Source organism: Ruminococcus sp. 8Y-12, from assembly GCF_058119865.1.
Genome location: NZ_CM176623.1, coordinates 1,260,376 through 1,682,500 on the forward strand (window position 1 = coordinate 1,260,376; position 422,125 = coordinate 1,682,500).

Annotated in this window: 346 protein-coding genes, 1 tRNA gene, 1 other RNA gene and 1 other annotated feature (2 of these 349 running past the window's edge); of the genes, 299 read left to right on the forward strand and 49 right to left on the reverse strand. The window is 48.5% G+C overall.

Going from position 1 to position 422,125, the window contains the following annotated elements; translation table 11 throughout:
* The 4 genes from AC0THY_RS04540 to AC0THY_RS04555 all read right to left on the reverse strand — a co-directional run.
* Positions 1–20: the beginning of a DNA cytosine methyltransferase gene (locus AC0THY_RS04540; RefSeq protein WP_489993271.1), read on the reverse strand. The gene continues 1,057 nt to the left of window position 1, outside the view; the window shows 20 of its 1,077 coding nt (coding positions 1–20); the start codon lies at positions 18–20; its stop codon lies off the left edge, out of view.
* Positions 14–370: a DUF7768 domain-containing protein gene (locus tag AC0THY_RS04545; RefSeq protein WP_489993272.1), complete on the reverse strand. Its 357-nt coding sequence runs from the start codon at positions 368–370 to the stop codon at positions 14–16. The genes AC0THY_RS04540 and AC0THY_RS04545 overlap by 7 nt, the downstream gene beginning before the upstream one ends.
* Entirely contained in the window at positions 367–1,338 is a 972-nt protein-coding gene (locus AC0THY_RS04550; RefSeq protein ID WP_489993273.1) for a DUF3991 and toprim domain-containing protein, read from the reverse strand. The genes AC0THY_RS04545 and AC0THY_RS04550 overlap by 4 nt, the downstream gene beginning before the upstream one ends.
* Positions 1,339–1,585: 247 nt before the next feature.
* Positions 1,586–1,948: a hypothetical protein gene (locus AC0THY_RS04555; RefSeq protein ID WP_489993274.1), complete on the reverse strand. Its 363-nt coding sequence runs from the start codon at positions 1,946–1,948 to the stop codon at positions 1,586–1,588.
* A 368-nt stretch (positions 1,949–2,316) separates the two neighbouring features.
* Between AC0THY_RS04555 and AC0THY_RS04560 the strand changes: the two genes are divergently transcribed.
* The 9 genes from AC0THY_RS04560 to AC0THY_RS04600 all read left to right on the forward strand — a co-directional run bounded on the left by AC0THY_RS04560 (position 2,317) and on the right by AC0THY_RS04600 (position 14,760).
* Complete coding sequence (locus AC0THY_RS04560) at positions 2,317–2,889, forward strand: DUF6434 domain-containing protein (RefSeq protein ID WP_489993275.1); 573 nt, start codon at positions 2,317–2,319, stop codon at positions 2,887–2,889.
* Positions 2,890–3,193: 304 nt separating this feature from the next.
* Positions 3,194–5,497: a leucine-rich repeat domain-containing protein gene (locus AC0THY_RS04565; protein ID WP_489993276.1), complete on the forward strand. Its 2,304-nt coding sequence runs from the start codon at positions 3,194–3,196 to the stop codon at positions 5,495–5,497.
* 407 nt (positions 5,498–5,904) lie between these two features.
* Positions 5,905–6,108 carry a cold-shock protein gene (locus AC0THY_RS04570; protein ID WP_489993277.1) on the forward strand — a complete coding sequence of 68 codons (204 nt, stop codon included), beginning with the start codon at positions 5,905–5,907 and terminating at the stop codon, positions 6,106–6,108.
* Between the two features lie 196 nt (positions 6,109–6,304).
* Positions 6,305–6,787, forward strand: a complete 483-nt coding sequence (locus tag AC0THY_RS04575) for a CarD family transcriptional regulator (RefSeq protein WP_489993278.1) — start codon at positions 6,305–6,307, stop codon at positions 6,785–6,787.
* Between the two features lie 169 nt (positions 6,788–6,956).
* Positions 6,957–8,381, forward strand: a complete 1,425-nt coding sequence (locus AC0THY_RS04580; RefSeq protein WP_489993279.1) for a Wadjet anti-phage system protein JetA family protein — start codon at positions 6,957–6,959, stop codon at positions 8,379–8,381.
* On the forward strand, positions 8,378–9,022 hold the full coding sequence (locus AC0THY_RS04585; RefSeq protein ID WP_489993280.1) for a DUF4194 domain-containing protein: 645 nt from the start codon (positions 8,378–8,380) through the stop codon (positions 9,020–9,022). The genes AC0THY_RS04580 and AC0THY_RS04585 overlap by 4 nt, the downstream gene beginning before the upstream one ends.
* Positions 8,976–12,341, forward strand: coding sequence for an ATP-binding protein (locus tag AC0THY_RS04590; RefSeq protein ID WP_489993281.1), 3,366 nt, complete (start codon positions 8,976–8,978; stop codon positions 12,339–12,341). The genes AC0THY_RS04585 and AC0THY_RS04590 overlap by 47 nt, the downstream gene beginning before the upstream one ends.
* Entirely contained in the window at positions 12,328–13,500 is a 1,173-nt protein-coding gene (locus tag AC0THY_RS04595) for a Wadjet anti-phage system protein JetD domain-containing protein (RefSeq protein WP_489993282.1), read from the forward strand. Before AC0THY_RS04590 ends, AC0THY_RS04595 begins: the two co-directional genes overlap by 14 nt.
* 84 nt (positions 13,501–13,584) lie before the next feature.
* Positions 13,585–14,760, forward strand: a complete 1,176-nt coding sequence (locus tag AC0THY_RS04600) for a cation:proton antiporter (protein WP_489993283.1) — start codon at positions 13,585–13,587, stop codon at positions 14,758–14,760.
* A gap of 32 nt (positions 14,761–14,792) precedes the next feature.
* Here AC0THY_RS04600 and AC0THY_RS04605 read toward each other — a convergent pair whose 3' ends face one another.
* Positions 14,793–15,077: a hypothetical protein gene (locus AC0THY_RS04605; protein ID WP_489993284.1), complete on the reverse strand. Its 285-nt coding sequence runs from the start codon at positions 15,075–15,077 to the stop codon at positions 14,793–14,795.
* Entirely contained in the window at positions 15,074–16,141 is a 1,068-nt protein-coding gene (locus AC0THY_RS04610) for an AraC family transcriptional regulator (protein ID WP_489993285.1), read from the reverse strand. Before AC0THY_RS04610 ends, AC0THY_RS04605 begins: the two co-directional genes overlap by 4 nt.
* A gap of 300 nt (positions 16,142–16,441) precedes the next feature.
* Here AC0THY_RS04610 and AC0THY_RS04615 point away from each other — a divergent pair, with 300 nt between their 5' ends.
* The 5 genes from AC0THY_RS04615 (at position 16,442) to AC0THY_RS04635 (ending at position 22,881) form a co-directional block, all read left to right on the forward strand.
* The gene (locus tag AC0THY_RS04615; protein WP_489993286.1) at positions 16,442–20,305 is read left to right on the forward strand and encodes a glycosyl hydrolase; all 3,864 of its coding nucleotides are present in this window, start codon (positions 16,442–16,444) and stop codon (positions 20,303–20,305) included.
* A 113-nt stretch (positions 20,306–20,418) separates the two neighbouring features.
* Positions 20,419–21,606 (forward strand): amidohydrolase, encoded by a 1,188-nt coding sequence (locus tag AC0THY_RS04620; protein ID WP_489994145.1) that lies wholly within the window; start codon positions 20,419–20,421, stop codon positions 21,604–21,606.
* Positions 21,607–21,789: 183 nt separating this feature from the next.
* Positions 21,790–21,981, forward strand: coding sequence for a spore coat associated protein CotJA (locus tag AC0THY_RS04625; protein WP_489993287.1), 192 nt, complete (start codon positions 21,790–21,792; stop codon positions 21,979–21,981).
* Entirely contained in the window at positions 21,974–22,270 is a 297-nt protein-coding gene (locus AC0THY_RS04630; RefSeq protein ID WP_489993288.1) for a spore coat protein CotJB, read from the forward strand. Before AC0THY_RS04625 ends, AC0THY_RS04630 begins: the two co-directional genes overlap by 8 nt.
* Positions 22,270–22,881, forward strand: coding sequence for a manganese catalase family protein (locus AC0THY_RS04635; protein WP_489993289.1), 612 nt, complete (start codon positions 22,270–22,272; stop codon positions 22,879–22,881). The genes AC0THY_RS04630 and AC0THY_RS04635 overlap by 1 nt, the downstream gene beginning before the upstream one ends.
* A 94-nt stretch (positions 22,882–22,975) precedes the next feature.
* On the opposite strand, the gene AC0THY_RS04640 is transcribed toward AC0THY_RS04635, so the two are convergent.
* On the reverse strand, positions 22,976–23,566 hold the full coding sequence (locus tag AC0THY_RS04640) for a chromate transporter (protein WP_489993290.1): 591 nt from the start codon (positions 23,564–23,566) through the stop codon (positions 22,976–22,978).
* Positions 23,563–24,147, reverse strand: coding sequence for a chromate transporter (locus AC0THY_RS04645; RefSeq protein WP_489993291.1), 585 nt, complete (start codon positions 24,145–24,147; stop codon positions 23,563–23,565). Before AC0THY_RS04645 ends, AC0THY_RS04640 begins: the two co-directional genes overlap by 4 nt.
* Positions 24,148–24,279: 132 nt before the next feature.
* On the opposite strand from AC0THY_RS04645, the gene AC0THY_RS04650 reads away from it, so the two are divergent.
* From AC0THY_RS04650 to AC0THY_RS04660, 3 genes are all read left to right on the forward strand, one after another.
* Positions 24,280–25,167, forward strand: coding sequence for a LysR substrate-binding domain-containing protein (locus AC0THY_RS04650; protein WP_489993292.1), 888 nt, complete (start codon positions 24,280–24,282; stop codon positions 25,165–25,167).
* Between the two features lie 120 nt (positions 25,168–25,287).
* Positions 25,288–26,403, forward strand: a complete 1,116-nt coding sequence (locus tag AC0THY_RS04655; protein WP_489993293.1) for a DUF3810 domain-containing protein — start codon at positions 25,288–25,290, stop codon at positions 26,401–26,403.
* Positions 26,404–26,427: 24 nt separating this feature from the next.
* On the forward strand, positions 26,428–26,952 hold the full coding sequence (locus AC0THY_RS04660; RefSeq protein WP_489993294.1) for a spore maturation protein: 525 nt from the start codon (positions 26,428–26,430) through the stop codon (positions 26,950–26,952).
* Here the strand turns inward: AC0THY_RS04660 and AC0THY_RS04665 are convergent.
* Both AC0THY_RS04665 and AC0THY_RS04670 read right to left on the reverse strand, forming a co-directional pair.
* On the reverse strand, positions 26,949–28,517 hold the full coding sequence (locus AC0THY_RS04665; RefSeq protein ID WP_489993295.1) for a response regulator transcription factor: 1,569 nt from the start codon (positions 28,515–28,517) through the stop codon (positions 26,949–26,951). The two genes, AC0THY_RS04660 and AC0THY_RS04665, sit on opposite strands and share 4 nt — an antisense overlap.
* A 53-nt stretch (positions 28,518–28,570) precedes the next feature.
* Positions 28,571–30,310 carry a cache domain-containing sensor histidine kinase gene (locus AC0THY_RS04670; RefSeq protein WP_489993296.1) on the reverse strand — a complete coding sequence of 580 codons (1,740 nt, stop codon included), beginning with the start codon at positions 30,308–30,310 and terminating at the stop codon, positions 28,571–28,573.
* A gap of 162 nt (positions 30,311–30,472) precedes the next feature.
* Between AC0THY_RS04670 and AC0THY_RS04675 the strand changes: the two genes are divergently transcribed.
* The gene (locus AC0THY_RS04675) at positions 30,473–31,702 is read left to right on the forward strand and encodes an ABC transporter substrate-binding protein (protein WP_489993297.1); all 1,230 of its coding nucleotides are present in this window, start codon (positions 30,473–30,475) and stop codon (positions 31,700–31,702) included.
* A 144-nt stretch (positions 31,703–31,846) separates the two neighbouring features.
* Positions 31,847–35,431, forward strand: coding sequence for a hypothetical protein (locus AC0THY_RS04680; protein ID WP_489993298.1), 3,585 nt, complete (start codon positions 31,847–31,849; stop codon positions 35,429–35,431).
* Between the two features lie 80 nt (positions 35,432–35,511).
* On the opposite strand, the gene AC0THY_RS04685 is transcribed toward AC0THY_RS04680, so the two are convergent.
* A complete protein-coding gene (locus tag AC0THY_RS04685) occupies positions 35,512–36,171 on the reverse strand; it encodes a GntR family transcriptional regulator (protein ID WP_489993299.1) in 660 nt (219 codons plus the stop codon).
* Positions 36,172–36,460: 289 nt separating this feature from the next.
* On the opposite strand from AC0THY_RS04685, the gene AC0THY_RS04690 reads away from it, so the two are divergent.
* The 22 genes from AC0THY_RS04690 (at position 36,461) to AC0THY_RS04795 (ending at position 62,355) form a co-directional block, all read left to right on the forward strand.
* Positions 36,461–37,576 carry a substrate-binding domain-containing protein gene (locus tag AC0THY_RS04690; protein WP_489993300.1) on the forward strand — a complete coding sequence of 372 codons (1,116 nt, stop codon included), beginning with the start codon at positions 36,461–36,463 and terminating at the stop codon, positions 37,574–37,576.
* A 106-nt stretch (positions 37,577–37,682) separates the two neighbouring features.
* Complete coding sequence (locus AC0THY_RS04695) at positions 37,683–39,227, forward strand: sugar ABC transporter ATP-binding protein (protein ID WP_489993301.1); 1,545 nt, start codon at positions 37,683–37,685, stop codon at positions 39,225–39,227.
* Complete coding sequence (locus tag AC0THY_RS04700) at positions 39,193–40,182, forward strand: ABC transporter permease (RefSeq protein WP_489993302.1); 990 nt, start codon at positions 39,193–39,195, stop codon at positions 40,180–40,182. Before AC0THY_RS04695 ends, AC0THY_RS04700 begins: the two co-directional genes overlap by 35 nt.
* 44 nt (positions 40,183–40,226) lie before the next feature.
* A complete protein-coding gene (locus tag AC0THY_RS04705; RefSeq protein WP_489993303.1) occupies positions 40,227–41,222 on the forward strand; it encodes a uroporphyrinogen decarboxylase family protein in 996 nt (331 codons plus the stop codon).
* A gap of 4 nt (positions 41,223–41,226) precedes the next feature.
* Positions 41,227–42,324: an MBL fold metallo-hydrolase gene (locus tag AC0THY_RS04710; protein WP_489993304.1), complete on the forward strand. Its 1,098-nt coding sequence runs from the start codon at positions 41,227–41,229 to the stop codon at positions 42,322–42,324.
* Positions 42,325–42,454: 130 nt separating this feature from the next.
* Positions 42,455–46,312, forward strand: a complete 3,858-nt coding sequence (locus AC0THY_RS04715; RefSeq protein WP_489993305.1) for a family 78 glycoside hydrolase catalytic domain — start codon at positions 42,455–42,457, stop codon at positions 46,310–46,312.
* Between the two features lie 262 nt (positions 46,313–46,574).
* Positions 46,575–47,639: a mannonate dehydratase gene (uxuA, locus tag AC0THY_RS04720; protein ID WP_489993306.1), complete on the forward strand. Its 1,065-nt coding sequence runs from the start codon at positions 46,575–46,577 to the stop codon at positions 47,637–47,639.
* Between the two features lie 699 nt (positions 47,640–48,338).
* Positions 48,339–48,539, forward strand: a complete 201-nt coding sequence (locus AC0THY_RS04725; RefSeq protein ID WP_489993307.1) for a hypothetical protein — start codon at positions 48,339–48,341, stop codon at positions 48,537–48,539.
* Between the two features lie 18 nt (positions 48,540–48,557).
* Complete coding sequence (locus tag AC0THY_RS04730) at positions 48,558–49,103, forward strand: hypothetical protein (protein WP_489993308.1); 546 nt, start codon at positions 48,558–48,560, stop codon at positions 49,101–49,103.
* A 119-nt stretch (positions 49,104–49,222) separates the two neighbouring features.
* On the forward strand, positions 49,223–49,666 hold the full coding sequence (locus tag AC0THY_RS04735; RefSeq protein WP_489993309.1) for an ATP-binding cassette domain-containing protein: 444 nt from the start codon (positions 49,223–49,225) through the stop codon (positions 49,664–49,666).
* A 303-nt stretch (positions 49,667–49,969) separates the two neighbouring features.
* Positions 49,970–50,401, forward strand: a complete 432-nt coding sequence (locus AC0THY_RS04740) for a MarR family winged helix-turn-helix transcriptional regulator (RefSeq protein ID WP_489993310.1) — start codon at positions 49,970–49,972, stop codon at positions 50,399–50,401.
* A 44-nt stretch (positions 50,402–50,445) separates the two neighbouring features.
* On the forward strand, positions 50,446–52,197 hold the full coding sequence (locus AC0THY_RS04745; RefSeq protein ID WP_489993311.1) for an ABC transporter ATP-binding protein: 1,752 nt from the start codon (positions 50,446–50,448) through the stop codon (positions 52,195–52,197).
* Positions 52,190–54,088: an ABC transporter ATP-binding protein gene (locus AC0THY_RS04750; RefSeq protein WP_489993312.1), complete on the forward strand. Its 1,899-nt coding sequence runs from the start codon at positions 52,190–52,192 to the stop codon at positions 54,086–54,088. Before AC0THY_RS04745 ends, AC0THY_RS04750 begins: the two co-directional genes overlap by 8 nt.
* A gap of 276 nt (positions 54,089–54,364) precedes the next feature.
* Positions 54,365–55,423 carry an L-ascorbate 6-phosphate lactonase gene (gene ulaG / locus AC0THY_RS04755; protein ID WP_489993313.1) on the forward strand — a complete coding sequence of 353 codons (1,059 nt, stop codon included), beginning with the start codon at positions 54,365–54,367 and terminating at the stop codon, positions 55,421–55,423.
* A gap of 19 nt (positions 55,424–55,442) precedes the next feature.
* Complete coding sequence (locus tag AC0THY_RS04760; RefSeq protein ID WP_489993314.1) at positions 55,443–55,901, forward strand: PTS sugar transporter subunit IIA; 459 nt, start codon at positions 55,443–55,445, stop codon at positions 55,899–55,901.
* Entirely contained in the window at positions 55,882–56,643 is a 762-nt protein-coding gene (locus AC0THY_RS04765; protein WP_489994146.1) for a creatininase family protein, read from the forward strand. The genes AC0THY_RS04760 and AC0THY_RS04765 overlap by 20 nt, the downstream gene beginning before the upstream one ends.
* Entirely contained in the window at positions 56,636–57,475 is an 840-nt protein-coding gene (locus AC0THY_RS04770; RefSeq protein WP_489993315.1) for an HAD family hydrolase, read from the forward strand. The genes AC0THY_RS04765 and AC0THY_RS04770 overlap by 8 nt, the downstream gene beginning before the upstream one ends.
* Before the next feature lie 233 nt (positions 57,476–57,708).
* Positions 57,709–59,061: a PTS transporter subunit IIC gene (locus tag AC0THY_RS04775; protein WP_489993316.1), complete on the forward strand. Its 1,353-nt coding sequence runs from the start codon at positions 57,709–57,711 to the stop codon at positions 59,059–59,061.
* Between the two features lie 178 nt (positions 59,062–59,239).
* Entirely contained in the window at positions 59,240–59,539 is a 300-nt protein-coding gene (locus AC0THY_RS04780) for a PTS sugar transporter subunit IIB (RefSeq protein ID WP_489993317.1), read from the forward strand.
* A gap of 24 nt (positions 59,540–59,563) precedes the next feature.
* Positions 59,564–60,592, forward strand: coding sequence for a uroporphyrinogen decarboxylase family protein (locus AC0THY_RS04785; protein ID WP_489993318.1), 1,029 nt, complete (start codon positions 59,564–59,566; stop codon positions 60,590–60,592).
* Between the two features lie 257 nt (positions 60,593–60,849).
* Positions 60,850–61,632, forward strand: coding sequence for a DeoR/GlpR family DNA-binding transcription regulator (locus AC0THY_RS04790; RefSeq protein ID WP_489993319.1), 783 nt, complete (start codon positions 60,850–60,852; stop codon positions 61,630–61,632).
* Positions 61,633–61,662: 30 nt separating this feature from the next.
* The gene (locus AC0THY_RS04795; protein ID WP_489993320.1) at positions 61,663–62,355 is read left to right on the forward strand and encodes an L-ribulose-5-phosphate 4-epimerase; all 693 of its coding nucleotides are present in this window, start codon (positions 61,663–61,665) and stop codon (positions 62,353–62,355) included.
* 482 nt (positions 62,356–62,837) lie between these two features.
* Here AC0THY_RS04795 and AC0THY_RS04800 read toward each other — a convergent pair whose 3' ends face one another.
* From AC0THY_RS04800 to AC0THY_RS04825, 6 genes are all read right to left on the reverse strand, one after another.
* Positions 62,838–63,140: a hypothetical protein gene (locus AC0THY_RS04800; RefSeq protein ID WP_489993321.1), complete on the reverse strand. Its 303-nt coding sequence runs from the start codon at positions 63,138–63,140 to the stop codon at positions 62,838–62,840.
* A gap of 138 nt (positions 63,141–63,278) precedes the next feature.
* Entirely contained in the window at positions 63,279–63,335 is a 57-nt protein-coding gene (locus AC0THY_RS04805; protein ID WP_489994147.1) for a hypothetical protein, read from the reverse strand.
* A 4-nt stretch (positions 63,336–63,339) separates the two neighbouring features.
* The gene (locus AC0THY_RS04810; protein WP_489993322.1) at positions 63,340–64,038 is read right to left on the reverse strand and encodes an aspartate/glutamate racemase family protein; all 699 of its coding nucleotides are present in this window, start codon (positions 64,036–64,038) and stop codon (positions 63,340–63,342) included.
* Positions 64,039–64,469: 431 nt separating this feature from the next.
* Positions 64,470–64,622 (reverse strand): hypothetical protein, encoded by a 153-nt coding sequence (locus tag AC0THY_RS04815; protein ID WP_489993323.1) that lies wholly within the window; start codon positions 64,620–64,622, stop codon positions 64,470–64,472.
* Between the two features lie 257 nt (positions 64,623–64,879).
* Positions 64,880–65,788 (reverse strand): CPBP family intramembrane glutamic endopeptidase, encoded by a 909-nt coding sequence (locus tag AC0THY_RS04820; protein ID WP_489993324.1) that lies wholly within the window; start codon positions 65,786–65,788, stop codon positions 64,880–64,882.
* 663 nt (positions 65,789–66,451) lie between these two features.
* Entirely contained in the window at positions 66,452–67,069 is a 618-nt protein-coding gene (locus AC0THY_RS04825) for a CatA-like O-acetyltransferase, family 2 (RefSeq protein ID WP_489993325.1), read from the reverse strand.
* Between the two features lie 814 nt (positions 67,070–67,883).
* On the opposite strand from AC0THY_RS04825, the gene AC0THY_RS04830 reads away from it, so the two are divergent.
* From AC0THY_RS04830 to AC0THY_RS04855, 6 genes are all read left to right on the forward strand, one after another.
* Positions 67,884–68,369, forward strand: coding sequence for a hypothetical protein (locus AC0THY_RS04830; protein WP_489993326.1), 486 nt, complete (start codon positions 67,884–67,886; stop codon positions 68,367–68,369).
* Between the two features lie 60 nt (positions 68,370–68,429).
* Entirely contained in the window at positions 68,430–68,696 is a 267-nt protein-coding gene (locus AC0THY_RS04835) for an HPr family phosphocarrier protein (RefSeq protein ID WP_489993327.1), read from the forward strand.
* Positions 68,697–68,708: 12 nt separating this feature from the next.
* Complete coding sequence (ptsP, locus tag AC0THY_RS04840) at positions 68,709–70,388, forward strand: phosphoenolpyruvate--protein phosphotransferase (RefSeq protein WP_489993328.1); 1,680 nt, start codon at positions 68,709–68,711, stop codon at positions 70,386–70,388.
* A 21-nt stretch (positions 70,389–70,409) separates the two neighbouring features.
* Positions 70,410–71,255 (forward strand): L-ribulose-5-phosphate 3-epimerase, encoded by an 846-nt coding sequence (locus AC0THY_RS04845; RefSeq protein WP_489993329.1) that lies wholly within the window; start codon positions 70,410–70,412, stop codon positions 71,253–71,255.
* Positions 71,256–71,280: 25 nt separating this feature from the next.
* Entirely contained in the window at positions 71,281–72,324 is a 1,044-nt protein-coding gene (locus tag AC0THY_RS04850; RefSeq protein ID WP_489993330.1) for a hypothetical protein, read from the forward strand.
* Between the two features lie 291 nt (positions 72,325–72,615).
* Positions 72,616–74,817: a sensor domain-containing phosphodiesterase gene (locus tag AC0THY_RS04855; protein WP_489993331.1), complete on the forward strand. Its 2,202-nt coding sequence runs from the start codon at positions 72,616–72,618 to the stop codon at positions 74,815–74,817.
* Here AC0THY_RS04855 and AC0THY_RS04860 read toward each other — a convergent pair.
* Positions 74,814–75,476 carry a Crp/Fnr family transcriptional regulator gene (locus tag AC0THY_RS04860; protein WP_489993332.1) on the reverse strand — a complete coding sequence of 221 codons (663 nt, stop codon included), beginning with the start codon at positions 75,474–75,476 and terminating at the stop codon, positions 74,814–74,816. The genes AC0THY_RS04855 and AC0THY_RS04860 overlap by 4 nt on opposite strands.
* 161 nt (positions 75,477–75,637) lie before the next feature.
* On the opposite strand from AC0THY_RS04860, the gene rd reads away from it, so the two are divergent.
* Positions 75,638–75,796: a rubredoxin gene (gene rd / locus AC0THY_RS04865; RefSeq protein ID WP_489993333.1), complete on the forward strand. Its 159-nt coding sequence runs from the start codon at positions 75,638–75,640 to the stop codon at positions 75,794–75,796.
* Positions 75,797–75,807: 11 nt separating this feature from the next.
* Positions 75,808–76,209 carry a bacteriohemerythrin gene (locus tag AC0THY_RS04870; RefSeq protein ID WP_489993334.1) on the forward strand — a complete coding sequence of 134 codons (402 nt, stop codon included), beginning with the start codon at positions 75,808–75,810 and terminating at the stop codon, positions 76,207–76,209.
* 97 nt (positions 76,210–76,306) lie between these two features.
* Here AC0THY_RS04870 and AC0THY_RS04875 read toward each other — a convergent pair whose 3' ends face one another.
* The 3 genes from AC0THY_RS04875 to AC0THY_RS04885 are packed head-to-tail and all read right to left on the reverse strand — an operon-like array spanning position 76,307 to position 78,633.
* Positions 76,307–77,023, reverse strand: a complete 717-nt coding sequence (locus tag AC0THY_RS04875) for an ABC transporter permease (RefSeq protein ID WP_489993335.1) — start codon at positions 77,021–77,023, stop codon at positions 76,307–76,309.
* Between the two features lie 3 nt (positions 77,024–77,026).
* Entirely contained in the window at positions 77,027–77,836 is an 810-nt protein-coding gene (locus tag AC0THY_RS04880) for an ABC transporter ATP-binding protein (RefSeq protein ID WP_489993336.1), read from the reverse strand.
* The gene (locus AC0THY_RS04885; protein WP_489993337.1) at positions 77,833–78,633 is read right to left on the reverse strand and encodes a MerR family transcriptional regulator; all 801 of its coding nucleotides are present in this window, start codon (positions 78,631–78,633) and stop codon (positions 77,833–77,835) included. The genes AC0THY_RS04880 and AC0THY_RS04885 overlap by 4 nt, the downstream gene beginning before the upstream one ends.
* A 184-nt stretch (positions 78,634–78,817) precedes the next feature.
* Between AC0THY_RS04885 and AC0THY_RS04890 the strand changes: the two genes are divergently transcribed.
* The 3 genes from AC0THY_RS04890 (at position 78,818) to AC0THY_RS04900 (ending at position 82,430) form a co-directional block, all read left to right on the forward strand.
* Positions 78,818–79,837 carry an NAD(P)-dependent oxidoreductase gene (locus AC0THY_RS04890; RefSeq protein ID WP_489993338.1) on the forward strand — a complete coding sequence of 340 codons (1,020 nt, stop codon included), beginning with the start codon at positions 78,818–78,820 and terminating at the stop codon, positions 79,835–79,837.
* A gap of 160 nt (positions 79,838–79,997) precedes the next feature.
* A complete protein-coding gene (locus tag AC0THY_RS04895; protein WP_489993339.1) occupies positions 79,998–80,435 on the forward strand; it encodes a MarR family winged helix-turn-helix transcriptional regulator in 438 nt (145 codons plus the stop codon).
* A 141-nt stretch (positions 80,436–80,576) separates the two neighbouring features.
* The gene (locus AC0THY_RS04900; RefSeq protein WP_489993340.1) at positions 80,577–82,430 is read left to right on the forward strand and encodes a putative bifunctional diguanylate cyclase/phosphodiesterase; all 1,854 of its coding nucleotides are present in this window, start codon (positions 80,577–80,579) and stop codon (positions 82,428–82,430) included.
* 156 nt (positions 82,431–82,586) lie between these two features.
* Here AC0THY_RS04900 and AC0THY_RS04905 read toward each other — a convergent pair whose 3' ends face one another.
* Complete coding sequence (locus AC0THY_RS04905) at positions 82,587–84,323, reverse strand: DUF885 domain-containing protein (RefSeq protein WP_489993341.1); 1,737 nt, start codon at positions 84,321–84,323, stop codon at positions 82,587–82,589.
* 102 nt (positions 84,324–84,425) lie between these two features.
* On the opposite strand from AC0THY_RS04905, the gene AC0THY_RS04910 reads away from it, so the two are divergent.
* From AC0THY_RS04910 to AC0THY_RS04925, 4 genes are all read left to right on the forward strand, one after another.
* Positions 84,426–84,947, forward strand: coding sequence for a shikimate kinase (locus tag AC0THY_RS04910; protein WP_489993342.1), 522 nt, complete (start codon positions 84,426–84,428; stop codon positions 84,945–84,947).
* Positions 84,948–85,299: 352 nt separating this feature from the next.
* Entirely contained in the window at positions 85,300–86,592 is a 1,293-nt protein-coding gene (gene murA / locus AC0THY_RS04915; protein WP_489993343.1) for a UDP-N-acetylglucosamine 1-carboxyvinyltransferase, read from the forward strand.
* Between the two features lie 148 nt (positions 86,593–86,740).
* Complete coding sequence (locus AC0THY_RS04920) at positions 86,741–87,073, forward strand: PadR family transcriptional regulator (protein WP_489993344.1); 333 nt, start codon at positions 86,741–86,743, stop codon at positions 87,071–87,073.
* Positions 87,070–87,768, forward strand: a complete 699-nt coding sequence (locus AC0THY_RS04925; RefSeq protein WP_489993345.1) for a hypothetical protein — start codon at positions 87,070–87,072, stop codon at positions 87,766–87,768. The genes AC0THY_RS04920 and AC0THY_RS04925 overlap by 4 nt, the downstream gene beginning before the upstream one ends.
* Positions 87,769–87,780: 12 nt before the next feature.
* On the opposite strand, the gene pduB is transcribed toward AC0THY_RS04925, so the two are convergent.
* Entirely contained in the window at positions 87,781–88,494 is a 714-nt protein-coding gene (gene pduB / locus AC0THY_RS04930; protein ID WP_489993346.1) for a microcompartment protein PduB, read from the reverse strand.
* Positions 88,495–88,649: 155 nt separating this feature from the next.
* Positions 88,650–88,856 (forward strand) — a binding site (T-box leader).
* Positions 88,857–88,995: 139 nt separating this feature from the next.
* Between pduB and proS the strand changes: the two genes are divergently transcribed.
* From proS to AC0THY_RS04975, 9 genes are all read left to right on the forward strand, one after another.
* Positions 88,996–90,435 carry a proline--tRNA ligase gene (gene proS, locus AC0THY_RS04935; RefSeq protein WP_489993347.1) on the forward strand — a complete coding sequence of 480 codons (1,440 nt, stop codon included), beginning with the start codon at positions 88,996–88,998 and terminating at the stop codon, positions 90,433–90,435.
* 4 nt (positions 90,436–90,439) lie between these two features.
* Positions 90,440–90,985, forward strand: a complete 546-nt coding sequence (locus tag AC0THY_RS04940) for a prolyl-tRNA synthetase associated domain-containing protein (RefSeq protein ID WP_489993348.1) — start codon at positions 90,440–90,442, stop codon at positions 90,983–90,985.
* Between the two features lie 134 nt (positions 90,986–91,119).
* Positions 91,120–92,322 (forward strand): ABC transporter substrate-binding protein, encoded by a 1,203-nt coding sequence (locus tag AC0THY_RS04945; protein ID WP_489993349.1) that lies wholly within the window; start codon positions 91,120–91,122, stop codon positions 92,320–92,322.
* Between the two features lie 190 nt (positions 92,323–92,512).
* Entirely contained in the window at positions 92,513–93,397 is an 885-nt protein-coding gene (locus tag AC0THY_RS04950) for a branched-chain amino acid ABC transporter permease (RefSeq protein WP_489993350.1), read from the forward strand.
* A 9-nt stretch (positions 93,398–93,406) separates the two neighbouring features.
* The gene (locus tag AC0THY_RS04955; RefSeq protein ID WP_489993351.1) at positions 93,407–94,483 is read left to right on the forward strand and encodes a branched-chain amino acid ABC transporter permease; all 1,077 of its coding nucleotides are present in this window, start codon (positions 93,407–93,409) and stop codon (positions 94,481–94,483) included.
* A gap of 2 nt (positions 94,484–94,485) precedes the next feature.
* Positions 94,486–95,244, forward strand: a complete 759-nt coding sequence (locus AC0THY_RS04960; RefSeq protein WP_489993352.1) for an ABC transporter ATP-binding protein — start codon at positions 94,486–94,488, stop codon at positions 95,242–95,244.
* 12 nt (positions 95,245–95,256) lie between these two features.
* Positions 95,257–95,967: an ABC transporter ATP-binding protein gene (locus tag AC0THY_RS04965; RefSeq protein WP_489993353.1), complete on the forward strand. Its 711-nt coding sequence runs from the start codon at positions 95,257–95,259 to the stop codon at positions 95,965–95,967.
* Between the two features lie 13 nt (positions 95,968–95,980).
* Positions 95,981–96,604, forward strand: a complete 624-nt coding sequence (locus AC0THY_RS04970) for a cytidylate kinase-like family protein (protein WP_489993354.1) — start codon at positions 95,981–95,983, stop codon at positions 96,602–96,604.
* Positions 96,605–96,823: 219 nt separating this feature from the next.
* Complete coding sequence (locus AC0THY_RS04975; RefSeq protein ID WP_489993355.1) at positions 96,824–97,651, forward strand: DUF6612 family protein; 828 nt, start codon at positions 96,824–96,826, stop codon at positions 97,649–97,651.
* An 11-nt stretch (positions 97,652–97,662) separates the two neighbouring features.
* Here AC0THY_RS04975 and AC0THY_RS04980 read toward each other — a convergent pair whose 3' ends face one another.
* A complete protein-coding gene (locus AC0THY_RS04980; protein ID WP_489993356.1) occupies positions 97,663–98,982 on the reverse strand; it encodes a CHAD domain-containing protein in 1,320 nt (439 codons plus the stop codon).
* A 217-nt stretch (positions 98,983–99,199) separates the two neighbouring features.
* Here AC0THY_RS04980 and AC0THY_RS04985 point away from each other — a divergent pair, with 217 nt between their 5' ends.
* The 7 genes from AC0THY_RS04985 to AC0THY_RS05015 all read left to right on the forward strand — a co-directional run bounded on the left by AC0THY_RS04985 (position 99,200) and on the right by AC0THY_RS05015 (position 109,436).
* Positions 99,200–100,831 (forward strand): FAD-dependent oxidoreductase, encoded by a 1,632-nt coding sequence (locus AC0THY_RS04985; protein WP_489993357.1) that lies wholly within the window; start codon positions 99,200–99,202, stop codon positions 100,829–100,831.
* Positions 100,832–100,857: 26 nt separating this feature from the next.
* Complete coding sequence (locus AC0THY_RS04990) at positions 100,858–101,811, forward strand: 4Fe-4S binding protein (RefSeq protein ID WP_489993358.1); 954 nt, start codon at positions 100,858–100,860, stop codon at positions 101,809–101,811.
* Between the two features lie 13 nt (positions 101,812–101,824).
* Positions 101,825–102,808, forward strand: a complete 984-nt coding sequence (locus AC0THY_RS04995) for a LysR family transcriptional regulator (RefSeq protein ID WP_489993359.1) — start codon at positions 101,825–101,827, stop codon at positions 102,806–102,808.
* A gap of 41 nt (positions 102,809–102,849) precedes the next feature.
* Positions 102,850–104,583, forward strand: coding sequence for a S8 family peptidase (locus AC0THY_RS05000; protein WP_489993360.1), 1,734 nt, complete (start codon positions 102,850–102,852; stop codon positions 104,581–104,583).
* A 153-nt stretch (positions 104,584–104,736) separates the two neighbouring features.
* The gene (locus tag AC0THY_RS05005; protein WP_489993361.1) at positions 104,737–107,274 is read left to right on the forward strand and encodes a transporter substrate-binding domain-containing diguanylate cyclase; all 2,538 of its coding nucleotides are present in this window, start codon (positions 104,737–104,739) and stop codon (positions 107,272–107,274) included.
* The gene (locus AC0THY_RS05010) at positions 107,258–108,094 is read left to right on the forward strand and encodes a purine-nucleoside phosphorylase (protein WP_489993362.1); all 837 of its coding nucleotides are present in this window, start codon (positions 107,258–107,260) and stop codon (positions 108,092–108,094) included. Before AC0THY_RS05005 ends, AC0THY_RS05010 begins: the two co-directional genes overlap by 17 nt.
* Before the next feature lie 10 nt (positions 108,095–108,104).
* A complete protein-coding gene (locus tag AC0THY_RS05015; RefSeq protein ID WP_489993363.1) occupies positions 108,105–109,436 on the forward strand; it encodes an amidohydrolase in 1,332 nt (443 codons plus the stop codon).
* Here the strand turns inward: AC0THY_RS05015 and AC0THY_RS05020 are convergent.
* Complete coding sequence (locus tag AC0THY_RS05020; RefSeq protein WP_489993364.1) at positions 109,428–110,720, reverse strand: sensor histidine kinase; 1,293 nt, start codon at positions 110,718–110,720, stop codon at positions 109,428–109,430. The two genes, AC0THY_RS05015 and AC0THY_RS05020, sit on opposite strands and share 9 nt — an antisense overlap.
* Positions 110,713–111,393, reverse strand: coding sequence for a response regulator transcription factor (locus AC0THY_RS05025; RefSeq protein WP_489993365.1), 681 nt, complete (start codon positions 111,391–111,393; stop codon positions 110,713–110,715). Before AC0THY_RS05025 ends, AC0THY_RS05020 begins: the two co-directional genes overlap by 8 nt.
* Before the next feature lie 202 nt (positions 111,394–111,595).
* Here AC0THY_RS05025 and AC0THY_RS05030 point away from each other — a divergent pair, with 202 nt between their 5' ends.
* From AC0THY_RS05030 to AC0THY_RS05085, 12 genes are all read left to right on the forward strand, one after another.
* Entirely contained in the window at positions 111,596–114,067 is a 2,472-nt protein-coding gene (locus tag AC0THY_RS05030) for an ABC transporter substrate-binding protein (RefSeq protein WP_489993366.1), read from the forward strand.
* Positions 114,068–114,107: 40 nt separating this feature from the next.
* Entirely contained in the window at positions 114,108–114,929 is an 822-nt protein-coding gene (locus tag AC0THY_RS05035; RefSeq protein ID WP_489993367.1) for a carbohydrate ABC transporter permease, read from the forward strand.
* 32 nt (positions 114,930–114,961) lie between these two features.
* The gene (locus tag AC0THY_RS05040) at positions 114,962–115,819 is read left to right on the forward strand and encodes a carbohydrate ABC transporter permease (RefSeq protein WP_489993368.1); all 858 of its coding nucleotides are present in this window, start codon (positions 114,962–114,964) and stop codon (positions 115,817–115,819) included.
* A 6-nt stretch (positions 115,820–115,825) separates the two neighbouring features.
* Positions 115,826–117,547 carry a hypothetical protein gene (locus AC0THY_RS05045; protein WP_489993369.1) on the forward strand — a complete coding sequence of 574 codons (1,722 nt, stop codon included), beginning with the start codon at positions 115,826–115,828 and terminating at the stop codon, positions 117,545–117,547.
* Entirely contained in the window at positions 117,544–118,605 is a 1,062-nt protein-coding gene (locus AC0THY_RS05050; protein WP_489993370.1) for an ABC transporter permease, read from the forward strand. Before AC0THY_RS05045 ends, AC0THY_RS05050 begins: the two co-directional genes overlap by 4 nt.
* A complete protein-coding gene (locus AC0THY_RS05055) occupies positions 118,592–118,735 on the forward strand; it encodes a hypothetical protein (RefSeq protein ID WP_489993371.1) in 144 nt (47 codons plus the stop codon). Before AC0THY_RS05050 ends, AC0THY_RS05055 begins: the two co-directional genes overlap by 14 nt.
* A gap of 452 nt (positions 118,736–119,187) precedes the next feature.
* The gene (locus tag AC0THY_RS05060; protein ID WP_489993372.1) at positions 119,188–120,231 is read left to right on the forward strand and encodes a tetratricopeptide repeat protein; all 1,044 of its coding nucleotides are present in this window, start codon (positions 119,188–119,190) and stop codon (positions 120,229–120,231) included.
* A 59-nt stretch (positions 120,232–120,290) separates the two neighbouring features.
* Positions 120,291–120,674, forward strand: coding sequence for a VOC family protein (locus AC0THY_RS05065; RefSeq protein WP_489993373.1), 384 nt, complete (start codon positions 120,291–120,293; stop codon positions 120,672–120,674).
* 82 nt (positions 120,675–120,756) lie between these two features.
* Complete coding sequence (locus AC0THY_RS05070; RefSeq protein ID WP_489993374.1) at positions 120,757–123,462, forward strand: NYN domain-containing protein; 2,706 nt, start codon at positions 120,757–120,759, stop codon at positions 123,460–123,462.
* A gap of 156 nt (positions 123,463–123,618) precedes the next feature.
* On the forward strand, positions 123,619–124,866 hold the full coding sequence (gene hflX / locus AC0THY_RS05075; protein WP_489993375.1) for a GTPase HflX: 1,248 nt from the start codon (positions 123,619–123,621) through the stop codon (positions 124,864–124,866).
* A 396-nt stretch (positions 124,867–125,262) separates the two neighbouring features.
* On the forward strand, positions 125,263–127,632 hold the full coding sequence (locus AC0THY_RS05080) for a ribonucleoside triphosphate reductase (protein ID WP_489993376.1): 2,370 nt from the start codon (positions 125,263–125,265) through the stop codon (positions 127,630–127,632).
* A gap of 726 nt (positions 127,633–128,358) precedes the next feature.
* Positions 128,359–137,235 carry an InlB B-repeat-containing protein gene (locus AC0THY_RS05085; RefSeq protein ID WP_489993377.1) on the forward strand — a complete coding sequence of 2,959 codons (8,877 nt, stop codon included), beginning with the start codon at positions 128,359–128,361 and terminating at the stop codon, positions 137,233–137,235.
* A 179-nt stretch (positions 137,236–137,414) separates the two neighbouring features.
* Here AC0THY_RS05085 and AC0THY_RS05090 read toward each other — a convergent pair whose 3' ends face one another.
* Entirely contained in the window at positions 137,415–137,615 is a 201-nt protein-coding gene (locus tag AC0THY_RS05090; RefSeq protein ID WP_489993378.1) for a cold-shock protein, read from the reverse strand.
* A 319-nt stretch (positions 137,616–137,934) separates the two neighbouring features.
* Here AC0THY_RS05090 and AC0THY_RS05095 point away from each other — a divergent pair, with 319 nt between their 5' ends.
* The 20 genes from AC0THY_RS05095 to AC0THY_RS05190 all read left to right on the forward strand — a co-directional run bounded on the left by AC0THY_RS05095 (position 137,935) and on the right by AC0THY_RS05190 (position 159,695).
* Positions 137,935–138,759: an undecaprenyl-diphosphate phosphatase gene (locus tag AC0THY_RS05095; RefSeq protein WP_489993379.1), complete on the forward strand. Its 825-nt coding sequence runs from the start codon at positions 137,935–137,937 to the stop codon at positions 138,757–138,759.
* A 117-nt stretch (positions 138,760–138,876) separates the two neighbouring features.
* Positions 138,877–140,211 (forward strand): CCA tRNA nucleotidyltransferase, encoded by a 1,335-nt coding sequence (locus tag AC0THY_RS05100; protein WP_489993380.1) that lies wholly within the window; start codon positions 138,877–138,879, stop codon positions 140,209–140,211.
* A gap of 146 nt (positions 140,212–140,357) precedes the next feature.
* Positions 140,358–141,341, forward strand: coding sequence for a CotS family spore coat protein (locus tag AC0THY_RS05105; protein WP_489993381.1), 984 nt, complete (start codon positions 140,358–140,360; stop codon positions 141,339–141,341).
* Positions 141,342–141,392: 51 nt separating this feature from the next.
* Positions 141,393–143,126, forward strand: coding sequence for a phospho-sugar mutase (locus tag AC0THY_RS05110; protein WP_489993382.1), 1,734 nt, complete (start codon positions 141,393–141,395; stop codon positions 143,124–143,126).
* Position 143,127: 1 nt separating this feature from the next.
* Positions 143,128–143,643 carry a MazG nucleotide pyrophosphohydrolase domain-containing protein gene (locus AC0THY_RS05115; protein WP_489993383.1) on the forward strand — a complete coding sequence of 172 codons (516 nt, stop codon included), beginning with the start codon at positions 143,128–143,130 and terminating at the stop codon, positions 143,641–143,643.
* A 154-nt stretch (positions 143,644–143,797) separates the two neighbouring features.
* Positions 143,798–144,076 (forward strand): HU family DNA-binding protein, encoded by a 279-nt coding sequence (locus AC0THY_RS05120; RefSeq protein WP_489993384.1) that lies wholly within the window; start codon positions 143,798–143,800, stop codon positions 144,074–144,076.
* Positions 144,077–144,297: 221 nt separating this feature from the next.
* Positions 144,298–144,537: an RNA-binding S4 domain-containing protein gene (locus AC0THY_RS05125; RefSeq protein WP_489993385.1), complete on the forward strand. Its 240-nt coding sequence runs from the start codon at positions 144,298–144,300 to the stop codon at positions 144,535–144,537.
* Positions 144,538–144,606: 69 nt separating this feature from the next.
* Entirely contained in the window at positions 144,607–144,888 is a 282-nt protein-coding gene (yabP, locus tag AC0THY_RS05130; RefSeq protein ID WP_489993386.1) for a sporulation protein YabP, read from the forward strand.
* Positions 144,889–144,891: 3 nt separating this feature from the next.
* Positions 144,892–145,341 (forward strand): spore cortex biosynthesis protein YabQ, encoded by a 450-nt coding sequence (gene yabQ, locus AC0THY_RS05135; protein WP_489993387.1) that lies wholly within the window; start codon positions 144,892–144,894, stop codon positions 145,339–145,341.
* A 30-nt stretch (positions 145,342–145,371) separates the two neighbouring features.
* Entirely contained in the window at positions 145,372–145,674 is a 303-nt protein-coding gene (locus AC0THY_RS05140) for an FtsB family cell division protein (protein WP_489993388.1), read from the forward strand.
* Between the two features lie 208 nt (positions 145,675–145,882).
* Positions 145,883–147,370 carry a SpoIIE family protein phosphatase gene (locus AC0THY_RS05145; protein ID WP_489993389.1) on the forward strand — a complete coding sequence of 496 codons (1,488 nt, stop codon included), beginning with the start codon at positions 145,883–145,885 and terminating at the stop codon, positions 147,368–147,370.
* Positions 147,371–147,436: 66 nt separating this feature from the next.
* The gene (gene tilS, locus AC0THY_RS05150) at positions 147,437–148,798 is read left to right on the forward strand and encodes a tRNA lysidine(34) synthetase TilS (RefSeq protein WP_489993390.1); all 1,362 of its coding nucleotides are present in this window, start codon (positions 147,437–147,439) and stop codon (positions 148,796–148,798) included.
* A gap of 1 nt (position 148,799) precedes the next feature.
* The gene (hpt, locus tag AC0THY_RS05155) at positions 148,800–149,327 is read left to right on the forward strand and encodes a hypoxanthine phosphoribosyltransferase (RefSeq protein WP_489993391.1); all 528 of its coding nucleotides are present in this window, start codon (positions 148,800–148,802) and stop codon (positions 149,325–149,327) included.
* A 16-nt stretch (positions 149,328–149,343) separates the two neighbouring features.
* Positions 149,344–151,161, forward strand: a complete 1,818-nt coding sequence (gene ftsH / locus AC0THY_RS05160) for an ATP-dependent zinc metalloprotease FtsH (protein WP_489993392.1) — start codon at positions 149,344–149,346, stop codon at positions 151,159–151,161.
* A 433-nt stretch (positions 151,162–151,594) separates the two neighbouring features.
* Positions 151,595–153,715: a glycoside hydrolase family 13 protein gene (locus tag AC0THY_RS05165; protein ID WP_489993393.1), complete on the forward strand. Its 2,121-nt coding sequence runs from the start codon at positions 151,595–151,597 to the stop codon at positions 153,713–153,715.
* A gap of 362 nt (positions 153,716–154,077) precedes the next feature.
* Positions 154,078–156,453: an ABC transporter permease gene (locus AC0THY_RS05170; RefSeq protein WP_489993394.1), complete on the forward strand. Its 2,376-nt coding sequence runs from the start codon at positions 154,078–154,080 to the stop codon at positions 156,451–156,453.
* An 11-nt stretch (positions 156,454–156,464) separates the two neighbouring features.
* Positions 156,465–157,235, forward strand: a complete 771-nt coding sequence (locus tag AC0THY_RS05175; protein WP_489993395.1) for an ABC transporter ATP-binding protein — start codon at positions 156,465–156,467, stop codon at positions 157,233–157,235.
* A gap of 3 nt (positions 157,236–157,238) precedes the next feature.
* Positions 157,239–157,919 carry a response regulator transcription factor gene (locus AC0THY_RS05180; protein WP_489993396.1) on the forward strand — a complete coding sequence of 227 codons (681 nt, stop codon included), beginning with the start codon at positions 157,239–157,241 and terminating at the stop codon, positions 157,917–157,919.
* A complete protein-coding gene (locus tag AC0THY_RS05185; protein ID WP_489993397.1) occupies positions 157,906–159,180 on the forward strand; it encodes a sensor histidine kinase in 1,275 nt (424 codons plus the stop codon). The genes AC0THY_RS05180 and AC0THY_RS05185 overlap by 14 nt, the downstream gene beginning before the upstream one ends.
* A gap of 164 nt (positions 159,181–159,344) precedes the next feature.
* Positions 159,345–159,695 carry a transporter gene (locus AC0THY_RS05190; RefSeq protein WP_489993398.1) on the forward strand — a complete coding sequence of 117 codons (351 nt, stop codon included), beginning with the start codon at positions 159,345–159,347 and terminating at the stop codon, positions 159,693–159,695.
* 21 nt (positions 159,696–159,716) lie between these two features.
* Here the strand turns inward: AC0THY_RS05190 and AC0THY_RS05195 are convergent, their stop codons facing one another.
* Positions 159,717–161,015 (reverse strand): sensor histidine kinase, encoded by a 1,299-nt coding sequence (locus AC0THY_RS05195; RefSeq protein WP_489993399.1) that lies wholly within the window; start codon positions 161,013–161,015, stop codon positions 159,717–159,719.
* Positions 161,012–161,728 carry a LytR/AlgR family response regulator transcription factor gene (locus AC0THY_RS05200; RefSeq protein WP_489993400.1) on the reverse strand — a complete coding sequence of 239 codons (717 nt, stop codon included), beginning with the start codon at positions 161,726–161,728 and terminating at the stop codon, positions 161,012–161,014. Before AC0THY_RS05200 ends, AC0THY_RS05195 begins: the two co-directional genes overlap by 4 nt.
* A gap of 236 nt (positions 161,729–161,964) precedes the next feature.
* On the opposite strand from AC0THY_RS05200, the gene AC0THY_RS05205 reads away from it, so the two are divergent.
* Positions 161,965–165,780, forward strand: a complete 3,816-nt coding sequence (locus AC0THY_RS05205; RefSeq protein WP_489993401.1) for a glycoside hydrolase family 3 C-terminal domain-containing protein — start codon at positions 161,965–161,967, stop codon at positions 165,778–165,780.
* A 90-nt stretch (positions 165,781–165,870) separates the two neighbouring features.
* Here AC0THY_RS05205 and AC0THY_RS05210 read toward each other — a convergent pair whose 3' ends face one another.
* Positions 165,871–166,479: a TetR/AcrR family transcriptional regulator gene (locus AC0THY_RS05210; RefSeq protein WP_489993402.1), complete on the reverse strand. Its 609-nt coding sequence runs from the start codon at positions 166,477–166,479 to the stop codon at positions 165,871–165,873.
* Between the two features lie 182 nt (positions 166,480–166,661).
* Here AC0THY_RS05210 and AC0THY_RS05215 point away from each other — a divergent pair, with 182 nt between their 5' ends.
* The 21 genes from AC0THY_RS05215 (at position 166,662) to AC0THY_RS05315 (ending at position 188,763) form a co-directional block, all read left to right on the forward strand.
* The gene (locus AC0THY_RS05215) at positions 166,662–168,767 is read left to right on the forward strand and encodes an efflux RND transporter permease subunit (RefSeq protein ID WP_489993403.1); all 2,106 of its coding nucleotides are present in this window, start codon (positions 166,662–166,664) and stop codon (positions 168,765–168,767) included.
* Between the two features lie 46 nt (positions 168,768–168,813).
* On the forward strand, positions 168,814–171,333 hold the full coding sequence (locus AC0THY_RS05220; protein WP_489993404.1) for a coiled-coil domain-containing protein: 2,520 nt from the start codon (positions 168,814–168,816) through the stop codon (positions 171,331–171,333).
* 237 nt (positions 171,334–171,570) lie between these two features.
* Positions 171,571–172,011, forward strand: a complete 441-nt coding sequence (locus tag AC0THY_RS05225; RefSeq protein ID WP_489993405.1) for a GatB/YqeY domain-containing protein — start codon at positions 171,571–171,573, stop codon at positions 172,009–172,011.
* Between the two features lie 193 nt (positions 172,012–172,204).
* Positions 172,205–173,209 (forward strand): substrate-binding domain-containing protein, encoded by a 1,005-nt coding sequence (locus AC0THY_RS05230; RefSeq protein WP_489993406.1) that lies wholly within the window; start codon positions 172,205–172,207, stop codon positions 173,207–173,209.
* 112 nt (positions 173,210–173,321) lie between these two features.
* Positions 173,322–174,293 carry a helix-turn-helix domain-containing protein gene (locus AC0THY_RS05235; RefSeq protein WP_489993407.1) on the forward strand — a complete coding sequence of 324 codons (972 nt, stop codon included), beginning with the start codon at positions 173,322–173,324 and terminating at the stop codon, positions 174,291–174,293.
* A gap of 148 nt (positions 174,294–174,441) precedes the next feature.
* Positions 174,442–175,473 (forward strand): ArsR/SmtB family transcription factor, encoded by a 1,032-nt coding sequence (locus tag AC0THY_RS05240; RefSeq protein ID WP_489993408.1) that lies wholly within the window; start codon positions 174,442–174,444, stop codon positions 175,471–175,473.
* A 201-nt stretch (positions 175,474–175,674) separates the two neighbouring features.
* Positions 175,675–177,330 carry an ABC transporter ATP-binding protein gene (locus tag AC0THY_RS05245; protein ID WP_489993409.1) on the forward strand — a complete coding sequence of 552 codons (1,656 nt, stop codon included), beginning with the start codon at positions 175,675–175,677 and terminating at the stop codon, positions 177,328–177,330.
* Positions 177,331–177,426: 96 nt separating this feature from the next.
* Positions 177,427–177,921 (forward strand): MarR family winged helix-turn-helix transcriptional regulator, encoded by a 495-nt coding sequence (locus AC0THY_RS05250; RefSeq protein WP_489993410.1) that lies wholly within the window; start codon positions 177,427–177,429, stop codon positions 177,919–177,921.
* Positions 177,922–178,007: 86 nt separating this feature from the next.
* Positions 178,008–179,183 (forward strand): ArsA family ATPase, encoded by a 1,176-nt coding sequence (locus AC0THY_RS05255; protein ID WP_489993411.1) that lies wholly within the window; start codon positions 178,008–178,010, stop codon positions 179,181–179,183.
* A gap of 4 nt (positions 179,184–179,187) precedes the next feature.
* Positions 179,188–179,403, forward strand: coding sequence for a hypothetical protein (locus AC0THY_RS05260; protein WP_489993412.1), 216 nt, complete (start codon positions 179,188–179,190; stop codon positions 179,401–179,403).
* Between the two features lie 19 nt (positions 179,404–179,422).
* The gene (locus tag AC0THY_RS05265) at positions 179,423–180,583 is read left to right on the forward strand and encodes an ArsA family ATPase (protein ID WP_489993413.1); all 1,161 of its coding nucleotides are present in this window, start codon (positions 179,423–179,425) and stop codon (positions 180,581–180,583) included.
* A gap of 149 nt (positions 180,584–180,732) precedes the next feature.
* A complete protein-coding gene (gene rlmD, locus AC0THY_RS05270) occupies positions 180,733–181,890 on the forward strand; it encodes a 23S rRNA (uracil(1939)-C(5))-methyltransferase RlmD (RefSeq protein WP_489993414.1) in 1,158 nt (385 codons plus the stop codon).
* Between the two features lie 336 nt (positions 181,891–182,226).
* Complete coding sequence (locus tag AC0THY_RS05275; protein ID WP_489993415.1) at positions 182,227–182,781, forward strand: hypothetical protein; 555 nt, start codon at positions 182,227–182,229, stop codon at positions 182,779–182,781.
* Between the two features lie 290 nt (positions 182,782–183,071).
* Entirely contained in the window at positions 183,072–183,548 is a 477-nt protein-coding gene (locus tag AC0THY_RS05280) for a GNAT family N-acetyltransferase (RefSeq protein ID WP_489993416.1), read from the forward strand.
* A 23-nt stretch (positions 183,549–183,571) separates the two neighbouring features.
* The gene (locus AC0THY_RS05285; protein WP_489993417.1) at positions 183,572–183,790 is read left to right on the forward strand and encodes a hypothetical protein; all 219 of its coding nucleotides are present in this window, start codon (positions 183,572–183,574) and stop codon (positions 183,788–183,790) included.
* A gap of 105 nt (positions 183,791–183,895) precedes the next feature.
* Entirely contained in the window at positions 183,896–184,354 is a 459-nt protein-coding gene (locus AC0THY_RS05290; protein WP_489993418.1) for a hypothetical protein, read from the forward strand.
* A gap of 340 nt (positions 184,355–184,694) precedes the next feature.
* Positions 184,695–184,961 carry a leucine-rich repeat protein gene (locus AC0THY_RS05295; protein WP_489994148.1) on the forward strand — a complete coding sequence of 89 codons (267 nt, stop codon included), beginning with the start codon at positions 184,695–184,697 and terminating at the stop codon, positions 184,959–184,961.
* Between the two features lie 618 nt (positions 184,962–185,579).
* On the forward strand, positions 185,580–185,996 hold the full coding sequence (locus tag AC0THY_RS05300; protein ID WP_489993419.1) for a YjdF family protein: 417 nt from the start codon (positions 185,580–185,582) through the stop codon (positions 185,994–185,996).
* A 334-nt stretch (positions 185,997–186,330) separates the two neighbouring features.
* On the forward strand, positions 186,331–186,576 hold the full coding sequence (locus AC0THY_RS05305) for a DUF3781 domain-containing protein (RefSeq protein WP_489993420.1): 246 nt from the start codon (positions 186,331–186,333) through the stop codon (positions 186,574–186,576).
* A gap of 224 nt (positions 186,577–186,800) precedes the next feature.
* Positions 186,801–187,223, forward strand: a complete 423-nt coding sequence (locus AC0THY_RS05310; protein WP_489993421.1) for a DUF3788 domain-containing protein — start codon at positions 186,801–186,803, stop codon at positions 187,221–187,223.
* Positions 187,224–187,356: 133 nt separating this feature from the next.
* Positions 187,357–188,763 carry an MATE family efflux transporter gene (locus AC0THY_RS05315; protein WP_489993422.1) on the forward strand — a complete coding sequence of 469 codons (1,407 nt, stop codon included), beginning with the start codon at positions 187,357–187,359 and terminating at the stop codon, positions 188,761–188,763.
* 6 nt (positions 188,764–188,769) lie between these two features.
* On the opposite strand, the gene AC0THY_RS05320 is transcribed toward AC0THY_RS05315, so the two are convergent.
* Entirely contained in the window at positions 188,770–190,380 is a 1,611-nt protein-coding gene (locus AC0THY_RS05320; protein WP_489993423.1) for a sensor domain-containing diguanylate cyclase, read from the reverse strand.
* 229 nt (positions 190,381–190,609) lie between these two features.
* Here AC0THY_RS05320 and AC0THY_RS05325 point away from each other — a divergent pair, with 229 nt between their 5' ends.
* The 6 genes from AC0THY_RS05325 to AC0THY_RS05350 all read left to right on the forward strand — a co-directional run bounded on the left by AC0THY_RS05325 (position 190,610) and on the right by AC0THY_RS05350 (position 196,227).
* Positions 190,610–191,344: a class I SAM-dependent methyltransferase gene (locus tag AC0THY_RS05325; protein WP_489993424.1), complete on the forward strand. Its 735-nt coding sequence runs from the start codon at positions 190,610–190,612 to the stop codon at positions 191,342–191,344.
* Positions 191,345–191,370: 26 nt separating this feature from the next.
* Positions 191,371–192,045 carry a FadR/GntR family transcriptional regulator gene (locus AC0THY_RS05330; RefSeq protein WP_489993425.1) on the forward strand — a complete coding sequence of 225 codons (675 nt, stop codon included), beginning with the start codon at positions 191,371–191,373 and terminating at the stop codon, positions 192,043–192,045.
* Positions 192,046–192,255: 210 nt separating this feature from the next.
* Complete coding sequence (gene ilvD, locus AC0THY_RS05335; protein ID WP_489993426.1) at positions 192,256–193,914, forward strand: dihydroxy-acid dehydratase; 1,659 nt, start codon at positions 192,256–192,258, stop codon at positions 193,912–193,914.
* Positions 193,915–194,181: 267 nt separating this feature from the next.
* Positions 194,182–194,631 (forward strand): GNAT family N-acetyltransferase, encoded by a 450-nt coding sequence (locus AC0THY_RS05340; RefSeq protein WP_489993427.1) that lies wholly within the window; start codon positions 194,182–194,184, stop codon positions 194,629–194,631.
* Between the two features lie 20 nt (positions 194,632–194,651).
* On the forward strand, positions 194,652–195,413 hold the full coding sequence (locus AC0THY_RS05345; RefSeq protein WP_489993428.1) for a C39 family peptidase: 762 nt from the start codon (positions 194,652–194,654) through the stop codon (positions 195,411–195,413).
* 301 nt (positions 195,414–195,714) lie between these two features.
* Complete coding sequence (locus AC0THY_RS05350; RefSeq protein ID WP_489993429.1) at positions 195,715–196,227, forward strand: CarD family transcriptional regulator; 513 nt, start codon at positions 195,715–195,717, stop codon at positions 196,225–196,227.
* Positions 196,228–196,412: 185 nt separating this feature from the next.
* Here AC0THY_RS05350 and AC0THY_RS05355 read toward each other — a convergent pair whose 3' ends face one another.
* A complete protein-coding gene (locus tag AC0THY_RS05355; protein ID WP_489993113.1) occupies positions 196,413–198,020 on the reverse strand; it encodes a transposase in 1,608 nt (535 codons plus the stop codon).
* 376 nt (positions 198,021–198,396) lie between these two features.
* Between AC0THY_RS05355 and AC0THY_RS05360 the strand changes: the two genes are divergently transcribed.
* From AC0THY_RS05360 to AC0THY_RS05475, 24 genes are all read left to right on the forward strand, one after another.
* Positions 198,397–199,983, forward strand: a complete 1,587-nt coding sequence (locus tag AC0THY_RS05360) for a response regulator transcription factor (protein WP_489993430.1) — start codon at positions 198,397–198,399, stop codon at positions 199,981–199,983.
* The gene (locus tag AC0THY_RS05365) at positions 199,980–201,668 is read left to right on the forward strand and encodes a sensor histidine kinase (protein WP_489993431.1); all 1,689 of its coding nucleotides are present in this window, start codon (positions 199,980–199,982) and stop codon (positions 201,666–201,668) included. Before AC0THY_RS05360 ends, AC0THY_RS05365 begins: the two co-directional genes overlap by 4 nt.
* 4 nt (positions 201,669–201,672) lie before the next feature.
* Positions 201,673–203,148 (forward strand): ABC transporter substrate-binding protein, encoded by a 1,476-nt coding sequence (locus AC0THY_RS05370; RefSeq protein WP_489993432.1) that lies wholly within the window; start codon positions 201,673–201,675, stop codon positions 203,146–203,148.
* A gap of 292 nt (positions 203,149–203,440) precedes the next feature.
* Positions 203,441–204,544 (forward strand): D-ribose ABC transporter substrate-binding protein, encoded by a 1,104-nt coding sequence (locus tag AC0THY_RS05375; RefSeq protein WP_489993433.1) that lies wholly within the window; start codon positions 203,441–203,443, stop codon positions 204,542–204,544.
* Between the two features lie 189 nt (positions 204,545–204,733).
* The gene (locus tag AC0THY_RS05380; protein ID WP_489993434.1) at positions 204,734–211,009 is read left to right on the forward strand and encodes a nucleoside hydrolase-like domain-containing protein; all 6,276 of its coding nucleotides are present in this window, start codon (positions 204,734–204,736) and stop codon (positions 211,007–211,009) included.
* 150 nt (positions 211,010–211,159) lie between these two features.
* Complete coding sequence (locus AC0THY_RS05385) at positions 211,160–212,275, forward strand: LacI family DNA-binding transcriptional regulator (RefSeq protein WP_489993435.1); 1,116 nt, start codon at positions 211,160–211,162, stop codon at positions 212,273–212,275.
* Complete coding sequence (locus tag AC0THY_RS05390; protein ID WP_489993436.1) at positions 212,187–212,828, forward strand: DUF2291 domain-containing protein; 642 nt, start codon at positions 212,187–212,189, stop codon at positions 212,826–212,828. Before AC0THY_RS05385 ends, AC0THY_RS05390 begins: the two co-directional genes overlap by 89 nt.
* 18 nt (positions 212,829–212,846) lie before the next feature.
* Positions 212,847–214,391, forward strand: coding sequence for a sugar ABC transporter ATP-binding protein (locus AC0THY_RS05395; RefSeq protein WP_489993437.1), 1,545 nt, complete (start codon positions 212,847–212,849; stop codon positions 214,389–214,391).
* Positions 214,391–215,446, forward strand: coding sequence for an ABC transporter permease (locus AC0THY_RS05400; protein ID WP_489993438.1), 1,056 nt, complete (start codon positions 214,391–214,393; stop codon positions 215,444–215,446). Before AC0THY_RS05395 ends, AC0THY_RS05400 begins: the two co-directional genes overlap by 1 nt.
* 15 nt (positions 215,447–215,461) lie before the next feature.
* Positions 215,462–216,865, forward strand: a complete 1,404-nt coding sequence (locus AC0THY_RS05405; protein WP_489993439.1) for an L-fucose/L-arabinose isomerase family protein — start codon at positions 215,462–215,464, stop codon at positions 216,863–216,865.
* Between the two features lie 11 nt (positions 216,866–216,876).
* Positions 216,877–217,701 (forward strand): transketolase, encoded by an 825-nt coding sequence (locus AC0THY_RS05410; protein ID WP_489993440.1) that lies wholly within the window; start codon positions 216,877–216,879, stop codon positions 217,699–217,701.
* A gap of 1 nt (position 217,702) precedes the next feature.
* On the forward strand, positions 217,703–218,638 hold the full coding sequence (locus AC0THY_RS05415; protein WP_489993441.1) for a transketolase family protein: 936 nt from the start codon (positions 217,703–217,705) through the stop codon (positions 218,636–218,638).
* Between the two features lie 11 nt (positions 218,639–218,649).
* Complete coding sequence (locus AC0THY_RS05420; RefSeq protein WP_489993442.1) at positions 218,650–220,155, forward strand: FGGY-family carbohydrate kinase; 1,506 nt, start codon at positions 218,650–218,652, stop codon at positions 220,153–220,155.
* 806 nt (positions 220,156–220,961) lie between these two features.
* A complete protein-coding gene (gene thiC / locus AC0THY_RS05425; protein ID WP_489993443.1) occupies positions 220,962–222,269 on the forward strand; it encodes a phosphomethylpyrimidine synthase ThiC in 1,308 nt (435 codons plus the stop codon).
* On the forward strand, positions 222,259–223,065 hold the full coding sequence (thiD, locus tag AC0THY_RS05430; protein ID WP_489993444.1) for a bifunctional hydroxymethylpyrimidine kinase/phosphomethylpyrimidine kinase: 807 nt from the start codon (positions 222,259–222,261) through the stop codon (positions 223,063–223,065). The genes thiC and thiD overlap by 11 nt, the downstream gene beginning before the upstream one ends.
* Positions 223,062–223,676 carry a thiamine phosphate synthase gene (gene thiE, locus AC0THY_RS05435; protein WP_489993445.1) on the forward strand — a complete coding sequence of 205 codons (615 nt, stop codon included), beginning with the start codon at positions 223,062–223,064 and terminating at the stop codon, positions 223,674–223,676. Before thiD ends, thiE begins: the two co-directional genes overlap by 4 nt.
* A 47-nt stretch (positions 223,677–223,723) precedes the next feature.
* On the forward strand, positions 223,724–223,921 hold the full coding sequence (thiS, locus tag AC0THY_RS05440; protein WP_489993446.1) for a sulfur carrier protein ThiS: 198 nt from the start codon (positions 223,724–223,726) through the stop codon (positions 223,919–223,921).
* Between the two features lies 1 nt (position 223,922).
* Positions 223,923–224,573, forward strand: coding sequence for a sulfur carrier protein ThiS adenylyltransferase ThiF (gene thiF / locus AC0THY_RS05445; protein ID WP_489993447.1), 651 nt, complete (start codon positions 223,923–223,925; stop codon positions 224,571–224,573).
* Between the two features lie 50 nt (positions 224,574–224,623).
* Complete coding sequence (locus AC0THY_RS05450; protein ID WP_489993448.1) at positions 224,624–225,394, forward strand: thiazole synthase; 771 nt, start codon at positions 224,624–224,626, stop codon at positions 225,392–225,394.
* An 11-nt stretch (positions 225,395–225,405) separates the two neighbouring features.
* The gene (gene thiH, locus AC0THY_RS05455) at positions 225,406–226,566 is read left to right on the forward strand and encodes a 2-iminoacetate synthase ThiH (protein WP_489993449.1); all 1,161 of its coding nucleotides are present in this window, start codon (positions 225,406–225,408) and stop codon (positions 226,564–226,566) included.
* A complete protein-coding gene (locus tag AC0THY_RS05460; RefSeq protein WP_489993450.1) occupies positions 226,547–227,113 on the forward strand; it encodes a thiamine phosphate synthase in 567 nt (188 codons plus the stop codon). The genes thiH and AC0THY_RS05460 overlap by 20 nt, the downstream gene beginning before the upstream one ends.
* A 247-nt stretch (positions 227,114–227,360) precedes the next feature.
* Positions 227,361–233,177 carry a leucine-rich repeat protein gene (locus AC0THY_RS05465; protein ID WP_489993451.1) on the forward strand — a complete coding sequence of 1,939 codons (5,817 nt, stop codon included), beginning with the start codon at positions 227,361–227,363 and terminating at the stop codon, positions 233,175–233,177.
* A 464-nt stretch (positions 233,178–233,641) separates the two neighbouring features.
* Entirely contained in the window at positions 233,642–237,070 is a 3,429-nt protein-coding gene (locus tag AC0THY_RS05470; protein WP_489993452.1) for a LamG-like jellyroll fold domain-containing protein, read from the forward strand.
* A 278-nt stretch (positions 237,071–237,348) separates the two neighbouring features.
* On the forward strand, positions 237,349–237,918 hold the full coding sequence (locus AC0THY_RS05475) for a TetR/AcrR family transcriptional regulator (protein WP_489993453.1): 570 nt from the start codon (positions 237,349–237,351) through the stop codon (positions 237,916–237,918).
* A 293-nt stretch (positions 237,919–238,211) separates the two neighbouring features.
* Here AC0THY_RS05475 and AC0THY_RS05480 read toward each other — a convergent pair whose 3' ends face one another.
* Positions 238,212–239,249, reverse strand: coding sequence for an aldo/keto reductase (locus AC0THY_RS05480; protein ID WP_489993454.1), 1,038 nt, complete (start codon positions 239,247–239,249; stop codon positions 238,212–238,214).
* A 31-nt stretch (positions 239,250–239,280) separates the two neighbouring features.
* Positions 239,281–239,832 (reverse strand): hypothetical protein, encoded by a 552-nt coding sequence (locus AC0THY_RS05485; protein WP_489993455.1) that lies wholly within the window; start codon positions 239,830–239,832, stop codon positions 239,281–239,283.
* A 234-nt stretch (positions 239,833–240,066) separates the two neighbouring features.
* Between AC0THY_RS05485 and AC0THY_RS05490 the strand changes: the two genes are divergently transcribed.
* The 7 genes from AC0THY_RS05490 to AC0THY_RS05520 all read left to right on the forward strand — a co-directional run bounded on the left by AC0THY_RS05490 (position 240,067) and on the right by AC0THY_RS05520 (position 246,179).
* Entirely contained in the window at positions 240,067–240,537 is a 471-nt protein-coding gene (locus AC0THY_RS05490; RefSeq protein ID WP_489993456.1) for a YbaK/EbsC family protein, read from the forward strand.
* A 71-nt stretch (positions 240,538–240,608) separates the two neighbouring features.
* The gene (locus tag AC0THY_RS05495) at positions 240,609–240,986 is read left to right on the forward strand and encodes a RidA family protein (RefSeq protein WP_489993457.1); all 378 of its coding nucleotides are present in this window, start codon (positions 240,609–240,611) and stop codon (positions 240,984–240,986) included.
* A 175-nt stretch (positions 240,987–241,161) separates the two neighbouring features.
* On the forward strand, positions 241,162–242,610 hold the full coding sequence (locus AC0THY_RS05500; RefSeq protein WP_489993458.1) for an aminoacyl-histidine dipeptidase: 1,449 nt from the start codon (positions 241,162–241,164) through the stop codon (positions 242,608–242,610).
* Between the two features lie 38 nt (positions 242,611–242,648).
* Entirely contained in the window at positions 242,649–243,356 is a 708-nt protein-coding gene (locus AC0THY_RS05505) for an MBL fold metallo-hydrolase (RefSeq protein WP_489993459.1), read from the forward strand.
* Between the two features lie 22 nt (positions 243,357–243,378).
* Complete coding sequence (locus AC0THY_RS05510; protein WP_489993460.1) at positions 243,379–244,140, forward strand: glycoside hydrolase N-terminal domain-containing protein; 762 nt, start codon at positions 243,379–243,381, stop codon at positions 244,138–244,140.
* A 52-nt stretch (positions 244,141–244,192) separates the two neighbouring features.
* Positions 244,193–245,650: a hypothetical protein gene (locus tag AC0THY_RS05515; RefSeq protein ID WP_489993461.1), complete on the forward strand. Its 1,458-nt coding sequence runs from the start codon at positions 244,193–244,195 to the stop codon at positions 245,648–245,650.
* Between the two features lie 16 nt (positions 245,651–245,666).
* Positions 245,667–246,179, forward strand: coding sequence for a GNAT family N-acetyltransferase (locus AC0THY_RS05520; RefSeq protein WP_489993462.1), 513 nt, complete (start codon positions 245,667–245,669; stop codon positions 246,177–246,179).
* Between the two features lie 10 nt (positions 246,180–246,189).
* Here the strand turns inward: AC0THY_RS05520 and AC0THY_RS05525 are convergent, their stop codons facing one another.
* Positions 246,190–247,368: a thiolase family protein gene (locus AC0THY_RS05525; RefSeq protein ID WP_489994149.1), complete on the reverse strand. Its 1,179-nt coding sequence runs from the start codon at positions 247,366–247,368 to the stop codon at positions 246,190–246,192.
* Between the two features lie 279 nt (positions 247,369–247,647).
* Here AC0THY_RS05525 and AC0THY_RS05530 point away from each other — a divergent pair, with 279 nt between their 5' ends.
* On the forward strand, positions 247,648–249,231 hold the full coding sequence (locus AC0THY_RS05530; RefSeq protein WP_489993463.1) for an acyl CoA:acetate/3-ketoacid CoA transferase: 1,584 nt from the start codon (positions 247,648–247,650) through the stop codon (positions 249,229–249,231).
* Here AC0THY_RS05530 and AC0THY_RS05535 read toward each other — a convergent pair.
* Positions 249,226–249,927, reverse strand: a complete 702-nt coding sequence (locus tag AC0THY_RS05535) for a FadR/GntR family transcriptional regulator (RefSeq protein WP_489993464.1) — start codon at positions 249,925–249,927, stop codon at positions 249,226–249,228. The two genes, AC0THY_RS05530 and AC0THY_RS05535, sit on opposite strands and share 6 nt — an antisense overlap.
* A 226-nt stretch (positions 249,928–250,153) precedes the next feature.
* Here AC0THY_RS05535 and AC0THY_RS05540 point away from each other — a divergent pair, with 226 nt between their 5' ends.
* From AC0THY_RS05540 to AC0THY_RS05630, 19 genes are all read left to right on the forward strand, one after another.
* On the forward strand, positions 250,154–250,837 hold the full coding sequence (locus tag AC0THY_RS05540; protein ID WP_489993465.1) for a GntR family transcriptional regulator: 684 nt from the start codon (positions 250,154–250,156) through the stop codon (positions 250,835–250,837).
* Positions 250,838–251,085: 248 nt separating this feature from the next.
* Complete coding sequence (locus AC0THY_RS05545) at positions 251,086–252,111, forward strand: SMP-30/gluconolactonase/LRE family protein (RefSeq protein WP_489993466.1); 1,026 nt, start codon at positions 251,086–251,088, stop codon at positions 252,109–252,111.
* A 34-nt stretch (positions 252,112–252,145) separates the two neighbouring features.
* Entirely contained in the window at positions 252,146–253,036 is an 891-nt protein-coding gene (locus tag AC0THY_RS05550; protein WP_489993467.1) for a hypothetical protein, read from the forward strand.
* Between the two features lie 18 nt (positions 253,037–253,054).
* Positions 253,055–254,119 (forward strand): zinc-dependent alcohol dehydrogenase, encoded by a 1,065-nt coding sequence (locus AC0THY_RS05555; RefSeq protein WP_489993468.1) that lies wholly within the window; start codon positions 253,055–253,057, stop codon positions 254,117–254,119.
* Positions 254,120–254,137: 18 nt separating this feature from the next.
* A complete protein-coding gene (locus AC0THY_RS05560) occupies positions 254,138–256,471 on the forward strand; it encodes a xanthine dehydrogenase family protein molybdopterin-binding subunit (protein ID WP_489993469.1) in 2,334 nt (777 codons plus the stop codon).
* On the forward strand, positions 256,471–257,334 hold the full coding sequence (locus AC0THY_RS05565; RefSeq protein ID WP_489993470.1) for an FAD binding domain-containing protein: 864 nt from the start codon (positions 256,471–256,473) through the stop codon (positions 257,332–257,334). Before AC0THY_RS05560 ends, AC0THY_RS05565 begins: the two co-directional genes overlap by 1 nt.
* Before the next feature lies 1 nt (position 257,335).
* On the forward strand, positions 257,336–257,815 hold the full coding sequence (locus AC0THY_RS05570) for a (2Fe-2S)-binding protein (RefSeq protein WP_489993471.1): 480 nt from the start codon (positions 257,336–257,338) through the stop codon (positions 257,813–257,815).
* An 18-nt stretch (positions 257,816–257,833) separates the two neighbouring features.
* Entirely contained in the window at positions 257,834–259,081 is a 1,248-nt protein-coding gene (locus AC0THY_RS05575) for a Tm-1-like ATP-binding domain-containing protein (protein WP_489993472.1), read from the forward strand.
* 9 nt (positions 259,082–259,090) lie between these two features.
* A complete protein-coding gene (locus AC0THY_RS05580; RefSeq protein WP_489993473.1) occupies positions 259,091–259,603 on the forward strand; it encodes a DUF1097 domain-containing protein in 513 nt (170 codons plus the stop codon).
* 122 nt (positions 259,604–259,725) lie between these two features.
* A complete protein-coding gene (locus AC0THY_RS05585) occupies positions 259,726–260,808 on the forward strand; it encodes a DVU_1551 family NTP transferase (RefSeq protein ID WP_489993474.1) in 1,083 nt (360 codons plus the stop codon).
* A complete protein-coding gene (locus AC0THY_RS05590; protein ID WP_489993475.1) occupies positions 260,805–261,203 on the forward strand; it encodes a winged helix-turn-helix domain-containing protein in 399 nt (132 codons plus the stop codon). The genes AC0THY_RS05585 and AC0THY_RS05590 overlap by 4 nt, the downstream gene beginning before the upstream one ends.
* Before the next feature lie 56 nt (positions 261,204–261,259).
* Entirely contained in the window at positions 261,260–262,216 is a 957-nt protein-coding gene (locus tag AC0THY_RS05595) for an XdhC family protein (protein ID WP_489993476.1), read from the forward strand.
* A complete protein-coding gene (locus AC0THY_RS05600) occupies positions 262,213–263,247 on the forward strand; it encodes a molybdopterin-binding protein (RefSeq protein WP_489993477.1) in 1,035 nt (344 codons plus the stop codon). The genes AC0THY_RS05595 and AC0THY_RS05600 overlap by 4 nt, the downstream gene beginning before the upstream one ends.
* A 1-nt stretch (position 263,248) precedes the next feature.
* Positions 263,249–263,734 carry a cyclic pyranopterin monophosphate synthase MoaC gene (moaC, locus tag AC0THY_RS05605; RefSeq protein WP_489993478.1) on the forward strand — a complete coding sequence of 162 codons (486 nt, stop codon included), beginning with the start codon at positions 263,249–263,251 and terminating at the stop codon, positions 263,732–263,734.
* Entirely contained in the window at positions 263,731–264,699 is a 969-nt protein-coding gene (moaA, locus tag AC0THY_RS05610; protein WP_489993479.1) for a GTP 3',8-cyclase MoaA, read from the forward strand. The genes moaC and moaA overlap by 4 nt, the downstream gene beginning before the upstream one ends.
* Positions 264,700–264,701: 2 nt before the next feature.
* On the forward strand, positions 264,702–265,643 hold the full coding sequence (locus AC0THY_RS05615; protein WP_489993480.1) for a molybdopterin-binding protein: 942 nt from the start codon (positions 264,702–264,704) through the stop codon (positions 265,641–265,643).
* A gap of 18 nt (positions 265,644–265,661) precedes the next feature.
* Positions 265,662–266,576: a molybdate ABC transporter substrate-binding protein gene (gene modA / locus AC0THY_RS05620; RefSeq protein WP_489993481.1), complete on the forward strand. Its 915-nt coding sequence runs from the start codon at positions 265,662–265,664 to the stop codon at positions 266,574–266,576.
* A 12-nt stretch (positions 266,577–266,588) separates the two neighbouring features.
* Positions 266,589–267,293: a molybdate ABC transporter permease subunit gene (gene modB / locus AC0THY_RS05625; RefSeq protein WP_489993482.1), complete on the forward strand. Its 705-nt coding sequence runs from the start codon at positions 266,589–266,591 to the stop codon at positions 267,291–267,293.
* Position 267,294: 1 nt separating this feature from the next.
* Positions 267,295–268,344: a sulfate/molybdate ABC transporter ATP-binding protein gene (locus AC0THY_RS05630; protein WP_489993483.1), complete on the forward strand. Its 1,050-nt coding sequence runs from the start codon at positions 267,295–267,297 to the stop codon at positions 268,342–268,344.
* Between the two features lie 43 nt (positions 268,345–268,387).
* On the opposite strand, the gene AC0THY_RS05635 is transcribed toward AC0THY_RS05630, so the two are convergent.
* A complete protein-coding gene (locus AC0THY_RS05635; protein ID WP_489993484.1) occupies positions 268,388–269,083 on the reverse strand; it encodes an anaerobic ribonucleoside-triphosphate reductase activating protein in 696 nt (231 codons plus the stop codon).
* A 332-nt stretch (positions 269,084–269,415) separates the two neighbouring features.
* Here AC0THY_RS05635 and tadA point away from each other — a divergent pair, with 332 nt between their 5' ends.
* The 5 genes from tadA to AC0THY_RS05660 all read left to right on the forward strand — a co-directional run bounded on the left by tadA (position 269,416) and on the right by AC0THY_RS05660 (position 274,019).
* Positions 269,416–269,898: a tRNA adenosine(34) deaminase TadA gene (gene tadA, locus AC0THY_RS05640; RefSeq protein WP_489993485.1), complete on the forward strand. Its 483-nt coding sequence runs from the start codon at positions 269,416–269,418 to the stop codon at positions 269,896–269,898.
* Between the two features lie 20 nt (positions 269,899–269,918).
* Complete coding sequence (locus AC0THY_RS05645; RefSeq protein WP_489993486.1) at positions 269,919–270,791, forward strand: transglutaminase domain-containing protein; 873 nt, start codon at positions 269,919–269,921, stop codon at positions 270,789–270,791.
* A gap of 49 nt (positions 270,792–270,840) precedes the next feature.
* Positions 270,841–272,004 carry an Ig-like domain-containing protein gene (locus tag AC0THY_RS05650; RefSeq protein ID WP_489993487.1) on the forward strand — a complete coding sequence of 388 codons (1,164 nt, stop codon included), beginning with the start codon at positions 270,841–270,843 and terminating at the stop codon, positions 272,002–272,004.
* Positions 272,005–272,163: 159 nt separating this feature from the next.
* An RNA gene (ffs, locus tag AC0THY_RS05655) (signal recognition particle sRNA large type) lies at positions 272,164–272,425 on the forward strand.
* Positions 272,426–272,714: 289 nt separating this feature from the next.
* Entirely contained in the window at positions 272,715–274,019 is a 1,305-nt protein-coding gene (locus tag AC0THY_RS05660; RefSeq protein WP_489993488.1) for an FxLYD domain-containing protein, read from the forward strand.
* Between the two features lie 419 nt (positions 274,020–274,438).
* Here AC0THY_RS05660 and AC0THY_RS05665 read toward each other — a convergent pair whose 3' ends face one another.
* Both AC0THY_RS05665 and AC0THY_RS05670 read right to left on the reverse strand, forming a co-directional pair.
* A complete protein-coding gene (locus AC0THY_RS05665) occupies positions 274,439–275,296 on the reverse strand; it encodes a homocysteine S-methyltransferase family protein (RefSeq protein ID WP_489993489.1) in 858 nt (285 codons plus the stop codon).
* A 2-nt stretch (positions 275,297–275,298) separates the two neighbouring features.
* A complete protein-coding gene (locus AC0THY_RS05670; protein ID WP_489993490.1) occupies positions 275,299–275,841 on the reverse strand; it encodes a cysteine hydrolase family protein in 543 nt (180 codons plus the stop codon).
* Between the two features lie 432 nt (positions 275,842–276,273).
* On the opposite strand from AC0THY_RS05670, the gene AC0THY_RS05675 reads away from it, so the two are divergent.
* The 21 genes from AC0THY_RS05675 (at position 276,274) to AC0THY_RS05775 (ending at position 295,037) form a co-directional block, all read left to right on the forward strand.
* A complete protein-coding gene (locus tag AC0THY_RS05675; RefSeq protein WP_489993491.1) occupies positions 276,274–276,657 on the forward strand; it encodes a GntR family transcriptional regulator in 384 nt (127 codons plus the stop codon).
* The gene (locus AC0THY_RS05680; protein WP_489993492.1) at positions 276,650–277,531 is read left to right on the forward strand and encodes an ABC transporter ATP-binding protein; all 882 of its coding nucleotides are present in this window, start codon (positions 276,650–276,652) and stop codon (positions 277,529–277,531) included. Before AC0THY_RS05675 ends, AC0THY_RS05680 begins: the two co-directional genes overlap by 8 nt.
* On the forward strand, positions 277,524–278,204 hold the full coding sequence (locus tag AC0THY_RS05685; RefSeq protein WP_489993493.1) for a hypothetical protein: 681 nt from the start codon (positions 277,524–277,526) through the stop codon (positions 278,202–278,204). Before AC0THY_RS05680 ends, AC0THY_RS05685 begins: the two co-directional genes overlap by 8 nt.
* A 12-nt stretch (positions 278,205–278,216) precedes the next feature.
* A complete protein-coding gene (locus AC0THY_RS05690; protein ID WP_489993494.1) occupies positions 278,217–278,936 on the forward strand; it encodes a hypothetical protein in 720 nt (239 codons plus the stop codon).
* Between the two features lie 209 nt (positions 278,937–279,145).
* Complete coding sequence (locus AC0THY_RS05695) at positions 279,146–279,691, forward strand: adaptor protein MecA (RefSeq protein WP_489993495.1); 546 nt, start codon at positions 279,146–279,148, stop codon at positions 279,689–279,691.
* Between the two features lie 197 nt (positions 279,692–279,888).
* On the forward strand, positions 279,889–280,023 hold the full coding sequence (locus tag AC0THY_RS05700) for a hypothetical protein (RefSeq protein WP_489993496.1): 135 nt from the start codon (positions 279,889–279,891) through the stop codon (positions 280,021–280,023).
* 9 nt (positions 280,024–280,032) lie between these two features.
* Positions 280,033–280,296: a hypothetical protein gene (locus AC0THY_RS05705; RefSeq protein WP_489993497.1), complete on the forward strand. Its 264-nt coding sequence runs from the start codon at positions 280,033–280,035 to the stop codon at positions 280,294–280,296.
* 237 nt (positions 280,297–280,533) lie between these two features.
* The gene (locus AC0THY_RS05710) at positions 280,534–281,049 is read left to right on the forward strand and encodes an RNA polymerase sigma factor (RefSeq protein WP_489993498.1); all 516 of its coding nucleotides are present in this window, start codon (positions 280,534–280,536) and stop codon (positions 281,047–281,049) included.
* Positions 281,046–281,810, forward strand: a complete 765-nt coding sequence (locus AC0THY_RS05715; RefSeq protein ID WP_489993499.1) for a hypothetical protein — start codon at positions 281,046–281,048, stop codon at positions 281,808–281,810. Before AC0THY_RS05710 ends, AC0THY_RS05715 begins: the two co-directional genes overlap by 4 nt.
* Positions 281,794–282,687: an ABC transporter ATP-binding protein gene (locus tag AC0THY_RS05720; protein ID WP_489993500.1), complete on the forward strand. Its 894-nt coding sequence runs from the start codon at positions 281,794–281,796 to the stop codon at positions 282,685–282,687. Before AC0THY_RS05715 ends, AC0THY_RS05720 begins: the two co-directional genes overlap by 17 nt.
* The gene (locus AC0THY_RS05725) at positions 282,675–283,436 is read left to right on the forward strand and encodes a hypothetical protein (protein ID WP_489993501.1); all 762 of its coding nucleotides are present in this window, start codon (positions 282,675–282,677) and stop codon (positions 283,434–283,436) included. The genes AC0THY_RS05720 and AC0THY_RS05725 overlap by 13 nt, the downstream gene beginning before the upstream one ends.
* The gene (locus tag AC0THY_RS05730; RefSeq protein WP_489993502.1) at positions 283,384–283,803 is read left to right on the forward strand and encodes a hypothetical protein; all 420 of its coding nucleotides are present in this window, start codon (positions 283,384–283,386) and stop codon (positions 283,801–283,803) included. Before AC0THY_RS05725 ends, AC0THY_RS05730 begins: the two co-directional genes overlap by 53 nt.
* Positions 283,804–283,868: 65 nt before the next feature.
* Complete coding sequence (locus AC0THY_RS05735; protein WP_489993503.1) at positions 283,869–284,981, forward strand: GntR family transcriptional regulator; 1,113 nt, start codon at positions 283,869–283,871, stop codon at positions 284,979–284,981.
* Positions 284,982–285,230: 249 nt separating this feature from the next.
* Positions 285,231–286,868: a response regulator gene (locus AC0THY_RS05740; protein ID WP_489993504.1), complete on the forward strand. Its 1,638-nt coding sequence runs from the start codon at positions 285,231–285,233 to the stop codon at positions 286,866–286,868.
* 153 nt (positions 286,869–287,021) lie between these two features.
* The gene (locus AC0THY_RS05745) at positions 287,022–288,383 is read left to right on the forward strand and encodes a sensor histidine kinase (RefSeq protein WP_489993505.1); all 1,362 of its coding nucleotides are present in this window, start codon (positions 287,022–287,024) and stop codon (positions 288,381–288,383) included.
* Positions 288,384–289,388, forward strand: a complete 1,005-nt coding sequence (locus AC0THY_RS05750; RefSeq protein WP_489993506.1) for an ABC transporter substrate-binding protein — start codon at positions 288,384–288,386, stop codon at positions 289,386–289,388.
* 121 nt (positions 289,389–289,509) lie between these two features.
* Complete coding sequence (gene araA, locus AC0THY_RS05755; protein WP_489993507.1) at positions 289,510–291,006, forward strand: L-arabinose isomerase; 1,497 nt, start codon at positions 289,510–289,512, stop codon at positions 291,004–291,006.
* Positions 291,007–291,037: 31 nt separating this feature from the next.
* The gene (locus AC0THY_RS05760; RefSeq protein WP_489993508.1) at positions 291,038–292,648 is read left to right on the forward strand and encodes a xylulokinase; all 1,611 of its coding nucleotides are present in this window, start codon (positions 291,038–291,040) and stop codon (positions 292,646–292,648) included.
* Between the two features lie 70 nt (positions 292,649–292,718).
* Entirely contained in the window at positions 292,719–293,408 is a 690-nt protein-coding gene (gene araD / locus AC0THY_RS05765; protein ID WP_489993509.1) for an L-ribulose-5-phosphate 4-epimerase, read from the forward strand.
* A 259-nt stretch (positions 293,409–293,667) separates the two neighbouring features.
* Positions 293,668–294,252: a TetR/AcrR family transcriptional regulator gene (locus tag AC0THY_RS05770; protein WP_489993510.1), complete on the forward strand. Its 585-nt coding sequence runs from the start codon at positions 293,668–293,670 to the stop codon at positions 294,250–294,252.
* Between the two features lie 23 nt (positions 294,253–294,275).
* Complete coding sequence (locus AC0THY_RS05775; protein ID WP_489993511.1) at positions 294,276–295,037, forward strand: M23 family metallopeptidase; 762 nt, start codon at positions 294,276–294,278, stop codon at positions 295,035–295,037.
* 103 nt (positions 295,038–295,140) lie between these two features.
* On the opposite strand, the gene AC0THY_RS05780 is transcribed toward AC0THY_RS05775, so the two are convergent.
* A complete protein-coding gene (locus tag AC0THY_RS05780; RefSeq protein ID WP_489994150.1) occupies positions 295,141–295,281 on the reverse strand; it encodes a TraX family protein in 141 nt (46 codons plus the stop codon).
* A gap of 127 nt (positions 295,282–295,408) precedes the next feature.
* Positions 295,409–295,497: transfer RNA gene (locus tag AC0THY_RS05785), tRNA-Ser, on the reverse strand.
* A gap of 214 nt (positions 295,498–295,711) precedes the next feature.
* Here AC0THY_RS05785 and AC0THY_RS05790 point away from each other — a divergent pair.
* The 9 genes from AC0THY_RS05790 to AC0THY_RS05830 all read left to right on the forward strand — a co-directional run bounded on the left by AC0THY_RS05790 (position 295,712) and on the right by AC0THY_RS05830 (position 309,872).
* The gene (locus AC0THY_RS05790; RefSeq protein WP_489993512.1) at positions 295,712–296,785 is read left to right on the forward strand and encodes a 6-phosphofructokinase; all 1,074 of its coding nucleotides are present in this window, start codon (positions 295,712–295,714) and stop codon (positions 296,783–296,785) included.
* A gap of 4 nt (positions 296,786–296,789) precedes the next feature.
* A complete protein-coding gene (dnaX, locus tag AC0THY_RS05795) occupies positions 296,790–298,421 on the forward strand; it encodes a DNA polymerase III subunit gamma/tau (RefSeq protein WP_489993513.1) in 1,632 nt (543 codons plus the stop codon).
* A gap of 13 nt (positions 298,422–298,434) precedes the next feature.
* Positions 298,435–298,791 (forward strand): YbaB/EbfC family nucleoid-associated protein, encoded by a 357-nt coding sequence (locus tag AC0THY_RS05800; protein ID WP_489993514.1) that lies wholly within the window; start codon positions 298,435–298,437, stop codon positions 298,789–298,791.
* The gene (gene recR, locus AC0THY_RS05805; protein ID WP_489993515.1) at positions 298,791–299,387 is read left to right on the forward strand and encodes a recombination mediator RecR; all 597 of its coding nucleotides are present in this window, start codon (positions 298,791–298,793) and stop codon (positions 299,385–299,387) included. Before AC0THY_RS05800 ends, recR begins: the two co-directional genes overlap by 1 nt.
* A 355-nt stretch (positions 299,388–299,742) precedes the next feature.
* Positions 299,743–304,380, forward strand: a complete 4,638-nt coding sequence (locus tag AC0THY_RS05810; protein ID WP_489993516.1) for a LamG-like jellyroll fold domain-containing protein — start codon at positions 299,743–299,745, stop codon at positions 304,378–304,380.
* 197 nt (positions 304,381–304,577) lie between these two features.
* Entirely contained in the window at positions 304,578–305,669 is a 1,092-nt protein-coding gene (locus AC0THY_RS05815; protein ID WP_489993517.1) for a LacI family DNA-binding transcriptional regulator, read from the forward strand.
* 49 nt (positions 305,670–305,718) lie between these two features.
* Positions 305,719–307,209, forward strand: coding sequence for a sensor histidine kinase (locus AC0THY_RS05820; protein ID WP_489993518.1), 1,491 nt, complete (start codon positions 305,719–305,721; stop codon positions 307,207–307,209).
* Between the two features lie 5 nt (positions 307,210–307,214).
* Entirely contained in the window at positions 307,215–308,240 is a 1,026-nt protein-coding gene (locus AC0THY_RS05825; protein ID WP_489993519.1) for an ABC transporter substrate-binding protein, read from the forward strand.
* Positions 308,241–308,258: 18 nt separating this feature from the next.
* Positions 308,259–309,872, forward strand: a complete 1,614-nt coding sequence (locus AC0THY_RS05830; RefSeq protein WP_489993520.1) for a response regulator transcription factor — start codon at positions 308,259–308,261, stop codon at positions 309,870–309,872.
* Here the strand turns inward: AC0THY_RS05830 and AC0THY_RS05835 are convergent.
* A complete protein-coding gene (locus AC0THY_RS05835; protein ID WP_489993521.1) occupies positions 309,869–310,954 on the reverse strand; it encodes a GntR family transcriptional regulator in 1,086 nt (361 codons plus the stop codon). The genes AC0THY_RS05830 and AC0THY_RS05835 overlap by 4 nt on opposite strands.
* A 406-nt stretch (positions 310,955–311,360) precedes the next feature.
* Between AC0THY_RS05835 and AC0THY_RS05840 the strand changes: the two genes are divergently transcribed.
* The 4 genes from AC0THY_RS05840 to AC0THY_RS05855 all read left to right on the forward strand — a co-directional run bounded on the left by AC0THY_RS05840 (position 311,361) and on the right by AC0THY_RS05855 (position 316,236).
* Entirely contained in the window at positions 311,361–312,464 is a 1,104-nt protein-coding gene (locus tag AC0THY_RS05840; RefSeq protein ID WP_489993522.1) for an ABC transporter substrate-binding protein, read from the forward strand.
* Between the two features lie 124 nt (positions 312,465–312,588).
* Positions 312,589–314,103, forward strand: a complete 1,515-nt coding sequence (locus tag AC0THY_RS05845; RefSeq protein WP_489993523.1) for a sugar ABC transporter ATP-binding protein — start codon at positions 312,589–312,591, stop codon at positions 314,101–314,103.
* Positions 314,103–315,185 carry an ABC transporter permease gene (locus AC0THY_RS05850; protein WP_489993524.1) on the forward strand — a complete coding sequence of 361 codons (1,083 nt, stop codon included), beginning with the start codon at positions 314,103–314,105 and terminating at the stop codon, positions 315,183–315,185. Before AC0THY_RS05845 ends, AC0THY_RS05850 begins: the two co-directional genes overlap by 1 nt.
* A 1-nt stretch (position 315,186) precedes the next feature.
* A complete protein-coding gene (locus AC0THY_RS05855; protein WP_489993525.1) occupies positions 315,187–316,236 on the forward strand; it encodes an ABC transporter permease in 1,050 nt (349 codons plus the stop codon).
* Positions 316,237–317,019: 783 nt separating this feature from the next.
* Here AC0THY_RS05855 and AC0THY_RS05860 read toward each other — a convergent pair.
* Complete coding sequence (locus AC0THY_RS05860) at positions 317,020–317,448, reverse strand: helix-turn-helix domain-containing protein (protein ID WP_489993526.1); 429 nt, start codon at positions 317,446–317,448, stop codon at positions 317,020–317,022.
* A gap of 330 nt (positions 317,449–317,778) precedes the next feature.
* Here AC0THY_RS05860 and AC0THY_RS05865 point away from each other — a divergent pair, with 330 nt between their 5' ends.
* The 56 genes from AC0THY_RS05865 (at position 317,779) to AC0THY_RS06140 (ending at position 382,326) form a co-directional block, all read left to right on the forward strand.
* Entirely contained in the window at positions 317,779–318,090 is a 312-nt protein-coding gene (locus AC0THY_RS05865; RefSeq protein ID WP_199877079.1) for a hypothetical protein, read from the forward strand.
* Positions 318,091–318,114: 24 nt separating this feature from the next.
* A complete protein-coding gene (locus AC0THY_RS05870) occupies positions 318,115–318,294 on the forward strand; it encodes a hypothetical protein (protein ID WP_118561275.1) in 180 nt (59 codons plus the stop codon).
* The gene (locus AC0THY_RS05875) at positions 318,294–318,473 is read left to right on the forward strand and encodes a DUF6906 family protein (RefSeq protein WP_215715747.1); all 180 of its coding nucleotides are present in this window, start codon (positions 318,294–318,296) and stop codon (positions 318,471–318,473) included. The genes AC0THY_RS05870 and AC0THY_RS05875 overlap by 1 nt, the downstream gene beginning before the upstream one ends.
* Before the next feature lie 19 nt (positions 318,474–318,492).
* On the forward strand, positions 318,493–318,717 hold the full coding sequence (locus tag AC0THY_RS05880) for a hypothetical protein (protein WP_178787600.1): 225 nt from the start codon (positions 318,493–318,495) through the stop codon (positions 318,715–318,717).
* A gap of 12 nt (positions 318,718–318,729) precedes the next feature.
* Positions 318,730–318,933: a helix-turn-helix domain-containing protein gene (locus AC0THY_RS05885; protein ID WP_215715749.1), complete on the forward strand. Its 204-nt coding sequence runs from the start codon at positions 318,730–318,732 to the stop codon at positions 318,931–318,933.
* Positions 318,934–318,938: 5 nt separating this feature from the next.
* A complete protein-coding gene (locus AC0THY_RS05890) occupies positions 318,939–321,029 on the forward strand; it encodes a Mu transposase C-terminal domain-containing protein (RefSeq protein WP_489993527.1) in 2,091 nt (696 codons plus the stop codon).
* A 1-nt stretch (position 321,030) separates the two neighbouring features.
* Positions 321,031–321,189: a hypothetical protein gene (locus AC0THY_RS05895; RefSeq protein ID WP_489993528.1), complete on the forward strand. Its 159-nt coding sequence runs from the start codon at positions 321,031–321,033 to the stop codon at positions 321,187–321,189.
* A gap of 18 nt (positions 321,190–321,207) precedes the next feature.
* Positions 321,208–322,188: an AAA family ATPase gene (locus AC0THY_RS05900; protein ID WP_489993529.1), complete on the forward strand. Its 981-nt coding sequence runs from the start codon at positions 321,208–321,210 to the stop codon at positions 322,186–322,188.
* A 16-nt stretch (positions 322,189–322,204) separates the two neighbouring features.
* Entirely contained in the window at positions 322,205–322,429 is a 225-nt protein-coding gene (locus tag AC0THY_RS05905; protein WP_489993530.1) for a hypothetical protein, read from the forward strand.
* Position 322,430: 1 nt separating this feature from the next.
* Positions 322,431–322,895 (forward strand): regulatory protein GemA, encoded by a 465-nt coding sequence (locus AC0THY_RS05910; protein ID WP_438411520.1) that lies wholly within the window; start codon positions 322,431–322,433, stop codon positions 322,893–322,895.
* Entirely contained in the window at positions 322,858–323,136 is a 279-nt protein-coding gene (locus AC0THY_RS05915) for a hypothetical protein (RefSeq protein ID WP_489993531.1), read from the forward strand. Before AC0THY_RS05910 ends, AC0THY_RS05915 begins: the two co-directional genes overlap by 38 nt.
* Positions 323,111–323,491 carry an addiction module toxin RelE gene (locus AC0THY_RS05920; RefSeq protein ID WP_489993532.1) on the forward strand — a complete coding sequence of 127 codons (381 nt, stop codon included), beginning with the start codon at positions 323,111–323,113 and terminating at the stop codon, positions 323,489–323,491. Before AC0THY_RS05915 ends, AC0THY_RS05920 begins: the two co-directional genes overlap by 26 nt.
* A gap of 13 nt (positions 323,492–323,504) precedes the next feature.
* Positions 323,505–323,762: an AbrB/MazE/SpoVT family DNA-binding domain-containing protein gene (locus AC0THY_RS05925; RefSeq protein ID WP_215715756.1), complete on the forward strand. Its 258-nt coding sequence runs from the start codon at positions 323,505–323,507 to the stop codon at positions 323,760–323,762.
* A 2-nt stretch (positions 323,763–323,764) separates the two neighbouring features.
* Positions 323,765–324,442 carry a hypothetical protein gene (locus AC0THY_RS05930; protein WP_489993533.1) on the forward strand — a complete coding sequence of 226 codons (678 nt, stop codon included), beginning with the start codon at positions 323,765–323,767 and terminating at the stop codon, positions 324,440–324,442.
* Between the two features lie 2 nt (positions 324,443–324,444).
* Positions 324,445–324,636 carry a hypothetical protein gene (locus tag AC0THY_RS05935; RefSeq protein WP_489993534.1) on the forward strand — a complete coding sequence of 64 codons (192 nt, stop codon included), beginning with the start codon at positions 324,445–324,447 and terminating at the stop codon, positions 324,634–324,636.
* Entirely contained in the window at positions 324,617–326,149 is a 1,533-nt protein-coding gene (locus AC0THY_RS05940) for an N-acetylmuramoyl-L-alanine amidase (RefSeq protein ID WP_489993535.1), read from the forward strand. The genes AC0THY_RS05935 and AC0THY_RS05940 overlap by 20 nt, the downstream gene beginning before the upstream one ends.
* An 18-nt stretch (positions 326,150–326,167) precedes the next feature.
* Positions 326,168–326,494 carry a Mor transcription activator family protein gene (locus AC0THY_RS05945; protein WP_489993536.1) on the forward strand — a complete coding sequence of 109 codons (327 nt, stop codon included), beginning with the start codon at positions 326,168–326,170 and terminating at the stop codon, positions 326,492–326,494.
* Between the two features lie 149 nt (positions 326,495–326,643).
* On the forward strand, positions 326,644–326,961 hold the full coding sequence (locus AC0THY_RS05950) for a hypothetical protein (RefSeq protein WP_215715759.1): 318 nt from the start codon (positions 326,644–326,646) through the stop codon (positions 326,959–326,961).
* A 3-nt stretch (positions 326,962–326,964) separates the two neighbouring features.
* Positions 326,965–327,324: a hypothetical protein gene (locus AC0THY_RS05955; protein WP_118561301.1), complete on the forward strand. Its 360-nt coding sequence runs from the start codon at positions 326,965–326,967 to the stop codon at positions 327,322–327,324.
* A gap of 10 nt (positions 327,325–327,334) precedes the next feature.
* A complete protein-coding gene (locus tag AC0THY_RS05960; protein WP_118561361.1) occupies positions 327,335–327,649 on the forward strand; it encodes a hypothetical protein in 315 nt (104 codons plus the stop codon).
* Positions 327,649–328,212 (forward strand): phage protein Gp27 family protein, encoded by a 564-nt coding sequence (locus AC0THY_RS05965; protein ID WP_215715760.1) that lies wholly within the window; start codon positions 327,649–327,651, stop codon positions 328,210–328,212. Before AC0THY_RS05960 ends, AC0THY_RS05965 begins: the two co-directional genes overlap by 1 nt.
* Complete coding sequence (gene terL, locus AC0THY_RS05970; RefSeq protein ID WP_489993537.1) at positions 328,205–329,971, forward strand: phage terminase large subunit; 1,767 nt, start codon at positions 328,205–328,207, stop codon at positions 329,969–329,971. The genes AC0THY_RS05965 and terL overlap by 8 nt, the downstream gene beginning before the upstream one ends.
* 13 nt (positions 329,972–329,984) lie before the next feature.
* Positions 329,985–331,592 (forward strand): DUF935 domain-containing protein, encoded by a 1,608-nt coding sequence (locus AC0THY_RS05975; protein WP_489993538.1) that lies wholly within the window; start codon positions 329,985–329,987, stop codon positions 331,590–331,592.
* Positions 331,592–332,323, forward strand: a complete 732-nt coding sequence (locus AC0THY_RS05980) for a phage head morphogenesis protein (protein ID WP_489993539.1) — start codon at positions 331,592–331,594, stop codon at positions 332,321–332,323. The genes AC0THY_RS05975 and AC0THY_RS05980 overlap by 1 nt, the downstream gene beginning before the upstream one ends.
* A 122-nt stretch (positions 332,324–332,445) precedes the next feature.
* Entirely contained in the window at positions 332,446–333,501 is a 1,056-nt protein-coding gene (locus AC0THY_RS05985; RefSeq protein WP_489993540.1) for a phage protease, read from the forward strand.
* 2 nt (positions 333,502–333,503) lie between these two features.
* Positions 333,504–333,893: a hypothetical protein gene (locus tag AC0THY_RS05990; protein WP_489993541.1), complete on the forward strand. Its 390-nt coding sequence runs from the start codon at positions 333,504–333,506 to the stop codon at positions 333,891–333,893.
* Between the two features lie 37 nt (positions 333,894–333,930).
* Positions 333,931–334,827 (forward strand): Mu-like prophage major head subunit gpT family protein, encoded by an 897-nt coding sequence (locus tag AC0THY_RS05995; protein WP_489993542.1) that lies wholly within the window; start codon positions 333,931–333,933, stop codon positions 334,825–334,827.
* An 11-nt stretch (positions 334,828–334,838) separates the two neighbouring features.
* Positions 334,839–335,297: a gp436 family protein gene (locus tag AC0THY_RS06000; protein WP_118561309.1), complete on the forward strand. Its 459-nt coding sequence runs from the start codon at positions 334,839–334,841 to the stop codon at positions 335,295–335,297.
* A gap of 4 nt (positions 335,298–335,301) precedes the next feature.
* A complete protein-coding gene (locus AC0THY_RS06005; RefSeq protein ID WP_118561311.1) occupies positions 335,302–335,790 on the forward strand; it encodes a phage virion morphogenesis protein in 489 nt (162 codons plus the stop codon).
* 3 nt (positions 335,791–335,793) lie between these two features.
* The gene (locus AC0THY_RS06010) at positions 335,794–336,276 is read left to right on the forward strand and encodes an SON protein (RefSeq protein WP_489993543.1); all 483 of its coding nucleotides are present in this window, start codon (positions 335,794–335,796) and stop codon (positions 336,274–336,276) included.
* Between the two features lie 3 nt (positions 336,277–336,279).
* Positions 336,280–336,480, forward strand: coding sequence for a hypothetical protein (locus AC0THY_RS06015; RefSeq protein WP_215715767.1), 201 nt, complete (start codon positions 336,280–336,282; stop codon positions 336,478–336,480).
* Complete coding sequence (locus AC0THY_RS06020) at positions 336,480–337,898, forward strand: DUF2586 domain-containing protein (protein WP_489993544.1); 1,419 nt, start codon at positions 336,480–336,482, stop codon at positions 337,896–337,898. The genes AC0THY_RS06015 and AC0THY_RS06020 overlap by 1 nt, the downstream gene beginning before the upstream one ends.
* A 17-nt stretch (positions 337,899–337,915) precedes the next feature.
* Positions 337,916–338,362 carry a hypothetical protein gene (locus tag AC0THY_RS06025; RefSeq protein ID WP_215715769.1) on the forward strand — a complete coding sequence of 149 codons (447 nt, stop codon included), beginning with the start codon at positions 337,916–337,918 and terminating at the stop codon, positions 338,360–338,362.
* A 40-nt stretch (positions 338,363–338,402) separates the two neighbouring features.
* Entirely contained in the window at positions 338,403–338,825 is a 423-nt protein-coding gene (locus tag AC0THY_RS06030) for a DUF6848 family protein (RefSeq protein ID WP_489993545.1), read from the forward strand.
* Between the two features lie 47 nt (positions 338,826–338,872).
* Positions 338,873–339,046: a hypothetical protein gene (locus AC0THY_RS06035; RefSeq protein ID WP_199877081.1), complete on the forward strand. Its 174-nt coding sequence runs from the start codon at positions 338,873–338,875 to the stop codon at positions 339,044–339,046.
* Between the two features lie 105 nt (positions 339,047–339,151).
* Positions 339,152–342,427, forward strand: a complete 3,276-nt coding sequence (locus tag AC0THY_RS06040) for a phage tail tape measure protein (protein WP_489993546.1) — start codon at positions 339,152–339,154, stop codon at positions 342,425–342,427.
* 13 nt (positions 342,428–342,440) lie between these two features.
* Positions 342,441–343,001, forward strand: coding sequence for a hypothetical protein (locus AC0THY_RS06045; RefSeq protein WP_489993547.1), 561 nt, complete (start codon positions 342,441–342,443; stop codon positions 342,999–343,001).
* A gap of 12 nt (positions 343,002–343,013) precedes the next feature.
* Complete coding sequence (locus AC0THY_RS06050) at positions 343,014–343,766, forward strand: hypothetical protein (protein ID WP_489993548.1); 753 nt, start codon at positions 343,014–343,016, stop codon at positions 343,764–343,766.
* A 5-nt stretch (positions 343,767–343,771) separates the two neighbouring features.
* Entirely contained in the window at positions 343,772–344,065 is a 294-nt protein-coding gene (locus AC0THY_RS06055) for a hypothetical protein (protein ID WP_118561365.1), read from the forward strand.
* On the forward strand, positions 344,065–344,490 hold the full coding sequence (locus tag AC0THY_RS06060) for a DUF2634 domain-containing protein (RefSeq protein ID WP_178787602.1): 426 nt from the start codon (positions 344,065–344,067) through the stop codon (positions 344,488–344,490). Before AC0THY_RS06055 ends, AC0THY_RS06060 begins: the two co-directional genes overlap by 1 nt.
* Entirely contained in the window at positions 344,487–345,620 is a 1,134-nt protein-coding gene (locus AC0THY_RS06065; protein ID WP_178787605.1) for a baseplate J/gp47 family protein, read from the forward strand. The genes AC0THY_RS06060 and AC0THY_RS06065 overlap by 4 nt, the downstream gene beginning before the upstream one ends.
* Positions 345,621–345,624: 4 nt before the next feature.
* A complete protein-coding gene (locus tag AC0THY_RS06070) occupies positions 345,625–346,863 on the forward strand; it encodes a hypothetical protein (protein ID WP_489993549.1) in 1,239 nt (412 codons plus the stop codon).
* 2 nt (positions 346,864–346,865) lie between these two features.
* Entirely contained in the window at positions 346,866–347,246 is a 381-nt protein-coding gene (locus AC0THY_RS06075) for a phage tail-collar fiber domain-containing protein (RefSeq protein ID WP_489993550.1), read from the forward strand.
* Positions 347,247–347,258: 12 nt separating this feature from the next.
* The gene (locus AC0THY_RS06080) at positions 347,259–347,465 is read left to right on the forward strand and encodes a hypothetical protein (protein WP_489993551.1); all 207 of its coding nucleotides are present in this window, start codon (positions 347,259–347,261) and stop codon (positions 347,463–347,465) included.
* A gap of 4 nt (positions 347,466–347,469) precedes the next feature.
* Complete coding sequence (locus tag AC0THY_RS06085; RefSeq protein ID WP_489993552.1) at positions 347,470–348,687, forward strand: DUF6273 domain-containing protein; 1,218 nt, start codon at positions 347,470–347,472, stop codon at positions 348,685–348,687.
* A gap of 72 nt (positions 348,688–348,759) precedes the next feature.
* Positions 348,760–349,167: a four helix bundle protein gene (locus AC0THY_RS06090; protein ID WP_118561335.1), complete on the forward strand. Its 408-nt coding sequence runs from the start codon at positions 348,760–348,762 to the stop codon at positions 349,165–349,167.
* A 309-nt stretch (positions 349,168–349,476) separates the two neighbouring features.
* Positions 349,477–350,544 (forward strand): RNA-directed DNA polymerase, encoded by a 1,068-nt coding sequence (locus AC0THY_RS06095; protein WP_489993553.1) that lies wholly within the window; start codon positions 349,477–349,479, stop codon positions 350,542–350,544.
* Positions 350,510–350,674 (forward strand): hypothetical protein, encoded by a 165-nt coding sequence (locus tag AC0THY_RS06100; protein WP_489993554.1) that lies wholly within the window; start codon positions 350,510–350,512, stop codon positions 350,672–350,674. Before AC0THY_RS06095 ends, AC0THY_RS06100 begins: the two co-directional genes overlap by 35 nt.
* A gap of 1 nt (position 350,675) precedes the next feature.
* A complete protein-coding gene (locus tag AC0THY_RS06105) occupies positions 350,676–350,849 on the forward strand; it encodes an XkdX family protein (protein ID WP_178529815.1) in 174 nt (57 codons plus the stop codon).
* Between the two features lie 72 nt (positions 350,850–350,921).
* On the forward strand, positions 350,922–351,074 hold the full coding sequence (locus AC0THY_RS06110) for a hypothetical protein (RefSeq protein WP_215715779.1): 153 nt from the start codon (positions 350,922–350,924) through the stop codon (positions 351,072–351,074).
* Positions 351,075–351,242: 168 nt separating this feature from the next.
* Complete coding sequence (locus AC0THY_RS06115) at positions 351,243–357,617, forward strand: beta-L-arabinofuranosidase domain-containing protein (protein WP_489993555.1); 6,375 nt, start codon at positions 351,243–351,245, stop codon at positions 357,615–357,617.
* Between the two features lie 124 nt (positions 357,618–357,741).
* A complete protein-coding gene (locus AC0THY_RS06120) occupies positions 357,742–362,952 on the forward strand; it encodes a beta-L-arabinofuranosidase domain-containing protein (RefSeq protein ID WP_489993556.1) in 5,211 nt (1,736 codons plus the stop codon).
* Positions 362,953–363,049: 97 nt separating this feature from the next.
* A complete protein-coding gene (locus tag AC0THY_RS06125) occupies positions 363,050–368,791 on the forward strand; it encodes an InlB B-repeat-containing protein (protein ID WP_489993557.1) in 5,742 nt (1,913 codons plus the stop codon).
* Positions 368,792–368,908: 117 nt separating this feature from the next.
* Complete coding sequence (locus AC0THY_RS06130; protein ID WP_489993558.1) at positions 368,909–372,952, forward strand: family 43 glycosylhydrolase; 4,044 nt, start codon at positions 368,909–368,911, stop codon at positions 372,950–372,952.
* Between the two features lie 17 nt (positions 372,953–372,969).
* The gene (locus AC0THY_RS06135; RefSeq protein WP_489993559.1) at positions 372,970–376,449 is read left to right on the forward strand and encodes a family 43 glycosylhydrolase; all 3,480 of its coding nucleotides are present in this window, start codon (positions 372,970–372,972) and stop codon (positions 376,447–376,449) included.
* Between the two features lie 96 nt (positions 376,450–376,545).
* Positions 376,546–382,326, forward strand: a complete 5,781-nt coding sequence (locus tag AC0THY_RS06140) for a family 43 glycosylhydrolase (protein ID WP_489993560.1) — start codon at positions 376,546–376,548, stop codon at positions 382,324–382,326.
* A 69-nt stretch (positions 382,327–382,395) separates the two neighbouring features.
* Here AC0THY_RS06140 and AC0THY_RS06145 read toward each other — a convergent pair whose 3' ends face one another.
* From AC0THY_RS06145 to alsK, 4 genes are all read right to left on the reverse strand, one after another.
* Positions 382,396–383,472, reverse strand: a complete 1,077-nt coding sequence (locus tag AC0THY_RS06145; protein ID WP_489993561.1) for a substrate-binding domain-containing protein — start codon at positions 383,470–383,472, stop codon at positions 382,396–382,398.
* Positions 383,473–383,600: 128 nt separating this feature from the next.
* On the reverse strand, positions 383,601–384,419 hold the full coding sequence (locus AC0THY_RS06150; RefSeq protein WP_489993562.1) for a glucose-6-phosphate isomerase family protein: 819 nt from the start codon (positions 384,417–384,419) through the stop codon (positions 383,601–383,603).
* Between the two features lie 15 nt (positions 384,420–384,434).
* Positions 384,435–385,091 carry a ribulose-phosphate 3-epimerase gene (rpe, locus tag AC0THY_RS06155; RefSeq protein WP_489993563.1) on the reverse strand — a complete coding sequence of 219 codons (657 nt, stop codon included), beginning with the start codon at positions 385,089–385,091 and terminating at the stop codon, positions 384,435–384,437.
* Between the two features lie 142 nt (positions 385,092–385,233).
* A complete protein-coding gene (gene alsK / locus AC0THY_RS06160) occupies positions 385,234–386,154 on the reverse strand; it encodes an allose kinase (RefSeq protein WP_489993564.1) in 921 nt (306 codons plus the stop codon).
* 284 nt (positions 386,155–386,438) lie between these two features.
* On the opposite strand from alsK, the gene AC0THY_RS06165 reads away from it, so the two are divergent.
* The 16 genes from AC0THY_RS06165 to AC0THY_RS06240 all read left to right on the forward strand — a co-directional run bounded on the left by AC0THY_RS06165 (position 386,439) and on the right by AC0THY_RS06240 (position 402,841).
* Entirely contained in the window at positions 386,439–387,377 is a 939-nt protein-coding gene (locus AC0THY_RS06165; protein ID WP_489993565.1) for a 1-phosphofructokinase family hexose kinase, read from the forward strand.
* Positions 387,378–387,440: 63 nt separating this feature from the next.
* The gene (locus AC0THY_RS06170; RefSeq protein ID WP_489993566.1) at positions 387,441–388,532 is read left to right on the forward strand and encodes a sugar ABC transporter substrate-binding protein; all 1,092 of its coding nucleotides are present in this window, start codon (positions 387,441–387,443) and stop codon (positions 388,530–388,532) included.
* Positions 388,533–388,642: 110 nt separating this feature from the next.
* A complete protein-coding gene (locus AC0THY_RS06175; RefSeq protein WP_489993567.1) occupies positions 388,643–389,611 on the forward strand; it encodes an ABC transporter permease in 969 nt (322 codons plus the stop codon).
* 30 nt (positions 389,612–389,641) lie between these two features.
* Positions 389,642–391,153, forward strand: a complete 1,512-nt coding sequence (locus tag AC0THY_RS06180; protein WP_489993568.1) for a sugar ABC transporter ATP-binding protein — start codon at positions 389,642–389,644, stop codon at positions 391,151–391,153.
* The gene (locus tag AC0THY_RS06185; protein ID WP_489993569.1) at positions 391,153–392,136 is read left to right on the forward strand and encodes an ABC transporter permease; all 984 of its coding nucleotides are present in this window, start codon (positions 391,153–391,155) and stop codon (positions 392,134–392,136) included. The genes AC0THY_RS06180 and AC0THY_RS06185 overlap by 1 nt, the downstream gene beginning before the upstream one ends.
* A gap of 60 nt (positions 392,137–392,196) precedes the next feature.
* Positions 392,197–392,991, forward strand: a complete 795-nt coding sequence (locus AC0THY_RS06190; protein WP_489993570.1) for a DeoR/GlpR family DNA-binding transcription regulator — start codon at positions 392,197–392,199, stop codon at positions 392,989–392,991.
* A gap of 13 nt (positions 392,992–393,004) precedes the next feature.
* Positions 393,005–394,489, forward strand: a complete 1,485-nt coding sequence (locus AC0THY_RS06195) for a rhamnulokinase (RefSeq protein WP_489993571.1) — start codon at positions 393,005–393,007, stop codon at positions 394,487–394,489.
* A 13-nt stretch (positions 394,490–394,502) separates the two neighbouring features.
* Entirely contained in the window at positions 394,503–395,477 is a 975-nt protein-coding gene (locus AC0THY_RS06200; protein WP_489993572.1) for a sugar phosphate isomerase/epimerase family protein, read from the forward strand.
* Between the two features lie 15 nt (positions 395,478–395,492).
* Positions 395,493–396,596 carry a M24 family metallopeptidase gene (locus tag AC0THY_RS06205; RefSeq protein ID WP_489993573.1) on the forward strand — a complete coding sequence of 368 codons (1,104 nt, stop codon included), beginning with the start codon at positions 395,493–395,495 and terminating at the stop codon, positions 396,594–396,596.
* A 2-nt stretch (positions 396,597–396,598) separates the two neighbouring features.
* Complete coding sequence (gene aroE, locus AC0THY_RS06210) at positions 396,599–397,456, forward strand: shikimate dehydrogenase (protein WP_489993574.1); 858 nt, start codon at positions 396,599–396,601, stop codon at positions 397,454–397,456.
* A gap of 43 nt (positions 397,457–397,499) precedes the next feature.
* Complete coding sequence (locus AC0THY_RS06215; RefSeq protein ID WP_489993575.1) at positions 397,500–398,105, forward strand: class II aldolase/adducin family protein; 606 nt, start codon at positions 397,500–397,502, stop codon at positions 398,103–398,105.
* A gap of 103 nt (positions 398,106–398,208) precedes the next feature.
* Positions 398,209–399,462 carry an L-rhamnose isomerase gene (locus tag AC0THY_RS06220; RefSeq protein ID WP_489993576.1) on the forward strand — a complete coding sequence of 418 codons (1,254 nt, stop codon included), beginning with the start codon at positions 398,209–398,211 and terminating at the stop codon, positions 399,460–399,462.
* Positions 399,463–399,470: 8 nt separating this feature from the next.
* Positions 399,471–399,986 (forward strand): heme-degrading domain-containing protein, encoded by a 516-nt coding sequence (locus AC0THY_RS06225; RefSeq protein ID WP_489993577.1) that lies wholly within the window; start codon positions 399,471–399,473, stop codon positions 399,984–399,986.
* Positions 399,987–400,274: 288 nt separating this feature from the next.
* The gene (locus AC0THY_RS06230; RefSeq protein ID WP_489993578.1) at positions 400,275–401,114 is read left to right on the forward strand and encodes a transketolase; all 840 of its coding nucleotides are present in this window, start codon (positions 400,275–400,277) and stop codon (positions 401,112–401,114) included.
* Positions 401,102–402,040: a transketolase family protein gene (locus tag AC0THY_RS06235; RefSeq protein ID WP_489993579.1), complete on the forward strand. Its 939-nt coding sequence runs from the start codon at positions 401,102–401,104 to the stop codon at positions 402,038–402,040. Before AC0THY_RS06230 ends, AC0THY_RS06235 begins: the two co-directional genes overlap by 13 nt.
* 174 nt (positions 402,041–402,214) lie before the next feature.
* Positions 402,215–402,841 (forward strand): HDIG domain-containing metalloprotein, encoded by a 627-nt coding sequence (locus tag AC0THY_RS06240; protein WP_489993580.1) that lies wholly within the window; start codon positions 402,215–402,217, stop codon positions 402,839–402,841.
* Here AC0THY_RS06240 and yyaC read toward each other — a convergent pair.
* Entirely contained in the window at positions 402,739–403,389 is a 651-nt protein-coding gene (gene yyaC / locus AC0THY_RS06245; protein WP_489993581.1) for a spore protease YyaC, read from the reverse strand. The genes AC0THY_RS06240 and yyaC overlap by 103 nt on opposite strands.
* Before the next feature lie 301 nt (positions 403,390–403,690).
* On the opposite strand from yyaC, the gene AC0THY_RS06250 reads away from it, so the two are divergent.
* The 4 genes from AC0THY_RS06250 to AC0THY_RS06265 all read left to right on the forward strand — a co-directional run bounded on the left by AC0THY_RS06250 (position 403,691) and on the right by AC0THY_RS06265 (position 408,010).
* The gene (locus AC0THY_RS06250) at positions 403,691–405,136 is read left to right on the forward strand and encodes a LysM peptidoglycan-binding domain-containing protein (protein ID WP_489993582.1); all 1,446 of its coding nucleotides are present in this window, start codon (positions 403,691–403,693) and stop codon (positions 405,134–405,136) included.
* A gap of 75 nt (positions 405,137–405,211) precedes the next feature.
* Entirely contained in the window at positions 405,212–406,489 is a 1,278-nt protein-coding gene (locus tag AC0THY_RS06255; protein WP_489993583.1) for a DUF5711 family protein, read from the forward strand.
* Positions 406,490–406,500: 11 nt separating this feature from the next.
* Positions 406,501–407,226, forward strand: a complete 726-nt coding sequence (locus AC0THY_RS06260; RefSeq protein ID WP_489993584.1) for a CvpA family protein — start codon at positions 406,501–406,503, stop codon at positions 407,224–407,226.
* Positions 407,227–407,290: 64 nt separating this feature from the next.
* Positions 407,291–408,010, forward strand: a complete 720-nt coding sequence (locus AC0THY_RS06265; RefSeq protein WP_489993585.1) for a LytR/AlgR family response regulator transcription factor — start codon at positions 407,291–407,293, stop codon at positions 408,008–408,010.
* Here AC0THY_RS06265 and AC0THY_RS06270 read toward each other — a convergent pair.
* On the reverse strand, positions 407,995–409,971 hold the full coding sequence (locus tag AC0THY_RS06270) for a GHKL domain-containing protein (protein WP_489993586.1): 1,977 nt from the start codon (positions 409,969–409,971) through the stop codon (positions 407,995–407,997). The two genes, AC0THY_RS06265 and AC0THY_RS06270, sit on opposite strands and share 16 nt — an antisense overlap.
* 361 nt (positions 409,972–410,332) lie before the next feature.
* Here AC0THY_RS06270 and AC0THY_RS06275 point away from each other — a divergent pair, with 361 nt between their 5' ends.
* Positions 410,333–422,125, forward strand: the 5' portion of a protein-coding gene (locus tag AC0THY_RS06275; protein WP_489993587.1) for a Calx-beta domain-containing protein. Its footprint extends 936 nt past the window's final position; the window shows 11,793 of its 12,729 coding nt (coding positions 1–11,793); its start codon is at positions 410,333–410,335; its stop codon lies beyond the right edge, outside the window.

Here is a 422,125-nt window from a genome sequence, read left to right on the forward strand (position 1 = left end):
AGACTTCCCAGCGTCAGCAAGCGCCGTCCTCCTTTTCCCCCTGTCCTTTGACGGTCAGAATCCCGGCAAGCGTTGTCGCCGTGATGTTAAGGCGCTGGGCGGTGGCGATCTCGTTTTTCACGCCCTCGTCCACCACGCCGCCGCAGACAATCAGGACATGGGAGCGCCGCAGCATATCGCGGGCCATATCCACGCCGTCCTTGTGCTCGCGGGGGATTGCGTCGTCAATGTATAGGGGAAGATACAGGCGCGGGCAGATGGGGGAGAAGCCCGCCTCATACACGGCCCGGCAGTAAGAACGGGCCGTCTCGGTGATCTCGGTTTCCGTGCCGCTCCATGCGGCGCTGATATATGCTAATGGTCGTTTCATCGTTCAAAACTCCTTTCCTTGGGGCCACGGGCCGGGGCCGTCCGTCCGGCCAGCTTTGCCCGCAGCAGTTCGTTGTAGTCCTTGCCATGCTCCACAGGGGGCGGCTTGCGCTCCACATTCAGGGGGCGGCCTTGCAGCTCCTTGTCGTCCTTTATGGCCGCCTCAATCCGGGCCATTCCGTCCAGACCGGCCTTGTCGTTATCCAGACACAAATACACCTGCTTTATCTCCGGGTGGTCTTTCAGGAATTGCAGCAGCGCCAGCGGAGCCGTACCGCCCAACGACAGGTAATTGCATTTATCCCATGCCGTGCGCTTCACTTTCCGCAGCGTTGCCAGCGATAGGGCGTCAATGGGGCTTTCAAACACGGTCAGCAGGACGCTTGACGGGTCAGCGGACGGGAGGCAGAAGTTAAACCGCTTATCGCTTCCCGGCGCGTCGGCCTTAAAGTCGCCCATCGTTCCGCGCATACAGGCAAACCGGGCTTTTCCGGCCCTGTCCCTGCCCACAAACACGCAGTTGTGATAGTTCCTGCTTTCGTAGAAGATACCGGCTTTCATGCACCGGCTGATGATTTCCGAATCAATCCCCCGGCGCTGCAAGTACGACACGGCGGCGGTGGCGCAGCGGTTCGCTTCCGGCAGTACAAAGGCCCTCGGCTGTTCCGGGGGCCTTGTTACCGGCTGGGAAAGAACGGGGGCGCTTTCTCCGCACAATGTCCGCACGGCGTCCACAAACTCCATGCCCTGCACCTTGATTAGATAATCAAGCGCCGTCTTACCGCCAAAGCCCCGCGTCGTCCAGTTCCATCTTCCGTTACTGATAACAAGGCTGTCATGGGTCTTTGTCCGGTATTCCTTGTCCGTGGGCCGCTTCTTTGTCAGCTCTCCCGGTTCGTAGGCTTGCAGATATGAAAGCAAATCCCACTGTTTCGCCCGGTCTATCTGTTCCCTTGTCACTCCGGGCATAGGTAAAACCTCCTTTTACCGGCTGGAAGAAAGAAGCGGGGCGCTCCTGTCCAGCCGTTGATAGGCACAAAAAAAGGACGGCCTTTTTATCGGTCGTCCCATAAGTACAGCGTATTTAATTAACCTTTTTCCAGCAGGTAAGCTCTTTACCAGCTGGTAGAAAGAGGGGGTGCAGGGGGAGAAAACACAAACTTTCCCCGTCTGCTTGCAAATGGGCGCACTTCCCCCTATAATGAAACTATCGGTTTTATGCGCCGTCCTGCTCGGCCTTGTAGTCCTCTATGGCGTCGTCATAGTCCAGCAGGAATGAAAAAAGGAAGTACCCCCGCGCTTCCGGGTGTCCGGCCAGCAGTTCCACATCTTCCGGGAACGGCAGGCCCAGCACGCCGTACAGCGTCCGCAGCACTTCCAGCATTTCAGTTTCCCGTCCGTCCGCATACAGGCCGGACAGGAGGGTGTATACTCGGTCGGTCGTGTCCGTGTCGCCGTTCGTGACCGTCCAGAGCATTTCCACAAACGGCGGGGTATGCGCCCCGGAAATCAGGTTGATCTTGTCCTTGACGATTTCCCCGGACGGGCGCAATACCCCCTTATCAATCAATTCTTGCATGTCTGTTTGCCTCCTTTTTCGTGTTGCCCGTGGTGCCCAAATGGTGCCCAACCTTACAAAAACACGTTATTAGGAGCCTTGACACGATATTGTGGGATTTTGAGAAAACGCCCATTTCATGAGGGTTTGCGGGGCTTTTTTATGAGAAGTCCCGCCGCCTTTTGCCGGGTTATTCCGGTATCAGGCAATAAAAAATAAAGAACACTTATTTGCCGATATTGGGAAATGGATGGCAGTTATTTTTATCGTATTGTTAAGCATAAGCCCATTTTTAGTAATGATTTAATCATAAAAGTACAGGCTTTGAATAAGAAAAAATATTGTAAAAGGTCATGCAGCGAAGCTACTGCCAGAGAGGGGGGGATAGCATGACGGAAAGACCTATATTGAATAGAAATTTAGACAGTAATACATTTCGTGATTATTATTATTTAAAAGAGGAATTAATGGATTTTTGCAGGAAGAATGCGCTGCCAGTCTCAGGAGGGAAAATAGAAATTGCAGACAGAATTGCCTATTTTCTTGATACTGGAAAAGTATTGCCTGTTCCAAAAACAAAGAAAAAGGCAGCCGTAATCTCTGATATCGAGGAAAATACAAAAATTGAACCTGATTTTATCTGTTCAGAAAAGCACAGGGCTTTTTTTAAGAAGCATATTGGAAAGGGTTTTTCTTTTAATGTGGCGTTTCAGAACTGGCTGAAGAGTAATAGCGGGAAAACATACAGAGAAGCAATTGCAGCTTATGATCAGATTCTTGAAGATAAGAAAAAAGGTAAAACGAAAATTGACAAACAGTTTGAGTACAATACATATATTCGTGATTTTTTTGCAGATAACCGAGGGAAATCAATGGAACAGGCGATTCAATGCTGGAAATACAAAAAGCAATTGCCAGGGCATAACCGTTATGAAAGGGCAGACCTTGCGGCTATAGAATAACTATGCTTTGTGTTTGGTATTTCCCGGTTCGCGTAAAGCGTTATTGGACTTGGGATGATGCCTCTTTTTGAAGGGACTCCGGTTTTCGATATTTAAGTCTGCATAGAGAATTATGAAACGGCAGTCTTATAAAATAAATATAGGATATGTTCGCGATATAATGTAACTAAAAAAGTAACGGACAGCAGTAATAAGGATGAGTGTGCTTGCATGCACAGATGTATAACCATTGGACAGGCAGCATGCACGGAGCAGTTGACATTCTTTATTCTGATGGAAAAAATAAAAGGAGAGAGAAAAGATAATGAAAACTATAAAAAGTAAACTGGCAGCTCTGTTTATGATATGCTGTTTCGTCTTATTGACGGGATATACGGTAAACGCTGCTGACAATCATGTACCCACAGCTTCGGATAATCTGAATATAGGATTGAGAAGCACCTCAGAACTTGCAGCAACAAACAACGGTTATATGAGAGTTTTTTATAATGGGAAGAAAATTTGTATTGAATATTATGACGATAATTTCAATATAAAAAGCAAAAAATCCCTTGATATGGAGTTGAGCATCTGGGGCGGGTTTTACGCTGGTTCTGATGCCTACTATTTAGTAGAGGGACAGGCTAATACCGGTGAGAGTGATCAGGCTGAGGTTATACGTGTAATTAAGTATGATACCAGCTGGAACAAGATAGGTACAGCAAAAATTACTGGCAATCCTAATCTTTTCGGCGGTGAAGTACGTTATCCGTTTGACTATGGATGTGTGGAAATGGCTGAATACAACGGTACTCTCTATATTGTTACAGGTCATGAAGGATATGTTGATCCTGCATATAATCAGGGGCATCAGGGATTTTTAATGATAGCGGTGGACCAGGCTTCTATGACCGGCAGCATCGTAGCCAGTGACCTTTGGCATTCTTTTGCCCAGTATATAGCCTGCAAAGATACAAATTTGTATGTATTAGAGCAGAGCGAGGGTTCAAGATATACGAAACTCTCCAGGTATAATGCTGAGAATTTAGAAGAAACTTCTCTGGCTGTTCTGGAATACGGTGGTTCCCGCTCTTCAGCGTGGGCAATTTCCTGTTACGCAAGCGTGGACGGAATTGCGTTATCTTCCGATCAGGTACTTTGTCTTGGTACCTCCATTGATCAGTCAAAGTACGACAGTGTTTCAGAAGATACAGAACACAATCTTTATCTTACCGTTACTCCAATGTCAGACTTTTCGGAGAGTGCCACGACAGTAAAATGGCTTACAAATTACAGTGGGAGCGGGAAGTGTTTTTTAGGGACAAAGATTACCAGGGTAAATGACAACCGTTTCATGGTTTCATGGGAGGAGTATGGGATAAGCCAGACAGCAAGCACGGAGGACGGCCTGTCATCCAGTCTTCTACACTACCTCTTTATTGATGGAAGGGGAAATAAAATAAGCAGGGAGTTTACTGCAGCGGCGCCTATATCTGACTGTCAGCCTATTGTGAAAGGTTCAAAAATCGTATATTATGCGTCAAACGCCAATATGGTGAATTTTTATTCAATCGACTCGGAAACCGGTGAGTTCAGTAAGAAAATATATCGTGTGGCAGGTGCGAATGCCGCATGGGGGCTAAATAAAGGTGTGCTTACCATATCTGGAAAAGGTGCAATGTCTGTTGATACAGAAACGCATTTCAGATATCCGGTATCGTCGGTTTCGGGAGGATTTTCATATTCCTCAAGCGATAATGCCTGGAAACCAATAAAAGAAAAAGTGAAAAAAATTGTAATCGAGGAAGGAATCACCAGTGTACCTGAAAGTGCGTTTGAATATTTTAACAATCTTACGGAGGTAGAGTTAAAATCAGGAGTAAAGAGTATTGGAAAAAAAGCTTTTTATGGCTGTGATTCGTTATCCAAAATTACGATACCTTCCAGCGTAACAAGCATAGGCGAAGATTTTTTGTGGACTGGTTATTATTGGACATACGATAACAGCCATGTGGTAGAGGCAACGATTTATACACCGGAAAATTCTTATGCAATGAAATATGCCAAGGAAAACGGTATCCGTTATTCGGTTCTCCGTGATACGAAAGCTGGAAAAAGTATAACGGAAGCTAAGATAAGCGGCATAAAGACGAGTTACGTATACAATGGAAAGGCTCAAAAGCCTCCTGTGAAGGTGAAACTTGTAAATAAAACATTGAAAAAGGGAATAAATTATACGGTTACTTATGCAAATAACAAAAAGGCAGGCAAGGCAACCGTAAAGATAAAAGGAATCAAAGATTACAGTGGCACAGTTACCAAGACATTCAAGATTGTTCCGAAAAAGGCTTCTATATCAAAACTGACAACACCAAAGTCAAAGACAGTCAAGATCATTTGGAAAAGGGATTCACAGGCGGACGGATACCAGATCCAATATGCCGGGAATTCAAGGTTCACAAAAGGTAAGCAAAATATACACGTGAAAAAGAAAACGATCGTTTCTAAAAAGATCTCAAAGCTCAAAAGAAAGAAGCGATACTATTTTCGTATCCGCTCATATAAGACAATAGACGGTAAAAAATGTTATGGCCCTTGGAGCAGACCAGCGAAGGTGAAGTGCAAATAAGTGGAGACATGAAACAACAAAACAATGTATTCTGTGAAATTACCGAGCGTTAATTTATACAAACGCCTGCATAGAACGTGAGAAAGTGATTCAGGAGTGCATAAATCCCATCGCCATAGGCGGTTTTGATGGATTTATGCATCCTACTGGTCACGAAGCGGGCAGCAACATAAAGAGAGTGGTGTTACTGTTCACTCAGGTCCGAGCATTTACTGCTCAGATTGTGAATGCTGGTAAAAAATAAAAATAACACTTGCATTAACAGAAAATCTATGTTATGATAAATCTTGTTTAGTTAAGGTATTGATTTCGCATATTTTTGTAAGTCATTATTTTAGTGATTTACAAAAGTATGTGATTTTTTTATTTTATACGAACAAAATATTATATTTAGGAGGTATCTGAGAATGAAGACAGGTACAGTAAAATGGTTTAATGGAACAAAGGGATTTGGATTTATCACATGTGATGATGATAACACTGAGGTGTTTGTACATTTTTCAGGGATTGCCGGAGACGGCTTCAAATCACTGGATGACGGCGAGGCAGTAACATTTGATCTTCAGAATGGCCAGCGCGGCCTTCAGGCAGTCAACGTTTGCAGAGCTTAATTTAGAGATGTTCCTGGAAGGTTGTATGTTTTGGCATATAACCTTCTTTAATTTTTAACAAGACTAATGGCAATGGCGGGCGGAGAAAAATCGGTATCCCCCACTGACATGAAGTCAATCAACGCATCGAAAGATGTGGTCGTACTCTGTTAAATTACCGAGCGTGGATTGCAACAGAATGAAATGGAGGCATAATATGTTTAATATCGGGGATAAGGTTATACATCGGCAGGAAGGTGCCTGTACGATAAAAGGGTTGGTTGACATGAATGTTGAACACGAATCGAAACAATACTATCTGCTGGAGCCTCTTACAGACTTAAAGACATCAATCTATGTATCTGCGGATGCGGATAAGCAAAAGAATATAAGGCATACAATCAAACCGAATGATCTGAAAACCGCTCAGGAGGAGATTAAGGAAAGCCCCATGGAATGGGTCGACAATCCGAAACAGAGAAACCAGTCTCTGACGAAGCTTATTACTTCCATGAACTTTAAGGAGGTTTTGAGCTCGTGGGACTGCCTGAGTACGAGAAAACTGCACAATAAGCTGAATCCCAGGGATGTACAGCTCTTAAAGGTGGCGCAGAAGTTGGTCTTCTCGGAGGTTGCCATGATAATGGATGTAAAATATGAGGAGATTGAAGCCCGCCCCAAAACATTTATGTCTCTGTAAACAGAAACGATAAAGAAGTCTCAGGAAGATGTTGCTAGTCACAAAGTGAACAGTAACATTTCCTGAGGCTTTTTCAATTCCGAAAAACCTTCCTTATTGTAACAGGAATCATGGTATGATAAAATAAAAAAAGCAGAATATACAAGATCACCCAAAGGAGAACTTTCCCATGCCTCTGATGAATGAAATTCCAGACAGCTTCTGGAGTTTATTTCGGTCGTACAACCGGGAGACTTACATAGAAGCGCTTTTAAAAATCAGCGAGGAGTACCAGTACAACAATTACTTCCTGAGCCGGGAGGTATGTATTCAGGTACTGAGCAACTTTTTTGCCCAGCGCAGAATCAGCATCATGCAGGAGGAGCAGGAGACGGACGCGGATCTATTGGAGCCTCCGGCCACCAGAATTCTCAACTGGCTGGTGAGGACACAGTGGTTAAAGCGGCTGGAGGACTATGGGACAGGTATGACTAATATTATTATTCCGGACTATTCCGCGGTGTTTATAGAGGCCTTCGAAAAATTGGCGGGCGGGGAGGAGGATGACACGGAGGTGTATATCCAGAACATCTATGCCATTTTATTCTCCTATAAAAATGATCCCAGAAGGACCGAGCGTCTCCTGAACACTGCGCTAGTCAACACAAAGCGCCTGAATAAGGCCCTGCAGGATATGCTCCACAACATGGACAAGTTCTTTTCCAGTCTTCTGGAGAAGAAATTTTATGGAGATTTGCTGAAAGAGCATCTGGATGGATACGTGGAGGAGATTGTCAAGAAAAAGTATCACATTTTGAAGACCACGGATAACTTTTACCTGTACAAAACGGATATTAAGCGTTGGCTGCGGGAGATTCGGGAGGAGGTACTGCACGGGCTAAAGAACTGGGACGGTGAACGGGAAGAGGATGCAGAGGACCGGGAGGGGCCCGGCGCCCGGAGGATGACCCAGACCCTGGATCAACTCAGTCAGATTGAGAGGGGATTTGATGACATTGAACACCGCATTGCAAATATGGACCGGGAGCACACAAAGTATGTGAGGGCAACGGTAACAAGACTCAATTACCTGCTTAACGAGGATGACGACATGCGGGGACTGGTGGTACAGCTGTTGAATCTCACCTCCCAGGCTGAGAGCATGGAGGAACGCATCACTGAGATTGGAAATAGAATGAATCTTTCCAGGGTGGACATCCTCTCAGAAAAATCCCTTTACAAAAGGAGGAGGGGGAAACGCGCTTTTCTGGAGAATCTGGAGCCGGAGGAGGAGGCGCAGGATCTTCCCAGGGAGGATGTACTCAAGCTGAACCGCCTGCAGAACCGATACAGCCGCAGACAGATAGAGGCATTTATCAGTGCTCATATGCGGGACGGCAAAATGGTGGCCGGGCCTGGGCTGGTGCAGGATGAGGAGGACTATGAGAAGCTGATCCTGGCCTATGACTATGCCATGAAAAAGGGCAGCCGGTATCAGGTGGAACTGCCGCAAGGCGAGGGTGGAGAGCTGGTGAGTGATAAGACTTCCGGAGGAATAGAGTACCGGTATCCGGAGATGGTTTTTACGGTCAGAAAAGAGAGGAAGAGGACATGATTGAATACTATGAACAGCTGCTGCCGGAGGAGCAGGAGGAAGTGTGTCAGGCAGTACAGCTTCTCTACCGGCAGACCTTTGTGTTGGAGCGCAAGTTTGAGCGCAGAACCGGGCGTCTGCAGTTTAACCGGGATTTTCGGGTGTGCAGCAGACATTTGGCCTTTCTGCAGTCTTACTTTTCCATTGCGGGCATTTCGGTCCTTGAAAATAGCCAGACTGGGATTATCTATCTGCAGGGGGAAGCGCTGATAGGAGACAAGCTGCCCCGTCTGACCACGCTCTACGTGCTGGTGCTGAAGCTGATCTATGATGAGCAGATGGCGTCGGCATCTACCAGTGTAAATGTGTTTACTACACTGGCGGATATCAATGAACGCCTGGGAAGTTTTCACCTGCTGGTCAGGCAGCCCTCGCCCACAGAGGTGAGAAGGGCTGTCTCCCTACTAAAAAAATACCAGATTATAGAGCCCCTGGATTTGCTGGAGGAACTGGAGGGAGCCAGCAGACTGGTCATCTATCCCAGCATCAACATGCTCCTTTTGGGGGATGATGCCAGGGCGCTGATTGATACGTTCAGAGAAACGGAGGAAGAGGATGCAGAATCAGAAATTTCAGGCATTGTCGAGAATTTGCCTGAATAACTGGCATTACATAGATAAGCGGGTGCTCTCCTTTGCGGAGGGGATCAATTTTTTTACAGGACACTCGGGAAGCGGCAAGTCCACGGTGATCGACGCCATGCAGATTCTGCTCTATGCCAACACGGATGGACGGGGGTTTTTCAACAAGGCAGCAGCGGATGACTCGGACCGGACCTTGATAGAATACTTGCGCGGAATGGTAAATATTGGGGAGGACAATCAATTTTCCTATCTGAGAAACAAGAACTTTTCCTCCACCATAGTCATGGAGCTTGGGCGCACAGATACGGGTGAATACCAGAGCATTGGCGTGGCCTTTGATGTGGAATCCGCAACCAATGAGATCTCCAGGCTGTTTTTCTGGCACAAAGGTCCCATTCTTGAGAGCGCATACCGCACAGGCGGCCGGGCCATGTCTATTGAGGAGCTAAAGGAGTATCTGAACAGTCACTACGGCAGGGAAGAACATTACTTTGGCCCCAGCAATGAACGGTTCCGCAGACAGCTCTACGATGTGTATCTGGGAGGGCTGAATATGGAGCGCTTTCCGTTGCTGTTTAAAAGGGCGATCCCCTTCCGCATGAATATAAAGCTGGAAGAGTTTGTGAAGGAATACATCTGTCTGGAGGAAGATATCCATATTGAGGACATGCAGGAGAGTGTCATGCAGTATGGCCGTATGCGCAAGCGGATTGGGGACACCTGCTCGGAAATCAGGGAACTGATAGCCATCCGTGAGGCCTTTGACGCGGTGACGGAGAAGGAGAAGAAGAGGAACCAGGCGGCCTATTTTATGAATGCTATGGAGCTGCGCCGGATGCGCCAAAAGGCCTCGGAACTGAAGGACCGTATCACCGCCTGCCAGGAAGACAGGGCGCAGCAGGAGGATAGGAAAAATGAGCTGGATAGGGGCATCGCGGACCTGGAGGAAAAGATACGGGAGCTGATCCGCAAAATTGCCGCTTCCGGGTATGAGGACTTAAAGGTTCAGCTTAAATCTGTCAATGAGATGATTGAGCGGCTGAACAATAGCAAAAGCCGGTGGCAGAAAACCGCACAGGCCCTCAGAGACTGGGAGGAGCAGGAAGTGACGCCCAATGAGGTGCTCTGGAATATAGAGCGGTTTCAAAAAAGCAGCATTACAGAGGAGCAGCTTGCGGGACTAAAGAGAGGGCTTGCGGCTGTGCGCGAGGATGTGAGGGAACAGAAACGGGAGGCGGATGGAGCGATCCGCGAGTACAGCCGTCAGGAGCAGGAGATAGCAGAAGAACTCAAGGAACTGCGGCAGGGACGGAAAGCCTACCCCAGGGAGCTGGAGGAGGCCAGGCAGTACATCCGGCAGGGCCTTAAAGAACAGTGGGGAAAACACGTTCCTGTGGAGATTCTGGCAGATTTGCTGGATATTCGTGATGATACCTGGAGAAATGCCGTGGAGGGGTATTTAGGGGGCAATAAGCTGCTTCTGATCGTGGAGCCCAAGTACGCCAGGGCAGCTATGGAGCTGTACCAGGAACTGGATAAACAGAAATACCACAGGGTAGCAGTGCTGGATACGGAAAAAGTGATGGAGGCCCCCAGAGAAGTGGCGGAAGATGCCCTGGCGGAGGAGGTGGTAACCCAGATTCCACACGCCAGAGCGTACATAGATTTCTTGCTGGGCAATGTGATCAAATGTGCGGATGTGGATGAACTGCGGGCCTGTAGAATTGGCATTACACCGGGCTGCATCCTGTATCACAGTTTTAAGCTGCAGTACATAAATCCGGACCTCTATACCAGGAGGGCGTATATCGGTGAGGTAAGTATGCGCAGGCGCATCCGCCAGCTGGAGGACCTGAAGGAAGAGATGGAAAAAAAGCGTGCTCCCCACGCAAAGTTAAGCCGCGAATGTGCGCAGATCCTGGACCTGGACTATCTGAAAAATGACCTGGAGGACTATCTTGCATGGATGAGGGATATTCAGGAACTCCCCGGCAAGGAGCGTAAGAAGGAGCGGCTGAGGGCAGAACTAGAGAAACTTCAGAGGCAGGATATCGGAGCCTGGGAGGAAGAGCAGAAGGCTGCAGAAGAACTTTTTGACAGGCGAAAGGCTGTAAGGGATGATCTGCTGAAAAGAATCAGCGATATGGAAAAAAACATCCATGACTATCAGAACCAGCTCACACGGCATCTTCAGGAGCTGACCCAGAAGGAGGGGGAATTTACCAGGGATACGGTGCTGGAGGAGGAGGTATCCAGGTATCTGGGCGCCAGGGAGAATCCCAACTATGAGCGTCTGCAGGCCTCCTTTTTGGGAAAGGCGAATACAGCATCCCAGGAGGTGGAAGAGGCCATGGGAAAACTGCGGGAGATTCGGTACGCTTACCTGAGAAAATATCCAAACCGCACTTTCTCACCCGAGGACCGGGACAATAAGGCTTATGATGAGCTGCTGTCCCATCTGCAGTACTCGGATCTGGAGCAGCTGCATCAGAAGGCGGATGAACAGGCTAAGGATGCGGTGAATCTGTTTAAGCGAGATTTTATCTACAAAATCCGCAGCGCCATCCGGGAGGCCTTTGAGCGTCGGGATGAGTTGAACAAGATTATCAGCCGTCTGGACTTTGGAAAAGACAGGTATCAGTTTGTGATTACCAGAAACAGAGGACCTGACGGGAAGTATTATGATATGTTTATGGACGAGAATCTGGAAGTAAATCCCTCCCAGATTTCAGACCATATGGAAAATCAGATGAACCTATTCACTATGTCCCACGAGGACAAGTATGGGGAGAAGATGAATGAGCTGATCTCCATTTTCATACCTCCGGACAATGCCAGCGCCCAGGAACTGGAGGAGGCCAAGCACAATATGGAGAAATACGCGGACTACCGCACCTACCTCTCCTTTGACATGCAGCAGATTATTGAGGGGGAGGAGACGATCCGCATCCGCTTAAGCAGGATGATCAAAAAGAATTCCGGCGGTGAGGGTCAAAATCCCCTCTATGTGGCGCTGCTGGCCAGTTTTGCCCAGGCCTATCGCATCAATGTGACGCCAAAGCTGCAGCGAAACCCCACCATCCGTCTGGTAGTGTTGGATGAGGCCTTTTCCAAGATGGATGCAGAGAAGGTTGCCAGCTGTATACAGCTGATCCGTGGACTCGGATTTCAGGCTATTATCAGTGCCACCAATGACAAGATTCAAAACTATTTGGAAAATGTGGATAAGACCTTTGTGTTTGCAAATCCCAATAAAAAGCATATCTCCATACTGGAGTTTGAAAAGACGGAGTTTGGGCAGTTGACGGAGGAGTTGGAGGAAAGTGAAGCTGATTGAAGCCATTGTGAAGCAGAATGAGAGCACAGCAAAAGGGCGTCTGGGACAGTTGACCGGAACAAAAGCGCTGAACTTTCAAAAGGCAGAAAAGAACTGCGGAAAATTGGAACGGGAAACCATCCTGGAGGAGGCCAAAGCCCTTGAAGAGGAGGGCCTGGTACAAGTAAAATGGTATGACGGAAAGAATGTAATACAGGAGCTGAGGTTTCACAACCAGAATTTGCCGGAGTTTTACCGGCGTCTGGGATGGGAACCATCCTGGCAGCGGATTCATCGCCAGCAGGAGATAGTCAGGAAAGCATTGGAAAATGTGAAAAAGGAGTGGATACGGGAATACTGCCAGAAGGAATTGCTGGACAGGCTGGATCAGGGGAATATTCCTGAAAATTTGAAAAGAGAGGGATTTATGAAGTGTCTGCTTGGACTGGATCAGCTGACAAGTCCTATATTTAAGAGGCTTTTTTCCGTCAAATATCTAAAGGACTCGAAGGCTTTTGAGAAAGACCTTCAGGGACCGGTGATTACAGCAGCCAGGAAATACTGCCCTCTGGTGGAGGAGGGGATGGAGGATTTTTCGGTACTGTCACAGCTTTATATAGAGGAGTATGGACAGCAATTGTGGGTAAAAGGGGGAGTGAAACTGGAAATTAGCGAAAAGGTTCTGGACCTGTCAGGATTCCCTTTTGGGATAGGCTTAAACAGCCAGATGTTGAAAAACTGCCACACCCCCCAGGGACAGAAAATAAAAAGGGTGGTAACGGTAGAAAATAAGTCTAATTTTGAGAGTATGCCGTATGAGGATGGAACCTTGTATATTTTCACACACGGCTTTCCGGGACCTCTGGAGAAACTGTTTTTGGCGGAAGCAGGGCGGGTATTGTCAGCGGAGGGATGCAGCTTTTACCACACCGGGGATCTAGACCTGGGAGGTGTGAGGATTTTCCGGTATATCCGCACACAGATCTTTCCCGGTCTGCAGCCCTTGAAGATGGATGAGGATACCTATGAACAGTATAAAACCGCTGGTTATGGCAGGGAGGTGAAGTCAGAGGCTTACCTGGAGGAGCTGGGAAAGCTGAATGAGCCTCTGCTGCAGGGGCTGGTCCGGAGGATTATTCGTGAGAGGTGGATTATAGAGCAGGAGAGCTTTTTGTTATAAAGGCTTTGAGAAACCGACCCTCATTTATTAGAAAGATGCTTTATGTACAAATATTGAAAAAATAATTTTTTGGGAGATGAAAAGATGGAATCATATCAAATATTTAGCAGTCTTGCAATTATCATAGTCGCCGCAAAAGTCTGTGGCATTCTAGCGTCAAAATTGAAGGCGCCTCAGGTGGTGGGAGAGATCATCGCCGGTCTGCTCATCGGGCCCAGCGTCCTTGGGCTGGTGCAGCAGACGGATTTTTTGAGCCAGATGGCGGAGATTGGCGTGGTGCTGCTGATGTTTTTTGCAGGTTTGGAGACGAACCTCAAAGATTTGATTAAGACGGGGCCAAAGGCATTGCTAATCGCTTGTGCAGGCGTGTTAGTGCCGCTTGTAGGAGGTTTTCTGCTCTACTCCGGCTTTCACGGCTTTGCGGCAGTGGGGACGGACCAGTTTTATACTTCCCTGTTTATCGGTGTCATCATGACGGCAACGTCCGTCAGCATCACAGTGGCAACTTTGCAGGAGATGGGTCATTTAAAGGATACTGTGGGAACCACTATTCTAAGCGCGGCGATTATAGACGATGTAATCGGTATCATTGTGTTGACTTTCGTGATTGGACTTAAAAATCCGGAGAGCAGCCCTGTAAAGGTGGTGGGGAACACCGTACTGTTTTTTGCAGCAGCCTTGATACTGGGAGTGATTGGATACCGGTTGTTTAAGTACCTGGATAAGAGATACCCGCACACAAGGCGTATCCCTATATTCGGGCTGGTACTCTGCTTTGCCATGGCCTTTGTGGCTGAGAAATATTTTGGCATCGCGGACATTACAGGAGCGTATGTGGCCGGCATTATCCTCTGCAATATTCAGGATTCCGCTTACATAGCAAGAAAAATCGATATCAGTGCGTACATGATTTTTGCACCCGTATTTTTTGCCAGTATTGGAATCAAGACAGCCATCAATGCCATGGACGGATGGATGCTGCTCTTTTCCATCGGATTTGTGATCGTGGCGTTGGTCACTAAAATCGTTGGCTGCGGCGCTATGAGCCGTGCCCTGGGATTTAAGGGCAGGGACAGCATGAAGATCGGCGCGGGTATGATGACGAGAGGCGAGGTGGCTCTCATCGTGGCACAGAAGGGGCTGGCAGTGGGGATGATTGACTCTGTCTATTTCACAGCAGTCATTCTGCTGATCCTGGTATCCTCCGTGATAACGCCTATAATACTAAAAGTGCTCTATGCCAGGCCGGCAAAAGCATAAGAGAGTATCTGGGATGTGCGGCAAAATGAAAATTACAGTTTCATACGGTTTTCGTACGCTTCCTCCCAGTAGGGTTTCCTGGCGGTGTACTGCTCGTTCATCCAGTCTACGGCTGCATCCAGCCCCTCACTGGTGAGCTCAAACTGGGCGGTTATTCTGAGGGATTTGGGGGTGGCCTCCAGACAGCGGGGCTCAGGATAGATGACTGCGTTTAGCTTGTCATCCTCCTTGTAAAGGGTAAAGCGCATCCCCATATAACTGCCCGTCTGCTTTTCCTTTTTTATGAAATTTATTTGAAATTTATTTCTCAGAATCATGTGTTACTCCTTTCGTATTTGTCTGCGGCCCCTGTCCGGTACCCGGAAAAAGCAACCTCGGCTAACTGCTTTTTCCGGTACTGGGACGGGGTGGTTCCGTAACGTTTCTTAAAAGCTTTATTCAGATAGCTCAAATCATTAAAACCAGATTCCTCCACCAATCTAGAGAGAGGAATGTCGGTGTTTTCTAAAAGATTCCGAATCCGTTCCAACTTAAAATGACTGGAAAGTTCCGTGAAGGTTTTCCCTGTATGTTTCACCAGGAGTTTTGACAGATAACTGGCAGAATAGGAAAACTCCTGCTCCAATTGGCCCAGGGTGATGCTGGAGCAGTTTTTTTGTATGTAGGAGATCATGGCAGCAATCTGTTTTGCACTTCCTTCTGCCGGGATAAAGGCTCCGTGCTGCAGCGTATACTCCCTGGACAAGAGTGAGAAGAGCAGGGAGAGAGCGGAGCGGATGACACTCTGGCTGCAGGGGCGGTCATTTATATGTTCCTCAATAATCCCTCGCAGTATGGAGGGAAACATGGGGTCTTTCAGTTTTGAAAATTTCAGATAGTCCTGTGTTTTGTTTATCTCATAGATGTAATCCACAAAGAAATTGGAGAATAAGGGGGTATCCGGGGCCAGCGGAAACAGTATCTGCTCAAACAAATCCCGGCTTAGCATGATGTTGAAGATGCAATCTGAGGGGGACAGAGCGCAGACGTCATGAAGAATATTTGGATTTAACAGCAACAGATCATTCTGCTCCAGGAGCAGGGAGGAATCCTGAAAAAAGTTGATACAGCTACCCCGATAGACATAGATCAGTTCGAAATAGTTGTGATTGTGAAAAGTGGCATGTTCTCTGTCCGGAACAGAACCGTTTCCGGTGTTGTGAAGCGAGAGGCCAATCTTATGGTCCCCGGTGAGATAATACTCAATGGGCACAGAGTAGAAGCCAAACTGATGGATCATGCGCAGTATATGGCCCTCAGTTTCGGGCAGCTGGTGCTTAAACAATGGACTTTGGTAGTAGTTTTGCTGCTGGTGGATATACTCTTCGATACTTATTGACATGGGAATTCCTCTCTGACGGCTTTTTGCACTTACTGTGTGGGCAGTACGGGCCTGCTGAAAATGGATGAAAAATACAAGTAACAGAATTTCTGATTACCTAGTTTTGATCTCTGCCACTTTGTTATCATATAAAGTATGTAGCTGCTCAATATCTTAACAGTTATTTGCAAAAATCCATTTAAAATCACCTTTGGTGATAGGATTTTTGCACTCCTGTATCATTTTCTTACGGTCAGCACAGTAAATGTGCAGACTGTTGAACAGTTACTAAAGTATCACATAAAGAAAGGATATGTCAATATGATGGGAAGAGGGAACAAATTAAGAAGAACTTTGGCGGGGGTGCTTGCGGCAAGCATAATGATTTCCGGACTTTCACTGTCTGCGTTTGCGCAGACTATGGATGGGGAGGCGGCGAAAAGTTTTCCGGACAGCAGCTTTGCCCGGGAGTTCGCCAACCCGGACGGCAGCGCGAAGCCTTACATCCGCTGGTGGGTGGCACCCGGATTGATGAATGAGGAGGAGACAAAGGCGGAAGTCAGAAAGATGGCCGAGGCGGGCTACGGTGGTATTGAGCTGGTTGCTATTATGTCTATGGCACCGTTTGGGAGCGAGGCTTGGAACAGTGTGATGAAATGGGCCCTGGAGGAGGCGGATACGTGCGGTATCACTCTGGATTTTACCATTGGACAGGGATGGCCGGTAAAGACGCCTGCTATCACCCAGGTAGATGATGCGAGGGCAGAGCAGGCGCTATTTTACAGCGAAGTTTCCTTCACAGCGAATGCAGATGGTTCAGGTATGGTCTATACCAGGGACGAATTGCCCTTGCCGGAGGGGGGACAGTTTGAGTCTGACAGGCCCTGCGAACTGGTTGCTGTTACAGCGGCCAGGCGTCAGGAGGGACAGGCAGGTGTGTATGAGACAGACAGCGCGGTGGACATCACTGAGTGCGTAAAGGGGATTTCTAAGGACAGAGGGGATGTAACCGGCGCTGGGATTTCCTGGGAGGCTCCGGATGAGGGAGAGTGGTCTATCTTTTATCTGTACCGCCAGGGAATGGGTGATGCGGGAAAAACCGACCCTGTGGTGGACCACTTTAGCGCCGAGGCCACTCAGGCGGTATTGGATTATTGGGACAACACACTGATGGCGGACCAGGAGCTTAGGGATTTGTATGAGAAAAACGGGGGCAGTATTTTCTGTGATTCTCTGGAGCTGGGCAATAAGAATAAGAGCAACGCAGCTTTTTGGACGCCTGAGCTCTTAGAGGAATTTAAGGAACGCCGGGGGTATGATCTGACCCCGTATCTACCCACGCTGTTCATTGACAATTACTACTCCTATTATGCCCATGGACAGGACACGGATGCGCAGCCCAACTTTGAATTTGGAGACGAGGGCTATCAGATCCGGGAGGACTTCTACAAGACACTGACGGAGCTGTTTACAGAGAACCATGTGGAAAAAATCAGGGATTGGGCCCATGGACACAATATGACTCTGCGCTATCAGGTGTACGGGGCTTCCATGGAGCTGACACAACCCACTCTGGCTGCGGATATTGTGGAGACAGAGTCCTGGGGGCATACAGATATAATGGATATGTACCGCATGCAGAGCGGAGCCGTACATCTAAATGGAAGCGGACTTTACTCCACAGAATCGGCAGCAGTCATTTCCCTGGCTTGGGCACAGACCTGGACGGGGTCCCAGAGAGAGGGGAACGGAAACGGTGACACCTACTGGCGGGATGACGGGGGGAACTATGTCTATACGGACAAGGGGAATGAGGATGCGGGGTTTCTCTACCACTATAACCGGCAGATGGCAGCTGGGGTAAACAGGGCTGTACTGCACGGATTTTCCTATAAGTCCGCACTTATGCAGCAGTGGCCCGGAGATTCCTTTATGTCCATGGGGAATTTCCCAAATGAGTGGGATGACAAGACGCCCATGTGGGAACACATACAGGATATGACGGGCTATCTGTCCAGGGCACAGTATGTAATGCAGAAGGGGCAGGCAGATGTGGATTTGGCCGTTTACAGGCTCTACTACTATAATTATCATACCAGTATGGACTGGGAGTTAAATGAGATAGAGAAAGCGGGCTACACATACGACTATGCGGCTCCGGATCTGATCCGGCAGGAACAGATGAAGGTGGGAAGTCAAGGCGGAAGAAGCGTGTTGTCCGAGGAAGGCCCATCCTATAAAGCGCTGATCTTAGACCAGAGAAAGCTCATGAACGGGGAGGAGCAGATGACTGCTTCAGATATGCCTCTGGACGTTGCAGAAAAGATAGTGGACTATGCCAGACAGGGGCTGCCGGTGGTGATTGTTGGGGAAGCGCCCTCCAGTGTGGACACCTTCGCAGGCTCGTCGGCTAACAAAAAAGAGGAAGACAAAAGGCTCAATGACCTGATGAGAGAGCTGAAGGAAATGAAGAATACGGTCCTGGCAGGCTCCCAGGAGGAGGTACCGGCTGCACTTGCAGCACTTGGTGTGGAGCCGGATGTTAAGAGAGATGCGCCATCCGCTCTGTTAAACTTCCACAGAACAGAGGATAATAGGGATTACTATTACCTGTACAACTCGGATATGAACAGAGAGCTCTCCCAGACAGTGATGCTTTCCTCTGAGGGAACGCCCTACCTGCTGAATCCCTGGTGTGGTGAGATCACAAGACTTGGAAAGTATGAAAACAGGGATGGAAGAACCTGTGTGGATATCACCCTGAGGCCAAATGAGGCAATGTTCCTGGCAGTGTGTGATGAGGAAAATCCTTCCCCCCATGTGGTGAGTGCGGACATCACCGATCTGGGCTATGATGACACAGGAGCGCTCTGCGCCAGATTGACGACTGCCGGAGAGCAGACATTTTCCCTGGGGAACGGGAAAAAAGCGGTGGCTGCTGCGAAAAGCGTACCCGAGCAAAGGACTCTGGACGATTGGTCTATGACTTTGGAAAGCTGGTCACAGGGCACCTTGGCTCTGGAGACAGCCAAGGAAGAAAAGGGGCCGTACACTCTAAAGAAGCTGGTTTCCTGGAATGAGATTCAGGGGCTGGAGGACGCTGCGGGAAAGGCTGTCTATACCACATCCTTTGACATGAACGGGGGGTGGGAGGAACACCTGGGGGCATACCTGGAATTTGACTATGTATCTGACACCATGCATGTGTGGGTGAATGGAAAAGAGATACCGGGAGTTAACCAGATGTCCAAAAAGGTGGACATGGGAGAGTACTTAAAGCCTGGGACAAATGAACTGAGAGTGGAAGTGGTTTCCAATCTGGCAAATATTAAGAGCAGCTACACGCAGAGGTTCGGAATCGTGGGAGAGGTAAGGCTTACGCCCTACCGCCAAGTGCCGCTTCAGGAGGTGAGTAACCCGGTACCGCCAAAACCCCAGCCGGTCCTGGTAAGCGGCATAACGCTCAATAAACCCCAGGTGAGGCTGTTTGCCGGGGAGACGCTGGCTCTCACAGCAGCCGTTACACCTGCAAGCGCGCAGAATAAGAAGCTTAGTTGGTACTCCTCAGACAGTGAAGTGGTGAGTGTTGATGCCGCAGGCAGACTCCGGGCAGGGAAAGCCGGGAAGGCAGTGGTAACTGCCTCCGCACAGGATGGCAGCGGCAAGGCGGCAAAGTGCAGTATAAAAGTGGTGATACCCACCGTAAAGCTGAATGCCGGAAACGCCAGACTTCAGGTGGGGAAATCCACCACTGCGGTTAAGGCGTCAGATTTGCAGCAGGGCGACAAGATCAAAACCTGGAAGTCCTCCAACAAAAAGGTGGCCACGGTAAATAGGAGAGGAAAGATCACGGCAAAAAGGGCTGGAACTGTAAAGATTACAGTGACAACCCAAAAAGGGGCAAAGGCCACCCTGAAGCTCAAGGTGACGAAGAAGAAAGTGGTGACCAGGAAACTGCGGCGGAAGGCCGGAAGTCTCACCCTGAGAAGGGGGAAGACCACTCTGCTGAGGGTAGAGCGCGATCCCATCACAGCTACGGAAAAATTGACCTACACATCCACCAATAAGAGGGTAGTGACTGTGGACAGGAAAGGGAGAGTGAAAGCCAGAAGGAAAGGAAAAGCAGTAATCCGGATAAAGGCATCAAACGGAGTCAGGACAAGGATTAGAGTAACCGTTCGTTAAAATTAATAAAAATAGCGCCAACTCTTATAACTAAAGGTACAGTGGGTATACTAACTGAAAAAATAGAAAGAGGGTTGGCGCTTTTGTTTATTATAAATGGAAAAATTTATACAATGGCAGGCGATGTGATTGAAAAAGGGTATGTGAGAACCGGGCAGGGGAAGATCCTGGCGGTAGATGATATGGATGGCTACGAACAGGTTCGAACAGAGGAAGCTCTGCTTGGAAACGGAAAGAGCCTGAAGAATGAGGAGGTCCTGGATGTGAAAGGGGCCTGGGTGCTGCCTGGTTTGATTGAGGCTCACGCCCATATCGGAATTACGGAGGAGAAGGAGGGAGCTACCGGGGATGACTGCAATGAGACCTCCGATCCGGTGACCCCCACGCTGAGAGCAATTGACGCGGTCAACCCCATGGACCCGGCTTTTCATGATGCCATACGGGCAGGCATCACCTCTGTGATGGCCGGGCCCGGCAGTGCAAACGTAGTGGGGGGACAGTTTGTCTTTATGAAAACCCAGGGCAGGTGTGTGGACAACATGATTGTCCTGGCGCCTGCTGCCATGAAGGCCGCCCTGGGGGAAAACCCCAAGAACGCTTACGGTGCGGACGGGAAAAGCCCTGTGACCCGCATGGCAACGGCAGCACTTCTGCGGGAACAGCTCTTTAAAGCCTGGCAGTACCGCCAGAAGCGGGATGAGGGAACACTCGGGGAGCTGGATTTTCAGATGGAGGCGTGGATGCCGGTACTTGCGCGGGAGATTCCCCTGAAGGTACATGCTCACCGGGCGGATGACATTCTCACCGCCATACGCATAGGGAAGGAGTTCTGTATTGACCTGACCCTGGATCACTGCACAGATGGGCATCTGATTGCGGAGGAGATCAAAGAATCCGGCTATCCTGCGATTGTGGGAACGGATCTCACCGCCAGAAACAAGCCTGAGGTAAAAAACATGAACTTTAAGACCAACGCGATTTTGCATGAAGCAGGCATCCTGATCGCTGTCACCACAGACCATCCGGTGGCGCTGATCCAGTATCTGCCTCTCTGCGCCGGTTTGGCTGTAAAGCAGGGACTGCCCATGGAGGAGGGGCTAAAGGCCATAACCATTAACCCGGCAAAAATATGCCGCACAGATGAGCGGGTGGGAAGCCTTGAGGTGGGAAAGGATGCAGATATTGCCGTGTTTTCCGGGAATCCCATGGAGGTCTTTACGGAAACGCTGTATACGATCATTGATGGGGAGATTGTGTACCGAAAGGAGGAGGAAGAGGGGGAACCGGCAGATAATAATTAAAAGAGCAGCTTTCTGAAAATAAAATTTGGAATATAGAGAAACATCTCCCAGAAGCGACAGGAAATGACCAATATAAAATCGACAGGAACCGACATACTATTAACAGATAGCATTGCAAAAAACGAGTCTGTTTATGCAGCTGTCCCATAAAAATTATCACTTCATTTGAAAGGAGAGATAGCTATGAATGAATCCTGTCACAGTGGGGAAAAGTCATCCTGTTTTTGCCAGGACTGTACCTGCATACTGGCCATGGGAACCGTTCCGGTACAGGCGTGGGGAAACACTTACGATCCCTGCACCGCACTTAAGAGGGGCACCGTTTTCTGTGACCTGGACCTTCCATTTTTTATAGGAGGTGAACAAAATGTCTGACCGCCATACTATGCTGCAGAATATCAGCGAAATCAGTTTCTGTGTAAATGATTTAAACCTGTATCTGGATACCCATCCTACAGATGGGCAGGCACTTGACCTTTTTAACCAGATGCTTACCCAGAGAAAACAGCTGCTTGCGGACTATGAGGCACAGTTTGAGCCTCTGACCATAGACTGCGGAAGGGTGGAGAACAGCCATATGGACAATGATCTGTGTAAGTACCCCGGAACCAGGCATTTTACCTGGGTAGACGGTCCGGTACCCTGGGAAGGAGGGCATATCTGATGTGGAACTATGAAAAAAGACTACAGTATCCTGTAAAAATCACAACCACCTGCCCCAAGACGGCACAGCTGGTTATCAGCCAGTTCGGAGGTCCTGACGGAGAGCTGGCCGCTTCCATGCGGTATCTGTCCCAGAGATATACCATGCCCTGCAAAGAGGTGGCTGGACTTCTAACCGACATTGGCACAGAGGAGCTTGCACACATGGAAATCGTATGTGCCATTATCTATCAGTTAACCAAAAATCTGACGCCGGAACAGGCAAAGACTGCAGGGTTTGATGGATACTATATTGACCACACCGCGGCTCTCTGGCCCCAGGCATCAGGCGGAATCCCGTACAATGCCTGTGAGTTCCAGTCCAAAGGAGATGCAATCACAGACCTGTTTGAGGATTTGGCTGCAGAACAGAAGGCCAGGACAACTTATGACAATATTCTGCGGGTTGTGGATAACCCTGAGGTAAGAGAGCCCATCCAATTCCTGCGGGCCAGAGAGGTAGTGCACTTCCAGAGATTTGGAGAGGCGCTGGAGAAGACAAAGGAGAAACTGGATTCCAAGAATTATTATTATTTCAATCCGGAATTTGATAAACAGTTTCTGAATAAATAATCTAAGACAAGGATAAACGCCCGGCATCCCAGATCTCTTATCTGGGATGCCGGGTGTTTAACTTCTGCCTTTGGCATTCAATTCTCCCGGGAGTTTAAAAACTCAGGGTGAGAAGCTGTGGAAAAATGGTGTATACCAGTGTGCCGACCAGGCCGGTCCCGAAGATGACGGCAATGGCATTCACCTTGTACTTTCTCAGCAAAAACAGTCCTCCAAGAAACAGGATAAATTCCACCGGGTGGAAATTGGAGAGGGTCATCGAAGATTTATCGGACTGAAAGAGGGCCAGCAGCAGGATGGAGAGCCCCGCAGAGGCGATCAGCGCCACGACAGCGGGCCTCAATGCGCCAAGTACTGTTTGAACACCGCTGAAACTGCGGTATTTGTAATAAAAGTGTGCAAGGGCCAGGCAGATAATAAAGGATGGGATAATACACCCCAGTGTACAAAGGATGGCTCCGAACCCTCCTGCCAGCCTGGTGCCCACAAAGGTGGCAGAGTTGATGGAGATAGGCCCCGGGGTCATCTCCGCGATGGTGATCAGGTCTGTAAATTCTCCCATGGTGAGAAGCTGGTGTGTGTTCACGATCTGTTCCTGGATCAGCGGTATGGCCGCGTAACCGCCGCCCACACTGAAGAGGCCAACCTGGATAAAAGAAAAAAACAGCTTAACAAGAATGTTCATGCCCTTGCACCTCCCAGTTTTTTCATGGATACACAAAGATCGCAGATCCCCACTGCCAGACAGAAAAGGATGATTAGCACAGCATTTACATTTAGGACGACAGCGCTCAGGAAGGCGCAGGTCATCAGAGAAATGTAGAGGAAGCGTCTTGTCTTAATTACATTTGTTGCCAGATTTATTACCACATCGAAAATCACTGCCGCTACGCCTGCCCGCATGACCTGAAGCGCGATGGTTATCACCTGGCTGCTGCGGAACTGAGCGTAAAAGTGGGCGATGACAGAGATGATGAGCATGGGAGGGAGGGCGGTTCCAAGGATGGCTGTGACAGAACCTGGAATGCCGCACATCCGGTAGCCCAGGATCACAGATGCGTTGATGGGGATGGGCCCGGGGGAGGACTGGGCGATGGCTGTGATGTCCAGCATTTCCTCCTCGTCCAGCCAACCCAGCTCTTCCACAAACTTTTTCTTCATCAGGGATACGATTACAAAGCCGCCGCCGAAAGTAAAGGCGCTTAGCATAAAGGTTGCCTTAAAGAGCTGCCACAGGAGCTTTCGTTTTGTTTCCGTTTTTTTCATAACGTTTACCTCTCATTTTTGTCTATTTTTCTTCTGTTTCTATGCTAACACGGAATATCAATAAAATAAAATTATATATATTTATAATACGATAAGTATATGTTATGATAAAGAAAAATGGAGGTTACCCCTATGATGGATTTTAGAATGGACACATTTATCACGGTGTGTTCTTATATGAACTTTACAAAGGCTGCCTTAAAGCTGAATATTACTCAGCCTGCGGTTTCACAGCACATCCGGTATCTGGAGGAGGCATACGGCTGCCGCCTGTTTGAACAGAAGGGAAAGAGGATATGCCTTACAAGGAGCGGGGAACTGCTGTTGAGCGCGGCAAGGACTATGAAGCATGATGAGCAGCATTTGGTCAGAGCTATGCGGGAAGCGGACAGGGAAAAGCGGTTTCTGAACTTTGGGGCCACCCTGACGGTGGGGGAATACCTGATTCCGCAAAAAGTAGCGGATTATATTCAAAAGAGCGCCCCCATGCCCATTACCATGCTGGTGGAGAACACCACAGTGCTGCTGAAGTTTCTGAATGAGGGAAAGATAGATTTTGCCATTGTGGAGGGGTATTTCTCCAAGAAGGAGTACGACTACCATGTTTTTCAGCGGGAGTCCTATATTCCTGTCTGTGCGGCCAAACACATCTTTCAGAGTGAACCCAGATACATTGAGGATCTTTTGGGGGAGAATCTGATAATAAGGGAGAGAGAGTCCGGAAACCGGGAAATACTGGAGCGGTATCTGGAGGGGAGAAATCTATCCCTGGAGGACTTTGCAAACAGGATGGAGATCAGCGATATCCGAGCCATTAAGGTACTGGTGGAGAGGGACTGCGGTATCGCATTTTTGTACCGGGCATCTGTGGAGCGGGAGCTGCGTGAGGGGAGGCTGAAACGGATTTTGCTGAGGGAATTTGAGGTGCACCATGATATCAACTTTATCTGGAGGAAGGGAAGTATCTATGCGGAGTATTACAATCGCCTGTATCAGGAACTAAGGGGGGAGAAGGTGTAAGGAGGTAAAAATTACCTGGTCTTTTTGTGCAATAGTTATTGGCAAAAACGCATGGAATTGTTAGAATATAACTAGAAAAACTATAAGAAATGCACAAGAAAAAGGGGCGGAACATACGTTATGAGTGAAAGGGGAAAAGAGAAGAGAGGAAGTATTATAAAGAGAACGGTTCTTAGCATCTGCTTTCTGGGATTGAGTTTTCTTTTGCTGTTTTGGGCAGCCAGGAGCAGGGGATTTGCAGAGTGGTATGCCTCAAGAATCTATCCTCTGTTTATCGCTACACTGGGGCGGGTTTACAGCCTGATCCCATATTCGGCGGCGGAGATTTGGCTGTACATACTGTGTTTGGGGGCAGTGGGGTCCCTGGCCTGGCTTTTGTTTGGGGTTTTCCGGAAAAGGGCGGGTGTGTGGGAGCTTCTTATGTGGGCAAGCAGGGTGCTGCTGGGCTGCAGCACATTGTTTTTAGCGTATACCATGTGGTGCGGTATCAATTACCAGAGGGTTTCTTTTTCGGATCACGCCGGAATATTATCAGAGGACTACACCAGGGAGGAACTGGGGCAACTGTGTGCGGAGCTCACAGAGGAGGTGAATCGACTGAGTCCTTTGATCCAAAGAAACGAAGATGGATCGATTGTCTTGGACGGTGCGGAACAGGGGGAGGCGGCTGTGGCCATGGCAGGGCTGGGTGAGAGGTATCCTGTGCTAAAGGGGTGGTATCCAAGGCCGAAAAAGCTGATTTTTCCCAAGCTGCTCTCTGTGCAGGAGCTATGCGGGGTCTATTCTCCCTTCACTATAGAGGCGAATTACAACAACAGTATGCCTGCCTATACGATACCTTTTTCCACCTGCCATGAGCTGGCTCATCTGGGCGGCTTTATGGAGGAAGAGGAGGCAAATTTCATTGCTTACCTGGCTTGTAAGGAGTCCAATAGCCTTGATTTTCAGTACAGCGGCAGCCTCATGGCCTGGTCCTACGGCATGTCAGCCCTGGCCAGGGCCGACAGGAAGGCCTACGGCAGGATTTGGGCACAGTTGGGAGAGGAACCCAGAAGGAACATAGAGGAAAACAATGCGTTCTGGAAACAGTATGAGAGCAGCATATCCAAGACAGCCAAAGCAGTGAATGACCGTTATCTTAAGGCCAATGGGCAGAGCGAGGGGATCAAGAGCTATGGGAGGATGGTGGATCTGCTGGTGGCATATCGGAAGGCAGAGGAACATATATTGAAATAATAAAAGACGGACAGGACAGGCGGAATGAATTTTTTGATTTTTCTCTCTACCTACATAATTCCTTTTATTCTGTTTATTGTGATCGGCTATGGGCTATTAAAGAAGCAGAATGTGTATGAGAGTTTTATCCGGGGGGCTGTGGATGGGTTTCAGACAGTGATCAAAATCATGCCCACCCTTATTGGCCTGATGGTGGCAGTGGGTGTGCTCAGGGCCTCCGGATTTTTGGATATGTTCTCCCAGATGCTGGGGAGTGTGCTCAAATATGTGGGATTTCCGGCCCAACTGGTACCAGTGACCATTGTGCGGATGTTTTCCTCCAGTGCGGCCACAGGTCTGGCTCTGGATATTTTCAAAGAATACGGGCCGGATTCCGACTTGGGTATGCTTACCTCTATCATGATGAGCTGTACGGAGACTATTTTTTACACCATGTCTGTATACTTTATGACAGCGAGAGTCAAGATGACCAGGTATACTCTGGCGGGCGCCCTGGTGGCCACCCTGGCTGGGATAGCAGCCAGTCTGGTGCTGGTGGGGATGACTTAATCCCCATATTTCCCACGGTACTGTTCCGGAGTGGTCTTCTCCAGCCTTTTAAAAACCCTGCAGAAATAGCTCACATTATCATAACCCACGGCCTTAGCAATCTGGTAGAGTTTTTTGTCTGACTTTTCCAAAAGCTTTTTGGCCTCTGAGATTCTCACCATATTCAGGTAATCTATGAAGGTCTGTCCCTGCTTTTTCTTAAAAATGTGGCTTAAATAGCTTCTGTTCATGTGAAACAGAGAGGCCGCAAACTCTACGGTGATGTCGCGGAAGTAGTTTCGTTCAATGTAGGTCTTTACGTTTTTCACAATATCCGTGTCTGAGTAAATATTGTTAGGGGCAAGAGCCTGGGAGATAGTGGTGAAAAATTGCTGGTAGTAACGGCAGAGCTCTTCCAGGCTGAACATGGTGTCCAGAATATTCTGTATGCTGGCATCCACGGAGTCCACCTGTATCTGTTGAATATACTGGTTCATCATCAGTTTCACCTGGTTGGTGATCTGGAAGCAGGAGCATTTGATTTCGTAAAAAGTGGCCTCCGTCAGGCTCTTGTAGTATTGAAACAGCTCCGTAACCAGGTCGTCGGTCTCCTGGGACATGCCGGCTTCGATACAGAAGAGCAGTTGATCGGTGTGGTCCCAGAGTATGGATTTGGGGGCAGGCTGTTCGGTCAGGCAGGTGAAAACATCCTTGTCATCCTGTACTTTGAGCTGGTTCAGGGCCTGAACGCTCTCCTGGAGAGCATCGTGCAGGGAGAGCAGCTGGGCGTGAGGCCGGCTGATTCCGAAGATGACATGTTCTTTTCGGGAGAGAAAGAGCGATTTCAGGTTATCAATGATCTCTTCGCATAGGGAGTCTGTGGAGAGGAATGGTCTGGGGGGAAAGAACAGCAGGAGAAATCCCAGGTTCTCCGCTTGCGGGTGGGGGAGAAAGAGAGCCATGTTGTCATAGCCTCTCTCTGAGAGAAACAGGCTTATCTCCTCCTCCGGCAAGGGCTGGTCTGAGTGCAGCAGTATAAATAGGCTGGAGTGGCTCTGATTAATAAACGTAAGCCTCTGAGAGGAGAGCATCAGGTCGCTTTCTGTGTATCCGCAGATCAGGTTTCTAAGCTGTTCCTTATCATGGCTTAGGTGTAGGGCTTCTTTGTACTCCTCCGAGGACTGGAGACGGCTCTCCACCTCCGACTGGTTTTCGATCCGGCCGATGGCCTGCTCTACGGCAGAGATGATGTCATTGCCGCTGAATGGCTTCAGAATGTAGTCAATGGCGCTGGCGCGGATTGCCTGCCTGGAGTACTCAAAGTCACGGTATCCGCTTATGACAATGATCTGGATCTCCGGGTGTTTTTCCGCCAGCAGAGGCAGTAGCTTTTCCCCGTCCATGACCGGCATTTTCATATCTGTGATGATGATATCGGGGTGAAGCTCTTCCGCTAAGGACAACCCCTCCTCGCCGTCCGCAGCCTCCCCCACACAGGTGATCCGGTCACTGATGGGAGAGAGCTTCTCCAATGTCCCAAGGCGGGCAAGCTTTTCATCGTCAATAATGAGATAGCGGTATTTCATAGTGTACACTCCTTTGCAAATTTTCTCTTATCCCAATGGGTTTCTTTACTCTTTTACATCTTTCCCGGCTCGTTGGCCACAGGAAGGGTGATCTGCACGGTTGTTCCCGTCCCCTTTTCACTGAATATCTGCAGACCATAGTATTCGCCATAGTACAGAGAGATGCGGGTGTGGATGTTTTTTATGCCGATGCTCTGTTCATGTCTGCGTCCCAGCTCTTTGAATTCCGGTTTCTCAGCCAGCTGATTCTGCAGGGCGGTAAGCTCCTCATCCGTCATGCCCTGACCATTGTCAGTGACAAAGAGGAGCAGACAGTTTTTGGACTGCCTGGCCTCCACGGTAATCCGGTCTCCGGCCCGACAGTAATTTAAACCGTGGTACAGGGCGTTTTCCACCAAAGGCTGCAAGATCAGCTTTAGCACTTTTTTCTCCCGGAGCGCACCAGGAATCTGCACCTCATAGGAGAAGGCATTGTCAAACCGGATCTGCTGAATGGAAATATAGTTTTGAACATGTTCAAGCTCTGCTGAAAGCGGAACCAGCTCACTTTTTGTCTTAATACTGTAGCGGAACATGCTGCCCAGGGCCATTGCCATGGTACCGATGCTGTTTACCTTGTGTATGACCGCGATACTGTTGATGGCCTCTAGGGTGTTGTACAGAAAGTGGGCGTTTATCTGGGATTCCAGGGATTTCATCTGGGAATCCAAAAGAATCAGTTTGTTTTCCAGCTCATTTTTAATATAGCGGTTGCGGTCATCCAGCATTTCCTGGTAGGAATTGTACAGGGTGCCGATCTCATCCCGGTTGCGGAAGTAGGGGCTGTCCGACACATCGTGTTTCCCGTCCGGACGGGCCATCTGTCTGCTCAGGTACGAGATGGGCTTGGTCAGGCTCTTTGAGAGGAGGATGGAGATGATGATAAAGGCCAGGATGCAGGTAACAGTGAGGAAGATCAGGGTAATCTGTGTGATGCTGAACTCTCTGTACAACTGCTGGCGGTTTATGGAAGCCTGGAGGGTGAGACCATCCAGGCGCAGCCCCTTGTCCAGACGCAGGGCATTCTTTGTGTCAAATCCGGAGAGATCCGATGCCTGGTTGGCAAACAAAACGGTATCCTCCTTCATCACAGACAGGGAGGCTGTTTCCGGCATGGTGTTCACCGTTGACAGGTCAAAGACCTCAGGCACGCAGTCGACCATGAGGACTCCCAGAAAGTCCCTGGTGTGCACATCGTACAGTGCGGTACAGAAGGAGATGGACGGACTGCCACCCTCAAAGAAAGCTTTTTCCTCCGGGCCGTAGATATAGGTTGTGCCCTGAAGGGCCATAGTCTCCTGGTACCAGGAGTCCCCTGCGGGGTTATACTCATGGGAGATATTTATGCCATTACCATATCCGTATCCCAGGATCTGACCGGAAGGAGTAAAGAGAAAGATACCGTTTATATAGGGGGAAAAATATAAAAAATCCTGACAGGTGGAATTCAACTTTTCATTGCTCAGGTAAACATCGTAGTCGGAAGGGTGGAGCGGGCCAGTATATTTTGTCAGGTTGTCCACCATGGACACGTGATCCTCCCTGGGCAGGTACATGGACTCCACAATGTGTTCCAGGTTTGTGAGTGTGTAATCAATCTGAAAGGAGGCAACATCCATAAGGTTTTCCGCGGACTGGGTGACCTGCTTTTCAATCAGCCTGGTATACCGGGTATAAGTGTACACGGAAAATATCAGTATGGGTATAATGGAAATCAACAGGAATATCAGAAAAAATTTTTTTTGAAGCTTCATTGCGGCATCCTCCTTTGAAAAAGCTTAACATATTGAAAAACAATTGTATATACTTGTATTTAAAAAATCCTTTTGTTATGATGGAGAAAAAGAAAAGGTAACTGTATGCTGAACAGTTATAAAAAGGCTTATAAAATCCGTACGATGGGGAGCGTTGACAAAATGAAGAGAAAATGGAGATGGGTATTACTGTGTCTGGCTGTGATTTATACTCTTGCAGGGTGTGCCGGAAAAGAAGAGGTCCAGGTGAAACGGAAGGCTGTTCTGACCTACATGGCGCCCAGCTATGGATTCCACAGCTTTGTGGGAAAGGAGACGGTGGACAAGATCAATGAGACATACTCCGATATAGAGATACAGCCTGTGGTCTACTCGGAGGAGCAGTACTATACGGTGCTTAAAACAAGGCTGGCCACGGGAAAGGGACCGGATCTCTTCTTTGTCCAGCCCAGGTATGCGGGTCCCAATGGGGTGAGCAGCCTGGCTGAAGCGGGATATCTGGCCCCGGTGTCTGATATGGAAACCATAAAAAATGCCGATGAGTCAAAGTGCGCCCTGCTTCGGCACGGGGATGAGGTGTACAGTGTCTCCATCGGGAAGATGGGGCTGGGTGTGCTGTACAATAAGACCATTTTTGAGGAGAACGGCCTTTCCGTGCCCGTATGCTGGGAAGAGTTTTTGGCCTGCTGTGAGACACTGAAGAAAAACGGTATCCAGCCAATGACCCTTGGTGGAAAGGACCGGAATACTTACCAGTATGGTCTGTATCAGATTGCGGCAAACCAGATTTATCCGGAGGAACCCCATTTTGACAGGGAACTGCGGGAGGGGACCAGGAAATTTACGGACAAGGGAACCTGGGACCGGGTGCTCACCATGTACACCGGACTGTACTGGGACGGGTATATGGACCCGGACTCCATGAATCTGACGTCCGGCGAGGCACGCCAGAAAATGGCAGAGCGGGGAGCAGCCATGCTCTTTGTCTCCACCGGGGAAGCACGGGGACTGGTGACAGAAGGGGCAGAAAATGGGGATCAGTTCGGTCTGATGCCGCTGCCTGCCAATGAAAGAGGAGAGAAGACCTACTGGAGTATCGGGGAGATCGGGGGCGTGGGTATGTATGCCGGCTCCGCCTACCCCCAGGCGTGCAGAGAAGTGCTGGAAAAGGAGTTTTGGAGCGAGCTCCTAAATCCAGAGGAGACAGAAGATCCGTACCTGGAGGACGTGAAAAAGGCCTTTGATGCGGGTGACTACTTCTATCTCTGCAACCAGGGGTGGAAAAATGAGGTGGAGATTGTCATGGAGAAGAAGCTTGCGGAATACATCACAGGAAATAGAATCGAGATAAGGGATATCACCAGAGCTATGCAGAGAGAGTTGGAGCGATAGACTGCCAACATTTGTTCAATCATCTTTTAACAATAATACTATGGATCTCCTTTACAATAAATTAGTAAAAGTTTAATGCGGCTGCCGGGCTGGTAGAAAGAGCCGGCCGGTCGGCTGCACAACACAAGTGAAGGAGATGAGGGAATGAAGAGAAAACGTTTGATTGCATCCCTGATGGCAGCTTTTATGGCATCGACAGGTGTACTTGGGGGCAGCGGACTGACGGTGAGCGCAGCCCCGGCTGATTTCCAGAGGGAGCTGGAAGCCAGGTATGCGAAGCCGGATCAGACCAACAACACAGAGCTGCGCTGGTGGCTGGCCCAGGGGTCCCACACGGATGAAACCATCGTGGAGGAAATCAAGACCATGCATGAGCAGGGATTTACCGGCGTGGAGCTCTGTATGCTGGATGATGCCACCATTGATACGGAAAAATATGCTTACGGCTCCGCTGAGGCAGTCCACGACTGGACGCTGGCCATTGAGACAGCGACAGAGTACGGCATGTCTGTGGGACTTACCAGCGGTACGCACTGGAAGGCCGCGAACATCCCGGGACTGGACCCGGACAGTGAGGCAGCAGGGCAGCAGGCCATCTGTTCGGAGGAGACAGTGGAGGCAGGACAGGCCAGAGAAGGAAAGCTTGCGGTTCCAGATGTTGATATACCGGCAACGGCAAAAAAGACCCTGATCGGCGTATATGCCTATAGGATTGCGTCCAAAGGAAACGGTTCCAACAGCAACCCTACTGTGCTGGATCAGGACAAATTCTATGACTTGACCAGCAAGGTATCAGACGGGGCACTGACCTGGACTGCGCCGGATGACGGAGACTACATGCTGTACAGCCTGTGGCAGTGCGGAACATACCAGACCTGTGAACCCTCTCAGACAACCGCCTATGCCATCAACTATTTTAACAGAACGGGCGCGAAGGCTTTGGAAGAGTACTTTGACAAAACCTTTTTCAATGATCCGGAGTTGGTCAAGGCCGTACGCAACGGAAATGTACAGCTTTTCATGGATTCTCTTGAGTTTACCACCAGCCAGGGCATCTTTTGGAGCAGCATCATGGCTGAAAGGTTTAAAGAGAAAAAGGGCTACGATATCCGCCCATATCTGGCGCTGGTGCTCGGGGACGGCGGAAACACTCTTGGGGAGCTGAATACAAAGCCGGCGGGACGTTACATTTTGAGCGATACGAAGGATTCGGATGGCAAAACCCTGAGCTGGAAGATCAAAAATGACCTGTATGATGTCTGGACTGATATGATACAGGAAGAGATGATGACACCTCTGAGAAACTGGGGAAAAGAAAACTATAATATGAAGCTTCGCGCCCAGATTTCCTACGGTACCAAGCTGGAAATCACAGAGATGGCCATGGCCACCGATTACTCTGAGACGGAGACTTTGAACATGAAGGACCAGCCGGATATGTACCGCATGTGGGCAGGCGGTGCACATATTATGAATCAGCTCTATTCCTCCGAGACGGGGGCAATCTTTACCTTTGACTTTTCACACGGGTTTAACATCTACCATATGAACTATGCCCTTACAGAGCAGGACTGGACTCAGATGGCCTATGCCCTGTATGCGGGCGGTGTAAACCGCGTAATCTGGCATGGACATGCCTCTGAGTGGGGGCAGGAGGGCGTGCAGTGGCCTGGATTTGAGGGAATGTACGGCAATATCTCAGGACGTCTGGATGTCCGTGATCCGGAATCCATGACCTACCCGGAGATGAACGACCACCTGGGACGTATCCAGGGGCTGCTTCGCGAGGGCACCTCCCGCACAGATCTGGGCATCCTCCATTTGAAATACGGGGAACCCACTGCCTACGGACCCAAGTATTACGATCCTCTGAGTGAGCACAGAGGCGTGTACTGGAAAGACATGGCCCTGCAGGATGCAGGATATACGTATGACTATTTCTCACCGGATTATCTGGAGATGATGGAATATGATGCCGGGAACGGCACACTGGGAGAGAACGTGGGCTACCGGGCTATACTGGTACACCAGGAGGCCATGCCTCTGGACGCAGCGCAGAGATTGCTTACCCTGGCAAAAGAGGGATTAAAAGTGGTTGTTGTGGACGGCGGAGCAACCATGACACCCTATAAGCAGGAGAGCGAAGCGGACCTGGCGGCTGTGATGAGCGAGCTGAAGAGTCTGGACAATGTGGCCAGTGTGGAGAAGGAGGCGGATGCCTATAACGCGCTTCAGAAGATGGATGTGCAGCCCAGGGCTGAAATGGTGGGTTCCAATGCCCAGATCCTGACCCAGCTTCGCGCGGACGGAGATGATCTGTACATGTATGCCTGGAACTACTGCGACAGCCAGAACTGTGGTCTGGATCACGGTCTGAACGCTAACACGGATGTGAGCGTGGAGGGACTTTATGTTCCCTATGAGATCGATGACTGGACAGGAGAGGTGAAAAAGATCGCAAACTACCGCTATGAGGACGGCAGAACCATCTTTACGGTAGACCTAAACTACAGCGATGTGGGTCTCTATGCCTTTGAGGCAGTGGATTCTGAGGAACTGCACGCCGTGTCTACGGATGCACAGAGCCTGCGTGGTGACAATGGAACCATTGTTGTGCGCTCCACAAAGTCCGGAAACAATGTGACCACTCTAAGTGATGGAACCTCCTACCAGACCAGCGTGAAGGTGCCTGCGGCCTCAGAACTGACAGGATGGGAGTTGAAGGTGGAGAACTGGACGCAGGGAGAGCTTAAGACTCGCACGGAGGACAATGCCGAAACCGGGATCCAGACAACGGAATACAAATATGACACAAACAAAGATACGATCAGCGTAAAACTGGATAAGCTGACTACCTGGGACAATATTGCAGAGATTGGCCGAGACGTATCAGGAGTTGGTCACTATACAACCGCCTTTAGCTGGGATACTTCCAAGGCTGCAGGCGCTTATCTGGATCTGGGAGAGTTCCCGGGCGCAGCGGCCGTAAAGGTCAACGGGCAGGAGGCGGATCCGGTGAATGTAAACAACGCCGTGCTGGATATCAGCAGGCTGCTGAAGGATGGGAAAAATACTTTGGAGGTCACCATTGCAACAACCCTGAGCAACCGTCTGCTGCAGATGGGCAGGCTGGAGATTTCCAGTGGATTCTTCAACGACTTTGAAGTGAAGTACTATTCCAACGGACTTAGAAGCGCAACCCTGATCCCCTTTGCGGAGGCAGAGCTGTCCGAGTCTAACCGCATCAAGACGGCGGAGGAACTGAACGCGGAGCTGGCGGCTGCGAAAAAAGCGGCGGACGACGCCAGGGCAGAACTGGCCGCGCTGAAAGCGGATAAGGCTGCAAGCGATGCACAGCTTCAGGCTGCAAGGAAGGCGGCGGACGACGCCCTGAAGGCAGTCAAAGCGGCACAGGATCAGATTGACAATATGACTTTCCAGGCAAAGAAACCGGCGGTGAAATCCGCTAAGAGTACTGCCAAAAGGTCTGTGAAAGTGGTGTGGAAGAAGGTGAGCGGCGCAGACGGCTACCAGATCCAGTACTCTACAAAGCCGAATTTTAAATCAAAGAGAGCAGTTATGCTAAAGAGTACCAAGGCGACTGCAAAGACCATCCGGAAACTGAAGAGTAAAAAGACGTACTACGTGCGCATGAGAGCTTACAAGGCTATTGATGGAAAGAAGGTATTTACAAACTACAGCACGAAGAAGAGAGTTGCTGTAAAGTAACACAACACAGAAGCTGCTTCAATATAGAGAGATGCCCGAAGGCGCGGATAAATTCCGGTTTTCGGGCATCTTTGTATATATTAGAGCAGCTTTAAGCTGTCAGGCATTTCCTGGAGGCGGTGGGAGATGACATCGTGTTGCGTAATCAGGCGGATGGCCTCCGACTCATCACGGTCTGTGAGAGCCTGTACCAGATCATAGTGGGACTGGTACTGCTTTTCAGGCAGAACAGCCTTAGAGTACTGAATCGCCTGAAAAAACTCCACTTGAAGCAGGAGCTGCCGTTGCATCTCGATGAGCGTTTTGTTTTTGCTGATTTTGGCGATGGCCATATGAAAGTGGGAGTCCATTTTGATGCGTGAAGCGATGTCATTGCCCTTGGAGGCATTGTAACAGGCATCCGCATAGCCGGTCAGAGAATCAAATTCGGCATTGCTTCCATAATAAATGGCCAGCTTCACGGTCAGCACATCCAGACTGATTCGGACAATACCGATTTGCCGGAATTTCTCCTCGTCATAGGTGGCAACCTCAGCATACCGCTTGGGATAGATGGTGATAATGCCATCATTTGCCAACTGATGCAGCGCCTCACGAATCGGAGTGCGGCTTACCCCGAACTCACTGGCAATCTTAGCCTCCGGAATTCTATCGCCAGGCTCCATCTGCTGTGAGAGAATCTGCTGCATCAGATATTCATAAATTACATCTACAATACTGTTTTTTTTATTTCCCTTCATTTGTTTATCCACCTAAATAAATTTTTTATGAGAGCATTATAGTCAGCCCGCGGGGGATTGTCAATGTCAAGTTTACATAATGGTGTTTCGCCCCGAGTACCTTTTTGATTATACCATAAATGGATGGAAAATTATACTAAAAAAATTAAAAACGCATAAAACAATAAAATTGTATACTATTTTTCAAAATGGTATTGACACAAATAAAAATAAGGTATAGAATTTTATCCATAAGGAACAAAAAATTGTGCAAAGTGACAAAGTATTGGGATCAAAAGGAGGGTTTACGATGATGAAGAAGAAGTTATCAGTGTTAATGGCGTGTATTATGGCATTTTCCCTAACCGCGTGCAGCACAAACGGGGGAACGAAAAAGGATACCCCGGCACAGACAAAAGCACAGGAGAAGGAAACTCAGGGGGCTGAAACAGCAAAGGAGACTGCCGGAGAGAATCAGGAGATTGCGCTTGATAAATCTGTTGTACCTCCATCTGGCTTCACGCCCGAGGAGGTGGTACCGGATAAAAAATATAAAATTGCTTTTGCTAATTTCAACAGTACAAATGCAGGAGCGGCAATCATGGCAGAGGAAATGGAAAAGGCGGCGAGATACTATGGGGTGGAATTGCTCTCCATGGATAACAAGCAGGACCCGCTTCAGGCTGTGGATAATTTCAACAATGCAAAGACATGGGGATGTGACTATTACATACAGTACAACGAAGATCCGGAGGCAAATAAACGAATCGGAGAAATGTTGAAGGCTGATAACATTCCGGCCATTGCAGTACAGGTTCCTCTGGGGGATGATTTTCCATACTACCGTCTGGACCCGGCTGAGTCGGGACGCGTGGGCGGAGAAGCCCTTGCGAAAAAGGCAAAAGAAAAATGGGGCGATGACGTGGCGTTTTTCATCTGTATGGACTGCCCGGAGGCGGGGCAGGTCATTCAAGACAGGGCGGAGGCCGCCACAGCAGCTGTAAAAGAGATCTATCCGGATATCAAAGTGATCACCTACAGCTCTGAGGGAGATCCTGAGATCTCCAGAAATAAAATGACGGATGTGCTCACTGCGAACCCGGAGGGAAACTTTATATTTTGGGGGCATATGGATCAGTGGACACTGGCGGCCGTATCCTCCATACGGGCAGCGGGCCGGGAGGAAGAGTGTATCGCAACCTCTGTCATGGGGCTTGACAGTATGATTGAGGAGATGCAAAGAGAAGGTACGCCTGTCTACGGCACAGTAGCCATCCGACCGGAGGTATGGGCCTGGGAGCTGCTTCCAAAGGCAATCCGCGAATTGAATACAGGAGAAAAACCTGAGCTTGATATGTACCAGCCGTGTATACTGCTGAACCTTGACAATCTGTCTGAGATTTATCCAGACCAAGTGAAAAAATAATGCCGGTCTATGTGAACAATCGTTACTATTCACAGCCACGAACAATCAGATCATTTGGGATGTCCGGTCAGCAGGCGGGCATTCTCTATGATTTAGGAGGTGGAAAATGGGTGAGAGTATAGTTTTACGAACAGTGGATATTGAAAAATCCTTTGGAGGGACATATGCACTGAAAAAGGTAAGTTTTGAGCTGAAAAAGGGAGAGATCCTGGGGCTCATCGGGGAAAACGGGGCTGGGAAGTCTACGCTGATAAAAATAATCGCAGGTCATTACAGGAAGGACAGCGGAAAAATCTACATTAATGGCGAGAAAGCTGAGATCCATACTCCTCATGATTCCCTGAAGCTGGGCATAAGAGTAATCAGTCAAGAGTTTAATCTGATGAGTGACATGACAGTGGCGGAGAATATCGCTTTGGGATATTACCCCAAGCGGGCTGGATGCATTGTCAAAAGGGCGGAAATGAACCAGAGGGCGGGCGTGATCTTAGAGAGAATGGGCATAGATATTGAGCCGGGTATAAAGCTGCGGCGTCTGTCTGTTGCCCAGCAGCAGATGGTAGAGATCGCAAAGGCACTATGGAAGCAGCCCTATATCCTGATCATGGACGAGCCGACGGCCGCGCTGAATGACCAGGAGACGGCCCGGCTTTTCCAGGTGTTGAAAAACCTGAAAAAGGAAGGGGTAACCATAGTATTTATCACCCACCGGATGCAGGAACAGTTTGAACTGGCGGACCGAATCACGGTTTTGAGAAATGGAGAGCTGATCGCAACCGTCCATACAGACCAGGTGACACCCGACGGGCTGGTTGAGATGATGGTCGGCAGGGATATCGGCGCCAATTACACCAGGAAGCATGCGATGAAAGCAGGACGAAAGATCTTTGAGGCGAAGAACATTACAGCCGGACATCAGATCAGGGATGTCTCCATACATGTCAGGAGCGGGGAGATTGTCTCCGTATTTGGGCTTTTGGGGCAGGGTCAGGAGGAATTGAGCAGGGCTATCATAGGAGATCTGCCCCTGCAGGGGGGAAGCCTGGAGAGGGAGGGGAAACCCATTCATCTGCGAAATCCCGCAGATGCAAAGCGCTGCAAAATCGGATATGTATCAGATGACAGAAAGAAGACAGGCCTGTTTCCGGTACAGTCTACAAAAAATAACATTACCGTATCCGCCTTGAATTACTTTTCAAAACTAGGATGCATCGTTCCATCACAGGAGAGGGAGGGGGCAGATAAGTGGATTACAAGGCTGAAGGTAAAGTGCAGCTCCTCCTTACAGAAAATATCTACCCTGAGCGGCGGCAACCAGCAAAAAGTGATGATCGCAAGGCAGCTGGCTAATGAGTCAAGGTTCTTAATACTGCATTTGCCTACGCGCGGTGTAGATATCGGGGCAAAATATGATATCTATGAGCTTTTAGAGGAGCTGTGCGCCCAAGGGGTGGGGATTCTCATTATTTCACTGGAGCTGCCGGAGGTGCTGGGACTGAGCGATCGGATCTATATTATCCGGGATGGCAGGATCGTTGGAGAACTGGAGGGGGCAGAGGCGAATGATTCAAATCTGATGTATCATGCCATCGGAAATCTAAAGGAGGAGAAGCGTATTGAATCAGACGAAAGAGGAAAAAGGAAATGTTAGGTCAATGGGAAACATGCTGCTGCGCAAGCTTGCAGAGAGCGGACTTATTCTGTTTATTATTCTCTTGGCATTATTTTTTACAGTCAAGTCAGAGCATTTTTTATCCATAAAAAATTTCTTAAATATTTTCCAGGCGGTGTCTGTGCTTGGAATCACAGCGGCGGGTATGATGATGATTATTGTATCAGGGGGCATTGACCTGTCTGCCGGATCGACCATCGCCTTTATAGGCTGTGTGCAAACCGAGATTGTAGTGAGGCTTGGAGTTCCGTGGTATCTTGGGATTCTTCTGGGTCTGGCTATAGGGATGCTCTGCGGATTGTTTAATGGATTTATTGTAACCTATTGGAAATATCAGCCTTTTATTGCCACACTCGGAACCATGAATGTCATCCGCGGACTTGCGTATGTCATCTCCTCCGGACAGAGTACCTTTCTGGACTCAAAGCCTCTGGAGTGGTTCGGACTCGGCAGAATGTTCGGGGTGATTCCGGTTCCGGTTGTTTTGCTGCTCATCAGCTTCCTGGTGGTGTGGTTTATCATGCACTATACGGTATTTGGAAGGTATGTATATTCCATTGGAGGAAATCAGGAGGCTGCTCGTCTTGCCGGGATTTCGGTAAAGCTTTACACAATGCTTCTTTACGTGGGCACAGGTTTTTTAGCTGCAGTTTCGGGACTGGTGTTGCTGGGACTTTCGGGAAGTTCGGTTCCCTCCGCAGGGGAAAACTATGGGATGGATATTGTGACCGCAGTGATCCTGGGCGGTGCCAGCTTAAAAGGCGGTAAGGGAAGTATTGTGCTCACCTTTCTGGGCGTATTGACAATCGGTATCATGAATAATGGGATGACGCTGATATCGGTGCCTCAGTACTGGCAGATTTTTGCTAAGGGAGCGCTGCTTCTCTTTGCCGTGGGGCTGGACCAGATCAAGGAGAGGGTGTCCGCTGGCTAGTACGCTAGCGCATGCGGGCAGAATAGGCCGGAGAAAGGAGCAATATGGAAAAAAGAAAGAAAAGATTTAAAGGCCCTGTTTTTTTTATGAACCATCCATTTTTTTCATCCGTGTGCGGGCTAACGTTAAGGCAATATTTTGAAAGCCCTCAGACGATGATGCAGGCTCAGCTGAAAGCCTTTGAGCTGACGGGATATAAGAACCCGCTGTTTCCTGATTTTGGGGTCGTGCCTGTGGCCAGCGGGTTGGGATGCAGGGTGGTATTTGACAATATCGGGATTCCGGGCTGTGAGAGGCTGGAGGCGGGACTGGAAGATCTTGACGGATTGGAACCGGCTGATCCGAAAGCTGAGAACTATATGGGGAAGGCGCTGGCGTACCTTTCGTATATGGAGAAATACAAACCGGAAGGAATCCAGGCGGGGCCTTCACTGCTGATGGGACCTGTCACAGTGGCAGCCCTGATTCGGGGGACCACAGATCTTTGCATGGATATTTTTGATGATCCGGAACGGGTGAGAAGGCTTTTAGATGTGATCACGGAGACAAGTATTTCCTATTTAAAAGCCCAGGAGGAGATTCTGGGTCCGCTGAAGCAGCTGGTTGTTTCGGATGATGTCTCCAGCTTTCTGAGCAGGAGCCAATACGAGGAATTTGTAGTTCCGCATTATGAAAAGCTGCTCTGCCATTTTCCGGATGCGGTCAAAATACTGCACAATGATGCAGAGGCAGCCCATCTGGCGGGGGCCATAGGGGACACGGAATTTGACTGCTGGCATGCGGGGAGTTGCGTCAATCTTCATAAGGCCAGGGAAGACAGCCATGGGAAGATTACACTGATCGGAGGGCTGGACCCCATACGGGAAGTGGCAGAACTGGATCAGAAGACTCTGTATGAGACAGCGGCAGAGCGTCTGCAGGAATACGGTGAGGATGATAAATTAATTCTGAGCGCAGGAGGGTTTGTAAACTATGGAACACCGCCTGGAAATATAAAGGCGATTGTGCAGGCAGTGCAGAAATATTTTAAGGAGGAGTAGAGAAATGGGAGACAGAGTAGAGAGAACAGACGGAAGAGGAATCCTGGCAGGCGACTATCTAAACCAAAACAGGGAATTGACCAGACAGGACTGGCTGGAAGACTGTTTTCCGGAATGGGGAACTTTGTTAAATAAAGAAATTGAAGAATTTACACTGAACAATGGGCAGGTGGCCATATGGTGGCTGGGAGGGCCGTCATGGATTCTAAAGACAGATGAAGGGGGGATTTTCTTTATCGATGTGTATTCCGGACCGTCCCACTATACCCAATACTATTACTGCGGAGTCTGCAAACAGGCTGGGGCTGAGACCATCAACTGGATGAGAATGAATCCTCAACTGGTGGACCCGTGGAAATTCAACCGCCTGGACGGAGCTTTTTCCACTCACCAGCATCAGGATCACTGTGATTTGTACACTGTAAAAGCAGCGCTGCAGACCACGGACTGTATCTTTTACGGTCCGCCCAGGACAGTAGAGAAATTAAAAGGCTTTCAGGTGCCGGATGAGCGTATTGTGACCGCAAGAGTGGGGGAATCCGTGAAGGTGCCCGGTGCAGAAGTGGAGTTTTTGATGAATTATGATGAGACTGTGGTGCGCACCGGTTCCGGGAAAGGGAAAGTATCTTATGAAGAATGTGCCACCAGCTTTCTGTTTAAAACCTCCGGGGGAAATATAATGTTTCTGGGAGACACCTGGTATCACGACGGCTATCAGGCCGTGGGACAGAATTATGATATTGACGTAGCGATTTTTGACATGGGGAGAAATGCATCAGGGGCTACTGATAAAATGACGCCATATGATTGCGCAAGACTGGGGGAGACGCTGCAGGCAAAAGTACTGATTCCGGATCACTATGATAATTGGGCGAATACGGCCTCGGACCCGGAGCTGCTTGTAAACCAGTTTGAACGGCTTGTAGCAGAGAACACACCGGAGATTAAGACAGTAATTCTAAGGCCAGGCGCCAGATTCATCTATCCGGACGACCGTGATATCAGACGCTATCGTTACCCCAACCAAAGTGAGGGGTATGATGCCACGCGCTCAGTTACATACGGGGAACAAGCGAGGAAGTATGGGAGAAAAAACAGATAAAAAGCGGTATTTTTAACGCCTCATTATGTGGAAAGGCTGCCTGGCCCAACATTTGTTCAATGAAGTTTTAACAAAAGTTCAAGTGAACTAAAGTATACTGTCATCGTAGAGAAAAGGAGGGAAATACTTTATGAAACGAAAAAAACTGACGGCCATACTTCTGGCCGCCACGATGACGGTGACAGGAGCTATGGGTTCAATGCCCGCAGTGGCATTTGCGGCAGATGACACACAGGTAGTAAATGCTAAGGTGGCATATATGGCAAACCCCATTGGACTGGACAAGAGCGATGTGAAATTCAGCTGGGCCATGACATCTTCACAGTTAGGGGCAGCCCAGAGCGCTTACCAGATTGTTGTGCGCAAAGGCAGTGCAGATGGAGAGATCGTCTGGGACAGCGGCAAGGTGGAGGATTCTGAGTCCGTGGGTATTGCTTACGGAGGAAAGACGGCCCTGGAAGATGCAGCCAGATATTACTGGACTGTAACAATCACAGATAAAGATGGCGATACAGCCACCTCTGAGCCGGCTTATTTTGAAATTGCCGGGAAGATGGATGGCGCAAAGTGGCTTTATGCAGGAGGTGAGAATGAGGCAGCTCCCCTGTTCCGTAAAGAGATCACACTTGATGCAAACAAAACGATTGCATCCGCACGACTTTATATGTCAGCCATTGGTATCTATCAGGCTTGGATCAACGGCCAGGAAGTGAAGTCAGATGTGGACGACATTTTTAACCCTGGCTGGACGGCGTATGAGAGGTATTTGAATTACCAGACTTATGATGTGACCGACATGGTGAAGAGCGGAGACAATGCCATCGGCGCCGCTGTGGGCGGAGGCTGGTATCAGACAGCGTATAGCTCCGACTATGCAAATGTATTTGGACCGGATGATAAGGCGGAAGAAAGAGGTCTCGCAGGAAAACTGGTGGTTACTTACACGGACGGAACCAGTACAGTTGTCAATACGGACAATACCTGGCAGGTATCTCAGAACAGTCCCTATACCTATGATGATTTCTGGAATGGTGAGCATTACGATGCTACCATTGAGGCTGCAATTGAGGGATGGAACCAGGCAGGTTATGAGACAGATGATACCTGGAAGGCAGCAGATACCACAGAATATGCGGGTGATCTGCTTCCAAGCTCCAAGGCTACGGCTGTGATCCGCGATGAGTATGAGCAGAAGCCCATCTTGGGATACACCTATGATCCGGAAAACATTGTCAACGCCACCAATACAAATGAAGGTATGACCTATGGCGAAGTGGTGGAGGAAGCAGTGGATGTAAACGGTGACATCACCATAAAGGCAGGTGACAAACTGATCCTGGATCTGGGGCAGAACATGGTTGGTCTGACAGACGCTGTCATGAGCGGCGCAAAAGATACGGTGGTAACCTTCCGCTTTGCAGAGGCTCTGAATGATGGACGTGACATTGATTATGATTCTGAGACCGGAAAGACCGGCTCCATGGGCAGCGATGGCCCCAGTGGTTCCCTGTACCGTGTAGCTCTGCGTTCTGCGCAGTGTACCGACACTTACATCATGAATGGCGGCGAGAGAGAAGAGTACCAGCAGACCTTTACTTATCGTGGATTCCGCTATGTTGAGGTTTCAGCCACGGAGGATATCGTTCTCCACAGCTTAAGAGGCCGTGTGGTTACCTCAATCAGTGAAAGAACCGGCTATATCACAACCTCAGATGCTGACTTGAATCGCTTCGCAGAAAATACGGTTTGGAGTGAGATGGGAAATTACCTGTCAATCCCCACAGACTGTCCGCAGCGTAATGAGCGTGCCGGATGGACCGGCGATGCACAGTTGTTCGCACAGTCTGCAGCACTGAACTTTGATACCTATGCATTTATGGAAAATTACATAGATGAAATGAATGACTATGCGGCAAATCATGACAATTTTTATGCGGAAGTCATGCCCAAAACAAACGAGAATTTTACGGTTGGTATGGAAGGACGAGCGAAAAACTGTGGATGGAGTGATGCCGGAATCATTATTCCGTGGGTAATGTACCTGCAGACAGGTGATGTAAGCTTTATTGAAAACAGTTATGATCAGATGGCTGCCTATATGGATGCAGGTGACTATAGCACTCTGCTGTACGGCGACTGGGTGGCATACTGCGGGACCAGGCTTTCAGTCATGAATATGGTATATGAGATTTATGTATGCACTCTGATGGAAAACATGTCAGAAATTATCGGCAAGACGGATAAGGCAGCCGAGTACAGGGCAAGGCATGATGAACTGAAAGAAAAATTTATCGAAACCTTCGTTGATGAGGATTACAATCTGCTGACAGACAGCAAGGATGACTTTATGTTTCCGTTCGCAAAGCCAAAGATGTCCGCTGACAATGCACAGACAGGACTTCTCTGGGCGCTGAAACTGAATCTGTACTCCAATGATGAGATGAGAGATACCTTCATTAAGAACCTGCTGATCAATATTGAGAACAAAGACGGAAAGATCCGTCCAGGACAGGAAGAAGATACACTGTCCGTTGGTTTCCTGGGTGTAAACGTGATCCTTCCTATCCTTACAGACCTGGGTTATGGGGATGTGGCCTATACGCTGATGCTGCAGGATACCGATCCCTCCTGGCTGTATGCAGTAAAGAACGGTGCAACCACTACCTGGGAGAGATGGAACTCCTATTCTGTAAAAGATGGTTTCGGTGACAGCTCCATGAACTCCTTTAACCACTACTCCTACGGCGCCAGCGTAGAGTGGATGTACAACTATATGGCAGGTATCAAGAGTGACGAGGCAAATCCCGGATACAAACACTTTATCCTGCAGCCCACCGCTGATCCGGAAGGACGCATTGATTTTGTAAATGGTTCCTACAACTCAGTCTACGGCACCATTCAGAGTAACTGGACTTCCGCTAAGGGAGAAATGGATACTTACACGGCAGTCGTACCTGCCAACACATCGGCAACCTTATACCTGAATCTGGATGAGAATCAGGTGGAAAGCCTGGCACTTCCGGAGGGAGCAGTTTACACCGGAAGAGAGATGAGAAACGGAAAAGACTGTGCGAAATTTGAACTTACAGCCGGAACCTATCATTTTGAGATTCAGTCACAGACAAACGCAGCAGTGACAGCAGCCAAAGAGGCGCAGGCAGCGGCCGAGGAAGCACAGGCAGCGGCTGAGGAAGCACAGAGACTGGCAGAAAAAGCACAGGAGCTGGCAGTATCTGCTGCAGAGACAGCAGGTGAAAACAGCGCGGCTGCCCTGCAGGCGAAAAAGGATGCCGAAAATGCAAAGAGCCTGGCTGAGGCGGCAAAGAGTGCGGCAACAGAGTCCCAGAACCGGGCAGAGACTGCAAAAAAGGCAGCCGAGGATGCCCAGAAGGGTTCTGTGAAGGCCCAGAAGGAAGCGGAAGCAGCGCGCGATGCAGCCCTGCAGGCTAAGGAAACTGCAGTGGAATCCAAAAATGCGGTAGAGAAAGCATTGGAATCTGTCCAAGCTCAGGTGAAGCTGGCTGAGGCAGCCAAAGAAGCGGCTATTGCAGCAAAGGCAGATGCTGAGAAGGCACAGGCAAAAGCCGAGGAAGCGCAAAGAATTGCTGAGGCAAAGGCAGCTGAGGCAGATAAAGCTCTGAAAGAGGCACAGCAGTTGAAAAAAGAGATGGAAGACCTGCTGGCAGAGACAAAATTTGCGAACACCAAAACAGCCATTAAAATAGCTAAGAGCACAAAGAAAAAACAGGCGAAAATCACTTGGAAAAAGGTGGATGGTGCAGACGGATATCAGATTCAGTATGCTGCCAGAGCAAATTTCAAGGGTAAAAAGACAGTCACCGCGAAGGGCGAAAAGGCTGGGGCTAAAATTATCAAGAAGCTTAAGAGCAACAGAACCTATTTTGTGCGCGTCAGAGCATACAAGACGGTAGACGGAAACAAGGTATACACAAATTTCAGCGCTAAGAAGCGGATAAAAGTAAAATAGCAGATTTGCATTACAGCAAATAGGCAGAGGAAAACAAAAAAGTAGGTTGGAGGCCTCCGCGGGGACGCGGGGGCTTCTGTGCGTGTAAGCTTGTAATAGTTAGGATAGCTTTTGAACATACGTAACCGTTCGGCTTATTGTTAAATAATTATTGACTTTCTGAGAAATACTGTTTTTAAGGACAGGCAGAATGTGCCAGGCACGAAAAGAGTGTTTCTTGGTTTGCAAGCCTGTCATAACAGGAAAGGAAGGAACAATAATTATGGAAATGACACTGCGCTGGTACGGCAGCAAGTTCGATACCGTTACCTTAAAACAGATCCGGCAGATTCCGGGAGTGACCGGGGTGATTACCACCCTCTATGACTCCGTACCGGGGGAGGCATGGGAGCTTAAAGATATTCAGGCATTGAAGAAAGAGGTGGAGGAAGCAGGGCTTGCAATCAAAGGGATTGAGAGTGTAAACATCCACGATGCCATCAAGACGGGGGCTCCCGAGAGGGAGCGGTATATTGAAAACTATATCACCACACTGGAGCGGCTTGGTCAGGCGGATATTCATATGGTATGCTATAACTTTATGCCCGTCTTTGACTGGACCAGGACCGAGCTGGCAAGGGTCAGGCCGGATGGTTCCACTGTCCTGGCCTACAACCAGGAGACCATAGACCAGATGAACCCTGAGGAAATGTTCGACTCTATCTCCGGGGATGTGAACGGCACAGTGATGCCGGGATGGGAGCCGGAGCGTATGGCAAGAGTTAAAGAGCTGTTCGCCATGTACCGGGAGGTGGACGATGAGAAACTGTTTGCCAATTTAAAGTACTTTTTAGAACGAATCATGCCGGTCTGCGACAAATATGATATTAATATGGCCATCCATCCGGATGATCCAGCCTGGAGCGTATTTGGGCTTCCAAGGATTATTATCAACAAGGAGAATATCCAGAGAATGCTGCATATGGTGGATAACCCTCACAACGGGGTAGCCTTTTGTACAGGTTCCTACGGGACCAACCGTGAAAATGATCTGCCGGGCATGATCCGGGCGCTGAAAGGGCGGATTCACTTTGTGCATGTGCGCAACCTCAAGTTCAACTCAGACACAGACTTTGAGGAGGCGGCACACCTGTCTTCTGACGGGAGTTTTGACATGTATGAGATTATGAAAGCGCTCTGCGACATTGACTACAGAGGACCGGTCCGGCCGGATCATGGCCGGATGATCTGGGATGAGGTGGCAATGCCGGGATATGGACTGTATGACAGAGCGCTGGGGGCATGTTACCTGAACGGACTGTGGGAGGCTATTCAAAAAAGCCATTGAGGTTTGCAGGAAGAGGGGCTGTTGGTTTGCTGAGATATCAGGTGAACCGATGGCTCCTTTTGTATGGCCTGTGGTATTTAGAAAATTAAAGTTATATAAAAACTATTGTTATAATATTGACAAATAGTTCTAAGAATGATAGTATATAAATAACTTAGTTGATCATAATAAAAAGGAAATTACAGGAGGAAAATCTATGTTTAAAAAAGATATAAGAGTATTGTGGCTACAACCTGCCTGATGTGCATGTTGTTTTCCGATAATGTGTATGCTGCACGGTATTCCTTTAGCTTTACGGGCATAGCCGGTGCGGTTGGCTGCGCGTCTTCCGTGACTTTTACTCCATGATGGCAGGTAAGTGCTTTTCGGGTGATTTGCTTCTTAGCCTTCTTTGTATCGCTATGACCGGATGCAGTCAAACTGCCCGGTCAGCGAAAGAAAACATTAGGATAACGGGGCAGGAAGAGGAGGATATCATCTCCCCGGACAAGGCGTTGAATACAATCACTTATCTTTTACAACAAGAATATCTGAGGATTCTCCCACCTCTTTAGGTGGCGGGAGGAATCACCTAAAACAAGATTAACGGTAGTGGAGGGCGGAGAGAGATCGGTATCCCCCACTGACATGAAGTCAATCAACGCATCGAAAGATATGGTCGTACTCTGTTAAATTACCGAGCGTGGATTGAAACAAAATATGATTTTGACGCAGGACTTCATCATTCATGGCATGGATCTTGAATATCAGATCACGTTCCAGGACAGCGATACAAGGGAGACCACCCTGTCTCCGGTGTGGACATTCAGTGTACGCATTATGGATGAAGATGGAACGGGCAGCACTGTGGAACAGATGAACATTGACGCTGTGACGGGGAAACGGTTGCTGGCGGGATAGGAGTTCAGGAGGGATCTTGTGGAACTGAAAAACAGTATTGTCTACCATATGGAAAGAGAACTTTGGAATTTTAAACTGGTGTTTCTCATTCTGATGATAGTGTTATTTTGGCTTATGAATTCCATGGGGGCAATCCTATCGGCTCTGAAAGGAGCGTTCAGCAGGTATATATACCAGTATTATGGGCATCTGGTATCCCGTTCTAAACTCCTCTATTCTGGGGCAGGACAGATCGGGACTTTGGCTTTCACAGATGCATCGTCCCAGTATGCGCCCACGCTGATTATCAATCAAGAGGTACTGGACTATTATACGCCGTTGCAGGCCACAGGAATTTCCTTTTCTCTGGCTATGTGCGGATTTGTCTTCATAGGTATTGTAATCTATCTGGTAAACCGGTCTGAACGTATGCGGGGGATGGGCATGGCAGCGGCAGTATTTTTTATATTGCTGGACCCACTGATGATTTTTTTAATGCGAAAAAAGCGCGATGGTTTTCCCCCTTGTCCTGGATCAGTATTGAACAACTGGCGCCTGTTAAAAAGCAGGGATATCCGGCTTTAGGGTATGTGATTTTGGCATTACTGACTCTTCTTCTCATATTGAGCTGTGTTTTGATGAGAGGGAAAAACAAGATATCAATCATCGGGGAGGTAGCCATGTAACATAAATTTTTTCTGGAGGTGGAAGATGCGGTAAAAACATTCGTAGATGCCACTGTGCTGGATCAGGTTTCTATCCAGGTGGAGAGAAGAGAGATCTGTGCCCTGGTGGAGAGGAATAGTTCTGGTAAAACTATACTGCTGCTTGGCAGAAAAGATATCATTCAAGTTATGGAAGCGGTTGGACTCGACCCAAAATCAAAAATGCATGTGAGAAAGTATTCAATGGTAATGTGCCAGCGCCTCCGCATTGCCCAGGCCAGAATGGAGTCTCCCGACATCATTCTGCTGGATGAAGCCATGAACGGACTGAACGAACAGGGGGTGGAGGATATGAGGCTGTTATTCCGGAACTTAAAAGAGCAGGGAAAGACCATTGTGCTTGCGACGCATGTGAAGGAGGATGTGGAACTGCTGTGTGACTGCATCTACCAGTTGAGGGATGGCAGAGTGCCAGTGTACTGACACGTTCATATTTCAACTAATGACTTGCCTGTTTTCCCATCGAGCTTCGTTGACTTCAATCGACGATGCCACCGCATCGCCTCATTTAGTCGTCTTGTCGACGAAAAAACATTCTGGGTTATTAGTTTGAAAATAAATGTGTCAGTACACTAGAGTGATGGGAATTTTCCGGTTGGATAATAATTGACAATTAAAAGCAAAAGCGTTAAGATTGTTTGGTACCGAACAATATTAACGCTTTTGTTTGTTCGTAGACAGCACAATAAATTCCGTTGCATGCTGTGGAAAGGGAAGGTAATACAAATGGATAAGAGGGAAATTGGACACGAGATACACGCAGTCTCAAATCTGCTGGGAAGAAAAATTGAATCCGAAAAAAGGCAGCTTGGAATAGGGGAGGTTACCCCCATACAGATCTGGATCATCCGTTATCTGTATGAAAATAGTGAAAAAGTGGTATTTCAAAAGGATATAGAGAAAAATTTTACCATAACCAGGTCCACGGTTACGGGAATCCTAAAAGGAATGGAGAAAAACGGGCTGATTTTCAGGATGAGTGTTCCTGAGGACGCGCGGCTGAAGCGGTTAACCCTCACCGAAAAGGGGGAAAACCTGTGTCAGTCGGTCTGCAGACATATTGAGGAGACGGAGGCGCAGTTGGTGAAGGGACTCAGCAGGGAAGAGATTGATATCTTTTTTCAGCTGCTGGATAAAATAAAAGAGAACTTAGCTTGAGACATATTGAAATCTGATACATGAATAAGGAGGATAAGATAGAAATGGTCAAAGAATTGATGAAAAGCATCCGGGAATACAAAAAAGACTCGGTCCTGGCGCCGGTCTGTGTATCTTTGGATGTGGTACTGGAGGTGATCATTCCGCTTCTGATGGCCAGGCTGATTGACTATGGAATTGACGGAGGGGAGCTGGGCTACATCTGGGGAATGGGGCTTGCACTGGCGGTTACAGCTATGATCTCCTTGTTTTTCGGGGCTTTGGCGGGCAAATACGCAGCCAGGGCATCTGCCGGGTTTGCCAGGAATCTGCGCAAGGATATGTACTACAAAGTACAGGATTTTTCTTTTTCCAGTATAGACAAATTTTCCACAGCCAGTATTGTCACCAGGCTGACAACGGATGTGACGAATGTACAGAATGCCTACCAGATGATTATCCGGATGGCGGTGAGAAGCCCGTTTATGCTCATATTCTCCATGATTATGGCGTTCGGCATCAATGCGCGTATGTCCCTGATTTTTTTAGGGGTGATTCCGGTTCTGGGAGTGGGCCTGTGGCTGATCATGTCCAGGGCGCACCCCATTTTTGAACGGGTGTTTCAGACCTATGACAAGCTGAACAATGTGGTGCAGGAAAACCTTCACGGCATCCGCGTGGTGAAATCCTATGTGCGCGAGGAACACGAGAATGATAAGTTTCAGGAGATTTCCGGGAGCATATACCGGGACTTTTCGAAGGCGGAAAAGCTGTTGTCCTTCAATATGCCTCTGATGCAGCTGTGTGTGTACACCTGTATGATTCTCATTTCCTGGTTCGGTGCCAGGGCCATTGTGGCCTCAGGGAATAACCCGGCACTTGGCATGTCTACCGGTCAGCTCATGAGCCTGATCAGCTACGCCATGCAGATCCTGATGAGTCTGATGATGCTGTCCATGGTGTTTGTCATGATTACCATATCCAGAGCTTCCATGGAGAGGATCGTGGAGATCAAAAGGGAGGAGAGTGATTTAAAGAATGGTCCGTCTCCTGCCCACGAGGTTAAGGATGGCTCCGTGGCTTTTCATGGTGTCAGCTTCAGCTATGCGGGCAGGAAGGGAAAGCTTTGCCTGCGGGATGTGAATCTTGAGATCGCTACCGGGGAAACCGTTGGTATTATCGGAGGGACCGGCGCGGCCAAGACCACTCTGGTGCAGCTGATTCCCAGGCTTTATGATGTGACACAAGGAGAAGTGCTGGTGGGAGGGCGTGATGTGCGGGACTATGATATTGAGTCGCTCCGGGAGCAGGTGGCTATGGTACTGCAAAAAAACGTACTCTTCTCCGGAACCATCAAGGAAAATCTGAGGTGGGGGGATGAGGAAGCCCCGGACGAGGAGCTGGTGCGCGTCTGTAAGCTGGCCTGTGCGGATGAGTTTGTGCAGACCTTTCCCGACAAGTATGACACCTATATCGAACAGGGGGGCAGCAATGTATCCGGAGGCCAGAAGCAGAGGCTGTGTATTGCCAGAGCGCTTTTGAAAAAGCCTAAGATTTTGATTCTGGATGACTCCACCAGCGCAGTGGATACAAAGACGGACGCCATGATCCGCAAGGCGTTTCGGGAGGAGATTCCGGACACTACCAAGTTTATCATTGCCCAGAGGATCTCTTCGGTTCAGGATGCGGATAAAATTGTTGTCATGGACGGAGGGAAGATCCTGGATGTGGGTACCCATGAGGAGCTGTTGGGGAACAGCAGCATTTACCGTGAGGTGTATGAATCACAGAGTAAGGGAGGGGAGAAGGATGAATAAAGAGTTAAACAAGAAAAACCCGGGCCAGGGTATGCGCAGGGTAAATAAAAAAGTAGTGCAAAGACTGCTCTCCTATATCGGACAGTATAAGCTGCGGTTTACCTGTGTCCTCGTCTGTATCTTTTTAAGCGCGCTGACCAGTGTGGCCAGTTCCCTTTATCTGCAGACCCTCATTGACGACTATATCGCTCCCCTGCTGCTGCAGGCCTCCCCGGTCTTTGCAGGCCTTCTGCGGTCGCTTGTGGTAATGGGCTCCATCTATCTGGGAGGGGTTGCGGCGACCCTGCTGTATAACCGTTTGATGGTTGTGATAGCCCAGGGAATCTTAAAGGATATACGGGATGAGATGTTCGCGCGTATGCAGACACTGCCTATCCGGTATTTTGACACCCACACCCACGGGGATATCATGAGCCACTATACCAATGACACGGACACCTTAAGGCAGATGATGGCCCAGAGCATTCCGCAGATGTTCTCATCCCTGATTACCATTCTATCTGTATTCTGCGCCATGCTGGCAACCAGCTGGCAGCTCACGATCTTTGTGCTGTTTTTTGTGTTTCTGATGCTGAAGGTGACAGGGAAGATTGCGGGAAAGAGCGGCCACTATTTTGTCCGGCAGCAGCAGGCGCTGGGAGACCTGAACGGCTACATTGAGGAAATGATCAATGGACAGAAGGTAATCAAGGTATTCTGCCATGAAGAGTCAGCGGAGGAAGTATTTGACCAAAAGAATGAAATTCTTCGCGAAGATGCTGCTGCGGCAAACACCTTTGCAAACATTCTGATGCCGGTTATGAGCAATCTTGGAAATCTGCAGTATGTGCTGATTGCCATGCTGGGAGGGACCATGGCGATCACAGGAGTGGGAGGACTGACACTGGGAGCTATCGCCTCCTTTCTGCAGTTAAGCAGAAGCTTTATGAATCCCATCAGCCAGATTTCCAATCAGCTGAACATGGTAATCATGGCCCTCGCCGGAGCAGAGCGTATATTCCAGCTCATGGATGAGGAACCGGAGGTGGACGACGGCTATGTCACCCTGGTAAATGCCAGAATCGATGAAAACGGAGCTATCACAGAGACCGGTGAGCGTACAGGTCTATGGGCATGGAAACATCCTCACGGGGACGGCACCCTTACCTACACCAGAATGAGAGGAGAGGTAAATTTCTATGATGTGGACTTTGGATACCAGCCAGACAAGATTGTGCTGCACAACATCACCCTGTACGCACAACCGGGACAGAAGGTGGCCTTTGTAGGCGCTACAGGTGCAGGTAAGACTACAATAACGAACCTGATCAACCGTTTTTATGATCTGGCGGACGGAAAGATACGCTACGACGATATCAATATAAACAAGATAAAGAAAGATGATCTGCGCCGTTCCCTGGGTATTGTGCTGCAGGATACCAACCTGTTTACCGGGACCATCATGGAAAATATCCGGTATGGGAAATTGGATGCCACAGAGGAGGAGGTGCACTCTGCGGCCAGGCTGGCCAATGCGGATGACTTTATCCGCCGTCTGCCCCAGGGGTATGACACCGTGATCACCGGAAATGGGGGCAGCCTGTCCCAGGGACAGAGACAGTTGATTGCCATCGCGCGGGCGGCAGTGGCAGATCCCCCTGTCATGATACTGGATGAGGCAACCTCCTCCATAGACACCAGGACGGAGGCCATCGTTCAGAGGGGAATGGATGCGCTGATGAAGGGCAGGACCGTTTTTGTCATCGCCCACCGCCTCTCTACAGTCAAGAACTCAGATGTCATCATGGTGCTGGAACAGGGAAGGATCATTGAGCGTGGAGACCATCGGCAGTTGATTGAGAAACGTGAAAAGTATTACCAGTTGTATACAGGAGCGTTTGAGTTAGAGTAACTTGTCATCTGGCATCAGGAAGGAAGCAGAACAGAAAAAAGGATTATTGCAGGGAAGTGGCTGTCTCCCCGGAAGGGAGAGGCTGCTGTTTCCCTGTTTGTCGTTTTACAGAGATATCCATTTTATGAAATGATCATATATTAATAAAAAGATCATATAATACTATTGAAAACATTCATAATAAATGATAAAATAAGCATGAAAAGGTGATAAATGATAAAATAAATGAAAGTTATGAATGATTATAGTTTTTCTAAATAAAAAGGAGGATATCAAATGAACAAAGTGAATGATCTGACAAGAGAGGAATGGATTCTCGGTGCATTTCCAGAGTGGGGAACCTGGCTGAATGAGGAGATTGATGAGGAAGTGGTGGCTCCGGGCACCTTTGCTATGTGGTGGATCGGATGTACAGGGCTTTGGATCAAGTCCGAAAACAACACCAACATTGCTATTGACCTCTGGTTTGGAAATGGAAAGCGGTCGAAAAAGGTAAAGGAGATGGGAAAATTCCATCAGATGCGCAATATGACAGGGGGGAGAATGACCCAGCCCAACCTGCGCGCCGCTCCCATCGTGTATGATCCCTTTGCAGTGACTACTGTGGATGCCGTACTCTCCACCCATTACCACAACGATCACATTGATCCGTTTTTTGCAGCGGGCGTGATTCAGAATTGTGATCCGGATGTCCCCTTTATCGGGCCTTTAAAGAGCGTGGAAAAGTGGCTCAGCTACGGGGTGCCAAAGGAGCGCTGCAAGGTGGTGAAGCCTGGAGATGTGGTAAAGGTAAAAGACTGTGAAATCGTAGTGCTGGATTCCTTTGACCGTACCTGCCTGGTGACTGCGGATGGGGATATTCGCAATACCTGCCCAAATGACATGGATGAGAAAGCAGTGAACTACCTGATCAAAACGCCGGCAGGGAATGTATATCACAGCGGAGATTCCCACTATTCCACCTACTACGCGAAACACGGCAAGGACTATGAGATTGACGTTGCCCTTGGCTCTTACGGCGAGAACCCGGCGGGCAACCAGGATAAGATGACTTCTGTGGATATTCTGAGAATGGCGGAAGCCCTCAGGTGCAAGGTGGTAATTCCATTCCACTATGATGTTTGGACCAACTTTAAGGCAGATCCCGCAGAGATTCTCATGCTGTACAACTTTAAAAAAGATGTGCTTCAGTATCAGTTCACCCCCTTTATCTGGGATGTGGGCGGCAAGTACATATGGCCTTTGGACAAAGAGAAGAGACAGTTCCACTACCGCAGAGGATTCGAGGACTGCTTTACGGATGAGCCGAATGTGCCCTTCCGTTCCATTCTGTAATAGAAAAGAGGAGGATATCATGTTACTGAGAGAATTGGTAGAAAAAAAGAGAGTATGTTTCCACAAAGGTTTTGATACATGGGAAGAAGCGGTGTCAGCCTCCTGCCAGCCGCTGCTGGACGACGGTTCCATAGAGCAGGCCTACATTGATGCAGTCATCGGATGCGTAAAGAAATACGGACCGTATATCGTGTTCGCCCCCAACATTGCCATGCCCCACTCCCAGGAGGGGGCAGTGGGTGTGAATGACACAGCCGTCTCCTTTATGAAGCTGGAAGAACCTGTGCATTTCGAGGAGGGAAATCCGGAAAAGGATGCAAAGCTGTTCTTTGTGCTGGCATCCAAAGATCACGACATGCACATGAAAAATATGGAGAAGCTGGCCAACATGCTGCTCACAGCGGATATCATGGATGCCCTCATGAACGTAAAAAATGAGGAAGAACTCCTTGCGCTGGATGACAAGTATTCTGCATGATATGAGAAATTTATTTTTCTGTAATTGGGTAGAGGCGAAGGAACATATTCAGAACAGTGAGGGCATACTGATTACCCTGGGGTCAGTGGAGGAGCACGGCTGCCATCTGCCCCTGGGGACAGACACTATATTGGCGGAGGCCATTGCCAAGGAACTGTGCCAGCGGGAAGATATGTACTATTATCCCTGCACCACTTACGGTCAGGTCTGGTCCGCCCGGGATTTTGAAAGCACCATATCCATTACTCCTGACTGCCTGGGTGAATACTGCATCCAGGCAGTTAGAAGTGTAATGCGTGCACATCCCAGGCGGATTTTTCTGTTTTCCTTTCACAATGGAAACCATAAAGTGATAGAGGAGGTACAGCGCAGGCTTGTGGATGAGGGAGAGAGGGAAACGGTCTTCCACATAAAACTGGCCGGCATGGAAAAGAAGGCTGCGGATATCCTGACCACACCCATGTGGAATGGGAAGGTATGGCATGCTGGGGAGCTGGAGACCTCCCTGATGCTGCACGTGGCAGGGGATTTGGTCCACATGGAGAGAGCCACTGCGGAGTTTCCGCAGGTTCCAGACTTCTATGGACAAAGGCCGATCCCGTGGAGAAGCTTTTTAAAGAGCGGAGCCTTCGGGGATGCGGCAGCAGCCACACCCGAGAAGGGTGAAAAGCTGTTTGAACTGGTATGCAGTGATCTGCAGGAGCAGATTCGTCAGGCAAAGGGGGAAAAAGCATTTGAGTGAGATAAAACTAGTGGTGTGTGACCTGGACGGAACACTGCTGAATGACAAAAAGATGATCACCGAGTACTCCATTAAAGTGCTGCAGGAGGCAAGAAGACAGGGAATACAGATCTGTTTTGCCTCCGGCAGGGATGAACAGATGATGTCCGTGTACGCGAAGCTGATCGGAGGATGCGACTACATGCTTTCCGACAATGGAGCCCTGGTGCGGGACGGCGGGGGAAACATGCTGCACAGCGCAGTGCTGAAGGAAGAGGATGCCTGCCGGCTGCTCACATACCTGAACAAACGGGAAATGACCTTTATGATGTACTCTGCAGAGAGAATGTATTTCTCAGAGGGCAGTGAAAAGCTGAAAAAGCGTATCCGGGATTATGAAGACCTCTCCGTAAGACTTGGTTGCCCCGTAAAACTCCAGGCGGAGGAATATCTGCGCACAGCGCCTGCCACAGGGTACTGCACAGCAGCGAAGATCGTGGCATACGAGGAGGACCCAGGGAAGGTGGAGGACTACATAGAGTTTATCGGCACCTTACCCAGAGTTCACTGTGAATCCACGGGTTATGGGCTGATGGGGGCCTTTGACCAGGAGGTTTCCAAAAAGACAGCTTTGCACAAGATCATGGAACGGATGGGAATAGGCGGAGAGGCGGTTTGTGTGTTTGGAGACTTTGACAATGATTTGAGCATGTTTGAGTGTGCTGACCACAGGGTGTGTATGGCGAACGGCGTGGAGAAATTGAAAGCGGCAGCCAGTTACGTGACACTTAGCAATAATGAGGATGGAGTGGCTGTTTATCTGGCAGATGTATTAGGAATTATGCCCAAATAAGTAATTAATGATTATAAATGATCATAAAATGAAAATATTTATAAAAATTTTATTTGTACGAAATAATAACGATTAAATAATGTCAAATAGTTCATAAAATATTCAAAATGGTCGTATAATAGGATTGACAATTATCATATAAGTAACTATAATGAAAACATCAAGAATACATTTTGTACAAAAATGTAAAAGGGCGAGGCAAAAATCATGTTAAAAATGAAAGGAGAGGGATTATGTTAAACTACATTCTTGATTTGCTCTTGAAACAAATTTTTGGTCAGCCGTTTCTTTTGATGGCCATCATCGTTTTTGTTGGCTACGTGGCCATGAAACAGAAGCTTTCCAAAGCATTTGCGGGGGCCGCGAAAGCCTCCATCGGTATCATCGCAATGGGTATGGGGTCCGGTGCACTGATCGCAAACTTTGGCTATCTGCTCACAGCACTGCAGAACGCCACTGGGATACAGGGCGCAGGCCTGAATACATATCCGACTATGACCGCCAGTTACGAAAAGATGGATGCGGTTCTGGGCGACGGCTCAGGCGCTGCATGGGGTATCTACACATTGTTGGTAGCCTTTATCTTAAACCTGGTATTGGTAGCGCTTAGAAAGTTTACAAGAATCCGCGCCGTGTACCTGACCGGAAATGCCATGATCGTGCAGGCGGGTATCAGTACCTATATTGTTTGGAGATTCCTGGGCTTGGGCATGATCCCAACGGTATTGATCGCAGCTGTTGTGACGGCGCTTTACTGGGGCATCTGTTCCACCTTGCTGATTGAACCCACCAAGAAGATCACGGGCGCAGACTTTACGGTAGCCCACCAGCAGATGTTTGTGGACTACATTGCGTACAAGGTAGCACCCAAGATCGGCAACCCGGAGAAGGATGACATCGAAAAGAAAAAGATGCCGGAATCCTTAAACTTCCTGCAGGACAACATCATCGCAACCGCACTGGTTATGTTTATATCCGCAGCAGTGATCATGCTGGTAGTGGGCGGTGACCAGATCGACTGGCTGAGAAGCTCAGAAGCGCTCAATCAGGGCGGTTTGAAGAATAATGTGGTATTTTTGATCTGGATTGCCATCACCCTGACAGCAAATATCGTAGTTTTGTTAAATGGTGTTCGTATGTTCGTGGGTGAGCTGATGATGTCCTTTAAGGGTATCTCAGAGAAACTGCTTCCCGGAGCAGTGGCAGGTGTTGACTGTGCAGCGATCTTTGCATTCGCTCCCAAGTCAGTTGTACTGGGGCTTTTATTCGGAGCGCTCGGCCAGGTCATCGGACTTTTAGGGCTTCTGATCTTTAAGTCCCCCATCTTCCTGGTACCCGGATTCATCCCGCTGTTCTTTGACAATGCCACCATCGCTATCTATGCAAACAAGTTTGGAGGATGGAAGGCGGCAGCACTGATCTGTACCATAAACGGTTTGGTTCAGATCTTAGGTTCCGCTTTAGCGGTTTCCATGATGGAACTGACATGGTGGCAGGGAAGCGCCGACTATGCAACCATCTGGGTTGGAATCATTGCAATCTTTAAAGGAATCGGAAGCCTGTTTGGAATTCCCATTGCGGGGTAGTAATACAGGAAAGACAGAGGCTTGGCGGGAGGAATTACCTAAAACAAGATGAACGGCAGCGGCGGGCGGAGAAAAATCGGTATCCCCCACTGACATGAAGTCAATTAACGCATCGAAAGATGTGGTCATACTCTGTTAAATTACCGAGCGTGGCTTGAAAAAGAAGGAGGAAATCAATATGCTTAATATTTTATGTGTATGCGGAAATGGAATGGGAACAAGTACAATTTTAAAAATCAGTGTAAAAAAAATCTGTGATGAGCACAACATTGAGGCGAACGTAGATTCCTGTTCGTTTGGAGAAGCCCTCTCCTACATCACAAATACGGATCTGGTGCTGACCAGCCCGGAGTGGGCGGGCATGCTCCCGCCCAGCAGTGCCGTGATTGCTGAGACAAAGAATCTGATTGACACAGCAGCCGTTACAGAGACACTGCTGAACGCTGTAAAAGAGCATTTCCCGAATGAAATGAAATAAGCTGTTTGGGTGAGGAGGATGAATATGACGGGATATGAAATTATAAAAGGAAACGTGAATTTTACGGGGCCGGACAGAATCGGACTTCGCTTTGACCGGATCGCGGGGAAAGGTGATGTGTGCCGCATATTCGTTCTGCCGCCAAAGAGTACATGGCCGGAGGGCGCCCATTACACGGTATCCAAAAAAGTAAGGCCGAAAAACGGTGAGTACGATGAATGGGGCTGCTTCTGGGAGAGCGACGACGCCAGCGGGTCTGACATGGGCCAGGTGACCAACACCCCTATCGAGGAGTGGGAAGACATGGAGGATTATGTATTTCCTGATCCCAAGGCAGAGGGAAGATTTGAGGGGTTAAAGGAAGCTCTGGATGAGGCGGAGAAAAAAGGCCTCTATGTGCAGCTGAACAGCCCTCAGTGCATATTTGAGAGAATGCATTTTCTGCGCGGATTTGAGAATACCCTGATGGACTGCCTCATAGAACCCGAGGAAATCGAGGCCATGGCCGTGAAGCTGGCAGATTACCAGATTGGAATCATAGAGGAGGCATACCGTCTGGGGGAGGGCAGGATACACTGCTATGACACCACGGATGACTGGGGAACCCAGAACAGTCTGATGATTTCACCTGACATATTCAGAGAGATATTTAAACCTCAGTACAAGAGAATATTCGACAAGGCTCATGAGTGCGGTATGGATATCCGGTTCCACACAGACGGAAAGATCAACGATATTCTGGAGGACTTGATTGAACTGGGTGTGGACATTGTCAACATACATCAGCCAAGGCTGGTGGGCATTGATGAGGTGTCTAAAATTGCACAGGGAAAGATCTGTTTTGAGGCAGCCATTGATATTCAGGCAACTCTTCCCACAGGAGACAAAGCGCTGATTGAGCAGGAGGCTAAGGAGCTGGTGGAAAAATGGGCCACTCCAAAGGGCGGTTTGATCGGTGTGGAATATGGTTATCTGGATGCCATTGGCACCACAAAAGAATCCATGCTCTATGCCCTGAAGTGTTTTGAGAAGTATGGGGATTTTAAGAAATAAAAAACAAGGAATAGAGAGGGCGGCGGCTTTGTTTAAAGCACCGCCCTCTTGGGATTACTGTTCACTCTGTGACCGGCAACGGATAGTGGTTACTGTTCACACGTTCACAGTAACGGATATTGCCCTGCTGGAGCACAATAGCCGCAAAAAGCTTGACGCTTTTCCCAAACATTCATATAATAAAACAAAAGCATCATAAAATGGAAAAACATGGCGGCGATGGGCAGAATACTGATGCGGAAAAAGGGGAGAAAAGGATGAAAAGAAGCAGAGCATTAGTAGAAAATAGAAGAAATAAAGTCCTGATGGCGCTGAAAAACAACGGATTTGTGAAGGTGGGGGAACTGGCTGAGGAGCTGCAGGTATCGCCTCTCACAATCCGCAGGGATCTGCAGTATCTGGAGGACAACAAGAAACTGGAGCGTTTTTACGGGGGAGCCACAGTCACGGGCAGGGACCCGGAGTTTGCCACTGAGCAGGACGAGGTGAAGCTGTACAGAAAAAGGATTGCCCAGTATGCGGCCTCTCTGGTGGAGGATGGGGATACCATCTTTATCAATACCAGCGCCACTGCACTGCAGATGATTAAGTATATTAAGGACAAGCGGGTGACTGTGATTACAAACAATGGGAAAGCCATTTATATGGAGCACTCCTCCAAAGTTTCCGTAATTTTAAGCGGCGGCGAGCTGCGCGAGATTAAGGAAGCCATGGTGGGCGAATTTGCCACCAACAATATCAGCAAAGTCACAGCCAAGAAGAGCTTTATCGGATGTACTGGTCTGAGCGTGGAGACCGGGATGACCACCGAGATTCTGAGTGAGGTAAACATCAATCAGCTGATGCTGCAGAGGGTAACCGGTACCTCATACATTTTGGCGGATCACACCAAGATCGGACGCAACAGCAGCTTTGTGAGCTGCCCCACAGCCGAGATTTTGAATATTATTACGGATGAGAAAGCGCCGGCGGAGGTGCTGGACGGATTTCGGGAAAATGAGATCAATGTCATTCAGGTGACAAAGGACATGCAGTTTTGATAGAAACGTTACGAGAAATGGGAGGATATTATGCTGGAAGAATTAAAGAGGCAAGTGTATGAGGCAAATATGGAACTGCCAAGGAGAGGGCTGATTACTTACACCTGGGGAAATGTCAGCGGCATTGACCGGGAGAGGGGGCTGGTTGTCATAAAGCCCAGCGGCGTGGACTATGATGCCCTGAAGCCGGAGGATATGGTGGTCATGGATTTGGAGGGAAACAAGGTGGAAGGCGGGTACAATCCGTCATCAGACACGCCCACCCATCTGGAACTCTACAAGGCGTTTCCGGAAGTGGGGGGAATCGTACATACACATTCGCCCTGGGCAACGTCCTGGGCGCAGGCGGGAAGAGGAATCCCCTGCTATGGAACCACACACGCAGACTATTTTTATGGGGAGATCCCGTGCGCCAGAAGTCTGACACGGCAGGAGATAGAGGGAGCCTATGAGCAGAATACGGGATTTGTGATCATGGAGACTTTCCAGGGGAAAGATCCCATGCATGTGCCTGGGGTGCTCTGCGCGAACCATGGTCCCTTTACCTGGGGGAAGAATGCGGCAGAGGCAGTGCACAATGCGGTTGTGCTGGAGGAAGTGGCAAAAATGGCTTACCGTACAGAGCATCTGGGCTGCGCCGTACAGCCTGCGCCGCAGGAATTGCAGGATAAGCATTTCATGAGGAAGCATGGGCCTGATGCTTATTATGGGCAGGGGAAATGAAGTAGGGGGGGATTTTTGGAAGGGGGACGCCTGAGGGAGGGGAATGGGTCCTGCGGCTGCTTTAGCGTGTCGCTGGTACTTTCTAAAGGGCTGAAGGCTGCTTGAAGCGCAAAAAGCGTTCGGCAACTCGGTCCGTTTGCTTGATGCAAACGCCCCTCAGACAATGCCTCTCTCGGGGCCAAGGCCCCGTTTTTGCTGATCGCAGCCTTTACCCCTTAAGAAAGTACTCAGCTCACTATATGCAGCCTACGGACCCATTCCCATCCCTCAGGCTGTTTTCCTGGCCTCCGAAATGTTGTGGCGGGAGGTGAGGGCTGGTGTTTTTTGTTTTTGAGGTTGTTTTAATCTGGAGTGGGGGATTTAACGAAGTATGGACATGTTTTTTGGTATGTTTAAGGGTCTCTTGTGATAAAATAAAATCATAGGAGACCCTTTATTTAGTGAAAAATTTATGGATTTGGTTTTGGGGGATTTTGCTGTTGTTATTTAAAGTGAATGCCGTCTACAGAATTAAGGATATCGTTCATAAAATCATCTTCGTCGTCTTCGTCGTCTTCATCCTCGTCATAAAAATCTATTTCACAATATGTAAAGTCTGTAACGTCTGCTTTGCCGTTTTCGTATAGAGCCTTTACTATTTTGTTAGCCTCTTTCAGGGAAGCTTTTACTCCAAAATCATCTTCGGGGCCGCAGAACTGAAGGATTTTTTCTTCTGGCAGGTAGAACGCTTTGGTTACCTCCATCACAGCTAATACATCATCTTCGTTTTTATACAATACGTTCATGTTTGATCTCCTCACTTTGCTAGAATTTTTATGCCTTTATTATGCATGATACTTTGTGAAATGTCATCCTTTCTGAGCAAAAATTTATAAAATATTTAGATTGATATTTTGTCAGTGGGGGATACCCCTTTCCGCCATTTAACTGACAATATAGTATTTGCTTTTGGTATGTAGGATTTCATATTGTGGTATGATATAGTTACCGAAACTTAAACATGAACTCTATAATTCCCTGAATATGGTATTTTAAAGTATCAAATACCGGTACTGGGAATTTTTCGTTGGAATACATTAAAGGTAATTCCGTGCACCCCATTATAATAGCTTCTATGTTGTCCTCTGAAATCAATCTCTGAATGATATCATCTATGGTTTTTTTGGAATCTATGTTTACAATACCGAATTCTAATTCTTTGGCAATGACGTTGTCGATCAATTTTCTTTCTTCATTATTGGGAACAGTCACATGAATGCCATTCTCGATAAACCTTTTTTTGAAGTAGGGCTGTTCCATCGTAAAGCCTGTACCCAGCCATGCCACATTTTTGAATCTCTTTTCTTTTATTGCTTGATAGGTAGGTTCCACGATGCTGAGTAAGGGTATATGCGCTCTTTTTTCCAGTGTATCAAAAACAACATGAGGTGTATTAGAGGCCAAAACAGCAAAATCCGCCCCTGCCTTTTCAAGGTTGTAAATGCCCTGTAATAGATAATCAGTCAAAAAATCATATTGATTTTTTCTGCAATAGCCCAACATTTCATACATATTAACGGTTTCTATTGTTAATGCAGGAAAATGACCGTTTTTATCTCTTTTTTTAAATTCAGAAGCAATTTCCTTGTAATACAGCAAGGTTGATTCAGGCCCCATTCCCCCAAGTATACCTAGTTTTTTCATAGGCGGATCTCCTTCGTTATATTTTTTCTGCTATTTTAAATAAACATTAATTTTTTTGTATTATTGATGTTATGACAGGTTTCCCTGATCCTAATTCAAGTCTGTTCTTTTTGAGTATGCTCTGCTGATCATTTATTGTACCGCCTTGTATTAAGTTTAGCTCCATTTTGACATTATCGGGTAGTTTATCTAAATAAACAGAAACATCTCTAAATTCATTGGATTCTGAACCATACAGCGTGATATTGTGATCCAATTGATCAGCCACTAGGTCAAGGTTTACTGACGAACGGTTGTCATGTATTAACACATCAGAATTTATTGTATATAAAACCATATATAGATTTTGACTATCCTTTTATAAGTTCTTATATGCCGGTATAGCCTGTATTTACGGGCTTTCCCGGCACTTTCCGTTTTGGAAGATACTCTCATATACTCTTAAATCCTCTTAGGTTTTCCCCCTCAAAAGTAGTAAAAGAGTAGTAAACTCTCGTCCTACCGTCAAGCGGCCATCCGCTGCATTTCAGCGGCATGGTGATGTTGCTGTGTCCCATAAGGTACTGTAAGGCTTTCGGGTTCATGCCTGCGTTTGCCAGTTTGGTACAGAACGTGTGGCACTTGTGTACTTATTGGCTAGACTCCGAAACATGCTCTCATAGCTGCTTGCTCCGATAGTAAGCAATCCCATTCCTGATGAAGAAAGAGAGATTACGATAGCCAAGAGTAATATTGCAATACCTAATCCGATTTTTTCATCGTTAGTTCTCCTTTCCAAATTCCGATTTGTCAAGTACGCTTTCTCCGCCAAAGGCATACTTTAACAATAAAGTGAATATGCCTATATCCCCACCCTGTTTTTTGCCTTGCCAAAACAGATAAACATAGTAATTGCCAGTATAATCAATCCCGACAAACCAATCAGTCCGGTGGGGTTGGGGCCAAGCAGGCTGTTTTCCTGGGTAATGGATAGATACACCGGCACTTCTCCGATGATATTTACAACACCGTGTATGATAGCAGGAAACATGACGTTTCCGCTGACCAACATCACATAAGAGAGAATAATACCCAGCGTCACACAAACCACCATCATCATTGCTATATTGCTCCAAGGAGCACCGGGATTTTCTATGCTGTAATTAAATCCAAAGTAGATTAACGGCAGGTGGGCTAACCCCCAGAGAATACCGTTGAGCAGCGCCGCCCTGTGCATGCCATACCGTGCTACTTGTTTCGGTAGAAGGTATTCACGCCATCCAATCTCCTCTCCAAGTTCCAATAAATGCATTGGAATAAAAGCGGCGGAAACCAGCACAGTAATGATTGCAAACAGGAACGGGCTGTTAATTGGAAGGCTGCCGCCTGCCTCCATTCCCGCCAGCGTAAGTAAGCCACCATAATGAAAGCTGCCACTGTACTCTTTGGGAAAAAGCACAAAATACAATGCTGCTCCGAGGGCAATGAGTATGCCGGGGACAAGGGCGCTAAATGCCCACAGCTTTGGCTGTTTCCAAACTTTTATTGAAATTCTCCAAGGGGTCTTATCCTTAGTCAGCCAGCGCGTAATGATTGCTGCCAGAATAGGAAAGGCTGTAAATCCCTTTTGAAGAACTTGATATATCGGGCTATTACTGCCCTTATTACCGAACAGTGTGATGATAAACAATACATAACAACTGCCAAGAACAAGGGCAAGATACAGTATTCTTTGCTTTGTTCCTTTGTCAATCTTGGTTGTTTCTGCCATAATATCCTCCGTATGAGCGTTTACAACTTTTACGTTCCGATTTGTCAAGTACGCCTTATACCAATAAGGCGTACTAAGTCAGTAGTAGTATGCCTTTAATAATTTCCGAAGAATCCCTTGTCTTAACTGCTATAAATTCTTAACTGTATTACCTACATAATCATTCAAATCATTCAATTTTCTTTCTTACTTTAACCGGTAATTTTATCCCGCCTCATGAAGCATTGTTGATTATTTTTTTGAACTCCATTTTTTACTTGTAAAAGACTTGCTTAAACTCACCTGTTGTCTCAATCATTTCAAATTCTTTCAAATTCTTTCTGAGGTATTTCAATAACCACAGAGCCAAGAATATTATTATCAGCTTCCGCATCTTCCATCATGATACGAATGTCTAGTGTATCACCATTATCTTCACAATGAACGTCATAGATGTGAGAGGTGTTCAAAGCTGCATTATGAAATGTAAAGTATTTATCTATACTTTGCTTTATGACAATAGATTTGGCATTACCGCTTATATTAACATGGCGAATATCTCCAGCCGCAATATCATCATGTATTTCTTTCTGAATTTACTTATCATCTTTCGTATACTTTTTGTAATCCAAGGTTCAATAATGCCCGAATAAAGTCTCTGATACCTGTCTGAATATGCAGCACTTATCGCAGCTTGTAAATTTCACATTGTAAACGTTCCAAAAAAGCTCCTGCATGTGCACCATCCATCTGTGTATGATGAAATTGAAAGGAAATTGAAAGAGATGTTTTAAAGAGCTTCTTTTTATATCTGCCCCAGATCATAAATGGATTATTATAAATACCGCTATTCATGCCGACTGCTCCATCAATATCCACATTTGTGATAGCGGAGGTGCCGATTACCATACTATCCAATAAATCATGATTTTCACAGCTTTCCGCCGTTTGCCTTGTATATCTTAGATAATCCTCGTTAAATTGAGAAAGCTGTTCATTAAAAAGAATATCACAGGAGTTGATTTCTCCCTTTTTATTCTTAACGATAGTATTCACAGCGATGGTGTCATACTGTATCAGTTTTTGCCCTACCGGAAGCAAATAAAAGACATCCAGCCCGGCAGCCGCTTTTCCGATACAATAATCAAGCAGCATATTAAATTTCAACTTTTTCCTCTTGCTTATATTTACGAGAGGCGTGACATCCAACGTCTTAAAAAATGTTACCATAGGGTTTGGTGCATTCATCCAAAGTTCAAATGCCTCCGCCCGCTTTGTCAGATTAGGATCAATTTCTCTCATACTATCCTCCAAATAATAGCCATGTTTCTGCGGTTACCTCTAAAAAATCACCACAAAGTTCCTTACCATCATTCTACCATACCCCAAAAGTCCAGTCCACCCACATTCCTCCCAAATAGCGGCCAGCTTCACATCATAACCACAAGTGCGTAATTTATTGCGCCCGTTTATGCCCTCCACTCAGCGGCATTCTCTGGCCTTGTAACCTAGTACATCGTTTACTAAATAAAAAACTCCATAAACTTGTCTGAATATCCGAGAGCACTGCCATAAAAGCCAAGGTGTAGCTCCGATACGGCTACATTTTAAGTCAGCACTCTCGAGCATTCATACCTTCTCGCAGTATGGGAGACCAAAACGTAGTGCGCGGGGAGAGGGGGCGGGGGAGGAAGCGGAGGGGGCATAAAGTGAGCTTAGACAGTACTTGGAGTGTGGGTGCCGCGGTGAGGGAAAGCGGGGCCTTGGACCCGAGAGAGGCATTGTCTGAGTCCTGTTTGCATCAGGCAAACAGGACGAGTTGCCGAACGGCTTTCCCGGTTCGAGCGGCGGCCAGACTCCTAGAACTGTCAAGCGACACGGTAAAGCCCCCGAAGCTCCTCCCCCGCCCCCTCTCCCCGCTCATAACCCACCAAATTTTTCACCTTCACCCCAGCCGCTTCCCCACAATGAAAAGTTCATAAAACCAGTCAAAGTTTTTAAACTATTGCAAAACAATCCTATAATACGGAAAAATGATCATATAAATAAGAACAAAATGATTGATTTACAATAAAACTAATGATATAATGAACATAAAGAAAGGGGCGGTGTAGCAATGATCTTAAACTATATAATATGTGCGATCCTGGTTGCATGTCTGGTAACAGAAGTCGGTTTTATTTTAAAGCGTAACAAAAAAATGCTGACAAAAGGAAAAGACGATTTCTTTGCCTTTTCCCTGATTGTATTCTTCGCGTTGATCATATTCCCTCTCTCCGAGATGGACAATATGGTGGAAAACATACGCAACATCCTCCTGCTGGTGACCATCTTCGGCTCAGCGGCAATCAAGCGGGGATTCTCTGAAAAGGGGATGGAAAAGGTCTGCTATACCATACCTTGGGAGAAGATTCAGCAGATACATATCAATGAGTACCAGAATTCCAAAATGCAGGTGATCTGCACCACAGGCAAAGCAAAACATAAGCTGCTGTTCAGCAAGTATAAGCTGAAGGAGGTCCTTCGCGTGCTGGAGCAGCATGTGTCCAATATTTATATTCAGAGCTCTTTGCAGGAAGTTCTGAACATGAAGAAAGGCTGACTTTGAGTACAATTATAATCAAACAAATTCAAGTATGAATGAGAAAAGGAGAAGATTATTATGGTAAGCGAAAAAATCACAGTGAAAAACCCGTCAGGACTTCATTTAAGACCAGCAGGAATGCTCTCGCAGATTGCCTCCAAATGTGCCTCGGACGTCACTCTGGTAAAGGGCGAAAAGAGGGTTAACCCCAAGAGTGTACTGATACTTATGGCAGCGGGCATCAAATGCGGGGATGAGATCACAGTGGAGTGTTCCGGTGAGACGGAAGGCCAGGATTTGAGGACAGTCGTGGATGCTATTGAGAGCGGTTTGGGTGAATTATAGGAGAGCGGTAGAATGGAAAGGATTGAGGTAAAAAAGACTTCTTCCAAAGGCATCGTCATGGGAAAGGCTTTTTTGGTTAAGGAACAGGATCTGACTCCCGAACAGGGCAAGATAGGATCAGAGCTTGTGCAGGAGGAAACGGACCGGTATGAAAAGGCAGTGGAGGAGGTCATTGGGGATCTGGAGCCACTGGCGTCTAAATCGGATATCTTTGCAGGCCATCTGGAGCTGGCCAGGGATATTGCGCTCAGGGACGGAGTGCTGACGAGGGTACGTACCCAGCTGGACAACGCCCAGCAGGCGCTTCATGATACAGCGGAAGAGTTCCGCATGATTTTTGAGATGATGGAGGATGAATACATGCGGGAGAGGGCTGCGGATATTATGGACATCCGCAACCGGCTGATGCGCAAGCTGAAAGGGCTTGCGGAGACGGATTTTGACGCCATCCATGAAAAGGTGATCCTGGTGGCAAGAGATCTGGCGCCCTCCGACACAGCGAAACTGAACCTGGAGTATATTCTGGGGTTTATCACAGAGCTTGGCGGGGTTACCAGCCATGTGTCCATTATGGCCAGAGGACTGGGTATTCCGGCCTTAGTGGGTGTCACGGGTGTTCTGGATGAGGTGAAGGCTGGGGACTTTCTCATAATGGATGCCTCTGAGGGGATTATCCTGGTAAATCCGGATCATGAAACAGTGGAGGAATACATCAGAAAGACCCGGGAGTTTGAGCAGTACCAGAGAGAGCTTGAGGAGTCCAGCAGTCTGCCCACTGTGACCACGGATGGCAGGAAACTGGAAGTCTGCGGCAATGTGGGAAATTTGGAGGATATCAAAAATGCCCTGAATTATCAGATCGACGGAGTGGGCTTGTTCCGCAGTGAATTTTTATATATGGAGAGCGACCACTTTCCCACAGAGGAAGAACAGTTTGCGGTGTACCGGGAGGCTGCCGAGCTGCTTGGGGGAAGGGAGTTGACCATCCGTACCCTGGATATCGGCGGAGATAAGGGCCTGGATTACTTTGAGTTTCCTCAGGAGGAGAACCCATTTTTGGGATACCGGGCCATCCGGATCGGATTGGATAAGACAGAGATTTTAAAGACTCAGCTGCGGGCCCTTTTGAGAGCCAGCGCTTATGGGCAGATACGGATTATGTATCCTATGATCATTTCCATAGAGGAGATCACACGGGCGGCTTCTATACTTAAGGAGAGCAAGGAGGAGCTGCGCAGGGAGGGAAAGGCCTTTGCAGAGGATGTGCAGGTGGGGGTTATGATAGAGACACCTGCGGCTGTGATGATGGCACAAGAGCTGGCCCAGAGAGTGGACTTTTTCAGCATCGGTACAAATGACCTGACACAGTATTTTCTGGCAGTGGACAGGGGCAACCAGAAGATTTCTGCGCTCTACAATTCTTATCATCCCGCTGTGCTCAGAGCAATCAGCCGTACCATAGAGGCGGGGCACAAGTATAACCGGAAGGTGGGGATGTGCGGAGAGTTTGCCAGTGACCAGAAAGCGGTGAAACTGCTGCTGGGGATGGGACTGGATGAGTTTAGCATGGCGCCTGGCGAGGCGGCGGCTGTGAAATACCAGATCAGAGGCGCAGCCTTTGAGGAAATGCAGAAGCTGGCACAGGAAGTTATGAGGCAGCCCACTGTGGAGGCTGTGATGCGGCTGCTTTAGATGCAGGAAAGGATATGCGCGATGAAGAGATATACATTGGGACTATATGAAAAATCCATGCCTGGCAGCCTGTCCTGGGAGGAAAAGCTGAAGGCGGCAAAGGACGCCGGGTTTGACTTTGTGGAAATCAGCATTGACGAGACGGAGGAAAAGCTGGCAAGACTGGATATGAGCCGGGAGGATAGAATGGAGCTGGTCAGTATCATGGAGCGGGTGGGGATTCCTATACGCACCATGTGTCTGAGCGGTCATCGGAAATATCCTCTGGGCAGCAGCGACGAGACTGTCTGCGCCAGGGGTATGGAGATCATGGAAAAGGCAGTGCAGCTGGCAGAGGATCTGGGCATACGCATCATCCAGCTGGCTGGGTATGACGTATACTACGAAGACTCCACACCTGAGACGGTGGAGCGATTTGGAATAAATCTGAAAAAGGCGGTGGAACTGGCGGCGAGAGCGGGAGTCCTTCTGGGGTTTGAGACCATGGAGACAGAGTTCATGAACACAGTAGGTAAGGCCATGCGCTATGTGGAGAAGGTGAACTCCGTGTATCTGAACGTATATCCGGACATGGGCAATATCACCAATGCGGCGGTGGCCTATGGGACAGATGTGCTGGAGGATATCCGCAGGGGGGCAGGCCACACGGTGGCCGTGCACCTGAAGGAGACCGTGCCGGGAAAGTTTCGTGAGATCCCCTTTGGAAGCGGACATGTGGATTTTCCGTCCGTGATCCGTACCGCATGGGAGATTGGTGTGCGCAAGTTTGTCACAGAGTTCTGGTATACCGGAAATGAGGCCTGGAGAGAGGATCTGGTTTTTGCCAGGAAGATGATGGGGGAGATCCTGGATTCTCAGGTATGTTGACACAGGAGACAGAAAGGGTATAGAAATGAAAGTTGAAAAAAAGGTAATTGCAAATCTGGAAAAATGCTATTCCATAGCGCCGCTAAAATACCAGGGAGGAAAGCATTTTTTGGTGGCGGCAGAGAAGCAGGACCCCTGCTATCTGTTTGACGAGGAAGGAAACCTGGAGGATACGGTCTGGGACGGACCGGGCGGCGTAATGACCATGGTACAGGTGCCGGGAACAGATGGACAATTTTTGGCAACCCAGAAGTTTTACTCCCCAAATGATTCTAAGGAGGCCAAAATTGTGATTGTAACCCCAAGGGGGAAGGGGGATTGGGAGGTGCGCACCCTGACTGACCTGCCCTTTGTCCACCGATTTGATATCCTGACCAGAGACGGAGAAATGTATCTGATCGCCTGTGCCCTAAAGTCCGGTCATGAGTACAAGGATGACTGGTCAATGCCCGGGAAGGTGTATGTGGCTAAGCTGCCAAAAGATTTGTCTGGCTTTGATGAGGAACACCAGCTTGAGCTGAGCGTGCTCAGAGAGGGACTTTTAAAGAACCACGGATACTGCCGTGTGAACGAGGATGGAGTGGAAAAGAGCCTGGTGTGTGCCCAGCAGGGAGTTTTTTTGATAACGCCCCCTGGTCCTGAGGCGGACTGGCAGGTGGAACAGCTGCTGGATGAGGCAGCCAGCGACGCCGTGCTGGTAGACCTGGATGGGGACGGCCAAAAGGAGCTGGGGGTGCTGTCGCCCTTCCACGGAGAAAACATCTATATCTACAAGAAGAGAGACGGCCGCTATGAGCAGGTCTACGCCTATGAAAAAAAGGCGGAGTTTACCCACGCAATCTATGGGGGAGAACTCTGCGGGAAACCCGCTTTTGTGGTGGGCCACCGAAAAGGAGAGCGCAGCCTCCTGGCCTTTACCTATGATTCTGCCAATAAGGGATACACGGCGCAGATCCTGGACCAGGACTGCGGACCCGCCAATGTCTGCCACTTTGTGAAAGACGGGTGTGACTACCTGATTTCTGCCAACAGGGAAATCAATGAGATTGCTATGTATAAGATCTGGTAACGGTTCCGTTACCCTCACAGTTACATGCAAAAATCCATTTAAAATCACCTACGGTAATGGGATTACGATTCCTGACTCCTTTTCTTACGGTCAGCGCAGCAACTGCGCAGACCGGTTGAATCGTTACCAAAGCACGAAATAAACAGACAGGAGTTTAGCCGCTGTGTGGATTTGTCCAATGGACAGAATCTTCACAGCGGCTATATTTTGTATTGCGTATATTAAGGAAAGGAGATAGAATAGAGACAGATAAAGTAGCATCAGATATGAGAAATGCGGGAGACATCGAATATGGAAAAGTACGGGAGTTTGACGCCGGAGGAAAAGGTATTCTCCGAATTGATAGATGAATATACCCTGGAGCTGCCGGAGCGCCTAACTCTGGAGTCAAAGGAAGACTTTATATACCTGAGCGATTTGGAAACCTATGAGATGTACCTGATCAGCGCCACCGATCCCAGTGAGATTGAGATGTCGTGGAAGGGGTATGAAGGCCAGAAGTGCTATCAGGTTCTCCAAAAGAGAGAATCCCCTTGTCCCTTCTGTACCAATTACAGGCTGGAAAAGGGAACGGACTACATCTGGAGGCACCATAATGAACTGCTGGACCAGGACTTTATCCTGAAGGACCGGCTTGTGGAGTGGAAGGGAAAGACGGTGCGGATGGAAACGGTGATCAGCATCAAGGATGAGGAGCGGGTGGAGTCTGTGCTGTGGAGGACACTGAACAGCCAGAATCTCTTGAATGCCTGCAGCTGCTATCTGATTGAGGGAGTCAGTCTGGTTGAGAGCTGTCAGGCCATTGCCCGTAAAGTACAGGAATTTTACAATGCACACCACTGTGTGGTGGTCTCATTTGGAACAGACCCTGTGTATGTGAAAGAGGAGGCGGGAAAGCTGTACCCGGTTTTGCGGGAGGCGGGGAAGCATCCGGAAGCCCTGCTTAGGGAGTGGTATCAGAAGCTTCGGGATGGCCGCATGGTATTGGTGAAAGAGGCGGATGAGAGCCTGCGAAAGAAGCTGGGGGATGAAGAACTGCTCTCCTTCTGTACTGTGCCTGTGTCTGCAGAGGGAAAAGTGATTGGACTCATAGGGCTTTACAATATTAAATCCAACTGGTCTGAGATTGCGCTTCTCACCTTGCTGGCAGGCCAGATGTCCGGATTTATGGCGCGCCTGGAGCTGGAACAGGAGAAGCGGAGGATAAAATACTTTGACCGCATTACAGGATATCTGAACTTTGAGGGATACCGGGAGCAGGTTAATCATATCCTGGAAACGCGAAAGGGGGAGAGGTATACTCTGTGGTACAGTGATCTCAAAAATTTTAAGTATATCAATGACGTGTTTGGATACGATGTGGGAGACCAGCTTATACGCTATGAAGCGGAGTACCTGAAGGCCAGCTTGGTGGAGGGGGAATCCTTTTGCCGCATTTCAGCGGACAATTTCAGCGTATTGAAAAAATATGAAAGCCAGGAAGAAATACAGGGATTCTTTGATAATCTGGTAAAAAAGCTTCAGGAATTCGGGCCCATAAAGGCCAGAAAGTATAAGCTGGACCTGGTATGCGGCGTCTATCTGGTAGACAATCCCGGGGATGAACTGAGCCTGGATGAGATGATTAACCGGGCAAATATGGCACAAAAATATATAAAAAGTAAGGCGGGCAGCCAGGTGGCCATATTTGATGACGAGATGCGGCGCAGGGTGGTGAGAGAGCTTCAGCTGGAGGCAGGGATGAAGGACGCCCTTAAAAAAGAGGAGTTTGTACTCTACATGCAGCCTCAGGTACCCATGCGCAGGGAGAAACGGATACGGGCGGAGGTTTTGGTGAGATGGAAGAAAGAGGATGGCAGCATTCTCATGCCCGGGGAGTTTATTGGCCTGTTTGAGAGGGATGGGCTGATTGTTGATCTGGATCGCTACGTGTTTGAACATGCCTGCAGCTATTTGAGAGAGTGGCTGGACCGGGGATGTAATCATGGAATCGCGGTGAATATCTCCAGGATGAGTATGCTGACGCCGGGATTTGTGGAGGAGTACAGCAGCATAAAGAAGAAGTACGGGATACCGGACGGGCTGATTGAGCTGGAGTTTACGGAAAATGTTGTGGTGGAAAACCTGAAGTCCTTTATGGAAATCACGGTGGAGCTGCAGAAGAATGGGTTCCGGTGTGCTATGGATGATTTCGGCACCAGCCAATCCTCCTTAAATGTGCTAAAAACCCTTCCCCTGGATGTATTGAAGCTAGACAGGCTGTTTTTCCAATCAGAGGATTTTGAACGGGAGAGGGGCAGAGCAGTGGTGGACTGTGTGGTCCAGATGGCCAGAGTTTTGCACATGACGACTGTTGCAGAGGGGGTAGAAGGGCATAGACAGGTTGAGGAGCTTGCAGAGATGGGGTGTGACTATATTCAGGGGTTTATATTTGCAAAGCCTATGCCCGCAGAAGATTTCTGCGGGTGGGTGCGCAGACAGAAGCAGCCTTAGACAGAAGAATTTTGATCCCCGGGGCAGTAAGTGATATTTCGCTTATCCATACGCAGGAGACCTTCCTCTCTCATTTTTTTCAGTTCCCTCATCATAGCGCTGCGGTCCACACTGAGATAGTCGGCCAGGGACGCAAAGGAGAAGGGGAGACGGAAGGTAGGGCCGCCCTTTTCCGCTGACATGAGCGCAAAGCAGCAGGAGAGCTTTTCCCGGATGGTGCGCTGGCTCAGAACTTCCAGGCGTTCGCTAAGGGAAACTGCCTTGGCCAGGATGAGCTGCAGGGCATTGCTCACCAGAACTGTGTGAAAGGGGCAGGCATTGGGACAGCGCTTGATGAGATGACGGTAATCAATATACTGCACTTGGCAGGGCTTGGTGCTGACCACCTGGATCAGATCAATCCTGCTGGGGAGGGAGGTGAGGGCTTCCCCAAACACATCCCCTGAGTGAAGGTACTCCAGAATCGCCTGCTTTCCATCGTATCCGGTGCGCAGAAGGGAGGCTTCACCGCTTAACAACAGGCCGATGCGCTGGGGATCTTCCCCGTAGGTACAAATCACCTCCCCGGATGCGTACGCCTTTTCCTTTGCGCGGAAGCACACCATCATCCGGCGGTACTCCTCTTCCTTAATCCCTTGAAACAAAGCTCCGTAGGGCATTTTTTGTTCCTCCCAAAATATTTTTTTTGAATTGTTGCATTTGCAACAGAATTTTTAAGCGTTAATGTATATAATGACTCCATAAAGAAAAACTAATAAAGATTTTGATTTCATTACATTATCTATAGTATAAAACAAAGAAAGGCGAAGGTGAAGTAGAAATGAAAAAATATGTTTGTGAGCCATGTGGATATGAGTATGACCCCGAGGTGGGAGATCCGGATAACGGCATTGAGCCGGGAACCGCTTTTGAGGATCTGCCGGAAGACTGGGTATGTCCGGTCTGCGGTCTTGGAAAGGATGTTTTCGTAGAAGAATAGGAGGGGACAGGATGGGTATTCTTTTTGATGGTAGCCTGGCGACAGGCAATGAATTGATTGACACACAGCACAAGGAGCTGATTGACAGAGTAAATAAGCTGTCAGATAGCTGCGCCACAGCCAGAGAAAAAAACGTGGCGGTACAGACGTTGGATTTTCTGATGGATTATACGGAATTTCATTTTGCAGCTGAGGAAAAGCTGCAGGAGGAGAGTGGATATCCCCATCTGGAGGAGCACAAAAAACAGCACGCACAGTTTGTGAGAGCCGTGGAAGAGCTTCGCCAGATGCTTGAGGAAGAGGAGGGCCCCAGCGAGGCTTTTGTGGCTGCGGTGAACAAGAATATTGTGGAATGGCTTCTCAACCACATTCAGGTATACGATAAGAAAGTTGCTGCCTTTGTGCAAAGCTGACTAAAAATATGTGTAAAAAGCGACCGGGTCCCTTTGAAAAAGAACCTGGTCGCTTTTTGCAGCCCGGGCATTGCCTGGCTGGTATCCCACTCACCTGTTAATCAGAGCGCAGACGCTTTAATAAAAGGACACAGAGTACGGACGCTATTGCGAAGATGATCAGCAGGGGCAGGAAGTCGCCAAACGCTGCTCTGCTGCTTGAGAGCAGGATGTAGCTCCATGTGGCGGGAAACAGTTTGCCCAAGGCTTCCAGGACTCCAGGCAATAGGTCTGCGGGAAACATAATACCCGACAGCATGATAGAGGGCAGAAATATCAACTGAGTGTACATAGTCAGCTTTGACTGGCTTTTGACCATCAGGCCCAGGACACTTGCAATGCTCAGGGATACGGCTATAAACAGGATGAGCTTGCAAAAGTACGTCGCTGGGTTAGGTGGAGTCACAGCGTGAAAAGCTATAGGGGATATGAGAAAGATGAGGGCGCTCATGATCAGCAGATGTATAAAGGCTGACAGGAGCAGTGAAATCAACCCAAAATACAGCGGAATACCATTTGCCCTATACATTTGTTTGATATCTGAGCCGTAGATTTCCACAAGGGAGGGGGGGACCCCTATCAGTGCTCCCATTGAGACTCCCATGACAGTCATGGACTGAATCAACGTGTTTTGGGTTTCCGGCATCAATGAAGTAAATATCCCACCCATGATTGCAAAGAACGCAAGGGGAACGAGATAACAGGTAATCAGCATGGACTTACTGCGTATATCTAATTTAAATTGTAAAGCAGTCCCATATAAAAATGAATTCATGGATTATTCTCCTCTTGCTATATCTATAAAATGCTGTTCCAGTGACCCGCGGCTGATCTTAATATCCAGAATCGTTCGATTCTCCGCCTTATATTTTTGAAGCAGAGTAATCATCCCCTCTCCAATATTGTCCGCTGTGTATTCTTTTTCGCCCTGATCGGTGATAATTTTAATGTTGTACTGTCTGCCTACCTTAGCGTTCAATTCATCAACGGTTCCCCAAAAGGCTATATGGCCATTATTGAGAATGGCAATGCGGGTGCACAGGCTTTCCACCTCCGCCATATCATGACTGGCTAATATTATGGTTTTTCCCTGCTCTTTCAGTCTGCGGATTTGGCTGTGCAGAGTGATCCGTCCCTCCACATCAAGCCCAGCGGTGGGTTCGTCAAGGAAAAGAATGTCCGGGTCCCCAATCATGGCAAGGGCCAGATGCAGCCTCCGCTTCTGACCGGTGGACAATTCAATATAGGGCCTTTTTGCCATCTCATCAATACCGAGGGCTGTCAATGCGGAGGGGCTTGCCTTGGCTTTTTTCCATTTCGCAAAGAGCTGCACTGCCTCCGGGGGTCTGATATAGGATGGAAGGGACGCAGACTGCAGCTGAATACCAACCGCCCCGTTTATGGTGATTTTACCGCTCTCATATTTCCTGAGCCCTTCCACACACTCCAGAAAAGTTGTTTTTCCTGCGCCATTGACACCGAGTATACCTAGAATTTCTCCTCTCTCAACATGTAAACACATGTCTCTCAGTACGGTATGCTTTCCGTAGCTTTTTTTTAGATGTTCAACCTGAATTGCACAGCTCATACTTGATCCTCCTTAAATGGATTCATACCTGACTTTGATAAATATATATCTAACGCTGGCTGGAGATATTCACTGACAATGGTTTGCTTCTGTTCCCGTTCGTGATTCTCGTTCTCAAGGACTCCCAATTCCATGAGCTTTGTCAGCATACTCGTATCCCCGCTTGTAAATTCCATCACTAAATCCCAGAACTTTTTGGCTAAAGCCTGAGCCCTTTCATCTTCCGGGGGAATACCACTTGATTGAAACTCTATAGCCTCAGCGTTCAGCTGGTTAAACCGATTCATAAAAAAGCTCCCGCTTTCTTTATCAAATTTGCCGCGTATGTGTTCCAGAGTTTCATTGTCAAAATGTTTGATAAGCCAGTAGTATTCGTTGTTCATCTGCAGATTGGTGATAATATCCGCATATTTTTTAAAATCTACGGTCTGTATCTGTAAAACCTCCTCTCTCAGCGCTTCGATTGCATTTAGTGAGTCTGTCAGGCTCCTGATCTTTTCTTTTATAGCCAAGGCCTGCTCTGTCAGTGCATTTGCAACCTCTGAAGGGGTATCCATAGAGGTTAATGTGCTTTTTATGTCATCCAGAGAAAAGCCTAAGGATTTTAAAGAAAGGATCTGATGAAGCTGAATCATATCTTTATGTGTATAGAGTCTGCGGCCGCCTGTGCTCATGGCAGATGGGGAGAGCACGTTTTCCCTGTCGTAATATTGCAGTGTACGCACGGTAATACCCATCTTCTTGGCCAGCTCTCCCACCGTCATATACTCTTTTGGAATAGCTCTTTTTTTCTGCATATCGGTTCCTCCTGGGACTATTATAATTCATGACGCTGGGTAACAAGCAAGCCTTTTCGTTTAAACAGGCTAACTTTGTTTGAGTAAAGTGTTAAAATTGTTGACAATGGTACAGTTCAGGTTTTATGATTAAAACGGTGACAGAAGATAATAACGGATGCTGTTCTGAGAAGGGAGGATACCTATGAAAATGTTGGTATTTGGCGCTGTGGAGGATGAAAAGCGAAAGCTGATGGATCTGAATGCACAGGCCGGCAAGGATGGAGTGAAAAGTATTGAGTTCACTGACGGAAGTCTGGAACTGGGAAATGCCCACCTTACAAAAGGCTTTGACTGTGTATGGGTCACATCAAACAGTCAGGTCAGCCGCAGGATATGTGAAATACTTTCCAGAAATGGCGTCAGGTATGTGGTCTCCCGCTCCGCGGGATGCTGGCATTTGGATCTGAACGCACTGCGCGAGTTTGGGATCAGTGCTTCCCATGTGCCGGGTTATGCTCCTGCTGCGGTCAGTGAACACACGATTATGATGCTTTTATTTTTGCTGAGAAAGATGAAACAGGGCCAGAAAAAGACGGATTCCTATGACTACACCCTGGATGGCATCTGCAGCAGAGGCCTGGGAAGTATGACTGTGGGAGTATATGGAACAGGACAGATTGGATGTAAAACCATACGGGCATTGTCCGGATTCGGTTGCCGCATACTGGCCTTCAGCCTGCATCAGAGGGAGGAGGCGGCAAGCCTTGCGGAGTATGTCCCGGAGGAGAGGCTGTTTCAGGAGAGCGATGCTGTGGTGCTCCATTGTCCTCTTGTACAGTCTACATATCATCTCATAGATGAGAGAAGGATTGCGCAGATGAAGGATAGGGCTATTCTCGTTAATACGGCAAGGGGAGGCATAGTGGACAGCGAAGCGGTGTTAAAAGCGCTGAAAAGGGGAAAGCTTTCCGGATATGGCTTTGACGCGTGTGAGGAGGAAAAGGCTTTTATACGGAAATCCTTTTTGGGCCCGGATTTTAATGCCTCTGTGTTTTTAGAGCTCTGCAGAAGAGACGATGTGGTTTACACAGAGCACAGGGCATTTTACACGGAGGAGGCGGTGCAGATGCTCCTTCAGCAATGCCTTGCAAATGCCATAGAGTACCAGAAGACCGGAAGGTGCTCCAATGAGATTCAGGATCAGTCGTATTCTCTTAGCTGACACGGAGGACTGGTTACAGAGTGAAGCATACTTGTTGTTGGTTTTCAGCCCCTCAATTCCCGGATAACAGTTGTGCCTCCAAAGTTTATGATGTATAATAAGGTAAACGTTTTGGACGGAACACAGGAGCGCGGCTCCGGGGAAGGAGGCGGTAGTGAAAATGGATACTTATGAGACATTTCACGATGTGCTGGTAAGGCTGTTCAACGATATCATGTCAATAGAGGAAAAGGCGATCATTACGGAGGAATTTCAGGATATTTCCAACAATGATATGCACATTATTGAGGCAATTGGAATCGGGGAGCCGAAAAATATGTCCACAGTGGCCAAAGCGCTTTCCATCACAGTGGGGACCTTGACGATTGCCATTAACAACTTGGTAAAAAAAGGGTATGTGTCCAGGGTTCGCAGTGAGAGGGACAGGCGTGTGGTGCTGACTTCTCTGACGGAGAAAGGCAAGAAGGCATACCGCCATCATGAGGACTTCCACAAAAAGATGATTGAGGCTACTATTGAAGGAATGTCAACACATGAAACAGAGGTCCTGGTAAAAGCCCTGACAAATCTAAGGGAGTTTTTCAACAAGTGGTCCTAATTAGTGAGCTTACCGGGTGTGGATTGAAACAATCTTATAAAGTGTGAGGTGCAGGGATGAAACTGCGGTAAACAGTGTCCCTGCATTGTTTTTGGTTTTTAAAGCTTAGACGAGGATTCTTCCACGGGAGAAGGAGAATTTATGGGAAAGAAATTAAAATACGGTCTGCCTCTGCTTATGGTGGTCTTACTGGGCATTACGCTTTTGTCTGCAAGCTCCATGACAAACATAAGCGATTACGGTAAGCTGATCAATTACGTGGGGATTGTGAGGGGAGCTTCCCAGCGTGTGGTAAAGCTGGAGACAAATAACATGCCGGATGATAAGGTGGTAGATTATGTCAGCGGCATTGTGGAAGAGCTGGTGACAGGACAGGGGAGTTATGGGCTGAAGCGTACAAAGTGTGTGCCCCTTAATGACAATCTTAAGCTTCTTCAGAAAAAATGGCTGTCCATGAAAGAGGAGTTTGCCCATGTACGCAGCGGAGGGGATAAAAACGAACTTTTAAGGCTGAGCGAGGAGTTTTTTGAGCTGGCCAATGACACAGTTTTTATTATTGAGGAGTATTCCAGCCAGCGTTCCCAGGCAATGGCCAGACAGTTGGCAGTGGTTTCGCTCATCTGCCTGGTGTGCAGTGTGGTGCTGATTGGTTATTCCGTGAGAAAGTATTTCGGGCTGCGCCGTCAGACAGAGGAACTGGAGGAGCAGGCGGGACATGACACACTCACAGGAGCACTGACTACGGAGCGCTTCTGCAGGGATGCCCAAAAGCTTATCGAGGAGCATCCGGAACGGAAATATGCGGTGTCTTACTTGGATTTTGAAAATTTTAAATATGTGAACGATGTATTTGGTTACGATTCCGGGGATCAGATACTGAAAATATACTCCGTAAGAATGCTGGAACAGCTGCAGGAGGGTGAGCTCTTCTGCAGAAGTACGGCGGACTGTTTTCTGGCTCTGCACTGTTATCAGGATAAGGCGCAATTGCTGAAGCGGCAGCAGCATGCGGACAATGCATTTTCAAATTCAGATTACTTGACCGGAAAGCATCGTATGACCGTTGCCTGTGGTTTTTGCTGCATTGAAGACGTGGTGGAACAGTTGGATGTCATGGGGTTGGTGGACAGGGCCAACTATGCCCAAAAGACCGTTAAGAACCTTTCGGACAACCACTACGCATTTTACAATGAGAGCATCCGCCAAAAGATGTTTGGGGAGATCAGGATTGCGGACCAGTTAAAAAGCGCTGTGGAAAACCGGGAATTTCTGGTTTATATCCAGCCAAAGGTCTGCCCTTTTAAAGGGAGCGTGTGTTCCGGGGAGGCGCTGGTGCGCTGGCAAACCCAGGATGGACAGTTTCTTCCCCCTGACAGCTTTATACCTGTATTTGAAAGAAAACACACCATAGGAGTGGTGGATGAGTATGTGTTTGAGGAGGTCTGCAGATTGTTACAGCAAAGATATCAGGAGGGAAGGACGGTTGTTCCGGTATCTGTGAATGTTTCCAAGATGCGGCTCTATACTCCGGACTTTGTGAAAGTCTACACAGACATAAAAAGGCGGTATAAGATACCGGACGGTGTGCTGGAGATAGAGTTTACAGAGACCACTGCCTGCGAGAATCTGGAATACATGGGTGAGATTGTGGATGAGCTCCACAAGAACGGTTTTCTGTGTTCCCTGGATGATTTTGGCACGGGCTACTCCTCTCTCGGAATGCTTAAAAATCTATCCATAGACACCCTAAAGCTGGACGCCCAGTTTTTTCGGAATAGTCAGGATATTGAGAAGGCTCAGCTGGTCATCCGGGGGGTTATTCAGCTGATCAGAGAACTCGAAATACAGACAGTTGCTGAGGGGATTGAGACCGCAGATCAGGTGGAATTTCTCAAAGAATGCGGCTGTGACCTGATTCAGGGCTATTATTATTACCGCCCGATGCCCGCTTTGGATTTTGGGAAACTTCTGGATGAAAAGGGGGAGCTGCCCTGAGTGTTTGACTTTGAGGCCAGCCAATATGAGCCTGAATAAAATACAGCCTACGGCGGATGGCAGAAGCGCGCAGATCATCTATGTAATGCATAATACACCGAAGGTGTTCAGTGGATGACGCGCGCCTCGCCGAAAAACGCCAAGGGGTCTTTTAAATTATTTTTTCTCATTTTCCGGCAGAAGATATTTTTTGAGCACCGGGAAGGGGGCAGGACCTATTTCCAGAACCCTCTGGTGGAATTCTTTCAGGCTAAAACCTTCGCCTTCCATCTCTTTCACTGCATCCCGCAGATCCATGAAATTCAGATAACCAACATAATATTTCAGGTAATTGGCAGGAGCCTCCAGGATGATGGAGTATAGGGAGTCTGCCATAGCCTCCCCTCGAAATCCGATCTGTGTGAGATAGTCCGCCACCTGATCCTGAGTAAAGCTGTGGTAGTGGATGGCCATGTCCATCAGGCTGGAGATGCCAAGGGAGATAGAGCGGTTCAGCCGGTACAGGGAAGCGATCTGAGGCTTCACATCAGCCAGGGAGTAGGAGTACATCTCCACATAGGTGGCCCAGCCTTCCACGTACCCTCCAAAGTTCAGCACACTGCGCACCTCATTGGACGCACAGCTGCCGGAATAAATGGTCTGGTATAGGTGTCCGGGATATCCCTCATGGGCCAGCGTGGTGTACAGCTCCAGAGGAGTGTAATTCGAGCCGCGGTTTATGTAAATCACGTTCTCAGAGAGGTTATCAACAGGCGGGGTCAGGTAAAAAGCGGGACTTAGGTAATCCTCAAGGGAGTCATGGACGTATTTCACCTCATAATTTACGGATGGCGGGGTAGGAAAGTCCTGTGCGATCTTTTTCTGAAGATCCTCTAAAATCTGGTCAGGCGTTGTGGTCTCCAGTGAGCCAGTCTCTGTGGAGGTGAGCAGGTCCGGGTGCTCAGTTACAAGTGTCTGCAGCTCCTGAAAATCCAAAACCAACTGTTTTTGGATACGTGCCTCCAGATCAGAGATGGAGTCATAGCAGCCTGTGCTGTCCTTTACAAGATACTCGTAGTACTCCCTTCCGTGTTCATAGTTGGAGAGACCGCCGGTGTTGGTTCCGGTTCCCTTCAGACTGGTCAGGCCGTTTATCAGGAGCTCGTAGGCAGGGATCACATGGGCTGCGACAAGATCACGGTGCTTTTCTTTTAAAGAGGTTTTTACAGTTTCTGATAAACCTTCCATTTTATCTACTTTTTCTTCAAAAATTGGAATTAAAAAGTTTTCCTTTGAACCTATAAAAGAGCTGCATTGAGAGATAATATTATCAGCTGCCTGATCGCTCATAAAAAGGCCGGCCTGGGATTTCGCCTTCTCAAAATCCATGATGGAGGCATAGTACGTATCCATTTGAGAGATCAGAGTCAGATATTCCTTAATATCCTCCGTATCTGAAAATGTATATTCTGCCAAAAGGACCGGGAGCTGAGCCTGGGTTCCGATGGTGGGACCCAGCGGTTCTGCATAAAGCAGAAAATCTTTTCCCTCCGCCTGATTTTCCAGATACATGGAGAGGATATCGTATGTCAGCTTATTATTTTTGGACAGATCTTTGTAAGAGATTCCATTTAAGGTCTCGCGGTAGTTTTCCAGCACGGCAATCCCTGCATTCAGGGACTCCACATCCGCACTGCCCAGCGTGATTTGGTAGTCCTCAATGCCGAAGGCGGCAGGGTCGGACAGAGTGTAGTGTAGGTTTAAGGTGTTTCCGGCAACCTCGTTTTGGAACATCTGGCGGGTAAAGTTGGAAAACTCCCGGTTATCTGCGTAAAAGCGGATAGAGAGCAGCAGAAAAAGGGCTGCGGGGACCAGGAGAATCTTTAAAATAAGAGAAAGTTTGTCTTTGAACATGAATTACCTGGCAGCTTTTTTTCTATCATATGCGCGGATGTTGAAAGAAATGTGTTTTTGTGGTAGTATGGTGGAAAACGCACAGAAGGCAGGTGAAGGAATGTGGATAACATTATTCTGATCGGTATGCCCGGATCAGGTAAAAGTACGGTTGGGGTAGTGCTTGCTAAGGTGTTGGGCTATGGCTTTGTGGACTCTGACCTGGTGATCCAGGAGCAGGAGGGGATGCGCCTCTTTCAGATTATGGAGGAGAAGGGCATTGACGGTTTTATTCAGGTGGAAAATCTGGTAAACAGCCGTATCCGGGCCGACCGCTGTGTGATCGCCACCGGAGGAAGCGTGGTATACGGCAAGGAGGCTATGGAGCATCTGCGCAGTATTGGCAGAGTAATCTATCTGCGCCTTCCCTTTGGGGAACTCAGGGAGAGACTGGGGAATCTGAAGTGCCGGGGAGTTGTGCTAAAGGATGGTCAGACTCTGGAGGAGCTTTACCGGGAGAGAACCCCGCTCTATGAGCAGTATGCGGATCTTGTTGTGGATGAGGAAGGGCTGGGCGTTGAGGAGACGCTGGAGAGGATTGTGGACCAGCTCCAGGCCTCGTTACGGTTTACACGTTCACAGTAACATGCATAAATCCATGCAAAATCGCCTGCGGCGCTGGGATTTATGCACCCTTGAATCATTTTCTCACGGTCTGAGCAGTCAATGCTCAGACCTGAGTGAACAGTAACTAGGCCTCCAAGACGCAGACTTAAATTTCCTTGGTAATATTGCACAGAACGTATTTTTATGTGTACAATCGAAGACGGGTATTTATGGCAAAAATTACCGAAATCTTAATTTTTATTTACAAAAGTAAAGAATGTGTTATAATATAGGTTAGATATTTTAAGGGGAATATCGATGGAGGTCATGATGAATGACCTTTTCGCTTGAGTACAGGGAAAAGTATAAATAAAAAATATCGAGGTGTCCTATGGAACAGTATATAATTAAAGGCGGCAATCCACTGGTCGGTGAAGTTGAGATAGGTGGGGCCAAGAATGCGGCGCTGGGAATACTTGCGGCGGCAATCATGACGGACGAGACGATTATCATAGAGAACCTGCCGGATGTTCAAGATATCAACGTGTTGTTGGAAGCGATCAGTGTCATCGGCGCAAAGGTTGAGAGATTAGACAGAAATAAAGTTGCAATCAACGGTTCCATGATCGGCGAGATCAGCGTGGACTATGAGTATATTAAAAAGATCAGGGCATCCTACTATCTGCTGGGTGCGCTCCTGGGCAAGTACAAGAGAGCTGAGGTTCCCCTTCCGGGCGGCTGCAACATCGGGAGCAGACCCATTGATCTGCATTTAAAAGGGTTTAAAGCGCTGGGAGCCAGCGTGAGTATACGACACGGTTCCATTGTGGCACAGGCGGAGAGACTGCACGGCAGTCATATTTTCCTGGATACGGTTTCGGTGGGAGCCACTATCAATATTATGCTTGCTGCCTCCATGGCGGAGGGAAGGACCATCATTGAGAATGCAGCCAGAGAGCCGCATGTAGTGGATGTGGCAAACTTTCTGAACAGCATGGGCGCCAATATCAAGGGGGCAGGTACGGACGTGATCCGTATCCGCGGGGTGGAATCACTTCACAAGACAGAGTACTCCATCATACCAGACCAGATCGAGGCAGGCACCTTTATGTTTGCGGCAGCAGCCACCATGGGCGATGTAATGGTGAAAAATGTGATTCCAAAGCATCTCGAGGCCACTACGGCGAAGCTGGAGGAGATCGGGTGCGAGGTGGAGGAGTTCGATGATGCAGTCCGCGTGGTTGCGTCCAAGAGACTGAGCAATACAAATGTAAAGACCCTTCCCTATCCGGGATATCCCACGGATATGCAGCCCCAGATCGGGGTTACCCTGGCACTGGCCAGAGGTACAAGCATTGTGACAGAGAGTATTTTTGAAAACAGGTTTAAATATATTGATGAGCTGGCCCGCATGGGCGCGTCTGTGAAGGTGGAGGGAAACACAGCCATTATTTCAGGCGTGGACAGGCTGACAGGGGCCAGAGTGAGCGCTCCGGATCTTCGGGCAGGCGCTGCACTTGTGATTGCAGGTCTGGCGGCAGAGGGGATTACCATTGTGGATGATATCGTGTATATCCAGAGAGGCTACGAGAGCTTTGAGGAAAAGCTCAGGTCTCTGGGAGCGGAGATCGAGAAAGTGGCCAGCGAGAAAGAGATTCAGAAGTTTAAATTAAGAGTGGGTTGAAATCGAATAAGAAACCGTTGCACAATGCCGGATATCTGGCGGAAAGCAACGGTTTTTTCTATTTATTATGGTAAGGTATTGACTTTTTGGTATATTGTTATACAATATAGTCGTAGTAAGTAGTAATACAAGGTAGGTGCATGTATGCATGGTAGATAAATCACAGCTGTTCAAGGGGACTCTGGAGGGATGCATTCTCCAGATCATTGACTCTAAAGAGACCTATGGGTATGAGATTGCTGGAAAACTGGAGCAGAGCGGGCTGGGAGAGTTTAAGGAGGGGACGCTTTACCCACTGCTGCTGAGGCTGGAAAAGAAGGGATTGATCAAAGCAGCCTTTCGTCCCAGCGCATTAGGGCCTAAGAGAAAGTATTACCATCTCACGGAACAGGGAAAGGAGTATCTGGAGGAGTTTGTAGAATTGTGGCGGTGTATTGAGAGCAGTGTGAATTCCATATTGAAGGGGGAGGAACAGGTATGAACATCTTTTATAATGATCTAATGAAACTAAAAAACGAGAACAGGAAAAGACTGGAAATGATCAAAAATCCAAACCAGAGGACTATTCGGGATATCATGGTTTATATGCGCTATTCCGGAATCTGTCCTTTCCAGCTTGCAGTGGTACAGAAGGATCTTCTGGGAATGGCTGAGGAGGCTGCGAAGGACGGTGTCACGGTGGAGGAGAAGTTGGGGGTTCCTCTGAAGGAGTTTTGTGACTCCGTAATTCGAGATGCCAGAAGACAGACGCTGTGGGAACGTTTTTCCCATGTGATGATTTTTTTGTTTCCCACCATCTTACTCTTTTTTGGGTATGTTTTTGTACTTGAGGGTCGAAAAGCCCAGGAGGGTGTGCCGCTCATCCATTTCCTGATCATCCTCTTTGCAGCAGCCGTGAGTTTCATCTATGTGGTACTCAGGGCAAAGATTACCTTTTGTCAGAACAGGTTTATTAACTTTACAGTGTTATTTATCCCAACGCTTCTGGTTATCGGGGGATACCTGATGCCATTAGGGATTTTAAGAGATAGCGGGAGTATCAGGAACCTGGCAGCGGTTGTGGTGCCGGTCAGCTTTCAGACCGCCTTTGGGGTACTGATCTTTCTGTATCTGCTCCTGCTTTTGCAGGAATCTGTTCATTGGAACCGGATTTCCGGAAAATATGACTGGAGATAAGGGGGCGCATTGTCAAAGATATGGGGTTCCGGGAATTTCCGGGTAGCTGCCCATAGCAATCAAAAGCTCCAGACCTATCTGCCGGGCTTCCAATACAGCCTCTCTGGCAGAGCTGGCATCCCCGGAGAGGGCCAGGATTACTTCATTGGAATGGCTGGTTCCCCTGTCGGGTGTCATGTACCGGATGATCTTTACACCGGCCGCTTTCACTGCAGTGTCCGCCATTACCAGGCCGATGGCGGCGGGGGAACCGGCCATGAATCCAAAGGCCTGTCCCGGTTTTGCCCCAAAGGCTTTCTGCAGTACCTGCCCTGCGTTGGCGGAGTAGGCAAACTCCAGGTGTCCAGCCTGGCTGATGTACAGCTCTCCTGCGTATTTATTTGTGAGTTCCAGGGCAATCTGAACGGCCTGGCGCACATCCGAGACATTGTCCCCTCCCAGGACTACATAGTTCCCATGGCCGCCCCAGCCCTTTGTGTCCCGGGGTAGCTCGATGGAGAGAACTTCCGTGTTGGTGGCTTTCACCGCTTCATCGACGGCTGTGAGCTGTCCTGCCGCTCCGGTTCTGGAACTGAAAATCCCCAGGGAGTGATAGCGGGTGCCCAGACCCATCTGAGCCAGGAGCTCAGAGTCAATGCCCGCAATCACCAGCCCAATGGTGTCCAGGACCGCGGTGCCCACAAATTCTGTTCTTGTACAATTCATACTGATTGATCTAACGTCCATAAATTTCTCCTCTATGGCAGGTGCAAACAGGCATACCTATCCAATAATAAGCTTAGTATAAAGAAAAAAGTGCTTCATGTCAAACGTTACTGTTCACACGTTCACAGTAACGCTTGACAAACGTGATTTTTTCGACTAGAATGACCCTATTGACGAAAAGCGCGATGAAGAGGACCAGTACATATGTGACAATCCAAAGAGAGGGAATCGATGGTGAGAGATTTCTGTGCGGAGCATGTGGAACCTACCTTGGAGCACTGTATGAAAGTACAGCGTAATTCCGGCGTTAACGGAGAAAGAGCGGGCAGCGCAGGCTGCCAAACAGGGTGGTACCGCCGAAGAATGTTACCTCGGTCCCTTTGTGCGCAGAATGCGTGCAGGGAGACCGGGGGTTTTTGTTTTAAAGAGAAATACATCCTGAGAGACAAAAAACTTCCGGGGCCAAGTGTAATATGTTCCCCCTGCTTTATAAAAACCAAAGTACTGGAAAGGAGTAAAGAGATGGCAAAGGAAAAGAAATTGGTGGAAGCGATCACCTCCATGGAGGAGGATTTCGCACAGTGGTACACAGATGTGGTAAAGAAGGCAGAGCTGATTGACTACACCAGTGTGAAGGGTTGTATGGTGATTAAACCTGCGGGATATGCAATCTGGGAGAATATTCAGAATGAGCTGGACCGCAGGTTCAAGGAGACAGGGGTGGAAAATGTATACCTGCCGCTGTTCATTCCTGAGAGTCTGCTCCAGAAGGAGAAGGATCATGTGGAGGGATTTGCCCCGGAAGTGGCCTGGGTGACCCATGGCGGACTGGAGCCCCTTCAGGAGCGTTTGTGCGTGCGTCCCACCTCAGAGACTCTGTTCTGTGACTTCTACGCCAATGACGTCCACTCCTACCGGGATCTCCCCAAGGTGTACAATCAGTGGTGTTCAGTGGTGCGCTGGGAAAAGACCACGAGACCCTTCCTGCGCTCCAGGGAGTTCCTGTGGCAGGAGGGTCACACCGCCCACGCTACAGCCGAGGAGGCTGAGGAGAGAACCATTCAGATGCTGAATGTGTACGCCAGCTTCTGTGAGGATGTTCTGGCCATTCCTGTGATCAAGGGCCGCAAGACGGATAAGGAGAAGTTCGCAGGAGCGGAGGCCACCTATACGATAGAGTCTCTGATGCACGACGGAAAGGCGCTGCAGTCCGGAACCAGCCATAATTTTGGGGACGGATTCGCAAAAGCCTTTGGCATCCAGTTTGCGGACAAGGACAATCAGTTAAAATATGTTCATCAGACCTCCTGGGGAATGACAACCCGGATGATTGGAGCCATTATTATGGTACACGGGGATAACAGCGGACTAGTGCTTCCGCCCAGAATTGCGCCCACCCAGGTGGTGGTGATTCCCATCCAGCAGAAAAAAGAGGGCGTGCTTGAGAGGGCGGTCCAGGTGAAGGCAGCGCTGCAGGCAGCAGGCCTGCGTGTGAAGCTGGATGACTCGGACAAGAGCCCCGGATGGAAATTCTCCGAGCAGGAGATGAGAGGCTTTCCTGTGAGAATCGAGCTGGGGCCCAAGGACATTGAGGCCGGGCATGCAGTGATCGTGCGCAGGGATACCAGGGAGAAGATCGTTGCGCCTATAGAGGAGCTGGCAGAAAAGACCGCGCAGATACTGGAGGCCATCCAGACGGACATGCTGGAGAGGGCCAGAGCTCACAGGGATTCCCATACCTACACTGCCACTAACATGGAGGAGATGCGGGACATCGCTGAGAACAAGCCGGGCTTTATCAAAGCCATGTGGTGCGGATGCCAGGAGTGCGAGGATGCCTTAAAGGAGGAGATCGGCGTGACCTCCAGATGTATGCCCTTTGAGCAGGAGCATCTCTCGGGTACCTGCGTTCACTGTGGAAAGCCGGCAAAACAGATGGTATACTGGGGAAAGGCTTATTAATCAAATGGAGATAGACAAAACACTATACACAACAAGACCGGATCCGGAGGGAAGGCTTCCCAAGGAGATGGCGGTCTATGATCTCCTGGAAAAGCTGGACATCCCATTTGTGCGGGTGGACCATGAGGTGACACCGTCCATTGAGTCCTGCCATGATGTGGACAAATTGCTGGATATTGAGATTTGCAAAAACCTTTTTCTGTGCAACCGGCAAAAGACGGATTTTTACCTGTTATTGATGCCTGGACAAAAGCCTTTTAAGACAAAGGAGCTCTCAAAGCAGATCGGAAGTGCCAGGTTATCCTTTGCGGGCGAGGAGTATTTGGAGGAATTTATGGATCTCACCCCCGGATCAGTCACCGTCCTGGGCCTGATGAATGACAAAGACAAGAGAATCCGGCTGCTGATTGACCGGGAGGTGGCTGAGACAGAGTATCTGGGATGCCATCCCTGCATCAATACCTCCAGCCTGAAGCTGCGTACCAGAGATATTCTGGAAAAGTTTCTTCCATATATAGGACATGACTATACAGTGGTGGAGCTGCTGTGAACGTGTGAACAGTAACGTGGTGGAGCTTTGAGAAAGTGGCGGTACAAAAAATCATTGACAAAGAAAGGTTTAGGCGGTATCATAGGGCCAAGATTTTAGAAAAATCTATCTATAAAGAAGGAGGAAAAGAGAATATGAAGAAGTTCAAACAGATCGCTGCATTTGCATTAGCTGCATCCCTTGCAGTTGCATCCCTTGCCGGCTGCGGAAGTAAAGACGCGGCAAAGGAAGGGGCGGCATCCACGGAGGCTGCTGACGGAGAGGCAACGGCGAAGGGTGGTACCTTTAAGATCGGAGGCATTGGACCCACAACAGGAGGAGCTGCAGTTTACGGACAGGCAGTGGCAAATGCGATTGAGCTTGCGGCAAAGGAAATCAATGCAGCGGGTGGAATAAATGGTTATCAGGTGGAGACATCCTTCCAGGATGATGAGAGCGATGCGGAAAAATCCGTAAATGCTTACAATACATTAAAAGACTGGGGTATGCAGATGCTGGTAGGCACCGTTACCTCCGGACCCTGTATCGCAGTGGTGGAGAAGACACATGAGGACAATATGTTCCAGCTTACACCCTCAGGTTCTGCAGTGGAGAGTATTCAGTACGAAAATGCTTTCCGTGTCTGCTTTTCTGACCCGAACCAGGGAGCTGCTTCCGCAAAATATATTGGGGAAAACAAACTGGCTGCCAAAGTGGCTGTAATCTATGACAGCTCTGATGTGTACTCTTCCGGTATCTATGAGAAGTTTGCAGCAGAGGCCAAGAACCAGGGAATCGAGATCGTAGCTGCAGAGGCATTTACAGCTGACAACAAGACGGATTTCTCCGTACAGCTGCAGAAGGCAAAGGATGGCGGAGCGGAACTGGTATTTTTACCCATCTACTACAATGAGGCATCCTTGATCCTCAAACAGGCCAGCACCATGGGATTTACACCCCAGTTCTTCGGATGTGACGGACTGGACGGTATTCTGAACGTGGAGAACTTTGATACCTCCCTTGCGGAAGGCGTTATGCTTCTGACACCGTTTGCCGCAGACGCGGATGATGAGCTGACCAAAAACTTCGTCTCTGCATTTAAAGAGGCATACACAGACACACCAAACCAGTTTGCCGCAGACGCCTATGACGCAATGTACGCAATCAAAGCAGCTGGTGAGAAAGCTGGTATTACTCCGGAAATGAGCGTGTCCGAGATCTGCGAGGCAATGAAAACAGCCATGACGGAGATCACGGTTGAGGGACTGACCGGTAATATTGTCTGGACTGCAGATGGCGAGCCCAACAAAGATCCGAAGGCAGTGGTAATCACGGACGGTGTTTACAAGGCAATGTAATGAAAGTGAAACGGAAATAATCGGTGCTGCTCCAAAGATGAGTATTCATTTGCGGGGCAGCACTTTTTGCATGTAACTGTGAACAGTAACGTGAAAGTACCGATCAGTTACGAGTTTGAAATTCTTTATTGAACTACAGTAGAAAACTGTGCTATAATACAGTATTAAAATACGATAGAGGGGTTGCGGTATGAGTTTTATTTCTTATCTAATCAACGGTATCAGTCTTGGCAGTGTTTACGCGATCATTGCCCTGGGCTATACCATGGTGTACGGAATCGCCAAGATGCTGAATTTTGCACACGGCGATGTTATTATGGTGGGAGGTTATGTGGTTCTGACGATTGTGAGTACCATGGGAATGCCTCCGGCTGTGGGAATTATCGCGGCTGTGATTGTGTGTACGGTTCTGGGTGTGGTGATCGAGCGTGTGGCTTACAAGCCTCTGCGAAATGCTGCCTCCTCGCTGGCTGTGCTGATCACAGCAATCGGTGTCAGCTATCTGCTTCAGAATATCGCTCTGCTGATTTTTGGAGCTGACACGAAATCATTTAACTCCGTTGTGAGCGTCCCTGCTCTTGTACTGGCAGGCGGTCAGTTGACGATTTCCGGAGAGACGATCGTAACTATTTTGGCATGTATCGTTATTATGGTGGGACTCACCCTGTTCATCAAAAAGTCCAAGGCCGGACAGGCCATGCTGGCAGTATCTGAGGACAAGGGGGCTGCGCAGTTAATGGGTATCAATGTAAATGGGACCATTGCACTTACCTTTGCCATCGGTTCCGCCCTGGCGGCCATAGCCAGCGTGCTTTTATGTTCTGCCTATCCGTCCCTTACACCCTACACAGGGGCCATGCCGGGAATCAAGGCCTTTGTGGCTGCCGTATTCGGCGGTATCGGCTCTATCCCCGGAGCGCTGATTGGCGGTGTCCTTCTGGGCGTTATTGAAATACTGGGAAAAGCATACATTTCTTCGCAGATGGCGGACGCGATTGTGTTTGCAGTCCTCATTGTGGTTCTGCTGGTTAAGCCTACCGGCATTCTGGGCAAGCAGATTCAAGAGAAAGTGTAGGTGGGCAGGATGAAAAAGATGAAATTAAACAAGACAACAAGAAGCAATTTGATTACATATGGAATCGTGATTGCAGCTTTTGCAATCGTACAGATCTTTCTGACAGCCGGGAAGGTGTCCAGCCTGATGGAAGGACTCTTGGTTCCCCTTTGCGTTTACGTGATACTGGCCGTATCCTTAAACCTCACAGTTGGCATCCTGGGAGAACTCAGCCTGGGACATGCGGGCTTTATGTGTGTGGGCGCTTTTGCCAGCGCCTTTTTCTCCAAGTGTACGGCAGACGTTATCCTGGTGGCGGGCCTGAGATTTTTCCTGGCAATTCTGATTGGCGCAGCTGTGGCTGCCCTCTTTGGAATCCTCATCGGCATCCCGGTGCTGCGCCTGAAAGGAGATTACCTGGCAATTGTGACCCTGGCCTTTGGAGAGATTATCAAAAACCTGATCAATGTGTTTTTTATCGGAAAAGACAGCAATGGCTTCCACTTTTCCATGAAGGACGCAGCGTCCATGAATATGGAGGCGGACGGGGTAACCCTGGTCAACGGGCCTCAGGGGATCACAGGAACGCCCAATGACTCTACCTTCCTGGTGGGTATTATACTGGTGCTTATCACTCTGTTTATCGTGATCAATCTGGTACACTCCAGGGACGGCCGCGCAATCATGTCCATCCGTGACAACCGGATCGCAGCGGAGTCCATTGGCATCAACATCACCAAATACAAGCTTATGGCCTTTACCATTTCTGCATCTCTGGCCGGTGTGGCGGGCGTGCTCTATGCACACAACCTGGCTACTTTGGCGGCTCAGCCCAAGAACTTTGGATACAACATGTCCATCATGATTCTGGTCTTTGTGGTGCTGGGAGGTATTGGAAATATCCGCGGTTCTGTCATCGCAGCTGTGTTGCTCACCCTTCTGCCGGAACTTTTGAGGGGGCTCAATGATTACCGTATGCTGATCTATGCAGTGGTACTGATTGTGATGATGATTTTCAACTGGAGTCCGAGGGCTTTGGAATGGCGGGAACGCTACTCGCCAAAGCGCCTGCTGGCAAAAAAGAAAAAGACGAAGGGGGCTGAGTAATCATGGCGCTATTGGAAGTGAAAAACTTGGGAATATCCTTCGGCGGATTGCGGGCAGTGGACAGCTTTAATCTGAATATTGAGAAGGGACAGCTCTATGGTCTGATTGGGCCAAACGGGGCAGGAAAGACTACGGTATTCAATCTTCTGACAGGAGTTTATAAGCCCAATGAGGGGATCGTGACTCTGGATGGGAAGAATATTACCGGAAGAAAAACCATAGAGATAAATAAGGCGGGGATCGCCAGAACGTTTCAGAATATCCGGCTCTTTAAGGACCTGACGGTTCTGGACAATGTGAAGGCCGGACTTCACAACCATTTTCACTATTCTACCATTGAGGGAATCCTGCGCCTTCCCAGATTCCGGAAGGTAGAGCGGGCTATGGATGAGCGCGCAATGGAACTTTTAAAAGTGTTTGATCTGGACGGCCAGGCGGATTACCTGGCATCCAATCTTCCCTACGGCAAGCAGCGGAAGCTGGAAATTGCCAGAGCTCTGGCTACGGAACCTAAGCTGCTTCTGCTGGATGAGCCCGCAGCCGGTATGAACCCCAACGAAACCCAGGAGCTGATGAAGACCATACGGTTTGTGAGAGATGAGTTTGACATGACCATCCTGCTCATTGAGCATGACATGAAGCTGGTGGCCGGTATCTGCGAGGAGCTCACAGTGCTGAATTTTGGACAGGTACTGACTCAGGGCAAGACAGCGGATGTGCTGAATGACCAGCGGGTAATCACAGCATATCTTGGGGAATAGGAGGACAGACAAATGGCTATGCTTGAGATAAAGGACTTGAATGTTTACTATGGTATGATTCAGGCCATCAAAGGAATTTCCTTTCAGGTAAAGGAGGGGGAGGTCATCGCCCTGATCGGTGCAAACGGAGCGGGGAAGACCACCATTTTGCACGCGGTCACAGGACTGGTGCCGGCCAAGTCCGGCAGCATTGTCTTTGAGGGGACGGATATTACAAGGGTTCCGGCACACAAGATTGTGTCCATGGGAATGGCCCATGTCCCGGAGGGACGCCGGGTATTTGCACAGTTGAGTGTGTATCAGAACCTAAAGATGGGTGCATACACCAGAAAGGACAAGGAAGAAATCGAAAAGACACTGGAGATGGTGTACGAGCGTTTTCCAAGGCTTAAGGAGCGAAAAAGCCAGCTGGCGGGAACTTTAAGCGGCGGGGAGCAGCAGATGCTTGCAATGGGAAGAGCTCTGATGTCCCACCCCAAGATTATCCTCATGGATGAACCCTCCATGGGCTTGTCCCCCATCTTTGTGAATGAGATTTTTAACATTATACAGGAAGTAAGCGCTGGCGGAACTACAGTGCTTTTGGTGGAACAGAACGCAAAGAAGGCGCTCTCCATCGCGGACAGGGCCTATGTGCTGGAAACCGGAAGAATTACCCTGGAGGGAAAAGCCAGTGAGCTGATGAATGATGAGTCCGTGAAAAAGGCGTATCTGGGTGAATAAGGGAGGTTTTTGTATGGATAAGGTGATCATTACAATTGCAAGGCAGTACGGCAGCGGCGGAAAGACCGTGGGACAGATGCTGGCAAAGGATATGGGGATCAACTGCTACAGCAGAGAAATACTGCGGATGGCATCGGATGAAAGCGGTATCCGGGAGGAAATGTTTAACAAGGCTGACGAAAAACTCAGGACCACGCCGCTGTTCGGAGCATCCAAAAAGGTATATAGGGGGCAGCTGATTTCGCCCGAGAGTGACGGCTTTGTATCAGATGACAACCTGTTCAATTACCAGGCTAAGATTATCAAGGAGCTGGCCGAGAGGGAGCCCTGCGTGATTGTGGGAAGATGTGCGGACTTTGTTCTCAAGGACCGTGAGGATGTGGTGAGTGTATTTGTACATGCGCCCATGGACTACTGTATTGCCAGAGGTATGGAGCGCAACGACATGGATGAAAAAGAGATGGAAAAGTTCATCCAAAAGACAGACAAGTATAGGGGGGACTATTATCACTACTATACAGGTCATGTCTGGAATGATGCCAGAAACTATGACCTCTGCCTCAACAGTAGTAAACTGGGGTTTGACAAGTGTGTGGAGGCCATCAAAGGATACATAAACGTGCGGTTCGGCGGATAAGAGGAAGGGAGCGCTTCGGCGCTTCCTTTTGTTAGATTTGCCGTAACTGTTCAGTACCTTCACAGTTACATGCAAAAATCCATTTAAAATCACCTTTGGTGATGGGATTTTTGCACTCCTGAATCATTTACTCATGGTCTGCGCAGTAAATGCGCAGACCTGCTGAATAGAAACGATTTGCCACTTTTTTGATAAAGCTGTATACGAGGGAGGTTAAAAATGAAGAGAAGAGGATATGCGGTTACAGCAGCCATTATGCTGTGCTCAACGGTTTTAGCAGGGTGCAGGGGAAAGGTGACAGCCCAGAGCCTTCTACTAGGGGCAGCTTCTAAGACAGCGTCGGAGTCATCGTATGATGCCAACCTGGCACTGGATCTGGAGGCCTCGGGTACAGTCTCGGGTGTCAGTGTGGATATGGGATTTTATGTGGACATGGATATGGAAGCAACCCAGGAGCCCATTGCTTTGCATGCCCAGGGAAGTATGAGCATAGATATTTTAGGGCAGAACCAGGAAACAGGAATGGAAATGTATGTGGAGGAGGGGGATGGAAAGCTCTACAGCTACACCAGTGCAGGTGATGGGAAATGGACCAGAAATGTGGAGGAAAACTACATGGATCTGTCAACGCTCTACTCCGAGGAGCAGGTGAAGATGCTGGCAGACAGCCTGGAACTGAAAGAGGATACCACAGAAATCAATGACATTGAGTGCTATGAGGTGAGCGGAAAGCTTCAGGGCGATGGCCTAGAGGGGATTCTGAAAGGGGCTATGGGCAGTCTGGGAAACAGTGACCTTTTGGGAGAGATAGACCTGGAAGGGGCAGAGGTGCCGGTGGCATATTTTATTGGAAAAGAGAGTGGATACCCGGTAAAGATATCCATTGATATGCAGGACGTAATGGGCAGATCCCTGCAGACGGGCGATGATTCGGGGGCTGACTTGGAATGCAGGTCCTTTAAAATGGAGATGACCATGAACTCCTTTGGGACCGTGGATGCAATCCGCGTCCCAAAGGAGGTAAAGCAGGCCGCCGAATCTCAGTAGGAAGGCCAGGATCACGTCATGCGATAAAAGTTTTTGAGCTGTTTTTTCCGGTCGCGCTTCAGCCATATCAGGAATTTTTTGATTACTTCCTGTTCCTTTGCTGGCAGTTTAGGACTCAGCTTGTGCAGCCGCAGGAGAATTACGGAATCATCGTGGATACATCCCAGTGTATCCTGTATACTGCGGCAGGTATCCAGATATTGCAGATCCTTTTTGGTGAGTATATCCTGGAAGAATTCCAGAAGGAAACGGAGATCCTTGTATACCAGGCGGAGATGATGAAACACTGGCTCTGCGGCCTGCCTGCCGTGCAGCCACTGGTCGTAGAATTCGGCTTTGGATAAAAGCTGACGTTCACAGGAATGGCAGACTTGGGAGGGAGTCATGGGGAGCGCTATGCACCCTTTTTCCAGAGCGGGCCGCAGTATGGTGCAGTTTACCAAATTGGACAGCGCATCAATGTGGGTGTGATATTCCGGTGAGGCAAAATAGGAATTTATTTTCTGGACATATTCCTTCCTGGTGTCCGTCAGCCATTGGGAGAAGACGGGGAGATATTGCAGATCCATCTTGTTTTTAAACAGAAAGGTTTCGGTTTTTTCCTGAAGCACATCCAGATCCCTGGGCTTTCCAAGCACTTTCAGCCCCTGCCTCAGGCCGGGTACAATGGCGCTCACCGGCTCCTTCTCCAGGAGAGAGGAGAAAACGAGACAGAGGGAGAGCAGACGGCGGAAGGCCACCCGGATGTCATGGACTTCCTCCGCATTCAGTGTTTCCCTTGCAGGGGAATATGCCTGTATCACAGAGAGCTGCTTGGCGGCGTAGTTCTTTACCATGGATGAGAAATCCTTATGGACAGCGGGGGGAGACTGGCGGATTATACCTGCGATTATGCGGGCGATACGGCGGTTTTCCTTTCCGGGACAGAGTTGTTTGAGATATGGATGCAGCTCCTTTGGACAGGGTTCCAATTCCCGGGATAGGCAGAGGGCGGCGGCCAGGATCTGGTTTTGGCGCTGGGAGAGACCCTTTAGGGGGTGAGTCAGCAGGAATTCTCCGGACAGCCCTGCATATTCTGGCGGGAAGATATGGTCTCCCACACTCCGGAACAGACAGGCTTTGTAGGCCAGATTAGCGTAGGAGAGCGGAATGTTTTCCAGTGCGGCTATTTTTTGGAACTGTGCGGCTGCATGGAGGGCGGTTGTGCGTTCCATGCCAGGATCAATGCCGAGATGGCGGCAGAGAGATTTTGTTTTCCATAGGCGTATCCTGCGGTTTGGAACAGGCAGGTACAAGCGTTTGGTATAAGAGATGTCATTTGCATTTCTCATGAAAGGTTCCTCCTTTCCAGAAGTTGGTCAGCAGTCTTTAGATTTATTATACATGATGGAGGCAAAAAGGGATAGGGGAACCCCCGGATGATATATAGGTAAAACCTATATTTAATATCATATAATTCGAATTTCCAAATCTTAACTTTCATGGTACAATAAAGTCAATGAGAAAATAAGTTAAGAATTTAACAAAGTGGAAAGGATGGGTGCGGCGATGAAGGTATTGGTAATCGGGGGTGTGGCGGCCGGAACAAAGGTGGCAGCGAAATTAAAAAGGGAGGACCGAGGCTGCGAGGTGACGGTTCTCACAAAGGGGGAAGACATTTCCTACGCGGGCTGCGGGCTGCCCTATTATGTGGGGGACGTGATTCACGAGAAGGGACAGCTGATTGTGAACACACCGGAGAGCTTTGCAAAACTGACCGGGGCAGAGGTACTGACCGGGATGGAAGCGGTGGGGCTGAACCGGGAGGAAAAGACGGTGGAGGCGGTCAATGTCAGGACAGAGGAGCATACGGTCTGCAGCTATGATAAGCTGGTCATTGCTGTGGGTGCGTCGGCCCTGGTACCTCCGGTGGACGGGATTGGGCTAAAAGGTGTCTATGTCATGCGGACCCCACAGGATGCCATCACACTGCGTCAGGCAGTGGAGGACGGTCAGGTGAAGCGGGCAGTGGTTGCCGGCGGGGGATTCATCGGCCTGGAGGTTGCCGAAAATCTGCAGGCACAGGGCGTAAAGGTATCCGTCATTGATATGGCCAGTCATATCCTTCCGGGGTTTGACCCTGAGATTGCGGACTATGTGGAAAACCACCTGGCGGATGAGGGGATTAATCCCTTTACCGGAATGAAGCTGGAGGCTATTTTAGGCACAGAGCGGGTGGAAAAGGTAAAGACGGACAAACGGGCCATGAAGGCGGACACGGTGGTAATGGCGCTGGGAATCCGGCCCAACACGGGATTTCTAAAGGATACGGGTCTTGCCATGCTGCCAAATGGTACCCTTCCTGTGAATGAGCGTCTGCAGACAAATGATCCGGATATCTATGCAGTGGGTGACTGTGCCTGCGTGACCAACCGGATTACAGGGGAAGCACAGTGGTCGCCCATGGGTTCTTCCGCCAATATGGAGGGCCGAACTGCCGCCAGAGTAATCGCCGGGGAGGTGGCAGCCTATCCGGGAGTGCTGGGAACCGGGGTTGCAAAGCTGCCAAACCTGAATGTGGGACGTACAGGATTAAATGAGGAGGCTGCCAGGAAGGCCGGCTATGACGCGGTCAGCGTAATCACTGTGGTGGATGATAAGGCACATTATTATCCCCAAGCCTCGAATTTCATTGTGAAAATGACAGCGGACCGCAGGACGGAAAGACTTCTGGGAATTCAGGTCCTTGGAAAAGGGGCGGTGGATAAGATGGTGGACGTGGCGGCCACAGCCATTGCATTGAAAGCCGATCTGTCCGCCCTTGAAAACCTGGATCTGGCCTATGCGCCTCCATTTTCAACGGCGATCCACCCCTTTGTGCACACGGTAAATATACTGCGAAACAAGCTGAGGGGGGATCTGGAGACAGCCACACCCGCACAGCTGGCGGCCGGAGAGCTGGAGGGATACAGGCTCATCGACGCGTCTGCCGCGCCTGCAATCCAGGGAGCAGAATACCTGGATCTGGCCAAGGTAAACGGGGAGATGCCGGGATTTGACAAGGACGAGAAGCTGCTTTTGGTGTGCGCCAAAGGAAAAAGGGCATACATGCTGCAGAACAGGCTGAAGTATTACGGATATACCAACACCAGAGTGCTGGAAGGCGGCACTACCTTTAACCAAGTGGGAGCAGAAGACTAAGGATCGTACAAAAGGAGGATTATAGTATGGCAACATTGACCATCAGCCCGGAGAATGAAAAAAAGGTAAAGGCCCTGGGCTTTCTGAGCAATAAGGGGACAGACAACTTTTCGGCACGGGTGATCACTGTGAACGGAAAGATAAATGCGGAGCAGATGGCGTGCATCGCTCAGGCAGCAGAGAAGTTTGGCAATGGGATCGTTACCTTTACCACACGTCTGACGGTGGAGGTACAGGGCGTTCCATTTGACAAAATTGAGGAGTTCAGGACCTTTATTGCCCAGGCGGGGCTGGAGACAGGGGGAACCGGGTCCAAAGTGCGGCCGGTTGTATCCTGCAAGGGTACCACTTGCCAGTACGGGCTCATTGACACCTTCGGGGTGTCTGAGGAGATTCACGAAAGATTTTACAAAGGGTATGCAGGGGTAAAGCTTCCCCATAAGTTTAAGATCGCTGTGGGCGGATGTCCCAATAACTGTGTAAAGCCAGATCTGAATGATCTGGGCATTATCGGGCAGCTGATTCCCAATTATGATGAGGATGAGTGCAACGGGTGCAAAAAATGTACGGTGGAGGCTGTCTGCCCCATGAAGGCGGCAAAGGTATCGGACGGTGTCCTGGAAATCGACAAGGAACTGTGCAACAACTGCGGGCGCTGCGTGGGGAAATGCCGTTTTGACGCAATCGAGAGTGGTACCAATGGGTATAAAATTTACATTGGGGGACGCTGGGGCAAGAGCATTGCAAGGGGAAAAACCTTGTCCAAGGTCTTTACCACAAAGGAAGAAGCGCTTTCCGTCATTGAGAAGGTGATTCTGCTTTACAGGGAAAAGGGAAAGACGGGTGAGCGCTTTTCACAGACCATTGAGAGACTGGGATTTGAGGAAGTGGAGAAGGAACTGTACTCCGATGATATTCTGGAAAGAAAGCAGGACATTTTGGATGCCAAGCTGCACCTGACCGGAGGGGCCACCTGCTAAGGAGGGAAATGCCGTGACGATCCGCCACTTAAAAATCTTTATTGCTGTCGCCCAGGCAGGAAAAATGAATCTGGCAGCGGAGCGGCTGTTTCTCTCTCAGCCCACAGTGAGCCAGGCCATACGGGAATTGGAGGAGCACTATCATGTGCTCCTCTTTGAGCGGCTCTCCAAAAAGCTTTATATTACCGAGGCGGGGAAACAGCTGCTGGTCTATGCCCGGCAGACGGTGGAACAGTTTGATATTCTGGAAGAGAGAATGCTGGATGCCGACGGATTGGAACACCTGCGCATTGGGGTAACAATGACTGTGGGAAACTGCATCCTTCCGCCTTTGCTTAGCAGATTTGAGGAAACCTGTCCACTTACAGAAACCTACACCTGCGTGGACAATACCAGAGCGATTGAGGAACAGCTGCTGAATGCCCAGCTCCATGTGGGCATTGTAGAAGGAAATATCAAGAGCCCGGACCTGGTCAGCGTTCCGGTTGTGGAGGACATTCTTGTGTTGGCCTGTGCCGCAGATCATCCCTTTGCGGGGAGAAGGAGTCTGACATTAGGAGACCTGGAGGGCAGCCGGTTTGTCATGCGGGAAAGGGGGAGCGGGACGAGGGCTCTCTTTGAACTGTATTTGTCTGAGAAGGGATTGAGTGTGCAGACGAAGATCGAAGCCCACTGTATCAGTATGATACGAAATGCAATTCTGCAAAATGGGTGCCTGGCAGTGATTTCAGTCCGGCTTTTAGAACAGGAGATCCGCCAGGGGAGTGTGAAGGTCTTCTATAATAAAAGCGGGGCATGGGACAGAACCTTTAAGCTGGTATACCACAAGAATAAATACATCACCCTCTCCATGGAGAAGCTGGGGGAATTGCTCAAGGAATACGGCCGCCCTCAGATTCTGGACGAGGCATCAATCGGCACGCTGGAGGAGACGGAGAGTTCTATGGATTCCGGGAATTGGCAATGTGAATGTGCAGACCTACAGAATACTTGCTGAAAAAGAGCATATACTCAATAATAAAACTCAGGAAATGCTTTATGGCCAATGACCAAAAAATAGAGAACTTATTAAACCTGGCGCTGGATGCCAGTGACTCTGAGAGGGAACGCTCGCTGGTGCTGGATGTAGGATTTGACCCCAGAGACAGAAGATGGACGGTGATTGTAAAGTATACAGGGAACCTGGATGAACTCAGGACTGAGGAAATTCAAATCATTGAGCTTTACAATGAATATGCCATTGTCAATCTCCCCGAATCCCTGCTGGAGGCTTTTGCCGCGCAGCCGCAAATTGAATATATGGAGAAACCAAAGAGGCTGTTCTTCTCTGTGGATCAGGGAAGGGCAGCCTCCTGTATGAGTGCTCTGCAGAATGCTCAGTATAATCTCTTCGGTCAGGGAGTGATTGTTGCTGTGATTGATTCCGGCGTAGATTACCGCCATCCCGATTTCTGCAATCCGGATGGCAGTACCCGAATTCTGGAGATATGGGATCAGTCCGGTACCGGGGAACCGCCTGCGGACTATGGAGTGGGAACCGTATATACACAGGAGCAGATCAATGAAGCGCTGGTTGTGTCCAGGGATGAGGGATACCGAATCGTCCCTGTGCGTGATCTGAGCGGTCATGGAACCCAGGTGTTGGGGATCGCCGCGGGAAATGGGAGAGCGTCAGATGGCAGATACCGGGGCGTTGCATCTCAGAGTGATATCTTGGTGGTAAAACTGGGGATTGCCGAGGCGGAGGGGTTTCCACGCACAACGGAGCTGATGCTGGCAGTAGACTTTGTGGTCAGAAGGGCAGTGTTCTATCAGAAGCCTGTGGCTATCAATTTAAGCTTCGGAACGGTTTACGGAGGCCATGACGGGACAGCGCTTTTGGAGACTTATCTGGATGACATGGCAAACCTGTGGCGCAGCGTGATTGTTGTGGGGACCGGGAATGAAGGAGCTGCGGCGGGGCATACTGCAGGGGTTCTGAGGGAAAATGCGGTGACGGAGGTGGAGCTGGGAATTGCCGTGCAGGAGCCAACAGTCAACCTCCAGCTGTGGAAATCCTATGTGGACCAGTTTGACGTGGTTTTGATCGACCCGTCCGGACGGGAACTGGGGCCTCTGCAGGAGCTCTTAGGAGCTCAGCGTTTTCTCACACCCGGCACTGAGCTGCTGGTCTACTATGGAGAACCAAACCCCTACAGCCCTTCCCAGGAGATTTACATTGACTTTTTACCCCGGGGGGATTACATTGACAGCGGGATTTGGAGAATAAGAATGATTCCCAGAAGAATTGTGGATGGAAGATTTAATATGTGGCTTCCCTCCGCAGCAGTGCTGAATACCGGAACCAGATTCTACAGGCCGTCTGCAAAGACAACCCTGACCATTCCATCCACTGCCAGAAAGGTGGTTTCTGTGGGGGCTTATGACTCCAGAACCATGACCTATGCGCCCTTCTCCGGCAGGGGATTTGACCGGTTGGATGAACAGGTGAAACCCGATATTGTTGCACCAGGAGTGGGAATCAACACAACGGCAGTGGGGGGAGGCTACACGGTGGTGAGCGGTACCTCCTTTGCCACTCCTTTTGTAACCGGTGCAGCAGCGATGATGATGCAGTGGGGAATTACGGAGGGAAATGATCCCTATCTCTATGGGGAGAAGGTGAAGGCATATCTGAGGCGGGGGGCCAGACAGCTGAATGTGGAGAATGTTTATCCCAACCCCACACTGGGGTATGGGGCTTTGTGCGTGAGGGATAGCCTGCCGGTGTAGATGAAATATGGTAAGATGTAAATTGACGACTTGTGACCGCCATGTTATACTTACCTCACAGACAGCCAATAGAATCTGCATCCCCGGAGATAAATGCCGGGGATGTTGTCTTATAATACAGACCAAAAAGCTCTTTGAGACAGAGGATATAAAATGGATGGGATAAATACAGAACGAAGAAAAAACAGTATAATTAAAAGCGCATGTTTCCTGCTGGCATTTATATGCCTTTATATTTTTTCAATGAATGTCCAGGCTGCAAAAAATGAGGAAGGTGTAAGAAAAATCAGGGTGGCCTTTCCTTCTCAAAAGGGATTTACTTATGTGGAGCAAAATGGGAGTTACTCAGGATACACTTATGAGTATTTGCAGGAGATAGCCCAGTATGCGGGATGGGAATATGAGTTTGTACAGATGGACGGAGATACAAATGAAGTTTTAGTAACCATGCTGCAAATGCTTGAGGAGGGTGAACTGGATCTGATCGGAGCAATGAACCGTTCAGAGGAGTTGGAACAAATTTATGATTACCCCAGCTACAGCTATGGTTCAGTTAATTATGTCCTGTGTACGCTGAACAGCAATACAAACATCACCACAAACAGCCTGGCAGCCAAGAAGAAGGTTCGGGTTGCAGTGTTAAAGACTGCGGAGAAGAGAAATAAGGAGTTGAAAAATTACTTCCTGGCTAATGATATCAAGGCTGAGTATGTGGAGTGTGAATCCATACAGGATCAGATACAGGCTCTGAGGACAGAAAAAGCGGATGTTATGACCGAGACGGATACCAATCTGGATGAAGAGTTTCGCATTGTAGCGAAATTTGCAAGCGTACCCTTTTATTTTGCTACCACCAAGGGAAATGCAGAGATTGTGAATAAACTCAATTCCGCAATCATTAGGATTTCTGAAGTGGATCCGTACTTTTCTACGGATCTCCATGAAAAGTATTTTACGGATACCAGTAGGAAGCTGGTACTGTCTGAGGAGGAGAAACAGTATATTGCAGAAGCGGGAAATCTTACGGTTGGAATACTCACCGGAAAACCGCCTATTCAATATGCGGACCCGGAGACAGAGAGGATGAGAGGGATTTCCATCTCTGTTCTGGATTTTGTATCTGAGAAGACGGGCCTTGCCTTTGAGTATAAGAGGTTCGACACTATAGATGAACTCAATCAGGCGCAGAAAGATGGGGAGATACAGATCATCGCAGGGGTCCAGTACGATTATGAGACAGCGCAGCAGAACAACCTGGCCTTGACCAGGCCATATCTCAGTTCACAGATGATGAAAGCGGTGCATAAAAAGTTTGGAGATACGGAATTGATAGGTCAAAAGCTGGCTCTGAGCATGGAAGCTGACCACAGCGGACAGTACGAGGGAGAGGTGGTGCGTTATGAGACAGTGGAGGATTGTGTACAAGCAGTAAAATCCGGGGAAGCTGGTTATACTTACCTCAATGGGTATACCAGCCAGTATCTGGCTTCACAGGGAGTAATGTCTGATCTGCTCCTGATTCCCCAGACAGGATGGAACAGCAGGATCTGCCTGGCAGTGGACAAACCGGCAGATATTAACCTGATATCCATTATTGACAAGACCGTGTACAGTATCTCTGAATCTGAGATGCAGTCTATCATTTATGCAAACATTGTCTCAGTTCCCCAGAACATTACTCTTTGGAGACTGATAAAAGAAAATGCCGCGGCGTCCATTCTTGCTATTGTCTCTGTGGCAGTGCTGATCATAGGCGGGTTGGCAATGGCTGTATGGTCAAAGCAGAAGTACAGCAAGCGGATTGCATTTGAAAATGCCAGGTATGAGCAGTTGTCGGAGCTGTCCAATGAGTTTTTCTATGAGTACGACAATCAGAAGGACTGTCTGCTGCTCACTGAGAAGATGGCGGATTATTTTGGGTCTAAGACTAAGATTGAGAACTTTGTGAAGGGACTCAGCGCTGAAGGGAGATCGGAAGAAAGGTTGGGTATAGATTTCATACAGATTATGAGAGGGGATTTTGAGGGAACGAGAGATCTGTGTGCGGTTATGCCTGATGGAGGAAGAAGATGGCTGAGAGTGACTGTGAAACAGATTCGGGATAAGAATGGACTTATGCTGAGAATAATTGGAAAGGTACAGGATATTGATGAGGAGCGCCGGGAAAAGGAGCTGTTAGTCATGCGGGCACAGAAGGACAGTCTCACAAATGTGTACAATGCTGCAACGGTCAGGAGCCTTGTGGGGCAGTTTTTAAGGAAGGGAGAGCTGGGAACATTTTTTATTATGGATGTGGATTACTTTAAGAATATCAATGACCAGTATGGACATTTGACCGGGGACCATGTGCTGACTCAGATGGGAGAACTGCTGAAAGGGCAGTTCCGCTCCAGTGATGTGGTAGGGCGCCTGGGTGGGGATGAGTTTGTTGTGTTTATGAGAGGGGATATGCAGAAGTGGGAAATTGCGCAAAAATGTGAGAGTATGCTCCAAAATGCAGCAGACATCGCTTTCGATGGAAAAAAAACGGAGGTCACTCTAAGCATTGGAGCTGCCACAGCCGGATACGAGGAAAATTATAATGATCTTTACAGAAGGGCGGATAGGATGCTCTACAAGGTGAAGAAATCCGGAAGGAATGGATATAGAATTGATTTGGGAAAGGAGAAGGAGTATGAATCCGATTTATGAAAAACTGAATAGGTGCTGCGAAAGTGTGAGGTCTAGGATTGATTTTCAGCCAAAGGCAGCGCTGGTTTTGGGCTCTGGTCTTGGTGACTATGGCGACAGTATTCAGGTAGAGGCAGTGCTGGATTACCATGAGATAGAGGGATTTCCGGTGTCCACTGTGCCTGGACATAAAGGCAGATTTTTATTCGGCTATGTTCGAAAAGTACCTGTGGTGATTATGCAGGGACGGGTGCACTATTATGAGGGATACTCTATGCAGGATGTGGTGCTTCCCATCCGCCTGATGAGGCTTTTAGGGGCAGAGTATCTGATGCTGACCAATGCCGCTGGGGGCTTGAATCCGGAATTTGCCCCAGGGGATTTTATGATGATCACGGACCAGATTTCCAACTTTGTTCCATCACCTCTCATTGGTCCGAACTTAGATAAATTTGGGCCCAGGTTCTGCGATATGAGCCAGATTTATGACAGGGACTTACAGCAGGCTCTGCGGACAGCTGCCGCAGGACTTAAAATCGCCATGAAGGAGGGCGTGTATGTGCAGCTCACGGGCCCCAATTTTGAGACACCACACGAGGTTAAGATGTGCAGGATACTGGGCGGCGATGCTGTAGGAATGAGTACGGCCTGCGAGGCTCTGGCAGCGAATCACATGGGGATGAGGATATGCGGCATATCCTGCATTTCCAATCTGGGATGCGGTATGACGGACAAACCGCTGAGCCATGAGGAGGTACAGGAGATGGCGGACCGTGTGGCTCCTCAGTTTAGAGAACTGGTAACGGAGTCTATCGTACAGATTTCTCGGCTGGGAGAGTAAGGAGGGGTGTATGAAGATACGGTTTTATAATGCCAGAATCCTGACCATGGAGGATCCCCTTGAGGTGATTTGGGGGGAAGTCTGGATTTGTGATGATCGGATTGTGCATGCAGGGCCAGTTGAGGAATATGTTCAAGAGTCAAAAAGGGCAAAGAGTGCACGATGGGATCGGGAGATTGATGCAGAGGGGAATCTTATGATGCCGGGGTTTAAAAATGCGCACACCCACTCAGGCATGACTTTTTTGCGCTCTTATGCGGATGACCTTCCGCTGCTCGAATGGCTGAATCAAAAGGTGTTTCCTATGGAGGCGCTGATTACGGGGGATGATATCTATCTCCTGTCCAAGTTGGCGATCATGGAATATCTGACCAGCGGTATTACCTCCAACTTTGACATGTACCTGACTCCGGATACGATTTCAAAGGCGGCTGAGGACTGTGGGTACCGTACAGTAATCTGCGGGGCTGTAAATGATTTTACACAGTCCGTAGAGGAGTTGGGAGACTGGTATCAAAAGTACAACCAGCCGGGAAAGCTGGTGAGTTTTATGCTGGGTTTTCACGCGGAATATACTACTTCGAGGGAGATATTAGAGGGGATTGCGGATCTGGCAGTGCGGTTCAAAGCACCTGTGTATGCGCACAATTCTGAGAGCGCCGGTGAGGTAGCACAGTGTCTTGAGCTAAACGGCAGGACTCCCACGGCTTATCTGGACAGTCTGGGGCTGTTTGCATATGGCGGCGGCGGATTCCACTGCGTTCATATGACTCAGGAGGACCTGGAGATATTTCGGGATCGTAGGCTGTCAGCAATTACAAATCCATCGTCCAACCTAAAGCTGGCAAGTGGAATTGCGCCTATCAAGGCTATGATGGATATGGGAGTGAACATTGCAATAGGAACCGATGGACCGGCCAGCAACAATTGTCTGGATATGTTTCGGGAGATGTTTTTGACCACGGCACTGGCAAAGCTCAGAGAACAGGATGCTTCAGCAGTGGACGCAGGGAAAGTGCTGCGCATGGCTACTGCGGGAGGTGCAAGGGCTATGGGGTTGACGGACTGTGACGTGCTCGCCCCAGGGAAAAAGGCAGACATCATAATGGTGGATCTGCATCAGCCTAATATGCAGCCCATTCATGATATAGGGAAAAATATTGTGTACAGCGGGAGTAAGCAGAATGTGAAGATGACTATGGTCGATGGAAAAATCCTATATGAAGACGGGAAGTTTCACATTGGGCAAGACCCGGAAGAAATTTACTTCAGAGCAAATGAGATTGTGTCCAAAACGACCGGGTCATTTTCGGAAATGACCCGGTCGAAACGGTTAAAGTAGAGGGAGGGTGACAGAAAATGTGGCGCCGCCCCCAGGAGTATCCTCTAAAGTGATCCTCCCCCTATGCAATTTTACAATCTCTTTTGCAATACACAGCCCCAATCCAAAATGTTCCTTTGCTTTGTGCGCTTTGTCTGTTCTGTAGAATCGGTCGAAGACAAATTCTTTTTCTTCATCAGGTATACCAGGCCCGTTATCTGACACGCAAATGACTGCTTCGCTTCCTTTTACAGACAGGATGAGGTCTACTTTTCCTCCTGAAGGGGTGTAGCTGAACGCATTGTCAATTAGTATAGAGAACACCTGCGCAATCCTTTCCCCGTCACAGCAGCAGTCTGGAATGGTATTTTCCGGAAGTGTGACAATCAAGGACAGCCCCTTCTTTTTTGCCAACGCCTCATATTTTTCGTAGGTCTGCAGTACCAGAGTGTCCAATTCAAGCTGCTGGGGATGGATACTCCATGAGCCATTGTCCGCATTTGCCAGCTCGAGCATGTCATTGATCAGGTGCGACATGCGCTCCCCCTCGGAATGAATGACCTCTGCAAAGTTCTCCGCCTCCTTACGGGAGGCGATCTTCATAGCGGAGAGGCTTGTGAGCATGACTGTGAGGGGCGAGCGCAGTTCATGGGAAGCGGAGGCTATAAACTGCACCTGCCTCTTTCTGCTCTCCTCAATAGGATTGATCATACGCTTCGTAAAAAACAGGGAGAATATACCCAGGATCAAAACCGCTGTAATATCCACAAGGATAAAAAGAGTGCGTTGCTGCCGAATAGCGGTCTGCTCTGCCCTTAGTGAATAGAGGAGGAGTACAGATAGGTGCCCTTTGGCCTTCGGAATAAGAGCGGCACTTACATAGTAGTCTGTTCCATCGGCTCCATTTATGGAAAACTCCACATGACGGGACAGAATCCCCACAGCGGAGAAATCGGAAATATCCAAATCATATAAGTCCCTGGCTGTATTTTCAGCCTGAGTGAGAAGCTGGTCCGTATTCTCATCCCGATTTAAAGAACGAAACAGCAGAGGGGTGCCGTTGTCCCTGACATCAATCATAAATTGGTAACTGGCCTCCATTTCCAATATCCATTGATGGGTAAGCCTGGACTGGTTTTCCAGGTGGGACAGGATGGAACTCACATTGTTTATGAAAGTGGGATAGCTGCTCTTTTTGATGCCAGACTCGGCAATGTAAAGGCATACACAGGACATAGTGACCAGTATCAGGCTGGTAACCAGGGTACAGAAAAAAGTCATTTGAATATGAAGCCTTTTAAACATCAGAATCCTCCAAACGATATCCTACGCCGCGTACAGTCTTGATGGTCAGGGAGCTCTTCAGCCCTCTTAAATGCCTCCTGAGAAAATGGATATAATTATCCAGGTTGCCATCCTCCACTCCGGCATCCGGTCCCCATACCCTGGAGAGGATCGTCATTCTGGGAAGTGTCTGACCACTGTTTCGTAAAAAGAGTTCCATTAATTCCCCCTCACGTTTTGAGAGAGAACAGGTTTTATCCCTGTGTGAAAGCTTCTTTGACGCTGCATCATAGCTGATATCTCCAAAGGTGAGTATCTGATTGCTCTCCCATCTCTGGGGACGTCTGAATATGCATCGAATGCGGGCCAACAATTCCTCAAAGGCGAAAGGCTTTACAATATAGTCATCTGCGCCGCAGTCCAGTCCGCTGACCTTATCATGCAGTTCTCCCAGGGCAGTCACAAGAATGACAGGAGTAGAAATATTTTTTGCACGCATCCTTTTTAAAACCTGGAACCCGTCCAGAAGAGGAAGCATACGGTCCAGAAGCACCAGATCATGGGCCTGTTCCTCTATAAAATGAAGTCCATCCTCCCCGTCATGGCATACGTCCACCTCAAATCCCTCGTTTTTCAGCTGAAAAGCGAGCGAGTAACACAATTCTTCATTATCTTCAACTAATAATATTCGCATATTCTCAGTAACCCCTTACTCAAAATGTTTGCCATGGAATAGCTGCACGCATGTCTGCTGCAGTCTGTTTCATAAAGCAAAGTATAACATAGAAATCTTTAAATAATCTCTAAGAAATTTTGCTAATTTAGAGAAAACTTAGAGAATGGCATGCTATTCTTAACCTACAGTAAAAAAGATTTAGAGATGAGGAGGTCAATACATGAATGCATGGGTTAGAGAAATATTGGGGATTTCCCTGGTTGTGGTGCTGACCATAGGGTCCCTGGCAGGTTGCTCTGCTAACCAGGTGGACGATAATCAGGGAAATTCCGGAGGAGATAGCGCCGCAGATACGGCCATGGGCAGATTCCTGGAATCAGAGGTGGGTTTGCCAGAAGAGGTGGCAGTGCTCTTGGGGGTCTGTAAACTGGAGGATGGCAGCCTTCGCGTGGCAGGAAGAAATGAGAAACAGGAGAATGGTTTCTGGAGATCAAAGGACAACGGGGAAAACTGGGAAAAAGAAGCCGGATTACCCCAGGAACTGACAGAATCATATATCATAAATCTGGCTTTGTCACCCACAGGAACCAGTGCTGTAATTGTAATGGACGGTACAGGTCTTGATGATATGGCCTACAATACATACACACTGGATAAGGATCTGAAAGCCAACAAGCTGGAAGTAAAGCTGCCCGGATACGATATGTCTAAACAGGAAGGGGGAGCATCCGCCTCTCCGTCAGCCGCAGTAACCCTGGATGAAACGGAACAGGAATCAAAGAGACAGGGTGATACACAGCCTGAAAGCGAAACGCATGAAAGTGAGACAGAAACAAACAGCGGGGCAGAAGGGGAAGAGGGATCTTCCAGCAACGGAGCTGAAAATATTCTAAATGAGCTGAAAGAGATCCATATGACAGATGACGGACAGCTGTTGGGCGGAGACTACAATGGAAATGTTTATCTGATCAATCAGTCTACCGGAGAACTGGAGAAGACATTTGAGGGTAACGGAAGCACAACAGGATTTTATACCGCAGGCAACACCTTGATTATCGTGGGAGCGGAAAAAGTAGTCCAACTTTATGATATAGGCACAGGAGACCCTCTCTCCTCAGACCAGGTGCTGACGGACGAACTGTTCAAGACAAATGTTGAGAGCTTTGTAGCAGGAAACAAAGCGCTGCTGATGAAGACAGGGAACGAGGAGGATACGCTGTACTACTGTAATGATCAGGGGCTATTCCGTCACAAGATTAACGGGACGGTTTGTGAGCAGGTAATTGACGGGGAATTGACCTCCCTTGGAAGCCCCGGGACAGGTCTGATTGACATGACAGTGGTTTCCGACCAGGAATTTTTGGTTGCAGCGTCCACAAACAGCGGAAAGAACTATCAGCTATTGCGGTTTACCTATTCAAAGGACACCCCCACCAGACCAAGTAAGGAGCTTACTCTTTACACCCTGCAGGATAATATGGAAGTGCATCAGGCGATCTCCATGTTCCAGAAGGAAAATCCTGAATACTATATAGCAATGCAGGTTGGCATTACAGGGGAAGATGGTGTGACCGCCTCAGATGCCCTGCGTTCTTTAAACACAGATATTATGGCAGGAAAGGGGCCTGACATTATACTGCTGGATGGAATGCCTGTGGAGTCTTACCTGGAAAAAGGAATCCTGGCGGACATTACGGACATCATAGATGCCATACAGGGGCAGGATGGATTTTTCGGCAATATCGTAAACGCTTACTTAAAGGATAAGTCCTACTATGCAGTCCCCACCAGGTTCAGCATTCCCATGATAGAGTCCAGTCAGGAGGTTCTGGCTGCAGCATCGGATATGACGGCTTTGGCGGACAAAGCAGAGGAATTGAGAGAAAAGGATAAGGAGATAAAGGACATAATTACAATCGGAGACATACAGTCGCTGACAGAGAGACTTTACCAGTCCTATTCCCCGGCAATTGTGAAAGAAGACGGTACTTTAGATGAGCAGAAGGTCCAGGAATTTTTCACCCAGACAAAACGGATTTATGATACCGCGCAGAAGGAAGAGGAAGGAACAGAGTATGTAGTATCCATGAACTACAACAGCGCATATACAGATCTGGGAGGAGGTATCATGTCTCTGCTGGGAAAGAGTGCGCTGGTCAACATCGGGGATCTTGCCAGTATCAATAGTTTCATGAACGTTACCTCTGCGGATGAGGAGATGGGGAACACAGAATACGGCCTGTTGAGTCTGGCAGGTAAAAAGGTATTTGTCCCAAAGGGAAGTATAGGAATCAACAGTAAGAGCAGTAAAATCGAGGACGCGAAAAAGTTTGTCTCCTACCTGTTCGGAAAAGAGGCCCAGGGGATCAGCCAGGGCAGCGGCTTTCCGGTAAACAAGGCGGCATACGCAGAACTGTGCACTAATAAGACTGGAAAGGAAGAGGTGGGGGGCTTTGTCTCCTCGGACAATCTGACCGGGGTTACGATTGATCTGATGATTCGCTGGCCCAAAGAGGAACAATTTAACAAGCTCAATGATTTGATTCAGAGCCTGGATACCCCAATGGTGACAGACAGCGTAATCAGGGATACTGTGATGGAGCAGATGGCAGAGTGTATACAGGGCAATGTGACCCCGGAGCAGGCGACATCGTCGGTAATGCAGAAAATCAATCTTTACTTATCAGAATAAAGGCAGAGATATGAAAAAAAAGCAGTGTAAGAGAAGGGCGATGGCAGGACTTTTATTTATCCTGCCAAGCCTTTTAGGCGTATGTATCTTTCTTTTAATTCCATTTATAGATGTGGTGAGACGTTCCTTTACGGGGGCAGTCAGCGGCGCTTTTGTGGGGTTGGATAATTATATAAACATATTTCAGACACCTGCATTTTTGCTGGCAGGGAAGAATACTCTGCGCTTTACAGCGGTCTGTATTCCTATTCTTCTGTTTTTGTCTCTTTTTATTGCCGTTTTTCTACAGAAACAGAAGCGGTTTGGCAGGCTATTAAAAAGCACATTTTTGATTCCAATGGCCATACCGGTTGCAAGTGTGGTACTGCTCTGGCGGCTATTATTCCACGGAAACGGAATATTGAACGGCATTCTGGGGGGGCTTGGCGTCTCGGGCCAAAACTGGATGAATACGGATTATGCTTTCGGGATCTTGGTGTTCAGCTATGTGTGGAAAAATCTGGGATACGATATAGTGCTATGGGTGGCAGGGCTTTCAAGCATATCCCCGGACATTTACGAGGCAGCCAGAGTGGATGGGGCAGGCGAATGGAAATGTTTTACAAAGATTACCATGCCGAATCTGCTGCCCTCCCTCTATACCATTAGTGTATTGTCCTTTTTAAATTCTTTTAAGGTGTTTCGGGAGGCTTATCTGGTGGCAGGAGACTATCCACACGAGAGTATGTACATGATGCAGCACTTGTTTAATAACTGGTTTCGGGAACTGTCCCTTGACAAAATGGCAGCAGGAGCTGTGATCAATGCACTGATAATCTTTATATTGATCACGCTGCTTCAGAGGGCTTGGGAGAGAGGATAGCTCCCGCGTGAGCGGATAAGGAGTTGTATATAGTGAAGTATTACAGAAAATTTAAAAATACAGCGGGGTTGCTTTTTTTGGTAATTCCTGCCCTGATTGCGTGTTACCCGGTACTGTTTCTGCTGGCCGGATCACTTATGGGGGCCCAGGAATTAAAAGAAAATCTGGGGCCTGTACTCATGGGAACAAGCGGATACATGAAATGGGAGCTGCTGCCAATGTATCCTACACTAAGGCATTATGTACAGCTGCTTTTGGATTCCCCGGAGGTGTTTGTCATGTTCTGGAATTCGGTCAAAATGACCTTTGGGATACTGGCAGGTCAGCTTCTGGTGGGAGTGCCGGCAGCCTGGGGATTCGCAAAATTTTGTTTTCCGGGTAAAAAGCTGCTCTATACCATTTACATTATGCTGATGATGATGCCCTTCCAGGTGCTGATGCTCTCAGAGTATCTTGTACTGGATAAACTGCAGATGATTAACAGCCAGTGGGGAATCATATTGCCGGCTGCTTTTTCTACATTTCCGGTATTTATCATGTATCGGTTTTTTGAGAGCGTACCGGATGCAGTTATTGAGTCCGCTAAGCTGGACGGGGCAGGAAATATCCAGATTTTTCTAATGATAGGGCTGCCCTTGGGTTCAGCCGGGATTGTGTCTTCCATGGTACTGGGATTTCTGGAGTATTGGAATCTGATTGAGCAGCCGCTCACTTTTTTGAAGGATAAATCACTGTGGCCCATGTCACTGTTTCTGCCCAACATTGATTTGAGCCAGGCAGGTATGGCATTTGTCACCTCAGTTATGACTTTGGTTCCGTCCATATTTGTATTCCTGGCAGGGCAGGACTATCTGGAGCAGGGTATTGTGGCAGCAGCAGTAAAGGAGTAGATGAATATGAGGAAAAAGTTAATCGGTGCACTGGCGGGTTTTTTGGTAATCATGCTGGTATTTACCCTGTTGTCGCGGGCTGCGGACAGTATGGGGATTCCAAGGGTATCTACGGCTAAGCCGGGAAAGATGGTTATTGCCCATAGTGTAAGTGCTCAGGGGAAGGTTGTACAGAACCGGGAGCAGGCAGTCCACACAGAGGCAAACCAGCTAGTAAAAGCCATTTATGTTAATGATGGACAGCAGGTGGAGAAGGGAGATCTGCTCTTTGAACTGGATATGGAGGAACTGAAAGAGCAGATCCTGGCAGCGAAACAGGATCTGCAGATTAAGAAACTTCAGGTGGGGGACAGCAGCAGCGCAGCAGCGGTGAACGCCGGCCAAAAGTCTGGTGACCAGGGAAGGGCTTCCCAGGATTATCAGGATGCGGTGAATGAGGCCAATAATCAGGTGGAGGCAGCCAGAAAAAATTTGGAGGCAGCCAAGAAAGCCCTGAATGCGTTTGGAAGCGGGAAGGATTCCTCCGGGGGAAGTGATTCTGTGGAAAAGACACTTGAGGATACAGGCCGGCAAAAGCAGGCTGCGTACCAGAATGCGGTGAAAGAGCGGGAGGATATTGAGCGGCAGATAGAGGATGAAATTCAGAAAGTGCAAAACAACGCCAAGAAGGCGGCACAGACAGAGGCGGCGGAAACGGAAAGCGGTTTAGCTGAGGGCGCGGGGCTGACCGGCGCATCCGAGAAAGAGACGCAGAGTGCATTGGATAAACAGCTTAGCGAGACAGAAATTCGAAATAAATACCAGCCTGCGCTGGATGCGGCAGTGAAAAAAGAGGAGGAGACCAAGAAAGAGTGGGAGGAAGCCCAAAAAGCCTTAGAACAGTATCAGAGCAGCCAGGCGGAGCAGGCCGCATCCTCTGCCAAAGCCAGCAAGGCAGAGCTGAAGCAGAGGGTGGAGGAAGCCCAGCAGGCCTACGATCAGGCAGTGATTGCCAGCGGCAACAGCGTAAAGAGCGCAGCCAGAGCAGTGGAGGATGCCAATGAGCCCCAGGCCAGCGACAGCTCCGTACAGGTTGGGGAGATTGAAATTGAGCAAAAGGAACTGGAGCTTAAAAAGCTGAAGGAATTGGCTGACAAGCAGGGGCAGATTGTCTCGCCGGTAAAAGGAATTGTTACAAAGGTATCCATTACAACAGGGGACCGGACACCTGACGGAACCTGCATTTTGCTTGCTGACACAAGCTCCGGAAGCAAATTCATTGCACAGATCAGTACAGATCAGGAAGAGTATATTGGGAGAAATGATCCGGTAACTTTAAAGCCAAATGGAAACGGCAAAAAAGTGGAGGGACTCACTGTGGACGGAGTCCGTGCCAATGAGGAAAATAAGGATTTGCTGGATATAATTGTACAGCTGCCATCCGATGTGCTGGAAATCGGTACAGGAGCTGTCATGGAGGCAGTGAAAAAATCAGACCCCTATAACTGCTGTGTACCCCTTTCCTCTCTGTATGTGGATGGAAACCAGTATTATGTGCTGGTGACGGAGGAGATTTCCACAGTTCTGGGCACAGAGCTGACAGCCAGACGGGTAAATGTAAATGTATTGGATAAGAATACAGAGTATGCGGCTTTGGAGGAGGGTGGTATTACCACGGACCAAAATGTAATTGTGGGATCTGACCGGAGCCTGGAGGCGGACGCCAGAGTGCGCCTGGATGAGTCATGAAAAGGCTTGCAGGGAGGTGGCTCTGGCTCATTCCCGCAGCTCTGTGTGCAATATGTCTGTGGAAGGGGGCAGTTTACGCAGAGCGCTTGGGCGGTACTGGGAATTATACTCAGCTGGTTTTGAACACGCAGATGAGTTTCAACCAGGCCCGTGAACTTCTCCAACATGGGGAGGATGAGAAAGAGCCTATCTCCATGGTTTTCTGGCGGCAGGAGGAGGATGGCAGTGTACACACTCAGGAGTTGGGCAGAAGCGCGGAGGCGGATGTACTCACTGCTGCAGGGCAGATAGAAATTCTCTATGGAGAAAACAGTGTACTTGCAGAGGGGGATACAGAGGGATGCCTGCTCTCCAGTGACGTGGCACAGGAGTTGTTTGGAAATGTAAATGTTTTGGAAAACGAGGTATTTATAGATGGAGAAAAATACAGAATCAGGGGGGTATTAAAAAGTGTGGAAGACTTGGCTGTTGTGCGCGGGAAAGCAGGCAGCCAGGCTAATACAGTCCAGGACCAGGAGGACATGACGCACGGTTTTGACAGGGTAAAGGTGAGAAACCAGGGGGCAAAAAGTACAAAGGAAATGAAAAAACTTCTGGAGACCCGCTGTGGTGTGGAAGGGACTGTGCTGGACCTTCCGCTTCTTGGGAGAATTTCCCGGATAGCTGTCTGGATTCCTCCTTTGTTTATGTGCCTCCACTTTCTGGTCTGGCTTTTTGGTAATGCGAGAAACACAGAGAGGTTGAGAGAGAGGTTTTTTTGGAGGGGGTTCGCGGCAGTGTTCACTGTCCTGATTCTTTACCTGGCTGCTTCTCAGATCTCCATCCCTAAAGATATCGTACCATCCAGATGGTCGGACTTTGAATTTTTCAGTAACCTGGGGGACGAGATATCCCGGGCCATTTTCTTTCTGATGGACAGTCAGAAGACAGCCCCAGAGGTAATGTATTTTCATGCGTTTTTTCAGTCGTTGGTGTTTGTGGGAATCAGTATTGGCATGTATTTACTGACGTTTCTATGCCGGATTGTTTTTCGGAGAAACGATTATGACAGAATATGAAAATACGATCCATACCTATACCATTGTTTCAAAAGATAGGGATACCTATTATTTGAGAAAAGATCTTACCAAGGGAGTTTACCGGCTCTGTATGGATGTTTTTTATGAAAAAAAGCTTACAGAAGTGTGATATTCAGAATTAAGTAACAAATCATGCCGGGCTGATCTTTATATTTGAATTAGTATGAAATAGCCTGGTACCAGACGATGGAATGGCATACGGTAATCCATTCACGGTTGAGATACTGTAAACGGAAGGTGGACGAAAGAAGAGGAGATCCCCTCTATTATTGATGGCTGCTCACAAATTCTTTACCCTTCCTTCACAGTTTCTTAAAAACCACATCACTGGATGTTCACAGGTTTCCGGTAATATAATAATCAGGCAAGGGCCAATACCTTACTATAAGAATTCTTTTTCATAACTCGCCGGGACAGATGTCCCGGCTCTCCTTTTGTTACAGGCTAAACAGGAAATAACGAGAATATAAAAGTGATAGGTAGTTGTTGAGGAATGGAAAATATGGTAAATTAGATAAAGTAGTTATTATAATTACTGCACAGCATATTGGAGGCAGATTTATGAGAAAAAGAATAACCGTTTTGATGGCAGTACTCCTGATGGGATTATTTGGCTGTCAGCAGAAAGACAGCCAGCCCACAGAGGTGGAGATCGGTATGACGGCAATAGAGAATGAGCTTTACAGTGATGCTCTGGCATCCTTTGAAAAGGCTGCGGCAGCAGAGGAGGATTTGGTGGAGGCATACAGAGGCGAGGGTATGGCCTATATGGGATTGGGTCAGTATGAGGATGCGGTTAACTCCTTTCAAAAAGCTCTGGATGAGACCAGCGAGCGTCAAAAGGAAGCCCGAAAAGATATCTTCTACTATCAGGCTGCTGCGATGTACCGACTGGAAGATTTTGCGGGAACGGTAAGCGTGTGCAATGAGATTCTGAAGATTGCTCCTGAGGGGGATGCCTATTATCTGCGGGGGACCTGCTATCTGGAGCAGGGGGAAACGGAAAAGGCAAAGCTGGACTTTGACACAGCGGTCAAGGAAGAGCCAGAGGATTATGACCTGTATCTGAATATTTATGAAAGCTACCGTGAGAATAAACTATCCGCTCAGGGGGACGAATACTTACAGAAAGCCCTGGAAATAGAGAGCTCTGAGGAGGTGGATTCCTACCACAAGGCAAGGATTTATTATTATCTGGAGAACTATGAAGAGGCCCAGGCCCAGCTTACTGCTCTTGTGGAGGAGAAAAATGAGGATGCCCTGATCCTGATGGGCAGGGTTTACCAGGCTATGGAAGATTATCCACATGCCAAGAACATGTACGAGCAGTACATTGACCAATACGGGGAGACTCCGGAGGCGTACAATGGCATGGTTTTGGCTGATATTGCCCAGGAGGACTATGATACCGCCCTGGCAAACATTGAAAAGGGGCTGGCTTTGAGCCAGGAGAGGGGGAAGCAGGAGCTTTATTTTAACCAGATTGTGGCTTATGAGTACAGGGAGGATTTTGCCACAGCAAAGGCCAAGGCGCAGGAGTATGTGGAGCGGTATCCGGCGGATGAGATGGGGAAAAAAGAGCTTGCATTTTTGCAGAGCCGGTAGGCGATCCATAACCTAAAAGAAGACAATCAGGGATTCGAGGGGTTATAAGGAGTGACAAAATGAAAATAGAGCATATCGCAATGTACGTGAACGATTTAGAGGCTGCGAGAGAGTTTTTTGTCAAGTATCTCGACGCGGTATCAAACGATGGCTATTACAATAAAACTACGGGTTTCCGTTCCTATTTTTTATGCTTTGAAGAAGGAGCAAGGTTGGAAATCATGAAAAAACCCCAGATGGACGATTTCGAAAAAACACTGGCCCGAACAGGTTTTATTCATCTGGCTTTTGGCGTTGGAAGCGAGGAGAAGGTAGATCGCTTAACGAAAAGGATGAAAGAAGATGGATATACCGTTGTCAGCGGACCGAGAAGAACAGGCGACGGATACTATGAAAGCTGTATTGTTGGCATAGAGGGGAATCAAATAGAGTTAACTGTTTAGCGTATAGCAAGGACAGCCACCCATAAAAAACGGTTGGATAGACAGTGCGGGCTTATCATAGAATGCAGAAAGGGATATTTTTGTGAACAATACACATGAAAAGAAGCAAAAAAAACAAATATGCGTGGGCATCCTGGCCCACGTGGATGCCGGAAAGACTACTCTGTCTGAGGCTATGCTCTTCACAAGCGGAAGCATCCGTAAGCTGGGCAGGGTGGACAACCGGGATGCCTTTTTGGATACCTATGCCCTGGAGCGGTCCAGAGGGATTACCATCTTCTCAAAGCAGGCTGAGTTTGCCCTGCCCTTTACCCAGGTGACCCTGCTAGACACACCGGGGCATGTGGATTTTTCTGCTGAGATGGAGCGCACTCTGCAGGTATTGGACTATGCTGTGCTGGTGGTCAGCGGGGCGGACGGGGTGCAGGGACATACCCAGACTTTGTGGAGGCTGCTGGACCGGTACCAGATTCCGGTCTTTTTATTTGTCAATAAGATGGATCAGAGCGGCACAGACCGGGACGCTCTTCTCGCAGAACTAAAGACAAGGCTGGACGATAGCTGCATTGATTTTAGTTCGGAGCGTGGAGAGGCCTTTCAGGAGGAGATTGCCATGTGCGAGGAGGGGGTGCTGGGGCGTTTTCTGGAAACTGGCGAGGTAAAAGATGAGGAGATCAGCCGTTTGATTGCCCACAGAAAGGTCTTTCCCTGCTATTTTGGTTCTGCACTGAAGCTGAGCGGAGTGGAGCAGTTCATGGACGGGCTGGATGAGTTTACCTGTTCACCGGACTATGGGGCTGCCTTTGGCGCAAAGGTTTTTAAGATTGCCAGGGATGCCCAGGGAAACCGGCTTACTTACATGAAGATTACTGGCGGAAGCCTGAAGGTGAAAGCCACTCTGAAGGGCCGTGGTAAAGCGGAGGGGGTGCAGGCAGGCGAAGGTGATGGGGACTGGGAGGAGAAGGTAAACCAGATCCGCATCTATTCCGGGGAAAAGTACGAGACAGTCAGTGAAGCCCCTGCAGGCTGCATTTGCGCAGTCACGGGGCTTACAAAGACCAGACCGGGTGAGGGATTGGGTGAGGAGGAAGCCTCGGCTATGCCTGTCCTGGAGCCTGTACTTACCTATCAGATTGAGCTTCCGCAGGAAGTCAGCGCGTCATCCATGCTTCCCAAGCTGCGCCAGCTGGAGGAGGAGGAACCGGAGCTTCATATTATATGGGATGAGACTTTGCAGGAGATCCAGGCCCAGATCATGGGAGAAGTGCAGATTGAGGTGCTCAAGAGCTTGATTAAGGAGCGGTTTGGAGTGCTGGTGGAGTTTGGCTCCGGAAACATTGTGTATAAAGAAACCATTGCAGACCGGGTGGAGGGAGTTGGCCATTTTGAACCCCTGCGCCACTATGCGGAGGTGCATCTGCTTTTGGAACCCGGAGAGCCGGGCAGCGGAATGCAGTTTGCGGCACAGGTAAGCGAGGATGAGCTGGACCGGAACTGGCAGCGGCTGATCCTCACCCATCTGGAGGAAAAGGAGCACCGGGGGGTGCTCACGGGATCTGCTGTCACAGATATGAGGATTACCCTGACTGCCGGAAGGGCACACAAAAAGCATACGGAGGGCGGCGATTTCCGTCAGGCCACTTACCGGGCAGTGCGCCAGGGGCTGATGCAGGCAAAGAGCGTGCTTCTGGAGCCCTGCTACGATTTCTGTCTGGAGGTTCCGGAGAAAATGATCGGGCGGGCCATGTCTGATCTGGAAAAGATGAATGCAGCATTTGAGCTGCCGCAGACAGAGGGGGACATGGCGGTCCTGACGGGAAGCGTTCCAGTTGCGGCTGTGCGGGACTATCAAAAAGAGGTGACTGCCTACACTAAGGGCAGGGGAAGATTATTTTGTACGTTCCAGGGCTATGTTCCCTGCAAAAATCAGGAAGAAATCGTCAATCGGCTTGGATATGATCCGGAGAGGGATCTGGAGAACCCCACAGGCTCTGTGTTCTGCGCCCATGGGGCAGGGTTTATTGTGAGCTGGGACAAAGTGCGGGAGTATATGCATCTGGAGAGCTGCCTGGAACCGGAGCGCAGGGAGGAGGAGAAGGCATGGCTGCCGTCCTCCGCATCCGGGGAAGCACAGGAGCACTGGATTGACACCGAGGAGATTGACAAGATTCTCTCAAAGACCTTCTATTCCAATAAAAAGGAAGGGTCTGGAAACAACAAGTGGTCCGGCAAACGCAAATCTCAGCCATACATCGCGCCGATAACAAAAAGCTTTAAAAAGCAGGAGCGCCTGGAGGAGTATCTGCTTGTGGATGGCTATAATATCATTTACGCCTGGGAAAATTTAAGGGAGCTGGCCAAGGTCAGCATTGACGGAGCCAGAGGCAAGCTGCTTGACATCCTGTGCAATTACCAGGCCGTCAAAAAGTGCAGTCTGATTGTGGTGTTTGATGCCTACCGGGTGCAGGGGCACAGGACGGAGACCATGGATTACCACAATATCCATGTGGTGTTTACAAAGGAGGCGGAGACAGCGGATCAGTATATTGAGAAGTTTGCCCATGACAACAGGGGAAGGTATGATGTGACCGTGGCTACCTCCGATGGATTGGAGCAGATCATCATACGTGGACAGGGATGTGCCCTGCTCTCTGCAAAGGACCTGCAAGCGGCAGTGGATGAGGTCAGCGCAAAGCTGAGGGAGGAGTATATAGAGGAACAGAAACCGGGTAAGAATTATCCCCTGAAGGATGCCTTGCGTGAGGTGAAGGAGGAAATTCAGGAATGAGGAATCGTTAGAAATAGCCTATATATGATCCCGAAAAGTGTGGTATACTGCACTTAGACTGTCATGGAACATGCGGGAGCCACTTTCGCTGCAGGCAGAGTAAGAAAATGGAATGCAGCCAACTGACTGCAAATATGATTGAGCAGGAGATACAAAATGCAGGCAAATGATTTGGAAAAGATAGAGGAACGGGTAATTCTGGTGGGAGTCAGCCTTCAAGATGGGGATGACACAGAGGAATCCTTAAAAGAGCTGGAAGAGCTGGTGTCCACAGCCGGAGCGTCAGCGGTGGGAACCCTGATCCAAAACCGGGAGCAGCCCCACCCGGGCACATATATCGGCAAAGGAAAAATCGAGGAATTGCAGGCCTTGGTCAGGCATCTGGGCGCGGACGGGGTGGTCTGCGACGATGAGCTGAGTCCAGCGCAGCTGAGGGGATTGGAACAAGAGCTGGAGGTAAAGGTCATGGACAGGACCCTGGTGATACTGGATATCTTCGCGGCCAGGGCCTCCACCAGCGAGGGCAAGATCCAGGTGGAGCTGGCCCAGCTGAAGTACCGTCTGGCGAGGCTGGTGGGGCTTAGGGACTCACTGTCCCGCCTGGGAGGGGGAATCGGAACCAGAGGTCCCGGAGAGAAAAAGCTGGAGATGGACCGCCGTCTGATAAAAAGCCGGATCGCCCAGCTGAACAGGGAGCTGGAGGATGTAAAGCGGCACAGGGAGGTAGTGCGGCAGAAGCGCAGCAAAAGCCATGCGCCTGTGGCAGCCATTGTGGGATATACCAACGCCGGAAAATCCACACTCCTGAATAAGCTCACTGATGCAGGGGTGCTTCAGGAGGATAAGCTGTTTGCCACCCTGGACCCCACCACCAGATGCCTGGAACTGGAGGGGGGAGCACAGATTCTGCTCACCGATACGGTTGGATTTATCCGCAAGCTGCCCCACCACCTCATTGAGGCTTTCCGCAGCACTCTGGAAGAGGCAAAATATGCGGATGTGATTCTGCACGTGGTGGATGCCGCTTCTGCGCAGATGGAGCAGCAGATGTTTGTGGTATATGATACACTGGCAAATCTGGGTGTGACAGATAAGACAGTGGTGACGCTGTTTAACAAACAGGATAAGATTTTAGAAAAAGAGACATTACGTGACTTTAAGGCTGACTACACACTGGAAATTTCTGCCAAAACGGGTGAGGGCCTGAACGCCTTGAAAATGGTTTTGGAGAAAATACTGCAGGATAAAAATATTTTAATTGAGCGGGTTTACCCCTATGACAAAGCGGGCCTGATCCAGCTAATTCGCAGGCATGGACAGCTTTTGGAGGAGGAGTACAGGCCGGAAGGAATCTATGTAAAAGCCTTTGTGCCAATGGAAATTTATTCCAATGTTGCATTTTAATATGTCGGTTTAACTGACAAAAAGCACTATATGTTGTGTGATATGTTATAATATGTTCATACATATAGTGTTTTTTGGCGTTGACTCCATTCCTAATATTTGGTACAATGATATCACTGTTATTGTTCACTCAGGTCTGAGCATTTACTGCTCAGACCGTGAAAAAATGATTCAAGGGTGCATAAATCCCATCGCCGCAGGCGATTTTGCATGGATTTATGCATGTTACTGTGAACGTGTGAACAGTAATGTATCACTCGGGGCGGTCGGGCTGGGGAGCCCGGCCGATAAAATTGCCCTGCCATGAAAATAAGGGTATGGAAAAACGGCCTGTAAAACAGCCGAAGACGATAAGTAAACAGCCGCCGGAGAATGGTGTGTGGAAGGAGAATGCAGATGTTTAAGGTAGTAAAACGAGACGGAGAGGTAGCTGATTTTGATTTAGTAAAAATCAATGAGGCCATAGCCAAGGCTTTTGACGCAACGCAAATGCAGTACAATGAGGATATGACGAGCCTTTTGGGACTGCGTGTGACTGCGGACTTTCAGAGCAAGATCAAGGACAATCTGATTGATGTGGAGAGCATTCAGGACAGCGTGGAGCATGTGCTGGTGCAGGCGGGATACGCGGAAGTGGCAAAGGCCTATATTCTCTACCGCAAGCAGCGGGAGAAGATCCGCAATATGAAGTCTACGATTCTGGACTATAAGGACATTGTGAACAGCTATGTGAAGGTGGAGGACTGGAGGGTAAAAGAGAACTCAACCGTCACCTACTCTGTGGGAGGACTGATTCTGAGCAATTCCGGTGCTGTGACGGCAAACTATTGGCTTTCTGAGATCTATGACGAGGAGATTGCGGACGCTCACAGAAATGCAGATATCCACATTCATGATTTGTCCATGCTCACCGGATACTGCGCGGGATGGTCTTTAAAGCAGCTCATCACAGAGGGACTGGGTGGAATCAAGGGAAAGATTACCTCAGCTCCTGCCAAGCATTTGTCAGTGCTCTGTAACCAGATGGTAAACTTTTTAGGAATCATGCAGAACGAATGGGCAGGGGCCCAGGCATTTTCCTCCTTTGACACCTATCTGGCGCCTTTTGTTAAGGCAGACAACCTGAGCTACCGTGAGGTAAAGAAGTGTATTGAGTCCTTTATCTACGGGGTAAACACACCCAGCCGCTGGGGAACCCAGGCGCCCTTCTCCAATATCACACTTGACTGGACTGTACCCGATGACTTGGCGGAACTACAAGCCATCGTAGGCGGAAAGCCCATGGATTTCTGTTACAAGGACTGCAAAAAAGAGATGGATATGGTAAACAAGGCATTTATTGAGACCATGATTGAGGGGGATGCCAATGGAAGGGGATTCCAGTATCCTATTCCCACATACTCCATCACTAAGGACTTTGACTGGTCCGATACAGAGAACAACCGTCTTCTCTTTGAGATGACCTCCAAATACGGGACGCCATATTTCTCCAATTATATTAATAGTGACATGCAGCCCAGCGATGTGCGCAGCATGTGCTGCCGTCTACGCCTGGATCTTAGGGAACTGAGGAAAAAGACAGGGGGATTCTTCGGCTCTGGTGAGAGCACCGGAAGCGTGGGTGTAGTGACCATCAATATGCCCAGAATTGCCTACCTCTCCAGAAATGAGAAGGATTTTTACAAGAGACTGGACCACATGATGGATGTTTCCGCCAGATCTTTGAAAATTAAGCGGGATGTGATCAGCAAGCTGCTGGATGAGGGCCTGTACCCCTATACAAAGAGATATCTGGGCAGCTTTGAAAACCATTTCTCAACCATTGGCCTGATCGGAATGAATGAGGTGGGACTGAACGCTGTATGGCTGGGAGAGAATCTGACGGATGAGAAAACCCAGAAGTTTACCGTGGATGTGCTCAATCACATGAGAGAGCGCCTGGTAGAGTATCAGGAAGAGTACGGAGACTTGTACAATCTGGAGGCAACACCTGCGGAATCCACCACCTACCGCTTGGCTAAGCATGACAGAGAGCGCTGGCCCCAGATTCAGACGGCCGGAAAAGAGGGGGATACGCCCTACTATACAAACAGCTCCCACCTGCCAGTGGAGTTTACAGCGGACATCTTTGACGCTTTAGACATTCAAGATGAGCTGCAGACTCTGTACACTTCAGGTACGGTATTCCACGCATTTCTGGGCGAGAAGCTGCCTGATTGGAAGGCAGCGGCCAGCCTGGTGAAGAAAATCGCTGACAATTACAGACTGCCCTACTATACGCTCTCACCCACCTATTCCGTGTGCAGTACCCATGGATATATCGCGGGAGAGCACTTCACTTGTCCTCACTGCGGAGAACCGGCAGAGGTATACAGCCGCATTACGGGCTACTACCGTCCGGTCCAGAACTGGAACGACGGAAAGACTCAGGAGTACAAAAACCGTCAGCTTTACGATATCGGCCGCTCCACTCTGAAGAAGGTGCACAGCAGCATTGTGACAGTATCCAAGGACGATGTGGACATCAAGCCGGTGAGTGGTAAGAAGTACCTATTTACCACAAAGACCTGCCCCAACTGCAAGATTGCCAGAGAGATGCTCAAAGATGAGTCCTACAAGCTGATCGACGCGGAGGAGAACCAGGAACTTGCCCGTAAATACGGAATCATGCAGGCACCTACTCTTGTGGTAGTGGAAGAGGGGCACGCGAAAAAATATGTAAATGCTTCCAATATAAAACGGTATGTGGAGCAGTATAACAGATAAGAATAAAATAGAAAATACACAGCAGAGGCTGTCGCACGGAGAAATATAGGTGCGGCAGCCTTTTTTATATCATAGGAAAGCCCTTCGGAATTCCCTATGATATAAAAAAGAGACTACATAACCTGCCATTTCAGCAATTATGATAAATACAAAGCCCTAAATTGTAGCAAATGACTAATAACAGCTTAAAAATTTCAATGAGAAGAAAAAAATATTCTATGTTTTCTTAAATGCATATCATATATACTGTCAATATTGACAAAAAGTACAATATATCATCAAAGATTTTGCAATATTTTTTATTGCAAACCAGTATTCGCATTCTGGCCTGTGCACTTGCTTAAGCACACAGGCTTGTTGGTATTGGACTTTGAAAAGTAAATATTATCCAAAAAGTAAATAAGGATATGAGAAACAAACATTTCTCACGTTTATTAGAGCGTTTCAGAAAGTTCTCACATTATATTCCAACATCCAAGCCTCACTGTCCTGCGGCGGGAAGATCAGCCTAGATTTTATTGGTCCCGCATTTTTTATCCAGGTCAATAAACGGAGGAATCCCAATCAATATGAATTATACAGGCAAAATGGCAACCAGTTTTTCAGGTAACAAAAAATCTCCTCCAAAGGCGGGGGATTTTTATAAAATGGGTATCCAATTCCCTTATAAGCTAAGGGGAACAGGTTCCCGGAAACTATGAAACGAAAAAGGAGGAAAAGAAGTTTATGAAAATTAAAAAGTGCTTGAGTGGCGTATTGGCATTTGCGATGGTATTTAATACCGGATTTGCCAACATGCAAGTGGCAGCCGCAGGGGGCCAACAGCCAGCTGCCACACAGACAGAGTCACAGCCGGAAGTGGTTTATGTGAACTCTTATGATGCCAGCCAGCGTTGTGTTTCATTCAATGAAAACTGGCGTTTTCATCTGGGGGAAGTGAACGGTGCAGAGGCGGCGTCTTACAATGACTCATCCTGGAACAATGTTACCTTACCTCACGATTACAGTATTGACCAAGGATTTACCACATCGGCTCCCGCGGAGCAGGAGAGCGGTTACGTGCTGGGCGGTACCGGATGGTACCGGAAGGCCTTTACACTCTCAGGCGATATGCGGGACAAGGTGATCAGCGTTGATTTTGATGGTGTATATATGAATGCCACCGTATACATTAATGGAGTGAAACTGGGAACGCATCCCTATGGATACACATCCTTTTCGTTCGTTCTTCCAAATGAGCATCTGAAGTTTGGCGGCGAGGAAAATGTGATCTCAGTGAAGGTGGAGCATAAGCAGCCGTCCAGCCGCTGGTATTCGGGAAGTGGTATTTACCGGGATGTGAATCTGTCGGTGACAGACCCGGTACATATTGCCCGTTACGGAACGCAAGTGACCACACCCGACATTGACAAGGGGACAGGCACGGTAGATGTGGTGGCTACAGTTGAGAACGATACAGCAGAAGAGATTTCTGTGTCCGTGCAGCAGGCCGTGTTCGAAAAAGGCGGGAAAGAGCCGGTAGTCACGGGTACAAAGACAGAGGAAAAGACAGTAGCCCCAGGCGCATCTGTAGATATTGAAGATACTTTGACCGTGGAAAATCCCAAGCTCTGGGATACGGAAAATCCCAACCTATATCTGGTACGCACAGAAGTGTTCGAAAATGACGTTCTTGTAGATTCCTATGACTCTGAGTTTGGATTCCGCTGGGTAACCTTTACTAAGGACAACGGATTTTTCCTGAACGGGGAAAATGTCAAACTCAAGGGTGTTTGTATGCACCATGATCAGGGCGCCCTTGGCTCTGAGGCATGGTACAGCGCCATTGAACGCCAGGTGGAGACCATGAAAGAGATGGGCGTGAATGCCATCCGTGTGACCCACAATCCGTCGTCTCAGGCGTTGATCGATATCTGCAATGAAAAGGGCATGATGCTCATTGACGAAGCTTTTGATTGCTGGATTCACAGCAAAAACGGCAACTCCAATGATTATGCAAAATGGTTTGCCTCAGCACTGGAAGAGGACAATCAGATTGTGGGTGGAGAGGACTGTGAGCAGTGGGCAGAGTTTGATGTCAAAGAGATGGTAAAACGAGCCCGCAACAGCCCTTCCATTATCATGTGGAGCCTCGGAAACGAGGTGTTTGAGGGGATCGGCGGCGCGGATACCAGCACGTATCCACAGATTGCAGCAGACCTGATGACCTGGATCGCAGAGGAGGATACCACCCACTATGTTACCTTCGGTGACAATAAGGTAAAGAGCGGTAACTCCACTGCCATCAGTACCGCACAAGTGATAGCCCGGGCGGAGTCTTATGGCCTTCCCGGAGGTATCATCGGCTACAACTATGGGAGCAGCGGAAATATCAATACGGGTTACAGCAACTATGGCTGGATGGTATACGGTTCTGAGACAGCCTCCTCTGTAAACAGCCGCGGCGTATATGACCGGAAAAACAGCAACAGCGATGGGGGTATCGGGGACAGGAGACTGACTTCTTATGACAAGAGCTGTGTAGGCTGGGGGCATCAGGCAAGCAATGCCATGTGGATCACTATGCAGCAGGCATTCAATGCAGGTGAATTTGTCTGGACCGGATTTGATTACCTGGGCGAGCCCACTCCCTATAACTGGACAGGCACAGGATCGAATGGAACCTGGCCGAATGTGTCTAAGAGCTCTTACTTTGGTATAGTGGATAGTGCAGGCATCCCCAAGGACAGCTTCTATCTTTACCAGAGTCAGTGGAATGAGAATGTGAATACTCTCCATGTACTTCCAGTTTGGAACGAAGAGGAGATTATGCTTGACAAGGAAGGAAAAACAGAAGTTGTAGTATACAGCGACGCGCCTGTGATCAAGCTGTATCTGAACGGCAAGGAAGTGGGAACGGCTACAGCCAAAGTGACCGATACTCCCACCGGCGGTTATCAGAATTACACCACAGGTACAGGATGTTTTGATAGCGGCAAGGCGAGCGGCCATACTTCCCTGTATGCAACCTTCAATGTGCCTTACGAGGAAGGCAAACTGGAAGCAAAGGCATTCCAGAAGGACGGCGTGACACAGATCACCCAGACAGAGGGCAGAAGCTATGTGGAGACTGTTTCAAGCCCAAGTAAACTGCAGGCAAAAGCCAACCACACAGAGATCACAGCCGACGGCAGGGAGCTGTGCTATGTGACCATTGAAGTCACTGACACAGATGGCAAATTTGTCAACAGCGCAGAGCCTGAGATCACCGTATCGGTAGAGGGTGATGGAAAACTGATGGCATTGGATAATGGCGTGCAGAACGATGTGACCACTTATACAGAAAGCACAAGAAAGGCCGGAAAAGGCAAGCTGATGGCAATTGTGCAGTCCACAGAGGATGCGGGGAGCTTTACTGTATCCGCTGCTGCCAATGGCTACGCATCTGCCGCCGCCACGGTAACCACCAAAGCGGAGGATAAGGAAGTAACCGGAAAAGTAGTAGACGGTTATGAAATTTCAAAAAATATATATGTAAAGAAGGGCGAGACGCCCGTACTTCCAAGTGAAGTCAAGGTGATTTATTCAGATGATACAACGGAGACCAAGGCGGTTACCTGGGATGCCCTTCCGGAAGGACAGGATTCCTTTACCGTTTATGGAACCATCGCGGACGTTAACCTTAGGATTTCTGTCAATGTAACCATGATTGACAAAGTGGCAGCCATCCTCAACTATTCCGCGGCCATCGGAAAAGATGCTGCCCTTAGCCTTCCTGAGACAAGACCGGCAGTGATCGCGGACGGTTCCGTCCTGACAGCAGAATTTCCGGTAGTATGGGATGTGCCAGAGGACCTGACGGCAACTCTTGGAACAAAGATTATTACGGGTACCGCAACGGTATTTGACGAGACCATGCCGGTGTCCGCTTCCATCCGTGTGACCAGTGGTTCTTATAAAGATGGCACCAATGCCATTTATCAGGTGCCAGAGATATACATTGGCGGCGTGTCCAGTAAGATGGACAGTGATGTGGCGTCTGTGCTGACTAAGTTAAGAGATGGTAATACGTCAAAGACAGATGGAGCATGGACTGGAAAAGATACGTTGGATTTCCGCTTGGATACCGCAGTTGTCCTGAAAAACTTTACCCTGTATATCCAGGATACGGCGCCCACCTCAGACACCATCAAGGTTTACTCCTCCGGAAACAATGGGGAGAGCTGGACAGAGGCAGAGTGCAAGGTGAGCAACCGCAGAGAAGATGGCGTGACCGTCCGCACTTACGCACCAGTTCAGACAATCTCTGAAACCTGGTACCGCATCGAGTGTACAAAGACCACTACCCTGACGGAAGTGGAGATGAATACCAGCGTTCCCACCTTTGGCGTGGGCAGCGAGGCGGCCCTGGCTTCCCTGGAAGCAGGAGGACGCATCGCAAATCAGGAATCACTGGATAAGGGCTACCTGGGAATCCAGAATACCGATCTGACTGCAGCGGATATCAAGGCAGTGGGAAAAGATAATACCAGCCTTACGATCCTTGAGAAGGACAGTGAGAATGTGATCCGCATCCTTATGGAATCAGAGGATCACTCCACACGCGCCATCTATCAGGTGCTCCTAGGCGTGGAAAATGTGGTGACCGGCGTGGCATCGGATGCTTCCAGGGATTATCCGGTTGGAAATATGACCCTGACGGCTCCCAGCGTGGAGAGCGGCGGATCTGTCAACAATGCAAAGGATAATAACTTAAATACCATCTGGCACTCCAACTGGGGCGGCGGAGTAGGCCCCGCTGACTTACAAAACGAGCCGGAGAACCGCTACATTGAAATGCAGCTGGCGGAAGTTACAGAGATAGACGCAGTCCGTTATTATCCGAGAAATGACGGAAATAATGGTAAGGTAACCGCTTACCGCATTGATGTCAGTGTGGATGGAACATCCTGGAAGACGGTAGCGGAGGGCGACGGATGGAGTACGGCCACTGAGTGGAAGATTGCAGCATTCTCAGCTGTGGAGGCCAAGAATATCCGGCTTTACGGAACAACCACCGCCGGGGATACTGCCAACAAGTACATGTCCGCAGCCGAAGTGCGGGTGCGCTGTGCAGCGCAAGAACTCTACAGCGGCAACACAACCGTGACGCTGAAGGAAGAGGACAAGGTTGTAAATTATACGGGTTCTGAGATTACACCCAAGCCTGTGGTAGTGTACACGCCAGGCGAAGGAGCAGAGCCGGTAACCCTGGTTGAAAATCAGGACTACACACTGGAGTACATCGACAATCTGGAGCCGGGCACCGCACAGATAATCGTAAACGGAGCGGGAAATTATGTAGGTATCTTAAAGACAAGCTTTACTATTAATCCTGTGGATATGGAAATCATCAGCTACGATCCGGTTTCTGTCACTACAGCAAAGAATGAGAAACCTATGCTGCCCGGAACTGTGGTTGCGAAGACCAACGTAGGCGATCAGATCCTGGAAGTGAAGTGGGATCAGATTTCAAGCAGCGCACTGAATATTTATGGAACGCTGAACGTGTACGGAACCGTAGTGGAAACCGGAGACCGTGTGCGGGCGACGGTGGAGATCAGTGATGTGATCGGCATCGTTCAGGTGACGGCAGCCACTGTGATTGGCTCAGATCCAGTACTTCCGTCCCAGGTAACCGTATACTACAGCAATGGCAACGTGGAAAAGAAGGATGTCACCTGGAATCTGAAGGATGCAGATTTTGGCGCAGAAGGAATCGTGAAAGTGACAGGGACCGTGGGTAAGTATACGGCGGAAGCAAAAGTCCGCGTGGATGGTGCAACCCAGGATGCCAACAATACACCCGTCGGAACCAACCTGTCCCTGAACGAAAACGGCGTCAATGCCACTACCTCCTGGCCGCGTACCTTCTCCTATGTGGCGGGCACGGATTATGCTCACTTCACCACTGACGGAAATGTTGAGTTCCGCAGCGATAGCAGCAAGAAGATCTGGAGTGACTGGGAGAGAGGTCAGTACCATACGAACACAGAGGCAGCGGTGGGAGCCAAGGACCATGTACCGTTTGTGGTGACGGCTTTTGGAGAAAAGGGTACTACGGACAACGCGAAGCAGAAGAAATACACGGTAAATAAAGTATCCGTTGGATTCCTGGAGGAAGACGGAGCCAGCGCAAGCAAAGTCCGTCTGCCGAGGGACTATAAGATTGAGTACTACAGCGACAACGGCGGGGTCATCGATGCCAGCCGAATCAATAATACCACGGCATCCGGATGCAGCAATGTAAGGGACTGGGGAGCAGACAACCCAGTGAAAGCCCATGACGGATGGACAGAAGTGGAATATGTGGGCGGTAAACCGGCTGTTCCGGCACTGGCGGATTCAAAACAGATGATTGACATCCCCATAGAGGCAGTGGAGACCACCGCGATCCGTATCACAGTGATCCCACAGGACAGCAACTGGGTGGGAATCGAAGAGATCGAAACATACTATGTGCCCATCACAGCAAAGGAAGATTATGTAGTAACCTCCATCAAAGTGGACGGCACCGATGTGCTGGCCCAGTTTGATGAAGACACAAAGAGCCTGGATGTGGACGCGGAGGCAGGAGAGATCACTGCGGAGGCAACCAACAACGCTTCCGTCACCGTACTGGAGGCTGTCAACGGCGCTGCGAAAATCATCTTCCTTCCGGAAAACGCAGATGAGGCCAAGAAACAGGAATACACAGTAAACTTTAAAAAGGCAGCCACAGAGGAGAGCAGCCTGATCGCAGCATCCGATGAGCATGTGGATCTGCTGACTGCAAAAGCGAAAGAAGGGGCTACCGTCACCTTCCAGGCTCAGAAGGGATATACCTTTGCCAAAACTCCAGTGATCCTAAAGAGTGCGGACAGCTCTGCCACAGGAATTGAAGTAACCGAAGAAAACGGCGTATACTCCTTCATTATGCCGGCATACGGCGTAACCGTATCGGGTGACACCAAAGCAATTGCTTACGCCATCACGTATCTGCTGGGCGGCGGAACCGTCAGCGGAAACCCGGCTACTTATACCATTGAGGACAGGGCATTTACCCTGAAGAATCCTGTCAAAGAAGGATATGCCTTCCTTGGATGGACCAGTGACACCGTTTCCGATCCGCAGATCCGTATGACGGTACTGACTGGAACGACCGGCAACCTGGTCTTTGCGGCAAACTGGAGACTGGGAACCACTTATACCATCACCTTTGATTCTATGGGCGGTTCAGAAGTCGAGGCCCAGAAAGTGCCCATCGACTCTGCCTTTATCACAGAACCGGAGTCTCCGGTGAGAAGAGGTTATACCTTCGCAGGATGGTATAGCGATGAAGAATTGACGAAGCTGTGGAGTTTTGCGGAAGATACAGCGATCACAGACATGACCCTCTATGCAAAATGGACAGAGTCTCCTGTGAAGGTAAATACCGAAATGCCTGTTTACTATCTGGAGCAGCCATTTAACATGCCTGGTAATATCAATGTAACGGTAAATGAGGAGACCTTTAACACTAACGTAAGCTGGAACCAGGAAGATCTGGCAGCACTGCTGGCAGCCGAAGAGGTTGGAGCCTATGAAGTGAGAGGTGTATTGGCAGGACTTGAGGATCGGGAGATCACGGTAAAAGTAACCGCCTCCCCGGATGGCATCGTATACTTTGTGGACAATGGAGCAGCCAGCTTTACTGCAAAAGCAGAACTGATGATGGCGGCAAACAAGGGAATCGTGAAGAATGCTGCCTCCGATCAGGCTTATGACGGAATATGGGGCTTTACAAACGATCCGGATGATCTGGAGGTAAGTGAATCCGGAGACGCTTACACTACGATCCGCAACTTCAAAGCGGGACGCAACAACATTACCATGACCTACCGGTTTGCTCTGGAGGCCGGAACCTATCATGTGGCAGTTGGATTCCGCGATCCCTGGTCACAGTGGGCAGGGGATCTGCGTCATGCGGAAGTAACCCTGACGGATGCCATGAAAGAACAGCTGGCGATCCACGAGGATTATCATATCTCTGGCACACCGGGCATGGTACAGTTTGATAACGTGACGGTAGCAGCGGACGGTAGCGTGGATCTGAATATGAGACCTCTGAAGACGGGCGATGACAGTTGTGACGTCCTGGTAAGCTTTATCGTGATCCGTAAAGCTGCGGAAGCGCAGAAACAGGAGTATACTGTTTCCTTCGATACCGGAAAGGGAAGCGAAGTGGCGCCTATGACCGTTCTTGAGGACAGCAGGCTGGTGAAACCGGAAGAGCCTGTCCGCGAGGGATATGACTTTACAGGATGGTATAAAGACGCAAATGCTACTACCCCATGGAACTTTGAAACAGACAAGGTAACAGACAACACGACTCTTTATGCAGGATGGATGAAGAGAGACGTAACTGGTGCAGATGAGAAAGCGGGCTTAAAGGCAGCCATTGATATAGCGGCGGGCCTGAGAGCTGCTGACTACACAGAGGCAAGCTATAAGAAACTGAGCGAGGCCCTCACAGCAGCCAGAGACCTCTACGAGGCGGACGATGTTTCAAAAGACCAGATTAACCAAAAGATTGATGATCTGGCAAAAGCCATTAAGGGCCTGGAGAGCGTCTACAAAGAACAGAATAACACACTTCAGGAGACCATAAAGAATCTGGAGAGCCAGTTGAGCGAGAAGAACGCGTCATTGACACAGAAAGAGAAGGAACTGGACGAAGCCAAAGAGACAGCAAACAGACTGCAGGGGGATCTGGATACCGCAAACGGTAAAGTGACGAGCCTGACAGGGGAACTGGAGACCGCAAAGAGAGAACTGGAAGAGCTGAAAGAGAATCAAGGCGACAAGGATGACCAGATCGCCAGCCTGAAAGCAACCATCACCCAGCTTGAAAAAGATCTGACAGCGGCGCAGAACAAGGCGGCAGATCTGCAGACTGAAGTGGACAATGCCAATGCAAAAGTAAAACTGTTGGAAGCAGAGAGAGATAATCTGCAGACTTCTGTCACTGACCTGGAGAACAAATTGGTTAAGGCGGAAGAGGACAAAAAGGCAGCGGAGAAGAAAGAGGCCGAGCTGGCAGAGGAACTCAAAAAGGCACAGGAAGACGCAAAAGCAGCCAAAGAAGAGGCTGACAAGGCCAAAAAGGAATTGGAAAAACTGCAGGATTCCCTGAAGCTGAAAAAGGGCGATATGGTGGAATCAAACGGTGTGAAATACCGCGTGACGGATGCCGATAAGAAAATAGTAGAAGCTTACCGCCCAGTGGATAAGAAAGCAGTGTCCATCACCATAGCCTCCACTGTAAAAGTGAAAGACCAGACCTGCACAGTTGCCTCCATCGCGGACAATGCCTTTACAAAAATGAAGAAACTGAACAAAGTGATTGTAGGTAAAAATGTAACCAAGATCGGCAAGAAAGCTTTCTATGCAGATAAGAAGCTGAAAACGATCCAGATGAAGGGCAATAAGCTGAAAGCCGTTGGAAAATCAGCGCTGAAGGGCATCTCCTCCAAGGCAGTGATCAAAGTTCCAAAGGCAAAGAAAAAAGCCTACACCAAGATATTCAAAGGCAAAGGCCAGAAGAAGAGCGTAAAAGTAAAATAAACCCCTGAAATATGGGCTGCTGGGCAGGGCAAAAGAAATTTTGCCCTGCCTGTGTATGTAAATATACTGGCATATGTGCGAAATGCACCGGATAAATTTTGTAAAGTTTGTCATTTATTTCAAGACAATATAAAAAGGCTGCCATAGGCAGCCTTTTTATATTCGTCCAAGAGAATCAATTACATTTTAACTACGTTAGCAGCCTGCATTCCGCGAGCGCCTTCTGTTAAATCATAAGAAACTTCCTGACCTTCGTCAAGAGACTTAAATCCATCACCCTGGATAGCGGAGAAATGTACGAATACATCTGATCCGTCCTCACCTGTGATAAATCCGTAACCTTTTTCTGCGTTGAACCATTTTACTGTACCTTTGTTCATGATGGTACCTCCATTTTAAAATAATATAATGTTGCGGACTTTGAAATAAAAAAATCCACCAGTTATTACAGATTATATAGGTGTTAAATATAATCTCTAATAACTAGTGAATTACTTTACATCCAATAAATCCTCGATACGTCCTTATTATAGCTTTTGCACTAGAGATTGTCAAGTACTTTTCGTGTTTTTGTGAATTTTTTGTGTTTGGGAAGATTCAGAAAATAATAAGAATATTTGGCTTGTCTCACCACATTCTATATACTATGATAAACGTGATTGCATTGTCACAACAAAAAGCAGAAAAGAGGAGTATGAGATGGATTTTATTGAGATTTTGAAGGCTATTCTGTTTGGAATCGTGGAAGGAATTACAGAGTGGCTGCCGATCAGCAGTACAGGACATATGATTATTTTGGATGAGCTGGTTAAGCTTAATGTGTCAAAGGAGTTTCTCTCCATGTTTTTGGTGGTCATTCAGCTGGGGGCAATCCTGGCCGTGGTGGTGCTGTTCTGGAACCGGCTGTTTCCCTTTTCTTTCAAAGAGAAGCCTTACATCAAGACAGACATCTTTTCTATGTGGTTTAAAATCATTGTGGCCTGTGTTCCGGCTGCTGTGATTGGACTGTTGTTTGAGGAGCAGATTGACGCGTTGTTTTACAATTACCAAACAGTGGCGGCCATGCTGATTCTCTTTGGTGTTGCATTTATCTGGATTGAAAACAGAAATGCAGGGAAAAACGCAGGGATCACCACCATAGGAGAGATTACCTATAAGACAGCCTTTTACATAGGCATTTTTCAGTTGATTGCAGCTGTATTTCCGGGAACCTCCCGGTCAGGAGCCACGATACTGGGCGGGATCATGCTGGGACTTTCCAGAACCCTGGCAGCGGAATTTACCTTTTTCCTGGCGGTGCCCGTAATGGCTGGCGCCAGCCTGCTGAAGCTGGTCAAGTATGGACTGGATTTCAGCGCGCCGGAGCTGATGGTTCTGCTGGTTGGTATGGTAGTGGCCTTTGTGGTTTCTATTCTGGTGATAAAATTCCTGCTCAGTTATATACGCAAGCATGACTTTAAAGTGTTCGGGTGGTATCGTATCGTGCTGGGAATTGTGGTACTGGCATTTTTTATGCTGCGATGAGTTGTGGCCGCATACCGCAGGAGGTAGTTTTTTGTGAAAATGGCTGTGGACAGAAAACGGGATTCTAAGTAAAATAAAAAGGAATTAGAAGACTGGATAAGAACAGGAGGAGCTGCCATGCAGATTTTGCTTCCGGGAGAGGTAAAGAAAATCATCGGGATACTGGAGGAAAAGGGATATGAGGCTTATGCAGTAGGTGGGTGTGTACGTGATTCCATCCTGGGAAGGGAACCGGATGACTGGGACATCACCACCTCCGCAAATCCCTATCAGGTGAAGGAACTCTTTAAACGAACCGTGGATACGGGCCTTCAGCACGGCACAGTGACGGTGCTGATGAACGGAGAAGGCTATGAGGTGACTACCTACCGGATTGACGGGGAGTATGAGGATGGCCGCCATCCCAGGGAAGTGGTCTTTACCGCAAGCCTTCAGGAGGACTTAAAGCGCAGGGACTTTACCATCAACGCCATGGCCTACAGTGAGAGCCAGGGGCTGGTGGATGCTTTTGGAGGAATGGAGGATCTGGAAAGGGGGATCATCCGCTGTGTGGGGGAACCCAGGGAGCGGTTTTCTGAGGATGCCCTGCGTATCCTGCGGGCGGTTCGCTTTGGGGCGCAGCTGGGCTTTGAAATTCATCACCGGACAAAAGAGGCTGTGCGGGAACTGGCAGAGAATTTAAGCCTGGTGAGCGCGGAGCGGATACAGGTGGAGATGATAAAGCTTTTGTGTTCTCCCCACCCGGAGTATTTAAGGACAGCCTGGGAGCTGGGAATCACGCAGGTAGTTATCCCGGAGTTTGATGCCATGATGGACACGGCACAGAATACTCCCCATCACGATTTGAGCGTGGGAGAACATACACTGAAGGCGCTTGGACATATCCGGTCGGAGAAGGTGCAAAGGCTGTCTGTACTGCTGCATGATGTGGGAAAGCCTATGGTTCGCTCCACCGATGAGGAGGGCAGGGATCACTTTTACGGCCACGGGGATGTGAGCATGGAGATGGCAGGGGAGATCCTGCGCAGGTGGAGGATGGATAATGAGACTCTGCGCAGAGTTACGAAGCTGGTGCGCTACCACGACCTGAGGTACAGCCTGACGGACCGGTCCGTGCGCAGGATGGTCAATCGGGTGGGACAGGAGCTGTTCCTTCCGCTTCTGGAGGTGCAAAGAGCGGATATTTTGGCACAGAGTGAGTACCGGAGGACAGAAAAGCTGGAGACGCTTAGACAGGTGAGAGGGCTCTACCAGAAGATTCTGGAACGGCAGGAGTGTCTTTGCCTGAAGGATCTGGCTGTGACAGGCAGGGATCTGATTCAGGACGGTATGGCTCCCGGCCCTCAGTTAGGGCAGGTCTTAGACAGGCTTTTGGAGCATGTGCTGGAGGAGCCGCAGCACAATACTAAGGAGTACCTGGTTGACTATGCCAGACAACTGCGTGGGGTGTAGTGAAAAGACTTTTATTACATGGCACTGGCCATATCTGCAGATATATTTTATGAAAGGGAACTGCTGGAAACAGTGGTTCCCTTTTTCTGCATATTTGTTTTCCGGGGGGCATAAGATAGAGGGAACAGTCGAGTGGGGGGATTGGAGTGAATGAAAGAGGGCTGAAAATATTGGAGCAGTATGACCTGAAGATAATCAGTACAAGACGGGGCCGCGGCTCCTTTATTTGCGAAACAGACCAGGGACTAAAGCTCGTGACAGAATTCTCAGGCTCCGGAAACCGGCTGCATTTTCAGAACAGGGTGCTGCAGCACCTAAAGGATCAGGGGTATGAACTGGTCGATATGGTTGTGGAAAATGCAGAGGGCAATCTGGTGACCTTGGACAGGGACGAGACGGCCTATGTGGTCAAGGATTGGTTTGAAGGCAGAGAATGCGATACGAAGAATGATGAAGACATCCTGTCTGCCATTCGAAATTTGGCACATCTGCATCTGCTGCTTTGCATACCGGAGGAGAATCCGGAAGAACCATATGTGGAAATCTCTTTAAAGGAAGAGTATGAACGCAGAAACAGGGAGATTAAGAAGGTGCGGTCCTTCATGCGGGACCGGCGGAGAAAAAATGACTTTGAGAGCCTGTATCTGAATAGCTTTTCCATGTTTTTTGAACAGGCTGTGGAGGCCAGGGCAGCACTGGAGGATTCAGAGTACGACGCAATGCGTCAGGAGGCCCTGCTGAGGGGAACACTCTGCCACGGGGATTACAACCAGCATCAGATTCTGAATACGAGAAGGGGGACTGCCACCACCAACTTTAACCGCTGCCGGTATGATGTGCAGTGCGGTGATCTATACCAGTTCATGCGCAAAATTTTGGAAAAGCAGAGCTGGAATCCCAGGATCGGGTTTAAGATGCTGGAGGAATATGACCGGATTTTAAGCTTGGGCAAGCGGGAGCGTGAGTATCTAAAAGTGCGCCTGGCCTACCCGGAAAAATTCTGGAAGCTGGCAAACCACTATTACAACCACAATAAAGCCTGGATTCCGGGGAAAAATGTCGAAAAGTTGACCATGCTGATTGACCAGCAGCAAAAACGGGAAGCATTTTTGAAAATACTAGATTTATAGGGGGATTTATTATATAATGAACACAAGAAAAATTATCCAGGAGGTATTGCAATGGACTACAGGAAGGTTTACCAGGAGTGGCTGGAAAATCCATATTTTGACGAAGCCACAAAAGCAGAACTGAAGGAAATCGCTAATGATGAAAATGAGATAAAAGAACGTTTTTACGCAGATCTGGAATTTGGAACCGCGGGTCTGAGAGGTATCATAGGGGCAGGCACAAACCGAATGAATGTATATACCGTTAGAAAAGCGACGCAGGGACTGGCAAATTATATTGCCTCTGTGGATGCCGGCAAGAGAGGAGTGGCCATCGCCTATGATTCCAGACGCATGTCTCCGGAATTTGCGGATGAGGCAGCTCTGTGTCTGGCAGCCAATGGAATCAAGGCATATGTCTTTGAATCCCTGCGCCCCACGCCGGAGCTTTCCTACGCAGTGCGGACTCTGAAGTGCATCGCGGGAATCAATATCACTGCCAGCCATAACCCTCCTGAGTACAACGGCTACAAGGTGTACTGGGAGGACGGCGCTCAGATTACGCCCCCCCATGACGTGGGAATTATGGCTGAGGTGAAAAAGGTCACGGACTACGCCAATGTGAAAACCATGGACAAGGAGGAGGCAAAGGCAGCCGGCCTCTATGAAGTGATCGGACAGGCTATTGATGACGCATACATCGAGGCTTTAAAGAGCCAGGTAATACACTGGGATTCCATCAAAGAGATGGGAAAAGAGCTGAAGATTGTCTACTCCCCCCTTCACGGCACAGGAAATATTCCTGCCAGAAGAGTGCTGAAGGAACTGGGATTTGAGAATGTCTATGTGGTGAAGGAGCAGGAGCTTCCGGATGGGGAGTTTCCCACAGTGAGCTACCCGAACCCTGAGGCTGAGGAAGCGTTTGCCCTGGGTTTAAAGCTGGCAAAGGAAGTGGACGCAGACTTAGTGCTGGCCACAGACCCGGATGCGGACCGTCTGGGGGTGTATGTGAAGGACGCCAAGTCCGGAGAGTATATTACCCTCACCGGAAACATGTCGGGCTGTCTGCTGGAGGAATACGAGCTGAGCCAGAGACAGGCAAAGGAAGGGCTTCCCGAGGACGGAGCTGTGATCAGCACCATCGTTACCTCAAACATGGCAGGTGTGATTGCCAGGGCGTACGGTATGCGTTTCATTGAGGTGTTAACTGGATTTAAGTTTATTGGACAGCAGATTTTAGGATTCGAGAAGAACGGCAGCGGTACATATATGTTCGGATTTGAGGAGAGCTATGGCTGCCTGATAGGAACCCATGCCAGGGATAAGGATGCCATCGTGGCTACCATGGCCCTCTGTGAGGCAGCTGCCTACTACAAGACCCAAGGCAAGACCCTTTGGGATGCCATGATTGATATGTATGAAAAATACGGCTATTATAAAGATGCCATCAAGTCCATCACCCTTAAGGGGATCGAGGGGGTTCAGAAGATCCAGGAGATTTTGGAGACTCTGAGGAACGATCCCCCCACAAAGATCGGGGACTACAAGGTGACCTCAGCCAGGGACTACAAGAAGAACACGATCCTGGACCTGGAGACAGAGGAAGTGACTGCCACGGGACTGCCCAGCTCCAATGTGCTTTACTATGATCTGACGGACGGTGCGTGGCTGTGCGTGAGACCTTCCGGCACAGAGCCTAAGGTAAAGTTCTATTACGGTGTAAAGGGTACCTCCCTAGAGGACGCGGATGAGAAATCAGAGGCTCTCGGCAGTCAGGTGCTGGATATGATCAACGGGATGTTATAAAATGGAAGGACACTACACATTTGACGATTTTTGCGGCATTGTTGCAAAACTCCGCTCAGAGGAGGGGTGTCCCTGGGACAGGGCTCAGACGCATGACAGTCTGAAGCCCTGTATGATTCATGAGTTGACGGAGGCTGTGGCCGCCGTCAATCTCTTTGAGCGGACAGGGAACGCCAGGAATCTCTGTGAGGAGCTGGGAGACCTGCTTCTGCAGGTGGTGCTTCAGAGTCAGATCGCCATGGAGGAAGGACTGTTTACCATGGAGGATGTGGTGCAGGCGGTGAGTGAGAAAATGCTCAGGCGCCATCCGCATGTATTTGAAACAGGCTTTCGGGATGAGAATGGAGAGCTGGTCCGCAGGTGGGACGAAATTAAGGTTCTGGAAAAATCTGGAATACCGCCTGAGGAGCTTGAAATGCAGAAGCAGGAGGAGGAAAAGGCAGCCCTGGAAGTGGCGGAATTTCTGCTAAAAGAGCGCAGAGAAAAGGGCTTTGAAAGCCAAATTAATATTGTTTGAAAAATTAGAAAATTCCTTGACAAATGGGGCATAAAAGATTATAAATAGACGTAAGGACTTAATCGCTGTAGAGAAACAGATGGGGTTCTGACGAAAATGGAATTTTGTTTTAAGCAAAATAGAACAAAAAGAGAAATCAGAGGAGGAAATTTCCATGAACAAAACAGAATTAGTAGCAGCAATCGCTGACAGAACAGAATTATCTAAAAAAGACGCAGAGAAGGCTTTAAAGGCTTTTACAGATGTTGTTGCTGAAGAGTTAAAGAAAGGCGAGAAAATCCAATTAGTTGGTTTTGGCACATTTGAAGTTTCTGAGAGAGCAGCCAGAGAGGGAAGAAATCCTCAGAGCGGCGAGCCCATGAAGATTGCAGCTTCCAAGGCACCGAAATTCAAAGCTGGTAAAGCTTTAAAGGATTTAGTAAACGAGAAATAAGATAAGCTGTAAATATTCAGCAGGTCTGCGCATTTACTGCCCAGACCGTGAGAAAATGATTCAGGAGTGCAAAAATCCCATCACCGAAGGTGATTTTAAATGGATTTTTGCATGTAACTGAGAAGATACTGAACAGTTACGATAAACTTTAAAAGGGACGCGCGTTTGCGCATCCCTTTTTATCTGGGTAATAACAAGAGCAATGCGGAAAGGAATGAAGTATGCGGCTGGATAAGTTTTTAAAGGTGTCCCGTCTGATCAAGCGCAGAACGGTGGCAAATGAAGCCTGCGATGCAGGGAGAGTGCTGGTAAACGATAAGACAGCCAAGGCTTCCCAGGCAGTGAAGGCAGGGGATATTATTGAGATTCAGTTTGGTACCAAGGCGGTAAAGGTGGAGGTACTGGATGTTCAGGAGACGGTAAAGAAGGATGATGCCAAAGAACTTTACCGATATCTGTAGATCAAAAAGGCGTATAAATAGGGCAGCTCCGTAATATAATCTTAGAAAGATGGAAAATGGAGAGAGCCCATGGATGAGAAACAAACACAGGGAGCACACAAGGTAACCATATCAGGCAGGCACAGCGGCACGATAAGCGGGGTATCAGATGTGCTCTCTTTTGATGTCAATGAAGTCGTTCTGGAGACAGAGCTGGGGATGCTGATGGTGAAGGGACAGGAGCTGCATGTGAACCGGCTGACTCTGGAAAAGGGCGAGGTGGATATCGAGGGGAAGATAGACAGCCTGACCTATTCCAGCGGGGGACATCAGGAAAAAAATGAATCGCTTCTGGGGCGTTTATTCCGCTGACCTATGATGAGCGAAGTTATTAAAAGCGAACTCCTATTCTTCGGTATATCCCTCTCCACCGGCATCTTGATTCTATTTGGCTATGACTTGCTGCGTGCATTTCGGAGAGTGTTTCTTCACAGCAACTTCTGGCTGGCTGTGGAGGACTTTCTCTACTGGAGTATAGCGGGGATTGTCTCCTTTGGTGTAATTTTTGTAAAGAATAGCGGGGCACTGAGGGGATTTTCCCTGGCGGCTATTCTGCTGGGGATGGCGCTGTATCACAAGAGCGTGAGCCGTTACATCTTAAAGGGTGTCTCTTGGGTACTGCAGTTGGTTACAGGTGCAGTGAGGTGGATTCTTCACATTCTTCTGTTCCCATTTTTCTTTTTATCAAAAAAAATGAGAAAAATAGCGCAAAAAACATTGAAAAATAGGATAAAAGAGGTTAAAATGACAATATGTAAAAAATAGGGAAAAGATAGTTAATAAGGAAGGATCACAATGAAAAAAAGAAAAAGACGAAGAAGGGGAAGCAATCGTCTTGCAATGATGGGGATTACGGCCGTAGTGACCGTTCTGCTGGTGTGTCTGACTGTCCAGAGCCAGAAGCTGGTGTCAAAGAATGCCGCGTACGCACAGCAGGAGGCCAGCTTAAAAAAGCAGATTGAGGACGAGAATGACCGAACCGAAGAGATTGCCAACCTGGAAAAGTACATGCAGACAAAGGAATACGTAGAAAAGATTGCCAAGGACAAGCTCGGACTGGCCTATAAGGATGAGATCATCTTTAAGCCCGAGAGCTGAGACACAGCCGCCGAAGGACCGGAGAATGCCGGATTCTGAGGCGGCTGTTTTAATGTGAAGGTTTTACGTTACAGTGAACAGTAACGATTTACCGAAGAAAATGTCGAAAAATTTTTTGTTTTCCCTGCGGTATTTTGACAGATATTTCCTGTTCCCACAGATATAATACTCTATTAGCAGCAGAAGTATCAGGGGAGGTCCAGGAACAATGGGGGAATTTATAATCGCTGTCTTTATCGTAAGCCTGCTTTGGGTTATTTGGGATGTAATCAAGCTGGCTTTTTCAGAACGCTACAGGGAGGATGCAGTGCTGGATGCGGATGGTCCTGGGAGAGAACGCATGGAGCGGTATGCGGAGTCATTTGTGCGCCTGGCAGATACCTTTCAGCATATGCCTTGCAAAAAGGAGCGCTTTTCGGAGAATGATGTGAGGGGTATTTTTCAGGAGGTGCAGGAAAATGTATGCAGCCAATGTCCCCAGAGGGAGTTCTGCTGGGAGGAAAACTACTACAGGACCTACCGCAGGGCATATGGAATGCTCCATGCCATCGAGGAAGAGGGAGACGAGATGAACCAGGGAAGGCAGGAGGCCTTTCTGGAACTCTGTATGAATGGGACAAGCTTTTTGGCATCCATGATGGAGAGCTTCCGCATTGCGAAGCTGAACCTGATGTGGAGCAACCGTCTGCTGGAAAACAGGGAAGCGGTGGCGGAGCAGCTTTATGAGACTGCATCTATTATGGAGCGGGCGGCCAGCACCATCTATGATGTGAGACATGTGGACCCAGGGCTTGAGAAACAGATTGACATCAAGCTGCGCATGCACGGAATTCTCATGAGGGATATCCGCGGTTCGGGAAAGGATGCGGACAGGCAGGAGCTCTTTATCACCATGCGTACCAACCGCAAGGGCAGATGTGTGTCCACCAGGGAAGTGGCGGCCATCATTTCCGAGGTTTGCAGCCAGCGCATGGTGCCTGACCGGGACAGCCGGACAATCATAAACAGAGATTACAGTACCGTGCTCTTTTTGGCAGAGCCGGCTTTTTGCATGTTGAACGGGGTGGCCAAGGTTACAAAGGAGGGAGAGCTGGTCTCAGGGGACAATTTTTCCATGTTCCGCAAAGAAAATGGTCAGATGATTATGAGCCTCTCAGACGGGATGGGATCGGGGATCGGCGCCTGCCAGGAGAGCGAGACGGTAATAGAGCTGCTGGAACAGTTTCTGCATGCCGGCTTTGGCAAGGAGACGGCAGTGCACATGATCCATTCCACCATGATGCTGCAGAATACCAACCAGATGTTTTCCACGGTGGATCTGTGTATGGTGGACCTGTATACCGGGGAGTGTGAGCTGCTGAAGATCGGAGCCTCCACCACCTTTCTGAAGCGGAGAGACTGGGTAGAGGCCATTTCTTCTACCAGTCTGCCCATTGGATTTTTGCAGACTCTGGACTATGAAAGCACCAAAAAACAACTGGAACCCGGGGACTTTGTGATCATGGTGTCGGACGGGGTGCTGGATGCACTTCCGCCTAAAAATGCGGAGGAAATCCTAAAGGATGTAATTTTAAAGCAAAGGACAGACAATGCCCAGGAGATGGCCAGGGCAATTCTTCAGAGCGTATTATTGTACCAGCACTGCAGGGCCGTGGATGATATGACTGTGCTGGTGGGAGGTTTATGGAGAAGTTAACAGAACAGTTTATTCTTGCATTTTTGCGCAGGATTCTTTATAGTAGTGAGAGACAGGAGCGCAAAAATGAAAAAAGTATTGGAGTATATAGAAAAATATCATATGATTCAGCCAGGAGACTGTGTGATAGCAGGTGTATCGGGAGGAGCGGACTCCCTATGCCTGCTTTTTGTGCTGGCTGATTTGAGAAGGAGCCTGGACTTTGGGCTGGAGGCAGTACATGTGGAGCATGGAATCCGCGGGGAGGAGAGTCTGGGGGACGCCGCGTATGTGAAGGAGATCTGTAAAAGTGCGGATATTCCCTTTCATCTCTTTTCCTGTAAAGTCCCTGAGCGGGCAAGGAGAGAGCGGATTTCTGTGGAGGAGGCGGCCAGGAAGTGTCGCTATGAGGCCTTCGAGGAGGCGCGCAGAGGCTGCGCAGGGACCAAGATTGCTGTGGCCCACAATGCAGATGACCAGGCGGAGACGATCCTTTTTAATCTGGTGAGGGGAAGCGGAATGAGAGGCCTGTGCGGAATGCGTCCGGTAAATGGCAATGTGATACGGCCCCTCCTGGCGGTGAACAGAGGGGAGATTGAGGCCTGGCTCACGCGGCGCCAGCTAAGGTGGAGGACAGACAGCACAAATCTGGAGCTTGCCTACACCAGGAACAGGCTGCGCCGCCGGGTAATCCCCCTTTTGGAGCAGGAGCTAAATGAACAGGCATCCAGGCATATAGTCCAGGCAGGGGAAAGACTTTCAAGGGCGGAGGTCTTTCTGGAGAAGCTGGGAGAGGAAAAGGCACAGAAAATGTGTGAGCTAAAAGAGGGACAGTTCTGGGTGGACAGGGAAAAGCTGCTTGCCCAGGAGGAAATCATGCAGGAGTACATCCTGCGCGGTCTGATGGAAAAGCTGGGCACTGGTCTTCGGGATATACAGGCTGAGCATTACCGCCAGATGCAGAAGCTGGCCGGCGGAGTCTCCGGCAGACAGATCAGTCTGCCCCAGGGAAACGTCTGCAGGTGCACAGGACGCTTTTTGGTTTTGGGAAGGCCGGAAACGTTTAAGGAACAGCCGCCCAGGGTGGAGCTTCCCATTCCCGGGGAGGCTTTCTGGGGGCCATGGCGGGTGACTGCCTCTGTGGAGCCCTGGGAAAATCAAATTATTCCGGAAAAAAAGTATACGAAATGGCTGGATTATGATACAATAAAAAATACGATTCAACTGCGCAGCCGGCGTCCCGGCGATTATTTTTATACAGCTTCGGGCCGTAAAAAGCTGAAGCGGTATTTTATTGACGAGAAGATACTGCAGGAAGAGCGGGACAGAGTATTGCTGGTGGCAGACGGGGATCATGTCCTCTGGATAGTGGGCCATCGTATTAGCCAGCAGTGCAAGGTGACAGAAGATACAAGAAGAATTTTAAAAATACAAGTGGTGGAGGCGTAATATGGAAGATAAGATCCGCGTATTATTATCAGAAGAAGAGGTAGATAAGAAGATTGAGGAGATCGGAAAGCAGGTCAGCAGAGACTATGAGGGAAAGACCGTGCATATGATTTGTGTGTTAAAGGGCGGGATATTTTTTACCTGTGAGCTTGCAAAACGCATTACCGTTCCTGTGTCTTTGGACTTCATGTCCGTGAGCAGCTATGGGGCAGGTACCAAATCAACTGGCGTGGTAAAGATAGTGAAGGATCTGGATGAACCCCTTGAGGGCAAGGATGTGCTGATTGTGGAGGATATCATTGACTCGGGGCGTACCCTGAGTTATCTGATTGAAATTTTAAGAAGGCGCAATCCTGCCAGTATTAAGCTCTGTACCCTTCTGGACAAACCGGAACGCAGGGTTACGGATGTAAAAGTGGATTATGTGGGCTTCAACATTCCCGACGAGTTTGTGGTGGGTTATGGACTGGATTATGCTCAGAAATACCGGAATCTGCCCTACATCGGTGTCGTTGAGGTGGAAGCTTAGGAAAGGAGATATTCAATTGAACAATACTTCCAAAAGCCTGGGATTTTATATGATGATTGCACTGGCTGTTCTGATGCTCGTGTTTGTATTCAGAAACGGCTTTGCCACCCAGGAAACGTATACAAATCAACAGTTTGAGAGAGCTGTGGCGGGGAACGAGATAGCGCGGGTGGATATCCATCCCAACGCCCAGGTTCCCACCGGACAGCTTATTATCTACTTTAACGGAAGCCAGACTACAGAAAAGCTGAATGTGGCGGATGTAAAGCAGGTGCAGGAGGAGCTTGAGGCAAAGGATATACCGGTTTACATGTATGGCATTGAAAAAGAGAGTATTTTTGTGACTACAGTTCTGCCTATGCTACTCATCGGAGGACTTTTTTTGGTTCTCTTTATGTTTATGAACCGCCAGGCATCTGGCGGGAACAATAAAATGATGAATTTTGGAAAGAGCCGCGCCACAATTATTCTGCCTGACATCAGGAAAATCAGCTTTCAGGACGTGGCAGGTCTTCAGGAGGAGAAGGAGGAGCTTCAGGAAATTGTAGATTTCCTCAAGGAGCCTAAGAAGTACCTCCAGGTGGGGGCCAGAATCCCTAAGGGTGTTCTACTGGTAGGACCTCCCGGAACCGGAAAGACCCTGCTGGCAAAGGCCGTGGCCGGGGAGGCCGGGGTTCCCTTTTTCAGCATCTCCGGATCTGACTTTGTGGAGATGTTTGTGGGTGTGGGCGCTTCCCGTGTGAGAGACTTATTTGCCGAGGCCAAGAAAAACGCTCCTTGCATCATCTTCATTGATGAGATTGACGCTGTGGCCAGACGGCGCGGAACCGGAATGGGAGGCGGCCATGATGAGAGGGAGCAGACATTAAACCAACTGCTGGTAGAGATGGACGGATTTGGCTTTAACGAGGGCATCATAGTAATGGCGGCAACCAACCGCGTGGATATCCTGGACCCTGCAATCATGCGCCCCGGACGTTTTGACCGGAAGGTGGGTGTTGGAAGGCCGGATGTGAAGGGCAGGGAGGAGATCCTGCATGTGCACGCAAAAGGAAAACCCCTGGGAGATGATGTCAACCTGCAGGAGGTTGCCCAGACAACCGCCGGATTTACGGGAGCGGACCTTGAGAACCTTATGAATGAGGCTGCCATCTATGCGGCTAAGGAGGAGCGCAGTTATATTGTGCAAAAGGATATCACCCGCTCATTTGTAAAGGTGGGAATCGGCGCAGAGAAGCGCAGCAAGGTCATCTCCGATAAGGAAAAGCGGATTACAGCATACCACGAGGCCGGTCACGCCATTTTGTTCCATGTGCTTCCGGATGTGGGCCCTGTACACACCATATCCATTATCCCCACCGGGATGGGCGCAGCGGGGTATACCATGCCGCTGCCGGAAAAGGATGAGATGTTCAACACCAAGGGACAGATGCTTCAGAATATTATTGTAGGCTTTGGAGGCAGAGTCGCGGAGGAGCTGGTCATCGGCGATGTGACCACAGGAGCTTCGCAGGATATTAAACAGTCTACCGACATTGCCAGGGCCATGGTGACCCGGTACGGCATGTCTGAGAAGGTGGGCATGATCAACTATGGAAGTGACGAGGACGAGGTGTTTATCGGACGGGATCTGGCACACACAAGAGGCTATGGGGAGAACACCGCTGCTCTCATTGACGGTGAGGTAAAGCGAATCATAGACGAGTGCTACCAGAAGGCCATGGAACTCATTCAGGAAAATATTTCCGTGCTCCACAGCTGTGCAAAGCTGCTGATCGAGAAAGAAAAGATCGGAAGGGACGAATTTGAGTCACTTTTTGGTGAAACCGCATAAAGTTAAATATTTATGTTTGTGAAACTGTATAAAAACCGACCTTCATTTTTGTGAAGTTTGTGCACACTTATTCGAGAGGGAATGCTATAATAATCATCGTAAAACCCCCCCCAATACATTATATAGTTTTTGCTACACCCCATAAGAAGAAATACCTTCTCCAAAAAAGACAGCTGATCGTTGGCTGTCTTTTTTACTGCCCATATACCTGGGCTCCCGTATAATTTGTCGTATAGGAGCAATTTTGTTGACGATCATTGAATTTTTTTGTCTTCATCTTGTCTAATAAGCGGGAATGGTATAGAATATAACATAATAAAAGGTGATACAATATGAAACAATGAGAAGTTTTCTGATACGGAAATGGAATTTATGGATTGAATAGGTAAAAATTTCATAAGATATAAAAAAGAAGTATAGAAGGAGGCCCGATATGGATCTGAGAACGATGGATATTGATTACTTGCAAAAATCGGAGGCCTATGCGAGGAGAATGCGTCCGGTGTTTAAACCGAACGCTTTATTTAGCGATGAGACGTCAAACTATGTATCCCCAATGGAGCCAGAACCGGGAGATGAGCTGACCATACGGTTTCGGACAGCGCACAACAATGTTGACCATGTCTTTTGGATCAGCGGTGCAAAGCGTCTGCGCATGGACTTTGAGAAGGCGTCAGGGGACTTTGATTATTATAAGATTGTGATCCGGGCAGAGGAGGAGCTGATACGCTATTATTTTGAGATCCGCGCCGGGAGAATCCGCTGCTTTTACAATAAGAGAGGGGTCTCCAGAGATCTTCAGGATTACTATGCCTTTTCCATTGCGCCCGGTTTTCGGACGCCGGACTGGGCAAAGGGTGCTGTGATGTACCAGATTATGGTGGACCGCTTTTACAATGGGGACCCCTCCAATGACGTTGAGGACCGTGAATATTTTTATGTGGGAGACGGAGTGTCCAGAGTCCGGGACTGGGATAAGTGCCCTGCGTTTATGGGAGTCCGGGAATTTTACGGCGGAGATTTAAGGGGCGTGTTGGAGAAAATGGATTATCTCCAGGATTTGGGCGTTGATGTGCTTTATTTTAACCCTATTTTTGTTTCCCCCTCCAACCATAAGTATGATATTCAGGACTATGACTATGTGGACCCCCACTATGGAGTGATTGTGGAGGACGGAGGTGATGTCCTTCCCCAGGGATGTACAGACAATGCCCAGGCCAGCAAGTATATCCAAAGAGTGACAAATAAGAAGAATCTGGAGGCCAGCAATCAGCTGTTTATTAATCTGGTGGAGGAGGCTCACCGCAGAGGGATGAAAGTGATCCTGGACGGGGTCTTTAACCACTGTGGGTCCTTTAACAAATGGCTGGACCGGGAATGTATCTATGAGCAGCAGAAGGACTATGAGAAGGGGGCGTTTGTGTCATCAGACAGTCCCTACAGGAGTTTTTTCAAGTTCAACAATGAGCATGACTGGCCCTACAATCAATTTTATGACGGATGGTGGGGACACGACACTCTGCCAAAGCTGAACTATGAGAATTCCCCCAAGCTTTATGAGTATATCATGGACATTGCCAGGAAATGGGTCTCCCCTCCCTTTAATGCGGACGGCTGGAGACTGGATGTGGCTGCGGATCTGGGGTTTTGCAATGAATACAACCACAAGTTCTGGAAAGAATTCCGAAAGGTTGTAAAGGAAGCCAACCCCAATGCCATCATACTGGCAGAGCACTACGGCGATGCCGGGTCCTGGCTGCGGGGGGATGAGTGGGATACGGTGATGAACTATGACGCTTTTATGGAGCCTATGACCTGGTTTTTCACAGGCATGGAAAAACACAGTGACGAATACCGGGGAGATCTGCTTGGAAACCCTGAGAGCTTCATATCAGCCATGAGCCACCATATGTCCAACTTTCTGGCCCCGTCCCTGCAGGTTGCCATGAATGAGCTTTCCAACCATGACCACTCCAGGTTCCTGACCAGAACGAACCACAGAGTAGGGCGTGTGGACCGCCTGGGCTACGATGCCGCCTCCCAGGGTACTGACAAGGCAGTGATGCGGGAAGCTGTGGTAATGCAGATGACCTGGCCGGGAGCGCCCACCCTCTACTACGGGGATGAGGCAGGTGTGACCGGATTTACGGACCCGGATAATCGCAGAACCTATCCCTGGGGCAAGGAGGATCAGGAGATGATCCGATTCCACAAGGAGATGATCCGTATTCACAAAGAATTTCCGGTACTCACCCACGGATCTCTGAAGTTTCTGGACTCCCAGTGGAACTGTATCAGCTACGCCCGCTTCAGCGAGTGGGAGCAGGTGATAGTGGCCTTTAACAATAGTAAGGAACAGAAGGTAATGACGCTCAGTGTTTGGCAGGCAGGTGCCGGGAACGGCACAAGGCTTGTGCGTTTGATGATGACAGACGCAGGCGGATTTACCTTGGAGAAAGAGGAATATACTGTGGAGAACGGGAAGATTACACTGCATCTGGCGCCAACCTCAGCGGTGGTACTTCGCAGTGTCAATTTGGATACATTGGTATAAGGTGTGACGGTCAAGGTACTGAACAGTTACTTTAAGTTTTAGTATGCATGGTGTCGAGACAGGGGAGCGGTGGCAAGGCCACCCTCCCTTTGCTTATCCTATTTTCTTTTCTGATTTATCAGTTCTTCTGATTAATATTTCGTTAAACCCATTCTACCTCATCGAATAGGATGACATCCATTGCTTTTAGCTCAGCGGTGTCTTTCATTTGCTGTCTTTTTATAATACAATATCCGTTTTGGGTATTCAATGAGAATTATTACTGCCAGTATTATAAAATTTAGCAGCGGTGATTTAAGGACTTTTTAATAATTTATCCCCTATACTCTTCTTATCAAGCAGGAAAGGGAAGGAATATACTTATGTTACAGCGGATACTAAAAAAAGATATGAGGAGGAGAAAGAGTGTCAACATCATACTCTTTCTGTTTATCACCCTCGCCTCCATCTTTCTGTCAAGCAGTATGAACAATATCCTTGTAGTATTCTCAGCAGTAGACTACTATATGGACTATGCAAATCTGCCCGACATAACCTTTATTGCCACGGGCACTATGGAAAGGGAGAAGATTAGGGAGTGGATTGAAGAGGAAGCTCCGGGGGTAGAGGAGTATGACAATAACACAATAGTCACCCTCAATGAAAAGGGGATGTTCGTGGGTGAGGAGGGAGAGGAAGTCCCTTATATCACTGAGGGGGTTTCTGTGTACCTTGGCACTATGGATGCGGCTTACTGTAAGGTGTTTGGTGAGGATGGAAGGGAATTTACCCTGGAACCAGGGCAGGTTGCCGTAACCCAGGCTTCTGTCCAGAGAAACGGTATTAAACCGGGAGACCGGCTTACCATTGATAAGGGAGGAGTCTATAAGGAATTTACCGTCAAGCTGGCCACAAAAGATATGGCATTTGGCAATGATATGACAGGGATGGACCGTCTGATGGTGTGCCCTGAGGATTACGCTCTTTTTGCAGAAAATGAGAAGTCAGAGCTGCTGAGCATGTACTATGTGGACACTGAAAATGAGAAGGATTTTATCAGGGAAATGAACAATCAGGGATTCGCCACCCAGATGAATACCGTCACCCGCGGAACGTATTCCATGGTCTATTCCTTTGACATGATTATGGCCGCGCTGCTGATCCTGATTGGCATCTGCCTGATCCTGATTGCACTTCTGGTTCTGCGGTTTACCCTGGTGTTTACCATTGAGGAGGAGTACCGGGAGATCGGCATTATGAAGGCGGTTGGGCTGAGGGATTTTTCCATCAAGAAAATATACTTAATTAAGTACCTTTTTCTTGTGACAGCAGGCGCGCTGCTGGGGCTGGCCGCCAGCGTTCCGGTCAGCAGGGCAATGGTGGACGGTGTCAGCAAAAATATGGTTATGGAGGACACCAGTGCTAATCTTTGGGTGAATGTGATATGTACCCTGGCGATCATTTTGATTGTCCTGCTATTCTGCTATGGATGTACAAGAAAGCTGAACAGGATGTCAGCCATAGCGGCTATCCGGGGAGGACAGACTGGGGAGCGATTCGGACAGCATTCGGGAATACGCCTTCACAGGCGGAAGCGCATGCCAGTGGTGGTTTTTCTGGGACTCAATGATATGCTGAGCCATGTGAAACGGTATCTGGTCTTGATGATTACTTTCAGCATCAGTTTTATCTTGATTACCATTCCTTTGAACACACTCAATACAATGCAGAGCAAAGAGATGGCGGATAAATTCTGTATGGACCCGGACAGTGCTGTATATCTGAAGAAAATAGAGGCTGCCGGGGAGACGGCGTATAAGGATATAAAGACCCTGAAAAGGGGCATGGAGCGTATAGAGAGGGAGCTTGCGCAGATCGGCTATGATGCAGAACTCACCGCAGTACCCATATATTTTTTAAGATATGGGAATGAGGCGGGGAGCGGTAATATTATGACAGTTCAGATTGTGGGAGAAAATAACAAATTTCTCACGTATCAGGAGGGGGAGGCGCCTGTTCTGCCCAACGAGATCGCTTTTTCGAAAAAAATTATGGAGGACAATGGCTGGAGTATCGGTGATTCTGTGGAGACGAAAATAAACGGGGAAACCCAACACCTTGTCATTACCGGAACTTACGCGGACTATATGCAAATCGGAAGCAGTGCAAGGCTGAATCCGGCTCTGGACTGCAGCGGAGAGGTTATGTTTAACTATTGGAATATTATGGTGGATATGGAGACGGATAAGACCCAGAGTGAGTTGGCAGAGGAGTTCAATGTCCGCCTTCCGGATTATGAGTGGGTGGATGCGCAGTATTTGATTGATACGAATGTGGGAGGAATTCAGGAGTCCTTACAGGAGATGCTGCTTCCCATGACAGGAATGCTCTGTGCAGTAATCATGCTGATTACATTTCTTATGGAACGGCTTTTTATTGTAAGAGAGAAGGGTGAGATTGCTATGATGAAGAGCATTGGGTACAAAAACAGGGTCATCCGCATATGGCAGACGCTGCGCATGGTCTGGGTAGCAGTCATATCCATGATCGCCGCAATACCGATTTCATTGCTTACTAATCAATGGATTCTCAAACCTGTATTTGCCATCATGGGCGCTGAGGTGAGGATTCAGGTGGTGCCGTGGCAGGTGTACGGGCTGTATCCGGGCGTATTATTGCTGGGAATCGTGGCCGCTGCACTGCTGGCCACCGTTAACGTGAAAAAAATCAATATTCGGGAACTGAATAATCTGGAGTAGGAGGAAGTAAAATGGGAGCTTTGAAAGTATCGAATCTATGTAAAACATATATCATCAATAAAAGACAGAATAATGTTCTGAGAAATGTAAATTTGATCATTCACAATGGAGAGATGGTTGGTGTCATGGGGCCTTCAGGCTCCGGTAAAACCACACTCCTTTATACAGTAAGCGGTATGGACAACGCCACAGCGGGGAAGGTGGACTTTTTTGGGAGAGAGTTGACAGACCTGAAAACGAATGATATAAGCGATCTGCGTCTGGAGGAAATGGGATTTGTTTTCCAGCAGATGTATATGCTGAAAAATCTTACCGTCTATGATAATATTATCTTACCAGCCTATCAGACTGCTGCGGGCAAGACCAAGGAAGGGCGCAGAGAAATCAACGACAGGGCCAGGGAGCTGATGCAGAAACTGGGGATCAGCGAGATTGCACAAAACGATGTGAATGAGGTTTCGGGTGGACAGCTGCAGCGGGCCTGTATCTGCAGGAGTATGATCAATAAGCCCAAGATAATCTTTGCGGATGAGCCCACCGGTGCCCTGAACAAACAAAATTCCATTGAAGTGATGGAGGAGTTGAACCGCATAAACAGTGAGGGCACCAGCATTCTGCTGGTAACACATGACATGAAGGTAGCTGCTAAATGTGAGAGGGTTCTCTATATTGAGGATGGAGATATTCGCGCGGACATCTCTCTTGGGAAGCGGGAAAACGCCCAGGAGGACCGAGCGAGGGAACGGCTTTTGAATGAATGGCTGATTAAATTGGGATGGTAAAAGATGAAGGATATATTACTGGTGGAGGATAATGAGGAGCTGGCAGGACTGATACGTGACTTTTTAGAGCGGGATGGATATCAGGTTTGCCATGTTACATCCGGAAATGACGCGGTCAGATACTTGGAGGGGCAGCAGGTAAAGGTCCTGCTGCTGGACATTATGCTGCCCGGAATGGACGGCTTTGCTGTGTGCCGGGCCGTGAGGGAGAGATGGAATATGCCTATTTTGATCATGAGCGCCAGATCCGGCAGGGATAACCAACTTTGCGGGTATGAGCTGGGAGCAGATGACTATATGGAAAAACCTATAGATCCGGGGATTTTGGCTGCCAAATTAAAGGCACTGATTCAGAGGGCTTATGGAATACAAACCGAGTCAGAGATCCTGGTTTCAGGGGGAATTAGCGCCGACCTGCCATCCCGGCAGGTGTATCTGGACGGCAGGCCATTGGAGCTGAATGTAAAGGAATATGAGCTGCTTTTGCTGTTCCTGCGCAACCCGGGTAAAACCCTCCGAAAAGAATATATCTTTGGAAAGGTCTGGGGAGCTGACAGCTTCAGCGAAAACCAAACCCTGACCGTCCACATTAAGATGCTCAGAACAAAAGTAGAAGAAAACCCCAGGGACCCAAAGAGGATACAGACTGTCTGGGGGGTGGGGTACCGGTATGAGGAAGTATAACAGGCTGATTGCTGTTTCCGTAGTTATTTATCTTCTGGCTGCGTTGGCCGTAGGATACGGCACCCGTCTGAACAGGGGAGGGCAGGGAAAAGCCTATAAAGTGGAAATAAATCGATTATACAACAGCTTATCCCAGGGAATACCAGCGGATAAGCTGGATTTGCGCGCCTGCAAATACGTTCAGAGGGTGCATTTTCTACCTGCTTCGGCCCTTTATCAGGAGGAAACTGCTCTGGAATTTTACCGGGAGGGCAATGAGCTGAGGATAGAGATACGCCCCTTGTTTAAGGAAGGACAGCTGGATGGAATCCTGCGTTTTGACTACCGGGAGGAGGAGCCGGATCTGGACATGGGTGTTTTGATTACACAGGGCTGTCTGGGAGTCATGGAACTGCTTATTCTGGCAGTTTTATTCTATCTGAAGCGTCAACTAATCAGGCCCTTCCAGCAGTTGAGCAGGCTTCCCTATGAACTGGCACAGGGGCATTTGAAAGGAATTGTGCGGCAGGATAGGAGCAAATACTTTGGACAGTTTCTGTGGGGGATCGGACAGCTTAAGGATCAGCTGGATGTGACAAAGAAAAGAGAACTGGAGCTGGAAAAGGAAAAGAAAATACTTCTTTTGTCCTTATCACACGATATAAAGACACCCCTTAATACCATAAAGCTCTATGGAAAAGCTCTGGAAGAGGAGTTGTACAGAGAGGAAGAGAAGAAAAAACATGCAGCCTGCCAGATTTCGGAGAAGGCGGAGGAGATTGAACGGTATGTGGATGAAATTATGCACAATTCCAGGGAGGATATCCTGGATATTCAAGTGAAAGAGGGAGAGTTTTACCTGGATGATCTGATCAAGAGGGTTTTGGAATCCTACCGTGAAAAATGCAGTATGCGCATGGTATGTTTAGAGGTGGGATGCTATGAAAACCGGCTGCTGGCCGGCGACATAGACCGCGCCATGGAGGTATTTGAGAACCTCTTTGAAAACGCGTTTAAATATGGCGACGGGAAAAAAATTGTGGTCACTTTTTATGAGGAGGATTACCGGCAGCTGATCCGCGTGTTTAATACCGGAATTCCGGTATCAGATAATGAATTTAATCACATGTTCGAAAGCTTTTTCCGGGCAGGCAACAGTAAGGGAAAGCAGGGACATGGGCTTGGACTGTATATCTGCCGGGAGATTATGAGAAAAATGGGGGGAGAGATCTTTGCGGAGAAGGAGGAAAACGGAATGGCTTTTGTTTTGGTGATGAAGTGAGAATAATCGTTACTGTTCACTCAGGTATGAGCATGTACTGCGCAGACCGTGAAAATGATTCAGGGGGAGATAAATCTATACAGAACAGAAAAATTCCCTGATGCATTTGTGCAGAATGCCTGCTATAATAAGGTTATTCTCAAATACGTAAAAGGGAGGCGGATATGGAATTTCTGTATCGTATGTGTATTGCGCTGTCCACGGGATGCATCATCGGCTTTTTAGCTGGCGGTGTCAAATTGGCGTTGCACAAAAAAGAGTATCCTCAGAAGAAGATTGAATCTACAAAGAGATTGATGAGCAGGTTTGCAGCTACGCTAAAATATGTTACCTTCCTGCTTCTTGTTCTGGGATTTATCTGGTGCTGTTATTTCCTGGTTCTGGGGATCGCCCAGCCTGAGCAATCAGACTATGCCAACAACATGGCGGAGCTTATCGTAGCTGTCCTGACAGTGATATCCATTATCTTTGCTTTTGTGGAATTCCTGAGGCGTGCGGACAGCGACGGGGCCTGACAAGACTTTGCGGTGCCTGCTTTATAGTTCCAGCATTACGCTTGCCAGATACCAGCCGTCTGCTGTCTCAAAGGCGGAGATCCCATTATATCTTGTTACAATATCCTGCACAATCTGCAGACCCAGTCCATGATTATTAGGGCTGGGTTTTGTTGTCTTTCTGGAAACAGCGGACTCATATTGGTGCTCTTCGATCCGATTGCGAACGGTGAAGGAGAGGTACTTTTTAACCATCTTCATCTCCAGGATTATCTGGGGTTTCTCTACTTTCTGGGATGCTTCAAGTGCATTGTCCAATAGATTTACCATCAGAGAACATAGCAGGTGGTCCGGGATATTAAGCTGTTGGGGAACCAGTATCTTCATATCGAGTGGAATCTGAAGCTGGTGGGCAGTGGCATATTTGATGTTTATGACCTGGTTTACGATTTCGTTCCCTGTCTCTATCTGGTCATCCAAGCTATAGATATCCTTACAGAACGTGTAAAAGTATTCCTTTAGTTCCGGGTACTTTCCCTGGCTCATCAGCCGGTCCATACATGCGATATGATTTTTGAAATCATGCCGGAGGTGGCGGTATTCCGTTACTATGGTATTCAGTTCAGCCATATGCTGGTTATGGTAGGTTTGCTGCTGCTGCATGAGCTGGAGATGGATTCTCTGGCTGTATTCCGTAGTACTCTGCCAGATCATATAGTAGAGCAGAAGCTCAGTCAGGAGGGAAAAGAGCGCCACATAATGTATAACATCGCTGACAGCATCAAAGTGGTTTTTAAGCAGTGTCATGGAGGCAGAATTCAGGATAGGAGTCACAACCATAATCAGGTAGTAAGAATATGGATAAGAAGATCGAACATCGGGCCTGTAGTGAATTAAAATACAAGTGACAAGTATAAGCACTGCAGAGCCTGCAATATTACTGCCTATGCGTATGATATAGTAAGAGTGAAACAGGGCAGAAAGCAGAGAAAGTAAGAGGTCTGCAGGAAAACGGCACAGAGTGATCATGGACACAAAGGTCAGAGAGAGAAACAATTTGAATATTGGCTTTCCCTCACAGAATAGGAAACTGAATAAGCTGAACATGATAGCATGCAAAAGAAGGTAAAAGTAGTAGGAGTTTGCAAAACTTGCTGCGAGTACGAACTCCTCCCACAGGATCAGCCCAGTGTGGAAGAGAAAAAGCAGGGGGAGAAAAAAGCAGCGCCAACGAAACCTGCGGGGGCCCAGAGATTTGGACAGCATAAAAAGTCCAAGAAGGACCTCGGTCAGCAGGGAAAGTATTTTGGTAATCATAAAAAACGGTTCAGCTGTCATCATAGGGTAAGTCTCCTGAAGTTGGTTTTAATTTCTTCCAGGCGGTAACGGCTGACAGGAAGGGAATTCCCGTTATCCAAAATGATGCAGGAAGGTTGGATGCTTTTAATAAAACTGCAGTTTACCAGGTAGCTCTTATGTATGCGGATAAAGCCATGAGGAAGAAGCTGATTCTCAACATCGGATAGCTTAAAACGGATAGACTCTGTCTGTTGATTGTCCTTTAGAAAAAGCGTAACATATTTGTCAAGGCTATGGACATAGACAATGTCTGAGATCCGATAGCGGTACAGTGCAGTACGCGTTTCCAACAGAATAAAGTTGCTCTCTGATTCAGAGTGCAGATCCGTAATGATATCCTGAATACATCCCTCTATTCGGGAGGCGAATTCATTTTTGGGAATAAAGCGGAAGGGCTTGGTTTTCATGGAATCGTAGACACACTCTTCATGGATGGATATATAGACCAGATAGCAGTCGGCATCCAGTTCCCTGATTTTTTTCCCGAGATCCAAGCCATTGACCAGAGGCATATCAATATCCAGGAAGTAGATATCCCACCGCTCCTGGTCATAAAGCCGGGCCAGCAGCTTTCCGCTGTCCGTAAACATATCCAGCTCAATGTCTGTATCACTTTTCTGAAAAAGTTGTTCTATTTGTTCATAATAATAATTTGCAGTAACAAATTCATCGTCACATATAGCTGCTTTTAACAAAAAACCCCCTCCTTTTCTGTGCATAATATTTATATTTTATTATAGTCGAGTTTAAAAGTGATGTCAAATATTTGTGATTTGCGACTTTTGACCACTATTTGCGCCTATATCTGCCATACACGACATGGACATTGAAAGCCCAAAATCCGTATGTTAAGTTTAAACCAACAAAAAACGTTTTTTGAAAAGAGATAGAAGAGCTGTATAAGTATGTAAAAATGGAGGATATAAGTATTATGAAGAGAAAAACCAGATACCGCATCACCGCTATGGCTATGGCGGTGATCATGGCTTCGGCAGCGTTTGGGACAGGCAGTGCTGGAAGTATTGTGAATGCTGCAGGCATTCAGAAGGAAAACGTGAAATTTCCGGTTGCCTATACCTCAGATCTGGTTCAGCCAGAAGACAATGAAGAGGTTGTCAATGAAAAGGTGGAAGCGCTGGTCAAAACCATGACCACGGAGGAAAAGTACACTTTCTTGGGCGGAAGCGGTACCGGAGACGAGGGGAATGCAGGGGATCTGCCCGGTGTGCCTAGACTGGGGGTTCCAAGAATCAAAATGTATGACGGGCCTGCGGGGCTTCTCTTTACAGAGGAAACTACAAACGTGCCCCAGGAGCAGATGCTGGCAGCCACCTGGAATGAGGAGATGGCGAACCTATATGGTGAGGTATACAGCAGTGAGAGTAAGGCCATGGGAGGAACTTTCATGCTGAGCGCTGAGATGGATATCCAGAGGCATCCTTTCTGGAACCGGACCAAAGATCAGATGGGAGAGGATGCTTACTTACTGTCCAGCATGTCCGATGATATGGTAGAGGGAATGCAGTCAGAAGGCGGAATAGCGGTCCTCAAGCATTTTGCAGTGGCATCTGATGAAGGAGCGCTGATGAGTCAGGTGAATCAGACCGTAGATGAACAGACCCTCCATGAATTGTATCTTCCCGGATTTGAGACAGCGATAAAGGACGGCGGAGCATTGGGTGTAATGACCGCTTATAATAAGACAAATGGAGAGTACTCATCCGAGAGCCAGTATCTCCTCCAGGATGTCTTGAGAAATATGTGGGGATTTAATTACTTTACAATTACAGACTGGGGCGGAAACCATTCCTTTACCATTGATGACGGCACAGACATCGAAATGCCGAGTATGAGGAGTAACAGCCAGGAAAATGCTCAGAAATTGGTAGAGGACGGAACTTATACACAGCAAGAGATGGATGCAATGATTGACCAGTCCGTAAGCCGAATTCTGAAAGCCTATGGACGCTCCGGTTATCTGACACTGGTAGAGGTGGATGAGAACGGATATGCAAAAGAAGAAAAAGGAAGAACAGAAATCATTGATTTGGCAGCAGATAGTGAAGCACTGAAAGAGCTGTCTGACCAAAATAATGAGAAGGTACAGACCGTTGCGGAAGAGGGCGGCGTTCTGCTGAAAAATGAAGATGAGACACTGCCTCTAAATACAGACAATGGTAAAACAGTGGCTGTGATTGGAGTAAATGGAATGAATCTGATTTCAGGAGTTGGCGGTGAGCGTTCATATGGATCGATCAGTGCCATGGCAAGTCCTTATGAGGCCCTCGGTGATGTCTTAGGCAAGGAAAAGGTTGTGGGAGAGGTTTATGATGACAAGATTGGAACCATCATACCTACAGAACATCTGTATACAACAGCAGATGGAGCAGAGCATGGCGCAGTGAGAACCTATGGCACTGGCCAGAGTGAGGATCTTGGAGGAGACTACCAGGGACAATTTGTAAGCAACAGCGTACCTGAACAGAAGATGGGAGATCATCAGATCGGTGAATTCTGCTGCAAAGATGAAAGCATCGATTTTAACACAGGAACGGTTAATGGAGAGCCTAACAAAACTTATGTAAACGCGCAGGATGGAACAGCCTTTGACTACAGTGAGAGGCCGGCTTATACCTGGACAACCTATTTAGAGGCCCCCGAAGATGGGGAGTATACCGTGATATTCCAAAGCATTGGTGGAAAAGCTGCTATGGGCGTCTACTCAATTGCAGAGGACGGCACAGAAACTCAGATGGGTTCTGCATCAGGGGCATCCGTCAATCAGGGAACACAGTGGTATGGCAGCCTTATTCCGAGTGAAACAGGAGAAAACCTTTCATCCATTACCGTAAAAATGGAAAAGGGAAAACGTTATAAAGTGGGTATTGCCTCTGCAAATACATTGGACGGAAAAGATATGCAGGTAGGCCTTTCATGGGTAACTCCGAGCCAGAAACAGGCCAATATGGATAATGCAGTGAAAGCGGCAGAAGAAAACGATACGGTTGTTGTTTTTGCATACTCAGAGGCCGGTAATGTTGGTTCAACAAGAGAAACCACATCATTAAAATTAAACAGTAACCAACAGAAAATGATTCTGGATGTGGCAGAAGCTGCACATAAAAATGGCAATAAAGTGGTGGTAGTATTAAACAACTCCGCAGCAGTTGTCATGGAAGACTGGATAGATGAAGCGGATGCAATTCTTGAAATGTACTATCCCGGACAGCGCGGCGGCGTTGCCACAGCTAATTTGCTGACCGGTGAGGTAAACCCGAGCGGTAAGCTTGCATTTACGATTCCGAAAAAGAATACGGACACTCTGGTTACGTATTCCCAGGAAGCATTTGATAATTTTAAGGTGAAAGTAGAAGACGATAAAGAGGAACAAAACAATAGCGTACTTCTGGCCGACAATGATGGTGAGGGCGGCGGCGGCTTCCCCGGCGGCGGCGATTTCCCAGGCGGCGGTGATTTCCCAGGGGGCGGTGATTTCCCAGGGGGCGGCGGCTTCCCAGGCGGCGGCAACTATGAGATGAATTATAGCGAAGGCATCTACACCGGTTATCGCTGGTATGACAAAATGGAAGTGGAACCGCAGTATGATTTTGGCTACGGACTTTCCTATACAACCTTTGCATATGGAAATATGACCGTGGTTGAGAAGGCAGAAGAGGGTGAAAAGGTTGGTTACGATGTCAGCTTTACCGTTACCAATACCGGCGATGTGACAGGAAGTGAGGTTGCACAGGTCTACTTGGGCGAGGCCCAGGTGCCGGAGGGGGTTCAGACAGCCAAATATCAGCTGGCTGGCTATGAGAAGGTAAAGGATATGAAACCCGGCGAGACCAGAAATGTGACGATTCATGTATCCGAGCGTTCCCTGTCCTACTGGAACTCCAACCAGGAGGCACTGAACGTCAACAGTGACGGAACACAAGATAAGTGGACTGTGGCCGAAGGCTCCAGAGCAATTTATGTGGGCGCAGCATCCGACGATCTTTCGTTAAATACTACTGTAGAAGTAAAGGAAAAGGCAACCCAGGCAGATCTGGATAAGGCAACTGCAGAGGCGCAGGCAGCCAAAGAGAAGGCAGAGGCAGCTCAGAAGGAAGCGGAAAAAGCGCAGGCAGCGGCAAAAGAGGCTGAGGAAAAGGCCAAGGCGGCCAAGAAGGAAGCCGAGGCAGCCAAAGAGAAAGCCGAGGCTGCACAGAAAGAGGCCCAGGCAGCAGCAGAGGAAGCCAGAAAAATGGCGGCAGCTGAGCAGAAAAAAGCGGAGGAAGCCATCGCTAAGGCCCAGGCAGCCCAGGAAGCAGCCGACAAGGCCCAGGCAGCAGTGGAGGAACTGAAAAACAGCATAGGAAAACAGAAACCAGTTCCTGAAGTAGGAAAGACAGCAACCGTGGGCAGCCTGAAATATCAGGTTACCAAATCGAATGCAACCACCGGAACAGTAAAGGTGACAGGTTTAAAGACAAAATCAGTCAAGAGTGTTGTGATACCAAAGACAGTCAAGATAGGCGGTTACACATTTAAAGTGACAGCCATCGGGACCAATGCCTTTAAAAACTGTAAAAAGCTGAAAAAGGTGACTATAAAATCCACGGCCATAAAAACCGTAGGCAAGGGAGCATTTAAGAACATTTCGAAAAAAGCAACGATTAAGGTTCCGGCTTCCAAGTTCAGCTCCTATAAAAAGTTATTAAAGAAATCAGGTCTTGCATCAACGGTGAAAGTTAAGAAATAGTAAATTCAGAAAGTTATTTAGGAATAAATGAGTATGGAAAAAGATCCTTAACGGGACTGCCTGACTCAGGTATGCTAAGGCATACCTGAGTCAGGTTTCTTCTACCGTATGCCTCTTGATAATACTCCGGATATTTTCATACAGATAAGGCTTTATCTGAGTTAGGGACACAGGCTGGCTGTAGAGTATAGGGCTGTAGATACTTCCGCTCACCAGCTCGATGATCATATAGATCATAATCTCCGGCTGAGCCAAGGTGCGTCCGGACTCTGCTATGATCTGTTCGTAGATCTCATAGACATTGCGTCCGGTGTCGGAATCAGACTGATAGATCGCGTTCGTAAAGATTCCCCAGCTCAGGTGCTTGGAAATCAGGTTTAGGAGGGAGCGGTCCGCGTTTAGACAGTCTATAATGTAGTCCACCATGAAAATCACCTGATCCTCAAAGGCGGCAAAGGTCTGGGATTTCATGGACACATAGGCCTTTTGAAAGAGTTCATTGGCTTTGTGTGCAATCAGCTTATTGCGCAGATCGTACTTGTCTGCAAAATACAGGTAAAAGGTACCCTTGGCTACCCCTGCCTTTTCCACAATATCAGAGATAGATGTCTTCTGAATCCCCTTTGTAATAAACAGCTCAAAGGCAGTATTCAGCAGGGCATCTTTCTTTTTTTTCTTATTGTTTTCTAATTTATTCATAGGCTGCATCTCCTTTGTTCTCTTTATTATTGTACAAAAGTGACCAAAAGTCAATTGCTATTTTGCCCCAAATATAAAAGAATCATAAACTTCAAAAAAGACATTGACTAATAGTCATTTTTGGAGTATAACATTGTAAGAAACAAATGACCAATAGTCATTTTAAAAAGGAGAGGTAAGAAATGATAAAGGTAGGAAAGAAAATTGTAAAATTTCGCATTCCCATATTTATCATCAGCCTGTTGCTGCTCATACCGTCTGTGATCGGATATGTGAACACCAGGATTAACTATGACGTCTTGAGTTACCTTCCGGACCATCTGGAGACAGTTAAGGGACAGGACATTATGGTGGATGAATTTGGGATGGGGGCGTTCTCCATGGTAATCGTGGAAGATATGCAGCCCAAAGACGTAGTGAAGTTAAAGGAACAGATAGAACAGGTGGATCACGTGAAGGATGTGCTCTGGTATGACAGCTTTATGGATATCAGCGTGCCCATTGAGATGCTGCCTGATAACATAAGGGAGGCCTTCAACCAGGGGGATGCCACAATGATGATTGCCCTGTTTGATGACACCACCTCCGCTGATGCCACCATGCAGGCCATCAGCGATATGCGCTCACTGTGCAGACAGCAGTGCTTCATCAGCGGAATGTCTGGTGTGGTGACGGACATCAAGAACCTGTCCTTAAGAGAGATGCCCATCTATGTGGTGATCGCATCCCTGCTCTGCCTGCTGGTTCTGGCTCTAACCATGGAATCCTTGATTGTGCCGATTATTTTTCTATTCAGTATCGGTGTGGCGATTATCTACAACCTGGGGAGCAATATTTTTATGGGAGAGATCTCCTATCTGACGCAGGCCTTGACAGCGGTATTACAGCTGGGGGTTACCATGGACTACTCTATCTTTCTGTTAAACAGCTATGAGGAAAACAAGGTGAGGTTTGAGGGGGATAAGAAAAGGGCTATGGCCCACGCCATCTCCAATACCTTTAAGTCCGTGGCCGGAAGCTCCATCACCACAATCGCTGGTTTTGCAGCGCTCTGCTTTATGACCTTCACGCTGGGAAAAAACATCGGAATTGTCATGATCAAGGGGGTTGTGATTGGAGTGGTTTGTTGTGTGACACTGCTTCCGTCTCTGATCCTGATTTTTGACAAGGCAATTGAGAAGACAAAGCACAGAGCGTTTATCCCGAATCTGGATAAAATATCAGGCTTTATCACCCGGCATTACAAGGTCTGGATGCTGGTGTTTCTGGTTCTGCTGATTCCTGCCATGTATGGAAATAACCACGTGGAAGTATATTACAATATTGATCAGTCCCTGCCACAGGATCTGGAGAGTTCTATGGCGAATACAAAACTCAGCGACGAGTTCCATCTGAGTAATGTATATATGGTGCTTCTAGAGGATGGAGTTAGCTCCAAGGATAAGCAGGAGATGATGAAGCAGATTGAGGACGTGGACGGCGTTAAGTGGGCCATTGGAATGAGCTCAATGGTTGGAAGCGGGGTTCCGGAGGATATGCTGCCGGATGACCTAAAGAGCATGATTAAGAGTGACAACTATGAGGTAGAGTTCATTGCTTCCAATTATAAATCAGCTACCGATGAGGTGAATGACCAGATTGCAGAGGTGGACCGGATTGTGAAGAGCTACAGTCCAAAGTCCATGGTAATCGGGGAAGCGCCCCTTATGAAGGATCTGGCGGATGTGACGGATGTGGATCTGCGCAATGTAAATATAGTTTCCATTGCAGCCATCTTCCTGATCATAATGGTGGTATTTAAGTCCATCAGCATTCCGTTCATTTTAGTGGCTGTCATTGAGTTTGCAATCTTTGTAAACATGGCAATTCCCTTCTATGCGGGGACCACCCTTCCCTTTGTGGCCAGCATAGTGATCGGGACGATTCAGCTGGGAGCCACTGTGGACTACGCGATCCTGATGACCAGCAAGTACCAGAAGGCCAGAAGCAGAGGAAGCAGTAAGATGGAATCCATCAAGAGCGCCCACCGCTCATCCATGAAGTCCATTCTGATCAGCGGTGTCAGCTTCTTTGCCGCAACCTTTGGCGTGGGGCTGTACTCAGAGATTGACATGATCAGTTCCATCACCACTCTGCTATCAAGGGGAGCCATCATCAGCACTATCGTGGTTATCTGCATTCTGCCGGCAATGTTTATGGTCTTTGACAAGGTGATCTGCAAGACCTCCATTGGCTTTCTGCCCAGGAAAGAGAAAGCAGAAGACGGCAAACAGGCCGTGCAGGGCTGACGACATTTAGAAACGTTTCATTATCTGATTATGAGGAGGAAGCATCATGAATAAAAATAGAAGAGCAGTGAAAACAGCCGCCGCTTCCCTGGCGGTACTCATGGCAGGGAGCACCTGCTTTGGAAATATGGGATATGTGTACGCAGCAGGGGAAAATACAGAAAAAGAGGAGACAGTTTATGTCAAAGCGGACACAGACGGAAGCACAGACAAGGTGATTGTCAGCAACTGGCTGAAAAACCCGGATGGCAAGAGCCAGCTCATAGATCATGCGGACTTGACGGAGATTGAAAATGTCAAGGGAGACGAAAGCTTCACAAAAAATGGAAATCAGCTCACTTGGGAAGCTGGAGGGAAGGATATCTACTACCAGGGAGAAAGTAACAGGGAGCTTCCCGTAGAAGTGAAGGTGACCTACTATCTGGACGGCAGGGAGATTTTGGGCGAGGACCTGGCGGGGAAGAGCGGCAAGGTAAAGCTCCGGTTTGACTATGTAAACAAGTCCAAGGAGGGGGAGGTATACACACCGTTTACCATGGTGACTGGTGTGATATTGCCCACCGAACACTTTTCCAATGTGCAGGCGGAGAATGGCAAGGTGATCTCTGACGGCAGCAAAAATATAGTGGTGGGTATGGGATTTCCGGGACTGTCCGACAGTCTGAGGCTGTCGGACAGTGAACTCACGGAGGAGGTAGAGCTGCCGGATCACTTTGAGATAACAGCGGATGCCCAGGATTTTACGCTCTCCATGACAGCCACTGTAGCTGCTACGGGTGATTTGGAGCAGTTTGGATTTGATGAGGCCGACAGCTGGGATGATCTGAAGGACTCTATCGAGGAACTAAAGGATGCCTCCAGCGAACTGGTAGATGGGAGCGGTGAGCTGGCAGACGGTGTGAAGACACTGCAGGACGCCTGTGTGACACTGGTGGACGGCATGAATACTGTGGATGAGAAGATGGGAGAGCTATCCCAGGGGATCAGCACCCTGGATAGTAAAAAGGGAGAGCTGATCAATGGTTTGAATACCCTGGCAAAGGGAATAAGCACTCTGAACAGCAAGAAAGGGGAGCTCACAAAGGGCATGGATGCGCTGGCATCCGGAAGCAAGGAATTAAAAACAGGAAATAAGAAGCTGGAAACCGGAGTTATGCAGTATACTTCCGGTGTTGACCAGCTGGCAAGAGGAATCAGCCAGTATACGGCTGGGGCCAGCTCGCTGGAGGCCGGAATCAGCCAGTACACCGCCGGAGCGGACCAGCTGGCAAGCGGTGTTTGGCAGTACACTGCAGGCGGGGATGCCCTTGCCAAGGGAACTGCCGGTTATGTGGCCGGCACCGAATCGCTGGTAAATGGAATTCGTGAACTGGATGCCGGGATTGATGCGCAACGGAAGGCGCTGAGCGGGCAAGGCGGATCTGAAAAGAGCGGGGATGCCGTGGCCAAAGCGGGGGAGGCGAAAAGCGCGGCAGACCAGATGAAGGAGGCTATGAAGCTTGCGGACTCTACCATAAGCAGCCTGGAGACCTCCATTGCCCAGAACCAGGCAGTGCTGGACACACTTCTGGACGTACAGGGAAGACTGGGAGAGATTCCCAGTGACTTGATCTCTAAGGTCTCAGATACCTACAGCAGCTATGTGGGAGCCCTGGGGACCAGTATCTCCTATCTGCAGAATGACATAGCAATTCAACAGTCCTCCCTGAGCGCATGGAAAGACTTTAAAAATACAGCGGATTTGGATGGTTTGAGCAATACTCTGAATACGATTCAGAAGAGTACGAAATCAGGGGAGGACGTATCTGCAGCCTATGCAGCAGGTTACAGGGAAGGAGCATCTTCTGCCCTGGATAGCATTTCCGGGAGCGTGAAAACCATTCTAAAGGGAGCCAATCAGCTTACTGCCAATGATGATCAGCTCACTGCAGGCGCAAAGGCATTGCAAAACACTGCGCCCGCGCTCCAGGAAGGGGCCAAAAATCTGGCTGGCAAGAGCAGTACATTGAATGCGGGCATCCAGGAGCTGACCGGTAGCAATGGGCAGCTCACAGGAGGGGTAAAACAGCTCACAGATAAAAGTGCAGAGCTTAACAGCGGAGCAAAGCAGGCATCGGAGGGCGCAGCGGCCCTGGCTTCCGGGAGCGTCCAGCTTCAGACAGGGGTCACAGCTCTTGGCAAAGGAATCGGAGAACTGGCGGCCGGAAGCAGCAGGCTGACAAAGGGCGCTGGAACACTTAGCGATGGCATCGGTACTCTGGCTGCGGGAAGTGCACAGCTAAAGGAGGGAACCGCCACTTTGGCAGACGGAGGCAGTCAGTTAGGCAGCGGCGTGGAAGAGCTGTCAGACGGGGCCAATACCTTGAAGGATGGCATGAAGGAATTTGACGAGGACGGCATCCATAAGCTTACCGACCTGGTGGAGGTGGATGTTCAGGATATCCTGGACCGTCTGGATCAGGTGATGGATGCGGGCAAGGCGTACCATGCATTCACAGGGGACAATTCCAATGAAAACAGCAGCGTAAAATTCATCATTGAGACTGCGGGGATCAGTGAGGACTAAAGAGCTGGCATACTTTAAAAAGTGCGGGGAAAGCTTGGGGCTGCTCTGCACTTTTTTTACCTTATTTGAAAAGCATTCTGTATGGGAGAGAGAATGCCTGCAAGTTGCATTTTGCAATGGAATATAGTAAGATGTTTTGTAGTTATTCATCAGGTCTGCGCATTTACGATGTTTTTATGTCCCTGTGGAATAATCAGGCAGCGGAACTGGAAAAATAAAATCAGGAGGTTTGTAAAAATGGAACTGGAAGTATTGAGAAAAGATATGATTGCAGCCATGAAGGCAAAAGACAAGGCACGCAAGGATTCGATTTCCTCACTGATCGAGGCAGTCAAAAAGGTAGCGATTGACGAAGGATGCCGTGACAATATACCTTCGGATATGGTAGACCGTGTAATCTTAAAGGAAATGAAGACCGTGAAGGAACAGATCGATACCTGTCCGGACTCCAGGGAGGACCTGAAGGCAGAGTATCAGGCACGTTATGACGTGATCAAAGAGTATGCTCCAACTCTGATGTCTGAGGAGGAAGTCAGAGCCTATATAATGGATAAGTTCGCCGAGGTGGCATCCACAAAGAATAAAGGACAGATCATGAAAGCCGTGATGGCTGACTTAAAAGGCAAAGCGGACGGTAAAGTGATCAATCAGGTAGTGAGCAGTCTGTGCAGCCAGTAATAGGCTGCGCCTGCGTTTTTCAGTAAGCAAGCGTTGTTATGTCTACTTAAATACCTAAAAAAATCACACTTAGATGTAGAAAAACCATCTGCCGAATTCACAACGGATTTCGTATAATAGTATTGACTAGAAGGAACGGAAGACAGGCAGAATTCAGAGGATTTTGCCAGCGCTGCAGAAGGGGGCGGATGGTATGAAAAAATGGAACTGGACAGGATGGTTAGGTGTGGTTGTTTTATGTGTGACGGCTCTTGCAGGGTGCGGAACACATAAGACAGAGGCTTCGGTATCTGTAATGGAGGTAAAGGAAGTGAAACCGGCGAATGCCACGGGACGGAAGTTTGGTTGGTCTGTATATACCCTTGACAATCAGTTCTTCAAAAGAATGGATACTTCTGTGGAGGAAAAGGCCGAGGAGCTTGGGATTACACTTCTGATGCACGACCAAAACAGTGATCCGGACGAGATGGTTAAGGGATGTAAGAGCCTCATCAGCCAGGATGTGGAGGCATTGCTGGTTTCCCCTTGTAACCCGGAGAGGATGCCGGAGATAATTGATCTTGCCCACGAAAAAAAGATTCCTGTTGTGATCGTCGATATCGGTGACGGGGGCGGAGATAAGGATGCAATTATAGTCTCTGACTGCTATACGGGCGGAGAAGAGGTGGGAAACTACGCGGTTAACCTCCTGAGAGATAAGCAGATTACCGGAAAAGAGATGGCGATTGTAAAATGTGAGGAGACTGCGGTGTATGCCAGGCGCAGAGGCGAAGGCTTTACAGAAGCGGTGGAAGCAGCAGGCTATCAGATCATAGCGGAAGAAACCGGGGACTCCAGGGAAGATCTGGGTTACGAGAAGGCGAAAAGGATTCTGGAAGGACATCCGGATGTGGCAGTTATCTTTGCAGAGAATGATATGATGGCTCTGGGCGTGGCCCAGGCAGTGAAAGAGGCGGGCAGTGAAGCATTAGTTTTTGGATTTGACGGAAATCAGCTGGCAGTCAATGCCATCATAGAGGGCAGGATGCATGGAACCATGCTTCAGGACTCAGAGGCAATGGGCAGAAAGGGCGTGGAGATCGCAAATCAGCTGGCAGACGGCAAGACACTGACCTATGATGATCCGGAAACAAAAGAATTTTACGTGAACGGATACATGATGGGGGAGGACAGCGATTTGGTGGATGAGACAGAATAGCGGGCGCAGATATGCCCTGAGGGGTCACAGCAGAAAGCACAGGAGATAGGATAAAACGGTCAAAGAAGGGCAGAACTGCCTGGAACATAAGGAAAGGCGGTAGAAAGCAAAAGTGAGGGAGACAAAAAAGGATTCCCTGGTTATGGTTTCTTCCGAACAGCAAAAGGCGCCTGCGCGCAGTAATGTTATATTGCCGCAGACGCTTTTGCGCTATAGCAGGGAAATTGCGGATCAATCCTACGTAATCCGCGATCTGCACCAGCTGTCGGAGAAGCTTCCGGAGGATGAAAATATCTATATTTTAAGCCACAATGTAACGGAAGATTTTCCAAAACACAGGCATGGCTACTATGAGATGAACTATGTGTACCAGGGCGATCTGGTGAATGTGATTGACGGAAACGAGATCTATATGTCAGAAGGCCAGCTGGCGATTGTAAATCCCAGAGGGGTGCAAAGCCTGCGCTGTCTGGGAGGGGAAACGTTGATTTTGAACTTCTGCCTGCACAGGGAATGCTTTGACCGGACCCTGAAGGCCTTCTATGAGGACAGGAATCCTGTGTCTGATTTTCTGAGGGATGCGCACAAAAATAAGAGAAACTATATGTTCTTTTCCATGGAACACGATGTGCAGGCCCAGTCCATTGTATCCAATATTATTCAGGAGTATGCAGATGCAAGGTTCCACCAGTCCTATGCTCTGGAGGCCCTTTTTATTCTGCTGTTTACTCATTTAGTGCGTACCGGAGAGTACAGCTACTACGGAATGGACGAGCAGGCTCTGAGAACAGTGCAATACATAAAGGAAAAATGTCTGTCTGCCAGTATTGCGCAGATTGCGTCGCAGCTGGGATACAATCCCAGCTATCTGGCAGTTTATGTCAAAAAGCATACTGGCAGGAACTGTCGGGATATTTTGCAGGAGGCCAGGCTGAAGGAAGCATTGAGGCAGTTGGCGGAGACAGACTACGATATTTATGATATCGCGGAGAACTGCGGTTACTCAAGTCCAAGTCATTTCTTTCGGATCTTTCGGGAAAAGTTTGGACTGACGCCTGGGGAATACAGAAAAAGTTTGTGGTGAGGAAGTTTTTGGTCAAATCTTAAAATCTGTCTGGATTTTTAGACGTATTATCAGTATAATTGGAAGCATGATATCAATCTACGCATTTAAAGATGTGATCGTATTCTATTAAATTACCGAACGTGGATTGCAACAACGGAGGTATTTCATGGGTATCATAGTGAAAAAAGAACTGGACCCTATTTTTGAGACCTTTTCACTGCTCTGTCTGGCAGATATGGAGGATTGGCGGGGGGAATCAATCAAGCAGCTTGCCGAGTACGGGCTGGGCGGAGAGGTTTTCTTCCAGAAGCATTTCAAGATAGTTGAAAAGTATATCAAAACTTTTCAGAAGCATAAGGTGGACACGCCGCAAGAGGAGTTTCTCTGTCACGGTGAGTCAGAGACAATGTTTATACTTCTCATGGCTCTTGCCACTGAGAACAGGGAATATCTTCACCAACCCGAGGCAGCGGACTTCATGAAGCTTCGGAGGTTGATAGCGTACTGTCTGGTTGATCCGGAGATGGAGCCTCAGATAAAATCAGAAAAGGATCTGCCGGATTTGTCGGACGACAGCAGTCTGTTGAAATGGATGGACAAGGCAGATATTAAGGTGGAAGATAAATGGTATGTGCTTGATATGCTGCGGAGACCTGACTATTGGTTTACGGGACTCATGGAGATGATAAGACGGAATCTTCCTGCATTTGAGAGGGCGAGGGAGGCTGTATACAAGCCGTTAGAGAAGCTGCTTCAGAATAAAGGGCTTGATGGAAATAACAGATTTACCAAAATTACGGAGACCTATATACACAGCCAGGAATTTTACGCTTCCCTGGCTATACCGATGATACATGTCACCTTTCTGTCCTATGGCTATCAGGGTGTATTGATCACTTACCTGGATGCCGGAAAAACAGCAAGAAGCTACCCAAAGGAGTGGGTAATCCGACAGGCCAAGGCGCTTAGCGATAAGAGCAAGCTAGATATACTTTGCGAGCTGAAGCGCGCCAGAAAATTCAACCTTGAATTGGCAGAAAGCCTGGGATTGTCCCCATCCACAGTGTCCCATCATATGAATTCACTGCTCATCTGCGATTTTGTCACTGTGGAAAAGAGAGACGGAAAAGTTTACTACTGTCTGCAGAAAGAAAGTATACGTGGTTTTTTAAATGGAGTGGAGGAGATGCTTTTATAGCATCTCTCTTTTTCTATTGAGAAAACAATCCTGCGCCGGAAAAGGTTTGCGAAAATCTGAACCTCATATCAACATGCAGATCAAATATAATTTGATATACATAAAATATATTTGACTTTGATAAAATTATATGATATTTTACAAATGTAAAATAAATTTGATGTACATGAAATATACTGATCTCAAACAAGGAGGATTTTCATGAAGCTTTTTAGAACCAAGGAACGTTTCCTTTTACTGGGGGCTATCCTGGTGGGAGGAGTGACGGCGGTATTGTCTGCATTTATCTCTATTTTAATTCAGAAGGTTATCGATATAGCCATTGCAGGTGATATACAGGGATTTAGCACACATCTAATAATTATGCTGGCATATCTTGCCGCTCTTGGAATAACCGGCTTTCTCGAAGCCATTCTGGGGAAACTGCTTGTACGCAATGTGACGCGACATCTGCGTGATGACATTTTCTGCGGAGTTTTAAAACGCAGCCCTGTTACATATGCATCGCAAAATACGGCAGATTATCTGTCCGCACTTGTCAATGATGTCAAGCTGATTGAAGAAAATTACCTCATTCCGCTTTTACTCTGCTCTCAGATGGCAGTGATGTTTTTAGCTTCGCTGGGGATACTACTATGGCTAAGTCCATTAGTTACCGTTATTTTGCTGGGCTTTCTGGTACTTCTGTTTGCTGTACCTGCACTTTTCGGCAAAAAGCTTCAAAATCGTCAGGATGCCTATTCACTGCAATTATCCGTGTTTACTGGAGCAGCCAAGGACTTTTTTAACGGATATGAAGTGATACGCGGATATTCGGCCTACAAATTTATACGCAGCCGATTTCTACACATCAGCAAAGAGACTGTTGATAAAAAATATTCAGCCGACAAACTGATGGCTGTAAACGAATGCTTCTCAGATATTTTTTCATCACTTACAATCATTGTGATTGTATTTGTATCAGCGTGGCAGCTCATGCAGGGAAAGGTAACCATGGGAACACTGCTGGCGCTGATTCAGCTAAGCGGAACCTTTGTCACCCCAATTGTACTGTTTTTACAGAATTTTCCTAAAATACAGGGGATAAAGCCCATATTGGAACATTTAGGAAAGCTTACAGGGTATACAGATAGGCATGCGGAGGAGAGTTTTTCTGGGGTTAGGTATGAGGTTAGTCCTGTTGTTTTTCGCGACAGCATGGTATGTTCAGGACTCACCTATGGGTATTCAAAAGACCAGCAGATTTTGAAAAATGAAAGCTTTTGCTTTCAAGCCGGAAAAAAGTATGCGGTGACCGGGCCCAGCGGCTGCGGAAAATCTACATTGATCAAGCTTCTCAGCGGTTATTCAAAAGATTTTGAGGGAGAAATTTCTGTGGATGGAAGATCTATAAAAGAGATGGGACAGCAGGAGATAAACAGCCTGATCGCAGTGATTCACCAGAATGTATTTCTCTTTGATACGGATATCAGAGACAATATCTGTCTGGGACAGAGCTTTTCTCAGCAGCAGATAGAGGAAGCTTTGCGTGAAAGCGGATTATGGGATTTCATATCAGCGCTTAAGGATGGGATAAATACAAACGTAGGGGAGAACGGACAGCTTTTCTCCGGTGGTCAGAGACAGCGGATTGCTTTGGCCAGGGCGCTTATCCGCAGGACTCCCGTATTGATTTTGGACGAGGGCACCTCGGCCATTGACAAGGAGGCAGCATTTGAGATTGAACAGAACCTGCTCTCAAGAAAGGATCTGACGCTAATCACAATCACACATCATATGGATAAACGGTTAAAAGGATATTATGATGAAATTATCCAATTAAAACCGATTAGCAATCACCCAAGGTCTACACAATAATAACCAGTACAGGGAGGATGAAGGTTGACATTTTACACGCAAAGGTTTATACTGTAAATACTTCGAGAGGGGAAGTAAATTGAGGAGATGAGAAACATGAATCCGGGAATCAAGGAACTTGAGCAGGGGATTTTTGAATATATTGATAAATTTAAACTTCTTGTGTCTCCCCAGACCTGGGAGAATGTGTTAATGGACTGTTCTAAAAACGAAGTCTTTGTGATGCTCCTGCTGTACCGGAGAGATGAGGCGAACATGACTCAGATAGCCGAGTATATCCAGGTGCCGCTCAATACTGCCACCGGCATTGTGGCACGAATGGAGAAGAAGGAACTTTTGCAACGTCGGCGCAGTGAAGAGGATAAGCGGGTGGTGACCATCCGGATCACGGATACCGGACTGGCCTGTGTGAAAAGCATACTCAGCGAATTTTTGCACTATGGGCAGATTATTTTAAACAAGCTCACAGCGGAGGAGCTTAAGATGGGGATGCAGATTCTGGAGAAAATTTTTGCTGCCCTTGATGAAGAGTATGCAAAAGCTCAGAAACCTTTAGAGGATAAGAAAATACGAAAAATTCCCATAGATTAAAAAAACGGAGATGGCATCTCCATTTTTTTAGATAAATACTTCGAATACCGAATTATTCAAATCAAGAAATAAAAGGAGGCAGATTTATGAGCAGAATACTTATATTCACAGGCAAAGGCGGTGTTGGCAAGACGAGTGTAGCGGCGGCCCATGCCAGACTGTCAGCCCGGGAGGGGAAGAAAACATTATTGTTCAGTTCTGACATGGCGCATAATCTCAGCGATTTGTTTGAGCAAAAAATAGGACGTCAGGAGACAAGGCTTTCAGAAAATCTCTATGCACTTGAGGCAGACCCAGACTATATGATGGAGCATGATTATGCGTATATGGTGCGGGCAGTCGTAAATATGTTGAGTTCTACCGGAACAGACACCGATATTCTGGATAAGGGATTAAAGTTTCCTGGCATGGATGAGATGTTTTCTTTGCTGAAAATCCTTGATCTCTATGAGAGCCGCAAGTATGAACGGATCGTGATTGACTGTGCACCAACCGGAGAGACGCTGGCACTTTTGAAGTTTCCGGAACTTCTATGCTGGTATATGGAAAAGTTTTTCCCTGTAGGCAAGCTTGCTATGCGTGTGCTGTCGCCTGTGTCAAAGAAGCTGTTTAAGGTTCAGCTGCCGGATCAGGCCGCTATGACGGACATTGAAAAGCTCTATGTCCGTTTAATTGCCCTCCAGGAGCTTTTGAAAGACAGAGATACCGTTTCGGTGAGAATCGTGACTATGCCGGAAAAAATGGTGGTGGAGGAGACTAAACGTAATTATATGTACCTGAATCTTTATGGCTATTATGTGGATGGCGTATATGTCAACCGTATGCTGCCGCCTTCTCTGCACAATCCTTTTTTTACTCAGTGGATGGAAATGCAGAAGAAATATAGGGAGGAGCTGGCGGATATTTTTCAGGGGATTCCTCAGTTGGAGATTCCCTGGTATGAGCGCGACCTGTGCGGTACGGACTCTTTAGACCGCATGTGTGATGAGGTACTGAGTGGCCAGAGAGTATTCGAGGTCCGAGAACATAAGGCTGGGGAAATGTACGAAAAAACGGAGACAGGATATACCATGCGGGTTTTTGTACCTTGTTTAAAGAAGGAGCAGTTGGATCTTTACCAGTCCGGTACAGATATTATTCTAAAAGCAGGTAATTTTAAAAGAAATATCGCCTTACCCAATATTCTTCGTGATTATGTGATTACAGGAGCAAAAATAAAAGACCAGAACGTGGAAATTCTGTTTGCACTGACAGGGAGGTAAAAAAATGAAACGAGAATTTGTGGAAAATATGATAAAAGCGAAAAAGTATGAAGCTCAGGCGTTTGCCAGTCTATTTCCGGAATCTGTAAAGCCTCACATCCAGGTGATCCAAAAGGAATTGTCTGAGATGGTAAAGGAATGCCTGTTTTCAGGATCAAAGCATGATGATAAAAATACAGGTGAGCAGAACAGCCGAGTTAATAAGATTAAAATAGATTGATGAAAGAGAGGAAGCACATATGCGTATTATATTTTATACAGGAAAGGGCGGAGTGGGAAAGACGAGTATTGCGGCGTCTACAGCCTGTAAGCTGGCAAAGGAAGGGAAGAAGGTTATGGTGATGAGCACTGACCAGGCCCATAGTCTGGGAGATTCACTGGCCGTTACTTTGGACTGTGAGCCGAAGCTGGTGGCAAAAGATCTGTACGCCATGGAGATCGATACCGTGGCAGAAAGTGAAAAAGCCTGGGGCAAGCTTCACGGCTATATGAAGGAACTGCTAACCAGCCATGCACAAAATGGTCTTGAAGCAGAGGAGATCCTGGTGTTTCCGGGACTGGAGGAATTGTTTTCGCTGTTCAAAATCCTGGATATTTATGAAGAGAATATTTATGATGTGCTGATTGTGGACTGTGCTCCAACAGGGGAAACACTGTCATTGCTTAAATTTCCTGAGCAGTTCGGCAGTTTCCTCTCAACTGTGCTTCCGGTAGAGCGGAAACTGGTAAAATATACAGGACCGGCAGTGCAGAAGCTTACCAAAATACCAATGCCCAGTGACGATGTTTTTGAGGAGCTCACATATCTCGTAGACAAGCTGGAAAGGATGCAGGCTCTGATGGATAACAAAGATGCCGTCAGCCTGCGGATTGTGACAACACCGGAGAAAATAGTAATACGTGAGGCAAAACACAATTTTACCTGTCTCCATCTATATGGCTATCAGGTGGATGCCGTGATTGTAAACCGGATCTATCCACAGCAGGCTCTGGAGGGATACTTCAACAAATGGATCGGTCTTCAGGAGGAAGGACTGGTGGAAATATATGAAAGCTTCAGAGACATACCTGTATTTACCCTGGAACTGCAAAGCAGGGAACTCTTAGGAATTCCGGCGCTCACAGCAGCCGCGCAGTTGGTTTACGAAAACAGGGACCCCATGGAAATCTTTTTCAAAGATCAGATCATGTATGTGGAAAAAGAAGAGGATGAATGGATATTGAAACTCTCCCTGCCTTTTGCACAAAAGGATGAAATGGAGCTTGCATTTCATGGAGATGAGCTGATCTTAAACATAAAGAATGAAAAAAGACGCTTTCTGGTGCCCGACAGTCTCAAGGGAAGAGACGTGACCGGCGCAAAATTTGAGGATGGTTGGCTGCGGGTGCGTTTTTCCTGATCGAAGCGCATACACTAAGAAATCTGCTCCTACAACAAACTGCTTTTTGTATTTATTGTAAGTAAGCGTAGGATTTGATAGAATATATAGAGTACTTTACGCAAAAGAAAGAGTAAAGGGCATAATTATGGAGAAACGAGGAATTACTAATGGATGAAAAACAGCAGAGATTTTGCGCCAATGCGAAGAAATGTGGAGGGTGTCAGTATCAGGGTGTCCCATATCAGGAACAATTGAAGAAAAAACAGAAGCAGGTGGAGGCTCTGCTGAAGAAATTCGTTAAGATCAGTCCGATCATCGGTATGGAGGAACCTTATTTTTACCGAAATAAGGTGCACGCCGTTTTTGACCGTGACCGGAAGGGAAATATTATCTCCGGAATCTATGAAGCCAAGTCACACAGGGTAGTGCCCATCGATGAATGTCTGATAGAGGATGAAAAAAGCCAGGAGATTATACGCACTATTCGCAAGATGCTCAAATCCTTTAAAATCAAGACCTACGATGAGGATACAGGGTACGGCTTGCTGCGCCACGTACTCGTCCGCAGAGGCTTTCGCACGGATGAGGTTATGGTGGTTCTTGTCATAGGCTCACCTATTTTCCCATCCAAAAATAATTTTGTTAAGGCCCTGCGCAGGGTCCACCCTGAAATCAGCACCGTGGTATTAAACATCAACGACAGGCACACGAGTATGGTTCTGGGTGAGAGGGAAATTGTTATTTATGGGAAAGGTTTCATCAGAGATACCCTTTGCGGCCGCACGTTCCGTATTTCACCAAAGTCCTTTTACCAGGTCAATCCCGTACAAACGGAAGTACTTTATAACGAGGCTGTCCGTTTTGCGGGACTTACCGGCAGGGAGCGTGTGATTGACGCTTACTGCGGCATTGGCACCATCAGCCTCATTGCTGCCTCAAAAGCAAAAGAAGTGATCGGTGTAGAACTTAATAAAGACGCGGTGCGCGATGCCAGGATTAACGCCCGCGAAAACAAAATCACCAACGTACAGTTCCGCCAGGGCGATGCGGGGCAATTTATGGAGGCTATGGCCGCCGCAGGCGAACGTGCAGACGTGGTATTTATGGACCCGCCCCGCGCAGGGAGCGATGAGAAATTCCTCTCCTCCCTCATAAAGCTGTGCCCGGGTAAGGTGGTATATATTTCGTGCAATCCAGAAACGCTTGCGCGGGATTTGGAGTATCTTACGAAAAAAGGGTATGGGGTGAAGAGAGTGCAGCCGGTGGATATGTTTAGTTTTACCGTTCATGTTGAGACCGCCGTGTTGCTGACTCGGAAAGCTTGATTATAGGCAGGTTTGCGGGATTATATGAGGAAAATGGAGTTGTGTTTTAACGAGAAAAGAGATGGATAAGTTTCCCCGAACGCAAGGTGGGGTAAATATTCTGACAGGGTTTTGCCCGTGGTTTTTAGAAAAATGATACCACGGCGCAAAACCCTTACTTTTTAGCAAAAGTTATACAATTTGGGAAAACTGATACTCTGTGACAAAAAGACTGACATTAGCTTATTTGAAGCCAAAAAGCAGACTAAAAAAGACTCTTGTTATGGACGCGTCATCTTAAGTATAGTAAACTAAACTCATTGAGAAAGTTGAAGTTAAAGAGCGGAGAATAAGGAAATGGCTTTTTCAGAAAAACTTAAGAGTGAAATAGAACTTTATTGTAACAATCATTTAGCGACAGATTCATGGTACGAGAATGAAGTTTCTTTTATTCAGGATATGGAGCTAAAGAATCGTATTATTGCAGAGTTTAAAGCAATTAGATTTGCATATAAACTTTACGAGGGAATAGAAGCGATTGATGAAAATTTAATATTTGAGGTACGAAATCAGATACTTGCCTATGCGTCAATTTATGAAGCTGTAATAGAAAATGTATTAAGTACATATTATTCAAATACTACGGAGTTTGATTCTTTAATGCATCATGTTGTACCAATAAAGATTTCAATTCCAGAAAATATGCAACATATATTGCAGGAGGCATTATCACATGACGGAAAGATAATCGTACCATTCTATTATGATAGAAAGAAGAAAGAAAAACCTCAAGTTAGGTTTGATGATAAATGTAGAACTGCGGAAAGTTTAGGATTGATTCATAAAATTTTAAATAATGACGCAGTGGAAGTGGATTTGCCGTCTGAAATAATTGAAATATACTCATTATGAAAGGAAATATGCGAGATGTATCTACATTGAATCAATTATTAGTGCTTACGAATCTAGAAAGTTATAATGCAGCTTTGATTAATCAGGGAAAGAGTCAATAAAAACGTATGGAATTGCTTCGGCGGTTGGCGGTACAGCAGTTGCAGAGACTAGAAAGGGTAAGTTTAAATAATTTACCCATATTAGAAGCTAGTCCACAGAAAAGCTAAAATATCTTAGTATAAGAGAAAACGCAAATTATATTTAAACAAAAATATGGTACATGAGAGAACAATGGGAGGGAAATATTTATGGAATGGAAAAAACTATTAACACAAACTCGGCCGATTATTGTAAGAAAATTTGGGGGAAATAAAAAAGAATATATGGACTTGCTGTTGCTGGCCGATGAACAGGAAGATATGATAGATAAATATCTTGAGCGTGGTGAAATGTTTGTCTTAGAAAACGATGGCATAAAAGGCGAATGCGTAGTCACTAAAGAAGCAGACAGCGTCTATGAGATTAAAAATATTGCGGTTTTGCCTGACTGCCAACGAAATGGCTATGGGAAAAGTATGATAGATTTTGTGTTTTCTTATTATACCGATTGTCAGACAATGCTTGTCGGAACAGGGGATGTCCCTTCAGCACTTAGTTTTTATCAGAAATGCGGATTTGTAGAATCACATCGAATAAAAAACTTTTTTACGGATAACTATGACCATCCTATGTTTGAAGATGGAAAACAACTTATTGACATGGTCTATCTAAAAAGGGTACGGTAACATAGAATTTGCAGGAGACGGTAATGGACTACAAAATCAGAACAATATTAGCGGAAGAAGATAGTTTGCTTAAAGATTTTTTGTACAAAGCTATTTTTGTGCTGGAGGGAGTGCCAGCCCCCCCAAAAACAATTATTAATCAGCCGGAATTGCAGGTATATATAGCCGAGAAAAGCTATAACAAAAGATATCAGGCAAGCTTTATGGAAAATAGTGAGTTTGTTTTCGGCAGCATGGTTTAGAAGCGTTTATGGAACAACAGAAAGAAAAAGATACCTGTTTAAATTGTGCCGGCATTATTTCCATTCACGGAAAGGAATGCAGCGAGTGCCAGGAAAAGATGGGAAATGAAAGGAACAGAGGCGATAAATATGGAATGGTTTAATGTGTTCGGATTGCTTTTTATTGCGGTGGTTATGATACCCAATATTATCTTTGCGATTAAGTGTAAAGATGGTTTTTTAAACAAATGGGAAAATAAATATGTTGAGGTAATAGAACAAATCGGACGATTTGGCTGTTTTGGATTTATGATAATAAATATTCCGGGGACATGGTTTGGCTGGTGGTCTGATAAAGGATTTGCAGTATATCTTATTGTGGATATAATATTAGTAATGCTCTACTGTACTATTTGGATTGTCTGCTTTAAGAAAAACAGCGTTTTTAGAGCATTGGCGCTTTCAGTTATTCCCTCAGTTTTGTTTCTTTTTAGTGGAATTATGAGTAGGTCGGTGCTGTTAATTATAGCTTCCGTATTATTTGGCCCAAGTCATATTTTGATTTCATATAGAAATGCAATATGAGACTTGCACCCTCCAACTTGAATCCATTCCTAAGAAAAAAAGGAAAGGAATTGAACATCCGCCTCTATCTGGAAACAGTAGTGACCAAGATGCTGGACCACGAAAATGAGCCCCGATAGTATCCTGGAGGAACTGATGCCATGGTCAGAAGCAATGCAGCAATCCTGTAGTTTGAATAATGGTATGGTATGAATTTTTTAAAGGATAATGAATTCAGAAAAATCAATACGCTATTTTATGCAGCGCTTACCTGCTATCAAAGCCGGTTAAGAAAAACCTCACCAGCGCGACTATTCCGGCAACAATAAAAATACAGGGACACATCTATAAAGTTACATCAATATCCGATAAAGCATTTTATAAAAATAAAAAGCTCAGTATAGTTACGATTGGAAAAAATGTAATATCAATCGGAAAGAATGTCTTTAACGGATGTGTGAAATTGAAAAGCATTACTGTGAAAAGCAGTAATGTGAAGAAGGTTGGGAAGGGAACATTTAAGAACACCCATAAAAAGGCGGTGATCAAGGTGCCGAAGAAACAGCTTAAGAAATATCGGCGGTTTTTCGGGAATAAAGGGCAGGCAAAGACTGTTAAAATTAAATAAATACATGGAGTAACGGTACCCTGATAGTAAGACGCAGAAAAAGAGTCTGTGCTTCATTATCAGGGTACTTAATTGTATGAAATAAAAAAGGAATATGAAAAAGGTAGGTTAACTCAGTCCATGTCGCGGTGATTGCTGGGATAATGTAATATATGAATTCTTTTTGCCATAAGAAGAAAGAACTGAGGTACACCTTGGAATTTGACAAAGTATATTTCCAAAGAAGACTTGTTTAAAAGATTACTCTTACCATGGACGGTTTAATGAAAATGTAGTAAACTGATTTTACCAGGAAATAAAGTTTGGAGAAATATAGGCAGCTATTATTAGCACAACGGCTGTTTTAAACATGATGGGATACTGTGGTGCCAGAAGAAGCGGCCGGTACAGTTTTTTTATGTTGCAGTGCGAAAGATTCATGAACATCAAAAACAGAGATAGTCCAGTCGAAAGACTTGATTATAAAACAAAAGCAGAGATAAAAACGCAACGCACATTCTCGGATGTGCCAGAGCCGGTAGGTAGCCCGGCCGTCCTGTAATGGTTTACAGGGTAAGTAACCTGCCCCTCCGGGTTGTCCGTTCTTTGCTCATTTCAATCAATGAAGGAGGGATTGTCATGGGCAATGTAAGTATCAAATTAACGGTGTATTTTGAGGAGCCATTCTGGGTAGGTGTTTTTGAGCATACCTTTGATGGGAAGCTCTCTGCGGCAAAGGTGACGTTTGGGGCAGAGCCCAAGGATTACGAGGTACAGGAGTTTATTTCAAGACACTATAAGGATTTGCGGTACAGTCCGGCTGTGGCAACTGTTGTGAAGGAATCAAAGAAAAATCCCAAAAGAATGCAGCGAGATGTGAGAAAGCAGTTGCAAAATGCTGGAATCGGGACAAAATCTCAACAGGCTTTGAAATTACAGCAGGAGCAGGACAAACAGGAGCGTAAGTCTAAGAGCCGGGAGCAGAAACAGGCAGAAGCTGAGCGGATGTTTGAACTGAAACAGCAAAAGAAAAAGGAGAAGCATCGGGGAAGATAGAGTACCAGCTGGAATACTTTGAAAAATCATGGTGGGCATCAGCCGTTAAACGGGCTGGTGCTTTTTTGTATCATAGGAAAGTCCTTCGGAATTCCCTATGATATAAAAAGCCCTCCGGGCGGGATTCTTTTTCATGTTCCTATTACATACCGTGGTTAATGTCATAATGATACTTGTCCATCTGTAAGTGCTACGGTATAATATATCTACACGTATATCTCGGTACCCTGATTGCCATACCGTTCCAAAGGGATAGATAGGCAATTTCCAATAAAGGCAGGGGGATTTTTACTTGAAATGAAAATAATCTGTCACAGCAGGAGATAGAAATAGAATGATTGAAAATAATGAATTATTGAAAAATTTAGATAAACTACACACCACCGAATTGGGTGAAGAGCGTATAAAAAGAAATCTATCTTTAGATACAGCCTATGTGATTGAGTGGTGCAAGCGTAGAATTTATTCTAAGGATGCCCAGATTACCAGGAGCGGTAAAAATTGGTACATTAATACAGACGGATGTATTATTACAGTAAATGCCAAAAGCTATACTATTATCACAGCACATAAACATTAAGAGATAATTTATGCGCAGTTGCATTTAAGATAGCGCTGTCTACAGTTTCCTGAATCAGCGGTGAGATGGAACCAAACATGACACATAGCTGGCATATTTATTCTGCTAAACTAACACTGTAAGATTCAGGGCGGTGAAAAAGAGACGGAAAAGTCAAGCGGTGGTATTGGAAGGATAAGAATTACCCTGAAAAATAGGGAAATAGAGGAGAATATTAAGACGTTATGATTGATATAAAGGATATGAGCTACATCCCATCATTAGGGGAAATAGGTAAGTATATTGGCATACCGTTATTTGAGGCATTTTGTCAATACATGGATGAGGAGTATAAGGCAGTCTGCAGAATAGAGTATAGTAAGGATGTTTGGGCGCGCGGCTGGAATGTGAAATTTAAAAAGGCGGGAAAGTCTCTGTGTGTAGTTTACCCAAAGGAAAAGTACTTTACCGTGCTGGTTGTGGTAGGTAATAAGGAGAGGGAACGCGTAGAAAATCTTTTGCCGCAGATGTCCGAAGAAATACGGGAGTTGTACCAAACTACGAAAGAGGGGAATGGGCAGAGATGGCTGATGATTGATATCCACGTTGACAATCGAGTGTATCAGGAGGTTTTACGTCTTATTCGTATTCGGAGAGAAAAGGAATAATGGTTTCATTGGAATTAGAAAATTCCATAAAGCGTTTCAAGAGGCGTTCACAAGTTACCCCTGGGGTATGGCGATTATGCTGTATGGTAGCTTTTGGATGCCTTTTCGCAGCTGGAAACGGAGAGGAAAGAGTATGAGAAACAATATGACACAAGGGAGTATTGTGAAGACTTTGGTACTGTTTACAGTTCCTCTGATCTTGAGCGGCCTGCTTCAGCAGATCTTTAATTGGGTGGATGCTTTTATAGTGGGGAATGTGGAGGGAGAATTGGCTCTTGCAGGGATCGGGGCAACTACCTCTATATACAATCTGTTTATTGCGGTGATTACAGGTTTCACCTCCGGGATCTCCGTTCTCGCTGCACAGCAGTTTGGAATGGGGGAAGAGCATGAGGTAAAGAAAACTCTATCTACATTCGTGGTATTGCTTGGAGGCATCTTCCTGGTGATCGCGCTTGGGGGGATTTTGTTTACAAATTCCATTTTGCTCCTTTTGGATACGCCGGAAAATATCTTTGGAACCGCCAAAGAGTACATTCAGATTTTGTTTGCGGGTATTCCTTTTTTAGCTGTCTACAATATATACTCTGCAGTCCTGAGAGGGATGGGTGACAGCAAAGCGCCGTTTTTATCCGTTCTTGTATGTTCCGGAGTGAATGTGATTTTAGACCTTATTTTTGTGGTTGCACTGCGGTATGGTGCAGCGGGAGCGGCTGCAGCAACCGTTATTTCCCAGAGCGTAATGACCATTTTTATTGTTGCATATGCAGTAAAAAGATACCGTCATCTGAGATTTCGTTTAAATGGGAAAACTATTGAAAAGACCATCATAGCCAGAGGCGCCAGATTTAGTCTTCCCCCTGCAGTACAGGCTGGAACAAGTTCTGTGGGAAATCTTCTCCTGCAGCGGTTTATGAATGGTTTTGGGGAGCAGACCGTGGCAGCGATTACAACTGCTTACAGGGTAGACTCGGTTATTATACTCCCGATAGTAAACTTTGGATCTGGGATTGCCACTGTGGCTGCGCAGAATATCGGAGCCGGAGACCATGAGAGGGCAAAAAAGACGTTGAAAGCGGGGATGCTGATGATTGCCATTGTTTCTCTGTGCCTTACAGCCCTGGTTCTTTTGGCAGGGGGGAAGTTAATCGCCATGTTTGGACTGACACGTGAATCTGTAGAGATAGGAAAATCTTTCTTCCGCGCAATCGCCAGCTGTTACATAGTCTACGGTCTGGCTATGGCTGTGAGAGGTTTTCTTGAGGGAACTGGGGACATGCTTTTTTCCGGGATCGCAGGGATAGTGTCTCTGGGGGTCAGGATAGCGGCATCCTACGTGTTTGCTGCGAGATTCGGGAACATGGTGATAGCTTATGCGGAGGCATTTTCGTGGGTAGTGCTGCTTGCTGTTTATATCTGCCGCTTTTATGTTCAGACGAGGCACCAGCGAAAAGTGCAGAGGCGTTTTAATTCGCCAAAAGAGAGAAAAAGTGCAGCATCTTCTGATGCTCCAGAGACTTCCGCCAAAACTCAGGTATAGATATGCCTAATGGACAGAGGCGCTGGCGAATCCTCCATTGTGCGTTGGTTTTGCCTTATACAGGGCAGCGTCCGCCGCCTTGGCAAGAGCCGTATAGGTATCCCCCGAGCGGGCAACTACCGCGCCGGCTGACATGGTGATTCCAGGCATGTGTCTCTTGGCAGCTTCGCTTGCCAGAGTGCTGTTAATGTCATCAATAATTTTTTTAGCTACAGAGTAATCGCTTGTTCCCGCCACAAAGATGGAGAACTCATCTCCATGCAGACGGGAGGCAAGATCTACGGTACGGATTCGGCCGATAATCATCTGCGCACACAGTTTAATAACCTCATCGCCCATAGTGTGCCCGTAGTTGTCGTTAACTGTCTTAAAGTGGTCACCATCCATCATGATGAGTATGCTGCTCTCATCCGGAGCCATAGTCTCCAGAAAATCAGTCACTTTCTTGCGGAAGGATTTAATATTCATCATGCCTGTAAGGTCATCGATGGCAGCAGCCTTCTGGGCTGCAGATAAAGCAAGCTCCAATCTTTTTTGAGTCTGCCCAAGCTCAATGTAGGCGGCCTCCAGCTCACGGTTTTTCTGCCCCTTGCTGATCCGGTCCAGGATATAGATCAGTAAAAGATCTAAAGCTAAAAGAGGGAGCAGCCAGATTTGAACGCTGTCCATTAACATGGACCAAAAAGGAACCAAAATAAGAAAATTATACTGGTCACTGCAGAGCAGATATCCATAATAAGGCTTGTTTCCCACTTTCACATACGTGGCTTTTTCAGGTTGATTGGTCAGGACGGACAGTCCATGATCAAAGCGTTTGCGGAAAGTGAGAAATGCGTTTGTGGAATCCACTTGCTCTAGCAGTTTTGCGCGCTGTTCATCAGCTGCATCTGATGCCTGTTCAAGTGAGACCTGCGCTTTTACCAGACTGTTTTGGGTTTCCGATATGGAGGCGGATAAACTTTTGCCAAGGTAGTCTGTGTCTGTGCTTCCGATAATCGTGCCATTGTTATCAAAGATCATCATCTCTTCGGAGGAATAATCTTGAAGAGAGGCAACCAGCTTCTGAATATCTCCCATTTTAATATCATAGGCAAACACAGTCTTTCCGTCCGGTTGGAGTTGGGAGATAGTGGAGAGAATGTAGTGGTTGGCATAGCTCATATAGGGGGGAGTAAAAACAATTTTACCGTCCCCTTCTACTGCGTCCTTGTACCACGGCCGTTCGGTAGCAACGTATCCTGTGCTTTCATATTCTGAAAAGGGCGTATCCCAGCTATACAGATAGCGCTCTTTATAATACATATAAAGTCCATCAAATGTATCCCCCTCTATGGCAAACATTTGAGAGTCCAGCTCTTTAAGAGAATCCCAGATGTCATCCGGTTCCGGGTTATTCTCAATTTCCCTGGAAAGTATATTGGCAAATAGCCGGAAAGAGTGGGTATAATTTTGCATGACCTCCTCTGTTTTGTTTTTGTAGTTCTGCGCGTGGGCAGACAGACTGCTGTTAATAAAATAGTTTTCCCTTTCAACCAGCAGCAGAACAGCGATCAGATTAACTATTAGAAAAATCGCGGGAAACCAACGGCTCATTTTCCAATTCCGTATGTTTCTCATAGTAAAATCCCCCAAAGTAAAGTGATAAAAGCCTTTATGGAGGTGTCTGCATCAGCGGACATATCCGTTTACTATATTATCACATGGATGTCACATCACTCAATAGTATTTTTGAAAATGTAACAAAAGTAGTATGGCAGGGATGTGTATGCGCTTGTATTTGAGACAGGCGTGATATATACTAACCTTATGGCTCTGGCAATATATCAGAAGCGAGGAGGACATTAACGTGAAAGAAAATAAATACGATGATGAGAGATTTTTTGTAAAGTACAGTGAGATGGACCGGTCACAGAAAGGCCTGGAGGGGGCGGGGGAGTGGTCAGAGCTGCAGAAGCTGCTGCCTTCGTTTGACCAAAAGCGTGTCCTGGATCTGGGATGCGGATACGGCTGGCACTGTATTTATGCAGCACAAAATGGGGCCAAGTCTGTGCTTGGCATTGATATCTCAGAAAGGATGCTGGCTGAAGCCCGGAGAAAGAACACTCATCCCCAAATAGAATATGTCTGCAGTGCTATGGAAGATCTGAGATTTGAGGAGAACTCCTTTGATGTTGTAATCAGTTCTCTGGCCTTTCACTATATAAAAGACTTCAAAGCTTTGGCCGAAAAAATCAGCAAATGGACCGGTTGCGGCGGGTATTTTGTATTCTCTGTGGAACATCCGGTTTTCACCTCTTATGGTTCTCAGGACTGGCATTATGATACAGATGGAAACATACTCCATTTCCCTGTGGACCGGTACTTTTATGAAGGGAAACGGGATGCCGTATTTTTGGGAGAGAAGGTTACAAAGTATCACAGGACATTGACCACCTACTTAAATACGCTGCTGCAAAATGGTTTTGAACTGCAGAATATTGTAGAACCTCAACCGCCTGAGAGTATGATGCACCTTCCGGGAATGGCGGATGAGATGCGCAGACCGATGATGCTGATTGTGAGAGCTATAAGAAGAGGGTGATGGAAATTAAAAAAGGAGAATACATCATGGGAAAACGTTTGTCGGAACAGACAGCGGACAACATACTGTCCATGATAGCAATAGATAAAAAATATAAGCCTGGGGAAAAGCTTCCTAATGAGAATGAGCTTTCTGAGATGCTGGGAGTGAGCCGTACCACACTTCGGGAGGCAGTGCGCATCCTGGCAGCGGGCCAGGTGGTAGAGATACAGAGGGGCAGAGGGACTTATGTGAGACCAGATTTCTCTGATCAGTCCATGGACAGACTTTCAGACTTGGCGACAGCAAAAGTGGGAGCCAGGGACCTGTATGAGATGCGTCTGATCTTTGAACCTGAGGCTGCATACTATGCGGCCCTCAGGGGAACAGAGGCGGAGATGCAGAAAATTTTCCTGCTGGGGGAGCAGATTGAACAACTGATTCAGGATGGAAAGGACCGGACAAAGGAAGAGCGGGAATTTCACAAAACCATAGCAAGGGCCACGCACAACGAGTTTATGAACCGGCTGATGCCTATCATATTTGCAGCCATTGACAAAGGGGTGATACTTTCTGAGGCAAAGAAGGAAGCTGTGGAGGATACCATTTCAGATCACAGGATGTTAATGCAGTTTCTGAAAAACAGAAATGCAGAGGGCGCCCGTTATGCGATGAAGATACATATCCTTCACGCCATTGACCAGCTGGATATAAAAAAATAGTGTGGAGAATAACAACTCTTTTTGACAATTTTGCCAAAGAGAGTTTTTTTTATACCATAGGAAAGTCCTTCGGAATTCCCTATGATACTGAGTTAGAATTCTCTGCAGAGTGGGGAGGCAAATACATAGTATGTATACATTGACAAAAGACATCATACAACATATAATATATCATACAATAAAAAATACGGATTAAGAAGGAGGAGAAGTATGAGAAGCAGCAGAATAAAAGAAGGGATTAATGCGGCCCCACAGAGGGCTCTGCTTGGTGCACTGGGGGTAACAGAGAGGGAGATGGAAAAACCTTTTATCGGAATCGTCTGTTCGCACAATGAGATTGTTCCGGGACATATGAACCTGGACAAGATCGCGGCTGCGGTCAGACAGGGTGTGTTGGAGGCCGGAGGAATTCCCTTCGTATTTCCTGCAATCGCTGTCTGTGACGGCATTGCCATGGGGCATGAGGGCATGAAGTATTCCCTTGTGACCAGAGAACTGATTGCGGACTCCACGGAAGCCATGGCCATGGCCCATCCCTTTGACGGGCTGGTGATGATTCCAAACTGTGATAAGAATGTACCCGGTCTGCTGATGGCAGCCGTCAGATTGAACATCCCCGCTATTTTTGTCAGCGGGGGTCCCATGCTTGCAGGGCGGTCAGGAAAGAGGAGACTCAGCTATATGGATGCGGCAGAGGCAGTGGGAAGTCTGCACAGTGGAATAATTCGGGAGGAGGAGTTAAAGGAGTGCGAACAGAATGCGTGCCCTACCTGCGGCTCCTGTTCCGGAATGTTTACGGCAAACAGCATGAACTGTCTGACGGAGGCCTTGGGTATGGCTCTGAGTGGAAATGGTACAATTCCTGCTGTATATTCCAAACGGCTTCGCCTGGCAAAGGAGACGGGGATGCAGATCATGGAGCTGGTGAGGAGGGGAATCTGTCCCAGAGATATTATGACGGAGAAGGCATTTGCAAATGCCCTTGCCGTAGATATGGCCATGGGATGCTCCACCAACAGTGTTCTGCACCTTCCTGCTATTGCAAGGGAATGCGGAATCACACTGGATCTGGAGATGGTGAATGAGATTTCCCAAAAGACTCCAAACATCTGCCATCTGTCGCCGGCAGGGGAACATTTTATTGAAGATCTGCATGAGGCCGGGGGCATACCGGCTGTGATGAATGAGATCAGCAGAGCCGGACTGCTGTACACGGACTGTCTGACCTGTACGTGCGGCCCATTGAGTAAGAGCATTGAGAATAAAAAGAGAAAGGACTCCCAGGTGATCCGCAGCCTGGAGGAGCCCTACAGCCCGGAAGGGGGGATCGCTGTTTTAAAGGGAAGTCTGGCCCCGGAGGGAGCAGTGGTGAAACGCTCAGCAGTGGATACCGGGATGATGAGGCACACAGGAAGAGCCAGGGTATTTGAGTGTGAGGAGGAGGCCCTGGAGGCTATTTATAAGGGGGAAATCGAGAAGGGGGATGTGGTGGTCATCCGGTACGAAGGTCCCAAGGGCGGCCCGGGAATGCGGGAGATGCTAAATCCCACGTCGGCTATTATGGGCAGCGGCCTTGGGGACAGCGTGGCCCTTATCACAGACGGAAGATTTTCCGGAGCCACAAGGGGAGCGGCCATCGGGCATGTATCACCGGAGGCGGCAGTGGGCGGAACCATTGCGCTTGTGAGAAACGGGGATCTGATTGAGATAGACATTACAGAAAATAGGTTGGAGCTTTTGGTTTCAGAAGAGGAGCTGGAGGTACGAAAGAGGGAGTGGACTCCAAAGCCCTCCAATGTGAAGAGCGGGTATCTGGCGCGGTACGCAAGGGAGGTTACATCTGGCTGTTCGGGGGCTGTGCTTAGATAGGATAGCCTTATCCGGCCAGGAAGAATCTGGTAACAGCTTAGGCAGGTATGCGTATTTACTGCACATACGGAACAGTTCAGAACGGGCAAGGTTCGTTATAGGCTGCGCCGGAGGAAGCTGTTTTTTAGCCGGAAGATCTGCAAACAAGCTTTGGGGAATTCCAGTAGTAAAACAGGGAAGTTTGTGCTATTATAGAACATTATAGAGCGTTTCGGCCCGGCAGGCCGGAACAAGTTACCGCAATCCGTAGAATAGAAGGAACCGCAGATGATAGAGCTGATGGAATATGAAAAACAAATGCAGGGGGAACTGGACGCGTTTTTTCATGTCTGCCTTCCCGAATCCGGGCGTGTCTACGAGCCTTTTGGCAGACATAGACATCTGCGGCATCCGGGGTCCGGATTTGTGAAATTCTGGGTCTTGAAGGCTGAGGCAAGGATAATCGGCACTGCAGCGCTGGGACGGCTTAAGGACGACAGATGCTGCGAGTTAAAGTGCCTATACTTAAGCCGTGATTTTCAGGGATACGGGTATGGGGGATGGCTGCTGGACACGGCTGTGGCTTATGCCAGAGGCAGCGGATATCAATGGATGTATCTGGATACACTGAGCACCAGCCAAAATGCAGTGATGCTCTACAGAAAAAGGGGCTTTCAGGAGACAGAGCGGTACAATCAGAATCAGACGGCCGATCTGTTTATGCGCCGCAAATTATAGCAGAGTGGATGGGGATTAGGATGAGGATAAGGCACAGAATATTTGCCGTGTTTTTGGTAACGGCCCTGGTGGGGACCGCAGGGTGCGGGGAAAAGGGATCTATGGATCTGGAGAGTCAGGAGACCTCAGAAAAAGCATATGTCATGGAGCATGTGCAGCAGATCGAGCCGTCCCGGATTGTCCAGGAGGAGTCCCAGGCCCCCCAGGCCGTTCAACTGGACGTACCGGAGCTGTTGCAGAAACCGGAGCTTCCCACCGGATGCGAGTCCGTGGCGCTGACTATGGCGTTGATGTATGAGGGGTACGATCTGGAGAAGACCACCATTGCAGATGAATATCTGGTTTACAGCGAAGATGGTGATTTTACGAGAGGATATGTGGGTGATCCCAAGTCCCGGCAGGGAGCCGGATGCTTTCCGCCGACAATTGTAGAGACTGCCAACAGCTACCTGTCCGAACAGGGAGCCGGGAAGGTGGCGGAGGATGTGACGGGCACTGACTTTGATGTGCTCCTGGAGAAGTATCTGGCAGAGGGGATTCCTGTGATTCTCTGGCACACCATGTATATGTCAGAGCCAGAGTTTACAGAGGAGATCTATGAGCGAAACGGAATAACCTATCCCTGGTACAGTCAGGAGCACTGCGTAGTGCTGTCCGGGTATGACATGGAGCAGAATACAGTGACCGTCAATGATCCCCTGGAAGGAATCATCGAGAGGGATATGAATGCCTTTCAGGAACTGTTTGAGCAGACAGGGAAATTTGCTGTTGTGATTAAATGATGATATAAGATAACGATTCAACAGGTCTGCGCATTTTACTGCGCTGACTGTAAGAAAATGATTTAGGAGTGCTAAAAGGGAGGTAGGTGTTATATATAGACAATACCGAGAAATAGGTTATATTATATAAAAATAGCATACTATAACTTTGTGAAATTATACTATTACATCAAATACTCAATCCTGTTATAATAAATCTGAGAATAGCGTGTGGACCGTAGTGTTAATCCAGCCGTGGGCACAGGCTATTCTTTTTGTGAGGAAGCAAAAAGGATATAATGCGCATTAGGAGGGAATTTGCATGGAAATGGCGCTTCAGTTTAAGGCAGGAGATTACATGATGTACGGAACCGTGGGAGTATGCCAGGTGAAGGAGATATCAAGACTGAGTTTCATGAGGGATAAAAAACTGTACTATACCCTGGTACCGGTCTTTGACAGGGGAAGTATGATTTATATACCTGTTGACAACCAAAAGGTGGTGATGCGCCCGGTGATCAGCAGAGAGGAAGCGGAAGTCTTTATTGAGCAGCTGCCAAAGTTTCAGGTGGAGAAGTATGCCAACCGTAACGAACGGCTGCAGGCCTGTAAGGAGATGCTGGTGTCCGGCGACAAAGAGAAATGGGCGGCCATGGTCAATGGACTGTTTCAATTGGGGATGAACAAACGTGAGCGGGGGCGCAGCCTGACCATCAATGAGGCGGAGAGTATGAAAAAGGCGGAAAACCTCTTGTTTGGAGAACTGGCGGTGGCTCTTGGGCTTCAGGTGGATCAGGTTCCGGAATATATCGGAAGAAAATTACAGGGAGAATAATTTACCGGCAAAGATACAGTCCAGCTTTTTGCAAGCTGGACTTTTTTTCATAGGATTAGGGTGTCAAAAGCCACTTAAATAATAATCGATATTTACTTGTACCTTGAAAATTTAACACGAAATGGTTTTAGACAATAAAAGATGGTAGTTAGAGGTTACCTGATGAAGTATCTTCCTATGACTTTTTATACTACTTTTAATTTTGGGTCACAGTTAGCCAGGCTATTAGTGTAATTTAATAGCTTTTGAAAATTTAGTGCCGCTATTTTGAACCCAAAATGAAAACGGGTTCTGTACTTTCCATGCGTTGGTATTTTATCTACGTGGTATCTTCTCCTAAGAAGAGACGGAATTGCTTCTACACCATTGCGAAAGCGGGCATACTGGCTGAATTCTTCCGTTTTCATATACTGTAATTGTTTTGCTCTTCCAACCGATTTCCATGAGACCTCTTTCCGGACTCTTGTTTTTAAGAAGCGGGGCAGACATTTTTCTTTGTAGGGACATGAGTTGCAGGTCTCAATTTTAAAATATGCAACCGAACGATCCTTACTCGGATCGTATATGCATTCTTCTGGAGCACACTTATTTATACATTCTATCAAATACTGTCCGTCCTGCGTAAACTTGAATTCAGCATAGATTTCATCTGGTTTGCGTCCTGTAAAGTTTGTAGTTACAAGCTTAAGATTATGATCTTTTGCCAGCCTGGAATTCTCTTCACCACTGTAAGCACCATCAGCGACTATAAATGCTTCCTCTTCAAAAGTCTGCTGGTTGTGAAGATAATCTTTCATGAATTGATTGTCAGCATAGACATTTTTTTCATATGAATAATCAGTGATAAGACTGCCTGTTTCACCGACAGATTCTACTACGTTACCAACATACCCGAGATTTTTCCCACCAGCTTTATAGCGAAACGTCGCCTCTGGATCTGAAGGATTTAACAAAACTTCAGAAGTATTTTTAATCTCTTTTTTTTCAAGAAGGCGGCGGGAACCATCATCGTCGATAATCGTTCTTTCTTTTAGCAAGCGAATTAGAAGTTGGTACTCACTTGTATCATCAAAGTCACCTGTATTATCACACAGTTGAATAAGCACTTCGGCATCGTGCATTACAGCAATGGTTCTTTCTGCAGCATCCATATCCCTTTTATGGTAGATGCAACGATTATAATCATCTTTTTCGATGTAATGATGTTGTTTCTCAGGGATTTCTTTTTCACGTTGATTCATAATCTTTGCTAAATTTGCAACGCAAGTATAGAAAAGCTCCAGTAATGAAAGATTTCTAATATTAGCTGCAATCATAAGACTGTCCATTCGCTGCATATTTGGAGTGATTTTCATAAATTCTGACAGTTCCTTCGCCATTTTTACAGTGCATTCATGAATGAGGTCAACATCATGCTCTGTTTCATAAGCCAGCACACGTGCTCTGAACCGGCTGAGCGTTCTATCGCTAAGGGGCTGTTCCTCAAAACTTGTTGTATGAAGTGCATACTGATAACGAACATCAAACATAAGCGCTTCTACCAATTCATCATCCGTATCTCCAAGAGCTTCTTTTAGAATAAGAGCACCTACAATAACATTTACCGGAGTATTTGGACGTGACGCTTTACTGCTATACAATTCTGAAAAAATAGTTTCATCGATAGCAGGAAAAACATACTCAGCAAAAGCTTTTGCCCATGATTTTTCCAATACGCGTTTTTCTCTTTCAGTAAGATTGAAAGTACTATCCATTAAAGATAATTGTTGATTATTATTAGCAACAAAAGCCATTTCATCACCTCCATATTTGATAACTTAATTATAACAAATATCAGGTATTTACGATATATATCGTGTTAAATTTTCAAGGTACAAATTTATATCAAAGGTCACTGACCTTTTGACACCCTAATCTTCATAGGAAAGTTCGTCCTATGAAATAAAAAATGCTCCGCAGGATTCTTTTTTACTGCATGGAAGGATGCCTTAAGGCACTAAGCGGCGCATAAATCAGCCAGACCTTTTGGGAACGAGGGGGCGGATAAATTTATAGTAGACAAAATTTGAAAAAAGGGATATATTTGGAGTAAAATAACGAAACATTTTTGTGAAAATTTACTTAAAACTAGTGAAAACGTTTGAGTACGGGCAACAGGGGGACGGCGGTTTGAATATTTTGATTGTAGATGACGAGAAACTGGAGGTAGAAGTGATACGTCGCATGATTGACGTGCACAAGTTTGGTGTGGACGAGATATACTGTGCCTACAGCTTAAAACAGGCCGTGGAGGTGATGGAGCTTCACGACATAACGGTACTTTTGAGCGACATAGAGATGCCCAGGGGAAGCGGGCATGAGCTGGTGGAATGGATACGGGAACAGGGGCTGGATACAATCCCGATCTTTTTGACAAGCCATGCAGTTTTCAGTTATGCGCAGGAGGCTCTCCGGCTGGGGGTAATTCAATATATTCTAAAGCCGGTAGTGAAAGAAGAGCTGGAGGCGGCCCTGAATGCCGCTGCGGAGCAGGTGAGGCTCAATGAGCAGATTGAGCAGAACCGCAAGTATGCAGAGCGCTGGAACTCCAGCCAGCAGATTCTACGGAAGGAATTTTGGAGAAGGCTGTTGGAGAGTGATACGGGCAGCATCTCCATCGACTACGCACATATGGCCCAGGCGCACGGTCTCTCTCTGAAAGAGGGGGAACGTTTTTTCCCGATTTTGGTGGCATGGGAGCGAAAGCACGGAAAGGGGAGTGCCTGGGATGACTCAACCATTGAGTTTGCATTGGAGAATGTTTTGTCAGAACTGCTGTGGGAATCCCCCGGGGAAAAGAATCTGCTCAACGAGAAACATAGAATTCTCATTTTCTATCGCATGGATACTCAGCCGGAGCAGGTTGTCACGGAAAAACTGGAGCTGATGCTTCAGCAGTGCAGAGCGATCCTGGGGTTTTGCCGTATCACCTGCTATGTGGACAAACCCGCGGAGATCTCCCAAGTCCGGAAGACTGCCTTCGCGTTGTTGCAGTCAGAGGACAATGATGTGAAAAAGTCCGGAGGAATAGTACGGATTCATAAGCTGGAGCAGAGATCAGGCCAATATCAGAAGCCGGATATGGAAAAATGGATTCGGGAGCTTTTTGAGCCGGGATACCGTAAAGTAATCCTGCAGATGGAGAGCTATTTGAATACGCTGGGAGCTTCCGGGGAGGCAAACGGCCATGTGCTCAACTGCTTTCAGCACGACTTTCTGCAGGAATTGTACGGGGCCTTGAAAAAACGGGGTATTCAGGCCAACTCTATCTTGAAAAATGAAAAACTGGTGCCCCTGTTCAATGAGTCCTCCCATTCCATTGAGGACATGCAGATATGGATTCGGGAACTTATAGAATTTCTGGCCTCCTACAGCTATGAGACAGAAAAGACTCCAAACATTGTACGCAAGCTGGAGACTTACATAGAGGAAAACCTCCAGGAGGAATTGACCAGGAGCGATCTGGCGGCCAAGGTGTTTCTGCATCCGGATTACCTCTCACATATTTTTAAAGAAAAGACAGGGATGTCAATATCAGACTATATCATACACGCCAGACTGGAGAGAGCCAAGGTCCTGCTGCGTTCCACAGAGGGGAGAATTTCTGAAGTCTCCCAGAAGGTGGGGTATACGAATACCGCCTACTTTACCAAGCTGTTTAAGCGGGCAACCGGGATGACACCCAAGGAATTTAGAAAGGAACAGGAATCCGTATGAAATGGTTTCATGCCCTGAGGTATCGAATGCTGATTATGATTGGGGCGATTATGCTGGTGATGAGCGCTTTTGTGATCTCCTACAATATCTATATCTATCAAATGAAGGATGAGCAGTTTCTGACCTCTCTGGAGCGGTCCCTGGACTTTTACACAAAGATGCTCAGTGACAGCCTGGGGGAAGTGGAAAATTTTCTGGTTGCACAGAACCAGATGGGGGTGGAGTTTCAGAAACTGGAGAATCCCAAAAAAGAGATAGACCGATATCTGGCGGAGCTTGCGATCGCATCCTATTACAGGGAGTCCATAGAACGGTTCAAGGACATAGACGGCCTGTTCATGTACTGTCCCGCTGCGGACGTGTATCAGGGACGCATCGGAAGCGGGGTCAGCAGCAAGGAAAATACTACAATCAAGTATCATATACAGAGTCTCACAGACATGTTTGAGAAGACAGAGGGGCAGGAGAGAGGCTGGTTTGCCGCCCATCTTCAGGGAAACTACTATCTGATAAAGATGCTGGACCTTCAGGGGGTCTATGTGGGGAGCTGGGTGAGGGCGGATAAGCTGGTTGCGCAGGCGGAGGAGATGGTGGATACGGACAAAGGGTATCTGGTGCGCATCTATGATCAGAAGGGAAATTCTCTGACGGAGGTGAAGGCTGAGCAGATCAAGGGCCATAAGTATGTTAGACTCACCTCAGAGGTGAAGGACAGGGGGTTCTCTGTGGTGCTGATGGTGGAGAGACACCAGGGAGTGCTAGCTTGGGACGACCCCGCTATGATCTCGGTAGTGACCGCCATTCTGGGCCTGGTTGTGCTGGTGGCAGCCTGCTGGCTAACCTTTCAGAGATTTTTTATGAGACCTCTGGACAATCTGGTATTGGCTATGAACCGGTTAAAGGACGGGGATCTGGACGTTATGGTTGAGGCTCGTGGCAATTACGAGGAATTTCAAAAAGTCAATGAGGCCTTTGAGTCCATGACAAAGGAGATTAAGCAGCTGAAAATCGATGTTTATGAAGAAATGTTGAACAAGCAGAATGCGGAACTGCAATACCTCCAGGTACAGATAGACCCGCACTTTCTAACCAACTGTATGAATCTGATCCGGAATCTTTCCATGTGCGGGGAGAACGATAAGGTGGAAGAAGCAGCCGTATACCTGAGCAAATATATGCGTTATTCCCTCACAAACAGCACAGTGATTCCGCTGGAGCGGGAGCTGGAGCATGTGGACAGCTACTGGAGGCTGCAGAAACTGCGCTATGAGGATCAGATTGACATTGAAATCATTATGGAGCCCTCATTGGGCAAAATGAGGATTCCCACTATGCTGGTCCAGACCTTTGTGGATAATGCTGTTAAACACCAGTTTTCACCGGATATACAGCTGAAGATCAAGATAGTAATCACCCTCCAGGGAGATTCTTTCAACGGCTGGTATCTGAACCTTTATATTCAGGACAATGGAGAGGGATTTAGGCCTGAGGTTCTGGAAAAGCTTAAAAAGCATGAAATCATACATGACCTTGGCAGAGAGCATATTGGAATATACAATGTGTACCAGCGTTTGGAGATTCTGTACCAGGATCGGTTCAGGATGGTGTTTGCGAACCGGCAGATGGGCGGAGCGGTAGTAAATATTGACCTGCCTGTAGAGACGGAAGAGGCGAAAATGAGGTGAATACATGAAAAAGATTCTGGCAGGAACGATTCTTCTGTTACTCCTTGCAGCAGTGGGAACGGGCTGCGGCGGATCCCGGAGAGAGACTGGGGAGGGAACGGGAGAAGATAAAGAGTATACAAAGCTGGTCATGGCCTATCCCTGCAGTGCAGCGCTGACCCATGACCAGGGGCTTGTAGAGGAAGCCATCAATGAGATCACCAGAGAAAAGCTGGGGGTTGAGATTGAGTTTAAGGTGATGGAGAGCCAGTATTCCACAAAGATTAACCTGATGCTGGCAGGGAAGGAGCCTCTGGATATTATCTCTGCCAATGGAAGCATGTACCTGGAGATGTATATGAAAGGGTACCTGCACCCTCTGGACGGGCTGCTGGAGCAGTACGGGAAGGGAATCATAGAGGAGGTGGGTGAGGAGACGATCCACGCCTGCGATATTAACGGAGTGTTGTACGGACTTCCCAATAACCGGGATTACGCAGCAGGGTGGAATGCCTATATGCTGCGAAAGGACATTCTCGACAAGTATCATATTGACCCCGGGGAGTTGAAGGATCTTAAAGACCTGGAAGAGTTGTATGAATTTATCCAGGAGAGAGAGCCGGATATGGTGATGGTAGCCAACCGTTCAGGTAGTATGCTCTCCAACCTGTACTTTGCAGACGGAATGTACAACTTTCCCAGCGGTGTCCATATGGACTATGGAAGGGATGAGGAACTGACCAATATCTTTGAGTCAGACCTCTATTACGATGCGTTAAAGAGAGTACGCCGCTGGTACCTAAAGGGATTTATGGGGGACGAGGTGATCCAGGAGACTAGGGGGATCGCCGACAGAATCCAGGACGGGGATCTGTTCTCCTTTCAGACCATAGGAAAACCCGGAATTTTGCAGCAGGAAATTCTGGGATGCGGCCGGGAGCTGGTGTTTGTGCAGTTTGGGGAGAATGCCATCAGCTACAATTCCATAGCAGCATATCCCTGGGTCATCACGGAGAATACCGTCTCAGCAGAAAAGTCCATGCAGCTTCTGAACCTGCTCTACACAGACCCGGATATTATGAATCTACTGTCCTACGGAATAGAAGGCAAGCACTATGTAAAGACTGAGGACGGCTTCATCACCTTTCCTGAGGGAATGAATGTAAATATCTTCATAAAAAATGCCTGGAGAATGCCGAATCAGTTTATCACTCATGTCTGGGAGGGAAATCCAAAGGATCTGTGGGAGAAGATGCGGGAATTTAATGAGAAGTCCATCCATGCCTGCGACATTGGGTTTAACTTTGACATCTCTCAGGTGTCAACAGAGTACTTTGCACTGAAATCCATCTATGAAAAGTATAAGGTGATCCTGGAAAACGGACTGGTAAATCCCAGGGAGGGGCTTGACGAAATGAACCGGGAGCTGGAGGAGAATGGGATTGACCAGGTGATTGAGAATAAAAGGGAGCAGTTTTTAAAATGGAAAGAGAATAAGTAAAGGCCAGAAGCCATCCTTTCACATCTAGAGTGAAAAGGGTGGTTTTTTTGTGCCCTGCGGCCGGCAGCCTGGCTAAACAGATTTTCTTAAATATTTACACAAATCTGTTCCAAAACGCAAAATCAGAAAAGAAAAGCAGAATCGTACTGTTTTATACCAGAATCGTTATTTTTTCTCCATATTCATTTTGCTAAACTATGTTTATGTAAAGATTTATGTGGTTTCTTTAAATAAATTTATATAAATCTTTATAAAACTTTTAAACCAATATATGTTATGGGAGGGCAATAAGATGAAGAAAAAAATGTTAGGTGTACTGTTGAGCGCAGCTATGGTAGCTTCCATGCTGGTAGGATGCGGAGGAGCAAAGACGCCGGAGACAGCCGCAGCGCCTCAGACTGAGGCAGCTACAAAGGCACCGGCCACAGAGGCACCGGCTACAGATGCCCCAGCTACAGAGGCTCAGGACACAGAAGCTCCGGCTACGGAGGCTACAGAGTCAGAGGCAGCGGAGGCGCTTCCGGGAGGAGGAAGTAATATCCTTTATGTTATCACACCATCACACTCCAATCCGTTCTTCGGTACTGAGGCAGACGCTGCATCGAAAAAGGCTGAGGAGTTAGGCTATGAAGTGAAGACACTGTCCCACGATGATGACGCCACAAAACAGATGGAGCACTTCGAGGCAGCCATCGCGGATAAAGCTGCGGCAATCATCTGTGACAACGCAGGTGCTGACGCAACCATTGAGGCAGTAAAGAAAGCCAGAGATGCCGGAATCCCCACATTCCTCATTGACCGTGAGATCAACGAAGAGGGTGTAGCTATTTCACAGATCGTAGCAAACAACTACCAGGGAGCAAAGGCAGTGGCTGAAGTTTGGGTAGAGGCAATGGGCGAAGAAGGCGAGTATGTTGAGCTGTTAGGTAAAGAATCTGATACAAATGCAGCCGTTCGTTCTTCTGCATTCCATGAAGTAATTGATCAGTATCCGGATCTGGTTATGGTAGAACAGCAGTCCGCAAACTGGGAGCAGACAGAGGCGTTTGAGAAGATGGAGACCATTTTACAGTCCCACCCGGACATCAAGGGCGTTATCTGCGGAAATGATACCATGGCAATGGGCGCTGAGGCAGCCATCGCAGCAGCAGGCCTGAAAGATGTACAGATCATCGGCGTGGACGGATCTGACGATGTGAGAGATAAGATCAAAGAGGGTACGATCCTGGCTACCGCACTTCAGCAGTGTGCAGAGATCGCACGTATGGCAGCCGTACAGGCAGATGATTACCTGAAGAACGGCACAACCGGTCTGGAAGAGAAACAGTTGGTAGACTGTATCGCAATCACAAAGGACAATGCGGACAACCTGAACGCTTTTGATTATCAGGAATAATTTGATAAGAAAACATAGGGAAATTTAATAGCATGGTAACGTATCTGAAGGTCTGTGCAATAATGCACAGACCGTAAGATGATTTTCAAGAGTAAGAAAAGCCCATTGAAAAGGAGATCCTAAATGGGTTTTGTATTCCAATTGAGAAGGTAATGAAAAGTTAAGCAGCAATATAATGTGGAGGGAAATATGGATAAAAAAATAAATTTTAGATCCAGAATGAAAAAGACTGCAGCGATGGTGCTGGCAGCAGCAATGGTTACCTCATCCTTAAGCTATATGCCTCCAATGGAGGCACAGGCAGCTGCCCAAAAAGTAACTAAGATCACCATGAGTTCCTCAAAGCTGACGATTTACAAGGGGCAGAAAAAGACGCTGAAGGTAAAAGCAGCCCCCAAGGCAGCCAAGTTTACGGCGAAATGGAAGAGCAGCAACAAAAGGGTGGCCAAGGTAAACAGCAGGGGGGTTGTTTCCGCTATCCGCACAGGAACCGCAACAATCACAGCTTCCGTTAAAGGAAAAAATAATAAGACCTTGAAGGCTACCTGCAAGGTTACGGTCAAGAAACCTGTTTTGATCAAGAACATGAAGCTGAATGTCACGAAGGTGACCTTGACTGAAGGGCAGACAAAGGCCATCAAGGCAACCTTTAAGCCTAAGAATGCCAGCATTAAAAAGCTGAACTACAAGAGTTCCAAATCAAGTGTGGCATCTGTGAGCACAAAGGGAAAGATCACAGCGAAGAAGGCTGGAACGGCCACGATTACGGCCAGTGCTACGGACGGAAGCAAGAAAAAGGCCACGGTAAAGGTTACCGTAAAGACAAAAGAGACAAAACCGACACCGCCGCCCACACCCCAGGAAGTCAAGGTATCCAATATCGCAGTGGATTCAGCCCTGACTTTGGACTCAGGTGCGAGGTATCAGCTGAAACCTGCAGTGGCACCTGCGAACGCCACGAATAAGGGATTGAAATATACATCCTCCGATCCCTGCGCGGCAACTGTGGATGCAAACGGCAGCATTGCCGCAATCACACAGGGCAGCACAGACATTACTGTTCAGGCTGCAGACGGAAGCGGTGTCAAGGCAGTTGTACACGTGACAGTGACAAGCATGGATAAGCCGAGAGCCATCATCACCCAGGATGCTGAGGTGGATGACCAAAACTCACTGATACATGCACTGCTCTACGCTAATGAGATCGATTTCCAGGGAATCGTTCAGACCAGTTCTAAGTTCCACTGGATCGGTGATCCGGATGCGGAGGATGAGGCATCTCAGACCAGTTACCGTTGGCCGGGGACAGAGTGGATGAACGAATTTGCTGATGATTACCAGGAAGTTTTCAAAAATCTGCGCACTCATGATTCTGCTTACCCCACACCAGATTACATACGCAGCATAATTGCAGTGGGAAATATCGCATCCAAAGGTGATCTGAAAAAAGAGACAGATGGTTCCAGGTTAGTGGAAAAGGCACTTTTGGATAATGACTCCAGAACCCTTCACCTTATGGCATGGGGCGGAACAAATACCATTGCCCGTGCACTGATGAGTATTGAAGAAAAATATAAAAACACAGAACAGTGGGCGTCTGTACGCAAAAAGATTATTGATAAGACAATGATCGGTGCTTTTGGAAAACAGGATGAGACCTATGATGAGTACATTGCCGAAGAATGGCCTGAAATCCCATTCATGAATGTAGGCGGAGGAACTACTTATGGGTACGCATGGTCCAGAACAGCCGGGGATGCAGATAGTGAAGCAAAGCGAACAATGTCCGGAGCCTGGATGAGAGAGAATCTGGATTATGGACACGGTCCGCTGCTGGACAATTATGTGACATGGGGAGACGGAACCTATCTGGATGGCGAGGAAGAAGGCAGCCAGTTTGGTACCAACGAATCCATGCTGGACAGCACTGCCTGGTGGGGAAGAATGAAGTATCAGAGATATGATTTCCTCTCTGAGGGTGATTCACCCAGCTTCTTCTACCTGATGGATACAGGACTTAGATCACTGGAAGATCCTGCATTCGGAAGCTACGGCGGACGTTACTATCTGGATACCAGCATGAAGAACTCCAAGGGACAGCAGTTGAACTGGTATAAGACCGTTCAGGATTACGATCCGCTGCAGGACAAGATGGTGAACTCTGACTGGCGATGGATAGCAGATCTGCAGCATGATTTTGCAACACGTGCAGACTGGTGTATTACACCGAAATACGAGGATGCAAACCACAATCCATCTCTGAGTATTAAAGAGGGTCTGGATTTTGTTGCAAAACCCGGTGAAACCTTGAAGCTACACGCGGTGACGAGCGACCCGGACGGTGACTATGTATCTGTGAAATGGTCTCAGTATTTTGAGGCAGATACTTATGAAGAGCCGGAAACAAATAAGGGCATTTACATCAAGGGCGCAAACTCAGATGTGGCTACCATTACGGTACCTGAGGATGCAAAGGATGGCGACAATCTGATTATCCTAGTTCAGGCTACCGACAATGGAACACATTCTCTTACACGTTATCAGCAGGTTGTAATTACTGTTGGTGAGACCACTAAAGCAAAGAGCGTAGAGGTAAAAGGCAGTAATGCATTAGAAACAGGCAAAACTACGAAACTTCAGGCAGAGGTACTCCCGGCAACAGCAAATGTCAAAACGGTAACATGGGAATCCTCAGACGAAACAATTGCCGAAGTTGATGCTTCTGGCACAGTTACCGGTATTGATGTGGGAACAGTCATTATAACTGCAGTTTCCAAATCTGACAGTACAGTAAAGGGCAGCCTTGAAATTACCGTGACAAGAGCTGCTAATGATCCTGCGAACAGCAAGGTCAGGACTATCGTAACCACAGACGGCGAAGTGGATGACATGGACTCCTTTATGCGTCTGATGCTCTACTCCAACGAGATGGATATCGCAGGAATCATCCTGACAAGCTCCACCTACCACTATGCGGGTGATCCGGATAAGGGGATTGACCCCTACCGCTGGACCGGAACAGCATGGGCAGGGGAAGTGCTGGACGATTATGCAGAGGTTTATGACAACTTAAAGATTCACGCAGACGGTTATCCGTCACCAAATTACTTAAAGAGTATCTTGAAAATCGGTAACATCAAGAATGTAGGCGAAATGGATGAGATTACGGAAGGTTCTGAGTTTATGAAGAAGCTTCTTCTGGACGATGACGAGAGAACCACCTACATCCAAACCTGGGGCGGCACCAATACCACAGCTAGAGCGTTGAAGTCCATTGAGGAAGAGTACAAAGGAACGGACAAGTGGGATGAGATCTATAAGAAGGTCTGTGACAAGGCAGTCATCTACATCATCCTGAACCAGGATGCCACCTACTCAGACTACATCGCCAAGAACTGGCCGGACATTAAGGCAATCCATGATGGAGGAAACTTCTGGAGATTTGCCTATATGTGGAAACAGGTCCCGGAGCAGCTGACCACAAAACTGAGCGGAGATTGGTTCTACACCAATATCCTGAAGAATCACGGTCCACTGCTTGCCAATTACAAGACCATGGGAGACGGAACCACCCTTGAGGGCGAGCTGGACAGCGAGCAGAGAGGCTGGGAGAACCGTATCATAGGGACTGGATACGACCGCTATGACTTTATCTCAGAGGGAGACTCTCCGTCCTTCTTCTACCTGCTCGATACAGGCTTAAGGAGTATGGAAGATCCCACCTACGGAGGCTGGGGCGGAAGATTTGAGGAAGATCCGAATACCGGAACTTACGAGAACACTGCAAAAGACTTCAATATTTATACAGAGAAAGACGATACCACCTACACACTGACCAGATGGTTTGACGATATTCAGAATGACTTTGGAGCAAGGGCCGATTGGTGTGTAGCCGACAGCTATGGGAAGGCAAACCACAGACCTACCGTTGAGGTGACGACCGGACTGGATATCACAGCAGCAGCAGGCGAGCGTGTGAGCATCAGCGCAAAGGCAAGTGACCCGGATGGGGACAAGCTGACCTATAAATGGTGGCAGTACTATGAAGCTGACACTTACAAGGGAAGTGTAGACGGAAAGATTGAGATGGCGGGAGCCTCCTCAGACCGCATGAGTTTTACGGTACCAACTGATGCAAAGAATGGGGATACCATTCACATGATCGTGGAGGTATATGACAGCGGTGCTCACAACATGAAGCATTATCAGAGAGTGATCCTGACTGTAGACGGTGAGAGCACTCCTGTGAAAGAAATTACAGTAACTGCAAACAAAGATTCTATTGTTGCAGGAACAACTGCAACCGTGAGCGCAGCAGTGCTGCCGGCAGACGCGACAGATGCAAGTGTGATATGGAGCTCCGACGATGAGAGCGTTGCCACTGTGGAAGAGGGCAGAAGAGGTGTTACGGTAACAGGTGTTTCAGCGGGAACCGCGGTGATCCGTGCAACATCAAAGAGCAATCCGGAAGTATCCGGAAGCGTGGAAATCACGGTAATGAGAGCCGCCAATGACCCTGCAAATCAGAATCCGAGAGCTATCATTACCCAGGATGCTGAGGTGGATGATCAGAACTCACTGGCACATGCACTGCTCTATGCAAATGAGATTGACTTCCAGGGAATTATTCAGACAAGTTCTCAGTTTCACTGGATAGGAGATCCCGAGGCAGCAGATCCGGCTTCACAGACCAGCTACCGCTGGCCGGGAACGGACTGGATGTTTGGATACGCAGATGACTATGAGGCTATTTATGAAAACCTGCACGCACATGATCCGAATTATCCTACGCCAAGCTATATCCGCAGCATAATGAAAATCGGTAATATTGCATATAAAGGTGATGTGAAAGAGGAGTCAGACGGTTCTAAACTGATTGAGAAGGCGCTGCTGGACAATGATCCCAGAAAGCTTCATCTCCTGGCTTGGGGAGGCATGAACACCATCTCCAGAGCTTTGATGAGTATTGAAGAGGATTATAAAAACACAGACCAGTGGGAAGAAATCCGCAACAAGATCATTGATAAAGTTATGATCGGAGCATGGGGAAAACAAGATCAGACCTATGATGAGTACATTGGTGAAGAATGGCCTGAAATCGTTTGTATGAACGTCAGCGCAACTTCCTATGGATATGCCTGGGCTGGCACTGCAGGTGATGTGGACAGCGAAGCGAAAAGGACTATGTCCGGAGCATGGATGAGAGCCAATATAGACTATGGACATGGCCCGCTGTTAGATAACTACGTTACCTGGGGTGACGGAACTTATCTGGAAGGCGAGGAGGAAGGCAGTCAGTTTGGAACGAATGAATCCATACTGGATAGCACTTCCTGGTGGGGAGGAAGGAAATATCAGAGATATGATTTCCTCTCGGAAGGAGATTCCCCGTCATTTATCTACCTGATGAATACAGGTTTGAGATCACTGGAAAATCCGGAATACGGAAGCTTCGCAGGCAGATATGTTCTGGATACCACTGCAAAGAATTCCAAGGGCGAACAGCTTAGCTGGTACAAGCCGGTTAAGGATTACGATCCTCAGCAGAACAAGATGGTGAACTCCGACTGGCGCTGGATCGCAGATCTGCAGCATCAGTTTGCAACACGCGCAGACTGGTGTATCACACCGAACTACGAGGATGCCAACCATGCACCATCTCTTGAGATCAAGGAGGGGCTGGACTTCACAGCAAAGCCAAGCGAAACCTTAAAGCTGCATGCTTTGACAAGCGATCCGGATGGAGATTACGTATCTGTGAAATGGTCTCAGTACTTTGAGGCGGACACATACGCAGAGCCGGAAGCCAATAAGGGCATTTACATTAAAGGCGCAAACTCAGATGTGGCTAGCATCACAATACCGGAAGACGCAAAAGAAGGGGATACCCTGATTATTCTGGTACAGGCAAAAGACAATGGTACACATGCACTCTCCCGCTACCAGGAGATCATCATCACAGTAGAGGGCAGAGAAGAATTAGGTGAACTTACGATGGAATTACCTGAAGGCGTGAGTGCAGACAGAATTGAGCTCGGAACAAAGGCAGCAGGCTGGGGAGGTTCTCCCTATGCAAAACAGTTGACTGTTTTGAGTGATGGGGAGCAAGTTCCCGCAGGGAAGACCTTTACCTGGTCATCCTCTGACGAGAGCGTTGCAACCGTAAGCACAACAGGTCTGGTAACTCCGAAAGCGGAGGGTACCGTGACAATCACTGCCACGGCCAAAGACGGAAGCGGCAAAACGGCTGTGATAGAGCTGAAGGTTGTGAAGATTGATGACAGCAAGCAGGCAGTAACGGCCAGCAGCGCGCCAGTCATGTCAGAGGCAGTGGCTGAGGAAACAACAGAAGAGGACTCCCAGTCTGATTCCACAGAAACTCAGGCGGAGGAGACAGAGCCGCAAGAGACTCAGGCAGATGAAAGTGTACAGATGGAAGTGAATGAAGTTGTAATTGAAGAATAGTAAGAAGCTCTGTATGGGGGCGCTTTCAGGGGAACGCGCCCCCTGCTTCTCACTAAAGACGTAAACATTTATATAAAAAATTCATGTAATAAAAAGACATCGCCGGGAGATTCCCGCTGGACAGAAAAAAGGAAATGTAGGTGACGGACTATGAAGGTAAGTATAAAAAAGATCAGTGAGGTAAGCGGATTTTCACCGGCAACGATTTCCAATGCACTCAATCACAAAAAGGGAGTTAACAAGGAAACTTCGGAGAACATCTTTAAGATAGCCAAAGAGCTGGGCTATGTGATGGAGAGCAAGATATCCAAGATAAAGTTTGTGATATACAAAAAAAACGGCTCCGTAGTCAATGATTCCCCCTTCTTTGTGGTCATGCTGGAGGGAGTGGAGAAAGAGTGCAGCGATCAGGGATACGAGATGGTGGTATGCAACCTGGATTCCAGGAGCCCGGACTACGAGATACAGCTTCGAAGAATACTAGAGGATACCCAGACAGCAGTAATATTGCTGGGGACAGAACTCACGGACTCTGATGTCCGTCCTTTTCAGAAGGCTAAGTGTCCAATGGTATGCATTGACTATTCCAATATCCACCTGTACTTTGACGAGGTGCTGATCAACAACTTTGACTCCGTACAGGTAGCGGTGGAACATTTGGTGAGGAAGGGGCATACACAGATTGGATACTTGAAGGGAAGCTTTCGGATTAAACCCTTCTGTTCCAGGGAGAGCGGATTTGAGAGGGCCATGAAGCGCCATGGACTTCCCATACAGAAGTCTTTCGTCTTCCTGCTGTCCCCAGACATGGAAGGCGCTCACAAGGACATGGCCGGATATCTGGAAAAAGGCGCAAAGGTGCCCACCGCATTCTTTGCGGACAATGACATGATTGCTCTGGGAGCCATGAAGGCTTTGCAGGAGCACGGCTACCGAATCCCTCAGGATGTCTCCATCATCGGGTTTGACGATCTGCCTTTCTGTGAGATCTCATCCCCAAGGCTTACAACGATTCGGGTATCTAAACAGGACATTGGAAAATTTGCGGTGCGCAGAGTGATAGAACTGATCAGGAACCCCTCAAACACAAAGCTGAAAATCCACGTGGGAACAGAGTTCGTGGAACGGGACAGCGTAAGGGATTTGAGGGCTGATGGAAAGGAAGAAGGTAAGACGTATGAGAAGAAAAGGATTGATATGCGCCTTGATGATGGCGCTGGTGCTGACCACAGCAACCGGCTGTGTGAAGGTGGTAAAAATCGGTGAGGAGGCTTCCATCACAGGGGAGGCGGCCTTTAGCCCGGGAGACGATGTGGCCGGTTTTTGGGACAGCCAGGCAATACCGGAGCTTACAGAAAAGGCTGTGGATTTAGTTCAGTTCATGGAAGAGGCAGGCGGTGATTTTAAGTCGTTGGCGGATAAGTATGGAAAATACTCCATGGGAGACAGCGGTGAGCTTACCTATACAGTAAAGGGAACTGGAAAAGTAGATAAGGTGAATACGGAGAGCAAAGCAGGTACCATGGATATTACTCTGGAGGGATATGACGGGCCGGCGGGAATTAAGATCCAGGTGGGTTCAGTTATCAAAGGTTCTTCTGTGCGGGACAGCCTGTCCTTTATCAAATTCGGGGATTATACGAACCAGCAGGAATATGCTGCGGTGAGCCAGAGCATCAACAGTCTGATTATGGAGAATGTGGTGAACCCGGAAAGCGCAGTGGAGATGGAGGGAAAGACCATCACCTTTACCGGATGCTTCACGGTCAGTGACAATACAACCGTTCTGATCACACCGGTGGTATTGGAGGTCAACTAAGTGTCAGGAGGTGGAAAAATGAATGAAAATGTGGTACTGCATGCAGAGAAAATCACAAAGATCTATCCCGGAACAAAAGCGTTGGACGACGTGTCCTATGATGTGGAGCGGGGGAAGGTCAATGTACTGATCGGTGAAAATGGTGCGGGCAAGTCTACACTCATGAAGATCATAGCAGGAATTGAGCAGCCCTCAAAAGGAAAAATGTATATGGGGGACAAGGAGGTATCCTTCCGAAATACTACGGAGGCCAGAAGGCACGGGATAGGTATTATACATCAGGAGCTGAACCTGTTTCCTAATTTAAATGTGTATCAGAACATCTTTATGGGAAGTGAAAAGACAAAGGCCGGTAAGCTGGACAACAAAAAGCACGCAGAGCTGGCAGCCAAGGTGCTTGAGCGCCTGGAGCATCCCATTGATGTGGACACTCAGGTTGGGGAACTGAGAGTGGGACAGCAGCAGATGATTGAGATTGCCAAGAACTTTATCCAGGAGGACTTGGAAATTCTGATCATGGATGAGCCCACATCCTCCCTAAGTGAACAGGAGGTGGAAGTACTTTTTAAGCTGATGCGGGAGTTTACCGCTCAGGGGATCTCCATTGTCTACATATCACACCGCCTGGAGGAGATCATGCGGATTGGCGACAATGTGACCATCTTAAGGGACGGAAAGTTTGTGGCAAAGGCCCAGGTAGCAGATATTGATGTGCCGTGGATTGTACAGCGCATGGTTGGGCAGGGGAAGTCCTATCCCAAGAAGGAAAACAATATTGACTGGAAGAAACAAGATGAAGTGCTCACAGTAAAGGACCTCTGCCTGCCTAAGAGCGGCGGCGGATATCTGCTGAACCATGTAAGCTTTTCCCTGAGAAAAGGGGAGGTGCTGGGAATCTATGGACTGATGGGTGCCGGAAGAACAGAGGTGTTTGAGTGTATCATGGGCCTGAGACCGGAACATACCGGTGAGGTTTGGAAGGACGGAAGAAAACTGGAGATCCGCTCTCTGTCTGAACAAATTGAGAGAGGATTTGCACTGGTTCCGGAGGACAGACAGAGTCAGGGGCTGGTCCAGACCCTGGACATTGGAAAAAATATCTCCCTTGCCAGCCTGAAAAAATACACTAAGGCAGGTTTTTTGAAAAAAAAGAGCGAGGAAGAGAATGTGGACCGCCAGATCAGGGACATTCAGATCAAGGTGGCGGATAAACGGCTTCCCATCCTGTCACTTTCCGGCGGAAACCAGCAGAAGGTAGTTATCGGAAAGGGCATTTTGACAGACCCCGACATCCTGCTTCTGGACGAACCCAGCAGGGGAATTGATATCGGAGCTAAGACAGAGGTATTTGAAATCATACAGCAGTACGCCCAGAAAGGGCTGTCAATTATAGTGATTTCCTCCGAACTGCAGGAAATCATTGCAATCGCAGACAGGGTAATCGTACTGTCCAACGGCATAAAGACCGGAGAATTTGAGCATGACGAGATTACGGAGGATCTGCTTGTATTGTCCTCCTATAAAGGACACGCCGGACACAAAACGGGAAAGGAGAATAAATAATGGAAAAGACAAATGGAAAGAAGGGGGCTTCCGGCGGAAGCCTTGCCATGACACTTTTAAAGGGCAGGACCCTGATTATCCTGATTATTCTGGTCATTTTCTTCAGCCTTATGACGGAGAACTTTTTCTCACTCAACACTGGGCTGTTGGTGGCAAAGCATGTGGCACTTTACGGTATTCTGGGCATTGGCATGACCTACGTTATTATCACCGGAGGTATTGACCTGTCTGTGGGAGCTGTGGCAGGACTTGCCGGCATGATCGCAGGCGGACTGATCAATGAGGGGCTGACGCTTCCCATGTTTGGCGTAACTCTTTATTTCAGTGCTCCCTTAGTAATTTTGATCGCCGCTTTAGTAGGCGTTCTGTTTGGTCTCATCAACGGTTTGATCATCACGCGTTTCGGAGTAGCACCCTTTATCACCACCCTGGGTACCATGAATGTAGCCCGAGGCTTCGCAAACCTGCGCTCCGGAGGCTCTACTTTTTCCAATATTGTGGGAAATGAAGCTCTGGGGAACACGGGATTTGACGTGCTTGGAAAGAACTTCCTGGGCATCCCGGTGGGAGTTATCATTTTGATACTGATTGCCCTGGTGGCAGCGATTCTTCTGAAATACACGCCTTTTGGATGGCACATACTGGCGATCGGAGGCAATGAAAAGGCTGCTAAGCTCTCCGGAATCAAGGTTAAGAAAAACCTGACACTGGTATACATGTTCTCGGGATTTTGCTCCGCGATCGTGGGTATGATTGCAGCAGCCCAGCTGGTAGCCTCCCACCCGGCAACCGGCGAGGGATGGGAGATGAACGCCATCTCCGCTGCCGTACTGGGCGGTACCTCCATGGCAGGCGGTGTGGGAACCATCGGCGGAACCATTATCGGTGCATTTATCATCGGCGTCATCAATGACGGTATGGTAATGTGCGGTGTCTCCGAGTTCTGGCAAAAGGTAATCAAGGGTATTGTGGTGATCGCAGCCGTTATTGTAGACCAGTTCCAGAGAAATCTGCAGGCTAAGATGGCTCTTCAGGCCCGCAATGAAAATAAATAAGAGGAAGGTGAACAGATGACGAGAATAAAACTGGGGTTTGCCCCCACGAGAAGAAGTATTTTCAGCGCTCCGGATGCTCTCAAATACCGGAACCTGACGGCCGACCGGCTGAGAGAGCTGGGAGTGGAGTTTGTGGATATCACGGATATCAATGAGGAGGGACTGCTCTACAACGATGAGGACAGGATAAAGATTGCAGAGAAGTTTAAAAGAGAGAAGGTGGATGGCCTGTTTTTGCCCCACTGCAATTTCGGCACTGAGTATGAGTGCGCCAGACTGGCAAAGGATTTGCAGATTCCGGTGCTGCTGTGGGGTCCCCTGGATGAGAGACCGGAGCCGGACGGAGTGCGGTTAAGGGATACACAATGCGGACTGTTTGCAACCGGTAAGGTACTGCGCAGGTTCCAGGTTCCTTTCACCTACATGACCAACTGCAGACTCACCGATCCGGTGTTTGAGAGAGGGCTTCGCGACTTTATGGCAGTCTGCCAGGTGGTAAAGACCTTCCGTAATATGCGTATCCTGCAGATTTCCACCAGACCCTTTGACTTCTGGACCACCATGTGCAATGAGGGCGAACTTCTGGAGAAGTTTAATATTCAGCTCGCGCCGGTCCCCATGCCGGAGCTCACCGACCAGGTGAAGGCTGCCAAAGAGGAAGGGGTGAAGGTGGCTGAGGTGATGGCATACTGCCGTGAAAAAATGTGTATTGAAATTAAAGATCAGGAGCTTGAAAATGTGGCTGCCCTGAAGGTTGCCATGAAGACACTGGCCGAAAAATACGGCTGTCAGTCCATTGCTATCCAGTGCTGGAACCAGCTGCAGAACGAAATCGGAATCATGCCCTGCGCGGCCAATGCCCTTTTGAACGAGGAAGGGATTCCGGTGGTATGTGAGACGGATATCCACGGCGCGATCACTGCCCTGATGGTGGAGGCAGCTGCCATGGGCGAGAAGCGCAGCTTCTTTGCGGATTGGACGATCCGCCATCCGGATATCGAAAATGGAGAGCTTCTCCAGCACTGCGGGCCCTGGCCCATCTCTGTGGCGGATGAGAAGCCAAGGCTGACCTATCCCCTGGCCTTTGACCATCCCGGAAGTCTGACGGCCAGAGCCAAGATGGGGGAAGTTTCACTGGTCCGCTTTGACGGGGACAACGGAGAATATTCTCTTCTGCTGGGAAATGGCAGAGGCGTGGAGGGTCCCAAGGGAATGGGAACCTATCTCTGGGTCGAGGTAGACAATATCAAGCGTCTGGAGGCCAAGATAGTGGAGGGACCATACATCCACCACTGTGTAGGCATCCATAAGAACGTGGTACCTGTACTGTATGAAGCCTGCAAATACATAGGAGTGAAGCCGGATCTCTACGACCCGGTGGAGGAAGAAGTAAAGGCGTATCTGCGGGGGGAAAATTAGGAGGTCTGTTTATGGAAGATTTAAAGAAATTATCGTATGACCTGCGAAAAGATGTGCTGGATATGATCGTGTCCGGCAAAGGCGGCCATATTGGCGGAGACATGAGTGTGATGGAGATTCTGGTGACGCTCTACATGAAGCAGATGAATATAGCGCCGGACAACCAGGATGATCCGGACCGGGACCGCTTTGTACTCAGCAAAGGACATTCGGTGGAGAGCTATTATGCGGTTCTGGCCAAGAAGGGGTTTTTTGGCCGCGAGGAGGTTATTGACAAGTTCAGTAAGTTTGCCTCCCCTTACATCGGACACCCCAACAACAAGCTTCCGGGGATAGAGATGAACTCCGGTTCTCTCGGCCATGGGCTTCCGGTGAGCGTGGGAATGGCCCTGGCCGGAAAAATGGACAGCCGGGACTACCGTGTCTATGTGGTAATGGGAGATGGGGAATTGGCGGAAGGCTCCGTCTGGGAAGGTGCCATGGCAGCCCACCATTATAAGCTGGATAACCTGTGTGCAGTGGTTGACCGCAACCGCCTGCAGATTTCAGGCAGCACAGAGGCTGTGATGGCACAGGATGACGTAGGAGAGCGGTTTGCCAGCTTTGGATGGAATGTGATCAATGTGGAGAATGGAAATGATATTGACCAGCTTGACGCTGCCTTTGAGCAGGCGAAACAGGTAAAAGGGAAACCCACTGTGTTGGTTGCAGATACTGTAAAGGGATGCGGGTCCTCTGTGATGGAGAACAAGGCAGGATGGCACCACAAGGTTCCGACTCAGGAGGAATACGATCAGATTATAGAGGATTTCCAGGCGAGAAAGGAGGCGCTGTAGTATGAATAAAATTCCAAACAGGCAGGCGATCTGCCAGGTATTGATGGACGAAGCGCAGAAAGACCGGGATATTGTAGTGCTCTGCAGCGATTCCAGAGGCTCTGCCTCCCTTGCTCCTTTTGCGCAGGCTTATCCCGAGCAGTTTGTGGAGATGGGCATAGCGGAGCAGAATCTGGTGAGCGTGTCGGCCGGCCTTGCCAAATGCGGGAAAAGACCCTTTGCGGCTTCCCCGGCCTGCTTTCTCTCCACCAGAAGCTATGAGCAGGCGAAAGTGGATGTGGCTTACTCCAACACAAATGTGAAGCTGATCGGAATCAGCGGGGGCATCAGTTACGGTGCTCTGGGGATGAGCCATCACTCTGCACAGGATATCGCTGCCATGACGGCCATTCCAAATATGCGTGTGTACCTGCCCAGCGACCGTTTCCAGACTGAAAAGCTGATCCAGTCTCTTTTAAAGGATGAGAAGCCGGCCTACATCCGCGTAGGGCGCAATGCAGTGCCGGATATCTACGAGGAGGGAAAGGTTCCCTTTGAGATGGACAAAGCCACGGTTCTGTCCCAGGGGTCGGATCTTGCCGTCGTGGCCTGCGGTGAGATGGTGAAACCCGCCCTGGATGCGGTAGAGTTTCTAAAGCAGGAGGGAATAGGCGCAACGCTTCTGGATATGTACTGTGTGAAGCCCCTAGACCGGGATGCTGTGGTAAAAGCCGCGAGTGCTGCAAAGGCAGTGATTACAGTGGAGGAGCATGCACCGTATGGAGGTCTGGGAGCCCTGGTGAGCCAGGTGGTTGCCCAGGAGTGCCCGAGGAAGATGAGGAATCTGGCGCTGCCGGATTCCCCGGTAATCACCGGAAACTCCAAAGAAGTATTTGACCACTATGGTCTGAACACCGAGGGGATCGTGAAAGCGGCAAAAGAACTTTTGGCAGAGTAGGAGAAGGAACTATGGGGAAGCAAAATAGCGGGTATATCTTATCCATTGATCAGAGTACCCAGGGGACAAAAGCGCTGCTGTACGATGCAGAGGGCTGCCTTATTGCCAGAGCAGACCAGCCGCACAGGCAGATTGTAAATAAAGAGGGCTGGGTTTCCCATGATCCGGAGGAAATTTATCAAAACGTTCTGCTGGCAGTCCGGGGGGTGGTGACCAAGGCGGGGATTGATAAAGGAGAGATAGCAGGACTGGGAATCAGCAATCAGCGGGAGACTTCCGCGGCCTGGGACAGGACGGACGGGAAACCAGTGGCAGATGCCATTGTGTGGCAGTGTTCCAGGGCAAAGGAGATCTGTGAGCGGATTGGCAGGGAGAGCGGGGCGATAAGGATTTCGGAGATTACCGGAATCCGGCTTTCTCCCTACTTTCCGGCATCAAAGTTTGCCTGGTTTTTAGAAAATGTGGATGGGGCCAGGGAGAAGGCCAAGCTTGGAGAACTGTGTCTTGGGACAATGGACAGTTGGCTGGTGTATAAGCTGACGGGGGGGAAAAGATTCTGTACGGATTATTCCAATGCTTCCAGGACACAGCTGTTTGACATTACCAGGCTTGCGTGGGATGAGGAGACTTGTGGGCTGTTTGACATTCCTTCCTCCTGTCTTGCACAAGTCTGCGGTTCGGATGAGAACTTTGGAGAGACGGACCTGGAAGGGTATCTGGAAAAACCCATACCGATCCATGCGGTTCTGGGGGACTCCCACGGCGCCCTCTTTGGGCAGGGGTGCCTGGAACCGGGCATGGTAAAAGCCACCTACGGCACAGGCTCCTCCATTATGATGAATGTGGGGACAAAGCCGATATTCAGCACATCCGGACTTGTGACCTCCCTTGCATGGGGGCTGGGAGGAACGGTAGAGTATGTGCTGGAGGGCAATATCAACTACACCGGGGCTGTGATCAGCTGGCTCAAGGACAGCCTGGGGCTGGTAGCCAGTCCCGGAGAGACAGAGGAGCTGGCCAGGACTGCCAATCCCGAGGACCGCACTTATCTGGTACCTGCGTTCTCGGGGCTTGGGGCGCCCTACTGGGACAGTGAAGCCACGGCAGTCCTCTCGGGAATGACCAGGACAACGGGAAAAGCCGAGATCGCCAAGGCGGCGCTGGACTCCATTGCCTATCAGATTACGGATATCGTGAGGATTATGGAGAAGGACTCAGGACTTCCGATCAAAGAGCTGAGGGCAGATGGGGGTCCCACGAAAAACAGGTATCTGATGCAGTTTCAGTCCGACCTGACAGGAAAACCGGTCCAGGTGTCCGCCCTTGAGGAGCTATCGGGCACCGGGGCCGCCTATGCGGCAGGGATGGCCCTTGGAATCTATGACAGGGGTATTTTCGGAAGGGTGAAGAGGAGCCTCTTTAGGCCGCAGATGGAGACAGCTGCCAGGGAGGAGAAGTATGAGGGGTGGAAGGGTGCAGTGCGTTTGGCGCTTAGCAACTACACTGACAGACCTTAGTAAAGGAACAGGCTGTCTATAGCTGTAACTGTTCAGACGGGTCTGGGCTGTTACTTGCGTTGCCACCCAGACGTCACCCGGGCGTTGGCAGCTCTCACGCAAACACGTGCAACGCTCTGGGGAACTGACCGTTAACTTCAACTATGACGCTCAGGAAAGCCTTCGCGTCCAAGTTTCTGTAAACGGTCATTTCCCCGCCGCTAAAAACGCACGTAAATTGTTTGCTTAGAGAGCTGCCAACGCCCGAGCGACTGTTTTCTGGAACCTAGAACTTCCATCAATCTTGTTTGCAAATCGTCTGAGTGGCACCATCTCCCGCCTATGGGAAACAGTTTCCTCCTGCGCCGGAGGAAGCGTCCCCCCTCAGCCTATAACGAACCGGACCTATCTAAACTGTTACCATATGTGGACCATATCCTTGATTGCAGTAAAAATTACAGTTGACAATTGCTTCATTCAGGTATATGCTTTATCCATAACATAAAATAGGGGGAGCTGACGCGTCGGCTGAGAGGAAATACGAACGGATTTCGACCCATGAACCTGATACGGATAATGCCGGCGTAGGAAGCAAGATGATAGCGCAGTCTGGGTGTATCCTGTTGGGATATGCCTTTTTATTTTTCGATGAAAGTCTGCCCAAAATGACCGGGTCAAATCCAGAAATGACCAGGTCGTTTCTGACATTCATGAGGTATATTCCACGGGAAAATGCCTTTTTATATAAACTGTAGCGTACGCGGGAGTCTGTTATCACAGGCTTCTTTTTTCGTGTCAAAAACAACGGATAGATGAGGAGGAATAAGATGGAATACACTACACAAATGAACGCCGCAAGGCAGGGTATTCTCACAGAGGAGATGAGGGCGGCAGCCCAAAAGGAACAGATGGATGCCAGAGAGCTAATGCAGCTTATGGCAAAAGGGCAGGTGATTATTCCCTGCAACAAGCTGCACACTTCCATAGAGCCAAATGCAATCGGTTCCATGCTAAAGACCAAGATCAACGTCAATCTGGGAATTTCCAGGGACTGCAAGGACATGGATATGGAGATCGAAAAGGTGAACAACGCAGTAAAGATGGGGGCAGAGTCCATTATGGATCTGAGCTCCTACGGGGATACCAGAACCTTCCGGAAACGTCTCACAAAGGAATGTCCGGCCATCATAGGAACTGTCCCCATTTACGATGCGGTAGTCTATTACCACAAGCCTTTAAAGGAGATTACCTCCAGGGAGTGGATCGACATTGTGAAGATGCATGCGGAGGACGGGGTGGACTTTATGACCATCCACTGCGGGATCAACAGGGAGACAGCAGGGCGTTTTAAGAGAAATAAACGGCTTACGAATATTGTATCCAGGGGCGGCTCGATCATCTTTGCCTGGATGGAGATGACAGGGGAGGAGAATCCATTTTATAAGTACTATGATGAGATCCTGGATATCTGTCAGGAGTATGACATCACCATGAGCCTGGGGGACGCCTGCCGCCCGGGATGTCTGAAGGATGCCTCCGATATCTCTCAGATTGAAGAGCTGATCACACTGGGAGAGTTAACAAAGCGGGCCTGGGAGAAGGATGTGCAGGTGATGGTGGAGGGGCCGGGACATATGCCCCTGGACCAGATCGAGGCAAATATGAGAATCCAGAAAACCATCTGTCAGGGAGCCCCCTTCTACGTGCTGGGGCCGCTGGTGACGGATGTGGCCCCTGGCTATGATCATATCACGGCAGCCATAGGCGGAGCCATTGCCGCCGCATACGGGGCCTCATTCCTGTGTTATGTCACCCCGGCAGAACACCTGCGTCTTCCCAACCTGGAGGATGTAAAGGAGGGAATCATAGCCTCCCGCATAGCGGCCCACGCTGCGGATGTGGCAAAGGGAGTGAGAGGGGCCATTGACTGGGACCACCGGATGAGCACAGCCAGGAAGAACCTGGACTGGGAGCAGATGTTTGCCCTCTCCATGGACCCGGAGAAGGCGAGGCGCTACCGGGCTGAGGCCAAGCCGGAGAAGGAGGATACCTGCAGCATGTGCGGGAATTTCTGCGCAGTTAAAAATATGAACCGGATTTTGGACGGGGAGATTGTAAACATCTATGATGAATAAAACAGTATTGACCATTGCAGGATCAGACAGCAGCGGAGGCGCAGGAATCCAGGCAGACTTAAAAGTGATGACTGCCTACGGTGTGTACGGAATGAGCGTGATCACAGCCGTGACCGCCCAGAATACTCTGGGAGTACATGCTGTCCGGGTGGTGGGAGCGGATACGGTCTGCGCCCAGCTAAATGCGGTACTCTCAGATATCCGGCCGGATGCGGTGAAGATCGGAATGGTTTGCACGGAGGAGATCGTACATAGTGTGGCCAGGGCCATTGACCGGTGGGAACTGGAGAATATTGTGGTGGACCCGGTGATGGTGTCCACCAGCGGCAGGTCTTTGTTGGATACTAAGGCTTGCGGAGTGCTGAAAAAGGAGCTGTTTCCAAGGGCGGACCTGGTTACGCCTAACCTGCCCGAGACAGAACGCCTTTGCAAACCCCGGGAGGAGCAATGGGACAGAGAAGCTGTCCAAAAAGCAGCTATGCAGCTTACCCGGAAATGGGACACTGCCTTTTTAATCAAAGGCGGACACCTGGAAGGGGAAGCAGCGGACTGCTTTTGTGCTCCGGATGGGAAAATGCAGTGGTATGAGGGGAAGCGGATTGACACTGTAAACACCCACGGTACGGGGTGCACCTACTCCACAGCCATTGCCTGCAATCTGGCAAAGGGGATGGAGCTTTCCAGGGCAATCCGGGAGGCGAAGACTTACCTGGAGGGTGCCATCCGCTGCAACCCGGGTCTGGGAGCAGGACACGGGCCATTGAACCACTGCTGGAGAATGGAGGAGAGCATATGAACCACGGTAAGGAAGACAGGTGGCTTTACCTGATCACGGATCTCTCCTATGGGGAGGAGGCCGTGGCGGCTGCTCTCAGGGCGGGTGTGGATTATGTGCAGCTGCGGGAGAAAAACGTATCTTCCGCCGAGTATTTGAGGCGGGCCAGAAAAATGAGAGAACTGTCATCTGCGTTTCAGACAAAGCTGATTATCAACGACAGGGTGGACATTGCTCTGCTGTGTGAAGCCGATGGAGTCCATCTGGGACAGGAGGACATTCCGGTATCTGATGCCAGAGGGCTTATGGGACCAGATGCGGTGATCGGCGCAACAGCCAAGACCCCGCAGCAGGCAGCTCTGGCACAGAGTCAGGGAGCGGATTACCTGGGGAGCGGAGCGTGGTTTCCGACGAACACCAAAAAAGATGCGGTCCCCATTACAAAGAAACGGTATATGGAAATCCTGCAGGCCACGGATATTCCAAATGTGGCTGTGGGCGGCATCACCTCCGGCAACTGCAGGATACCTCTGGACTGTCAAGCAGATGGTGTCGGGGTGTCCGGGGGCATCATGGGAGCTGAGAATATCGCTGAGGAAATCAGCAGGCTGCGCATGGCGCTTAAAGGGTAACAGAATCTGATTAGCAAAGAGGCGTTACTGGCAAAAGAGGAGTAATTATGGCGAAGATAAACGGAAAAGAAGTGACAATGAAGGACGGTATGACCGTCCGGGAACTGTTGGGTTTGGAAGGGTATTCCATGGATAAAATTGCAGTGGAGAAGAACGGGGAAATACTTCCCAAAAATCTTTACCCGGTCACAGCCGTAGAAAAGGATGACATTTTTGAGGTAGTCAGTTTTGTTGGGGGCGGTTGAGATGAATGAGAGGAAAACCTTGCTTACAGAAGAGGAGATGGACCGTCTCTTGGTGGAAAGGCATGGGGAAGACATTCACAGAAAGCTAAAAGAAGCCCATGTGGCTGTGGCCGGACTGGGAGGCCTCGGATCAAATGTGGCTGTCATGCTGGCAAGAGCCGGGGTGGGGAGCCTTCACCTGGTTGATTTTGACCGGGTGGAGGGGAGCAACCTGAACAGACAGGTGTATAAAATGAAGCACCTGGGTATGTATAAGACCGGGGCCCTCTGTCAGGAGATCCGGGAGATCAATCCCTACATAGAGCTAAAGGCCGATACCATATGTGTTACGGAACAAAATGCAGCAGGTATATTTTCGGGAGACAGACTTATCTGTGAGGCGTTTGACAGGGCGGAGAACAAATCTATGCTGGTAAATGCTGTGATGGAACAGCTACCGGAAGCAGTGCTGGTCTCCGGCTCCGGGATGGCAGGATATGCCAGCAGCAATCTGATCCGGACAAAAAAGCGGATGAGACGCCTGTATGTCTGCGGAGACGGAGTGAATGGGATCGATGAGGGGGAACCCCTGATGGCGCCCCGGGTGACAGTGTGCGCGGGGCATCAGGCAAATATGATACTGCGGCTGATTTTGGGGGTAGAGGCCGTCTAGTTAGCATGCTGCTTGCTAACAAACAAAACAATATGAAAAGAGGATATCAAATGCAAGAAGATAAACTTATCCTGGGAGGACATGTGTTTCAGTCACGGTTCATTCTGGGTTCGGGAAAATATAACTTAAATCTGATCAATGCTGCCGTAAAGCATGCGGGCGCTGAAATCATTACCCTGGCGGTCCGCAGGGCCAACAGCGCAGGGGAGGGGAACATTCTGGATCACATCCCCGAGGGAGTGACACTGCTCCCCAACACCTCCGGCGCCAGAAATGCACAGGAGGCGGTGCGCATCGCACGCCTGGCAAGGGAACTGGGGTGCGGAGATTTTGTGAAGATCGAAGTGATAAGGGATTCCAAGTATCTGCTGCCGGACAACCAGGAGACCATCAAGGCCACAGAAATCCTGGCAAAAGAGGGCTTTGTGGTCATGCCCTATATGTACCCTGATCTGAACACAGCCAGGGATCTGGCAAGCGCTGGGGCAGCCTGCATCATGCCTCTGGGTGCTCCTATTGGCACCAACAAGGGGCTGTGCACCAAAGAATTTATCCGGATTCTCATTGAGGAGATTGATCTTCCCATCATAGTGGATGCCGGCATTGGCCGCCCTTCCCAGGCCTGCGAGGCCATGGAGATGGGGGCAGCAGCAGTCATGGCAAATACGGCTATCGCCACCGCAGGGGACATTCCGGCCATGGCAGAGGCTTTCCGAAAAGCAATTGAGGCAGGACGTACAGCTTATATGGCAGGGCTTGGAAGGATTTTAGAGGGTAAGGCCAGCGCATCCTCCCCGCTCACCGGATTTTTGGAAGAATAGGGGGCTATAGCATGAGCAATCCAAGAACAAATCATATGGAGTACATGGAGGGAATGGAGGTGCTGGACTCAGACATCATGGACCGTGTGCTGGATGCCATGAACGAGTACGATTACAGCAGATACACGGAGCAGAACGTGCTTGCAGCCCTGGCCCACGACATACGTACTCCCGAAGACTTTGCAGCCCTGCTCTCCCCAGCGGCACAGCCCTATCTGGAGGAGATGGCCCAGGCTGCCCGGCTGGAGACAAGGCGGCACTTTGGAAATTCCGTGAATATGTTCACACCCATCTACATTTCCAACTACTGCGAAAACCACTGCATCTACTGCGGCTTCAACTGTCACAATTCCATCCGCAGAGCCAGGCTTACGGAGGAGGAAATCGAAAAGGAGATGGCCCAGATCGCAAAAACAGGGCTGGAAGAAATCCTGATCCTGGTGGGGGAGAGCCGGGCAAAATCCGATGTGAAATATCTGGGAAAGGCCTGCAAGATTGCGCAAAAGTACTTTCGGATGGTGGGCCTGGAGGTCTACCCCATGAACAGCAGTGAGTACGCCTACCTGCACAGCTGCGGCGCGGACTACGTCACGGTATTTCAGGAGACATACAATTCAGATAAATATGAGACCCTGCATCTGGCGGGACACAAGCGGGTATTCCCCTACCGCCTGAACGCCCAGGAGAGGGCTTTAAAGGGTGGAATGAGGGGTGTGGCTTTCGGAGCGCTTTTGGGACTGGATGATTTTCGAAAGGATGCCTTTGCCACAGGCATGCACGCTTGGCTTCTCCAGAGAAAGTACCCCCAGGCAGAAATCTCCTTTTCCTGCCCCAGACTGCGCCCGATTATTAACAACGACCAGATCAACCCCAGGGATGTGCATGAGCCCCAGCTCCTTCAGGTGATCACTGCCTACCGTCTGTTCATGCCATTTGCCGGAATCACCATTTCCACCAGGGAGAGCGCCGGATTCCGGGATCATGTGATCACTATCGCTGCCACCAAGATCTCAGCCGGTGTGAGCACCGGAGTGGGCAGCCATGTGGAGGAAGTGGAGGACAAGGGAGATGAGCAGTTTGAGATTTCAGACGACCGGACAGTGCAGGAGATCTACCAGGCAATCCAGAGCCAGGGGATGCAGCCTGTGATGAATGACTATGTATACGTTTGAGCAGATGCTGGCTGTGACCAGCCGGAAGCTTTGCACCCGGCCTTTTCTGGAACAGGTAAAGTGGCTGGCAGGAATGCACCCTTTGGGGATTATTTTGAGAGAAAAGGATCTCACAGAGAAAGAATACGAAGAATTAGCCGTCCAGGTAAAGGGGATCTGCCGGGAAAATGGAACGGAATGCATTCTGCACTCCTGGGTGGGAGTGGCCAGGAGACTTAACTGCCCTTGCATTCATCTGCCCTTTGAGCGTTTCCAAAGGGAGGCACAGGACATTCAGGATTTCCAAAAGATTGGGGTTTCCGTCCATTCAGTAGGAGAGGCTGTGAGAGCCCAGGAGTTGGGGGCATCCTATGTAACGGCGGGACATATCTTTCCCACAGACTGCAAAAAGGGGATGCCTGCGCGGGGCCTTGGGTTCTTAAGAGAGGTATGTGAAGCGGTTGCTATTCCGGTCTTTGCAATCGGAGGGATTACGCCGCAGAATGCCACCAATGTGTGCAAAGCCGGAGCCTCCGGATACTGTGTTATGTCGGGAGTGATGAGATAAACTGTATAGATAGTGTTCTGGACCTGTTTTCGTATCTGTATAGATGGGCCGGAACACTATTTTTATGTACAGCCATTTTATTGTTTTATTGACGTATGAAATTATTTAGACTATGATAAAATTACATAATCATATGCAGGAGGAGGGGTGAATCGTTAAATTATCTTGAAGGAAGGTATAATGCAGCCGTCACAGAGAGGCGTTATTGTCATTAACTAAAAAACATAGGAAAGTGTGGGGGAAATTAATGAAAAATTATAGAAAAAAGTTATTACAATGCTTGGTAGTTATGTTTCTTACTATGGCTCTGGCAGCGACGTTTATTCCAATAAGCACAGATGCGGCAGCCGAGAAGGCGAATGGTACAATTTCAAGAGTGGAATGGCTGCATGGTCTGATTGGTCTGTTTGATATGACCGTGGAAGAAGACAATTATCCCGATAATTATTTTAGTGATATATCCTCCGCGGATAGCTGCTATCGCGATATTATGGTGGCAACGGAGTTTGGGCTTGTGGACGTGGAGGAAGGCTTTGATATGCGCCCGGACGATCCGGTCACAAGAGAATTTGCTGCCTATACCATGAATGTTTGCCTGGGGTATGTGTTGGAGGAGACAGATACTTATACATTTAGTGACCAAGATGCATTTACCTATTATGGGAAAGAGATTGCTGAGAGCTATTATCAGGCGGCGCAGGTTGCGTTAAAACGGGGGTGGATGACTCTGGTAAATGGCACATTTGCTCCTCAGTCAAACCTGACACAAGATGAGAAGTCCGTCATGTGGTCAGACGCACAGGAATCTATTGCATCTAAAGTTATTGATAAAGATTATGACAATAAAGTTACCTTTGCTGAGGGCGTGATCGAGGTGCCGGAAGGAACGAAATTTGAACTGGAAGAGTATGATACAGGGACGTTTGTAACCCTGTTTGAGTATAATGGATTGATTTCTGATGGGGATACCTTTGCACTTTGGGTCAATGGGCTGCCGGCGGTGTATGATGCAGTGGCAGTAGAGGACATGGGAGACAGCCTTGTGATACAGATTACAGAGGGCGATGAAAATAGTGCCATTCAAGAACTGGATGCCCAGGGAACGGCAGAAGCGGATTTGGCAACGGCTGTGCAGGAAGGCGAAGGAACGATGACCTGGATTGCCGGGGGTACTGAGGAGAAAAACTATGAAGATGGACGTGAAGTCCGTGATCCAAGGGCAGCCGGTTCTGTTCCCATCAAAGCGATTAAACGTACTATTCCCATCAAACTGTATGGCGGGCTGAGCGCCACTTTGAATGTAACAGTACCAAAACCTACAGTGGCATATAAAATAAACGGAATCAAAGAGGTTTACGTTGCATTGAATGCAGACACAACGGTTTCCGCAACCGTAAAAGGGAACATGATTGATAGCCTCGGTCTACCCAGTTCTATTGATGTTGTCTATATTCCCATTGGTGGAATAGGAGAAGCCAGTATTTCTGTGTCAATTGCAGCCAGTGGACAGTGCAGTGTAAACTACAATTTTGATGCGGTGGCGGGTATTCACTATCGGAAAGGAGAGGGAACCTCTCTGGTTACCAGCTTTAAGAAAAAAAGCTTTACTGTATCCGCTCAGGCAGAACTGTCGGCCACTTGGTCAGCCACTCTGGGCGTGACCAAGATACCGAAAGTAAACGCCAGCGTCTGGGCCAAGATAGGCCCCAGAATGGGATTGTCCGCATGGACCTACGGGGATGGCAAAAAACCGACTGCGTGCATGGATACCTATGGCTATATGTATGCGGGGGTGGGAGCCACCTTGAGATTACTCGGAAAGGACTATAGTCCCAGACCAAATGAAATCTGGACAAAGCAGAACAGTCCGGTCCGTGTGGCGGCACACTATGAGGACGGTGTTCGGACAAGCGCCTGCACGAGGGATGCCAGCCAGCGGAGGTATTATACCAGGGATACCTCCAGGTATTTCAGCGACGGATCCGGGATCTATGACAGCACTGGCAGTTCTGGAAGCGGGACAGTCATTCAACCAAGATACGAGTACTCTCTGTCCAAAAATGACAGAGATCAAGATGTTGCAAAAATCACAAAATATTATGGCAGTGTTTCTGCGATTGTCATACCAAATACAATAGATGGGTATCCGGTTGTTGCGATTGGAAATCAGGCATTTGCAAGAAATAGTTATTTGAAGACGGTTTTGATTCCGGATTCTATTACATTAATTGAGCAGGAGGCGTTTGCAGAGTGTAGAAATCTGGAGATGGTGACCCTATCGTCTAATCTGGAGGAATTGTACGACCGAGTTTTTTATAATAATGATATGCTGACAAGCATCGAAATCCCCAAAAGCTTAAAGGAGTTAACGACTAATTTTGGAGCGGACGCAGGTCCATTCAATAGTTGTGACGGTTTAAAAAATGTCAGCTTTGAGCAGGGGACGACAAAGATAGCAAGTGTATTGTTTGCCAATTGCCCAGGCATTGAATCAATTGTCATACCAGATACCGTGACAGATATCGAATATTATGCCTTTTATGGGAGCAAAAATTTACGGGAAGTGACCATGCCGGAAAGCATAACCAGCATTGGCTGGAGTGCATTCGAAAAGTGCACAGGTTTAACAAACGTCAAGATACCCGACAGTGTTACAGTAATCGAGCAGGAGGCATTTGCAGAGTGCACAAATCTGGAGACGGTGACCCTGTCGTCCAATCTGGAGGAATTGTACGACCGAGTTTTTTATAATAATGACATGCTGACAAGCATCGAAATCCCCAAAAGCTTAAAGGAGTTAACGACTAATTTTGGAGCGGACGCAGGTCCATTCAATAGTTGTGACGGTTTAAAAAATGTCAGCTTTGAGCAGGGGACGACAAAGATAGCAAGTGTATTGTTTGCCAATTGCCCAGGCATTGAATCAATTGTCATACCAGATACCGTGACAGATATCGAATATTATGCCTTTTATGGGAGCAAAAATTTACGGGAAGTGACCATGCCGGAAAGCATAACCAGCATTGGCTGGAGTGCATTCAAAAAGTGCACAGGTTTAACAAACGTCAAGATACCCGACAGTGTTACAGTAATCGAGCAGGAGGCATTTGCAGAGTGCACAAATCTGGAGACGGTGACCCTGTCGTCCAATCTGGAGGAATTGTACGACCGAGTTTTTTATAATAATGACATGCTGACAAGCATCGAAATCCCCAAAAGCTTAAAGGAGTTAACGACTAATTTTGGAGCGGACGCAGGTCCATTCAATAGTTGTGACGGTTTAAAAAATGTCAGCTTTGAGCAGGGGACGACAAAGATAGCAAGTGTATTGTTTGCCAATTGCCCAGGCATTGAATCAATTGTCATACCAGATACCGTGACAGATATCGAATATTATGCCTTTTATGGGAGCAAAAATTTACGGGAAGTGACCATGCCGGAAAGCATAACCAGCATTGGCTGGAGTGCATTCGAAAAGTGCACAGGTTTAACAAACATCCTGATACCCAAAAGTGTTACCGCAATTGGGCAGAGTGCGTTTGCAGACTGCACAAACTTGGAGAGTATCCAACTGCCAGACTCCATAACAGACATAACAGACTATATGTTCCAAAACTGCACCGCATTAAAAAACATCACTATTCCAAAAAGTATCACGGAAATAGGCAGGTATGCGCTTGAAGGGTGTTCAGCTCTTAATAAAGTTGCCATCCAGGATGCAAAAACTTATATCGGTTCTTATGCATTCCGCAATTGTACCGCTTTAACAGAAATGGATTTTGGCAAAGAGATTACAGAGATAGGAGGCCACGCGTTTTATGGCTGCGATGCTCTGTCATCCATTGTAGTACCGGATAGTGTGACCATAATAGGCGGGTACTGCTTTGAAGACTGTGACGTTCTACAGAATGTATCTCTCGGAACAGGTATAACAGAAATCCCGGAAGGCGCATTTTATCAGTGTGGAAGTTTGGAAAAGATTGTCCTTCCATACAGAGTGTCCAGAATCCGTACCAAAGCATTTATAAACTGTACAAAACTGACATCCATCACCATACCACGTTCGGTTACTGCTATTGACGATAATGTGTTTAGCTATCCGGGGAAAATGACGATTTATGGTGTTTCGGGAACCTACGCACAGACTTATGCAAGGGATAAGGGGATTTCCTTTATATCCAATGAAGTTCATGCGACAAGCGCTGCCTTAAGCAGTGCTACACTGAAATTAAACAAAGGAAGTACAGCAGTTTTAGCCTTGACGGTGGAACCAGCGGACTTTACGGATGAAGTGACATGGAAGAGTACGGATACTTCTGTGGCAGCCATCAGTGACAGTGGGATGGTGACGGCAAAGGAAGTTGGAACAGCAACGATCCGGGTAATTGTAGGAAACATCAGCGCGGACTGCAAGGTGACAGTGGGACAGCCTGTTACGTCTATTTCCTTAAACGAAGACTATCTATCGTTGGAGGCTTTGGATACGTATCAGCTGACTGCCAGTGTATATCCAACAAACGCAGATAAGAAAGAAGTAGAGTGGATATCTTCCGATGAGACCGTTGCTGCTGTAGATCAAACTGGCTTGGTCACTGCGCTTGCAAAAGGTGAGGCAACGATCACTGCCTTAGCAAAAGACGGGAGCAATCAGAGCAGCGAATGTACGGTAACAGTAAAGAATACGATGTACGCCGTCACATCTGCAGAGAAAATGGAAAGTCCCCACGAGTATGAAATTAATTGTTCGGATATCTGGGTCTATACAGATGAAAATGCAGAGGACTCCCTGGAGGTTGTGTTTGATGAACGCACAGAAGTGGAGGATGGATTTGATTTCATTTATATCTACAGTGCAGACGGAACACAGATAGGAAAATATACAGGAACGCAGCTTAGCGGCGCAACGGTTGAGGTTCCTGGAAACACTGTGAAAATTAAATTAGTGTCAGATGAAGCCGGAAATGCCTGGGGATTTAAAGTAAAAAGTATTCATGCTGCCTCCGGAAGATTACCCCAGAAAATTGCAGGAGCCGGCGCTTATACAAAAGTTTACGGGGACAGCAGGTTTCTTTTGGATTGTCAGATCACCGAAGGAAATGGTACCCTTTCTTATATATCAGACAACGGCGAGGTTGTATCTGTGGATGAAAAAGGAAATATCACAATCCATGGTGCAGGGACGGCGACCGTGACTGCAATCGCATCCATGACAGCGGACTATAGGAAAACGGAAAAGAGGATTACCATAACCGTTAACAAAGCACGGCAGAATCTGAAGGTATTCTCTGAAACAAACGCGATCCGTGCAGGGCAGTCTCTGAAGCTTCATGTTGTCTCAAAGACAGGAGTGTTGCGCTTTTCCTCCGATAAAGAAGAAGTTGTGAAAGTGGATCAGGAAGGGAATGCAGTTGGACAAGCGGCAGGAACTGCGAATATTACGGTGACGGCAGTTGGAAATAAAAATTATCTTGAAGAGACACAGCAAATAACCATTTTGGTAACGGCAGCGAGTAAAAAACGTGACAATACAATACGGGCAAACGATATTACAAAGACTTATTCTGCAAAAGTGCGGAAAGTTAATATAGGGGCAAAAGCAGAGAGCGGCGCGAAATTGACGTACGTTTCCAACAATAAATTTGTGAAAGTGGACTCTGACGGAAAGGTTACGATTGCAAAGAAATTTATTGGAAAAGCTGAAATTATGATCCGTTCTGCCTCTACACAGAACTATAACGCCGCTTCAAAGACAATTGCGGTGACTGTAAATCCGCCGGGAACAAGTATCAAAAAAGTGAAAAATACCGGAAGGAAAAAAGCAACGGTCTTTTGGAAGAAGTCAGGCGTTGCAACAGGATATGAAATTCAATATTCTACAAATAAGAAATTCAAATCTGGTATTAAAAGTAAAATAGTAAAGAAGAAAGGTACCGCTAAATTAGTCTTACCGAGTTTGAAAAAGGGCAAAACCTATCTTGTTCGTATTAGAACTTATAAGACGGTAAATAATGAAAAATTTTATTCATTGTGGAGTAAAGCAAAAAGTGTTAAGATAAAACGGTGAAAAAGGGTGAACTGTGAATACGGGAAAACAATACACCTATGAATAGCTGGGTTCAGTTCAACAAGATAAGAGAGTTTCACCCACCGCTATTGGCGGAGAGGAAGCACCCAAAACGAGATTAACAACAGTGGCGGAGCGCCGAATAACAGATGATTTAAGCTGTTTTCGGCACTCCGTTTTTATCTATTTATATACGGTTATTCTTCTGAGGTAAGAAATGATGCAATATGAATACATAAGCACTGGAAAATATGCAAAAAAAGAAAATAATGCACAAATAAAAAAGCGAACAATAAAATAATAAATGTATAAAATATGGAAAAAATAAAAAATAATCACAAAACAAATATGCAAAAATGACAATAAAAGGAAAGAATGTATAAAGCAAATACGGATATTATTGGTAGAATATACATATTAAAAAATAAATGCTTACAGCAGGATAGGAAAGTGAGGGTAAAGGAATGAAAATGAAACAGATGCTCAAAGGTTTATGTATTGTAGGTATCGCGGTGTTGACTGGGCTTTGCGGGATGTCAGTTTCTGCGGGGGGAAAATCTCCTGTACTCAAAGTGACCTTTGATGAGGGAAGCGCGCAGGATTCATCCGGCAACGGAAATCACGGAACAGTGGCAGGGGCACCGGAATTTGTGGAGGGCATGAGCGGCAAGGCGATTCATCTGGTAAACGGGGACGGGATTGCTGCGGAGTATGTGGAGGCCTCCCAGTACGTTAATTTTGGCACCCCGGATGATCTGAAGTTTGGGACAGAAGACTTCAGTGTCATGTTTTGGTACAAATCGGACGGCGCAGACCCGGAGGAAGTAGCCATTATATCCAACAAGGATTGGTACTCAGGCGGAAATGAGGGTATCACAATCGCGGACTTCCGAAATGGTATGGGACTGAATTTTACGGCGCAGGGAAGCGGCAGAATCGATACAGGGCGTATGACTGAGGCTACAGACAACAAGTGGCACCACATTGCTGCCGTATTTGATCGAAGCGGGGATATGGCCCTTTACATTGACGGGCAGAAGGCCACCAGCTCTGATATCAGCGGGGAACAGGGAAAGACCATTGATGTGACAGATTTCGTTTTGGGCGCGGATGGAAAGAAGCACTACGGGGTGAAAGACTCTTATATTGATGAGCTTGAGGTATATAAGTGTGCATTTACAGCAGAGGAGATCAAAGCCATGGATGCCCCTTACCAGCTTCAGCTGAAAATAGCAGCGTACGAGGCTGAACTGGCAGTTTCACAGGCGTCTGAGGAGAAGAGGGCGGCCTTTGAGAAAGAGCTGAACGCTGTAAAGCGGGAGTCAGCAGGTTTGACGGACCCTGAGGCTGTCAGCAAGCTGCTTGAGCGTTTAACCACAGCGTACAATCTGTTTGTAAAGCCGGAAAAGGGAATTGTGGAATTTGAGGCTTTAAGCGATGTACATATTAAAAAGAATGATTTTGCGGAGGACAACAGTGTACACTTTATTGACGCCCTGCAGGATATTCAGGAGCTGTTTCCGGAAACCTTGGGTGTCATGAACAGCGGAGATTTTACGGACTATGGGACAGAGGACCAGTTCAAGGGTTACTATAACATTCTGGAGCAGTACGGGGGAGACATGGAATTTATGACAGCCCTTGGAAATCACGATGTGCGTTGGAAATCAGGTTGGACGGAGATCTATGACCGTTATATGGAATATAATAAGCCATATATGGGAGACACAGACAAAAAGGTGTACTTTGATAAATGGCTGGGTGGTTACCACTTTGTGGTGGTCAATACAGAGTGGGATCTCAAAGACAGGGCCTACATCTCAGATGAGCAGATACAATGGCTGGATAAGACATTGTCTGAGAATTCCAGTCCGGACAAACCAATCTTTATATTCTTCCATCAGGCTATGAGAGATACTTATTTCAATAGCAATGAGTGGAGCATTGGTGTACAGGATCACAAGGTTAAGGAAGTGCTGAGAAAATATCCTCAGGTAATCATGTTCACTGGTCATATCCACAATGGCCTGGGAGCCTGTAAGGTAATTGAGACAGACTACGGTTCCATGGTGGATGTTCCCAGTCTCTATTACAATGACGGCGGGGGTCAGTCCAGAGGACAGATCGGGTACCATGTGTCCGTCTACGAGGACAGTGTACAGCTGAGCATGTACGATTATATGAACGACGTCTGGCTGCCGGAGTACAATTACACAATCTCCACCAAGCCGGAGGACAAGCCCAGGGGAAAAGCCCTGGAGGTAAACTTTGACGATGAGACAGCCAGGGATGTTTCCGGAAACGGAAATGACGGAGTGATAAGCGGAGATCCAAAGTTCGTGGATGGAATCAGCGGAAAAGCCATACGCCTGGTAAATGAGGAGGGTGTGGCAGGAGAGAACGTAAAAGCGCAGCAGTATGTGGAATTTGGTGAAAACGACAGCCTGAGACTGGGCATAGACGATTTCTCAATCTTATTCTGGTATAAAGGGGAGATGCAGGACTGGGGCGATTATTGTGTACTATCCAATAAAAACTGGGACACAGGCGGAAATCCTGGATTTGCCATAGGCTCTTTCTCCGGAACCAATGGAGGAATCGGGCTTAACTTTACAGCTGAAGGGGAATCCAGGATTGATACCAGCCGGTATAAAGAGGCATTGGACGGAAGCTGGCACCAGATCGCAGCCACCTATGACCGGGACGGTGAGATGACGGTCTACATTGACGGAAAAAAGGCGGGCAGTAAGGATATCAGCGGCCAGGCAGGAAAAACGATTGATGTGGATGCGCTCGGACTGGTGCTGGGGGCGGACGGTAACCTGAAGTACGGTGTCAGGGATCTGTGTATCGATGAGCTGAGTGTATACCGCTGCCTGATTGGGCCAGGGGAAGTGGAAACCTTATACCAGCCGTATTATGCAGAGCCAGGGGTAAAGACAGCAAAGATTTATTGGGAATCGGAAGAGAATACGGAGCCTGCATATCTGGTTCTGGATGGAGTGAAGTATAAAGACATCCCCTCCGGGGCAAGCAGTATCACGGTCACAGGACTGGAGCCAGATACCGAATACACAGCAATGGTAGTTACAAGGGAAAGATCCAACAGCGGAAATTATCAGGATGGATTTACAGTAAAATTCCGCACAAGTGTAGATCTGGAACAGCTGCAGAAGGAGCTGGAGGAGCAGCTAAAGGCTGCGGAGGAAGCCAAAGAGAAGGCAAAAGAGGAACAGAGACGGGCGGACGAGGAGAAGAAGGCTGCGGAGGAAGAGAAGGCAAGGGCTGAGGCGGAAAAAGATCTGGCACGAGAAAAACAGGCAGCAGCAGACGAAGCTCTGAAAAAGGCTCTGGAAACCCAGAAGAGAGCAGACGAGGCCATGGCGATTGCTGAGAAAGCCAGGAAAGAGGCCGAGGAGGCAAAGAAAAAATACGAGGATGCCCTAAAGCATAGCAGTGGTAAGCTGAAGGAGGGAGAGACCTACAAGAAAGGGAACTTTAAATATAAAGTTACGGATGCACAGGAAGCGGCTGTGACTTTGACGGGAACTACCTCCAAGAAACTGAAAAAAGCAGTGATTCAGGCTTACATTATGCTGGACGGAGTGAAATGCAGGGTGACAGAGATTGGGGCAAAGGCATTCCAGAACCAGAAATATCTGACTAAGGTTACCATTGGCGCCAATGTGGAGAAGATCGGTACTAAGGCGTTTTATGGAGGCAAAAAGCTAAAGCAGATTAATATCAAATCTGCAAAACTCAGGTCAGTGGGTAAAAATGCGTTTAAAAATATTTCTGCAAAGGCAGTGATAAAAGTTCCTAAGGAGAAGAAGAGCGTATATAGCAAACTTCTGAACAATAAAGGGCAGAAAAAGACTGTGAAGATAAAATAATCGGATTTGTTCAAATAAAGTTGGTGTCGAAAGACTTGGGATACCCATATTATTTAAAGGGGCTCTCCATTTGAGCTTGGCCTTTCCCCAAAGCTTTCGACACTGGCTAGACCTTCCCCCAGAATGCTCCGCAGCACCTGGCAGAGAATAGCCGCTGCATCCCGCCAGCAGGGCCCCCAGGGAAAAATACCAGGATCTATTCAAACCCTGGAACACTAGCTTGACAAAAACGCAATGGCACATTATAATTGAACATAAGTTCAAAAATGGAGGGCGATATGGCACAGGTACTTAAAGACGAGATAAGGGAAAACATATTAAAGGCGGCTTTAGAGGAATTTTTTGCAAGTGGATTTAAATCAGCTGCAATGCGAAATATTGCCCAGCAGGCTAAAATCCCCACGGGTCTTATCTATTCCTACTTTAAAAATAAAGAGGCGCTCTTTGATGCCGTCCTCCGGCCGGTCCTGTATGATTGGGAACGTGTATTGACAGCAGGTGGGGACAATAACAGCATGCACATCAATCGTGAAATATATGGACTTAGCAAAGCGGAGACGGAATGTCTTCTAAACTTATTTGAACACAGACAAGAGTTTATAATTCTGATTGATAAAAGTCAGGGAACAAAATATGAGAATGAAAAGGAACGATTTATAAGGGCTATAGAAGAACACTTGAATCAGCATCGAAATGATGATACAGATGACATGGTTTTTTTACACATTATTGCAAACAACTTTATAGACGGTCTCATGCAGGTTATGTATCATTACAAAGGAAAGGAGTGGGCAATTATGATACTACATAAATTATCAAGAATGTATTTGTCGGGAATTGGTCTTTAGACGAATTCCTTTTTTTACTGAATAATATTGAACATATATTCAATATTTCTAAACAGCAAGCAAAAATTTTATTAACTTTAGCAGTTAAAGCGATTAAATTAAATGCTGTATTATTCATTACTTTTGGTTTCCAGATGGTGTATGCCACCCTGTATCTTGCTATTGGTAAGAGCTTGGCAGGAAGTGCGCTTAGTCTGAGCAGGCAGGGCATTTTCTTCTTTCCTTTAATTTTAGTGTAGCCGCAGTTGTTTGGTCTAAGCGGCGTGATTAGGGTACAGCCCTTGGCAGCCGCTTTATTTGGCGGCTTGCCCCTGGCGGGCAGCAAAGTCCCCAATATCCTGGACACATTTCTTCAACATCTCGCGGATGGGGAGGTGATAGGGGCATCTGGACTCACACTCTCCACATTCCACGCAGGCGTCTGCCTTTACGGGAAGGGAATCATAGCGGTCTTTTCCCCAGTCTCCCAGGTCATACCTCTGCAGATACCCTGCGAAGAGGAAAACGCTGGGGATATTGATACCCACGGTACAGGGAGCACAGTAGTTGCAGCGGCGGCAGAAATTAGTGCCAAGGTCATCGCGGACCTGCTGCATTTTCCTCTGTTCTTCCTCTGTAAGCGGGGACTCATCCTGTACGGCAGAGAGGTTCTCACTGACCTCACGGGTACTATACATCCCCGGAATCACGATCCCCACATCCGGATTTGCGCAGATGTAACGAAGTGCCAGGGAGGCATTCTCAATGGCACCTCCGGCCAACGGTTTCATTGCAATAAAGCCAATATTCCTTTCAGCGCATCTTTTGATCAGATCAGCGCCCTGTGATTCCACGATATTGTAGGGAAACATGATGGTCTCCACCCAGTCCAGCTCAAGAGCCCGCTCAAAGACAGAGACAGAGTGAGCCGTTAGACCCAGATGTCCGATTTTCCCGGAAGCTTTGGCTTCCAGCAGGGCCTCCAGGGCGCCGCCGGGAGCAGTCACTTTGTCCAGATCCGCCATACTGGGGTTGTGCACCTGATAGAGGTCTATGTAATCCGTTTTCAGATTTGAAAGGCTTGTATCAATGTCTTTTGCCATGGCCTCTCTGGTGCGGGCCATGCTTTTGGTTGCCAGAACAAAGCGGTCGCGGATGCCCTGCAGGGCTTCTCCCAGGAAGGCCTCGCTGACTGTATAGCCTCTGGCAGTATCAATATAGTTTACCCCCTTCCGGGACAGGTCCTGAAGAAGTACTTTCACCTCCTTGGGGGTACTTTTCTGGATGGGTATGCCTCCAAGTCCCATTCTGGACACCTGTAATCCCGTTTTTCCCAATTTAACGCATTTCATTTTTGTCTCCTATCGTTTCTATATTTATAAGTTATCCTGCATAAGCCTGCAGTGTTTTCTGGCTTTTCCAGATAAAGATCAAATAAAGAATAGATGCCGCCAATTGCACAATCGTCACGATCCAGCTTACCAAAGCAGCCAGAATGTTGAGAATGGGAACGGCCGACAGCAGGGAACAGACTACGGTGATAACAGTGCATACCAGATAAATTTTCCAGAGCAGGGATGCACGGTCTGACAATGCATTGCTGATACCGTAAAGAAGTTTTCCCGTGGTAGTGCAGATCAGATAAACGATCAAAAAGCCTATGATATCCTGTACAATCCCCATCACAGAGTGCATCACTCCACTTCTAAAAAACAGATTGCCCACCACACTCACCGCCGCATTGACGATGGTTAGAATAAAGGCAGTCTGGTAGTCGCTGTCAGCCTGTGACAATGTATAGAGGCCGTAGAGCGAAAAGACAGCGCCTGCTACCAGGGCGATGAGGCCCAGATATGGGATGATGGTCAGCAGAGCCAGGATTTGGCCGATAAAGAGAAAATACAGTCCCTTTCCGGCAGTTTTGTAAGTATCCATTTGTACTCCCTTCTTATGTATGATTTTTAATCAAGTATATCACGGTGGGGAAGCGCCGTCTACTGGTGAAATAACGTTTTGACGCGGCACCTTTTAGGAATCTTCATAGTGTGCTTTCCGGAACACCTTAGTAATCCGCCGAAAATGACATAAATAAATTGACAATAGCTGGGAAATTCGATAGATTATATTAAGGCAGATAAGGAAACAGTAATACCAGAAAGAAGGAACGATATGTCAATAGAGAGAGCAAGACAATACTTCAGCCGGTTTCAGATGGAAAACCGTATGATGGAATTTGACACCTCCAGCGCCACCGTGGAACTTGCAGCCAAGGCTGTGGGGTGTGAACCAGCCAGAATTGCCAAGACACTGTCCTTTAAAGTGGATGACAGGGCAGTACTTATAGTAACTGCCGGAGACGCAAAGATAGACAACCCGAAGTATAAAGCGCAGTTCCATGTGAAAGCAAAAATGCTTACCCCCACGGAGGTGGAGGATATGGTGGGACATGCGGTGGGAGGGGTTTGCCCCTTTGGGATCAAGGAGAATGTGGATGTGTATCTGGATGTTTCCCTAAAGCGTTTTGAGACGGTCTTTCCCGCCTGCGGGAGCAGCAGCAGCGCCATAGAGCTAAGCCTTGAGGAGCTGGAGCGGTATTCCGGTTATGGGGAGTGGATTGATGTCTGCAAGGCATGGCAGTAAACGGTCAGCGCAAGTAAATGCGCAGACCTGTTGAATAGGTATAAAATATTATTATAGAAAGAGGTAGAAAAATGGCAAGAGAAAGTATATTTACAGAAAATGCACCAAAGGCAGTGGGACCCTATGTACAGGCAGTGAAGACCGGCGGCATGATTTACTGTTCCGGACAGCTGGGAATTAATCCGGCTGAGGGAAAGCTGGCAGAGGGTGTGGAGGCCCAGGCTCATTTCTCCATGAAAAATCTGGGCGCTGTGCTACAGAAAGCGGGAAGTGGATACGGAAAGATTGTGAAGACCTCCATTTTCCTGGCAGATATGGGTGATTTTGCAGTGGTAAATGAGGTATATAAATCCTACTTTGACGGGGAATACCCCGCGCGCTCCTGCGTACAGGTGGCAAAGCTGCCCCTGGGCGGCCTGGTAGAGATCGAATGTATTGCGGAGGCTTAATAGAAAGCTGATTTTTCAGGACCGGTGTGCTGTGTAAAAAGCCCCGGTCCTTAATAATTTTTCTTGTAGATTCCTAAATACAAGGATATAATAATGAATAGTTGTAACTATTCAACAGGTCTGTGCATTTACGAATAGTTATGAATTAGTATTAAGAAAACCTGGAGGTGACATTATGTCAGTTTTAAGCGGCTTAGAGCCGGAGAGAGTATTTCATTATTTTGAAGAGATCTGTGGAATTCCCCACGGTTCCTTCCATACAGAACAGATTAGCAGCTACCTGGTCTCTTTCGCAGAGAAGCAGGGGCTGAAATACCGTAAGGATGAGAGCAACAATGTAGTAATCTGGAAACCGGCTTCCCAGGGCTATGAGAATGCGCCTGCAGTGATCCTGCAGGGACACTGCGATATGGTATGTGAGAAAGCACCGGGATCTAATCATGACTTTGAGAAGGATGGTTTAAAGCTTGTGACCGAGGGTGATCTGATCCGCGCACAGGGCACCACCCTGGGCGGAGATGACGGCATTGCAGTGGCCTACGCCATGGCAGTTTTGGAAGATAAAAGACTGAAACACCCCGCCCTGGAGGTGGTCATCACCTCAGACGAGGAAGTGGGACTCTTGGGGGCAGGTGCGCTGGATACGTCTGACTTAAAGGGGAAATATTTTATCAATATGGACTCTGAGGAGGAGGGGAAGCTGTGGATCAGCTGTGCAGGAGGGCTCTCCGCCATCTGTGAGATTCCTGTGGACTACCAGGAGGTAAGCGGACATCAGTATGAAATCGTCATTGACGGACTGCTGGGAGGACATTCCGGCGCTGAGATTGACAAGCATAGGGCCAATTCCAGCAAGCTGATGGGAAGATTCCTGTTTGAGCTGGAACAGAAGCTGGAGTTTTACGTAAGCGAGCTGGAGGGCGGTCAGAAAGACAATGCCATTCCCCGAATGACAAGGGCATTACTGACAGCCGACAAGGATGCCATGGCAGTGATTGAGGAGGAGGCAGCCCGGTTCCAGAAAAATCTCAGGGAAGAGTATGCAGGTACAGACGATGGCATTACAGTGAAAGTGGAGGAAAAAGGACAGGGAAGCGTCTCGGCGCTGACTTCCATCAGCCAGGAGAAGGTTATTTTCTATCTGGTACAGATCCCTTTCGGTATCCAAAAGATGAGCGGCGTGATCGAGGGACTGGTGGAGACCTCCATCAATCTGGGAGTGCTGAAGCTGGGAGAGGAATCTTTAAGGGCAGTCTCCAGTATTCGCAGTTCTGTGGGGAGCGCCAAGGCCGCCCTGACAGAGAAACTGCAGTATCTGACAGAGTTTTTGGGCGGAACCTGTACACCTGAGGGGGATTATCCTGCCTGGGAGTACAAAAAGGACTCCAAGCTGCGGGATATCATGGCGGATACCTTTGAGGAGCTATTTGGCCACAGACCTGATATTGTGGCGATTCATGCAGGGCTGGAGTGTGGTCTTTTCTATGAAAAGATACCTGGACTGGACTGCGTATCCTTTGGGCCTACGATGAAGGATATTCACACCACAGAGGAGACGCTCTCCATTTCCTCCACAGAGCGCATGTGGAAGCTGCTTGTGAGAACTTTGGAAAACATCCGCTGACCCATATAGAATCAAGGAAAGAGAAGAGGGAGACAAGTATGAATGTAACGTATATTTATCACAGCTCTTTTCTGGTAGAGACGGTATCCGCATACCTGCTGTTTGATTATTTTAAGGGAGAACTGCCCCGGATGACACCGTCAAAGCCAATCTATGTCTTTGCCAGCCACAGGCATGAGGATCATTTTTCTCCTGCAATCTTTGAACTTTCCAGACAGTATCCCGAGGTCCGCTATATTCTCTCCAGCGACATCTGGAAAAAGCGGGTTCCCGCGGACCTACTGTCTGATACGGTTTTTCTGAGTCCGGGTCAGAGACAACAGATCGGTTCCCTGAAAGTGGAGACGCTGATGTCCACGGATGAGGGAGTTGCATTTGTGGTGGAGACGGATGGGAAGACAATCTACCATGCAGGGGATCTGAATGACTGGACATGGGTGGGAGAGCCTGAGGACAACAATGCCTGGATGCGTAAGAACTACAGGGAGCAGATTGGCAGGCTGAGAAACAGAAGAATTTACGTGGCATTTGTGGTATTAGACCCAAGGCAGGAGATGGAGTTCTCAGCAGGGCTCACCTGGTTTTTCCAGAATGTGAATGTGGGAGTAGTGTTCCCCATGCACTGCTGGGAGGACTACAGCATCATTGAGCGGTATCTGGCGCTTCCCGAGTCCATTCCCTACAGGGAAAAGGTGTGCAGTATAGCGGGCAGCGGCCAGGCGTTTCTCATCAGAGACGGATCATAAAAAAGCTAGAAGGAGACAAGAGATGAAACTGATACAGAACCAGCCCGCAGCCTCGTGGACACAGGCATTTCCGGTGGGAAACCGTGAGATGGTCTGCAGAGTCTATGGCAGACCCGGGGAGGAACGCATTGATTTGGCAGAGAAGCGCTTCTTGGCTCTGAGGGATGGAAAGATAAGCAGAGGAAAGACCAGTGTGGGCCATCTGCTGATTCACAACTGCGGGGAAGAGCAGACAGAAGAATACCGCAGGGAGTTGGACCTTAAGGCCGGAACCGCTTTGGCACAGTGGAGGAGTGGCGAATCTTTGACAGAGTCCGCAGCTTTTGTGCCCCGGTCCTACAAAATCATGGTCTATGAAATCATTAGACCCACCAATGACCTGAATGTCAGGATTACTTATGTACCTGAGAACCAGGAGGACTATATAAACTACAATATAGGAGGACTGTTTTTTACCAGCAGCATATCCGGGTATATCCTGTGCGGCAAGGCAGCTCTCTATACAAATGGATTCCCTAAGGCGGATCAGGAGGGGATTCAGGTAAAAAATGCCTCCCGGGTGGCGTTGTACATTATGCTGGATATGGGTGAGGACAGAGGGGAAGGGCCGAAGGGGATGCTGGATCTCCAGATGGCAATGAATCGTACTCTGGTAAACATGGAGAGCCATTCCCTGAACGAACTCAGAAAAGGCCCCATGGGAAATATGGCGGCATACCGAAAGATGGCAAAGCGGCTGGAGAAAGGCCTGCCCTCTAAGTGGAAGGACGGATTTGTGGAATAAATACCTAAGTGTCTGCATAGATTAGCGTAAAGAAAAGCCGGGGGAGAATAGCTTGGCAGGATATCGACGCTTTATATCATACATGTATGAATACACCAAGGGCAGAAAGAGTAAAAATACGGGTTTTGCAAAGGTGGAATCCAGAAATGGAATCTGCCGGATGCAGGTGCATCTGCAGGATATACCCCAGGAGGAGGAATCCCTGGACATTTATGCGTTTGTCCGCGAGGGAGACTGGCTCCTGGGGATTTTTTTGGGCCGGATGCGGGTTCAAGGAAGAGGTGCGGATGGAAAAATTTCCACACCGTCGGAAAAGATAGGAGACCAGCTCTATGATCTGGACCGTTTGGCAGGGCTTTGGGTTCGGAGCGATTTTGGAAGAAATTATATCACTGTTTTTGACGATGAGAAGGTGGATATTGATAAGTTTGTGACAGAGCTTCCAGGGGAAAGGCAGTCTGCTGCGGAATCTGAGATACAGATACAGCCCCGGACAGTGTTGACCGGCGAGGAAACGGTTCAGACGGAATACAAAACCCAGCGAGAGGACCAAATCCAGATAGAAGAAGCACCCCAGATGGAGGAAGCGCCTCAGATGAGAGGAGAAGTCCAGGAGGACGGCCAAATGGAGAGAGAAGTCCGGACCGAAGAGGTAGCTGAGTTGGGGAGTGGAGTCCGGGCAGAGGGTGTGACGCAGACAGAGAGCGTAGTCCGGGCAGGGAATGCAGCGCAGTCGGAGAGGGAAATCCAGACAGAGGAAGTGGAACAGGCCGAAAATGAAGCCCAGGAGGAGGAAGCAGCCAAAGCAGAGGGCGAAGTCCAGTCAGAAGAGGCAGCTCAGATGGAGGGGGAAGTCCAGTCAGAAGAGGCAGCTCAGATGGAGGAAAAAGTTCAGGAAGAGGAAGAAATTCAGGCAAAAGCCACGTCCCAGACATATACAGGAACCCAGGGTAAGGAAGACTCCCGGGCAGATGCTCAGGATGGGATAGCCGAAAATTTCGATAGCCAGGATGCGCCTCAACCAGACACAGAGACGGCCGCAGAGGGGCAACAGAGGGAGAACCTGGGAAAAGCTGAGGAAACGGCGGTACATACCCAGGAGGCTGCAGCCTGTCCCCAGCCCCGATATGGATGCCCGAGACAGGTAAAATGCGCGCAGCAGGGACTGGACCAGAGGTGGCAGTGCCTCTTAAAGCGGTATCCCCGGTTTCAGCCATTTGCAGACCAGGAGATTGAACAGTGCATTCAGATCACACCCCGGGATATCCGCCTGCTGAACCAGAACCACTGGCGTCTGGGTAACAACAGTTTTGTGATGCATGGATTTTACAATTACCGCCATCTGCTATTGGGGAGAAAAAGGGATGGAGGGTATATATTGGGCATTCCCGGCCTTTTTGAGAATCAGGAGCGATTTATGGCCAGCATGTTCGGATTCCCCATGTTTAAGGATGCGGCTCAGCAGACAAGAAAAGGCCGGTTCGGTTACTGGTGCCGGGAAGTGGAGTGAAGGAGCATAGGATAAAATGAAGATTATAAAAGCAGATTATAAAGACATTACAGAAATCTTTCATATTATGAAACAGGCAGAAAAGAAGATGAAGTACCCGGAATGGTATGTAACCGAGGATCGGGACTATATTTTTGAGCATGTAGAAAATAGGGGGATGATATTGAAGGCTGAGGAGGAGGGGGAAATTCTGGCATTTCTCCTGATCCATTTCCCTGAGACAGAGGAGGAGCATCTTGGGGATTATCTCAAGCTCTCCGATGGGGATAAAAGACTGACAGCCTATATGGACTCTGTGGCCGTGCGGCCCAGAGCAAGGGGAAGAGGGCTTCAGCGGCGTCTTCTCGCTTTTGGGGAGGAGATGCTTAGGGCGCAGGGATACCGCTATCTCTGCGCCACAGTCCATCCAGATAACCGCTACAGCCGCGCCAATTTCCTGGAGCTGGGCTACCATGAGGTTGCCAGAGCTCTGAAGTACGGCGGACTGCCCAGAATTGTGATGTGCAAGAAAGTCAACGTGCAAACGTGAAGCAGGTGTCTTAGCACTTTGTAAAATACATGGAAATTCCCTGCCCGCCACCTATGCACATGCTGATCATGGCATCTTTTTTATCAGTGCGCATCAGTTCATAGAGCACTTTAACAGTGAGAACGCATCCGGTGGCTCCGATGGGATGGCCGATGGAGATACCGCCTCCGTAGATGTTTACCTTTTTGCTGTCCAGTCCCAGATCCCTGGAGACGGCGAAGGCCTGGCTTGCAAAGGCCTCATTGATTTCGAACATATCGATCTCTTTTAAATCCAGGCCAAGTTTTGCAGCGAGTTTTTCGCTGGAAAACTTGGGGGAATATCCCATCAGTTCCGCGTCAAATCCGGCCACAGCATATCCTTCCACCTTCAGCTTTGGGACAACACCCAGTTCTCTGGCTTTATCGGCGGACATCACCACCACTGCAGCAGCTCCGTCATTCAGGCTGGAGGAGTTGCCCGCTGTTACGGTGCCGCCCTTCACAAAACAGGGGCGCAGCTTTGCCAGTTTATCCATGGTAAGTCCCTGGCGGGGCCCCTCGTCGGTATCAAAGATGGTAATATTTCCCTTCCTGTCTTTTAGCTCAACAGGCAGAATCTCTTCTTTAAACTTTCCCTCCGCAATTGCAGCGCAGGCCTTTTGATGGGACTGCAGTGCAAAGGTATCCTGTTCCTCACGGGTTACGTGATATTTTTCAGCTACATTTTCAGCGGTTACTCCATTGTGGCTGTTGTTTAAGGGCCAGGTCAGAATATCAATCACACCGTCCTCAAAGTTCTTATGACCCATGCGTGCCCCCCAGCGTGCATCTTTTACATAGTAGGGAAGCTGAGAAATATTTTCCGCACCTGCGGCGACCACTACATTGGCCATACCTGTCTGAATCTCCATCACCGCGTCCGCTATTGACTGAAGTCCGGAACCACACTGGCGGTTGACAGAGTAGGCGGTTGTCTCCTTGGGCATACCAGCCTTCAGACTGACAGCCCTGGCAATAAAGCCATTCTCCGCAACCTCCCCCACCTGACCCACAATCACTTCATCCACATCAGCCGGACGGATGCCGGAACGCTTCACTGCCTCTGCCACCACCATTGCACCCATCTCTATTGCTGACACATCCTTTAAGCTACCGCCAAAGGAACCTACCGGCAGGCGGACACCGCTTACAATTACAACTTCTCTCATCATTTACCTCCTTTAATTCTAACAATTTATAAAATAACAGTAACTGTTCAGTACCTTCACAGTTACACATAACAACTAATTACAGTTATAACATAATATGTTTAGAAGTCAATATTGCGATTTGAACGAAAAATAATTGGATATTTGTGAAATACAGAGAAAATTCATATTATAAAATAAAATCGATAATATTTCGTTGACAAAAATCGCAAAATCATATATTATCGATTATATATAACTGTGTTAATGTCATTAGGTATTGGAGGAGGAAACAAGCATATGAGAAAACCAGAATTTGTAACAGCCAGAGAGGCAGTGGCCCGCATACAGGATGGAGATACCTTTGGAATGGTAGGAATGACACTCAGCGGGTCACCGGAAGAGATTTTAAAGGAGATGGAGCGGTCTTTCATGGAAGAGGGACATCCCAGAGATCTGACGTTTGTACATGCGGCAGGGATTTCGGATAAAGTGGGCGGAATGAACCGCCTGGGTCATGAAGGGATGCTAAAGAGAGTCATTGGTTCCCACTGGGGGCTTGCTCCTAATATGATGGATCTGATTGCCAACGATAAGGTGGAGGCATTTTGTATGCCCCTGGGAGTCCTGTCTCACTTGCACAACTGTGTGTCCAGAAGGGAGCCTGGACTGATCACCAAGACGGGTCTTGGTACCTTTGTAGACCCCAGGTATGAGGGGGGGAAGATGAATGAGCTCACAAAAGATCTGGGCGAGGACCTGATTCAGTTAATGGAAGTGGATGGGGAGGAGTATCTGAACTATAAGTATACGAAATTTGACTATCTGATTATCCGGGGAACTTATGCGGATGAAGCGGGAAATATCTCCACCATTGATGAGGGCTGCGTGCAGGAGCTGCTGCCGGCTGTGCTGGCCACAAAGAAATTTGGAGGAAAGGTGATTGTGCAGGTGCGCCAGAAGGTTGCCAAGAATTCCATACCGCCGAAGGAAGTGACCATTCCTGGCGTATTTGTGGACTATGTGGTAGTGTCTGAGCATCCTTTTGAAAACCATCGCCAGTCCTCCGGATGGTATCAGGATGACACTTACTCAGGTCAGAGAAAAGCGCCTTTTGCGGAGCTGGATGTGATTCCGCTTACAGAGAGAAAGGTAATTGGGCGAAGAGCCATGATGCAGCTTGAGGCGGACTCGGTGATCAATGTGGGAACAGGAATTCCAAATGATACGGTGGGCCCCATTTTGGCAGAGGAAAAGCTGATGGATGACATTATGGTCACTGTGGAATCCGGTATATACGGAGGCGTTCCGGCAGGTGGAATGGATTTTGGTATCTCCCAGAACGCGGTTGCCCTGATTCCGGTAAATGATCAGTTTGACTTTTACGAGGGCGCGGGCGTAGACTTTACCTTTATGGGCTGCGGTGAGCTGGATGCCATGGGAAATGTCAATGCCACAAAGATGGGAAAGATAGCCCCTGGCTCAGGCGGGTTTGTGGACATCACCAGCGCGGCCAAGAACGTAATCTTTTGTTCCACTTTCATGGGCAAAGGGCTGAAGGTAAAATTTGATGAAGAAAAAGGCGTGGAGATTGTACAGGAAGGAAAGATCTGTAAGGTGGTAAAGGAGGTGCTCCAGGTATCTTTTAACGGTCGCCTGGCAAATCAGAGGGGGCAGAATGTCTACTATGTGACAGAGAGATGCGTATTTAAGATCAATGAAGATGGCCCTGTGATCATTGAGGTGGCCAGGGGAATTGACCTGCAGAGGGATATCCTGGACAAGATGGAATTTACACCTAAGATCAGCCCTGATTTAAAGGAAATCCCCACTATGATTTACCGGGAAGGCAGATTCGGACTGAAGGATTATATTTTATCATAGGTGTGCATTTAGGGCTCTTTTCTCCCGCATAAGCTCAAGCCTTACCAGGGAGGCGATATTCTCCGCGTCCTTCCTGTCAAGCGCATCCAGAATTTCCGCGTACCGGAGGCAGGAGGTGGGCAGATCCTGGGGGGATAGGGAGTATGAATGTAAAGATTCCAGGCCGGGGGCGTTCAGCAGATAGTAGAAGCTGAGCAGAATCTCATTTTTACAGCTGAGCGCAATCCGCTCATGGAAGCAGCTCCTTTCGGAAGCGAAGCCTGGGACATCGCTGTTCAGGGAGCAGTTCTCCATGGACTTAAGACAGGCGCGCAGCTGCTCTAAGTCTGTGGTGGTGCGGTTTCGGGCGGCCATTTTGGCTATGCCGGATTCTATACAGATCCTGGCGTCCAGGATGGCATCCGCAGAATCTGATGTCAGTTTCCGAAGCGGGAGAGTATTCTGAAGAAGGGAAGGAATGGTCAGCTCATTGACATACGTACCCTCCCCCTGGCAGATGGAGATGACCCCCATGTTGGACAGCCTCTTTAAGCTCTCCCGCACAGTGACGCGGCTGACAGAAAAGATCTGGCAGAATTCCGCTTCCGTGGGCAGCAGGCTGCCGGGTCGGTAGGGCTCGTCCGTAATCATCCTGAGTATGCCCTCGGTGACAAGGTCACATTTGGTTTTTTTATCAATTTTTCTGGCCTTTTCCATACAGGGATTCCTTTCCGATTGCTATTTAATGATATTTTATAATTCCGAAGAGAGATTGTCAATCAGAGGAAATTACGCCAGGGGAGTTTTTGTTGACAAGTGGGAAATGGTAAGATATAGTATAAATTATCGATAATATTTAAGATATAACCTTTGCTGCCAAGGGAGAATGAGTGGCTGTATGACGGATTTGAGCATGGGTTGCGAAGATAGGAGAGGTGTGGATATGGCAAAAAAAGTGCTGCAAAAGAAGGTGCTGAGTGAGCAGATTCGGGAACAGCTGATGGAATCTATATTGAGCGGTGATTACAAGCCCGGAGAAAAGCTGGTGGAGAATACCCTGGCAAAAGAGTTTGGCGTCAGCCAGGCTCCGGTGAGAGAGGCGTTGAAGAGTCTGGAGACCCTTGGACTGGTGGCTGTGGAACCCTATAAGGGAACCACAGTGAAAAAGTTCGGCAGGGAATCCATGCATGAATACTTTGTAGTGCGTTCCGCTCTGGAAGGGCTGGCAGGCAGGCTGGCAGCGGAGAATATTACGGAGGAGGAGCTGGAGGAACTGGAAAAGCTGCTGGCAGACATGATCGAAGCGGCAGAACAGAAGGATTTTGAGAGAAGGTCTGAGATCAACCAGGTGTTTCACAATACCATTATTGAGGCTTCCCATAATTCTCTGCTGGTAAGTGTGTGCAAGAATGTCCGCCTGGGAAGCTGGTCAAGAATCACTTCAAAATATACCAATATGGAGTCAAAGATCATGGCCAGCCGCCATCAGGAGATGGTTACGTTTCTGAGAAACCGGGATGCGGACGGCATAGAAAAGGCGCTCCACAGGCATATTCAGGAGAGCTTTGACAGCTTTAACCGGAGCTTTTATGCAGATGAGTGCGAAGACGAAGAAGAGACAAGGTAAAAGTACATATATTTGGACATGGGGTCATCCTGATGCGGTAAACGCATGGGGGTGGCCCTTTTGTTATCAGGGAAAATCTTCGGGCCAGACTCCCTCATACAGCAAAATTTCCCACAAAAAAGATAAGGTAAATTTGTACATAGTAACGAAATGGCGATATATAATCGATAATATATTGACAATTATGCCGCAACAAGGTATTATCTATACATAATCGATTATCAATAAACGATAGAAAGGGGCGCGAAATGAGAGCAGATAATCCACTGAAAGATTTTTATATTGACAGAGAAAAGATCCGGTACATTGGAACGGATTTGCAGAGACCGGAATGTATCCTTGCAGAACCGGACGGCAGCCTGTGGGCAGCAGATGCCCGGGGAGGTGTTTGCCACATCAGGCCGGATGGAAGCCAGGAAATCATCACACAGAAATATGCAGAAAAGATCCAGCAGGATTCCGGAAACGTAAACCGCTTTTTTGAGGGCACACTTCCAAATGGCCTGGCATTTGACCAAAAGGGCGACATCCTGATTTCCAACTTTGGAACCGACTGTCTGGAGATCATGGACCGGAAGACCGGTGATACAAAAGTTCTTTTTGACACCATAGACGGAAAGCCCATAGGAAAGGTAAACTTCGTCTACCGGGATTCCAAGAACCGGATCTGGATTACCGTGACCACCATGAAGAAGAATTGGCTGGATGCATTGGACCCGGATCTTGCGGATGGCTATCTTGCCAGGTATGACGAGCGAGGGGTACATATCGTGGCGGACGGCCTGCGTTTTACCAATGAGGTTCGGTTTGACGCAAAGGAGGAGTACCTGTATGTGGTGGAGACTACCGGAGGCAGAATCCTTAAGTTTGCTTGTGACGAAAATGGAGATCTGCATGACAGACAGGTATTCGGGCCAATCCATATGGGAAGAGGAGCTTATCCTGACGGCATTGCCTTTGACGAGTACGGAAATCTGTGGGGAACCTGTGTTTACTCTGACAAGATCTGGGTGATTGATCCGGACGGAGAGTACCGCGTCCTCCTGGATGAGGGAGACCCCGCGAAGGTGAAAGCTCTGGATGAGGCCTTCTGCAATAAATGTGTCACAAACGAGATCCTCTTTGAGACCGGAAGGGGAATTGCCCCCTGGATGGCAAGCCTCACCTTTGGAGGGCGGGACCGCAAAAACGTTTATATCGGCTCCCTCAGGGCAACAACAATTCCTTACTTTGAATCACCGGTGCCGGGCCTTCCCATGGTGCACTGGAAGTAAAATAACATTAAAAAATATAGATAGGAGAGAATTTATGAATCAGTACAGTGAACAGATCAGCAGCAATAAAGCAGTGCTTCGGATTGACGTGTTCAGTCAGGAGAAGAGAACCTTTTTAGTGGAGGATGACACCTTCTTAAATTACCGCCTGGCGGATGTGAAGGTGAGTAAGGAGATTACAAAAGAGAAGGCGGACATTGTCTGGAACGTGGATGCGGAGAAAAAGGATATCCGCTATGAGGACGGTGTCCTGACCCTGGACGGAAAATGGGAGGAAGGAGAATTAAATAAGATTATGGTCAGCATGCTGGCAAACGAGATGGACAAATGCGGACTTCATCCCTTCCATTCCTCCTGTGTGGTATACAAAGGAAAGACCATCCTGCTGGTGGGCGGAGAAAACAATCACGGAAAATCTATGAGTCAGCTGGAGGGCTGCCGCAGAGGCGGATATATCTTCTCAACGGAAACCACGGTCACAGATGAGGACGGCACTGCCCTCTACGGATCGCAGAATGTTTACATAAGAAAGAGAGCAAAGGGTACCGAGAGAAGTGACCTTCCAAACCAGGACGAGGGAGTGCTGAAGTTCTGGGATAAGGAGCCGGAGATGAAATACGCAAACGGCCCTCTGAAAATCGATCTGGCGGTAATGCCCGGCATTGACGGACATTTTGACACCAAGGTGGTGCCCATGGGGAACTTTGAAAAATGCTACCAGTCCTTCCACTCACTGATGAATTTCTTTGGAATGAATCAGCTGCTGTGCGGGGAAACCGGACTGGTGATGCCCATTCTGGATACGGATGAGCGGAGAAAGAAGAGGGGCGCATTCTGTAAGAAGTTCTGTGATCCCATCCCCTATTACATGATTCGTGCAAAATCCCCTCAGATTCTGTTCGATGAGATAGAAAAATTGCTGTAAAGAGAAAGGAGGCAGGAAATGGAGAAAATGATGAAAGCCCTGAGACTGAATGCACCCAACGACCTGGAATACTGTGAGGTGCCGGTGCCGGCGCCTGGATTGAATGAGGTGCTGTGTAAAGTAGAATCCACATCCATCTGCGGTACCGACCCGCACATCATTGGAGGTGATTTTCCAGGGTTTTGGCCAAAGCAGTTTCCGCTGATACCGGGTCACGAATGGGCAGGCCAGGTGGTGGCCCTGGGTGAGAACGCTCAGTTGTACGGATGGAAAACCGGAGACCGGGTGGCCGGGATCGCGAACATGGGATGCGGATTCTGTAAGAACTGTATGGAGGGCAGGTGGACCATTTGCCTGAACTACGGAAAAGATAAGATCCACAATATGTACGGGCATATCACCCCCGGAGCCTATGCCCAGTATATTCGGGTATCCATCAAGAGCATTGCCCGCATACCGGATGATATGGACTATAATCTGGCAGCCTGCATGGACCCCTTAAGCATTGCCCTGCACATGGTGGAGAGAAGCCGGCTGGAGGCAGGAGATGATGTGCTGATCAACGGATCAGGCGCACAGGGCCTCATGGCTATTCTCTGCTGTAAGAGCATGGGAGCTGGAAGGATATTTGTATCCGGAAGCGGACGCAGACTGGAACAGGCTGCAAAACTGGGGGCAATTCCCATCAACTACAGGGAAGAAAATGTGGCGGAAAAGATCATGGAATACACAGGCGGGCTGGGAGTCAAACGCGTCATGGAATGCTCCGGTACACCAAACGGCGTAGCCCAGGCCTGGGGCGTGATTGCAAGGGGCGGCTGTATTTCCACCATCAGCCTTCCGAAGGAGGAGGTTCCCATACCGGTTAGAAAGCTTGTGCTGGATGAGATCGACTTTGTGGGCAACCGGGCCAATCCCAATACGCTGGAGAAAGCGATCGTACTGGCAAACCAGCACCGGGAGGAGCTGGAACAGCTGATTACCCATGAGTTTCCAATGAGTGAGTATAAGAGAGCCTTCGAAATATTTAACGGAAGACTGGATAATTCTTTAAAAGTTATCGTAAAACCAAACGAAGAGTAGCAAAAGCAGGAGGGCGTTATGCAAAAACAAGAGTTTGTATATGTGGGGAAAAGGGTAGAACGGCCAGATGCCATAGGGAAGGTAACAGGAGAGACACAGTACATAGCGGACATGAATATGCCCCATCAGCTGTATGGAGCACTGGTGCGATCTCCCTATGCGTATGCCAATATTTTAAGCATTGATTACAGTGAAGCCGCTGCCATGGAAGGCGTTGCCGTGATCATTACAGGGGAAGATGAACACACAGGAATCGGCCATTACGCGGCTGAAATGCCCACTTTAGCATACAAGAGGGTAATGTACTGGGGGGAACCGGTGGTTGCCATAGCGGCAGAGACTCTGGAGATTGCCAGGGAAGCTTGCAGCAAGGTCAAGGTGGAGTATGAAGTACTGAAACCAGTGCTTACTCTGGAGGAGTCTCTGAAGGGAGATGTGGTGTTCCACGACTGGTCAAAGCTGAATACCCACCACGAGCTGTATTTTGAGCAGGGAACAAATATCTGTCAGCACACAAAGGTCCGGGAGGGGGATACGGAGAAGGCCTTCGCCCAGGCAGACTATGTGGTAGAGGGAGAGTACGAGACTTCCGGTATCCAGCATGTTTGTATGGAAGGACACGGGGCGATCGCAAAATATGATCGGGACGGTTTGGTTGTCTGGACCTGCGCCCAGTCTCCGTTTTTCATGAGAGGCCAGCTGGCCAGAGCCTTTGGCCTGCCCCAGAACAAAGTGCGCATGATCATTCCGCCCATCGGAGGCGGGTTTGGAAACAAGTGGGAGCTTCGCGCAGAGCCGGTGGTCGCCGCTCTGGCAAAGAGGACTAAGGGGCGCCCTGTGAAGCTTCTGTTTACCAGGGACGATGAGTTTAAAGGCGCCTATTCCCGCGGCGCACAGAAGATCAGGATCAAGTCCGGTGTGATGAAGGACGGCACCATAGTGGCCAGAGAGGTGTACAATCTCCAAGATTCCGGAGCTTATGTAAACGGAGCACCGCGTCTTAACTATCTGTCCACCTATGCCTGCTGCGGTCCTTATAAAATCAAGAATGTGAAGATCGATGCCCTGACTTTGATTACCAACAAGCTGCCCACCAGCGCTTACCGGGGATTTGGCATACAGGAGGTTTCCTGGGCCTGCGAGTGCCATATGGACGATATCGCGAAGACCATTGGCATGGATAATTACAAGTTCAGGGAAATGAATCTTTGGGAGGATGGATATACCACACACACAGGAGAAAAACTGTTTAGCGTGGGTATCAAGGAATGCATGGAGGCAGCGGCCAAGGGACTTGATTGGGATACTCCCCTTGAAAAGGTGGCTCCGGACGGCAGATTGAGGGGAAGAGGAATGTGCCTTACCTGTAAAATCACAGGTACGCCCTCAGGATCTGCGGCAATCGCCAAGCTCAATGAGGACGGATCCGTGGATCTGCTCAAATCCGGTACGGATATGGGACAGGGCAACAATTCTGTAGCCTGCATCTTTTTTGCCGAGGCCATGCAGATCGACATTAAGAAGGTCAATGTGGCCCAGGTGGATACCCTGTACACTCCCTATGAAAAATCAGCCACCGGCTCCCGGCTCACCTTCCACATGGGAAGGGTATTGATTGAGGCGGCTCAGAGCATCCATGAACAGCTAAAGAGAAGGATGGGGAACCACTGGGGATGTCCGGCCCAGGATATTGTGATCGAGCACGGTATTATTAAGGGACACGGCAAAGATGGAAATCCCACAGAGCTGGCCATCAATGACCTTGGAAAAGCCAGGGTTCTGATTGAGCAGGACCCCATCATCGGGGTGGCAGCCCACAATACAGTGGATATCTGGGATAAACCGGACCGTGAGACCGGAAGATCATCCCGCGTATCCGTACTGTGGTTCTGGACAGCTCATGCAGCCCAGGTGCTGGTAGACCCAAAGACCGGAAGCGTAGAGGTTGAGAAATACTCCGCAGCCCACGATGTAGGCCAGGTGATCAATGAGGATTCCGTGAGAGGCCAGATCGAGGGCGGTATTATACAGGGTCTTGGCCACACCCTGCTGGAGGAGCTGGAGTGGAACGACAAAGGCGAAATGATGAATCCCAACATGGCGGACTTCAAAGTTCCCACAGCAAAGGATGCCGGATTCCCAATGAATATCACACTTGTGGAGGTGCCCCATCCCGAAGGACCTTACGGGGCCAAGGGCATTGGAGAGTGCTGTGTAACCGGTGTGCCGGGAGCGGTAGGAAATGCCATATTTGATGCCACAGGCGTACGCATGACAAAGATCCCGTTGAAGCCGGATCAGGTTTATCTGGCTCTGAAAGAAGCCAAGTATGGAAAGAGGTGTGAGAAATAATGTTAAAACCATTTAAGCTAATCACTGCCGGTACTCTGGAAGAAGCGATTTCCTGCGCAAAACTGGGATGCAAAATCTTAGCCGGCGGCACAGATATATTTGTAATGATGCATAAAGGGGTTTCTTATCCGGCCCTTGTGGATATTTCCCACCTGAAAGAATTTAAAGAGATTACTTTTGACGAGTCAGAGGGCCTGGTGATTGGGGCATTGGCCACCCACAGTGAGATCGAAGAAAATGAGTATGTGAAAAAATATTATCCGGCCCTTGCGGATGGCTGCTCCAAAATCGGTTCCGTCCAGGTGAGAAACAAGGGAACCATCGGCGGAAACATCTGCAATGCGTCACCGGCGGCAGACTCGGCAGGTCCCCTGATGCTCTACGATGCCCAGGTGAAAATCACCGGCCCCCAGGGAAGCAGGACACTCCCTGTGGAGGAGTTCTTTACCGGAGTGAAGACCACGGTGCTGAAGGAGGGAGAGCTGGTGGTAAGCCTTCATTTGCCCATGATATCAGAGCATGAGGGAAGCGCATACCAGAAATTGATGAAACGGGGAGCAATGGAGATCGGCATCATGAGCGCCGGCATTCGCTTTATTTGCGATGAGCAGGGGAAGTGTACGGACGCCAGGGTGACCCTCTCGGCAGTGGCGCCCACTCCCATACGGGTGAGGGCGGCGGAGACAGCGCTCAAAGGAAGGGCCATAGACCAGGAAGGAATTTTACAGGCAGCACAGCTGGCCTATGAAGCAGCAAATCCTAAGACGTGGAGAAACAGTGAGGAATGGTCAAAGGACATGGTCTGCACCTACATCCCAAGAGCAGCAGAGATTGCAGTGAAACGTCTGAAAGGAGATTGTTAATATGGAAATGCGTACGATCAGCTTTGATATCAATGACAGGCATATCAATATTACGGTTCCGGTGCACCGCACACTTCTGGAAATGATCCGGGAGGACATTGGACTCACAGGCACAAAAGAGGGGTGCGACGAGGGAGAGTGCGGAGCCTGCACGGTAATCATGGACGGCAAGGCCATTCACTCCTGCTGTACTCTGGCGGTGAGCGCAGACGGGTGCAAGATTATCACTATTGAGGGACTTCAAAAGGAGGATGAGCTGGACCCCATCCAGCAGGCATTTGTGGATGCGGGGGCAGTGCAGTGCGGGTACTGTACGCCGGGGATGGTTCTCAGCGCTAAGGCGCTGCTGGACGTCAACGATGATCCCACGGAGGAAGAGATCCGCACAGCGATAGAGGGAAATATTTGCCGCTGCACCGGCTATGACCGGATCGTTCAGGCAATTGCCCTGGCGGCTAAATATAAAGCAAAAACCAAATAAAAAAGGGAGGGTTTTACTATGGGTAAAGCAGTTGTAGCATTGGCGGGGACTCTGGATACCAAAGGCGTGGAGTACGCTTTTGTGAAGGAGGAGATCGAAAAATTTGGATGTGAAGTTCTGGTGATCGATACCAGCGTCATCGGTGAATCTCCGCTTGAGGCGGACATCAAAAAGGAAGAGGTAGCGAAATGCGGGGGTGTGGAGCTATCGGAATTTGCAGCAAGAGTGGAAGGCGACACCAGAGTGCGCGCCAATAAAGCCATGAGTGACGGCTTAGCCGTTATCCTGAAACGCCTGGTATCTGAGGGGAAGATAGACGCAGCACTGGGTATGGGAGGAACCGGAGGCACAGACAGCTTAAGCGCAGCATTCCGCCAGCTTCCCCTGGAATTCCCCAAGATGCTGGTTTCCACCATGGCATCCAACAATACAAAGCCCTATGTGGGCAATTCAGATCTGATCATGATGTACTCTGTTACGGACATCGCCGGGCTGAATAGCATCTCCAGAGTGGTGCTCTCCACAGCGGCGCACGCTGCAGTGGGAATGGCCAACGGCTATGCAGAGACAAAGAAAATGACGGAAAAATCCAATCCTCTGATCGGTATTACCATGTGGGGCGTTACCACTCCCTTTGTAATGAAGATGAGGGAGATTCTGGAGGCGAAAGGCTTTGACGTAGTAATTTTCCACGCGGTTGGAGAGGGCGCGGCCATGGAAGAGCTGATTGCTTCCGGCGTGATCGATGGTGTCATCGACTCCGCTCTTCCGGAAATCCTGAATAACAAGCTGGGCGGTATCTTTGATGCAGGTCCAAACCGCATGTGCGCGGCTGCCGAGAGAGGAATCCCGGAGATGGTGGTTCCAGGAGCAGTGGAAGCCTTTAACTTTGGAGCACCGGAAACCATTCCTGAGAAGTATAATACTCCTGAGCGCAAGGTGATCTTACATAACCCGAACATCACCTCCCTTCTGGCTACCCCCGATGAGATGGTATGGCTGGGAGAGTATGTGGCAGACCATGTAATGAAGAACCCTGGCCCCAAGGCAATCTACTTCCCCACCCTGGGACTTGACCGCTACATGGCCGAGGGAGGCCCCTGGTTCGGACCGGATTATCTGAAGCCTCTGTTCGAAACCATAGAGAAAAAGGTAAAGGGCGGAGACGATGAAATCCAGATCACAGCTATGGAGAATCACATCAACGATGAAGAATTTGCAGAGGCAGTTGTCTATAAATTCCTGGAGCTCTGGGATCAAAGATAAGGAGGCGCTATGAAGAAGTTATTAATCTACGCAGTACTTGTGGGTATCTTGGCAGGAGCGGTAACCTTAGTGACGGATATTCTGCAGGGCGCAGGATTTATCTCCACAGCAGCAGGTTTAACCTTTGTCACATTTGCATGCTGGGCCTCCTACTTCCTGTTTGGGGCTGATCCCAAGGCTGCGCTTAAAGGGGGGGTGAGCATGATTGTGGGTATCATCTGTGCAATCATCATCTATGTGCTCACAAACGCCTTTGCGGGGCTGGGCTGGAACGTGGGATACGCGGCCCTTCCGGTAGCGGTCATTATCGGTGTGATCCTGATGTGCGCAGCAGAAAAGCTGCCCTATGCCAACAATGTGGCAGCCATCTTTATGGGAGCGGCTCTGTACTTTGCCATCATGGGCACTCCGGCGGCCGAGGGCGGATACGCGCTGGTGGCAGCTGGGGAGCTGGTATACGGTGCGTTGGGTCTGTTTTCCGGTTATTTGACAATCATGATCAGCAAAAAAGTGAGAAATTAATGTCATGCAAAGCATGATGTGCGACTCGCAGCAAGGACGCTGGAGCGTACTTGAATAAAAGTATTAACAGCGGCTGGGGGAGGAGTTCCCTCCCTCTGTCCCCTGTAATATAAGGAGGAAACATGCATAGTAGAGCAGGCGTAGTCATCGCGGTTGCAGGACTTTCCACTAGAATGGGGGAATTTAAACCACTTCTGCCTCTGGGAGATAAGACAATCATTGAACATGTGGTGGACAATGCGGCTGCCGGCGGAATCCAGGAAATTGTGGTGGTAGTTGGAAAGGAAAAGGACAGGATAAGAGAACAGCTGGGTGACAGAAAGATCAAACTAGTGGAAAACCCGGACTTTGCCTCAACGGATATGCTTCAATCCATAAAGTGCGGGCTGAGCGAGCTGAGTGCATACCTGGAGTGCTTTTTCATCGTCCCGGGTGACATGCCATTGATTTCAAAAGCGTGTTACCAGTGTATGCTCAGCAAGTTTGAGAGCAGGAAGAAGAGCGGTATTGTGCAGATCCGGTATCAGGGGGACGGAGGTCATCCCATCCTCATTGGAGAACAGTACCGGGACAGTATTTTGGACTATGAGGGAAAGCAGGGGCTTAAAGGAGCGCTGCGCCCCTTTGCAGACAACATCCATGTGCTGGAATGGCACAACAGCACCATCCTTCTGGATGCGGATACCCCTTATGATTACGCACACCTGAAGGATATCTATGATCAGAGGGAAATTCCCGGTAAAATGGTGATCTTTACTATGTTTAATCTGAACGGAACACCCATTGAAGTGGTACGCCACTCTTTGGCAGTGGAAAAGATTGCTCTGCTTCTGGCAGATAAAGCCAGGAAAAGGGGGTACCCCATTCGGATGAACCTGGTCAGCGCCGCCGCGCTTTTACACGATGTGGAGCGCACGAAACCCCGGCATGCCCAGAGGGGAGCACAGCTTCTCAGAAAACTTGGCTATGAGAAAGTAGCGTCCATTGTGGAGGAGCACATGTTTTTGTCCCAGGACGCTGTGGAGCATTTGGATGAGAGGGCAATTGTCTTCCTGGCAGACAAGATGGTGGAGGGAACCAGGGCGGTCAGTCTGGAAGAACGCTTTGAGAAAAGACTGTTTGGCAGCAGAAATGAGCCGGAGGTCTATGAGAAGATAAAACGGAACATGGAGAATGCAAAAAAAGTGATGGAGCTTTTGGAGTGAACGGAAAGAATATAGTTGGACAAAGGGATAGCGGTGAGCATCCTGCCCCGAGGGGGCTGAAAGGTGTAGTGAAGGTAAAGGTAAAGGGAGAGAACATTTTTTGGGGCAGCGGGATGATGGAGCTTTTAGAGCTGATCAAAAAATGCGGTTCTCTCAAGCAGGCGTGCGAACAGATGCAGATGTCCTACAGCAAGGGATACCGGATCATCAAGGCGGCGGAGGCGGAGCTGGGGTTCCCCATCCTGTACCGCGAAAAAGGGGGCCTTCAGGGGGGCGGCTCTGTCCTGACACCTGAGGGGGAGAAATTTGCAGACTGTTACCAATCTTACCTGTTGGAGATGAGGGGATTAAGCGAGAAGGCATTTTCCCGTTGTTTTGAGAAATATTTAAAATAATTTTTTTATCAGCGATATCTTTTAGAAAATATAACGGAGGAGCGTGAGGAGACAATATGGGAAGCACAGGAGCATTTTACAGGGATCTGATCAGGAGGCTGAAGGTCCCGGGAGAGCCCATCGGAGTGTATACAGACCCGGACAATCATTTGAAAAAGGGGTATCTGGATCATGGGGAGACAATCGAAACGGGAATTGTGGAGTGGTTTGGCAGGCGTCCTGCGGCAGTAATATGCGGAGGCGGCCATATTTCCCTGGCGCTGTGCCGGATTTTGAAATTGCTGGACTTTCATGTCACGGTGATTGACGACAGGGAGGAATTTGCCAACACCCAGCGCTTTGAACTGGCAGACACTGTAGTGTGCGAACGCTTTGAGCAGGTATTCCGGACACACAGATTTGATCCGGGTGCGTACTTTGTGATTGTTACCAGGGGACATGAGTTCGACTATGTGTGTCTGCAGGAAATCTCCGGGCTGCACTCCGGATATGTGGGAATGATCGGGAGCAGGGGCAAGGTTCAAAAGACCATGGAACGGCTGCGCCAGGAGGATGGCGTGAGCGAAGAGTGGATCGCCTCTGTGAAAGCGCCCATCGGCCTTTCCATAGGAGCCAGGACGCCGGAGGAAATTGCCGTGAGCATTGCCGCAGAGATGATTGAGGTGAAGCGCAGGGACAAGAGAGAAGTGGAGTATCTGGACCAGTCCATCGCAGAGTGTCTGGAATCAGGGAGAACGGGGGTACTCATGACCGTCATTGAAAAGAAAGGTTCCTCCCCCGGAAAAACGGGAAGCCGGATGTTTCTGGATGAGGGGGGAATCCCATGCGGGACCATAGGAGGCGGAAACCTGGAGCACCAGGCTCTGATGGACGGGTGGAAGTGTCTGAGCAGCAGAGAGTCCGGGATCGTGGAATATGATCTCTCAAGCGAAGCAGCAGACCGGCTGGGCATGATCTGCGGAGGAAAAATACGGGTACTATTTGAAATGATAGAGAAAGAAGGGACAAGATGAAGCTTATAAAAACAGTGGATGCTCAGGGACAGGTACTCTGCCACGATATTACACAGATTATCCGGGGGGAGAAAAAGGGGCCGGTATTCAAAAAAGGACATGTGATCACCCAAGAAGATATTCCGGTGCTCCTGAGCGTGGGCAAGGATCAGCTCTACATTTGGGAAAAGGATGAGCGTATGCTCCACGAAAATGAGGCGGCAGAAGTACTGTGCAGGATATGTAAGGGAAACCATATGGACAGATCAGAGGTCAGCGAGGGAAAGATTGAGCTCACGGCCAGGGAGGACGGTCTGTTTAAGATACACAGAGAGGCCCTGAAAAGGGTCAATGGACTGGGGCAGATGATGATTGCATCCAGACACGGGGATGTCCCTGTAAAAAGGGGGGATAAGCTGGCAGCTACCCGGATTATCCCACTGGTTATTGAAAAGGAAAAGATGGAGGAGGCACAAAGAGCAGCGGGGGAGGAGCCCATTTTTGAAATTCTGCCCTTTAAACAAAAAAAGGCTGGCCTGGTCACCACTGGAAATGAAGTTTACTACAAGCGCATTGAGGACACCTTTACCCCGGTTATTGAGCAGAAGCTGGCGGAATATGGGGCTGAGGTGACAGTGCATGAGATACTGAACGATGACCACAAGAAAATCACAGATACAATCCACAAAATGATTGAGCAGGGTGTGGATATGGTGTTGTGTACAGGGGGCATGAGTGTGGACCCTGACGATAAGACTCCTCTGGCTATCAAAAATACAGGTGCGCGAGTGGTCACCTACGGAGCCCCGGTACTGCCGGGAGCCATGTTTTTGCTAGCCTATTATGAGAAGGATGGAAGGAGCATACCAGTGATGGGGCTGCCCGGATGTGTGATGTATGCGGGAAGAACTATCTTTGACCTGATCCTTCCCAGAGTCATAGCGGAGGATGAAGTGACCGCAGAGGAGCTGGCATCTCTGGGAGAGGGAGGCCTTTGCTTAAACTGTGCGGAGTGCAGATACCCGGAGTGCGGATTCGGAAAGGGAAGATGATATGGAATTTACACATTTTGACGAAGCTGGAAATGCGATTATGGTGGATGTGGGCGGCAAGGCGCCCACAAAGAGATCCGCGTCTGCCTGCGGCAGAATACATATGTCCCCGAAATGTCTTAGGATGGCAGCGGGCGGTGAGATGAAAAAGGGCGATGTGCTTGGAGTTGCCAGGATAGCGGGCATACAGGGGGCAAAAAGGACCTCAGGACTGATCCCTCTCTGCCACGGGCTGAATCTGACCCATCTGGAGATTGACTTTAAAATCCTTTGGGAGGAATCTGCGATTGAAGCCAGGTGTACCGCCTCCTGCTGTGGGAGCACCGGGGTGGAGATGGAGGCGCTGACCGGGGTGTCGGTGGCTCTGCTGACAATCTACGATATGTGTAAGGCAGTGGACAAAGCCATGACCATGGAACACATCCATCTGTTGGAAAAGCACGGGGGCAAGAGCGGGGATTTTGTATGGAAGGGAGAAGAACAATGATCGATCTTTATGGAAGAGATATTAACTATCTGCGCATATCCATCACAGACAGATGCAATCTCAGATGCAGATACTGTATGCCGGACGGGATTTCCTGTGTCCCCATGGAGGAGATACTCACCTATGAGGAGATGGAACGGATCGCAGCCTGTGCCTCAGCGCTGGGTATCCGGCATATTAAAGTTACCGGGGGAGAACCCTTGGTCAGAAAGGACTGCACACATCTGATTAAAAGACTGAAAAACATTCCCGGAATCGAGACGGTTACCCTCACCACCAACGGCGTACTGCTTTTCGAGTACATAGAGGAGCTGAAAAAGGCGGGAGTGGACGGAATCAATATCAGTCTGGACAGTGTTCGCCCTGAGATTTATCAGGAGATCACGGGCAGGGATGAGCTGTCTAAGGTTTTGGACGGGATTTCGGAATCCCTGCGCTATGGAATCCCCACAAAAGTGAATGGGGTTTCCCTGGGCGGCAAATACAGCGGGGAATGGAGAGGGCTTGTGGAGCTGGCCAGGAAATGGCCGCTGGATGTGCGTTTCATAGAGCTGATGCCCATTGGCCTTGGAAAGAAGTGCCCCTCCCAGGACAACCGAAAGCTTTTACGGGACATCTCTGCAGAGTACGGCAAACCCATACCCGAGCTTGGACAAAGGGGATACGGGCCTGCGGTCTATTACAGGATACCGGGATTCCAGGGGAAAATCGGATTTATCAGCGCGATTCATGGAAAGTTTTGCAGCAGCTGCAACCGGGTGCGCCTCACCTCTCAGGGGTACTTAAAGACCTGCCTCTGCTATGAAAATGGGGTGGATTTAAGGCAGATCATCCGGCAGGGGGCTGAGGATGAGGTTCTGCAGGAGGCTATCCGGGAGGCAGTGGGAAGGAAACCGGCTGCGCACTGTTTTGAGAACCTGCCGGAGATTACGGAAAAGAAGAATATGTACTGCATAGGAGGATGAAGATGGGAAGAGTAAGGGCGGTCTGTATCAGTGAAAAAAAGGGAACGGAAAAGATTCCGGTGGAACAGGCGGAATTTCTGGTGAACCATGGAATAAAGGGGGACTCCCACGCAGGCACCTGGCACCGTCAGGTGAGTCTGCTGTCCTTTGACAAGGTAGAAGAATTTAATGAGAAGGGCGGTCAGGTGAAGGATGGGGATTTTGGAGAAAATCTTTTGGTGGAGGGCATGGATTTTCGAACAATGCCTGTGGGTACACAGATCTTCTGTGGTGACGTAGTCCTGGAGATCACACAGATCGGGAAGGAATGCCACAGCCATTGTGCCATCCGCCGCAGGGTGGGAGACTGTATCATGCCCAGGGAAGGTGTCTTTGCAAGAGTGTTAAATGGCGGGACCATCCGCCCGGGTGATGAGATGGAGGCTGCGTATCCGAAGCCGGACAGAAAGCTAAGGGCTGCGGTGATTACCATGAGCGACAGCGGCTATCGGGGAGAGCGGGAGGATGTAAGCGGTCCCCTGTGCTGCCGGATGCTGGAGCAGGCAGGGTATACGGTGGAGGAAGCTGTGATACTGCCGGATGAGAAAGAGCTGCTTAAGCACAAGCTGATCTACTATGCGGACAGCCGTCAGGTGGATCTGGTGCTGACTACCGGGGGAACCGGATTTTCTTTGAGAGACTGCACACCGGAGGCCACCATGGAGGCGGGAGACCGGAATGCACCCGGGATTGCAGAGGCCATGCGGTATGCTTCCCTGAAGGTCACAAAGCGGGCCATGCTTGGAAGAGGTGTCTCTGTGCTCAGAAAAAAGACCCTGATTGTAAACCTGCCGGGCAGTCCAAAGGCAGTGGAGGAGAGTCTGGGCTTTATCTTAGATGAGCTGGATCACGGAATCCGGATATTAAATGGCCTGACGGGAGAGTGTGCGCAGAAGAAGAGATAAAGAGAGGAGGGAGGACGGATGAAAAAAAGGTGGATTTTATGTGCAGCAGCCCTGGTAATCATGGTCCTGGTGGGTGGATACATAAGCACAGAGGGACGGGGATCAAGCTCCGATAAGGGAGTAAAAGAAAAACGGGACACAACGGAAATCCAGGATGTTGCGGAAAATCGTGAGGACGAGGTCAAGATCACCGTATTTGCGGCTAAGAGCCTGAATAACGTTATGGAAGACCTGATTCGTAATTACGAAGAGACACATCCTAAGGTTTCCATTGTAGGCAGCTATGACAGCTCCGGTACCCTGATGGAGCAGATTCGGGAAGGAGCACCCTGTGATGTATTCTTCTCCGCGGCACAGAAGCAGATGAATCAGTTGGAGGAGGAGGGCTTTCTGGTGGAAGGCACCAGGCGGGATGTGGTAAACAACCAGGTGTGCCTGGTCACCTATAAGGACAGCATGACAGAGGTGAAAGACCTTGGGGATCTGAAAAAGGCATCCAGTATGGCCCTGGCGGATGGCAGCGTGCCTGTGGGGCGCTATACCAGAGTGGCATTGATACATGCAGGGCTTTTGGAGAAGACAGGGGAACCCGCGGAAATCACCACCCGGCAGATTTCCCAGGCGCTGGGGAACCTGGAGATCAATGAGTGCGCAAACGTGGGGGCTGTGGCTGCCGCTGTGGCCGAAGGCGCCAATGAAGTTGGAACAGTCTACTACTCAGATACCTTTGGATATGAGGATAAGCTGGAGATTCTGGAAAAGATCCCCTATGATTTGAGCGGAGATATCATCTATCCTGCCGCACAGGTGCGAAATGGGCAGGCGGATGAGGCGCAGCAAAAGGCTGCAGAGGAGTTTACCGCTTACCTGGTATCTGATGCGGCTAAGGAAATTTTTAAGGACTATTATTTCGACACTGAAATCGGAGAGTGAAAGGAATAGGAAATGGATAGCTATATGGCGTTTTTAGGAAAATTGGACTGGAGTCCTCTGTTTATCTCCGTAAAAACGGGTGTGGTGGCAACGGTGATATCCTTCTTTCTGGGCATCTTTGCAGCCAGAAAGGTGATCAAAGCAGGGCCCAGGGTGAAAGCGGCGGCGGACGGGATATTGACCATGCCTATGGTCCTGCCGCCCACGGTTGCAGGCTTCTTTCTTCTCTTGCTGTTCAGCAAAAGAAGGCCGTTTGGGAGCTGGCTGTTTGCGAATTTTGGGTTTTCCGCCATACAGACCTGGACCGGCTGCGTACTTGCTGCGGTGGTGATTGCCTTTCCGCTAATGTACCGCAACGCCAGGGCAGCCTTTGAGCAGGTGGACAGCAATATTGTCTATGCCGCCAGAACCCTGGGAATGTCGGAAACCCGGATTTTTTGGAAGGTAATACTCCCGGCTGCCGGTCCGGGCATTGCCTCCGGCACGGTACTTACCTTTGCCAGGGCTCTGGGGGAATACGGAGCTACCTCTATGCTGGCGGGAAATATACCCGGAAAGACCAGTACCATTTCCCAGAGGATCGCCATGGTGATCCAGGACGGCGACTATGCCACTGCTGCCTTTTGGTCCGCAGTGGTGATTATGGCAGCCTTTTTGGTGATTTTGCTTATGAACCTGTTGACATCAAAGAATATGAGACATGTGGGGCGGTGGTAGGATGAAATTGGAGGTTTCCATAAAGAAAAGTATGAAAGGGTTTGCCCTGGACGTCCAGTTTCAGTGTACAGAAGAATGCCTTGGCATCCTGGGAGCATCCGGATGCGGAAAGAGCATGACTTTAAAGTGTATTGCAGGGGTGGAGAGACCGGATGAGGGGCATATTGAACTGGACGGAAAGGTCCTGTTTGACTCCCGAAAAGGCATCAACCTTCCTCCGCAGAAGAGAGGAATTGGATATCTGTTTCAGAACTATGCGCTGTTTCCCACCATGACGGTAGCGGAGAATATAGGAGCAGCGGTTAAAAAGAGGGTGGACAGGGAAAACAAAGTAAAGGAACAGGTGAGGCGGTTTCAACTGGAGGGGCTGGAGGGAAGGTACCCTCATCAGCTGTCCGGCGGACAGCAGCAGAGGGCGGCCTTCGCCCGTATGATGGCGGCCGGGCCCAAAAGCATACTCATGGATGAGCCATTTTCCGCATTGGACGGATATATGAAGGATGTACTCCAGAGAGAGGTAAAGGAGCATTTGGCAGCATTTGAGGGGATTTCCGTTCTGGTATCCCACAGCAGGGATGAGATCTATAACCTGAGCGCGGATCTGCTGATCATGGATGACGGGAGGACAGTGGGAAGGGGAAAGACCAAGGAACTTTTTCAAAATCCGGGCACCCGCACAGCCGCCAGGCTCACAGGACTGAAAAACTTTTCGGAGGTAGAGAAAATCAATGACCACAAGGTGTATGCCAAGGACTGGCATCTGACGCTTCAGACAAAAGAATATGTGGATGAGGATGTGAAGTACGCAGGTGTCAGAGGACACCATATGGTCAGCGTGTACGAGGACAAACCGGAAAATGTGCTTCCTGTGGAGGTGACGGGGTATACAGAGCTGCCCTTTGAGACCCAGTATTTTGTCAGGAATGCACGGCACAGGGAGAGCACTCCCATCTGGTGGATGGTACCCAGGGAGGATTTCACGGCAGTGAACCTGCAGGGGATTCCACCCTACCTGTATTTTCCCCCGGAAGAAGTGATGCTTTTAAAATAATAGAAAGACTGTAACTGTGAAGATACTGAACAGTTACGAGAGACTATTCAATCCCCCGGATTTCAACCAGGGGGATTTTTTCTTGTAAGATGTCCCGAAAGCGGGTTAGCTCCTGGTAGGTATAGCTGGAGAAGTTCTTTGAGATCACATGTTCCGATTCCCTGTACGCCTGCAGATAGTAGGCGCAGCAGCCCGAGATCCAATCCCCGATGGAGAAAAAGTCCGCTTCCGTATGCAGCTCTTTTACCACAGTTGTACGGAACTCATAGTCTGTTTTACCGTTCAGCAGAAAATCTGCGGATTCCCGGACAGCGTCCAGCTGTGCGGCGGTGCATCCGGAGGCCTTTTCATAGTTCTCAGGCGAGGATTTGATATCCATTGCCACAAAATCGATTAGCCCCTGGGCACAGAGTTCTCTCAGCATGGAGGGATTCGTGCCATTTGTGTCCAGCTTGATCTGGTAGCCCATCTCTTTTATGGGGCGGATCAGCTTTGGCAGGTCCCGGTAAAGTGTGGGTTCCCCGCCGCTGATGCAGACGCCGTCCAGGACTTTGCGCCGCTTCCTGAGTGTGGCGAGGACCTCCTCCAGGGGAATCCAGGGTTCGGTGTCAGGGGAGAGTACCAGGTTACCGTTCTGGCAGAAAGGACAGCGAAAATTGCAGCCGCCCAGGAAAAGTGTAGCTCCCACAAGACCGGGATAATCTAAAAGTGTCAGGGTGTTAAAGCCGTGTATTTTCATTGGAATACTCCTCTGTTTTTTGATGTAATATGGTGGTATGAAACAGTTACAGTATATAGTTACTGTTCACACGTTCACAGTAACATGCATAAATCCATGCAAAATCGCCTTCGGCGATGGGATTTATGCACCCTTGAATCACTTTCTCACGGTCTGAACAGTAAATGCTCAGACCTGAGTGAACAGTAACAGTATATACCATACTGGGGGAGGAAGCAAATTCTATTCTTGAGTATTCTGGGGGTAAATGGTATTATTAAGACAGACATATGGGCGCGGAAAAGGGAGAATGGATTGTTTAAAGAAACGGTGCCTATGGATAGGAAAATAGAATGACAACACATGAGAAGTTTATGAAGGAGGCCATACGCCAGGCCCAAAAGGCGTACGCTTTGGATGAAGTGCCCATAGGCTGTGTCATCGTCTATGAGGGGAAGATCATTGCAAGGGGGTATAACCGCAGAAATACCGACAAAAATACACTCTCCCACGCAGAGCTGACCGCTATTAAAAAGGCCAGCAAAAAGCTGGGAGACTGGAGGCTGGAGGGGTGCACCATGTATATCACCCTGGAGCCCTGTCAGATGTGCGCCGGAGCAATCGTGCAGGCCAGGGTATCAGAGGTGGTAATCGGCAGCATGAATCCCAAAGCCGGGTGCGCGGGGTCTGTGCTGAATATTCTTCAGATGGAGGAGTTCAACCATCAGGTAACGGTTACGCGGGATGTGCTAAAGGAGGAATGCTCCCGGATGCTCAGCCAGTTTTTCCGGGAACTGCGGGAGAAGAAAAAGAGAGAAAAGGAAAAGAACAGCTGAAAGGGAAAGAGGGTGCGGTTATGAAAAGAAAGCTGGGATGTCTCTTAGCGGCAGTGTTATTGGCAGTGCTCTGTGCAGGCTTTAGCTGTCAGGCGGCAGAGGGCAATGGATGGGGTACGGAGGAAGGAAAGACATACTACTATGAAAATGGTCAGGCACTGACCGGTTGGCAGCAGATCGGATACTACAAGTATTATTTTGACGCCAGCGGCGTGATGCAGACCGGAAAGACCAGGATAGGGAAAAAGACGTACTATTTTATGCCTAAAGGCAAAGAGGGTGAGAAGGGACGCTGGGCCACCGGTTGGGTAAAAGAAAAGGGAAAAAAGGTCTTTTACAGCGAAAACGGAACCGTGGGCAGGCAGCTAAAGGCCAGGACGGTGAATGGCAGTTACCGCCCGGGATCTGTCTATGGACCCGGACTCTCCTCACAGGAGCTGAAGAAGGTAAAGTCCGTGGTCCAGAAGTTCCTGAAAAATTATGTGGCTGACAATATGACGGACTATGAGAAGGTAAAGATCGCCCATGACTATCTGGCAAAGCGGTGCTCCTACGAGTATTCTACCAACTGGGCAAAGACCAAGGCTAACACAGCCTACGGTGCTCTTGTGAAAAAGAAGGCTCAGTGCAGCGGCTATGCCAGGGCCTTTAAAGCCCTCTGCGATGCCATGAAGATAAAGTGCTACTATGTACATGCCACTGAGAAGTCCATAAATCCCAGCCACCAGTGGAACATCGTAAAGGTGGGAAAGAAGTATTACCATATAGATGTTCAGTGCAACGACAGCTCCGGATTTTACGCCATCTTCCTGATTTCGGATAAGCAGATGAAGGCTTTGGGGCTGCGGTGGAATACATCGGATTATCCGAGATGTAAGAAAAGTTATTTTTAGAATGCTATGATATTGTGGAGAAAGTACATTTAAAGAAAGAGGGAGAGTTATGAACAAATCAGCAAAATTCAGAAAGTTAATGTGGACATTGGCATTTGTCCTGTTATTGTCTGGTGTAATGCCGCAGGTGGTGCCAGATGTGAATGGGCCGGTTGTGGTACTGGCTGCACAGGGAAAGATCAGTGCCAAAAAGCTGACGCTGATAAAAGGGCAGAGCAAGACCTTAAAGATAAAGGGCGCTGGTGGAAAGGCAGTCTGGAGCAGCAGCAAAAAGCAGGTTGCAAAAGTCAGCCAAAAAGGAAAAGTTACTGCTATGAAGGCAGGCAAGGCCACAATCACCGCCAAGGTGGGAGGCCGGGAACTTCAGTGTAAGGTAACCGTGGAGGCGCCTGTGCTCAGCAGCAAAAGTCTGCATCTGCGTGTAGGGGAGTCCAGTTTATTGAAACTAAGGGGTACCAGACAGAAGGTGCGCTTTAGCAGCAGCAACAAATCTGTGGCGGAGGTGACGGTCAGAGGCAAGGTGACGGGAATAAAATCGGGCAGCGCAAGGATCACAGCTAAGGCTGGGGGGAAGAAGTTTACCTGTAAAGTGAGTGTCGGAAAAGGAAAAGTTACAGTCAGCAGTGTGACGATGGATCAGTCGGAGCTTGTGCTGCTGCAAGGGGAGACCTACCGATTGCATGCAGCTGTTTATCCTGCGAATGCGGCAGACAGAAACCTTGTCTGGAAATCTTCAGACAGCCGGGTGGCGGTTGTGGATCAGAACGGTAACATTACGGCTCTCGGGAGCGGCAAGGCAGTAATTACTGCTTCTGCCGCACAGGTTACGGCTACCTGCATTGTCTGGGTATGTGAGAATCCAGATGTGGAAACCAAGATCGAACTGCCGGATGTGGATACTTATATTGAAGGTGCAAACCTTATTATCTGCAACAAGGGGAATTACAATTTAAAAATTGAGGGTTCTATTACTTTAATGTATCAAGACGGTGACTATTTGACCTTAACTTTAGGTGATGAATATGATTGGTTTGAATGGAGCACAGTGGAACCAGGGCAGACCAGAAAATACATACTTGACTCTGAGGAATATGAGACTTTTTGGATAGATCAGGGCGATGTTTTAATATTTCAGATAGAGTATGATGGCATCGAATACATTATGCTGCTGGATACCAGCGGTAATATTCTTGAGTTAACGGAAATACAGTAAATGCTTATAGATATCATCTGTTTTTGAAGGTATAGGCACCATTTTTGGTTCGGAATTTCAGGAAAATAGAAGAATGAATTCGGTTGACAAATCCCCCGATTCGGGTTATAGTAGGAAGGCGTATAAAACAGATACGCCAATGGATATGTCAAAACATTTCCGCGCAGCCGGGGAGTTAGCGGTGCCCTGTACCTGCAATCCGCTACAGCAGGGGTGATACTGATCCGAGGGTCTTTTACTGCGAGGCAGCCCTCTATAAGTGGCGTTGACGCCTGGGTCTTGCGCAACAGGAATCTGTGAACCGTGTCAGGGCAGGAATGCAGCAGCACTAAGCAGAACCTCTTGTGTGCCGCAAGGTCGCCTGGGCCGAGTTAACTGTAGAGGTAACGTTCGTGGTAGGGATTCGAAGAGAGGTGCGCGGATTTAATAAATTAAAGAAGATTGTATAAGAATGATGTGAGACTTTTGGAAGAAGGTCATACATCATTTTTTTCTGGAATCTTATACTTTTGCATATTAGTACAAGACATTATGAAAATATGTATAGTACACTTTGTTTATACTGGTAGAAAATTAGTGACATTGACCATAAAATATATTATAATTATCAATATAAGGATAAATAATTCCAGGCTAACCCCATGACAGAAAACTATAAAAGAATTATTCTGGAAATTAATATTTGTACAATAGGAAAGAGAGGTAAAGTTATGGCTTTAATGAAATGTCAGGAATGTGGAAAAGAGATAAGTGATAAGGCAGAAGCTTGTCCCCATTGTGGATGTCCGGTAGAAAAAAATGCTGCGGAAACAAAAGAAAATGAAGTAAATAGTGTGGTACAAACGATTATTAAAGAACAAACAGAAATATCTCCAAAGAAATCAATGTCAAAAAAGAAATTTATTGTAATGGGTTCAATACTTGGTGGAGTCATCATTATAGGTTTAACAACATATTTTTTGACGGGCAATCTTCGACGTTATAATTCAGCCCAGGAATTCTTTGAACAAAAAGACTATGTGAATGCATCAAAGGAATTCCAGAACTTAGGGGAATATAAAGATTCAAGCGAGAAATACATAGATAGCCAATATTCATATGCAGTACAGCTATTTACCGAAGGTGATTATAAAACTGCGGCAGATATTTTTAAAACATTAGGTAATTATAAAGATACTACAGATAAACTTAAAGAAAGTATATATCTTCAGGCAAGTTCATTATATGGGGATGAAAAGTATGCTGATGCTATGGTTATGCTAGAGGAAATTAAAGATTATAAGGATGCTAATAATCTTTTGGAAGATTGCAAGTATCAACAATCTGTTGATGCACAATTTATAAGAGCGTTGGCAAAGGGCTTAATGGAACGTTGGGATCTGAATGTAGATAATTCTAGTATGAGTGCAACCGAAATCAAAGAAAATTATAAAAAGTGTGTTAATGCTGAATTGAATTCAATCGGAGAATTTGCTGATAAAAAATTTGAAAACCAAGGGCTTAAAAAAAATATGGACCGTTATATTGAAGCTTTAAATATTCAGCTAAATGCCATTGATCATTATGAATTAGACTATACAAGATTTAATAACGAATGGAGTGATGGCTACAACAAAAGAGCTGTCTTAATTAAAAAATTTGTACGAAACTATGATTTGAAAGTAGAGAGTGAATATGAATCCGATATTGATAGTTTTATAAATGATGCCGATTTAATTACGGAGCAAGAAAATATTAAGGAAAAAGTAGAAAAAATGATCAGTGTAGAATTTGATATTGTTGAGAACAATTATGGGTGGAAAACATATGAGGCAACAATAGAGAATATTACAGATGTTACGTTTTTGTATTTTGCAGTTATCGCAAATCTCTATGATGAGAATGATATTATTGTAGAAAGTCCATATACAAACCAAATCAATAACTTTGAACCTGGTCAAAAGGTAAAAGTATCCTTTACGACGGATAAAAGTTTTGTAAGAATGGACACAGAGGTTAATTACTCGGTAAAATAATAGAAGGTTTCATCTTCCTTCAACAAGAGCGTTTGCTTATTCGTAAGTAAGCGCTCTTGCTTTAATGTTGGGTAAAATCTCATAAGGAATCTACACTAAGTGAAAATCCTGGATTTTATTGAATATGGATCAAAGAGTACTTACAGGATAGCATTCCTCATTGTTCTGTTCCTTATTTCTGGCGAACCTTTTGAGTGCACTATCGCAAATATTCTCCAAAATGAATATAAATTGAAAAATAAATTTCCAAATACAAACGAAAATATACAGTTAGACTTATCAAGTTTGATGCAAACAAGGTACAATATATAGGAAGAGAGATGGGGAAATCCTGGCAGATGCATAGGTCTGGGGAAGACACTATGAGCCAGGACAGCCCCTTTGAGCGGCTGCTGGATATGCATTTTACCTATGCATACTTACCCTAAAATATCCGCCAAAGCCCGTATATACTCCGGCGTGGTTCCACAGCAGCCGCCCACCAGATTGGCACCCAGATCCACCAGGCGTTTCATATGTTTTGCAAAATCTGCAGCAGTCATATTGTAGACGGCATTCCCCTTCTCATCAATGACAGGCATCCCCGCATTTGGTTTAGCGATAAGCGGGATATCCAGGACGCTACGCAGTGTGGAGATTACAGACTCCAGTTGATCTGGACCTGTTGAGCAGTTGATGCCTACCGCGTCCGCTCCGATCTCCTGAAGGGCAGCGGCGGTCTCAAAGATATTGCCCCCAAAGAAGAGACTTCCGTCTGACTCTATGGTCATGGAACACATTATGGGCAGGCTGCACACAGAGCGGGCAGCCTCCACGGCAGCCATGGTCTCCTCCAGAGTCAGCATGGTTTCTACCACCAGAAGGTCCACATTGCAGTCATTTAAACAGGTAATCTGCTCCTGGTATACCTCGTAGGCTGCCTCGTATGAGATATCCGTTTGACCTGTGGTAGTCATATCTCCCGCAATAAAGCATTCCGGGTCCAGTGCAATCTGAGAGAGACCGACTAATTGATGGATCATGGACTCCATATTTCCGTCCAGCCCATGCTTTGCCAGTGCAATCCGGTTGGCGGTAAAAGTGGGGGTATAGAGGATGCGCGATCCGGCCTCCACATAGCCCCGCTTCAGATTGATCAGTATGTCCTTGTGTTCCAATATCCACTGTTCCGTACAGACTCCTTTGGGCATCCCAGCTTTCATAAGATTTGAGCCTGTGGCTCCGTCCAGAATGACTGGACCAGCGGCAACCAGATTTTTAAATTCTTCTCTTGTCATAGTCAATCCTTTCCATTGTCCAATCCACAAATCTCAATCTGGCACATTTTCATGGTGGTCAGAGCAGCCTGGTGAGTGTCCGGGGTTACACCTGCGCAGCAGGAGGCGTCCACAAGAATCCTTGTCTCAGGAAGCGCCGCCTTGAGCAGCAGGGCATTAGATACAACACAGATATCCGTACAGAGTCCCACAAGCTCCAGCTCCAGGGGTTCTTTTTTATTTTCCTCCGCCAGGACGTGTGCCAGTGCGGGGGAGCCAAAGGATGGCTTGTCTAGTATCCTGGTATCCCCTAAAGCGGCAGAAATCTCAGGCACAATCTCCCAACCCTTTGTACCCCGGATACAGTGGGGCACCGGCAGGTGCTGTCCCTCTGAGGTCTGCAGGTAGTCCGGACCGTGGGTATCGCGGGTGGCGATCCTATTTTCGGGAGCATATTCCTGGATTTTTTGGAGTACATTTGGAACAATCTGCATCGCCTGCTCAGTTCCCAGAGCGCCATCGATAAAGTCGTGCTGCATATCAATCACAATCAATATTCTTCGCAAAATAATTCCTCCATATGAAAATTGTAACTGTTCAGTACCTTCACAGTTACTTGCAAAAATCCAATTATAATCACCTTCAGTGATGGGATTTTTGCACTCCTGAATCATTTTCTTACGGTCAGCGCAGTAAATGTGCAGACCTGCTGAATAGTTACTTTATTTTTTATGGTAACCTTAGCATGAATACCAGTGTTTGTCAATTCAGGCAAGAAACACTCTGCTCTTTTGAGCTTATAAAGTAACAGGGCAGCTTGGCTAAACGGATACCTTATAAAAATACTGATTGACAAATAGATTAATTGGTGGTATGGTTAGTTACATAAGTAATGAACCATATAAGTAACCAGCATCCATGATTAACAACGGTTCGTATAGAAAACAGAACATAGTATAAAGCCGGAATAACAGACAGAGGAGAGGAAGTGAAAAAGTGTGAACGAGATCCTGACACAGGAAAAGTCTATCTATATTCAGATAAAAGAGATGATTGAAAATGATATTTTACGAAATATTCTGCTGGAGGAGGAACGGGTGCCCAGCACCAATGAGTTGGCAAAGCTCTACGCTATCAATCCCGCGACTGCGGCGAAGGGTGTAAATTTGCTGGTGGATGAAGGGATACTATATAAGAAACGGGGGATTGGGATGTTTGTGGCAACAGGAGCCAAGGAAGGGATTACGCAGAAGCGGAAAGAGCAGTTTTATGACAATTATGTAAAGAACCTGATGGCAGAGGCAGTGAGCCTGGGAATTACCAAAAGAGAATTGATAACAATGATTGAGACTTCAGAGGATGGAGGATATGAAAATGAGTAAGCTGGTATGTGAGGGTATAACAAAAGTATATGGCAACAAAGAGGTACTGAAAAACGTCAATCTGGAACTAGAGTCAGGAAAGATTTATGGTCTCATCGGCAGAAACGGAGCCGGAAAGACCACTCTTCTGTCCATCATGACGGCGCAGAATCCGGCTACAAGGGGAAAAGTGACTTTCGATGGAAAGAGGGTGTGGGAAAACCAGGAGGTATTGGATCACCTGTGCTTTTCCAGAGAACTGAGTGCCATGACGGGAAGCAACGCAAACCCCATCAAGGTCAAAGAATACCTGCGGATTGCGTCTACCTACTTTCCGCACTGGGATAAGCAGATGGCGGCGCGCCTGATTGAAGAATTTAACCTGGATGTGAAAAAGAGGATCGGAAAGCTGTCCAAAGGTATGATGTCCATGGTTACCATCATCGTAGCCCTGGCCAGCAAGGCGGATTTTACGATTTTGGATGAGCCGGTGGCCGGTCTGGACGTAGTGGCAAGGGAACGCTTTTACCAGATTCTGGTGGATGAATTTACAGAGACGGGCAGAACCTTTGTGATTTCCACCCATATTATTGAGGAGGCGGCAGATATCTTTGAGGAAGTGATTATAGTAGATAAAGGAGAGATTCTGCTGAAGGAGAATACCCAGGAACTCTTGGAAAGAGCATATCACCTCAGCGGCCACGAGAACGAGGTGGATGCCGCAACCATTTCCTTAAAGACCTATCACGAAGAACATATGGGACGCAGTAAGGGAGTGACTGTGCTGCTGGAGCCGGGACAGCGCATCACAGACAAGTATGATGTGAGCATCCAGAGGCTGAGTCTGCAGAAAGTGTTTGTGGCCCTGTGCGGGGAGGAGGCACACCATGAGTGAGTGGAAGAGAAATGTAAAGTTTTGGAGCAGGAACCTGTTGGAAAATCTGGGACTGATTGTAGTGATCAGTTTTGGAATTATGGTATTTTTAGGTCTTGAGACCTCACCTGAGACTGCAGGGGGATGGAGAAATATGGCTGTTGCCAGTTTGCGGCAGTATCCTTATTATTTGACACTTACCGGCGGATTTCTGATGGTAATCGCATCCATGGGATACTTCCAGACTTATATTCCTCTGCTGGTATCCTTTAACAGCAGAAGAAGGGATACCATTATAGGGCTTATCTGTTCCATGTCAGGAGTGACGGTAATCGTGGGAGTGTTATCGGTCTTAATCTTCCGTTTTACACCAGCGGCCGGTGATACGGCGGGACAATTCTGGCTCCCACTGCTGATGGGGTTCATGTTTTTGCAGGAGGGCATGGCGCTGATCTTTGGAGTTGTGGTTACAAGGTGGGGAAAAATTGGAACCATAGTGTTTACGGTCTTGATTGTGATTACGGCAGCCCTGTTTGGTATGGGAGTTGCCGTAGGGGGAGCGGGACTTCCCCTTGAGATCATCAATAAAATTGGCATGAATCCATGGCTGGGCCTGGCAGCCGGATTGGTTGTATTTGCAGCAGGGGCAGCGGTCAGTTTAGCTGCCACCAGGAAACTGGAAGTACGTATATAGGAGGTGGAGAAAATGGTAGAGGCGGTCAAAAAACAATTTTCAATGCAGTGGAAAGACTGGATATTCGCATATCTGACCACTATATTGATGGGTCTGTTCGGCTGGGCGCTTATGTATTTTGTGACCCGGGGGGCCCCTGAGACGAATGGCTTTGCAGGACTGGGCGGGATTTTGGCGGCAGCAGGACTTGCAATCTACACGGCTATTATGGCAATTGGTCAGATGTGGACAGGATTCAATCTGGCAGTGTCTATGAACAGTACAAGGAAACATTTCTTTGTATCTTACTATCTGGTGATATTTGCAGGTGCAATGATTGGGCTGGGGATGGTGGGAATCATTGGCTGGGCGGAGGACTGTTTTTACAGAGGTGTTTACCAAGGGCTTTCTCCGGCGGTGGATTTCCTGCCATTTCTGAGAAACTATGGAATCCTGACAATGGTGGTGCTGGTGATGGTTCTGGGATTTTGCGGGACTTTGCTTTTGCGGTACGGGAGAAAGGCATTTTGGGTTCTGTGGGCGGCCTGGATGATTGTAGTTTTAGGACTCCCCAGAATTATAGACGCTGCCGAGGACGCCCCGGGTTCAGTGTTTGGAATCATTGGAAACAAGATGATTCATCTCTTTCGGGCCATGCCGGAAAACGCATGGGTATTTTCAGGAATCATACTGGGGGCGGCATGTCTGGCCGGAACCTACGGTATACTTCAGAAGCAGCAGGTTAACGTCTAGTAAACATAAAGTTTCATGTAATCACTGGAAAGTGTAGCATCCCCTATTTGACTGTGCTATAATATAAATAGATAATAACACACAAACCTGTGAAAGAGTCTGTAAATTCACGGGGGACATCCAGGTGTTGCAATTGAGAAAAGAATGTGTTATAGTCTATGTATAACAAATATAATATTTGTTGGATAACACAGAAAGGGGGAAACACCATGAAGCTCGAAAGAATCAGCGATGCCCAGCTGCTATGGTCATTGGACAAAGAAGACTTTATCAAAAACCAAATAAATATCAACGATTTCCTGACAGGCACGCAAAAGGCCAGGTCCCTCTTTCAGGAAGCGATGAGGCAGGCGGCACGGGACTATATGTTTGAGTCAGAAGGATATCTGCTCCACTGCCAGCTCCAGGAGGTGAGTGAGGAGGAAGTAACCTTTTCCATCACCAGACAGGAGTCTGTTCCCCAGGAGCCGCACCTGATCTGTGAATTTGAGGACCTGGATCAGGTAATCGAGGTTTCCAGGCTGCTCCGTGAGGATATGAATCTGGAGAACTCTCTGTACAAGTATGATGACATCTATATGCTATTCATGGACCCGGAAAAGGACAATGAGGAGCAGATCAAGTGGTGCACTGTGAATATAGCAGAATTTGCGGATGTTGCCGCTGTATCAAAAGGACAGAAGGCATTCCTTAGGGAGCACGGGGAGTGTATCCTGGAGAGGGATGCATTGCAGAGGCTGAAAGAAATTGCCTAGGATAAATGGAGTAGAAAGGCTGATGCCACAGTAACCGGCAGCAGCCTTTTCTGCCTTTTGCAGACAGAGAATGACGTGGGTTCCGCAGCAAAATGCGGAGTGGAGCAATTTCTTCATTCTATTTTCTGATGGAGAACCTGTGGTGGCCGGGCCTGAGATTTACCAGGCCGGAAATTACCAGACGCCTGTTGGATTAGGTGCATGATGAAAAGAAAGGGCTGATTCTGGACACAGGACATCTGCTGCACACCAATCTGGATCTTAAAAATCAGGAGGAGGGCCTTCGGTATATCAACAGGATGCTTGATGAACATAAGGATCTTTTAAAGTAGATTAAAGGAATGCATCTTCAGCAGTCCATCACCAGCGAGTTTGTCAAGGGGATGCTGGCAAGCCCAATGGAGTGGGCGCAGGACTACTATGAAAGATGGTGCCAGGTATTTTCCTATATTTTTCAGATTGATCTGCACCAGCCGTTTGCAGAACCAGGGGTGCGTAAACTGGTAGAAAGGGTCGCTCCCCAGTTTCTCACCTACGAATTGATCAGCAGGGATAGGGAGGAGCATGAGCGGCTTTTGAGGGAGCAGACGGAGATATTTACGTGATACGGAAAAGTGATACAAATTCGACCCGTTCCTGACATTAGAAATAAATTTCCGGAGATTGAAACCATCGTAAACAGCGGAAAAAGAAAGGCTTTCTCACGAAAAAGCATTATTTTCGATATTTGAACAGGATACCAAGCGGTTAATCTTTGATGATTAGCTGCTTTTTTGTTTTTTATTTGACTTTTTATAACTTTCATACGTTATACTATTTGAAACGTTTCGGAGGGAGTTATTGTGACAGAGAAAAAAATCGTACGAAAAATACAGGACGGGGACACCCAGCTGTTGGATCAACTGTTTCAGAGCTATTACGGACAGGTCTACGCCTACTGCTACCGCCACACCGGGCATAGGGAGGCAGCGCAGGATCTGACGCAGGAGACCTTTCTGCGGGTGGTGCAGAGCCTGGATCAGTACCGGGAATATGGAAAGTTTGCCAACTATCTGTATGTGGTGGCGGGAAACCTGTGCAGGGATTATTACAGGCGAAAGCTATGGTATCCGATTGCGGACTATGAGCGGCAGAGCCAGGCACAGGAAGCAGAGGAGGTCGAGGACCGCCTGGCGGTGCGTCAGGCGCTGGAGGAGCTGGAAGGGGAAGTGCGGGAAGCGGTGATTCTGCGCTTTTATCAGCAGCTGCGCTACCAGGATATTGCCAGGATACTTGGGATCACGGTATCCACGGCAAAGTACAGGGTAAAACAGGGCACCCGGCAGTTGAGCGCGTTTTTGAAAGGAGATAGAAAATGAAGAGGTGGGAAAGAAATATATTTTACAGCTTAAACAGGGAAACGGTACCTGAATATGACAAGGGTGTCTGTAGAAGGTCCATGGAATTGGTAAAGGAGGAGGGGAGACAGATTGAGCGAAGAAAAATGACAGACCGTGAGTTTTTCAAAGGACAGATCCGATGGATTCCTGCAAGGGTTTGGCTGCTGCAGCTGGCTGTACTTTCTCTTTGCTGTTTGGCATTTACGCAGATGACGGACAGGGGCGAGGGCAGTTTGGCTTGGGTGTCCGTATCCATGGCAGGTCCGCTGTTTCTTTTGACCAATGCGGAGGAGTTTTCTAAATTGTTCAATCCCGGGATGCATGAGTTGCTGCTGACCATGAGAAATGATATTAAGAAGACAGCTGCGGTTAAACTACTGATTTTGGGAAGTGCGGATGTGATTCTGCTTTTGACCGTAATACTCACAGCATACAGCCGTGGAGGGACATCTCTGCTGCAGGTGCTCGCCTACTGCCTGGTTCCCTTTAATCTGATGAGCGCAGGCTGTCTTGCTATTTTTCGCAGAGCTGGGAATACACGGGAACGGGAGAGCTGTCTGGCGCTGGGAGGTATCTTGGGCGTCTGTCTTACAGGAATCTGCCTTTGCGGAGCAGATCCATATGCGGGCAGATATTTAGAAATCTGGTATGTCATGATGGGAGTAAGCCTGGTGCTTCTGGTGTGTGAAGCCAGGAAAATGACAGGAATGATTGGAGGAGAATATGGATTTAAAAATTGAGAATCTGAGCAAACATTTTGGAAGCAAGACAGCAGTGGACCGGATAAACCTGCACATGCATGAGGGGATTTACGGATTTCTGGGAGCAAACGGGGCTGGGAAGACAACCCTTATGAGGATTGTCTGCGGGATACTTAAGCCTACAGAGGGGAGTGTAAAAGTGAATGGAAGGGATCATCTGGCCATGGGGGAGGAATTCCGGGGCATGCTGGGGTATCTCCCCCAGGACTTTGGATATTTTCCGGGGTTTACAGCAAGGGAATTTATGGAATACTCAGGCGCTTTAAAAGGGCTGCTGCCAGGGTATGCCAGGAAAAGAGGCAGAGAGCTTTTGGATGTGGTGGGCCTTGCGGATGCCGCGGAGCAGAGGATTAAGACCTTTTCCGGGGGAATGCGCAGGCGCCTGGGAATTGCCCAGGCATTGCTGGGGGACCCAGATATTCTGGTGTTGGATGAACCTACGGCAGGTCTGGACCCCAAGGAACGCGTCCGTTTCCGCAATCTGATTGCGGACTATGCAAAGGGAAGGCTGGTAATCCTATCCACACATATTGTGTCGGATGTGGAATATATTGCGGATGAGATTTTGGTAATGAAAAAAGGAAGCTTTATCCTGCAGGGGACTGTGCAGGAACTTACACAGACCATGGAAGGACACGTCTGGGACTGTACGGTTTTGGAGGAGGAGGCTCAGGAGCTGATGGAAAAAGGATGTCTTGCAAACATCCATCACCAGGACGGGAAAGCCAGGATGCGGATGATTGCCGACAGAAAGCCAAGTGAAAACGCGGTGCAGGCAGCCCCTGTTCTGGAGGATCTGTACCTGTCATGTTTTCCGGATTCCGAGGAGAGGAGGAATGAAAAATGGCCAGGCTGATTGTGTTTGAATGGAAAAAAATTCTCAGAAGCCGGAACACAAAGGCAGCGCTGGGAGGCTGTCTGCTGCTGCTTCTGGTTTTTACTGTAATGATGGTTAAGGGGGAGATGACTAATGATGAGAACGGGAGCGTGCAGTCCGGTTTTCAGGCCATTGCTCTGGAAAAGGCAAGGGAGGAGGGAATTAAAGGGCCTTTGTCTGAGGAGAAGATAATGGAGGAAATCGATGCCTATCTGAAACTCTATGAAGAACCGGAAAATCTACAGGTAAATTCTGAGACAGACGGACTGAAAGAGGAGGTTTACTGGGGGCAGGTGTACCCAGTGCTGGGACATCTGCATCTGGCAAAATCCGCCTTTGATTACAAAGGAGAAAAACGCAGCTGGAGGGACGCGTTTACAGCTATGAAGGAACAAAATGCAGGCTTTTATCCCAGCTATGAGAATGCCCTGGAGGCATCCCTTAGCCAAACCTACCGGGGAGAAGGGCTGACAGAGGGGGAAAAGGAGTTTTGGAGAGAAACCTACGCTGAGGTGGAGAAACCTTTCCGCTACGGATACTACGGTGGCTGGAAAAGCATGCTGAATATTTCTTCCTGGAGCCTTTTTATTATCTATGCAGTCAGTGTGGCGCTGTCACCCATGTTTGCCGGGGAATATCAGTCCGGGGCAGATGCGGTGATGCTTGCCTCGAAATATGGAAAGACAAAACTGGTTTGGGCAAAGGCTGCGGCAGCCTATAGGCTATGACCTGAGTATGGCCCAGGCTGCCTTTCTGATGCTGGGAATCGGGTTTCTGGCAGCTCTGGTGATGACAGGGATAACAGTGTTTGCGTCAGCAAGAATGAAAAACCCCAGCGGAGTACTGGTTCTAAGCTTCGTACTGCTCTTTCTTCCTAAGTTTGTGAAAACAACAGCAGTCTACGGCATTTTTAACCATCTGCTTGCTCTGATGCCCATCAATGCACTGGACCTCTCTTTTACAAAACTTATGGTATATTCCTTCGGTGATACGGTCTTCAGCTATCCTGCCGTGGCGCTGGTGACGTACGCAGTCCTTGCGGCGGTGCTGTTTCTGACAGCAGGGAGGGGATTTCGGAAGCATCAAGTTTTATAAAAAGGGAGAAAAGACTTGTATGGACCACGATACAAGTTGTAGAATAAGGGCAGGAGGATAGCAAGATGAAAGAAAACGGAAAAACAAAATACTATGCCCTTATGGAGGAGTTAAAGAGGGAGATCCTGTCCGGCAAATACATGCCAGGGGACAGGCTGCCCTCCGAGAACCAGTTGACAGAAGCTTATCAGATAAGCCGCCACACGGTTCGGAAAGCTCTGGCTCTGCTAGAAAATGAGGGGTATGTGACGGCTGAACACGGCCGGGGAACCTTCTGCTCAGAGAGAATGCGCTACACAGGCAATTCAAAGAACATTGCGGTTATCACCACTTATATATCGGATTATATTTTCCCTCGTCTGATCCAGGGAATTGACAGGGTACTGACCGAAAACGGATACAGCATTATCCTTAAAAATACAGGCAACAGCAGGGCAAGGGAGGCAAAGTGTCTGGAAGAGATACTGACCAAGGATATCGACGGATTGATCATTGAACCCAGTAAGAGCCAGATCTACTGCCGCCATGCCCATCTCTACGAAAAACTGGACAGTTATGGGATTCCATATGTGTTTATCCAGGGGATATACCCTCAGATGCGCAGCAAGCCTTATATTCTCATGGATGACTGCAAAGGGGGATATATGCTCACAAAGTACCTGACGGAATTGGGACACCGGAATATCGCGGGAATTTTTAAGGTGGATGACATTCAGGGGAGGGAACGCCACAAGGGGTATGTGCGGGGGCTCCAGGAGGCGGGAATCCCCTATGATCCCGATATGGTGGCATGGTTCCACACGGAAGACAGAACGCTGCTGCCGGTGAGTTGGGTGGGAGATATGATAGAGCAGAAGACACCATTGGATGCCATTGTCTGTTACAATGACCAGATTGCAGTGGAGGTGATACGCATGCTGCGTGAAAATGATGTACAGGTACCCAAAGATATCTCTGTTACCGGATATGACAATTCCATTATTGCGCAGTCAGGCCATATAAAGCTTACGACAATTGCCCATCCTCAAGAGGAGCTTGGGGAGCAGGCGGCAACCCTGCTTCTTAATTTACTGGGGGAACACAGAGACAGTAACATACACTATCTGATCGAGCCGCAAATGATTATAAGGGATTCCTGCAGGGAGCGGGGATCTATCCCGGCCGGAAGAACAAAGTAGATTTCTCACTTGAAAACTGGTATAATTGTAACTATTCAACAGGTCTGCGCATTTATTGTGCAGACCGTAATGAATAGTTGCGTACTATTAAAAAGCAGGGGGACATCCGGGAATAGTTTTCCGCATCTTTTAAAATGTGTGAAAAGTTTGAGGAGAAAACAACTTGTATACACTAGCGGACAAGTTGTAACATAGAAATAAGAATCACTCATTTAAAGGAGTATTGCGGCGGAGAAGGAAGTGGGAAAGATGATAAAAGTATTTTTAGTGGAAGATGAAATAGTAATCCGGAATGGGATAAAGAGGGGAATACAATGGGAGGAAGAGGGAATGGAATTTGTAGGGGAGGCCTCTGACGGGGAGATGGCCTTTCCTCTGATCAGAAAGACAAAGCCGGACATCCTCATCACAGATATAAGAATGCCGTTTATGAACGGTTTGGAACTGAGCCGGACGGTACTAAAGGAATTGCCGGAAACGAAGATTCTGATACTGAGCGGGTATGGTGAATTTGACTATGCCCAGGAAGCCCTGCGCATTGGCGTGCAGGAGTATCTGTTGAAACCGGTTTCCTCAACAAAATTGTTGGGAGCAGTCAAGGACATCATCGGGGTGATTGAGAAGGAACGTGAGGAAAAGGAACTTCTGAAGAGATACTCATTGGAGATGGAGGAGAGCAAGCAGAGGAAGATACAGGATTTTTTTGACCGGCTGGTTACGGAGCAGGTGCCCATGGCGGAGGCCCTTGCGGAGGGACATGTGCTGGGGATGGAGCTTGTGGCGGAGAGCTATAATATCATCTTGTTTAAACTCCGGATCAAAGAGCATGAGATGGAATATTCGGAACAAGTGGTAGCGGCGGAGAGAGAGATACGCAGTTATGCCGCGTCACAGGGGAATGTCTATGTTTATGAGAGGGGAGCAGAAGGACTGGGGTTTCTGATCAAAGGAAACGGAAAAGAGGAGATGGCACACAGTATTCGGGAATTTTGCAGCAATCTGGTTGCCCTGACGAATGTGTATGAGGGCGTGGAGTACTACGTAGCAGTGGGCAAGAGCGTAGACAGGCTCAGGGAACTGGGCGACTCCTACCATGAGGCCAACAAGGCATTTGCCAGCAGGTTTGCCGAAGAATGGAACAAAATTGTCTCTGGGGGAGATGTTTATGAGAATGATACGATGGATATTGATATTCATAATGTTTACTCCGTTGAGAATACCCGTAAGATGGTTCAGCAGTTTTTGCACAGCGGCACATTGGACGAGGTAGAGAGCTTTATTGAAGGATATTTTGGAAATGTGAGAGGGGAAAACCTGAAGTCCCTGATGATGAGACAGTATATATGTATGGATATTTATTTCAGCGTCATTGCTTTTGGGGAGGAAATCGGTGTTTGCAGGGAAGAGCTTGTTCAGACCTGCGGTGAAATCAATGGTTTGTCCGAGCACATCGGAAATCTGGAAAAGACAATGAAGTATGTGCAGAGTATCCTGCAGGGAGTCATCCTGCTCCGCGACAGCGCGGCGGGAAGAAAATACTCCGATATTCTTGTGAAGGCTCAGAGCTATATACAGGAGCATTATATGGAGGATGACATGTCATTGAACAGACTGGCCTCATATGTAAATATGAGGCCCAGTTATTTCAGCTCCATTTTCAGCCAGGAGTCCGGTCAGACGTTTGTAGAATACCTGACAGAAGTGCGCATGGAAAAGGCAAAAGAACTTCTTATGTGTTCAAATCAGAAAATATCTGAGATTGTCTACCAGGTCGGTTATAAGAACTCCCATTACTTTAATTACATATTTAAAAAAACGCAAAATTGTTCACCCAGGGAATACAGAAGCCGGGGAAAAGAGTTGTCCTCTAAAAATCCAACAGAATAAAATGACTATAGAAAAGAGTGAGGAATAATAATGAAGAAAAAGTCTTTATACGTCGTTGGAAGATTCGAAAGGTGTTCCCTGCGCCAAAAATTGAACATACTCCGGAATGGAACTCTGCTGCCCTTCATTATATTGATTCTGTGGATGATATTTATGATGGCTTCGTTTAATACCAAGTACAGCGGCATGATCAATAATATGGCAGTTGCCACAGAGTTCAACTCAGATTTCCGGGCGCAGCTGGACTATAAAATGTACCGGATTGTGGCGGGAGCCGTCACCTTTGAGGAAGTGAAGCCTTATGAAGATATCCAGCAGGCCAGGGTGATCCTGGAAAAACTGAAACAGGGAGCCACCACTGCCAACAGTGTGGAGAGGGTGGATGCCATCCTCAGGCTGATCAAACAGCTGGAAAAGAGTATGAAGAGCATACAGAACGGGGAAGCTGTACTGGGCAGAAAGGACAGCACAGAGATTCTGGACAAGGATATCTATCAGCTGACTGAGCTGATTGACGAAAAGATGGCAGACTACATACGCTATGAGGCTGAACATGCCAGCCAGGTTAAAGGCCAGCTGGAAGCACAGATCATGAACTCCCTGAAGCTTTGCGTGGCAGTAACCGCGGCTACGATCATCCTGATCCTGATTATGAACAGACACATTTCAGAGAGTATTGACCGTCCGGTGAGGGAGCTGTGCGAGAGCACGAAGAAGGTGGCAAAGGGAAATTTCGATATCCAGGTGAAAGTGCATCCCATGGAAGAGATGGAAGTCCTGGGAAACAGCTTCAACATCATGGTGAAAAAGATCGGAAGCCTGGTGGAGGATGTGAAAAAGGAACAGATTCATCTGAGAAAGACAGAGCTGAAGCTTCTGCAGGCGCAGATCAACCCTCACTTTCTATATAACACATTGGATACCATCATGTGGCTTGCGGAGGATGAACAGCATCAGCAGGTGGTAAAAATGGTAGATCAGCTTTCTATCTTTTTCAGGACCACACTGAGCAAAGGGCAGGACTTCATCACCCTTGCCGAGGAGGAATCCCATGTGAGGAGTTATCTGGAAATCCAACAGTTCCGCTACAGTGATATTCTGGAGTATGAGGTGGAGATGGACCCTGAGATCGGCACCTACTATATACTTAAAATCTGTCTGCAGCCTATCGTGGAAAACGCCCTGTATCATGGGATAAAGAACAAACGAGAGAAGGGGAAGCTGACGGTGAAGGGATGGAGGAGGGGGAATTACCTCCACTTTTGTGTCCATGATACCGGCAGAGGAATGAGACCGGATGAACTCAGACAGTTAAAGGATCAGATCGAGGGAGACTATGCATCTGATACCAGAAATGGTTTTGGGCTTCTGAATGTCAATGAGCGGCTGTACCTGACCTACGGGGAGGAGTGTAAGCTGCGCATAGAGAGTGAATTCGGATTCGGAACCAGGGTGAGCTTCAAGATACCGGTGAACCGTCAGAAGGTGGAAGCAGTGGAAGGAGAGTTGAGGTAAATGAGAAAGAAGACGGGAGTTCTGTTGATTTGTGCTGCCCTGATGGCAGGTATGCTGTCTGGATGCAGCAGAAAGGCCATGCTTGTGCAGGAACAGCAGACAGAGGGGGACAGAAAGCTGATTACAGTTGGATTCACCCAGGTTGGAGCGGAGTCCGATTGGCGGGTGGCAAACACGGAATCCATGCAGAAGGCCCTGAGTCCTGAGAATGGATTTGAGCTGTTGATCTCAGATGCGCAGCAGAAACAGGAAAACCAGACCAAGGCGGTCAGAGACTTTATTGCACAGGAGGTAGATGTCATCGTCATCGCTCCGGTCACGGAGAATGGATGGGAAACCGTGCTGGAGGAAGCCAGGGAGGCGGGAATTCCGGTGATCATCGTGGACCGGAGGATTGACGTGGAGGACGAGTCTCTGTATACCTGCTGGGTTGGGTCTGATTTTGAGAAAGAGGGGGTCAATGCGGCAAAATGGCTGGTGGATTACATGGAAAAGCAGGGCAGGGGAAAGGAGCAGCATCATATTGTAATTCTGAGAGGAACGGTGGGGTCCAGCGCAGAGATTGGGCGGACAAAAGGTTTTTCAGGGGTTATTGAATCATACGGTAACTATGAAATCGTAGGCGGGGAAAACGGGGATTTTACACAGACGGAAGGCAAAAGGGCTATGGAGAGATGTCTGAAGCGGTTTGACGAAATTGACGTGGTGCTCTCACAAAATGACAACATGGCCTTCGGGGCAATAGAGGCTATCAAGGAGGCAGGGAAAATTCCGGGAAAGGACATTGTCATCATATCCTTTGATGCGGTCAAGGCAGCCTTTGAGGCCATGGTGCGGGGCGAGCTGAATGTCTCTGTGGAATGTAATCCACTGCACGGTCCGCGGGTAGCGGAGGTAATAAAAGAAATTATGGCGGGAAAAAAGGTGGAGAAGCTGCAGTATGTGGAGGAGGGGATCTTTCCGGCAGAGGAGGCGGCCGAGGAGCTTCCAAACAGAAACTACTAAGAAGTCCCAATCTGGATAAATTTCATGTAAAAACAACAAGTTGTAAAGACGTGCATACAAGTTGTAAAATAGGTTATAGAAACAGTACAACCATCCAAATAACGTAAAAGGAGAAGGGAATATGAAGACAGGAAGAGCATACAAGTTTTGGTTTGCAACAGGTTCACAGGATTTATATGGGGATGAGTGCCTGCGGAAAGTGGCTGAGCACTCCCGCATCATGGTGGATGCCCTGAACAAGTCAGGCATGCTGCCCTATGAGGTGGTACTTAAGCCAACATTGATTACGAATGAGTTGATCCGTAAGACCTTTAACGACGCCAATGCAGATGAGGAGTGCGCAGGTGTCATCACCTGGATGCACACATTTTCACCTGCGAAATCCTGGATCTTGGGACTTCAGGAGTTCCGCAAGCCTCTGCTTCACTTACATACCCAGTTTAACCAGGAGATCCCCTATGATTCCATTGATATGGATTTCATGAATGAAAATCAGTCCGCACACGGGGACCGGGAGTACGGACACATTGTGACCCGTATGGGAATTGAGAGAAAAGTAATTGTAGGATTCTGGGATGATCCGAAGGTACAGAAGAGAATCGCTGAGTGGATGCGCACAGCCATCGGTATCATGGAGAGCAGCCATATCCGCGTTGCCAGAGTGGCCGACAATATGAGAAACGTGGCTGTCACTGAGGGTGATAAGGTGGAAGCTCAGATTAAATTCGGATGGGAGATTGACGCGTACCCGGTAAATGAGATTGCACAGTATGTGGAGGATGTCTCCAAAGGGGATATTGAAACCCTGGTGGAGGAGTACTACAGCAGATATGAGATTCTCCTGGAGGGGAGAGACCCGCAGGAGTTCCGGAAACATGTGGCTGTTCAGGCAGGCATTGAGCTGGGATTTGAGCGTTTTCTGGAGGAGAAAAATTACCAGGCGATTGTCACACACTTTGGTGACCTGGGCAGCTTGAAACAGCTTCCGGGACTTGCCATCCAGCGTCTGATGGAAAAAGGATACGGATTTGGCGGCGAGGGTGACTGGAAGACAGCGGCCATGGTAAGACTGATGAAGATCATGGCAGCAGGCATTCCGGACGCAAAAGGAACCTCCTTCCTGGAGGATTACACCTACAACCTGGTTCCCGGAAAAGAAGGCATCCTGCAGGCACATATGCTGGAGGTTTGCCCCACCATTGCAGACGGCCCCATCTCTATCAAGGTTTGCCCGCTGAGCATGGGCGACAGGGAAGATCCGGCCAGACTGGTCTACACAGCCAAGGAGGGACACGGAGTTGCCACCTCACTCATTGACCTGGGCAACCGTTTCCGACTGATTATCAATGACGTAAACTGCAAGAAGGTGGAGAAACCTATGCCTAAGCTTCCGGTAGCAACCGCGTTCTGGACGCCTGAGCCGGATCTGGCAACCGGAGCCGAAGCCTGGATACTGGCAGGCGGAGCCCACCACACAGCGTTCTCCTATGATCTGACTGCAGAGCAGATGGGCGACTGGGCAGCAGCTATGGGAATTGAAGCTGTGTATATTGACAATAACACCACTATCCGAAACTTCAAAAATGAGTTAAAATGGAATTCAATCTTTTACAGATAAGAGGATCTCGTTTGGAGAACAGGAGGTATTTATGAGTATGGAAAGTAATGTAATTGCAGAGGTAATAAAAAGCGGAAGGGCTGTTCTGGGAATTGAGCTGGGTTCCACCAGAATCAAGGCGGTACTGATTGACGAGAACCATAAGCCCATCGCTTCCGGCAGCCACGGCTGGGAAAACAGCTATGAAAACGGTATCTGGACCTATACACTGGAGGAGGTGTGGAGTGGCCTTCAGGACTGCTATCAGGATCTGGTTTCGGATGTAAAAGAGAAGTACGGGGTCACGATTACCAGTCTGGCTTCCATCGGAATCAGCGCGATGATGCACGGATACCTGGCCTTTGACAAGGAAGATAAACTGCTGGTTCCCTTCCGCACCTGGAGAAATACCATCACGGGCAGGGCAGCGGACGAGCTGAGCGAGCTCTTTAACTACAATATACCTCAGAGGTGGTCCATTGCCCATCTCTATCAGTCCATTCTGGAAGGGCAGGACCATGTGGGCAGTGTGGATTTCTTCACCACCCTTGCCGGATATGTGCACTGGAAGCTCACCGGAAAGAAGGTACTGGGAGTAGGGGATGCCTCCGGTATGTTCCCCATAGATGTGGACAAAGGGGACTTCTACCAGGAGATGATTGACAAATTTGACCATTTGGTGGAGGGTAAAAATTATCCCTGGAAGCTGCGTCAGCTGATGCCGCAGGTGCTGTCAGCAGGTGAGGACGCAGGATGCCTCACGGAGGAAGGTGCAAAGCTGCTGGATGTATCCGGAAACCTGGAAGCAGGCATTCCACTGTGTCCTCCGGAGGGCGATGCGGGAACCGGTATGGCGGCTACCAACAGTGTGGCACAGCGCACCGGAAATGTGTCAGCAGGGACCTCCGTTTTTGCCATGATCGTGCTGGAAAAGGAGCTCTCCAAGATGTATAGGGAGATCGATATGGTGACCACGCCCTCCGGCAGCCTGGTGGCTATGTCCCATGCCAACAACTGCACTTCCGATCTGAACGCGTGGGTGAACCTGTTCAAAGAATTTGCGGAGAACTTTGGTGTAGAGGTGGATATGAACCAGCTCTACGGTACCCTGTACAATAAGGCTCTGGAGGGTGACCCGGACTGCGGAGGACTGCTGTCCTACGGTTATTTCTCAGGGGAGAATATTATTGAGATGGAGGAGGGGCGTCCGCTCTTTGTGCGCACTCCTGAGAGCAGATTCAATCTGGCCAATTTTATGAGAGTACACCTGTTCACTGCTCTGGGGGCTCTGAAGATCGGTATGGATATCCTGCAGAAGGAGGAACACGTACAGATTGATAAGATGCTGGGCCATGGAGGCCTGTTTAAGACAAAGGGCGTTGGACAGAAGGTGATGGCCGCATCCATTGATGCACCGGTATATGTGATGGAGACAGCCGGGGAAGGCGGCGCCTGGGGAATTGCCCTGCTGGCAGCCTACATGGCAAACAAGGAGGCTGGGGAAACCCTGGAGTCCTACCTCTCCAACAAAGTCTTTGCAGGGGACGAGGGAACCAGAATGGACCCGGATCCCAGAGATGTAGAGGGCTTTGAGACCTTTATCGAGCGGTATAAGAGGGGAATTGCCATTGAGAAATGCGCGGTGGAGAACCTCTCCGTGTAAAAAAGGCACAACTATTATGTTACAGGATCGTTACACACAGACAATGATATAGATTCAGTGAGGTATGAGAATGCTGGAAGAGTTAAAAAGACAGGTATATGAAGCAAATATGGAGCTGCCCAGGAGAGGGCTGATCACATACACTTGGGGAAATGTCAGCGGGATTGACCGGGAAAAGGGCCTGTTTGTCATTAAACCCAGCGGGGTGGACTATGATGCCCTGAAACCGGAAGATATGGTAGTGGTTGACTTAGAGGGAAATAAAGTGGAGGGGGAATACAATCCCTCTTCAGACACACCCACACATCTGGAGCTCTACAAAGCATTTCCAGAGGTGGGGGGAATTGTACATACCCACTCGCCCTGGGCCACATCCTGGGCGCAGGCGGGGAGGAGTATTCCCTGCTACGGAACAACCCATGCCGACTATTTTTACGGGGAGATTCCCTGTGCCAGAAGCCTGACCCGGGAAGAAATACAGGGGGCATATGAGCAGAATACCGGATTTGTCATCATAGAGACCTTTAAGGGGAAAAATCCGGTACATGTGCCTGGGGTGCTCTGTTCCAACCATGGTCCCTTTACCTGGGGAAAAGATGCCGCAGAGGCGGTACACAATGCTGTGGTTCTGGAAGAGGTGGCAAAGATGGCTTACCGTACGGAGCATTTAGCTCACGACGCGGCTCCGGCGCCTCAGGTGCTTCAGGATAAGCACTTTATGAGAAAGCATGGACCGAATGCTTATTATGGGCAAAAATAGATAATAAAGAAGGAATCCCTACGGAATATCAGTTCCGTGGGGATTTTTTAGATCATATATATTTTACAGAGATGCGGCTTCTGATTAAACGATGTGAAATATCCTAATAGGAGGTATTTCAGCTCCTATAAGCAAAAGCGAAAAATCAAAATTCAATTGATTTGTAAATTTTTATTTGAGGAGATTGACAAAACACAGGTATCGATTATAATATAAATATAATTATATAAATTGATTTATGTAATTAGGAGGTACTGAAATGGCAAGAAAAACGCAAATTTCAAAAGAAGTAATTTTGGAAGCAGCATTGGAAATGCTCATTCGTGACGGGTATTCAGCTATCAATATTAAAACTCTTTCAAAAGAAATCGGTTGTTCTACGCAACCGCTTGTGTGGCACTTTGAAAATATGGACGGACTTCGAGAAGCTTTGGCTGAATATGCCTTGAATTACGCCAATGATAAAATGCGGTCAAATGCAAATGGAATGGACGCATTTACAAATGTTGGTATGTCCTATATTGAAATAGCTTTTGAGCAACCACGACTATTTAGTTACCTCTTTATGAGTGGTGACAGTGGTTTTATTGCAGGTAATTTAGATGTGTTTACTACTGCCGATGAAAATGGCTTGATGGTAGAACAAATTGCTTTACAACTTAAAATTTCAATAGAAAAAGCAAGTGTATTTTATAGGGATATGATGATTTATACCCATGGACTTGCTTCATTTATTGCGTCAGGATTAATAAAAACAACAAAGGAAGAAGCGAAGCAAATGATTAATCATCTTTCAGAGGAACTTTTACTGCAAGCAGGGGTAAGTGACATAAGCACAAAATAATCACAGAATGATTGAGGTGATTTATGAAAATATCAAAACAAGCTATACTACAAGGAGTAAAGCAGTTTCTTTGCATTCCTTATATTTACATTTCACATGGTTTTAAGTTGCCACATGGTAACTATTGTACCAAAGTACAATATATGCTCCCGTTTGAGGGCGAATGGACTGTTATAAATGGAGGTTGCGATAAAGAATTTTCACACTCTTGGAAAATACCCACACAAAGATATGCTTATGATTTTGTTATTATGGATAACAATGGAAAAACCCATCATGGACACAATGATAAATTAACTTCATATGCTTGCTATGGAAATAACGTCCTTGCTCCTGCTGATGGTATGGTTATTGCTATTGGCAATATTTGCGATGATGAAAAACCCTTTGGAGATGAAATTATTGAAATGACAGCGAAAGATGTTCGTGGAAACTTCATTTTAATAAAGCATGCTGAAAAAGAATATGGGTTTATCGGACATCTACAGCCACAAAGCATAATCGTTGAAATTGGGCAAAGGGTTAATCAAGGCGAAATAATAGCCAAATGTGGAAATTCAGGCAATAGCTCTGAGCCTCATATTCATTTCCATTTACAAGATGGAATTAACTTTTTCACGTCTGCCGGTATTCCAATTACTTTTCACAATATATGTATTTCAAAAAAGCAAGGGTATGAAAATTACGATAAGCGTAAGATTTCAGATTTGAAAAAATCAACTTCTACAAAAACAAAAATACATCGAGGACAGCAAGTAAGTAATATACATAATCTACTTAAATGATTGGAGTGTATGAGTGAGCAAAAGCGAATGGATACTTTGTTCTAAATGAACTATAATATCAAAAAATAAGAAATGATAAACAATAAATTCTTTAGGTTAGAATCTAAGCAAAATGTGAAATGATTGCAAACAGAAATAATCTGGCAGCGTATTTCTTAATATCACGTGTATAATGATAGCCTTCTGCAATAAAAAACCAAAAAATAGGTGCTGCCAAGCGTCCAATGATATGTAGACCGACAATCCACCAATCTGTTGGATAATTTGGATATAAAACACTTTAGTTCCTCTTTATGCGGCATTCTGTATTTAGAATTCATTTAATCGAAAAGCCCACAAACGGTATAAAATCGTTTGTGGGCTGAATTTTCTGGCGGAGCGAGTGGGATTCGAACCCACGAGCCCGTGAGGACTACCTGATTTCGAGTCAGGCCCGTTATGACCACTTCGATATCGCTCCCAATACAGCGGCTGTAACGGCCCGGATTTGCCAAACCGTTACCCTGTGCCTATTTATTATAGCTGTATTGCGGGCAATAGTCAAATAGAAAATCAAAGATTAGCGGTTGTGAGATGGGGGAAAATATTATATAATTAAACTTATCAGCGGGGCATTAAGAGCCGGAGGAAGCAACAACCGGCTAAGAAAATAAAAAGATTGGATGTGACGAGTGATGAAACGAATCGGAATGTTAACCAGCGGCGGCGACTGCCAGGCTCTGAACGCAACCATGCGCGGTGTGGTAAAGGGGCTGAGCACAAACCTGAAGGAACTGGAGGTCTACGGCTTTGCAGATGGCTACAAAGGACTTATCTACGGGGATTACCGTATGCTGACCTCAAGTGACTTTTCCGGCATCCTGACCAAAGGAGGAACCATCCTGGGAACCTCCAGGCAGCCGTTTAAGCAGATGCGCGTGCCGGACCCAAACGGGCTGGACAAGGTGGAGGCCATGAAGCAGAACTACTACAAGCTGCGCCTTGACTGTCTGGTGATCCTGGGGGGAAACGGTACCCAGAAAACGGCAAACCTGCTGCGGGAGGAGGGGCTGAACATCATTCACCTCCCCAAAACCATTGACAATGACATCTATGGAACAGATATGACCTTTGGATTCCAGAGCGCTGTGGATATTGCCACAGACGCCATTGACTGCATTCACACCACAGCGGCCTCACACAACCGTGTTTTCCTTGTGGAGGTTATGGGACATAAGGTGGGCTGGCTTACGCTGCACGCCGGAATCGCGGGAGGCGCTGATATTATCCTGATCCCTGAGATTCCCTATGACATTGATAAGGTGATTGAAGCAATCACGAAGCGGACAAAGGCGGGCAAGGGATTTACCATCCTGGCGGTGGCTGAGGGTGCGATCTCCAAGGAGGATGCAAAGCTCTCCAAAAAGGAGCTGAAGGAGAAGCTGAAAAACAGGACCTACCCTTCCGTATCCTACGAGCTGGCTGACCAGATTTTCCAAAAGACCGGGGTTGAGGTGCGCATCACTGTCCCGGGGCACACACAGAGGGGCGGCAGCCCATGTCCGTATGACAGGGTACTCTCCACCCGCCTGGGGGCAGCGGCGGCGCAGCTGATTCTCAAAAATGAATATGGGTATATGGTGGGTATGGTAAACGGAAAGACCAAGAAGGTTCCCTTAGAGGATGTGGCTGGGAAACTGAAGATGGTATCCCCGGATGACTCATTAATCAAAGAGGCAAAGCTTATTGGCCTAAGCTTCGGAGACTGACCGTATGAGCTATACTGCTTTATACCGAAAATTTCGTCCTGACTCCTTCGCGGATGTGAAGGGGCAGGATCATATTGTGACTACGCTGAAAAACCAGATTAATGCCGGAAGGATCGGCCACGCCTACCTGTTCTGCGGGACAAGGGGAACCGGAAAGACCACGGTTGCAAAGATCCTGGCCAAGGCCGTAAACTGTGAGCGGCCGGTGGATGGAAATCCCTGCAACCAGTGTGAGACCTGCAGGACCATTTCCTCCGGGACCTCCATGAATGTGATTGAGATCGATGCCGCATCCAACAACGGTGTGGACAATATCCGCGAGATCCGGGATGAGGTGGCCTATTCCCCCACCAGCGGGAAGTATAAGGTCTATATCATTGACGAGGTGCATATGCTCTCCATAGGAGCCTTCAATGCGCTTTTGAAGACGCTGGAAGAACCGCCCTCCTATGTGATATTTATTTTGGCGACCACAGAGGCGCATAAGATTCCCATTACCATTCTCTCAAGGTGCCAGAGGTATGACTTTAAGCGCATCTCCCTGGATACTATAGCGGACCGGCTGCGGGAGCTGATGGAAGAGGAAAAGGTGGAGGTGGAAGAAAAGGCGCTGCGCTACATTGCCAAAAAGGCGGATGGCTCCATGCGCGATGCACTTAGCCTTTTGGATCAGTGTATCGCATTTTACCTGGGGCAGAAACTGACCTACGATCACGTGCTGGAGGTACTGGGCGCTGTGGACACGGAGGAGTTCAGCAGACTGCTGCGGGAGATCCTGGACTGCGATGTGGTGAGGGTGATCGCCCACCTGGAAGACCTGATCATGCAGGGGAGAGAGCTCACCCAGTTCGTGACGGACTTTACCTGGTATATGAGGAATCTGCTGCTCTTGAAGTCCTCGGATGACATGGAGGATGTGCTGGACATCTCTACAGAGAACTTAAAGCTCTTGAAGGAGGAGGCAGGGATGATCCGGGAGGATACTCTGATGCGGTATATCCGTATTTTTTCAGAGCTATCCGGACAGTTGAAGTATGCGGCTTCCAAGAGGGTCATTCTGGAGGTGGCCCTGATTAAGCTGTGCAGGCCCCAGATGGAGAAGGATGAGGTCTCCCTGGTGGAGCGCATCAGGGTTCTGGAGAAAAAGATGGAGGAAGGCGTTTTTGCAAAACCGATTCAGTATGAGGGAGAGTATGAGCTTCCTTACACGCCGGACGGAAATGGGAGGACCGATGTGCCTTCCGATTACCGGGAGGAGAACGCCGGGGAGAGGGAGCTTGAGAACGCCGCTCCGGAGGATTTAAAGCAAGTGATGAAGCTCTGGAAAAGCATTGTGGGCGAAACACAGGGGCGCTTTAAGGTGGTCCTCTCCAGCGCGGTACCTAAGTACAATCCAAACAGTGATGACCAGCGGCTGTTTGTGGTGTTTGCTGATTTTCTGGCAGAGCCTTATATTAACAATGCCGAAAAAGCGGCGGAGCTGGAAACGATTATAGCGGGAAAGATTGGTAAGCGTGTGGAAGTGAAGATGATCCTGCAGGCAGATGAACATCTGAGCGGAGGCCGCTTATCCAAAATCAGTGTGGATGACGTCATACGTGAGGTGGTTCACGCAGAAATAGAGATAGAAGATTAGGAGGATGATACCCATGGGAAAACGTGGAGGATTTCCGGGCGGAGGAATGCCGGGAAATATGAATAACCTGATGAAACAGGCGCAGAAGATGCAAAAACAGATGGAAGAGAACCAGAAAGCCCTGGAGGAGAAGGAGTTTACGGCAGCGGCAGGCGGCGGAGCAGTGGAGGTCACTGTATCCGGCAAGCGTGAGATTACCAAGGTAAAGCTCTCGGAGGAGGTTGTAGATCCGGATGATATCGAAATGCTGGAGGATCTGGTGATGGCTGCAGCCAATGAGGCGCTACGCAAGATGGAAGAGGAAGCGGGCGCGTCCATGTCCAAGATTACAGGCGGGCTTGGAGGCTTAGGCGGAGGGTTTCCGTTCTGATGGATTACTATAGCAGCCAGATCAGCAAATTGATAGAGGAACTGTCAAAGCTGCCGGGCGTTGGGCCGAAATCTGCCCAGCGTCTGGCTTTTTATCTCATTAACCGTCCCCTGGAGGAGGTGCAGCGCCTGTCCGATTCCATCATCCAGGCCAGGCAGAACGTGCGCTACTGCAAACAGTGTTACACCCTCACGGACCAGGAGCTGTGCCCCATCTGCAGCAATTCCAGAAGGGACCAGGGTGTCATCATGGTGGTGGAGGACACCAGGGACCTGGCGGCTTATGAGAAGACCGGCAAATTTGAGGGCGTCTACCATGTGCTTCACGGAGCCATTTCCCCCATGCTGGGTGTGGGACCAAATGACATCAAGCTCAAAGAGCTGATGCAGCGTCTTCAGGGGGAGGTTAAGGAAGTGATCATCGCCACCAACTCAAGTCTGGAGGGGGAGACCACGGCTATGTATATAAGCAAGCTGATTAAACCCACTGGGATAAAGGTGACCAGGATCGCCAGCGGGGTACCGGTTGGCGGGGATTTGGAATACATTGATGAGGTGACCCTGCTTCGGGCTCTGGAGGGGCGTGTGGAGCTTTGAGCATGGAAACTGCAGCAACCAGCTTAAATGCCATGAAAGTGACGCCACACGAGAGTCTGAGATATCAGGCTCTTTTTCTGCCTGATCTGCGCTAAAGTAAAAGGGAGTGTTCTATATGGTTCGGTATGCAAAAATACAACCAGGACAAGTTTTCCCTATGATTTACCAAGAAACAGCCATCCGTCTGAAAATCAAAAAAAATCAGACAAAATTCAAAAAAGAACGGTATTAAGTCATGGGAATTGCCCCAAAGATCAAAGGATATATTAAGTAATCCGAAAATAAACGAACAAAAAAGGATACTATATTTGATAAAATAATTGGGAAACTATGTGTTCAGAAAGGAGACGTTGTTATGAAAAAAAGATTAATAGGCCGCAGAGTGTTCGCAGCCATTTTGGCAGCAGCTGTATCCGTGTCCGGGATACCAGTAACCTCGCTGGCCGCGGGGGAGGCAAAAGCCGTCGAAGAAGGTCTGATTGCCAGCTTCGATTTTGACAGTGAGGAAGATGGATTTATAGGGGCCGGAGCCAAGGCGGTAGTCAATGGAACGGCTATACTTGAGGACAGCTATGAGGGAGTCGGAAAGGCTTTGGCAGTCAGTGAGTCCACATGGCTGAGTGTCTACAGGGACGATGACGGAGCGGTTCTGGAGGGACTGGAATCCTTTACCCTCTCCTATGACAGCAAGGCCACGAATCAGAAGAATGGGTGGGCCTTTTACGCGGCTCCGGATCTGAATCCTCAGAATGGAAACGGGGCAAAGGAGCACTATCTGGGCATCATGGACAAGGCCTCCGGCATTACGGTGGAGCGCTTCAATAACAATGGTTCCAGACCAGGGAATGACGTACATGGGCCTTCCTCAGAGGCATGGAAGCATGTGGATCTGGTGGTCACAGAGGACACCACCACCCTCTATGTGAATGGAGTAAAGGCAAATTCCACCAAGAGTACATACAAGATGAGCGATATCCTGGGAGCAAAGGGCGGATACATCCAGATCGGCAGGGCTAACTGGGGGAACGGGGAATACTTCCAGGGTCTCATAGACAATGTGAAGATTTACAACAGGACCAAGAGTGAGCAGGAAATCAAAAAGGATTCCCCCATAGAGGCGGATGCTCTGCAGACAGATCCCTTTGCATCCTACGCATTCAACGGGGATACTGCGGACAGCAGCCAGAATGCATACAACGGCACCCTGGTGGGCAGCGCGGAGTATGTAAATGACGGAAGGGGAGGAATTGTGCTCCCAAGTGGTACGGATCAGTTCGGGCAAAACTATGTCAAGCTGGACGACGGAATACTGACGCAGCTCCAGGATGCAAAGGAGCTTACTGTGACCGCCTGGGTCAGAAATGACGTCACGGATACGAACTCCAACAGCAGGGGAGCTGTGTTCGCTTTTGGAAGTGATCCGAAAAACTTGTTTGCCTTTGCAACCCTGAACTGGGCCAGCGCCAGGGCCACCTTTGTGATCAATGGTACGGAGATGGGAGGCCAATGGGGTAACAACGATAATACCAGTCTTCTGGGAAATACCCCCGGAAACCGTCCATCTCCGCTGGGCAAGTGGTATCAGGTAGCCCTGACCATGAGGGACGTAACCCCTGAGGGCGGCGACCCTGCCACCACATTGAAATACTATATGGATGGGGAGCTGCTCTGCAACTTGACCACGCCCTCCTCCATCTCTGCCCTGGGAGATCTGACCTACGCTTATATCGGGACAGGAAACATTAAAGATTACAAAGACTTTGAGGGCGGTATCCGGGGAGTGAGCTTCATCGGTTCGGTACTGTCACAGAGACAGATCGCAGAAAAATATGAAAAAGAGGAGCTGTTCTACGCAAAAACGGATGAGGAGATTGTAAAGGAGGCGGCAGCCAGCCTGAGTATTCCAAATGCAGATGACATCCGGGGCAATATTACGCTTCCCGACATTTACAATGGGGCGTCCGTTGCCTGGACCAGCAGCAATGAAGATGTAGTAAGCACAGCCGTTCAGGACAATGAGGGCTATGACAGCACACCGGCAGGCGTGGTGACAAGAGGCAGCGAAGATGTACAGGTCAAGCTGACAGCAACCATCTCCAAGGGAGCGGTAGTACCTGTTAAAAAGGACATAGATCTGACCGTAAAGGCTAAATCCGAAATCTCGGAAGAGGATTATAAGGCATATGTGTTTGCCTATTTCACGGGAGAAGGTTACGCCACAGGAGAACAGATATACTTTGCCACCAGCCAGGACGGTCTTCACTGGGAAGGGACAAACGAGGGTGATCCCGTTCTCTCCTCCACCATGGGAGAGCAGGGCTTGAGAGATCCGTTCATCATCCGTTCTCCGGAGGGCGACCGATTTTACCTGATTGCCACGGACTTAAAGATCAACGGCGGAAATGGGTGGACCGCCGCGCAGCAGGCCGGAAGCCAGAGCATAATGGTGTGGGAGTCCACGGATATGGTAAACTGGACAGACCAGAGAATGGTCAAGGTTGCCAGAGACAACGCAGGCTGCACCTGGGCCCCGGAGGCCTTCTACGATGAGAAGACCGGGGAGTACATCGTATTCTGGGCATCCAAGACCAGTGATGACAATTACTCGGTACAGAAGGTTTATTACGCAAAGACAAGGGATTTCTATACCTTTACAGAGCCTGAGGTGTGGATTGAGCTTTACAAAACCACAGACGGGCGGCCGCTCAGCATCATCGACACTTCCGTTATCTCCGTTATGGAGAACGGAAAGAAGGTTTATTACCGGTTTTCAAAAAATGAGGCCGGAGAGGACCACGATTCCACAGAGGGCTGGGGGAAATATACAATCATGGAGCGAAGCGACTCCCTGCTGGGAGAGTGGTCAGAGGTAAAGGCCTTTAAGGATAACCGGGGTGTAGAAGGCGGCACCTGCTTTAAGTTCAACGGAGAAGACAAGTGGTGCCTTCTTTTAGACGACCATGGCGGAGTAGGGTATTTTCCGCTGCTCAGCACAGATCTTGGAAGCGGAGAGTTTACCAGACTGGACACCAGCGAATACTCCTTCCCATCCAAAATGCGTCACGGAACGGTGCTTCCTCTGACACAGAAAGAGTACGATGCAGTGATGGCTAAGTATAGCTCAGAGGTAAAAGAAAACCAGGAGGAGCCGCAGCAGGAGCCTATCTTAAAATATGATTTTGAAAACACCACAGCGTCAGGTAAGATTGAGGACACCACTGGAAACGGCCAGGATGGCCTGCTCTGCGGCAATGCCACCCTTGTGGAGGATGCTGACAGAGACGGAAAGGTACTGCGTCTGAACGGCACAAAGGGTACCTTTGCCAGTCTTCCGACCGGTCTCTTTGACGGAAGAAATCAGGTGACCATCTCCATGGATGTGAAGGCCAGTGATGTGAGCGGAAACTACTTTACGTTTACCGTGGGAAGAAATGACCAGAAATATATTTTCCTGAAAACAGAGGACACCAGCTCCAGACTGTCCATGACTGTGGAGTCAGGCGGTAAGGAACAGACAGCCAGAGGCAATACGGAGGCCATAAAAGACCGCTGGGCCAATTTCACCATGGTGGTAACCCCGGAGAAAATTGCTCTATATGTGGACGGCTTAAAGATTGGAGAAAAGGATGTCACACTGAAGATGACAGACCTGGGAGCCAATGTGGTAAGTTACATCGGAAAATCCTTCTACAGTGCAGATAAGTACTTTAACGGATACTTTGACAATGTGGAAGTCTTTAACCGGGCCATGGATGCCCAGGAGATCGCGGACCGCAACGGCGTGGAGCTGCCTGAGGAAAAAGTGACCGTAACCTATGCGGCAGGCAAAGGCGGAAAAATTGAGGGAGAGGCAGTCCAGACCATCGAAAAGGGCAGCGCGACCACAGAGGTAACCGCAGTGGCGGATGAAGGCTACGAATTTGTGCAGTGGAGCGACGGAAACAAAGAGGCGGCAAGAAGCGACAGCAACGTGACGGAAGATGTTCGGTACACGGCAGAATTCATGAAAAAGGAAGTGCCTGAGGAAAAAGTGACTGTAACCTATGAGGCAGGAGAAGGCGGCAGAATAGAGGGAGAGGCAGAACAGACCATCGAAAAGGGCAGCGCGACCACAGAGGTAACCGCAGTGGCGGATGAAGGCTACGAGTTTACACAGTGGAGTGACGGAAAAAAAGAGGCCACCAGAAGCGACAGCAACGTAACGAAAGATGTGCAGTACACGGCAGAATTCGTGAAAAAGGACGAGCCTGTGAACCCGCCTGAGGAAAAGGTTACGGTAACCTATGAAGCAGGAAAAGGCGGTAAGATTCAAGGGACAGCGGAACAGACAATTGATAAGGGCGCGGATACCACAGAGGTGACGGCTGTGGCGGACCCGGGTTATACCTTCAATAAGTGGAGCGACGGAGTGACAAGTGCTAAGAGAATCGACCGCGGGGTGACAGCCTCCAAAAAGGTGACAGCTCTGTTTACAGAGAATCCAGCCCCCAACCCGGATGTGAAGCCCGATGCCGCAAGCGTGAAGCTGAGTGCAAAGAAGCTGACTATGGGTGTGAAGGAGAAAGTGACCTTAAAGGCAACGGTACTCCCGGCCAAGGCAGATCAGAAGGTGACCTTTACCTCCAGCAACAAAAAAGTGGCAAGCGTTAATGCAGCTGGAAAGATTACAGGCAAAAAGGCCGGAAAAGCCAAGATCACCGTAAAGACCGCAAATGGAAAGAAGAGTACCTGTGTGGTCACAGTGAAAAAGGCGCCCAAAAAGATCAGCGTGAAGCCGAAGAAGAAGACGCTGAAAGTGGGCAAATCACTGAAACTCAAAGTAGTGCTTCCCCAAAAGACAGCCAGCTACAAGAGGACCTTCAAATCCAGCAAGCCCAAGGTGGCAGCTGTATCCGCAGCAGGAAAGGTAACTGCAAAGAAGAAGGGAACAGCAGTGATTACCGTGAGAACCTTTAACGGGAAAAAAGCAACAGTTAAGATAACCGTGAAATAGTTACAGAGGATTGTGAAAGAGTGTGGGGCTGCCGCCCGGGAGCTAAATATTTAGCCGGCGCGGCGGCCTCATCTTATCTTAAGAAAGAGAATGCATTAGCTATCCGGCGTATGGCAGAAGCGCCAGCCTCTGATTGTAAATAGCATTTTCCCATGATATAATACAAAAAACGCAACCGGAAAGGCGGAGAATACGTAATGGGTAAGAGGAAAGTCACATCATCCGACATTGCCAGGGCAGTGGGGGTATCCCAGGCTACGGTCTCGATGGTGCTGAATAAAAAATATAATGTATCTTTTTCCAGGGAGACCGTAGAAAAGGTAGAGGCGGCGGCAAAGGAGCTGGGATATGCCATTCCAAAGAGGCGCCCCAGAAAAGATTCCCGGACAGAGAAGCTCATCGTGGCTTTTTGTCCCACTTTGACGAATCCTTACTATGTGATGCTGCTGCAGGGCATCGAAGAGCTGGCCCGGGAAAAGGGGTACGGTGTATTTGTGTGCAATACCCAGAGAGATCTGAAGCGAGAGGGACAGTATCTGAAAATGATGGATACCATGCATCCCATGGGTATCATCTACACCTGCAATCCCAGTCCTTCCTTCAAAGAGCAGATCAAGGATTTGGCGGACAGGACTCCGCTGGTGATCATAAACAACAGGGAGAACATCTCAGAGGTGGATGCAGTGCAGCTGAACAATGCAAAGCCGGGCAGGCTGATGGCAGAGCATCTGCTTTCCCTGGGACACCGGGATGTAGCCTTTATTTCCCCGCCGCTTACCCACAGACAGCAGCAGCGGTTTAAGAGGGTGGAGGGATTTCTGAAGGAATACGAGAGGGCAGGTCTGAAGGAGAGAGTGATTGTAAAGGCTGCTGACGAAGCCAGGGATACGGATATTCCCAGCCTGGACTCAGAGTATAAGATTGGATACAGCCTGACCAGAGAGCTTTTGAAGGAGCACAAAGGCCTGACGGCAGTGGCTGCCATGAATGATATGATCGCCCTGGGCATTTTAGATGCGCTCTGGGAGGAAAAGCTGCGTGTACCTGCGGATATATCTGTGATCGGATGCGACAATATTCTGTTCGGGCGGGTGAAGCGTATAGGGCTCACCACCATTGAGCATTTTGTGCCTTTGAAAGGAAGGGATGCCTGTGATATCATCATTAAGAAGATAGAGTCAAAGACAGGGCGGGAGACGGAGCTGCAGCCAGTGAGCATCTACCACATTGAGTACGAGCCCAAGCTGATTGTCCGCCGCACCACAGGATATGCAAAAGTACAGAGATGATTTGGAGGGCCGGGGACGAATAGAGACACAGCTCCCTGAGATAAAACCCATGAAGAAAAGTATATTAAAAAAGATTCTGATGCTGTCGGCTGCTGCGGCTCTGCCTTTTGTGCTTGTGGCAGTTTTTCTAATGATATCCATGATGAATTACAGCCGCACCTACGACAGCATTGTGAGAAATATGACTACGGCCAACAATTACAACCTGAATTTCAAGGAAGAGATGGATGAGAGCCTGTACAAGATTGTGGTGGGCTATGTCACCTTTGAAAATATTTCCGGGGAGGAGACCTTAAAAAATCCCTATGAAATGCTGGAGGAGCTTCGCAGCGAGTTCGCCAAACTGATGGATATCACAGCGCAGGGGGAGAGCAGAGTGTGGCTTGAAAGCCTTCTTCGCAATATTGATACCCTGGAAAAGAGAGTGGACGACATCGTGGAGAATGTAAAGGCCGGAGGCCTCTACGATGAGAATATTAAAGAGCTGGACAACAACATCTATATGCTCACAGAGCTGATTCAGGACGATATCCAGTATTACATTTACTACCAGACCCAGAGCATGGACAAGGTGACAAGCGCCCTGAATCAACAGATGAGCAGATTGATCTGGGTGAGCGGTGTACTGCTTGTGATTCTGGTTCTTCTGATGGCAGCCGCCACTTACCGGATTGCTACCCGCATTCTGCGTCCGGTCAGGGAGCTCTACACAGCCACGGAGAAAGTGGCCGGGGGGGATTTCAGTGTGAGAGCCAGCACGGATTCCGGGGATGAGATCGCGGTTCTGGCACGGGGATTCAATGAGATGGCAGGCAATATGCAGACCCTGGTAAACAAGGTCAAGGCGGACCAGCAGAGGATGAGGCAGACGGATCTGCGCCTTCTGCAGGCCCAGATCAATCCCCATTTCCTGTACAATACCCTGGACACCATTATTTGGCTGATTGAGGGGAACAAAGCGGACGAGGCTGTGGAGATGGTGGTGACCTTGTCCGAGTTTTTCCGCCTGGCGCTCAGCAAGGGGAAAGAGCTGATATCACTGGGGGAGGAGAGACAGCATATCAGCAGCTATCTGGAGATACAGGAAGTGCGTTACCGCGACATACTGGAGTACGATATCCAGATCGCCCCCTCTCTGTATGGCTATCAGATACTGAAGCTGACACTGCAGCCTCTGGTGGAGAACGCCCTGTATCACGGCATCAAATACAAGAGGGCAAAAGGCTATATACACATAAAGGCTGAGAAGGACGGGGATGTGCTGCGCCTTTCAGTCAGAGACAATGGGGCGGGCATGGAGGAGGAGGAGCTTAGACAGCTTCAAAGGGAAATAAAGAAACCCTGCCAGGAAACGGAAAAAGGGTTTGGACTTGCAAATGTCAATGAGCGTATACAGATGTACTTTGGACCGGAATATGGAATGAGAATAGAGTCTCAAAAGGACAATGGAACCTATGTGGAGATTACCATTCCGGCCATTGAACGAGGGGTCACAGAATACGGAATAGCTGTGGGAACGGATGAAAAGGCGAAAGGATGAACACAATGAGGAGGACGCTAAGAGCGGGCAGCCGGTACATAGTTTTTCTGGCAATATTTCTGCTGTTTTTGACAGGATGCGGGAAACAGTATAGAATAGAAGAGACAGAGGATGGACGCACACCGGCGGATGAAAATCTGATCGTTGTGGGAGTCTCCCAGCTTGGAAGTGAATCCGTTTGGAGAACAGCCAACACCGCATCCATCAAGAACGTATTTACGAAAGAAAACGGATATTTTCTGATTTTCAGCAATGCCAGGCAGAGACAGGAAAATCAGATTAAATCCCTGAGAAGCTTTATCTCACAGCGAGTAGATTATATTGTGTTTTCCCCGATCACGGAGGAGGGGTGGGACACGGTACTTAAGGAGGCAAAAGATGCAGGCATCCCTGTGATCGTCATTGACCGAAAGGTGAAGGTGGAGGATGAGTCCCTGTATACCTGCTGGATTGGATCGGACTTTAAAAAAGAGGGGCAGAAGGCCGGAGAGGTCTTGGAGGATCTTCTGGAAGAACAAAACAGGCAGAATGAGGAAATCAATATCATTGTCCTGCAGGGCACCGGGGGTGCTTCTGCCACTATCGGCCGTACGGCCGGATTTGACTCCGTCGTGGCCATGCATGAGAATTGGAAGGTGCTGGAACAGGTGGATGCAGAGTTTACCACAGCCAAGGGAAAGGAAGAGATGAGGAAGATTCTGCAGAGGCATGATGAGATAGATGTGGTTATCTCCCAGAATGATGATATGACATTTGGGGCCGTGGAGGCAATACAGGAAGCGGGGAAGACCACCGGAGTGGATGGAGAGATCATGGTCATTTCTTTTGACGCTGTGAAGGCTGCGCTGGAGATGGTGCAGGCTGGAATGATCAATGCGGATATTGAATGCAATCCGGAACAGGGAGAGTATATCGAGCGGGTAATTGAAAAGCTGGGAAAGAAAGAAGAGATTGAGAAAAACTGCTTTGTTCCGGAGGAAGTGTTTACTCAGGAGAATGTGGGAAATTTTATTGACGAAAGGACCTATTAACAGGAATGGGATACAGATATGTTGAAAGTATTTTTAGTAGAGGATGAGAGTGTAATAAGAGAGGGGATTCGCGATAAAATTCCCTGGGAGAGATATGGTTTCCGGTTTGTGGGAGAGGCGGGCGACGGAGAGATGGCACTTCCTCTGATTCGTAAGACGAGGCCGGATGTTATCATCACAGATATCAAGATGCCTTTTATGGATGGATTGTCCCTGAGTAAAATTGTACATGAAGAGTTTCCTAAAACAAAGGTTATTATCATCAGCGGATATGATGATTTTGAATACGCCAGGCAGGCCATTGAGGTGGGAGTGGACCAGTATCTGCTCAAGCCCATTACAAGAACGGCTCTGCGAAATGCGCTGGTTGAGCTGAAAGAAAAAATTGAACAGGATTTGGAGCAGACCGATTACCAGACAAAGTTCCAAAATGAGATGCATGAGTATGAGCAATTTTCACGCAGACGTTTTTTTGAGAAGGTACTGGAGGGGAAACTTCCGGTCAAGGAGATCTACAATGAGGCGGCAAAACAGCAGTTGCAGCTCACTGCCTCCTGCTACAACCTGCTGTTTCTGTGTTTGCATGAAAAAAATGAAGCATACTCAAAGGAGAGCACGGAGCATTTTATGAGAAAACAGGAGGAGGTGATCCACTATTTTTTGAGGAATCCTCAGTACATCCTGTTTCGCTGGAACGTGAACTGCTATGGGGTGCTGATAAAGTGCGAACCGGATCAGGCGGAGGAGCACAAAGAAAAGTGTTTGACCCATATCAAAAAGATCTGTACTCCGGAGGAGGAGCTGGAATGGTATGTGGCCGTGGGAGCGCCGGTGGAGCGTCTGAGCCTGCTGTCGGAGTGCTATAAGAAGGTGAACCGCCTGCTGGCATACCGGTTTATTATGCCAAATCTTCATGTCCTCACAGAGGAGACACTCTCCGGCTATCTGAAAGGCCCTGATGACGAGCACATAGAGGATGTGGATTCCTCCAAAATGGACCCGGAGATCATCCGCGACTTTTTGGTTAGGGGAAATGACAATGAGATCCATGAGTTTGTACAGTCCTATCTGCAGAACATCCAGTCCGCGCTGAAATCCAGGATGTTCCGCGACTATGTGATACTGAATATCCGGTTTACAGTTATTGCGTATATAGAGTCCATGGGTTCCGCCCAGGAGGACTACATTGCGGAGGTGAAAAACAGGGAACGGGATATGCACATGGAGGCGGAGGAGGTCTTTGAATATTTTGCGGAGATGCTGCATATGGCAATCGATATCCGGGACAGGGAAAACGGATACCAGGGCGGTAAGATGTTGAAGCGTGCCCTTGACTATATTGACCAGAACTTTGACACTGCAGCCCTGTCCCTGAACAGTGTGGCGGAGGAGGTGGACATGAGCGCCAATTATTTAAGCGCCATGTTCAGTCAGCGGATGCAGAAGACCTTTGTGGAGTATGTGACGGAGAAACGGATTGAAAAAGCCAAAAAGCTCCTGAAGAATACAGATATCCCCTCCGGTAAAATCGCGGTAGAGGTGGGATACAAGGACTCCCACTATTTCAGCTTTGTATTTAAGAAGATGCTGGGCTGCAGCCCCAGGGAGTACCGCGCCAACAACAAACGCTAATTTTTGTTTATCTTTGTGCTTTCCTTTATTTTCAGCTTCCAAAGGGTTTCCTGTGAGAGAACAGGGAGCCCTTTGCGTTTCTCAATCATTGCCTGCGCCGCCTTGTTTCCCATCTCATGCGGCTCGTGTGAAACCGTTGTGAGGGTGAGAATATTGGAGTCGCTCAGATAGCTGTTGTCAAAGGCGGCAATTGCCATATCCTGAGGCAGGTGGTAGCCGGCCAGGTGAAGCTCTTTGATGAGATAGTAGGCTATGAAGTCATTGTAACAGATCACAGCGGTGCAGGAGGCGAGGGATTCCTGCACGATCTTTTTCAGAAAATAGGTGTCCTGGTACTGCTCCAATTTATTCAGGTCGTGTGAGTCATACCAGCTGATCCTCCCATCCACAACCGGAAGACGGCAGTGAAGCATGGTTTCCACAAAGCCCTGGTAGCGTTCAACGCCCTGCATATCATCCGCCTTAAAGATACCGCCGATGGCAGTGTGGCCCTGGGCAGCCAGGTGACGGACCAGAAGGCCGCTGCCGTGCATATTATCGTCCTTTATGTAAGGACATTCCGCCAGGGGCGGGTAATAATTAAACAGGAAGACAACAGAGCAGCCTTTTTTCTCTAATTTGCGGTACAGATCCACATTGGGATTTGGGAGTGCACTTTTGCAGCCCGCTGCTATGATACCGCCCATAGGCTTTTTCAGAAGCTGGAGCAGAATTTCACGCTCTTCACAGATACAGTTCTTTGTAACAAACACTTTGGAGGAAAAGCCGTTGGCCGAAAGAGTAGACTGAATGTCATTTACTACCTCAGGGTAGATATATTCCTGATCATCGTAGATGAGGATTCCAATGGTATTTCCCTCTAAAGCCGCCGACAGACCTGTAATGTAGGTGCCGCTTCCGTGTTTTTTTTCAATCAGCCCTTCTTTTTCCAACAGTGACAGGGATAAGCGGACTGTCTGACGGCTTACCCGGTACTTTGCACAAAGCTGCTGCTCTGTGGGCAGTTTATTCATACCGTTTACAATCTGCTTTTGTATGAGTTCTTTTAAGCGGTCCGCAAGCCACTTGTATTTAATCGCCATAGATTATCTCCTAAAATATCAGATATAGTTGTGAAATAATTTTAAACTTTTTGTGAATCTGAAAACAGGGGTATCGTAAAATATTATAAAAATAGTAAATTATCACCACTTTTATCAGAGCCTGAGAAAAAATTTTACATATATTACGTGTCTGATACGGTCGAAAAACCATGGACAGGCTGGCAAATCTTAAAATTTTATTCCTGGCTCAGATAAAATATGTACAAAAGATGAAGTTGTACTTTATTTGCATTATAACATATGAAATTTGTATTGTAAACAGTTAACAAACCGCTGAAAACAGGGGAGTTTCAGATTGTTTTTGCGAGTAGGACTTGATAAGATAACAGCACAGGGAAAACAAATCCCAAAACTAAAAAATGAATGATACAAGGGAGGAAACAACATGAAAAGAAAAGTAGTAGCACTTTTGATTGCATCTATGGTAGTTTCAGGACTCGCAGGATGCGGAACAAAGGAGACATCCGAGACAGCGAAACCTTCAGAGGCAGCAACCACAGCAACAACAGAAGCGCCTGCAGCACCTGATACAGAAGCTCCGGCAGCGACTGAAACAGAAGCCCCCGCAGCACCTGACACTGAGGCACCTGATGACCAGGCATCCGGCGATCTGATCAAAGTTGGTATCATCAACAATGACCCCAATGAGTCTGGATATCGTACAGCAAATGACAAGGACTTAAAGGAAATGTTCACAGAGGCCAATGGCTATGAAGCATCCTTTGCATACAGCTTAAAGAACGATGAGCAGATCACAGCTGCACAGAAGTTCATTCAGGATGGTGTGGACTATCTTCTGCTCTCAGCTGCTGATACATCAGGATGGGACAGCGTTCTCCAGGATGCACAGGATGCAGGTATCGGAGTTATCCTGTTTGACCGTACTATTGACGCAAGCGAGGATTTATACTTAGCTTCCATCGTTTCCGATATGGATAAAGAAGGCCAGACAGCAGTAGATTGGCTGGCAGGCCAGGGTCTGGATGAGTATAACGTTATCCACATCCAGGGTGTTATGGGCTCCGCAGCTCAGCAGGGACGTACCAAAGCGCTTGACGAGAAGGTTGCAGCAGAGGATTCCTGGAATCTTGTAACACAGCAGACCGCAGAGTGGAACTCAGAGAAAGCTCAGCAGATTGTACAGTCTGTTATCGATGCCGGAACTCCGTTCAACGTAATCTATGCTGAGAACGATGATATGGCTAAGGGCGCTGTGGCAGCTCTTGACAAGGCAAACATCTCTCACGGTGTTGGCAAAGACGTTATCATTATGGGATTTGACTGCAACAAATGGGCACTTCAGGAACTGTTAGATCAGAATTGGAACTACGATGGTCAGTGTAACCCATTCCAGGCTTCCTACATCGACGAAGTTATCAAGACTGTTGAAGGCGGCGGAGAGATTACCGAGAAGGTTATCATCATGGACGAGAAAGGCTTTGATGCTACAACAATCACAGAGGATGACGTAAATACATACGGAATCTAATGAGATAGGAATCAAAAAAGTAGTATCTGCTTATTAAAAGGGAGTGCGGAACAGCGGAAATAAGTAAGTACGCATGCTCCGCGCTTTTCCTTTGCCAAAAATTAGAGAAGGAGTGAATGAACTGGTGAAAGAAAAATCTGTATTGGAAATGAGAAACATACATAAAAGCTTTCCCGGAGTACGTGCTTTGCAGGGCGTGGACTTTACACTGTGCAAAGGCGAGATTCATGCACTGATGGGTGAGAATGGTGCTGGAAAATCGACTTTGATAAAGGTTCTGACCGGAGTTTATGAGAAGGACGAGGGAGAGATCTTCCTTCAGGGAATGGAAAAGGCAGCGGTGATTAAATCTCCCCAGGATGCGCAGAAGCTGGGAATCAGTACCGTGTACCAGGAGATTACGCTGTGCCCCAACCTCACGGTGGCGGAAAATATGTACATTGGCCGTGGGAAAAAACAGATCACAAATTGGAAAAAAGTGAATGAAGATGCAGATAAAATGCTTCGGAATCTTGACATACCGGCGAAGGCTACACAGCAGTTGTCCAGCTGCTCCATCGCAATTCAGCAGATGGTGGCCATCGCGCGAGCAGTTGATATGGACTGTAAAGTGCTGATCTTAGATGAGCCGACCTCCTCCCTGGATGAGTCTGAGGTGGAGAAGCTGTTTGGACTTATGCGCGATCTGCGGTCCAGAGGAGTGGGAATCATCTTTGTTACCCACTTTTTGGATCAGGTTTATGAGGTGTGTGATAAAATTACAGTTTTGCGGGACGGCCAGCTTGTGGGTGAATACGTCATTGAGGAGCTTCCGCGTGTCAAGCTTGTGGCAAAGATGCTGGGCAAGGAGCTGGATGACATGGAGGACATCAAGGACGAAACCCAGATGTATACCGGAAAGGATGCGGATGAGCGCGTGATTGATGCCAAGGGGCTTCAGAGTGACGCTGGAATCAAACCCTTTGATTTCTATATCCGCAAGGGCGAGGTAAATGGCTTCACAGGACTTCTCGGTTCAGGGCGAAGCGAATGTGTGCGTGCAATCTTTGGTGCAGACAGAGTGATTGGCGGAACGGTAAAGAAGAACGGCAAACAGGTCAAGATTTCAAAGCCCCTGGATGCCATGAAGAACGGCATTGCCTATCTGCCTGAGGACCGTAAGGGTGACGGTATTGTGGGTGACCTCTCTGTGCGGGAGAATATCATACTTGCCGCTCAGGTTCTGAAAGGCTTCTTCAAACCATTCTCAAGGGCTGAGGCAAACAAGTTTGCAGACGATTATATCAAACTTCTGGAGATCAAGACAGCCTCCGCGGAGACCCCCATTAAATCTCTATCAGGAGGAAATCAGCAGAAGGTGATACTGGCACGCTGGCTGTTGACACATCCGGAATACCTGATTTTGGATGAGCCTACCCGCGGTATTGATATCGGAACCAAGGTTGAGATTCAGAAACTGGTGCTGAAGCTGGCTTCGGAGGGTATGAGCGTAACCTTTATCTCCTCTGAGACGGATGAGATGCTGCGCACCTGTTCACGTCTGATCGTAATGCGTGACCGAAAGGTTGTGGGCGAGCTCTCAGAGCACGAGCTGACTCAGAACAAAGTTATGGAGACAATTGCTGGAGGTGAGAAGTAATGGTAAAGAATAAAAGTGCAAATAAACACGGATTTATGTCAAACCTGTTTCATAATCAGATATTTATCCCAATCGTCGCATTGCTGCTCCTGGCGTTGTTTAACCTGATTTTAGATCCATCTTTCTTTAAGATAGCGCTGGGCTACAACAGTGCGGGTGATCCGGTGCTGACCGGTTATCTGTTGACCATTCTGGACTACGGTTCTGAGGTGGCGATCCTTGCAATCGGTATGACCCTGGTGACAGCGGCATCCGGCGGACAGGATATCAGTGTGGGCGCTACCGTTGCAATCGCGGGCTCTGTGATCCTGCGTATCCTTGTAGGCAGAGGCGGAGACGGAGATCTGCAGGCACCCATTATTGTGGCATTCTTAGTAGCTTGTGTGGTAGCTATGCTGTTCGGAGCCTTCAACGGCGCTCTGGTGGCAGTTTTCCGAATCCAGCCCATGGTGGCGACCCTGATTCTCTATACAGCAGGCCGTTCCATTGCAGCGTGGATCAACAACAATGAGCTTCCGATCGTAACAGATAAGACCTTTACATATTTCGGCGGGTTTATCCCCGGCATTCCAATTCCAACACCGTTTTTCATCGCTGTGGCATGTATTATCATTACGCTTCTGGTGCTGAAGTTTACAAATCTGGGGCTGTATACTCAGGCGGTAGGTATCAACGAAAATGCATCCAGGCTGAACGGTTTGAATCCCACCCTTATTAAATGGCTGAGCTTCGTGATTCTGGGGCTGTGCGTGGCTGTTGTGGGATTGATTAAGACAAGCCGCCTCTCTTCGATCAACTATTCTGTTATAGCAAAGGACATCGAGATGGACGCCATCCTGGCAGTTGCCCTCGGCGGAAATGTGTTGAGCGGAGGTAAGTTTAACATTACGGCTTCGATCCTGGGAGCTTATGTAATTCAGTTCCTTACGACTACACTTTACAAGTTTAATGTTTCCTCAGATGCACTTCCGGCTTACAAGGCAGTTGTGGTAATTCTGTTGGTAGTGGTTAGTGCACCGGCTGTGAAGGAAAAGTTATCCGGCTTAAGAAAAAAATTAAAGGTGCAGAAGGGGGTCGGCTGATATGGCAAAGAAAGAAAATACAGGCAGTAAAAAAGGATTCAGCTTTAAGAAAATGACGGATACGAACTTGCTGCTATTTATAACCATTGTAGTTTTTATAGCAATGTATGCGGGAGCAATGCTGTTTTTGGGGGAAGGCTTCCTGAAGCCCCAGACGTTCTTTAATATCCTGAATGCCAATGCGGCGCTGATTATCACCGCCTGCGGTATGAGTCTTGTGATGATTACCGGTGGAATCGATATCTCCATCGGTGGTGTGGTTGCTCTGGTGAGTATGAGCTGTGCGGTATATCTGGACTATCAGGGCGGCAATGTGTTTGTGGCGATTCTGATTGCACTTGCTATCGGGCTTGCTTTTGGTCTGGTACAAGGTTTCCTCGTGGCGTATCTGGACATCCAGCCGTTTATCGTATCCCTGGCAGGTATGTTCTTTGCACGTGGAATGACGACAATTGTTCACACAGCACCCTTTAACGTTGCCAACGAGGCATTTGTTGCCATGAAAGGGACGCGAATCCGTATTCCGGGCATGGGCACGGTGAATAAACTGGGCAATTATGTAAATGCGTATGTGGAGATCGGTGTTGTGGTGGCCATCCTCATTGTAATCGTGCTGTTCTGTGTCCTGAGATGGACTAAGCTTGGACGCAGCTTCTACGCAGTCGGTGGAAACAGACAGAGTGCACTGATGCTTGGTATCAATGTAAAGAGAAGCAGATTCCTGGCGCATCTGTTCTGCGGACTACTGGCAGGAATCGGCGGTTTTATCTATTTCCTTCACGTTGGTTCCGGTTCCGCTTCCCATGCGGCCGGCATGGAGATGAACGCCATTGCATCCTCCATCATCGGAGGAATCCTCTTAACCGGAGGTGTCGGAAATATCTTTGGTACGTTTCTGGGGGTATTGTCACTCAGTACCATTCAGAATATTGTGTCCTCCATTGGTCTTGATCAGGCATGGTGGACCGGAATTACCGTAGCCGGCATGTTGTGCCTGTTCCTGGTGGTTCAGAGTATTATCATGTCCTGGAAACGAAAGATGAAAGATTAGGGGTGGTGAGAAAGGGGGAAGGCGAAGACTGCAAGATCCGCAGCCATTACATACAGAGATAACAGGGAGAGAAACAAAAGGTAAATTTATCTTGTAGATGTCATGCAGAGCATGACGGCACTATGCCTCAAGTACGCGAAAGCGTACTTGAAGACATTGTAACTTAACAGAATAACTGACACAAAGGGACATTCAACATGAGATCAGTGGAGAGAACCCGGGAAATGACGGGAAACCCCGAGAATACAAGGGTTTTGACGATTCGACCAAGGAAAAAGTGAGACGCGTGTGACAGGAATATTGAGAAAACTGTCCGCGTGTCTTTTTTCATGCGTAAAATCAAGAAGAAAGAGGCGGAAGTGCCTGAAAGCATTGGAATAATCAGCACTTGCGCCCCTCTCCGGTTGGTTGGTTAGGTTGTAATGATATTATAGCACGAGGGTGATCGGATTGGAATGCCTGCAACGTTATAACGTGACGTTACTGCGTTACTGATGTTTGATTGTCAATGTGCATAAAATGTGGATAAACCCCACAAATACAAGGCTTTTCGCGAGTGACGCTCCATTTTCGGAGCGTTATTTTGCGTTATGTGTCCGGTTGATCAGACACCAAAAAACGCATGAAGCAAAGTGACAAAATAGAACCAAGCGGAGAACCCTGTCACTTTGGCTTAAAATGGGGCTTTTTCCGTATTTTCCGTGAAATAATTCCGTCATGAGCAAAGTGACACATTTTTGAGGTTTTAAGGGTTACAAGTAACCCAAAAAGACCACAAAAAAATCAAGCCAATTTGTCACTCACTTCACCATCGTCTGAATTGGATAATGTTGCCATTTTTTCTCCGTCCCTTTTTACCTTGCGGAGCTTCAGGGCAAGCAGTCCCATGAGCTCATCCTGATCGTCTTGATCAAGCTGCCGGAATCCCTTCAGGAGTTCCTCCTCTGTGTTCGACTTAAAGTCTTCGGATGCGGAGATAGCTGCTTTCTCTGTTTCCGAAGATTCTCCGGTTGCTAACCAATCCATAGAACACTGAAGAACTTCAGACAGTGCATGAAAAATGATGACTGATGGAGTCCTGTTTCCGTTCTCGATTTCACTCAATGCGCCTGAAGATATGCCACAAGCGGCTTTGATGTCAGTTTGTGTAAGATGCAATTCTTTTCTTCTATCTCTAATTCTTTCACCGATACTCTTCATAATTATTTCCATATAGACCTCTCTTTCTTCGGATGCGGAAAATATTCTCCGAATAATGAAGAAATGTTCTTGACATTCTCCGGATACGGAGATATACTTATCCTTGCAAGGGGGTTACTTGTAACCCAGTAATTATAACAAGCATTTCTGAAATTCACAACCGGAGTTCTCCGGAAAATAAAGGTAAATCGTCCGGGTCAGGACAAAGGAATGGATAACAGGAAGGGGAATGAGTATGACTCCCGAGGAAATGTGCAGATCATGCAGACATGAAGTGTACTGCATGGCAGCATATCAAAAAGATCATTGGTGTGGCAATCACACCGGGAAGGAAGGTATCGGATGCAGAAGCATGAGTTCGAGGAACGAATTGAAAGCACGGTCAGCGATGAGGACTACAAGCTCATCGAGTTCGTCTACCAATTCCATCCGGTAATCAGAAACGTGTCCGGCAAGGACGAAGTAGCAGAACTGTATAAGAGCTTTGGCATGGCACTCTTCAGGGATATGGAACCAAGAGCCAAGAAAGCAAAAGAAGTGGAAGAGAAGATGACATCATGCAGGCTTGAGATAGAGACACTCACAGAGTTGCTTGCCACACGCAAAGCCGAGATGAAAGACCTTGAGGCAGAGCTTCAGGAGCTCCGTATCTGATAGATATAGGAAGGTGGCGAAGCAATGAAGTACAGATTGACCGGGGAGGAAATGGAACTCCTCGCGATGCACAGGGCAAAGCTCGATGCCAAACTTGAGATCGTCTCTGAGAAGAAGGCGGAACTTGAGGAAGAGGCTGCCGAGCTTGACGGTATTCTCAACGTAATTGACAAAATCATTGACAGTACGGAGGTGGAATACTGATGAAGAATGGAAAAGTCCCTACATTGGAACAGAAGAAGATCATGAAGGCTCATGGATTGAACCCGGACAGTTGGCTTGTAGTCAAGAATCTGCCGGACTCCCTCACGATTGTGAGCAGGATGTCCTTAAAGAAGGTTGGAGGCAAGCCGAAGCAGAGGATGATCTCCAAAGAGCTGTAGATCGGGAAGGTAGGTTGTAATGGAACGAAAATACACAGAGACAGACAAGGAGCTGATGCTGAAGCTTCTTGAAATGCAGGAACTGACAGCACCGATCAGCCTGAGCATTGGCAGTGTGGTGAACGGTCAGGTCACACAAGGTATCATTCTCCACGAGGCACCGCCTAAAGTGGTGGAAGACTTGGTGAAGGACGGGTACAGTTGCAGCCTGTCGGAGACAGGACTGAGAGTGTACAAGCTATAGCGAGGTGAGCAGATGAAAGCGAAGCAGATGGAGCTGACTGCCTTCGGGAAACAAGTGAAGAAAAGGCTTATTGACAAAGGTATGACTCAGGTCGAGCTTGCTGCTTTGATTGGATGCAATAAGCAGTATCTACACAAAATCCTGTGCGGTGAGCGTAGCGGAAAGAAGTACCTTGAGGATATATCGAGGGTTTTAGACATTGAAGTAGCAGCATGAAGGAGGTGAGACGTTTGGCTGAATATGTCACATTGATTGAAGCTGCCGAGCTTGAAGACGTGAAGTACAACACGATGGTGAGACGCATCACCCGGAACCCGGACAAGTTCGACACGATGACTGAGAAGTCGGAGAACGGAGGCAAGGACGCGGTACTGGTGGCAATCGCATCATTATCCAAGAAGGCAAGGAACGCGTGGAAGGAACGGGCGAAGCTGAAAGAACTTTCCGGAACAATTTCCCCGGAGGGCGAAGCGCAGCCGGAGCCGGAAGCCCCGTGGTATGTCGAGGCGGATGTGGACTGGTACATTGAAAACTACAGAGAGCAGTGGTACAAGGGCATGGAGCTCGGCAATGTGATCAGGGAGTTTCTTCAGTATGACGGAGCGAACAAGACGGAATATGCCGAGCAGTACGCTCAGGAGCATCTCGGGTCAGGCAAGAGAACACTGTACCGATATGTGAAGGCGTACAACGAAGCCTGTGCATGGGCGGACAAGCTTCAGAAGGAGTCCGGTGTCGGGTTCGAGTTCTTCAAGGTGCTGTGCCTGTGCCGGAAGCCCAAAGAGTCCGGTACTTTCCCGAGCATCAAGCCGGAGGTCAAACAGGTGATCAAGAACATATGGTTCAACGAAGACTTTGCGGCAAACCTTGGAACCCGTGAGATGCTGTATGAGAAGCTGACACTGGTAGCCAACGTCAACAAGTGGGAGAAGATACCGTCCTATCAGACGGTGACAAGATACATCACATACCTCATGGAAGATGAGGGAATGAAGAACGCCCACTTCTTGGCATCAAAAGGAAGCAGGGAATACAAGAACAAGGTCATGGTCAAAGGAAGCCGTGACACGAGCGGACTCAAGGTCATGCAGATTGTCATGGGCGATGAGCATACCTTCGATTGTTGGGTTGCCTACAAGCAGCCGAACGGCAAGGTTATCCCTATCAAGCCGCACTTGGCGGCATGGGTTGATATGAGGAGCAGGGCAATCATGGGCGATGTGCTTTGCAAGGATGCGAACAGCGATATCCTGAAGCAGTCACTGCTGAAGATGATGTACTCGGAACCGGGAGGCATTCCGGAGTACCTCTACATAGATAACGGCAAGGACTACACGGCAAAGACAATGACCGGACGCGACAGGAACGACAGAAGCGGCATGGACTTTGATGATACGACCAAGGGCTTCTATAAGTCCATCGGCATCAAAGATGACCACAGAGCTCTTCCGTATGAGCCATGGAGCAAGGGACAGATCGAGCGATTCTTCCGGACGGTGTGCAACAGGTTCACGAAGTGGTTCAAGAGTTACACAGGTACCCTGACGGGCTCCAAGACATCCGACAAGGTAACGAAGGACATCAAGAGGATGTGCGAGAACGGTGAACTCCTGACGATGGAAGAGTTCTATGAGGAATGGCACAAGTGGCTGACAGAGGTCTATATGCACACAGAGCATGGCGGACTGAAGAAAGCCAAGGAAACACATAAGACCCCATATGACTGCTTCATGAATGAGGAGAGATACTTCAAGGCGGCACCACCGAAGTCATACGCAACATTGCTGATGATGAAGTCCGAGAACGTGCTTGTCAGAAACATCGGAATTGTCCGGTGGGGATTCGAGTACCGATCAGACGAGCTGTGTGACTACATCGGAAGGAAAATGGATATCAAGTACGACCCGGATGACATGAGCACCCTGTATGTATTTGATAAGAATGGCAAGAAGGTCTGTGAAGCCTACTGTCAGGAACTGCTTCAGGTAGCTCCGAAAGTATCACAGAAGGCTCTTGAGGAACATCTGAAGATGCAGAAACGTCAGCAGAAACGCGACAGGGAAAGACTTGAAGAGGCTCGCATCCCGTTTGAGGAGATCAATGAGCAGTATGTTGGCTTTAATGAGACCACAGGCGGCATCGAACTGATGAAAGGCAAACAGAAGCAAAAAGGCAAAGTTATTGCAATGCCGGAAGACAGAACCTACTCTCAGGGCTTCCGGGCAGATAAGAGAGAAGAAACTGAAGACAGCAGTTATATGAGCAACAAAGCCGAGAGCGCACTTAGAAAGCTCAGAGCGATGGGAGATTAAAATGACACTATATCAGAGTTTCGTATTGGTCATGATACTTGCGGTCATCGGAGCGTGCACCATCATATTCCTTGCATTATGCGGAGTGGTGGTACTGCTTGATAAGATCGTCAAGAACATCAGACGCGGCATCAGACGAAGAAAACGGTTGAGAAAGTAAGAAAGGAAGGTTGTAACTATGGAAGCATTGGAAAGCAAAACCTACACAACAGAGAAGACACTGGCAGAACGAATGAATGAGAGACTTGCAGAACTGCATATGACAAAAGCGGAGGCAGCTATGAGAATGAACTACTCCCGTTCAGCAGTGAGTCAGTACCTCAATGGAAAGTATGCATCAGACCCGACAGAGATCGAGAAGAAGATCACGGAGTTCCTGATCGCGAGCGGTGACACGGAAGGCATTCCTGAAGCACTGGACACTACAGAGGACACCGGAGTGAAACTCAAGTCAAAGGTTGAGTTCTTTGAAAGCCGGGACTTCATCAATACTATTGGTGTGTGTCAGGCTTGTCAGGAGAATATCGGGCTCGGCATCATAGTCGGAAAGTCCGGACAGGGCAAGACCCATGCACTCAAGAAGTACGCAAAGCTTCAGAGAGTGGCATATATCGAGTGTGATGATACGATGGCTTGCCGGGACTTGGTGGAAGCGATCGAGATGGAGCTCGGGATGCCGAGAAGCACAGGCGGAACCATATGGAGCCGCGTGAACCGCATCAGAGAGTTCTTTAATGTCAATCAGGGATATCTCCTGATCATTGACGAAGCAGACAAGCTCATCAACAAATACACTCAGAAGAAGATGGAGATACTCCGTGGAATCTTTGACCAAAGCGATGTAGGCATCGTGATCGCAGGAGAACCAAGACTTGAGACAGAGCTGAAGAGTTCCCTGACACGCTTTGCGAACCGCATGGACTTCTACTATAAGCTCAAGGGACTGAATCAGAACGAAGTCAAGGACTACTTGGAAGGCTTTGAGATTGATGAGGCGGCAATGGGCGAGCTGATCAGCAGGGCAACAAACAACAACAATGGCTGCTTCCGTTTACTGGACAGAACACTCAACAACGTGCTCCGTGTCCTGAGAGAACGCGGAGAAACCAAGGTGACACTGAAGATTGTTAGTGAAGCATCAAGCATGATGATGTTATAGGAAGGAGAGAAGCAGCATGAAGAAAATGAGCATTGTAATCAACGGACAGTACGAGGAAGAGATCGGGCTTGAGATTCTTCAGGGAATCTATGCAGCCATTCAGAACCACGGATACACAGATGTGAGCGTGCAGGCTGAGACTGTGAATCAGTGCAAGGAGATTGAGATTCCGGCTTTTCTTACAGGGTACGCAAGAGGAGCAGCGGCAACGGTAGGAAGCGAGAGGAGAAAGAGGGGATAATATGGCAGCAAAAGCAGATACAACGGCAGGCATCCGGAAGCTGTGGGGAATTGCCAAGAGCCCGGAGCTGAGACTCTCAGACGAAGACCTCCACCTTGTAGTGCAGGCACACACCGGGAAAGACAGTATCAAGGAGCTCAACAACCGGGAACTGAATACCTGTATCCGCGTCCTTCTCAATATGAAAGATAGCGCGAAGGGTAAGAACGGAAGCACCAAGAGACGAAGATCAGGGAACCCGGCTACCGAGAATCAGCGCAAGAAGGTCTATAAGCTGACACAGGAGCTTGGATGGGAGAAGCCTGCAAGGGTCAACGGGCTGTGCATGAAGATGTTCAAGGTCAGCTCCGTGGAGTGGCTCAATTATCAGCAGTGCTCCAAGCTGATCGAAGCCCTCAAGAGTATGGCAGCAAGGAAGGAGAAACAGGATGAAGGATTGCAGGCTGACGATAACGGTCAGGAATGATGATATCCGGTGCGAGATGGAGAACATCAGCATGGTGGAGCTTGCAACCCTGTCCGGATATCTTCAGATGTTGGTTGGTCAGGAGGCGATCGCGAGAGGTGTGGACATTGAAGAAGTCAAGACAAACCTCCTCGATGTCCACCTTGAATCTATGATCAGCCTTGAAGATCAGCTCAAACAGGGCAAGCTCAAAGTCAATAACGAGGAGGTGGAGTATGGCGAAGAGGAAGACTATGACTAAGGCGCAGAAAGCCATGAACGCAAAGATCAAGAAGGAACTTCAGGAGAAGGGTATCGTCCCACCGGACAAGCCGAGACTGAACCGGAAGAAGTACATCGAGGAAGCCCGGGAGGAGTGGAATGGAAGGGATGCGGAATATTATGCATGGGATGTGTTCCTGTATCAGGCAATCAGCATCGTGCTCGGTCATACAGATCGGCACCTGCGAGCCTCTCCCGAAGCGGTGGGAGTGGCGAAGACCCTGAAGCTTGCACTCAGGCTCAAGGAGTTTCGAGACAAGCTGAAAGCGGAAGGCAGGGACACCTATACAATGGGTGAAGAATATGAGTATATCAAGGACATCTTGGATACCTAGAAAGGAGTAACACATGAGTGAAGCGTATAAGAAAATGACAAGCCACGGCTCCATCAGCATCCCGGTAGCGATGAGAAGGGAGCTCGGCATCGAGGGCAAAGACCCGATGATTGTGGAGAGCAACGGTGGCAGAATCACGATAAGCCCGTACAGACCGAGATGTCTCTTCTGTGGAGCTACCGAAGGAGTGAAGCAGTTCCACGGCAAGGGAATCTGTCAGGAGTGTGCGGCAAAGGCAATCGCAGGCTTTGAAAGAGAAAGAGGTGAATGATAGTGGAAGCAAAGAACATGAAGACAGAGGAGCTGATCGGAGCCCTTGTGGAGCTTGACAAGCAGGGCAAGGAGAACAGAGCCCTCACCAATGCCTACAAAGCGGAGCTTCAGGCAAGAGGTATCAGCATCATGGATGACCACAACGTGAAGTATGTGAAATTCTATGGAGATGCAGGCAGTGCATCCATCACGGACAGCATGAGCCTTGACATCTTAAACCCGGACAAGCTCAAGAAGCTGATCGGGGAAGGTGTATGGAACACAAAGGTCAAGGAGAGTACAGAGACCAAGTACAAGTATGACGGTAAGTTTGAGAAGATGCTCAAGGCAATCTTCACCGGGGACTACACCTTTGAGGTGACACTGGAAGAGTTCCTTGATCAGATGCCACTCAAACCGGACGATAAACAGAAGAAGCTCCTGCTCAAGAAACTGAAGGGCGATTTTGAGAAGGATAAGGATACCCTCACATCCGTGCTCCTTGGAGGAGTAAAGGATGGGGAATCAGCTCCGGACTTCGATGTGGAGCTGTGGTACATCTACCGCATCAAGAATGCGGAGCTCATCCGGGCATTCCTTCCGGAAGAGCTGATTGACAACACCATCAACGAGATCAGGAAGTGCATCCTTGTGGAGACCAAGACTTCCATCACGTTAGATTATAAAGAGGAGGAATAGACATGGCAGAACAGACAAAGGTGCTCCGCAGTGAGCACACAAAGGACATGAGCCCTGAAGAACTTGCGGAGCTTCAGGAGAAGGTCGGACAGATGCCCGAGGAAGAGCTCAAGGCATTCCGCAACAGCATGAATCCGGATGATATGGGATTCTTCGGAGAGGAGAGTGTGGACGATGACAGCACCAAAGATTGAGAAACTCCTCACACCGTATAACTTCACAAATGCGAACAACGTGGGGCGCATCAAGTATATCGTCATCCACTATGTGGGGGCTCTTGGAGGCGCGTGGGCGAACTGCCACTATTATGCTTCCAAGTACCTCGGAGCATCCGCCCACTACTTTGTAGGCTTTGAGGGCGAGATATGGCAGAGCGTTGAGGATGAGGATATTGCATGGCACTGTGGAGCCAAGAGCTACAAGCACGCAGAGTGCAGGAACAGCAACTCTATCGGCATCGAGCTCTGTGTCCGCAACAAGGGCAGTCAGGCAGACACTTCCAAGGATTGGTACTTTGAGGACGCGACCGTGGCATCCGCGATCGAGCTGACACGGTACCTGATGAAGAAGTACAACGTCCCGGCTGATCATGTTATCCGTCACTACGATGTTACCGGAAAGATTTGCCCGAACCCTTACGTCTACAACACAACAAAGCACGTATGGGATGCGTTTAAGAAAGCGATCGCCACGGACGGAGCAGGGACAGAAGATACAAGTAAGATGACAAAGATCACGGGAAAAGCTGTGGCTACGGCAGAACAGATGACAGCCTACATCAAAACCAAGAATGCAAAGGTGCCGCAGAGCGTCCTTGATATGATTCCCTTCTATTTATCTGAAGGAGAGGCGGAGAACATCCGCGGAGACATCGCCTTCGCACAGAGCTGCCTTGAGACCGGGAACTTCACCTTCTCCGGCAGTGCTGTGAAGCTCTCACAGAACAACTTCTGTGGCATGGGAGTGACAGGCAATGGAATGACAGGCAACAGCTTCGATACCCCACAGCTTGGTATCAGGGCACAGATACAGCACCTGAAGGCATATGCCAATACAGTGAAGCTTAAAGGGGAATGCATTGACCCACGCTTCAAATATGTGACGAGAGGCAGTGCCCCGTATGTGGAATACTTAGGTATTCAGGAGAACCCGAAAGGGAAGGGATGGGCTGCCGGAGCCGGATACGGTAAGAAGATACTCACCATACTGGCAGCAATCACAGGAACCAAGGCGGATGAGAAACCACAGACACCTCAGCAGCCTCAGACACCACAGAAACCACAGGAGAACGCGACAGAGTTCAAGCCGTACCTCATCACCACGACTACAGAGGCACTCCGTATCAGGGATAAGCCGAACGGAAGTATCGTGGGAGCTATCCGCGAAAGAGAAGGACACAAGAACAAGTACACCATCGTTGAGGAACAGAACGGATGGGGAAGATTGAAGTCCGGAGCCGGATGGATAAGCTTGGAGTTCTGTAATAAGACAGGCGAGACAACAGAAGCCTTTGTACCATACCTCATCACCACGACAACTGATGTACTCAACATCAGGAAGACACCAAACGGTGAGAAGGTAGGAGCTATCCGGGAAAAGGAAGGACACAAGAACAAGTATACCATCGTTGAAGAGAAGAACGGATGGGGAAGACTTAAGTCCGGAGCCGGATGGATAAGCTTGGAGTTCTGTAAGAAAGCCTCATGATAAGGAGTGAGGATACAGATGAACGTAGACGAACTGACAAGGCAGCTCATCGGGGAGACGAAGATAGATGATATCTCAGAGAGCTACCGCCCTGTAGTGGAGATCATTGGAGTTGATAAGTTTATAGAACTTAGCGACTATGCCAAAGGAGATGAACTATACTTCCCCAAGATAGAGAACATCATCGCCCCGGCAAGAAACAGACGAATCAAGAAGGAGTGGAACGGATACAACCTGAAGCAGCTTGCTGAGAAGTACAACCTGACCACAAAGCAGATATCCAACATCATCAAAGATGAGCCCATGATCGGGCAGATGGCCATATTCGATATCCCGACAGAATGATTTGTGACAATTAAAATGGGAAAAAACCTACGGAAACAGTTCCCCTATAACATCCCTGAAGAGCAGGGTAAGATAAGAGCATGGATTTTATCCATGCTCTTATTGCGTTTACGGCATTCTCAAAATTTTAGTCAAAGGAGTTGGTAAACATGGCAAATTTAACAGCAGATTTTTCACAGTTCATTCTCTTCATCGGAGTGTTGGCATTTGTGGTGTCCGTCATCACAGAGGCACTCAAGAAATGGGAATGGTTCGACAAGAAGGTTCCCACCGCGCTTGTCGTGATCTGCCTGTCCCTCGTGTTATGCCCGGTAGCGATGCTTGGCATGATGCAGTACCTGAAGCAGCCTATTGAGTGGTACATGGTCTTCGCGTCCTTTGTGGCAGCGTTTATCGTGGCACTGGTGGCAATGGACGGATGGGAAAGAGTGACGGAGCTTGCAGAGAAGCTGATCAAAAAGGGATAACCTATGGATTATGTCATTACCTTTTCGGACGTTATGGCAGGAGTGATCGCCCTCGGAGGAAGCGTCCTTGTGTTCTTTATACGCTCATGGTTCAACAAGCTGAGTGAGAACACAGAAGAGATCAAGAAGCAGATAAAAGAGAATGATGAGAAAGTCAATAAGAGAATCGACAAACTGGAAGACGAAACGGATGGAGAGATAGCAAACATCAAGCAGGAATTGAACAACATCAAAGGGGACTTTGCTACCACGTTCGTACTCCGGGAGGACTTCTTCCGCTCCATGAACGGAGTGGAAGACAGGATGAGGAGCATTGACGGAAAGATCGACAAGCTCCTGATGCAGAGCAACAGAAAAGAGTGAGGTGAACAAAGTGAATGACTTAGAAAAAGCAGAGATCAAGCAGAACAAGGCGATCAGGGGATATATCATCCGGTGCCTAGTGAAGGGATACAACAACACAGCCCTCACAAGACAGTTATCCAATGCGATGATTGCAGCCGGACTCATTATATCCCCGGACATCAGCAAGTATCTTGATTATCTTCAGGGAGCCGGATACATCGAATTTACGGAGGAAAAGGTTACAGCCTACAATGCCTATGCCAATGATGCAGTCATCAAGCTCACCAAAGCAGGCGTTGACCTTGCCGAAGGAACAACCGATGACAATGGAGTTGATATCTGATGGGTGAGAAGAGAAATAAGCAGAGAATCAACTCCAAAATTGACGAGCTCCCTGAAGATTTACACACGAAAGTGGATGTGATGCTTGCTGATACATCGAACAGCTACGAATATATCAGCCAATTCCTGAAACAGGAAGGCTATGAGATATCAAAGTCGAGTGTCGGAAGGTATGCCACACGCTCCAATAAAGCAATGCAGAGGCTCCTTGAGGCACAGGCTCAGACAGATCGGCTGATACAGGCAGTGAAGAGCAACCCGGATGCGGATTACACGGAAGCTGCCATGATGCTGACTATGAATGGACTGCTCAACAAGGTGGCTACGGCAGAGGAAGAGTGGGATGAGATGCCACTGGATAAGGCAGGCAGGCTGATCGCCTCGCTGTCGCGCACAAAAGTGTACAAGGACAGAGTGAAGCAGGATATGAGGAAAAAGGCGGATATCGCCTTCCAAGAGCTTGAAGCTGACATGATGAAGGTAATCAAGCAGGATGAGGAGTCAGTCAGGATGCTCAAGACCATTCTGACAAAAGCAAAGGATAGGATGATGCAGGATGATTGATATTGAAGCTTGGCTCCGGGAACTGGATGAAGAAGAGGATGTTGATATCAAGAATAATGAGGAATATCAGACCAAACTCTTCGAGGAATATGTTCTTAGGAGTGCAAACCATGCGGAAGAACGCAAAAAACTGAATACACGGTACCGAAATGGTGAGCCTGTGATGGGCGAACATGGTCTCCGGAAAGAGTTGGCAGCGTTTGACCTGTCCTACTTCGGAAGAGCATACCTTCCACACTACTTCATCAGGAAGTCCCCTCATTTCCATGAGGAACTTGATGAGATATGGGAAAAAGGGGTTATGAAAGACCTGAACCCGACAAAGGAAGCAAGGACAATCTCCCGGATGAAGGGGTCAAGGAATGTCACAGCAGCTCCCCGAGGTCATGCGAAGTCTACAAACTTCACATTCAAGGACGATCTTCATGCGATCCTGTACGGATATAAGCACTATATCATCATTTTGTCGGATTCTTCCGAGCAGGCGGAAGGCTTCCTTGAGGATATCAAGACGGAGCTTGAAGAAAACGCGAACATTATCATGGATTTTGGTAGCCTGAAGGGTGATAAGGCATGGAGATCGGGGGTTATCCTGACATCCACAAATATCAAGGTGGAGGCGATCGGTTCCGGAAAGAAAGTCAGAGGACGAAGACACCGGAATTGGAGACCTGACCTGATTGTACTGGATGATATCGAGAATGATGAGAATGTAAATACTCCGGAGCAGAGAAGAAAGCTGAAGAGTTGGTTCGAGAAGGCTGTCTCGAAGGCAGGAGATACCTACACGGACATCATGTACATTGGAACCATCCTACACTATGACTCACTGCTCAACAACGTGCTCCAAAACCCGAGATACAAGGCGAAAAAGTACCGGGCGGTGATCTCAGAGGCAGTCAATACCAAACTGTGGGACGAATGGGAGAGCATCTACACCAACCTCTTTGATGAAGATCACGAAGCACACGCCCGGAAGTTCTACGAAGAGCACGAGGCGGATATGCTGCTCGGTACTGAGGTACTGTGGGAAGAAAAACTCTCCTACTACGACCTGATGGAGGTCAAGATATCTGAAGGAGAGGCATCCTTCAACTCAGAGCTTCAGAATGACCCGATCGACCCGGACAATGCGACATTCAATCCGGAATGGTTCGACTATTATGAGCCGGAGCTTATGGACTTCACAAGTCCGGAGTTCATTTTTGTCGGAGCGAATGACCCGTCACTGGGTAAGAACAAGAAGTCAGATACGAGCTCAATCATCAACTTGGCTGTCTCGTTAAAGAGCGGCTATATGTATGTGGTAGATGCCTCCGTGGAGAAGAGGAAGCCGGATGTGATCATCGAGGATGTCTTCGAGATGAACCGGAGACTGAAAAGGGACTGCAAGAAAGGCTTCTTCAAGTTTGGAGTTGAAACCGTGCAGTTCCAGTATTACTTCAAGGAGGTCATGGCTAAGAAATCAGCAGAGGAAGGTGAGTACCTTCCGATCGAGGAGATACAGTCCAGTGTCAACAAGGTGCTCCGTATCGAGTCCTTGCAGCCACTGATCAAGAACAAGTACATCAAATTCAACCGGGAACACAAAGCTCTCCTGAAGCAGCTTCAAGAGTTCCCGATGGGGAAGAACGATGACGCGCCTGACGGTCTTCAGATGGCGGTACAGACCGCACAGAACGTCAAGGGTGCAGCGATAAAGACAAGTTACAAGAGTATCATCCGGAGACGTTTCCGGATGGGAAAAGGAGCCTACTAGGAGGTGAGAGACGTTGGCGAAGAGAAAGAAGAAACAGAGAGGGAAAGAAGCAAAACCTTTTGATCCGTCCATTGACACCGGGGCAAAGAGACCTGTCACGGCAAGGGTGGCGGTCGGGGATGTAAATGACAAGTACAGTGACTATCCCTCCAACGGTCTGACCCCGGGAAGGCTCGCCCGGATATTCCGGCAGGCGGATGAGGGTGATGTCAGGGCACAGATGGAACTCTTTGAGGAGATGGAGGAGAAAGACACGCACCTCTTCTCACAGATGCAGACCCGAAAGCTTGCCGTGACCGGACTGGACTGGGAGGTTCAGCCATTCTCCAAGGATGACCGGGACAAAGAGATCGCGGACTTTGTGGATGAACAGCTCAAGAGCATCGAAAACTTTGACAATGTGCTGATAGATATGCTTGATGCGATTGGCAAGGGTATCAGCATCATGGAACTGAGTTGGGCGGTGGAGGACGGACACAACGTCATTGACGATATCGAGTATGTCCATCCTAAAAAACTGATATGGGACGGAACAACCGATGAGATGAAGGTATGCACCAAGGACTTCCCTTCCGGCATCGAGCTCCCTGAGAACAAGTTCGTGGTACACAGATACAAAGCGAAGTCGGGACATCCGAGCAGGGCAGGAGTCATGAGAGTTGTCTCATGGATGTACCTGTTCAAGAACTACGATATCAAGGACTGGGTGAGCTTCTGTGAAGTCTTTGGGATGCCTCTCAGACTTGGCAAGTACGATGCATCCGCGTCAGAGGATGACAAGAGACAGCTCATGGAAGCGATCATCTCCCTCGGAACGGATGCAGCCGGAATCGTGCCAAGCTCCACGATGATCGAGTTCATTGAGTCCAATAAGACCACGAGCGTAGAGATATATGAAAAGCTTGCGAGATACTGCGATGAGCAGATGTCCAAGGCTATCCTCGGACAGACACTGACCTCAGACAGCGGAGGCGGAAGCTACGCTCAGTCAAAAACCCACAACGATGTCAGACATGACCTGACGGTGGCAGATGCGAAAGCTCTTGCCGTGACGATCAGGCGAGACATCATCCGCCCTCTTGTAGAGTTTAACTTCGGAGAGGATGCGGAGCTGCCGTTCTTCACATTCGACTGCCAAGAGGTGGAAGATCAGAAGGAGACGGTGGAGATATACAAGACCCTTGTCTGCGACATGGGACTTGAGATTCCAAAGGGACATATATACAAGAAGTTTAGCATCCCGGAACCGGAAGAAGGTGAGGAAGTACTGAAGCCTCCGGTCAAACAGATGGCTCCTGCGGTGGCAGGCGGCTCGGAAATCCTTCCGGAAAAAACTTCCCCGGAGGATGTGAAAGCCCTGAAGGATGGAGTTGATGAGCAGCAACAGGTTGATGGAATCGTGAGCATGGCAAACAAACAGGCAGCGGACATCTTCCGTGAGATGCTCAAACCGATTCTCAAAGTAATTGACACAGCTTCGGACATGGATGAACTGCAAGCAGTCCTGAAGGATGAGGCAAAGCTCAAGAAACTATATGGACAGATGGAGAGTCCGGAGCTTGATGACATGATACAGCAGGGGATATATCTGTCCCACCTTGTAGGAAGGAGCATGGACTGATGGAAGCTAAGTATGGACTATCCCGGGACTTCATCTTCAAGGATGCCGTGAGGTTCCTGAAGGGGAAGAGAGCGCTGACAAGCGAGGAGTACAGGCTCCTTGATGATGAGAGCAGGGCAAAAGCATTCACAGTATCCGGATACACAAGCCTTCAGATGCTTCAGGAGTTCCTTGACTGCCTGACAAAGGCGGCAGAGGAAGGAACAGCAAAGGAGCAGTTCCTGAAGGATATGAACAACTTCCTTGAGGAGCATGGATACGAGGGGATGAACCCGTGGAAGAGTGACAACATCTTCCGGACGAATATGCAGACGGCTTTTAATGCCGGACATTACAAGAGTATGACCGATGAAACGACCAAGAAGATGCGACCGTACTGGCAGTATAAGACAGCCGGAGATGGACACGTCAGGGAAACACATCAGGCGATGGCTGAGAGGGTGTTTCCGGCAGATGACCCGATATGGGACGTGTGGTACCCTCCCAACGGATTCCGGTGCAGATGCATGGTCGTGAGCCTGACAAGGGCACAGGTAGAAAGGAGAGGGTTGACCGTTGAGCATGAGATACCGTATGACGTGGACTACTCCACAGGGGAAATCATCCCGGCTTTTCCGGACAAGGGCTTCTCCAATAACCCGGCTAAGGCGGCATGGAAGCCTGATATGACAAACATATCAGAGCCACTCCGTGAGATGTTCAAGGAAAGAAATGCAGCAAGGAAACAGTGAAGCGTCACAAGACGCTCAGAACGAAGAAAAGGTTCTAGGTGGAGAAATACTCACCCACGAACAGAATACCGCGTTATAACGCGTGATAACGCGGTCAAAACGCGAATTAAGAGGTAGCAAGCATGGGCGAATGGAAGGTATGCGCCGGAGAAGGGGTAGAAGTATCCGGTGTACCCAGTGAAATCAAGATACTTCCACTTGGACGAGTCCATTCCCAAAAAGGGGACTTCACAGTAGATGATGAGAGTGTGGAACTCATCAGAAAGCAGTTCAAGGACAGGAAGCTTGACCTAGTGATTGACTATGAGCATCAGACACTTGCGGACGTACAGGCTCCGGCAGGCGGATGGATAAAGGATATCTACAAAGGCGATGACGCGCTGATCGCTAAGGTCGAATGGACACCGAAGGCTACAGAGTACCTGAAGAATAAAGAGTACAGATACCTGTCCCCGGTTGTCATGGTAAGAAAGAGAGATCAGAAAGCTACGGCACTCCACTCCGTGGCTCTGACAAATACCCCGGCTATTGACGGGATGTTCCCTGTGGTGAACTCCCTGACGATAGAGGACTATTCAGAAGGAGGAACAACAATGGATTTGAAGGAAATCGCAAAAGCCCTTGGGCTTCCGGAGACCGCAACCGAAGAGGAGATCAAGAAAGCGGTAGAGGAAGCAGGCAAAGCAGCACAGAAAATCAAAGAGATGGAAGAGAAGGGTGATGGTGGCACAGACAAAGGCGGAGACGCTCCTGCGGAGGTTGTAGCCAATAGCACCATCCTGAAACTGCTTGAACTGGATGAGAATGCTAAGACAGAAGACGTTGCAGCTTCTATCATGGCTCTGAAGACAGGTGGAGACAAGGTGACAGCCGCAACCGTACTCGCCCTGAAGGAGAAGATTGAACGCAAAGAAGCGGATGAAGCTGTGCAGCTTGCCCTCAAGGAAGGCAAAATCACCGCAGCACAGACGGAATGGGCGAAAGAATATGCCCTGAAGGACGCAGATGGCTTCAAGAAGTTTATGGAGAAAGCTGTGGCAGTGGTTCCACAGGGCAAGATGGCTCTGAAGGATGCCCCGGCTGACAATACCAAGACGGATGATGTTGATATGGCTATTCTGAAGAACTGCGGCATCTCCAAGGAAGACATGGAGAAATACTACAAGAAGGAGGACTAATCATGATCAGAACAGGAAATGAAAAGACAGGCAACAGCCTGCTTAACATCCCGGTGAAAGCCAGACAGACACTGACTGAGTGTACCATCGCCGTGATCAATGCGGAAGGCTATGCCGAAACTGCGACAAAGGCAGTGGGAAAGATTGTGGCAGGATGTGTGCAGCGTTTCTGCGATAACGCAACCGGAGCGGATGGAGCTGTCACGGTAGAAGTCAAGCGCGGAACATTCGTGTGGGAGAATGATGGAACCATCAAGAACACTGACCTGCTCAAGCCTTGCTATATCAAGGATGACGTGACAGTGAGCCTGACTGCGGAGGGTTCAAGCTATGCCGGAATCATCCTCGCAGTGGAAGATGACGGTGTGACCGTTGACATGATGACCCAGTAGAGGGAAACAGTTACAGGAAAATAAGGAGGACTAGAAAATGATTGTAAATCAGGCAAATTTGCACGGACTGGCAGTCGGCTACTCAACAGCCTACAACAAGAGCTTTGAAGCTACACAGTCCAATTATCAGAAGATCGCCACCACGGTTCCGAGCACCACAGGCGAGCAGGATTATAAGTGGCTCGGACAGATGCCTCGAATGAAGGAGTGGATTGGCGAGAGGGAAGTACAGAGCCTTGCAGCATATGACTACTCTATCAAGAACAAACCTTTTGAGATGACCATCGGGGTACCAAGAGATGATATCGAGGATGACAAGTACGGAGTGTACACCCCACTCTTCTCAAACATGGGAGAAGCTGCCGCGCTGCATCCGGATGAACTCACGTTTGGCGCACTGATGAATGGGTTCACAGCAAAGTGCTATGACGGAAAAGCCTTCTTTGCGGCTGATCACAAGATGGGCGGTGTTACATACAGCAACTTAGGAACACAGGAGCTGTGCATGGAAAGCTATAAGGCTGCGAGAGCTTCCATTATGAGCATTCGTGGAGACAAAGGAAAGAGCCTCAAGCTCGTGCCTGACCTTCTTGTGGTATCGCCTGCAAAGGAAGAGGAAGCAAGAACCATCTTGGAAGCTGAACTGATCAATGGCACAAGCAACATCATGAAGGGTACAGCAAAGCTTCTTGTGGAGCCGGAGCTTGCAGAACATCCGGACTATTGGTTCCTGTTATGCACCAACCGATTCCTGAAGCCTATCATCTATCAGGAGAGAAAGAAGATCAAGTTCACTTCCTTCACTAAGGATACCGATGAGAATGTGTTCATGAACAATCAGTTCATCTACGGAGCTGACGGTCGTAGCAATGCCGGATATGGCTTCTGGCAGATGGCATATGGTTCCACCGGAGCAACAAAGGCGCAGGGTTAAGGAGTAATGATATGGGATATTGTACCACGGGCGAAGTGCTCAAAATGATCAAGGAAGACATGGTGAACTCCATCATCGGAGATGAGTATATCGAGGACGCGGATGAGAAGCAGCAGAAGATCACCGCCCTGTGCGAGGATGCGATCAGCGATGCCTGCGCTGAGATTGACGGGTACCTTGCCAAGCGGTACAAGGTACCATTCACGAAGACACCACAGGTCATCAACAAGCTCGCGAAGGATATTGCTGTATATAACCTTGTGTCGCGTACAGGAATAGACGAGAGCGAGAGGGAGAAGACCTTCCTGAATCGCTACAATGCAGCCATCAAGTTCCTGACGGAGGTTGCCAAGGGCACCATCAGTGTAGGAGCTGAGGATGAGGCTGTAGGCAGTGGGAATGCAGCCAACGGCTTCAAGATGAAGTCTTCAGGGCGAATATTCTCAAGGGACAGCATGAGAGGATGGTGATTGGATGTCATCAATCAGGGCAGAGATGTCCGGAGATACAGATGCACTGCTCCAACGTCTCAATAAACTGAAGAGCCTTGAGAAGCGTGGGGTTCTGAACTCCATCGCTGAGGGACTCCGCACCTCAACGGTCGAGAGATTCCAAAGCGAAAAGAGCCCGGAGGGAGTCGGATGGACACCTTCCATCCGGGCAAGAGAGTCAGGCGGCAAGACGCTGACCGATACGACAACATTGAAGACAAGTATCCACTCGCAGGCAGATGAGAGCGGACTTGCAGTCGGCACGAATGACATAAGGGCTGCCACACTCCAATTCGGTGACGAGAGAACTATAAGAGCTAAGAATGCGAAGTATCTCACCTTCAAAGTTGGAGGGCAGTGGCGGAGAGCTGCTTCTGTCAGGATAAGCATTCCACCAAGACCATTCCTTGGTATCAGTGATGAAGACGAACTTGATATCCGGGAGAGCTTGGAGGAAATATTCAAGGAGTAAGACATGAAGAAAGAGAAAGACTACCTGATCGCAAAGCTGAAGGAGTCCGGAATCAAAAGTCAGGTCTACACCACAATGAAAAAGCTGAAGCAGGCGAACGAGTCACACCTTGGCGCAGTTCTGCGAAACGGGGAGACTCTCGCACGCTCAGGCTCAAAAAGAAACTTTGTAGACCAAGAGGGGCAACGGAAGCGCAGGGTCAAGCTGTGGAGCAGGGACACAAAGCTCCGGGTGATCATCGCAGATGCCTCGGAAGAAAAGTGTGAGGAGATTTTTGAGAAGTTTCTCAGACTGATCGGGAAGGGCATGGAAGATGATGGAAACTGGGTGAATATCGTAGTAGGTGAAGCGGACTGGGTTGAAGAGGGCGATAGTGTCCTGAAGGCAAAGATAGCTGTACAGTTCGATGTCACATTTGAAGGCGGTATATATGCCGACTTCACGAAGAAAGCGGTGGAGATCGGCAATATTCAAAATGGAGGATAAAACATGGCAAACAAAGAAACAGCCTACATGAGCATCGAAGAGCTTAGAGATAAATACAAAGTATCAGATGCCATGTTTGAAGGCGTAAAAGCAGCAAAGAAATGGAAGTCCGGCAGACAGGTCGAGGAGAATGAGTTCACCAAGGCAGTTGAGGACTTCAAGACAGCACCGATTGACGGTAGAAAAGAGGAGGCGAAGGGATAATGTACGGAGATGTAAATGTAACCGTAGAAGACGGGAACCTTGGACGTAGCAGCTCCACAGGAAGCGGTGTACAGTTCAAGATCGGTATTTCTAACATTGAGAGCGCAACCCCTATCCTGATCACTGGCAGCATGGATGCAAAGAAAATCAAGGAGAAGGTTGGCAACACTCCGCTCGCGGATGCCTGCATCGACTCCGTGGAGAATGGAGCAGCTACGATCTACTGCATCCCGGTCAAGGCAACCACAGACGGAACCATCGGGGAAGTCAAGGCAGTCAAGACAGGAGAGGGAACCCTCGAAGTGAGCGGAAAGCCCAACAATGCATACGACATTGTGATCAAGGTCACAGATGACGGAGAGAACAATGAAGCCGGGTATGCATACTCCTTAGACGGAGGCAATACCTTCAGCGAGGAAATGACAGTCCCTCTGAATGGAGAGGCAGTCCTTGCCAATACCGGGCTCACCGCAAAGTTCACGGAAGCAGCCGGAGGAGACAGCTTCAAGGAAGGAGATACCTTCAGCTTCTCAACGACAGCCCCGTCCATGAGTAACGCGGATGTGATCAGCGCGGTAGAGAGCCTGATCAACAACAACACAGCCTTTGAGTATGCTCACATTGTGGGTACATCCTCAAGAGCTCTGTGGGCTTCCCTTGCAAGCATCGCCAACGACTTCCTCACAAAGTACAAGAGACCTCTTTTCTTTGTGTGTGAGGCAAGAATGAAGAGAAGCAACGAGAGTCTTGATGAGTATGTTGCAGCAATGCAGGAGGAAAGAAAAGGCATCAATAACATCTATATTCAGGTAGTCTGCTCCAATTCGAGATATCAGAGAATGGATGGCAGAGTACAGGATATCAATAATGCAGGGATTGCCTGCGGACTATATTGCAAAGCAAAGGAATCGCAGAGCATCGGAGAGGTGAAGAGCTTCCCTATCTCTGAGGCAAAGATGCTCAAGCTTCTTCCGGAAGGAATCGAGGACTATATCGCAATCTTGGACAAAGCAAAGTACCTGACCTTCAGACAGTATGTCGGCAAGGAAGACTACTATGTGACAAGCGCGAACATGATGGCTCCGGACGGTAGTGATTATGCATACGCGGAAGATGTCAGAGTGTCCAACAGACTTGTGAAGGCGGTCAGAGCATATGCACTCAATGAACTTCAGAGCGAAGTTGACCCGGGAGATTTAGACGCGAGCATCTCTATCCTTCAGGCAAACCTCAATACTCCGGTGGAGGACGCTGTAGATGATAAGATCATCAGCTCCGGAAGACTTGAGATCGACACGGAGAACCTCAATATCCTTGTGGATGAGTCGATTGACGTGAGGGTGACATACGTGCCGATGGGACACGTCAGAGAGATGAACCTGACCTTTGCAGTAGAGAACCCTGTATCAGCATCTTAGGAAGGAGGTAGAACAGGATGGCAAACAAACAGTTAGTTAATGGAAAAGTGTATGACTGGTCGAGTGTGACCATTTCCACATCCGGCATGGAGAATATCGAGCCGACAGAAATCTCCTACGATGATGAGCAGGAGAGTGAGGCTGTATATGGAAAAGGCGGCAAGATCAGAGGCTACGGTACCGGAAATCAGAAGAACTCCGTGAAGCTGAGTATGCTCCGCGAGGACTTCAATGAGATGTGCCGTGTGATCAAGAGCAAGGGATATAAGAACTTCTATAAGTACGTTATCCCGAAGATCACGGTATCCTATGCGGATGAGGGAGCGTCCACCTGTACCGATACCCTGACAAAGGTTGTCTTCTCGAAGCGAAGCTTCAAGGCAGCACAGGGAGACAAGTCCATGAAGGTAGACCTTGATGGAATGGCAATGGGCGGCATCAAGATCAATGACCTTGATGCGTAAATTCACAAAATAAATGTCAAAAATATGGAGGTAAATATCTATGAGTAACGCAGTATTAACGGAGAATGAAGAGAGATTATTCGGAGCAGCCAAGGAAGCTGAAGCTGAAGCTGCACAGGAGACAAAGAAACAGGATGTTGAAGAACTGAAGAAGAAATACACAGGAAACGGTCAGAAGATCTACACGATCACAAACACTGTAGCTGTAGATGATGACACTGAGGAAGAGTTCACTTTCCTCTTCAGAAAGCCGAAGCCTGCATCCTATGACAGATATGTCAAGACAATCTCAAACAGCGCAAGCAAGGCATCCAAGACCTTCGCCTTCGATAATATCATTGATGAGCAGAGGGATGAGTTGAAGGATACTCTGGAAGAGTATCCGGCTATGGCAATCTCCCTCGCGGACAAGCTGCTCCGTATGCTCGGACTTGCTGACACAACATCAGTAAAAAAGCTGTAGACGATGCGAAGGAAGCGTTCAAAGAGAACTTTATAGCCTATGGGAAGATGCTGATATACAAGTATCTTCCCCGGGAAATTGTTCCGGAAAGCTTTGAGGAGCTGACATTTGAAGAGTTCTATGATCTGTATGCTCAGGCGGACTGTGCAAGAGAACTGATCATAGACGAGATCAGGGCAGGAGTTGCTCAGGGTATAGCTGACAATTTTACAGACGAATAAAACAAAAATCCCACAGCCGGGAGCTATGGGATTCTGTACACCTCTATGGTCTTCTAAGGGATAGTATATCACATCACATAAAAAAAGCAACTAGGAGGTGGTTGCATGGGTATGGAGTCTGTCTATAAATTGTCGGTACTTCTTAACGTAGTAGACAACCTGTCCGGACAGATGAACACGATACAGGGAAATGTATCCGGAAGCATCCAAAAGCTTGACTCAGCCTTCGGAACCATGCAGAAAGCCGGGGCAGCTCTGACGGGAGTTGGTGGAGCTATCCTCGGAGTGGGAACCAAGTTGGTGACATCCACCTTCGATACACAGAATGCACTCGGAGAACTGTCATCACTGGGAGTTAAAGACCTGAAGGCAGTAGAAGATGCAGCAAAGAGCTTCTCAGACACATGGGCAGGAACGAGCAAAGCTGACTTCATCACAGCATCTTATGATATTAAGTCAGGTATAGCATCGTTGACGGATGAGGGTGTGGCTCAGTTCACACAGTTGGCAGCCTTGACAGGTAAAGCCACCAAGTCCACCACAGAGGAGATGGGCTCACTGTTTGCTACAGGATACGGTATCTACAAGGGTGCCTATGATGACCTGTCAGACCTTGAGTTCGGTGAGATGTTCTCCGCAGGAATCGCTACGGCGGTTAAGAATTACAAGACATCAGGTTCGGAGATGGCGAGTGCGATCAGTGCGTTGGGAGCTACGGCAACGAATAACAACGTGCCACTTGAGGAACAGCTTGCTATCCTTGGACAGTTACAGACAACCATGTCGGGCTCTGAAGCCGCGACAAAGTACAAGTCCTTTCTGAATCAGGCAACGAAAGCAGGAGAGGCACTCGGATTGCAGTTGACGGATGATAACAACCAACTGCTCTCCACACCGGAAATCCTCGAAAAGCTGAAAGGAAAGTACGGAGAAACCATAGACGCAGTAGAGAAGAAAGAGCTGAAGGATGCCTTCGGAACAGATGAGGCGGTTGCCATGATCGACCTTCTCTACAACAACGTGGACTCCCTGACAACCGGAGTGGATGACTTGTCGGCATCCATGAAGCAGGGGTCATCAGTCACAAAGGAGATGGCAGAAGCCATCAACAACACGCCCGAGCAGAAATTCCAAGTGCTAAAGCAACAGATACATAACAATGCGGAGGAACTTGGAAACGGACTACTTCCTGCGGTCAATGACACAATGGATAAGGTGAGCGGTCTGATCAAGCGCGGAGGCGAGTGGATAAGCAACAACCAACAGACGGTACAGACCATCATGAACATAGCTTTGAAGCTTGGAGTATTCCTTGTGATAGCCGGAAGCGTGATGGGAATAGTGGGAAGCCTCGGCAAGCTTTTCTTGTCGATGAAAAACACGATCGGGATAGTGAAGACCGCGGTGATGGGACTCAACACAGCATTCCTTGCATCACCCGTGACATGGGTCATTGCCGGGATAGTTGCCCTGATAGCGATATTCGTTGTCCTATGGAACAAGTCGGAAGCCTTCCGGAACTTTTGGAAGGGACTATTTGCACAGGTTCAAAATGCAGTACAACAAGCATGGACGAGCATACAGCCTGCGCTACAGAAACTCGGACAGAAGCTGACCGAACTATGGCAGGCGGCACAGCCGATCATCCGGATTATAGAAAAAGTCGGAGCCGTTGTCCTGACTGTCCTTGGTGCTACTTTTGCCGGGGCAATACAGGGAGCACTCTCAGCACTGACCCCTCTGATCAATGCACTGACAAGCTTCACATCATTCGTGACCAACGTAGTGAATGCGGTCGTTGCACTATTCCGGGGTGATTTTTCAGGAGCTCTCGACTTTGCATCAGCCGCAGCCGATGATTTTAAGAACTTCATCCTGAACGGATTCGATGCGATCCTCTCATTTATCGGTGGCTTTGCATCCGGATTCTTGGATGCGGTGGGCGGTGCCCTGTCCGCAATCGGAATTGATGCGTCAGAGACGATATCGAAGATGAAGGATACCGTGAAAAACGGGCTTGAAGCTGTGAAGGGATTCTTCGGAAATATCTTAGGGGCGGCATCCGATACGGTCAAGGAAAAGCTTGGCAACATGAAAGCTGCATATGAGGAACACGGTGGTGGAATCAAAGGTGTGGCAGCCGCAGCTATGGAAGGTGTGAAGGGGTATTTCACATCAGGATACACCTTTATAGACAACCTGACAGGCGGCAAGCTTACGAGCATCAAAAACTCAGTAAGTGAGAAAATGTCCGGAGTTGCGGAGACGGTATCATCCAAGATGTCCGCAGCGAAGGAGTATGCATCAACGCAATTATCGGCAATGCAGGCATCTTATGAGTCTCACGGAGGCGGCATCAAGGGTGTGGCAGCCGCAGCTATGACAGGCGTACAGAATACGTTCTCGACAGCATACTCGGCACTGGACACTATGACGGGCGGCAAGCTTTCAAGTATTAAAAATACTGTGAGTGAGAAGATGTCCGGGGTTGCAAACGCAGTGTCAACCGGAATGTCAGCAGCCAAGAACTACGCAACAACACAATTATCTGCGATGCAGGCATCCTATCAGTCACATGGTGGGGGCATCAAGGGCATCGTGGCAGCAACAATGACCGGGGTGCAGGGTACCTTCAGTACAGCGTACTCCGCGATCAACACATTAACAGGAGGAAGGCTTGAGAGTGTCCGCTCTACGATCGCTAACAAAATACAGTCAGCGAGAGATACGGTCAACTCCGTGCTTGAAAGCATCAAGTCGGCATTTTCGTCTAAGCTTCAGGCGGCTCATTCAGTAGTGACCGGAGCAATATCACGAATCAGGTCAGCCTTCAATTTCTCGTGGCATTTGCCTAGCCTGAAACTCCCACACATCAGTGTGAGCGGAGGAGTTGCTCCTTTTGGAATTGGCGGAAAGGGTTCCCTGCCGCATTTCTCTATCCAGTGGTACAAGGATGGAGGTATCTTGAACGGAGCTACGATCTTCGGACAGATGGGCGGTAAGATGCTCGGAGGCGGAGAAGCCGGAGCTGAGGCAGTCCTTCCGCTTGCCACTCTGTGGACAAAGATGAAGGAAGTTGTCGGCAACGTAGTCAAGGGCGAGAATGAGGAGAGTAAGTCAGATGTACAGCAGACAGGCGCGAGTATTACAAGCGCACTGACATCCAAGGCTTCAACCTTTAAGCGCGAGAAAGAGACAACCACAACAACAAACAGGGAGACAATAACTACAGAGAGATGGGGAAAGAACGGAAGCATGAGCATCAACAGTATCCACTTCACGGTAGACATCAGCAAGATCAAAGACTTGCCATTGCTCTACAAGCTGATAGATGAGCTGAAGGATGCACAGAACCGGACGGATGTACCTGTCAATGCGTAGGAGGTGAAACAAGGTGCTTTATGTAAGAGACAAGGTAGCAAAGCTTGGGAATGTGATGCTCGGAGGAGAAGTCACGAGCGTGGAGATCACGGAAGCCGGAAGCGTATATGTGGCACAGGATGAAAAGGGGCGGTATAAGAAGTCCCAACCTGTGGGATATGAAAATGGCAAGGTGAACATTGATATCCTGCTTGAAGACATGAGCGGATACTCCACGCTTGCACAGCTTAGGGATATGCAGAATCTCTTTAAGGGGAACGGGCAGGACAAGCCGAAGCTCCTTCCGATCGTCAACGATGACTGTGCTGCAAGAGGAATCACGCAAGTGTATTTCAAGACCCTGACATCCAAGAAAGTGATCTCAGAAAGTAAGAGAATCGCCACCTTAGAGCTGTGGGCTCCGAACATTGGCACGGTCAAAGTAATCAAGAAAAAGAAGAGCACCAAGAAAAAGAAGAGCACCAAGTCAAAGAAAGGCAAGAGTAAAAAGAGTAAGACAAAGAGCCCTGCAAGGGATAGCCGGAGCACAAACAGAGCTAAGAAAAGGGCTAGGAAGATAACCAAAAAGAGGTAGGAGGTGAGTGGCTTGGGAGAGAAGAAATTGATATCCCCGGAATTTAGGGTGACAGTCGGAGAGTATGAGATCAAGGACGGGGTAGAGGTGGAGTGCTTCTCAAGCCGCGAGTCTCATATTGATTGGTGCCGGGTGGAACTGTCACCGAGGCTTCAGGGACTAATACAGTTCAAAGACATGGATGAGGCTCAGGTGGAACTTGGATATGAGGATGACTTCGATACGCTGATAGATGGATATGTCCGGTGCAACGGAAGTGACTACTGGAAGGAAATCATGATCAAGGATGACATGATGAAACTGGAAAGGGCAACTGTGAAGGGGACGTTCATTGACTGCACACCACAGGATATCATCCGGTACATCCTGACACGGGCAGGAATAACAGCTTACGAGCTGACGGATGAGGTGTACGGCAAGAAAAAAGTCTACTCAATAGAGGAGAAGAGCGGAACGGCTGCAATAGCAGAGATCAATAGCTCATGGGGGATAAGCAACCCATTCTTCTTCCAAGAGAAGATATTTCACTGGGGAACCAAGAAGGAACAAAAAGAAGTATATGTCCTCGAAGAGGACGAGACGATCATCTCACTGAATAAGTATGGCGATATGTGGGAAGCTGAGACAATAGCCATCCCGTGGATACACCATAGTCAGGAGGTTATCGTGGAACACAGTAAGTACAGCGGTACCGTGGTTGTTGAGAAGACGATCGTTCGGAGCGATGACTCGGGGGCTGTACATATGTATATCTATTGGAGGTGATTGACGTGTCGGATATGATGAAGAACTTTGTGAAACAGGAGCTTGATGATCAGATCAAGACAAACTATCCACACATGAGATATCCTCCGTGTATTTATGCGAGGGTGGTGAAGGCTTCCAAGAAAGAAGATGTCTACACCGTTACTCTCAAGATTCTTGACAAAAACAAGCAGACAGACACACGATTCCCGGAGGTTCCAATGGTATCCACGAAGGTTCCTGTGGAATCCGGAGACATCGTGGTTGTGATGCTACTATACGGAGAATGTGACCCGTATATCGTGGGGAGGTGTGACTGATGCAGATGGTGACAGAAGAGGATGTTGACCTCATGCTTGATGCAGATGGTCAGCCTACAGCCGGGACAGATGGTCAGTCAGAACTTGCTGAAGATGATATGTGTTGGCTCCAAGACCTGAAGAACGAAGCTCTCACGGAGGAAGGAGAACTCTTCTACGAGGATGAGGAGGGAAACGGAAGCTATGGCTTCGGTATGCTCGACTTTGGTCAGGAAGAGTTCGATGAGTTCACAAAGCTTGAGATACAGCAGAGGATAAGGTCGAAGATGTCAAAACGCAGCTACATTGATGCGGCAAGCATCAACATTGATGTGAGCTTTGAGGGGCACAGCTACAAAGCCCGGGTGACATTCAAAAGAAATGACAGCAACACGGTGTACGGTATAAGCATCGAAAGTGACGGAGTGGAGGTGATAGTAGAATGATAGATGAGGACATCATGGAGAAGATCATACCGATTCCTGACGAGGAAGAGGAAATGGAAAACATAGAAGCAGAGCTTGCGGAGGCGGACTTCCCGATCACGAACTTCAAAAAAGGCGGAGTGTTCTATCATATCATCCGGATGTTCGTGACCCTGTTCATCGAACTGAAACAGCTTGCAAGGACGATCTTGAACTCCTGCTTCATCCTCCATGCACAAGGAGATTGGCTTGAGATCAAAGCGGCAGACTTCTCCAAGAGCCTGAAGGAGGCTGTGAAAGCGAGAGGCTATGTGACAGTGTACCGGGCAGAATATGACAATGCCGTACAGGTAACAAAAGGGCATTGCTTCAAGACAGAGCCGGATGCATCAGGCAACGAGCTGAAGTTTTACGCTGTGGAAGATACGGTCATAGATGCCGGAGCTCAGACCGGGAAGGTGCTTGTGGAAGCGGAAGAACCGGGAACCTACTACAATGTAGCACCGGGTAAGATAACTATATCCATGATACATATTGATGGAATGGACTATGTAACCAATGAAAAAGAGTGGCTGATCAGGGAAGGAGCTGACGTGGAAGACTACGAAGACCTGAGAAGCCGATGCACAAGTAGTTGGGCGGAGCTTGCGACAAGAACGATTGAAGAAAAACTCAGAAACGCTGCAAGGTCAGTGCCGGGTGTACTGGATGCAAGAGTGGACGCACAGCATCCAAGAGGTCAGGGTACCGTTGATATCATCATCACGAGCTCTGCCGGGGAAGCATCACCGGAGCTGACAGCAAAAGTTGAGGAGGCAGTCGAACCTCTGAAGGGACAGTATGCGGACTATCTTGTCCGATCGAGTGAGGTGGTGGTGCAGGACATCAATGTGATCATATACCTTGCACAATATGCTTCAACAGATGGAGTAAAAGAGAAAGCACAGAACATCATCACCAACGTCATGAAACTGCCGAGAGATGAGATGAATACCCTGTACAAGGACAGTATCATCAGTGCTTTGTGTGAGATTGAGAACTACAGGAAGACGGTGTTCAAAGCCCCAACAGAAGATATGGAACTCAGTGGAGATAAGGTGATCATGGCAGGGAACATCACCGTGGAGGTTAAAAATGTAAAGGGAGAGTGATAAGATGGAAAGCTTTATTGAATATATGTGGTACCTCTTCACCTCTCCTTTTAAGAAGATCAAGAAAACCCTGAATCACTGGTACACCCTGTGCAAAGTGTTCGGGAAAAGGCTTGATGAATGCAAAGAAGACCTTCTCCGGGCAAGGGATGAAGGCATGGTTGCAACCTGTAGCGATGAGATGCTCCCGGTACACGCAGCAGACCGAAACCTGAGCAGATACACCGGGGAATCACCGGATAACTTCCGATCACGAATAGCAATGTATGAGGAAGTGTGTCAACTTGGAGGACTGAATGAGGGCATTATCCTCGCGGTAAAAGCTCTCGGATACACCAACCCGGTCATCCGAAGTGCAAGGGACTTCAAAGGTGATGCAACGAGGTGGGCGGAGTTCTACCTGATCATTGTCATGAACGTGGATGAAGAGCATCCGATCGCCTTTAGTATCCTGAGAAAGACTGTCCGGCAATGGAAAGAGGTTGAAGCCAAAGACAACTACTATATGGAATACAAGACGGAAGTCAAAGAGCCTCACACGGGGGCATTCCAAAGAGTGGACTATAAGAAGTTTATCTACTTCTATGATTATCTGAAACTTGATGGAAAATGGCAACTTGATGGCAGCCATCTCCTTGATGCAGTGGTACATGGTTATCCTACACGAATCGGATACCTGTACCGGAGCAGATACGAGCAGCATTCCGCAGGACTGTCAATGGCATCCTTCCGGAACAAGCATACACTGATCACAACAGTGAGTGCAAAGATGGGGTTCCGGGCGTATGCAAATTACTTCGAGGGCTTCTATCTGAAGACGGATGGGAAATGGCAGCTTGATGGCAGCCACACACTGGATGCCTTAATATACAACGGGGATATCCGGTGGGGCACTGGGTACCGGGTGGAGCATGAGCAAAATATCCGGATAAAACAGCAGTACAGGGCGCGTAGTGTCAGCAACAGATATGAAATAAGTCGGGAGAATGTGGCGTACAGGCTCACGATAGACTTCTTTGAGTACCTGAAACTCAATGGACTGTGGAATCTCACAGGGTCGAGAGTGATGGATTCTCAGAGAGTAGAGTATCCGACAAAACAGTCCTATAAAACGGCAGTACACAACAAAGAGAATCTGACCGTCACATGGCACGAAGAACACAACCTCTTCTTCCTTGACGGTACATGGAGCCTTGATGGTTCCAAGATCATAGACGCATATCAAAAAACGGAGGTAATGTAGAAATGGCAACAAAAAGCGTTATCACAAAGATTCGTAGAAAAAAGATGGCTGAAGCGAGCCATACTACAGGAAAGATCGCGAAGATCACCCACATCGCCCTTGGAAGTGGCGGAGTGGATGCAAACCGCAAGGTGATCGAGCCTCTTCCTGAGAACGTAAGACTTAAACATGAGGTGATCAGAAAACCATACACGTCATCTACAAAGGTGTCAGAGACGAGCTATGAGTATGTGATTAAACTCGAAGAGAATGAGCTTATCGGTGTAGAAATCAGCGAGATGGCTCTGATTGATGAGGATGGCGATGCGGCTGCGTTCTCAAACTTCTTGGCAAAAGGCAAGGATGAGACGGAAGTGACATTCACCATTGAGGATAATTACTAGGAGGTGTAGAAGATGGCAAAATTGAACGCATCGAGAAACCCTACATTCAACACAGAGATGGAAGCAATGGAGAGAACTACTCCGGGACACTATTCTGAATGGAACAAGAGACATCAACAGCTTCTTGACAATGACCAGTACCTGAAAGATCAGAAAGATGATGAAGGCTTCAGCGTGGTTGATGGCAAGCTGTGTGTAACATATGAAAGAGAGGACTAAGAAGATGAGCAAAATTACAGAGCCGATGTTATTAGATTCAACGGGCAAGGAAATCGTGGAGAAACTCCACACACAGAATATGCTTCTGAACCTTATGGCAGGAGCAGCAATGGAAGGTACAACGAGCATGGCTGAGATCAGGAAGATCGTGCAGGCAGGCAAAGCATCTGAAGTGTACAACATCGGTGATCAGATCGTGGTGCCGTGGACAGATGTGACTACCGGACAGAAATATGAAGCAGTGGGAGATATCGTCCACTTCGGAAATGTAACTTTGAAGGATGGCGAAGAGGTTCCGGGTATGTTTATCCAGTGGCATTATGCGACTCCATTCGGTGTACAGTTTGACAACAACGAGGCATTCTATACAGCGAGTGAAGCAGAACTCCCGGCAGGAACCTACAACATCACGGTTGGAGCTAACTGGGGAAATAACTGCAAAACTGGCGAGAAATATCAGTTTGTACTCACCAAGCCTGTACCACAGGGCGGTATGCTCGTAGGATTTTGGGGAATGCCTGACAAGACCCCGGCAGAGTGGAGAGTCAGCTCCTACAGGGACGGAGCATCCACGGAAGCAATCGAGACCGTGAGCGTAACAGCAGGCTCCGCAGGAACATCCCTCGGTACATTTACTCCGGCAGGAGATGGCTCTCTTAACAGTCTTCACCGCCTGAGCTATGGATATAACAGGTGGTCACAGAGTGCTATGAGACAGTGGCTCAACTCTGACAAGCCTGCCGGACAGTGGTGGACATCTCAGAATAAGTTTGATCGCGTACCGGAACAGCACGCAACAAAAGCAGGCTTTATGAGCGGCTTTGAGAAAGAGTTCCTTGACTGCATTCAGCCGATCAAGGTAGTGACTGCCCTTAATACAGTATCTGACAAGGCAGACGGGGAAACAGAGGTCACATATGACACATTCTTCCTTCCATCCTTGGAACAGATGTACATTACCCCTCAGCTTGCCGGAGAAGGCGATGTTTGGGAATATTGGAAGAGAGCGTCCGGGATGTCAACAAAGATGCAACAGTGGCAGACATATCCTCAGATCAGAACCTATGCGATTGAGAGCCACACATCAGCGCAGGCCGTGCGCTTGCGCTCGGCTCGTCGTGACGGCGCGTGCGATACGTGGGGTGTGTACAGCTCGGGCGGCGTCTACGGCAGCGGCGCAGTCTTCGCGCTTCGCTGCGCCCCGGTTTGTGTTATCTGCTAATCGCGGCATCATGTATCATCCCCTGCACCCACGGATGCAGGGGATAGACCAAAAAGAGAAGGAGGACATGGTGTGGCAGTAGCAGAAGGCGAGAGAAGCCAAAGCAAACTTGAAGTCATAGTGAGAGCCTTGGACTTGGCAACGTACACTATCAGGATAACAAACAATCAGAAGATATTCCTACCGGAATACAGAAGCTCCCTGACCGATGATATCATCAGGACAGCAAAAGACATCTACATTGATGCATGGACAGCCAACAACATTCTAGTAAAGTCTGCGGATGACTGGAAGATGAGAAAAGCCCTTCAGGAGAGAGCTGCCCGGAACTGTAACAATCTTCTTGCACTGATACAGCTTGCAAAGACGATCTTTCACTTGAAATCAAAGCGAGTGAAATATTGGAGCGAGAAGACCATTGATGTGAGAGGATATCTGAGAAGTTGGAGAGATGCAGATAGTAAACGCTACGGCAAATAGCCGGAGCTTTACCATAGGGATGTAGGCTGTAACGCAGAACGTGCGCTTGCGCTCGGCTAATCGTGACAACGCGTGCAATACGTGGAATGTGAACAGCTCGGGCAACGTCAACAACAACAACGCAGTCAACGCGCTTCGCTGCGCCCCGGATTGTGTGGTATTAAGGACATACAAACTATCTCACAGAGATGGAGTCCGACCAATCTAACACAAGGAGCCGAGTTCCCTGCCAATAGGCAAAACAATACTATGATGATGTAATCACCGCCCTGATCGGGAGGTGTGCGCTATCAACATCATGGAAATGAATTGAATAATGAAGAGGATATCATAGGGTTTGAAGCCTTGTTTGAGTCCATGCAGAAATGTAAGAAAGGCGTTATGTGGAAGGGGTCAGCCGCCCACTACGTCCTCAATGGACTGGAAGAGACCCTGAAGCTTGAAAAACAGCTCAAAACAGGGACATATAAAGCAAGGCAGACAACGAAGTTCAGAGTGACATACCCTAAGCCGAGGGATATCGTGAGTATATGCTTCAGAGACCGAGTATATCAGCGGAGTCTCAATGATAATGCCATCTATCCGGCAATGACCAAGAGCTTCATCCAACATAATTGTGCCTGTCAGAAAGACAAGGGCACGGACTATGCAAGGGCGGTGCTTGATGAGTTCCTACATCGACATTACAGGAAGTACGGACGGGCAGGCGGAGTCTTGCAGGTGGATGTACATGGATATTATCCCAACATGAAGCATCAGGTCGCAAAGGACAAGTTCAAGAAACACCTTGAGCCGGACATCTACAAGCGAGCGGAGGCAGTACTGGAAGATCAGTATGAGGGCGATGTCGGATATAATCCGGGAAGTCAGATGATACAGATAGCAGGAATCTCCGTACTTGATGAATTAGATCATTTCATCAAGGAACAGCTCGGAATCAAGAGATATCTGAGATACATGGATGATTTTCTGCTGATACACGAAGACCTTGAGTACCTTGAATACTGCAAAGACAAGGTGATCGAGAAATTGGCTGAATATGGCTTTGAACCGAACCCTAAAAAGACAAAAGTGATACCGATAACAGAAGAAATCCTCTTCCTTGGTTTCTATTACAGGCTGACAGAGACCGGGAAGATAATCATGAGACTGAATCCGGCAAATGTGAAGCAGGAACGCAAGAAATTATACAGGCTAGTGGCTAAAGCTAAGAAAGGCGAGTCATCAAAGGCTAAAGTTGATGAATGCTTCAACGGATGGAAAGACCACGCAGCAAAAGGAACCTCCTACCAACTTTTGAGACGGATGGAGGCATATTATAAGGAATTATGGAGGAATCAAGATGGAATATCGACAGATCAAAACAAGCGTTTATGAAGAACGCGAAAAAGAGAACATGAGAGCCACCATCGCAGAACAGGCAGCCATCATTGACTATATCGCTCTGATGACGGATGTTGAGCTCCCGACTCAGGATGCAGGCATGGAAGAAAGCGAGGTACAATAGTATGACAACACAGAAACCACAGAAACAGACGGAACACAGCAGAAACTTTGAAAAGTACAAAGGATATTATGATCACGGCTTTTGGAATGCCAAGATGCTCAAGAACGCGGTAGTGAAGAAAGCTATCACAGCGGATGAGTTCGAGGAAATTACAGGAGAGGCTTATACAAAATAGTGAAAATGCCTGCCACGGTATCCGGACACACCGACCGGATGACTTTGGCAGGCTTTTATAAAGGAGGCAGCCTTGAGACGTATTGAGATTAAGATAAGGCTAAACGTCCCGGAATCAAGTGCGATTCTGAATGACATCAGCCGCTTGATAGAGCGGTACCTGAAAAGGAATAAAATTGAATTTCACAGCATAGATGCAAGGGTCAAATTCGATGATGATGAGTAACGTTATTCTCATCGAATGTGTCAAAAAATGAGAGGGCGAAAGCCCTCTTTTTGAGTCTGTTTTCCGGGAACTATTTCCGAAAAGTTTTTGACAACGATTTTGAGAATCTGTGACAAAAATTTTGAGCAGCTACAGACATTATGGGGATTTTAGAAGGAGGTTTTAGGTATGGTGAAAAAGATATTGGCACTGGCGTTGAGTATGGCTATGGTTTTTTCAGTATTGCCGGCAACTGCACTGCAGGCTGCGGACAATGGACCGGAAATGGTTGTCCGGGAAGAGCCTGCGGTGGCAGCGGCTTCCGAGGAGGAACTGGGAGAAAATGTTGCCAGGGCAGCTAAGGCGGGGGCAAGTTATACGAATATTCATGGCGTTTCACCGGATGCAATGAATGATGGGCAATTTGCCACAGAGGCACCGGAAACCAGCTGGAACAGTTGGATTGACAATGATGATGATATATATCCGATAGAAGTAAGTCTGAGCTGGGAACAGGAGTATGAGCTGACAGCTATGCGCGTCATGTGGTGGGCGGACAATGCTGTTATTACATCAAATGACAATGTAACCTTTCCAAAGAGCTGCTATGTGGAGTATCTGGACAAAAACGGCGTATGGCAAAAGATCTCAGATGTGGGAGTAGAGTATGATTCAAGCTCCAACAACGGAATCAACGGCAATAATAAACTGTGGAATACGGTAAAATTCCCTGAAAGCATTACCACCAAAGGCCTGCGCATGTATATAGAGCGCAGTGGAAGCGGCAGAAACGGTGTGGGCATCAGCGAGTGGGAAGCATTTGGCACAAAGGTACCGGATGAAATTGGCGTTGGAGAAAATATTGCGCTGAATGCAACCGTGTTCACTGGACATGATTCCGATGCTGATCCGAATGAAGTTAAAATCAATGATGGCAAACTGGCCGAGGGTCAAGATATTAATTGGAACTCTTCAGGCTTCACACCAGATCCGGTAAATGTGGACTTGAAATGGGAGAAGCTTCAGGAAGTCAACAGTATGCAGGTTATGTGGTGGTCGGACGGCAGCGATGTCAAGTTCCCCAAAAACTGTACGGTTTCCTATTTAGACGAGAAGACGGAAAAATGGGTGGATGTCACCGATATGGTGAATGAAAGCAAGGAAAGTGTAAGCAAGGTTGGCGTGAAGTACACAGAGAAAGATGGTGGGGTTTACGATAACAACCGCTACTGGAATGGCGTGGCTTTCAGAAAACCTTTTAGAACGAAACAGCTGCGCCTGACCGTTTACCGTGCTGAGGGCTCTGCAGATACAGCCGGCATAGGCATTGGCGAGTGGGAAGTTTTTGGAAAAGTGGTGGGCGTTTCGATTGGGCAAGGACAGAATATTGCCCGCATAGCAAAACCGGATGCCCAGTATGAAAATACACCGGTAACCAATGTGAACAATGGTAAGCTGGCCACCGGAGATGCGGGAACATCCTGGAATACCTGGAACAATCCCAACGCCTATCCTACTTGGGTTACCTTAGAATGGGAAGATCCCTATCTTCTGGAAAGCATGCAGGTTATGTATTGGGCAGATAATGCAACACTAACAGCAAACGGAAATGTTACCTTCCCAAAGAGCTGTTTTGCTCAGTATTTGGACAATGCTACCGGAGAGTGGATAGACATAACGGATATGTCGAACGAGGACAATGAGAATGTCTCATCTGTAGGTGTTAAATTTAATGGTAACAGCGGCGGTATCAACGCAAACAACCGCTACTGGAACGGCGTGCAGTTCAATAAAGCGGTGAGAACCACCAAACTTCGTCTTTTGATTGACCGAAATGGCAGGGGCAGCAATGGCGTAGGAATTGGGGAATGGGAAGTATTTGGACAGAGAATCACCGACGAGCTTTTTGGCGCCAAGATTACAGGTAAGGACAAGATTGCGGAGGAGGAAACGGCAGTCTATACCGGTTCCACATCACCTGCCGAGGTGGGCGATAAGGTAACCTACGCTTGGTCTATTTCTCAGGAGGATCAGGATAAGATACAGATTCAGGGCAGGACGGATGAACCTACCGTTTCTGTAAAGGGTTTGAAGATTGGTACCGGCACACTGAAGCTTACAGTCTCAGACGGACAGCTCACCAAGGAAAGAGAATTCTCTGTACGTGTGGAAGGTGTTGAGAGCATTGACCGGTATGTCACCACCACGGCGGCAGGCAAGGCCCCCATACTTCCGGAAACAGTAGTGGTAAACGGGATTTCCTTTGATGATCCCACACCCTCTCTGAAGAGTACCACAAAGCCGGATTTTGACTTTGCCGAGACTTTTGATTCCAAGCTGATGGCTGTCACATGGGAAAACGTGGACCCTGCAAGCTACGGGGCAGATCAGGTGGGCAAGACGTTTACCGTAAAAGGAAAAGTTCAGTATGGGGATCTGAGTCTAGACGCGTTTGCGGACATCACGGTGAAGGAACCAGCGGTAACCGCAGTGGCAAACAGCACCGTCACCTTTGAAAATGTCCAGCTAAACGATATCTTCTGGTCACCGAAGCAGAAGGTAAATGCATTGAACTCTCTGAACAAGGCGATTCTGGAGATCAGCAAGTCCTCCGGAGGAGAACCCAATTTTGACAATGCGATCAAGAAGCTGAACGGACAGCCGTACAACGCTTTTTCAGGCTATGTGTTCCAGGATTCCGATATTTATAAGAGTATCGAGGCAATTTCCTACACACTTTCCGCAACCCAGAACGACAACAGTGAGGAGATGTCTGCACAGAGAGCCACTCTGGAGAAAAAGCTGAATGAGTGGATTGAAAAAATAGGCAAGGTTCAGTATGCAGATGGATATATCGACACCTTCTTTACGCTGAGAAGCAAAACAAATCCGGGAGGAGGCTCCCAGGGGACCCACCGCTTTAGAAATATGTCAAACCATGAACTTTACAATGCAGGCCATTTCCTGGAGTCTGTGGTTGCCTACACCCGTTACCGGGAAGGCATCAATGATCCGGACTACCGGCTCTATGTGACAGGCAAACGCTTTGCAGATCTGATTGTTAATCTGTTTGGACCAAATGGTAAACGCCATGAGGTACCGGGACATGAAGAGGTTGAGCTGGCGCTTGTGAAGTTTGGAAAGCTGGCTGAGGAGTACGAGGGGGAGGGAAGCGGTCAGAAATATTTTGACACTGCAAAGCTTCTCATCGACCGGCGAGGCGAGAGCTCATCCCTGAGAGAGAGTGGTTATAGAGGCAACGATTACTCCCAGGATGCAAGACCCTTTGTCAATGAGACAAACGGCGTAGGCCATGCCGTGCGTGCCAACTATTTTTACGCAGGCGTGACGGATATCGCCACCCTGCTGGAGGACGGCGATGAGGATAAGGCAGCATACCTGAAATCCCTGGATGCTATCTGGGACTCTGTGGCCAACAGAAAAACCTACATCACCGGAGGTATTGGCGTAAGGACACATGGCGAGGACTTCGGCAATGACTATGAGCTGCCAAACAACAACTCTTACTGTGAGACCTGTGCGGCAATTGCATTGGCAAACTGGAACCAGAGGATGAATCTGGTACATGAGGACGCGAAATACGCGGACGTTGTAGAGCGAACACTGTACAATGCCATTTTGGTGGGAACAAACCTGGACGGCAACCGGTTCTTCTACAGCTCACTGCTTGAGGTTGGCAATGGAAACGGACGTTCCGAGTGGTTTGCATGCGCATGCTGCCCGCCAAACCTTATGAGAACCATTGCTGCACTGAGCGGTTACATGTACACGGTTCATAAAGACAATGTGTTTGTAAACATGTATATCGGAAGTGACGGCAAGGTAAATGTGGACGGAACCCAGGTGGATCTGAAGCAAGAAACAAATTATCCATGGGACGGAAACGTGAAGCTCACGGTCAATCCGGCAGCAGAAAAAGAATTTACCATGAAAATCCGTATTCCGGGATGGGTACAGGAGCAGAAGAACAAAAACGTAACCATTCAGGTGAACGGCGAAGCGGTGACGGAGAAAGCGGAAAAAGGTTATGTAGCGATCCGCAGAAACTGGAAGAAGGGCGATGTCATTGCCATTGATCTGCCCATGGAAATCAGAAAGACAGAGGCAAACCCAAAGGTTACCACAAACGCAGGCAGGATTGCCCTTGAGAGAGGCCCGGTGGTCTACTGTATGGAAAAGGCAGGCAATGCGCAGCTCAACAGTGAGATCAGCAATTTCAACCCGCTCAACTTTGTGATCCCGAGAGATGCGGATCTGAAGGCAGAGTACAATGAAACCCTTTTGAAGGGTGTTGTGGAGATCACGGGAGATGTCACCTATAACAATGGTTCAGAAACCATTCCGGCAAAGCTCCAGGCAGTACCTTACTATGCGTGGAACAACCGGGGAGATAATGATATCTATGGACAGAATAACGGCACCAAGATGCTGATCTGGACCAAGGCAAGCGGAGAGGCCCCGGACAGGGCGGTTGAGGAAGCCATAGAGAAGATCAATGCCATCGGAACCGTGGAGGCCACAGAGGCATGCCGGGCCAGGATAGAAGCGGCACGCGCAGCGTATGATGCGCTGAGCGAGGCACAGCAGGCAAAAGTGACAAACGCAAAGACTCTGACTGACGCAGAGGCTGAGTATGATCGTCTGATGGAGGAGGAGCACGCAGTAGAGTGGGCAATTCAGCTGATCGACCGCGTGGGCGTTGTTAGCCTGGATTCCAAGGCAGCCATTGAGGCAGCCCGTACAGCCTACAACGGACTTAACGACGAGCAGAAGGCGCTTGTGACAAACCTGGATGTACTGGAGATAGCAGAAAAGACGCTTCAGAAGCTGGAAGCAGATAAGGTAAGTGCAAACAAAGTGGCAGAACTGATCGGCAAGATCGGTGAGGTTACTTATAATTCCAAGCAGGCAATCGAAGCAGCCAGAAAGGCATTTGACCAACTGACCTCATCCCAGAAGGGCATGGTGGAAAATCTGGACAAACTGACCACAGCGGAGCAGGCATACGCAGCTATGACAGCGGGTGATGAGGCTGCGGCTGGTGTGGTTGCAGATATGATCGCCGGACTGGACTCCATTGACGCAGATTCCAGAAATGTCATTCAGGCAGTGCGTGCAGCATACGATGCACTGACTGGAGAACAGAAAAAGTTGGTTAAAAATGTAAATGTTCTGACAGCAGCGGAGAAGGCTATTGAAGGATTGGAAAATAAGGCTGCGGCTGACGAGGTATCCGCTCTCATTGGAGCATTGAAGAATGTGACTTTGCGAGACGCCTCCAAGGTGGAGACAGCCCGTGCGGCATACGAAGGACTCACCTCTGCCCAGAAGGCGCTGGTGACCAATGTGAATGTCCTCACAGCAGCAGAGAGTACACTGAAAAAGCTTGAGCAGCAGGCAGCAGATAAGGATAAGGCCGATGAGGTGATGGTTCTGATCAGCAGAATCGGCTCAGTGAACAGTGAGTCTGAGGATGCCATAGAAGCGGCCCGCAGGGCATATGAAAAACTTACCGATGCGCAGAAGGCGCTGGTGAGCAACGTGGATATCCTGACGGCAGCGGAAAAAGCTTTTGCTGATCTGGGAGCTGACAAAAAAGCAGCGGACAGTGTGACCGCTCTGATTAACAAGATCGGTACTGTGGGACGGGAATCCGGGGAAGCCATTGAGGCAGCCCGCAAGGCGTACGATGCTCTGACTCCGTCTCAGAAAACAATGGTAGGAAATTTGGATACACTCACAAAGGCTGAGCAGGCTTATGCCGGAATGACTTCCGGGGATGCAGCGGCAGCAGGTGTGGTGGAAAACATGATCCGAAATCTGGGAACCATCACTCTGGACAGTGAGAATGTCATCAAGGCAGTCCGCGCAGCATATGACAGCCTGACGGATGCTCAGAAGTCACTGGTAGGAAACGCGGAGGATCTGGCAAAGGCAGAGAAAACCCTGACTGATCTGAAGAACCAGAAGCCGGAGACTCCGGTACAGCTGGCTGCACCTGAGGTGAAGTCTGTAAAGAGCAGTATTTCCAAGAAGGAAGCCGGCAGGGTAAAGATCACAGTATCCAGGGCTGAGGCAGGACAGACTGTGGAGGTATACCGCAAGGTAGGAAGCAGCGTGAAGCTCGTAGGCTCCACCACAGGAACCTTTGTATACGATGCAAAACCTGTGAGCGGAAAGAAGGCAAGCTACTACGCAAAGGCAGTTTCCAAGGATACGGCCAAGTACACAGACAGTGCGGACAGCAAAGCGGTTAGCATTACATTACCGGCAGATACCAGGAAGGTGACGGTAAAAGCACTGGGCAGGAAACAGGTACGCATCACCTGGTCTAAGGTGAAGGGTGCTAAGAAATACTACATTTATCGCTCTGCAAGTAAAAATAGCGGTTATATGAGGATCGCCTCTCTGAAGGCTGCCAAGCGCACATATACGGATAAGAAGGCCAAGGCAGGGAAGAAGTATTACTACAAGATAGTAACACAGAAGAGCGGTGGTTACAGCGGAGGAAAGATATCCAGAGCGGTGAAGGTAAAAAAATAAGTGGAAGTGTGAAGCTGCTAGACAATAACTGACAGGAAAATACTGGCTTCAGCATACATGTTGATGTTGAAAGCCAGTATTTTCATAATAGTATGGATCAACAGGCTAAGAAAAGGAGTTAAGTATGAAAAGACAATTGTGGAAAAGAGCAGCGGCTTTGTTTACAGCCGGCGTTGTTCTGGCTACCTCTGTTCCTGCGGGGAGCCTGACGGTAAACGCGGCCGAAAAAAAAGAGGTTAGCTATGAAGAAATCCGGCCATATTATAATGTGGACTGCGGGGATTTTGACGTGACCACACCGCCTGCCGGAGAAGACTTTGGCAAATTTCAGAGCGTCACGGAGCAGGTCTGGGGGGAGGATACCGGTACAGGATATACTTGGGGAATTGTCGATGACTATGACGTGACCCCGCCGGAGGCAAACCTGAACCCCAGTAATGGAGAGGGGATTCGCACAAACTGGACCTGGGCCCAGGAAAACGGGGGATACACCGTAGATTCTCCCAAGACAGCCACAAACCGTTACACCAAAAACCAGTGGGAAAGCAGCGGTTCCTTTGGTCAAACCCGTAAATTGGACTATACTTTTGAGCTGCCAAAGGGAACCTATGACGTGGAGCTTGCCTGTGTTGACCCATGGAATTGTTCAAAAAAACCTACGATTTTCCTGAACCTGGATAAGGATTCCCAGGTGGACTTTGGGGAATGTGCAGCGGGTAATAACGTAAGCAGGGAGATCAACCTCTCAGATGGTGAGGATTTGACCGTAAACTTCCGCGCACAGGGGGATAATAATAAGGCAATCAATGTATCTTACATAGTAATTTCAAATCCGGAATATAAGAATCTGTACAAGGCATATACAGCCGCAACCGTGGAGGGCACTGCAAAGGGGAACTTTGAGCTGCCCCAGGGTACTGGTGAGACAGCCATTGCGTGGACCAGCTCCAATGAGAATGTGATTCAGGTAAATGGTTCAGTGGCTGAGGTGACAAGAGGAGACAGAGCAGAAAAGGTGACCTTAACGGCTGTGATTTCCGACAGCCAGTACTTTGTGAAAAAGGAACTGGAAATCAGAGTACCTGCCGAGAACTCGGTAGACAGCAATGTAGCTATAAAGGAGTTTCCAAATACCAGCGTGGAGATCACTGATGACTACTATGTAAACTCCTACAACAAAGAGGTGGACTACCTGCTGAGCCTGGAAACAGACCGCCTGCTTGCGGGTTTCAGGGAGACAGCCGGATATGCCGCTGGCTATGACGAGGCAAAGAGAAAAGAGCTGATGCGGAACCAGACCAGGTATGACGGATGGGAAAACACCCTGATCGGAGGCCACACGATTGGGCACTATATGTCAGCGATCGCACTGGCATATGCCAATCCCCAGGCCACACAGGAGCAAAAGTCAGCCCTGCTGGCAAAAATAAATGCCTGCGCGGACGGACTGAGGGAGTGCCAGGAACTCACAAAGGGAAGCAGCCGCTGCAAGGAAGGGTTTATCTTCGGAGCTACCATACCCAACCCTGATGTATTGGAGAGCCAGTTCAACAATTACGACGGTCAGGGAGCCAGCAGCGGCCACTGGGTGGCCTGGTACACCACACACAAGATCTTGGCCGGACTGGTGGATCTCTATAAATATGCGGGCAATGAGACAGCGCTGAAGACAGCCGTGGATCTGGGAATCTGGACTTACAACCGTGCGAGCCAGTGGGATGCCGCCACAAAGCAGAGAGTGCTGAATGTGGAGTATGGCGGAATGAACGATGCGTTATATGAACTGTACGCCTGCGTGGAAAACAACCGGGAATACAGTCAGTACAGCAGTAAGATTCTCAAAGCTGCAGAGCAGTTTGACGAGACCAGCTTGTTTGAGCGGGTAAAAAGCGGCGGAAGCAACATTTTAAATGGCAAACACGCCAACACTACCATCCCCAAATTTGTCGGTGCAATAAAGCGCTATCTGGTTTTGGGGGAGGATGAGAGAGTCTATCTGGAATACGCCGAAAAGTTCTGGGATATGGTGGTCAGCCATCACACCTATTTGACGGGCGGAAACAGCGAGAACGAGCATTTCGGTGCAGACGATGTCTTATACGGTGAGCGCACCAACGTAAACTGCGAGACCTGCAACACTTACAATATGCTCAAGCTCACCCGGGATCTCTACCGGGCCACCGGGGATAAGAAATATGCCGACTACTATGAAAATACTCTGATCAATGCTATTATGTCCTCCCAGAACCCGGAGACTGGCATGAGTATGTATTTCCAGCCTATGGCCACTGGATACCAGAAAGTGTTCGGAAAACCCACCACAGATTTCTGGTGCTGTACCGGAAGCGGAATGGAGAACTTTATCAAGCTGAACGACAGCATTTACTTCCAGATGGATAACAGTGTCATTGTCAACCAGTACCTGAGCTCTGAAGTGACCTGGGAAGAAAAGAACGTAAAGCTGGTGCAGACATCAGGCATCCAGCGCATTGAATCCGAGGAATCCGTGATAAAGGTAGAGGCTCTGGATAACACACAGAAGTCCGCAGTACAACTGGCCCTGCGCATTCCGGACTGGGTAGCGGATCAGGGCAATACCATGAAGGTCTGGGTTAATGAAACAGAAGTGTCTGCCCCGGTATACTTTGACTTTGAAGGCAGAGAAGCCTATGGAGATGCCGTGAAGCAGCATGGATACATTGCAGTGAATGTAAAAGGCGGCGACACCGTAAAGGTACAGACACCTATGGAGACTGCAGCCTTTAACCTTCCGGACGGCGATGGCGTGAATACCTATGCATTTAAGTACGGCCCCGTGATGCTCAGCGCAAAGCTTGGAAATGACCCAAGCAAGCAGACAGAGACCTCCCACGGTGTGGCAGTGCGCAAGCCTTCCACCAGCGCGGTTACAAGTGACCGGATCAGCATCTACGGAGCGGACTCAGTAGAGGCGTACATGAAGGATATCGACAAAAACATGGTGCGCACAGCGGGCAATGTGTTCCGCCTGCAGGGAGCAAACTGCACCTATGATTTTGTACCCCACTATAGCCAGTACACAGACAACTATGGAATTTACTGGACCTACTATGTAGGGGCCAAGGATTCGGCATCCATCATAAGTGAAAAGGATGTCAACCGGAAAAACCGGGTTACCATAGACAGCCTTCAGGCAGGGTATGGTCAGTATGAGCCGGGTCTGGACCCGAACACAGGAAATGTGGGAAGCTCTACAGAGCACATCCGCTATGCAACAGCCGGCGGATACTTTGAGTATGAGATCAAAGTGGATGCCAAGGAGAAAAATTACCTGATGCTGACACTGAGAAGGGAAGATGACGGTAAGCCCCTCAAGGTGTCCTCAGGCGGCGTGACGCTGTTTGAAAGCTCTGCCTTGGACAGCAGCGCTAAAGAAGCGGAGCAGGGACTGTTATCGGACAGCGACTTTAAGAAATACTATCAGATGAGAGTGGAAATACCGGAAACAGTGATGGGCACCAAGTATCCAAACAGTGAGGGCTTCGATGTGGTTCGTTTCCGGTTTGAGGGTACCGCTACAGAGGCTTCCGCCTGCCTGTACAATTGGTCCTACTGCGTAAGAGGATACCAGGATACCAACAAGCTGAAAAGTCTCAAAGTGGAAGGACAGGCTGTGGACCTCCAGTCCGGAAGCTATACCCTGAAACTGGACAGCGCGAAGGACACCTTTAACGTTCAGGCCGAGATCGAAGACAGCAAGGGATATGTGGCAGTAAACGGAAAGGCCTTTGAGGAGGCACAGGATGCGGAGATTGAACTTACCGGCTACAGCGGAAGCTACCGGGTGGAAGTATATGCGGAGAGCTTTGAACTGGCGGATTCCTTTACCATCCAGGTAAAACAGGATACCTCAGACATTGATTTCAGCAAGAACATAATAAAATATTATTCCTTTGATGAGACACTGGATGACGCCAAAACCGTTAAGAAGGATTCTGTGCCTCCTGAAATAAACAAAACGCCTGCTTATACGGACGGGGCTAACGAAAAGTCTGGAAAGGCTCTGAGCCTGGACGGCACCTATGGTCTTCTGATGGGCAGTGCAAAGGATTTGGGCGAGAGCTATACAGTATCCTTCTGGATGAAGCCCGGAAATATTGGCAAGGACGTAGACCCCACTTTCTGTGCAGGAACCTTCAGCCCGGAATATTGGCTGAGCGCTACCTTTGACGCAAAGCTTTGGTCAAAGAACGGGGACTATATAGCCACAAATTCATCCAATGCCTACCGCAGCGGGGAATGGCAGTATGTATCCATCGTAGTGGACGCCAGCAAGGCCGGCTCCCAGGACGGACGAGTGACGGGAAGCCTGTATGTAAACGGACAGATGGTATCCAGCGGAGATGTGGCAAAGGGAATCATGACAAACAATGGCGCTAAGCTGTACTTTGGCGTAAACGCCTGGGATGCCTACTATAAAGGAGCACTTGATGATCTGATCATGCTGAATACTGCACTTGGCAAGCGTGAGATCAACGCCTTCATGGACGGAACGATCGGAACAGACGGAAAGGTTCAGGAACCTGAACCGGATGACAGGGAAGAGATTGCCGCAGCGAAAGCTACCTTACGGGAAAAAATCACAAAGGCGGAAGCATACCAGGCATCAGACTACACTCCCGATACCTTTGGCGTGCTGGAGACAGCGATTGAGGACGGAAAGAAAGTTCTCACAGATGAAGCCGCCACACTGGATGAGGTGCTTGCAGCAATCACGGTACTGGATGAGGCCGAAGAGGGATTGGAGAAAGCAGAGACACCCGAACCGGAGCCCGAACCAAAACCGGAGCCAAAGCCGGAACCTAAACCGGAACCCAAGCCTGAGCCCAAACCAGAACCCAAGCCTGAACCATCCGTGCCATCCTACGTGGGCAAAACAGTGACGGTTGGAAATTACCGCTACCGGATCACCAAACAGAATCAAAAAACCGGAGAAGCCTCTTTTGCAGGTGTGAAGAAAAAGAAAACTTCTGTGACCATTCCGGCATCGATTAAATACAAGGGAATTTCCTTCAAAGTAACCAGCATAAGGACAAGTGCAATGAAGGGAAATACCAAGGTGACAAAACTGGTGATCGGCAAAAATATTAAGACCATCGGCAAAAAAGCATTTTATGGATGTAAAAAACTGAAGAGTATACGATTTGCAGGGAAAAACGTAAAGAAAATTGGAACAGGGGCATTTTTGAAGATCTACCCCCGGGCAGTGGTGAAGGTTCCAAAGTCGGTAAAGAAAAAATATAAAAAAATGCTGACAAAGAAAACAATCAATACAAGGACAGCAAAAATAAAGTAACCGCTGCATTTTAGAACAGGTAACTCCGGCAAATCAGGGGCAGAGGGAGGGAGAAAGAGAAAGCCCCGGGCCGTCAGAAAAAAAGGAGGAATAAATTATGGGAAGTAACCGGAAAGTTTGGAAACGGATTTTAACCACCTCATTGTCAGTGACTATGTTGGCAGGAAGCCTGCCCTATCAGGCGCTGGCAGCGACGGAAGTACCCGTCTATGAGGAAAATGCGGAAGTGACACTGGAGTCAGTGCAGACAGGCCGCGAGGCAGACCAGGTCATCGCCAGCTTTAACTTTGACAATGAACAGGACGGACTGACAGGCGCAGGTGCAAAGGCAGAGGTCAGAGGGAATGTTCAATATAGAGACTACATGGATGGTAAGGCGTTGTATCTGGATGGAAACGGAGGCCATCTGAGTGTTACCAAAGAGTCGGGTGAGAGCCTTCTCACGGGAGTGGAGGAACTAACCATCTCCTACGACGCAAAACCGGACCGGACAGAGACCAACTGGATGTTTTACGCAGCTCCCAATGAGAATGGGCAGACATACAACGTTGAGCAGTACCTTGGAATCATGGTCCAAAATGGTAATACCAAGGCGGAGCGGTACAAGAACTCTGGAAGCAGGCCCGCTTGCCCAAACCCCTCTACCGGAGCTGACTGGGCGCATGTGGATGTAGTGGTTGCTAAGGACCGCACAGAGGTTTACGTAAACGGACTCTTGAAAGACAGCGCTGCCAGCAGCATCGCAGTGCCGGACATCCTGGGGGACAAGAGCATCCTCTATATCGGCAAGGCAAACTGGGGAAACGGCGAGTACGCGAAGGCATGGATCGACAATTTTGAGATTCGCAGCAGGGCAATGTCAGAGATGGAGATCGCCGAAAAGCAGGGGATCGAGCTCTCAGCTCTAAAAGGCGTGACCAGCGACAGCCTGTCCATTATCACAAGTGAAGTCAATGCGGACACCAAAACCGCAACCCTGTACGTCAGCAAAAGCAACACCAAGACGGATGATTTTACAGCAGTTCCCCTGAGTTTCCAGATGGTGGCAGGAGCAGAGATAGAGGGAGGACAGCAGGATACCTATGACCTGACAAAACCTGTGACTCTATCTATCAACCATATGGGACAAAGCCAGGCATGGACCGTTCAGACTGTGCTGTGCAACAGCCCGGTATTGCCGGGAGAGTTTGCGGACCCTGACATAGATGTATTCAACGGCAAGTTCTACATCTACCCCACAACAGACGGGGTTGAGGGCTGGGGCGGTTACCTGTTCCACGCATTCTCCTCTGAGGACCTGGTGAACTGGGAAGACGAGGGTGTGATCCTGGATCTGAAAGCCACCGAGAGCTATCAGAATGAAAAGGGAGTGGAAGTAGCCACCGTTCCATGGGCAAGCGGTAACGCCTGGGCGCCCAGCATTGAGAAGAAAAACGGCAGATATTATTTTTACTTCTGTGGAAATAATGGAAATGCCAAGGCCATCGGCGTTGCTGTGGCGGACAGCCCTGCAGGACCCTACACAGTCAAGGAGACTCCTCTTTTGACCATTGAGGACTGCCAGGCTGAGGGCATCAAGATGGGACAGGTGATTGACCCGTCAATCTACACAGAGGATGACGGCACCTCCTACATGCTGTTTGGAAACGGAAATCCTGCCATCGTACAGCTGGGAGAAGACATGATGAGCTGGGTCCCGGGCACACTGAAAAACTACAGCGGAGCCAATGGATTCCGCGAGGCCATCACAGTGACAAAGAAGGACGGAAAGTATCACTTTACCTGGTCCCAGGATGACACAGGCAGTGAAAACTATCAGGTGAATTATGGTGTGGGTGACAATTTGTACGGACCTATCACATACAAATATCCCATTCTGCAAAAAGACACAGATAAGGACATCAAGGGAACCGGACACCATTCCGTACTCCAGGTCCCCGGAAAAGAGGAATACTATATCGCCTATCACAGGTTTTTAACTCCTCTTGGACAGGTTACAGGAGGATTCGGCTACCACAGAGAGACCTGTGTGGACAAGCTCACCTTTGGTGAGGATGGCCTGATCCAGAAAACAGCACCCACGCTGGAGGGAAATCAGACACCTGTGGTTTTAAATACCGTTCAGGTTTCTTACACAGCGGGAGAGCATGGAACCATTCAGGGCGATCTGCAGCAGAGTGTGATCGTGGGAACAGAATCCAACCGGGTTACTGCAGTTCCTGATACTGGGTATGTATTTGAAAAATGGAGCGACGGTATGACAGATCCGGTCCGCTTTGAGAAAAATGTGCAGAGCGCGGCTGCCTATACAGCAATCTTTAAGGAAGAACCCAAGGCGACTGTCACCTATGAGGCAGGCATGGGAGGAACCATTGAGGGCGAGACCGTCCAGATCATTGACAAGGGTGGTTCCACCACAGAGGTCACCGCAGTACCAAAGGAGGGATATACCTTTGTACAGTGGAGCGACGGCGTGAAGACACCTAAGAGAAGCGATAAAAATGTACCTTTATCCATGAGTGTACGGGCGGTGTTCAAAGCAGCAGAAGAGACCGTGATCGCGGCCTTTGACTTTGACAGCGAGACCGATGGCTTTAAGGGGAACGGGGCAGTGGCGAAAGTAAACGGAGCCGGGACGCTCACAGGCAGCTACCCGGGAGGCGGAAAATCCGTAAGCTTAAGCCGCAATAACTGGCTGAACCTGGAGAAAGAGGATGGAAGCGCACTGCTGAAGGGACTGGAGGAGATTACCGTATCCTACGACAGCAGGGCGGTGAACTACCAGGCTGGATGGGCCTTCTTCGCAGCTCCCAATACCAATAAGCAGACTTACAACAGCGAGCATTACCTGGGCATCCTGGACAAAGGAACCAAGGTGACAGCGGAGCGCTACAACAACAACGGCTCCAGACCGGCTGTGTCCCAGGCTGATTCCACTGTGGAGTGGAAGCATGTGGATATGGTAATCGAAAGCGGCAAGACCACCCTGTACATTGACGGCAAGAAGAAAGCGGAGACACCAAGCAGCCATAAGCTCAGCGATATCTTAGGTGAGAGCGGCGGCATTGTTCAGATCGGAAAAGGAAACTGGGGAGATGGCGGCGAGTACTTCAACGGACAGATTGACAATCTGAAAGTTTACAGTGTTGCAAGGACTCCGGAAGAGCTGGCTATCCCAAATGAAGATAAGGACATTGTAGCCAGGGCCAAGGCAGGACTGGAAATTCCGAATATGGATGACATCCGCGGAAATATCACACTGGTGGAGACACTGGAGGGGGCAGAGATTACCTGGCAGAGCTCTGATCCGGCCGTGATCACAGATAAGAAGAATGGCGATAAAGAAGCCGGTGTAGTGTCAAGAGGAAAGACAGACAAAAAGGTTACACTGACCGCCACGATCCAAAAGGGCGAGGCAAAGGACAGCAAAAAGTTTGTCGTAACCGTGGCAAAAGCACCTGAAGAACTCAAGGAAGACGATTTTACAGCATATCTGTTCGGAAGCTTTACGGGAACCGAAGGGTCCAGGACAGATGAGCAGATCTACTTTGCAACAAGCAAGGACGGATATTACTATACAGACCTGAATGACAAGAAGCCTGTGCTGGAGAGCCCCATCGGTGAAAACGGAGTCCGTGACCCCTATATTCTCCGCTCCGCAGAGGGAGATAAATTCTTTATGATCGCAACGGACCTGAGCATCTACTACCGTGGGGGCTGGGGAAATGCAAGCGCCACCACCACAGGAAGCCGTGACCTGATTGTATGGGAGTCCACAGACCTGGTGAACTGGTCAGAGCCCCGCGCAGTGGCCGTAGGACCTCTGGATGCAGGCTGCGCATGGGCTCCTGAGGCAATCTACAATGAAAAGACCGGAGAGTATGTGGTCTACTATGCCACAGCGCATGTAATTGACGGAAAGACGGATCAGGATCTGAGAATTTTCTCCACAACCACCCGTGATTTCGTAAGCTTCACAGAGCCCCAGGAGTATATCTGGAGAGCCAAAAACCGCTCCATCATTGACACAACCATGATCTGGAATGCAGAGGACGGATACTACTACCGCGCTTCCGCGGACGGACAGATCACCCTGGAGAGAAGCAAGGATATCTTTGGGGAGTGGGAGAAAGTGACCACCTTAAATGACTTAGGACTGGGCGGAGACATGACAGGCGGAAAGCTGGAAGGCCCGGAGCTGTTTAAATTCAACAAAAAGGACTGGGTGGACGGAAAGCCTACCTATGGACTTTACACTGACCAGTATGCTGAGGGAAAAGGATATCTCCCGGTGATCACTACAGATCTGAGTGATGCCACAAATGCAAATAAGTCCTGGAAGAAACTGTCCAGCAACGAGTACAGCTTTGATGCTCTGAAAAAACGCCATGGAACCATTTTGAACCTCACCCAGGAAGAGTATGACAGGGTGATGAAAGCCTACCACAGCGCGAACCTGACCTATGAGGCCGGGGAGGGCGGAACCATCCAGGGTGAAACCTCCCAGAATGTAATCATAGGCGGAGATGCCAAGACTGTAACCGCAGTGCCAAATGAAGGCTATGAATTTGTAAAATGGGATGACGGAGTGACCACCGCAGCCCGCACGGACAAAAATGTGAAAGCCGATAAAACCTATACGGCGATCTTCCAGAAAAAAGGAACTCCTGTAGAGAAGGTAACCATAACCTACAAAGCAGCAGAGGGCGGAAAAATTGAAGGAAAAGCCAGCCAGCCCATTGATAAGGGAAGCAGCACGGAAACCGTAACCGCAGTGCCAAACGAAGGTTATGAATTTGTAAAATGGGACGACGGATTGACAACAGCCAGCCGTACGGACAAAAACGTGACCGAGAGCAAGACCTACACCGCCATCTTCCAAAAGAAGGAAATCCCTGTGGACAAGGTTATCTTGACCTATAAGGCAGGGGAGGGCGGAAGCATCCAGGGTGAAACCTCCCAGAATATAGTCATCGGAGGAGATGCCAAGACCGTAACCGCAGTGCCAAACGAAGGCTATGAATTTGTAAAATGGGACGATGGTGTAACCACCGCCAGCCGTACTGACAAAAACGTGAAGGAGAGAAAGACCTACACCGCAATATTCCAGAAGAAGGAAATCCCGGCAGAGCAGGTGACCGTAACCTATGCAGCCGGTGAGGGCGGCCGTATCGAAGGAGATGCAGAACAGACCATCACCAAGGGCGGTTCCGCCACAGCCGTAAAGGCAGTGGCAAACGCAGGATACACCTTTGTGAAATGGAGCGATGGCAGGACAGAAGCCAGCCGTGCGGACAGCAATGTGACGGAAACCAAAACCATTACCGCTGAGTTTAAGAAGGATGCAGTTGTGGAGAAGCCCAGGGTAGAGCTCAGCCAGAAGAAGATCCAGATGGGCGTAAAGGAGAAAGTGACCTTAAAAGCCACGGTACTTCCGGCGGGATCATCCCAGAAGGTAACGTATAAATCCAGCAAGAGCTCTGTGGTAAAAGTATCCTCCAAGGGTGTACTCACAGCCAAAAAGACCGGAAAGGCCACCATCACCGTGACATCCGCAAACGGGGCTAAGGCCACCTGCAAGGTAACGGTGAAAAAGGCACCTAAGAAATTCAGCCTCACTGCAAAGAGCAAAACTCTGAAAAGAGGAAAGACCTATCAGATCAAAGCCAAATTCCCGAAGGGAACCTACAGCAACAAGCTGACGTTCAAATCCAATAAAAAGTCAGTGGCAGCGGTTTCCAAGACAGGAAAGGTGACAGCCAAAAAGAAAGGCACAGCTGTGATCACAGTGAGCACCTTTAACAAGAAAAAGGCAACCATTCGGATTAAAGTAAAATAACAGGTCTGCTTGTGCGGACAGTCTATAGTTAAAGGGCAGGGAAAGGAGGGGGAAGCGGAAACTTCCGCCTCCTTTTCTTAAGACTCTTAACTATGAAAAAATAAGGAGGAAAAGGTTATGCAGAAAAGAGCGCTATTTAAAAAGTTTATTGCTCTGGGCCTCACAGCAGCTCTGGGGGCAGGCAGTATCCTGCCTGTTACAGCAGCGGAAATGACGGTGGAGGAAAAGGCGGGCGGTTCCATGGCCATGCTGGCCCATTATCCCCTGCAGGAAGACGCAGAGGATATTTCAGGAAATGAGAACAACGGACAGATCCACGGATCTGTCACATGGGAGGACGGACTGGTGCTTCCGGGAGGAAGAAAAACCAGTGACAGCAGTGCGTCCTATGTCACCCTGCCGGAGGGCATGCTTGACAAAAAGGATGAGGTGACTATTTCTGCCTGGATCAAAAGCAATACCAACAGCGGAAACTACAGCGCTCTGTTTTTCGGCACGCCTGCACAGGGCAATCAAATGCCGTTAAACTACTGGCTGTTCAATCCCACCAATCCAAACGGACTGTTTAAATCCGTGTTTACCAACGGCAATAACGTGGATGCGCCCTACCAGACGGAGGCCGGCGTCACCAGCGCAGCCACCACGGCGTTTAAGGGGGAATGGACCCACTACACCACGGTGCTGACAGAGGACTCTGTGACCGGATATATCAATGGGGAAAAGATAGGGACAGCGGCGAAAACGAAAACCACATCGGATTTCGGAACCGGGCTGCAGGCCTATATCGGGCGCTCCAATTATCTGAATGACAATACCTACGGGGGAGGATTCCAGGATGTCCGCATTTACGACAGCGCTCTGGCGCCGGCTCAGGTGGAGGAGGTCTATCTGGATACCGACCAGGTGAACGCAAATGTAAAGGCGAAAGTGCTGGGCGGCATTGCCGACAGGCTGAGCCTGGATGACTACCTGGATTACGGGGTCCTGTGCAGAGAGGACGGAATAAAGCTTCCGGAAAGCTTCTATGGGGCTAAGGTAAGCTGGACCTCTGATCACAAGGATATCATTTCCGATGAGGGTGAGGTCACCCTTCCCACTGCCACCACGCAGGTGAACCTGCAGGCGGAATTAGAATTGGGAAATTCTGTAGAGACAAGGAGCTTCCAGGTGACCGTTCTGGCCAAAGAAGGGCAGATTGCCTACTGGAAGGAACACATGAAAGTCCCCTACGTGCTGGACGCCAAAACCGTCCTCCCGGTTTCCCTTGGAAAAGTGACCATTGACTGGTCCCAGGAATCCTGCATCGCTGCGGACGGGACTGTGAATCCGGACTTTACCGGGAAAAAGCAGGCGACCCTCAAGGCGGTCCTGCGGGATGGAGCACAGGAGGAAATCATGGAGTTCCCGGTATATATTCTTGGAAAGGATGCAGTTTATGCCCAGACTTATACGCGCACCCCGGACGGGGACTATGGTGTGAATCTGGCCTACAGTATGCATCTGGCGTACAGCGCGGATGGGGTGAGCGGATTTACAGCCTTGAATGACAACTCAGGCCTCCTCTATATGAGAGCAGCCACCAACTCCAATGAGACCATGACCAGAAAGGGAATGAAAAACCCATATCTCTTCTACTGCGAGGACGGAAGCTTCGGCGTGGCAGCCACCAGAGTAGAGGTGGGAGGAGAGACAGACGGACAGAAGGCTTCCTCCATCATGTTCTACACCTCTGAGAATCTGATGGCCTATGAGGAAGTGGGATTCCTGGATATGAAGACAGATAAGGCAGTGCAGAGTCCTGTCTGTGAGTTCGATTCCGCAGCAGGAGTCTACCGGATTACCTGGAACGACGGGGAAGGGAATTACTATGAGAACACAGTGGAAAGTTTAAACGCGGACAGCGCGGTTTCTGAGCCTGTTTCTGTACCGGCTCCCCAGGTCCGCAGAGCAGATACGGGAATCGCCGGAGCGGTGGAGGGCAATCTTCTGGCGCTGGAAAACGGCATTGGTACCAAGCTCAAAACGAAACTGTCCAAGCTGGTAAACACTGGAATGGAGGTTCCGGAGAAGATATTGGCAACCTCCAGGGAGGATGTGGAGAAGGTGAGGGCAACGGCGCTCTACAACGACGGCTCCACGGCCTCCAAGGCAGTGAACTGGGATCTGTCGGGAGTGGATTTTGAAACCTCTGGTAACTACACTGTAAAAGGTACCGTCACACAGCCCACTTTCCACAATGAAAACTATCTCTTCTATAAACGCCCAGACCCGGAGATGGTAAAGTACAACGGGAAATTCTACTTTATCTCCACAGATGAGAACGGACAGAGCAGAATCTACATCCGCGTCAGCGACACCCTGGCAGACATCGGAAGTTCCGGGGAGTCCCTGATTTTAGACGGGAATTCCTATCCGGATCTCTTCAATACATGCCTGTGGGCACCTGAGCTGCATGTGATCGGGGAGGACCTGTATCTCTTTTTCTCGGGAAGCCTTAGCATCTGGTCCGGCGTACAGTCCTTTGTGGCGAAACTCAAAGAGGGCGGAGATCCCACAAGACCGTCGGACTGGGAAAAACCGGTGCGCGTGAAGGATCAGAATGGGAATAACATCTATGAGGCATCTGAGGGAATCACACTGGATATGACTTACTTCGAGGTAGCCGGACAGGGCTACGTGGTTTGGGCACAGCGTCAGTTTAACCCAGTGGACACCGGGTCCTGGCTTTACATTGCCACGGTTGACCCCAAAGAACCGTGGAAGCTGACCAGCGACAGGGTGTGCATTTCCAAGCCGGACTATGGCTGGGATAACAACAATACCTTTGTGGATGAGGGGCCCTTTGTGATCCAGAGGGATGGAAACATCTTCCTGACCTTCTCGGGAGCCGGGGTTGACCCCACATACTGTGTGGGCATTCTGACAGCCAAGGACAGCGACAATCTTCTGGATGCATCTGTGTGGACAAAGGGCAACTATCCCATTCTCACCTCCCGCTCCGTTCCGGGCCAGTATGGACCAGGACACAACTCCTACATCTACGATGATGACGGAACATTGTACAATGTGTATCATGCACAGTGGAACAAGGGAGCCAGAAGCGCCAGCATCCGCAGAGTGCATTTTGACATAGACGGTATGCCCGTACTGGACCTTGTGGAAGAGCGAGATCTGGTGGATGCATATAAAAATGTCACCATGCAGGTACAGGTCTATGACCCCAACCAGCAGGTGACGGTGACCTATGAGGCGGGCGAGGGCGGCAGAATCGAAGGAGAAGCGTCCCAGACCTTTGGCATCACAGGGGATGCCAAGACCGTAACTGCAGTGGCTAAACCTGGTTATGTCTTTGAGCAGTGGAGCGACGGACAAAAAGACGCCAGCCGTACGGACAAGCAAGTGATGGAGAGTGTGACTTATAAGGCGATTTTCCGGAAAGTGGAAGTGCCCGCACAGCAGGTAACCGTCCGCTATGTGGCAGGTTCAGGCGGAAGGATTGAGGGAACTGCGGTTCAGACGATTCAAAAGGGTGGTTCCACCGCAGCCGTAAAGGCCGTGGCAAATGATGGTTATACCTTTACAAAATGGAGCGATGGAAGAACAGAGGCAGTTCGTACAGACAGCAATGTCACAGAATCGAAAACCTATACGGCTGAATTTAAAAAGGCGACAGTACAGCCGGAAAAAGTGACGCTGGCGAAGAAATCTATCCAGATGGGATTAAAGGAAAAAGTATCCTTAAAGGCTAAGGTACTGCCATTGGCCGCTTCCCAGAAGGTGACATGGAAGTCCAGCAAAAAATCAGTGGTAAGTGTATCCACCAAGGGAGTTCTGACGGCCAAAAGGACCGGAAAGGCAGTGATCACAGCCGCGGCATCAAACGGAAAAACGGCTAAATGTACCGTGACTGTCAAAAAGGCGCCCAGAAAAGTCATCCTGAACGTTAAAGCAAAGAAACTGAAAAAGGGAAAGACCTACCAGATCCGCGCGAAACTGCCCAAGGGCACCGCAAGCTTTAAAATGACCTATAAATCCAGCAAAAAGTCAGTAGCAGCGGTATCGTCCAGTGGAAAGATAACCGCAAAGAAAAAAGGCAGAGCTGTGATCACGGTGAAGACGTATAACGGGAAGAAAGCGAAACTGACTGTGACTGTTAAATAGTTGGAAAGGAGAACGCTATGAAAAAAGAGAGACTGGGAAAGGGGATTCTGTCCCTTGCAATGGCGGCTGTGCTGGGCGCAGCCTCCTTCCTGCCTGCCGCAGCGGCCTACCCTGCAGGGGAGGACGTCTGGAAGGCAGCGGAACAGACCAGCATGGAAGCAGAGATGCTGGCACACTATCCTCTTCAGGAGAACGCGGAGGATATTACAGAAAACCACAATGATGGGAAAATAAACGGAAATGTTACCTGGAGTGAGGGCCTGGTACTGCCGGGAGGAAAGGGCACTGGCGATGCCGCGGCATCCTATGTCACCCTTCCGCAGGGCATGTTTGACGGGCAGGATGAGCTGACCATCTCCGTATGGCTCAAGAGCAATACGAACAAGGGAAATTACAGCGCCCTCTTCTTTGGCACGCCGCCCCAGAGCAGCAACAATATGCCCTTGAATTACTGGCTGTTTAATCCCACAGACCCAACCGGGTACTTTAAATCCGTATTTACAGACAGCAATAAAACCAGCGCACCCTATGAGACGGAGGTGGGTGTCACCTCTGCAAGCACAGAAGCGTACAAGGGAGTCTGGACGCATTACACCACCGTACTCACTGAGGATTCTGTGACCGGATATATCAACGGGAAAAAGATTGGGACTGCGGCAAAGACAAAGACCACCTCAGACTTTGGAACCGGCCTGCAGGCCTATATCGGTCGTTCCAACTATCTGGCAGACCAGACCTACGCGGGCTCCTTCCAGGACCTGCGCATCTACTCCGGCGCTCTGGACGCAGACGGAATCCGTGACGTATACGCGGATACCGGGTATGTGACTGGGGAAATTCAGGAGAAGGTGGAGGCAGAGGCCTGGACATTGGTGAGCCTGGATAAGGCGCTTCCCCAGGGTATGGTGACGGATGAGACGCCGCTTGCTCTGCCAAAGCAGATCGGATCATCCCAGATCACATGGAGCAGCGACCACCCGGAGATTATTTCCGGGGAGGGAAAGGTAGCGCTTCCGGCAAAATCCACCACAGTCACCCTGACCGCGGCTGTGAAAGGTTCCGCCAAGACAGCAGAGAAGAATTTTGCAGTGCACGTAAAGGGCAGGGAGTCTTCGGCCAAGTACCTGATCAGCTACAACAACAGCCAGGAGAGGACGGACCTGGGGATGAGCCTGCATCTGGCTTACAGTGAAGACGGATCTGCATACACGGCGCTGAACTCCAACACCGGAATCTGCTTTGCAAAGAATTCCGGTTCTGCGAAGGACAACAACAAGAATGTGCTGAATGCCCCGTACATTTTCCCCAAAAAGGACGGCGGATATGGGATGATCGCTGCAAACAGCAGCAGTGCCTCAGTCTATCTCTTTGATTCAGAGGATCTGGTGCACTTTACCAATGAGAGAACCCTGAAAGTGAGCAGCGGTCCGGTAGTACAGGAGCCACGCTGCAGCTACGATGAGGAAACAGACACCTATCTGATCCAATGGAAAAACGGATTGACCCAGTATGAGACTGTCTCAGCGGATCTGAAGACCTGCGGGGAGACACGGGAGATCCCCTATGTGGAGGAGGTAGTTCCAGCTGCAGGCATCCCTGAGGGGGCAGTGGTATCCCAGATCCTGGAGGTAACCCCAGAGGAATATCAGAAAGTAGTGGACAAGCTTGGCCCAGTCACCAACACTGGAATAGAGGAAGTAAAACGGACCCTTCAGGAGGGGAGCAGTGTGGATATGGCACAGCTTTTGCCCAAGACGGTTACCCTGGACTACAGCGATGGATCTCAGAAGGAGATGAAGGTAGTATGGGAAGAGAAGGATGTTAAAGACATCCGCACCGACAAGCCCGGAACGTATCAAGTGAAGGGCACGGTACAGCAGACCCAGTATGAGAATCCCTTTATTGAGCAGAGGGCAGATCCATGTATCCTGAAGGGGGATGACGGATACTATTACTTTACAGCTTCCTACCCCATGCTGGGTGACAAGGACATGAACGGATACGACAAAGTGGTGCTGAGGCGTTCCAAGACTATTGAGGGACTTAAGGATGCGGAGGAAGTAACGATCTGGGACTGCGATGGCACCACAGGGATGTACCGGTACATCTGGGCCCCGGAAATCCGCCTGATTGCCGGAGACTACTATATTTATTACACTGCAAGTGTGGAATCCTGGAATGTGTGGGGAATTCGCCCCCATGTTCTCAAATGTACGGACCCTGAAAATATCATGAATCCGGCCTCCTGGGAGGAAGAGGGCAGGTTCCAGGCTGCTGCCGGGGATACAAAGGCATTCACCAACTTCTCACTGGATATGACCTATTTTGAGAACAACGGCCACCACTATGCGATCTGGGCCCAGACGGATGAGTGCTCCAGCCTGTTCATGGCAGAGATTGATCCTGAGGAACCCTGGAAATGCACCTCAAAGAGCATTCGCCTCAGCTATCCGGACTACAGCTGGGAGAGAGTGAATGAAAATGTAAATGAAGGCGCCTCCGTAATCAAGAGAGACGGGAAGATCTATATCGCCTTCTCCGCCTCCGGCACAGGACCGGAATACACCATCGGACTGCTGAGCGCAGATGCGGACGCAGACCTGATGGATGTGAATTCCTGGACAAAACAGGGCTATCCGGTTCTGACCTCCGCGGATGTTCCGGGAGAATACGGACCAGGGCACAACTCCTTCACTGTGGATGAGGATGGAAATGATATTTTCGTATACCACGCCCGCTCCGAGGAGTGTTACCGTGACCAGTGTAACTGGGCAAACCAGGGTCCTCTCTATGACCCGTGCCGCGACGCCAGATTAAAAAGAGTGCACTGGGCAGCAGACGGTACCCCTATCCTGAAAATGACGTATGGACAGGAGCTGGCCGAGGAGTTTCGAACCATCACCGCTCAGGTGACGGTTCAGGCCAAGGAGAAACCCGAACCCTCTGAGCCGGAGACACCCTCCACAGAGACACCGTCCACGGACAAGCCGGTAGAAAAGCCATCCGTACCCATGGCCTCAAAGGTCATCCTGAGCAATAAGACGATACGGATGGGGCAGAAGGAAAAGGTGAGTCTGAAAGCAAAGGTGTATCCAGCAGGAGCAGAGCAGAAGGTGGTTTGGAAATCCAGCAAAAAGTCCGTGGTCAGCGTATCCTCCAAAGGCGTGCTGACTGCAAAGAAGACCGGAAAGGCTGTGATTACCGCCGCAGCGTCAAACGGCATCCGGGCAAAGTGCACGGTGACTGTGAAAAAAGCTCCAAAGAAACTCAGCCTTACCACAAAGGCCAGGACTCTGAAAAAGGGCAAGACCTATCAGATCAAAGCCAAATTCCCGGCGGGGACCTACAGTCATAAGCTGACCTTTAAGTCCAGTAAGAAGTCTGTGGCAGCAGTTTCCTCCACCGGAAAGGTGAGCGCAAAGAAAAAGGGAAAAGCGGTGATCACCGTAAAGACCTTTAATGGGAAAAAGGCAAAAATTAAGATAACCGTCAAATAATCCAGGGACGTTTCTCTGGGAAACACATTGAGCATCCGGCAGTAACCCGACTTTTGAGGGCTGCTGCCGGAAAGCGATGCAGAGAGGAGAAAAATTATGAAGCCCAAAAAACAGATATGGGCAGGAAGGGCCAAAAAGGCAATCGCTGCAATCATGAGCGCCGCATTGCTGGCAGGTGCCATGCCGGCTGCGGCCGCTTCTGAAGCCGGAAGCGTGCAGGCCGCACAAGCAGCCCGGGAAGAACTGGGGACCACGCAAGAGCGGGCTGAAGCAGAGAATACCCGCGCGGCTGCCGGCGACCAGGCGGTGGTGGATGAAGCAAAAGGAATGTTGGAAATTGCCGCGTCCGATCCCGTCATGGGGAACCTGAATCTACCCACTGAACTGAACGGGGCCGCGATTACCTGGGAGAGCTCCGCCCCGGAGATCATTTCGGACCAGCCGAAAACAAACGAGGGGTATGCGGATACCCCGGCCGGAGTAGTTGTCAGAGGAGAAAAAGACCAGCAGGTCACACTCACCGCAACCATTACATATGGCGGGGCCAGGACCAGCAAGAGCTTTCCGCTGACCGTGAAAAAGAAGGGGGAGGCAAAAGAATATGCCGCCTACCTGTACATCCACTTCAATGAGATTCAGGTGGGAACCAGCCTTCAGCAGATCTATTTTGGCGTCAGCAAGGATGGGCTGCAGTGGACCGCCTTAAATGACAATCAGCCGATTTTAGAGTCCACAGTGGGAGATAAAGGGGTCCGCGATCCCTATATCGTGCGCTCACCCGAGGGGGATAAGTTTTACCTCATAGGAACGGATCTGGACATCCACCACAACCGGTACGGCGGGAACTGGGGGCAAATGGCAACCATCGGAAGCCAGTCCCTGGTCATTTGGGAGTCTGAGGACCTGTTGAACTGGAGCGAAAGCCGCCTGGCAGATGTGGGTTCCCCCATAGACGCGGGCTGTACCTGGGCTCCGGAAGCCATCTATGATGAAACTACAGGGGAGTATCTGGTATTCTGGTCCAGCCCCCTGACCAAGCTGACTGGTGACTCGGACAAGAAGTATATCTTTGTCTCCAAAACCAGGGACTTTGTAAACTTCACAGACCCGGAACTGTATTCTGAGGATTCCAGCAGCACCATTGACGCCGACATTTACCGGGAGGGGGATACCTACTACCGTCTCCTAAAGGAGGCCTCCAAGGGATATGTGTATCTCCAGTCCGCAGACCGCCTTTTGGACTATTCCGGGTCCTCAGTATCCACCATTGGCGGGAAAGAGTTTGTCAACAGGGGAATGCACTTCCAGAAGATTGACAACACAGCGGCCGGATGTCTGGAAACCTACAGGGGGAGGTATGAAGGCCCCACCATGTTTAAGTTCAATGACAGGGATGAGTGGTGTATCCTGGTGGATGAGTATGGTTCCTCAGACGCCAGAGGTTATATCCCGTTTCTGACCAAGAATCTGGATCAGCCCAACAGCGTGAAGCTGGCTCCTGACAACACCTATACCATGACGGACGGGGCAAAGCACGGTACAGTCATCCCCATTACCCAGGAGGAGTACGATGCCCTGGTGGACAAATGGGGGGTGGTAAACGAGAAATACGCCCAGCCACAGGAAGACCCGATTCTGGAGTATGACTTTGAGGAAGAACAAAACGGACAGGCTATAGAGGACAAGGCAGGGGACAACGACGGTCTTTTGTTTGGCAAGGCAGAGTACCGCTATGACGAGCAGAAGGAGAGCAAGGTGCTCTACCTGGACGGCAGCAGCGGGACCTATGCCAAACTCCCGGACGGACTGTTTGACGGCCTGGACAACATGACCCTTACCATGGATATCAAGCCGCAGACTACAGAAACCTTTCACTTTGATTTCACAGTGGGACAGGACAACAGCCGGTATCTGTTTCTGAGAATCCGGGACAACGAGATCCGAAGCAGCATTACTTCCCGGGGGAATGGACAGGAGAAATCCGCAGCAGCAGTTGGGAGCGGCCTGCTGAACCAGTGGATGAGTGTTGCGCTGGTGATGGAAAACCATAAGATGACCCTCTATGTCAACGGGAAACGTGCGGCAGAGCAGAAAGGTGTGGGAGTGCGCAGCATCAGTGAGCTGGGCTCAGATCTGATCTCCTACCTTGGAAAGTCCTTCTACAATGATCCGTATTTCAAAGGCTCCTACGACAATGTGAAGGTGTACAACCGGGCCCTTGACCAGAAAGAAATCTCTGGGGAAGAACCGGAGCCTGCCGAGAAAGAGCTGCTTCTGCACTATGATTTTAAAGAAGTAAAGGACAATGTGATAAAGGATGTCTCGGGCAAAGGAAATGACGGAACCATTAAGGGGAACGGCGCAGTGGCAGGGAACGGCACACTGACCCTGCCCGGAGGGAGCGCCGGGAGCAGCGCAGCCTACGTGGAGCTTCCCACAGGCATGTTTGACGGTCAGGATACCTTAACCATTTCCCTTTGGATGAAAAACCAGACAGGGAAAGGCAACTATGCGGGCATGTTTTTTGGAAACAGGGACGGCCAGGATTACTGGCTGCTGAATCCCTGCAATCCTGCGGGCCTTATGAAGTCTGTGTTTACCAATTCCAAGGGCAGCCAGCCATACAACAATGAGTATGGAATTTCACCTACAAATAGCAATCAGGGAATCCCGGGACCTGTCACAGACAGTGAATGGGGACTCTACACAACTGTGATTACTCCCAACTCCATAGAGGCGTACTACAATGGAAACTATATCGGCATCGTAAATAAAACAAGGACCGTCAGCGACTTCGGCAAGGACCTGGTGGCCTATCTTGGAAAGAGTACCTACAATGATATCTTCTACAAAGGAGGTATCAAAGAGGTAAAGGTTTATGCAAACGCCCTGACTCAGGGGGAGGTCAGCAGGGAATACGCGGAGGAGCTGATCCGTACGGATGCGGCCGGTCTGGGGCTGAGTGAAGGAGAGCTGATCTCAGACTTAGAGCTTCCGCTGACGGGAATAAATGGATCACAGATTCAATGGAAATCGGATAATACAACGTATATTTCCCATGAGGGGAAGGTGACAAGACCGCAGGCGGGAACCGGAAACCAGAGGGTGACTCTGACGGCCACGGTTTCTCTGGGAGAGTATTCCCTGGATTTCACCTATGAGATGGTTGTACTGGAGAACTCCGATACGGAAAACAGGAGATACCTGGAGCAGATCGCCGAAAGCTTTGATCCCGGACTGGACATTCTCTGGAAGGATGTACAGCTTCCCGGACAGTACCAGGGAATCCCCATCACCTGGAGCGCAGACAGCGCCTATGTGAAGGTAGAGGGAGGCAACCGGGCCGTACTCACACAACCTGCGCCTGGGGACGGAGCCCAGAGTGCTGTTCTCACAGCAGCCCTTACCCTTGCAAATGTGACTGTGAAAAAGGACTTGAAAGTGACCATTGAGGAATCTGTGTACGGTTATGTCCTCTCCTATGTGGTATCCCAGGAGCCGGACATGCTTACCGAGGAAATCAGCGGAAGGGACAACGCCAGAACCGATGTGCTGCACTTAGCTCTCTCCGAAGATGGAAAGGAATACACAGCTCTGAACAAAGAAAAGGGAATCTTTTACCCAACTGGAAATAAGCAGCTGGGTTCACCCAGCCTGTTCCGCAAACCGGACGGCAGCTTTGGAATGATTGCTTCCCAGGACAACAGGGACAACAAAGTCTTGATCTATGACTCAGAGGACCTTATCTACTACGGAAATGAGCGGATTGTAACACTGACAGACAGCGGGATTGTAAAAGATCCCATTGCAGAGTACGACCCGTCTGTCATGGCTTACCGGATTTACTGGGTGGATGCCGCCGGACAGGGGTACGAGGCCCGCACCAGGGACTTTGTAAACTTTACGGCCCCGGCCAAAGCAGACTACAGCAGGGAGCGTGTGACAGGAACTGTGCCGCGCTATGCAAAAGAGTATGCTAGCCTGGGACTTAGCAGAGACGAATATGAGACACTGGAAAAGAAATATGGCATTCTGCACAATACCGGCATCCAAAAACCGGATGATCAGGTAATCAGAGAAGGAGAAACTCTTAACTTGCCTAAGAAACTGACACTGGACTACAGCGATGGCTCCACAGCACAGATGGGAGTTACATGGGATACCAGCAAGGTGGATACCGGGAAGGCCGGAACCTATGAGGTCACCGGGACAGTACAGCAGACCAGCTACAACGATCCCCTGGTGGAAATGCGGGCAGATCCTTATATGATTTACAATGAGGATGATGAATACTATTATTTCACTGGCTCCTATCCAACCATGAACGATGCGGACGACAGAAACCGCATCGGCTATGACCGGCTTGTCATCCGCCGTTCTAAGGACATCAACGGCCTGACAGATGCCCAGGAGGTGGAAGTCTGGCATGACGGATGGATGGCGGACGAACAGGGCTATCACACAGAGGCAGGGGGAACCGCCTATTACCGCTACTTCTGGGCACCGGAAATTCACAAGATCGGAGGAAAGTGGAGGATCATTACCTACGCCAGCTTAAACAGAAACTCTGTCTGGGGACAGATGGCGATCTTCACCTGCGAGGGAGAAGATATGATGAACCCCGCCAACTGGAGAGCAGAAGGAATGGTGGGCAGAACCACAGACGGCCAGAGCCTTGGAGGGTTTGACACCACCTTTATGGAGGTGAACGGACAGTGCTATTATGTGACTCCGAGGGACGGAAAGATCTGGATCACCACCTTTGACCCGGATAATGTTTTACAGCCCACAGGCCCATTGGTAGAGCTCAGCGGCGCCAATATGGCGTGGGAGTACAATCTGAAAACCGGACAGGGAATTGACGAGGGACCGGCCATCCTGCAGCACGACGGAAAGATCTATGTGTGCTACTCCGGAGCCACAGTGGACCAGCACTACTGCGTGGGCATGATCTACGCGGATGCGGATTCCAACCTGATGGACCCTGAAAGCTGGACGAAATACCCCTATCCCCTGCTGGCCACATCGGACATCTACAGGGATAAAAACCAGTACGGACCAGGGCACAACTCCTTCTCCATTGACGCAAACGGGAATCCAATCATTGTGTACCATGCCAGAACCTGGGGCGAAATCATCGAAGGCGCCCAGAATGACGGAGGACTCAACGACCCCGGGCGCCACGCACGTGTCAACAGCGTACATTTCGCCGCAGATGGGATTCCGGTCTTCAATATGACGGACGAGGAGCTGCTGGCAAAGGAGTTCAGGACTGTGACCGTAAAAGTGACGGTAAAGGCCAAGGAAGAGCCATCCACAGAGACTCCGCCCACGGAAACACCGTCTACAGAGACGCCCCCTACGGAAAAACCGGAGGAACCCAAACCAGTGCCAAAGCCGGTGCTGAAGATGAACTACAAAAAACTGGTAGTGGGTGTGAAGGAAAAAGTGACTTTGAAAGCCACACTTGAGCCCGCGGGCGTGACCGGAAAGCTTACCTGGAAGAGCAGCAACAAGAAAATTGCAGTTGTGAGCTCCAACGGAAAGGTGACGGCAAAGAAGACCGGAAAAGTGCGGATCACAGCCAGGGCCGCCAACGGCAAGACCGCGGTCTGCAGTATCACGGTAAAAAAAGCGCCTAAGAAGATTATACTGGGCGCAAAGAAAAAGACGCTAAAAAGAGGAAAAACCTATCAGGTCAAAACAAAGCTGCCTGCAAAGACAGCAAGCTGGAAAATTACCTATAAGTCCAGCAAAAAGGCAGTGGCCGCAGTGTCCGGGACAGGAAAGATTACGGCAAAGAAACGGGGCAGGGCCACTATCACAGTGAGAACCTATAATGGAAAGACAGCAAAGATGCAGGTGACTGTGAAATAAAACGTAATTAACAGCAAAAGTGACCAGGTCATTTTCGAAAATGACCTGGTCGCTTTTGCGTATTTTTGATTATAATAAAAATGGATTACTCGTAGGTTTTGATGGATCAAAATAATAGGCGTCAACATTCTCTTTCAGCACAATTCTGGGCTGGATCAGCAAATGCTTTTTCCCGGGCAGGGTTCCCTGGAGCAGAAACTCAGACATAAGAGTCAAACTGTAGTACGCCTGGGCAAAGGGGTTTTGATACAGAATACAGGTACAGATTTTATCCTTTAAGAGTTCTCCCAACTGTTTTGTCACATCATATCCCATGAGGATGGGAGGGGATGGGAGAGGATGCTGCTTTAAGGAAAGCCCTGCGCCGATAGCCCCGGGGGAGTTGACTGCATAGATTCCCCTGATGTCCGGATGCTGCCTCAAAAGGCGGTCAGCCACCTCCTTGGCCAGTCTGTCATTGTCCTCGTACTCAGCCTCATCGACCACCTGAATCTGCGGATAATCAGCCCTGACTGCGTCCAGAAATCCTCTCAGGCGCTCCATATGAGCCTCCACAGAGTGAAACCCAACCATAGCAATGACCTTCCCGCTTCCGCCCATGAGCTTGCCCATTAATTCACCAGCTACTTTTCCCGCCAGGTAAGGATCCATGCCCACATGGAACAGGCGGCGCGTTCCTCTGATGTCCGAGTTAAACGTAGCCACTGCAATTCCCTTTTCCGCCAGCCTGTCAATGTAAGGAAGAAGCTGACTGCTGCCGGCGTTAATTACCAGGCCGTCATAGGATTCATTGACCAATTCCTCCAAAAGGGGAATCTGGTCTTCCGGGCTGAGGGAATTACAGCGGATTTTATGTACCTCCATGCTGTAGTCTGAGAGTGAGTGAGCTGCCGCATCCACTCCCGCTGTCATTTCATCGAAGAAATAAGCTGGATAAGCAGGATATAAGATCCCCAGCCGAATCGCGCGGCTTCTGCTTAAACTGCTGGCGAGCTTGTTGGGGCGGTACCCCAACTGGTCCGCAATCTGCAGAATTTTCTGCTTTGTTTCTTCGCTGATGCGCCCCCGGTTGTTCAGAGCCCTGTCTACTGTTCCGATGGAAGTATCAGCCAACTCGGCAATTTGTTTTAGCGTTACTTTTTTCATTTGCTCCGGTTCCTTTGTATTAATTTCCTGTATATTATTATACTATCTCCAGGTATTCCTTTCAATAGAAATAACTGCCGTAGAAGTGTAGTTTTAGTTACTGTGAACAGTAACAAGTTTCCCGGCTGTTATTTGTCGTTCAGCATAGCAAAATAGTCTGCCATCAGTCCCTCTGGTTCATTCAGATAGCGGTAAGTTTCCGGAGACTTCAAAAAGGAAGTGTAAACCGGAACATCCTTGGAAATACCCAGCACAGGAGAGGCTGAGGGAACCACTATGCGTGGGTCGCATGCAAAGTCATAGTGAGGATTTTTCTCCACACGATAACTTCCATCCGGATTCCTCATCACATAGCAGCACATGCCAGCGCTCTGCTTTACGGAGTCATAGGAATTGGAACTGTCACAGGATACCAGATTTACGAAGACCATAGGTCCATCTCCAATATTCACAGTACAGTGTCCAAAGTCAGGGGGAACCACAATAGCTTCCCCGGCTTTTACTTCTGCGAGAATTGTATCCTGAACAACCATCTTTCCTTCCATTTTTGCGTTATCGTCCACGCGCTGCATAACAAAAAGTGCTTTCCCTTTGATTACCTGATACAGCTCCGGATAACTCACATTTTTGCCCGGAATCAGGCAGTGAAAATGTCCCGCAGTCTTTTTAAATTCCTCGCCTGCACAGCCCCCCATGATTACGGTACTGTCATAGCGCAGATTATGATCCGAGAATAAGGAGCGGACGTTGTCATTTACAATGGCTTTGTAGAAGTCATAGTAAGGTTCCTCCTCTTTTTTGTATGAGAGATCGGCCAGCAGTCCAAACATGCCTTTGGAGTACTTGCGTGAGTAATCCTCATAGTTTACAGCAGCATCCTCAGCCTTCAGCTTCAGGTCTTCCTCAGAAAACACAATTGGCATTCCAAACATCTTTAATTTTTCCATTTTATTTTTCCTTTCTCAATAATTTTGATACCTTGCGATCACTTCCGGGTATTTTTCAACAGGGTATTTAAAGAGACCGGAGGAACCCAGAACCAACACATTCGCGCCAGCCTCAACCATTTTTGGAGCAGTTTCCTCTTTTACCTGGCCGTCCACCATGATATCAATCCCATACCCCGCATCTGAAAACATACTGCGTACAGCCGCGATCTTATCGTACGCGGTGGAAACCAGTGTCTGTCCTGCAAATCCCGGATCAACGCTCATGATACAGATCATATCAATAAATTCCATCATATACCTGAGCGGAGCCAGGTCTGTGGCCGGATTGATGGCAATACCGGTACGTTTGCCCAGAGCCCGGATCTGCTTCAAAGCCCGGATAGGGTGCTCCAGGGTTTCAATATGCAGGGTAATGGTGTCTGCCCCGCAGTCCGCAAAATACTGTATGTACTCTGTGGGATTGGTCACCATCAGGTGAACATCCATTGGAGTCTGTGACACCTTGCGGATTTCCTGCATCAGATATCCGTTCAGACAAAAATTCGGAACAAAATGTCCATCCATGATATCAATGTGGTACATGTCTACACCTGCGTGATCCAGAGCAGACAGCTGATTCTTCAGATCCATCATATCAATACACATGACGGAAGGTGATACTTTGTTCATATAGATCTTTCCTTTCTTTTTTGGAGTGTGAATTGTGGATAGCCTCATTATTGCATAGCAATTTTAGAATGTCAATAACGAAATGACCGAAAATACATAAAAACCACAAAATATAAGCCGAAAAACCACAAAAAATACAAGGTTATGAAATGAGATCCCACATATAAATCCCTGCTCCCAATACACCTGAAAAAGCATCTGCAATACCGCGCACAAAGTTGAGTGACTGCTCAGGGAAGGGCTTTCTGACATAACCGCGGATACGCAAGAGCAGATCGTCATAGGGGAAGTCTGCCATATGGATGACTCCTCCTGAAAGCAGGACACAGTCCGGGTCCAGGATATTGATTTCCGTGGCCGCTGCAGCTGCCATTGCATCCAGATAGGCGGACAGAGGCTCACTTCCTTTACAGCGGGAAAAGAGTTCCGGAAAGGGTACATTCGGGTAATATTCCTCCCTTATTTTTTCCAGTCTCCTGCCACCGCAGAAGAGTTCGATGCACCCTTCATTGCCACAAGGGCAGGGCTCATTTTTGTCCAGCACAGGAATGTGGCCCAGTTCTCCGGCCACTCCGTTTTTGCCGTCCAGGAAACGTCCGTGAATATAGAGGGCATTTCCAAGGCCCGTGCCCACATAAAGAGCGATCACACAGTCAAAGCCCTGAAGATTAGCGGCTTTCATGTCATTTGCCAGCAGCAGAATTACATCGTGTTCCACGCGTACAGGAAGGTGAAACTCCTCCTCCAGCATCCCTCCCACATCCTGGTTCGTAATGCTTGGGAGATTCGGACAGGAGTAGACCACCCGTTTTCTCTTATCCACAGTGCCGGGGAAACCAAGACAGATACCCTTGCAGCTGCGGTCCGGCAACTTTTCCATGTAGTTGTGCAGAAATCGGGAGAGGGCCGGGACAGGAGCTTCGGATTGAAACAGATCCCTGCTGCTGACCCTTTCGGCGTTCTGCAGTTCCAGCCTGGGGGTCACGGCTCCGATGCGGAAGTTGGTACCTCCGATGTCAATGCCAATGACATAGTCACCGGAATTTTTGTTAGGGTTACTCATAAATAAGACCTCCTTACAGTATTTCCCTCAGCCATGTTCTTCTTGACAAACAATGGTGGGTATGATATATATTATACATAAGCGTTAACGATAACGCAAGAGCGTGTGAAAACAAATTTAAAAAAATATTAAAAAGCAAAACGGTCACTATTATTTGGAAAATGTGTAAAATATTGGGTTTTTGACCAAAACAAACAAATATTAAAAAAAATACTTGCAATTATGACCGTTTTATAATATAATTCCAACATAAACAGAAATAGCTAAGAGGGGAGGAGGTTGACATGGTTTGTACATTAACCATAAATCCCGCAATTGACAGGCTGCTATTCGTCACAGAATTTGTCCGGGACAACACGAACCGGATTAAATATTCCAAGGATGTGCTGGGAGGAAAAGGGACGCACGTTTCTGTAAATCTAAGTATTTTAGGATGCAGGAACAGAGCCTATGGGATTGGGTTTGGAAAGATGGGGGAAAGGATAGAGTCATTGCTGCGTGACAGCCAGGTGGAGACACGGTTCCTGCATTGTGAGGATGGAGAATCCCGTATGAATTATGCAGTGATAGAGGAGAACCATTCCTGTACCCTGATTACAGAGAGAGGAAGAGAGGTTCCGGAGAAGATATGCAGGGGACTTTTAAGATCCCTGGAGGAAACACTGCAGGATGGAGACTTTTTGGTACTATCAGGAGATGCATCCAACACATCAGTACCCTACATATACAATCGGATTATGGAATGCCTGTTGAAAGGAAGAAAAAAGATCAGATTCTTTCTGGATACCAGCTCAGAGAACCTGGTAAAGGGCATCCGGCAGAAGCCATTTTTAGTCAAGCCAAATGTGGACGAATTATCACAGGTGCTGGGACGCAGAATCGAGACAGAAACAGAGATCCTGGATGGGATTGACCAGATCGCTTCTTTTGGAATCCCATGCGTGGCAGTTTCCAGAGGAGGGGACGGGTCCATGGTACGGTACGGTGATGAGGTGTATAGGGTAGCGCCACTGTCCGTTCAGGTAGAAAACACCATAGGGTGCGGGGACGCCTTTTTAAGCGGGCTAGTGTATGGATTTTCAGAGCAGCTTCCCATAATCGAAATTTTAAAGCTGGCTGCAGGGGTGTCGGCAGCAACAGCCGAATCGAAACTGACGGTAGGGTTTGATTATGACCGGGCCATGGAGTTGAGAGGAAAAGCGGTTGTGGAGAAAATCAGATAGAAAAGGAAGCGTTCCTTTTTTATAGAAGGTATTTAACAATCTTATAGCAAAGGAGAGATATCAATGAAGAAGAGAGCAGTTAGTGTATTATTGGCGTGTACGATGGTATTGGCAATGATGGGGTGCAGTTCCAACACACCGGAGACAACCGCTTCGACAGACGCTCCCAAAGAGACAACGGAAGCGACGGAGTCGGCAAACAAGGAAACCGCAGAAGCGGCAGGTGAGGATGTAACAGAGGCGGTAAGCGAGGCAGCCTCCGCTGCGGACGGTGACATCATGATCGGCATCTCTATGTGTGCCATAGAGTCACAGATGTGGGCAGAGTACCAGACAGCTATGCATGAGAAATGTGATGAGCTGGGCGTGAAATACACGGAGGTAATCGCAGAAAATGATGTGCAGAAACAGAACCAGCAGATTGAAAACCTGATTTCCAGCGGTGCGGATGCGATCATCATTGCACCCGCGGACGGCGAGGCTGTGGTGTCAGCTATCAAGAAATGTAATGAGGCAGGCGTTCCGGTCATCATGGCAAACCGGGCAGCCGGAGAGGGTGCAGAGGTGGCAGGTACGGTTACCTCAGACAACGTGGCAATGGTTGAGCGGGAAATGAATTATGTGCTGGACAAAGCAAAGAAGGAAGGAAAAACTTATAAAGTCGTAAAATTAGTGGGAAGCCTCACGGATGTAAACGCAGTTGCACGTGACACAGGATTTAAGAATGTAGCGGACGCAAACACCGATGTATTTGATGTGGTATCCGAGGTACCCACTGAGTGGAAGGGAGAATTGGCTCTGGCCGGAATCCTGAGTGCATTTGAAGCAAACCCGGACATCAACATGATCTTCAGCCCGTCAGACGCACTGCTTCCGTCCATTATCTCCGGACTTCAGCAGATTGACAAATGGTATCCCATTGGGGATGAAAAACATGTGACCATTGTGACCTTTGATGGAGCAAAGGATGCGGTTGACCAGATAAAAGCAAACTATGTGGACATTGTTTCCGTACAGGACGCTACCACCCAGGGACAGCTCTGTGTGGAAGGTGCAGTGGCGGCAGCAAAAGGAGAGAAGACAGAAGGGTTGGTGGACCCGGGATTTGAAGTAACTCCTGAGAATGTGGAAGAATTGGGCTTTGCAGGGTATTGATCTTGTAAACACAGGCTTCAGGGAGAGAGCAGGCAGTGGGGCAGAGAAATCTGCCCCACCTGCATAGGACGGGAAACAGAATATAGATGCAGATAGCGAGGTTTGATTTTATGGAACAGGTCAAAAAAATTTATGGGTCAGTAGACACAATCGTATGGTTTGTATTGGTGTTTGTGATCGTTGCGCTGATCGGGGTGCCTAATTTTGCAACTGGGGGTAATATTACGAACATACTTGGCCAGGCCTGTGTATTACTCACCGTTGCATGTGGACAGCACTTTGCAGTTTTAAACGGCGGTGTGGATTTCTCAGCCACCTCCGTGATTGCACTCACCTGTGTGGTGGGAGCATCTATAATGAGTGAGACCACCGGGTATCTGGCCGGAAGGTGGTATGCCATACCGGTTGCCATTTTGGTTATGCTGATGATCGGTGTTATTTTTGGAATTATTAATGGGTTGTCGGTAACCAGGTTTAAAATGCCCTCCTTTATTGTTACCATGGCAACCCAGATGATCGGCAGCGGCCTGGCCGTGGTCTACACAGGGGGCACGACCATCTCAGGCCTGCCCTCCGCCTTTACGGCGCTGGGGTCCGGAAATATACTGGGCATCCCCTTTGCACTGATCCTGGGGCTGGTGGTGGCGGTCATCACCCACATTGTCTGCAGCCGCACTCTGTACGGCAGGCAGCTTTACTCAGTAGGCACAAACCCTAAGGCATCAGTGATTTCCGGCATACCGGTTCGAAAAACGATTTTTAAGATATATATCTACAGCGGCGTCTGTGCCGCTATCGCAGGTATTATCATGATGGCACAGATGGAATCCGGGGCTTCCAGCTACGGAAGCACGCTTTTCATTGACATTATGGGCAGTATTATCGTGGGTGGAACCAGCCCTGCAGGCGGTTCCGGAAAAATACCGAACACGGTCCTGGGGGCATTTCTGATTATTTTAATCAATGTGACATTGAACCTGCTAAATACACCGTATTTCGTCATTACGATCATCAAGGGTGCAATCATTCTGGTGGCCGGCGGTATGGCAGTGTTTAAGAAGAGAAATGAGAAGGCATAACAAGTATGGAATAGATTGGATGTGAGAAGAGTGGCTGAGAAACAAGATTACATATTACAGTTAAAACAGGTGACAAAATCATTTGCATCCGTGCAGGTGCTCAAAGATATCACCATTGCGCTGAAGCGGGGAGAGATCCTGGGGCTGGTGGGGGAAAACGGGGCTGGAAAGTCCACACTGATGAACATTCTGGGAGGAATCCATCAGAGGGATGGGGGAGAGATTGTCCTGGATGGAGAGACGTTTGAACCTGCCAATCCCAAGGTATCCCAGGCAGCCGGTATCGCATTTGTACATCAGGAGCTCAATTTATTTACCAACCTGAGCGTATACGAAAATCTCTTTATCAGTGGGATGATAAAGAACAGGGCAAAGACCATTGACAAGAGAGCTATGAAAAAGATAGCCCAGGAAAAGCTGAAGGAACTGGGGATCACGGATTTTACAGCGGATGACATTGTGGGCGTTCTGCCAATGGGGCAGCGGCAGCTGGTGGAGATCACAAAGGCAATCATGAAAGATGCTAAGATAATCATTTTGGATGAACCCACCACTTCACTGTCCAATAAGGAGAAGGAGAAGCTTTTTGAAATTATGCATCTGCTTCAGAAGCAGGGGAAATCCCTGATCTTTATCTCCCATATTCTGGAGGACGTGTTTGTACATTGCGACGAGATTGCGGTGCTCAGGGACGGGGAAATCATCTCCCAAAATTCCACAGACTCTATCACGACCCCGGAGGTGATCAAGCAGATGGTAGGGCGGGAGCTGAATAAGATTTATCCCACAGTGGAGAAGACTATTGGAAATGTGGCTTTTGAAGTGAGAAATATCTGCCAGGAGGGCCGGTTTGAAAATGTCAGCCTGGAAATCCGGGAGGGGGAGATCTTAGGCCTGTTTGGTCTGATGGGCGCAGGGCGCACGGAGCTTCTGAGATGCCTGTTTGGGGTAGACCCCATCACAGACGGGAGTATCCGGTTTCACGGAAAGGAGATTAGACCTATCACCCCGGAGAACTGCATCCGCAACGGAATGGCCTTTATTACGGAGAACCGGCGTGAGGAGGGGCTTCTGATGCCTAAGACCGTGAAGCAAAACGTAGTGCTGGCAAATTTAAGGGAGATCTCGGGGAAAACGAAGTTTATCAATCGAAAGGCAGAGACAGAGCAGACGGGGCAGATGGTAGAGGAGCTGAACATCAAGACCTTTGACGCAGGAAAGCAGGCGGTGGTCAACCTCTCAGGCGGCAACCAGCAGAAAGTGGTGTTTGGAAAATGGGTTCTGAGAAAGCCCCGGATTTTCCTGCTGGACGAGCCCACCAGAGGGGTAGATGTGGGCGCGAAATATGAGATTTACAGTATTATCAATGAACTGGCAAAAAACAAATCCACAGTGCTGATCGTATCCTCCGAGATGGAGGAGCTGATGGGCATGTGTGACAGGATTCTGGTGATGAGCCACAATGTGCTCACCGGGGAACTGCACAGAGGAGAGTATGAACAGGAACGCATCATGCAGGCCGCAATAGGGGGTGGAAAATAATGGACCAGACATCTCAGACAAGGAAAAGTAAAAACGTCCGCAAAAAACTGCTGGATTTATTCTGTACTTACGGTCTGTATGTAATTTTTGTGATTCTGCTGGCCTACTTTGCTATCCAGTCGAAAAACTTCCTGACTCTCAGCAATGCCGTCAATGTGCTGAGGCTCTCATCCACTCTGGGGATATCTGTGGTGGGAATGTTTTTTGTACTGATCACAGCAGGGATCGATATCTCGGTATCAGCCAACATGTATTTTTCTGCTGTGGTGGGAACTACCCTTTTAAACAATCTGGGAATGCCCCTGCCAGTGTGCTTTGCGGGAGCAGTCTTAAGTGGAATGCTCATCGGAGCCATCAATGGCTTCTTTGTGGCAAAACTTAAAATGGTGCCCTTTATCACTACTTTGGCTACCTACAGTGTGGCAAGGGGGCTGGGACTGATGTTTACCAACCAGCAGATGCTGTTTTTGGATTCCAAGGCCATGAGTTTTGCAGGAGCTAAATTTTTGGGTATTCCGCTGATGGTGTATATTTTTATTGCAGTCGTGTTGATCGGTCACTTTATTTTAACCAGAACCCAGTATGGACGTCAGCTGTTCGCCTGCGGCAACAATCTGGCAGGCGCCAACAAGATGGGAATCAATGGAACCAAGGTGGTGTTTTTAGCCTATTTTATCTGCGGAGGGCTGGCAGGGCTGGCAGGAATGGTAAACGCCTGCTCCTTAAGCGTCATCAACCCCAATTTTGCTATTGGAGATGAATTCGTGGTGATCTCTTCTGCTGTAATCGGAGGGGCTAGTCTGTTCGGTGGCAAGGGGCGGATTCTTCCGGGGGCCATCATTGGTATCGTTATGGTACAGGTGATCACCAATGGACTGACCATCATCGGGGCATCTGCATACGCATTTACCATCTTCCGGGGAGTCATCATATTTATTGCGGTTATGATGGACAGTATCAAGTTCAGCGGGGAGATACGGTAAGAGACAAAAGGGGAAAGTTATGTTATACTGAAAGAAAATGTCCGGAGGGATTTGGAAGAGATGCTAGATCGAAAGTATAACATTGAGCGCCAGTCTTTGATTGTAAATCTGCTGGAGGAGAAGGGGAAAGTCAGCGTCAATGAACTTTCCCAGCTGATGCAGGTCTCAAAGGAAACGATCCGAAGAGACTTAAAGGAGATGGAAGATGCGGGGATGATCCAGCGCACCCACGGAGGGGCTGTCCTTTCGGAGGCATCCAAGGGTGTGAAGGAATACCCCTATCTGATGCGGGAAATACAAAACTATACGGAGAAGGACAAACTGTGCAAAGAGGCTGCCAAGAAGGTACGGGATGGGGATACTATATTTATTGACAATAGTTCCACCACACTGAATATGATTCAGCATATAAGTCCCAGATATCAGGTAACCATCATTACCAATTCCATCCGCCTGCTTCTGGATGCCTCCCTGCAGGAGTATTCAAACCTGACCCTGATTTCCCTGGGGGGAATTTTCCGGGCCAGCAATTACTCCCTCACGGGAATCATGGCCAGTGAGTGGATCAACAACTTCAGGCCGCACAAGGTATTTCTATCCTGCTGCGGTGTCAATGTGGGGGAGGGGATCACGGACAGCAGTATCTACGAAGTGGATGTGAAGCGGCTGATGATGGAAAAGGCTCAGGAGGTTTATGTGCTGGCGGATGCCACAAAGTTCGGTAAGCCGGGGGTGGTATTCTTGTCGGACTTTTCTAAGATCGATTATCTCGTGACCAACCGTGGACTCTCCCCGGAACAGGAGGAGAGCCTGAAGCGGCAGGGTACACGTCTTGTGGTGGTCTCTGAGCAGTAGTTGCGGAGGCAAAATGAAAAGAATCGCATTTGATTTAGGCGCCAGCAGCGGAAAGATGATGCTGGGGGAATTTGACGGGGAGCGCCTGAGAACCCAGGAGATCCACCGTTTTACAAACAGACAGGTCAGTGCGGCCGGTGGACTTTACTGGGACTTTTTGGGAATCTACCGGAATCTGGCAGAGGGGATTCGAAAGGGAAGGGCACTGGCCGGGGAAGCGATCGGGAGTTTAGGGATGGACTCCTTTTGCAATGATTTCGGACTGGTGGGCAGAAGCGGGGCGCTGGTTACCCAGATGCACTGTTACCGTGACCCCCGCGCAGCCAGATGGGAGAGTGAGATCTACCGGAAGGTGGGAAAAGAAGAGCTGCACCGGATGACGGGAAACCAGAATGCTCTTTTTAACACGGTAATCCAGCTGGCAGCTATGCAGCTGGAGGGGGAGGGGTATCTTCTGGAAAACGGAGGTAAGCTACTGCATCTTCCGGATCTGCTCTCGTACCTTCTGACCGGCAGGATGTATTCAGAATACACCATGGCGTCAGTCACACAGATGTTTGACTATGGGACAGATGACTGGCATCAGGAGATTTTGCGTAGATTTGGGATAACGGAAGAGATCCTGTCTCCAGTTTTACAGCCGGGACAGACTGTGGGAAGATTTACAAATGAGGCTGCCAGGGAAATCGGAGTGGAAAAAATAAAGGTGGTAGCTGTAGGGGAACATGATACTGCCTCTGCGGTCGCTGCGTTACCGATAACGCAAAAGAATATTGCTTATATAAGCAGCGGGACCTGGTCGCTGATGGGGGTGGAGACGGAAAAGCCCGTTATCAACGCAGACACCTTCAGGTATAACATAGCCATTGAAGGGGGTGTGGAGCATAGATACCGGATGCTGAAAAATATCATGGGGCTGTGGCTGGTACAGGAATGCCGTTTGGAATACATCAAAATGGGAAAGGAATACAGCTTTGAGGAGCTGTCCTGTCTGGCGGAAAAAGAACAGCCGTTTCGAAGCCTGGTAGATCCGGACGACCCAGCGTTTTACATGCCGGGAAACATGCTTGAGAAGATACAAACCTTCTGTCAAAATACCGGACAGCCGGTACCGGAAACACCGGGGCAGTTTATACGCACTGCAAAGGAGAGCCTGGCCTTTAAGTACCGCTGGGTGATGGAGAAACTGGAAACCATACGCGCAGGGAAAATACAAAGGATTCATATTTTAGGCGGAGGGGGCCAGGATCGGCAGCTAAACCAGTTTACTGCGGATGCATGCGGACGGCCTGTGGATGCCGGGCCTGCGGAGGCAGCCCTGATGGGGAATTTTCTGATGCAGATGAAAGCGGACGGGGAGATTGCGGACATCACACAGGGAAGAGAGATACTGGCCAGGTCGATAGAAATAAGTACTTACGATCCCAGGCAGACTGCTGTTTGGGAGGAACATTACCAGTATTTTAAAACACTGCTGAGGGCAGATTGTGAAAGTTAAGGAGGAATTTAAGATGGCTTTAAAATATGCTTGTATTACAGGATCACTGGGAAACAGGGTTGACCGTTTTATGGCGGGAGGATATAAGGAGGACAACACAGCAGAGGAGCGCATTGCGGGGTTGGCCAAAACAGGTGTGGTGGAGGCTTTGGAGCTCTGCTATGACCCGGATGGGGATGAGAACAATCCGGAGGAGATCCGGCAGTGGGCAAAACAGTATGGTTTTAAAATTTCCGGTGTGAATGCGCCCTTGAACGGTGACAAGAGGTTTGGGTACGGATCTCTCACCAACACAAATCCGGAATACCGGGCCCTGGCGATCCGGTACTGCAAGGACAGCGTGGATTTCGCCAAGGCTGTTGGCGGAGAGTTTGTGAATATCTGGATGGGGGAGGACGGATTCGACTATGTTTTCCAGACCGATTACACCAGACAGTGGAATCTGATGGTGGAGGCTATCCGCGAGATCTGCGACTATGCGCCGGACATGAAAATAGCCCTGGAGTTTAAGCTCAGAGAGCCCAGAAACCGCTGTACTCTGGATACAGCCGGGACCACGCTTCTGCTGGCCAGGGATGTCGACCGACCCAACGTGGGACTGACGGTGGATCTGGGGCATGTATTTCAGGCGCAGGGAAATGTGGCCCAGGTGGTGGAGATGTGCGCCAACCACGGAATGCTCTACAACCTGCATATCAATGACAATTACAGCGCTTGGGATGATGATATGATTCTGGGCTCTGTGCGCTATACGGAATATATTGAGCTTTGCTATTCCCTGAGGAAAATCGGATACGATGGATGGACCTCTGTGGACATCTTCCCGTTCCGTGAGAATGGGTACAAAGCGGCTGCGGAGAGCATCCGCATGATGCAGGTTTTTGACCGCGCTGTGGACAGGATAGGATGTGACAAACTGGCCGGGTGCATTGAGGGGACGGATGCCACGGAGGTATTTGGATTGATCAGAGAGGCCGTCTTTCAATAGAATGGGGGAAGTGTTTTGAGAAGAGAAGTGGAGGAGAAGCTGGGACGTATCCGCAGGTTTCTAAAGCAGGAGGGATACGACGGTGTTCTTTTGACAACCAATGAGAACTTTTGCTGGCTCAGCGGGGGACGTAGTGCCTTTGTAGACAAGAGTACAGGAGCAGCAGCCTCAAAGCTCATGGTAACGGAGTCGGGGCAGTATGTGATCTGCAACTCCAGCGAGCGGTACCGGGTGATGGAGGAGGAACTGCCGGAGGATGGCTTTGAACTGATCACCTACCAGTGGCACGAGGATGAGTACCAGGTGCTTGCGGACTGGATTAGGGGCAAAAGATTTGCAAGCGACAGCGGAGTCTATGGGACAGAAAACTGCAGCGCCGGGATTCAAAGGCTGCGCTACGTGCTCACGGAGGAGGAGACGGCCCGTTACCGAAAGATCGGGCCGGAGAGCGCCGGGATTTTGGAGCATTCCTGCAGGGAGATACGCAGAGGAGAGAGCGAACTGGAGATTGCATCCCGTACGGTGCAAAAACTCATGGAAAAAGGGTATCAGGTGCCTGTATGCCTGGTGGCTGCGGATGAGCGCCTGAGAAAATACCGGCATCCCATCCCTACCCAAAGGCGGGTGGACAAATACGCTATGACAGCCATCTGTGCCCAGAAGTATGGGCTAACTGTGTCCATAAGCCGGATTGTCTCTCTGGGAGAGGTGGACGAGGATAGGGCAAAGAGGATGGAGGCAGTTCAGAGAATAGACGCTGCCTATATTAGTAATACAAAGACGGGCGTCCTGGCCAGGAATGTACTGGAGAAGGGCTTTGAGGCCTATCAAAAACAAGGATATGGGGAGGATTTTCATCTGCATCATCAAGGGGGAGCCCTGGGGTACGCCACAAGAGACTACTGTGCAGATTTTACATGCAGTGAGACTGTGCTGGGCGGGCAGGCTTTTTCCTGGAATCCGACCATAGCGGGAGTGAAATCAGAGGATACCTTTCTGGTTTCCGGAGACAGACAGGAGATCGTTTCTCATACGGGAAACTGGGTTTACCGGGAGATTTCCTGCGGCAGCGGAATGAAACTATTAAGGCCGGAAATTTTGGTGTTACAGGAGGTGTGATTATGGGAAAGAGCTACCGGGAGGAACTGGTTGGTGTGTTTGGCTGCCCAATAGACGAAAATCCCACTGTGGTGGTGGCGAAAGCTGCATTTGAGGACCTGGGACTTCCCTACCGCTACCTGACTGTGCTGGTAAAGCCGGAGGATTTAAGGGATGCTGTAAAAGCCGTAAAGGCTATGAATATGAAAGGCATTCACCTGACTATCCCCCATAAGGTGGAAGTATTGAAGTACCTGGACGAGGTGGCTGGGGATGCCCGGATTATGGGGGCAGTCAATACCGTTTACGTGAAGGAAGGCAGACTTTGCGGAGAAAATACGGACGGAAAAGGGTTTATCACTTCCTTAAAGGAAGAACAGATTGAAATGGATGGAAGGACTGCCATGCTGCTGGGAGCCGGGGGAGCGGCAAGAGCTATCGCTGTGGAACTGGCGAACGCGGGGGTAAAAAAGCTGCTGATCGCCAACCGCCCGGAATCGGGCAGGGGAACAGAACTGACCCGGCTGGTAAATGAAAAAACAGAGACCTTAGCAGAGTACCTATGCTGGGATCACACTATTTCCGTTCCACAGGGCGTGGATATTTTGGTAAATACCACTAATGTGGGTCTGTATCCCATGGTGGATCAAAAACCGGACATTGATTACAGCTCGATAAGAAAGCATATGACCGTGTGTGATGTGATTCCAAACCATCCTGACACCTTGTTTCTAAAGGAGGCCAGACAAAGGGGAGCCAGAACCATAGACGGGCTTGGGATGCTGATTAACCAGGCAGCGATCAGCTTTTACCTCTGGACCGGATGCCGATGCAGCCGTCAGGTGATGAGGGATGCCCTTGCCAGGGAATATGGGCTATAGAGGAATCAACTAAATATGCCGGAAAGAAAAGAGGACGAGGATTATGGCAGATTTATCTTACAGAAAAGAGCGGGAGGATATGGCAAAGGTAGCCCACTATATGTGGGACCGAAAGCTTACAAATGCTGCTGGGGGAAACTTTGCAGTGCGCGTGGACGATAACAGGGTGCTGATTTCCCCCTCCCTGATGTCAGAGCGGCATTTCTGCGAAATGCGGCCGGAAGATTTTTTACTCATTGATTACGAGATGAACATTTTGGAGGGGACGGGAAAATTGTCCAGAGAGGGATATATGCACGTTCTGCTCCTGAAAAATTTTAAGAATATTGGGGCAACCATTCACGCCCATCCCCAGTACTGCATGGTATTTGTGGCCCAGAGCAAGCCGATTCCCAATATTACGGAGGCCACGATGAAGAGGGGACCTGTGGAGTGCATTCCTTACACCCAGGCCTATACCAAGAACCTGCACGAGGAGGTATACCGGTATTTCGACGAACGGCGTCAGCTTGCAGAGAAATACCCGATTGCAGCGATTATGCCTCTGCACGGTGTTGTGGTATCCGGCTCAGATCTGTTCATGGCATACAGTATGCTGGAGAGGATCGAGGCGGATGCAGTCTGCAACATCTTCAAAAACCAAATTTGACAAAAAGTACACCAACACGAGCTTAAAAGAGTCTAGCGGAAGGTGGACAGCAAGATTCGCTATCTGCTGTCTGCCTTCTTTTCCAAATAGAAGGAGGAATTGTATGAAAAACACAGATCAGGCTTACCAGCTGGCAAAGGAGAGATATGCGGCCATAGGTGTGGATACTGAGAGGGCCCTGAACCGGTTAGAGCAGGTCAGGGTTTCTTTTAACGCGTGGCAATTTGACGATGTGAAAGGATTTTTAAACAAGGATACACAGATGAGCGGAGGTATCCTGTCTACCGGGAGCTATCCCGGCGCAGCCTCCAATCCGGATCAGCTGCGCCAGGATGCGGATAAAGCCTTTTCTCTGATACCCGGGAAACACAAGCTGAGCCTGCAGGCTACGCAGGCAGATACCACCGAGAGGGTGGAGCTGGATGAAATTGAGCCGAGACACTATCGGGCATATGTGGATTGGGCCAGGGAGAGGGGCCTTGGCCTAGACTTCAATCCCAGTTGTTACGCTCATCCCAAGTCAGCGAAAGGCTTTACCCTGGCCAGCAGTGACAGCGGAATACGGGATTTCTGGATTGAGCACTGCAGGCGTTCCAGCATTGTGGGGGAATTTTTTGGGCGGGAGCTGGGAATACAGGCAGTGACCAATCATTGGATCTGCGACGGATATAAGGACTTTCCCGCGGACCGCTATGCACCCAGAGAGAGGCTGAAAAACAGCCTGGATGAAATTTTTCAGAAACCGGTGGATCAGAGTCTGAATCTGGATACCCTGGAGAGTAAGTTATTTGGGATCGGAGTGGAGGACTATACCGTGGGTTCCCACGAATTTTACATGATGTATGCTGCCAAACGGGGAAGAAGTCTTTGCCTTGATGCCGGACACTTTCACCCGACCGAGGAGGTGGCAAACAAGATCAGCGCAGTGATGCTTTTCTCAGAGGAGATGGCACTGCATGTAACCAGGCCGATGCGCTGGGACAGTGACCATGTGGTGTCCTTTGACGACCATACCCAGGATATGATCCGGGAGGTAGTACGGGGCGGCTGGCTTGAGAGGGTACATATCGGAACAGATTATTTTGACGGAAGCATCAATCGCATCACCGCCTGTGTCATTGGAATGAGAAATACCATTAAGTCGATTCTGTTTGCCCTGCTTGAGCCAATAGGGCTGCTGCAAAGACTGGAGCTGGAGGAGAATTATTCCGAACGGCTGGCGGTGATGGAAGAGCTGAAGACTTATCCCTTTGAGGCAGTATGGGATTATTACTGCGAAAAGATGGGGGTTCCAACAGGTATGGACTGGCTGCAGGAGGTAAGGGCTTATGAGAGGGAAGTGCTGGCGTGCAGATAGGAGGAGACATGGACGGATATGAACAGAAATACAACCTGATTGATATTCAGGAAAAACAACTGAGATTTGAAAGGTTTGACAATGAGGATGCATGGCAGTTGGGATGTATTCTCGCCAATGAGGCAAAAAGACGCGGCGTATCTGTCGCAGTGGACATTGTGCTAAACGGCTATCAGGTGTTTCGGTATGGCGGGCAGGGGACAAATAACTATAACGAGATCTGGCTCTCACGAAAAATTCAATCAGTGAATACCATGCATGTGAGCACTCTGAAACTGTATTACATGATGCGTACAGGAAAAGAGGACATATACCAGGGAGGAAATCTAGACCCAGCCAGCTATGCAGCTGTGGGAGGGGGATTCCCCATCTATGTCAATGGCACAGGATGTGTTGGAGCGGTTGCTGTCTCCGGTCTGACTCATCATGAAGACCATGATTTTGCAGTGGATGGACTGTGTAAATACCTGGACAGACAAGTGGAGCGGGTGGACGAATGCGCATTTGATCCGGATCAGCCATGAGGGAAAAATAAATTAGTAGGCATGAATTATTAATAATAAAAACGGATGGGCAAAATGGCGAAACTCGTCTATAAATCCCATGTATTAAGGGGAAATCGGAAAAAATCTGCTTCATAATATAGAGTAAACGGTAGTTGGGAATTGATAAAATAATAATTATTAATACAAAAAGTTATTAATAAAAAGTTTACCTATTTCCAAATAGAAAGAAATGCGTTATAATCGACTCGCAATGATCTGTGAGAGAAGACGCAGATAAAACGAGTAAAAACATAAAGGAGAATGAGCATGAACAAACTTGAGCTTCAGAAAATGGCCAATGAGATCCGCAAGGGCATTGTCACATCTGTACATAGTGCCAAAGCAGGACATCCGGGCGGCTCTCTGTCAGCAGCAGATGTATTTACGTATCTGTATTTTGAGGAAATGAATATTGATCCCAAGGACCCGGGGAAAGCGGACAGAGACCGTTTTGTACTCTCCAAGGGACATACGGCTCCGGGCTTGTATGCAACCCTGGCCAACAGGGGATACTTCCCTGTGGAGGATTTGAAGACCCTCCGTCATATCGGCTCCTACCTGCAGGGACACCCGGATATGAAGCACATTCCGGGCGTGGATATGTCCAGCGGCTCCCTTGGACAGGGAATCTCAGCGGCAGTAGGCATGGCGCTGTCCGCGAAACTCAGCAATGAGGAATACCGGGTTTATACGCTTTTAGGAGACGGGGAAATCCAGGAGGGACAGGTTTGGGAGGCCGCAATGTTCGCAGGGGCCAAAAACCTGGACAATCTGGTCGTAATCGTAGATAACAACGGACTTCAGATTGACGGCGATATTGCAGATGTTTGCTCACCCTATCCAATTGATAAAAAGTTTGAGGCGTTTAACTTCCATGTAGTTAATGTAGCGGACGGAAACGATTTTGACCAGTTAAAGGCAGCTTTTGACGAGGCAAAGACTGTGAAGGGAATGCCGACGGCAATTGTTATGAAGACCGTGAAGGGCAAAGGCGTATCCTTCATGGAAAATCAGGCCTCCTGGCATGGAACAGCCCCCAATGATGAGCAGTACGCAGTGGCTATGGCAGATTTAGAAAAGGCAGGTGAAGCATTATGTCAGAAGTAAAGAAGATTGCAACAAGAGAGAGCTATGGAAACGCCCTGGTAGAGCTGGGAGCAGAAAATGACAAGATCGTGGTGCTGGACGCTGACCTTGCAGCTGCCACAAAGACTGGCATGTTCAAAAAGGTATATCCCGAGCGTCACATTGACTGTGGTATCGCGGAGTGCAATATGATCGGTATTGCAGCAGGGCTTGCAGCAACAGGCAAAGTTCCCTTTGCCAGCTCCTTCGCCATGTTTGCAGCGGGCCGCGCTTTTGAGCAGGTGCGCAACTCTGTGGGGTATCCCCATCTGAATGTGAAAATCGGAGCAACACATGCAGGCATCTCCGTTGGAGAGGACGGCGCAACCCACCAGTGCAACGAGGATATTGCCCTGATGCGCACCATCCCCGGAATGGTCGTGATCAACCCTTCGGACGATGTGGAAGCCAGAGCTGCTGTGAAAGCAGCGGCAGAGTATGAGGGGCCAGTGTATCTGCGTTTTGGACGTCTGGCAGTTCCGGTGATCAATGACAGGCCGGATTATAAGTTCGAGATAGGCAAGGGCGTAGTTCTGCGCGAGGGCAAAGATCTGACCATCGTAGCCACCGGACTGCCTGTAGCTGCCTGCCTGGAAGCCGCCGAGAAGCTGGCTGCGGACGGAGTGGAGGCCAAGGTGATCAACATACATACCATCAAACCTCTGGACGAAGAGCTGATCCTGGCAGCAGCCAAGGAGACCGGGAAAGTCGTAACCGTAGAAGAGCATTCGGTAATCGGCGGTCTGGGAAGCGCTGTGTGCGACTGCCTGAGCGAGAAGGCACCCACCAAGGTGATGAAGATCGGTGTCAACGATACCTTCGGAGAGTCCGGACCGGCAGTGAAACTGCTGGAGAAATATGGACTGGATGCAGAAGGAATTTATGGGAAGATTAAAAGCTTTCTGTAATGGAATGGACTTTTGCTTATGGCAGTATCCCAAAGTGATTCTTTGTGATTCCGGAAGAGGATAGACAGTTTACTTTCCGCGCATCCTACTATATAATTAAGAAAGCAAGTATTGATACGAGCTTTTAGGACGGGGATATCCGTTTTATATATAGACAGAGAAAGGAAGATTTCTATGACACGGGATGCAAGGGCAAGGAAAGCAAGACAGTTTAAAAACCATCTGAATCAGGAATTTTATGACTGCATAAGAGATATTATGCAGCATCCAGTGGTGCAAAGGATGAAGAAGTATCCGCACCACTGCGATACCAACTGTTACCAGCACTGTTTAAATGTAGCTTATTATAATTATCAGGTCTGCAAGGCTCTGGGGTTAAACGCCAGGGCAGCCGCCAGAGCGGGGATGCTCCACGATCTGTTTCTCTATGACTGGAGAAAACATGCCGCCAGAACAGGGGATCATTTTCACGGGATGACCCACCCCAGAAGAGCCCTCAGAATTGCGGAGAGATATTTTGTGCTGACGCCTCTGGAGCGGGATTTGATTCTCAAGCACATGTGGCCTCTCACAGTGATTCCACCGAAATATGTGGAGTCCTATGTGATCTGTCTCACGGATAAATACTGCGGGGCCTGTGAGATTGCGGATCACTATGCAGGCAGGATTATGCCCAAGCGTATTCCGCTGCCCTTTGGTTACCGCACCATGTATCGGTTTGCCTCCAAGCTGGCGCCTGCAATGGAGAGAGGCGTACATGCGGAGAAGACAGGTATCTCCGGCTGCGGGACAGCCCGGTAGCCAAAGGTCTTCAGAACACCTGCAGTGATCTGCTCTGCCACGGCCATAACGGCGGAAAGGCGTGTGGTCTGCAGCGTAAGATGGGAAAAACGGCTGGAGACTCCTATGATGCCGGTGATAAAGATATCGCCTACGGATTCCAGATCTTTCTCCACGCCGGCTCCGGGACTGAGACTCCCTTTTCCAAGAGTGATATAGCCCTGGTGATCCCTGGTCCCCAGGGAGGCATCTATGGCGATGATAATATTTTTCTTGTGCTGTTCTTTGATTGCGGAGAGTGTATCATTTAAGTTAAGAGCATGAATAGGCATTTCCAGTGTACCATACACGGGAATGTCTTTTTTTAATACCTTTTTCAGCTCAGATCCGATCATAGGTCCAAGACTATCCCCAGTTACCCGGTCGCTACCGATGCAGACAAAGACCGGGGATGATTTCAGGCCGGAGTATCCCTCCAGGAGAAAGGAGAGGCAGGTGTTTATACGGCTGCAGGCGTCCGGCGCCTTGGAGTCAATGTAATAAATTTGTTCTATCTTCTGATCGTTCATAAGTTTGTCCTTTCAAAGCGTTTTCTAAAGTTTATCCATGGCACCTGGAAAATATTCAATCATTTCCTGCGAATTCTTCTGGAAGAAAAAACATGGCCGTGTTCAAAATATGTCGTAAAACTCCAGTGTTTTTGAACAGGAATTGATAAAATCTGCAGGACACTTATGGTAAGGTAGTGCTAAGGCTAGTACATCGTAAACGAAATAAGCACCCCATATACTTGTCTGAATATGCGGCACTTATTTCGTTTACGATGTACTTGGCCTTAGAACATATATGTATGAAGGAGTGTGCAGGGGAATGATCGAAATGGTTTATAAGGGAAACGGCGATGGGAAAAACGGGGACAGGCTGAAACTGCCTAAGAATGTACGTCAGATCGGTGAAGCAGGAAAAGGAAAAAGGGTTTATTTGGAAGACTATGCAGTGACTTACCTGCATCAGGTGGAGGCTGCTGTGCTTCTGGGGGAGACCTGGGAACAGGATGAGGTCAGGTACATTTTTATCCATGGGGCAATCCAGGTAGAGGACCCTGCGTTTGGGGAGGAAGCATGGGAGGACATCTATCGGGAGGCAAAGCAGTACTTTGAAAACAGTGAGATTCTGGGATGGGCAATGCAGGTGCAGGAACAGCCCCTGGCACTGAGCAAAGAGCTAAATGACCTTTACAAAACACATTTTGACAGAGAAGATGCAGTGCTGATTCTCTATGAGCCCAGCGAAAAGGAAGACAGTGTTTTTGTGGAGGAGAATGGCAGCCTGAGACCACAGAATGGATATTACATTTACTATGATAAAAACAAATCCATGCAGGACTACATGGTGTTCAGAAACGAAGGAAAGTCGGTGGAAAGAGAGACAGAGGTGACGGACAATGCCATAAAGAGTTTCCGCAAGATTGCAGAGGAAAAGCGGGAGAAGAGAGAAAAGCAGGAGCGAAAAGAGAACCCGGAGAAGGGGGAGAAGCAGACAGTAAACCAGGCTGTTAAGGAGAAAGGGGGCACAAAATCAGCGCAGCCGAAAACAGTCAAATTTCTCTATGCGGCAAGTACCTTTTTAGTTCTGACCATTTTAATTATTGGGGTAACTATGGTCAACAACTATGATAAGATGAAGAATATGGAGCTGGCACTCTCGGATATGGCAAAGAGCACGGAGGCGTCTGCAAAGGTCAATGCGAAGGGGACTGCATCCACAGATAAGCAGGATAGTGCAAAAAAAGAGACGGAGACCATGACTGAAACTGCCGGTGACAAGGCAGAGGGAGAGTCCGAGACAGCAGCAGAATCAAGCCAGGACGGCCAGGGACTTTCCGGCAATGCACAGAAAAGTTCTGAAGCAGAAAAAAATGTGCAGGACACTAAGGCGGACGCAGCGGCGGATGGACAGAATGCAGCTGACCCACAGAGCGCAGCGGCAGGGACAGAGGCACAGGCAGCCGGACAGGACCAGAGCCAGGCACAGACAGATATTCCCACAGCAGCAGGTACAGCAGGAGATGGACAGGCAGCGGGAGGAACCCAGGGACAGGATGTGGATGCCAGCGCACAGGCTGCCTCGCAGAGCGCTCAGCCGGCAGCGGAGCATACGAATCAAGCCGCATACATTGTTAAGGCAGGGGACACACTGGCAGATATCTGCAGGATGTATTATGGAACCACAGACCGGTTGAATGAGATCTGTACTCTGAACGGTATCAGCGATCCCAACACCATCCTGCTGGGACAAAAAATTTTGCTTCCATAGACAGGGATTTTTCTGTGTGTTATAATACCAGGAGTATCCGAAAAGGAGTCCAAAGTATTTGGCAGAGAAAGAACTATGGGAATGAAAGCATTTTTTAAGAAGCATTTTCAAAAAATAGACAGGGTAAAAGAGGAGATTGAGCAGGAGGAGCTCTGGGATTTGTCAGAGGGGAATGAAGCGGACGAGGCCAGTGGTGATATTCTGTTGAACGGAAGTCTATGGAATAAGCTGAGACAGCACCGGAGAGGGATAAGAAGGCATTGGATGGTTATCCTGGGCATTTTAGGGATTCTGGCAGCAGCTTTTTTCCTCTACCTCTTTCTACATGTTGGAACCGAATTTACTACCATCAGCAGAACAAAACGGGCTGATATCAATGGAACAAAGTATACAGCCCTGGGCGGAAATCTGCTCAAATACAGTTCGGACGGTGTCTCCTGTGTATCCCACAGCGGAGAGGTGCTGTGGAGCAGTACTTACAGTATGCAGAGCCCGGTCATTGATATCTGCGGTTCGACTGCAGCTGTGGCAGATCAGAAGGGGACACAGATTTATATTTATAATGATAGCGGACTTTTAGGTCAGTTTCAGACCTCCCTGCCTATTGAAAAAGTGAGGGTGGCCAGGCAGGGAGTGGTTTGTGCAGTGCTGCAGGACGATGACGTGACCTGGATTAATTTTTATGACTCAGAGGGGAATGAGATTGCCAAAAACAGAACCTCATTAGGTGAATCCGGTTATCCGCTGGATATTGCGCTTTCTCCGGATGGACTGAAGCTGATGGTATCCTATCTGTGTATCACAAAGGGAATTATGAATACCAGGGTCAGCTTTTACAATTTTGACTCTGTGGGACAAGCTGAGATTAACAATATGGTGAGCAGTGAGACGTATGAAAATGTGGTGGTACCAAAGGTGATCTTTATGGACACAGACACATCGGTTGCTTTTCGCAGCAATGGTTTCAGCATTTTTAAAGGCAGGCAGATTCCGGCTCTGGAAAAAGAGGAGGAGTTTGAACATGAAATTCTCAGTGTATTTTACGATGAAGAGTATTTTGGGTTTGTTTTTAAAAGTGACAAAGCGGAGCACAAATACATGATGCAGCTATATAATCAAAGCGGGAAAAAAGTGATGAGCAAGTACTTTGACCTGGCATACGACCAAGTCAAGCTGGAGGAAGACAACTTGATTTTATTTAATGAGAGTACTTTTGAAATCTACGGAACAGGGGGACGCAAAAAGTTCTCCGGTAAATATAAAAAGCCCATTGTGGATGTCATCAGTATAAAGGGTTTCCGTAAATATATGGTTCTCACCCAGGAAAGTACAGATGTGATAAGACTCAAATAGGGGAACAGATCATGAATATACTTACAGTAATTATACTGCTGCTAATCGCAGTGTTTGTGTTAAATGGATACCGCAGAGGATTTGTGCGCGTTTTTGCTTCCATGTTCTTTTTTGTACTCTCCTCCGTGCTTGTTTATATGGCAACACCCTATATCAGCCAGTTCTTAAAGGAGTATACACCCATCTATGAAGTGGTTGAGAGTAAGTGTGAGGAGGCTTTTGCGGGTATGGGCGATGGAGACACAGCGGAGGATGCAGAGAAAGAGGACGTTTCCTTCTTAGACCAGAAAAAACAGATTGAAGAGATGGAACTTCCACAGATTTTAAAGCAGCAGCTTTTGAACAACAATAATGACGTGGGGTATGAGCTGCTGGGTGTTACAGGGTTTTCCAAATACATCGCAGGCTATATGGCCAATATTATACTGAATATTCTTTCATTTTTAGCAGCTCTGGTGTTGGTTTTTCTCATTCTGCGGACAACGGTGATGACTTTGGATATCATAGCAAATCTACCGATTCTTCACGGTGCCAATCGTTTTCTGGGTTTAATTTTAGGCTTTGCCCAGGGTATCCTAGTGGTCTGGTTTGGGCTTTTACTGTTAACGGTATTCAGCCACACGGATGCGGGAGAGAAGCTAATGAATATGGTCTATGAAAGCCCTATACTCAGCTTTTTGTATGAACAGAATATCATCTTAAAATATTTGCTGGGAGCAGTAGAGAAAATTTTGTAAAAAACAGCTATGACTGCTATTTATGCTATAGTAGAATCGCAATTTTTTGAAAGGAAGCACAAAAATGAACTCATCTGTACTTCATATTGCTGTATGTGATGATGAAAAATACGATCAGGAACAGATAATTGAAATGACAAAAAAGATTCTTGAAGCGGATAATATCTGCTATGAGATTTCGATGTATAAGAGCAGTGAGGAGCTGCTGGCAGCCCTGGAGAAAGATGAGCAGGAATACCAATTTCTGTTGCTGGATGTGGTTATGGATGGCCTGAATGGGATCGAACTGGCTGCCAGACTGCGTAAGAAAGGGAATCAAGTGCCGATTATCTTTGTCTCCTCTTACGAAGATTATGCTCTGATGGGATATGAGGTAGAGGCGGTCAGATATCTGGCAAAGCCTGTGCGGGAGGACAAGCTGCGGGAGGCGATCCACTACTGTAAAGAGCGCTTTTACCGGAAAAAGCATATCCTGATATCCACGGCAGAAGGAATACGCAGAATCCTTTTAAAGCGATTGGCTTATGTAGAAATCAGCGGAAGAGGAACACTACTGTATGTGAATGAGGAACGGATCTTCTCGCGAAACTCGATTACGGAGATCGAGCAGGAAGTGGATCCCGTGGAATTTTGCCGTTGTCATCAGAGTTTTCTGGTTAATCTGGAGCATGTCGAGGCCATCAGACGGTATGAGTTGACCCTAAAAGGAAACAGGAAGGTGCCCGTCAGCAAGCTTCGGTATGACAGTACGAAAAAGAAGCTGATGTGCTACGTATCCAGTTGATCTTCTGGCGGTTCGGCCGGCAGGGCGAAAGATATCCGAAACCTGCCGGGGAGACGTTTGATCTGCATAAGGCCTCCGTACTTTTCCGCAGTCCGTTCCATGATGAGAATTCCATAACCGTGTTCTTTAACCATGTTTAATTTTTTTGACTCATTATTCTGATCCCCCGGTTCCGGGGTGGAATTTTCCAGTGATAAATAAAAGAATTGTTTTTTTGTGTGTAAATCCAGGCGAATCCATGGATTCTTATTGGAGGAATCATTGCATGCACGAATTGCATTATCTAAAGCATTCAGCAGGATAGAGCTAAGATCAGTGTCTTTCATGGGCAGGGATGGGGGCGCATCGGCCCGAATGATATCCACCTGGATACCCCTCTCCAGCGCTTCTGAGAGCCGGCTGTTTAAGGTGATATCCAGTATGTAGTTACCTGTATTCAAAATTTTGGGAATTTGTTTTGCTTTTTCGGTAACTTCTGCAATATAATTTTTAGCTCTTGCGATCTGTCCCCCGGCCAGTAGTCCTCCCAGGGTATTCAGGTGTTTTTGCAGGTCATGGCGCATAATGGCAGTTTCCTCTGCCTGGGATCGGATATGCTCATAGGTGTCACGAGCCATTTCCTCCTGAAGCCTCAGGGCTGTCTGCTGTGAGGCTTTTTCTGCCTGAGCTTTTAAAAAATCCACCAATATAGCCCAAAGCGAACAAATAATGGCCATAATCCTCAGAGCTCTTAGGGGCATAGCTACATTGGATGGAGATATCTTGGGTATTCGTTCCTTAAAATGAGCCCAGTAATCTGGATAAAACCAAACAGACACAATGAGAAATACCAGATATGCGGTGGATAGTGCGAAAGCAGCTTTACAGAAGCTGGTGAAGAAGGATATCCCCCTGCGAGACTGGCAGACAGCAAAAAACAAAGTCACCAGGATTGCAATCAAGCTCAGAAAGTCATCCAGATATAACAAAGTGGGTTGATTTGGAAAATATATCTGGCACGCCACTCCCAGCCCCACACTGACACCCTGAAGAAAAGCCAGGAAGGTCAGGATCCATCTGGCATTTCCCCTTATCCGGGTGCTGATAAAAAGGAGCAGACAGGTGACCCCAAACAACGCTGCATGGGTTTTGTAATCAATCATAGGCTGACCATTAAGTGGAAAATATTTATAAAAAAACGGAGCATTTATCAGAATGCTGCACATATTTAAGAATAGAACACCAGCAAAAAAGAAAAGGCCAAAATCCGTATGCCCATGAAAGGATTGATAAACCATAAGGCAGAGCAAGCTTATGCCCAGGAGAAAGAGGATGATTGCGGGGTAAGCCGTTTGAGCAGACTGGGAGATCAGATTGCTTTCATATGCATAGCCGCAGTATAACCTGACGGAACACAGGTATACTGCTGTGTTTGTAGATTCCTGCTTTTCACTGCCGAGAGGGGAGGTGGACTGGGCGATGGTAAGTGTTTTTCCTGCGTAATCTGTCGGTAGCGAGACCAGAACAGGGTCTGCACGGTCCCATTCCTGCATAGGCAGTTCCAGATAACCAATCCGGTTATCCAACTCGGGCCAATCCGTATACAAAAGCTCATCATCCAGAAAAATGCTGACACTGCGGTTGACTACTTCGATCTGGAGCATGGGATCATCCCGCACTTCATCTAAAACCCTGGAGTAATAAAAAGTCTGTCCGTCGTAGGATAGTCCGGTGAAGCCCCCGATGTTGTCAAAGACAAGAGGGGTAATTTTACCTTTCTCATTCAAAAAGACCTCCCAGCCTTTTGTGTCAGTGACAACTTGCCCGTCCGGGGCATCTACGGAGTAGTCATAGGTTTTAGAATCCATGGGGGTATAATAAGTCATAAGCAGTGGAAAAAAAACTGCAAACATGAGGGCGGAGCCAAACAAGGCCACCAGCAACAGGATCATTTTTTTGATTTTATTTTTTGAAGACAGCATCTGGTTCCTCCCTCTCTTGATGGTTTCCATTATTAATTAGACTATCAGTATTTCAAGGTATTTGTCAATAATTGATCCATCCGATTTTCAATCATTCTTTACGGTTTACGGTCCTGTAATAAGCGCAGTTCTGAGAACAGTATCCACAATTCCCAAAATTGAAGAATAAATCCCAATACTGCATAACGTATTTAAAATAAAGGAAATTTAAGGTAAATTAGACTTGGGTCAAAGTCTTCTTAAATAGGCGCTTCATACTGGATGGGTTCGCCCAAAAACAGGAGGACTCTGTATGAACAGGCTGGAACCCTATTGGGGAATGCAGACCCAAAGTTGAAAGTGATTGGAAGGAGGAAGTAATTTGAAAAAGAAAGTGGGAAACGGTATTACATTGACACAGATTGGGAAACGATGCCTGGCGGGGATACTTTCCCTGGTTTTGATGCTGACCAGCGTGGATTTGACAGCATTGGCTTACCAGGCAGAAAAGTCCGATTATTTGGCTGCCGTTGACAAAGACGGCAATGAGATTGTAAAAGAGGATCAAAGTTGGGAGGAAAAGTTTCCTAACGGAACCTTTGCTTTTAAAGATGAGTACATAAACCTTCAGGAGTCTCAGGAACCAGAAGCACAGAAGATTACCATCTACCGTCTGGGCGGCACTGCGGGGGAGGCAACGGCAAAGATTGCAGTCAGCTCGGTTGTTTCTTATCTGGATGAGGAGGGGACAGAGGCGGTCTATGCCAATGCGGCCAGCAACCGGGATTATACTTTAGAGGCAGAGGATCCGGTTGGAACTTCCGAGAATGGAGAAATCACCTATTCCCCGGTAGAACTGGATCAGGAGAACCTCTATGGAACCAGCTTTTTTGAGGTCGCCTTCGCTGAGGGGGAGTGGGTCAAAGATGTTTTGGTCACACCCATTGACGATGAGGAGCATGAGTCCCAGGAATTGGCTCTTTTAACCATCTATGAAGCCAAGGGAGCTGAATTTACAGAGACTGCGAACAGGGTAACCATCAGCATAGCGGATGACGAGGAAATATTGCCAAGCGAGATGGGTTTCGAAACAGAAGCTGTTCGGGTGGACAAAGCAGGACAGAAGGCTGTGATCAAAGTAAAGAGAACAGGAGCTTTGCAGTATGTATCCTCTGTGGAATATAAGACAGAGGAGGGCACGGCAAAAGCCGGGGAAGATTATGTAAACACGGAAGGCACAGCATCATTCAGCGGTGATATTGATTACTTTGATATCCAGGTGGATTTGATTGATAATAAAGAGGAGTCAAAGGAAGACAAAAGTTTTACCATTCTTCTTTCCGACCCCAAAGGAGGTACGGTAAAAGAGGGCGGACAAAGTATCCGGGTGGACTTGTACAACAGTAACACAGCCAGGGAGGACAATCTGGCCACCAGACTTCAGAGCCTGGATGCGGTGGATCTGACTGCGCAGGTGAAAACGGAAGAGAAAGCACTGACTGAGCATGACAACCAGGTGGTGACTGCGCCGGAGACAGAGGATGAGGAAGGGATAGAGGCAAATTACGCGCCGGCAAATCAACAGGGGAAACGTTCAAGGTCTCTGGTTACCGATGGTCAGGAGCTATCCTTTGGCAGGAACCAGGGGCAGTGGAGAGACAAGCACACCAATCCTGAACAGGTCGGAACCTGGAGCGGAAGCCAGGACTTTTTAAAATTTGACGGAGGAGCAGAGATTTCAACGGATTATGATGCCTATATGGCCCTAAACATTCCCGGAATTTATAACCGTTTTACAACCATTGACTGGAAAGTGGACTGCTCTACCAGAAAGAAATTGTATTGGGCCTACAATTATCTTTCTGCTGCTTACGGAGCCCTTGCCACAAGTGCGTTCTGTTATAAAGATTCCGGAAATATGGAAGGGCGCGGGGATGATAACATGGACGCGCACCTGAATTCGGAATTCAGTAAAAATTACTGGCAGCTGGCAGGATACGACTGGCTGTTTAAATACCGGGGCGAACAAGCGCATGGAGACGGAAAAGGCTATACCGGGGGAACCATTAATCTCAATAGTCCAAAGTATGACCACCTGGTATTTAAAATCAGGGGAACGAAATACGATGGTACCCAGAGACCTAGATACGGAAGGATCAAACTGTACGATTTTGCAATCTACAGGCGCGCTTTGCCCCAAAATCCGGTCGTTTCCGTGATCACACCGGATGATGATGATAACCTTGGATCTATTCTGAGTGAAGTGCAGCCAATTGTAAGTCTGGAAGCAAATTCTGGTGGAACAGATAACAGCGGTAAACTTTACTATGGATCAAAGCTCAGGGTTGCCCAGAATGAAAAGGCCAAGCAGTATAAAATGGCAAAGGCCGTACTGACGACGCAGTCAGGGTCTACGCTTTGGAATGGGGATTTAGAGACAGACAGGGACTACACATTTCTGGAAATAGCAAGGCAGGGAGATATCAATGAGAGACTCACGGAGGGCAACCTGCAGATTAAAACGTATCTAGAGCGTGTCCAGAAGTTTGAACTTTCCTATAGGGCATCTATGCTGGAAGACGATACGGATGAAGTAAAAAAGCAGAAAAAAGATAAAATCTCCAGCAATATCACATATAAAGCAAAAGTATTTGATAAAGATACATGTACATACAAAGATAACCAGGCAAAGCTGGATTTGACGGATGACCCAACGGAATCCTGTTATGGGACAGGGGACCTGAAAAATGTAAAGTCTGTGAACTTTAACTTAACTGACGGATCCCTGATTCTATATAACAATGTGGCCTATGCGGGAGATGCAGATATTCCTATAAGCCCGGAACACTATAATGCGGCTAAAGTCACCTTATCCGTATACACCCCGGACGCCATTTCTGTGGAACGGGATCCGCAGATCCTTTCGATTAACAAGATCCGCCTGTATATGGACGAAAACAATGACGGGGCCTATACTACAGGAGAAAAGCTGCTGAAAGACATTTCAGACCAGGAATTCTGCATGGATGAATTTCAGCCAATAGACGGGCATCCTCTGGTCATGACGGTGGATTATACCTATATGCCATCTTGTGTTTCCGTACCGCCGGGAGGAGATAAGAATGGCACTTTCACCCTTATACCTAGCTTTGTCACCACACTGACAGAGGAAAGTGTGAAGGAAAAGCTGACAAAAGAAATGCAGGGTTATCGTGACATCCTCTGCAAAGACGGAACGGCAAAGATGTATGCGGCTTCAAACGGAAGGCTTTCTGTTCCTCTAGGACAGGATGCCAGTCCGGCGCAGTTTAATGAAAACAAAAAAGAATACGAATGGACTCCAAAATGGGAGGGGAATCTGGCAAAGAATTATGCAGAACCGGACAAAATATACTTGGACAATACCTTAATGCCAAACGGTTTTGAGGCGGCAGCCACGAAGGAGGAGATCAACCAGTACCTGGGGTGTCTTCAGGGAAACGACACCCTGGTGATCAGTTCCAGAATGGGGACAAAAGCCACAGCTATACAGACGGCGGGTTTTTCCACCTATCCGGAAATGGGCGTCCAAAGTTTTGACCAAACAGCCATGCCGGAAGTAAATGCGCCTCAGGATCTTCACGGGGTGACGAAGAATTTACCGGATGCAGCAGATTCAAGCCCTGCCCTGGAACTGCCAAACATGGAAATCGGAGTTGGGCCTCTTTCCTATATTATGGGGAATGACGAAATAGGGTTTTCCGTAGGAATTCCTCTGATAGAAGAGGATTTGGGGGCATCGAAGGAAGAGAACCAGGAAAGCTTGGAACAGGCAAAAAAAGCCTTTAACAGCCAGAACGTATTTCAGAAGCTAAGGGAGCGTTCAAAGAAGTACGGCCCAGACAGTCCTGGATTTGAAGGTGGGGACATGAGAGGGAAAAGCGATGCGGCTTCCTTTGAGATGGCTGCAAATGCCACCTTTATGTGGAAATACAATAAAAAGACAGCCAGCTATGAATTTTCTTCCGCCATGGTTGCGGTAGCAGTCTCCGGTTCTGTAAAATTACAGTATCGTTTCAGCGCATGCCCTATTTTCTATGTTTACTTATCTATGGGTGGAGAGATGAACATGAAGACAGGGCTGAATGTGGAAGTGGATTTAGATGAAAATGGAAATAAGAAAAATCAGGTGAGCTTTGCGGGCCTTACCATAAATCCATCTGTATTTATCGAAGCAGGAGCCGGAGTCGGCATTGATATCGCAAAACTTGAGGTGTATGTCCATGTATCCGTATCCATGGCCATGACGATCAATGAGGACTTCTCTTTTGATCAGTTTGAGACAGGGGCAGCAGTAGGATTTAACGCAGTATTTCTGTTTTTCAGCTTCAAGATGGATCTGGTGGGCTGTACGGCCGGATACGATAAAGAGGAAGAGGATAACGGCAGCGACGGGTGGTATTTTAAGTGGTCTCTGTGCGGTAAAGAAATGAGAAGCCGCATGGCCAGGTCTGCTGAACTGCCGGAGATCCCAGGGGCAAATGTGACGGTGGAACCTCCAAAGGATACCAGCGGTACACAGAATTTCTACACCTCTGATGACAATGTGACACCGGAAATCATGCCCATGGCCTTTGATTTGGATGGTGTGCCATTCCAGACCAGCGGATATGGCAGCAGTGCGGCTGCGGTAAAACTTGCGGATGGTTTAAATGCGGCGGCAGGCTATGAACTTCTGACAGTGGGGGATAAGAATTATCTGGTATATACCATCAGCAGAGAACGTAATGAAACTGGAAGAGCCACTGACAGTACGCAGATTGTACTCTCGGAACTGACCACCGCCAGCAGCAACGGAGATGAAGTCAAGGGATTGGCCAATCCGGCAGATCCGGATTCAGACAGGCCGTATATTGTAGTAGACAGAAACGATGGTCAGGATGACGGTTTGGGTGACCTGGAATTCGGCACTTTGGTCAATGACGGTAAGATAACCGTTACCTGGACTACCTATAGGGATGATGCTTATGAGAACGTAAAGCCTGCATTGACTGAAGAGGAAGTACTTGCTGAGATCAGCCGGCATGTATGTGTAAAGACGGCATCCTTTACACCGGGAACGGATACAGGATTTACAGATGCAGAGGTGGTTTCCGGCGAAAAAGAACTTGCAGGATACCGCTTCCTTCCCAAAGCAGTGAACGAAAATGTGGTGTTCTTTGGCGAAGCGGAGCCTTACAGTGAAGACGTTTTGAAGCAGAGAAAAGAAGAGTATAAGTCCTACTATGAATCAGCAGCGGGAGGAAACGAGCCGGATGGAAGCGGCGGAACCGGAGATCCGTATGCAAATGCAAATTATAAATATTCGGTTACGCTGGATTCTCTGTACGGACAGTATTCCAAGCTGAATTTTGCAGTGAAACAAAAAGGCAATAAAGGCTACAAAAATGTTACAATCGAACCATCCGAAACCTGGAAAGACCAGGGCGCAAGAATTGACTATATTCGCTTTATGGAGGATTCGCAGGACACCTTCTACCTGGCCTATGCAACCTCCCAGGAGGATATTAATGACGGAGACAAGCAGACCGTGAAAAAGCTGTATCTTCAAAAGATGTCCGTCAAAGTAGGCACAGGGCAGGAGACACCCGAAACCGGTGAAACGGATTTTAATGAGACAAATTTAGTTCCGGGCAAACCGGTATTGATTAAGACATTGGTGGACTCCGAGTTGGATGACAGCCTGGACGGGGAATACCAGGGAAGTCAGTTGGTGGAACCGTTTGCAGCCCCCGCCTTTCATAACCTGAAATTCTTAAATGGAAAGCTGACGGCTGACGGCACACCAGAACCCTTCTTCCTGTTCGGCATGAACGGCATGACTTATGTGATTGACAAATCAAACCTAGATCTTTTCTGCGAAGGGAGTCCGGGGACAATTACGCCTTTCTTTAAACCGGAGGAAAACGGAAATTCCCAGGCAGATACCGTAATAGGAACAGACGGCGATGGAAATATTTCAGCCGTCTACACGGATACAGTACCAGACACCGTAAACAACGCATTATATTTAACAAAATACGATCCCAATATCGGGTCCTTTGGCGAGGGCATCCTGCTTGCCATGAATCACATGCAGGTTTATGAAGATGCACAGGCTGGCAGCTGGAGCGCACAGGAGACCAAGGAAGCTTATTTTGATGAGTCCATGGGCGGCGGAATGAATAAATTTTCCTTTGCACAGCCTCAGATTGCTCTTGGCACACCGACCACAGAAGAAACACAGGGGACTCTCACCATCATTTCCCAGGGGACCTATACAGACCTGGTAAGAACCACCCTCCAGAAACCGGGGTCCAAAGAACTGGTAGAAGAAGTAATTCCGGATATGGAAAATGGGATCAGCGGGCAGATGGGTGTGTACGCCCTCACCTATGGAGTGGGGAAGCAGCAGATCGGAGAAGAATCCATACGGCTTAATATGGAAGAATTTGTCCCGGGGGCAAGGCTGGATGCCAGCGTATCGTTCCGAAATACCGGCGACGTGGCTATCCGTGCCGCAGATGATGAACGCTATGCGGCTTCTGTTAAACTGTATGCGGCCAGAACTGATGGCAGTGATGCAAGGGAACTGGCAGGATGGAAAATTTTAAGCAATGTGCTGGCAGGACAGCAGGTGAGCACGGATACAGTACAGACAAAAGAACTGCCGGAAGATATTGCAGAACGGGTGCTGTATTTTACAGTAAGCGAGAATGCAGATTACATAGGAGAAGGAGCATTTTTTACCAGCACCTTTAACAAGGATGACGGACTTGGGAAAATTGTAGTAGGCAACCGGGCAGAGGTCAGCATTACAGAAATATCCGTCCAAGCAGCCCGGGACATGAAGCGTGAAAATGTAAATGGACAGGACAGCGTAATCGTAGATCTTGATCTGCTTTTGGCTAACAAGGGAATGAAAGATGCTGAAAATATCCGTATCCAACTGGAACGGACCGACGGGAAAACAGAATCAGGGGAAAATCACTATGTGCCTCTGGACCTGAAGCAGCCCCTTGTAAGATACGAAGGACAGAGTGGCGGAAAGGATCTGACTGAGGCCGGAAAAAATGGGATTTACAAAGTAACTGGGAGCGTGGAAACCGGCCCGGAGGGGGAAGAGTCTGTGAAATCAGCAAAATCCATTCCTGGGGGAGAGGCTGTGAGGCTGAAAGGGAAGATCACGCTGCCGGTCAGCTGCTTTGACCTGACAAGTCCAAAAGAAGCTATGAATTTGCGGTTTACTGTGCTCACGGATTCGAAGGAGTATACCACTCAGAACAATGCATCTTATGTCAGCTTTGATCCGGTGACGAAGTTTGTGGTGCCGTCAGCTTTGAATCTCACGTTAGGAAATACGGTAAACTTAGATATGGCCTATACCACCGGTGCAGCGAAGAACAGCAATGTTTCAGCCACAGAGATGGTATTAAGCTCTGCCGGGGAAGCCCAGGAGGCTTCAGCGGATGAGAAACTGCTGGATGTGCTGAACTATAACCCGGTGAATGGAATGCTGTCCGTACGGGCAGGGAAAGTAGGAAGTGGCATTATAAGAATTGCAGATACGACGACCAGTTCCTATGAAGATATCGTATTTACCAACACAGCAGACGGAACCAACATTGCTTTGACAAACAAGGCGCTGACCTTTAAAAACAGCGCACAGGGCCAGTGGGAAGATAAAGACATCGGAAAGATCACAGCAGAAGCCGTACTGCCCTATCAACATGATATTTGTGTGGGCAAAAAGGGCGGAAGTTTTACTTTCACGACCTATGCCTCCAGCTTGGAGCTGTACTTTAGCGGAAAGGCGGAAGTGAGCAGCAAAAATGCCTTTGGATTTGGAAGCGTCATTGTGGAGGGTAATGGAAAGAGCACTGGCGGGGAATACTTTGAACCAGTGATCATTGATTTTAAAAACACGACACTGCAAAAGCATGAGGTAACGGTAACGATACTGGGCAATCAGGCAGAGTTTGATAAACTGATTGAAAAGTATGGCACGGAAGGCGACATTGGGGATATTGTAGAAAAGGATACCATACCGCCTAAGATCATACTGGGAAAAGAGGTTCCGGGAACAGGGAAACTTCAGACGGGCACCACGTTTGAAATGCCTGTGTACATCTATGATAATATGGCCATTAATTCCGTAAGCATTGATGGAGGGGGAGCGGATACCTATGTGCATCAGGGCTTTGCCCAGTCCGTTCTTTCCATAACAGAAAACAGGAATTACCGCATTATTGCATTGGATTCGTATGGAAACCGGGCCAGCTATGATATTCCGGTAGATTGGTTTGACACAGGAGCAGTTACACAATCAGGAAAGGATACATGGCCGGAGGTTTCAGCGGAGGCAGTGAATGAGAAGTGGGAATCTATACCGGAATTTACCAATGGCACAGCCTATATAAGGTATCAGGTAGCTGCACCGCAGGGAATACAGAGGGTTAAAATATATTCCTTTGACCCGGACACGAACAGTTCCGTACAGCTGGGAGAGGAGATACGGCCGTCAGGGGCGCCAAAAGAGCTGAATGATGTGCAAACCGCCGCAATACCAAAGAATGGATACTATAGGGTGGAAGTAGAAGATAGCCTTAGGCAGATTACATCTGGGATATTCTACCTGAACTGCCTGTCAAAAGGACCGGAGGTAAACCTTTACAAATCCTCGAACCAGGCCGGAAAGCTGTTTTACTCTGTGGGAAGCCAGACAAACGACGTAAATCTGGAGCAGATGATCATTTACAAAGGAAAGGTACAGCAGACTTCTCCTGACAGCATAGTGGTAAGCGGAGAAACTCCTGCACTGTCCAGAGATTATCGTAAGGAGGCAGTTACCTGGGACACCGGAACGATAGAACTGAGCGGTACTGCTGTTTACACCATTATGGCAAAAGACGTGAGCGGCAGAATCCGAACCTTTGTATACAGCGATCATACCAGGCTGAACGGTTTAGCTGTACATGACGGGGAATATGATCTGGAAATGGAAACATTTTCGCCTTACCAGTACGAATATCATGTGCTGCTGCCATACGGATATCCGGAAAGTCAGATTCCGTCCGTGGAGTACAGTATTACAGAGGATGCACTCGCAGCAGGGGCGAAAGTAACTAAGAAAGAGGAGGAAGATTCTGTCACCGTAACCATGAGCTATGGAGGCGTGGACACGGACTACACTATTTACTTTGAGCGGGAGGTCTGCACTTGTGGAATTGACCTGAGGGTGTATGACAATCAAATAATCATTCCCTATGGACAAGATACCATTACCAAAAAGCTGGATACCAGGCTTGCTGTTTTTCCGTGCAGTGTAAAAGGCCATCATTGCAGCGAAGAGGATGTGAAGTATAAGTTTGAAATTTTAGAGGGCCAGAATTATCTGGATATTGCAGAAGATGGGATGATTACCTACCATAACTTCCCGGCAGGCAGCACCGGCGTAGCAGCAAAAGTGAAGATTACCGCTTATACGGATACAACCAGCACGGAGGCTGTTACCACTTGCTCTATTAACAGAGAGTACCGCCTGCATTTAGAGACAACCCACTGCGGACATATTGAAACCATAGAAGAGGCGCAGGATGCGGATGAAACGGAAAAAATTGACCAGGCACCAGAAGAAGGGTTAACCGAAGGCCCGGGAGAGACATCTTCTATTATACTGCCCGCCGGGGATGGAAGCAAAACCATTGATTTTGACCTGACATCCGGTGAAAATTACCAATTTACTGCCTTTGCGGATAAAGGATGCATATTTGAGGGATGGGCTGATGAAACCGGGGAGGTATTCAGGACAGAACAGGAGATTACTGGAAATTTAACAGGAAATATGAACCTGAAGGCTATATTTAAAGATATAACCCCGCCTGTGGCGGCAATTAATCTGAAAGCCCTGGAGAAACAGGAAAATGGGGAAGAAAAAGATGAAATTCTTTACTCAAAAGAGGGGATCGAAATCACTGTGACAGGAGAAGACCACGAAAGCGGCGTAAGATCCATAAAGTATCAGATCGTGGAAGCAGGGGAAATCTATGATGAGAATTCGGGCTGGAAAGACTACGCGGAACCGCTAACCCTTACCGACGATATTTTCGCAGTTGTATATGCGAGGGTGGAGGACGAGGAAGGAAATGTGACCATTGTAAACAGCAAGGAAATCCTCATTGACAAAGAAGGCGGCCAGTTGATCCTCACCCCTAATTTCACATCCGGTGAATGGACCAGAAAGGAGGATGCCAAAATCCACGTGCTGGCTACGGAAGGAACCTCGCCGCTCAAGAGGATAACTTATGTCATTGACGGAAAAGCGTACCTCAGAGAGAATAATCAGTTTACAATTGACAGCCTGAAGGACGGGGATTACGAGGTGAAGGTAATCGCCGAGGATAAGGCGGGGCATATGCTGACGCAGTCTGTCCACGTAAAGAAGGAAACCGCGGAAACTACTATAGAAGTAACCGGAAATCCCACAGAGCTGGTAAGAGAGGCTATCCTAACCGCAGAGGTAACCACGGGAGTATCCGGTCTAAAGGAAATCACCGTAAACGGCAGGAAAATCGAAGGGAATACCTATAAACTGAAGGAAAGCGAGAACGGCACTTACGTCTTTGTGGCTGTCAGCAACGGAGGCAGCGCAGCCACCGTCACTGTGAAGGTGACAAACATGATTATTAAGGTGGAGGAAATCCGGGCCGGGGAGGAAAACATTTCGCTGGCTACGGGGAAAACCCACCAGATCGGCTGGAAGGTACTGCCAAAGGACGCCACCTATCCACAGGTGATCTTCCAAAGCAGCGACACAGACAAGGCGGTTGTGGATGAAAATGGGCTGATTACCGCTTTAAAAGAGGGAGAGGCCGCAGTGACCATCAGCTCTGCGGACAATCCTACTGTGCATACAGAAATTGCTCTGGATCTTTTTGAAGAATATAAGCTCCATGCATCCGTGGATACGGGGGGAAGGGTAGAATACAACGGAAAAACACTGGTGACCTCCGAAAAAGGTGGACAGACTGAGGTGGACGTATATTTGCGCAAGGGAACGGAATACACCCTAAAGGCCGTGCCGTTAGAAGGATACGAATTCACCGGGTGGAAGAATGAAAAGGGAGAATTGGTGCAAAAGGAGGCCCAAATCAGCGGAAAGCTGACCGAGGACACCTCCCTGCATGCGGATTTCCGGGACAACGTGGCGCCGAAGGGAGCCATTCATCTCAGGGAGCTTAATAACCCGGAGCGGGTGGAAATACTGGCAAAACTGGCGGAAGAATCAGAAAACCTCTGCGCATACTCCAGCAGAGGCTTCCAGGTAACTATTGAGAGCAGCGACGTGCCAAGCGGCGTGAAGCACGTAGCATACCAGGTAGTGAATGCGGGGGAAGTCCCCGATGAGGCAAAGGGCTGGAAGGAATACAGAGAGCCTTTCGCCCTGGAAGAGGACGCAGATGTGATCGTCTATGCCAGGATCGAAGACTGGGACGGCAATATAACCGTCATCCATTCAAAAGAGATTGTCATAGACCATAAAGGAGTGAGTATTCAGGCAGATCCTAGCTTTGTACCTGGGGAATGGAACAATGCCACAGACAACCATATTGACGTGGTTGTGACAGAAAACATAACAAAGCTGAAAAAAATAACTTATCGGATTGGGGAGGAAGAGTTTGAGTCTTTGGACAAAGAATTTACCATTCAAGATCTGAAGGACGGAGACTATGTTATTAAGGTAATTGCGGAAGATGCCGCAGGAAACCAGTTGGAGGCATCCGTAAGGCTGAAACAGGATACTTGCCGCCCGATCATAAAGGTTCTCGGCAACCCCACAGAGCTGGTACGAAACGCTACGCTGGAAATACAGACGGAGCCGGGCATCTCCGGATTAAGAGATATCACCATAAATGGGAGGAATATAGCAGGAACTACCTACAGCACGAACGAAAACGGAACCTATGAAATTGCTGTAACAAATCAGGCGGGCACCACTGCCACAGAACAAGTGGAAGTTACCAGGGTGATTGTGGAAGTAGACGCGATTCAGGCAGATTTGGAGCATGAATTGCTCCTTGGACAGACCTGGCAGGCATCATGGAAGATAGCTCCCGCAAATGCCGACTTCCCCCAGGTGACGTTTGCCAGCAGTGAT

Coding starts and splice junctions, on each gene's coding strand:
- AC0THY_RS05050 (WP_489993370.1), top strand. CDS start 117,544: ATGAAAAGGCTTGCAGGGAGGTGGCTCTGGCTCATTCCCGCAGCTCTG.
- AC0THY_RS04610 (WP_489993285.1), bottom strand. CDS start 16,141: ATGTCAATAAGTATCGAAGAGTATATCCACCAGCAGCAAAACTACTAC.
- AC0THY_RS05215 (WP_489993403.1), top strand. CDS start 166,662: ATGATAAAGGTAGGAAAGAAAATTGTAAAATTTCGCATTCCCATATTT.
- AC0THY_RS05255 (WP_489993411.1), top strand. CDS start 178,008: ATGAGCAGAATACTTATATTCACAGGCAAAGGCGGTGTTGGCAAGACG.
- AC0THY_RS05495 (WP_489993457.1), top strand. CDS start 240,609: ATGGCAAGAGAAAGTATATTTACAGAAAATGCACCAAAGGCAGTGGGA.
- AC0THY_RS05220 (WP_489993404.1), top strand. CDS start 168,814: ATGAATAAAAATAGAAGAGCAGTGAAAACAGCCGCCGCTTCCCTGGCG.
- AC0THY_RS04795 (WP_489993320.1), top strand. CDS start 61,663: ATGCTGGAAGAATTAAAGAGGCAAGTGTATGAGGCAAATATGGAACTG.
- AC0THY_RS04990 (WP_489993358.1), top strand. CDS start 100,858: ATGGCAACATTGACCATCAGCCCGGAGAATGAAAAAAAGGTAAAGGCC.
- AC0THY_RS06200 (WP_489993572.1), top strand. CDS start 394,503: ATGGCTTTAAAATATGCTTGTATTACAGGATCACTGGGAAACAGGGTT.
- AC0THY_RS05210 (WP_489993402.1), bottom strand. CDS start 166,479: ATGAATAAATTAGAAAACAATAAGAAAAAAAAGAAAGATGCCCTGCTG.
- AC0THY_RS05585 (WP_489993474.1), top strand. CDS start 259,726: ATGCATAGTAGAGCAGGCGTAGTCATCGCGGTTGCAGGACTTTCCACT.
- AC0THY_RS04825 (WP_489993325.1), bottom strand. CDS start 67,069: ATGAGAGAAATTGATCCTAATCTGACAAAGCGGGCGGAGGCATTTGAA.
- AC0THY_RS06220 (WP_489993576.1), top strand. CDS start 398,209: ATGAAAAACACAGATCAGGCTTACCAGCTGGCAAAGGAGAGATATGCG.
- AC0THY_RS05230 (WP_489993406.1), top strand. CDS start 172,205: ATGAAAAAATGGAACTGGACAGGATGGTTAGGTGTGGTTGTTTTATGT.
- AC0THY_RS05950 (WP_215715759.1), top strand. CDS start 326,644: ATGGCAAATTTAACAGCAGATTTTTCACAGTTCATTCTCTTCATCGGA.
- AC0THY_RS06005 (WP_118561311.1), top strand. CDS start 335,302: ATGTCATCAATCAGGGCAGAGATGTCCGGAGATACAGATGCACTGCTC.
- AC0THY_RS04685 (WP_489993299.1), bottom strand. CDS start 36,171: ATGAAGGGAAATAAAAAAAACAGTATTGTAGATGTAATTTATGAATAT.
- AC0THY_RS04775 (WP_489993316.1), top strand. CDS start 57,709: ATGTTAAACTACATTCTTGATTTGCTCTTGAAACAAATTTTTGGTCAG.
- AC0THY_RS05915 (WP_489993531.1), top strand. CDS start 322,858: ATGAAGGATTGCAGGCTGACGATAACGGTCAGGAATGATGATATCCGG.
- dnaX (WP_489993513.1), top strand. CDS start 296,790: ATGAGCTATACTGCTTTATACCGAAAATTTCGTCCTGACTCCTTCGCG.
- AC0THY_RS04690 (WP_489993300.1), top strand. CDS start 36,461: ATGATGAAGAAGAAGTTATCAGTGTTAATGGCGTGTATTATGGCATTT.
- AC0THY_RS06185 (WP_489993569.1), top strand. CDS start 391,153: ATGGACCAGACATCTCAGACAAGGAAAAGTAAAAACGTCCGCAAAAAA.
- ulaG (WP_489993313.1), top strand. CDS start 54,365: ATGAACAAAGTGAATGATCTGACAAGAGAGGAATGGATTCTCGGTGCA.
- AC0THY_RS05990 (WP_489993541.1), top strand. CDS start 333,504: ATGATCAGAACAGGAAATGAAAAGACAGGCAACAGCCTGCTTAACATC.
- AC0THY_RS04750 (WP_489993312.1), top strand. CDS start 52,190: ATGAATAAAGAGTTAAACAAGAAAAACCCGGGCCAGGGTATGCGCAGG.
- AC0THY_RS05630 (WP_489993483.1), top strand. CDS start 267,295: ATGAAATTGGAGGTTTCCATAAAGAAAAGTATGAAAGGGTTTGCCCTG.
- AC0THY_RS05450 (WP_489993448.1), top strand. CDS start 224,624: ATGCAAGAAGATAAACTTATCCTGGGAGGACATGTGTTTCAGTCACGG.
- AC0THY_RS06075 (WP_489993550.1), top strand. CDS start 346,866: ATGGCAACAAAAAGCGTTATCACAAAGATTCGTAGAAAAAAGATGGCT.
- AC0THY_RS05120 (WP_489993384.1), top strand. CDS start 143,798: ATGAACAAAACAGAATTAGTAGCAGCAATCGCTGACAGAACAGAATTA.
- AC0THY_RS04890 (WP_489993338.1), top strand. CDS start 78,818: ATGAAAATGTTGGTATTTGGCGCTGTGGAGGATGAAAAGCGAAAGCTG.
- AC0THY_RS05770 (WP_489993510.1), top strand. CDS start 293,668: ATGGCAAGAAAAACGCAAATTTCAAAAGAAGTAATTTTGGAAGCAGCA.
- AC0THY_RS06215 (WP_489993575.1), top strand. CDS start 397,500: ATGGCAGATTTATCTTACAGAAAAGAGCGGGAGGATATGGCAAAGGTA.
- AC0THY_RS05245 (WP_489993409.1), top strand. CDS start 175,675: ATGAAGCTTTTTAGAACCAAGGAACGTTTCCTTTTACTGGGGGCTATC.
- AC0THY_RS06120 (WP_489993556.1), top strand. CDS start 357,742: ATGAAAAGACAATTGTGGAAAAGAGCAGCGGCTTTGTTTACAGCCGGC.
- AC0THY_RS04600 (WP_489993283.1), top strand. CDS start 13,585: ATGGAATCATATCAAATATTTAGCAGTCTTGCAATTATCATAGTCGCC.
- AC0THY_RS05690 (WP_489993494.1), top strand. CDS start 278,217: ATGGTAGAGGCGGTCAAAAAACAATTTTCAATGCAGTGGAAAGACTGG.
- AC0THY_RS06130 (WP_489993558.1), top strand. CDS start 368,909: ATGCAGAAAAGAGCGCTATTTAAAAAGTTTATTGCTCTGGGCCTCACA.
- AC0THY_RS06170 (WP_489993566.1), top strand. CDS start 387,441: ATGAAGAAGAGAGCAGTTAGTGTATTATTGGCGTGTACGATGGTATTG.
- AC0THY_RS05880 (WP_178787600.1), top strand. CDS start 318,493: ATGGAACGAAAATACACAGAGACAGACAAGGAGCTGATGCTGAAGCTT.
- AC0THY_RS04985 (WP_489993357.1), top strand. CDS start 99,200: ATGAAGGTATTGGTAATCGGGGGTGTGGCGGCCGGAACAAAGGTGGCA.
- AC0THY_RS05030 (WP_489993366.1), top strand. CDS start 111,596: ATGAATGCATGGGTTAGAGAAATATTGGGGATTTCCCTGGTTGTGGTG.
- AC0THY_RS04680 (WP_489993298.1), top strand. CDS start 31,847: ATGAAGAGAAAACGTTTGATTGCATCCCTGATGGCAGCTTTTATGGCA.
- recR (WP_489993515.1), top strand. CDS start 298,791: ATGGATTACTATAGCAGCCAGATCAGCAAATTGATAGAGGAACTGTCA.
- tadA (WP_489993485.1), top strand. CDS start 269,416: ATGACAACACATGAGAAGTTTATGAAGGAGGCCATACGCCAGGCCCAA.
- AC0THY_RS05285 (WP_489993417.1), top strand. CDS start 183,572: ATGGACTACAAAATCAGAACAATATTAGCGGAAGAAGATAGTTTGCTT.
- AC0THY_RS04780 (WP_489993317.1), top strand. CDS start 59,240: ATGCTTAATATTTTATGTGTATGCGGAAATGGAATGGGAACAAGTACA.
- AC0THY_RS05875 (WP_215715747.1), top strand. CDS start 318,294: ATGAAGAATGGAAAAGTCCCTACATTGGAACAGAAGAAGATCATGAAG.
- AC0THY_RS05170 (WP_489993394.1), top strand. CDS start 154,078: ATGTTACAGCGGATACTAAAAAAAGATATGAGGAGGAGAAAGAGTGTC.
- AC0THY_RS05580 (WP_489993473.1), top strand. CDS start 259,091: ATGAAGAAGTTATTAATCTACGCAGTACTTGTGGGTATCTTGGCAGGA.
- rlmD (WP_489993414.1), top strand. CDS start 180,733: ATGGATGAAAAACAGCAGAGATTTTGCGCCAATGCGAAGAAATGTGGA.
- AC0THY_RS05900 (WP_489993529.1), top strand. CDS start 321,208: ATGGAAGCATTGGAAAGCAAAACCTACACAACAGAGAAGACACTGGCA.
- AC0THY_RS04850 (WP_489993330.1), top strand. CDS start 71,281: ATGAAAGTTGAAAAAAAGGTAATTGCAAATCTGGAAAAATGCTATTCC.
- AC0THY_RS04695 (WP_489993301.1), top strand. CDS start 37,683: ATGGGTGAGAGTATAGTTTTACGAACAGTGGATATTGAAAAATCCTTT.
- AC0THY_RS06100 (WP_489993554.1), top strand. CDS start 350,510: ATGGAATATCGACAGATCAAAACAAGCGTTTATGAAGAACGCGAAAAA.
- AC0THY_RS05575 (WP_489993472.1), top strand. CDS start 257,834: ATGGGTAAAGCAGTTGTAGCATTGGCGGGGACTCTGGATACCAAAGGC.
- AC0THY_RS05340 (WP_489993427.1), top strand. CDS start 194,182: ATGATAGAGCTGATGGAATATGAAAAACAAATGCAGGGGGAACTGGAC.
- AC0THY_RS05555 (WP_489993468.1), top strand. CDS start 253,055: ATGGAGAAAATGATGAAAGCCCTGAGACTGAATGCACCCAACGACCTG.
- AC0THY_RS05375 (WP_489993433.1), top strand. CDS start 203,441: ATGAAGAAAAAAATGTTAGGTGTACTGTTGAGCGCAGCTATGGTAGCT.
- AC0THY_RS05065 (WP_489993373.1), top strand. CDS start 120,291: ATGAAAATAGAGCATATCGCAATGTACGTGAACGATTTAGAGGCTGCG.
- terL (WP_489993537.1), top strand. CDS start 328,205: ATGATTGATATTGAAGCTTGGCTCCGGGAACTGGATGAAGAAGAGGAT.
- AC0THY_RS05350 (WP_489993429.1), top strand. CDS start 195,715: ATGGAAATGGCGCTTCAGTTTAAGGCAGGAGATTACATGATGTACGGA.
- AC0THY_RS05095 (WP_489993379.1), top strand. CDS start 137,935: ATGGATTTTATTGAGATTTTGAAGGCTATTCTGTTTGGAATCGTGGAA.
- AC0THY_RS04665 (WP_489993295.1), bottom strand. CDS start 28,517: ATGAAATACCGCTATCTCATTATTGACGATGAAAAGCTTGCCCGCCTT.
- AC0THY_RS05705 (WP_489993497.1), top strand. CDS start 280,033: ATGCATCTTCAGCAGTCCATCACCAGCGAGTTTGTCAAGGGGATGCTG.
- AC0THY_RS04940 (WP_489993348.1), top strand. CDS start 90,440: ATGGAGATAGACAAAACACTATACACAACAAGACCGGATCCGGAGGGA.
- AC0THY_RS04580 (WP_489993279.1), top strand. CDS start 6,957: ATGCCTCTGATGAATGAAATTCCAGACAGCTTCTGGAGTTTATTTCGG.
- AC0THY_RS05410 (WP_489993440.1), top strand. CDS start 216,877: ATGGAAGATTTAAAGAAATTATCGTATGACCTGCGAAAAGATGTGCTG.
- AC0THY_RS05315 (WP_489993422.1), top strand. CDS start 187,357: ATGAGAAACAATATGACACAAGGGAGTATTGTGAAGACTTTGGTACTG.
- AC0THY_RS05895 (WP_489993528.1), top strand. CDS start 321,031: ATGACACTATATCAGAGTTTCGTATTGGTCATGATACTTGCGGTCATC.
- AC0THY_RS04555 (WP_489993274.1), bottom strand. CDS start 1,948: ATGCAAGAATTGATTGATAAGGGGGTATTGCGCCCGTCCGGGGAAATC.
- AC0THY_RS05225 (WP_489993405.1), top strand. CDS start 171,571: ATGGAACTGGAAGTATTGAGAAAAGATATGATTGCAGCCATGAAGGCA.
- AC0THY_RS04650 (WP_489993292.1), top strand. CDS start 24,280: ATGATGGATTTTAGAATGGACACATTTATCACGGTGTGTTCTTATATG.
- AC0THY_RS05505 (WP_489993459.1), top strand. CDS start 242,649: ATGAATGTAACGTATATTTATCACAGCTCTTTTCTGGTAGAGACGGTA.
- AC0THY_RS05725 (WP_489993501.1), top strand. CDS start 282,675: ATGGCCAGGCTGATTGTGTTTGAATGGAAAAAAATTCTCAGAAGCCGG.
- ilvD (WP_489993426.1), top strand. CDS start 192,256: ATGAGAAGCAGCAGAATAAAAGAAGGGATTAATGCGGCCCCACAGAGG.
- AC0THY_RS04725 (WP_489993307.1), top strand. CDS start 48,339: ATGATTTTGACGCAGGACTTCATCATTCATGGCATGGATCTTGAATAT.
- AC0THY_RS05995 (WP_489993542.1), top strand. CDS start 333,931: ATGATTGTAAATCAGGCAAATTTGCACGGACTGGCAGTCGGCTACTCA.
- AC0THY_RS06270 (WP_489993586.1), bottom strand. CDS start 409,971: ATGCTGTCTTCAAAAAATAAAATCAAAAAAATGATCCTGTTGCTGGTG.
- AC0THY_RS04860 (WP_489993332.1), bottom strand. CDS start 75,476: ATGCCCTACGGAGCTTTGTTTCAAGGGATTAAGGAAGAGGAGTACCGC.
- AC0THY_RS05985 (WP_489993540.1), top strand. CDS start 332,446: ATGGGCGAATGGAAGGTATGCGCCGGAGAAGGGGTAGAAGTATCCGGT.
- AC0THY_RS05470 (WP_489993452.1), top strand. CDS start 233,642: ATGAAAATGAAACAGATGCTCAAAGGTTTATGTATTGTAGGTATCGCG.
- AC0THY_RS05760 (WP_489993508.1), top strand. CDS start 291,038: ATGAGTATGGAAAGTAATGTAATTGCAGAGGTAATAAAAAGCGGAAGG.
- AC0THY_RS04745 (WP_489993311.1), top strand. CDS start 50,446: ATGGTCAAAGAATTGATGAAAAGCATCCGGGAATACAAAAAAGACTCG.
- AC0THY_RS04815 (WP_489993323.1), bottom strand. CDS start 64,622: ATGAACCCGAAAGCCTTACAGTACCTTATGGGACACAGCAACATCACC.
- AC0THY_RS04975 (WP_489993355.1), top strand. CDS start 96,824: ATGAAGAGAAGAGGATATGCGGTTACAGCAGCCATTATGCTGTGCTCA.
- AC0THY_RS05310 (WP_489993421.1), top strand. CDS start 186,801: ATGATTGATATAAAGGATATGAGCTACATCCCATCATTAGGGGAAATA.
- AC0THY_RS05100 (WP_489993380.1), top strand. CDS start 138,877: ATGCAGATTTTGCTTCCGGGAGAGGTAAAGAAAATCATCGGGATACTG.
- AC0THY_RS05560 (WP_489993469.1), top strand. CDS start 254,138: ATGCAAAAACAAGAGTTTGTATATGTGGGGAAAAGGGTAGAACGGCCA.
- AC0THY_RS05830 (WP_489993520.1), top strand. CDS start 308,259: ATGTTGAAAGTATTTTTAGTAGAGGATGAGAGTGTAATAAGAGAGGGG.
- AC0THY_RS06035 (WP_199877081.1), top strand. CDS start 338,873: ATGCTGATATACAAGTATCTTCCCCGGGAAATTGTTCCGGAAAGCTTT.
- AC0THY_RS06040 (WP_489993546.1), top strand. CDS start 339,152: ATGGGTATGGAGTCTGTCTATAAATTGTCGGTACTTCTTAACGTAGTA.
- AC0THY_RS06010 (WP_489993543.1), top strand. CDS start 335,794: ATGAAGAAAGAGAAAGACTACCTGATCGCAAAGCTGAAGGAGTCCGGA.
- AC0THY_RS05110 (WP_489993382.1), top strand. CDS start 141,393: ATGGACTACAGGAAGGTTTACCAGGAGTGGCTGGAAAATCCATATTTT.
- AC0THY_RS05015 (WP_489993363.1), top strand. CDS start 108,105: ATGAAGATACGGTTTTATAATGCCAGAATCCTGACCATGGAGGATCCC.
- AC0THY_RS04765 (WP_489994146.1), top strand. CDS start 55,882: ATGACAAGTATTCTGCATGATATGAGAAATTTATTTTTCTGTAATTGG.
- AC0THY_RS06195 (WP_489993571.1), top strand. CDS start 393,005: ATGAAAAGAATCGCATTTGATTTAGGCGCCAGCAGCGGAAAGATGATG.
- AC0THY_RS05720 (WP_489993500.1), top strand. CDS start 281,794: ATGGATTTAAAAATTGAGAATCTGAGCAAACATTTTGGAAGCAAGACA.
- AC0THY_RS05175 (WP_489993395.1), top strand. CDS start 156,465: ATGGGAGCTTTGAAAGTATCGAATCTATGTAAAACATATATCATCAAT.
- murA (WP_489993343.1), top strand. CDS start 85,300: ATGGAACAGTATATAATTAAAGGCGGCAATCCACTGGTCGGTGAAGTT.
- AC0THY_RS04970 (WP_489993354.1), top strand. CDS start 95,981: ATGGATAAGGTGATCATTACAATTGCAAGGCAGTACGGCAGCGGCGGA.
- AC0THY_RS05695 (WP_489993495.1), top strand. CDS start 279,146: ATGAAGCTCGAAAGAATCAGCGATGCCCAGCTGCTATGGTCATTGGAC.
- AC0THY_RS05850 (WP_489993524.1), top strand. CDS start 314,103: ATGGTAAAGAATAAAAGTGCAAATAAACACGGATTTATGTCAAACCTG.
- AC0THY_RS05265 (WP_489993413.1), top strand. CDS start 179,423: ATGCGTATTATATTTTATACAGGAAAGGGCGGAGTGGGAAAGACGAGT.
- AC0THY_RS05090 (WP_489993378.1), bottom strand. CDS start 137,615: ATGAACAAAGGTACAGTAAAATGGTTCAACGCAGAAAAAGGTTACGGA.
- AC0THY_RS05645 (WP_489993486.1), top strand. CDS start 269,919: ATGAAAAGAAAGCTGGGATGTCTCTTAGCGGCAGTGTTATTGGCAGTG.
- AC0THY_RS04875 (WP_489993335.1), bottom strand. CDS start 77,023: ATGAATTCATTTTTATATGGGACTGCTTTACAATTTAAATTAGATATA.
- AC0THY_RS05365 (WP_489993431.1), top strand. CDS start 199,980: ATGAAATGGTTTCATGCCCTGAGGTATCGAATGCTGATTATGATTGGG.
- AC0THY_RS05500 (WP_489993458.1), top strand. CDS start 241,162: ATGTCAGTTTTAAGCGGCTTAGAGCCGGAGAGAGTATTTCATTATTTT.
- AC0THY_RS05740 (WP_489993504.1), top strand. CDS start 285,231: ATGATAAAAGTATTTTTAGTGGAAGATGAAATAGTAATCCGGAATGGG.
- AC0THY_RS04575 (WP_489993278.1), top strand. CDS start 6,305: ATGTTTAATATCGGGGATAAGGTTATACATCGGCAGGAAGGTGCCTGT.
- AC0THY_RS05945 (WP_489993536.1), top strand. CDS start 326,168: ATGAACGTAGACGAACTGACAAGGCAGCTCATCGGGGAGACGAAGATA.
- pduB (WP_489993346.1), bottom strand. CDS start 88,494: ATGGACGTTAGATCAATCAGTATGAATTGTACAAGAACAGAATTTGTG.
- AC0THY_RS06025 (WP_215715769.1), top strand. CDS start 337,916: ATGGCAAACAAACAGTTAGTTAATGGAAAAGTGTATGACTGGTCGAGT.
- rd (WP_489993333.1), top strand. CDS start 75,638: ATGAAAAAATATGTTTGTGAGCCATGTGGATATGAGTATGACCCCGAG.
- AC0THY_RS05530 (WP_489993463.1), top strand. CDS start 247,648: ATGAGAAAACCAGAATTTGTAACAGCCAGAGAGGCAGTGGCCCGCATA.
- AC0THY_RS06080 (WP_489993551.1), top strand. CDS start 347,259: ATGGCAAAATTGAACGCATCGAGAAACCCTACATTCAACACAGAGATG.
- AC0THY_RS05005 (WP_489993361.1), top strand. CDS start 104,737: ATGGATGGGATAAATACAGAACGAAGAAAAAACAGTATAATTAAAAGC.
- AC0THY_RS06140 (WP_489993560.1), top strand. CDS start 376,546: ATGAAGCCCAAAAAACAGATATGGGCAGGAAGGGCCAAAAAGGCAATC.
- AC0THY_RS05790 (WP_489993512.1), top strand. CDS start 295,712: ATGAAACGAATCGGAATGTTAACCAGCGGCGGCGACTGCCAGGCTCTG.
- AC0THY_RS05390 (WP_489993436.1), top strand. CDS start 212,187: ATGAGAAGAAAAGGATTGATATGCGCCTTGATGATGGCGCTGGTGCTG.
- AC0THY_RS06000 (WP_118561309.1), top strand. CDS start 334,839: ATGGGATATTGTACCACGGGCGAAGTGCTCAAAATGATCAAGGAAGAC.
- hpt (WP_489993391.1), top strand. CDS start 148,800: ATGGAAGATAAGATCCGCGTATTATTATCAGAAGAAGAGGTAGATAAG.
- AC0THY_RS06265 (WP_489993585.1), top strand. CDS start 407,291: ATGAACTCATCTGTACTTCATATTGCTGTATGTGATGATGAAAAATAC.
- AC0THY_RS05320 (WP_489993423.1), bottom strand. CDS start 190,380: ATGAGAAACATACGGAATTGGAAAATGAGCCGTTGGTTTCCCGCGATT.
- AC0THY_RS04925 (WP_489993345.1), top strand. CDS start 87,070: ATGAACATCTTTTATAATGATCTAATGAAACTAAAAAACGAGAACAGG.
- AC0THY_RS05260 (WP_489993412.1), top strand. CDS start 179,188: ATGAAACGAGAATTTGTGGAAAATATGATAAAAGCGAAAAAGTATGAA.
- AC0THY_RS04790 (WP_489993319.1), top strand. CDS start 60,850: ATGAAAAGAAGCAGAGCATTAGTAGAAAATAGAAGAAATAAAGTCCTG.
- alsK (WP_489993564.1), bottom strand. CDS start 386,154: ATGAGTAACCCTAACAAAAATTCCGGTGACTATGTCATTGGCATTGAC.
- AC0THY_RS04660 (WP_489993294.1), top strand. CDS start 26,428: ATGAATTTTTTGATTTTTCTCTCTACCTACATAATTCCTTTTATTCTG.
- rpe (WP_489993563.1), bottom strand. CDS start 385,091: ATGAACAAAGTATCACCTTCCGTCATGTGTATTGATATGATGGATCTG.
- AC0THY_RS05085 (WP_489993377.1), top strand. CDS start 128,359: ATGAAAATTAAAAAGTGCTTGAGTGGCGTATTGGCATTTGCGATGGTA.
- AC0THY_RS06135 (WP_489993559.1), top strand. CDS start 372,970: ATGAAAAAAGAGAGACTGGGAAAGGGGATTCTGTCCCTTGCAATGGCG.
- AC0THY_RS05715 (WP_489993499.1), top strand. CDS start 281,046: ATGAAGAGGTGGGAAAGAAATATATTTTACAGCTTAAACAGGGAAACG.
- AC0THY_RS06070 (WP_489993549.1), top strand. CDS start 345,625: ATGGAAAGCTTTATTGAATATATGTGGTACCTCTTCACCTCTCCTTTT.
- AC0THY_RS05870 (WP_118561275.1), top strand. CDS start 318,115: ATGAAGTACAGATTGACCGGGGAGGAAATGGAACTCCTCGCGATGCAC.
- AC0THY_RS04810 (WP_489993322.1), bottom strand. CDS start 64,038: ATGAAAAAACTAGGTATACTTGGGGGAATGGGGCCTGAATCAACCTTG.
- AC0THY_RS05905 (WP_489993530.1), top strand. CDS start 322,205: ATGAAGAAAATGAGCATTGTAATCAACGGACAGTACGAGGAAGAGATC.
- AC0THY_RS06065 (WP_178787605.1), top strand. CDS start 344,487: ATGATAGATGAGGACATCATGGAGAAGATCATACCGATTCCTGACGAG.
- AC0THY_RS04905 (WP_489993341.1), bottom strand. CDS start 84,323: ATGTTCAAAGACAAACTTTCTCTTATTTTAAAGATTCTCCTGGTCCCC.
- AC0THY_RS04980 (WP_489993356.1), bottom strand. CDS start 98,982: ATGAGAAATGCAAATGACATCTCTTATACCAAACGCTTGTACCTGCCT.
- AC0THY_RS04655 (WP_489993293.1), top strand. CDS start 25,288: ATGAGTGAAAGGGGAAAAGAGAAGAGAGGAAGTATTATAAAGAGAACG.
- AC0THY_RS04615 (WP_489993286.1), top strand. CDS start 16,442: ATGATGGGAAGAGGGAACAAATTAAGAAGAACTTTGGCGGGGGTGCTT.
- AC0THY_RS05745 (WP_489993505.1), top strand. CDS start 287,022: ATGATGGCTTCGTTTAATACCAAGTACAGCGGCATGATCAATAATATG.
- AC0THY_RS04855 (WP_489993331.1), top strand. CDS start 72,616: ATGGAAAAGTACGGGAGTTTGACGCCGGAGGAAAAGGTATTCTCCGAA.
- AC0THY_RS05480 (WP_489993454.1), bottom strand. CDS start 239,249: ATGAAATGCGTTAAATTGGGAAAAACGGGATTACAGGTGTCCAGAATG.
- AC0THY_RS06020 (WP_489993544.1), top strand. CDS start 336,480: ATGTACGGAGATGTAAATGTAACCGTAGAAGACGGGAACCTTGGACGT.
- AC0THY_RS05415 (WP_489993441.1), top strand. CDS start 217,703: ATGAATAAAATTCCAAACAGGCAGGCGATCTGCCAGGTATTGATGGAC.
- AC0THY_RS04835 (WP_489993327.1), top strand. CDS start 68,430: ATGGTAAGCGAAAAAATCACAGTGAAAAACCCGTCAGGACTTCATTTA.
- AC0THY_RS04845 (WP_489993329.1), top strand. CDS start 70,410: ATGAAGAGATATACATTGGGACTATATGAAAAATCCATGCCTGGCAGC.
- thiD (WP_489993444.1), top strand. CDS start 222,259: ATGATGAATAAAACAGTATTGACCATTGCAGGATCAGACAGCAGCGGA.
- AC0THY_RS05570 (WP_489993471.1), top strand. CDS start 257,336: ATGGAAATGCGTACGATCAGCTTTGATATCAATGACAGGCATATCAAT.
- modA (WP_489993481.1), top strand. CDS start 265,662: ATGAAAAAAAGGTGGATTTTATGTGCAGCAGCCCTGGTAATCATGGTC.
- proS (WP_489993347.1), top strand. CDS start 88,996: ATGGCAAAGGAAAAGAAATTGGTGGAAGCGATCACCTCCATGGAGGAG.
- AC0THY_RS05140 (WP_489993388.1), top strand. CDS start 145,372: ATGAAAAAAAGAAAAAGACGAAGAAGGGGAAGCAATCGTCTTGCAATG.
- AC0THY_RS05125 (WP_489993385.1), top strand. CDS start 144,298: ATGCGGCTGGATAAGTTTTTAAAGGTGTCCCGTCTGATCAAGCGCAGA.
- AC0THY_RS05665 (WP_489993489.1), bottom strand. CDS start 275,296: ATGACAAGAGAAGAATTTAAAAATCTGGTTGCCGCTGGTCCAGTCATT.
- AC0THY_RS06235 (WP_489993579.1), top strand. CDS start 401,102: ATGTCAGAAGTAAAGAAGATTGCAACAAGAGAGAGCTATGGAAACGCC.
- AC0THY_RS04885 (WP_489993337.1), bottom strand. CDS start 78,633: ATGCAGAAAAAAAGAGCTATTCCAAAAGAGTATATGACGGTGGGAGAG.
- AC0THY_RS05525 (WP_489994149.1), bottom strand. CDS start 247,368: ATGAGAGAAGTTGTAATTGTAAGCGGTGTCCGCCTGCCGGTAGGTTCC.
- aroE (WP_489993574.1), top strand. CDS start 396,599: ATGGGAAAGAGCTACCGGGAGGAACTGGTTGGTGTGTTTGGCTGCCCA.
- AC0THY_RS05240 (WP_489993408.1), top strand. CDS start 174,442: ATGGGTATCATAGTGAAAAAAGAACTGGACCCTATTTTTGAGACCTTT.
- AC0THY_RS04585 (WP_489993280.1), top strand. CDS start 8,378: ATGATTGAATACTATGAACAGCTGCTGCCGGAGGAGCAGGAGGAAGTG.
- AC0THY_RS05465 (WP_489993451.1), top strand. CDS start 227,361: ATGAAAAATTATAGAAAAAAGTTATTACAATGCTTGGTAGTTATGTTT.
- AC0THY_RS05550 (WP_489993467.1), top strand. CDS start 252,146: ATGAATCAGTACAGTGAACAGATCAGCAGCAATAAAGCAGTGCTTCGG.
- AC0THY_RS06115 (WP_489993555.1), top strand. CDS start 351,243: ATGGTGAAAAAGATATTGGCACTGGCGTTGAGTATGGCTATGGTTTTT.
- AC0THY_RS04590 (WP_489993281.1), top strand. CDS start 8,976: ATGCAGAATCAGAAATTTCAGGCATTGTCGAGAATTTGCCTGAATAAC.
- thiF (WP_489993447.1), top strand. CDS start 223,923: ATGAATGAGAGGAAAACCTTGCTTACAGAAGAGGAGATGGACCGTCTC.
- AC0THY_RS06255 (WP_489993583.1), top strand. CDS start 405,212: ATGGGAATGAAAGCATTTTTTAAGAAGCATTTTCAAAAAATAGACAGG.
- AC0THY_RS06260 (WP_489993584.1), top strand. CDS start 406,501: ATGAATATACTTACAGTAATTATACTGCTGCTAATCGCAGTGTTTGTG.
- yabQ (WP_489993387.1), top strand. CDS start 144,892: ATGATGAGCGAAGTTATTAAAAGCGAACTCCTATTCTTCGGTATATCC.
- AC0THY_RS05020 (WP_489993364.1), bottom strand. CDS start 110,720: ATGTTTAAAAGGCTTCATATTCAAATGACTTTTTTCTGTACCCTGGTT.
- AC0THY_RS06190 (WP_489993570.1), top strand. CDS start 392,197: ATGCTAGATCGAAAGTATAACATTGAGCGCCAGTCTTTGATTGTAAAT.
- AC0THY_RS05965 (WP_215715760.1), top strand. CDS start 327,649: ATGGGTGAGAAGAGAAATAAGCAGAGAATCAACTCCAAAATTGACGAG.
- AC0THY_RS05980 (WP_489993539.1), top strand. CDS start 331,592: ATGGAAGCTAAGTATGGACTATCCCGGGACTTCATCTTCAAGGATGCC.
- thiH (WP_489993449.1), top strand. CDS start 225,406: ATGAGCAATCCAAGAACAAATCATATGGAGTACATGGAGGGAATGGAG.
- ptsP (WP_489993328.1), top strand. CDS start 68,709: ATGGAAAGGATTGAGGTAAAAAAGACTTCTTCCAAAGGCATCGTCATG.
- AC0THY_RS04560 (WP_489993275.1), top strand. CDS start 2,317: ATGACGGAAAGACCTATATTGAATAGAAATTTAGACAGTAATACATTT.
- AC0THY_RS06230 (WP_489993578.1), top strand. CDS start 400,275: ATGAACAAACTTGAGCTTCAGAAAATGGCCAATGAGATCCGCAAGGGC.
- uxuA (WP_489993306.1), top strand. CDS start 46,575: ATGGAAATGACACTGCGCTGGTACGGCAGCAAGTTCGATACCGTTACC.
- AC0THY_RS05855 (WP_489993525.1), top strand. CDS start 315,187: ATGGCAAAGAAAGAAAATACAGGCAGTAAAAAAGGATTCAGCTTTAAG.
- AC0THY_RS06125 (WP_489993557.1), top strand. CDS start 363,050: ATGGGAAGTAACCGGAAAGTTTGGAAACGGATTTTAACCACCTCATTG.
- AC0THY_RS05345 (WP_489993428.1), top strand. CDS start 194,652: ATGAGGATAAGGCACAGAATATTTGCCGTGTTTTTGGTAACGGCCCTG.
- moaC (WP_489993478.1), top strand. CDS start 263,249: ATGGAATTTACACATTTTGACGAAGCTGGAAATGCGATTATGGTGGAT.
- AC0THY_RS05195 (WP_489993399.1), bottom strand. CDS start 161,015: ATGATGACAGCTGAACCGTTTTTTATGATTACCAAAATACTTTCCCTG.
- AC0THY_RS05035 (WP_489993367.1), top strand. CDS start 114,108: ATGGCAGGACTTTTATTTATCCTGCCAAGCCTTTTAGGCGTATGTATC.
- AC0THY_RS05305 (WP_489993420.1), top strand. CDS start 186,331: ATGATTGAAAATAATGAATTATTGAAAAATTTAGATAAACTACACACC.
- AC0THY_RS05800 (WP_489993514.1), top strand. CDS start 298,435: ATGGGAAAACGTGGAGGATTTCCGGGCGGAGGAATGCCGGGAAATATG.
- AC0THY_RS05685 (WP_489993493.1), top strand. CDS start 277,524: ATGAGTGAGTGGAAGAGAAATGTAAAGTTTTGGAGCAGGAACCTGTTG.
- AC0THY_RS04640 (WP_489993290.1), bottom strand. CDS start 23,566: ATGAACATTCTTGTTAAGCTGTTTTTTTCTTTTATCCAGGTTGGCCTC.
- AC0THY_RS04800 (WP_489993321.1), bottom strand. CDS start 63,140: ATGAACGTATTGTATAAAAACGAAGATGATGTATTAGCTGTGATGGAG.
- AC0THY_RS06225 (WP_489993577.1), top strand. CDS start 399,471: ATGGACGGATATGAACAGAAATACAACCTGATTGATATTCAGGAAAAA.
- AC0THY_RS04545 (WP_489993272.1), bottom strand. CDS start 370: ATGAAACGACCATTAGCATATATCAGCGCCGCATGGAGCGGCACGGAA.
- AC0THY_RS06085 (WP_489993552.1), top strand. CDS start 347,470: ATGAGCAAAATTACAGAGCCGATGTTATTAGATTCAACGGGCAAGGAA.
- AC0THY_RS06150 (WP_489993562.1), bottom strand. CDS start 384,419: ATGGAAAAATTAAAGATGTTTGGAATGCCAATTGTGTTTTCTGAGGAA.
- AC0THY_RS05380 (WP_489993434.1), top strand. CDS start 204,734: ATGGATAAAAAAATAAATTTTAGATCCAGAATGAAAAAGACTGCAGCG.
- AC0THY_RS05060 (WP_489993372.1), top strand. CDS start 119,188: ATGAGAAAAAGAATAACCGTTTTGATGGCAGTACTCCTGATGGGATTA.
- thiE (WP_489993445.1), top strand. CDS start 223,062: ATGAACCACGGTAAGGAAGACAGGTGGCTTTACCTGATCACGGATCTC.
- AC0THY_RS05510 (WP_489993460.1), top strand. CDS start 243,379: ATGAAACTGATACAGAACCAGCCCGCAGCCTCGTGGACACAGGCATTT.
- AC0THY_RS05190 (WP_489993398.1), top strand. CDS start 159,345: ATGGAATTTCTGTATCGTATGTGTATTGCGCTGTCCACGGGATGCATC.
- AC0THY_RS05615 (WP_489993480.1), top strand. CDS start 264,702: ATGGGAAGAGTAAGGGCGGTCTGTATCAGTGAAAAAAAGGGAACGGAA.
- AC0THY_RS05045 (WP_489993369.1), top strand. CDS start 115,826: ATGAGGAAAAAGTTAATCGGTGCACTGGCGGGTTTTTTGGTAATCATG.
- AC0THY_RS05145 (WP_489993389.1), top strand. CDS start 145,883: ATGGGGGAATTTATAATCGCTGTCTTTATCGTAAGCCTGCTTTGGGTT.
- AC0THY_RS04820 (WP_489993324.1), bottom strand. CDS start 65,788: ATGGCAGAAACAACCAAGATTGACAAAGGAACAAAGCAAAGAATACTG.
- AC0THY_RS05935 (WP_489993534.1), top strand. CDS start 324,445: ATGGCAGAACAGACAAAGGTGCTCCGCAGTGAGCACACAAAGGACATG.
- AC0THY_RS04715 (WP_489993305.1), top strand. CDS start 42,455: ATGAAACGAAAAAAACTGACGGCCATACTTCTGGCCGCCACGATGACG.
- AC0THY_RS04830 (WP_489993326.1), top strand. CDS start 67,884: ATGATCTTAAACTATATAATATGTGCGATCCTGGTTGCATGTCTGGTA.
- tilS (WP_489993390.1), top strand. CDS start 147,437: ATGAAAAAAGTATTGGAGTATATAGAAAAATATCATATGATTCAGCCA.
- AC0THY_RS05540 (WP_489993465.1), top strand. CDS start 250,154: ATGGCAAAAAAAGTGCTGCAAAAGAAGGTGCTGAGTGAGCAGATTCGG.
- AC0THY_RS06105 (WP_178529815.1), top strand. CDS start 350,676: ATGACAACACAGAAACCACAGAAACAGACGGAACACAGCAGAAACTTT.
- AC0THY_RS04630 (WP_489993288.1), top strand. CDS start 21,974: ATGTCTGACCGCCATACTATGCTGCAGAATATCAGCGAAATCAGTTTC.
- AC0THY_RS05275 (WP_489993415.1), top strand. CDS start 182,227: ATGGCTTTTTCAGAAAAACTTAAGAGTGAAATAGAACTTTATTGTAAC.
- AC0THY_RS05635 (WP_489993484.1), bottom strand. CDS start 269,083: ATGAAAATACACGGCTTTAACACCCTGACACTTTTAGATTATCCCGGT.
- AC0THY_RS05055 (WP_489993371.1), top strand. CDS start 118,592: ATGACAGAATATGAAAATACGATCCATACCTATACCATTGTTTCAAAA.
- AC0THY_RS05775 (WP_489993511.1), top strand. CDS start 294,276: ATGAAAATATCAAAACAAGCTATACTACAAGGAGTAAAGCAGTTTCTT.
- AC0THY_RS05370 (WP_489993432.1), top strand. CDS start 201,673: ATGAAAAAGATTCTGGCAGGAACGATTCTTCTGTTACTCCTTGCAGCA.
- AC0THY_RS05680 (WP_489993492.1), top strand. CDS start 276,650: ATGAGTAAGCTGGTATGTGAGGGTATAACAAAAGTATATGGCAACAAA.
- AC0THY_RS04625 (WP_489993287.1), top strand. CDS start 21,790: ATGAATGAATCCTGTCACAGTGGGGAAAAGTCATCCTGTTTTTGCCAG.
- AC0THY_RS04965 (WP_489993353.1), top strand. CDS start 95,257: ATGGCTATGCTTGAGATAAAGGACTTGAATGTTTACTATGGTATGATT.
- AC0THY_RS05205 (WP_489993401.1), top strand. CDS start 161,965: ATGAAGAGAAAAACCAGATACCGCATCACCGCTATGGCTATGGCGGTG.
- AC0THY_RS05420 (WP_489993442.1), top strand. CDS start 218,650: ATGGGGAAGCAAAATAGCGGGTATATCTTATCCATTGATCAGAGTACC.
- AC0THY_RS06015 (WP_215715767.1), top strand. CDS start 336,280: ATGGCAAACAAAGAAACAGCCTACATGAGCATCGAAGAGCTTAGAGAT.
- modB (WP_489993482.1), top strand. CDS start 266,589: ATGGATAGCTATATGGCGTTTTTAGGAAAATTGGACTGGAGTCCTCTG.
- AC0THY_RS04880 (WP_489993336.1), bottom strand. CDS start 77,836: ATGAGCTGTGCAATTCAGGTTGAACATCTAAAAAAAAGCTACGGAAAG.
- AC0THY_RS06030 (WP_489993545.1), top strand. CDS start 338,403: ATGAGTAACGCAGTATTAACGGAGAATGAAGAGAGATTATTCGGAGCA.
- hflX (WP_489993375.1), top strand. CDS start 123,619: ATGCAGGCAAATGATTTGGAAAAGATAGAGGAACGGGTAATTCTGGTG.
- AC0THY_RS04870 (WP_489993334.1), top strand. CDS start 75,808: ATGGGTATTCTTTTTGATGGTAGCCTGGCGACAGGCAATGAATTGATT.
- AC0THY_RS04635 (WP_489993289.1), top strand. CDS start 22,270: ATGTGGAACTATGAAAAAAGACTACAGTATCCTGTAAAAATCACAACC.
- AC0THY_RS05920 (WP_489993532.1), top strand. CDS start 323,111: ATGGCGAAGAGGAAGACTATGACTAAGGCGCAGAAAGCCATGAACGCA.
- AC0THY_RS04565 (WP_489993276.1), top strand. CDS start 3,194: ATGAAAACTATAAAAAGTAAACTGGCAGCTCTGTTTATGATATGCTGT.
- AC0THY_RS06060 (WP_178787602.1), top strand. CDS start 344,065: ATGCAGATGGTGACAGAAGAGGATGTTGACCTCATGCTTGATGCAGAT.
- AC0THY_RS05595 (WP_489993476.1), top strand. CDS start 261,260: ATGGGAAGCACAGGAGCATTTTACAGGGATCTGATCAGGAGGCTGAAG.
- AC0THY_RS05405 (WP_489993439.1), top strand. CDS start 215,462: ATGACGAGAATAAAACTGGGGTTTGCCCCCACGAGAAGAAGTATTTTC.
- AC0THY_RS05290 (WP_489993418.1), top strand. CDS start 183,896: ATGAAAGGAACAGAGGCGATAAATATGGAATGGTTTAATGTGTTCGGA.
- AC0THY_RS05600 (WP_489993477.1), top strand. CDS start 262,213: ATGAAGCTTATAAAAACAGTGGATGCTCAGGGACAGGTACTCTGCCAC.
- AC0THY_RS05840 (WP_489993522.1), top strand. CDS start 311,361: ATGAAAAGAAAAGTAGTAGCACTTTTGATTGCATCTATGGTAGTTTCA.
- araD (WP_489993509.1), top strand. CDS start 292,719: ATGCTGGAAGAGTTAAAAAGACAGGTATATGAAGCAAATATGGAGCTG.
- AC0THY_RS05860 (WP_489993526.1), bottom strand. CDS start 317,448: ATGGAAATAATTATGAAGAGTATCGGTGAAAGAATTAGAGATAGAAGA.
- AC0THY_RS05750 (WP_489993506.1), top strand. CDS start 288,384: ATGAGAAAGAAGACGGGAGTTCTGTTGATTTGTGCTGCCCTGATGGCA.
- AC0THY_RS05250 (WP_489993410.1), top strand. CDS start 177,427: ATGAATCCGGGAATCAAGGAACTTGAGCAGGGGATTTTTGAATATATT.
- AC0THY_RS05815 (WP_489993517.1), top strand. CDS start 304,578: ATGGGTAAGAGGAAAGTCACATCATCCGACATTGCCAGGGCAGTGGGG.
- AC0THY_RS04960 (WP_489993352.1), top strand. CDS start 94,486: ATGGCGCTATTGGAAGTGAAAAACTTGGGAATATCCTTCGGCGGATTG.
- AC0THY_RS05735 (WP_489993503.1), top strand. CDS start 283,869: ATGAAAGAAAACGGAAAAACAAAATACTATGCCCTTATGGAGGAGTTA.
- AC0THY_RS06250 (WP_489993582.1), top strand. CDS start 403,691: ATGATCGAAATGGTTTATAAGGGAAACGGCGATGGGAAAAACGGGGAC.
- AC0THY_RS05565 (WP_489993470.1), top strand. CDS start 256,471: ATGTTAAAACCATTTAAGCTAATCACTGCCGGTACTCTGGAAGAAGCG.
- AC0THY_RS05460 (WP_489993450.1), top strand. CDS start 226,547: ATGACTATGTATACGTTTGAGCAGATGCTGGCTGTGACCAGCCGGAAG.
- AC0THY_RS05535 (WP_489993464.1), bottom strand. CDS start 249,927: ATGGAAAAGGCCAGAAAAATTGATAAAAAAACCAAATGTGACCTTGTC.
- AC0THY_RS05820 (WP_489993518.1), top strand. CDS start 305,719: ATGAAGAAAAGTATATTAAAAAAGATTCTGATGCTGTCGGCTGCTGCG.
- AC0THY_RS04670 (WP_489993296.1), bottom strand. CDS start 30,310: ATGAAGCTTCAAAAAAAATTTTTTCTGATATTCCTGTTGATTTCCATT.
- AC0THY_RS05485 (WP_489993455.1), bottom strand. CDS start 239,832: ATGGATACTTACAAAACTGCCGGAAAGGGACTGTATTTTCTCTTTATC.
- AC0THY_RS05330 (WP_489993425.1), top strand. CDS start 191,371: ATGGGAAAACGTTTGTCGGAACAGACAGCGGACAACATACTGTCCATG.
- AC0THY_RS04675 (WP_489993297.1), top strand. CDS start 30,473: ATGAAGAGAAAATGGAGATGGGTATTACTGTGTCTGGCTGTGATTTAT.
- AC0THY_RS06145 (WP_489993561.1), bottom strand. CDS start 383,472: ATGAAAAAAGTAACGCTAAAACAAATTGCCGAGTTGGCTGATACTTCC.
- AC0THY_RS04950 (WP_489993350.1), top strand. CDS start 92,513: ATGAGTTTTATTTCTTATCTAATCAACGGTATCAGTCTTGGCAGTGTT.
- yyaC (WP_489993581.1), bottom strand. CDS start 403,389: ATGAACGATCAGAAGATAGAACAAATTTATTACATTGACTCCAAGGCG.
- AC0THY_RS05650 (WP_489993487.1), top strand. CDS start 270,841: ATGAACAAATCAGCAAAATTCAGAAAGTTAATGTGGACATTGGCATTT.
- AC0THY_RS05660 (WP_489993488.1), top strand. CDS start 272,715: ATGGCTTTAATGAAATGTCAGGAATGTGGAAAAGAGATAAGTGATAAG.
- AC0THY_RS04785 (WP_489993318.1), top strand. CDS start 59,564: ATGACGGGATATGAAATTATAAAAGGAAACGTGAATTTTACGGGGCCG.
- AC0THY_RS05835 (WP_489993521.1), bottom strand. CDS start 310,954: ATGGCGATTAAATACAAGTGGCTTGCGGACCGCTTAAAAGAACTCATA.
- AC0THY_RS05520 (WP_489993462.1), top strand. CDS start 245,667: ATGAAGATTATAAAAGCAGATTATAAAGACATTACAGAAATCTTTCAT.
- AC0THY_RS05185 (WP_489993397.1), top strand. CDS start 157,906: ATGAGGAAGTATAACAGGCTGATTGCTGTTTCCGTAGTTATTTATCTT.
- AC0THY_RS05355 (WP_489993113.1), bottom strand. CDS start 198,020: ATGGCTTTTGTTGCTAATAATAATCAACAATTATCTTTAATGGATAGT.
- AC0THY_RS04920 (WP_489993344.1), top strand. CDS start 86,741: ATGGTAGATAAATCACAGCTGTTCAAGGGGACTCTGGAGGGATGCATT.
- AC0THY_RS04710 (WP_489993304.1), top strand. CDS start 41,227: ATGGGAGACAGAGTAGAGAGAACAGACGGAAGAGGAATCCTGGCAGGC.
- AC0THY_RS05395 (WP_489993437.1), top strand. CDS start 212,847: ATGAATGAAAATGTGGTACTGCATGCAGAGAAAATCACAAAGATCTAT.
- AC0THY_RS04895 (WP_489993339.1), top strand. CDS start 79,998: ATGGATACTTATGAGACATTTCACGATGTGCTGGTAAGGCTGTTCAAC.
- AC0THY_RS06165 (WP_489993565.1), top strand. CDS start 386,439: ATGGTTTGTACATTAACCATAAATCCCGCAATTGACAGGCTGCTATTC.
- AC0THY_RS05300 (WP_489993419.1), top strand. CDS start 185,580: ATGGGCAATGTAAGTATCAAATTAACGGTGTATTTTGAGGAGCCATTC.
- AC0THY_RS05010 (WP_489993362.1), top strand. CDS start 107,258: ATGAATCCGATTTATGAAAAACTGAATAGGTGCTGCGAAAGTGTGAGG.
- thiS (WP_489993446.1), top strand. CDS start 223,724: ATGGCGAAGATAAACGGAAAAGAAGTGACAATGAAGGACGGTATGACC.
- AC0THY_RS04620 (WP_489994145.1), top strand. CDS start 20,419: ATGGCAGGCGATGTGATTGAAAAAGGGTATGTGAGAACCGGGCAGGGG.
- AC0THY_RS05165 (WP_489993393.1), top strand. CDS start 151,595: ATGGATCTGAGAACGATGGATATTGATTACTTGCAAAAATCGGAGGCC.
- AC0THY_RS05490 (WP_489993456.1), top strand. CDS start 240,067: ATGTCAATAGAGAGAGCAAGACAATACTTCAGCCGGTTTCAGATGGAA.
- AC0THY_RS05475 (WP_489993453.1), top strand. CDS start 237,349: ATGGCACAGGTACTTAAAGACGAGATAAGGGAAAACATATTAAAGGCG.
- AC0THY_RS05385 (WP_489993435.1), top strand. CDS start 211,160: ATGAAGGTAAGTATAAAAAAGATCAGTGAGGTAAGCGGATTTTCACCG.
- AC0THY_RS04900 (WP_489993340.1), top strand. CDS start 80,577: ATGGGAAAGAAATTAAAATACGGTCTGCCTCTGCTTATGGTGGTCTTA.
- araA (WP_489993507.1), top strand. CDS start 289,510: ATGAAGACAGGAAGAGCATACAAGTTTTGGTTTGCAACAGGTTCACAG.
- AC0THY_RS05400 (WP_489993438.1), top strand. CDS start 214,391: ATGGAAAAGACAAATGGAAAGAAGGGGGCTTCCGGCGGAAGCCTTGCC.
- AC0THY_RS04570 (WP_489993277.1), top strand. CDS start 5,905: ATGAAGACAGGTACAGTAAAATGGTTTAATGGAACAAAGGGATTTGGA.
- AC0THY_RS06175 (WP_489993567.1), top strand. CDS start 388,643: ATGGAACAGGTCAAAAAAATTTATGGGTCAGTAGACACAATCGTATGG.
- AC0THY_RS04945 (WP_489993349.1), top strand. CDS start 91,120: ATGAAGAAGTTCAAACAGATCGCTGCATTTGCATTAGCTGCATCCCTT.
- thiC (WP_489993443.1), top strand. CDS start 220,962: ATGGAATACACTACACAAATGAACGCCGCAAGGCAGGGTATTCTCACA.
- AC0THY_RS04645 (WP_489993291.1), bottom strand. CDS start 24,147: ATGAAAAAAACGGAAACAAAACGAAAGCTCCTGTGGCAGCTCTTTAAG.
- AC0THY_RS05280 (WP_489993416.1), top strand. CDS start 183,072: ATGGAATGGAAAAAACTATTAACACAAACTCGGCCGATTATTGTAAGA.
- AC0THY_RS04955 (WP_489993351.1), top strand. CDS start 93,407: ATGAAAAAGATGAAATTAAACAAGACAACAAGAAGCAATTTGATTACA.
- AC0THY_RS05025 (WP_489993365.1), bottom strand. CDS start 111,393: ATGCGAATATTATTAGTTGAAGATAATGAAGAATTGTGTTACTCGCTC.
- AC0THY_RS05730 (WP_489993502.1), top strand. CDS start 283,384: ATGGAAAGACAAAACTGGTTTGGGCAAAGGCTGCGGCAGCCTATAGGC.
- AC0THY_RS04550 (WP_489993273.1), bottom strand. CDS start 1,338: ATGCCCGGAGTGACAAGGGAACAGATAGACCGGGCGAAACAGTGGGAT.
- AC0THY_RS05885 (WP_215715749.1), top strand. CDS start 318,730: ATGAAAGCGAAGCAGATGGAGCTGACTGCCTTCGGGAAACAAGTGAAG.
- AC0THY_RS05810 (WP_489993516.1), top strand. CDS start 299,743: ATGAAAAAAAGATTAATAGGCCGCAGAGTGTTCGCAGCCATTTTGGCA.
- AC0THY_RS05000 (WP_489993360.1), top strand. CDS start 102,850: ATGGCCAATGACCAAAAAATAGAGAACTTATTAAACCTGGCGCTGGAT.
- AC0THY_RS05825 (WP_489993519.1), top strand. CDS start 307,215: ATGAGGAGGACGCTAAGAGCGGGCAGCCGGTACATAGTTTTTCTGGCA.
- moaA (WP_489993479.1), top strand. CDS start 263,731: ATGATCGATCTTTATGGAAGAGATATTAACTATCTGCGCATATCCATC.
- AC0THY_RS05910 (WP_438411520.1), top strand. CDS start 322,431: ATGGCAGCAAAAGCAGATACAACGGCAGGCATCCGGAAGCTGTGGGGA.
- AC0THY_RS04705 (WP_489993303.1), top strand. CDS start 40,227: ATGGAAAAAAGAAAGAAAAGATTTAAAGGCCCTGTTTTTTTTATGAAC.
- AC0THY_RS04760 (WP_489993314.1), top strand. CDS start 55,443: ATGTTACTGAGAGAATTGGTAGAAAAAAAGAGAGTATGTTTCCACAAA.
- AC0THY_RS05940 (WP_489993535.1), top strand. CDS start 324,617: ATGACAGCACCAAAGATTGAGAAACTCCTCACACCGTATAACTTCACA.
- AC0THY_RS05955 (WP_118561301.1), top strand. CDS start 326,965: ATGGATTATGTCATTACCTTTTCGGACGTTATGGCAGGAGTGATCGCC.
- AC0THY_RS04740 (WP_489993310.1), top strand. CDS start 49,970: ATGGATAAGAGGGAAATTGGACACGAGATACACGCAGTCTCAAATCTG.
- AC0THY_RS05545 (WP_489993466.1), top strand. CDS start 251,086: ATGAGAGCAGATAATCCACTGAAAGATTTTTATATTGACAGAGAAAAG.
- yabP (WP_489993386.1), top strand. CDS start 144,607: ATGGATGAGAAACAAACACAGGGAGCACACAAGGTAACCATATCAGGC.
- AC0THY_RS04605 (WP_489993284.1), bottom strand. CDS start 15,077: ATGATTCTGAGAAATAAATTTCAAATAAATTTCATAAAAAAGGAAAAG.
- AC0THY_RS05180 (WP_489993396.1), top strand. CDS start 157,239: ATGAAGGATATATTACTGGTGGAGGATAATGAGGAGCTGGCAGGACTG.
- AC0THY_RS05925 (WP_215715756.1), top strand. CDS start 323,505: ATGAGTGAAGCGTATAAGAAAATGACAAGCCACGGCTCCATCAGCATC.
- AC0THY_RS06240 (WP_489993580.1), top strand. CDS start 402,215: ATGACACGGGATGCAAGGGCAAGGAAAGCAAGACAGTTTAAAAACCAT.
- AC0THY_RS05080 (WP_489993376.1), top strand. CDS start 125,263: ATGTTTAAGGTAGTAAAACGAGACGGAGAGGTAGCTGATTTTGATTTA.
- AC0THY_RS05115 (WP_489993383.1), top strand. CDS start 143,128: ATGGAAGGACACTACACATTTGACGATTTTTGCGGCATTGTTGCAAAA.
- AC0THY_RS05865 (WP_199877079.1), top strand. CDS start 317,779: ATGCAGAAGCATGAGTTCGAGGAACGAATTGAAAGCACGGTCAGCGAT.